Annotated in this window: 396 protein-coding genes, 4 tRNA genes, 1 other RNA gene, 15 pseudogenes and 2 riboswitches (2 of these 418 running past the window's edge); of the genes and pseudogenes, 180 read left to right on the top strand and 236 right to left on the bottom strand. The window is 58.6% G+C overall.

The genetic code is table 11. The annotated features are described in order from the left end of the window. Positions 1-1,152, top strand: partial view of a cyanate transporter gene (locus ACTG2W_RS20965; protein WP_106843991.1) — the 3' portion only. Its footprint begins 111 nt before the window's first position; the window shows 1,152 of its 1,263 coding nt (coding positions 112-1,263); its start codon lies beyond the left edge, outside the window; its stop codon occupies positions 1,150-1,152. Positions 1,153-1,219: 67 nt separating this feature from the next. Here ACTG2W_RS20965 and rluF read toward each other — a convergent pair whose 3' ends face one another. Together rluF and ACTG2W_RS20955 are read right to left on the bottom strand one after the other, a co-directional pair. Next, complete coding sequence (gene rluF, locus ACTG2W_RS20960; RefSeq protein ID WP_106843992.1) at positions 1,220-2,254, bottom strand: 23S rRNA pseudouridine(2604) synthase RluF; 1,035 nt, start codon at positions 2,252-2,254, stop codon at positions 1,220-1,222. After that, positions 2,244-2,366 (bottom strand): hypothetical protein, encoded by a 123-nt coding sequence (locus ACTG2W_RS20955; RefSeq protein ID WP_272939162.1) that lies wholly within the window; start codon positions 2,364-2,366, stop codon positions 2,244-2,246. Before ACTG2W_RS20955 ends, rluF begins: the two co-directional genes overlap by 11 nt. Before the next feature lie 345 nt (positions 2,367-2,711). On the opposite strand from ACTG2W_RS20955, the gene ACTG2W_RS20950 reads away from it, so the two are divergent. Beyond that, positions 2,712-4,292 (top strand): alpha/beta hydrolase, encoded by a 1,581-nt coding sequence (locus ACTG2W_RS20950; protein WP_106843993.1) that lies wholly within the window; start codon positions 2,712-2,714, stop codon positions 4,290-4,292. Between the two features lie 122 nt (positions 4,293-4,414). Here ACTG2W_RS20950 and ACTG2W_RS20945 read toward each other — a convergent pair whose 3' ends face one another. After that, the gene (locus ACTG2W_RS20945) at positions 4,415-4,783 is read right to left on the bottom strand and encodes a VOC family protein (RefSeq protein ID WP_043825666.1); all 369 of its coding nucleotides are present in this window, start codon (positions 4,781-4,783) and stop codon (positions 4,415-4,417) included. 163 nt (positions 4,784-4,946) lie between these two features. Continuing rightward, entirely contained in the window at positions 4,947-5,414 is a 468-nt protein-coding gene (locus tag ACTG2W_RS20940) for a hypothetical protein (protein ID WP_075115198.1), read from the bottom strand. Between the two features lie 154 nt (positions 5,415-5,568). Here ACTG2W_RS20940 and ACTG2W_RS20935 point away from each other — a divergent pair, with 154 nt between their 5' ends. The 9 genes from ACTG2W_RS20935 (at position 5,569) to gloA (ending at position 16,403) form a co-directional block, all read left to right on the top strand. Next, the gene (locus ACTG2W_RS20935; protein ID WP_106843994.1) at positions 5,569-8,712 is read left to right on the top strand and encodes a DUF3427 domain-containing protein; all 3,144 of its coding nucleotides are present in this window, start codon (positions 5,569-5,571) and stop codon (positions 8,710-8,712) included. A 181-nt stretch (positions 8,713-8,893) separates the two neighbouring features. After that, a complete protein-coding gene (gene rsxA / locus ACTG2W_RS20930; RefSeq protein ID WP_005337600.1) occupies positions 8,894-9,475 on the top strand; it encodes an electron transport complex subunit RsxA in 582 nt (193 codons plus the stop codon). A gap of 2 nt (positions 9,476-9,477) precedes the next feature. Further along, on the top strand, positions 9,478-10,056 hold the full coding sequence (rsxB, locus tag ACTG2W_RS20925; RefSeq protein ID WP_005350799.1) for an electron transport complex subunit RsxB: 579 nt from the start codon (positions 9,478-9,480) through the stop codon (positions 10,054-10,056). Positions 10,057-10,070: 14 nt separating this feature from the next. Then, complete coding sequence (gene rsxC, locus ACTG2W_RS20920) at positions 10,071-12,761, top strand: electron transport complex subunit RsxC (protein WP_106843995.1); 2,691 nt, start codon at positions 10,071-10,073, stop codon at positions 12,759-12,761. Between the two features lie 11 nt (positions 12,762-12,772). Beyond that, a complete protein-coding gene (gene rsxD, locus ACTG2W_RS20915; protein ID WP_005337606.1) occupies positions 12,773-13,825 on the top strand; it encodes an electron transport complex subunit RsxD in 1,053 nt (350 codons plus the stop codon). 43 nt (positions 13,826-13,868) lie between these two features. Further along, on the top strand, positions 13,869-14,501 hold the full coding sequence (rsxG, locus tag ACTG2W_RS20910) for an electron transport complex subunit RsxG (protein WP_005359614.1): 633 nt from the start codon (positions 13,869-13,871) through the stop codon (positions 14,499-14,501). 15 nt (positions 14,502-14,516) lie between these two features. Beyond that, positions 14,517-15,278 (top strand): electron transport complex subunit E, encoded by a 762-nt coding sequence (locus ACTG2W_RS20905; RefSeq protein ID WP_005337608.1) that lies wholly within the window; start codon positions 14,517-14,519, stop codon positions 15,276-15,278. A 13-nt stretch (positions 15,279-15,291) separates the two neighbouring features. After that, positions 15,292-15,933 carry an endonuclease III gene (nth, locus tag ACTG2W_RS20900; protein ID WP_005337609.1) on the top strand — a complete coding sequence of 214 codons (642 nt, stop codon included), beginning with the start codon at positions 15,292-15,294 and terminating at the stop codon, positions 15,931-15,933. A 56-nt stretch (positions 15,934-15,989) separates the two neighbouring features. Continuing rightward, on the top strand, positions 15,990-16,403 hold the full coding sequence (gene gloA, locus ACTG2W_RS20895) for a lactoylglutathione lyase (protein WP_106843996.1): 414 nt from the start codon (positions 15,990-15,992) through the stop codon (positions 16,401-16,403). Between the two features lie 84 nt (positions 16,404-16,487). Here the strand turns inward: gloA and ACTG2W_RS20890 are convergent, their stop codons facing one another. Continuing rightward, complete coding sequence (locus ACTG2W_RS20890; RefSeq protein ID WP_005350788.1) at positions 16,488-17,363, bottom strand: flagellar protein MotY; 876 nt, start codon at positions 17,361-17,363, stop codon at positions 16,488-16,490. 264 nt (positions 17,364-17,627) lie between these two features. On the opposite strand from ACTG2W_RS20890, the pseudogene ACTG2W_RS20885 reads away from it, so the two are divergent. From ACTG2W_RS20885 to ACTG2W_RS20865, 5 genes and pseudogenes are all read left to right on the top strand, one after another. Next, positions 17,628-18,551 (top strand): annotated as a pseudogene (locus ACTG2W_RS20885) (hypothetical protein). A 623-nt stretch (positions 18,552-19,174) separates the two neighbouring features. Next, a complete protein-coding gene (locus tag ACTG2W_RS20880) occupies positions 19,175-19,714 on the top strand; it encodes a hypothetical protein (RefSeq protein ID WP_100654039.1) in 540 nt (179 codons plus the stop codon). A gap of 86 nt (positions 19,715-19,800) precedes the next feature. Next, positions 19,801-20,184 carry a hypothetical protein gene (locus ACTG2W_RS20875; RefSeq protein ID WP_106843998.1) on the top strand — a complete coding sequence of 128 codons (384 nt, stop codon included), beginning with the start codon at positions 19,801-19,803 and terminating at the stop codon, positions 20,182-20,184. 311 nt (positions 20,185-20,495) lie between these two features. Continuing rightward, complete coding sequence (locus ACTG2W_RS20870) at positions 20,496-21,203, top strand: phospholipase D family protein (protein ID WP_042056541.1); 708 nt, start codon at positions 20,496-20,498, stop codon at positions 21,201-21,203. 23 nt (positions 21,204-21,226) lie between these two features. Further along, positions 21,227-22,099 carry a nuclease-related domain-containing protein gene (locus ACTG2W_RS20865; RefSeq protein WP_106844000.1) on the top strand — a complete coding sequence of 291 codons (873 nt, stop codon included), beginning with the start codon at positions 21,227-21,229 and terminating at the stop codon, positions 22,097-22,099. 65 nt (positions 22,100-22,164) lie between these two features. Here ACTG2W_RS20865 and ACTG2W_RS20860 read toward each other — a convergent pair whose 3' ends face one another. From ACTG2W_RS20860 to dapB, 5 genes and pseudogenes are all read right to left on the bottom strand, one after another. Further along, entirely contained in the window at positions 22,165-23,316 is a 1,152-nt protein-coding gene (locus ACTG2W_RS20860; protein ID WP_106844001.1) for a DUF1615 domain-containing protein, read from the bottom strand. A gap of 301 nt (positions 23,317-23,617) precedes the next feature. After that, positions 23,618-26,840, bottom strand: a pseudogene (gene carB / locus ACTG2W_RS20855) (carbamoyl-phosphate synthase large subunit). A 20-nt stretch (positions 26,841-26,860) separates the two neighbouring features. Continuing rightward, a complete protein-coding gene (gene carA / locus ACTG2W_RS20850) occupies positions 26,861-27,997 on the bottom strand; it encodes a glutamine-hydrolyzing carbamoyl-phosphate synthase small subunit (RefSeq protein WP_106844003.1) in 1,137 nt (378 codons plus the stop codon). Positions 27,998-28,202: 205 nt separating this feature from the next. Then, the gene (locus ACTG2W_RS20845) at positions 28,203-28,460 is read right to left on the bottom strand and encodes a hypothetical protein (protein ID WP_128835422.1); all 258 of its coding nucleotides are present in this window, start codon (positions 28,458-28,460) and stop codon (positions 28,203-28,205) included. A 208-nt stretch (positions 28,461-28,668) separates the two neighbouring features. After that, entirely contained in the window at positions 28,669-29,481 is an 813-nt protein-coding gene (dapB, locus tag ACTG2W_RS20840) for a 4-hydroxy-tetrahydrodipicolinate reductase (protein WP_106844022.1), read from the bottom strand. Positions 29,482-29,754: 273 nt separating this feature from the next. Here dapB and ACTG2W_RS20835 point away from each other — a divergent pair, with 273 nt between their 5' ends. The 5 genes from ACTG2W_RS20835 (at position 29,755) to serA (ending at position 35,794) form a co-directional block, all read left to right on the top strand. Continuing rightward, positions 29,755-30,735, top strand: a complete 981-nt coding sequence (locus ACTG2W_RS20835) for an alpha/beta hydrolase (protein ID WP_106844005.1) — start codon at positions 29,755-29,757, stop codon at positions 30,733-30,735. A 439-nt stretch (positions 30,736-31,174) separates the two neighbouring features. Continuing rightward, positions 31,175-32,509, top strand: a complete 1,335-nt coding sequence (locus tag ACTG2W_RS20830) for a Na+/H+ antiporter NhaC family protein (RefSeq protein WP_106844006.1) — start codon at positions 31,175-31,177, stop codon at positions 32,507-32,509. 316 nt (positions 32,510-32,825) lie between these two features. Further along, the gene (locus ACTG2W_RS20825) at positions 32,826-33,422 is read left to right on the top strand and encodes a 5-formyltetrahydrofolate cyclo-ligase (protein WP_005337635.1); all 597 of its coding nucleotides are present in this window, start codon (positions 32,826-32,828) and stop codon (positions 33,420-33,422) included. A gap of 161 nt (positions 33,423-33,583) precedes the next feature. After that, complete coding sequence (gene rpiA, locus ACTG2W_RS20820; RefSeq protein WP_005353106.1) at positions 33,584-34,237, top strand: ribose-5-phosphate isomerase RpiA; 654 nt, start codon at positions 33,584-33,586, stop codon at positions 34,235-34,237. A 324-nt stretch (positions 34,238-34,561) separates the two neighbouring features. After that, complete coding sequence (gene serA / locus ACTG2W_RS20815; RefSeq protein WP_181281653.1) at positions 34,562-35,794, top strand: phosphoglycerate dehydrogenase; 1,233 nt, start codon at positions 34,562-34,564, stop codon at positions 35,792-35,794. 81 nt (positions 35,795-35,875) lie between these two features. On the opposite strand, the gene ACTG2W_RS20810 is transcribed toward serA, so the two are convergent. Continuing rightward, entirely contained in the window at positions 35,876-36,256 is a 381-nt protein-coding gene (locus ACTG2W_RS20810; RefSeq protein ID WP_005337641.1) for a diacylglycerol kinase, read from the bottom strand. Positions 36,257-36,400: 144 nt separating this feature from the next. On the opposite strand from ACTG2W_RS20810, the pseudogene ACTG2W_RS20805 reads away from it, so the two are divergent. Together ACTG2W_RS20805 and ACTG2W_RS20800 are read left to right on the top strand one after the other, a co-directional pair. Continuing rightward, a pseudogene (locus tag ACTG2W_RS20805) lies at positions 36,401-37,467 on the top strand (3-deoxy-7-phosphoheptulonate synthase). A gap of 85 nt (positions 37,468-37,552) precedes the next feature. Next, a pseudogene (locus ACTG2W_RS20800) lies at positions 37,553-37,717 on the top strand (3-deoxy-7-phosphoheptulonate synthase); the annotation flags it as partial. Positions 37,718-37,833: 116 nt separating this feature from the next. Here the strand turns inward: ACTG2W_RS20800 and ACTG2W_RS20795 are convergent. From ACTG2W_RS20795 to ACTG2W_RS20785, 3 genes and pseudogenes are all read right to left on the bottom strand, one after another. Further along, positions 37,834-38,630: pseudogene (locus ACTG2W_RS20795) on the bottom strand (ATP-binding cassette domain-containing protein). Positions 38,631-38,683: 53 nt separating this feature from the next. Next, the gene (gene btuC, locus ACTG2W_RS20790; RefSeq protein ID WP_106844010.1) at positions 38,684-39,691 is read right to left on the bottom strand and encodes a vitamin B12 ABC transporter permease BtuC; all 1,008 of its coding nucleotides are present in this window, start codon (positions 39,689-39,691) and stop codon (positions 38,684-38,686) included. Between the two features lie 98 nt (positions 39,692-39,789). Then, the gene (locus tag ACTG2W_RS20785) at positions 39,790-40,521 is read right to left on the bottom strand and encodes a substrate-binding periplasmic protein (RefSeq protein WP_043825634.1); all 732 of its coding nucleotides are present in this window, start codon (positions 40,519-40,521) and stop codon (positions 39,790-39,792) included. A 112-nt stretch (positions 40,522-40,633) separates the two neighbouring features. On the opposite strand from ACTG2W_RS20785, the gene ACTG2W_RS20780 reads away from it, so the two are divergent. Continuing rightward, positions 40,634-40,990, top strand: coding sequence for a DMT family protein (locus ACTG2W_RS20780; protein WP_005353120.1), 357 nt, complete (start codon positions 40,634-40,636; stop codon positions 40,988-40,990). Between the two features lie 58 nt (positions 40,991-41,048). Next, on the top strand, positions 41,049-42,188 hold the full coding sequence (tapW, locus tag ACTG2W_RS20775; protein WP_005353124.1) for a type IVa pilus ATPase TapW: 1,140 nt from the start codon (positions 41,049-41,051) through the stop codon (positions 42,186-42,188). 93 nt (positions 42,189-42,281) lie between these two features. Here the strand turns inward: tapW and ACTG2W_RS20770 are convergent, their stop codons facing one another. Next, a complete protein-coding gene (locus ACTG2W_RS20770) occupies positions 42,282-42,731 on the bottom strand; it encodes a methyltransferase family protein (RefSeq protein WP_106844011.1) in 450 nt (149 codons plus the stop codon). A 173-nt stretch (positions 42,732-42,904) separates the two neighbouring features. Between ACTG2W_RS20770 and alr the strand changes: the two genes are divergently transcribed. Then, positions 42,905-44,131, top strand: a complete 1,227-nt coding sequence (alr, locus tag ACTG2W_RS20765; RefSeq protein ID WP_103422279.1) for an alanine racemase — start codon at positions 42,905-42,907, stop codon at positions 44,129-44,131. 65 nt (positions 44,132-44,196) lie between these two features. On the opposite strand, the gene ACTG2W_RS20760 is transcribed toward alr, so the two are convergent. The 7 genes from ACTG2W_RS20760 to ACTG2W_RS20730 form a co-directional block, all read right to left on the bottom strand. Further along, complete coding sequence (locus tag ACTG2W_RS20760) at positions 44,197-45,141, bottom strand: TerC family protein (protein WP_106844012.1); 945 nt, start codon at positions 45,139-45,141, stop codon at positions 44,197-44,199. Positions 45,142-45,442: 301 nt separating this feature from the next. After that, the gene (gene oppF, locus ACTG2W_RS20755; RefSeq protein WP_005337666.1) at positions 45,443-46,438 is read right to left on the bottom strand and encodes a murein tripeptide/oligopeptide ABC transporter ATP binding protein OppF; all 996 of its coding nucleotides are present in this window, start codon (positions 46,436-46,438) and stop codon (positions 45,443-45,445) included. Next, positions 46,439-47,419, bottom strand: coding sequence for an ABC transporter ATP-binding protein (locus ACTG2W_RS20750; RefSeq protein ID WP_439840932.1), 981 nt, complete (start codon positions 47,417-47,419; stop codon positions 46,439-46,441). A 54-nt stretch (positions 47,420-47,473) separates the two neighbouring features. Next, positions 47,474-48,385 carry an oligopeptide ABC transporter permease OppC gene (oppC, locus tag ACTG2W_RS20745; RefSeq protein WP_440016519.1) on the bottom strand — a complete coding sequence of 304 codons (912 nt, stop codon included), beginning with the start codon at positions 48,383-48,385 and terminating at the stop codon, positions 47,474-47,476. 14 nt (positions 48,386-48,399) lie between these two features. Then, positions 48,400-49,320 carry an oligopeptide ABC transporter permease OppB gene (oppB, locus tag ACTG2W_RS20740; RefSeq protein WP_005337672.1) on the bottom strand — a complete coding sequence of 307 codons (921 nt, stop codon included), beginning with the start codon at positions 49,318-49,320 and terminating at the stop codon, positions 48,400-48,402. Between the two features lie 98 nt (positions 49,321-49,418). Beyond that, entirely contained in the window at positions 49,419-51,038 is a 1,620-nt protein-coding gene (locus tag ACTG2W_RS20735; protein WP_106844014.1) for an ABC transporter substrate-binding protein, read from the bottom strand. A 279-nt stretch (positions 51,039-51,317) separates the two neighbouring features. After that, positions 51,318-51,953 carry a YchE family NAAT transporter gene (locus ACTG2W_RS20730; RefSeq protein ID WP_005337678.1) on the bottom strand — a complete coding sequence of 212 codons (636 nt, stop codon included), beginning with the start codon at positions 51,951-51,953 and terminating at the stop codon, positions 51,318-51,320. A gap of 840 nt (positions 51,954-52,793) precedes the next feature. Between ACTG2W_RS20730 and adhE the strand changes: the two genes are divergently transcribed. Next, positions 52,794-55,460: a bifunctional acetaldehyde-CoA/alcohol dehydrogenase gene (gene adhE, locus ACTG2W_RS20725; protein WP_106844015.1), complete on the top strand. Its 2,667-nt coding sequence runs from the start codon at positions 52,794-52,796 to the stop codon at positions 55,458-55,460. A gap of 524 nt (positions 55,461-55,984) precedes the next feature. On the opposite strand, the gene ACTG2W_RS20720 is transcribed toward adhE, so the two are convergent. From ACTG2W_RS20720 to ACTG2W_RS20710, 3 genes are all read right to left on the bottom strand, one after another. Next, entirely contained in the window at positions 55,985-56,725 is a 741-nt protein-coding gene (locus ACTG2W_RS20720; protein WP_106844016.1) for a YebC/PmpR family DNA-binding transcriptional regulator, read from the bottom strand. A gap of 102 nt (positions 56,726-56,827) precedes the next feature. Next, positions 56,828-58,594: an aspartate--tRNA ligase gene (aspS, locus tag ACTG2W_RS20715; RefSeq protein ID WP_005337684.1), complete on the bottom strand. Its 1,767-nt coding sequence runs from the start codon at positions 58,592-58,594 to the stop codon at positions 56,828-56,830. Positions 58,595-58,626: 32 nt separating this feature from the next. Beyond that, positions 58,627-58,878 carry an FmdB family zinc ribbon protein gene (locus ACTG2W_RS20710; protein WP_005337686.1) on the bottom strand — a complete coding sequence of 84 codons (252 nt, stop codon included), beginning with the start codon at positions 58,876-58,878 and terminating at the stop codon, positions 58,627-58,629. A 162-nt stretch (positions 58,879-59,040) separates the two neighbouring features. Between ACTG2W_RS20710 and ACTG2W_RS20705 the strand changes: the two genes are divergently transcribed. The 7 genes from ACTG2W_RS20705 (at position 59,041) to ACTG2W_RS20675 (ending at position 66,312) form a co-directional block, all read left to right on the top strand. Continuing rightward, positions 59,041-59,889 (top strand): DUF72 domain-containing protein, encoded by an 849-nt coding sequence (locus tag ACTG2W_RS20705; protein ID WP_106844017.1) that lies wholly within the window; start codon positions 59,041-59,043, stop codon positions 59,887-59,889. 275 nt (positions 59,890-60,164) lie between these two features. Next, complete coding sequence (cmoA, locus tag ACTG2W_RS20700; protein WP_005353159.1) at positions 60,165-60,911, top strand: carboxy-S-adenosyl-L-methionine synthase CmoA; 747 nt, start codon at positions 60,165-60,167, stop codon at positions 60,909-60,911. Beyond that, positions 60,908-61,885, top strand: coding sequence for a tRNA 5-methoxyuridine(34)/uridine 5-oxyacetic acid(34) synthase CmoB (cmoB, locus tag ACTG2W_RS20695; protein WP_013723597.1), 978 nt, complete (start codon positions 60,908-60,910; stop codon positions 61,883-61,885). The genes cmoA and cmoB overlap by 4 nt, the downstream gene beginning before the upstream one ends. 52 nt (positions 61,886-61,937) lie before the next feature. Beyond that, positions 61,938-62,726 (top strand): ATP-dependent zinc protease family protein, encoded by a 789-nt coding sequence (locus ACTG2W_RS20690; protein WP_005337698.1) that lies wholly within the window; start codon positions 61,938-61,940, stop codon positions 62,724-62,726. Between the two features lie 3 nt (positions 62,727-62,729). After that, positions 62,730-64,268, top strand: coding sequence for an inactive transglutaminase family protein (locus tag ACTG2W_RS20685; protein WP_005337699.1), 1,539 nt, complete (start codon positions 62,730-62,732; stop codon positions 64,266-64,268). A gap of 3 nt (positions 64,269-64,271) precedes the next feature. Then, positions 64,272-65,237, top strand: coding sequence for an alpha-L-glutamate ligase-like protein (locus ACTG2W_RS20680; protein WP_005353164.1), 966 nt, complete (start codon positions 64,272-64,274; stop codon positions 65,235-65,237). 112 nt (positions 65,238-65,349) lie between these two features. Beyond that, entirely contained in the window at positions 65,350-66,312 is a 963-nt protein-coding gene (locus ACTG2W_RS20675; RefSeq protein ID WP_106844639.1) for an IS1595 family transposase, read from the top strand. Between the two features lie 261 nt (positions 66,313-66,573). Here ACTG2W_RS20675 and ACTG2W_RS20670 read toward each other — a convergent pair whose 3' ends face one another. After that, entirely contained in the window at positions 66,574-67,176 is a 603-nt protein-coding gene (locus tag ACTG2W_RS20670) for a peroxiredoxin C (RefSeq protein ID WP_005337701.1), read from the bottom strand. 146 nt (positions 67,177-67,322) lie between these two features. On the opposite strand from ACTG2W_RS20670, the gene ACTG2W_RS20665 reads away from it, so the two are divergent. The 3 genes from ACTG2W_RS20665 to ACTG2W_RS20655 all read left to right on the top strand — a co-directional run bounded on the left by ACTG2W_RS20665 (position 67,323) and on the right by ACTG2W_RS20655 (position 69,359). Continuing rightward, positions 67,323-68,231: a hydrogen peroxide-inducible genes activator gene (locus tag ACTG2W_RS20665; RefSeq protein WP_005337702.1), complete on the top strand. Its 909-nt coding sequence runs from the start codon at positions 67,323-67,325 to the stop codon at positions 68,229-68,231. A gap of 191 nt (positions 68,232-68,422) precedes the next feature. Continuing rightward, positions 68,423-68,872: a C40 family peptidase gene (locus ACTG2W_RS20660; protein WP_005337703.1), complete on the top strand. Its 450-nt coding sequence runs from the start codon at positions 68,423-68,425 to the stop codon at positions 68,870-68,872. A gap of 310 nt (positions 68,873-69,182) precedes the next feature. Continuing rightward, positions 69,183-69,359, top strand: coding sequence for a hypothetical protein (locus ACTG2W_RS20655; RefSeq protein WP_005337704.1), 177 nt, complete (start codon positions 69,183-69,185; stop codon positions 69,357-69,359). A gap of 164 nt (positions 69,360-69,523) precedes the next feature. On the opposite strand, the gene dsdC is transcribed toward ACTG2W_RS20655, so the two are convergent. Further along, positions 69,524-70,468, bottom strand: a complete 945-nt coding sequence (gene dsdC, locus ACTG2W_RS20650; protein ID WP_106842591.1) for a DNA-binding transcriptional regulator DsdC — start codon at positions 70,466-70,468, stop codon at positions 69,524-69,526. 222 nt (positions 70,469-70,690) lie between these two features. Between dsdC and dsdX the strand changes: the two genes are divergently transcribed. The 3 genes from dsdX to ACTG2W_RS20635 all read left to right on the top strand — a co-directional run bounded on the left by dsdX (position 70,691) and on the right by ACTG2W_RS20635 (position 73,860). Then, positions 70,691-72,028 (top strand): D-serine transporter DsdX, encoded by a 1,338-nt coding sequence (gene dsdX, locus ACTG2W_RS20645; protein ID WP_106842592.1) that lies wholly within the window; start codon positions 70,691-70,693, stop codon positions 72,026-72,028. A 16-nt stretch (positions 72,029-72,044) separates the two neighbouring features. Further along, positions 72,045-73,376, top strand: a complete 1,332-nt coding sequence (locus ACTG2W_RS20640; protein WP_106842593.1) for a D-serine ammonia-lyase — start codon at positions 72,045-72,047, stop codon at positions 73,374-73,376. A gap of 307 nt (positions 73,377-73,683) precedes the next feature. Then, the gene (locus ACTG2W_RS20635) at positions 73,684-73,860 is read left to right on the top strand and encodes a hypothetical protein (protein WP_005337712.1); all 177 of its coding nucleotides are present in this window, start codon (positions 73,684-73,686) and stop codon (positions 73,858-73,860) included. A gap of 72 nt (positions 73,861-73,932) precedes the next feature. Here ACTG2W_RS20635 and icd read toward each other — a convergent pair whose 3' ends face one another. Continuing rightward, entirely contained in the window at positions 73,933-75,186 is a 1,254-nt protein-coding gene (icd, locus tag ACTG2W_RS20630) for an NADP-dependent isocitrate dehydrogenase (protein ID WP_005347179.1), read from the bottom strand. 156 nt (positions 75,187-75,342) lie between these two features. Next, complete coding sequence (locus ACTG2W_RS20625) at positions 75,343-76,218, bottom strand: AraC family transcriptional regulator (protein ID WP_106842594.1); 876 nt, start codon at positions 76,216-76,218, stop codon at positions 75,343-75,345. Between the two features lie 116 nt (positions 76,219-76,334). Between ACTG2W_RS20625 and manA the strand changes: the two genes are divergently transcribed. The 8 genes from manA (at position 76,335) to ACTG2W_RS20585 (ending at position 93,387) form a co-directional block, all read left to right on the top strand. Beyond that, positions 76,335-77,525, top strand: coding sequence for a mannose-6-phosphate isomerase, class I (gene manA, locus ACTG2W_RS20620; RefSeq protein WP_106842595.1), 1,191 nt, complete (start codon positions 76,335-76,337; stop codon positions 77,523-77,525). A 638-nt stretch (positions 77,526-78,163) separates the two neighbouring features. Then, positions 78,164-80,860 (top strand): GH92 family glycosyl hydrolase, encoded by a 2,697-nt coding sequence (locus tag ACTG2W_RS20615; protein WP_440016518.1) that lies wholly within the window; start codon positions 78,164-78,166, stop codon positions 80,858-80,860. A gap of 55 nt (positions 80,861-80,915) precedes the next feature. Beyond that, positions 80,916-83,318: a GH92 family glycosyl hydrolase gene (locus ACTG2W_RS20610; protein WP_440016517.1), complete on the top strand. Its 2,403-nt coding sequence runs from the start codon at positions 80,916-80,918 to the stop codon at positions 83,316-83,318. A 61-nt stretch (positions 83,319-83,379) separates the two neighbouring features. Continuing rightward, on the top strand, positions 83,380-85,905 hold the full coding sequence (locus ACTG2W_RS20605) for a GH92 family glycosyl hydrolase (protein ID WP_106842598.1): 2,526 nt from the start codon (positions 83,380-83,382) through the stop codon (positions 85,903-85,905). A gap of 305 nt (positions 85,906-86,210) precedes the next feature. Then, positions 86,211-88,649 (top strand): GH92 family glycosyl hydrolase, encoded by a 2,439-nt coding sequence (locus ACTG2W_RS20600; RefSeq protein WP_106842599.1) that lies wholly within the window; start codon positions 86,211-86,213, stop codon positions 88,647-88,649. 442 nt (positions 88,650-89,091) lie between these two features. Next, the gene (locus tag ACTG2W_RS20595; protein WP_106842600.1) at positions 89,092-90,984 is read left to right on the top strand and encodes a PTS fructose transporter subunit EIIC; all 1,893 of its coding nucleotides are present in this window, start codon (positions 89,092-89,094) and stop codon (positions 90,982-90,984) included. 233 nt (positions 90,985-91,217) lie between these two features. Next, complete coding sequence (locus tag ACTG2W_RS20590; RefSeq protein ID WP_106842601.1) at positions 91,218-91,970, top strand: DNA/RNA non-specific endonuclease; 753 nt, start codon at positions 91,218-91,220, stop codon at positions 91,968-91,970. Between the two features lie 313 nt (positions 91,971-92,283). Further along, a complete protein-coding gene (locus ACTG2W_RS20585) occupies positions 92,284-93,387 on the top strand; it encodes a YdcF family protein (protein WP_106842602.1) in 1,104 nt (367 codons plus the stop codon). Between the two features lie 81 nt (positions 93,388-93,468). On the opposite strand, the gene ACTG2W_RS20580 is transcribed toward ACTG2W_RS20585, so the two are convergent. Beyond that, positions 93,469-93,843, bottom strand: a complete 375-nt coding sequence (locus tag ACTG2W_RS20580) for a DUF805 domain-containing protein (protein ID WP_106842603.1) — start codon at positions 93,841-93,843, stop codon at positions 93,469-93,471. A gap of 366 nt (positions 93,844-94,209) precedes the next feature. On the opposite strand from ACTG2W_RS20580, the gene ACTG2W_RS20575 reads away from it, so the two are divergent. Both ACTG2W_RS20575 and ACTG2W_RS20570 read left to right on the top strand, forming a co-directional pair. Then, the gene (locus ACTG2W_RS20575; RefSeq protein WP_106842604.1) at positions 94,210-96,135 is read left to right on the top strand and encodes an NAD(P)-binding protein; all 1,926 of its coding nucleotides are present in this window, start codon (positions 94,210-94,212) and stop codon (positions 96,133-96,135) included. After that, positions 96,132-97,337, top strand: a complete 1,206-nt coding sequence (locus ACTG2W_RS20570; RefSeq protein ID WP_440016516.1) for a c-type cytochrome — start codon at positions 96,132-96,134, stop codon at positions 97,335-97,337. Before ACTG2W_RS20575 ends, ACTG2W_RS20570 begins: the two co-directional genes overlap by 4 nt. Positions 97,338-97,425: 88 nt before the next feature. On the opposite strand, the gene ACTG2W_RS20565 is transcribed toward ACTG2W_RS20570, so the two are convergent. From ACTG2W_RS20565 to ACTG2W_RS20555, 3 genes are all read right to left on the bottom strand, one after another. Continuing rightward, on the bottom strand, positions 97,426-97,761 hold the full coding sequence (locus tag ACTG2W_RS20565; RefSeq protein ID WP_181281558.1) for a DUF3634 family protein: 336 nt from the start codon (positions 97,759-97,761) through the stop codon (positions 97,426-97,428). Positions 97,762-97,867: 106 nt separating this feature from the next. Further along, a complete protein-coding gene (locus ACTG2W_RS20560; protein WP_181497444.1) occupies positions 97,868-98,836 on the bottom strand; it encodes a nucleoside hydrolase in 969 nt (322 codons plus the stop codon). Positions 98,837-99,059: 223 nt separating this feature from the next. Continuing rightward, positions 99,060-99,353, bottom strand: a complete 294-nt coding sequence (locus tag ACTG2W_RS20555; RefSeq protein WP_005353197.1) for a hypothetical protein — start codon at positions 99,351-99,353, stop codon at positions 99,060-99,062. A gap of 212 nt (positions 99,354-99,565) precedes the next feature. Between ACTG2W_RS20555 and ACTG2W_RS20550 the strand changes: the two genes are divergently transcribed. The 14 genes and pseudogenes from ACTG2W_RS20550 to ACTG2W_RS20485 all read left to right on the top strand — a co-directional run bounded on the left by ACTG2W_RS20550 (position 99,566) and on the right by ACTG2W_RS20485 (position 113,796). Beyond that, on the top strand, positions 99,566-101,011 hold the full coding sequence (locus ACTG2W_RS20550) for a coniferyl aldehyde dehydrogenase (protein WP_106842607.1): 1,446 nt from the start codon (positions 99,566-99,568) through the stop codon (positions 101,009-101,011). 11 nt (positions 101,012-101,022) lie between these two features. After that, the gene (locus ACTG2W_RS20545; RefSeq protein WP_106842896.1) at positions 101,023-101,643 is read left to right on the top strand and encodes a TetR/AcrR family transcriptional regulator; all 621 of its coding nucleotides are present in this window, start codon (positions 101,023-101,025) and stop codon (positions 101,641-101,643) included. After that, positions 101,624-102,142, top strand: a complete 519-nt coding sequence (locus tag ACTG2W_RS20540) for a hypothetical protein (RefSeq protein WP_005361659.1) — start codon at positions 101,624-101,626, stop codon at positions 102,140-102,142. The genes ACTG2W_RS20545 and ACTG2W_RS20540 overlap by 20 nt, the downstream gene beginning before the upstream one ends. A gap of 18 nt (positions 102,143-102,160) precedes the next feature. Then, positions 102,161-103,345 (top strand): iron-containing alcohol dehydrogenase, encoded by a 1,185-nt coding sequence (locus ACTG2W_RS20535; protein WP_106842608.1) that lies wholly within the window; start codon positions 102,161-102,163, stop codon positions 103,343-103,345. A 203-nt stretch (positions 103,346-103,548) separates the two neighbouring features. Further along, complete coding sequence (locus ACTG2W_RS20530; RefSeq protein ID WP_005337747.1) at positions 103,549-103,809, top strand: GNAT family N-acetyltransferase; 261 nt, start codon at positions 103,549-103,551, stop codon at positions 103,807-103,809. Then, positions 103,796-104,386: a nucleotidyltransferase family protein gene (locus ACTG2W_RS20525; protein ID WP_106842609.1), complete on the top strand. Its 591-nt coding sequence runs from the start codon at positions 103,796-103,798 to the stop codon at positions 104,384-104,386. The genes ACTG2W_RS20530 and ACTG2W_RS20525 overlap by 14 nt, the downstream gene beginning before the upstream one ends. Positions 104,387-104,457: 71 nt before the next feature. Beyond that, positions 104,458-106,281 (top strand): SulP family inorganic anion transporter, encoded by a 1,824-nt coding sequence (locus ACTG2W_RS20520; protein ID WP_106842610.1) that lies wholly within the window; start codon positions 104,458-104,460, stop codon positions 106,279-106,281. 121 nt (positions 106,282-106,402) lie between these two features. After that, on the top strand, positions 106,403-107,764 hold the full coding sequence (locus ACTG2W_RS20515; RefSeq protein WP_106842611.1) for an MATE family efflux transporter: 1,362 nt from the start codon (positions 106,403-106,405) through the stop codon (positions 107,762-107,764). Next, a pseudogene (locus ACTG2W_RS20510) lies at positions 107,761-108,371 on the top strand (hypothetical protein). The gene ACTG2W_RS20515 and the pseudogene ACTG2W_RS20510 overlap by 4 nt, the downstream one beginning before the upstream one ends. Positions 108,372-108,647: 276 nt before the next feature. Then, entirely contained in the window at positions 108,648-108,863 is a 216-nt protein-coding gene (locus ACTG2W_RS20505; protein ID WP_005337763.1) for a YdcH family protein, read from the top strand. Positions 108,864-109,025: 162 nt separating this feature from the next. Then, a complete protein-coding gene (locus ACTG2W_RS20500) occupies positions 109,026-110,219 on the top strand; it encodes a sugar ABC transporter substrate-binding protein (protein WP_421308676.1) in 1,194 nt (397 codons plus the stop codon). After that, entirely contained in the window at positions 110,216-112,354 is a 2,139-nt protein-coding gene (locus tag ACTG2W_RS20495; protein WP_421308674.1) for a diguanylate cyclase domain-containing protein, read from the top strand. The genes ACTG2W_RS20500 and ACTG2W_RS20495 overlap by 4 nt, the downstream gene beginning before the upstream one ends. 139 nt (positions 112,355-112,493) lie before the next feature. Continuing rightward, positions 112,494-113,153, top strand: coding sequence for a YceH family protein (locus ACTG2W_RS20490; protein WP_106842614.1), 660 nt, complete (start codon positions 112,494-112,496; stop codon positions 113,151-113,153). A gap of 85 nt (positions 113,154-113,238) precedes the next feature. Continuing rightward, positions 113,239-113,796, top strand: coding sequence for a HutD family protein (locus ACTG2W_RS20485; protein ID WP_106842615.1), 558 nt, complete (start codon positions 113,239-113,241; stop codon positions 113,794-113,796). Positions 113,797-113,910: 114 nt separating this feature from the next. On the opposite strand, the gene azu is transcribed toward ACTG2W_RS20485, so the two are convergent. Then, on the bottom strand, positions 113,911-114,351 hold the full coding sequence (gene azu / locus ACTG2W_RS20480) for an azurin (protein ID WP_005337768.1): 441 nt from the start codon (positions 114,349-114,351) through the stop codon (positions 113,911-113,913). A gap of 335 nt (positions 114,352-114,686) precedes the next feature. Between azu and ACTG2W_RS20475 the strand changes: the two genes are divergently transcribed. The 6 genes from ACTG2W_RS20475 (at position 114,687) to ACTG2W_RS20450 (ending at position 124,200) form a co-directional block, all read left to right on the top strand. After that, a complete protein-coding gene (locus tag ACTG2W_RS20475; protein ID WP_440016514.1) occupies positions 114,687-115,733 on the top strand; it encodes an FAD:protein FMN transferase in 1,047 nt (348 codons plus the stop codon). Positions 115,734-115,892: 159 nt separating this feature from the next. After that, complete coding sequence (locus tag ACTG2W_RS20470) at positions 115,893-117,539, top strand: tetratricopeptide repeat-containing response regulator (protein WP_005361691.1); 1,647 nt, start codon at positions 115,893-115,895, stop codon at positions 117,537-117,539. Between the two features lie 66 nt (positions 117,540-117,605). Further along, entirely contained in the window at positions 117,606-118,568 is a 963-nt protein-coding gene (locus ACTG2W_RS20465) for an ion channel (protein WP_069555464.1), read from the top strand. A 114-nt stretch (positions 118,569-118,682) separates the two neighbouring features. Continuing rightward, positions 118,683-119,489 (top strand): exodeoxyribonuclease III, encoded by an 807-nt coding sequence (gene xthA / locus ACTG2W_RS20460; protein ID WP_106842617.1) that lies wholly within the window; start codon positions 118,683-118,685, stop codon positions 119,487-119,489. 397 nt (positions 119,490-119,886) lie between these two features. Continuing rightward, positions 119,887-121,086 carry an efflux RND transporter periplasmic adaptor subunit gene (locus ACTG2W_RS20455; RefSeq protein ID WP_106842618.1) on the top strand — a complete coding sequence of 400 codons (1,200 nt, stop codon included), beginning with the start codon at positions 119,887-119,889 and terminating at the stop codon, positions 121,084-121,086. A gap of 9 nt (positions 121,087-121,095) precedes the next feature. Next, positions 121,096-124,200, top strand: a complete 3,105-nt coding sequence (locus ACTG2W_RS20450) for an efflux RND transporter permease subunit (protein WP_106842619.1) — start codon at positions 121,096-121,098, stop codon at positions 124,198-124,200. Between the two features lie 60 nt (positions 124,201-124,260). On the opposite strand, the gene ACTG2W_RS20445 is transcribed toward ACTG2W_RS20450, so the two are convergent. The 3 genes from ACTG2W_RS20445 to ACTG2W_RS20435 form a co-directional block, all read right to left on the bottom strand. Then, positions 124,261-125,346, bottom strand: a complete 1,086-nt coding sequence (locus ACTG2W_RS20445; RefSeq protein ID WP_005361696.1) for an HlyD family secretion protein — start codon at positions 125,344-125,346, stop codon at positions 124,261-124,263. Then, positions 125,343-125,798, bottom strand: a complete 456-nt coding sequence (locus ACTG2W_RS20440) for a hypothetical protein (RefSeq protein ID WP_069526721.1) — start codon at positions 125,796-125,798, stop codon at positions 125,343-125,345. The genes ACTG2W_RS20445 and ACTG2W_RS20440 overlap by 4 nt, the downstream gene beginning before the upstream one ends. A 134-nt stretch (positions 125,799-125,932) precedes the next feature. Beyond that, entirely contained in the window at positions 125,933-127,117 is a 1,185-nt protein-coding gene (locus tag ACTG2W_RS20435; protein ID WP_106842620.1) for an OmpP1/FadL family transporter, read from the bottom strand. Positions 127,118-127,508: 391 nt separating this feature from the next. Here ACTG2W_RS20435 and ACTG2W_RS20430 point away from each other — a divergent pair, with 391 nt between their 5' ends. From ACTG2W_RS20430 to ACTG2W_RS20415, 4 genes are all read left to right on the top strand, one after another. Continuing rightward, positions 127,509-128,009: a hypothetical protein gene (locus ACTG2W_RS20430; protein WP_106842621.1), complete on the top strand. Its 501-nt coding sequence runs from the start codon at positions 127,509-127,511 to the stop codon at positions 128,007-128,009. A 296-nt stretch (positions 128,010-128,305) separates the two neighbouring features. Further along, positions 128,306-129,814: an efflux RND transporter periplasmic adaptor subunit gene (locus tag ACTG2W_RS20425; protein ID WP_181281559.1), complete on the top strand. Its 1,509-nt coding sequence runs from the start codon at positions 128,306-128,308 to the stop codon at positions 129,812-129,814. Then, positions 129,811-132,939: an efflux RND transporter permease subunit gene (locus ACTG2W_RS20420; protein ID WP_440016512.1), complete on the top strand. Its 3,129-nt coding sequence runs from the start codon at positions 129,811-129,813 to the stop codon at positions 132,937-132,939. Before ACTG2W_RS20425 ends, ACTG2W_RS20420 begins: the two co-directional genes overlap by 4 nt. Positions 132,940-132,983: 44 nt before the next feature. Then, complete coding sequence (locus ACTG2W_RS20415) at positions 132,984-133,337, top strand: copper-binding protein (protein WP_042656965.1); 354 nt, start codon at positions 132,984-132,986, stop codon at positions 133,335-133,337. A 119-nt stretch (positions 133,338-133,456) separates the two neighbouring features. Here ACTG2W_RS20415 and ACTG2W_RS20410 read toward each other — a convergent pair whose 3' ends face one another. The 6 genes from ACTG2W_RS20410 to ACTG2W_RS20385 all read right to left on the bottom strand — a co-directional run bounded on the left by ACTG2W_RS20410 (position 133,457) and on the right by ACTG2W_RS20385 (position 140,480). Beyond that, on the bottom strand, positions 133,457-134,374 hold the full coding sequence (locus tag ACTG2W_RS20410) for an ABC transporter substrate-binding protein (protein WP_106842623.1): 918 nt from the start codon (positions 134,372-134,374) through the stop codon (positions 133,457-133,459). Positions 134,375-134,457: 83 nt separating this feature from the next. After that, the gene (locus ACTG2W_RS20405) at positions 134,458-135,261 is read right to left on the bottom strand and encodes an ABC transporter ATP-binding protein (protein ID WP_106842624.1); all 804 of its coding nucleotides are present in this window, start codon (positions 135,259-135,261) and stop codon (positions 134,458-134,460) included. Further along, positions 135,261-136,298 (bottom strand): FecCD family ABC transporter permease, encoded by a 1,038-nt coding sequence (locus ACTG2W_RS20400; RefSeq protein ID WP_106842625.1) that lies wholly within the window; start codon positions 136,296-136,298, stop codon positions 135,261-135,263. The genes ACTG2W_RS20405 and ACTG2W_RS20400 overlap by 1 nt, the downstream gene beginning before the upstream one ends. A 7-nt stretch (positions 136,299-136,305) precedes the next feature. Then, positions 136,306-137,322 (bottom strand): FecCD family ABC transporter permease, encoded by a 1,017-nt coding sequence (locus ACTG2W_RS20395; protein WP_064339787.1) that lies wholly within the window; start codon positions 137,320-137,322, stop codon positions 136,306-136,308. 108 nt (positions 137,323-137,430) lie between these two features. After that, entirely contained in the window at positions 137,431-139,398 is a 1,968-nt protein-coding gene (locus ACTG2W_RS20390) for a TonB-dependent receptor domain-containing protein (RefSeq protein WP_106842898.1), read from the bottom strand. Positions 139,399-139,676: 278 nt separating this feature from the next. Further along, positions 139,677-140,480, bottom strand: coding sequence for a siderophore-interacting protein (locus ACTG2W_RS20385; protein ID WP_106842626.1), 804 nt, complete (start codon positions 140,478-140,480; stop codon positions 139,677-139,679). Between the two features lie 324 nt (positions 140,481-140,804). Here ACTG2W_RS20385 and ACTG2W_RS20380 point away from each other — a divergent pair, with 324 nt between their 5' ends. Beyond that, on the top strand, positions 140,805-142,322 hold the full coding sequence (locus ACTG2W_RS20380; RefSeq protein WP_019446605.1) for an HD domain-containing phosphohydrolase: 1,518 nt from the start codon (positions 140,805-140,807) through the stop codon (positions 142,320-142,322). Positions 142,323-142,425: 103 nt separating this feature from the next. Here the strand turns inward: ACTG2W_RS20380 and ACTG2W_RS20375 are convergent, their stop codons facing one another. Together ACTG2W_RS20375 and dnaQ are read right to left on the bottom strand one after the other, a co-directional pair. Further along, positions 142,426-143,691: a TIGR03503 family protein gene (locus ACTG2W_RS20375; RefSeq protein ID WP_031227836.1), complete on the bottom strand. Its 1,266-nt coding sequence runs from the start codon at positions 143,689-143,691 to the stop codon at positions 142,426-142,428. Then, on the bottom strand, positions 143,688-144,422 hold the full coding sequence (dnaQ, locus tag ACTG2W_RS20370; RefSeq protein ID WP_021231229.1) for a DNA polymerase III subunit epsilon: 735 nt from the start codon (positions 144,420-144,422) through the stop codon (positions 143,688-143,690). The genes ACTG2W_RS20375 and dnaQ overlap by 4 nt, the downstream gene beginning before the upstream one ends. Positions 144,423-144,501: 79 nt before the next feature. On the opposite strand from dnaQ, the gene rnhA reads away from it, so the two are divergent. Then, positions 144,502-144,966 carry a ribonuclease HI gene (gene rnhA / locus ACTG2W_RS20365; RefSeq protein WP_115544142.1) on the top strand — a complete coding sequence of 155 codons (465 nt, stop codon included), beginning with the start codon at positions 144,502-144,504 and terminating at the stop codon, positions 144,964-144,966. Here rnhA and ACTG2W_RS20360 read toward each other — a convergent pair. Then, complete coding sequence (locus ACTG2W_RS20360) at positions 144,954-145,676, bottom strand: methyltransferase domain-containing protein (RefSeq protein ID WP_181281560.1); 723 nt, start codon at positions 145,674-145,676, stop codon at positions 144,954-144,956. The genes rnhA and ACTG2W_RS20360 overlap by 13 nt on opposite strands. A gap of 72 nt (positions 145,677-145,748) precedes the next feature. On the opposite strand from ACTG2W_RS20360, the gene gloB reads away from it, so the two are divergent. After that, positions 145,749-146,513, top strand: coding sequence for a hydroxyacylglutathione hydrolase (gloB, locus tag ACTG2W_RS20355; protein WP_005337817.1), 765 nt, complete (start codon positions 145,749-145,751; stop codon positions 146,511-146,513). Between the two features lie 70 nt (positions 146,514-146,583). Beyond that, positions 146,584-148,137, top strand: a complete 1,554-nt coding sequence (locus tag ACTG2W_RS20350; protein ID WP_058055865.1) for a lytic transglycosylase — start codon at positions 146,584-146,586, stop codon at positions 148,135-148,137. Positions 148,138-148,297: 160 nt separating this feature from the next. Here ACTG2W_RS20350 and astE read toward each other — a convergent pair whose 3' ends face one another. Further along, a complete protein-coding gene (gene astE, locus ACTG2W_RS20345; RefSeq protein WP_106842628.1) occupies positions 148,298-149,323 on the bottom strand; it encodes a succinylglutamate desuccinylase in 1,026 nt (341 codons plus the stop codon). Positions 149,324-149,615: 292 nt separating this feature from the next. After that, positions 149,616-149,825, bottom strand: a complete 210-nt coding sequence (locus tag ACTG2W_RS20340; RefSeq protein WP_005337823.1) for a DUF1127 domain-containing protein — start codon at positions 149,823-149,825, stop codon at positions 149,616-149,618. A 523-nt stretch (positions 149,826-150,348) separates the two neighbouring features. Here ACTG2W_RS20340 and ACTG2W_RS20335 point away from each other — a divergent pair. Continuing rightward, positions 150,349-151,242 (top strand): DNA replication terminus site-binding protein, encoded by an 894-nt coding sequence (locus ACTG2W_RS20335; RefSeq protein WP_106842629.1) that lies wholly within the window; start codon positions 150,349-150,351, stop codon positions 151,240-151,242. 155 nt (positions 151,243-151,397) lie between these two features. Here the strand turns inward: ACTG2W_RS20335 and ACTG2W_RS20330 are convergent, their stop codons facing one another. The 3 genes and pseudogenes from ACTG2W_RS20330 to ACTG2W_RS20320 all read right to left on the bottom strand — a co-directional run. Beyond that, the gene (locus ACTG2W_RS20330; RefSeq protein WP_106842630.1) at positions 151,398-155,273 is read right to left on the bottom strand and encodes a DEAD/DEAH box helicase; all 3,876 of its coding nucleotides are present in this window, start codon (positions 155,271-155,273) and stop codon (positions 151,398-151,400) included. A 434-nt stretch (positions 155,274-155,707) separates the two neighbouring features. Further along, positions 155,708-156,793: an ATP-binding protein gene (locus ACTG2W_RS20325; RefSeq protein ID WP_236302301.1), complete on the bottom strand. Its 1,086-nt coding sequence runs from the start codon at positions 156,791-156,793 to the stop codon at positions 155,708-155,710. Positions 156,794-156,935: 142 nt separating this feature from the next. Next, positions 156,936-157,517, bottom strand: a pseudogene (locus ACTG2W_RS20320) (response regulator transcription factor); the annotation flags it as partial. A gap of 155 nt (positions 157,518-157,672) precedes the next feature. Between ACTG2W_RS20320 and ACTG2W_RS20315 the strand changes: the two are divergent. Beyond that, a complete protein-coding gene (locus tag ACTG2W_RS20315; protein WP_106842633.1) occupies positions 157,673-158,830 on the top strand; it encodes an efflux RND transporter periplasmic adaptor subunit in 1,158 nt (385 codons plus the stop codon). A 15-nt stretch (positions 158,831-158,845) separates the two neighbouring features. Beyond that, positions 158,846-161,980, top strand: coding sequence for a multidrug efflux RND transporter permease subunit (locus ACTG2W_RS20310; RefSeq protein WP_106842634.1), 3,135 nt, complete (start codon positions 158,846-158,848; stop codon positions 161,978-161,980). 86 nt (positions 161,981-162,066) lie between these two features. Here ACTG2W_RS20310 and ACTG2W_RS20305 read toward each other — a convergent pair. Further along, a tRNA-Ser gene (locus tag ACTG2W_RS20305) sits at positions 162,067-162,156 on the bottom strand. Positions 162,157-162,595: 439 nt separating this feature from the next. Between ACTG2W_RS20305 and ACTG2W_RS20300 the strand changes: the two genes are divergently transcribed. Both ACTG2W_RS20300 and ACTG2W_RS20295 read left to right on the top strand, forming a co-directional pair. Next, positions 162,596-163,504 (top strand): L,D-transpeptidase family protein, encoded by a 909-nt coding sequence (locus ACTG2W_RS20300; RefSeq protein ID WP_233267152.1) that lies wholly within the window; start codon positions 162,596-162,598, stop codon positions 163,502-163,504. Between the two features lie 39 nt (positions 163,505-163,543). Beyond that, positions 163,544-164,530, top strand: coding sequence for a DUF481 domain-containing protein (locus ACTG2W_RS20295; protein WP_058055848.1), 987 nt, complete (start codon positions 163,544-163,546; stop codon positions 164,528-164,530). Between the two features lie 116 nt (positions 164,531-164,646). On the opposite strand, the gene ACTG2W_RS20290 is transcribed toward ACTG2W_RS20295, so the two are convergent. From ACTG2W_RS20290 to ACTG2W_RS20275, 4 genes are all read right to left on the bottom strand, one after another. Next, positions 164,647-166,062: an SLC13 family permease gene (locus ACTG2W_RS20290; protein ID WP_106842636.1), complete on the bottom strand. Its 1,416-nt coding sequence runs from the start codon at positions 166,060-166,062 to the stop codon at positions 164,647-164,649. Positions 166,063-166,307: 245 nt separating this feature from the next. Beyond that, positions 166,308-167,033: a MaoC family dehydratase gene (locus ACTG2W_RS20285; RefSeq protein ID WP_019445964.1), complete on the bottom strand. Its 726-nt coding sequence runs from the start codon at positions 167,031-167,033 to the stop codon at positions 166,308-166,310. Positions 167,034-167,278: 245 nt separating this feature from the next. Continuing rightward, on the bottom strand, positions 167,279-168,250 hold the full coding sequence (gene rlmF, locus ACTG2W_RS20280; RefSeq protein WP_106842637.1) for a 23S rRNA (adenine(1618)-N(6))-methyltransferase RlmF: 972 nt from the start codon (positions 168,248-168,250) through the stop codon (positions 167,279-167,281). Positions 168,251-168,398: 148 nt separating this feature from the next. Further along, positions 168,399-168,887: a C40 family peptidase gene (locus ACTG2W_RS20275; protein WP_005334331.1), complete on the bottom strand. Its 489-nt coding sequence runs from the start codon at positions 168,885-168,887 to the stop codon at positions 168,399-168,401. Between the two features lie 275 nt (positions 168,888-169,162). On the opposite strand from ACTG2W_RS20275, the gene ACTG2W_RS20270 reads away from it, so the two are divergent. Further along, positions 169,163-169,885 carry a 4'-phosphopantetheinyl transferase family protein gene (locus ACTG2W_RS20270; RefSeq protein WP_106842638.1) on the top strand — a complete coding sequence of 241 codons (723 nt, stop codon included), beginning with the start codon at positions 169,163-169,165 and terminating at the stop codon, positions 169,883-169,885. Then, on the top strand, positions 169,882-170,730 hold the full coding sequence (locus tag ACTG2W_RS20265) for a tetratricopeptide repeat protein (protein WP_106842639.1): 849 nt from the start codon (positions 169,882-169,884) through the stop codon (positions 170,728-170,730). Before ACTG2W_RS20270 ends, ACTG2W_RS20265 begins: the two co-directional genes overlap by 4 nt. Positions 170,731-170,902: 172 nt before the next feature. Here ACTG2W_RS20265 and ACTG2W_RS20260 read toward each other — a convergent pair whose 3' ends face one another. Together ACTG2W_RS20260 and ribB are read right to left on the bottom strand one after the other, a co-directional pair. Beyond that, the gene (locus ACTG2W_RS20260) at positions 170,903-171,145 is read right to left on the bottom strand and encodes an Lpp/OprI family alanine-zipper lipoprotein (RefSeq protein ID WP_005334342.1); all 243 of its coding nucleotides are present in this window, start codon (positions 171,143-171,145) and stop codon (positions 170,903-170,905) included. Positions 171,146-171,370: 225 nt separating this feature from the next. Continuing rightward, on the bottom strand, positions 171,371-172,024 hold the full coding sequence (gene ribB, locus ACTG2W_RS20255) for a 3,4-dihydroxy-2-butanone-4-phosphate synthase (RefSeq protein WP_005334344.1): 654 nt from the start codon (positions 172,022-172,024) through the stop codon (positions 171,371-171,373). A 104-nt stretch (positions 172,025-172,128) separates the two neighbouring features. After that, a riboswitch (FMN riboswitch) is annotated at positions 172,129-172,285 on the bottom strand. A gap of 259 nt (positions 172,286-172,544) precedes the next feature. Here ribB and purU point away from each other — a divergent pair. Next, positions 172,545-173,381, top strand: coding sequence for a formyltetrahydrofolate deformylase (purU, locus tag ACTG2W_RS20250; RefSeq protein ID WP_019445959.1), 837 nt, complete (start codon positions 172,545-172,547; stop codon positions 173,379-173,381). 79 nt (positions 173,382-173,460) lie between these two features. Here the strand turns inward: purU and ACTG2W_RS20245 are convergent, their stop codons facing one another. Both ACTG2W_RS20245 and cls read right to left on the bottom strand, forming a co-directional pair. Continuing rightward, positions 173,461-174,723 carry a DUF945 family protein gene (locus tag ACTG2W_RS20245; RefSeq protein WP_106842640.1) on the bottom strand — a complete coding sequence of 421 codons (1,263 nt, stop codon included), beginning with the start codon at positions 174,721-174,723 and terminating at the stop codon, positions 173,461-173,463. 107 nt (positions 174,724-174,830) lie between these two features. Continuing rightward, positions 174,831-176,312 carry a cardiolipin synthase gene (cls, locus tag ACTG2W_RS20240; protein ID WP_005361740.1) on the bottom strand — a complete coding sequence of 494 codons (1,482 nt, stop codon included), beginning with the start codon at positions 176,310-176,312 and terminating at the stop codon, positions 174,831-174,833. Positions 176,313-176,409: 97 nt separating this feature from the next. Here cls and ACTG2W_RS20235 point away from each other — a divergent pair, with 97 nt between their 5' ends. Next, on the top strand, positions 176,410-176,952 hold the full coding sequence (locus ACTG2W_RS20235) for a DUF1439 domain-containing protein (RefSeq protein ID WP_005353308.1): 543 nt from the start codon (positions 176,410-176,412) through the stop codon (positions 176,950-176,952). Between the two features lie 5 nt (positions 176,953-176,957). On the opposite strand, the gene ACTG2W_RS20230 is transcribed toward ACTG2W_RS20235, so the two are convergent. Further along, positions 176,958-177,398, bottom strand: coding sequence for a GNAT family N-acetyltransferase (locus ACTG2W_RS20230; protein WP_041980377.1), 441 nt, complete (start codon positions 177,396-177,398; stop codon positions 176,958-176,960). A gap of 328 nt (positions 177,399-177,726) precedes the next feature. Between ACTG2W_RS20230 and ACTG2W_RS20225 the strand changes: the two genes are divergently transcribed. Then, positions 177,727-178,476: a lytic transglycosylase domain-containing protein gene (locus ACTG2W_RS20225; RefSeq protein ID WP_374759791.1), complete on the top strand. Its 750-nt coding sequence runs from the start codon at positions 177,727-177,729 to the stop codon at positions 178,474-178,476. Between the two features lie 92 nt (positions 178,477-178,568). Here ACTG2W_RS20225 and aqpZ read toward each other — a convergent pair whose 3' ends face one another. Further along, entirely contained in the window at positions 178,569-179,258 is a 690-nt protein-coding gene (aqpZ, locus tag ACTG2W_RS20220) for an aquaporin Z (protein ID WP_005334357.1), read from the bottom strand. Positions 179,259-179,528: 270 nt separating this feature from the next. Next, positions 179,529-179,741 carry a DUF1653 domain-containing protein gene (locus ACTG2W_RS20215; RefSeq protein WP_005334366.1) on the bottom strand — a complete coding sequence of 71 codons (213 nt, stop codon included), beginning with the start codon at positions 179,739-179,741 and terminating at the stop codon, positions 179,529-179,531. 381 nt (positions 179,742-180,122) lie between these two features. On the opposite strand from ACTG2W_RS20215, the gene ACTG2W_RS20210 reads away from it, so the two are divergent. Beyond that, positions 180,123-181,337 carry a pyridoxal phosphate-dependent aminotransferase gene (locus ACTG2W_RS20210; protein WP_005334367.1) on the top strand — a complete coding sequence of 405 codons (1,215 nt, stop codon included), beginning with the start codon at positions 180,123-180,125 and terminating at the stop codon, positions 181,335-181,337. 63 nt (positions 181,338-181,400) lie between these two features. Here ACTG2W_RS20210 and ACTG2W_RS20205 read toward each other — a convergent pair whose 3' ends face one another. From ACTG2W_RS20205 to ACTG2W_RS20175, 7 genes are all read right to left on the bottom strand, one after another. After that, the gene (locus ACTG2W_RS20205) at positions 181,401-182,876 is read right to left on the bottom strand and encodes a YfcC family protein (protein ID WP_106842641.1); all 1,476 of its coding nucleotides are present in this window, start codon (positions 182,874-182,876) and stop codon (positions 181,401-181,403) included. A gap of 162 nt (positions 182,877-183,038) precedes the next feature. Next, a complete protein-coding gene (gene fabV, locus ACTG2W_RS20200; protein WP_421308657.1) occupies positions 183,039-184,232 on the bottom strand; it encodes an enoyl-ACP reductase FabV in 1,194 nt (397 codons plus the stop codon). A 287-nt stretch (positions 184,233-184,519) separates the two neighbouring features. Next, the gene (locus ACTG2W_RS20195; protein ID WP_106842643.1) at positions 184,520-186,145 is read right to left on the bottom strand and encodes a methyl-accepting chemotaxis protein; all 1,626 of its coding nucleotides are present in this window, start codon (positions 186,143-186,145) and stop codon (positions 184,520-184,522) included. Positions 186,146-186,468: 323 nt separating this feature from the next. Further along, on the bottom strand, positions 186,469-187,056 hold the full coding sequence (locus tag ACTG2W_RS20190) for a histidine phosphatase family protein (protein ID WP_106842644.1): 588 nt from the start codon (positions 187,054-187,056) through the stop codon (positions 186,469-186,471). 153 nt (positions 187,057-187,209) lie between these two features. Further along, positions 187,210-187,863, bottom strand: coding sequence for a helix-turn-helix transcriptional regulator (locus ACTG2W_RS20185; protein WP_005334376.1), 654 nt, complete (start codon positions 187,861-187,863; stop codon positions 187,210-187,212). 64 nt (positions 187,864-187,927) lie between these two features. Then, entirely contained in the window at positions 187,928-189,217 is a 1,290-nt protein-coding gene (locus tag ACTG2W_RS20180) for an L-cysteine desulfidase family protein (protein ID WP_069555376.1), read from the bottom strand. Positions 189,218-189,239: 22 nt separating this feature from the next. After that, positions 189,240-189,623 (bottom strand): Rid family detoxifying hydrolase, encoded by a 384-nt coding sequence (locus tag ACTG2W_RS20175; protein WP_005344164.1) that lies wholly within the window; start codon positions 189,621-189,623, stop codon positions 189,240-189,242. 251 nt (positions 189,624-189,874) lie between these two features. On the opposite strand from ACTG2W_RS20175, the gene ACTG2W_RS20170 reads away from it, so the two are divergent. From ACTG2W_RS20170 to ACTG2W_RS20160, 3 genes are all read left to right on the top strand, one after another. Then, a complete protein-coding gene (locus ACTG2W_RS20170; protein WP_005334398.1) occupies positions 189,875-191,170 on the top strand; it encodes an amino acid permease in 1,296 nt (431 codons plus the stop codon). A 193-nt stretch (positions 191,171-191,363) separates the two neighbouring features. Continuing rightward, positions 191,364-193,370 carry a methyl-accepting chemotaxis protein gene (locus ACTG2W_RS20165; RefSeq protein ID WP_106842645.1) on the top strand — a complete coding sequence of 669 codons (2,007 nt, stop codon included), beginning with the start codon at positions 191,364-191,366 and terminating at the stop codon, positions 193,368-193,370. A gap of 268 nt (positions 193,371-193,638) precedes the next feature. Next, a complete protein-coding gene (locus ACTG2W_RS20160) occupies positions 193,639-193,926 on the top strand; it encodes a hypothetical protein (RefSeq protein WP_005361772.1) in 288 nt (95 codons plus the stop codon). An 80-nt stretch (positions 193,927-194,006) separates the two neighbouring features. Here ACTG2W_RS20160 and ACTG2W_RS20155 read toward each other — a convergent pair whose 3' ends face one another. Continuing rightward, positions 194,007-194,195, bottom strand: a complete 189-nt coding sequence (locus ACTG2W_RS20155) for a hypothetical protein (protein ID WP_005334402.1) — start codon at positions 194,193-194,195, stop codon at positions 194,007-194,009. A 262-nt stretch (positions 194,196-194,457) separates the two neighbouring features. Here ACTG2W_RS20155 and ACTG2W_RS20150 point away from each other — a divergent pair. After that, a pseudogene (locus ACTG2W_RS20150) lies at positions 194,458-196,454 on the top strand (alkyl/aryl-sulfatase). Next, positions 196,451-196,975 carry a hypothetical protein gene (locus tag ACTG2W_RS20145; RefSeq protein ID WP_005353417.1) on the top strand — a complete coding sequence of 175 codons (525 nt, stop codon included), beginning with the start codon at positions 196,451-196,453 and terminating at the stop codon, positions 196,973-196,975. The pseudogene ACTG2W_RS20150 and the gene ACTG2W_RS20145 overlap by 4 nt, the downstream one beginning before the upstream one ends. 84 nt (positions 196,976-197,059) lie before the next feature. Here ACTG2W_RS20145 and speA read toward each other — a convergent pair whose 3' ends face one another. Then, on the bottom strand, positions 197,060-198,961 hold the full coding sequence (gene speA / locus ACTG2W_RS20140) for a biosynthetic arginine decarboxylase (RefSeq protein WP_106842647.1): 1,902 nt from the start codon (positions 198,959-198,961) through the stop codon (positions 197,060-197,062). Positions 198,962-199,975: 1,014 nt separating this feature from the next. Between speA and pepT the strand changes: the two genes are divergently transcribed. After that, the gene (gene pepT / locus ACTG2W_RS20135; protein ID WP_106842648.1) at positions 199,976-201,199 is read left to right on the top strand and encodes a peptidase T; all 1,224 of its coding nucleotides are present in this window, start codon (positions 199,976-199,978) and stop codon (positions 201,197-201,199) included. 209 nt (positions 201,200-201,408) lie between these two features. After that, positions 201,409-203,117 (top strand): annotated as a pseudogene (locus ACTG2W_RS20130) (lysophospholipid acyltransferase family protein). A 114-nt stretch (positions 203,118-203,231) separates the two neighbouring features. Here ACTG2W_RS20130 and ACTG2W_RS20125 read toward each other — a convergent pair. From ACTG2W_RS20125 to ACTG2W_RS20110, 4 genes are all read right to left on the bottom strand, one after another. Further along, positions 203,232-203,540 carry a SelT/SelW/SelH family protein gene (locus ACTG2W_RS20125; RefSeq protein WP_106842650.1) on the bottom strand — a complete coding sequence of 103 codons (309 nt, stop codon included), beginning with the start codon at positions 203,538-203,540 and terminating at the stop codon, positions 203,232-203,234. Between the two features lie 76 nt (positions 203,541-203,616). Beyond that, on the bottom strand, positions 203,617-204,741 hold the full coding sequence (locus ACTG2W_RS20120) for an adenosylhomocysteinase (protein ID WP_005334409.1): 1,125 nt from the start codon (positions 204,739-204,741) through the stop codon (positions 203,617-203,619). A gap of 182 nt (positions 204,742-204,923) precedes the next feature. Beyond that, positions 204,924-205,661, bottom strand: coding sequence for a hypothetical protein (locus ACTG2W_RS20115; RefSeq protein ID WP_106842651.1), 738 nt, complete (start codon positions 205,659-205,661; stop codon positions 204,924-204,926). Continuing rightward, positions 205,661-206,221, bottom strand: coding sequence for a YceI family protein (locus ACTG2W_RS20110; RefSeq protein WP_021229336.1), 561 nt, complete (start codon positions 206,219-206,221; stop codon positions 205,661-205,663). Before ACTG2W_RS20110 ends, ACTG2W_RS20115 begins: the two co-directional genes overlap by 1 nt. Before the next feature lie 109 nt (positions 206,222-206,330). On the opposite strand from ACTG2W_RS20110, the gene ACTG2W_RS20105 reads away from it, so the two are divergent. Next, positions 206,331-207,233 (top strand): LysR family transcriptional regulator, encoded by a 903-nt coding sequence (locus ACTG2W_RS20105; RefSeq protein WP_106842652.1) that lies wholly within the window; start codon positions 206,331-206,333, stop codon positions 207,231-207,233. Positions 207,234-207,288: 55 nt separating this feature from the next. On the opposite strand, the gene ACTG2W_RS20100 is transcribed toward ACTG2W_RS20105, so the two are convergent. Continuing rightward, positions 207,289-207,717 (bottom strand): hypothetical protein, encoded by a 429-nt coding sequence (locus tag ACTG2W_RS20100; protein ID WP_106842653.1) that lies wholly within the window; start codon positions 207,715-207,717, stop codon positions 207,289-207,291. Positions 207,718-207,784: 67 nt separating this feature from the next. Between ACTG2W_RS20100 and ACTG2W_RS20095 the strand changes: the two genes are divergently transcribed. Next, complete coding sequence (locus ACTG2W_RS20095) at positions 207,785-209,515, top strand: formate--tetrahydrofolate ligase (RefSeq protein WP_106842654.1); 1,731 nt, start codon at positions 207,785-207,787, stop codon at positions 209,513-209,515. 124 nt (positions 209,516-209,639) lie between these two features. Here the strand turns inward: ACTG2W_RS20095 and ACTG2W_RS20090 are convergent, their stop codons facing one another. The 3 genes from ACTG2W_RS20090 to folE all read right to left on the bottom strand — a co-directional run bounded on the left by ACTG2W_RS20090 (position 209,640) and on the right by folE (position 214,567). Then, positions 209,640-211,295, bottom strand: a complete 1,656-nt coding sequence (locus ACTG2W_RS20090; RefSeq protein WP_106842655.1) for a methyl-accepting chemotaxis protein — start codon at positions 211,293-211,295, stop codon at positions 209,640-209,642. 271 nt (positions 211,296-211,566) lie between these two features. Continuing rightward, positions 211,567-213,654: a methyl-accepting chemotaxis protein gene (locus ACTG2W_RS20085; protein ID WP_106842656.1), complete on the bottom strand. Its 2,088-nt coding sequence runs from the start codon at positions 213,652-213,654 to the stop codon at positions 211,567-211,569. Between the two features lie 256 nt (positions 213,655-213,910). After that, the gene (gene folE / locus ACTG2W_RS20080) at positions 213,911-214,567 is read right to left on the bottom strand and encodes a GTP cyclohydrolase I FolE (protein ID WP_106842657.1); all 657 of its coding nucleotides are present in this window, start codon (positions 214,565-214,567) and stop codon (positions 213,911-213,913) included. Between the two features lie 309 nt (positions 214,568-214,876). Between folE and moeA the strand changes: the two genes are divergently transcribed. Further along, entirely contained in the window at positions 214,877-216,103 is a 1,227-nt protein-coding gene (moeA, locus tag ACTG2W_RS20075) for a molybdopterin molybdotransferase MoeA (protein ID WP_106842658.1), read from the top strand. Beyond that, on the top strand, positions 216,100-216,855 hold the full coding sequence (moeB, locus tag ACTG2W_RS20070) for a molybdopterin-synthase adenylyltransferase MoeB (protein WP_421308643.1): 756 nt from the start codon (positions 216,100-216,102) through the stop codon (positions 216,853-216,855). The genes moeA and moeB overlap by 4 nt, the downstream gene beginning before the upstream one ends. 71 nt (positions 216,856-216,926) lie before the next feature. Here the strand turns inward: moeB and ACTG2W_RS20065 are convergent, their stop codons facing one another. The 18 genes and pseudogenes from ACTG2W_RS20065 to moaA form a co-directional block, all read right to left on the bottom strand. Further along, positions 216,927-217,685, bottom strand: coding sequence for a hypothetical protein (locus ACTG2W_RS20065; RefSeq protein WP_235656978.1), 759 nt, complete (start codon positions 217,683-217,685; stop codon positions 216,927-216,929). After that, the gene (parM, locus tag ACTG2W_RS20060) at positions 217,678-218,721 is read right to left on the bottom strand and encodes a plasmid segregation protein ParM domain-containing protein (protein WP_103252105.1); all 1,044 of its coding nucleotides are present in this window, start codon (positions 218,719-218,721) and stop codon (positions 217,678-217,680) included. Before parM ends, ACTG2W_RS20065 begins: the two co-directional genes overlap by 8 nt. Positions 218,722-218,826: 105 nt before the next feature. Next, the gene (locus ACTG2W_RS20055; protein WP_162519457.1) at positions 218,827-219,603 is read right to left on the bottom strand and encodes an alpha/beta fold hydrolase; all 777 of its coding nucleotides are present in this window, start codon (positions 219,601-219,603) and stop codon (positions 218,827-218,829) included. A gap of 85 nt (positions 219,604-219,688) precedes the next feature. Beyond that, a pseudogene (gene modC, locus ACTG2W_RS20050) lies at positions 219,689-220,788 on the bottom strand (molybdenum ABC transporter ATP-binding protein). Continuing rightward, complete coding sequence (gene modB / locus ACTG2W_RS20045; protein WP_106842660.1) at positions 220,785-221,465, bottom strand: molybdate ABC transporter permease subunit; 681 nt, start codon at positions 221,463-221,465, stop codon at positions 220,785-220,787. The pseudogene modC and the gene modB overlap by 4 nt, the downstream one beginning before the upstream one ends. Before the next feature lie 111 nt (positions 221,466-221,576). Then, positions 221,577-222,305 carry a molybdate ABC transporter substrate-binding protein gene (gene modA, locus ACTG2W_RS20040; protein WP_106842661.1) on the bottom strand — a complete coding sequence of 243 codons (729 nt, stop codon included), beginning with the start codon at positions 222,303-222,305 and terminating at the stop codon, positions 221,577-221,579. 87 nt (positions 222,306-222,392) lie between these two features. Next, entirely contained in the window at positions 222,393-222,866 is a 474-nt protein-coding gene (gene moaE / locus ACTG2W_RS20035; RefSeq protein WP_106842662.1) for a molybdopterin synthase catalytic subunit MoaE, read from the bottom strand. Between the two features lie 2 nt (positions 222,867-222,868). Further along, positions 222,869-223,114 carry a molybdopterin synthase sulfur carrier subunit gene (gene moaD, locus ACTG2W_RS20030; protein WP_005353453.1) on the bottom strand — a complete coding sequence of 82 codons (246 nt, stop codon included), beginning with the start codon at positions 223,112-223,114 and terminating at the stop codon, positions 222,869-222,871. Next, entirely contained in the window at positions 223,111-223,635 is a 525-nt protein-coding gene (gene moaC, locus ACTG2W_RS20025; protein ID WP_106842663.1) for a cyclic pyranopterin monophosphate synthase MoaC, read from the bottom strand. Before moaC ends, moaD begins: the two co-directional genes overlap by 4 nt. 9 nt (positions 223,636-223,644) lie before the next feature. Next, positions 223,645-224,151: a molybdenum cofactor biosynthesis protein B gene (gene moaB, locus ACTG2W_RS20020; protein ID WP_064340970.1), complete on the bottom strand. Its 507-nt coding sequence runs from the start codon at positions 224,149-224,151 to the stop codon at positions 223,645-223,647. 242 nt (positions 224,152-224,393) lie between these two features. Further along, entirely contained in the window at positions 224,394-224,984 is a 591-nt protein-coding gene (locus ACTG2W_RS20015; protein WP_005353459.1) for a cytochrome c3 family protein, read from the bottom strand. Between the two features lie 11 nt (positions 224,985-224,995). Further along, on the bottom strand, positions 224,996-225,451 hold the full coding sequence (locus tag ACTG2W_RS20010; protein WP_106842664.1) for a nitrate reductase cytochrome c-type subunit: 456 nt from the start codon (positions 225,449-225,451) through the stop codon (positions 224,996-224,998). Beyond that, complete coding sequence (napH, locus tag ACTG2W_RS20005; protein WP_106842665.1) at positions 225,451-226,326, bottom strand: quinol dehydrogenase ferredoxin subunit NapH; 876 nt, start codon at positions 226,324-226,326, stop codon at positions 225,451-225,453. The genes ACTG2W_RS20010 and napH overlap by 1 nt, the downstream gene beginning before the upstream one ends. Beyond that, a complete protein-coding gene (gene napG / locus ACTG2W_RS20000) occupies positions 226,323-227,060 on the bottom strand; it encodes a ferredoxin-type protein NapG (RefSeq protein ID WP_106842666.1) in 738 nt (245 codons plus the stop codon). Before napG ends, napH begins: the two co-directional genes overlap by 4 nt. 16 nt (positions 227,061-227,076) lie before the next feature. Further along, on the bottom strand, positions 227,077-229,566 hold the full coding sequence (napA, locus tag ACTG2W_RS19995) for a nitrate reductase catalytic subunit NapA (RefSeq protein ID WP_064340967.1): 2,490 nt from the start codon (positions 229,564-229,566) through the stop codon (positions 227,077-227,079). Positions 229,567-229,667: 101 nt separating this feature from the next. Then, on the bottom strand, positions 229,668-229,922 hold the full coding sequence (locus tag ACTG2W_RS19990) for a chaperone NapD (RefSeq protein ID WP_031227438.1): 255 nt from the start codon (positions 229,920-229,922) through the stop codon (positions 229,668-229,670). 29 nt (positions 229,923-229,951) lie between these two features. Beyond that, positions 229,952-230,494, bottom strand: a complete 543-nt coding sequence (napF, locus tag ACTG2W_RS19985) for a ferredoxin-type protein NapF (protein WP_106842667.1) — start codon at positions 230,492-230,494, stop codon at positions 229,952-229,954. Between the two features lie 239 nt (positions 230,495-230,733). Next, positions 230,734-231,729 (bottom strand): GTP 3',8-cyclase MoaA, encoded by a 996-nt coding sequence (gene moaA, locus ACTG2W_RS19980; protein ID WP_013723569.1) that lies wholly within the window; start codon positions 231,727-231,729, stop codon positions 230,734-230,736. Then, positions 231,717-231,870: riboswitch (molybdenum cofactor riboswitch) on the bottom strand. It overlaps the preceding gene by 13 nt. A gap of 78 nt (positions 231,871-231,948) precedes the next feature. On the opposite strand from moaA, the gene narQ reads away from it, so the two are divergent. From narQ to ACTG2W_RS19965, 3 genes are all read left to right on the top strand, one after another. After that, positions 231,949-233,661, top strand: a complete 1,713-nt coding sequence (gene narQ / locus ACTG2W_RS19975) for a nitrate/nitrite two-component system sensor histidine kinase NarQ (protein WP_440016510.1) — start codon at positions 231,949-231,951, stop codon at positions 233,659-233,661. Beyond that, on the top strand, positions 233,661-234,299 hold the full coding sequence (gene narL / locus ACTG2W_RS19970) for a two-component system response regulator NarL (protein ID WP_440016509.1): 639 nt from the start codon (positions 233,661-233,663) through the stop codon (positions 234,297-234,299). Before narQ ends, narL begins: the two co-directional genes overlap by 1 nt. Before the next feature lie 103 nt (positions 234,300-234,402). Continuing rightward, positions 234,403-234,978: an LON peptidase substrate-binding domain-containing protein gene (locus ACTG2W_RS19965; RefSeq protein WP_005334473.1), complete on the top strand. Its 576-nt coding sequence runs from the start codon at positions 234,403-234,405 to the stop codon at positions 234,976-234,978. Between the two features lie 249 nt (positions 234,979-235,227). Here the strand turns inward: ACTG2W_RS19965 and ACTG2W_RS19960 are convergent, their stop codons facing one another. Together ACTG2W_RS19960 and ACTG2W_RS19955 are read right to left on the bottom strand one after the other, a co-directional pair. Further along, positions 235,228-237,324, bottom strand: a complete 2,097-nt coding sequence (locus ACTG2W_RS19960; protein ID WP_162517352.1) for a hybrid sensor histidine kinase/response regulator — start codon at positions 237,322-237,324, stop codon at positions 235,228-235,230. 31 nt (positions 237,325-237,355) lie between these two features. Continuing rightward, positions 237,356-238,540, bottom strand: a complete 1,185-nt coding sequence (locus tag ACTG2W_RS19955) for an FIST signal transduction protein (protein WP_106842669.1) — start codon at positions 238,538-238,540, stop codon at positions 237,356-237,358. Between the two features lie 113 nt (positions 238,541-238,653). Between ACTG2W_RS19955 and ACTG2W_RS19950 the strand changes: the two genes are divergently transcribed. Continuing rightward, positions 238,654-239,568, top strand: a complete 915-nt coding sequence (locus tag ACTG2W_RS19950; protein ID WP_047438497.1) for a gluconeogenesis factor YvcK family protein — start codon at positions 238,654-238,656, stop codon at positions 239,566-239,568. Between the two features lie 39 nt (positions 239,569-239,607). On the opposite strand, the gene ACTG2W_RS19945 is transcribed toward ACTG2W_RS19950, so the two are convergent. From ACTG2W_RS19945 to lpcA, 3 genes are all read right to left on the bottom strand, one after another. Continuing rightward, complete coding sequence (locus tag ACTG2W_RS19945) at positions 239,608-239,943, bottom strand: Hpt domain-containing protein (protein WP_005361847.1); 336 nt, start codon at positions 239,941-239,943, stop codon at positions 239,608-239,610. A gap of 291 nt (positions 239,944-240,234) precedes the next feature. Continuing rightward, positions 240,235-241,044, bottom strand: a complete 810-nt coding sequence (locus ACTG2W_RS19940) for a class II glutamine amidotransferase (RefSeq protein ID WP_440016508.1) — start codon at positions 241,042-241,044, stop codon at positions 240,235-240,237. 164 nt (positions 241,045-241,208) lie between these two features. Continuing rightward, positions 241,209-241,787, bottom strand: a complete 579-nt coding sequence (lpcA, locus tag ACTG2W_RS19935) for a D-sedoheptulose 7-phosphate isomerase (RefSeq protein WP_429025383.1) — start codon at positions 241,785-241,787, stop codon at positions 241,209-241,211. Between the two features lie 254 nt (positions 241,788-242,041). On the opposite strand from lpcA, the gene fadE reads away from it, so the two are divergent. Together fadE and ACTG2W_RS19925 are read left to right on the top strand one after the other, a co-directional pair. Further along, positions 242,042-244,498 (top strand): acyl-CoA dehydrogenase FadE, encoded by a 2,457-nt coding sequence (fadE, locus tag ACTG2W_RS19930; RefSeq protein WP_440016507.1) that lies wholly within the window; start codon positions 242,042-242,044, stop codon positions 244,496-244,498. A 179-nt stretch (positions 244,499-244,677) separates the two neighbouring features. Next, positions 244,678-245,952, top strand: coding sequence for an amidohydrolase (locus tag ACTG2W_RS19925; protein WP_440016506.1), 1,275 nt, complete (start codon positions 244,678-244,680; stop codon positions 245,950-245,952). A gap of 81 nt (positions 245,953-246,033) precedes the next feature. Here ACTG2W_RS19925 and ACTG2W_RS19920 read toward each other — a convergent pair whose 3' ends face one another. Both ACTG2W_RS19920 and ACTG2W_RS19915 read right to left on the bottom strand, forming a co-directional pair. Continuing rightward, positions 246,034-246,381, bottom strand: coding sequence for an RnfH family protein (locus ACTG2W_RS19920; RefSeq protein WP_236321995.1), 348 nt, complete (start codon positions 246,379-246,381; stop codon positions 246,034-246,036). Then, positions 246,374-246,808: an SRPBCC family protein gene (locus ACTG2W_RS19915; protein ID WP_005334496.1), complete on the bottom strand. Its 435-nt coding sequence runs from the start codon at positions 246,806-246,808 to the stop codon at positions 246,374-246,376. The genes ACTG2W_RS19920 and ACTG2W_RS19915 overlap by 8 nt, the downstream gene beginning before the upstream one ends. Before the next feature lie 169 nt (positions 246,809-246,977). On the opposite strand from ACTG2W_RS19915, the gene smpB reads away from it, so the two are divergent. The 3 genes from smpB (at position 246,978) to ACTG2W_RS19900 (ending at position 249,395) form a co-directional block, all read left to right on the top strand. Then, a complete protein-coding gene (gene smpB / locus ACTG2W_RS19910; protein ID WP_005334498.1) occupies positions 246,978-247,466 on the top strand; it encodes an SsrA-binding protein SmpB in 489 nt (162 codons plus the stop codon). Between the two features lie 166 nt (positions 247,467-247,632). Beyond that, positions 247,633-247,992: a transfer-messenger RNA gene (gene ssrA, locus ACTG2W_RS19905) on the top strand. Positions 247,993-248,156: 164 nt separating this feature from the next. Then, the gene (locus ACTG2W_RS19900) at positions 248,157-249,395 is read left to right on the top strand and encodes an integrase domain-containing protein (protein WP_440016504.1); all 1,239 of its coding nucleotides are present in this window, start codon (positions 248,157-248,159) and stop codon (positions 249,393-249,395) included. A 175-nt stretch (positions 249,396-249,570) separates the two neighbouring features. Here the strand turns inward: ACTG2W_RS19900 and ACTG2W_RS19895 are convergent, their stop codons facing one another. The 4 genes from ACTG2W_RS19895 to ACTG2W_RS19880 form a co-directional block, all read right to left on the bottom strand. Next, complete coding sequence (locus ACTG2W_RS19895) at positions 249,571-250,221, bottom strand: hypothetical protein (RefSeq protein ID WP_440016503.1); 651 nt, start codon at positions 250,219-250,221, stop codon at positions 249,571-249,573. Between the two features lie 10 nt (positions 250,222-250,231). Then, entirely contained in the window at positions 250,232-250,912 is a 681-nt protein-coding gene (locus ACTG2W_RS19890; protein ID WP_440016502.1) for an inovirus Gp2 family protein, read from the bottom strand. A 345-nt stretch (positions 250,913-251,257) separates the two neighbouring features. Continuing rightward, a complete protein-coding gene (locus tag ACTG2W_RS19885; protein ID WP_440016548.1) occupies positions 251,258-252,730 on the bottom strand; it encodes a YfjI family protein in 1,473 nt (490 codons plus the stop codon). Beyond that, a complete protein-coding gene (locus tag ACTG2W_RS19880; protein WP_247627948.1) occupies positions 252,730-252,909 on the bottom strand; it encodes a helix-turn-helix transcriptional regulator in 180 nt (59 codons plus the stop codon). Before ACTG2W_RS19880 ends, ACTG2W_RS19885 begins: the two co-directional genes overlap by 1 nt. Positions 252,910-253,067: 158 nt before the next feature. Between ACTG2W_RS19880 and ACTG2W_RS19875 the strand changes: the two genes are divergently transcribed. The 4 genes from ACTG2W_RS19875 to ACTG2W_RS19860 all read left to right on the top strand — a co-directional run bounded on the left by ACTG2W_RS19875 (position 253,068) and on the right by ACTG2W_RS19860 (position 257,972). Then, complete coding sequence (locus tag ACTG2W_RS19875; RefSeq protein ID WP_440016501.1) at positions 253,068-254,834, top strand: hypothetical protein; 1,767 nt, start codon at positions 253,068-253,070, stop codon at positions 254,832-254,834. Positions 254,835-254,972: 138 nt separating this feature from the next. Next, a complete protein-coding gene (locus tag ACTG2W_RS19870; RefSeq protein WP_440016499.1) occupies positions 254,973-255,923 on the top strand; it encodes a DUF932 domain-containing protein in 951 nt (316 codons plus the stop codon). 94 nt (positions 255,924-256,017) lie between these two features. Next, complete coding sequence (locus ACTG2W_RS19865; protein WP_440016498.1) at positions 256,018-257,007, top strand: YqaJ viral recombinase family protein; 990 nt, start codon at positions 256,018-256,020, stop codon at positions 257,005-257,007. Further along, the gene (locus ACTG2W_RS19860) at positions 257,004-257,972 is read left to right on the top strand and encodes a recombination directionality factor (protein WP_440016497.1); all 969 of its coding nucleotides are present in this window, start codon (positions 257,004-257,006) and stop codon (positions 257,970-257,972) included. Before ACTG2W_RS19865 ends, ACTG2W_RS19860 begins: the two co-directional genes overlap by 4 nt. Here the strand turns inward: ACTG2W_RS19860 and ACTG2W_RS19855 are convergent, their stop codons facing one another. Beyond that, positions 257,973-258,323: a helix-turn-helix domain-containing protein gene (locus ACTG2W_RS19855; protein WP_440016496.1), complete on the bottom strand. Its 351-nt coding sequence runs from the start codon at positions 258,321-258,323 to the stop codon at positions 257,973-257,975. It abuts the gene before it with no gap. 221 nt (positions 258,324-258,544) lie between these two features. Here ACTG2W_RS19855 and ACTG2W_RS19850 point away from each other — a divergent pair, with 221 nt between their 5' ends. From ACTG2W_RS19850 to ACTG2W_RS19815, 8 genes are all read left to right on the top strand, one after another. Continuing rightward, positions 258,545-258,865, top strand: a complete 321-nt coding sequence (locus ACTG2W_RS19850) for a hypothetical protein (RefSeq protein WP_179902655.1) — start codon at positions 258,545-258,547, stop codon at positions 258,863-258,865. Between the two features lie 10 nt (positions 258,866-258,875). Then, positions 258,876-259,664: a hypothetical protein gene (locus tag ACTG2W_RS19845; RefSeq protein WP_440016495.1), complete on the top strand. Its 789-nt coding sequence runs from the start codon at positions 258,876-258,878 to the stop codon at positions 259,662-259,664. Positions 259,665-259,727: 63 nt separating this feature from the next. Beyond that, positions 259,728-260,204, top strand: coding sequence for a lecithin retinol acyltransferase family protein (locus tag ACTG2W_RS19840; protein WP_440016494.1), 477 nt, complete (start codon positions 259,728-259,730; stop codon positions 260,202-260,204). 26 nt (positions 260,205-260,230) lie between these two features. Then, positions 260,231-260,656: a DUF2787 domain-containing protein gene (locus ACTG2W_RS19835; RefSeq protein ID WP_440016493.1), complete on the top strand. Its 426-nt coding sequence runs from the start codon at positions 260,231-260,233 to the stop codon at positions 260,654-260,656. A gap of 9 nt (positions 260,657-260,665) precedes the next feature. After that, complete coding sequence (locus tag ACTG2W_RS19830; RefSeq protein WP_440016492.1) at positions 260,666-261,076, top strand: hypothetical protein; 411 nt, start codon at positions 260,666-260,668, stop codon at positions 261,074-261,076. Next, a complete protein-coding gene (locus tag ACTG2W_RS19825; protein ID WP_440016491.1) occupies positions 261,069-261,326 on the top strand; it encodes a hypothetical protein in 258 nt (85 codons plus the stop codon). Before ACTG2W_RS19830 ends, ACTG2W_RS19825 begins: the two co-directional genes overlap by 8 nt. Positions 261,327-261,437: 111 nt before the next feature. Beyond that, positions 261,438-261,935 carry a RadC family protein gene (gene radC / locus ACTG2W_RS19820; protein WP_440016490.1) on the top strand — a complete coding sequence of 166 codons (498 nt, stop codon included), beginning with the start codon at positions 261,438-261,440 and terminating at the stop codon, positions 261,933-261,935. Positions 261,936-262,006: 71 nt separating this feature from the next. Continuing rightward, the gene (locus tag ACTG2W_RS19815; RefSeq protein WP_270661198.1) at positions 262,007-262,369 is read left to right on the top strand and encodes a hypothetical protein; all 363 of its coding nucleotides are present in this window, start codon (positions 262,007-262,009) and stop codon (positions 262,367-262,369) included. A 346-nt stretch (positions 262,370-262,715) separates the two neighbouring features. Here ACTG2W_RS19815 and brxL read toward each other — a convergent pair whose 3' ends face one another. The 9 genes from brxL to ACTG2W_RS19770 are packed head-to-tail and all read right to left on the bottom strand — an operon-like array spanning position 262,716 to position 277,444. Then, the gene (brxL, locus tag ACTG2W_RS19810) at positions 262,716-264,785 is read right to left on the bottom strand and encodes a BREX system Lon protease-like protein BrxL (protein ID WP_440016489.1); all 2,070 of its coding nucleotides are present in this window, start codon (positions 264,783-264,785) and stop codon (positions 262,716-262,718) included. A 14-nt stretch (positions 264,786-264,799) separates the two neighbouring features. Then, positions 264,800-267,313 (bottom strand): BREX-1 system phosphatase PglZ type A, encoded by a 2,514-nt coding sequence (gene pglZ, locus ACTG2W_RS19805; protein WP_440016488.1) that lies wholly within the window; start codon positions 267,311-267,313, stop codon positions 264,800-264,802. Between the two features lie 12 nt (positions 267,314-267,325). Beyond that, complete coding sequence (gene pglX, locus ACTG2W_RS19800) at positions 267,326-270,832, bottom strand: BREX-1 system adenine-specific DNA-methyltransferase PglX (RefSeq protein WP_440016487.1); 3,507 nt, start codon at positions 270,830-270,832, stop codon at positions 267,326-267,328. 4 nt (positions 270,833-270,836) lie between these two features. Next, positions 270,837-271,379, bottom strand: coding sequence for a hypothetical protein (locus ACTG2W_RS19795; RefSeq protein ID WP_257706957.1), 543 nt, complete (start codon positions 271,377-271,379; stop codon positions 270,837-270,839). Continuing rightward, on the bottom strand, positions 271,376-272,437 hold the full coding sequence (locus ACTG2W_RS19790; protein ID WP_440016486.1) for an AAA family ATPase: 1,062 nt from the start codon (positions 272,435-272,437) through the stop codon (positions 271,376-271,378). The genes ACTG2W_RS19795 and ACTG2W_RS19790 overlap by 4 nt, the downstream gene beginning before the upstream one ends. Next, a complete protein-coding gene (gene brxC / locus ACTG2W_RS19785) occupies positions 272,434-275,982 on the bottom strand; it encodes a BREX system P-loop protein BrxC (protein ID WP_440016485.1) in 3,549 nt (1,182 codons plus the stop codon). Before brxC ends, ACTG2W_RS19790 begins: the two co-directional genes overlap by 4 nt. 29 nt (positions 275,983-276,011) lie before the next feature. Then, positions 276,012-276,596 (bottom strand): DUF1788 domain-containing protein, encoded by a 585-nt coding sequence (locus tag ACTG2W_RS19780; protein WP_440016484.1) that lies wholly within the window; start codon positions 276,594-276,596, stop codon positions 276,012-276,014. 23 nt (positions 276,597-276,619) lie between these two features. Next, on the bottom strand, positions 276,620-277,213 hold the full coding sequence (locus ACTG2W_RS19775) for a DUF1819 family protein (protein ID WP_440016483.1): 594 nt from the start codon (positions 277,211-277,213) through the stop codon (positions 276,620-276,622). 27 nt (positions 277,214-277,240) lie between these two features. Then, positions 277,241-277,444, bottom strand: coding sequence for a helix-turn-helix domain-containing protein (locus ACTG2W_RS19770; protein ID WP_440016482.1), 204 nt, complete (start codon positions 277,442-277,444; stop codon positions 277,241-277,243). A gap of 847 nt (positions 277,445-278,291) precedes the next feature. Between ACTG2W_RS19770 and ACTG2W_RS19765 the strand changes: the two genes are divergently transcribed. The 4 genes from ACTG2W_RS19765 to fdhF all read left to right on the top strand — a co-directional run bounded on the left by ACTG2W_RS19765 (position 278,292) and on the right by fdhF (position 289,441). Further along, entirely contained in the window at positions 278,292-278,681 is a 390-nt protein-coding gene (locus tag ACTG2W_RS19765) for a DUF4113 domain-containing protein (RefSeq protein WP_440016547.1), read from the top strand. Between the two features lie 616 nt (positions 278,682-279,297). After that, positions 279,298-283,542, top strand: a complete 4,245-nt coding sequence (locus ACTG2W_RS19760; protein ID WP_106842675.1) for an ATP-binding protein — start codon at positions 279,298-279,300, stop codon at positions 283,540-283,542. Next, positions 283,535-284,746 (top strand): EAL domain-containing response regulator, encoded by a 1,212-nt coding sequence (locus ACTG2W_RS19755; RefSeq protein WP_005353540.1) that lies wholly within the window; start codon positions 283,535-283,537, stop codon positions 284,744-284,746. Before ACTG2W_RS19760 ends, ACTG2W_RS19755 begins: the two co-directional genes overlap by 8 nt. Before the next feature lie 528 nt (positions 284,747-285,274). Continuing rightward, positions 285,275-289,441, top strand: a complete 4,167-nt coding sequence (gene fdhF, locus ACTG2W_RS19750) for a formate dehydrogenase subunit alpha (protein ID WP_106842676.1) — start codon at positions 285,275-285,277, stop codon at positions 289,439-289,441. A gap of 95 nt (positions 289,442-289,536) precedes the next feature. On the opposite strand, the gene ACTG2W_RS19745 is transcribed toward fdhF, so the two are convergent. From ACTG2W_RS19745 to ACTG2W_RS19735, 3 genes are all read right to left on the bottom strand, one after another. Then, entirely contained in the window at positions 289,537-290,394 is an 858-nt protein-coding gene (locus ACTG2W_RS19745) for an aldose 1-epimerase (protein ID WP_106842677.1), read from the bottom strand. Between the two features lie 2 nt (positions 290,395-290,396). After that, positions 290,397-291,842, bottom strand: coding sequence for a sugar porter family MFS transporter (locus ACTG2W_RS19740; protein ID WP_106842678.1), 1,446 nt, complete (start codon positions 291,840-291,842; stop codon positions 290,397-290,399). A gap of 81 nt (positions 291,843-291,923) precedes the next feature. After that, a complete protein-coding gene (locus ACTG2W_RS19735; RefSeq protein ID WP_106842679.1) occupies positions 291,924-295,202 on the bottom strand; it encodes a DUF5107 domain-containing protein in 3,279 nt (1,092 codons plus the stop codon). Positions 295,203-295,321: 119 nt separating this feature from the next. Here ACTG2W_RS19735 and ACTG2W_RS19730 point away from each other — a divergent pair, with 119 nt between their 5' ends. Further along, positions 295,322-296,518, top strand: coding sequence for an ROK family transcriptional regulator (locus tag ACTG2W_RS19730; protein ID WP_106842680.1), 1,197 nt, complete (start codon positions 295,322-295,324; stop codon positions 296,516-296,518). A 39-nt stretch (positions 296,519-296,557) separates the two neighbouring features. On the opposite strand, the gene ACTG2W_RS19725 is transcribed toward ACTG2W_RS19730, so the two are convergent. Further along, positions 296,558-296,633, bottom strand: a tRNA-Thr gene (locus ACTG2W_RS19725). An 89-nt stretch (positions 296,634-296,722) separates the two neighbouring features. Further along, entirely contained in the window at positions 296,723-297,463 is a 741-nt protein-coding gene (locus ACTG2W_RS19720; protein WP_064339731.1) for a phosphatase, read from the bottom strand. A gap of 471 nt (positions 297,464-297,934) precedes the next feature. Here ACTG2W_RS19720 and ACTG2W_RS19715 point away from each other — a divergent pair, with 471 nt between their 5' ends. The 5 genes and pseudogenes from ACTG2W_RS19715 to ruvC all read left to right on the top strand — a co-directional run bounded on the left by ACTG2W_RS19715 (position 297,935) and on the right by ruvC (position 305,906). Then, entirely contained in the window at positions 297,935-298,588 is a 654-nt protein-coding gene (locus ACTG2W_RS19715) for a TetR/AcrR family transcriptional regulator (protein WP_005334507.1), read from the top strand. A gap of 48 nt (positions 298,589-298,636) precedes the next feature. Beyond that, positions 298,637-300,976 (top strand): acyl-CoA dehydrogenase, encoded by a 2,340-nt coding sequence (locus ACTG2W_RS19710; RefSeq protein WP_005353557.1) that lies wholly within the window; start codon positions 298,637-298,639, stop codon positions 300,974-300,976. A gap of 167 nt (positions 300,977-301,143) precedes the next feature. Beyond that, positions 301,144-304,204 (top strand): annotated as a pseudogene (locus tag ACTG2W_RS19705) (efflux RND transporter permease subunit). Positions 304,205-304,219: 15 nt separating this feature from the next. Beyond that, positions 304,220-305,269, top strand: a complete 1,050-nt coding sequence (locus tag ACTG2W_RS19700) for an efflux RND transporter periplasmic adaptor subunit (protein WP_429117194.1) — start codon at positions 304,220-304,222, stop codon at positions 305,267-305,269. Positions 305,270-305,384: 115 nt separating this feature from the next. Beyond that, positions 305,385-305,906, top strand: a complete 522-nt coding sequence (ruvC, locus tag ACTG2W_RS19695; RefSeq protein ID WP_005334512.1) for a crossover junction endodeoxyribonuclease RuvC — start codon at positions 305,385-305,387, stop codon at positions 305,904-305,906. A gap of 149 nt (positions 305,907-306,055) precedes the next feature. Here ruvC and ascL read toward each other — a convergent pair whose 3' ends face one another. The 29 genes from ascL to aopN form a co-directional block, all read right to left on the bottom strand. After that, positions 306,056-306,721 carry a SctL family type III secretion system stator protein AscL gene (gene ascL / locus ACTG2W_RS19690; RefSeq protein ID WP_440016480.1) on the bottom strand — a complete coding sequence of 222 codons (666 nt, stop codon included), beginning with the start codon at positions 306,719-306,721 and terminating at the stop codon, positions 306,056-306,058. After that, positions 306,700-307,326, bottom strand: a complete 627-nt coding sequence (locus tag ACTG2W_RS19685) for a SctK family type III secretion system sorting platform protein (protein WP_106842685.1) — start codon at positions 307,324-307,326, stop codon at positions 306,700-306,702. The genes ascL and ACTG2W_RS19685 overlap by 22 nt, the downstream gene beginning before the upstream one ends. Next, positions 307,323-308,063, bottom strand: coding sequence for a SctJ family type III secretion inner membrane ring lipoprotein AscJ (gene ascJ / locus ACTG2W_RS19680; protein ID WP_179831119.1), 741 nt, complete (start codon positions 308,061-308,063; stop codon positions 307,323-307,325). Before ascJ ends, ACTG2W_RS19685 begins: the two co-directional genes overlap by 4 nt. Positions 308,064-308,069: 6 nt before the next feature. Continuing rightward, on the bottom strand, positions 308,070-308,408 hold the full coding sequence (gene ascI / locus ACTG2W_RS19675; RefSeq protein WP_005320806.1) for a SctI family type III secretion system inner rod subunit AscI: 339 nt from the start codon (positions 308,406-308,408) through the stop codon (positions 308,070-308,072). Next, a complete protein-coding gene (ascH, locus tag ACTG2W_RS19670) occupies positions 308,408-308,962 on the bottom strand; it encodes a YopR family T3SS polymerization control protein AscH (protein ID WP_106842686.1) in 555 nt (184 codons plus the stop codon). Before ascH ends, ascI begins: the two co-directional genes overlap by 1 nt. Further along, positions 308,959-309,312 carry a YscG family type III secretion system chaperone gene (locus tag ACTG2W_RS19665; protein ID WP_106842687.1) on the bottom strand — a complete coding sequence of 118 codons (354 nt, stop codon included), beginning with the start codon at positions 309,310-309,312 and terminating at the stop codon, positions 308,959-308,961. Before ACTG2W_RS19665 ends, ascH begins: the two co-directional genes overlap by 4 nt. Continuing rightward, positions 309,312-309,572, bottom strand: coding sequence for a type III secretion system needle filament subunit SctF (gene sctF, locus ACTG2W_RS19660; RefSeq protein WP_106842688.1), 261 nt, complete (start codon positions 309,570-309,572; stop codon positions 309,312-309,314). Before sctF ends, ACTG2W_RS19665 begins: the two co-directional genes overlap by 1 nt. Beyond that, positions 309,565-309,777 (bottom strand): EscE/YscE/SsaE family type III secretion system needle protein co-chaperone, encoded by a 213-nt coding sequence (locus ACTG2W_RS19655; RefSeq protein ID WP_005334536.1) that lies wholly within the window; start codon positions 309,775-309,777, stop codon positions 309,565-309,567. The genes sctF and ACTG2W_RS19655 overlap by 8 nt, the downstream gene beginning before the upstream one ends. Then, the gene (ascD, locus tag ACTG2W_RS19650) at positions 309,740-311,044 is read right to left on the bottom strand and encodes a SctD family type III secretion system inner membrane ring subunit AscD (RefSeq protein WP_040065230.1); all 1,305 of its coding nucleotides are present in this window, start codon (positions 311,042-311,044) and stop codon (positions 309,740-309,742) included. The genes ACTG2W_RS19655 and ascD overlap by 38 nt, the downstream gene beginning before the upstream one ends. Further along, a complete protein-coding gene (ascC, locus tag ACTG2W_RS19645) occupies positions 311,041-312,894 on the bottom strand; it encodes a SctC family type III secretion system outer membrane ring subunit AscC (protein ID WP_368177591.1) in 1,854 nt (617 codons plus the stop codon). The genes ascD and ascC overlap by 4 nt, the downstream gene beginning before the upstream one ends. Next, a complete protein-coding gene (ascB, locus tag ACTG2W_RS19640; protein ID WP_017411838.1) occupies positions 312,867-313,292 on the bottom strand; it encodes a YscB family type III secretion system chaperone AscB in 426 nt (141 codons plus the stop codon). Before ascB ends, ascC begins: the two co-directional genes overlap by 28 nt. Positions 313,293-313,307: 15 nt before the next feature. Next, complete coding sequence (gene exsD / locus ACTG2W_RS19635; protein ID WP_005334544.1) at positions 313,308-314,123, bottom strand: type III secretion system negative regulator ExsD; 816 nt, start codon at positions 314,121-314,123, stop codon at positions 313,308-313,310. Between the two features lie 119 nt (positions 314,124-314,242). Then, positions 314,243-315,067 (bottom strand): helix-turn-helix domain-containing protein, encoded by an 825-nt coding sequence (locus ACTG2W_RS19630; RefSeq protein WP_440016546.1) that lies wholly within the window; start codon positions 315,065-315,067, stop codon positions 314,243-314,245. A 10-nt stretch (positions 315,068-315,077) separates the two neighbouring features. After that, positions 315,078-316,220, bottom strand: a complete 1,143-nt coding sequence (locus tag ACTG2W_RS19625; protein ID WP_041204923.1) for an IS4-like element ISAs18 family transposase — start codon at positions 316,218-316,220, stop codon at positions 315,078-315,080. Between the two features lie 452 nt (positions 316,221-316,672). Then, on the bottom strand, positions 316,673-317,074 hold the full coding sequence (locus ACTG2W_RS19620; RefSeq protein WP_440016479.1) for a YscW family type III secretion system pilotin: 402 nt from the start codon (positions 317,072-317,074) through the stop codon (positions 316,673-316,675). Beyond that, positions 317,071-317,304: a T3SS regulon translocated regulator ExsE family protein gene (locus tag ACTG2W_RS19615; protein ID WP_331378013.1), complete on the bottom strand. Its 234-nt coding sequence runs from the start codon at positions 317,302-317,304 to the stop codon at positions 317,071-317,073. The genes ACTG2W_RS19620 and ACTG2W_RS19615 overlap by 4 nt, the downstream gene beginning before the upstream one ends. Positions 317,305-317,306: 2 nt before the next feature. Continuing rightward, positions 317,307-317,750: a type III secretion system chaperone gene (locus tag ACTG2W_RS19610; RefSeq protein ID WP_440016478.1), complete on the bottom strand. Its 444-nt coding sequence runs from the start codon at positions 317,748-317,750 to the stop codon at positions 317,307-317,309. Positions 317,751-317,884: 134 nt separating this feature from the next. After that, positions 317,885-318,781 (bottom strand): type III secretion system translocon subunit AopD, encoded by an 897-nt coding sequence (aopD, locus tag ACTG2W_RS19605; protein WP_440016476.1) that lies wholly within the window; start codon positions 318,779-318,781, stop codon positions 317,885-317,887. 12 nt (positions 318,782-318,793) lie between these two features. Beyond that, positions 318,794-319,966, bottom strand: coding sequence for a type III secretion system translocon subunit AopB (gene aopB / locus ACTG2W_RS19600; RefSeq protein WP_440016474.1), 1,173 nt, complete (start codon positions 319,964-319,966; stop codon positions 318,794-318,796). Next, positions 319,947-320,450, bottom strand: coding sequence for a SycD/LcrH family type III secretion system chaperone AcrH (gene acrH / locus ACTG2W_RS19595; protein WP_439969387.1), 504 nt, complete (start codon positions 320,448-320,450; stop codon positions 319,947-319,949). The genes aopB and acrH overlap by 20 nt, the downstream gene beginning before the upstream one ends. Before the next feature lie 9 nt (positions 320,451-320,459). Further along, the gene (locus ACTG2W_RS19590; RefSeq protein ID WP_440016473.1) at positions 320,460-321,593 is read right to left on the bottom strand and encodes a virulence-associated V antigen; all 1,134 of its coding nucleotides are present in this window, start codon (positions 321,591-321,593) and stop codon (positions 320,460-320,462) included. Between the two features lie 9 nt (positions 321,594-321,602). Then, the gene (gene acrG / locus ACTG2W_RS19585; RefSeq protein WP_005334559.1) at positions 321,603-321,887 is read right to left on the bottom strand and encodes an LcrG family type III secretion system chaperone AcrG; all 285 of its coding nucleotides are present in this window, start codon (positions 321,885-321,887) and stop codon (positions 321,603-321,605) included. A gap of 39 nt (positions 321,888-321,926) precedes the next feature. Further along, on the bottom strand, positions 321,927-322,382 hold the full coding sequence (locus ACTG2W_RS19580; protein WP_440016472.1) for an LcrR family type III secretion system chaperone: 456 nt from the start codon (positions 322,380-322,382) through the stop codon (positions 321,927-321,929). After that, positions 322,379-324,544 (bottom strand): SctV family type III secretion system export apparatus subunit AscV, encoded by a 2,166-nt coding sequence (gene ascV / locus ACTG2W_RS19575; RefSeq protein WP_269719424.1) that lies wholly within the window; start codon positions 324,542-324,544, stop codon positions 322,379-322,381. The genes ACTG2W_RS19580 and ascV overlap by 4 nt, the downstream gene beginning before the upstream one ends. Continuing rightward, positions 324,477-324,827: a type III secretion system chaperone AscY gene (gene ascY / locus ACTG2W_RS19570; RefSeq protein ID WP_181281565.1), complete on the bottom strand. Its 351-nt coding sequence runs from the start codon at positions 324,825-324,827 to the stop codon at positions 324,477-324,479. The genes ascV and ascY overlap by 68 nt, the downstream gene beginning before the upstream one ends. Beyond that, positions 324,824-325,189 carry a type III secretion system protein AscX gene (ascX, locus tag ACTG2W_RS19565; RefSeq protein WP_005334573.1) on the bottom strand — a complete coding sequence of 122 codons (366 nt, stop codon included), beginning with the start codon at positions 325,187-325,189 and terminating at the stop codon, positions 324,824-324,826. Before ascX ends, ascY begins: the two co-directional genes overlap by 4 nt. Next, positions 325,186-325,557: a SycN family type III secretion system chaperone Acr2 gene (gene acr2 / locus ACTG2W_RS19560; protein ID WP_021229940.1), complete on the bottom strand. Its 372-nt coding sequence runs from the start codon at positions 325,555-325,557 to the stop codon at positions 325,186-325,188. Before acr2 ends, ascX begins: the two co-directional genes overlap by 4 nt. Then, complete coding sequence (acr1, locus tag ACTG2W_RS19555; RefSeq protein WP_005334576.1) at positions 325,554-325,835, bottom strand: type III secretion system gatekeeper subunit Acr1; 282 nt, start codon at positions 325,833-325,835, stop codon at positions 325,554-325,556. The genes acr2 and acr1 overlap by 4 nt, the downstream gene beginning before the upstream one ends. Then, positions 325,816-326,694: a SctW family type III secretion system gatekeeper subunit AopN gene (gene aopN, locus ACTG2W_RS19550; RefSeq protein ID WP_106842700.1), complete on the bottom strand. Its 879-nt coding sequence runs from the start codon at positions 326,692-326,694 to the stop codon at positions 325,816-325,818. Before aopN ends, acr1 begins: the two co-directional genes overlap by 20 nt. Before the next feature lie 189 nt (positions 326,695-326,883). On the opposite strand from aopN, the gene ascN reads away from it, so the two are divergent. From ascN to ACTG2W_RS19490, 12 genes and pseudogenes are all read left to right on the top strand, one after another. Continuing rightward, positions 326,884-328,206: a SctN family type III secretion system ATPase AscN gene (ascN, locus tag ACTG2W_RS19545; protein WP_106842701.1), complete on the top strand. Its 1,323-nt coding sequence runs from the start codon at positions 326,884-326,886 to the stop codon at positions 328,204-328,206. Next, positions 328,203-328,664 carry a type III secretion system central stalk protein AscO gene (gene ascO / locus ACTG2W_RS19540; RefSeq protein ID WP_106842702.1) on the top strand — a complete coding sequence of 154 codons (462 nt, stop codon included), beginning with the start codon at positions 328,203-328,205 and terminating at the stop codon, positions 328,662-328,664. The genes ascN and ascO overlap by 4 nt, the downstream gene beginning before the upstream one ends. A gap of 1,143 nt (positions 328,665-329,807) precedes the next feature. Continuing rightward, positions 329,808-330,194 (top strand): annotated as a pseudogene (gene ascP / locus ACTG2W_RS19535) (type III secretion system needle length determinant AscP); the annotation flags it as partial. Continuing rightward, the gene (gene ascQ / locus ACTG2W_RS19530; RefSeq protein WP_106842703.1) at positions 330,191-331,117 is read left to right on the top strand and encodes a SctQ family type III secretion system cytoplasmic ring protein AscQ; all 927 of its coding nucleotides are present in this window, start codon (positions 330,191-330,193) and stop codon (positions 331,115-331,117) included. The pseudogene ascP and the gene ascQ, both read left to right, overlap by 4 nt. Next, entirely contained in the window at positions 331,114-331,767 is a 654-nt protein-coding gene (ascR, locus tag ACTG2W_RS19525) for a SctR family type III secretion system export apparatus subunit AscR (protein WP_005334585.1), read from the top strand. The genes ascQ and ascR overlap by 4 nt, the downstream gene beginning before the upstream one ends. A gap of 1 nt (position 331,768) precedes the next feature. Further along, the gene (gene ascS, locus ACTG2W_RS19520) at positions 331,769-332,035 is read left to right on the top strand and encodes a SctS family type III secretion system export apparatus subunit AscS (RefSeq protein WP_005334586.1); all 267 of its coding nucleotides are present in this window, start codon (positions 331,769-331,771) and stop codon (positions 332,033-332,035) included. Then, positions 332,032-332,820: a SctT family type III secretion system export apparatus subunit AscT gene (gene ascT / locus ACTG2W_RS19515; protein WP_106842704.1), complete on the top strand. Its 789-nt coding sequence runs from the start codon at positions 332,032-332,034 to the stop codon at positions 332,818-332,820. The genes ascS and ascT overlap by 4 nt, the downstream gene beginning before the upstream one ends. Beyond that, positions 332,817-333,875, top strand: a complete 1,059-nt coding sequence (gene ascU / locus ACTG2W_RS19510) for a SctU family type III secretion system export apparatus subunit AscU (protein ID WP_106842705.1) — start codon at positions 332,817-332,819, stop codon at positions 333,873-333,875. Before ascT ends, ascU begins: the two co-directional genes overlap by 4 nt. A 137-nt stretch (positions 333,876-334,012) precedes the next feature. Then, positions 334,013-334,963, top strand: a complete 951-nt coding sequence (locus ACTG2W_RS19505) for a hypothetical protein (protein ID WP_106842706.1) — start codon at positions 334,013-334,015, stop codon at positions 334,961-334,963. Further along, positions 334,963-335,385 carry a hypothetical protein gene (locus tag ACTG2W_RS19500; RefSeq protein WP_106842707.1) on the top strand — a complete coding sequence of 141 codons (423 nt, stop codon included), beginning with the start codon at positions 334,963-334,965 and terminating at the stop codon, positions 335,383-335,385. The genes ACTG2W_RS19505 and ACTG2W_RS19500 overlap by 1 nt, the downstream gene beginning before the upstream one ends. 249 nt (positions 335,386-335,634) lie before the next feature. After that, positions 335,635-337,767, top strand: a complete 2,133-nt coding sequence (locus ACTG2W_RS19495; protein WP_440016471.1) for a hypothetical protein — start codon at positions 335,635-335,637, stop codon at positions 337,765-337,767. A 3-nt stretch (positions 337,768-337,770) separates the two neighbouring features. Next, positions 337,771-338,478 carry a DUF3142 domain-containing protein gene (locus tag ACTG2W_RS19490; RefSeq protein ID WP_181281566.1) on the top strand — a complete coding sequence of 236 codons (708 nt, stop codon included), beginning with the start codon at positions 337,771-337,773 and terminating at the stop codon, positions 338,476-338,478. Between the two features lie 15 nt (positions 338,479-338,493). On the opposite strand, the gene ACTG2W_RS19485 is transcribed toward ACTG2W_RS19490, so the two are convergent. Next, on the bottom strand, positions 338,494-339,684 hold the full coding sequence (locus tag ACTG2W_RS19485; protein WP_106842709.1) for a MalY/PatB family protein: 1,191 nt from the start codon (positions 339,682-339,684) through the stop codon (positions 338,494-338,496). An 87-nt stretch (positions 339,685-339,771) separates the two neighbouring features. Then, complete coding sequence (malX, locus tag ACTG2W_RS19480; RefSeq protein ID WP_005353570.1) at positions 339,772-341,343, bottom strand: maltose/glucose-specific PTS transporter subunit IIBC; 1,572 nt, start codon at positions 341,341-341,343, stop codon at positions 339,772-339,774. A 291-nt stretch (positions 341,344-341,634) separates the two neighbouring features. Here malX and ACTG2W_RS19475 point away from each other — a divergent pair, with 291 nt between their 5' ends. From ACTG2W_RS19475 to ACTG2W_RS19410, 14 genes and pseudogenes are all read left to right on the top strand, one after another. After that, positions 341,635-342,672 carry a Mal regulon transcriptional regulator MalI gene (locus ACTG2W_RS19475; protein WP_005344074.1) on the top strand — a complete coding sequence of 346 codons (1,038 nt, stop codon included), beginning with the start codon at positions 341,635-341,637 and terminating at the stop codon, positions 342,670-342,672. Positions 342,673-343,048: 376 nt separating this feature from the next. Next, entirely contained in the window at positions 343,049-343,312 is a 264-nt protein-coding gene (locus tag ACTG2W_RS19470; RefSeq protein ID WP_106842710.1) for a hypothetical protein, read from the top strand. 388 nt (positions 343,313-343,700) lie between these two features. Next, positions 343,701-345,530, top strand: a complete 1,830-nt coding sequence (locus tag ACTG2W_RS19465) for an AAA family ATPase (protein ID WP_106842711.1) — start codon at positions 343,701-343,703, stop codon at positions 345,528-345,530. A gap of 718 nt (positions 345,531-346,248) precedes the next feature. Beyond that, positions 346,249-348,159: a PTS fructose transporter subunit IIABC gene (locus ACTG2W_RS19460; protein ID WP_440016470.1), complete on the top strand. Its 1,911-nt coding sequence runs from the start codon at positions 346,249-346,251 to the stop codon at positions 348,157-348,159. Positions 348,160-348,751: 592 nt separating this feature from the next. After that, a pseudogene (uhpT, locus tag ACTG2W_RS19455) lies at positions 348,752-350,157 on the top strand (hexose-6-phosphate:phosphate antiporter). 219 nt (positions 350,158-350,376) lie between these two features. Next, entirely contained in the window at positions 350,377-350,682 is a 306-nt protein-coding gene (locus ACTG2W_RS19450) for a PTS fructose transporter subunit IIB (protein ID WP_005334611.1), read from the top strand. Further along, positions 350,682-351,449, top strand: coding sequence for a PTS sugar transporter subunit IIA (locus tag ACTG2W_RS19445; RefSeq protein WP_440016468.1), 768 nt, complete (start codon positions 350,682-350,684; stop codon positions 351,447-351,449). The genes ACTG2W_RS19450 and ACTG2W_RS19445 overlap by 1 nt, the downstream gene beginning before the upstream one ends. A gap of 104 nt (positions 351,450-351,553) precedes the next feature. Then, complete coding sequence (locus ACTG2W_RS19440) at positions 351,554-352,492, top strand: pseudouridine synthase (protein WP_106842714.1); 939 nt, start codon at positions 351,554-351,556, stop codon at positions 352,490-352,492. Beyond that, positions 352,492-352,983 (top strand): NUDIX hydrolase, encoded by a 492-nt coding sequence (locus tag ACTG2W_RS19435; RefSeq protein WP_181281567.1) that lies wholly within the window; start codon positions 352,492-352,494, stop codon positions 352,981-352,983. Before ACTG2W_RS19440 ends, ACTG2W_RS19435 begins: the two co-directional genes overlap by 1 nt. Before the next feature lie 157 nt (positions 352,984-353,140). Further along, complete coding sequence (gene mnmA, locus ACTG2W_RS19430) at positions 353,141-354,247, top strand: tRNA 2-thiouridine(34) synthase MnmA (RefSeq protein WP_041217717.1); 1,107 nt, start codon at positions 353,141-353,143, stop codon at positions 354,245-354,247. Positions 354,248-354,270: 23 nt separating this feature from the next. Then, positions 354,271-354,885, top strand: a complete 615-nt coding sequence (hflD, locus tag ACTG2W_RS19425; RefSeq protein WP_005334622.1) for a high frequency lysogenization protein HflD — start codon at positions 354,271-354,273, stop codon at positions 354,883-354,885. A 129-nt stretch (positions 354,886-355,014) separates the two neighbouring features. Continuing rightward, on the top strand, positions 355,015-356,385 hold the full coding sequence (gene purB / locus ACTG2W_RS19420) for an adenylosuccinate lyase (protein WP_279624236.1): 1,371 nt from the start codon (positions 355,015-355,017) through the stop codon (positions 356,383-356,385). 139 nt (positions 356,386-356,524) lie between these two features. After that, a complete protein-coding gene (locus tag ACTG2W_RS19415) occupies positions 356,525-357,655 on the top strand; it encodes a ribosomal protein uL16 3-hydroxylase (RefSeq protein WP_005353621.1) in 1,131 nt (376 codons plus the stop codon). A gap of 183 nt (positions 357,656-357,838) precedes the next feature. After that, a complete protein-coding gene (locus tag ACTG2W_RS19410) occupies positions 357,839-358,252 on the top strand; it encodes a hypothetical protein (RefSeq protein ID WP_440016467.1) in 414 nt (137 codons plus the stop codon). A gap of 96 nt (positions 358,253-358,348) precedes the next feature. On the opposite strand, the gene ACTG2W_RS19405 is transcribed toward ACTG2W_RS19410, so the two are convergent. Genes ACTG2W_RS19405 through pdxH form a run of 4 tightly spaced genes read right to left on the bottom strand, consistent with a single transcriptional unit; the run spans position 358,349 to position 361,824 of the window. Next, entirely contained in the window at positions 358,349-358,888 is a 540-nt protein-coding gene (locus ACTG2W_RS19405; protein WP_013723560.1) for a GNAT family N-acetyltransferase, read from the bottom strand. A 6-nt stretch (positions 358,889-358,894) separates the two neighbouring features. Beyond that, complete coding sequence (locus ACTG2W_RS19400) at positions 358,895-360,535, bottom strand: GNAT family N-acetyltransferase (RefSeq protein WP_440016466.1); 1,641 nt, start codon at positions 360,533-360,535, stop codon at positions 358,895-358,897. Next, entirely contained in the window at positions 360,535-361,149 is a 615-nt protein-coding gene (locus ACTG2W_RS19395) for a glutathione S-transferase family protein (RefSeq protein ID WP_150998473.1), read from the bottom strand. Before ACTG2W_RS19395 ends, ACTG2W_RS19400 begins: the two co-directional genes overlap by 1 nt. Before the next feature lie 36 nt (positions 361,150-361,185). Next, positions 361,186-361,824 (bottom strand): pyridoxamine 5'-phosphate oxidase, encoded by a 639-nt coding sequence (gene pdxH, locus ACTG2W_RS19390; RefSeq protein WP_005353629.1) that lies wholly within the window; start codon positions 361,822-361,824, stop codon positions 361,186-361,188. 314 nt (positions 361,825-362,138) lie between these two features. Here pdxH and ACTG2W_RS19385 point away from each other — a divergent pair, with 314 nt between their 5' ends. Beyond that, positions 362,139-363,350 carry an RsmB/NOP family class I SAM-dependent RNA methyltransferase gene (locus ACTG2W_RS19385; RefSeq protein WP_115521162.1) on the top strand — a complete coding sequence of 404 codons (1,212 nt, stop codon included), beginning with the start codon at positions 362,139-362,141 and terminating at the stop codon, positions 363,348-363,350. Positions 363,351-363,456: 106 nt separating this feature from the next. On the opposite strand, the gene ACTG2W_RS19380 is transcribed toward ACTG2W_RS19385, so the two are convergent. The 6 genes from ACTG2W_RS19380 to ACTG2W_RS19355 all read right to left on the bottom strand — a co-directional run bounded on the left by ACTG2W_RS19380 (position 363,457) and on the right by ACTG2W_RS19355 (position 370,715). Continuing rightward, the gene (locus ACTG2W_RS19380) at positions 363,457-363,846 is read right to left on the bottom strand and encodes a RidA family protein (protein WP_440016465.1); all 390 of its coding nucleotides are present in this window, start codon (positions 363,844-363,846) and stop codon (positions 363,457-363,459) included. 70 nt (positions 363,847-363,916) lie between these two features. Further along, a complete protein-coding gene (gene pflB / locus ACTG2W_RS19375) occupies positions 363,917-366,211 on the bottom strand; it encodes a formate C-acetyltransferase (protein ID WP_440016464.1) in 2,295 nt (764 codons plus the stop codon). Between the two features lie 44 nt (positions 366,212-366,255). Further along, a complete protein-coding gene (gene tdcD / locus ACTG2W_RS19370) occupies positions 366,256-367,464 on the bottom strand; it encodes a propionate kinase (RefSeq protein WP_106842722.1) in 1,209 nt (402 codons plus the stop codon). Between the two features lie 199 nt (positions 367,465-367,663). After that, positions 367,664-368,995 (bottom strand): threonine/serine transporter TdcC, encoded by a 1,332-nt coding sequence (gene tdcC, locus ACTG2W_RS19365; RefSeq protein WP_019444738.1) that lies wholly within the window; start codon positions 368,993-368,995, stop codon positions 367,664-367,666. 11 nt (positions 368,996-369,006) lie between these two features. Beyond that, complete coding sequence (gene tdcB, locus ACTG2W_RS19360) at positions 369,007-370,011, bottom strand: bifunctional threonine ammonia-lyase/L-serine ammonia-lyase TdcB (RefSeq protein ID WP_106842723.1); 1,005 nt, start codon at positions 370,009-370,011, stop codon at positions 369,007-369,009. A gap of 359 nt (positions 370,012-370,370) precedes the next feature. After that, the gene (locus ACTG2W_RS19355; RefSeq protein ID WP_005353650.1) at positions 370,371-370,715 is read right to left on the bottom strand and encodes a Grx4 family monothiol glutaredoxin; all 345 of its coding nucleotides are present in this window, start codon (positions 370,713-370,715) and stop codon (positions 370,371-370,373) included. Positions 370,716-371,003: 288 nt separating this feature from the next. Between ACTG2W_RS19355 and sodB the strand changes: the two genes are divergently transcribed. Then, on the top strand, positions 371,004-371,588 hold the full coding sequence (gene sodB / locus ACTG2W_RS19350; protein WP_005334664.1) for a superoxide dismutase [Fe]: 585 nt from the start codon (positions 371,004-371,006) through the stop codon (positions 371,586-371,588). A 112-nt stretch (positions 371,589-371,700) separates the two neighbouring features. Here the strand turns inward: sodB and ACTG2W_RS19345 are convergent, their stop codons facing one another. The 39 genes from ACTG2W_RS19345 to fliE form a co-directional block, all read right to left on the bottom strand. Continuing rightward, positions 371,701-372,513, bottom strand: a complete 813-nt coding sequence (locus ACTG2W_RS19345) for an MlaA family lipoprotein (RefSeq protein WP_005334673.1) — start codon at positions 372,511-372,513, stop codon at positions 371,701-371,703. A gap of 85 nt (positions 372,514-372,598) precedes the next feature. Continuing rightward, positions 372,599-373,870 (bottom strand): c-type cytochrome biogenesis protein CcmI, encoded by a 1,272-nt coding sequence (gene ccmI, locus ACTG2W_RS19340; protein ID WP_440016463.1) that lies wholly within the window; start codon positions 373,868-373,870, stop codon positions 372,599-372,601. After that, positions 373,867-374,346 (bottom strand): cytochrome c-type biogenesis protein, encoded by a 480-nt coding sequence (locus ACTG2W_RS19335; RefSeq protein WP_005334682.1) that lies wholly within the window; start codon positions 374,344-374,346, stop codon positions 373,867-373,869. Before ACTG2W_RS19335 ends, ccmI begins: the two co-directional genes overlap by 4 nt. A gap of 11 nt (positions 374,347-374,357) precedes the next feature. Next, the gene (locus tag ACTG2W_RS19330; protein WP_005362026.1) at positions 374,358-374,888 is read right to left on the bottom strand and encodes a DsbE family thiol:disulfide interchange protein; all 531 of its coding nucleotides are present in this window, start codon (positions 374,886-374,888) and stop codon (positions 374,358-374,360) included. Then, positions 374,885-376,840, bottom strand: a complete 1,956-nt coding sequence (locus ACTG2W_RS19325; RefSeq protein WP_106842725.1) for a heme lyase CcmF/NrfE family subunit — start codon at positions 376,838-376,840, stop codon at positions 374,885-374,887. The genes ACTG2W_RS19330 and ACTG2W_RS19325 overlap by 4 nt, the downstream gene beginning before the upstream one ends. A gap of 82 nt (positions 376,841-376,922) precedes the next feature. Continuing rightward, complete coding sequence (ccmE, locus tag ACTG2W_RS19320; RefSeq protein WP_103251229.1) at positions 376,923-377,414, bottom strand: cytochrome c maturation protein CcmE; 492 nt, start codon at positions 377,412-377,414, stop codon at positions 376,923-376,925. Then, entirely contained in the window at positions 377,411-377,617 is a 207-nt protein-coding gene (gene ccmD, locus ACTG2W_RS19315) for a heme exporter protein CcmD (RefSeq protein ID WP_005353657.1), read from the bottom strand. Before ccmD ends, ccmE begins: the two co-directional genes overlap by 4 nt. Positions 377,618-377,619: 2 nt before the next feature. Then, positions 377,620-378,360, bottom strand: a complete 741-nt coding sequence (locus tag ACTG2W_RS19310; RefSeq protein ID WP_005334687.1) for a heme ABC transporter permease — start codon at positions 378,358-378,360, stop codon at positions 377,620-377,622. 170 nt (positions 378,361-378,530) lie between these two features. Further along, complete coding sequence (ccmB, locus tag ACTG2W_RS19305) at positions 378,531-379,199, bottom strand: heme exporter protein CcmB (protein ID WP_128835244.1); 669 nt, start codon at positions 379,197-379,199, stop codon at positions 378,531-378,533. 4 nt (positions 379,200-379,203) lie between these two features. After that, positions 379,204-379,848 (bottom strand): cytochrome c biogenesis heme-transporting ATPase CcmA, encoded by a 645-nt coding sequence (ccmA, locus tag ACTG2W_RS19300; protein WP_128835242.1) that lies wholly within the window; start codon positions 379,846-379,848, stop codon positions 379,204-379,206. A gap of 198 nt (positions 379,849-380,046) precedes the next feature. Then, positions 380,047-380,424 (bottom strand): DUF2802 domain-containing protein, encoded by a 378-nt coding sequence (locus ACTG2W_RS19295; protein ID WP_005334692.1) that lies wholly within the window; start codon positions 380,422-380,424, stop codon positions 380,047-380,049. Positions 380,425-380,452: 28 nt separating this feature from the next. Further along, positions 380,453-380,941, bottom strand: a complete 489-nt coding sequence (locus tag ACTG2W_RS19290; RefSeq protein ID WP_005298836.1) for a chemotaxis protein CheW — start codon at positions 380,939-380,941, stop codon at positions 380,453-380,455. A 69-nt stretch (positions 380,942-381,010) separates the two neighbouring features. Continuing rightward, positions 381,011-381,883 (bottom strand): chemotaxis protein CheW, encoded by an 873-nt coding sequence (locus tag ACTG2W_RS19285; RefSeq protein WP_128835240.1) that lies wholly within the window; start codon positions 381,881-381,883, stop codon positions 381,011-381,013. Continuing rightward, on the bottom strand, positions 381,880-382,674 hold the full coding sequence (locus ACTG2W_RS19280; protein ID WP_005334696.1) for a ParA family protein: 795 nt from the start codon (positions 382,672-382,674) through the stop codon (positions 381,880-381,882). The genes ACTG2W_RS19285 and ACTG2W_RS19280 overlap by 4 nt, the downstream gene beginning before the upstream one ends. A 4-nt stretch (positions 382,675-382,678) precedes the next feature. Next, entirely contained in the window at positions 382,679-383,599 is a 921-nt protein-coding gene (locus ACTG2W_RS19275; RefSeq protein ID WP_021229886.1) for a flagellar motor protein MotB, read from the bottom strand. Positions 383,600-383,601: 2 nt separating this feature from the next. Continuing rightward, positions 383,602-384,339 carry a flagellar motor protein gene (locus ACTG2W_RS19270; protein WP_181281568.1) on the bottom strand — a complete coding sequence of 246 codons (738 nt, stop codon included), beginning with the start codon at positions 384,337-384,339 and terminating at the stop codon, positions 383,602-383,604. Positions 384,340-384,341: 2 nt separating this feature from the next. After that, a complete protein-coding gene (locus ACTG2W_RS19265; RefSeq protein ID WP_106842728.1) occupies positions 384,342-385,457 on the bottom strand; it encodes a protein-glutamate methylesterase/protein-glutamine glutaminase in 1,116 nt (371 codons plus the stop codon). 32 nt (positions 385,458-385,489) lie between these two features. Beyond that, positions 385,490-387,709, bottom strand: a complete 2,220-nt coding sequence (locus tag ACTG2W_RS19260; RefSeq protein ID WP_106842729.1) for a chemotaxis protein CheA — start codon at positions 387,707-387,709, stop codon at positions 385,490-385,492. Positions 387,710-387,720: 11 nt separating this feature from the next. Further along, a complete protein-coding gene (locus ACTG2W_RS19255) occupies positions 387,721-388,461 on the bottom strand; it encodes a protein phosphatase CheZ (protein ID WP_005353668.1) in 741 nt (246 codons plus the stop codon). Between the two features lie 12 nt (positions 388,462-388,473). Continuing rightward, the gene (gene cheY / locus ACTG2W_RS19250) at positions 388,474-388,845 is read right to left on the bottom strand and encodes a chemotaxis response regulator CheY (RefSeq protein ID WP_005334709.1); all 372 of its coding nucleotides are present in this window, start codon (positions 388,843-388,845) and stop codon (positions 388,474-388,476) included. 123 nt (positions 388,846-388,968) lie between these two features. Then, positions 388,969-389,688: an RNA polymerase sigma factor FliA gene (locus ACTG2W_RS19245; protein WP_019444723.1), complete on the bottom strand. Its 720-nt coding sequence runs from the start codon at positions 389,686-389,688 to the stop codon at positions 388,969-388,971. Next, entirely contained in the window at positions 389,681-390,556 is an 876-nt protein-coding gene (locus ACTG2W_RS19240; RefSeq protein ID WP_013723550.1) for a MinD/ParA family protein, read from the bottom strand. The genes ACTG2W_RS19245 and ACTG2W_RS19240 overlap by 8 nt, the downstream gene beginning before the upstream one ends. 1 nt (position 390,557) lies before the next feature. Next, a complete protein-coding gene (gene flhF / locus ACTG2W_RS19235; RefSeq protein WP_021229881.1) occupies positions 390,558-391,982 on the bottom strand; it encodes a flagellar biosynthesis protein FlhF in 1,425 nt (474 codons plus the stop codon). 16 nt (positions 391,983-391,998) lie between these two features. After that, positions 391,999-394,101, bottom strand: coding sequence for a flagellar biosynthesis protein FlhA (gene flhA / locus ACTG2W_RS19230; RefSeq protein ID WP_106842730.1), 2,103 nt, complete (start codon positions 394,099-394,101; stop codon positions 391,999-392,001). Positions 394,102-394,208: 107 nt separating this feature from the next. Beyond that, positions 394,209-395,339, bottom strand: a complete 1,131-nt coding sequence (flhB, locus tag ACTG2W_RS19225; protein WP_005334720.1) for a flagellar biosynthesis protein FlhB — start codon at positions 395,337-395,339, stop codon at positions 394,209-394,211. Beyond that, positions 395,332-396,129 carry a flagellar biosynthetic protein FliR gene (gene fliR / locus ACTG2W_RS19220; RefSeq protein ID WP_440016462.1) on the bottom strand — a complete coding sequence of 266 codons (798 nt, stop codon included), beginning with the start codon at positions 396,127-396,129 and terminating at the stop codon, positions 395,332-395,334. Before fliR ends, flhB begins: the two co-directional genes overlap by 8 nt. After that, positions 396,126-396,395 carry a flagellar biosynthesis protein FliQ gene (gene fliQ / locus ACTG2W_RS19215; RefSeq protein ID WP_005334727.1) on the bottom strand — a complete coding sequence of 90 codons (270 nt, stop codon included), beginning with the start codon at positions 396,393-396,395 and terminating at the stop codon, positions 396,126-396,128. The genes fliR and fliQ overlap by 4 nt, the downstream gene beginning before the upstream one ends. Positions 396,396-396,420: 25 nt before the next feature. Further along, on the bottom strand, positions 396,421-397,194 hold the full coding sequence (gene fliP / locus ACTG2W_RS19210; protein WP_005334729.1) for a flagellar type III secretion system pore protein FliP: 774 nt from the start codon (positions 397,192-397,194) through the stop codon (positions 396,421-396,423). Beyond that, positions 397,181-397,561 (bottom strand): flagellar biosynthetic protein FliO, encoded by a 381-nt coding sequence (fliO, locus tag ACTG2W_RS19205; RefSeq protein ID WP_005353678.1) that lies wholly within the window; start codon positions 397,559-397,561, stop codon positions 397,181-397,183. The genes fliP and fliO overlap by 14 nt, the downstream gene beginning before the upstream one ends. Next, positions 397,558-397,950 carry a flagellar motor switch protein FliN gene (gene fliN, locus ACTG2W_RS19200; RefSeq protein WP_005298791.1) on the bottom strand — a complete coding sequence of 131 codons (393 nt, stop codon included), beginning with the start codon at positions 397,948-397,950 and terminating at the stop codon, positions 397,558-397,560. The genes fliO and fliN overlap by 4 nt, the downstream gene beginning before the upstream one ends. Positions 397,951-397,999: 49 nt before the next feature. Continuing rightward, positions 398,000-399,070, bottom strand: coding sequence for a flagellar motor switch protein FliM (gene fliM, locus ACTG2W_RS19195; protein WP_005334736.1), 1,071 nt, complete (start codon positions 399,068-399,070; stop codon positions 398,000-398,002). 7 nt (positions 399,071-399,077) lie between these two features. Then, the gene (fliL, locus tag ACTG2W_RS19190) at positions 399,078-399,593 is read right to left on the bottom strand and encodes a flagellar basal body-associated protein FliL (protein ID WP_106842731.1); all 516 of its coding nucleotides are present in this window, start codon (positions 399,591-399,593) and stop codon (positions 399,078-399,080) included. Positions 399,594-399,650: 57 nt separating this feature from the next. Beyond that, positions 399,651-401,573, bottom strand: a complete 1,923-nt coding sequence (locus ACTG2W_RS19185; protein ID WP_106842732.1) for a flagellar hook-length control protein FliK — start codon at positions 401,571-401,573, stop codon at positions 399,651-399,653. A 67-nt stretch (positions 401,574-401,640) separates the two neighbouring features. Continuing rightward, positions 401,641-402,081 (bottom strand): flagellar export protein FliJ, encoded by a 441-nt coding sequence (fliJ, locus tag ACTG2W_RS19180; protein WP_005334746.1) that lies wholly within the window; start codon positions 402,079-402,081, stop codon positions 401,641-401,643. 27 nt (positions 402,082-402,108) lie between these two features. Continuing rightward, entirely contained in the window at positions 402,109-403,440 is a 1,332-nt protein-coding gene (fliI, locus tag ACTG2W_RS19175) for a flagellar protein export ATPase FliI (RefSeq protein ID WP_005334747.1), read from the bottom strand. Between the two features lie 52 nt (positions 403,441-403,492). Then, positions 403,493-404,317 (bottom strand): flagellar assembly protein FliH, encoded by an 825-nt coding sequence (fliH, locus tag ACTG2W_RS19170; protein WP_421309250.1) that lies wholly within the window; start codon positions 404,315-404,317, stop codon positions 403,493-403,495. A 68-nt stretch (positions 404,318-404,385) separates the two neighbouring features. Further along, a complete protein-coding gene (fliG, locus tag ACTG2W_RS19165; RefSeq protein ID WP_005334749.1) occupies positions 404,386-405,447 on the bottom strand; it encodes a flagellar motor switch protein FliG in 1,062 nt (353 codons plus the stop codon). After that, positions 405,440-407,149, bottom strand: a complete 1,710-nt coding sequence (gene fliF / locus ACTG2W_RS19160; RefSeq protein ID WP_440016461.1) for a flagellar basal-body MS-ring/collar protein FliF — start codon at positions 407,147-407,149, stop codon at positions 405,440-405,442. Before fliF ends, fliG begins: the two co-directional genes overlap by 8 nt. 62 nt (positions 407,150-407,211) lie before the next feature. Beyond that, positions 407,212-407,529: a flagellar hook-basal body complex protein FliE gene (gene fliE / locus ACTG2W_RS19155; RefSeq protein WP_005353687.1), complete on the bottom strand. Its 318-nt coding sequence runs from the start codon at positions 407,527-407,529 to the stop codon at positions 407,212-407,214. A gap of 154 nt (positions 407,530-407,683) precedes the next feature. On the opposite strand from fliE, the gene ACTG2W_RS19150 reads away from it, so the two are divergent. Together ACTG2W_RS19150 and ACTG2W_RS19145 are read left to right on the top strand one after the other, a co-directional pair. Next, positions 407,684-408,595 carry an AraC family transcriptional regulator gene (locus ACTG2W_RS19150; protein ID WP_440016460.1) on the top strand — a complete coding sequence of 304 codons (912 nt, stop codon included), beginning with the start codon at positions 407,684-407,686 and terminating at the stop codon, positions 408,593-408,595. Between the two features lie 66 nt (positions 408,596-408,661). Further along, positions 408,662-410,413, top strand: coding sequence for an amidohydrolase (locus ACTG2W_RS19145; protein ID WP_440016459.1), 1,752 nt, complete (start codon positions 408,662-408,664; stop codon positions 410,411-410,413). A 91-nt stretch (positions 410,414-410,504) separates the two neighbouring features. Here ACTG2W_RS19145 and befA read toward each other — a convergent pair whose 3' ends face one another. From befA to ACTG2W_RS19130, 3 genes are all read right to left on the bottom strand, one after another. Beyond that, positions 410,505-411,290, bottom strand: coding sequence for a beta cell expansion factor BefA (gene befA / locus ACTG2W_RS19140; RefSeq protein WP_236316353.1), 786 nt, complete (start codon positions 411,288-411,290; stop codon positions 410,505-410,507). 213 nt (positions 411,291-411,503) lie between these two features. Next, positions 411,504-412,943 (bottom strand): pyruvate kinase, encoded by a 1,440-nt coding sequence (gene pyk / locus ACTG2W_RS19135; protein ID WP_128835232.1) that lies wholly within the window; start codon positions 412,941-412,943, stop codon positions 411,504-411,506. Positions 412,944-413,106: 163 nt separating this feature from the next. After that, positions 413,107-413,961 carry a MurR/RpiR family transcriptional regulator gene (locus tag ACTG2W_RS19130; RefSeq protein ID WP_005334759.1) on the bottom strand — a complete coding sequence of 285 codons (855 nt, stop codon included), beginning with the start codon at positions 413,959-413,961 and terminating at the stop codon, positions 413,107-413,109. Between the two features lie 347 nt (positions 413,962-414,308). Here ACTG2W_RS19130 and glk point away from each other — a divergent pair. Next, a pseudogene (gene glk, locus ACTG2W_RS19125) lies at positions 414,309-415,280 on the top strand (glucokinase); the annotation flags it as partial. A 205-nt stretch (positions 415,281-415,485) separates the two neighbouring features. Here the strand turns inward: glk and ACTG2W_RS19120 are convergent. After that, entirely contained in the window at positions 415,486-415,986 is a 501-nt protein-coding gene (locus ACTG2W_RS19120; RefSeq protein WP_005334766.1) for an SRPBCC family protein, read from the bottom strand. A gap of 160 nt (positions 415,987-416,146) precedes the next feature. On the opposite strand from ACTG2W_RS19120, the gene ACTG2W_RS19115 reads away from it, so the two are divergent. Continuing rightward, on the top strand, positions 416,147-416,566 hold the full coding sequence (locus ACTG2W_RS19115) for a GNAT family N-acetyltransferase (protein WP_031227549.1): 420 nt from the start codon (positions 416,147-416,149) through the stop codon (positions 416,564-416,566). Here ACTG2W_RS19115 and ACTG2W_RS19110 read toward each other — a convergent pair. From ACTG2W_RS19110 to ACTG2W_RS19090, 5 genes are all read right to left on the bottom strand, one after another. Next, complete coding sequence (locus ACTG2W_RS19110; protein WP_201903920.1) at positions 416,556-417,074, bottom strand: hypothetical protein; 519 nt, start codon at positions 417,072-417,074, stop codon at positions 416,556-416,558. The two genes, ACTG2W_RS19115 and ACTG2W_RS19110, sit on opposite strands and share 11 nt — an antisense overlap. Positions 417,075-417,084: 10 nt before the next feature. Continuing rightward, positions 417,085-417,798, bottom strand: a complete 714-nt coding sequence (locus tag ACTG2W_RS19105) for a winged helix-turn-helix domain-containing protein (RefSeq protein ID WP_421309244.1) — start codon at positions 417,796-417,798, stop codon at positions 417,085-417,087. A 455-nt stretch (positions 417,799-418,253) separates the two neighbouring features. Further along, positions 418,254-419,780 (bottom strand): methyl-accepting chemotaxis protein, encoded by a 1,527-nt coding sequence (locus ACTG2W_RS19100; RefSeq protein WP_257688140.1) that lies wholly within the window; start codon positions 419,778-419,780, stop codon positions 418,254-418,256. 64 nt (positions 419,781-419,844) lie between these two features. Continuing rightward, positions 419,845-420,576, bottom strand: a complete 732-nt coding sequence (locus ACTG2W_RS19095) for a substrate-binding periplasmic protein (protein WP_005334783.1) — start codon at positions 420,574-420,576, stop codon at positions 419,845-419,847. Positions 420,577-421,127: 551 nt separating this feature from the next. Then, positions 421,128-422,366, bottom strand: a complete 1,239-nt coding sequence (locus ACTG2W_RS19090) for a uracil-xanthine permease family protein (protein WP_005334784.1) — start codon at positions 422,364-422,366, stop codon at positions 421,128-421,130. 306 nt (positions 422,367-422,672) lie between these two features. Between ACTG2W_RS19090 and ACTG2W_RS19085 the strand changes: the two genes are divergently transcribed. Next, complete coding sequence (locus ACTG2W_RS19085) at positions 422,673-423,851, top strand: hypothetical protein (RefSeq protein ID WP_440016458.1); 1,179 nt, start codon at positions 422,673-422,675, stop codon at positions 423,849-423,851. After that, positions 423,848-424,189 carry an RT0821/Lpp0805 family surface protein gene (locus ACTG2W_RS19080; protein WP_429119613.1) on the top strand — a complete coding sequence of 114 codons (342 nt, stop codon included), beginning with the start codon at positions 423,848-423,850 and terminating at the stop codon, positions 424,187-424,189. The genes ACTG2W_RS19085 and ACTG2W_RS19080 overlap by 4 nt, the downstream gene beginning before the upstream one ends. 87 nt (positions 424,190-424,276) lie before the next feature. On the opposite strand, the gene ACTG2W_RS19075 is transcribed toward ACTG2W_RS19080, so the two are convergent. Next, on the bottom strand, positions 424,277-425,992 hold the full coding sequence (locus ACTG2W_RS19075) for an NAD-dependent malic enzyme (protein ID WP_440016457.1): 1,716 nt from the start codon (positions 425,990-425,992) through the stop codon (positions 424,277-424,279). Positions 425,993-426,266: 274 nt separating this feature from the next. Between ACTG2W_RS19075 and ACTG2W_RS19070 the strand changes: the two genes are divergently transcribed. After that, positions 426,267-427,031, top strand: coding sequence for a substrate-binding periplasmic protein (locus ACTG2W_RS19070; RefSeq protein WP_440016456.1), 765 nt, complete (start codon positions 426,267-426,269; stop codon positions 427,029-427,031). Positions 427,032-427,118: 87 nt separating this feature from the next. Here the strand turns inward: ACTG2W_RS19070 and ACTG2W_RS19065 are convergent, their stop codons facing one another. From ACTG2W_RS19065 to ACTG2W_RS19025, 9 genes are all read right to left on the bottom strand, one after another. Further along, entirely contained in the window at positions 427,119-427,529 is a 411-nt protein-coding gene (locus ACTG2W_RS19065; protein WP_234896966.1) for a DNA breaking-rejoining protein, read from the bottom strand. Between the two features lie 159 nt (positions 427,530-427,688). After that, entirely contained in the window at positions 427,689-428,660 is a 972-nt protein-coding gene (locus ACTG2W_RS19060; protein ID WP_075114853.1) for a formate dehydrogenase subunit gamma, read from the bottom strand. Then, positions 428,657-429,283 (bottom strand): formate dehydrogenase FDH3 subunit beta, encoded by a 627-nt coding sequence (gene fdh3B, locus ACTG2W_RS19055; RefSeq protein WP_005334799.1) that lies wholly within the window; start codon positions 429,281-429,283, stop codon positions 428,657-428,659. Before fdh3B ends, ACTG2W_RS19060 begins: the two co-directional genes overlap by 4 nt. A 4-nt stretch (positions 429,284-429,287) precedes the next feature. Then, on the bottom strand, positions 429,288-432,164 hold the full coding sequence (locus ACTG2W_RS19050; RefSeq protein WP_005353754.1) for a formate dehydrogenase subunit alpha: 2,877 nt from the start codon (positions 432,162-432,164) through the stop codon (positions 429,288-429,290). Between the two features lie 23 nt (positions 432,165-432,187). Further along, a complete protein-coding gene (locus ACTG2W_RS19045; protein WP_005303194.1) occupies positions 432,188-432,391 on the bottom strand; it encodes a transcriptional initiation protein Tat in 204 nt (67 codons plus the stop codon). A gap of 101 nt (positions 432,392-432,492) precedes the next feature. Beyond that, the gene (locus ACTG2W_RS19040; protein WP_040065378.1) at positions 432,493-433,110 is read right to left on the bottom strand and encodes a TorD/DmsD family molecular chaperone; all 618 of its coding nucleotides are present in this window, start codon (positions 433,108-433,110) and stop codon (positions 432,493-432,495) included. A gap of 10 nt (positions 433,111-433,120) precedes the next feature. Beyond that, a complete protein-coding gene (locus ACTG2W_RS19035; RefSeq protein WP_106842741.1) occupies positions 433,121-434,866 on the bottom strand; it encodes a 4Fe-4S dicluster domain-containing protein in 1,746 nt (581 codons plus the stop codon). Positions 434,867-434,969: 103 nt separating this feature from the next. Then, positions 434,970-435,563, bottom strand: a complete 594-nt coding sequence (locus ACTG2W_RS19030; protein WP_106842742.1) for a DUF3306 domain-containing protein — start codon at positions 435,561-435,563, stop codon at positions 434,970-434,972. After that, entirely contained in the window at positions 435,556-436,134 is a 579-nt protein-coding gene (locus ACTG2W_RS19025) for a DUF3305 domain-containing protein (protein ID WP_106842743.1), read from the bottom strand. Before ACTG2W_RS19025 ends, ACTG2W_RS19030 begins: the two co-directional genes overlap by 8 nt. A 666-nt stretch (positions 436,135-436,800) precedes the next feature. Here ACTG2W_RS19025 and ACTG2W_RS19020 point away from each other — a divergent pair. The 6 genes from ACTG2W_RS19020 to ACTG2W_RS18995 all read left to right on the top strand — a co-directional run bounded on the left by ACTG2W_RS19020 (position 436,801) and on the right by ACTG2W_RS18995 (position 440,731). Continuing rightward, a complete protein-coding gene (locus ACTG2W_RS19020; protein ID WP_139746824.1) occupies positions 436,801-437,751 on the top strand; it encodes a hypothetical protein in 951 nt (316 codons plus the stop codon). After that, positions 437,748-438,221 carry a Panacea domain-containing protein gene (locus tag ACTG2W_RS19015; protein ID WP_106842745.1) on the top strand — a complete coding sequence of 158 codons (474 nt, stop codon included), beginning with the start codon at positions 437,748-437,750 and terminating at the stop codon, positions 438,219-438,221. The genes ACTG2W_RS19020 and ACTG2W_RS19015 overlap by 4 nt, the downstream gene beginning before the upstream one ends. A 131-nt stretch (positions 438,222-438,352) precedes the next feature. Further along, the gene (locus tag ACTG2W_RS19010) at positions 438,353-438,610 is read left to right on the top strand and encodes a DUF7710 domain-containing protein (protein WP_139746825.1); all 258 of its coding nucleotides are present in this window, start codon (positions 438,353-438,355) and stop codon (positions 438,608-438,610) included. Between the two features lie 112 nt (positions 438,611-438,722). Further along, positions 438,723-438,995 (top strand): DUF7710 domain-containing protein, encoded by a 273-nt coding sequence (locus ACTG2W_RS19005; protein ID WP_420093697.1) that lies wholly within the window; start codon positions 438,723-438,725, stop codon positions 438,993-438,995. Further along, positions 438,992-439,849 (top strand): formate dehydrogenase accessory sulfurtransferase FdhD, encoded by an 858-nt coding sequence (locus tag ACTG2W_RS19000; RefSeq protein ID WP_106842746.1) that lies wholly within the window; start codon positions 438,992-438,994, stop codon positions 439,847-439,849. Before ACTG2W_RS19005 ends, ACTG2W_RS19000 begins: the two co-directional genes overlap by 4 nt. Positions 439,850-439,864: 15 nt before the next feature. Then, a complete protein-coding gene (locus ACTG2W_RS18995; protein WP_013723539.1) occupies positions 439,865-440,731 on the top strand; it encodes a helix-turn-helix transcriptional regulator in 867 nt (288 codons plus the stop codon). Positions 440,732-440,811: 80 nt separating this feature from the next. Here ACTG2W_RS18995 and ACTG2W_RS18990 read toward each other — a convergent pair whose 3' ends face one another. Both ACTG2W_RS18990 and ACTG2W_RS18985 read right to left on the bottom strand, forming a co-directional pair. Beyond that, positions 440,812-442,914 carry a sensor histidine kinase gene (locus ACTG2W_RS18990; RefSeq protein WP_440016455.1) on the bottom strand — a complete coding sequence of 701 codons (2,103 nt, stop codon included), beginning with the start codon at positions 442,912-442,914 and terminating at the stop codon, positions 440,812-440,814. A 25-nt stretch (positions 442,915-442,939) separates the two neighbouring features. Next, positions 442,940-444,295, bottom strand: a complete 1,356-nt coding sequence (locus ACTG2W_RS18985) for a sigma-54-dependent transcriptional regulator (protein WP_064339669.1) — start codon at positions 444,293-444,295, stop codon at positions 442,940-442,942. Positions 444,296-444,550: 255 nt separating this feature from the next. Between ACTG2W_RS18985 and ACTG2W_RS18980 the strand changes: the two genes are divergently transcribed. The 6 genes from ACTG2W_RS18980 to ACTG2W_RS18955 all read left to right on the top strand — a co-directional run bounded on the left by ACTG2W_RS18980 (position 444,551) and on the right by ACTG2W_RS18955 (position 450,479). Further along, on the top strand, positions 444,551-445,393 hold the full coding sequence (locus ACTG2W_RS18980; RefSeq protein WP_106842747.1) for a substrate-binding domain-containing protein: 843 nt from the start codon (positions 444,551-444,553) through the stop codon (positions 445,391-445,393). A gap of 64 nt (positions 445,394-445,457) precedes the next feature. Then, a complete protein-coding gene (locus ACTG2W_RS18975; protein ID WP_005347674.1) occupies positions 445,458-446,159 on the top strand; it encodes an ABC transporter permease in 702 nt (233 codons plus the stop codon). Between the two features lie 34 nt (positions 446,160-446,193). Then, complete coding sequence (locus ACTG2W_RS18970) at positions 446,194-446,889, top strand: energy-coupling factor ABC transporter ATP-binding protein (RefSeq protein ID WP_106842748.1); 696 nt, start codon at positions 446,194-446,196, stop codon at positions 446,887-446,889. Beyond that, the gene (gene mobA / locus ACTG2W_RS18965) at positions 446,861-447,505 is read left to right on the top strand and encodes a molybdenum cofactor guanylyltransferase MobA (RefSeq protein ID WP_106842749.1); all 645 of its coding nucleotides are present in this window, start codon (positions 446,861-446,863) and stop codon (positions 447,503-447,505) included. The genes ACTG2W_RS18970 and mobA overlap by 29 nt, the downstream gene beginning before the upstream one ends. Further along, complete coding sequence (locus tag ACTG2W_RS18960) at positions 447,502-449,280, top strand: bifunctional molybdopterin-guanine dinucleotide biosynthesis adaptor protein MobB/molybdopterin molybdotransferase MoeA (RefSeq protein ID WP_106842750.1); 1,779 nt, start codon at positions 447,502-447,504, stop codon at positions 449,278-449,280. The genes mobA and ACTG2W_RS18960 overlap by 4 nt, the downstream gene beginning before the upstream one ends. A gap of 62 nt (positions 449,281-449,342) precedes the next feature. Continuing rightward, positions 449,343-450,479 (top strand): FUSC family protein, encoded by a 1,137-nt coding sequence (locus ACTG2W_RS18955; RefSeq protein WP_440016454.1) that lies wholly within the window; start codon positions 449,343-449,345, stop codon positions 450,477-450,479. Here the strand turns inward: ACTG2W_RS18955 and ACTG2W_RS18950 are convergent. The 9 genes from ACTG2W_RS18950 to ACTG2W_RS18910 all read right to left on the bottom strand — a co-directional run bounded on the left by ACTG2W_RS18950 (position 450,476) and on the right by ACTG2W_RS18910 (position 457,710). After that, positions 450,476-451,849: an HD-GYP domain-containing protein gene (locus ACTG2W_RS18950; RefSeq protein ID WP_128835203.1), complete on the bottom strand. Its 1,374-nt coding sequence runs from the start codon at positions 451,847-451,849 to the stop codon at positions 450,476-450,478. The two genes, ACTG2W_RS18955 and ACTG2W_RS18950, sit on opposite strands and share 4 nt — an antisense overlap. 87 nt (positions 451,850-451,936) lie before the next feature. After that, positions 451,937-452,491 (bottom strand): DUF3332 domain-containing protein, encoded by a 555-nt coding sequence (locus ACTG2W_RS18945; RefSeq protein ID WP_005334841.1) that lies wholly within the window; start codon positions 452,489-452,491, stop codon positions 451,937-451,939. Between the two features lie 161 nt (positions 452,492-452,652). Continuing rightward, a complete protein-coding gene (locus tag ACTG2W_RS18940; RefSeq protein ID WP_106842753.1) occupies positions 452,653-453,948 on the bottom strand; it encodes a methyl-accepting chemotaxis protein in 1,296 nt (431 codons plus the stop codon). Positions 453,949-454,127: 179 nt separating this feature from the next. After that, positions 454,128-454,610, bottom strand: coding sequence for a GNAT family N-acetyltransferase (locus ACTG2W_RS18935; RefSeq protein WP_106842754.1), 483 nt, complete (start codon positions 454,608-454,610; stop codon positions 454,128-454,130). 97 nt (positions 454,611-454,707) lie between these two features. After that, positions 454,708-455,151 (bottom strand): DoxX family protein, encoded by a 444-nt coding sequence (locus ACTG2W_RS18930; RefSeq protein WP_106842755.1) that lies wholly within the window; start codon positions 455,149-455,151, stop codon positions 454,708-454,710. Next, positions 455,148-455,900 (bottom strand): HvfC/BufC N-terminal domain-containing protein, encoded by a 753-nt coding sequence (locus ACTG2W_RS18925; protein ID WP_106842756.1) that lies wholly within the window; start codon positions 455,898-455,900, stop codon positions 455,148-455,150. Before ACTG2W_RS18925 ends, ACTG2W_RS18930 begins: the two co-directional genes overlap by 4 nt. After that, entirely contained in the window at positions 455,893-456,741 is an 849-nt protein-coding gene (gene bufB, locus ACTG2W_RS18920; RefSeq protein WP_106842757.1) for an MNIO family bufferin maturase, read from the bottom strand. The genes ACTG2W_RS18925 and bufB overlap by 8 nt, the downstream gene beginning before the upstream one ends. Before the next feature lie 72 nt (positions 456,742-456,813). Then, a complete protein-coding gene (locus ACTG2W_RS18915; RefSeq protein WP_005334862.1) occupies positions 456,814-457,077 on the bottom strand; it encodes a BufA1 family periplasmic bufferin-type metallophore in 264 nt (87 codons plus the stop codon). A 432-nt stretch (positions 457,078-457,509) separates the two neighbouring features. Then, on the bottom strand, positions 457,510-457,710 hold the full coding sequence (locus ACTG2W_RS18910; protein WP_005334863.1) for a YbfA family protein: 201 nt from the start codon (positions 457,708-457,710) through the stop codon (positions 457,510-457,512). Between the two features lie 212 nt (positions 457,711-457,922). Between ACTG2W_RS18910 and ACTG2W_RS18905 the strand changes: the two genes are divergently transcribed. After that, positions 457,923-458,216, top strand: coding sequence for a hypothetical protein (locus ACTG2W_RS18905; RefSeq protein WP_005347702.1), 294 nt, complete (start codon positions 457,923-457,925; stop codon positions 458,214-458,216). 48 nt (positions 458,217-458,264) lie between these two features. On the opposite strand, the gene ACTG2W_RS18900 is transcribed toward ACTG2W_RS18905, so the two are convergent. Continuing rightward, positions 458,265-458,338, bottom strand: a tRNA-Cys gene (locus ACTG2W_RS18900). A gap of 57 nt (positions 458,339-458,395) precedes the next feature. Beyond that, a tRNA-Gly gene (locus ACTG2W_RS18895) sits at positions 458,396-458,471 on the bottom strand. 249 nt (positions 458,472-458,720) lie between these two features. Between ACTG2W_RS18895 and ACTG2W_RS18890 the strand changes: the two are divergent. Then, positions 458,721-461,373: pseudogene (locus ACTG2W_RS18890) on the top strand (ATP-binding protein); it runs 784 nt beyond the window's last position.

Genomic DNA, 461,373 nt, shown 5'->3' with positions numbered 1-461,373 from the left:
AGCGAGATTGGCCGCGCCCTGTCGCTCGGGATGGATACCCTCGCCTGGCTTACCCTGTTGCCGCTCTGGCTGATCGGGGTTGGCGTGCTGCTCACCCCCAGCCTGCGTCGACGCGCCAGTGCGCGCCAACTGCTGGGGGCCGCCCTGCTGCTGCTCAGCATTGGCAGCGCTATGCGCTTCGATGCCCAAAGCGGCGCCTTGCTGATCGCCAGCGCTGCGCTGTGTGGATTGGGGTCGGCACTGGTGCAGGGAGTGCTGCCCGCCCTTATCAAGCAGGCCTTCGCCCGCAAGGTGCCGCTGGTGATGGGGATCTTCTCCGCCTGTATGATGGGGGGCGGGGCGCTGGGGGCCAGCCTTACCCCAAGGCTGGCGGCGAGCCTCGACTGGTCGCGGGCACTGGCGCTCTGGAGCCTGCCGGTGCTGCTGGCCCTCATCTGGCTGGGGTGGAAAGTGCGTCTGCCACGGGCCACGGCTGCAGCCATTCCCCACGGCAAGCAGCGGCTGATCACCCTGCCCCGCAGCTGGTTGCTGATCGTCTGCTTTGGCATCATCAACAGTGGCTACGGCATCGTAGTGGCCTGGCTGGCCCCCGCCTATATGGCGCAGGGGTGGAGCGCCGCGCAGGCGGGCGAACTGGTCGCCTGGCTGGCACTGGCCCAGACTGCCAGCGGCCTCGGCCTGCCGCTGCTGGCGGCGCGCAAGATGGATCGGCGGCCATGGATGGCACTGGCAATTGCCATGCAGCTGGCGGGATTTGGCGGTCTCTGGCTGGCGCCAGCCAGCGCCCCCATTCTCTGGTGCCTGCTGTGCGGTGCCGGTCTTGGCGGCAGCTTTTCGCTCATCATGGTGATAGCGCTCGATCACCTGCCAGACCCGCGCCGCGCCGGCACCCTGAGCGCCCTGATGCAGGGGTTTGGCTTTATGCTGGCGGCCACAGGCCCTTGGGTGGCGGCGCGGCTCTATCACTATGTGGGCGACTTTGCGGCCGCCTGGCAGTGGCAACTGGGGGGATTACTGCTGATGAGCCTGCTGGTGCTGCGCCTCGACCCGCGCCACTACCCCCGCGTCATGCGGTTACCGACCGCCAGCGAGCCAACCCTTTCGGCGCCCCACCCAACCAGCGCTGCGGCCCAAAGCAACACACCGGCCTGAGGCCGGTGTGTTGGGGATAACCGTGTTGGGGATGACAAGGTAGGCTGACGCCGTTCAGGGGAGCAACTCAGCGCCCCTTCTTCTGCCGTCCGCTGTTAGCAGTGCGCGGCTTGCCTGCGGCCGGTTTACCACCCTTGCCGGGAGCCCCTTTGCCTGCACTGCCCTTGCCAGCGCCGCCCTTGTTGGCAGCACCTTTGCCCGCACCACCCTTGCCCACCGGCAGCTTCTTCTCGAAGGCTTCCGGGCCCGGCACATTGGGGCGCCCGCCAATCTCGTGATCATCATCGCGGCGCGGCTTCTTGCCCTGCCCCGGTTTGGCGCTTGGCGCCGCAGGAGCCTTGGCCGCCTTGGGCTTGTCGCCTTTGGCCGGTTTCACCTCGGAGGAGGAGTCCTCAATCAGCTTGAACAGATCGATCAGCTCGTCGTCGGTCAGATCGCGCCACTCGCCCACCGGCAGTCCCTTGAGGCTGACGTTCATGATGCGGATTCGCTCCAGCTTGGTCACTTCAAAACCGAAGTACTCGCACATGCGGCGGATCTGGCGGTTAAGCCCCTGCACCAGGGTGATGCGAAAGACGAACGGCGCCTCTTTCTTCACCTTGCACTTCTTGGTCACAGTACCGAGGATCGGCACCCCGGCCGCCATGTTGCGCACAAACTCATCGGTCACCGGCTTGTCGACGGTCACCAGATACTCTTTCTCGTGATCGTTGCCCGCCCGCAGGATCTTGTTGACCAGATCGCCGTGGTTGGTGAGAAAAATCAGCCCCTGCGAATCCTTGTCGAGCCGCCCGATGGGGAAGACCCGGGTGCTGTGGTTGACGAAATCGACGATGTTGTCCTTCTCGCCCGCCTCTGTGGTACTGACGATGCCCACCGGCTTGTTGAGGGCGATCAGCACCAGACTGTCCGCCTCGCGCGGTTCGATCACCTGACCATTCACCTTGACCAGATCGCCAACCTGCACCTGATCGCCAATCCCGGCACGCTTGCCGTTGATAAAGACATGGCCCTGCTCGATAAAGCGGTCGGCCTCGCGGCGCGAGCAGATACCGCTCTCGCTGATGTATTTGTTCAGGCGCATGGATTCGTTAGCCAGCATGAGTCACCTGCCACAGGGTCTGGGCGGCGCCCGGTTGTGCCATCTCCTGTTCCGGCTGCGCCGGGGAGGCTGTTTGCTGCATCAGCCAATTCACTACGTCAAAGTTCTGCATACCATTCCATCTTCAAAAAAGGCCAATGCCAGCTTATCCATCAAAAAACGCCGCTACAGTAGCATAATTGCCCCCTTTCAGGGGCAGATAGTTGCAAGGTCGCAGCGCCCAAGCAGGCATCCGCGGACAAGTTCACGCCGCCAGATGGCCCGCGATGCAGTCTTTGAACGGCCAGCCTGATGTAAGCGGCGGGGTCAGGCGCCCACAGCCAGCGCGGACGAACGCCATCAACTATACATATCACCTTGTTTCCATTAGGCTTTAAGCCGGTTGGCTGCGCCCAATGTGCTGCGCCGAACTCGCCCGCCCAAAGGCGGCTCTACCTCTATCGCCAAGGATTGCGCCATGCTGGCTCCCACTCGCCGCCTTGTTCGCCGTGCTCTGCTGACCCTGTTGCTGCTGTTGCTGACCGCATGGGCGGTGATCGCCTACTTCGCCTGGCAGGCAGCGCCGCTGCAGCTGTGGCACACAGTGGTGCCTCCCGAACTCAGTGCCGATGAGCTCGACAACAGCGACTGGCAAGCCTATCTGGCCCGCGAAGCAGAGCTGTTCGAGCTGGTGGCCACCGAGGTAGTCGCCAAAACACCGCCGGAGCAGCAACTGGCCAGCAATCGCTACTATCAGGACGCCCCCATCAATCCCGCCCGCTTTCAGCAGAACTGGAACCGCTCCTACCTGCTGCGCCCCGAGGGAGAAGTCAAAGGGGTGGCGGTGCTGCTGCACGGCCTGACCGACTCCCCCTACAGCCTGCGCCATCTGGCCAGACGCTATCAGCAGCAGGGCTTTATCGCGCTGGGGCTGAGGATCCCCGGCCACGGCACAGTGCCAGCCGGACTGGTGGATGTGGATTGGGAGACCTGGCTGGCCGCCACCCGACTGGCGGTTCGGGAGGCCAGATTGCTGGCACCGGGCAAGCGGCCGCTGCATCTGGTGGGCTTTTCCAACGGCGGCGCACTGGCGGTGAAATATGCGCTCGATGCGTTGGCCGACCCGAGCGGCGCACTGGCAAAACCGGATCGGCTGGTGCTGATCTCCCCGATGATCGGGGTGACCCGCTTTGCCCGCTTCGCCGGGCTCAAGGCCGTCCCTGCCCTGCTGCCCGCCTTTGCCAACGCAGCCTGGCTCGACACCATGCCGGAGTTCAACCCGTTCAAGTACAACTCGTTCCCGGTCAACGGGGCGCGCCAGTCCTATCGCCTGACTCACGCCATCCAGCAGCAGGTGCGCCAGCTGGCCGCCAGTGGCGAGCTGGCGGCGTTTCCCCCCGCCCTCACCTTCCAGTCGGTGATGGACTACACCGTCAGCACCCGCTCCATCATTGCCGATCTCTACCACTACCTGCCGGCCAACGGCAGCGAACTGGTGCTGTTTGATATCAACCGCAGCACCCTGTTTGGCCCGCTGATGAGCTCGGCCTCAGAGCTGGCGCTGCACCGCTTGCTGCCAAACGCCCCCCAGCACTATCACCTCACCGTGGTGGGCAATGTGGACCCCGCCTCTCCCGCAACGCAGGCCAGAACGCTGGCCAGCGCCGACCAGCCTGAGCAGGTTCGCCTGCTGGGTATCGACTATCCCAAGGAGATCTACTCCCTCTCCCACGTGGCGCTCCCCTTCCCGATGGACGATCCCCTCTATGGCATGGCGGCGCGCCCGCAGCAGCGGGAGCAATACGGCATCAATCTCGGCGGTCTGGCCCTGCGTGGCGAGCGCGGCGTGCTGATCGTCAACCCCGGCGCCCTCACCCGCACCTCCTCCAACCCCTTCTACCCCTATCTGCAGCAGCGGGTGATGGAGACCCTCACCGCCCCTCCCGTCGCCCGGTCTGCAGCCGTAACCCCTGCCAGCAGCGGTCAACCTGATGCGGCCTATCAGGCAGAAGTGGAGCAGTTTTTACAGGAGAGCGACGAGAGCAGCGCACCTTTCTAGGGCGTTTCTGGAGTATCGGCAAAGAGCCACTGGCGCTGGGTCGATGGCGATACGAGCAAGGGGCCGTCAATTAACAGCCCCTTTCTATTGATGATGGCGATGGGGGTGATGGTTTAGTGGGCTCAGGGATAGATGCTCACTTCTATCAGATTCTGATCCGGGTCGAGGAAGTAGATGGATTCTATCGGCCCGCAGGCGCCACTTTTGGTCACCGGCCCCTCGACAATCTCCACCCCGTGGCAGGCCAGCTGGGCCATCACCTGCTCCAGCGGCCAGCGGGTGATAAGGCAGACATCTCCCGACCCCACCTGCGCCCGATTGCGCGGCTCCTGCCCCAGCAGTTGCAGATTGATCTTCTGGTTGCCAAACCCTACCGCCCGGCGCCCCGCACCGAAGGTGATGGCCTCCATATTGAGCACCGAACTGTAAAATTCCACGGCCCGTTCGATATCACTGACCGTCAATACCAGATGGTCGATATGGCTGATCATGGTTACCTCCTGGTGGTGATCTGGCTGATGTGACCGACATATGCCCGCAAGCATCCGACTGTCGTCGCCACGGCGGGCAACCCCATCATACCCGGCAAGGGGAAGCCCATGTGTGCCGTGACGCGCAAAGCGAGCGCAAATGATCTGGTCAAATAAATTCGCGTTACTGCACCGCTGCGCACGCTTTATCCCGCTGGGCCAGCAGGGCTTCATCATCACTGTCCATTGCCGCCAGAATCGCCTGATTGCAGGCACGCTCCGCCAGCTTGGCCGGACTCTGTTTGGCATCCCCTATTTCGGCGATAAGGGGCCGATAACTGACGGCCGCCGAGCAGTACATGGTGCGAAATTTGGGCAGTTGCCAACTGCTGTCATCCTGCCGGGTCAAGTCATCGCACAGCTTGTGAAACAGGGCGGACGCCTTGACCGTGCACTGGCTAAAACGCCGCACATCCTGCTCGTAGGGACGACAAACGCTCGGCTGCTGGATCTGCCACAGCTGAAAAGAGAACGGGACTGACTCCCCCTCATACTGCACCACCAGCGTCTTGGCCTCGGTGCCATAGATATCCGCAACCTGCTGCTGTACCAGATTGAGATAAGCCGAAAAAAGATAGGAAACCGGATCCATCACCACCTCCCTGTGGTTGTTACTGCCGCGCTCTCTTACCGAAAACCAGGGCGATTTTCAAACGAGTAACAGGCGACAACAGCTTACTGATTTGGTTGGAAAAAATGATACTCTTCTCGCCACCCTCATGTACAACGTTCAAGGCTAAAGTGCGATGCAACAATGCGGTATTTATGAACAGCTCATTACTCAACTGCTGACATCTCGACTCGACCGCGCGCGCTTTTACGTAGGGGAACGCCAACTTGAACCTGCCGAAGCGGCAGTTTGGTTATCCAGATTTCTGAGCCGGGTTTTGGAATATGCGGTGGGTTCGGTCACTGGAGAGGATCAGCTGCAACGGCAGATCGAGCTGGCTAACCAGTTATTGCTTTGGCTAAAGGATCGCACCCAAGACCCAGACTTTATTGGCGAGAACCTCATCGATAGTCAGGGGAAAATTCTGACCGCGCTTTACCAGTTGGATAACCCCATCTCCGCCAATTTAAAGCAATATGCCGAGGATATTTTCCCTCTGACAGGTCTCACTCAGAGCGAACTGTTTTGTGGCAGCAATGCGGGTTTGTCGATGGAGTCGGAGATTAAACGGGAAATTTTATCGGCAGATAGCATCTGCTGGCTGGTCTCATTTATCAAATGGGCAGGAATCCGGATTTTCCGTCATGAGCTGGAAGAGTTCACTCGCAGCGGCCGCCAATTAAAAGTAATTACTACCTCTTATATGGGGGCGACCGATGCCAAGGCAGTTGAATTTTTAGCCAGCCTCCCAAATACCGAAGTCAAACTCAGCTATAACACCCAGCGCGAGCGGTTGCATGCCAAGAGCTATCTCTTTTGCCGAAATACCGGCTTTCATACCGGCTATATAGGTTCCTCCAATCTCTCTCACTCTGCCCTCACCAGCGGCTTGGAGTGGAACCTAAAAATCACCTCGCAAGAGATCCCTCATATTATCGAGAAATCCCTGAGTACCTTTGAAACCTATTGGGAATCCGATGATTTTGAGCTGTTTGATGGCAAGCTCGAAAGCCGTACAAAATTGCAGCATGCACTGCAAGAGGCCCGTGGGGATGGGGACAAAAATAGCCCTGCCTATTTTTTTGATATCACGCCGTTTCCCCATCAACTGGAGATCCTTGAACAATTGGCGATGGAGCGCGCTTTACACCAGCGCTTCCGTAACTTGGTGGTTGCGGCCACCGGTACAGGGAAAACCCTGATCTCCGCTTTTGATTTTGCGCGTTTTCTGAAAACCAAACCCGACGCCAAGTTCCTGTTTGTCGCCCACAAAGAGGAGATCTTGCGCCAAGCATTAGCCTCGTACCGCGGTGTGCTCAAGCAATCCAATTTTGGCGAACTCTTAGTCGGCGGCGCCGTGCCAACCCACTACCGTCAACTATTTGCCTCGGTGCAATCCTTGAATAACCAGCTGGCTAATTTACGTCTTAGCCCAGATTATTTCGATTACATCGTCATTGATGAGGTTCACCATATTGCGGCGGCCAGTTATCGCGGTCTGCTCGCCGCCTTTGAACCTCACATTCTGTTGGGATTAACCGCAACGCCAGAGCGCCATGATGGCGGTGATATTCTTGCCGACTTTTGTGGTGTCATCGCAGCAGAGATCCGCTTGCCCGAGGCCATCAATCGTCGCCATCTCTGTCCGTTCCAATATTTTGGTATCGATGATGATACTGACTTGCGCCAAGTGGCTTGGAAAAATGGCCGTTATGACATCACTGAACTCACCAATATCTATACCCACAATCAGCAGCGGGTACAGAAAATAGTCCAGAGCCTCAATGAGATCGTCACCGATATTACCAAGATCAAAGCGCTGGCATTTTGTGTGAGCCGTGAACATGCCGACTTTATGTGCAAGGCATTTTTATTGAAGGGCATCAAGGCTGACATCCTCACCAGCGATAATCGAGACGAGCGGCATAGTAAACAACAAGATTTGCGCACTGGGGTTATCAATATTCTCTGCGTGGTGGACATCTTCAACGAAGGGGTTGATATCCCGGAAGTCGATACCTTGCTGTTTTTACGACCAACGGAAAGCCTCACTATCTTCTTGCAGCAATTAGGGCGCGGCCTGCGGCTGGCGAGCGATAAAGAGTGCTGCACCGTGTTGGACTTTGTTGGCAATGCCCGTGCTGAGTATGACTTTGCCCAGAAATTCCGGGCACTGGTGGGTAAAACTAATAAGGCGATCAGCCACGAGATCAAACAGGGCTTCCCTCACGCCCCCTTGGGCTGCCGCATCGAACTCTCAAAACAGACCCAAGAGTTAATTCTGAGCAATATCAAAAAGGCGACTCTCAATACCTCGCGCCTCATGGGCCTGATCCGCCGTTTCTCACTGGATTGTGATTTACCGCTGACGCTGACGAACTTTTTGAAGTTCTACCCCCACATCAGCCTTGAGGAGATCTACAAGCGCGGCAATTGGAGCGCCTTGGTCAAACAGGCTAGCAACCATACCATTTCTGAAATGAGCGATGAGAAGCTGTCGACCCTCTACACCCGGGCCATCAGAACCCGGCTATTGGGCTGCGATGCGCTCCATTACTTGAACTTCTTACAAACCTTGGTGGAAAGCGCCTTTACCTTAACGGCTGAGCACGATGAGCGGATGGCCTTGATGTGCCATTACGACTTCTGGCAACAAAGCGGCCCCACTGCTGGCTTTAGCTCCTTGGCGCACAGCCTGAAACAACTCAATCAACCTGAATTAAGGGCCGAGCTGGCAGATCTGTTGCCCATGCTGATCAACCGGGTGCAACACGAACAAAGCGCCATGCCAAACCTTCCCGGTAATCCGCTGCAACTGCATGCTCGCTATGCCAGAGAGCAGGTGCTGGTTGGCTTTGGCGCGACCACCTTCGCGCAGCAACCCACGGCTCGTGAAGGGGTCTATCTCATCGCAGAGCAACATATCGAGTTGCTGTTCGTGACCTTGAACAAAACGGAACAGCACTTCTCACCCACTACCCGTTATCACGACTACGCCATCAACGAGTCGCTGTTTCATTGGCAGAGCCAAAACAGCGCTCGCCCAGAACGGGGTAAGGGGCTGAGTTACATAAACCACAGAGCAGAAGGTAAGCGCTTGTTTCTGTTCGTCCGCGAGCAGAGCAAAGATGAATTTGGCCGCACCCTTGGCTTTGTGAACTTTGGTGAGGTGGAGTACGTATCTCACACAGGCAGCCAACCGATGAACATAAAATGGCGTCTCACTACTCCGATGCCGCCATTTATGTGGAAAGAGGCCGCCAAACTAGCTGTTGGTTAGTAAGGCTTCTCACCCGGTGGGGATATGACGCAAAACCCACCGGATTCTTGCCAAAAACCCCGGCTAAATTATCCAGTTGCATAATAACCATGCGGCCTTGCGGTTGTTTAACTGGCCCTAACGTCAGATAATACCGCCCGCCTTCAAACCCCGATAACCCGACTTTCAGTGACGGTAATTGATGACTGAGTACCTGCTTTTATTGATCGGCACCGTGCTGGTTAACAACTTCGTGCTGGTGAAATTCCTCGGCCTCTGCCCCTTTATGGGGGTCTCCGGCAAGCTGGAAACCGCCATCGGCATGGGGCTGGCGACCACCTTCGTGATGACCCTCGCCAGTGCCAGCTCCTATCTGGTGGAGCACTATATCCTGCTGCCGCTGGATATCGCCTATTTGCGCACCCTCGCCTTTATTCTGGTGATCGCCGTGGTGGTGCAGTTTACCGAGATGGTGGTGCGCAAGAGCAGCCCGACCCTCTATCGCCTGCTGGGGATCTTCCTGCCGCTGATCACCACCAACTGCGCGGTGCTCGGGGTGGCGCTGCTCAGCATCAATGAGCGACACGACTTTATCCAGAGCGTGATCTACGGCTTTGGCGCCGCCACCGGCTTCTCGCTGGTGTTGATCCTGTTTGCCGCCATGCGCGAGCGTCTGGTCGCCGCCGATGTGCCCGCCCCGTTTCGCGGGGTGTCGATTGCCATGATCACCGCCGGTCTGATGTCGCTGGCCTTTATGGGCTTTACCGGCCTTATCAAGATATAACCATGATCCATATTCTCTTTGCCATTCTGGTGCTCACCCTGCTGGCGCTGGCGTTCGGGATTATCCTGGGCTTTGCCGCCGTCAAGTTTCATGTGGAAGCAGACCCCATCGTCGATCAGCTCGATGCCCTGCTGCCCCAGACCCAGTGTGGCCAGTGCGGCTATCCCGGCTGCAAACCCTACGCCGAGGCGCTCGCCAACGGCGATCAGATCAACAAGTGCGTACCCGGTGGCGAGGCCACCATGCGCAAGATTGCCGATCTGATGGGGGTCGAGCCCCAACCGCTGGGGGGCAGTGACGAGGCCGCAGTGCCGGTCAAGAAGGTCGCCTTTATCCACGAAGATCAGTGCATCGGCTGCACCAAGTGCATTCAGGCCTGCCCGGTGGACGCCATCGTCGGCGCCACCAAGGCGATGCATACCGTGATTGCCAACGAGTGCACCGGTTGCGATCTCTGTGTCGATCCCTGCCCGACCGACTGCATCGAGATGATCCCGGTGCCCACTACGGTCGATAACTGGAAGTGGGATCTCAATAACGTGCATGTTCCGGGCAAGATTCCGGTCAAGATAGTGGAATAAACAGCGGAGCAACCATGCATTCCTTACTCGAACGTATCAAAGCCGGCACGCTCTGGGACTTTCACGGTGGCATTCACCCCGCCGACAACAAGCTGCAATCAAGCCAGAGCCCGGTGGTAGACGCCGGTCTGCCGCCGCGCCTCATTATTCCGCTGCGCCAGCACGCAGGCCCCGCCGGCGATCTGCTGGTGCAGGTGGGCGACAAGGTCAAAAAAGGGCAGCCGCTGACCCGTTATGCCAAGGGGCGGGTCGTCCCTGTCCATGCCTCCACCTCCGGCACCATCACCGAGATTGGCAACCACACGGTTGCCCACCCCTCCGGACTCGGCGATCTCTGTGTCATTCTCACCCCCGATGGGGAGGATGAGTGGGGCGAACGCAATGGCAAAGCCGATTACTGGAATCTGGAGCGGGGCGAGCTGCTCGAGCGCATCCAGCAGGCAGGGGTCGCGGGCCTTGGCGGCGCCGTATTCCCGACCCACAGCAAACTCGACGGCCGCGGCCAGCTCACCGAGATCCTGATCGTCAACGGGCTGGAGTGCGAACCCTATATCACCACCGACGATCGGTTGATGCAGCAGTACGCCGACGAGATCATGGATGGCATCCGGGTGCTCAAACACCTGCTCAAACCGAAACTCACCCTGATCGGGGTGGAAGACAACAAGCCCGAGGCAATCGAGCAACTGACTCGCCACGCCACCGATGAAGATGTGCTGGTCAAGACGGTGCCGACCAAGTACCCCTCGGGCGGTGCCAAGCAGACCATCGAACTGCTCACCGGCCGTCAGGTGCCCAAGGGCGGCCGCGCGGTCGATATCGGCATCATGGTGCTCAACGTCGCCACCGTGTTTGCCATCAAGCGCGCCATTATCGACGGCGAGCCGCTGATCGAGCGGATCGTCACCCTTACCGGCGACAGCTTCAAAAAGCCCGGCAACGCCTGGGTGCGCCTCGGTACGCCGGTACGCTGGCTATTGCAGCGTTTCGAGCTGCAACCGGAAGCGGAGCAGCGGGTGATCATGGGTGGCCCCATGATGGGCTTTACCCTGCCCCACGCCATGGTGCCTGTGGTCAAGGCCACCAACTGCCTGCTGGCGCCGACGCAGGCCGAGCTGCCCGCCCCCGGCCCAGAGCAGCCTTGCATCCGTTGCAGCGCCTGTGCCGATGCCTGCCCGGCCACTCTGCTGCCGCAAGAGCTCTACTGGTACAGCCGGGCCAAGGAGTATGACAAGGCCGAGAAGCTCAACCTGATGGACTGCATCGAGTGCGGCGCCTGCGCCTGGGTCTGCCCGAGCGAGATCCCGCTGGTGCAGTACTACAAGATCGCCAAAGACGACATTCGCGAAGCCCGTGCCGAGGCCGAGAAGGCCGAGCGCGCCAAGCAGCGTTTCGAGGCCAAGCAGGCCCGTTTCGAGCGGGAGAAAGCAGCCCGCGAAGCGCGCCACGCCGAAGCCGCCGCCCAGCGCCGTCAGACCATGACGGCCGCAGGCGGCGAAGATCCGGTGGCAGCGGCTCTCACCCGCATCAAGGCAAAGCAGGATGCCCCCATCACAGCCATTACAGCCACTGCCGAGGGCTTGCCTGACAACAGCGCCGTGATTGCCGCCCGCGAAGCCCGCAAACGGGAAGCGGAGGCGCGCCGCGCCGCCAAGCTGGCAGAGAGCGCAAACAGCGAAACAGCCGCCGCAGCGCCGCAATCCACCGAGGTGGTTGAGCCCGCCAGCGATCCCAAGAAAGCGGCCATCGCTGCCGCACTGGCCCGCGCCAAGGCCAAGAAAGCCGCTCAGGCTGGCGATAGCGCCGAGCCAGTGACAGCCGAAGTCATTGCGGCGCCTGTTGCAGACGCAGACCCGAAAAAAGCGGCGATTGCCGCCGCCATTGCCCGTGCCAAAGCCAAAAAGGCCGAAGCCAGTGGCGAGCCGGTAAGCGCAGCCAACAGCGTAACCGCCGAGGCTGGCACGCAAGGCGATGCGCCATCTCCTGCCAGCGAAGCAGTTGATCCCAAGAAAGCGGCTATCGCTGCTGCCATCGCCCGGGCCAAGGCCAAAAAGGCGGCCCAGCAGAGTGACAGCGCTGAGGGCGATCTGACTGCAAATGCTGGCACCAGCGAATCCGCTTCAACCCAAAGCGATGCGCCATCTGCTGTCAGCGAAGCGGTTGATCCCAAGAAAGCTGCTATCGCAGCTGCCATAGCCCGCGCCAAGGCCAAAAAGCTGGCCCAGCAGGGCGAAAGTGCCGGTGCTGAAGGTGCGCAGAGTGAGCAAGCTGCCAGCGCACAGACCCGCGACGTGGCGGTAGCCAAGGGCGAAGTAACCACCAGCCACAGCGATACAGCTGCAAGTGAAGCGGTCGATCCCAAGAAAGCCGCTATCGCCGCTGCCATTGCCCGGGCCAAGGCCAAAAAGCTGGCCCAGCAGAGCGAGCGTATCAGTGCTGAGGTAGAGAGTGCCGGAGCTGAGGGTGAGCGCGCACCGGCCGAGCCGATGCAAAGCGATGCAGCCAGCAGTGAGCAACCACTTGCCGTCACTGCCGCGCCTGAAGCGAGCGCCCCTGCGGCTGACGCCCCGGTTGATCCGAAAAAAGCGGCCATTGCAGCCGCCGTGGCCCGCGCCAAGGCGAAGAAGCTGGCGACCGAGGCAGCCAGAGCCGCAGAGACCGCCGCTGAAGATGCCCCGTCAGCCGACCGAACAACCACAAGGTAATCGACAGACTCATGTTCAATATTGCGACTGCGCCGTTTGCCCATAACCGCAAACAGACCCGAACCCTGATGCTGCTGGTGATCCTGGCCTGCGTGCCGGGCTTGCTGGCCCAGACCTGGTTCTTCGGCTGGGGCTCCTTTATCCAGATCCTGCTGGCGCTGGTGACCGCGTTGCTGTGCGAGGCGCTGGTGCTCAAGCTCCGTGGCCGCGCCATCAAGCCAGCCCTGATGGATGGCAGTGCGGCGCTCACCGCCGTGCTGATCGGTCTCTCCCTGCCGCCTCTGCTGCCATGGTGGATGCTGGTGGTGGGCACGGCCTTTGCCATCATTGTTGCCAAACACCTTTACGGCGGACTGGGTCAGAACCTGTTCAACCCGGCCATGGTCGCCTATGTGCTGCTGCTGGTCTCCTTCCCGGTGCAGATGACCAGCTGGCTGCCGCCGGAGAGCGTGCGCGCCTACAGCCTCGGCTTTGGCGATGCCGCATCGGTGATCTTCACCGGCTTTAGCCTCGACGGCTACAGCATGGCGCAGCTCAAGCAGGGGGTGGATGGTCTCACCATGGCGACCCCCCTCGATACCCTGAAAACCGGCCTGACTCAGGGGCTCACCACCGGCGAGATCCTGAGCGGCCCGCTGTTCGAGGGTTGGGGCGGTATCGGCTGGAGCTGGGTCAACCTCGGCTATCTGCTGGGCGGCCTGTTCCTGCTGCAGCAGAAGGTGATCAACTGGCGCATTCCGACCGCAATTCTGGGTGCCCTGCTGGCGGCCTCCACCATCGGCTATCTGGTGAGCCCGGATGCTACCGCCACGCCCATGTTCCATCTCTTTAGCGGCGCCACCATGCTGGGGGCCTTCTTTATCGCCACCGATCCGGTCAGCGCCTGCACCACGCCGCGCGGCCGACTGGTCTATGGCGTGCTGATCGGGGTGCTGGTCTACATCATTCGCCGCTTTGGCGGCTATCCCGATGCGTTCGCCTTCGCCGTGCTGCTGGCCAACCTTTGTGTGCCGTTTATTGACAGCCTGACTCGCCCGAAAGTGTATGGAGCTCGTCGCCAATGATGTTTCTGCCCTTTTCCCCTATCACAGCTGACGGAGCCCGGACATGTTAAAGAGCATGCGCAAGAACGGCCTAATTCTGGCGATGTTCGCGCTCGGCTGTACCGCGCTGGTGGTACTGACCAACGAACTGACCAAGGATAAAATCGCCCACCAGCAGCAGCTGGAGAAGCAGCAGACCCTCTCGGTATTGCTGCCGGAGGGGAGCTATGACAACGATCTGGTAGCCAGCTGCAAGCAAGTCACCAGCAGGAAGTATCTCGGCAGCGATCAGCCGCAAGCCCTCTATACCGCCAGCAAAAATGGCGTGGTGACCGGCTATGCGCTGGAGGCGATCGCGCCGGATGGCTACAGCGGGGCGATCCGCATCGTGGCGGGCTTTGATGCCAAGGGCACCATCACCGCCGTGCGCGTGCTCGCTCACAACGAGACCCCGGGCCTGGGTGACAAGATCGAGCTGAAGAAATCAGACTGGATCAACAGCTTTGCCGGAAAATTCCTGACCCATGACAACGAGCCCCAGTGGGCGGTGAAGAAGGATGGCGGCGAGTTCGATGCCTTTACCGGCGCCACCATCACCCCGCGTGCCGTGGTCAAGGCGGTGAAGAACCTGCTTAAACTGCAGCAGGAGCAACCCGAACTGCTCAGCAACGCCCCGGCTTGTCCGGCGGCGAACTAACGGAGTCGAACCATCATGAACCAGATGGAACAGATTGAAACGGGCGCAGCCCCGATTGCCGAGCTGGAAAGCCGCAAGGGCGAGCTCAAGGAGCTGATGAGTCAGGGGCTGTGGAAGAACAACCCCTCGCTGGTGCAGGTGCTGGGGCTCTGCCCTACCCTCGCCGTCTCCTCCACCTTTACCAATGCGCTGGGGCTGGGCCTTGCCACCATGGCGGTGCTGGTCTGCTCCAACCTCGCCGTCTCGCTGGTGCGCAACTGGGTGCCGAAGGATATTCGCATCCCTGTCTATGTGATGATCATCGCCTCGCTGGTGACCAGCGTGCAGCTGCTGATGAACGCCTACACCTATGGCCTCTATCAGGCGCTCGGCATCTTTATCGCCCTCATCGTCACCAACTGCGTCATCATAGGCCGCGCCGAGGCCTATGCCTCCAAGAACCCGCCGCTGCTGGCGGCCCTCGACGGTCTGATGATGGGCCTTGGTTTTACCCTGGTGCTGCTTGTACTGGGCGGCATGCGCGAGATCATCGGCATGGGCACCCTGTTTGATGGCGCCGAGCTACTGCTGGGCGAGTGGGCCAAATCCCTGCGCATCGAGCTGTTCCACGCCGATGCAAGCCTGCTGCTGGCGATTTTGCCGCCTGGCGGCTTTATCGGGCTGGGGCTGCTGATCGCCGCCAAGAATGCTATCAACGACTGGCGGGACCGCAAACAAGCAGCCACAGTGGCCCACTGCAACGTTGCCCCGGCTCGCGTCCGGGCGACCGAGCTATGATCGGACGCAAGGCATGAACAACCAGAAACGCAGAGAGATCCTCGAGCGGCTGCGGGAAAACAACCCGCACCCCACCACAGAGCTCAATTTCAACTCGCCATTCGAGCTGTTGATCGCCGTGCTGCTCTCGGCGCAGGCGACCGATGTCAGTGTCAACAAGGCGACCGACAAGCTCTATCCGGTGGCCAACACCCCGCAAGCGATGCTGGATCTCGGGGTGGACGGGCTCAAGGAGTACATCAAGACCATTGGCCTCTTCAACACCAAGGCCGAGAACGTCATCAAGACCTGCGCCATCTTGCTGGAGCGCCACGGAGGCGAGGTGCCGGAGAACCGCGAAGCGCTGGAAGCCCTGCCCGGCGTCGGCCGCAAGACCGCCAACGTGGTGCTCAACACCGCCTTTGGCTGGCCCACCATCGCCGTCGATACCCATATCTTCCGGGTATCGAACCGCACCGGCTTTGCGGTAGGCAAGAACGTGGATCAGGTGGAGGAGAAGCTGCTCAAGGTAGTGCCCGCCGAGTTCAAACTGGATGTCCACCACTGGCTCATCCTGCACGGGCGTTACACCTGTCTGGCTCGCAAGCCCCGTTGTGGTTCCTGTATCATTGAGGACTTGTGCGAGTACAAAGAGAAGGTCTATCCAGAAAGCTGATAGCCTCGCAACCGAGATTGAAAGCAGTACACATCACCAACCCGGAGAACTGAGCAATGAGAATTCTGCATACCATGCTGCGTGTCGGCGATCTGCAACGCTCCATCGACTTCTACACCCGCGTCCTTGGCATGACGCTGCTGCGCAAGAGCGAGAACAGCGAGTACAAGTACACCCTGGCTTTCGTCGGTTACGGTGACGAGAAAGATGAAGCGGTGATCGAACTGACCTACAACTGGGGGGTGAGCGAGTACGAACTGGGCTCAGCCTACGGCCACATCGCGCTGGAAGCAGACGACATCTATGCCACCTGCGATGCCTTGCGCGCCGCCGGTGCCAAAATCACCCGCGAACCGGGCCCGGTCAAGGGCGGTACCACCGTCATCGCCTTCGTCGAAGATCCGGACGGTTACAAGATTGAACTGATCGCCAAGAAAGATGCTGGTACCGGCCTGGGTGACAGCTTCTAAGCTACCCGACTCCCGCTGCCGGATGGCAGGATCAAAAAAGAGCGCAGATGCGCTCTTTTTTATATCCGGCTGCCGGGGACGACGCTAGATCTCGCCATTGCGCCCCATGCTGATCACCACCCGCCGGTTCTTGGCACGACCCTGTTCGGTTTCGTTGGAGGCGACGTGCTGCTTCTCGCCATGCCCCTCCACCGAGATCTTGCCGGGATCGATCCCCAGATCGACAAACACCTTCTTGATGGCATCGGCCCGCTTCTCGGAGAGTTTCAGGTTCGGCCAGCGGCCGCCATAGCTGTCGCTGTAGGCATCGATCACCACCACGTCGATGCCCTTGTCCGCCTTGATAAACTCGCTGATCATCGCCAGCCGCCGCTTGGAGGGGATGGAGAGCTGATCGCTGTTCTTGTCGTAGGTAAGCACGCTAAAGGCGATATCGTTGAAGCTGTAGGGCAACAGCCCGCTCAGACAGTCGATAAAGGCCTGATATTTCACCCGAAAGTTGACTGACGAGAGGGACACTCGCACCGCGCGGTTCTGGCGATACCAGTCCCGATACTGGAAAGTGGGCATCCGCCCCCCCTCCAGCTCGTCGAGCATGGTCCAGGCGGTTTGCCCCTCCACCAGCCCATCGAACTGCTGATAGAAGCGCAGTTGACTCACTTCTCGCCCGGCGATGCCCGGGCGCCATACCGGTGGCATGATGCCAAGGCTCACCGTCTGGGTCTGGGCCTGCGGCCGCTTGCCCTTGAGCTCGAAGTCGAGGTTGATCTTGCGCCCAGCACGGCTGACAAAGGCCCCCGTTCCCCAGTTGGGGATCGGGTGCTCGAGGCGACACTCAATCTGGGTATCGGAGGTCAAACGCCAGACGGATTGATCCAGACCGGCACCAAATTCGGTGACCCCAGCCTGTAACTGCATACTCACGGATATGCTGACCAACCCCAACACCCAAGCGTTCAATTGCTTGCCCTCCACACATCTCACAAGAGATATCGGCGGCAAGAGGCCAAGCTTTAGCGACAAACTGCAAAGACGTGCCGTTGGTGTGGCAAAGGCTTGCCCCTCAGCGGCAACCGACCGCAAGCGGCGCCTATTCCCCCCTCTTAGCTCCGTGCCAACCGGCGGGAAGCTCGCTACAGTAAAGCCAGGGCAATCAGACGCCGCTTATCGGGAACCACACTCATGCACCGCTCTTGCTTCTCTTTATTGCAGATGTTGTTGCCAATGCTGCTGGCGCTATCCGGCAGCGCCGTCAAGGCCGCAACACAGGATCAGGAGTGGGCACAGGAGCGCGCCAATGCGGTGCTCTCGCTGATGACCTTCACCGTGGTGCCTGACATCACCGCCAGCAACCTCGATATCGGCAGCGGCACCAATCAATCTGCCGCCCTCAACATGACCCAGATCGGTGGCGGCGCAACCATGAGCGAAGCCGTGCCCATCTATCTGGAAGGGGCGATCGGCTTTAGCCGCTACGATCCCCAGTTTGTGGTGAGCAACGGCACCGAGAGCCGCACCCTCCCGACCAAGTGGAACAGCCTGACCGCTTCAGGCGGGATCGGCTGGGATATCGCCCTCCATGAAGACCCGCGCGGTGGCCACTGGGTGCTGCGCCCTATCGCCAACGTCTCGCTCGGTACCATGGCCAGCGATCTGCAGATCGGCAACTGGCTGCTGGAGCGCACCAAGGGCTACTCGCTGGATTTTTTTCGATGGTGGGCAGCTCAATATGTACGGACTGGGAGGCTCGCTGATGCTCGACTACGAGCTCTTTTCAAAGGTGCAGGATATCGATATCGAAGTGCGCTACTCCTACCAGCACCTGCAGAGCTTTGGCGGCACCTCGACCAGCGTCCGTGGTCACGCCGAGGCGGAGAACCTCGGCCTCTATCTGCGCCGCCGGGCCCCGCTATTCCACTGGACACTGCTCGACAGACCGGTGCGCTATGTACTGGAGGGGGCCCATACCGCATATCTGGGGAACAGCGGGGGTTGCTTGGCTTTGACTCCCTCAACTCTATCGGCGCCGGTCTGGAGCTGGACAGCAGCAAATACGACATCATAGTCACCCGTACCCGGCTGGTTGCCCGCTATATGTTCAGCCACAACACCAGCGGTTATTCCATCGGGTTGGCCATGAGTTTCTAAGTCGTTAGTTTTACCTGACACGAGTGGGCAATTCTCAGGGAAAGCACCGTAACACTCCGGATAATTATGTCCGTATTGATGGAAGATTTATTGATCTGCCACCTTTCATATTTCTCACTACCCAGTCATATCAGGTAAAAATATCTTCCTGCTGACAGGCTAATTCCCCCCCTAGCACACCGAATATTGGAGTTTTTGTCTTTGTATTTACGGCGCGCAATGGCTGATTGGCCCTTGATATCGCCAGCCTGTGCCCGCTTGCAACAGGAAAAATACCAAACGCCCGGCATCACTGACCAATGGCCAACTTTATCGATGCCCATAAGGAACCAACCCGGAGGTCCCCCATCATTTGCACAGTGACCTGAACAGCACCTAACCCATTGTTTTAAATGTTTTATAGTTTTTCATATTTTATGAATCCAATTAATCCTGTTTTATTTTACTTACATCACCCGACTGCTAAATTTGGCGTCATCCCGGCAGGACGAGGTGCACTGAAACGACTGACTGCGGGCTACTGATAACAGGTGTGCAATGAGCACATAAATAACGTTCAGGCATAGCAACCGTTATTTTGACGACATCAAACTTGCTGTTCCTTGTTGATTTGAGGTTATCTGATGAAAAAAACGCTGCTTGCTCTCTCTGTATTGGTCATAACCGGAACCGCATATGCAGGAGTGCCTGATTTATCCGCCAGCTGTCCTGGACATATTAATCTTCGCGTCGAAGATGGCACGGCTTATATCAATAACCAGCAAGTTCCGCTTAAAAAAGTGAATTCAAATTTCTACGAGGCGAGTAAGGGGCGCACCACCCTCTCCATGGTGAAAAATGGCGACTGGGGCATCACCTATTTTGTCAAAAATGGCGACAGCGGCGCCTGTCAGCTCAATGACGATGAGAACGATGACGACGGCGATGATGAGAGCGCCAGCAGCAGTGCCTACAACGGCAGCACTGCGCAAACCAAGGTTGCCGAGAACGCCTGCATGAACGCCGTCGCCAGAAAAGCGGGCGTCAGCCGCAGCAAACTGACCCTCGACTATGTGGCCGACTCCCAGGCGGGGATGATGATTGATATCAAAGGGCCCCATGACCGGATCTGGCACTGCCTCACCGACGCCCGCGGCCATATTTCTGGCATCAATCAGGACTGATTTCGAACCACGGCTCAGCGGGGCCCACACCGACCATGGGGCACCACCCCTTATCCATTGCAATTATTTGATACAGGTAAATGAAGATGAAATCCAAACAGACTCTGCTCAATGTCACCCTCGGTTGCCTGCTGGCAGTCGGTATCTCTGGCTGCGCCGTGGCCAAAAGCCATCACGGCCACAAGACCCATGCCCAAGCGCACGCTCAGGAAGGGGCCGTGCAGTATGGCGACGAGAGCCCGTGGGCTGGCAACTATAAGGCGGTCACTGACGATGGCCGCACCGTGGCCGAAATTCACGTCGATACCACAGGGGAAACCTATATCGATGGCAATCAGGTCAAACCAAGTCACAGCGGCAGCGACTACCTGAAATTCAAGCAGGAGACCATCACTTACACCCTGCGCAAAAGCGGCGCCAGCTGGAAAGACATCGATGCCGGCACCAGCGGCCGCATCCTGTTCGATTGATAACCCCGACACCGGCCTTGCCAGACACCAAGCCCCGCCAAGGGGCTTTTTTGCACCTGCGATTTACCATCAACCACAGCCCGCCCCGAAAAATCCAGCCTTGCCACAGAGTTAGTGCAATCTGTCACATATTCCTTTTGATGGAATGGGTAGAATGGCTCAGTTTGGCCCCCATCATCCACATAGAGCCACGATGTCGATTGCCAACCGTACTGGCTGGGTGATCACGGCACCCGGAATGGAGATGGCCTGCCGAGCGCCAACCAAGTATTTGCGCCACCAGTTACACCAAAGGGATAGAGATTTTTGCCATGGCCAAGTTTTTGAATACCAGCGCAACCAACTATTTTCTTGAAGAACTTATCAAAGATGCCAAAGAGCGTCTGATCCTGATCAGCCCCTTCCTCAAGCTCAACGACAGGATCAAGGAGCTGCTCACCGACAAGAACCGCCTCAAGATCGATGTGCGGATCGTCTATGGCAAAAGTGAGCTGCAACCGGAAGAGATCAGCTGGCTCAAAGAGCTCACCTATATCCGCACCAGCTTTTGCAAAAACCTCCATGCCAAGTGCTATCTCAATGAAGAGATGTGTATTGTCACCAGCCTCAATCTCTACGAGTTCAGTCAGGTCAATAACAACGAGATGGGGGTATTGATCCAGCGCTCGGAAGATCATGACCTTTACCGTGATGCCTATGATGAGGCACAACGAATTATTCGGGTTAGTGATGAAGTCCGCATATCCCTTGAACGGGTTGTCAGTGAAGCCGAAACCCAACAGCCTTCTGCTAACGAAAATGAGTCAGCCACTGAAAAACTGACCTCATCCAAACTGGCGCAAAAGTGGGGGATCAAAACCAATGAGTTGTTGGAAAAAATGGTGACTCACGGCTTGCTTGAGCTGCGTGACAGCAAGCATTACCTCACAGCGAAAGGCAAAGAGGAAGGAGGGGAGTTTAGAATGAGCCCCAAATTTGGCCCCTATTTCCTCTGGCCAGAGGCCATGAATCCCCTCTAATTCACTGACTGGATAAATGTGAAATGGACTTCACTCCCGTTATTGCGGTTCTGCTGGGCCAGTTCTGGTATCTGCTGCCCCTGTTGTTGATTGCCACCCTGATCAAAACGCCCAAGTTCAAAGGGATGGTTGGGGAAGCATTTATCAACTTGGGCATCCGGCTCTTTCTCGACAAGCGGGAGTACCACCTACTCAAGAACGTGACCCTGCCGACCCCGCAGGGCACTACCCAGATCGATCATGTGATCGTCTCGCGCTTCGGGCTGTTTGTGATCGAGACCAAGAACATCAAGGGGTGGATATTTGGCAATCCAGCCCACAAGAGCTGGACCCAGCAGCTCTATCGCCGCAGACATACCTTTCAAAATCCCCTGCGCCAAAACTATCTGCACCTGATGACGCTCAAATCCTTGCTGGGTCTTGCTGATCATCAGCTCCATTCGATTATCTACTTTATTGGCGACTGCACCTTTAAAACCCCCATGCCGGATAACGTGATGAACCGCGGGCTTATTCGCTATATCAAGAGTAAAACCGCGCAGGTGCTGACCCCTGCCGAAGTCACCAGAGTGATCGACACCATCCAGCGGGGACGACTGGCCGCCAATTGGCAGACCCATAAACAGCATGTGGCGCAGTTGAAAGCACGTCACAGCGAGGTTCCCCGCCCGCCTTTATCCGTAGCTGCAATGCCTGTCGTCAATCAGGTGGTGAACGCCTCGACAACCATCACCGAATCGCGCCCCCAAGAAAATCCACTATGCCCCAGATGCGGCAACCCGATGGTATTGCGTACCGCCAAACGGGGGGATAACCGAGGCAATCAGTTTTGGGGATGCAGTGGATACCCCAAATGCAGATTCATTGTAAATCTGACGGGGAACAGCAAGGCATGAACTTCCACACAAGGGGAAACTCACTCTGACATCAAGGGCGGCCAATTGGCCGCCCTTGATGCTTCTTACCGAATCGTCGCCATCTGCTGCACGCAGCGTTGCTCTCTGTCATCCACCCGCTTGGCAAACCAGGCGGTGGTGAGGTTGCGGGTAATTTTCGGGCTCTTTAGCTGAATGCCGGGCAGGATGGCGCGGGGCAGTCGCTTGCCCGCTTGCTTGTCGGCCAGGGTAAAGATGCGATGGTAGAGGTCGGTCTCGGCAAATTCGGCGGTATCCCCTTTGCGCAGGCTCTGGTGGATCGCCTGCTTGCTCATATTGACCCGGTTGGCGAGGGTGTAGACGGCAAGCTCGGTATTGCCCGGCAGATCCGAGTCATAGCGGATCAGATCCCCGTCCAGCGCCAGAGTTTTGCCACTCAAGCGGCTGACGGCGGCCTGAAAAGCGGCATTGCGGCTGGCATACCAGCCGGCGTTGAAATCGGCAAAGCGGTAGAGGGTATCCGGGTAGTCGACGGGATAACCGAAGATATGCTTGGTGCCAAACCAGATGCCGCCGCGACGGGTAAAGACTTCGTGGCGGATGGAATCCTTGATTGGATAGGGGTAGCCACGGGCGTTGGCCTCGGCAAAGGCGATGCTCACCTGCATCGGGCCGCCGGTATGCACCGGGTTGAGGTTGCCAAACAGCGTCTTGCCCATCGGCAGCATGCTGATCATGTCTTCGAAGATTTCACTCATCTCCCGCTCGGTACGCAACTTGTCGATCCGCTCGGCATAGCTCTTGCCGGTGGGCGAGTTGATGGAGAGTGCGGCCCGCACCATAAATTCGGGGATCAGCAGCTTGGCTGCCCGTGAGTTGATCTCTTTCCAGGCGATCTTGCCAAGGCCCGGCACCACGGGGTCGGCCTGATAAGTGGCTTCCTGCTCCGCCACCGCCAGCACGCTACAGACGTTGTGATCATTGACCGTCACCCCCTGGGTGGTGAGCGCCGTCACCACGTCATTGGCCCACCCCTGTTTGTCCGGCACCTGACGGGGCAAGAAGCGCACGATGCGGCTCTTCATATCCGCCGGTTTGCGCGGCTGCATGGCAGGCGGCGTTTTGGGGTTGCTCACGCTCGCCTCTTTGGCAGGCGCGGAGGCGGGATCACTGGCACAACCGGCTAGCAGCAAGACAGAGCAGAAGGCAAGAAGACGACAGGAAGGCAAAGCGGTCATAAGCATGTCCATTTTTTGTTGGCCCTACAGGCAGCGCCGCTGGCACTGCACTGACAAGCAAAGTGGGGCCATTGTAGAGGATTGCCTGCCGCAGTTGAAACCCGCGCTCGCATCATCCCCTCCCCTTGCCCGCTTTTACCACCCCACACGCCATCAGTTGTCTGCGATGCGGAACTCATGACCTTCCTCAATGGCTCACCCGCCCCGAGCCGAACGGTGAGCGACAGATAAAAAGAAACCCCCGCCATCGCTGGCGGGGGTTGGTCGTCTGGCAAGTTGGGCTGATGCCCGCTGCAAACGCTTAGCGGTTTTTCACCTTCTGGTGCAGCTCCTGCACCGAGTTCACATTGGCGGTGGCATCCACGCTGATGGCCATGCAGGTGGCAAACGCCTCGTTCATGGTGGTGGTATACGCCACCTTGTTCTGCAAGGCGGCGCGACGCAGCTGCTTGGAGTCCTGGATCGCCACCCGCCCTTCGGCGGTGTTGACGATGTAGGTGTACTCGCCATTCTTGATGCGGTCGAGAATGTGCGGGCGACCTTCGTGCACCTTGTTGACCACGCGGGTTGATGCTCGCTTCACCCAGCGCGACGGCGGTGCCGTGAGTGGCATCCAGCTCGTAGCCCAGCTCCAGCAACTTGGCAGCCAAGTCAACCACCTGCGCCTTGTCGCTGTGACGCACTGACAAGAGGGCACGACCCTCTTTCGGTACGGCGTGGTTGGCACCCAGCTGCGCCTTGGCATAGGCCTCGGCAAAGCTGCTGCCCACCCCCATAACCTCACCGGTAGAGCGCATCTCTGGCCCCAGCAGCGGGTCAACTCCCGGGAACTTGGCGAACGGCAGTACCACCTCTTTCACCGAGTAGTAGGGCGGGATGATCTCTTTGGTGAAGCCCTGCTCTTGCAGCGACTGACCGGCCATCACACGGGCGGCAATCTTGGCCAGCGAAGCACCGGTCGCCTTGGAGACGAACGGCACGGTACGGGCGGCACGCGGGTTCACCTCGATAAGGTAGATGTCATCGCCCTTGACCGCGAACTGCACGTTCATCAGGCCGATAACGCCGAGCTCCAGCGCCAACTTGCGCACCTGCTCGCGGATCTCGTCCTGAATTTTCTTGGACAAGGTATAGGGCGGCAGGGAGCAACCGGAGTCACCGGAGTGGATACCGGCCTGCTCGATGTGCTCCATGATGCCGCCGATGACCACGTCGGTGCCGTCGCAGATGGCATCCACGTCCAGCTCGGTCGCATCGTCCAGGAAGCGGTCCAGCAGTACCGGCGATTCGTTGGAGACGCTTACCGCCTCGGCGAAGTAGCGACGCAGATCCTGCTCGTCATAGACGATTTCCATGGCGCGGCCACCCAGCACGTAGGAGGGGCGAACCACCAGCGGGTAGGTGATCCGCTCGGCCAGCAGCACAGCCTGCTCCAGCGCGGTGACGGTGCCGTTTTCCGGCTGCTTGAGGCCGAGGCGCTCGACGGCAGACTGGAAGCGCTCGCGGTCTTCGGCGCGGTCGATGGCATCCGGGCTGGTACCGATGATCGGCACGCCGTTGGCTTCCAGTGCACGGGCCAGTTTCAGCGGGGTCTGGCCACCGTACTGAACGATGACGCCCTTGGGTTTTTCGATGCGCACGATTTCCAGCACATCTTCCAGGGTCACCGGCTCGAAGTAGAGACGATCCGAGGTGTCGTAATCGGTGGAGACGGTCTCCGGGTTGCAGTTGACCATGATGGTCTCGTAACCATCTTCGCGCAGGGCCAGCGCCGCGTGCACGCAGCAGTAGTCAAACTCGATACCCTGACCGATACGGTTCGGGCCGCCGCCGATGATCATGATCTTGTCGCGGTTGCTCGGGGCCGCTTCGCACTCCTCGTCATAGCTGGAGTACATGTAGGCGGTGTTGGTGGCGAACTCGGCGGCGCAGGTATCGACCCGCTTGTAGACCGGGAAGATGTTGTGGCGGGCACGCAGTTTGCGCACTTCCCCTTCGGCCACGCCGAGGATCTTGGCCAGACGGGCATCGGCAAAGCCTTTGCGCTTGAGGGCACGCAGGAAGTCGGCATCGAGACCGGCCATGCCGCGCTCTTTCACCTCTTCTTCCAGTTTCACCAGGTCTTCAATCTGTACCAGGAACCAGGGGTCAATCTTGGTCAGCTTGAAGATGCCATCCATGGAGAGACCGGCGCGGAACGCATCGGCGATGTAGAAGATACGGTCACTACCAGCGTCCTGCAGCTCGTGACGGATGCGGGTCAGGGAGTCCGGGGCATTGAGGTCAACCATGGGGTCGAAGCCGGTTTTGCCAGTTTCGAGGCTGCGCAGCGCCTTGTGCAGGGACTCCTGGAAGTTGCGGCCGATGGCCATCACTTCGCCGACCGACTTCATCTGGGTAGTCAGACGGTCGTTGGCACCGGCGAACTTTTCGAAGTTGAAGCGCGGTACCTTGGTGACCACGTAGTCGATGGCCGGCTCGAAGGAGGCCGGAGTGCGACCGCCGGTGATATCGTTCATCAGCTCGTCGAGGGTGTAACCGATGGCGAGCTTGGCAGCAATCTTGGCGATGGGGAAACCGGTCGCCTTGGAGGCCAGCGCAGAGGAGCGCGACACCCGCGGGTTCATCTCGATGATGACCATGCGGCCATCTTTCGGGTTGATACCGAACTGGACGTTGGAGCCGCCGGTCTCGACGCCGATCTCGCGCAGCACCGCCATGGAGGCGTTGCGCATCAGCTGGTACTCCTTGTCGGTCAGCGTCTGGGCTGGCGCGACCGTGATGGAGTCACCGGTGTGGATACCCATGGGGTCGAAGTTTTCGATGGCGCAGACGATGATGCAGTTGTCGTTGCGATCCCGCACCACCTCCATCTCGTACTCTTTCCAGCCGATCAGCGACTCGTCGATGAGCAGTTCTTTGGTCGGGGAGAGATCCAGACCGCGCTCGCAGATCTCGACGAACTCTTCGGTGTTGTAGGCGATGCCGCCACCGGAGCCACCCATGGTAAAGGAGGGACGGATGATGCAGGGGAAGCCGACCATCTGCTGCACACCCCACGCCTCTTCCATGTTGTGGGCGATGCCGGCACGCGGGCACTCGAGGCCAATGCTGCGCATCGCCTTGTCAAAACGGGAGCGGTCTTCGGCCTTGTCGATGGCGTCGGCGGTGGCACCGATCATCTCGACACCGAACTCGGCCAGCACGCCATGCTTCTCCAGCGCCAGTGCGCAGTTGAGCGCAGTCTGGCCGCCCATGGTGGGCAGGATGGCGTCCGGGCGCTCTTTCTTGATGATTTCGCGCACCACTTCCCAGGTGATGGGCTCGATGTAGGTGGCGTCTGCCATCTCCGGGTCGGTCATGATGGTGGCCGGGTTGGAGTTGACCAGAATGACGCGGTAGCCCTCCTCGCGCAGGGCTTTGCACGCCTGAGCGCCGGAGTAGTCAAATTCGCAGGCTTGGCCGATGACGATGGGGCCGGCGCCGAGGATCAGGATGCTCTGAAGGTCATTACGTTTTGGCATGAAACTCTTTCCTCTATTTCTTAGGCGCGATACTGCTTAATCAATTCAATAAAGTGGTCAAAAAGACCGGCACAGTCGTGCGGGCCCGGGCTCGCTTCGGGGTGCCCCTGGAAGCTGAAGGCCGGACGGTCGGTGCGATGGATACCTTGCAGGGAACCATCGAACAGGGAGACGTGGGTGGCGCGAAGGCAATCCGGCAGGCTGTTCTCGTCTACCGCAAAGCCGTGGTTCTGAGCGGTGATCATGACGGTGTTGTCATCGAGGCTCTTGACCGGGTGGTTGGCGCCGTGGTGGCCAAACTTCATCTTGACGGTCTTGGCGCCGGAGGCCAGACCCAGCAGCTGGTGACCCAGACAGATGCCGAATACCGGCGTGTTGGTATTGAGGAAAGCCTTGATGGCCTCGATGGCGTAGTCGCACGGCTCGGGGTCGCCGGGGCCGTTGGAGAGGAAGATGCCATCCGGGTTCATTGCCAGTACCTCGGCGGCCGGGGTCTTGGCAGGCACCACGGTCAGGCGGCAGCCACGGTCCACCAGCATGCGCAGGATGTTGCGCTTGACGCCAAAATCGTAGGCCACCACGTGGTATTTGAGCTGGTCGGCAGCCGGGGTGACGTGCCCCTTGCCAAGCTGCCAGCTCCCTTCGGTCCAGTTGTACGCCTCACCAACCGTCACCTCTTTGGCCAAGTCCATCCCCTTCAGACCGGGGAAGGCGCGGGCCTGTTCGAGGGCATAAGCTTCATCGACCTGTTTCCCGGCCAGAATACAGCCAGCCTGAGCGCCTTTCTCGCGCAGGATGCGGGTCAGTTTACGGGTGTCGATGTCGGCGATGCCAACGATGTTGTGAGACTTGAGGTATTCGGAGAGGGATTGCTGATTGCGGAAATTGGAGGCAAGTATCGGAAGGTCCCGGATGATCAACCCTTGCGCATGGATTTGACTGGACTCTTCATCTTCGCTGTTGGTGCCGGTGTTGCCTATATGGGGGTAAGTGAGGGTGACGATCTGACGGGAATAAGAGGGATCGGTGAGGATTTCCTGATAGCCCGTCATCGACGTATTGAAAACCACTTCACCAACGGAACATCCCTCGGCGCCTATCGACACGCCTTTGAACACAGTTCCATCTTCCAGCACTAGCAATGCAGTGTGATTCAAGACAACCTCCAGTTATTTAGCTTTAAATTCAGCAATTTACCTGGGTGTTGCGGGCTCGATTCCGGTCTTGGACAGGACTCGAACCCGGCAGATTTCTGGCAAATTGGGCGCATTCTACTTAAAAAAAGTGGCATTTCAACGTCTTTTCTCGAATGAAATGCATCTAAATTCAATAAAAAAGCAACATTACCCATTATCTATGCACTCAATCGCTTTGCAACCCCCTCCCATGAAAGAAAATGAAAAACCACCACAAAAAGATGACACCAAGCCAGCAATAGCGACAAAAACCAACAAAAAAACCAATTAAAACAATGGCATTTATTTTTACACAAAAAAATATTAATGACAGATTTAACGCTTTTATGATGACAAGAGTGAACATGAAAAATGGAAAACGTTTTTCCGTGTTTGAATTTTTAGTCTTTTCTTGCCGGTGTAAAAAAATGGCTTCATCAGCCATAAAGATGCTCAAATCTGTTACCTGGTGATGACATTTAGGAAGGGGAAATCTGGTGGATAACGCAATAGTGTGATTTATAAGGCATTCAGATAAAAATTGCCGATAGCGTGTCTTTTTACACAAACTCTGGCTGACTGACAGCAAAAACCCCGGCAAGCCGGGGTTTTTCACTGGGGTAGCAGTAGTACGAAAGTGTCGCTCAGAGGCATCACTTGAGATTGAGCACATCCTGCATGTCATAAAGACCGGCACCCTGCTGACAAAGCCACTTGCCCGCCCGCACAGCACCGTTGGCGAAGGTCAGGCGGCTGGAGGCCTTGTGGCTGATCTCCACCCGCTCGCCGACATCGGCAAACATGACGGTATGCTCCCCCACCAGATCACCAGCACGAATGGTGGCAAAGCCGATAGTGTTGCGATCCCGCTCGCCAGTGATCCCCTCGCGACCATAGACGGCGCACTCCTTGAGATCGCGACCCAGGGTTTTGGCGACCACTTCACCCATGGAGAGCGCAGTACCGGATGGCGCATCCACCTTGTGGCGATGGTGGCCCTCGATGATCTCGATGTCGGTATAATCCCCCATCACCTTGGCGGCCTGCTCCAGCAACTTGAACACCAGGTTGACCCCGACCGAGTAGTTGGAGGCGAACACGATACCGATCTGCTTGCCCGCCTCTTTCAGGGCGGCCTTGCCTGCATCGTCAAAACCGGTGGTGCCGATCACCATCTGCTTGTGGTGGGCCAGCGCAAAAGCAAGATTGGCCAGGGTCACCTCGGGGCGGGTGAAGTCGATGATGAGATCAAACTCGTCACGCACCTTGTCCAGACTGTCGCTGATGGCCACGCCCAGATGGCCCAGCCCATTGAGCTCACCGGCATCAAGACCGATCACAGCCGAGCCCGGCCGCTCCAACGCAGCACCAACCACCACGCCATCGGTGTTGGTGATGGCCTCCAGCAGCACCTTGCCCATACGACCATTACAGCCCATCACGGCCACACGGATCGGATTGTCCATCTCCACCCTCTCATCTCTTTTAATTATGGAAAGAGACCGTTTTACCAGCCCGCGCCGGGTTTGAAAAGCCATGATGCCACCACGCCTTGCTGCACTCGCCAACGGCAGCGCCCACTGGCTGGCCAAGAACTTCCTTTTGGTCACAGGCCGTTTTTCATCGTCTCACTCCATCATTTGGCAGACCGGGTGCCATCTGATAGGTTCGAACGAGTGAAATGCCAGCATCAGCAAAATCAGGGCAACGCCCGTGTCGATATCAAATGAGGTGCAAGGATGAGCGCTGTATTACTGTTTGCTGTGGTGTTGGTATCACTGACCCTGGTCATGCTGGCCGCGGCTCTGCTGTTTGGCGGGCCGAGCTTGGCACCGGCGATGGCCAGCATCAACGACCCTTTCAAGGGGAGTGACTGGAGCAGCATGCCACCCCTCTCAAGATACCCGGCGCGTGACGGCACGCAGCTGGCCTATCGGCACTATGGCGCAGAGGAGAATACGAAGAACAACAAGGTCAAGGGCAGCGTGGTACTGGTTCACGGCTCTTCTGCCAGCAGCCAGAGCATGTACAAGATGGCGAGCGCCTTTTCGCAAGCGGGATACGACGCCTACGCCCTCGATATTCGCGGCCATGGCGCATCGGGCAACAAAGGCACCATTGCCTACATCGGCCAGCTTGAGGACGATCTGGAAGATTTCATCAAGTCGGTAGCCCCCGACAAGCCTGCAACACTCGTCGGCTTCTCGTCAGGGGGTGGCTTTGTGCTGCGCGTTGCTGGCAGCACGCGACAAACCCTGTTCGAGAGCTATCTGCTGCTCTCCCCCTATCTTGGCCCCACCGCCGCCAACTACCGGCCCAACAGCGGTGGCTGGGTGCGTGTCGGCTTGCCTCGCCTCATCGCCCTGAGCATCCTCAACTGTTTCCATATTTCCGCACTCAACCATCTGACCGTGCTGAACTTTGCCCTTAATGATGAGGCGAAATCCCTGCTGACCCCCTCCTACTCCTTCAACCTTGCTTCGAACTTTCAGCCGGAGCGTGACTACCAGCAAAACATACGCAATGTGCAACGCCCCTGCGCCGTGATCGCTGGCACAAATGACGAAGCCTTCCAAACAGATCAACTTGAACCTGAGTTAAGACGTCTCGGCATCTCCTGGCCTGTCACCCTGCTGCCCGGTATTGGCCACATTCCGCTGACGCTGGAACAGGATGCTCTCGCGACAGCCGTTCAGGCGGTGGAGAAACTGGCACACTAACCTACTGTGCCCAGGTCTTGTGTCCATGCGTTCTGGAAATATCCGTACCATGCTCACGTAGAGATAGAGAGAGGTGCGGCTGACGTTTGGCAGCGGGAGAAATCCCCAAGATGGCATGCAGAGATCTTATCGTTTACCTCTTTCCTTATTAAAGGCACGCGATACCCCCAGATACCCGCGGACTGCGCCAGAACAGCAATGAACAATAAACAGCACTAACTTATTTTTCCGAATATTCTTTGGATATCTCAACAACACCAGAATCATCAAACAAAAACACCTATCCATCTGGACGTCTATCTTGACCAAGCGAGGTTGACTCACTACTGTGGGCACCCCAATGCGGCAGGATGCCCGCCCTGTTTTCCCCCTATCCCTATCCGATACAGGTACAAAGCAGTTTATGACAGGAGGTCATTGTTCAATTTCAGAGGAACACATGATCCAGACTCAACCCAGTGCCAGGGCCTTGTTGCCACTTCTGGTTTTTCTCGCACTCTTTATCGGTACCGGTACCTGGCTGACCCTGCAGGGGGTCGAATTCGCCTTCTATCAGCTGCCCGCTCCGGTTGCTGCCCTGCCTGCGGTGATGCTCGCCCTGCTGCTTGGCAAAGAGAGCTTCAACAGCAATCTGGAGACCTTCTTCAAGGGGGTCGGCCACAGCAATATCATGGCGATGTGCCTTATCTATCTGCTGGCGGGCGCCTTTGCCAGCGTGGCCAAGGCCACCGGCGGGGTTGATGCCACCGTGGCGCTGGGTCTGTCGCTAATCCCCGGCTGGGCGCTACTGCCCGGGCTGTTCCTCATCTCTGCCTTTATTGCCACTGCCATGGGTACCTCCATGGGCACCATAGGTGCCGTGGCGCCTGTGGCCCTCGGTGTGGCGCAGGCGGCCGGTATCGATCCTGTGCTGATGGCAGGTACCATTCTCTCCGGCGCCATGTTTGGCGATAACCTCTCCATCATCTCCGACACCACCATTGCGGCCACCCGCAGTCAGGGGTGCGAGATGAAGGACAAGTTCCGCGAGAACTTCAAGATTGCAGCCCCAGCTGCCATCGCGGTGATCCTGCTCTATCTGACCCTGGGCTCAGTGGGTGAATCCCCTGCCAGCGGCAGCGCCATCGAGTTGTTCAAGGTGATGCCTTATCTGCTGATCCTGGGGCTGGCGCTCGCCGGAGTGAATGTGTTTGTGGTGCTGGGGATCGGTATTCTGGCCGCCGGAGTGGTGGGCATGATCAACGGCTACGCCATCGGTCAGTTCAGCAAGGATATCTATCAGGGCTTTACCGGCATGCAGGAGATCTTCCTGCTCTCCATGCTGATCGGCGGCCTCGGCGCCCTGATGGAACGTCAGGGTGGACTGGCCTGGATCAGCGAGCGCATCAGCGCCCTGATTGCCCGTTTCACTCGCGAGCACAATGGTGAACAGAACGAGAAAGCCGCCGAGCTCGGCATCGCCGGGGTGGTGAGCCTCACCAACCTGTGCACCGCCAACAACACGGTGGCTATTATCGTCGCCAGCAAGGTAGCCCGGGATCTGGCCGAACACCACGGTGTCACCCCGCGCCGCGCCGCCTCCATGCTGGATATCTTCTCCTGCGTGGTACAGGGTCTGATCCCCTGGGGCGCACAGGCGCTGCTGCTGGGATCCATCTTCGCCCTGTCGCCGTTGGCGGTGGTGAGCATGAGTTTCTACCCGATGGCGCTCGCGGTAGCGGCACTCATTGCAGTGTTTGTGAAGCACCAGATGCGCGGCAAGGCTGACAAGTAACAGGATAACATCCATGCGTTTCTACACAGGATTAGCGCTCGCGGTGGCGGCACTGATTGCCGTGTTCGTGAAGCACCAGATGCGCGGCAAGGCTGACAAGTAACAGACCAGAGGCTGGCGCGCCGACATGCTGTCAACAGGGGCCACACCCTGGCCCTTGTTGACTCACTATCGGATCCGCCAGCATTTATCCCACCGCCCCTTGGCATCAGCCGTCCGGGGCGGGAGTTCCCCTGCCCCCCTTAACGTCAAGAGTGAATGTGCTAAGGTAGAGCGCGTTCAAGCCATCGATGCGCAGCTATACCAGAGGTTCCCCATGCATGAGTCCCAACCCGAACGTCAATCCCTGCGCCAACTGGTTCGTCAACGCCGCAAAAATCTGAGTCCGGCCGAGCAGCAGGCGGCGGCCCAACAGCTGCTGGCCCAGTTCAAGCAACACCCCGAGATCCTCGCCGCCAAACGCATTGCCCTCTATCTGGCCAATGATGGGGAGATCAACCCCTTGCCCACCATCCATTGGCTGTGGGCCCAGCACAAAGAGGTCTACCTGCCGGTGCTCCACCCCTTTACCCCGGGTCACCTGCTCTTTTTGCGCTATACCGCCACCAGCCCCATGGTGCGCAACCGCTACGGCATCGAAGAGCCGGAGCTGGATATCCTGCAGGTGGTGCCCCACAGCACGCTCGATCTTATCTGCACCCCGCTGGTCGCCTTTGATGCCCAGGGCAATCGCCTTGGCATGGGGGGCGGCTACTACGATCGCACTCTCGCCATCTGGCATGAGCACAAACTGGGCCCCAAGCCGCTCGGAATTGCCCACGACTGCCAGCAGGTGGATGCGGTCCCGCAAGAGGAGTGGGATGTGCCGCTGCCCCAGATCATCACCCCGAGCCACTGCTGGCGCTTTGAATAAGCTGTTTTTGGCAGGCAGCCCCTGCTTTGTGCGCGCAAACGCAGAATAATCAGGCAAACGATTTACAAAGTCCCTCTTTTTGCCCCGGAACGTGAGCAACAAGGTCGCGACGGGGTACCGGGTTGGATATAATGCGCCCGCTTTTTTCTTAAGGAACGATCATGACTCAAGATGAAATGAAGAAGGCGGCCGGTTGGGCTGCGCTCAAGTATGTGGTTCCCGGCACCATCGTCGGGGTGGGCACCGGCTCTACCGTCAACCACTTTATCGACGCGCTGGCGACCATGAAGGACGAGATCAAGGGGGCGGTATCCAGCTCCGTGGCCTCTACCGAGCGCCTCAAGGGCTTCGGCATCACCGTATATGATCTCAACGAGATCGACGCCCTCTCCGTCTATGTGGATGGCGCCGACGAGATCAACGCAACCCGCGACATGATCAAGGGCGGTGGCGCAGCCCTGACCCGCGAGAAGATCGTTGCCGCCGTCGCTGACAAGTTCATCTGCATCATCGACAACACCAAGACCGTCGACGTGCTGGGCCAGTTCCCGCTGCCGGTGGAAGTGATCCCGATGGCCCGCGAATACGTGGCCCGTGAAATCCGCAAACTTGGTGGCAACCCGGTGTGGCGTGAAGGCGTGGTCACCGACAACGGCAACCACATTCTGGATGTAAAAGGCATGGCCATTACCGACGCCAAGGCGCTGGAAGTACGACTGAACGCCATTGTTGGTGTGGTCACCAACGGCCTGTTCGCCGCGCGCGGCGCCGACGTGGTCCTGATCGGTACGCCGGACGGCGTGATTACCCAGTAATCCCGACACCGGTAGCACAGTGCAACGGCATCCTCCCTCCCTCGCCAGCGCCACTCTGCAACCTCTGACGCAGCAGCGGCGTTGATTGAGCCCCGAGATAGGATATGACCCAAACATTGCACTGTGAATAAATGACGGCGCCTGATGGCGCCGTTTTTATTTATCCCTCAACAAGTTGCATACGGATGTTTACAACATTCGTTGATAACTTCAAAGAATTTGACTTTCGTCACAAATATTCCCTCTCCCAAACGTTTTTGCTACTTTACGGTTTTCTTCGCACACCAAATCTGCACTTACGTTTGCACATACAGAGGGATCGTCATGACTGCCAAGTTTTCGTTGGACAAGGATAAAATCAAGGTTCTGCTGCTGGAGGGGGTTCATCCCAACACCGTAGAGACCTTTCGTGCCGCAGGTTACACCAGTGTGGAGTATCTCAAGACCTCGCTCTCCGAAGAGGAGCTGATCGAGCAGATCCGCGACGTCCATTTCATCGGGCTGCGCTCCCGCACCCAGATCACCGAGAAAGTCCTCGACGCCGCCAACAAGCTGGTCGCCATCGGCTGCTTCTGCATCGGTACCAACCAGGTCGAGCTGGAAGCGGCCCAGATCCGCGGCATCCCGGTCTTCAACGCCCCCTTCTCCAACACCCGTTCGGTCGCCGAGCTGGTACTGGGCGAGATCCTGCTGCTGCTGCGCGGCATCCCCGAGAAAAACGCCAAGTGCCATCGCGGCGTGTGGGAAAAACTGGCCAACCGCTCGGTGGAAGCGCGCGGCAAGAAGCTCGGCATCATCGGCTACGGCCATATCGGTACCCAGCTTGGCATCATCGCCGAAAGCATCGGCATGAAGGTTTATTACTACGATATCGAGAACAAACTCTCGCTGGGTAACGCCATTCAGGTGCCGAGCATGGTCGAGCTGCTCAATATGTCTGACGTCATCAGCCTGCACGTGCCGGAGACCACCTCCACCAAGAACATGATCGGTGCCGAGCAGCTGCGGATGATGAAACCAGGCGCCATCTTCATCAACGCCGCCCGCGGTACCGTGGTGGATATCGATGCGCTGGCTGACGTCATCAAGAGCGGCCATATTGCCGGCGCCGCCATCGACGTCTTCCCGGTCGAGCCCAAGTCCAACGACGAGGAGTTCCAAAGCCCGCTGCGTGGGTTGGAGAACGTGATCCTGACTCCGCACATCGGTGGCACCACCCATGAAGCGCAGGAGAACATCGGGCTGGAAGTGGCCAACAAGCTGGTCAAATACTCCGACAACGGCTCCACCCTCTCCGCCGTCAACTTCCCGGAAGTGTCGCTGCCGGGCCACAAGGGCTCCAGCCGCCTGCTGCACATTCACCGCAACCAGCCGGGCGTGATGAACCAGATCAACCAGATCTTCGCCGAAGAGGGGATCAACATCGCCGGTCAATACCTGCAGACCAGCAGCCATATCGGTTACGTGGTGATCGACGTGGAGACCGAGCACAGCGAGAAGGCGCTCGCCAAGCTCAAGGAGATCAACGGCACCATCCGTGCCCGCATCCTCCACTGATAGCCCCTTATCTGCGCAGCAAAAAGCCCGTCGTGATGACGGGCTTTTGTATGAAGCAGAACCTCAAAGCAGCGTGATGGCTTACCACCACCCCAACAGGTTGCGGCCCACCAGCGCGCCCCACACCAGGGCATTGAGGGCCAACGCGATAAAGACGGCGGCAGAGCCCAAATCCTTGGCGCGGCCGGAGAGCTCATGATGCTCGGAGCCAACCCTGTCTACCACAGCTTCAATGGCAGAGTTGAGGATCTCGACAATCACCACCAGCCAGCTGATGACGATAAGCAGCAGGATCTGGTTGAGAGAATCCCCCAGCCAGAAGGCCAGCGGCATCAGCAACAGGATCAGCATCAGCTCCTGCCGAAACGCCGCCTCGTTAATCCAGGCTGACTTGAGCCCCTTCATGCTGTAACCGGTTGCGTTGATGATGCGGGTGACCCCGGTTGCCCCTGGCTTTGCCACGCTAACTACCTCATTTGGAATCGATTTTGGCCTCACATCCTATCAGAGCCCCCCAAGGTTTCAATCAGGGGACTTTTGCTTTATTTTATCTCTTTGCTTTTTCGCCCCTTGCGGCTGACACCACCCACTCGAGACTTGAGTTGTATGTCCATTCACACAGATGAATTGCGCACCCGTCGCCTGGAGTCACTGATCACTCCGAGCGAGCTTGCACACGCGTTTCCGATCACCGATACCATTGCCCAGAATCTGCTGGATGCCCGTCGCGAAGTGGAAGCCATTCTGGCCGGAGACGATCAGCGCCTGCTGGTCATTGTCGGCCCCTGCTCTATCCATGATCCCGCTGCAGCTCGCGAGTATGCCCAGCGCCTCAACGCCCTGCGCGAGCAGTATAAAGAGAGCCTCTGCATCGTGATGCGCACCTATTTCGAGAAGCCGCGCACCATCGTCGGCTGGAAAGGGCTGATCAATGATCCGCGCCTCGATGGCAGTTTCGATGTCAACGAAGGGCTGAAACTGGCGCGCAAACTGCTGGTCGACATCAACGAGATCGGCATGCCCACCGCCACCGAATTCCTCGATATGGTGACCGGCCAGTATATTGCCGACCTCATCACCTGGGCGCCATCGGCGCACGTACCACCGAATCCCAGGTACACCGCGAGATGGCTTCGGCCCTCTCCTGCCCGGTCGGCTTCAAGAACGGCACCGACGGCAATACCCGCATCGCCATCGATGCGGTGCGCGCCGCCCGTCACAGCCACATCTTCTATTCGCCGGACAAAGACGGCAAGATGACCATCTACCGCACCGCCGGTAACCCCTTTGGTCATGTGATCCTGCGTGGCGGCCACCGCCCCAACTACGACACCGCCAGTGTCGATGAAGCCTGTGAAGCGCTGGCCGATGTGGGCCTGCCGGAGCGTCTGGTGGTCGATTTCAGCCACGGCAACAGCATGAAGGATCACCGCCGTCAGCTGCTGGTGGCGCAAGATATCTGCGATCAGCTGCGCCGCGGCCGTACCGGCATCGCCGGCATCATGGCCGAGAGCTTTCTGGTGGAAGGGCGTCAGGATGTGGAGAACGGCTGCGCCGCCACCTTCGGCCAGAGCATCACCGATGCCTGCCTGTCATGGAGCGACACCGAAACCCTGCTGGCGATGCTGGCCGAAGCCGCTCTGGTGCGGTTGAACAAAGCAAACCTGCGGTAACGACTGCGTCATCACCCTTCGGCCAGAGCATCACAGATGCCTGCCTGTCATGGAGCGACACCGAAACCCTGCTGGCGATGCTGGCCGAGGCCGCGCTGGTGCGGTTGAACAAAGCAAACCTGCGGTAACGACTGCGACATCACCCTTCGGCCAGAACATCACAGATGCCTGCTTGTCGTGGAGCGACACCGAAACCCTGCTGGCGATGCTGGCAGAGGCGGCGCAGGTGCGCCTGAGCAAACAGGCTTGAACTGCGAATAAAACCAAAGGGGCCGGTATTTTTGATACCGGCCCCTTCTTCTTGCTGTCGGCCGATTACGCTTCGCTAATCGGCCCTACATGCGCCCTCTTTCCTGTACACCCTACTTACAAACTGGGCATAAACCAGACCCGACCCGCCGCTTCGATGCGGTCGGTGCGGATCTGGAATACCTGCGCCAGCAGCGCCTCATCCACCAGCTCTACACCCCCTTCGCGCACCACCGCGCCCCCTTGCAGGCAGAGAATGCGGTCGGCCCAGTCGATGGCCAGATTGATATCGTGGATGGCGAGCACCACCAGCAAGCCCTGCCCGGCCAAGGTTTTCAGCAACCGCAATAGCGCCAGCTGGTGATGCAGGTCGAGCCCCGCCAGCGGTTCATCCAGCAGCAGCACCTTGCCGGTCGGATTGAGGATCGGCCACACCTGCAGCAGGGTGCGGGCAATCAGCACCCGCTGCTGCTCGCCCCCCGACAACCGGCTGAAGTCACGAGCCAGCAAGGCTTCCAGCTCCAATGCCTCGCACAATGCATTTATCGCCTCGTTCTGTCTGGCAGGTGCAACCATCTCATCGAGCCCCAGGCTCAACACCTGAAACACCGGAATATGAAACAGCTGGGGCTGACGCTGGGGCAGCATGGCACGCCGTTTGGCAAGCTCGGGCCAACTCATGTCAGTAAGCACTTCCCCCCCAGCAGCACTGTGCCATCGGCAGGTAAAATCCCCGCCAGCGCCCCGAGCAGGGTCGACTTGCCACTGCCATTGGGGCCAAGCAGCGCCACCAACTGGCCGCCATGCCAGCGGATATCCAGGGGAGAGAGCCGTCCGGCAATGGCGAGTGCGCGCGCCTCCAGCAGCGGCGCAGCAGCACGAGAAGAAACCGGCATGGGATCAGCGGGTGACATCGGCATCTTGCCTCAACAACGGGTAAATAAGGAGACTGCGCGCCCCGACCAAATCATGCAGCACCATCGGCAGTTTGCCTCAATAGCAGGTAGATAAAGAGCGGCGCTCCCACCGAGGCGGTGATGACGCCGATAGGCAACTCCCCCGCGCTCAGGGTGGATCGAGCAACCAGATCGGCCGCCAGCAACAGGGCCCCGCCGCCAAGCGCCGAAGCTGGCAGCAGAAAACGCTGATCGCTGCCACCACAGAGCCGCAGCAGATGGGGCACCACCAACCCGACAAAACCGATGACACCACACAACGACACCGCCACACCGGTCAGCAGACAGACCGCCAGCACCAGCCGCACCCGCATCTTGTCGACATCCATCCCCATCAGGCGGGCCAGGGTCTCCCCCAACAACAACTGTTGCAGCGCCTTGCCCTGCCAGCAGAGCCAGCCCAGGGTGAGCGGCAGCACCAGCCACCACCAGGCAAACTGCTGGCTGCCGTAAGAGAGGCTGCCCATCATCCAGAACATGAATTCACGCAAGGAGCCATCGTCGGCAAAGTACATCAACCAGGTCATGGCGGCATTGGTAAGAATACCGATGGCGACGCCAAACAACAGCAAGCGGGCATGACCGAGACGCGCCCGGCGAGCCAGCCGAATGAGCAACATGGTCACCAGCAGGGCGCCACCGAAGGCCGCCAGCGACAGCCCCCAGCCTGGCAGATAGAGGCCGAGGGATTTGGCCACCGCCATCGCCACCATGGCGGCAAGACCTGCCCCGCTTGAAACGCCAAGCAGCCCGGGCTCCGCCACCGGGTTGTGCAGCATCACCTGCAATACGGCGCCGCCACAGGCAAGGGCTGCGCCAGCCAAGAGGGCCAGCAAAGCACGGGGCAGACGCAGCTCCAGCAAGATGCGCTGTTCGAGATCGCCAAGGGGCTGCCAGGGCAGCAGCACAAACTCGCCCCAGACGAGGGAGAAGAGAAACAGCAGCAAGGTCAGCAGCGTCAGGCCACAGAGCCAGCGCCGCTGCCAGCGCTGCTGACGGGCGATAAGGGAGAGGTACAAGGATGATCCCCGAATAACAAGGCTTCATCCCCGGCCCTGTCGCAGCGCCGGGGGAGAAGCAGGAAAAGGGCATGATAACAGTGGCTTGCCACCCAAGGTCAAGGCTGGTAACGCTTGGCCATCACCCTTATCTCGCCGCTGGCCACCAGATTTTGCAGCGCCACCAGCAAGGGCTGGCGCAGCGACTGGTGAGGTGAGTGCTTGCTCATCCCCAGATAGAGGGTCACCGGCGTGGCGGGACGGTAGTCCGCCTTGCCTATCCGGCTGGCATTTCCCTGACTCAGGGCATAGTCCACCTGACAGTCGGTGCCAATCATCAGTGGCAGGTGCCCCCGCTGCACCATGCGCAGCAGCTGATCTTCGGTGGGTACTCCGTGCTTGTCGAGGCGGCTGTCAGAGTTGAAGGGCTCAAAGTAGGCGGAGTTGAGCACATAGCCCACCTTCACCCCCTGCAGATCGCGGTATTGGTGGATCCGGGCCACATTGACCGGCTGACCATAAAACGCGGGCCAGCACTGATAGTAGGCAGGCTGCAGATAGTCGATAAACTGCGCCCGCTCGGCGGTATAGGCGAGGCCAATCATCAGATCGACCTGGCCGGTCTGCATCTGCTTGAGCGCCCTGCCCCACGGCATCCGCCGTACCTGCAACTCAATGCCGCTCGCCTGTTGCAACCGGCGCAGGATGTCCATGTCGAGCCCCTGCAACCGGCCATCCGCTTGCAGGATGCGAAATGGCGGCCACAGATCGGTGGCCACCGTCAGCGTCGGGGTCGCTCGCACCGGCATGGCAAATAACAGTAACAACACTATCCCGCATAACTTGCCCATCCCGTCGCATACCTCGCACGGCTTATCCTGTTGGTTAAAAATACCCTCCCGCACCACGTATGAAAACCCGTGGTTCAGGGATAAAATGCGCCGGATTTTCAAGGAGAACCCTATGAACCCGATTTTCGCCAGTATCGGTCTGCTGCTCTGCAGCAACGTCTTTATGACCTTCGCCTGGTACGCTCACCTCAAGAGCATGAACCACAAACCATGGATCATTGCCGCCCTGGTGAGCTGGGGTATCGCCCTGTTCGAATACCTGCTGCAAGTGCCCGCCAACCGCATTGGCCACACCGTGATGAGCGTGGGCCAACTTAAAATCCTGCAAGAAGTGATCACACTCACCGTATTCGTCCCCTTCTCTATCTTCTATCTCAAGGAAGATCTGAAATGGGACTATCTCTGGGCAGGGCTCTGCATTCTCGGTGCGGTCTTTTTTGTCTTTCGCGAGAAACTGACCGGCGCCTGAGGCTGTACACTCAATATCATCCCGCTCATGGCATCTCATTGATCGACGAGGCAAAAAAATGGAATTGCGAGACATGTTACAGATCCTGGCCAAGCAGGATGGCTCAGACCTCTATCTGTCGACCGGCGCGCCCCCCTGCGCCAAATTTAACGGCGGCCTGCGCCCCCTCAACGAAACGCCGCTGGAACCGGGTGAAGTGGCGCGGATCGCCGCCGAGATCATGGATGGCGAGCAGAAGCAGCAGTTCGAGAAGGATCTGGAGATGAACCTTGCCATCTCCCTGCCCCAGATCGGCCGCTTTCGGGTCAACATCTTCAAGCAGCGCAACGAAGTCTCTCTTGTGGCCCGCAACATCAAGACCGAAATCCCCCGCTTTGAAGATCTCAAACTCCCGCCTGTGCTGCTCGACACCATCATGGAGAAACGCGGTCTGGTGCTGTTTGTCGGCGGTACCGGCTCGGGTAAATCCACTTCGCTGGCGGCGCTTATCGACCATCGCAACCGCAACAGCGGTGGCCACATCATCACCATCGAGGATCCGGTGGAGTTCGTTCATCGTCACCGCAAGAGCATCATCAACCAGCGGGAGGTGGGGGTAGATACCCGTAGCTTCCATGCTGCCCTGAAAAACACCCTGCGTCAGGCGCCGGACGTCATTCTTATCGGCGAGATCCGCGATCGCGAGACCATGGAACATGCGCTGGCCTTCTCCGAAACCGGCCACCTTGCCATCTCCACCCTGCACGCCAACAACGCCAACCAGGCGCTGGATCGCATCATCAACTTCTTCCCCGAGGAGCGCCGCCCCCAGCTGCTCAACGATCTGGGCAACAACCTCAAGGCTTTTGTCTCCCAGCGGCTGGTGAAAACCACCGATGGCGGTCGCCGGGCCGCAGTGGAGATCATGCTTGGCACCCACACCATCCGCGACATGATCAAGCGCGGCGAATTTGGCGGCCTCAAAGAGGTGATGGAAAAGTCCAAAGCCCTCGGCATGGTCACCTTCGACAGTGCCCTGTTTGATCTGGTCGTGGAAGGGGTAATTGAGGAAGAAGAGGCGGTGAAAAACGCCGACTCGGCCAACAACCTGCGCCTCAAGATCAAGTTGTGGAAGGAGAAGGGGCAGATTGCCAGCAGCAGCGATGCCACCGGCTGGAGCCTCGAACCCACCAAGGACGAGAAGGGCGATTTTTTCTAACTAGCCCCTCGAGAACCCCGGGCCAGCCCGGGGTTCTCTTTATCCAGCATGGCTGGCCCGACTTATCCCTCAGCTCACGAAGATCACTGCCAGTCAGCACCAACGGCGAACGCGCTGGCAATACGCCACATACTCGTCGCCGAAACGGGCGCGCAGCAGCCGCTCCTCCGGCATGATCTGAAAGCGGGTCAGCCAGGCCACCAGCACGATTGGCCCAACCCAGACCCAACCTCCACCGAGATAACAACCCCAGGCGGCCAGCCAGCAGAGCAGCCCCAGATACATGGGATTGCGACTGACACGATAGACGCCACAGGTCACCAGACGGCTGGTGTGCTGGGGCTTGGTGGGGCTGACCGTAGTTTGGTGGTGACGAAACCGTTGCAGGGCACCAAAGCCCATGATGGCCCCCGCCACGACCAGCATAGCCATCAGCGCCATTGCCCAGATGCCGGGCTGGCTCTCCCCTCTTAGCCACCACATGGCCCCGGCACAGAGCAGGAAGATCAGCGGTGGTGGAAAACGTAACTCAAGATTGACCATTTTCTTCCCCTTACGAGTGTCGGCCGAACCCGTGTTGCGGTAGACTCCCAACCAGTCAGCACCTGTTGAGAGTGACAAAGATCATAATAATAACAACAAGTTGTGGTTAAACCACCACCAATGTGGCCGACCCCGTCCAAACTATCCAACGCGAACAACAAAAAGGAATCACCATGCACAAGAAAACTCTGCTGGCTACCCTGATCTTCGGCCTGCTCGCGGGCCAAGCCGTTGCGGCTCCCTATCTGCCCCTTGCGACGGATCATCGCAACGGCCAGGAGCAAACCGCCAGCAACGCCTGGTTGGAAGTGGATCTGGGCGCCTTTGAACACAATATCCAGACCCTCAAGGATCGTCTCGGTGACAAGGGCCCGCAGATCTGCGCCATCATGAAGGCCGACGCTTATGGTCATGGCATCGACCTGCTGGTCCCCTCCGTGGTCAAGGCCAATATCCCCTGCATCGGCATCGCCAGCAACGAAGAGGCGCGCGTCGCCCGCGAGAAGGGCTTTACCGGCCGTCTGATGCGGGTGCGTGCTGCCACCCCGGATGAAGTAGAGCAGGCCCTGCCCTACAAGATGGAGGAGCTGATCGGCAGTCTGGTCAGTGCCCAGGGTATCGCCGATATCGCCCAGCGCCACCACACCACCATTCCGGTGCATATCGCGCTCAACTCCGCCGGCATGAGCCGCAACGGCATCGACCTGCGTCTGGCCGATGCCAAGCAGGATGCGCTGGCCATGCTCAAGCTAAAGGGGATCACCCCGGTCGGCATCATGACCCACTTCCCGGTTGAGGAGAAAGAGGACGTCAAGATGGGACTGGCCCAGTTCAAACTGGACTCCCAGTGGCTGCTGGAAGCGGGCAAACTGGATCGCAGCAAGATCACCATACACGCCGCCAACTCCTTCGCCACCCTGGCTGTGCCGGACGCCTACTTCGACATGGTGCGCCCGGGCGGCCTGCTCTACGGTGACTCCATCCCCTCCCACACCGAGTACAAGCGGGTGATGGCATTCAAGACCCAGGTCGCCTCGGTCAACCACTATGCGGCAGGTAACACCGTCGGTTATGACCGCACCTTTACTCTCAAGCGTGACTCCTGGCTCGCCAACCTGCCGCTGGGCTACTCCGATGGCTATCGCCGAGCCCTCAGCAACAAAGCCTATGTGCTGATCCAGGGTCAGAAGGTGCCGGTGGTCGGCAAGACTTCCATGAACACCATCATGGTGGACGTGACGGACCTGAAAGGGGTGAAACCCGGTGACGAGGTGGTGCTGTTTGGCCGTCAGGGTGACGCCGAAGTGAAACAGGCGGATCTGGAGGAGTACAACGGCGCCCTGCTGGCGGACATGTACACCATCTGGGGCTACACCAACCCCAAGAAAATCAAACGCTGATAACACGATATGAAAAAGGGCTCCCGCGGGAGCCCTTGTTGTTATTGCTTCATTGTCTGCCGCGCTCAAGCGGCCTTTTTACGGGTCACAAACAGACTCAGCCCCATGGATGCCAGCAGGATCAACGCGACTACGCCCAGTGCTATGCCGGTCGGGATCTTGAAGATATCCAGCAGCAGCATCTTGACCCCGATAAACATCAGGATCAGCGCCAGACCGTATTTGAGCAGGGCGAAGCGATCAGCCACACCGGCCAGCAGGAAGTACATGGCACGCAGACCCATGATGGCGAAGATGTTGGAGGTCAGCACGATGAAGGGATCCGTGGTCACCGCAAAGATGGCAGGGATACTGTCCACCGCGAAGATGAGATCGCTCACCTCCACCAACACCAGAATGAGCAGCAGCGGGGTGGCATAGCGCACGCCGTCACGCCAGACGAAGAACTTCTCCCCTTCCAGGGTCTCGGTCACCTTGAAACGACGGCGCATCCAGTCCAGCAACGGGTTGTTGGCCAAGTCCGGCTCCTTGTCGGCCGCCCACAGCATCTTGGCACCGGTCAGCAGCAGGAAAGCACCAAACAGATAGAGGATCCAGTGGAACTGCTCGATGAGCCAGCTGCCCGCGAACACCATACCGGCACGCATCACGATGGCACCCAGTACCCCGTACAGCAGCACCCGGCGCTGCAGCTCGGCCGGAATGGCAAAGTAACCGAACAGCATCAGCCAGACGAAGACGTTGTCCACTGCCAGCGCTTTCTCGATGAGGTAGCCGGTGAGGAACTCCAACCCCTTCTGGTTGGCGATTTCACGGCCCGCGCTGTGATCGAGCCAGAGCCAGATAGCCAGGTTGAAGAGCAGGGCAACACTGATCCAGATGAGGGACCAGACGCCCGCCTCTTTGAGAGATACCTTGTGTGACTTGCCGCCACCGACAAAGCGTATGTCTATCCATAACAGGACCAGCACTATGCTGAAGAAACCGGTCCACATCCACCATTCACCCATGTTCACTTCTCCCAAAAACGACAAAACCCACGACCGAGAGGCGTGGGTTTGCGTTTGGAGCAGATACACCTTGCCTCTCGGCAAGGTCTCACTTACAGCTGATTTGCATCGACTGCCCGGCTGCCGGGTGCACTGCAGGAAATGGGTGCACCGTAATGACGACAAACCGGCGAGAAGTTACTCCCCTTGTTGCGCGGATAGTAGCAGCGGTAAAAGATAACGCCAAGAGGCATCTTCACCCTGACAGCAAAAAAACGGGGCGCTGTATGAGCGCCCCGTTTTTCCGTTGCGACCAGCGCAATCAGAGCGGATCGACTTTGAGGCAGGAGACCGCGTGATCGAAGTTCCCCTCCAGCACAGGGCGGGTCTTGGCGCACTCGGGGCCAGCCACCGGGCAGCGGGTGCGGAACACGCAACCGGACGGAGGGTTCATCGGCGATGGCAAATCCCCCTCCAGGATCTGGATCACCTTGTTGCGCTCCAGCTCAGGGTCCGGGATCGGCACCGCAGACATCAGCGCCTTGGTGTAGGGGTGCAGCGGATTGGCGAAGATCTCCTTGCGGGTCCCCAGCTCAACGGCGTTGCCCAGATACATCACCAGCACCCGATCGGAGATATGTTTGACCACCGACAGGTCGTGGGCGATGAAGATAAGCGACAGCCCCATCTCCTTTTGCAGGGATTTGAGCAGGTTAACCACCTGCGCCTGAATGGAGACGTCAAGTGCCGAGACCGGCTCGTCGCAGATGATCATCTTGGGCTCGAGGATCAGCGCCCGGGCAATCCCGATCCGCTGGCACTGGCCGCCGGAGAACTCGTGCGGATAGCGGTTGACCAGGTTGGGCAACAGCCCCACCTTGCTCATCATGGCGCGCACCTTCTCCTTCACCTCTTCCCGTGGCAGGTTGGGATAGAAGGTGATGAGCGGCTCGGCAATGATGTCGCCAATGGTCATGCGCGGGTTCAGAGAAGCCAGCGGGTCCTGGAAGATCATCTGGATTTCTTTGCGCTTCTCGCGCAGGGCATTCTGATCGAGCTTGGTGAGATCATCACCCAGCCACACCACCTTGCCATCGGTGGCCGGTACCAGACCGATGATGGCACGGGCAAAGGTCGATTTGCCGCAGCCGGACTCCCCCACCACACCAAGGGTTTCACCCTCATAGAGACGCAAGGTCACCCCATCGACCGCCTTCAAATCGGATGGCTTGGCCCAAGGCCACGCCTTGCCACTCTTGATACTGAAGTGGACCTTGAGGTCAGACACTTCCAACAGCAATTTTTTGTCGGCACCCATTTAGTTGGCCCCCTTGTTCATGGCATCCGAAACCCAGTGACAAGCACGCTCCCGACCATCGTTGAACGGAGTCAGGATCGGTGACTGCCGGCCGCAAATCTCGCTGACCCGGTGGCAACGCTCCTGGAAGGGGCAGCCGGTGGGCAGACGCAGCAGGTTGGGCGGATTGCCCGGGATGGTGGGCAACACTTCCCCTTCGGTATCGAGACGAGGAATGGCGCGCAGCAGGCCTTCGGTGTAGGGGTGGCTCGGGCGATAGAAGATATCGTCTACCTTGCCGTACTCCATGGTACGACCGGCATACATCACCAGCACCTTGTTGCAGATACCGGCGACCACGCCAAGGTCATGGGTGATCATGATGATGGCGGTGTTGAACTCGCGCTTGAGCTCGTTCATCAGAGTCATGATCTGGGCCTGTACGGTCACGTCGAGTGCGGTGGTCGGTTCGTCAGCGATCAGCAGTTGCGGCCGGCAGAGCAGTGCCATGGCGATCATCACCCGCTGACGCATGCCGCCGGAGAACTCGTGGGGATACATGCCCATCCGCTTGCGTGCTTCGGGGATCTTCACCGCATCAAGCATCCGTACCGACTCTTCGAACGCTTCCGCCTTGCTCACCCCTTTGTGCAGCATCAGCACTTCCATCAGCTGATCCTGCACCTTCATGTAGGGGTTGAGCGAGGTCATGGGGTCCTGGAAGATCATGGCGATCTTCTCGGAGCGGATCTTGTTGAGCTTGGACTCCGGCAGGTTGAGGATCTCTTCGCCCTGAAACTTGGCGGAACCGGTAATAATGCCGTTTTTGGCCAGCAGCCCCATGATGGCAAAGGCCGTCTGGGATTTGCCGGAGCCGGACTCGCCGACGATCCCCAGGGTTTCACCCGCAGAGAGAGAAAAGTTGAGGTCGTTGACCGCCACTACATTGCCGTCCGGGGTCTTGAACTCGACCCGCAGATCTTTCACATCCAGTAACTTCATATAAAAACTCCTTATCGATCTTTCGTGATGCTTTCCTGTCGATCCGATGCTCGATTAACGATCTTTCGGATCGAGGGCGTCACGCAGACCATCCCCGAGGAAGTTGAAGCAAAACAGGGTCACCACCATAAAGCAGGCGGGGAACAACAGTTGCCAGATGGCCACTTCCATCGACTTGGAGCCTTCATCCAGCAGGGCACCCCAGCTGGTCATCGGTTCCTGAACACCAAGGCCCAGGAAACTCAGGAAGGATTCAAACATGATCATCCCCGGCACCAGCAAGGTGGCGTAGACGGCCACGATACCGAGTACGTTCGGCACGATATGGCGGGTAATGATCTTCCACTTGGAGACGCCACAGACGTGGGCTGCCTCGATAAACTCCTTGCTCTTGAGGCTCAAGGTCTGGCCGCGCACGATCCGTGCCATGTCGAGCCAGCTCACCGCCCCGATGGCGATAAAGATGAGCGCCAGATTGCGGCCAAAGAAGGTGACCAGCATGATGACAAAGAACATGAAGGGGAAGGCGTTGAGGATCTCCAGTACCCGCATCATCAGGCTGTCGACCCGCCCGCCGATAAAACCGGAGGCAGCGCCATACAAAGTACCGATGATGACCGCCACCATGGCGCCCATGATGCCGACCATCAGGGAGATGCGACCGCCCAGCAGGGTGCGCACGAACAGATCGCGCCCCAGACTGTCGGTACCGAAGTAGTGACCCGCTTCCATATCGGGCGGCGACTGCATGGCGCCCCAGTCGGGATCGTCAAAGGTGTATTGGGACAGATGAGGGCCAAAGATGACCGCCAGACCGATGATGGTCAGAATGATCAGGCTGGTCAGGGCCGCCTTGTTGCGCAGGAAACGGCGACGGGCATCCTTCCACAGGGAGCGCCCCTCCACCACTTCCACTTTTTGCGCGAACGTCTCGACGGCATCGCGTTTTTCAGTTGAAACAACCATGATGAACTCCCGAATTAGTAACGGATCTTGGGATCGATAAAGGCGTAGAGAATATCGACCACAGCGTTAAAGGTGATGGTGAGGGCGCCGACCAGAATGGTCAGACCGAGCACCATGGAGTAATCACGGTTAAGGGCACCGTTGACGAACAGCTGACCGATCCCCGGCAGGCCGAAGATGGTCTCGATCACCACGGAACCTGTGATGATGCCGACAAAGGCCGGGCCCAGATAGGAGACCACCGGCAGCATGGCCGGACGCAGCGCGTGTTTCAGGATGATGTGGCGCAGCGGCAAGCCCTTGGCACGGGCGGTACGGATGAAGTTGGAGTTCATGGTCTCGATCATGCTGCCCCGCATGATCCGCGAGATGGCAGAGATGTAGTACATCATCATGCCGAACACCGGCAGCACCATAAACTGGATGCCACCACCCTGCCAGCCACCGGCAGGGAACCAACCCAGATGAATACTGAAAAACAGCACCAACAAGGGTGCCAGCACAAAGCCCGGGATCACCACCCCGGCCATGGCCGATGACATCAGCAGATAGTCGATGATAGTGTTCTGTTTCAGTGCCGCTATGGTGCCGAAGGTGACCCCCAGCAGCACGGCGAAGAAGAAGGCCGTGGTCCCGATCTTGGCGGAAACAGGCAGCGCCTGGCTCACCAGATCATTGACGGTGAAATCCTTGTATTTAAAAGAGGGGCCCAAATCACCCTGCACCAGGTTGCCCAGGTAGGTGAGATATTGCATGCCAATGGGTTTGTCGAGCCCGTATTTGGCCTCGATGTTGGCGATGACTTCGGGGGGCAGTGAACGCTCGCTGGTAAAGGGGTTACCGGGGGCGAAACGCATCATGAAGAAAGAGACGGTGATCAAGACCAGCAGAGTCGGGATCGCTTCCAATAGCCGTTTAAAAATGAATTTCAACATAGACATTTCCTGTCCTGTACTGCTTCCAAATGGTCGCGGTTGTAATAAAGGCCCGCCGTCTGGCGGGCCCTGCTTGTTATGCGACTTGTTGCTTTAAATCAGTGAGCAATGATGTACATATCTTTGCTGTAGAGGTTATCCAGCGGGTTGGCCGGATAGCCGCCTACATAGGGTTTGACCATACGGGCAGTCACGTACTGGTAGATGGGGGCGATCGGCATGTCCTTGGCCAGGATCTCTTCAGCCTGGACGTAGAGCTTGTTACGGGCCGCCACATCAACCTGATCACGGGACGAATCCATCAGCTTGTCGAACTCCGGATTGGAGTACTTGCCGTCGTTGTTGCCGTGGGTGGTCTGCATCAGATCCAGCATGGAGGAGGCTTCGTTGTAGTCGGCGATCCAGCCGGCACGACCTACATCAAACTGACCCTGTTTCTTGGTTTCCAGGTAAGTTTTCCACTCCTGGTTGACCAGGCTCACCTGCACCCCCAGCTTCTTCCACATGGAGGCCACGGCCACAGCCACTTTCTTGTGGTTGTCATCGGTGTTGTAGAGCAGCTCGAACTTCAGCGGCTTGCTGGCATCGAAACCGGCCTCTTGCAGCAGCGCCTTGGCCTTGGCATCACGCTCGGCCTGGCTCATCTTCGACCACTCGGGCGCTACCGGCTTGAAGCCATCGACGAAGTCCGGCACCAGGGTGTAACCGGGCGTCTGACCCTGCCCCATCACCTTGTCGGCGATCACGTTGCGATCGATGGCATAGGAGAGCGCAGTACGGACACGCACATCGTCAAACGGCTTCTTCTTGACGTTGTACTGGTAGTAGTAAGTACCAACATAACCGGTCACTTTCAGCTCGTCCGGCTTCTCTTTCTTCATCTGCTTGAAGCGCTCGATGGGCATCTGATAGGTGATGTCCACTTCGCCCGCCAGATAGCGGCTCAGGTCGGCGTTGGTAGACTGGATGGGCAGATAGACCACCTTGTTGATGACGGTCTTGCCATCGTTCCAGTAGTGCTTGTTGCGCTCCACTTCGACGCGCTCGTTCACCACCCAGTTCTTCAGGGTATAGGCACCGTTGGATACCATATTTTCCGGCTGGGTCCACTTGTCACCGAACTTCTCGATCACCTTCTTCGGTACCGGATAGGTGGTGGTGTGGGAGAGCATGCTGACGAAGTAAGGGATCGCTTTCTCGAGCTGCACTTCGAAGGTGTAGTCGTCGGTCGCCTTCACGCCCAGCGTATCAGCCGGCTTTTTACCTGCGATGATCTCGGAGGCATTGGCAATGGTCGGGATCTCCAGATACCAGGAGTAAGGAGAGGCGGTTTTCGGATCAACGGCACGCTGGAAAGCAAAAACGAAATCGTGGGCAGTGACCGGGTCACCGTTGGACCACTTGGCATCTTTGCGCAGGTGGAAGACGTAGTGCTTGTTATCCTTGGTTTCCCAGGATTCAGCCACCGCCGGGAGAATTTCCCCTTTCGGGCCGGATGCAACGAGACCTTCGAACAGGTCGCGCAGGATATTGGATTCGACCGTTCCTTCGGTCTTGTGCGGGTCAAGGGTCGCAGGCTCGGAGCCGTTGCCTTTTACCAGTTGCTGGACTTCAGCCAACTTGGTTCCCGCCGGGACATCGGCAGCCTGAGCCACATTGATGCCACCAAACAGTGCAGCCACCAGCAATGTGTTAATCATTGTTTTTTTATGAGTCATTTCCCTACTCCAACAAGAACATTCCATGCGTTTTTTAAAGTGACGGGGTTAAAACCCGCTCCCAGCATAATTCCCTGCCAATTCCGATAATGCAACAGATATTGTCAGGGTAATCGTCATTTTTTGGTCAAAAAATCAGCTGGCATGCGCTTTTTCAGTATTAAAACACCAGCAAAGCGCTCATTTTTCACACAAACGACCGATTCTAGAAAAGACCGGGCAAAAAGCAACCAATAAAAAGCCGGTCACGAGGACCGGCTTTCATAAAGCGGAGCTGGCTCACATCAGGCTGGGGAAAACCCCCTTGATACCGGCCACCATGATCTCGATACCCAGCGACATCATGATAAGACCCATGATACGGGTCACCACGTTGATGCCGGTGTTGCCCATGATCTTGAACAGCAGCGGAGCGGCGCGGAAGATGAGCCAGGAGCAGAAGGAGAAGACAACGACAACCACTGACATGCCGAGCAGTTGCTGCCAGTGGCTCTGGCTGGCATAGACAATCACCGAGGAGATGGCACCGGGACCCGCCATCAGCGGCAACGCCAGCGGTACCACGGCGATAGACTCGCGCACCGCCAGTTCACCCTTCTCCTGTTTGTTGTGCTTCACCTCGCCCAGCTTGCCCTGCAGCATCGACCAGGCAATCAGGGTAATCAGCGACCCACCGGCGATCCGGAACGACGCCAGCGAGATACCGAAACCGTCGAGGATCAGCTGCCCCATATACATGGAGACCAGCAGGATCACCATCACCGCGATATTGGCGGTGGTATTGGTTTTCATCCGCTCGGCCTGGGTATGGTGGCTGGTCAGACTGACAAACACCGGCAACAAACCAAGCGGGTTGATAATTGCGAACAAACCGACAAAAAACTTCAGATACAACGAGACGTCAATTGCTGCCATAGGCGCCTTCCAATAGAGTTTCGGGCCCAGCGGGCCAGTCCATTAATTTCGTGCGTAAATTTACATCATAGCCAGAGCGGGCACCAATCAAATAATCTCACCATTTCGAGGGTTTTTTAGTTAGTTCATCTAATGCATCCGCGCTAACTGGCATAAACCGATGCCAAAAGCCCTTTCTACCGCCCGACACGCGTTAGAAAAGTGAGCGCAAGCCTGCTTAATCATGACCAGAGAGTCCGACGATGACTAACCGAATGACCAAGCGACTCGAGAGAATCCAGGCTTTGCCTTCCTACTATTTCAGGCCAGACATCACTTCACTGACTCGGTAATAGAGCCACAATGCAAAAACCGGGAAAGGGGGCAGAAATGGCCCCCTTGGGGAATAAAGCGGATTAGTCATGGATTAAAACAACAATCATTTTTGCAACAAACGCTGGAATAAAGTACGTTTGTCGGTGATTTTGAAACCAATTCACTCATATTTGCTAACCTATACCGCCAAAATAGCTCTGTAACACTATGGCTGAGTGCAATTAACCACTTGATAAATGTGGTTTATTACTCTGCATTAACAAGTCTCTCACCTTTCCCTTTGATGCACATTCCGATAACATCAGTCAAACAAGGATTGTGAAATAAAATTTCTTTTGTTCTTTTGTTACACATGATCCAGATCAAGTTTTTCTGAGTCAGCCCCGCTCTATAATCGACTCAGAAAGCGATTTAGTAAGGCATGTGAAAAAGCTGTTGCAACGATACCGTCTTGACAGGGCGACTATAATTGCCGGGCATTGCCAACGTCTTACTAAACAGTTTTCAAATAATCAGGAGATAAACATGGCAGTAACCAATTTGGCTGAACTGGATGCACTGGTCGCCCGCGTTAAGGAAGCCCAGCGTGAATTCGCCAGCTTCTCTCAAGAGCAGGTAGACAAGATCTTCCGTGCCGCCGCCCTGGCCGCCAACAACGCCCGTATCCCCCTGGCCCAGATGGCCGTGGAAGAATCCGGTATGGGTATCATCGAAGACAAGGTTATCAAGAACCACTTCGCCTCCGAATACATCTACAACAAGTACAAAGACGAGAAAACCTGCGGCATTCTGAGCGAAGATGATCAGATGGGTACCATTACCATCGCCGAGCCGGTAGGTATCATCTGTGGTATCGTTCCGACCACCAACCCGACCTCCACTGCGATCTTCAAATCCATGATCGCGCTCAAGACCCGCAACGCCATCATCTTCTCCCCGCACCCCCGTGCTAAGAACTCCACCAATACTGCTGCCAAGCTGGTACTGGATGCAGCTGTTGCCGCTGGTGCGCCGAAAGACATCATCGGCTGGATCGACCAACCGTCTGTTGAGCTCTCCAACGCCCTGATGAAGCACGACGACATCAACCTGATCCTGGCCACCGGTGGCCCGGGCATGGTGAAAGCAGCCTACTCCTCCGGTAAGCCTGCTATCGGTGTGGGTGCCGGTAACGTACCTATCGTTATCGACGAAACTGCCGACGTGAAGCGTGCGGTTGCCTCCATCCTGATGTCCAAGACTTTCGATAACGGCGTGGTCTGTGCTTCCGAGCAGGCGGTCATCGTTGTTGATGCCATCTACGACCAAGTTAAAGAGCGCTTTGCATCCCACAAGGGCCACGTGCTCTCCAAAGAAGATGCTGACAAGGTACGTAAAGTCATCCTGATCAACGGTGCCCTGAACGCCAACATCGTTGGCCAACCAGCCACCAAGATTGCCGAGATGGCAGGCGTGACTGTACCGGCTGATACCAAGATCCTGATCGGTGAAGGCGTCAAGCTGTGTGCAGAAGATGAGTTTGCTCACGAGAAATTGTCCCCGCTGCTCGGTATGTTCCGTGCTAGCAGCTTCGAAAACGCCGTTGATATGGCCTGTGACATGGTCAACATCGGTGGTATCGGCCACACCTCCGGTCTGTACACCGACCAGGACCGCAACGCTGACCGCATCAAGTACTTCGGCGACAAGATGAAGACCGCGCGTATCCTGATCAACACTCCGTCTACCCAAGGCGGTATCGGTGACCTGTACAACTTCGCAATGGCTCCGTCCCTGACCCTGGGTTGCGGCTCCTGGAGCGGTAACTCCATCTCCGAAAACGTGGGTCCGAAGCACCTGATCAACAAGAAGACAGTCGCAAAACGGGCAGAAAACATGCTGTGGCACAAACTTCCGAAATCCATCTACTTCCGTCGTGGTTCCCTGCCGATCGCTCTGAGCGACCTGGAAGGTAAAAAGCGTGCCATGGTCGTAACTGACCGCTTCCTGTTCAACAACGGCTACGCCGATGAACTGGTCAGCCTGCTGAAAGCACAGAATATGGAAGTGGAAGTGTTCTACGAAGTAGAAGCTGACCCGACCCTGGCTGTGGTTCGCAAGGGTGCCGAGATGGCCAACTCCTTCAAACCGGACGTTATCCTGGCGCTGGGCGGTGGTTCACCGATGGATGCGGCCAAGATCATGTGGGTGATGTACGAGCACCCGAACACTGCGTTCGAAGATCTGGCCATGCGCTTCATGGACATCCGCAAGCGTATCTACAAGTTCCCGAAAATGGGCGTGAAGGCCGAACTGGTCTGTATCACCACCACTTCCGGTACCGGCTCTGAAGTCACTCCGTTTGCGGTAGTAACCGATGAAGTGTCTGGTCAGAAGTATCCGCTGGCTGACTACGAGCTGACCCCAAACATGGCCATCGTTGATGCCAACCTGGTCATGGGTATGCCGAAGTCCCTGTGTGCCTTCGGTGGTATCGATGCCGTGACTCACGCCATGGAAGCCTATGTTTCCGTACTGGCTAACGAGTACTCCGACGGCCAGGCGCTGCAAGCCCTGAAAATGCTGAAAGAGTACCTGCCGTCCAGCTACCAGAACGGTGCCAACGACCCGATCGCTCGTGAGAAGGTGCACAATGCTGCCACCATCGCCGGTATCGCGTTCGCCAACGCCTTCCTGGGTGTGTGCCACTCCATGGCTCACAAACTGGGTGCCGAGTTCCACATTCCGCACGGTCTGGCTAACGCCCTGCTGATCAGCAACGTCATCCGCTACAACGCGAACGACAACCCGACCAAGCAGACTGCGTTCTCCCAGTACGACCGTCCGCAGGCTCGTCGTCGTTACGCCGAAGTCGCTGACCACCTGGGTCTGACTGCTGCCGGTGACCGCACCGCAGCCAAGATCGAGAAGCTGCTGACCTGGCTGGACGAGCTGAAGGCTACCTTGGGTATCCCGGCCTCTATCCGCGAAGCTGGCGTGACTGAAGCTGACTTCCTGGCCAAGGTTGACCAGCTGGCTATCGAAGCTTTCGATGACCAGTGCACCGGCGCCAACCCGCGTTACCCGCTGATCAGCGAGCTGAAGCAGGTTCTGCTGGACTCCTACTACGGTCGTCCGTTCACCGAAGCCGCTCCGGTAACTGCTGCCCCGGTTGAAGCCAAGGTTGAAGGCAAGAAGAAATCCAAGGCCTGATAACCAGTCCTGAGATAACAAGCCCGCGCACTGCGCGGGCTTTTTTATCTGCCACTTATCACAGAGCTCCTCTCTCCAGCCGATTGCGGTAGTGCAGCCCCTAACTTCCCAACCAACCAACTCGCCCCAGCCAATCCGCTATCAACATCCCAACCTGTGACTCTGTATTGATGGCCCCCTCTGATAACAAGAGCACGCTCCATCACCTCCTCTCCCCTACCCGCAAAGCAATTACCCTGACGGGCAGATGTGAGCAGCCAACGCCATCTCAAGAGCTAAAGGTGTGATAAACAGGATAAGCGGAGCCTCGCTAACGCAACGCAGCAGAACTGCGACTGGCGTACGTGCAGGGCCACCCGACTGGCATAGACAGAGCAATGATAATTCGCAGAGAAAGCGGGAAAGATTGTCAGTGAAGAGAGTTATTGCGCCGATTGCTCAACCGACACATCAGCAGTTGCCACGATGCAAAGATAAAAAAATGGCAGCCATCAGGCTGCCATCGGGAGAGCACGATTCAGCGATCAGAGGGTCGCAGCGACTTCATCGGAGATGGAGCCGTTGTGGTAAACCTCTTGCACGTCGTCCAGATCTTCCAGCATTTCGATCAGACGCATCAGCTTGGGTGCAGTTTCTGCATCCAGCTCAGCTTCGGTGGAGGGGATCATGGTCACTTCGGCGCTCTGGGCCTTGAAGCCGGCAGCTTCCAGACCGTCCAGCACGGTACCGAAGTCGTTCGGGGTGGTGTACACCTCGATGGTGCCATCCTCTTCGGTGATCACGTCATCGGCGCCCGCTTCCAGCGCGGCATCCATCAGGGCATCTTCGTCTACGCCCACGAAGGTCAGCAGACCTTTCTTGCTGAACAGATAGGCGACGGAGCCGTCGGTACCCAGGTTGCCACCGCACTTGCTGAAGGCGTGGCGCACTTCGGCTACGGTACGGTTACGGTTATCGGTCAGGCACTCTACCATCACGGCAGAGCCAGCCGGGCCGTAACCTTCGTATACGATGGTCTCGAGCTGTTCACCATCGCCACCACCAGCGCCACGCTGAATGGCACGGTTGATGGTGTCGCGGGTCATGTTGTTGGTCAGGGCGGCAGTCACCGCAGCACGCAGACGCGGGTTGTTGGCCGGATCGGCATCACCCAGACGCGCGGAGGTAGTGATTTCGCGGATCAGCTTGGTGAAGATCTTGCCACGCTTGGCGTCCTGAGCGGCCTTGCGGTGTTTGATGTTGGCCCATTTACTGTGACCTGCCATAGAGACTCTCCGTTATTTTTTAAATGTCAGTAACACTGATCATGACTAACCCAAGGGAAACACAGAGGCCGCACGGCGGCGGCCTCCGGTGCCGGTATCGGCTTACTCGTCGCCCTTGACGGTGGTTGCAATCGCCAGCTCACCCAGTTGGGCGGCATTGGCAAGGCTGGGGGCGTCTGTCATCAGACAGGCAGCCGCGGTCGTTTTCGGGAAGGCGATGACGTCCCGAATGTTTTCGGTGCCAGTCAGCAGCATGCTGAGACGGTCCAGACCGAAGGCCAGACCGGCGTGCGGCGGGGTACCGTACTTCAGGGCATCCAGCAGGAAGCCAAACTTCAGACGCTGCTCGGCCGGGGTGATACCCAGGATATCGAACACGGTGGATTGCATCTCACTGTTGTGGATACGGACAGAGCCGCCACCCACTTCGTAGCCGTTGATCACCATGTCGTAGGCATTGGCGTAAGCACCCACCGGATTGGCTTTCAGCTCGGCCGGGCTCATGTTGCTCGGCGCGGTGAACGGGTGGTGCATGGCGGCCAGACCACCTTCGCCATCTTCCTCGAACATCGGGAAGTCGATGACCCACAGCGGTTTCCAGCTGTTCTCCAGCAGGCCCAGATCGCGACCCACTTTCAGACGCAGGGCGCCCATGGCATCGCAAACCACTTTCTTGCTGTCAGCGCCAAAGAAGATGATGTCGCCGTCGGCAGCGCCGGTACGAGCCAGGATCTCGCGCACGATGGCGTCAGAGAGGAACTTGGCAACCGGAGACTGCACGCCTTCGATACCATTGGCCGCTTCGTTGACCTTCATCCAGGCCAGGCCCTTGGCACCGTAGATGCCGACAAACTTGGTGTATTCGTCGATCTGCTTGCGAGAGAGCTCGGCACCGCCCGGGACTTTCAGGGCAGCCACACGGCCTTTCGGATCGTTGGCGGGGCCCGCGAACACGGCGAACTCGACAGCAGTCAGCAGATCAGCCACATCAACCAGCTCCATTGGCAGACGCAGGTCCGGCTTGTCGGAGCCGTAGCGACGCATGGCTTCGTCGAAGGTCATGATCGGGAAGTCGCCCAGATCCACGTTCAGGATGTGCAGCCACAGTTTGCGGATCATCTCTTCCATCACTTCACGCACTTGCGGCGCGGTCATGAAGGAGGTCTCCACGTCGATCTGGGTGAATTCCGGCTGGCGGTCGGCACGCAGGTCTTCGTCACGGAAGCACTTGACGATCTGGTAGTAGCGATCGAAGCCGGACATCATCAGCAACTGCTTGAACAGCTGGGGTGATTGCGGCAGAGCGTAGAACTTGCCCTTGTGCACGCGGCTCGGCACCAGATAGTCACGGGCACCTTCCGGGGTGGCCTTGGTCAGCATCGGGGTCTCGATATCGAGGAAGCCGTGCTCGTCCATGAAGCGGCGTACGAAGGCGCTGGCCTTGGCACGGGTCTTCAGGTACTTGGCCATCTCGGGACGACGCAGATCCAGGTAACGATACTTGAGGCTGATCTCTTCGCTGTTGACCTGATTGAAGTCCAGCGGCAGCGGCTCGGCACGGTTGATGATGTTGAGTTCGTGGGCGAACACTTCGATGGCGCCAGTGGCCATGTCGCTGTTGCGCTGGGACTCGGGACGGGTGCGCACCACGCCGGTCACCTGGATGCAGAACTCGCCGCGCAGCTCGGAGGCCAGGGCGAACGCGTCCGGCTTGTCCGGATCGAAGAACACCTGAACGATCCCTTCCCGGTCGCGCATATCGATAAAGATCAGACCGCCGAGATCACGACGACGATGAACCCAACCGCACAATGTAATGGTCTGCCCAGCATGGGCCTCATTGACCTGTCCGCAATAGATAGAGCGCATGGACTTCTTCCTTCGAAATTGTAGAGAGACGGTTAACCTTGGGCCGCCGGGCACGACTGGCAAGCACCGTCTGTCTCACAGCTGGCCAGATTCTTTTTCTTACCCGGTTTGAAATCAGTCTCGTACCATCCGGTTCCCTTGAGCCGGAAGCCTGCCGCCGATATCAGCTTGACCAGATTCGGCTTGCTACAGGCCGGACAGTCGGTCAGGGGGGCATCGGAAAGCTTTTGCAGTTTTGCCAATTCATGGCCACAGACGTCGCAACGATATTCGTAGATAGGCATGGGTCACAAGAAATTGAAAAACAAAAGGGCTGGCATTATAGAGGAAAACCCCCTTTTGGGTAAAATGGCCAGCAGCCTCCTTTCGCCAGTTTTTTGCACTCGATGGCAAAAAGCGGGCAAAAAATCGGCACGAATGCACCAAGAGCGAAGAGAATAGCCATCATGAGCCTCTATTTGGGCCTGCCACAGTGGTCCCACCCCAGCTGGCCCGGCCAGTTGCTGGGCCTTGGCGCCAAGCCTGCCGAACACCTCGCCCACTACGCGGCCGTCTTCAACTCGGTGGAGGGTAACACCACCTTCTACGCCCTGCCGACACCGGACACGGTACAGCGCTGGGCCGATGCGGTGCCCGATCACTTTCGTTTCAACTTCAAATTTCCGCAAACCATCAGCCACCAGAGCGATCTGGTGAGCGCAGACAAACAAGTCGCCGACTTTATTCGCCTGCTTGCCCCGCTGCACGACAAGCTGGGGCTGCTCACCCTGCAGTTGCCCGCCCGTTTTGGGCCACAGGGGCTGGCCAGACTGGCGGCCTTTATCGAGCGGCTGCCACGGGCGTTTCGCTACGCCCTCGAAGTGCGCCACCCCGACTTCTTCGCCAAGGGGGAGGCCGAGCGTGCATTGAACCGGCTGCTCATGGAACAAGGCATCAACCGGGTGATGCTCGACAGCCGGCCACTCTTCTCGGTGCCAGCAACCACGCCAGCCCTTGTCGATGCCCAGGGCAAGAAACCGCGCCTACCGGTGCATCTGCTGGCCACCGCCAACGCCCCCATGGTGCGCTTTATCGGCCTTCCGGATCCGGCGGCCAATCACCCCTTCCTGCCCAGCTGGCTCCCCCACTGGCGCCAGTGGCTCGCGGAGGGGAAAGATCTCTACCTCTATATACATACTGCCGACAACGCCCAGGCACCTGAGCTGGCCCGTCAGATCACCCGCTTGCTGGAGCAGGAGATGGCCCCCTGGCCGGGGGAAAACGATCGCGCACGGCAGGGAGTGCTGCGCTTTTAGCCAACCCATTCTGCGGCCATCGTTTCGCTGCAAAAAAAGTGCTTTTTTGTGGCGTGGCAAGCCCTGACGTCAAGACAAACGGCCATCAATCCTCTACACTACCGCCCCAAGTAAGGGTCCGGAACATGGCCCGTACGAACAGGACAGGTCCAAAGGATTTCACGACCAGCCACCCCGTTCGTAAACAGGTGATAAATCTACTCTGATGGGTGTCACCCAACGACTCAATTGAACAATACAGCCGGGTGATGTCCCGACTGTCAGGTTGCGCCAGCATGCATACCAAAGATCAAATTTTTGCCGCCCCGATCGCCCGATTGGGAGACTTCTGTTTTGACGAACAGGTCGTCGACGTATTTCCCGATATGATCCAGCGCTCGGTGCCGGGTTACAGCAACATCATCTCCGCCATCGGCATGATGGCCGCCCGCTACGCCCAACCCGAGAGCCGACTCTATGATCTCGGCTGCTCACTGGGCGCCGCAACCCAGGCGATGCGTCGCCATGTCAGCCAGCCCGGCTGCCGCATCACCGCGGTGGACCTCTCCCACCCGATGATTGAGCGTGCCCGCGCCCACCTCTCCGGTTTCAAATCCGAGGTGCCGGTGGAGCTGGTGGAAGCAGATATCTGCGACATCGAGATCGAGAACGCCTCCGTGGTGGTGCTCAACTTCACTCTGCAATTTGTCGAGCCAGAAAAACGGGCCGCCCTGATCCAGCGCATTCACGATGGTCTGCGCCCGGGCGGGATCCTGATCCTGAGCGAAAAGTTCCGCTTCGAAGATGAACCAGTCAACGAGCTGCTCATCGATCTGCATCTCGACTTCAAGCGGGCCAATGGCTACAGCGAGCTGGAGATCAGCCAGAAACGCACTGCCCTTGAGAACGTGATGCGCACCGACAGCCTGCCGGTGCATCAGGCACGCCTGCGGGATGCCGGTTTCGTCCATCAGGATCTCTGGTTCCAGTGCTTCAACTTCGGCTCCATGATTGCCATCAAATCCAGCGACGCCCAGCCATGATCGACTTTGCCAATTTCTATCAACTGATTGCCAAAAACCGGCTGAGCCACTGGCTGCATACCCTGCCCGCCCAGCTGCACGCCTGGCAACATGACAACCAGCATGGCGACCTGCCGCGCTGGAACCGCGCCCTCAACAAGCTACCGGTGGTCTCCCCCGGCAACATCGAGCTGAAAAGCCGGGTCGAGATTGGCTCGGCCGAGAGCCTTGGCGAAGGTGAACGCAAGAAGGTCGAGAGCCTGCTGCGCCACTTCATGCCCTGGCGCAAGGGGCCGTTCACCGTGCACGGCATCCACATCGACACCGAGTGGCGCTCTGACTGGAAGTGGGATCGGGTGCTGCCCCATATCAGCCCGCTCGAAGGGCGTTACGTGCTGGATGTGGGTTGCGGCAGCGGCTACCACCTCTGGCGCATGGTGGGTGAAGGGGCCAAGCTGGCGGTCGGCATCGACCCTAGCCCGCTGTTCCTCTGCCAGTTCGAGGCCATTCGCCACTTCGCGGGCAATGATCAGCGCGCCCACCTGCTGCCGCTCGGTATTCAGGAGCTGCCGGAGCTGCGTGCCTTTGACACCGTCTTCTCCATGGGGGTGCTCTATCACCGCAAATCCCCCATCGAGCACATCGAGCAGCTGCGCAATCAATTGAAAGATGATGGCGAGCTGGTGCTGGAGACCCTGGTGATTGATGGCGGTGTCAACGACGTGCTGATGCCCACCGACCGTTACGGCAAGATGCGCAACGTCTGGTTTATTCCCTCAAGCCGCGCCCTCAAGCTGTGGGTCGAGCGCTGCGGCTTCACCGACGTGCGGATAGTAGACGAGAATATGACCAGCACCGACGAACAGCGTCGTACCGACTGGATGATTAATGAATCCCTGAGTGACTATCTGGATCCAGACAATCCGGCACTCACGGTAGAAGGACACCCGGCGCCGAAACGTGCCGTACTGATTGCCCGCAAGGCCAAAGACTAGCCGATGGCGATTCAGGAAGTTACACTGACCCAATTCCAGGAAGCACAGTTAAATGAATGACATGAAAAGCAAATTAAAAGGAATGACCCTGCTCTCCCTGCTTAGTCTCGGCGGGTGTGTCAATATGGAAAAAGCGCCTCAGGTCCCTGCTCTGACGCTGGCCGAGCTTCGTAGCGAGCTGAGCCAGAGCGAGCAACGCCTGCAAACATCCATGGAACAGCAACAGAAGCAGTATGTGCAGCAACAGCACCTGCTGGTTCAGCTCAACACAGATGTCACCAATATGAAAGAGTCCGTCAAGCAAGTAGACCACAAGCTCGCCACCCTCCCCTCCGAGCCGCCCAAGCCGATGGCCATCCCCACCGAGAAGTGCCCGGCCCCCAATCAGGGTCACACCATCGATGGCAAACTGATGGTCGGTGAAGCCGAGTGGATCTGGGTTGATGCAGCCAACGACGCCTTCCAGGCGCGGGTCGATACCGGTGCGACCACCTCCTCCATCAGTGCGCAGGAGATCACCATTTTCGAGCGCAACGGCAAAAACTGGGTGCGCTTCTTCCTGAGCCATCAGGAAGTGGACGACAAGATCCAGATCGAAGCGCCGCTGGTGCGCCATGTGCGGGTGCGTCAGGCCTCTGCCGACGATCTGGACCGCCGTCCGGTAGTGCGTCTGGCCGTGCGCATTGGCGACATGACCGAGAAAGCCGAATTTACCCTGAAAGACCGTAGCGACATGACCTTCCCTGTGCTGCTGGGTCGCGAATTTTTGAAAGACATCGCCGTGGTTGATGTGGCCCGCGAATATATCCAACCCAAACCCAAGCTCAAGGATGTGAAATAATTCATGGTTTCCCGTAAGCCGTTCTATTTGCTGGTAGCCCTGCTGTACATTGTCGGCCTGGGGATGACGATCTATCACCATATCGCGTTGGATGTGCCGCTGACGCCCGGTGAAAAGCGCCAGATCTGGTCCATCGAAGCCAAGCTGGAGTTTGAGGCGACCGGTGAGCCGGTGATCGCCTCCCTGGCCATTCCGGGCACCCAGCCCGGTTTCACCCTGATGAACGAGAACGCCGCCAGCCCCGGCTACGGCCTCTCCTTCGTCGAGAAAGATGGTGATGCCCGCGCCGAGTGGTCGATCCGCACCGCCTCTGGCCGTCAGGAGCTCTACTACCGCGTCGACATGATGGCGGATGCCCATGCCAAACCGGCCGCCAATCCGCAGCCGCCTGCCATCGAGAAGCAGATCGAGAGTGAGCCTTACGCCACCGCGATGAAGCAGATCCTCGAGCGGGCACAGGAGCGCTCTGCCGACGGCTACACCCTGACTCGCGAGATCATCAAGGAGATCGAGAAGCAGGAGCAGAACGCCGAGCTGCTGAAAAAGCACAAGAGCCGCGCCAACCTGATCGCCGAACTGCTCAACAATGCTGACGTCCCCACCCGCGTGGTGCATGCCCTGAATCTGGAAGATGGCCGCCGTCGTCAGGAGCTGGTGGATTACCTGCAGGTATTCAACAGCCCGACCGACTACAAGCTGTTCAACCCGCAAACCGGTGAACAGGGTCGTCCGGCCAACCTGCTGCTGTGGGAATATAACTCCGGCGCCCTGCTGGACGTGACCGGTGGTCACAACTCCCGTGTCAGCTTCTCGATGATCGAGCAGGAGCAGCCGGTCAGCGTAGCACTGGCGCAGAAGTTCGAAAAATCGGAGATGATGAACTTCTCCATCCACAGCCTGCCGCTGGAAGAGCAGACCCTGTTCAAGGGCTTGCTGCTGATCCCGATCGGCGTGCTGATGGTGGTGTTCCTGCGGGTTCTGGTGGGGATCAAGACCTCAGGTACCTTTATGCCTGTGCTGATCGCGGTCGCCTTTATCCAGACCTCACTGGTCACCGGCCTCATCGGCTTCCTGCTGATCGTCGGCACCGGTCTCATCATCCGCTCCTATCTGTCGCGGCTTAACCTGCTGCTGGTCGCCCGAATATCGGCCATCATCATCATGGTTATCTCGATGATCGGTATCTTCTCCGCGTTCGCCTTCAAGCTGGGGCTGACCGACGGCATGAAGATCACCTTCTTCCCGATGATCATCCTCTCCTGGACCATCGAACGGATGTCCATCCTGTGGGAAGAAGAGGGCCCGAAAGAGGTGTTCCGCCAGGGTGGTGGCTCTCTGCTGGTTGCCGTCATCGCCTATCTGGCCATGGATAACGAGCTTATTCGTCACCTCACCTTCAACTTCCTCGGCCTGCAGCTGGTGCTGATGGCGACCGTGCTGTTGATGGGTAACTACACCGGCTACAAGCTGAGCGAACTGAAGCGCTTCAAGCCGCTGGTGGACGAGATGAAATCTGGCGTCACCCCGGGTAAGGACAAGTAACCGATGTGGTTCTGGGAAAAATACACCACCCCGTGGAGCCTGTCCCAATCAGGCATCCTCGGCATGAACAAGCGCAACCACTCCTACATCAGCCGCTACAATCCGCGCAGCCTCTATCCGCTGGTGGATGACAAGCTGCAGACCAAGCAAATTGCGCTGGATGCAGGGGTCACCGTGCCTGAGCTGATCGGTACCATCCGTGCCCAGCACGATGTGGGTCGCATCACCGAGCTGGTAAAAGATTGGCCGGGCTTCTGCATCAAGCCGGCCCGTGGCTCGGGCGGCAAGGGGATCCTGGTGATCCTGCGTCAGGAAGATGGCCTCTTCTACAAGCCCAACGGCAGCGCTTCTACCGGTCAGGATCTGGAGCGCCATGTCTCCAACATTCTGGCGGGGCTCTATTCGCTTGGCGGCAAGCCCGACGTGGCACTGGTGGAAGGCCTGATCAACTTTGATGATGTGTTCGACGGCTACTCTTTTGAAGGGGTACCCGATGCCCGGGTCATCATCTTCAAGGGGTTCCCGGTGATGGCGATGATGCGCCTCTCCACCGCCGCCTCCGACGGCAAGGCGAATCTGCACCAGGGCGCCGTGGGGGTGGGTCTGTGCCTGCGTACCGGTCGTGCCCTGCGGGCAGTGCAGTTTGGCAATCCGCTGCGCCACCATCCGGATACCGGCCTAGACCTCTATGAGCTCAAGGTCCCACACTGGGATACCCTGCTCACCCTGGCCGCCTCCTGCTACGAGATGTCGGGTCTGGGTTATATCGGTACCGATATGGTGCTGGACAAGTTCCGCGGCCCCATGCTGCTGGAACTCAACGCCCGTCCCGGTCTTGCCATCCAGATCGCCAACGGTCGCGGCCTGGTGCCCAATCTCAAGACCATCGAGAAGCTGGGTCAGGTGAAGATGAACGTGGAGCAGCGGGTCAATTTCGCCAAGGATCACTTCGGGATCTTTGAGGAGTAACACCTCCGCTTGTGAACTGAGCGCGCCTATGGCGCGCTTTTTTTAGGCTCTGTCCCAATTACGTGTTGAAAGGCTAATCTTGAAGTAGGCCATCACCTTGAGGTCTACCATCATGGATACTCCAGCCTTTCAACACCTGTTGTCCCTTTTTCCCCAGTTAACCCTGCGCCAGCGCCGTGTTGCTCAGCAGGAGCTTACTGCACCCCACACCATTACCTCGCTCAATACTCAGTTACCGGCATGCAGTGGCTGCCCCCATTGTCAGGCCGATGTTACCCAGCTGGCGCCTTGGGGATGGAGTCGGGGACTGCGCCGCTACCGTTGCAAACTGTGTCTGCGCACCAGCACCGTTCTGACCAAGACGCCCTTGGCCAGATTGCGTAAAGCACAGTGCTGGGAAGACTACGCGCAAGCTCTCATCGAAGGACTGACTGTCCGCCAGGCCGCGCGGCGCTGTGGGGTCAGCAAAAACACCGCGTTCCTCTGGCGTCACCGATTCTTGCGCGCGATGGCAACCCATCAGGCCACCCGGGAAGAGGGCATTGTTGAGGTGGATGAGACCTTCTTCCTTGAATCGTTCAAGGGGCAGCGGGGACTGCCGCGTTCACCACGTCATCGCGGTGGTAAAGGTCGAACTCGTGGAACCGGGCCAGATTACATCCCGGTGATGGTGGTACAAGACCGTGCAGGCCACCATGCGGATTTCCAGTTGGAGAAAATAGATGCCGAGACGGTCATCGCGGTGTTGAAGCCGTTGGTGTCACCGGATGCGGTGCTGTGTAGCGATGGGGCGGGTGTGTATGCCTGTTTCAGCAATGAACAGGGTATAACCCATCAGGTGGTGCGCAATCGTCAAGGCGAACGGGTAGTCGGTGCGTATCACATCCAGCATGTGAACGGATATCACCATCGGTTGAAAGAGTGGATGGAGCGGTTCCATGGCGTGGCGACGCACTACCTGAAGAACTACTTGGGTTGGCGCCGGATGCTGGAGCGTTACGGAAAAGGCGTAAATATCAAAACATGTTTGCATGAGGCGCTGGGGCGCCCCATGCAACACGTAATTGGGACATAGCCTTTTTTTATGGCTATTGTCTGTCGGCATATCCCCCACCCAGCCATACGGATCAGCACCTCATTTCGAAACGACGAGTACGCCAGCGAACGGCAGCTTGGAATAACGAAGGAGCGAAGGAGCGAAGGAGCGAAGGAGCGAAGGAGCGAAGGAGCGAAGGAGCGAGAAGAGTGTGACCGGCGATGTCAGGGGGATAGATGACTCACAGGTATAAAAAAACCGGCGCCAAGACGCCGGTTCTTCAAGGAGAGTACGACCCGATTACAGGGAGTCAGCATTCTCGGACAGGTACTTGGCAACGCCGTCCGGAGAGGCTTGCATACCTTTTTTGCCTTTTTCCCACTGCGCCGGGCACACTTCGCCGTGCTCTTCGTGGAATTGCAGGGCATCGACCATGCGCAGCATCTCGTCGATGTTGCGGCCCAGCGGCAGATCGTTGACAACCTGGTGACGAACGACACCGTTCTTGTCAATCAGGAAGGAGCCACGGAACGCCACGCCGGCTTCCGGATGCTCAACGTCATAGGCTTTGCAGATTTCGTGTTTCACGTCGGCGATCAGCGGGTACTTGACCTGACCGATACCGCCATCTTCCACTTTGGTGTTACGCCATGCATTGTGGGAGAACTGGGAATCGATGGAAACACCGATCACTTCCACGCCACGCTTCTGGAACTCTTCATAACGGTGATCGAAGGCAATCAGCTCGGACGGGCAGACGAAGGTGAAATCGAGCGGATAAAAGAAGACAACGGCAGCTTTGCCTTTGATGTGGGATGACAGGTTGAATGAATCAACGATCTCGCCATTACCCAGAACAGCTGCGGCGGTAAAATCGGGTGCGGGACGGCCTACCAATACCATATTCAATTCCTCTTTATGTGAAGTGAACAATCCGGTGAGGATTGGGCTACCTAGAGCCAAGTCCATCTAATTCAAGCGACAAACTATAGACCCGGTGGTAGATTAGTTAAATCAAATTAAATAGATAGCATTAATCGGGTTTTTCTATGCAACGTTGGCCCAGCCTCAAACAGCTGCAATATCTGGTCGCTCTCGATGAGCACAAGAACTTCAACCGCGCCGCTAAGGCCTGTCATGTCAGCCAGTCGACCCTGAGTACCGGGATCCAGACGCTGGAGGACATGATGAACCTGCAACTGGTGGAGCGGGACCACAAGAGCTTCATTATGACCCCGGTCGGCATGGAAATCGTCGAGCGCGCTCGCAATTTGCTCTCCGATGCACGGGATCTCATGGAGCTCGGGCAACATCAGGGCGGCGTGATGCAGGGGACGGTACGTCTTGGCTGCATTCCCACCATCGCCCCCTTCTTGCTGAGCAAGCTGCTGAAAGAGTGCAGCAAAACCTATCCTGACCTCGAATTGTTGCTGCGTGAAGACACCACCAGCAATCTGCTCAAGCAGCTGGAACAGGGTCAGCTCGACTTGCTGATCCTCGCCCTGCCCATCGAGATCGGTGGATTTCACTGCAAGACCGTCGGCCAGGATCCGTTCCACATGGTGATGCCCGCCAGCATGGCGGCCGGTCTGCATACCCCGTTCGACTACAAGGAGCTGCCCAACCAGAGCATCTTCCTGCTGGAGCGGGAGCACTGCCTCACCGAGCACGCAGTGAGCGCCTGCCGCCTGCGGGACAAGAGCAAGATCAACCCGTTTGCCGCCACCAGCCTGCACACCCTGGTGCAGATGGTGGAAGCGGGTCTTGGCACCACCTTCCTGCCACAGATGGCCATCGATGCCGGCATTCTTGCCAACTCCGATCTGGTGGCCATCCCGCTGCCGGGAGAGACCTCCTATCGCGAGATCGGTCTGGTCTGGCGCCCCAGCACCACCCGGGTGCAGACCTTCTACAAACTGGCCGAGCTGCTTAAACCGCTGATCAGCCACAACGAGTGACAACAAACGCCAGCCCTCGGGCTGGCGTTTTTCAGTTCCCCACCACATTTTTCCTCTCAGAGACTAGGTCTGGAGCCAGATCCCTGTTTATGATGGAAAAGTTGTCGCGCCCCCTACCGCCAGAACGATTTGGCAGGATATGGCGCTCGATAAATGTCTCGTTTGGTAGACCCGTCCGTGGAGAGAGCCCGATGTATCGCAAGCTGCTGCTATCCCTGCTGACTCTGCTGCTGGCCGCCTGTTCCAGCACGCCGGAGCCGCCTCCGGCCCCCCGGCAAAGCAGTGCCTTTGATGGCTTCTACCAACAATGGCGCGGTGTTCCCTACCGCATGGGCGGCGCCAGCCGCGCCGGGCTAGACTGCTCCGCCTTCACCCAGCTCGCCTACAGTCAGGTGCTGGGCTTCAACCTGCCAAGAACCACCGAATCTCAGGCCAGCATTGGCAAACCGGTGGATCGCTACCGGCTGCAACACGGGGATCTGGTCTTCTTCAAAACCGGCTGGCAACAGTACCATGTGGGGGTCTACACAGGTGCCGGCGAGTTTATTCACGCCTCCACCAGCAAGGGAGTGATCCGCTCCCGCCTCGACAACGTCTACTGGAACAGTCGCTACTGGCAGGCACGTCGGGTGACCCAGTAATCGCTCAAACGCCTGCTTGCGGCACAAGTTGCGTGCCGATACTCTCCGTCAATCCCTGTCGCGATGTCGGGACACACAACCCGCGCTTATAACTCAATTGGCCCCAAAGCCTGCATATCACACCATTTTGTGATAAGGTGGTGGCCAATTTTTAACACTTTCGCCTTTTTCTCATACGCTCTCTGTCCTAATTGACAACAAGCGAGGCGATAACAAGCAACGCGCGGCGAAAGTGGAGTGTGGCGCGACACTGCCGACGGGTGTCCCACAGCTGCAGTATCAAGGGTTAAATAGATAAGGAGATCGTGCAATGAAACAGTATCAAAGCTGGCTGGGGCAATACCTGATGAGTCGCCGTGACGGTGACCACGCCATGGCATGCGAGATGGCGAGTTCCATCTGCGAGTTCTGGCAGCAGCAGGGTGATGAAAACGAACTGGACAAGTGGCAGCAGATTTATCAGAACCATCTGGAAAAGACCACCTGATCCCGACCGTTGCCTTGCTGCCAGCCACGGTTGGCAGCAAGGCCACTCGCGACCAACCACCATCAGCCAACCCCTCTCCCCCAATTTTCCCGCTACGTTAAACCGCTACCTTCGTTCACTCGCGCTTTACCATCTTCATTTTGCTCTTGCGCACCGGCCTCTGTTCATTCCATCTCGGCAGCCATTTCCTGCGCCCAGTCGATAAAGGCCTGGATCTTGGGACACGCCCGATTGGGCAGGGTCGCCATGTAATAACGCTGCTCGCACTTGACCTCGAGCCCGGCAAAAGGGGCCACCAGCTCGTTGCGTGCCAGTCGCTTGCTCACCAGATTCTTGCGCCCCATGGCGATCCCGACGTGATTCATGGCGGCGGTGATGGCGAGATCCGAGCGATCAAAACCCATGCTCAGCTGGCATGCCTCGAGGCTGACCCCGGCGTGGCGAGCCCAGCAGCTCCATTCATCGGTATCCGAGTCAAATCCCCATGCCTGCCGATCATGAAGCAGACGGCACAAAGACAAGTTGGCGGGATTACCGACAAGCCCGTGCTGCTCGGCATATTCCGGGCTGCAGACCGGCAGCATGAACTCATCCATCAGCGGGTGGATGGCAAGCCGCTCCGGGCTCTTCTCATCGAAATAGAGGGTCAAATCGATGCCATAACCATGCAGGTTGATGTTCTCGTTGCCGGTGATGATATTGAGCTCGATCTGCGGATGCTGGCGGGAGAAATCCGCCAACCTGGGCACCAGCCAGCACTGGGCGATGGAGGGACGCGAATAGATGGTCAGGGTACCGGATAGTTCCTGATTCTTGATCTCCAGGATCTCCTGATTGATGAACTCCAGCGAAGATTTGAGCGCCCAGAACACCCGCTGCCCATCCGCCGTCAGTACCACCTTGCGGTGAAAACGCTCAAAGAGCTTGAACCCCAGCTCCTCTTCCAGCGCGCTGATCCGGTGACTCACGGCACTGGGGCTCAGCGACAGCTCATCAGCTGCCATGGCAAAGGATCCGTGGCGGGCGGCCGCCTCGAAGGTGTGCAGCTTGGCCAGCTGGTAGCCACTCAGCAGCTTGTTGCGCGATATGTAATTATCCCCGTTATACATTCATCCCCCTCTTCGCAATGGCCACCGATGATACACCCACAGGCCACCTTCAGGATGAAGTCAAAAGACCCAAAGAGTGTGATTTAGATAAATTGTGACCAATGTAGCGCCTTTGCATCACCTCAGCTCACCCAAGTGATCGATTTCATCATTTGTCAGCCCCGCCTCATTTTCATTCAATAGCGCATAAACAATCACACACAACAGATGTCGAGGCGCAGTATGAGTTCAGAGGTATGGGTCATCGCTACCTTGCTAAGTAGCATCGTTCTTATCGTGGTCACCATAGTGAAGGGCAAGGTGCATCCTTTCCTTGCCCTGCTGCTGGCAAGCTTCTATGTGGGCACCCTGATGGGGATGAACCCAGTCAACATGGTCAATGCCATGGAAGCGGGCATTGGTGGCACGCTCGGCTTTCTCGCCGCCGTCATCGGCCTTGGCACCATACTCGGCAAGATGATGGAGGTGTCTGGCGCGGCTGAGCGCATCGGCCTCGCCCTGCAGAGATGCCGCTGGCTCTCGCCGGATGTCATCATGGTGCTGGTGGGTCTGGTGTGCGGCATCACCCTCTTTGTCGAGGTCGGCGTGGTGCTGCTGATCCCGCTGGCCTTCTCCATCGCCCGCAAGACCAACACCTCGCTGCTGACCCTGGCCATTCCGCTCTGCACCGCCCTGATGGCCGTGCACTGCATCGCACCGCCGCACCCTGCTGCCCTCTATGTCACCAATCAGCTGGGCACCGATGTGGGTTCTGTCATCGTCTATGGTCTGGCGGTCGGCCTCTTTGCCTCGCTTATCGGCGGCCCCCTGTTCCTGAAACTGCTGGGCAACCGGATTCCGTTCAAGGAGGTACCCGATGCCTTTGCCGACATCAAGGCGCGCGATGAGGCAACTCTCCCGACCTTAAGCGCCTCGCTCTTTACCGTGCTGCTGCCCATCCTGCTGATGCTGGCCAAGACGGTCGCCGAGCTCAATATGGAGCACGCCAGCCACCTCTACACCGTGCTGGAGTTTATCGGCAACCCCATCACCGCCATGTTTATCGCCGCCTTCACCGCCTACTACGTGCTGGGGATCCGCCAGCAGATGAAGATGGAAGGGCTGCTCAACAAGACCGAGGAGTGCTTCTCCTCCATCGCCAATATCCTGCTCATTATCGGGGCAGGCGGCGCCTTCAACGGCGTGCTCAAGGCAAGCGGGCTGGGCGATAGTCTGGCTACTATCCTCTCCCAGCTGGATATGCCCCCCATTCTACTGGCCTGGCTGGTGGCCATCGTGCTGCACGCCGCCGTGGGCTCCGCCACCGTCGCCATGATGGGCGCCACCGCCATCGTCTCCCCCATCATGGTGCACTACCCGGATATCAGCCCGGAGATCATGACCCTGGCCATCGGCTCCGGTGCCATTGGCTGCACCATGGTGACCGACTCTCTGTTCTGGCTGGTCAAGCAGTATTGCGGTGCCACCCTGAACGAAACGCTCAAGTACTACACCACCGCCACCTTGGTCGCCTCCCTGATGGCGCTGGCCGGTACTTTCCTGCTCTCCTTTATCGTGTAACAAGACCGAGAACACTATGAAAAACATCGACGTCCAACAGCTCACAGCGCAATTTCCACTGGTGCAATCCCTGATCGCGCTTGAGCCAGTCACCTGGTTCAACCCCAACACCACCACTCTGGCTGCCGGTCTGCCCTATGTGGGGCTCGATAACAACAATGTTGTGGACGCTTCCGCCCGCTTGACCCGCTTCGCCCCCTACATGTGCGAAGCCTTCCCCGAGACCCGCACCAGCAACGGCATTCTGGAGTCCGACATCGCCGCTATTCCGGCGATGCAGGCTACGCTCAACCAGCGCTACGGGGTCGAGGTCACCGGTCGACTGCTGCTGAAAAAAGATAGCCACCTGCCCATCTCCGGCTCCATCAAGGCGCGAGGTGGTATCTACGAGGTGCTGACTCACGCCGAACAGTTGGCGATCAAGGCTGGTCTGCTGCGGGAAGAGGATGACTACCGCAAACTGTTCAGCGACGAGTTTCGCCAGTTCTTCAGCCAGTACAGCATCGCGGTAGGCTCCACCGGCAACCTTGGCATGTCCATCGGCATCATGAGCGCCAAGCTCGGCTTTACCGTCACCGTCCACATGTCTGCCGACGCGCGGGAGTGGAAGAAACGCAAACTGCGTGAACATGGCGCCATCGTTGTCGAATATGCCGAAGATTATGGAGTTGCGGTGGAACAGGGGCGCAAAGAGGCCGAGCGCGATCCCAACTGTTTCTTTATCGATGACGAGAACTCCCGCACCCTGTTCCTCGGCTACTCGGTGGCGGGCGAGCGGGTGAAAAAGCAGTTCGACCAGATGGGTATCAAGGTGGATGCCGACCACCCGCTGTTTGTCTACCTGCCCTGCGGCGTCGGTGGCGGCCCGGGCGGGGTGGCCTTTGGTCTCAAGCTCGCGTTCGGGGATAACGTTCACTGCTTCTTCGCCGAGCCCACTCACTCCCCCTGCATGTTGCTGGGGGTCCACACCGGATTGCACGATGCCATTGCGGTGCAGGATATGGGCATCGATAACCTCACCGCAGCCGACGGCCTCGCGGTAGGTCGCGCCTCCGGCTTCGTCGGCCGCGCCATGGAACGACTGCTCGATGGCTTCTACACCCTGAGCGATCAGGAGATGTATGACCTGCTGGGGCTGCTGGCGCGCGATGAGCAGACCACACTCGAACCCTCCGCTCTGGCAGGTATGGCCGGCCCGTGGCGGGTGGCTGCCAATCCCGAGTGGCTCACCGGGCGCGGTTGCGATGCCGCAACCATGGCACAGGCCACCCATCTGGTGTGGGCCACCGGCGGTGGCATGGTGCCCGCCGAAGAGATGGCAAAGTACCTGGCCAGCGCCAAGATCTAGCTGTTTTGCCACTTTTATCTGCAAATCAACCCGCCATCACGGCGGGTTTTCTGTTTTGGGAACAAGGAGATGGGGCAGTTCTGTCGCAATCCATGGCGACAATTTCCCCAAGTTGGTCAGTTTGTGCTAAAATGGCGCTCATTTTTTGACATCTCGCGTCACGTTCGCCGCCAGATTGCCCATCGGGCTCTCTGCCCGGGTCGTGACTTTGCACCATCATGCCTGATGATGTTCCCCCCAGGATGAGCCGACAGGCTCCCGTCACGGTGGGCACCCTCAAGGGCACATGAGATAAGGAGATCGGGTAATGAAACAATATCAAAGCTGGCTGGGAGATTATCTGATGAGCCGACGTGACGGAGATCACGCGATGGCTTCGGAACTTGCCAACACCATCTGCGCCTTCTGGAAGGCCCAGGGTGATGAAGCAGAAACCAGCAAATGGCAGCAACGCTATCAGCAACACGTAGAGCAGGCGCAATAAGCCCCTTCACTCTTTCGCGATAAAAAAACCGGCGCACATGGCGCCGGTTTTGCGTTTCTGGCAAGCAGCAGATTACATCTGGTCGATCATGTCCTGAGCAAACTGGGAGCAGGAGCGCAGGGTGGCCCCTTCCATCAGACGCTCGAAGTCATAGGTGACGGTCTTGTTGCGGATCGCCGCTTCCATCCCCTTGATGATGAGATCGGCCGCTTCGACCCAGCCCATGTGGCGCAGCATCATCTCGGCGGAGAGGATCAGGGAGCCCGGGTTGACCTTGTCCTGACCGGCATACTTCGGCGCAGTACCGTGGGTCGCTTCGAACAGGGCCACGCCGTCACCGATGTTGGCACCCGGCGCGATACCGATACCGCCTACCTGAGCGGCCAGCGCGTCGGAGATGTAGTCGCCGTTGAGGTTCATACAGGCGATGACATCATACTCGGCCGGACGCAGCAGGATCTGCTGCAAGAAGGCATCGGCGATGACATCCTTGATGACGATGGTCTTGCCGGTTTTCGGGTTCTTGAAGGAGCACCAGGGGCCGCCGTCGATCAGCTGGGCACCGTACTCGTTCTGAGCCAGAGCATAGCCCCAATCCTTGAAGGCACCTTCGGTGAACTTCATGATGTTGCCCTTGTGCACCAGGGTCACGGAGTCGCGATCGTTGTCGATGGCATACTCGATGGCGGCACGCACCAGACGCTCGGTACCCGCCTTGGACATCGGCTTGATGCCGATACCGCAGGACTCGGGGAAGCGAATTTTCTTCACGCCCATCTCGTTTTGCAGGAAGGCGATCACCTTGTTCGCTTCGGCGCTGTCGGCCTTCCACTCGATACCGGCGTAGATGTCTTCGGCGTTTTCGCGGAAGATCACCATGTCGGTCAGATCAGGACGTTTCACCGGGCTCGGGGTGCCGTCGTAGTAACGCACCGGGCGCAGGCAGATGTAGAGATCCAGCTCCTGACGCAGGGCTACGTTGAGGGAGCGAATACCGCCACCGACCGGAGTAGTCAGCGGGCCCTTGATGGCCACGCAATATTCACGAATGAAATCCAGGGTTTCGGCCGGCAGCCAGGCACCTTCGCCATAGACATGAGTCGATTTCTCGCCGGTATAGATCTCCATCCAGGCGATCTTGCGCTCGCCCTTGTAGGCTTTCTCGACCGCAGCATTCACCACATTCAACATGGCCGGGGTTACGTCAACACCGATGCCATCCCCTTCAATAAACGGAATGATCGGATGGTTGGGAACCTGCAGCTTGCCGTTGGCATCGACTGTGATTTTCTGACCCTGGGTCGGGATTACTACTTTGCTTTCCATCGGCATCTCCTAACTTCCGTTTGTTATCAACTTGTTTGTTGCGCGCGGCCATCTTAGCCCATTCATTTTCATAATAAAACGACAAGAAAGCATGTCAGACCAAAGAGGTAGCCACCCGCCAGTGCGCCGTCACCACGCCTCTCCGACCCAGCCCAGTTATCCCTCCAGCTCGCTGGCCACCGCCTGCGGCTGACTCAGGGAACGATACTGGGAAGGGGTCAAACCGCTCTTCTGTTTGAACACCCGGCAGAAGTAGTTCACGTCGGTAAACCCGCAGCGATTGGCGACCTCTTCGAGACGGAAGCGATACTTTTTCAGCATGAACTTGGCCCGCTCCAGCCGCACCCAGCTGATGTAGTCCGCCAGCCGCATGTGCCCCTGCTGGCGGAACAGGCGTGAGAGATGGCTTGGGGAGAGATTGAAGCGGGCGGCGATGCATTCGCGACTGATGGGGCGGTGGAAATTTTCCTGAATGTAGATGCAGATGCCGTGAAAAAGATCGGAGCCACGAGGACGACCGTTCTCCGACTCCACCAGCAACTGCCGTGAGTAACTGAGCAGCGCCTGCAGCAGGTGATTGTCCATCGGTGCCCTTATCGGCTCCTGCGCAAGGGTGTTGAGCGAGAGCAGTATATGATCGAGCGCCCGTCCGGCACCGGCCTGAATACTGTGCTTCTGCACATCGAAGAAGCCGGTGTCTCCCTTGTGCTTGCTCACCAGACTGAACCCTATCTGACGCTTGCCGAACAACAGGCTGAGCACGGAACAATCATTGTCCCAATCCGGCTTGTTCCAGCCGTTGGGGGGAATGTACATCGCCTCCCGTGGCCCCATCTGTACCGACTGCACATCCCCTTCCGGGGACCAGATCTGGTTGAGATAGTGGCCGCTGAAGACCAGCTCGAGACGCGGAAAATTGACCTGATAACTGAAGCAGGGAGGCACCCCTTTGTCAGAGGCAAACAACACCTTCTCAAAGCCGCCCCCCTCACTTAGAAAGCCGTCCAACAGCTGGGTAAAGATGATACTCATGAATGATCCTGATCAAGATGCAGAGAGCAACCGATTGCGGTGCGCTGCCCCTGCCATGCTATAGTCCGCGCCAGACTGAAATTTCCAAAAAATCGTTCTGATACAAGGAGCCATCCATGAGCTACCCGCCGTTTTTTCTAATGTGCAACCCGATCCAGGATTATGTCTGGGGCAGTCGTGATTCCCTGACCACGCTGTTTGGCATCAAAAATCCCGAAGGCAAACCACAAGCTGAACTGTGGATGGGCGCTCACCCCAATGGCTGCTCCGAAGTGACCCTGGCAGGCGAGACCGTGAAGCTTTCCAGCCTGATTGACGCCAACCCCGTCGCCATGTTGGGCGAAGCTACCCAGGCTCGTTTCGGCTCACTCCCCTTCCTGTTCAAGGTGCTCTGCGCCGAGCAGGCGCTCTCCATTCAGGTGCACCCGAGCAAGGCACAGGCCGAAGCCGGTTTTGCCAGAGAAGAGGCCGCCGGCATCGATATCAAGGCGAGCAACCGCAACTACAAGGATCCGAACCACAAGCCGGAGCTGGTCTTTGCCCTCACCCGCTATCAGGCGATGAACGGCTTTCGCGCCATCCCGGCCATCCTGGTCCTGTTCGATCGCATGGCGCTGCCCGCACTGGTCGACCTGACCGCGGTGCTGCGCCAGTCACAGGATGAAGCTGGCCTGCAGCACTTCTTCCACCAATTGCTGATCCTCAGCGGTGATCGCAAGGACGAGGCGCTGGCTGGCCTGCTGGCCTATGCCGCCGCCCATCAGGATGAAGAGACTTTCGCCACCATCAGCAAGCTGGCCAACCAGTACCCGGGGGATGTGGGGCTCTTCTCGCCATTGCTGCTCAACGTGGTAACACTTGAGCCGGGTCAGGCGATGTTCCTCGATGCCCAGACCCCCCACGCCTACATCCACGGCACTGGTCTAGAGATCATGGCCAACTCCGACAACGTGCTGCGTGCCGGTCTGACCCCCAAATACATGGATGTGCCGGAGCTGCTGGCCTGCACCCGCTGTGTCGCCAAACCGGACGACCAGATCCTGCTCACCCCTCGCATGGAAGGCACAGTACAGCACTTCGACGTGCCGGTACCGGACTTCACCTTCAGCGTATATGGCGCAGGCGAACATGCCCTCACCACCGGCAATGCCGAGATCCTGTTCGCCATCGATGGGCCCATCACCCTCATTGGCCAGGATGGCGAGCGTCTGACACTGACCATAGGGCAATCTGCATTTGTACCCGCCAGCACCGGCGATTATCACGTGACGGCTGAAGGGCGTTTTGCCCGCGCCAGCAACCGCTGATCCTGGTGGGCCATCGGCTCATCACCCTCTGTTCAAAGGGCCCTGCAGGGCCCTTTTTTCAGCTCATCTGACCATGTGGAGCCTGGTACGACTCACAAAATCGGTCATTTAACTCAATGTCGCAGAATAACACGCTGACTTATAATGATTAATATCATTTAGCCTCCGTGGTCACGCCACCCTGCGGTTATGCGAGCCAGCTCACACCCTTCCCCACACGTCATAAAAATCCAGTTAATGCCATTTTTTTCCTCTGTCCCAGGATATTAATCAACGAAATAATAGAAACCGTTAATTTACAGGCAGCAGGAAAAACATTTAAGCGCATTTATATATTCCAGATGTAACACAGCTCAGCCACTTATTTCATAAGTGTAAGGGGCGATTTTTTAAATCAGGCTATGGGTGCCTGTTATTTTCCTGCACATTTATTTTTCCGCCTGTATGGCCAGATTGTTTTCACGATCCATTTTATCTGGCTGATATTCCCCCCGACACCCTCTATATCCAGTGACAGTCGGGGTAATACATGCAGATGGCTATCTCATCAGGCAGATATTCATTGGCCGGCCCGGCATTCTGCATTATCTGTTTTGATACGTTCGATACCCTACTTTCATTAACCTGTGGCGACAAATATGAAACTGAAACGTTCCCTGCTCGCGTGTGCCGTACTGGCTGGCCTGATTGGTATATCCGGTTGTCAAAATGACTCGGATTCCGCTGTCGATAACAATAAAGAGACTAACATCTCCCGTTACGTCAATCCGTTCATCGGCACAGGTAATTTGGGCAACACCTATCCCGGCGCCACGACCCCGCATGGCATGGTGCAACTGTCGCCCAATAATGGGGCCAATGGCTGGGAATATATCTCCGGCTATTACTACCACGACAACCGCCTCGCCGGGTTTTCCCACACTCACCTCTCGGGGGCTGGAGCTGGAGATCTCAACGATATTCTGGTGATGCCGATCAACTCACGCTCCAATTTCATGCTGAACGAGGGGTCGGCCTCACTGAATCTGGAAGCCTCCCGCTACAGCCACAAGGATGAAGAGGCAACGGCGGGCTACTACAAGGTCAATCTGAAGGATTACGGGATCAAGGCCGAGCTGACCGCCTCGGATCGAGTGGGTGTTCATCGCTACACCTTCCCGCAAGATAAAAAATCGGAAATCGTGGTCAACCTCGGCTTCAAGGTCAACTGGGACTACACCTCCGACTCCTATCTGAAATGGGACAAAACCCACAACCGGATCGAGGGCCATCGCTTCTCTGACGGCTGGGCCCCCAGCCAGAAAGAGTTCTTCGTGATGGAGTTCGACCAGCCCATCAAAAACATCCGCTTCGCCTACTTTGACAAAGACCAAAACCGCTATCTGGATCTGCCGGAAGGCATCACCGAAATCGGCAACGAAACCCGTGGCAAATATCAGTACGCGCGTGCCTATGTTGAATTCGATACCGCGCAAGCCGGTTTGACCGTCGAGGCAAAAGTCGCGCTATCCAACGTCGAGATCGGCCGGGATGGCAACGCTGGCGCCTCACTCAACATGACCGAAGTGGCCAATATGTCATTTGACGATGCCCGTCAGGCTGCGACCCAAAAATGGGAAAAGGAGCTGGGCAAGATCCGGGTCAGTGGGGATGAGGAGTACAAACAGACCTTCTATACCGCGCTCTATCACACCTATCTTGGCCAAACCATTCACTCTGATCTGGACGGGCGTTACCGTCAGGTGCATCAGGGGCGCAACGCCTATCCGGATGGCAACACACCGTGGGGCGAGCAGATCGATACCCTCAAGGAGTCGGTTCGCACCGCCGATGCCAACCGGGATGGCAAAGCGGACTTTACCCGTTACGACACCTTCTCCCTGTGGGACACCTACCGCGCAGTACAACCCCTCTCGTCACTGCTGGAGCCGGATCGCCTCGCCGATGTGGTGCTCTCCATGCTCTCCTACGCCGAGGAGGAGTGGATGGACGATCTGGGCAACCTGCGCAAGGGCAGATTGCCGGAGTGGACCTTCAAGGGTAACGAGACCGGCATGATGATGGGGATGCACTCCACGCCGGTGATCCACGACGTGCTCTCCAAAGGCTCTCTGGACAGACGGATGATCGCGCTGGGCTTCAGCGATGCGGAACGTCAGGAGATCAAGGAGCGACTGGTGACCGCCATGATCACCGACGCCCGCGCAGCCACCAGCCAGGGGGTCGCCTGGATCAAGGAGTACGAGCAGCAAGGCTATGTGCCTGCCCAGTTGCATGACACTCCGCCGGGCAATGACTGGGAATCGCACTCCCCCTTCAAAGATGCCTGGACCTCCTCCTACTCGCTGGAGTACTCCATGAATGACTGGGCGATCGCCCAATCGATCAAGACAGTATTTGGCGGAAGTGACCCACGCTATCAGGAGTTTGCCGATCGATCCAAGAACTGGCAGGCGCAGTTTGACTTTGGTGGCAAGCAGTACAAGGGGTGGTTCAAGGCCCGCGACTACGCTGGCAACTTCATTGATGCCGGTTGGGTAGACCCGAAAACCGGCCGGGCAGTGGGCAAGGATTGGCGCCCCGACATGTTCAACTGGTCATTCGCCGAGTCCAACGGCTGGCAATACGCCTTCAGCGTTCAACATGACATTCATGGCCTGGTCGATCTGATGACCCGGTTCGACCAGACCCAGAATCCTCAGGCCAAACGGGGCGAACTGTTTGCCAAACGGCTGGACGAGTATTGGAGCACCTATCCGGATCGCAACGCTGGCGACAACCAGTTCCCGGTATTCAACACCGGCAACGTGGGACAGCATGTGCAGGGCAACGAGCCCGATATCCATGTGCCCTACCTCTACAACTACGTAGGACAGCCCTGGAAGGGACAGGCCGCCATCGTGGCAGCCACCAACGTCTGCTACAAGAACACCCCTGACGGCATCTGTGGCAACGATGACTTTGGCACCCTCTCTGCCTGGTTCGTGTTCCGCGCGCTGGGCTTCTTCCCGGTCAATGCCTCCTCCGGCATCTACGAGATTGGCACCCCCATGTTTGAAACCGCCTCGCTCGATGTGGGCGCTGGCAAGCAGTTCACCGTCACGGCCCAGAATGTCAGCCGCGACAACATCTACATCCAGTCCGCTCGCCTCAATGGCAGCGAGTTCAATCGCAGCTACCTCACCCATGAGGAAATTCTGAGTGGTGGCAAGCTTGAATTCGTGATGGGCGATAGCCCCAATCAGAACTGGGCCAGCCAGCCGGAAGATCTGCCGCCCGCGCAAGGTATCGGCACCTTCCTGCACGAAGGCGACCTGCCTGCCGGCTCCCGTTAATCACCTGTTCGGGGGAGGGCTTCCTCCCCCATCACCACTCAAAAATGGAATGACCATGTTCAAGTGCAATCTTCTTTCTCTTGCGGTGATTGCCGCGCTGACCGGTGGCATCGCCGGTTGCAACAGTGAGAGCGAGTCTACCGCTATCGAGAAACCGGTAACTCCAGTTGTCGATCTGTCGGTACTGAAATACGTTGACCCCATGATAGGCACCGCCGCATCAGGCCACACGTTCCCCGGTGTCACCCGCCCTGCCGGCATGGTGCAGCTCTCGCCGGATACCTTTATTGGCTCCAACACCGATCATGAGAGCGGACTCAACCCCTGGCACTCAGCCTCCGGCTACTGGGACTCTTCCAATTACCTCACGGGCGAGATCGTCGCAACCGATGTTCCGCTCTACGGCTTCTCCCATACCCATCTCTCCGGCACCGGCGCCACCGATCTGGGCGACATTCTGGTACTGCCCTACGCCGAGATGGCCGACGTCCAAATAAACGCCTTTGACAAAACCAATGAACACGCCAGCGCCGGTTATTACCAAACCAGACTGAACAAGGGGGAGATTGAAGTTGAGCTGACCACCACCAAACGGGTCGGTTTGCACCGTTACACCTTCGCCAAAGGAGCGGATCGCAATGTGAAATTCGATCTGGGCCACACTCTGCTCAACAACAACGGCCAATCGCTGAAAAACAAAATCGAAGTGGTGGATGAGTACACCCTGCGTGGCCGAAAAACCTCCACTGGCTGGTTCCAGGGACAGAACCATCAGGGCCAGAACATCTTCTTCTACGCCAAATTCAACCAACCTGTGGCCAGGGCCATGCTGGGCGAGCAGGACAAGATGCCCACCCGGGAGATGCGCCCCAACAGCGTCTATCAAGGGGATGACCTGACCGCCTACCTCAATTTTGGCCAGGGTGACCAACCGCTCGAGATCCGGGTCGGTATCTCGGCGGTGAGCTGGCAAGGAGCACAGAAGAATCTGGAGGCGGAAGCCCCCACCTTTGACTTTGCCAAGGTGAAGTCAGACGCCGAATACGCGTGGGCCGAAAAGCTGACAACACTCAAAACTGAAGGGGGGACGGAGACCGAGAAGACCAACTTCTACACAGCCCTCTACCACATGATGATCGCCCCTATCGAGCTCTACGATGTGGATGGCAAGTATCTTGATATGCAAGGCACCCTGCGCACCCTGCAACCTGGCGATACCCCCAACTACTCCATCTACTCGACTTGGGATACCTTCCGCGCCGTTCACCCCATGTGGACCATCATGGACCCGCCACAGGCGACTCTCTACGCCAAGGATCTGATCCGCAAATCCAACGTGGAGTTCGGCCTACTGCCCAAATGGGAAGGCCACGGCTCGGAAACCGGCACCATGATTGGCTACCCCTCGGCGGCCATCCTTGCCGATGCGGTGACCAAGGGGCTGATCGATGCGCAAGAGGCACTGGAAGCCTCGGTCAAATCGGCCCACTACCGGCCTGCCGATTACCCGCAGATCCATGACGACATCCTGAGCTCGCTGATGGCCGGTCAGCTCAGCTATCACGAGAAAGAGCAGTGCGTCCGTTATCCCAACTGGAACTCGGTCTCCTACTCGCTGGAGTTCTCTTTCTACGACTGGACCATCGCCGAGATGGCGAAAGCCGCGGGCGACATGACCACCTATCAGGAGTTCAAGGCACGATCCTACAACTCGCTCAAACATTGGGATCCCCAGGCTGGCAATGCCGATGGCAAAGGCTTCTTCGTACCGACCGAGCTGAAAAACGGTGACCCGTGCGCCCTGAAATACGCGCCAGCCGATTTCGATCCCTACAAGTCGGATGCCTTCTACTACACCGAGGGCAACGCCTGGCAGTGGCAGTGGTCCTTCATGCAGGATCTCGACAAGCTGACCGAGATCATGGGTGGCCAGCAGGGACTGAACGACAAGCTCGACAACCTGTTCAATGCCGACCCCAACGGGGGCGAAGCACATCAGGACATGACCGGTTACATCGGGCAGTACATTCATGGCAACGAGCCCTCCCACCACGTCATCTATCTCTACAATCGCACCGCCCAGCCCTGGAAAGCACAGGTGTACCTCGACCGGGTCTATAAGGAGTTCTACAAAACCACCCCGGATGGCCTGATCGGCAATGAAGACGTCGGCCAGATGTCGGCCTGGTACATCATGAGTGCCATGGGCTTCTATCAAATCTCCCCGGGCGACCCGACCTACACCATCGGTCGTCCCATCTTCGACAAGGTCACCATCAACCTGCCCGACGGTCAGTTCAACGTGGTAGCGCAGAACAACAGCCCGGACAACCTCTATGTCAAAGAGGTCACCATCAATGGAAAGCCACTCAACCAGTACAACACCTTCGCCCACAGCGAGATCCGTCCCGGTGGTGAGCTGCGCTTTGTGATGACCAATCAGAAACCGACCCCGTAACTTTGCAAGCGGCAAGCCACCAAGTTTGCTGCTCTTTCATTTTCGGCACTCAGGAGCAATGATGTTCAAACCCCACACCCTGGCCATCGTGGTGACCACCCTGCTTGGTCTTTATGGCTGCAACGCAAACGATGAGACCACTACCGACAATGAGCGCCCCGACAACCCCCTGCAGGTGCTGCAATACGTTGATCCCCTGATCGGCACCGATGGCTTGGGCAATGTCAATCCGGCCCCCGTCATGCCGGAAGGCATGATCCAGCCGGGCCCGGACAACTGGAACCCGGCCAACTGGAATGGCAAAGGATCTCCTTCCGACTATCACCATCATCTGGCCAAACTCTCCGGCTTCAGCAGTACCCATATTTCAGGGGCAGGCAAGGGAGATCTCAATGATTTTGCCTTCCTGCCCTACACCGGCAGCAATACCGACCCGGTCACCATCAACAAGACGAGCGAACTGTCGGAGGTGGGTTATTACAAAGCAGATCTGGTAGAGACCGGCATCAGGGCCGAACTCACCGCCACCCAGCGGGTCGCCTTCCACCGTTACAGCTATCCGGCGGGTGAAGATCGCAAAGTCCAGCTTGATCTGCAGCACGAGCTGCTGGAGCAGTACGGTAACCACTCTCGCAACATTTACTACAAGCGGGTGAGCGACAACGCAATTGCCGGGGCCAGAACCAGCAACGAGTGGGGGCAGTGGCAAACGGTCTTTTTCTATGCCGAGTTTTCCGAGCCGTTTGTGGATCAGACCCTCTATGTCGATGGCAAATTGAGCAGCGACACCGAGGTGGGGTTGGCCGATTACATCGGGTATGGCGAAACCAGACCCCGGGTACGGGATGTGGTGACCCAGCTCAACTTTGCCAAAGGGGAACGGCCCATCACCATGAAGATGGCCATCTCGGGCACCGGCATTGAGGGGGCCATGGCCAACCTGCGCGCCGATGAACATGACTACCGCTTCGATCAGGTGGTGCAGGAGAACAAGCAGGCATGGGCGAAAGTGCTCAATAAGTTCACCCTGGAGGGTGGCAGCGATGCCGACAAGACGATGTTTTATACCTCGCTATATCGCACCTACATCGCCCCCTTCGTCTATCAGGATGTGGATGGCCACTATCGCGGGATGGATGGCAAGGTGCATCAAGCCAAACCGGGCTTTACCAACTACTCGGTCTACTCCATGTGGGACACCTTCCGCGCCGCCCACCCGCTGAAGACCATCATCGAAAAAGAGCGCGCCATCGACTATGTGCACGACCTGCTCAACAAATATAAAACCGGCGGCATCATGCCCAAATGGGAGCTGCACTCCGACTATACCGGCGAGATGGTCGGCTACCCGGCGGTCTCCATCATCGCCGACGTCATCGTCAAATACCCGGATGCATTCACACAGGAAGAGATAAAGCTGGCGCTGCAGGCGGCCAATGTCTCCGCCAACTTTGACCTCGCGCTGACCAAAAGCTGGGTGCCCTATCAGGATCCCTGGAACGGCGACAAGCGCTTCACCGTGATGACCCGTCACGGCCAGTATGCCGAGCAGCACGGCTATGTCCCCGCCAACGTCAAACTCAAGCCGGAAGAGGGCGGCATGGCGCAGGACAAGTACGATGAACTGGTCAACGAGTCCGTCTCGTACGGTGTCGAGAATGCCTACTATGACTGGTGCATCGCCCAGCTGGCCCGACTGGCTGGCGACAAATCCGCCGAGAACCGCTATCTGGCCCGGGCGACTACCTGGCGCGCCTATTTTGACTACAACCCGGCGCAATATGGCAAATATGGCGCGACCGGCTTTATGCGCCCCAAAAATTACGATGGCAGCTGGGTCAACAATTACCCCTCCTGCGCCATCGATAAAAACGGCAATCCCGTTACACCACCACAAAACTGTGACACCAACGACAGCAGCCGTTATGACATCTTCTGGCCCTATCGGGCCGAGCACAGGGGGCAGGACTTTACCGAAGGCAACACCTGGCAGTGGAGCTGGTTTGTTCCCCACGATATCGAGGGGCTCAAAGAGGTGATGGGGGGCGAGGAGGGATTCCGGAAGAATCTGGATGCCCTCTTCACCGCCAACTCCAACGCTGATACCTCGCAAGGGGATATGACCGGCTATATCGGGCAGTTCGTGATGGGGAACGAACCGGATCACCATGTTCCCTATCTCTATAACTGGACCAAGGAGCCGTGGAAAACCCAGGAGTATGTGGATCAGGCGGTGCGCAGCTTCTTCCACCCGACCACCACAGGGCTGATTGGCAATGAGGATGTGGGGCAAATGTCCGCCTGGTACATCATGAGTGCGCTGGGCTTCTATCAGGTCACGCCGGGGCTCCCGGTCTACACCATAGGTCTGCCACTGTTTGACAAGGTGATCATGGATATCGATGGCGGAAAATTCACCGTGATCGCCGAAAACAATGGCACCCAAAATATCTATGTGGAATCGGTCACCATCAATGGCAAACCATTGGGGGAAAACCTGACGTTCAATCACAGCGATATTCGTGCCGGTGGTGAACTGAAATTTATCATGACGGCGCAAAAACCGATCCGCTCAGATAATAAATAACCATCATGCACTATCAATATATGTTCAGGCCCAAAGCTTCCTTTGGGCCTCTTTTTTGTTCACTAACAAAAATGTTCAAAAATATACCGCACGCAATTACATGATACCCGGATCACAAACAGCGCGCCTTGCCACAAAAGTCTAGTGAATGACACTTTTTTACTCTGTCGATGAAACAGATGGCATGGGAATAATAGTGCTCGCCGGGATCAATGCCATCGAGCACCAATATTGCTCAGGGATCGCTCCGGTCTCATAAAAATAGATCATGACTGCTCACCCTCTACCCGATGGAGCCGCTCAATATGTTCAAGAAAAATATTCTGGCCATTGCCCTGACCAGCACGGTAGCCATGTTATCCGGCTGCGATTCAGATAACAGCAGCGACAATAACGACGATCAAAAGCCAACGCCAACCAATGTGTTGCAATATGTGAACCCATTCGTTGGCACTGGCTTTAACGGTCACACCTTTCCCGGCCCTGTGGTACCGGAGGGCATGGTGCAACTCTCGCCGGATACCGAGTTGCTCGGCTGGCACTCCTCCTCCGGCTATCACTTTGACAAAGATACCCTGTTCGGATTTTCCCACACCCACCTCTCAGGCACCGGCATGGGGGGGCTGGGGGATATTCTGTTCCTGCCCTTTACCGAAGATAAATCCAAATACATCGAGCAAAGCGATGATTACCGCAAAGCCATCTCGGTCAAAATGGACAAAAAATCCGAGCAGGCCGAGCCTGGCTACTATGCGGTGCGCATCGCCGAGAATGGCATCAAGGCCGAGCTGACCGCCTCCGAGCGGGTGGGCTTTCACCGCTACACCTATCCGCAGGGGCAACCCCAACGGCTGAAGATCGATTTGAACTCGATCCTCAACAGCGACTGGGGATCGAGTTCGCTGCGCAACAAACTCACCGTCAGCGAAGATGGCTACACCATCACCGGCGAGCGAGATGCGACTCACTTCTCCGGCTGGGCGAAAAACCAGAAGATCTTCTTCCATGCGACCTTCGACAAGAAGATCAAAGGGGTCTACATCCTCGCTGGTGGTGTGCCGGTAGAGGGCTTGAGCGCCGAGCACAAGGCCAAATCCAAAGCGGATGTCACCGCTTACGTCGAATTTGAAGAGGGCGGCTCAGCCCAACTGAACGCCAAAGTTGCCCTATCGGCGGTCGATGCCACCGGCGCATGGAACAACTACCAGGCCGAAGGGGATGTTTCGTTTGACGAGGCCCGCGCCAACGCCCGCGAGAAGTGGGCCAACGCCCTCAATTTCACCATCGAGGGGGGCAGCAAGGAGCAAAACGAGATCTTCTACACCGCCCTCTACCACACCAAGATCGCCCCCATCGTCCATCAGGATGTGGATGGCAACTACCGCGGCATGGGCAAAGGGGCGCAGGCCAAGGGGGAAGGCAGCTACTCCATCCACTATGGCCAGGCAAGCGAAGATCAGCCCAACTTCTCGGTCTACTCACTGTGGGACACCCAGCGAGCGCTGCACCCGCTTAAAACCATCACCGAACCCACCCGCGCCGTGCAGTATGCCAAGAACCTGCTCCAGAAGTATCTGGAGAGCGGCCTGCTGCCCAAGTGGGAGCATCTGGGGGATGAGACAGGCACCATGGTGGGCTATCCGGCGGTGGTGGTGATTGCCGACGCCATCACCAAATACCCCGATGCCTTCACTGCGCAGGAGAAAAATCTGGCGCTCACGGCCGCAATCGACTCCTCCACCTATACCAACTACCCCATGCTGGCGACCGAGTGGGACAAGGCGGTGCTGGACAAGACCCTGACCAACCACATCGATTACATCGAAAAGAACGGCTTTGCCCCGGCAGTGCAGCGGATCGACGGTCAGCCCGTCTTCGCTGACTACACCCTCGAGTCGGTCTCCTACGGTCTGGAGAACGCCTTCTATGACTGGGCCATCGCCCGGATCGCCAAGGCGGCCGGCAACCCGGCGGCCGAAGCGCGCTATCTGGCCCGTTCTAACGGCTATCAGCGCTACTTCGACCACAATGCGGCCGAATACGCCCAGTACGGGGTGACCGGTTTCATGCGTCCGGTGATGATCGATGGCGCCTTCATGACGCCGTTTGATCCCTATGGCACCGAACATGAGACCGGCAACTATACCGAGGGCAACGCCTGGCAGTGGACCTGGTTTGTGCCCCATGACATCAAGGGTCTGAAAACCGCGATGGGCGGAGAAGAGGCCTTCAAGCAGAATCTGGACGCCACCTTTGCCGCCGAGAGTCAGGGGTCGGAGACCGCTGACATGACCGGGATGATGGGTCAGGTGGCCTTCGGGAATGAACCCTCCCACCATATCCCCTACCTCTACAACTGGACATCGGAGCCGTGGAAAACTCAGGAGACGGTCGACTACATCCTCGACACCATGTACTCGAACACCCCGGCAGGCATCATAGGCAACGAGGATGTGGGCTCCATGTCTGCCTGGTATGTGATGTCAGCACTTGGCTTCTATCAGGTGAATGCGGCAGATCCCGTTTACACCATTGGCCGCCCGCTATTTGCCAAAGCGACCATCCCGGTCAAGGGGGGAACCTTCACCATCATCGCCGATAACAACAGCGCCAAGAACCGCTATGTCCAGTCGGTCACCATCAATGGCAAACCGCTCAAGGATGGTCTCTTCTTCGAGCACAAGGAGTTTATACCGGGGGGCAACCTCCACTTCGTGATGGGCGATACCCCGCCACAAAAGTAACGATCGATAGCATTGAGGTGACATTCAGCACGCAATCCGAAAATGTCACTTTGTGATACCCGACGGCCCACGCCAGATGGATTGATAAAATCCAATCAGCGCTGGGCCATTTTATTTTCCAGTGGGAAGCCCAGGTTCAACCATTAACCCGTTTTTCTCAAATATGCCTTAAATCGGGCAATAAACCGCAAAAAATGGCTGTAAATCCCATTACAAGGGTTTTTCTGTCATATCTTGACCGCTGTCACATCCTGCCATTAATTAAACAAAAACCACTATTGAGTTAAAGATCAACACTTTGCGAGCTGGATCACACCAGCAAAACCATGCAACAAAAATCCAGTTATTGCTACATTCATCGCCTGTCCAACCCTACCCTTGAGGGCAATAATGAGCCCAATTCGCAACGCATGACTTAGCCCTTACAGGGAAGGAGAGTGAGATGTTACCCACCATGACCAACGGCAGACTCATCTGCCTGGAGTTGAAGGCCACCAGCAAGGAGGCTCTGTTCGACGAGATGGCACAGATGCTGGCGCGCGATGGCGCCGTGTCTGATCAACAGCAATTCGTCAAGGATATCTGGGCCCGCGAGCAGCTGGACTGCACCGGCTTCGAGCAGGGTGTCGCCCTGCCCCATGCCAAGAGCAAGGCGGTCAGTCGTCCGGCCATTGCCATCGGTGTCAGCCGTCAGGGTATCGAGTACGGCGCCGAAGATGGCAAGCCAACTCAACTGATCTTCATGATCGCCTCCCCGGATGGCGGCGCCAACCACCACATCGAAGTGCTGGCCGAGCTCTCCACCCGTCTGCTGGAACCGGGCTTTATCGAGCAGATGAAGGCGGCCACCACCACAGAGCAGGCGCTGACCCTGCTCAAGCAAGGCCCGAAAGTGCAAAAACCGGCCCCAGCCGCCACACCGGCTGCCACTGCACCGGCTGAACCCGAAGAGCGCACCTTCAAGGATCGCCTCAATACCATGAAGCAGCACCTGCTGTTTGGTACTTCCCACATGATCCCTTTCATCGTGGCGGGCGGTGTGCTGCTGTCACTGTCGGTGATGATGAGCGGCAAGGGCGCCGTGCCGGAAGCGGGCTTCCTCAAAGACATGGCGACTATGGGTATCGCCGGTCTGACCCTGTTTACCGCCGTGCTGGGTGGCTACATCGCCTACTCGCTGGCTGACAAGCCGGGCCTGGCCCCGGGCATGATCGGCTCCTGGATTGCCGTTCAGCACTATCAAACCGGTTTCCTCGGCGCCATTCTGGTGGGCTTTATCGCAGGTTTCGTGGTCAATCAGCTCAAACGGATCAAGCTGCCTGACTCCATGACCTCCCTTGGTTCCATCTTCATCTATCCGCTGATCGGTACCTTCCTGGTGTGTGGCATCGTGATGTGGGGCATAGGTGCCCCGATCGCCGCCATGATGGAAGGGATGAACCACTGGCTCTCCAGCATGGCGGGCTCAGGTAAAGTGATGCTGGGGGCCATTCTCGGTGGTATGACCGCCTTCGATATGGGCGGCCCAGTCAACAAAGTTGCTACCCTGTTTGCCCAGACTCAGGTCAACACCCAGCCCTGGCTGATGGGCGGCGTCGGTATCGCCATCTGTGTGCCGCCGCTCGGTATGGCGCTGGCTACCCTGATGTCTCCGAAGCGTTACAAGAAAGAGGAGCGTGAATCCGGCAAAGCGGCCGCCATCATGGGCATGATCGGTATCAGCGAAGGTGCAATCCCGTTTGCCGCCGCGGACCCCATGCGTGTCATCCCAGCCATCGTCGCAGGCGGCATCGTCGGCAACATCACCGGCTTTATGATGCACAGTATCAACCACGCCCCCTGGGGTGGCTGGATTGTCCTGCCGGTTGTTGAAGGCAAGATGGGCTACATCCTGGGTACCATCCTCGGCGCCCTGACCACTGCCATCATCGTCAACCTGCTGAAAAAGCCGGTGAGCGAAGAAGATGACGTGACCACCACCCAAACCAGCTTCGAGATCATTGAAGCGGAAGGAGAAGCAGACGTACTGGCCATCACTGCCTGCCCGTCTGGCGTGGCCCACACCTTCCTCGCAGCAAAGAGCCTGCAGAAGGCCGCTGCCCAGCAGGGGGTCAAGATCAAGGTCGAGACCCAGGGCGCCAACGGCATCATCAACCGCATTACCGCCAAGGATGTCGCCAACGCCCGCTGCGTCATCTTCGCCCACGACGTGGCAATCAAGAACCGCGAGCGCTTCACCGATATCGAGGTCATCGATGTGAAAACCAAAGAGGCGATTCACAATCCGGAAGCACTGTTGGCCCGCACGCTGGGCAACAAGGCCAACGCCGCCTGATAGCAGTCAGACCAACCAGTACAAGGGGCCCATCACGGGCCCCTTTTCGTTGCCTGCCGAGCAACCGCACATCATCCCACCGACCAAGCCACTGATTTAAAACATATTAACCTGTCACATCACGGATCTTGGCGAGCCGTCACAGAACGGTGACGTGTAAAAAAACAGCAATTGAAGCGCTGGTCAGATCTCATGTCAAATGGCTCCGCCTACTAAACTGGAGCATCACAAAAATGATAAAAATCAATAAATTGGTTCTGGCTGTTACCCTCACCCTCACGACTACCCCCTTGCTGGCCGCCCACTGGGCGTGTGGCGACCACGTGCGCTTTGGCCTCCCCTCCGAATCGGATCAGAAGCTCTGTCGTGAAGGGTATGCCGTCGGCTACAACTACGACTACAAGGTGGCGGACTGGGTCTCCTACCGGATGACCGCCCAGAGCGCACAGGGCACTGTGCCGCGCAAGGATGCCTTCGCCGAGGACAAGGAGATCCCGGTCGCCTACCGCGCCACCCTCTCCGACTACAAGGGCTCGGGCTACGATCGTGGCCATCAGGCCCCGGCGGGAGACATGAAATCGAACAAAAACACCATGAAAGAGAGCTTCCTGCTGAGCAACATGACACCGCAGGTCGGGGTGCTCAACCAGAAGGCGTGGCGCGTGCTGGAGGACAAGGTGAACAAGTGGGCGGTCTCCCGCAAGGATGTGCAGGTGATCACCGGCCCCATCTTTACCGGCTCTGAAGAGTCCATCGGTCAGGGTGTGGCGATCCCGAGCGCCTACTACAAGATCGTGATGGACCCGGCCAGACTGCAGGCCATCGCCTTTATCATGCCGCAGGAAGAGGTGCACATCAGCCAGATCGCCGACTACCGGGTCTCGGTACGTGAGGTAGAGGAGCAAACCCAGCTCAACTTCTTCAGCGATATGCCCGAAGAGCAGCAAGAGACGCTGGAAGCCCGCATCTCCCCGATGTGGAACTGACTGCGAACACTCGCCAACAGATGGATTGACACCCCATCTGTCTTGCATCGCAACAGAGGGAGGGGGAGTCACGCTCCCCCTGTCCTTTTCAGATGGCTGCTGACCCGTTGCGGCCACTGTTGCGGCCATTTTTGCGGTCACTAGGTGTGGCATCACCCGACGACCCGCCCCGACTCACAGTTTGCCACGCCGTTAGCTGCTATATTGCCCCCTCTTTGGCACTAACAGACTGAATTGACGCACATTTGCCTCGTCGCATCGGCCCGCAAGCCGCTGCGCAACGGCGCGATTCAGCCCGACAGAGGACCTTTTGATGAAACAGACCCTTCTTGCCCTCACCCTCGGCGGCCTGCTGGCGCTCTCGCCCCTCGCCCTGCAAGCGGCCGAGAGCTCAATGCAGATGGAGCATGACCTCAATACTCTGGTCAGCAAACGGCAGGCGGTGGACATGCTGCTCGGCGAAGCGCTGCAAATCTACAAGTCGCCAGCCAAAATCTCCCACGCCGGTTTTACCGCCAAGATGCCGAGCAATATGGAGCTGGTGACCGAGCGGCTGCTGGCCGCCTACCAGCTTGAACCCTACCGCACCGACCTGCTCATCTCGGCGGCCAACGCCCAGATCTACAACGGCAACCTGAGCCGCGCCATCACCTTGCTGGAGCAGGCGCAGGCCGTCGCCCCCGATGATCTCGACATCAACAGCTATCTCGCCATCTGGCAGCTGGTGAAGGGTAACAAGGAGGCTTCCCGCAGCTATCTGGCGAAAGTGGCGGATCGCAACGGCGGCCGCGCCGCCGATCTGGAGGAGATCATCGCCCGGGTGCAGCGGATCACCGCCGCCCCGCTGCAAACCGAACTGACCGAGGATCAGGTCAAGGCCAGCAGGGAGGGCAAGCGCGCCATCGTCACCCTGGGCTACGCTCTCAATCCCGACGGCAGCATGGACAAGATCCTGCTGGGCCGTCTGCAAACCACCCTTGAGCTGGCCAAAGCCGACCCGGAAGCGCTGATCATCCTGACCGGCGGCGTGCCCCAGAACCGCCAGACCGAGGGTAAGCTGATGGCTGACTGGCTGGCCAACCACGGCATCGACCGCAGCCGCCTGATTGAAGAGAACTACGCCACCAGCACGGTGGATAACGCCCTCTACAGCGCCTATGCCCTCGCCCGCCACCAGATTGACTATGCGGTGCTGGTAAGCTCCGCCAGCCATGTACGTCGCGGCCAGACGGTGCTGGAAATCGCCTGCGACCAGATTGGTCCGGCCAACATCAAGGTGGCGAGCGTCAGCTACCCCGACAAGCCTCTCGAGGAGCTGGCCACCCCGAGCGAGAGCGAGCTGCTCGGCATCTACCGCGATGCCCTGCGCACCTACGGCATGTGGAGCTACCGATCAGCACCGCTGATCGAGCGTTGATCGACCATCAACACGAAAAAGAGAGGGAGGCGTGATGCCTCCCTCTCTTTTATTGACCGATGATTGGCCAAGCCACGCCCGTTAGCTGACGATAAAGCCCTGCGAGGGGGTCGCTTTGGGATCGTCACCGAAGCGGTTTGGCCCCTGCTGGCCATTGCAGACCATAAAGTAGATAAGCACCAGGGTGCCGATAATGGGGATAAGCCCGAGCAGCAGCCACCAAGCGCTGCGGTCGGTATCGTGCAGACGACGGGCGGCCACCGCCAGCGAGGGCAGCAGCACCGCCAGCGAATAGATGGAGCTTACCAGCTCCTTGTCGCCGCCAATCAGCTTGTCCACCATGCCGAGCAGCAGCATAACGATGACGTTGCACAGCACGAACATCCAGTATTCGGTGCGACGGGCCCGCCCGCTGAATACCGCATATTGCTTGAGGACCGAGATATACCAGTTCATTACGCCTCCTGAGTGGCCTTTATGCCTATGAATAAAAAGAGAGTCGATAAAACAAGTAGTTAAGAGCTTAGCGCGATCATCCCCCCGAGTCGACAATGATGCCCGAACGCCTCCCAAACTAATCAGCTGCGGCAATCATTGACCGACTGAGCCGGAAGATAATTTGCCCTGCAACAGGGCAAATCCCCCCCATCAGCGCATCACTCTCGTCACAAGCAGGAAAATGGTGCTTAATAATCCATTAGCAATCGTATGGACTCAGCGTGAGGATAGCGGTAGATTCGGCGCCCAATCCTGAACAGGATCTGTGTCTCCCTCCCATAATGAATCCACTTATTCATTACTTCTCCTAACACAGGGATAGCCATGAGTATTACACGCAGAGATTTTCTCAACGGCGTTGCCATCACCATTGCGGCAGGCGTCGCTCCCATCAATCTGCTCAAGGCTGCCGAAGGCGGCAGCACGCTGGCGGATAAAACCCTGGCCTACCCGCCCGCCCTCACCGGCCTGCGCGGCAACCACCCGGGCTCTTTCGAACCGGCCCACAGTATCGCCCGTGACGGCAAGCAGTATGACTTTGCCAATATTCCCCTTGAGGGGGAGTACGATCTGGTGATCGTCGGCGCCGGTATCAGCGGTCTGGCCGCTGCCTGCTTCTATCAGCAACTGCTCGGCGCGGATAAGAAGATCCTGCTACTCGACAACCACGATGACTTCGGCGGCCACGCCAAGCGCAACGAGTTCACCACCCCCGATGGCCTGCGTCTGGGTTACGGCGGCAGTGAATCCCTGCAATCACCGCGTTCGGTCTACAGCCCGGTTGCGCTCGGTCTGCTCAAGGCGCTGGAGGTCAACATCGACGAGCTGGCCGCCGGTTTCCAGCAGACCTTCTATCCGGATCTGGGGCTGAGCCGCGGCGTCTATTTCGACGAGAAGCACTTTGGCGTCAACAAGATAGTGAGCGGGGATCCGGGCCACAACGTGGCGGACGATATCCCCCGCGATCGCCTGAACGGCCGGCCACTGGCAGAGTTTATCGGTGACTTCCCCCTCGATGATGCCGACAAGGCCGCCCTGTTGGCCCTGCACGAAGCGAAGATCGACTACCTGAGCGGCATGACCCGCGAGCAGCAGGATGAGTGGGTGACTCGCAACAGCTACACCACCTTCCTGCGCGATAAAGTGGGTCTCAGCGAGCGGGCGATCACTTACTTCCAGCAGCGCACCAACGACTTCCAGGCGGTCGGCATCGACGCCACCGCCTGCGCCGATGCGCGACTCTGCGCCTTGCCGGGGTTCGACGGCCTCAATCTGACACCGCTGGATGCCGAGGAGCAGGCGGAGCTGGACGATCCCTACATCTTCCACTTCCCCGATGGCAACGCCGGTCTCACCCGCCTGATGGTGCGCAAGCTCATTCCGCAGGTGGCGCTGGGTCACACCATGCAGGATGTGGTGCTGGCCAAGTTTGACTACAGCAAGCTCGACCTGCCTGAGCACAAGGTGCAACTGCGCCTTGGCAGCACGGCGTTGCAGGCCAAAAACGTGCGCCTCGCCGACGGCAAGCTGGCAGTGGATGTCACCTACATCAAGGAGGGGAAACTGCACCGGGTGCGGGCCAAGCAGTCGATCATGGCTGGCTACAACATGATGATCCCCTACATGGTGCCCGAGATGCCGGAGCCCCAGAAGGAGGCGCTGCGCCAAAATGTCAAGGCGCCGCTGGTCTACACCAAGGTGGTGATCAAGAACTGGCAAGCCTTCGTCAAGCTGGGGGTACACGAGGTCTACTCCCCGGCCGCACCCTATAGCCGGGTCAAGCTCGACTATCCGGTCAGCATGGGTGGCTACGAGCATCCCAAGAGCCCGGATCAGCCGATGTGCCTGCACATGGTCTATGTGCCGACCCTGCCGGGCAGCGGTCTGTCGGCCCGCGAACAGTCCCGCAAGGGGCGCGCCATGATCCTCGGCATGCCGTTCGAGCAGCATGAACAGATGATCCGCGAGCAGTTGCAGGGGATGCTCGGCAGCGCCGGTTTCAACCATGAGCAGGATATCCTCGCCATCACGGTCAACCGCTGGTCTCACGGCTACTCCTATGTCACCAACACCCTGTTTGATGACGAAGCACAGTGCGAAAAATGGATTGAACTGGGTCGCCAGCCGATCGGCAACATCACCATCGCCAACTCGGATGCAGGCTGGAGCCCCTACGCCCACGCCGCCATCGACGAAGCGTGGCGCGCCGTCAACGAGCTGGTTGCCATGAGCAAGGGAGGTGCCCAATGAGCCGCGCCCTGTCACTGACCACCAGCGCCCTGCTGCTGGCCCTGCCCGCCCTTGCCGCCAACGCAGCCCCCGCCATGTCTGCGGGGGAATACGTGGCCAAGCTCGGCGATTGCGCCGCCTGTCACACCAGCGAGACCAGCAAGCCGCTGGCGGGCGGCAAAGGGTTCCCGACCCCCATCGGCACCGTATTTGCCACCAACATCACCCCGGACAAGACCCACGGTATCGGCAACTACAGCCTGCCGGAGTTCATCAAGGTAATGCGTGAAGGGGTGGCCCGCGATGGCCATCGCCTCTATCCGGCCATGCCCTACACCGCCTACGCCAAGATGAGCGATAAGGATCTCGAAGATCTCTATCACTATCTGATGAAGGAGGTACAGCCGCTAGCCATCGCCAACAAGGAAAGTGACATCCCCTGGCCCCTCAACATGCGCTGGCCGCTGATGGGCTGGAACTGGGTCTATCACGATGACAGCCGCTTCACCCCGGTGGCGGGCAAGAGCGAAGAGTGGAACCGCGGCGCCTATCTGGTGCAGGGTGCCGGTCACTGCGGCAGCTGCCACACCCCACGCGGATTGGGGATGCAGGAGAAAGCGCTGACCGAGGCGGATCCCGTCTACCTGAGCGGTGCCGCGCTGGATGGCTGGTATGCCCCCGACATTCGCGGCAGCCGTTACAGCAAGCAGGCGCTGATCGACCTGCTGAAAACCGGCCGCAGCCAGCATGAAGCGGTCGCGGGCCCCATGGGGGAAGTGATCACTCACAGCAGCCAGTATTTCAGCGACGCCGATCTGGCAAGCATCGCCACCTATCTCACCGATCTGAAAGATGAACCGGTGGTGGAGAAAGGGGCCCGCGCCTACGCCAGTGCCAGCGGCAAGGCGGACTACGCCATGTACTGCTCCACCTGTCACGGGGTCAACGGCCAGGGCAATGACCACGTCATCCCCTCGCTGGTCAACAACCGCACCGTGCTGGCGAGCGATCCGTCGAGCCTGATCAACGTGTTGCTGCACGGCGCCGAGACCCCGGTCACCCACGGCCATCTGGGTTACCACATGCCGGGTTATGGCTGGACCATGGATGACGAGCGGCTCGCCGAGCTGGTCAACACCCTGCGCGCCTCCTGGGGCAATGAAGGCACCGCCGTCAAGGTGGCGGCGGTCAAGGCCCAGCGCGAGCTGCACGGCAAGGAGTAAGGGCTGTCAGCTCTCTCTTGGCCAAGTGCCATAAAAAACGGGCCTCCACTGGAGGCCCGTTTGCTATTGATGAACCACGTTCCGGTGCTTATCCCTTGCGGGATTTGGGCCCCGGCAGCGGCGCCGTTGGCTGGCGGTAATCGCCATAGGGGAAGATATTGCGAAAACGCTGGGCCACCGGCTCGGGGATGGAGCGGGAGAAGATCAGCTTCACGCCATCGCCATCACGCTGCCCCACAATGCGACCGCGCACCGTGTCGTGGCGCAGGATCTGCTTGGTATGCTCAATAAAGGCGGGTGACACCTTGCCCTGCTTGACCACTACCTTGCCGGGTGCAAGACGGATCTCGAACAGGGCGCCACGCCCCAGCTTCATCAACCACCAGATCAGCGCAATCGCCACTATCAAGGAAATCCAGGCCATCTTCATCCCTCCCAAGCTCTTGATATAAGGCAGTATAAGCGGCCGTGCGCTCCGATTGTTTGGCGCCGATCACAGCCCCCGCGTCAGCGCAATAGCGCCTCTTTGCTCAGCAATCCTTGCCCCAGCCCACCAGCGTCTCGCGATAGAGCGCCAGCAAGGCTTCATCGCGCACCGCTACCCCGACCTGCTGCGAACGATAGGCTGCCCAGTCATCGTGGGAGTGGCGTTTGCCATCGAACTTTTGCAGGGTGTGGCCGATGGCTGGGCCGCTGGTGATCACCCGCACCGGCCCCTCGCGCAGGGTAAAGAGGGTCGGATCAATCACATAGGCGATGGCGGACGGATCGTGAACGTGGCAACCGGAGAGCCCCAGCTTCTCGGAGTAGAAGCGCAGGTAGAAGCGGCTGACATCCCACAGGAAGCGGCCCGGCTCCCCCGCCTTGTCCCTGAGTTCATCCAGATAGGCGCTGCTGAAGAAGCTCTGCTGGGTCACATCCAGCCCGATGATCACCACAGGCCAGTCGGCGGTAAAGACCCGGTCGGCGGCATCGGGATCGTCGTGGATATTGGCTTCGGCATAGGGGGTGACGTTGCCGCGATGGCCGTTGACGCCAAAGGCGCCGCCCATCACTACCACCTGTTTCACCAGCGAGACAATCTCGGGCGCCTGTTGTAGCGCCAGCGCCAGATTGGTCAGCGGGCCGATAGTGACCAGGGTGATCTCCCCCGGCGCAGCTTTCACCGCCTCGACTATGTACTGCCAGGCGGGGCGGGGATCCGGAGCGATAGTCACCTCCCCCGCCTCCATGTCGCCAAAGCCGCTCGGGCCGTGGACTATGGTGGTGGGGCCAACCGGCTCGCGCAGCAGCGGGGCAGCCGCGCCTTTGGCCACATCCGCCTTCATGCCGTACTTCTGCTTGAGCCAGAGGGCGTTGCGGGTGCCATTGTCGATGGTGGCGTTACCAAAAACTGTGGTGATGGCGAGCAGCTCAATGGCGGGGTGGGCCTCGGCAAACAGGATGGCCATGGCATCGTCGATACCCGGGTCGGTATCCAGAATGATTTTATGGGTCATGAGAAATTCCTACGGTGACAAACCCTGCGACAAAAGGGAGAGTCTACCCGGCTGACGGCCCCGTATCCCAGCATGGGATCACAGACCGGGCCTTTGCTCCCGACAGCGGGGGCGCTGCTGGCGACAATCTGCACAAAAAACGGCGTGGCCCTGTTGCCAGCGCCGCGCCCTTTATCGTTGTTCGTTATCTGCTATCTGGCAGTGATCTGCCTGACTACGCCCCTCAGTGCTTGCGATGCCAACGCGGTGAGGTCGCCTTCTCCCCCCAGGGAGTGACGCAGGGGAGCAGTGCCCCTTCAATCACCATCTCGCTGCCTGCCAGCGCCTCGGCGATCTTCTGGTGCAGCACCCGCAGTACCTTGCCCTCGTGCTCGGCCAGAGAGTGGCCCGCGGCAAAGAATTCCGGCTGATATTGCAATGCCAGCTTCTGGGCGAATTCGTAGGTGTTGAAGCAATCCGGCATCCGCTCAACCACATCTTCAAGCCGGGCCAACAAGCTGTTCAGTTCCCTGGTCATAGTGCTCTCTCCGTGTAGGTTAATAGCCAAAAACTACCCCTTATTAGATAAGTCACCAACGAGCAAACCACAAAAGTGTGGGGAGACACACAGTTCTCTCTTGCGTCTGGCTCGTGGTGAACGGCAGACAGCTTGCCAGCTTTACATTCCGGTAACAAACAGCTAGATTTAGACCGACTAATCAGTCGGTCATTTTTCATGCGGAGAACAACATGGGTGCGGCGCAGCTTCAACACACTCCTGAGGATATCCTCGCCATCAAATTGTCCCTGCCGGATCAGCTGGCACGGCTCAAGCGGGCGAGTCTGGCTCATCCCATGCCTACCCTGGCCGAGCGCCGGGCGCAGCTGACCAAACTCAAACAGGCGTTGCTCGCCCACAAGGGGCAGCTGTGCAAGGCGCTGGCGGCAGATTATGGCCAGCGCAGCCACTACGACAGCCTGATCGCCGATGTGCTGCCCTGCATCATGCAGATCAACTACACCCAGAAGCGGCTCAAGCGCTGGATGCAGCCCCACCGCCGTCACACCGGCCTGCTGCTGGCTCCCGCCAAAGTAGAGGTGCACTTCCAGCCGCTCGGGGTGGTCGGCATTATCGTGCCGTGGAACTTTCCGGTGATGCTGAGCCTTGGCCCCCTCATCACCGCCATCGCGGCGGGCAACCGGGCGATGCTGAAACTCTCCGAGTTCACTCCCCATACCAACGCCGTGCTGCGCACCATGCTCACCAGCGTGTTTGACGAAAACGAGATCGCCATCATCGAAGGAGATGCCCAGATGGCGGCGGCGTTCAGCTCACTGCCGTTCGATCACCTGCTCTTTACCGGCTCTACCATGGTAGGCAAGCTGGTGATGGCCGCCGCCGCGCCCCAGCTCACCCCCCTCACCCTTGAGCTGGGTGGCAAGAGCCCTTGTCTCATCGCCCCCGACATGCCGGTCGCCACCGCGGTCGAGCGGATGATCTTCGGCAAGAGCCTCAACGCCGGACAGATCTGCGTCGCCCCCGACTATGTGCTGCTGCCCCGCAGCGAGGTGGATAACTTTATCGCCGCCTATCGCCGCCACTTCAGCAAGCTCTACCCGCAGGGGCTCAATAGTGCCGACTACGGCGCCATCATCAACGACCGCCAGTATCAACGTCTCGTCAGCTGGCTCGATGAAGCCGAGCAGGCGGGTGCCCAGCTCCACCCCTGTGGCAACCCGGCCCGCGACGACCAGCGTCGCCTGCTGGTGCCCCACCTGCTGACCGGGGTGCCGGGTCAGTGTCAGGTGATGCAGCAGGAGATCTTCGGGCCGCTGCTGCCGCTCATCCCCTACGACACCCTGGAGGAGGCACTCGCCTATGTGGCTGAGCGGCCCCGCCCGCTGGCCCTCTATCTGATGAGCTTCGATCCCGAGTTGCAGGCGCGAGTGACCCGGGAGACCCACTCCGGCGGCATGGCGATCAACGAGAGCCTGTTTCAGGTGGCGGCCGACGATGTGCCGTTTGGCGGCATCGGCGCCTCCGGCATGGGCCACTACCACGGCCACGAGGGGTTCCTCACCTTCTCCAAGGCGAAAACCGTGCTGACCCGCGGCAAGTTCACCACCGGCTCCCTGATCCATCCGCCCTACCACAGCTGGATCCAGAAGCTGATGATGGCCTTCTTCCTGCGCTGATGGAGATGACCATGAACCAGGCTATCCCGCAGCCACAAACCATGACCGACAAGCGCCGCCAGATCCTGGATGCCGCCCTCGCCCTCTGCGCCGAAGATGGCCTGCAGGGGGCCGCCACCGCCCGAATCGCCAAGGCGGCCGGGGTGGCCAACGGCACTCTGTTCCACCACTTTCCGAGCAAGGAGGCGCTGATCCTCGCCCTCTATCAGGATGTAAAGACCCGGATGGGGAGCGCCATCCATGAAGCAGATCCCACCCTGCCGCTGTACGACCAGACCCGCCACTACTGGCAACTGGCGATGGAGTGGATGCAGGCTAACCCCAATGAGCTCAAATTTGTGCTGGGCTTCTTTCACTCTCCGTTGCTGGCCAGACCGGCCCGCAGCCAGATCCTGAACGATGCCCTGCGCTTTCTGCCTGCACTGCTGGCAAAGGGGCAGGCCAGCGGCGAGCTGATGCAGGCCCCCGCGCCACTGTTGCTGGAGGTGTGTCAGGGCCAGTTCCTCGCCTGCGCATCACTGTTTGTCGATCAACCGGAGCTGGGACAGGACGACTACTGGCAAGCCAGTGCGTTCGCCCTCTTCTGGTCAGCCATCTCAGGAGCCAATCCCCATGCAAACACGGATGTTTGAACCTGCGGCAGCCCTTGGCCGCCGCCTCTGGATCACCACTCTGCTCTGGGTGGTGGGTCGCACCCTCTGTCGCGCCGCCCGCACCGATGAGGCGGTACGCCGCGAATTGGCGCCGTTGCCGGACGGGTTGGCAATCCGCCTCGAAGTGGGCGGCATCGGCTACGCCATGAACATGCACAAGCAGGGTGGGCGCTGGTATCCCGGCGCGCCAGTCGCCCCCCATGCCACCATCCATCCACTACGGGTGCGCTTCAAGCATCCCAATATCGCCTTTCGCGCCCTGAGTTTTCGACTCGGGGTCAATCAGGCATTTGGCGAAAACCGGCTGCTGGTGGAGGGAGACCTGACCGTTGCCATGCATCTGGTGCGGGGGCTTGAGCAGTTGCAGTCCCTGATCCTGCCCGCCTTTATCGCGCGGCCTCTGCTGCGCCACTATCCCGCCCCGACCAACAAGATCGGCCGGGCTTGCAACATCTATCTGGGTCTGGTGACCGGCTAACGCGCAAGGAGCCTTGAAATGAGCCGCTATTACGATTTCTTCTGCCCGGTCAAACTGCTGGCCGGTGAACAGGCGCTGGAGCAGCTGGCCAGCGAGCTGACCAGCCTGGGTGCCCGTCGCCCGCTGCTGCTGACCGACAAGGGGGTCAATGCCACCGGCCTTGCCACCCTGCTGGCCAATGTGCTGGCCGAGGGGGAACTGCCGGTCGCCGCCATCTGGGACGAGATCCCGGCTGACTCTTCCACTGCCGTGGTGGAGCGGATCGCCAAACGCTACCGCGAGCTCGACTGCGACAGTCTGGTGGCGCTGGGGGGCGGCTCGGTCATCGACACCGCCAAGGCAGTCAACATTCTCACTTCCATGGGGGGTAATCATCTGCTCGACTACTCGGGCGCCGGTTGCCTGACCCGTCCCCTCAAGCCGCTGGCGGTGGTGCCCACCACGGCGGGCACAGGATCAGAAGTGACGCTGGTGGCGGTGATCAAGGATGAGGCGAGCGGGCGCAAGGTGCCCTTCACCTCCCCCTTCCTGCTGCCCCAGCTGGCGGTGCTCGACCCGCGCCTGACCCAGGGGCTGCCCCTCAATATCACCGCCGCCACTGCCATGGATGCTATGACCCACGCCATCGAGGCCTTTATCGGTACCGCCAAGAACCCGGTGAGCGATGCACTGGCCCTGATGGCAGTGGAGAAGATCGCCAGCGCCCTGCCGCAAATCATCCACGACCCGCAAAACAAGCAACTGCGGCTGCAACTGGCGGAAGGTTCAACTCTGGCTGGCATGGCCTTCTCCAACTCCATGGTGGGGCTGGTACACGCCCTCGGCCACAGTCTGGGAGCCCGCTGCCATCTGCCCCACGGGCTGTGCATGAACCTCTTTTTGCCCACCGTGCTCGACTACAACCGCCCCGAGGTGGATAGCGAGCTGGCCCGGCTGCTGTTGCCGCTGGTGGGGGCAGAGCGCTTTGCTGCCACCCCGACCCATCAGCGGGCGGAGGCGACCATCACAGCTATTCGCACCCTGCGCGACACCTTGTGGCAAGCGGTCAAGCTGCCGCGTACCATGAGCGAGGCAGGGGTAAGCGATCGCTCGCTACTGACCGAGATCCGCGATCTGGCGGTCAACGACGGTGCCCTGCTGTTCAATCGCAAGGACGCCGACCGTGAGCAGTTACTCACCCTGCTGGAGCGAGCCTGGGTCTGATCCCTCCCCTTTGCCAACACTCTTGTGCTGACACTAACGCGGTGCCCGACTCACCATCGGGCACCTTGCTCTACATCGCGATATCGATGCGCCCTCTGTCAAAGGGAGATGATATTGACCACGGGCTCTCATTATCTGTTCTATACCTTGGCTAACAGTTATGTTGTGCCGAGAGACCCAACTTTATGCCAGAGGTGCCCACCATGAGCGACATCATCCATCAGGCCAACCAGCAGCAGTTCATCTGTATGGTGGAGGGGAAAGAGTCGAGACTGCGCTACCGGCGGCTCGATGCCAAGACCATCGACGCCTACAGCACCTTCGTGCCCCCCGAGCTGCGGGTGCAGGGGATTGCCGATCAGCTGGCACGCGCCTTCTTCAACTGGACTCAGGCGGAGGGGCTCACTATAGTGCCGAGCTGCCGCTACATTGATGTCTGGTTACGCCGCAATGCCAACAACTGAACCTCTGAACTCCGCCCTCGAACAGCAATTCCAAGCCAAAACAGAAGCCCTGCTGCGGGCCGATCCGCAGCGGATGGCCTGCCTGCAAGCCGCGGCCGAGCTCAATCTGCCCGACTGGGCGCTGGGAGCAGGCTTTATCCGCAACCTCATCTGGGATCACCTTCACCACAAGGCGGTGCCCACCCCGCTCAACGATATCGACCTTATCTATCTCGATAAAACCGATCCGCAAGGGCTGGCCGAGACGGCGCATGAAGCCTGGCTGGCAAAGCGGCTGCCGGATCAGCAGTGGGAAGTGCGCAATCAGGCTCGCATGCACACGCGGCAGCTGGTGGTGCCGTTTGCCAGCAGCCTTGAGGCGCTCAGCCACTGGGTCGAGGTGCCCACCTGCATCGGCGTACGCCTCACCCGGGATGGCGAGTTCGAGTGGCTTGCCCCCTACGGCTTTACCATCAACTGGTCGCTGCAAGTGAGTGCCAACCCCAGATGTCGCCAGGACAAACAGATTTTTACCCAGCGCATCAAGGAGAAACGCTGGCAGGCTATCTGGCCTGACCTTCAGGTAAACTGGCCATAACCTGATTGCAATCTTTCGATAACCTTGGGCACACTAGGGGAAAAGCTGGTTGTAACTCAATGGGTTAAATAATGCGCGACTTCTTCTCTCTCGAACGCTGGCTACCGGGCCTCGCCGCCCTGCTGCATTACCAGCGCGCCTGGTTGATGCCAGATCTTCGCGCCGGACTCTCGGTGGCGGCCGTGGCGCTGCCCGTCGCCATCGCCTATGCAGAACTCGCCGGAGTGGGTGCTATCGTCGGTCTCTACTCCTGTATCCTGCCCATGCTGGTCTACGCCCTGTTCGGCACCTCCCGCCAGCTGATCGTCGGCCCTGATGCCGCCACCTGTGCGGTCATTGCCGCCGTGGTGACGCCGCTGGCCGCAGGCGACCCCACCCGTCACTGGCAACTGGTGATGACCATGACCGCCATGACCGGCTTCTGGTGCCTGATTGCCAGCCGCTTCAAGCTGGGGGTGCTGGCGGACTTTCTCTCCCGCCCCATCCTGATGGGGCTGCTCAATGGTGTGGCCATCACCATCATGGTGGGCCAGCTCTCCAAGATCTTCGGCTTCACTTTCAGCGAACGTTACCTCATCGAGCGGATCGCCAGCGGGGCTACCTATATTACCCAAACCCATCTGCCGACCCTGGCCATGAGTCTGGTAGCCCTGCTCACCCTGCTGCTGGCCAAGCGCTACAAACCGGCATGGCCCTCCTCCATGGTGGCCATGGTGGTGACCGCTGCGCTGGTGTGGGGCTTTAATCTCGGCCAGTTTGATATCGCCACCCTGGGGACGGTGGGCTCCGGCCTGCCCGCCTTCCAGATGCCGGAATTTCCCCCCGGCCTGATGCGGGAGCTGGTGCTGCCCGCCCTTAACCTCGCCATGGTGAGCTTCGTCTCCATGATGCTGACCGCTCGCAGCTTTGCAGCCAAAAACGGTTACGAAATCGACGCGGACAAGGAATTTCGCGCCCTCGGTATGGCCAACCTCGCCTCGGCGGTCTCGCAAGGCTTTGCCATCAGCGGCGCGGATTCACGCACCGCGGTCAACGATGCCAACGGCGGCAAGAGCCAGCTGGTCTCTATCATCGCCGCTGCGGTGATCGCCCTCATCACCTTCTATCTGACGGCGCCGCTCAAATATATACCCACTGCCGCCCTCGGGGTGGTGCTGGTGATGGCCTCCCTGTCGCTCACCGATTTTCGCGGTCTCTGGGCGCTGCGCAATTCGGATCGATCCGCCTTCTGGCTGGCGCTGATCACCTTTATCAGCGTGCTCACCATGGGGGTGATCCCGGGGATCACCCTCGCCGTGCTGCTGGGGCTGTTCCAGTTCCTGCGCAATGTGATGCGCCCCACCGATCAGCTGCTCGGCATGGATGACGAGGGGGTGGTGCGCACCCTGGGGGACAACGAACAGGCTAAGGCGATCCCGGGTATTCTGGTCTATCGCTTCAACTCGCCGCTGACCTACTTCAACGCCCCCTACTTCAAGCGGCGGGTGCTGGCCTTGCTGGTGCAAGATCCCCGCAATCCCAAGTGTCTGGTGATCGATGCGGTGGCCTGCTTCACCCATCAGGACATCAGCGTGATGAGCATGGTGGGGGAGCTGCACAAGGAGCTGAAACGGCGCGGCATCCATATGGTGATGGCGGGTCGCCACGGCCAGATGACCCACTGGCTCAAACAGGCCGGCGTGCGGGTGGGCGATGAGGGGATCATCCTCTGCCCGGATATGTATCAGGCGCTGCGCCTGACCCGCTGCTATCGCGAGCCGGTGTTCAAGGATGATGCGGTGGTGGAGAGCACCACAGATGCCATCCGCTCAAATTGGCCGCAGGATGATGCCCTGCCCGACTCGGCGCGTCTCACCCTGCCGAGCGAACAGGAGGCGGGCGCCACTCCTGCCTGATCCCCTGGCCTGATCCCTCGGGCCGGGCAATCCCGCCCAAGGATTGCACCGGCCTCGGCCTTGGTGTTAAATGCGCCCCCAGAGGGCACTTCCCCGTGCCCGTACAGCTGTTGGACATGCCATGCAATCTCAATCCCACGCAGGCCCGGGCACGCTCTTTGCGCTGACCTGGCCGCTCTTTATCGATCTCGCCCTGCACTTTCTGACCGGCGCCCTCAATACCTTCATGGTGGGTCACGTCTCCTATCAGGGGGTGGCGGCGCTGGCGGTCGGCAATCAGGTGTTCGATCTCGCCATCACCCTGTTCAGCTTCGTCAGCATAGGTACCAGCGTGGTGATCACCCAGTATCTGGGAGCGGGCGATCGGGAGAAGAGCCGGGTGGTGATCCACACCGCCATCGGCTTCAACCTGCTGATCGGTCTGGTGGCAGCCATTGGCGTGATGGCGGGGGCCAGCACCATGCTGGCGCTGATGAACCTGCCCGCCCACCTGATGAGCGACGGGACGCTTTACTTACAGATCATCGGTCTCTGCCTGCTGCCGGAGGCCGCAGCCCTCTGTCTGGCGGCGACCCTGCGCGCTCACGGCCACACCCGTCAGGCGATGTATGTGACCCTGATCGTCAACCTCATCACCTTCGTCGGCAACCTGCTGCTGCTCTACGGCTGGTTCGGCCTGCCCCAGCTTGGTGTCGCCGGTGTCGCCATCAGCACGGTCGCGGGCCGACTGGTCGGCGTGGTGCTGCTGGTGTGGCTGGTAGCCCGCAAGACCGGCATTCGACTGGTGGTGCGCGATATCGTCCACCCCAGCCGGGAGATGCTGGGCAAGGTGCTCCATATCGGCCTGCCGGCGGCAGGGGAGAACCTCTCCTGGATGCTGCAGTTTATGGTGGTGACAGCCTTTGTCGGACTGCTGGGAGACAAGGCGCTGGCAACCCAGTCCTACTTCTTCCAGATCTGCCTGTTTATCCTGCTGTTTGGCCTCTCCATCGGCCTTGGCAACGAGATCATCATCGGCCATCTGGCGGGAGCAAGACAGTTCGATCGCGCCTATCAGCAGCTGCTCAAAAGCCTCAAGCTGGGGCTGGCGGTCACCTGCGTCATCGCCGTGGCGGCGGCCCTCAATGGCCGCACTATCATCAGCCTCTTTACCGATGATGCCGACATCATCACCCAGGTGGCGCAACTGTTTCTTATCAGCCTTATCCTCGAGCCCGGCCGCACCTTCAATCTGGTGGTGATCAACGCCCTGCGGGCCACCGGGGATGCCCGTTTCCCCCTCTACATGGCGTTGCTCTCCATGTGGGGAATTGCCGTGCCACTCTCCTATTTCCTCGGTATCATGCAGGGTTATGGACTGGTCGGTATCTGGCTGGCGCTGGCCTGCGACGAGTGGGTGCGCGGTCTGGCCATGTTCTGGCGCTGGCGCAGTCGTCGCTGGCAAAACAAAATTCTTGTTGAAACAAAAGCGGAATCACAATGAAGAAGATAGGACTCTTGCTGGCTGCCATCCTGCTCAGCCCCCTGGCCATGGCGCAAACTGCCCCTGCCGCTCCCAAGGCTCAAGCCACCCAGACCTGGTATGTGGCCCCCACGCCATCGATGAAACCAGCGAAGCCCAGAAGGCGCTGACCAAGGATTTCATGGCCCAGATGATCAAGACCATCAAGATCAACGAGTACCAGACCGGCAAGGCGGTGGGCAACACCAAGAAGCCCAAGTGGCTGATCCGCACCAAGCTGATCCCCGCCAGCAACGAACCACTGGTCGGCAAGAAGCACGCACAGGGTCTCACCTACGGCAAGGGCAACCCGACCCAGGAGATTGTTGGCGAGCTGCTGATGAATGGCACCCTGGTGGCTCACATCGGCCAGGGCTGGCGCGAGCCTATCGTCCCGGGCACGCCGGTGGCAGACAAGCTCTCCATCGCCAACTATCGATACGCCATCGGGGATCAGGCCAAGTCGGCGGATCTGGAGGAGCTGGCCGCCCAGATTGGCTTTGAAGCGGGCAAGGTGATCCACCGCGATGGCAAGCCGCTACCCGAGAAGAAAAAGAAAAAAGAGCAGGCGGACGAAGATAAAGAGTAACGTTGCCTGCATCCATAAAAAGGGGCCACTCGGCCCCTTTTTTGATCCTGCACCCTCACGCCAACACTGCCCCTGTTGTGACTTGTCGCACAGTTTGGCTCACCATTCAGATTGATAAATCACTTATCTTGTTTTGATTCAACAAATTATAAATATCCCGCCGAATACCCCAAATCATTGCCCCCAAATCCGATCAGGATCACATTTATCCCCGGCACTAAGGGGTAGCTTTGGTCTTACAGGCACAATCAAACGAAACCAAGGAGGCTCCATTACATGTTCCCAGAGTACAGAGAACTCATCTCGAAACTGAAGAGCAGTGATGTCCATTTCCAGAAGAAGTTTGACTTGCACAACGACCTGGATGCGGAGATTAGAAAGTTGGAAAAGCATCACGCCAGCGACTATAGCGCCGAGGTGAGAGATCTGAAAAAACAGAAACTCAAACTGAAAGAGGAGATATACGACATCCTCAAACAACATCCACAATAGATGCCTCGAAGAATATGCGGATAAGCAATTTATCCCCCAGCCCGGCCCACGCGCCGGGCTTTTTGTTGTTTCAGTCAATTAGTTGACACCCGAGCCTACCGTTCTTGCCGGTAGTTTGTTACATTTTTCCCTTGGAATTCAGGGAATAACGGTGATGATAACATGAGCAGAAAACGATCTTTTTATCATCTCTTGCTGCTTTGCCTGTTCGCATTGAGCCACCCCCTGCAGGCTCAGGAGCCTGAACTGGAGCTGTGGCACTCCCAGCAAGCCGGTTACGTGATCGACGATGTGATCGCCCGCTTCAATCAGGAGGGGAACCACAGAGTACGAGTCACCCAGATTGAGCCGGGCAAGATCAAGGCGGATCTCCTGCTGGCAGCTCAGGCCAGGGGGCTGCCCGATCTGATGCTAATCCCCTCCGATTTTATCGGCCTCTATCGCCAGATGACCCTCGCCCCGCTCCCGGCCGAGTGGTTTTCCCCCGCGCTGATGGCCAGCGCCTTGCGTTATGTCACCCTGGATCGGCAACGCTGGGGCATGCCCATGATGCAGGGCAACCATCTGATGCTGTTTTACAACAAGGCGCTGGTCTCGACTCCTGTGACCCAATGGCAGCAACTGACAGCTATCACCCCGGCACTCAAGGCCAAGGGGGTCTACCCCGTCAGCTGGCCCTATCACGACATGTACTACTTCGCCGCCTTTTTACACACCTTTGGCGGCTCGCCGGTGACCGAAGGGCGCATCACCCTCGACAGCCCGGCCATGGTGCAGGCACTGGAGGCCTACCGCACCGTCGTCAGCGAACAGTGGGTCGATCCCGAGTGCGACTATGACACCGCCCTCGCCCGCTTCAATGAGGGCAAGAGCGCCTACCTCATCAATGGGGACTGGGCCTTCAACGATCTGGTGAAGAACATGGGGGATAAGCTGGGCGTTGCCCTGCTGCCCCGCTGGCAAAGCCATCCCATGCACTCCATGAGCGGCGCCTACGTGATGGGAGCCTCCCGCTGGGCGATGGATGATGAGGATAGGAAACCCGTCATCAAGGCATTGATGGCCTTTATCCAGCGTCAGGATATTCAGCAGTTCATCTATCATCAGGGGGCGCTGCTGCCGGTCAATCAGCAGGCTTTTACCGCCATCAGCCGCCGTCCCACGCCTCAGGAAAAAGTGCTGCTGGAACAGTTCACCCTCAGTACCCCCATGCCCTCCGACAGCGCCATGTCCATCGCCTGGCAAGCGATGGAGAAAGGGTTCGAGCGCTTTAAAGAGGGGATCAGTGCCGCCGACACCGCCCGCTATATGCAGCAGCTGGCCGATCAGCAGTACCGGCAGGTCAAAACACCATGAAACATCGCACCTTTCGGCTCGGCCCGACCCTCATCATCATCCTGTTCACCGTCGCCTTGCTGCCGGCACTGCTGGCCAGCACTGTGCTGCTGATCCGCCAGCACCAGATCATCGCCCAGAGCGAGCAGTCGCAGCTGGAGCGGGCCCTCACCAGCATGACCCGCGAGGCCCGCTTTCGCAGTGAGCTGATCGGCACCCAGCTCAATCAGCTCAGCCAGGATCGGGTACTCCATCAGGCCCTCGACAACTTTCTCTTCTCCAGCCATGCCCGGCTGGCGCTGGCCACCTTTATCAAATCCAACAGCCTGCTCACCTCGGCCTACCTCATCGATGACAAGGGGTTGGTGGTGGAGTACATCAATGGCCAGGCCTCCCACCTCGAGTCGAGCAACCTGATGCCGCAGCTGATGGCCTGGGGCAAGACCCGCGAGGCGAAACAGGGCAAGCATCTGCTGCTCCCCGTCGATGATCCCGTGCTGGTCGACGACATGGAGCAAAACCGCAGCGGCGGGCTGGCACTGGTGGCCCCTATCTATCGCAACCACCAGCGAGCAGGGGTGATGCAGACCCCTTCCGGCTTCGTGATGGCCATTCTCCCCTGGCGGCAGATGGCCCAGTTGCTGGAACCCTATCTCAAGGGAAGCGAATATCTGGTGATCTCCCAGGGCGAGAACCGTCTTTACGAAGGGGCTCACCAGAGCGCCAACGCCATGGATGACAGGGAGCCAAGCAAGATGGCGCAGCCCCTGGCCATTGGCTGGCCCCAGCTGGAGCAGGAGATCACCCCCACCATCACCCTCTACAGCTACAGCAATGACAGGGTCAGCGAGCTCAATAAATCCCAGCAGCTGCTGACCGTCAGCATCGCCGTCATGTTGCTGCTGGTGGCCATCGGCTGCGTCTGGCTCACCCGCTGGCTCACCCGACCGCTGCGCTCGCTGGCCGCGCTGGTGCGCAGCTATGGCAAGGGCAATTACCAGCAACGGCAGGCGCCGCTGCGCTTTGTGGAGTACGACGAGGTGCGCCAGCTGCTGCAGGAGATGGCCAGCACCATCTCGGATCAGGTGCGGGCGCTCTATCAGCAAAATGAACAGCTGCAGCAGGCCAATAGCGAGAAAGAGGCCTTCAACCAGCGGCTGCTAGGCTTCAACGACGAACTGGAGCAAGAGGTTGCCTCGCAAACGACCGCCCTGCGCTCGGCCCTGAGCCGGGAGGAGCGTAGCCGCCATATCCTGCAATCCTGGTTGCAGTTCGGTCTGCATCAGCAGCTGGATATCGATATTGCCGAGCTGGCCAGCTCCGCCCTGCTGCAACTCTCGCAGCTCTATCCTGGCCACCGCTGGGGACTGGTGATCCGCCGCGATGGCCAGCCCCACTACTCCCTGACCCAGGGGGTCGATTCCCCCTTGCGGGATGCCCTGCAGGAGAAACTGACTCAACTGATGGATGAGGAGGTCAAACACTCCGAATGCCAGTGGGACAACGCACTCTGGAAGATCATGACCCTGCCCGGCAGCCAAAGCGGCGTGCTGTTTGGCTATCTGATGGTGAGCGCCGAAGGGCTGGAGTCCGAAGACAGGGCCATCTTGCGGCTGTTTGCCAAGCAGTTGGCGGTGGGCATCGAGGGGCGCCTCTTCACCGACGAGCTGGCGCGGGTCGCCCGCACCGACAACCTCACCGGGCTGCCCAACCGGCAGGCGTTCGAAGAGGCCTTCCACCACTATCAAGCAGTGCTGGCGCGCCATCCGGAGCGTCACCTCGCCCTCTTCATGCTCGACCTCAACGGCCTCAAGCGCACCAACGACCAGTATGGGCACGAGGCGGGCGACGCCCTGCTGATCCAGATGGCTCGCCAGCTACGCTCCCTCTGCCGTCAGGATGAGAAGATTTTCCGTATCGGCGGCGACGAGTTCGTGCTGCTGGCGGAGGCGGATCACCTCGCCAGTCAGCAGCTGGCAGGCAGGTTGGAGGCAAGCCAGCAGCACGCCATCGTGCAGCATGGGGAGCACAGCTTCCCGCTGCGGTTTGCCATCGGCTGGAGCAGCAGCGACCAGACCCCCCTGGCGGAGCTGAGCCGGGTGGCTGACGACGCCATGTATGCCAATAAGGCGCGCTTCTATCAGGGGCAGCGATAAAATGCGGAGGTCTGCAGCGTTGGCGAGCCTTTCGCCAACGCCCTGATCAGCTCGCAAAAATGGCGCACAATGCTAGACGCGGCGCGGACCATGACTAAGATAGGGGCTCTTGATGTCTCGATTTGGAAGGGAGTAGGAAATGGAGTTAGTACTTGGCCCACTGGAAGCCCGCGTCATCGGCTGTCTGATTGAAAAAGAGATCTGCACCCCGGATCAATATCCCCTCTCCCTTAATGCACTGGCCAACGCCTGCAACCAGAAGAGCAACCGCGAGCCGGTGCTGGAGCTCTCCGAGCTCGATATCCGCGCCGTGGTAGACGAGCTGACCCGCAAGCGGCTGGTGGTCAACACTGCAGGCTTCAACGCCCGGGTGCCCCGCTATCAGCACAGATTCTGCAACACCGAATTTGGCGAGCTGAAATTCAGTGCCCAGGAGCTCGGCATCGTCTGCGAACTGCTGCTGCGCGGCCCGCAAACCCCGGGTGAGCTGCGCTCGCGCACCAACCGACTCTGCAGCTTCGATGATGTCACCGAGGTGGATGCGGTGCTGACCCAGCTCATCGAGCGTGGCCCCTACGTGGTCAAGCTGCCGCGCGAGCCGGGCAAGCGCGAATCCCGCTACGCCCACCTGTTCAGCGGCGAAGTGGATATTCAGGCGATGATGGATGCCGCCCCCGCCGCGGCCTATGCCTCCCCTGCCGCCGACCGTCTGAGCGAGCTGGAGCAGGAGGTAAACGAGCTCAAGAGCCGTCTCGCCGCCATGGAAGCGCGGCTGGCTGCGCTGGATGGTCAGGGCTGATCGCCTTTACCATCGCCAATCTCTATCAGGGAGCCGGGGCTGATGTCCCCGGCTCCCTGCGTTTTTTTATCGTGAGGAAGTGCCCGTGATCACCCTGATTAAAGAGTCTGACCACCAGAAGATGCCCTGGAAAAACCAGCAGGGCACTACCAGCCAGATCCTCATCTCCCCCAAGGGGAGCAGCCTTGCCAAACTCGACTTTGACTATCGACTGAGCTCGGCCCCCATCAAGAGCGCGGGCCCCTTCTCCCCCTTTCCCAGCTATCAGCGCATTTTGCTGCCGGTGAGCGGGGCAGGCTTTGTGCTCAACGGTCACCCCTACGCCACCTTCGAGGCGGCGCACTTTAGCGGCGATGAGGAGACCCACTGCGAGTTGCTGAAAAAAGAGGTGACCGATCTCGGGCTTATCTACCATCCGGATCGCATCAGCGCCAACGTGCGGGTGCTGAACCTCCCCTTCCCGCTGACCCTTACCCTCGAGCCAGAGAAGACCTACCTCTGTCACCTGCTGAGCGGCCAGCTGGCCGTGCAGGGCAAAGAGGTGGCCATCAACGAGACGCTGGTGGTGACCGGTGAAGAGAGCATTCACTTCGAATGCCAGAAGAAGACCTCCATCGCCTTCTTTACCCTGCAGACTAAATAGCGCAAAAGTCGGCGGTGTGCAGTCATGCCACGCCACACACAAACAGCAGAGATGAAAAAGCCGGGAAATCCCGGCTTTTGCTATTGAGGCAACCGGCTCGTGCCGGTCAGCACCTTAGTTGACCTTGAAGGAGCCCTTCATCATGGCGAAGTGGCCGGGGAAGGAGCAGAAGAAGGTGAGATCCTTGCCCGCCAGACCGTCGGTCTTGAAGGTGACGCTGCTGCTCTCGCCGCCGCCAATCAGCTTGGTGTGAGCCAGTACACGGGGATCATCCTTGGGCAGATAACCGTTCTCGGCCCCGGCGCTCATCCCGGCAGTCGCCACGGTCTGATAGTCGGCGGTGCTGGCCAGCACCCAGTTATGGCCCATGGCGGTCACAGGCAGCTTGCCGGTATGGTTCAGAGTGACCGTCACCTCTTTGCAGGTGGCCGGAACGCTCATCTCTTTGAGGTTGTACTGCATGGCATCATTGCCTTCGATGACCAGTGCACACTCATCCGCCAGAACCGGGGCAGCCAGAGTACTCAGAAACAGCAGGGTAATCGCCTTTTTCATCATCTTCTCCTTTGATTGGCAATGGATGGCAACGACTTGGCGGATGCGGTGAACGCTTCGCAAAGATGCCGTCTAAATCGACCTTCATTTTACTCAATTGTTTTCAATCGGCGATGGGTTTTGGCCAAAGCTGCGGGCTAGGTCACCAGACGGTGCTCTACTCGCCACTATCTCCCTCACGGATGGACGATACGACCTGCTCCAGCCACAGGTTCAAAAATGTTTAATTTTTTCTGCCCTTTTCCCTCCGATTGCCCCCATCAGGGCTCGCCCGGCGGGCGCCCCTTGGCTAAGCTAGCGCCCCGATATGAACCTTCTCCAGATGAGAGCGCCGGATGATTGCGATAACCCCCGTGGCGGCCCTGCGCGGCCTGCTGCTGACCCTGCTGCTGGCGCTGGCCGGCTGCCAGCCCACCCCGCCTGCCCAGACCCGTATTCAGGGCAAGACCATGGGCACCTACTATGTGGTGACCCTGAGCGATAGCTACCCCGGTGGGGAGCCCGCCCTCAAAAGCGACGTAGAGAGCCTGCTGGCCCGGATGAACAAGGAGATCTCCACCTACGATCCGGGCTCGCTCATCTCCCGTTTCAATCAGGGGCCCGCCAATACCCCGTTTGCCATCCCGCCCGCCATGGCCATCATAGTCCAGCAGGGGATTGATGCCGGTAAGCTGACCGACGGCAAGCTGGATGTGACCGTGGGGCCTCTGGTCAATCTGTGGGGCTTTGGCCCGGACAAACGGCCTGTCAAGCGGCCCGATGAGGCAGCCATCGCCGCCGCCCGCCACAAGGTGGGCATCGACAAGCTGAGCATGACCCCGCAGGGGGATCACTTCCTGCTCGAAAAAACGATCCCGGATCTCTATCTCGACCTCTCCACCCTCGGCGAGGGGGCTGCCTCTGACGAGATTGCCGCCCTGCTCGAAGGCAAGGGGGTACACAACTACCTGATCGAAGTGGCCGGTGCGGTGCGCAGCAAGGGCAACAACAGCAAGGGCTCGCCATGGAAAGTGGCCGTCGTCGAACCCTCCGATCAGCCGGGGGCGTTTTCCGATATCGTCATCCCCAACGGCATGGCGCTCAGCACCGCGGGCAGCTATCGCAACTACTACGAGATGGATGGCCAGCGTTACTCCCATATCATCGACCCCGCCACCGGCCAGCCGGTCACCCACAAGCTGGTCTCCGCCAGCGTCATCACCCCGACCGCGCTGGAGGCCGATGCTCTCGATACCGCGCTGATGGTGATGGGGCCTGAAGCGGGGATGGCATTTGCCAAACAGCACCAGCTGGCGGTCTATCTCATCATCAAGACCGAACAGGGGTTCAAGGCCGAGTACACGCCGCAATTTGCTCCCTATCTGGCAGAGAAAAAACGGTGAGTTCAAGGCCCTGGCAACAGGGCCTTTTTCTTTCACTCATCGCGGACAAAAGGCGGACAAACGGAGATGGTTCGCAATCGACAACTTGGCTAATTGCCTCTTCGGGCGCTTTGGTGGCACACTTTCTCCCATCAGCCCGCAGCGCCTCGACCCAGACAGATGCAGACACCTGAACAAGAGCCAGAAAAAAAGAGCCCAGCCAAGCCACAACGCATTCTGATGGTCAATGAGCAGCGCTCGTTTCAGGTGATGATGAAGGCGATGCTGCTCAATCTGGGGATCAGCAACATCACCTACTCCAATACCGCCGAGGATGCGCGGCGCCGCTGCCAGAAGGGCAGTTTCGACATCTATCTCATCGATTACGATCTCGGGGTTGGCGAGAATGGCCGCCAGTTGCTCGAGAGCCTGCGCGACAAAGACCTGATCCCTCCCCAGAGCGTGGTGATCATGGTGAGTGGCGACAGCTCCCGCGCCATGGTACTGAGCGCGCTGGAGGCCGAGCCCGACGAATACCTGATGAAGCCCTTCTCCCAGGAGCAGTTCTCGTTTCGCTTGAAGCGTGCCCTCGCCCGGCGCAATGCGCTGGCCAGCGTCTTTACCGCACTGGCCGATGACAATCTGGCAGCGCTCATTACCGCCTGTGCCGAACGGGCCGATGCGGTGCCCCGTTTTGCCAACTACTGCCGCTGCCTGCAGGCCGATACCCACCTCAAGCTGGGTCAGGCGCAGGAGGCGCGCGCCCTGATGCGCCAGCTGCTGGCCGGGCAGGAGAACAGCTGGGCCCGCCTGACGCTGGGCAAGGCGTGCAACACCCTGGGGCTCCACGAAGAGGCGGTCAGCCATCTGCAGGCGACCCTCAAAAATACCCCGCTGATGGTGGAGGCTCACCTCTGGCTGGCAGAATCCCTGCTGGCCCTTGGCAATGACGAGCAGGCGCAGCAGGAGCTTAGACGGGCGGTGGATATCTCCCCCCAGTCGGTGCAACTCTCCCGTCGGCTGGCGGAGGTGTGCCTGCAGCGTCACGACTACGCCCAGGCCAAGGATGTGCTGATGTCGCTGATCGACCTGTCGCGCAACTCCATCCATCGTACGCCCCATTATCTGGGGGCCTATATCCAGACCCTGACCCTCTACGCCCTCAACAGCAACGACAGCTACCACATCGCCAACCTGCAAAAGCAGGTCAATTCGGCCCTGTCGCGCATCCGCGATTCGCTGATGATGTCGGAGTTCAACTACCCGGTGTTCGAGCAGATCTGTCAGGCCCGGGTGCAGATTGCGCTGGGGGAGCTGCTCAAGGGCAAGAAGATGCTCTATCGCGCCAATCAGAACTGGCTCGATGAACCGGCCACCATGCCCCCCGCCCTGCTTGGCGAAACCATCCTTGCCCTCTACCAGCTCGGCGAGTTTGAATATGCAGAGAGCCTGCAAGGGCTGCTGGCAGAGGACGAAGATCGGCTGCTCACCACCTGCATTCAGGCAACCCGCGATGACAAGACGGTGCTGGAGCGGCGTCAGCGCTACCAGCAGCTCAACGATCTGGGGATCAAGGCCTATCAGAGCGGCGAGCTGGAGCAGGCCCTCGGTCATTTTCGCGAGGCCCTGCGCCGCGCCCCCGCCAATACCGGTGCGGCTCTCAACAAGATCCAGGTGCTGCTGCAACTGATGCAGAAAAACCGCAAGAGCCCGGAGTTTGGTGCCGAGTGCAAAGACACCCTGGACGTGCTCGACGGCATCCCCCTCAACCCGGCCCAGCAGGAGCGTTTTCGCAAGCTGCGTCAGGAGTTCAACCAGTTTAGCTAAGACGCCGCCACGCCCCCTTTTCCCCGCCTATGCTGAAACCAGTTCGGCAATGCGAGGGAAACGAAGATGGCGATGTGTCGTTATCTGGTGGCCGATGGCCGCCACTGCAGTGAAGAGGCTGGCGAGCACGATCTCTGCCACTGGCATGATCCCCACCATACCCATCAGGAAGCCCGCAGCGCCGAGGCGCTTGAACAGTACGTTCGCGCTGGCGGACTCTGCCACGGCCTGCAGCTGTCACGGGCCAATCTGGCGGGCCTCAATCTGGTCAACAAGGAGTCCGATCAGGGATTTTTGCTGGAGCAGTGCAACCTCTATCGCGCCAACCTGCGCGGTGGTCACCTCTACGGCCTGCGCATGAAGGGCGGTAGCCTGATGAAGGCCGATCTCAGTGATGCCAACCTCCAGTGCGCCACCCTCGATGACGTCAACCTGCTCGGCATCCGCTGGCACAACACCCGGCTCGACAACATGCAGACCGGCAAACGGGTGATGCAGGATCGCAAGGGGCGCCGCGAACGGGATCCCAAACAGGCGCGCATCTGGTTCAAGGAGGCGGAAGAGACCTACCGGGATCTTCGCAAAGCCTCCGAGGCACAGGGGATCTTCACCATGTCCGGCAACTATATCCAGCAGGAGCTCACCATGCGCCGCCTGCAACTGCCGTTCTGGTCGACCCAGCGTTTTACCTCCTGGGTGGTCGATCTCTTTTGCGGCTATGGCGAGGCCCCGATGCGGGTGGTGCTCTTCTCGTTGCTGCTCATCTTTATCTGCAGCATTTTTTACTTCTTCTGCGGACTGCATTTTCAGGGCGAGCACCTCATCTACCAACCCGGTGCCCCGCTCGAGCAAAATGCCATCTTCCTGCTCGAATGCCTCTACTACAGCGTGGTCACCTTCACCACATTGGGGTACGGCGACTTCACTCCGGTCGGTCTCTCCAGGATCTTCGCCGCCTTCGAGGCCTTCACCGGCAGCTTTACGCTGGCGCTGTTTGTGGTGGTATTCGTCAAAAAGATGACCCGCTGACACCTCTGCCCACCCCGCGGTGCCTGCCACTGACGCAGGCCCGCGCCAAACTTGCATCCACCGCCGATTCCTAGTCCAATAGCCACTTATAAAAATGACATGAGCATCCCGGACATGAAGATCATCTCTTTCAATATCAACGGCCTGCGCGCCCGTTTGCACCAACTGCAAGCCATCATCGACAAGCACCAGCCCGATGTGATCGGCCTGCAGGAGATCAAGGTGCACGATGAAGCCTTCCCGCTGGCCGATGTGGAGACCATGGGCTATCACGTGGAGTTTCACGGCCAGAAGGCCCACTACGGGGTGGCCATCATGAGCAAGCAGAAGCCGGTCAAGGTGGAGAAAGGCTTCCCCACCGACGATGAAGAGGCCCAGCGCCGGATGATCATGGCCACCTTCGAGCGCGAAGACGGCTCCCTCATCAAGGTGATGAACGGCTACTTCCCGCAGGGTGAAAGCCAGGATCACGAGACCAAGTTCCCGGCCAAGCAGAAGTTCTACGAGGATCTGCAGCACTACCTCGAGACCAACCACACCCCGGACGACCAGCTGGTGCTGATCGGGGATATGAATATCTCCCCCACCGATCTCGACATCGGCATCGGCGAGGCAAACCGCAAACGCTGGCTGCGGGATGGCAAATGCTCCTTCCTGCCCATCGAGCGCGAATGGATGGAGCGACTGAAAGGGTTCGGTCTCACCGACACCTTCCGCGCCGCCAACCCCACCGAGTGCGAGCGTTTCTCCTGGTTTGACTACCGCTCCAAGGGCTTTGACGAGAACCGCGGCCTGCGCATCGACCTCATCATGGCCTCCGACGCCCTCAAGGACAAGGTGACCGAGACCGGTATCGACTACGAGCTGCGCGGTATCGAGAAACCCTCCGACCACGCCCCCATCTGGGCCTGCTTCGCCTGATACGGCGCAAGATTAACCGATGAGCCGCGACGAATTCGTAAACTGTGAAGCGGCTCGCGGTTGCCTGCGATAAAAGGGCGTAAAAAACCCATCCAGACAAGGTGCCTTATGGCACCTTATTTTTTGCAGCAAGGAGTGGCTGGCATGATACGGTTGCGAAGAGCCTTGGCCCGGGATGAACATCCCCGAAGCCCCCCGCCCAAATCGGAAAAGTCAGACTTTTTTCGTCAATCGGCAACCCTAATTGCCACTTTGAGAAGGTTGTGTTCAAGGTTGCCGCCCTATCATCTCCCATTCCAATCATAAATAAGTTGTTTTTTTAATCATGAAGTTAATGATGTGTATGGAGAAACATGCTGAACGCAGCAGCCGAAATCGATCCAACAGGAGTGTGATGATGAAGGTGCCCAATGCCGGAAGAGAGGTTTACAAACGCAGCTTGCTGACCCTGGCGCTGATCAGCGGTCTGAGTGCCTGTGGCGGCGAGACGACCCAGACGGCACAGACCATGCCCGCCGTCCCTGTGGTGGTCGCCGAGGTCAAGCTGACCGATGTGCCGCTCACCACCGAGATGGTGGGAGAGACCGCCGGTTTTCGCGAGATTGATGTGCGCTCCCGGGTCAGTGGCATCCTGCTCAAGCGCACTTATGTGGAAGGCCAGCCAGTTACCGCCGGTCAGGAGCTGTTTCTGATTGACCCGGAGCCCTACAAGGTGGCGCTGGAGCAGGCCAAAGGGACTTTGGCTCAGGAGCAGGCCCGTCTCAACAAGGCCCGTGCCGATCGGGATCGCATCATTCCCCTCTTCAAGCGTCAGGTGGTGAGTCGCAAGGACTATGACGACACCATCGCCAACTATGAAGCGGCCATCGCCAGCCATCAGGCCGCTCAGGCCAAGGTGAAAGAGGCGGAGCTCAACCTCAGCTACACCCAGGTGACCGCCCCCATCAACGGCATGGCGAGCAAGAGCTCCCAGTCCGAGGGGAGCCTTATCTCCACCAGCGGCGACAACGGCCTGCTCACTACCATCACCCAGTTTGATCCGCTCTACGTCAACTTCTCCTACTCGGAGCAGGATCGCCTCAACTTCGAAAACTCGGTAAAGAAAGGGGTGATTGAGGCGAAGGATGCCACCACCTGGCGCACCCATATCCGTCTGGCCGATGGCTCCCTCTATCCGGAGGCGGGCAAGCTCAACTTCTCCGACAACCGGGTCGATCCCCAGACCGGCACCATCCGTGCCCGCGCCATCTTCGACAACAAGGACGGCGTACTGCTGCCCGGCCAGTTTGTCCGCATGACCATCGATCTGGGCACCCGCAAAAATGCCATCGTGGTGCCGCCACGCGCCATCGTCCAGTCCCAGGCTGACCGCATGGTGATGGTAGTCGATGCCGACAACAAAGTAGTGCCCCGTCCGGTTACCCTGGGCACGGCAGTCGACTCCGGCGTGCTGATCGAGAGCGGCCTGCAGGCTGGTGAGCGCTATATCGTCGAAGGCTTGATGAAGGCTCGCCCCGGCGCCGTGGTAAAACCTGTCTCTGCCGACGAGATGAAGGCGATCACCGGCAAGGTGGTCAGCCAGTCTGCGGCCAAGTAAGGAGCCCGTATGTTTTCCAAGTTCTTCATAGAACGCCCCATCTTCGCCAGCGTGATTTCGATCATTATCGTGCTGGGCGGTTTGGCGGCGATGCGGGCGCTCCCCATCGAGCAATATCCCCAGATCACCCCGCCGGTGGTCTCGGTCACGGCGTTTTATCCGGGTGCAACCCCGGAGGTGATCTCCCAGACCGTGGCTGCGCCGCTGGAGCAGCAGATCAACGGCGTCGAGCGGATGATCTACATGCAGTCGGGGTCGGCCTCCAACGGCCAGATGAACCTCAACGTCTACTTCGAGATCGGCACCGATCCGGATCAGGCCACCATCAACGTCAACAACCGGGTCTCGGCCGCCATGGCCCAGCTGCCGGAAGAGGTGAAAAAGCAGGGGGTGACGGTCAAGAAGAAATCGACCTCCATCCTGCAGGTGGTCACCCTCCAGTCACCGAACGGCTCGTTTGATACCACCTATCTGTCGAACTACGCCCTGCTCAACATTATCGACGAGCTCAAGCGGATTCCCGGCATCGGTGATACCACCTTGTTTGGCGGTACCGACTATGCGATGCGTATCTGGCTCAGGCCGGATCGACTGGCCCAACTCGAGCTCACCCCGAGCGACGTGATAGGCGCCATTCGCGAGCAGAATACCCAGTTCGCGGCAGGCAAGATCGGTGCCCAACCCACCACGGCCCCCATCGACTTCACCTACACGGTGCAGACCAAAGGGCGCCTTGAGGATGTGAAGGAGTTCCAGAACATCATCGTCCGCTCCATGCCCGATGGCTCCAAGATCCGGGTCCGCGATGTCGCCCGGGTCGAGCTGGGGGGCAAGGATTATGATCTGGTCGCCCGCGCCAACGGCAAACCGGCCATCGGTATTGCCACCTATCTGCAACCGGGCGCCAACGCCGTCGCGGTCGCCGATGCGGTGCATGCCACCATGGAGCGACTCAAGGAGCGCTTCCCGCAGGATATCGAGTACCAGATCCCCTACGACACCACCGAGTTCGTGAAGATCTCCATCGAAGAGGTGGTACACACCCTGTTCGAGGCGATCGTGCTGGTGTTCGTGGTGGTCTATCTGTTCCTGCAGAACTTCCGCGCCACCCTGATCCCCTGTATCGCGGTGCCGGTGTCGCTCATCGGGACCTTCGCCGGCATGCTGGTGCTCGGTTTCTCCATCAACCTGCTGACCCTGTTCGGCATGGTGCTCGCCATCGGTATCGTGGTGGATGACGCCATCGTGGTGCTCGAAAACGTCGAGCGGATCATGAGCGAGAAGAAGTGCTCGCCCAAAGAGGCTGCCATCCTCGCCATGCAGGAGGTCTCCGGTCCGGTGGTCGCCATCGTGCTGGTGCTCTGCGCCGTGTTCCTGCCGGTCGCCTTTATGGGCGGCATGACAGGGGTGATGTACAAGCAGTTTGCCATCACGGTCGCGGTCTCGGTCGCCATCTCCGGTCTGGTGGCACTGACTCTCTCTCCGGCCCTCTGTGCCGTGTTGCTCAAGGAGGGGCATAACAAACCGGCCCGCTTCTTTGTCTGGTTCAACGATAAATTTGACCAGCTGACCCGCGGCTATGTACGGGGTGTGGCCTTCCTGAACCGTCGGGTGGGGGTCGCCTTTGCCATCATCGCCGTGCTGATCCTCTCCATCTACGGCCTCTTCCTGAAAGTGCCGGGCGAACTGGTACCGAACGAAGATCAGGGCTACCTCATCTCCGCCGTCATGCTGCCGGATGCCGCCGCGATGAGCCGGACCCAGGCGGTGGCGGATCAGTTCGACAAGATCGCCATGGCCAACCCCCATGTGAAGGATGTGATCACCTTCTCGGGCTTTGACATTCTCTCCAATGCCATCATCAGCAACAGCGGCATGACCTTCATTACCCTGAAGGACTGGAGCGAGCGTCAGGGGGCCGGACAGGACTCCTTCTCGCTGGCCAAGACCTTCCAGGGCTTGAGCCTGATGGGGCTGGCGGATGGCTTTGTCGCCTCCTTCAACCCGCCTCCCATTCAGGGGATGTCCACCACAGGTGGCCTTGAGGCCTATCTGCAAAACCGTGGCACCGGCAACGCCCAGGCCTTCTCAGGCGAAGTGCAACGCTTCCTCGAAGCGGCCAAGGCGCGCCCGGAGTTTGCCAGCGTCACCAGCACCTACCGCGCCAACGTGCCGCAGGTCTATCTCGACCTGGATCGCGAAAAGGCCAAGGCGCTTGGGCTGCCGATCAACGCGGTGTTCGACACCATGCAGGCCACCTTCGGCCAGGTCTATGTCAACGACTTCAACCAGTTCGGCCGTACCTACCGGGTGCAGTTGCAGTCCGAGGCAGACTATCGCGCCAAGAAGAGCGACATCCGCAACGTCTATGTCCGCTCCGACAAGGGGGAGATGATCCCGCTCAGCAGTCTGGTGACGGTGCGTGATGCCACCGGCCCCGAACTGGTCGAACGCTTCAACATCTTCCAGGCCGCCAAGATCATGGCACAGCCGGCACCCGGCTACAGTTCGGGTCAGGCCATCGCCGCACTGGAAGAGGTGGCCAACAGCACCCTTGGCAACGATGCCAAGCTGGAGTGGACTGGTTCCGCTTATCAGGAGAAGGCCTCTGCCGGTAGCGCAGGCATGGCGTTCGGCTTCGGTATCGTGATGATTTTCCTCATCCTGGCAGCCCAGTACGAACGCTGGAGCCTGCCGTTTGCGGTGATCACCGCCGTACCGTTCGCCCTGTTCGGTGCCCTGCTCGCCACCTGGCTGGTGGGGCTGACCAACAACGTCTACTTCCAGATCGGGCTGGTGACCCTGGTCGGCCTTGCCGCCAAGAACGCCATCCTGATCGTGGAGTTCGCGGTGATGAAGCACGAAGAGGGGATGAGCCTCATCGAGTCGGCACTGGAGGCGGCGCGCCTGCGTTTCCGTCCCATCGTGATGACCTCGCTCGCCTTTATCCTCGGCTGTGTGCCACTGGTCACCTCCAGCGGGGCCGGTGCGGCAAGCCGTCACGCCCTAGGCTGGCCGGTCATCGGCGGCATGCTGGCCGCGACCTTTATCGCCATCTTCTTTATCCCGCTCTTCTTCCGCCTCATCATGAGAGGATCGGAAAAAAGGGCCTGACTATTCCGGTAAAGCTCACCAAGCCCCTCCCTCACGGAGGGGCTTTTTTATGTCACTCCGTTACATCGCAAACAGATAGGCCTTCATCGCCTTGAGACGCACGGTGGCGGCACCGATGATGTCGATAAAGCCAAGCAGCGGATGGGGTTTATGTGCCGAAATCCAGGCTGAGCCGGTTGCCCCAATTGGCAGGTCCACACCGTCCGGCACCAGCATGTCGAGTACCACTGTCCGGCCATGGCTCGACATGTTGTTGCCCACATGCTGCCGTACATCTTGATCCCCCTGCGCAACACTCATCTGGGCCTCCCCCGTACCAGTAAGTACTGAGTGCACCCGTGCCCGAAAGATGCGCCCGGGATAGGCATCTACATAAAACTCGGCAAACTGGCCTGGTGCTATGTTGCGAAAACTCTGATCCGGAATGCGAAACTCCAGAAACTTGCGAGAAGTGTCGTATAGGTGCATGTTGCCGGTACGGGAACCGCTGGCAATATTGACTATCGAGACCTGACCATCAAACGGAGCCCTGATCACCTTCTCTTCATTCCGTCGCTCCTGCAAGGCCAGCTCTGTCTCTAGATTCAACACCTGAGCTTCAATCGCCTGAACCTTCGCTTCACTGGCACTCAGTTGCGCCAGATCGCCATCAATTTGGGTCTGCAGCTGGTCACGGCTCTGAATACTGGCGAAGTTACCCAACTGGGTCAGCCGAGCCAATTCCTTGTGATTGAGGTTCAGTCGTGACTGGATCGCTCGCTGCTGGCTTACCTCTGACGCCACCTGGGCATGCTGGGCGTCAATCTGATAGCTCAACGCCTGAGACTTACCGTTACTCTCCCAGTCCGCAAGACTATAAATGGGCTGACCACGCGCAACGCGCTGATTATGCGCAACATAAATCTGATCTATCTGATGAAACTGGTTGATACCTAGTAAGGGTCCCAACACCGCATGAGGTGCCTTGACCGTCGCCGAATCGGTAAAATCCACCGGAGCCAGATGGCGAGAGGTAGTCAACAAACCAAGCGCCAATAACGCGCCAATTGCGGTACTCCAAAAACCCGTTTTTAGGTTCCAAGGCAATATGTTCAGCTTGACCAGCAACCAGACGATCAGGATATAGGGCAGCAGGATCTCTTTCATGATGCCTCCCCCTCATGACGGCCACGTCGAATACCATGGCCGATAATAAGGCTCATCCGCTCGCTCAGCACATCCCAACGGGCAAAGGCGATGATGACGGCAAGCACCCACCAGGTCTTGTCGATAAACAGTCCGCACAAGGAGAGCGCAAACACCAGGGTGATATGCACCGACTCAGACACCTTGGCACGATGCACAGCGATCTCATGCAGTTGCCACAGCAGATAGACCAGATAGAGGACCACATAGAGAGTGATCACAGTAATCACCCCCATAAAGATCTCGGAATCAAGCAGTACCATGATGGCTGGCAAAGCATGGTTGAACTTGGTCGCCTCAATTGGATAGATGTGGGCACCTTTCGAGAAGAAGACAACCAGAGCGACCGTGACCAATATAAACGTCAGGCGCCAAAGCCACCGCGCTAACGCAGAGGTTGATTGTGATGACATTTGATGTTGTTCCTTGAGTAACGGATGAGCAAACAAGTGGACCTCACGAGCCACCCAGCTAATAACGCGCCGGATCAGCGCGACGGGCAGGATGAAGAAGCCCCCAACCAGTGAAGGCTTGCAAGGCTCACAACTCAGAACTGGTGTTGCACACCGATGTTGAAAAAGTTCAGGTAGCTGTTGTTGTAGCTACCGGACAAGTGCGGGCGACCGATCCCGTCCTGATCCACTGGCATATCTCCCAGCCAGGCCAGGGTATAGCTGGCTTCCACCTTGGTGGCTGGGCTCAACTGATAGCTGGCCCCCAGACCCCAGCGCCAACCAGAACCCACTGGAAGCATCACAGTACGGTACTCATCACTCACGGCACTACTGTCATAGCCTATTCCGCTGCTCAAACGCAGTGCTGGGGTGACATCAACCTGTGCCCCCAGGCTGGCATGCCATGTATCCTTGTAATTCATATCAATGGTTTGGCTGCCCATGGCAGATGCCACACCGATATCGCCAAAACGGGACCACTGCTGCCAGTTGGCACTGGCCAGCAAGGCCCACTGGTCGTTGAGCTGGTGATAGCCACTTAGCGTAATGGTCTGCGGAATCATGATCTCGACCCCTAGACCTGCCACATCAGCACGTGGGAAGAGCTGATCTTCCAGCTCCCACTTCAGTTCGGAGAAGTAGCTCAAGCCGATACGGGAGTGCTGATCCAGCTCGTAAAGTACCCCGAAGGAGGCGCCATACGCCCAGTCGCTGTTGGAGAATTCCCGCCCTTCCCCCATCCCAGACGTCAAATCCACAGAGGCTTCCAGCGAACCATTCATGGCGATCAGGCTGGCTCCCACTGACCAATTTGAGTCAATGCGGTACGCCAGACTCGGAGCAAAGGCGATGCCGGTCAGCTTGGCCGACTGGGTATAACCACGACCATCCCAGCCATCGCCATAATCGATACCCAGACCGTGACTGCCAAAGACGCCGATACCTGCGACCCATTGATCGTCGATGGCATGAGTCAGATAGAGACTGCCGAGCGGCGCGGTCTGCAGGGCATTTCCACCGTTGTTACTGCCGTTGTCCAGATCCAGCTCAAGGTCGCCGTATACCACACCGCCATTGACCTGCAACTGGGTACCTTCCAGTTTGGTCATACCGGCCGGGTTGCTTGCGATAGTATCTGCCCCTTGGGCACGGGCGGCAGACCCTGCGTTGGCCAGCGCACTGTTGGCAGTGCTGTTCTCGTAGAGGGCAAGGCCGCCAGCCATGACTGAGGGACTCAGCAAAGCGGCAAGCATCAGCGACAGCAGTCGTGGCTGCATTTCAATACTCCTGAATAGTGAACATGGTGAGCACCCGGCAAGATGTGCTGCTCAAAAACACGGTTTGACTCTTTGATTGTCAGCATCCGGGAAACCTGCGGCTTTATACTGCTCGCTCATGGCGTCACGGGATGGATAAGGTCGGCAAGCACTCCTGCCGCAGTCATTTATGCCGGAGCACAAGAGTGAACTATCACGCCATAGTGGTAACTGACAGGGGCATCCTAACGGGATGAGGGGCGTGCTTCATTAGGGTTGGGCATACGCAATGGTTAAGCATTGCTTAAATATCAGCCCCAACACAGCACCTCTATTACATCACCGGCGCCATTGACCTTCACCTCGTGGCAAGGTTTACAGTCCCGCCATCTGCTCCCTAAGGATGCCCGGATTGTCACTCACCCAGCTTGCTGCAAGATTGCCCTGCGTTGCTCTGGCCCGGCTATTGCTGGCGCTGCTGCTCGTCTGCAATCTGACCCTCTGCATCAGCTGGCATGGTTCTCCCCTCTCCTCCGAGACAACCCAAAGCAGCCCCCTGTCGATGGTGATGTTCGATTCATCCATGGCGATGGCGGATGGCAAGAGCTCTCATGCAATGGCCGCCATGGAGCCCCCGGGCGATGGTATGACACTCTCTTGCCATCAGGGGGACGAGGGGTCAGCCATGGGCGATGAGTGCCAGATGCAGACAGGCATCAATGCCCCCTCCTTCGGCGCGATGGCTCTGCTGGGTGTGCTGGTCGCCATGCTGATCTTCCCCCTGCTGCTTGGCAGCAACTTCGCAACTGCACGGCTTGATAACTGGTTGCGGGATCCCTTCCTGCGATCACGCGGTACTCACCCTCCCTCCTGGCCGCGCCGACATCTGATGCTGTCGGTGTTACGCCACTAGAAAGTCCTTCTCTTGCGGCACAGGCAAGCTTCAACTTGCCCGTTCTCTGCCGCCTTGCCTGACCCTGTGCCCCGGCCAAACCGGTCCGCTCACAGGGAGCCGTGCGCACTGATACAGCTGCGCCCCGTTTGCCGCCAGCCCCTTTGGTGATGCCTTGCACCTCACCCGACCGGCGGCCTGCAAAAGAGAAGACGTATTATGTCACCAGCCCACTTTTCACCGTCCAAGGTTGCTGCCTTTGCGGGCGCATTACCCTCCTGCACTTTCTGCATGCAGATCCGCGCCGGAGACCAGTCATGAACAAGACCGTCCTGATGTCGGCCCTGCTACTTGCCCTTGGAGCTGGTGGCGGCTACTGGGCCGCCAAACAGACCTCCGATGGCGCAAGCGCCAAAGAGAAGACGCCCCTTTACTGGGTCAATCCCATGGATCCCCGCGACAAGCGCGACGGCCCGGCCAAGGACAACATGGGGATGGACTTTATCCCCGTCTATGAGGAACAAAAAAACGGCTCGCCGGGCACAGTCACCATCAGCCCCGAGATCCAGCAGAACCTGGGGGTGCGACTGGCTAAGGTCGAGCGACTGCCTATCCACCAGCAGATCGAGACGGTGGGCTATGTCGGCTATGACGAGGACAGGCTGGAGGCAGTCAACGCCCGCATGGCAGGCTGGATCCGCACCCTCGCCATCAAGAGCGAGGGGCAGCAGGTGAGCAAGGGGAGCCTTATTTACGAGCTCTACGCGCCGGATCTGGTCAACGCCCAGCACGAATACCTGCTGGCACTCAACACGGCCAACCCACTGCTGCTGCGCGCTGCCGAGGGCAAGCTCAAGTCCCTGCAGGTACCGGCAGATCAAATCTCAGCCCTCAAGCGCACCCGTCAGGTGCGCGAAACCATCAGCATTTACGCCCCCAGCAGCGGTTATGTCTCCGAGCTCAAGGTGCGCGAGGGCCAGTATGTTGAGCCCGCTGCGGCGCTCTTTAACATCAGCACCCTCCAGCAGGTATGGGTCAGTGCCGAGGTGTTCGAACGCCAAGCCGCCCAGCTGAAGGTGGGGGATCCGGTCACCATGACTCTCGACTATGCCCCCGGTCGCAGTTGGCAAGGTAAGGTGGATTACCTCTACCCGACACTGGACGCAGCTACCCGCACCCTCAAGGTGCGGCTGCGCTTTGACAACCCGGACGAGTTTTTGAAACCCAATATGTTTGCCAAGGTGAGCATTCGCACCGGGCAGGGAGAGCCGCAATTGGTGGTGCCGAGCGAAGCGGTGATCCGCACCGGCAGTCAGGATCGGCTGGTGCTGGCGTTGGGGGATGGCAACTTCAAGTCGGTCGCCGTCACTCTCGGCCCCCAGTTTGGCGACAAGGTTGCCATCAAGGCAGGGGTAGAGGCTGGGGATAACATCGTCAGCTCGGCCCAGTTCCTGCTCGACTCCGAGTCTGCCATCGATTCGGACTTCCAGCGTATGACGGCGGTGCGCCCCGCCCAGGTGTGGACCCAGGGCGAGGTTGAAAGCATCGATCTGGCCAAACGTACCCTGATGGTCTCCCACCAGCCCATCCCCGAGTGGCAGTGGCCCGCCATGGAGATGGAGTTCACCGTCGCCGACGGGGTCGATATCAGCAAGCTGGTCGAGGGGCAGAACCTGCACCTGCAGGTGATGCAGGAGGGGGATGAGTACCGCATCACCAACATCCATCAGGAGAAGGCCCCGACCAGCGGCCACGCTCTGGAGCAGGCAAAAGATGAGATGGAAGGGATGGGCCATAGCCAGCACAATATGGGAGCCAAGCCATGATCCCCTCGATTATTCGCTGGTCGGTGGGCAACCGCTTTCTGGTGCTGTTATTGACCCTCATGCTCACCGCCTGGGGGCTCTGGTCGGTCAAACAGACCCCGGTGGATGCCCTGCCGGATCTCTCCGATGTGCAGGTGATCATCAAAACCTCCTATCCGGGCCAGGCGCCCCAGGTGGTGGAGGATCAGGTCACCTACCCGCTCACCACCGCCATGCTGGCGGTACCGGGGGCCACTACGGTGCGCGGCTACTCCTTCTTCGGCGACTCCTTCGTCTATGTGCTGTTTGACGACAACACCGACCTCTACTGGGCCCGAGCCCGGGTGCTGGAGTATTTGAGTCAGGTGGCCCCCAACCTGCCCGCCTCCGCCCGCCCCCAGCTCGGCCCGGACGCCACCGGGGTGGGCTGGGTCTATCAGTACGCGCTGGTGGACAAAACCGGCAAGCATGACCTCAGCCAGCTCACCTCCCTGCAAAACTGGTTCCTCAAGTACGAGTTGCAGACGGTGGAGGGGGTCTCCGAAGTTGCCACAGTCGGCGGCATGGTGCGCCAGTATCAGGTGCGGGTCGATCCGGACAAGCTGCGCGCCTACGGCATTCCGCTCTCCCTTATCGAGACCGCCATCAAACAGGGCAATCAGGAGACAGGTGCCTCCGTCATCGAGATGGCGGAAGCGGAGTACATGGTGCGCTCCAACGGCTATCTGAAAAGCGTCGAGGATCTGAAGCAGATCCCGCTCGGCACCACGGTACGCGGCGCCCCGCTGCTGCTGGGGGATGTGGCAGATGTGGTCACCGGTCCCCAGATGCGGCGCGGCATTGCCGAGCTCAACGGCGAAGGGGAAGTGGTGGGCGGCATCATCGTCATGCGCTATGGCGAGAATGCCCAGCACACCATAGACGGGGTCAAGGCGCGGCTGGCGGAGCTGAAAAGTAGCCTGCCGGAAGGAGTAGAGATCGTCACCGTCTATGATCGCTCCGACCTTATCCAGCGCGCCATCGACAACCTCTCCGGCAAGCTGGTGGAGGAGTTCGCCGTGGTGGTGCTGGTGTGTCTGGCCTTCCTGTTCCACCTGCGCTCGTCGCTAGTGGTGGTCATCACCCTGCCCATCGCCATTCTGGTGGCCTTTATCGTCATGCACCTGCAGGGGATCAACGCCAACATCATGTCGCTCGGGGGCATCGCCATCGCCATCGGCGCCATGGTGGATGGCGCCATCGTGATGATCGAGAACGTCCACAAACACATGGAGCGGGAAGCGCTCACCGACAAGAACCGCTGGCGCATCATCACCGAGGCGAGCATCGAGGTGGGACCCGCCATCTTCTTCTCCCTGCTGATCATCACCATCAGCTTCCTGCCGGTGTTCGCGCTGGAGGCACAGGAGGGGCGGATGTTCCATCCGCTGGCCTACACCAAGACCTACGCCATGGCCGCCGCTGCCGCGCTAGCCATCACGCTGGTGCCGGTGATCATGGGTTACTTCATCCGTGGCAAGGTGCTGGCGGAGCAGGCCAACCCACTGAACCGTGGCTTAAGCCAGGGCTATGTGCCGCTGCTCAAAGCCGTGCTGGCCCGTCCGAAAACCACTCTGGCTGTCGCCGCCGTGGTCACGGTGGCGGGCTTCTGGCCGCTCAAGTACCTGGGCTCCGAGTTCATTCCGCCGCTGGACGAGGGGGACATCATGTATATGCCCACCACCGCAGCCAATATCTCGGTGGGCAAGGCGCGGGAGATTTTGCAGCAGACCGACAAGCTCATTCGTACCGTACCCGAGGTGCAGAACGTGTTCGGCAAGGCGGGGCGCGCCGAAACCGCCACCGACCCTGCCGATCTGGTGATGATGGAGACCAGCATCCAGCTCAAGCCCCGGGATCAGTGGCGCCCCGGCATGACCCCGGAGAAGCTGAAAGAGGAGCTCGACTCCCTCATCCGCTTCCCCGGCCTCACCAACGCCTGGGTGCCCCCCATCAAGACCCGCATCGACATGCTTGCCACCGGTATCAAGACCCCGGTCGGCATCAAGATAGCGGGGCCGGATCTCAAGGTGATCCAGCAACTCGGCCAACAGCTCGAACAGATCGTTGGCAAGGTGGAGGGCGCCTCATCGGTCTACGCCGAGCGGGTGGCGGGTGGCCGCTACGTCAAGGTAGATATCGACCGGCTCAAAGCGGCCCGCTATGGCCTCAACATCGCCGATGTACAGGCGGTGCTCGCCACCGCAGTGGGCGGCATGGAGGTGGGCCAAACCATCGAGGGGCGCGAACGCTATCCCATCAACCTGCGCTACCCCCAGAGCTATCGCGATTCTGTAGCCAGCTTGGAGCTGCTGCCGGTGGTCACGCCAAGTGGCGCTCGCATCGCGCTGGCGGATGTAGCCCAGGTCTACATCAGCGATGAAGCCCCCATGCTGCGCAGTGAAAACGCGCGGCTCAACGGCTGGGTCTACGTCGATATTCGCGGCCGCGATATCGGCTCCTTCGTCGATGAGGCCAAGGCCGAGGTGAACAAACAGCTGGTGCTGCCGGCAGGCTACGCCCTCACCTGGTCTGGCCAATACGAGTACATGGAACGGGCCAAGGCGCGCCTCGCCTACGTGGTGCCGCTGACGGTCGCCATTATCGTGCTGCTGCTCTATCTGGCGTTTCGCCGCATTCAGGAGGTGCTGCTCATTCTCACCACCTTGCCGCTGGCTGTGGTGGGGGGGATCTGGACCCTCTGGCTGCTCGACTTCAACCTCTCGGTGGCAGTCGGGGTGGGCTTTATCGCCCTGGCCGGGGTGGCGGTGGAAACCGGCGTCTTGATGCTGGTCTACCTCAACCACGCCTGGGACGATCTCGTTGCCAGCGGCAAGCCGGACAAGGCGGGGCTGCACCGGGCGGTGATCCACGGCGCCGCCCTGCGCCTGCGCCCCAAGATGATGACGGTGGTCACCATCATCGCCGGCCTCTTGCCCATCATGTGGAGCCACGGTACCGGATCCGAAGTGATGCAGCGCATCGCCGCCCCCATGATCGGCGGCATGGTGAGCGCGCTGGTGCTGACCCTCTTGGTGCTGCCAGCGGCCTATTACCTGTGGCGCAGTCGCAGCCTTGGCAAGGGCGCGAACCCGCAATCCGAATAACCCGATTTCACGATCCATATTGACTGAACGATGAGGAAACCATCATGAACTACAAGACGCTGACCCTGACATTGCTGCTTGGCCTTGCCACCCAGACCAACCTGCAAGCCGAAGAGATGATGCACCATGAAGGGCACGAGATGAGCCAGACGGGTGAGATGAGCGAACAGGCCGCAATGGTGATGACCAAGGGGGTCATTACCCGCCTCGATGAGGGGAGCGGCAAGGTCGGCATCAAGCACGAGGCGATCGAGAATCTCAAGATGCCCGCCATGACCATGGTCTTTCGAGTGGCAGATCCGGCCCAGCTCAAGGGGCTCAAGGTGGGGGATGCCATCCACTTTCATGCCGAAAGCCAGAGCGGCAAGCTCACAGTGACAGCCATCCAGCCGCAATAAACGGCTCTGGCTCGCCGAAGAGGTCACGATAGACAGTGACAACGCAAGAGGGAGGCATCAGCCTCCCTCTTCTTTTGATCAACCTGTTCGTGTGGTCAACCTCTGGCGCGCGATAGCACTCAGCTGCGGGTTGCCAGCAACTGCTCCACATCCTCGATCACCTTGAGAGCCGCCTGTGGGCCGCCGCTGGAGGTCCAGAGCGACCCGTCCACGGCGCCAAAGCGCTTGGCCTTGATCACCGGCAGTTGCTGGAACGCCGGGGTCTGCTCCGCCTGACGCATGGCATCCACCGCATCACCGCTGGCGCTCAGAGTGCCTACCACCAGCCAGTCAGCATCCAGCAGGTTGAGGGACTCCAGACTGAGCGCCGGTGAGTGGGGGGCGCCAGTGCCCTGCTGCTTGCTTGGGCGTACCAGCCCCATCGACTCCACTACGCTGCTGGCAAAGGTTCCCTGATACATGAAGCTCGGCCCCTTGGGATTCCAGCGCACTATGCTGATGCTCTCCCCCTGATGCTTGGCCAGCTTGCTGCGGGCCTGAGTCAACCGCTCGGCATACTGCAGCAAGAAAGTATCAGCTTGCTGGTCGCGGTTGAGGGTGTGGGCGGTGCGGCGGAAGCTATCCTGCCACGGCTCCCCCCACTTGCTGGTCACCACGGTCGGCGCGATCTCCCCCAGCAAAGTCAGCAGCTCGGGACGGGTCTGGCCGGTCAGGATAAGGTCGGGCTCCAGCGCAATCAGCGACTCCAGATTGGGGCTGTCGAGATCGCCGATCACCTGGATCCCCATGCCCGCCTTGTTCAGCAAATAGCGGGGCAAGGTGGGTTGACCACGGCCATTGACGGCGCCGATGGGGGTCAGCCCCAGAGTCAGGGTGCTGTCGAGTTCGAGCTCGCTCAGCACCACCACCCGCGTTGGCTGGACTGGCACCTGCACCTTCTGGCCAAACGCATCAGTCACTTCACGCATCTCCTGCGCCTGAACCAGCGGCGCGGCCAGCATCAGGATGGCTGCTGCCAGGGCGGCAAAACGCTTCATCATCTCACTCCTTCTCGTTGCGCGGCCCGGATAATCGGCCGCGTGGATACACTCGGTGGGCCCACAGAACAGGCCCATATGACTCAACTCGCCGAACGCAGGGCGCGGCCATGTTCGTGGCGACGGGGCACGATAATGGGCGCCCCGTCACCGGGGGCATGCAGAATGTCGACACTGGTCTGGTAGAGCCGGTCGATCAGGGACTTGGTCACCACCTCCCGGGCCGGGCCCATGGCGGCAATGGTCCCCTCGCCGATGGCGATCAACTCGTCACAGTAGCGGGCCGCCATCGCCAGATCGTGGATCACCAGCAGCACGGTTTTGCCTTCGGCGGTGATGCGATGGATCGCCTCCATCACCTCGGTCTGGTGACCGATATCGAGGGCACTGGTGGGCTCGTCGAGCAGCACCATGTCGCTGTCCTGCGCCAGGATCATCGCCAGCCAGGCCCGCTGCGCCTGCCCGCCGGAGAGGGACGCGGCGCTCTGCTGCCAGATGCTTTCAAGCTGCATCCGCTCGCAGGCGCTGCGCACCATGCGGGCATCCTCCTCGCCCCACTGATTGAACCAGCCCTGATGAGGGTGGCGGCCATACTGCACCAGCTGCTCCACCAGAATGCCGGCAGGCAGGGTCGGTCGCTGGGGCAGATAGGCGAGCTCCCGCGCCAGCCCCTTCATGGGGTAGCTGGCAAGCGGCTTGCCTTTGAGCAGGATCTCGCCGCGTTGGGCTTTCATCTGGCCGGATAGCAGCTTGAGCAAGGTCGATTTGCCGCAGCCGTTGGGGCCGACGATCCCCACCAGCTTGCCCCTCGGCACACTGAAGGAGATGTCCCGCAGGATGGGGGTCTGCTGATAGGCGAAGTGGAGGCGATTTACGGTGAGCGTCATCAGTCAGCCCTCTGGCGATCGTTAACAAGAAGAAACAGCAGCAACAGGCCGCCGAGAATGCGGGTCATGATACCGGTCGCCACCTCGTGGGGGCTGGCCAGCACCCGAACCAGGGTATCGCTGGCAAGCAGCAGCAGGGCGCCGCTAAGCGCCGCCAGCCAGAGCGGCACCACCCGGTCCTTCACCAGCCAGGAGGCAAGAATGGGGGCCGCCATGGCGATAAAGACCACGGGGCCGCCGATGGCGGTGCCGAGCGCCGCCACCAGAATGGCCTGGGCCAGAATGCCCAGTTGTACCCGATCGCCGTTGACGCCAAGCCCTCTGGCCATCTCGGGGCCAAAGCGCAGCACCGCCAGCGCGCGGGAGAGGTAGACGATCCACGGGCAGAGCACCAGCAACAGGATGGCGATGGGGGTGATGGTGCTGTAACCCACGGCGATAAAGCTGCCCATATTCCACAGATAGAGAGAGCTCAAATGCAGCAGGGCCTGGGTGGACATCACAAACTGGCCGAGCGCCTCGAACAACTCGGAGAGGCCGATACCGATCACAACGAACAGATAGCCCTGCTCGCCCGGTTTGCGGCAGAGGGCATAGAGCACCAGCGCCGCGAAGATGGCGCCGATGGGGGCCGCCCACCAGGGCCAGCCGCCCACGGTCAGGTAGAGGGAGAAGACGATGATGGCCAGAGAGGCGCCGTTGTTGACCCCCACCATGTCGGGTGTGGCCAGCCGGTTGCGAACCAGAGTCTGCACCAGACAGCCGGAGAGCCCCATGGCCGCCCCCGCCACCACCACCCCAAGGATGCGCGGCAGCCGGATCTTGAACAGGGTGAGCTGCTCAAGCCGCGTCCCCTCCCCCAGCAGGGTGTTGATCACCCCGGCAAAGCCGAGCTTGCCGCCGCCAACGCTCAGGGCCAGCAGAGCAAGCGCCAGCAGCGCCATGGCGAGCAGCGCCAGCCAGCGCCAGCTCGGCAGATGGATCAGCAAAGAGCGGTTGCCGGCCCGCAGGCAGAGCATATCGGTAGGTGTACGCATCAGCCCCTCACTTGACGGTCAGCAGGGTACGAAAGCCCCCGCGGTGAACGATGGCGATCAGCACAGGTGCACCGATCAGGGCCAGAATGACCCCGTTGGGCAGCTCGAACGGCTGGATCAGCCAACGCGCCAGAATGTCGGCCAACAGCAGAAACAGCATGCCGAACAGGGCGGAGAAACAGACCTGCACCGACAGCTTCACCGGCTCTACCAGTCGGCCACAGTAGGCGGCCAGAAAGCCGACAAAACCGATGGGGCCGGCGATAGCGATGGCACTGGCGGTAAACAGGGTGGCGGCCAACAGCACGCCAATTCGCACCCGGTTTGGGCGGATCCCCAGCGCCTGGGCCTGACTGTCACCCATCTGCATCAGGGTTAGCTGGCGACAAAGCAGCAGGGTGATGACAAACGCCGCCAGCACGAAGGGCAGTACGGCAATGATGGCATCGAGATTGGCCGCCGACAGGGAGCCGAGGTTCCAGAAGCGGTACTGCTCCAGCACCATCTTGTTGGAGAGCAGCAGAAAGCTGGAGAGACCGCCGAAGGTGGCGGAGAGCGCCACCCCGACCAGAATCAGCTTGAGGGGGTTGGAGCGGCCAATCATCATGCCGAGTCCCAGCACAATAACGTTACCAAGCAGCGCGCCGAGTCCTGCCCAAAGCAGATAGCCGTAGGCGGACTCCACCCCAAACCAGGTGAGCCCCACCACCAGCGCAAAGACGGCCCCGGCGTTGACCCCGAGCAGGCCGGGCTCCGCCAGCGGATTGCGGGTCGCGCTCTGCAACAAGGAGGCCGCCAGAGATAAAGAGGCGCCGACCACCATGGCGCAGAGGGTGCGCGGCAGTCGCAAGGTATTGAGCACCATGGCGAGCTTCTCGTCACCAGCCCAGCGGGCATCCCCCATCAGGTAGCCGAGCACCTCGCGAGCACCATAAACACCCGCACCGGTGGCGAGCGAGAGAGAAAGCAGTATGAACAGGAGGAATAATCCCAGCCAGAACAGCGAGGTCTGGTCTCTAAACACCCTTTAACTCCTTATGATTGCAATGCCATCTTGTTGACACAAAAGCCGTCATCCGAGGTGATACCGTGGCAACAACGGAAGCCCGCCAGTGCGGGCTCCGCTCAGCCATTACAGCTTGTAGGCCACACCGGCATAGACAGTGCGCCCGTCGAGGATCTGATCGGCCTCGGTGGCAACCCAGTCACGCTTGGTATTGGTCAGGTTGTTGAGTCCGAACTTCAGATCCAGTGCCCGAGTAGCGTTCCAGACTGCCCCGACATCCAGGGTGTGGAATCCGGCGGTGGTCTCATAGGTGGTGCCGCTCATGCGCGGAACCGGCAGGATCTGGCTGCCGGTGTAGTTCCAGCCGAGCTGGGTACTCAGGCTCTCGATGACCTGCCACTCCAGCTTGGCGTTGGCGGTATGCTCCGGCGTCCGATAGAGATCCTTGCCGCTGGTCTTGTCTTCCCCGTCGATCAGGGTGACGTTGCTGGAGAGGGTTAGGTTATCGGTGAGATCAAACCAGCCGCTCAGCTCCACCCCCTTGATGCGGGCCTTGCTGACGTTCTGATAGGTCATCACCGCCGGACGCCAGGTGGAGGTCCATGCCTCGCTCTGGATCTTGTCCTTGATATCGTTGTGGAAGGCGGTAACCCCGGCGCCCCAGAACGAACCATCATAGGCGGTGCCCAGCTCGTAGCTGACGGCGGTTTCCGGTTTCAGATCCGGGTTGCCCACTACGGCGCAGCGACCGCGACAGGCGGCTACCGCATAATCCGGGTTGGACTGGGCAATGGTCGGCGCCTTGAACGCCTTGCCAATGCCGCCCTTGACCACCCAGTTGTCCGTCAGGCTGTAGAGGGCATAACCGCGGGGGCTGAACTCGGTGCCATAGGTCTCGTGGTGATCGACCCGGCCACTCAGGGTCAACGCCAGATCGCCAAAGCCAAACTCATCCTGCAGATAGAGCGCGCTCTGGTTGACGCTGACATCGCCCCCCTTGAGGTTGACGTTATGCTTGAGTTCGGTGATGCGGTACTCGGCACCGCTGGTCAGCAGGTGGCTGCCCAGATTACCGCTCAGCTGGCCATCGAAGGTGTGGTTGGTCTGGCTCACATCGCCGCTGGTCTTGCTCAGCGCCGTCATCAGTTCGGAGTCGTCAAACAGGTCAACCTGCTCGAAGGCATAGCCGACCCGGCTGTCGAACTGATCCCAACGGCCGACGTGGGTGGCGTTGAGTCCCAGTCGTTCCATCTGCTGGATGTTGCGCGGCGTCTGGCCGTAGTTGTTCCAGTGGGCCTCCCGATCGTCTTTGGCGTAGTTCATCCCCACATCCAGATCCTGACGATCGTCGATCAGCCATTTGACGTTGGAGAGGATCCCCAGCTTTTCACGCTGCTCGATGGCATCGGCCTTGGGGTTGATGCTCTGCTCGCTCTGCCAGGCATCTCTGTGGTTCCCTTCCACCACCAGGTTGGCCAGCAGCTTGTTGTCGATCAGTGCCCCGCCCACATAGGCACTCGCCTTGTTGATATCCCCGCCGTGACCATCGGTGGGGTCGCTGAAGGTATAGGTGGCCGCCGCTTCGGTCTTCTCCCCGGGTTGACGCAAGATGACATTGACCACCCCACCCAGCGCATCGGCACCGTAGAGGGAGGAGATAGGGCCACGGATCACTTCGATACGCTCGATGGCCGCCATCGGGATGGCGGAGAGATCGAAATCATTGCCATAACCGGAGGTAAGAGCATCGCGGGAGCTGATACGCCGGCCATTGACCAGCAACAGGGTGTAATCTCCCTCCAGCCCGCGCAACTTGATCTCGCTGCGGCCGTAGCTGGTAGCAGGACTGATATTGACCCCCGGCAACTGTTTCAGAGCGCCGGTCAGATCATTGACATTGAGCTTGTCGAGCTCGGCCCGAGTCACCACAGAGACGCTGGCCGGGGCGGTCAGCTCGCTGTGCCGGGTTTTACTCGCCGTCACCACCATAGTTTCATGAGCGGTGACAGGTGCAGTCCCTTGGGCCAGAACTGGCAGGGCAAAAAGGGACAACACCAGCGGATGCACTGCAAATCGTCGGGATGATGTACGCATCATCAACACTCCACATAAAACAACCAGGGCCAACACCACCGACATCCCTGTCTGACCTCGCCAGACCCGGTGCAAAGTGATGGAGTTCATTGGCATGAACAGTCGTCCATGCCCCATCACCCCGAACATCAGTGCATTACGGCAGGCCCTGCGTTGTGCTATGCCACTCGCAGCCATCAATAACAAAAGCGCCGTACCGACTGACATCGGGACGGCGCAATACTAAATGCAAATCATTTTTATTTGCAAGAGTGAATCAGGTATTCTTTCGCATCCGCTTAATTATCCATCACATCGTGACGGGTCTGGTGATAGGCCTCTTCACTCTTGCCTCGGCGCCAGTACGGCACGGCGTAGATCGACTGGCGATCCACCTCGAGCACGGAGCGAAAATGGCGGCGCAGCGGCAGCACTAGCGCCTCTTCCCCACCCAGCCAGAAGAAGCCACCATCGCGCACCAGCGGCAGAGCAATCACATGCTCCAGCAGGCCACTGGACTCGGGCTCGCCGACAAACCAGTGACAGCGCACCCCGATCGGTAGCGTCAACGGCTGAGTATCGGCCTGATCCGGCACCAGAATCGCAATTTCCCCTCTGGTATCGGCAGGCATCACCTCACACATCGCCATGATGGCGGGCAAGGCGGTGAGATCCCCCACCAGGCAGTAGTGATCGGCCGATTGCAGCATGGGGTTGGGACCACCCGGCCCGGAGAGGATTACCTTCTCTCCCGGCTTGGCATGGGTAGCAAAGGCGCTGGCGGGCCCGCCGTCACCGTGCAGCACGAAGTCGATATCAATTTCCTGCTCATCACGGCGAAACGCGCGGATGGTGTAGGTGCGGATCACCGGCTTGTCAGCCGGGTCACTCCAGCGCGGGCCGCTCGGGGTCATGGCAGGCAGCACCGGCTCTACCTGATGGGGCTGGGCCAGCATCACCTTGATATGGGCCCCACCGCAGGTAAAGGGATAGTCAGCCAACTCGCTGCCACCAAAGGTGATGCGACGCAAATGGGGGGTGATCTGGGTGATGGCTTTGACAGTCAGCAGACGGGGACGATTGGGAGGCAGAGATGGGGACACGATGGGGCTCCTCGTTGAGTGTGTCGCCCATGCTACACGCAAATAGGAATTACTATCAAATAAGATTATTTCTCGTCTAATAGCTACAAGCTGGATTCAAACATCCCCAACCACTGGCGTCCACACCCCAATCCAGACATAGGCTTTATACACGCTAGCTCCATGATTGGGCAAAGAAAGCAGCCGGACAACGCCATAGTTACAAAGGGTTCCATTTGCTTATTTCGACCATAGTTTTTCGAGATCAAATTTTATTTCCCAATAAGTTTCCTATCCTTAGTGAAGCAGTTAATGTAAGCACAGGATGCCAAACAGGATTGTATGATGGATGACCAGATCCTGATTATTGATGATGACGATCTCTCCCTCCCCGACGCACAGCAAGCGGGCTGGAAGGTGATGATTGTTGACGATGAGCCTGAAGTGCATCGCATCACCAAAATCACCTTGAACAAATTCGAGTTTGACAATCGCCCCATCGATTTTCTGCATGCCTATTCCGCGGCACAGGCCAAAGAGTTGCTGGCCACCACCCCGGACGTTGCTCTGTTGCTGCTGGACGTGGTGATGGAGGTCGACCACGCCGGCCTCGATGTCGTCAAATATGTCCGTGAAGATCTGCAAAACAAGATGGTACGCATCGTGTTGCGTACCGGCCAGCCCGGCCAGGCGCCGGAAGATGACGTGGTCACCAACTACGACATCAACGACTACAAGGATAAAACCGAGCTCACCTCCCAGAAGCTGCGTACCCTGCTGCGGGCCAGCCTGCGATCCTATCGGGATATCCGCACCCTGGAGAGTAACCGCCAGGGGCTGGAAAAAGTCATCGAAGCCTCCAAGGGGATCTTTGAGAAACGGGCCTTGCGCCAGTTTGTCGAAGGCGCCCAGGAGCAGCTCAGCGCCCTGCTCCATCTGGGGGAAACCCAGATATACGACGTCAAGCAATACGCCTATGAGGTGAAGGATCAAGTATTGGAGCCCCTGCTCCCCGGCCATCCCGCCATGCTCCTCACGGACGCGCCGGAGATCCTGCGCCAGGCTATGAGCAAGCGCAGCAACGTCTATAACGCCACCCAGATGGTGCTCTACTGCCAGAATCCGCGCCACCACCTGCTGTTCCACATCGAGACCACCCGCCAGCTCAGCCAGATCGATACCAGTCTGCTGACCCTGTTTACCGAAAACATCATAGTGGCGCTGGAGAATATCCGACTCAATGAGGTGATCGCCGACAACCAGCGGGAGATCATCTATCGCATCGGCGAACTGGTCGAAACCCGTTCAAAAGAGTCAGGGCTGCACGTCAAACGGGTCGCGCTCTATACCGAACAATTCTGCCACCTGATGGGCATGAGTGAAGAGCAGAGCGAGCTGGTGAAACGTGCCTCGCCGCTCCATGACATTGGCAAGGTGGGAATTCCCGATGCCATCTTGCACAAGCCGGGCAAGCTGACGCCGGAGGAATGGGAGATTATGAAAACCCACGCCCAGCTCGGACAGGATATGCTCTCCGGCAGCGATCTGGCGCTGTTCCAGATTGGTGCCACCATCGCTGGCAATCACCATGAGAAGTGGAATGGCAGTGGCTATCCCCGTGGTCTGAAAGGGACGGATATTCCGCTGGAGGGGCGGATTGTGGCTCTGGCTGACGTGTTCGATGCCCTGGGTTCGGATCGCTGCTACAAGAAGGCGTGGCCGCTGGACAAGGTGCTGGCCCTGATTGAAGAGGAGAAGGGGCAGCATTTCGACCCCCAGCTGGTCGAGCTGATGATGGCCAATCTGGACAAGTTCCTCGAGATCCGCGAGCAGAACAAGGATGTCTATATCGGCGAACACTGATAGCCAGCTTGTTCTGTTTATGAACTAAAAAAAAACCGCCCTGCTTATCAGGGCGGTTTTTTATCTCTGGCATTACGCCACTTCAGAGCGAGAAGTACGAGGGTTACTGCTCTGGCAGATTGAGATCCAGCTTGGCAGCAGGTTGTCCGGCTTGCTGATTCTCGGCCTGCGCTGCGGCCAGAGCACGCTTCAGGGCACGCCGTTTTTGTATCACCACAAACCCGACCCCACCCAATACCGCCAGCAGCACACCACCACCTGCCAATGCCCAGATCAGCCAGCCCATTTCCTCCTCTGCCGGAGCTTCATGGGTCGCCTCGGCACTGGAGGCCGGTGCGGCGGCCGACACCACCTCTACAGGAGGCGGCGGTGGCGGGAAGACATTGAAGGTTTTCACCGGCAACTCGATTTTCAGCTCACGGCCGAGGCGAGTGGTGCCATAGAGGGTTGCTTTCACCTCATGCTGACCGACCTCCTTGATGTTGGAGAGATCGATATCAAGCTTGGGATCGCTGGCTGTCTCGCTGAACTCGTAGAGGCCGCCCACATTGCTGGTCACACTCCCCTTGACCACCACGGAAGCGGGATCCAGCTCATCACGGTCGATTAGCAGTGAGAGCTTGGCACCCAGCTCATCCGAAGGCGGCGACAAGTTATAGCTGAACGGATAGGGGTAAAGCAGCACATCCTGATAACGGGCACGGACAAACACCTGATTGCCGGTGCTGAACATGGCGCGGTACTTGCCACCGGGAATATCCTGCAGCGTCACTTCCGCCGTCATGATGCCATCGCCTGGCACCTCATCTAGCCCCTTGCCATCATCGCGATAGTGGCCAAGCACTTGATCCAGCACGACCTCTTTCTTATCGGCATCGCTGAACGATTGCAGCTTGACGGTCATGCCAAGGTCAGAGAGATAGTATTTATCTTTCGGCGGCTGACCATTGATCAGCAACCACGCCTTGAGTTTGACCACCTCCCCCTGATAGAGCTGCATCGGCAGGGCGGCGATATCGAGCCGGATATCGGAGAGAATGCGTACCCGGTTGTCGGGATCCACCTCGCCAATCGCCTGCCAGGGGCCCGGCATGGGATTGCGCAGGGTAATGAGATCATGCTCCGGCAGCGCCAGCCAACCCACATCTGCGGGTTTGACCTTGCCCACGTAAAGCTTGCTGCCATCGGGGCGAACCAGGATCACGGACGGGGTGCCCGGCTTGCGCTTGATGATGAAGGTTATCTCCTTAACCCCATAATCGATGCGAAAGCGGTTATCCAGCAGCGGAATATCGGAAGGGGCAAATACCTCGGTCGCCGTCGCCCCCAGCGAGAGCAACAACAGCAGACCGGCACACCACTTGCTCATTGCCGCCACAGACAACTTCCTCCTTTCTTCTGTACCAGGTCCAGTCTCGCCTCGTGCAGGGCCTGAACCTCGGTGCTGGCACGCACCACCTTGAGGGCGGGTCGGTTGCTCTCCAACCGGCGAATGCTGGTGTCCTGATTGTTTTCGTTTTCGTTGCTCTCGGTGGCCAGATTGAGTTTGGTCTGGCCGCCGGTCATCAGCAGGTAGACATCCGCCAGGATCTCCGCATCGAGCAAAGCCCCGTGCAGGGTACGGTGGGAGTTGTCGATACCGTAACGATCGCACAGCACATCCAGGTTGTTGCGCTTGCCGGGGAAGAGATCCCGCGCCATCGCCAGGGTATCTGTGATGGTGCAGATATCCGCCGTCTTGAAGTTGAGTCCGAGCTTGCTGAACTCGTAGTCCATGAAGCTCACGTCAAACGGTGCGTTGTGAGCGATCAATTCGGCGCCGCGGATGAACTCGAGGAATTCGTCGGCAATCTGGCTGAACGACGGTTTGTCACGCAGGAACTCGTCGGTAATACCATGCACCTGGATCGCTTCCGGGTCGACCAGACGATCAGGCTTGATATAGACGTGATAGTGGTTACCGGTCAGCTTGCGGTTGATCACCTCCACACAGCCGATTTCGATAATGCGGTGCCCCAGATAGACAGGGCCGCCCGCCGTATTCATACCTGTGGTTTCAGTATCCAGAATGATCTGGCGATTCAGTTGGGGTGTGTTCATGATCCAATCTATGTCAAACTTCGGCTTTACTTACTCGCTAGTTTACCCCAAGCCTCATGTTAAAACAGATTGATTGCTCATGTTAAAACAGATTGATGTCTATACCGACGGCTCCTGCCTCGGCAATCCGGGCCCGGGTGGTTACGGGGCCGTCATGGTCTACGGCAAGCACCGCAAAGAGATTTCCGCCGGATTCAAGTTGACCACCAATAACCGGATGGAGCTGATGGCCGCCATCATGGGGCTGCGCACCCTCAACGAACCGTGCAAGGTGCGCCTCACCACCGATAGCCAGTATGTCCGCCAGGGGATTACCCAGTGGATCATCGGCTGGAAGAAGAAAGGGTGGATGACCGCCAACCGGCAACCGGTCAAGAACGTCGATCTCTGGAAGGAGCTGGATGCGGAAGTGGGTCGCCACCAGATTGAGTGGCTCTGGGTAAAGGGTCACTCCGGCCACCCGGAGAACGAACGGTGCGACGAGCTGGCCAGAGAGGCCGCCTGCAGCAAGGATCTGGCCGAGGATACCGGCTACCAGCCCTGACGGGCCATTCCCGGTGTAGCGAGGGACTTTGGCAGTTGCCAGCGCCGCCGCACCGGGATCAGTGGAAAGCGCCGTTTACGGGCCGCAATCACGTATACCGATGCAAATGCCCTGCAATAATCCCGCCCGATACTCTCCCGCCACCAACTGTGCCAGCTCTGTTTTCCCATAAACGAATAACCAAAGCGCTCGTCGAACATCACCTCGCATCCCAGCAGATGCAACCAGTCCGTCACCCGCCCCGGGGTGAACATCCGTGCCGACCAGGGCATTCTGCGCCGCAAGAACGGCACACAGTGACCGATCCCGACCAGACTCATGGGGCTATAACCACTGATGATCAGCCAGCCATCGTCGGTCAGCACCCTTTCGGCTTCGCGCAACACCTGATGAGGATCGGCAGAGAAATCGAGGCAGTGGGCCAGTAGGCAGGCATCGACGCTGCCGGTCCGCACCGGCAGATCGAGGGGATCGCCATACATGTCGAGCAACCGCCCGCCGGGGGCGACCCCGATCTGGTGACGAATGGAGGAGCGTTTGCAGGAGAGTTCGGCGCTCAGAGCGCCAATTTTCAGCAGATGATACCCAAACAGATTGGGGCACCAGTTGTCGAGCCGATCCTGGATCTCGGCCGCCACCCAGTCCCCCATAGGCAATGCAGACCAGCTGGTCGGGATCTCGATTTGTTGTTCGGTACGTGCCACCTGCATAATAGGGCTCAACTCGGGGTTTCGAACGCCATCCTGTTATATAAGATACCCTCCCTAAAGAGAAGCAGACTCATGTATCCAGTGATCACAGTTCCAGCCTTTAATGACAACTACATCTGGTTGATCCGCCACGAAAATCACTGTCTGGTGGTCGATCCGGGCGATGCCGCACCCGTGCTGGAGCGGCTCGAGGCATTGGGGCTGGTGCTCGATGCCATCCTGCTGACCCATCACCATCACGACCATGTCGGGGGCGTCACCGACCTGCTTGCCCACTTCCCCCACGCCCGGCTCTATGGCCCCAAACTTGACCCGATGCCGGATCACCACGGTCAGTGGCTGGAAGATGGCGATCAGATCAACTGGCACGGCCTCGCCCTCGAGGTGATCCATGTGCCCGGGCACACTCGCGGCCACATCGCCTACCACGGCAACGGCATGCTCTTTTGTGGCGATACCCTCTTCTCGGCCGGTTGTGGCCGCCTGTTTGAAGGGACGCCGGAGCAGATGTACCACTCGCTGCAACGACTCGCCGCCCTGCCCGATGAGACACTCATTTATTGTGCCCACGAGTACACCCTCTCCAACCTGCGTTTTGCCTATGCGGTCGAGCCGGACAACCCGGCGATCCGCCGCCAGATCGGGCTGATCAGCAAACTGCGGCAACAAGGACTGCCAAGCCTGCCAACCCGGCTGGGTGACGAACGCACTTTCAACATTTTTCTGCGCTGCGAACAGGATTCAGTGAAATTTTCTGCTGAAAAACATGGGCTAAAATGCGTGGAAAATCCGGTAGATACCTTCACCATACTGCGTCAGTGGAAGGACGTTTTTTGAACAAACCTTGATCAGGGGGCCATTGCCCCTTATGATGCGAGCTGTTTTTCCTAAAAATGACCGGAACGAGATGAAGGTACGAACGGCCTTATTGGCAGCGCTGTTGCTCAGCGGCTGCCAAAACCTGAGCCATCAGGATGACCGGGCGCTAACGGCAATCGAGCCGATCAAGTCCCCCCAGGTCAAGAAAAAAGCGCATAAAAAACACTCTTCCCATTTCCTGTTTGGCGATGAACAGCTGGACGAAATGGAAGATACGGACAATCTGTGGGTGCGTATCAGCGATGATATGCAACTGGAAACTCCGGACAACCCGCGCATCCGCCAGCAACGTGAGTGGCTGTTGCGCAATGATAAGCATCTGGCGACCATTGCCAGCCGGGCTGAACCCTACCTCTATCTGATGGTAGAGGAGATTGAACGGCGTGAGCTGCCAATGGAGCTTATTACTGTCCCGATGATCGAGAGCATGTTTGATCCTCATGCCCGATCCCGCAGCAATGCCGTCGGACTCTGGCAGTTTGTGCCAGCGACAGGCAGAAACTTCGGTCTGCGCCACGATAACTGGTATGACGGACGGCGCGATGTGCTGGCATCTACCAATGCGGCGCTCGACTATCTGGAATACCTGAACCGCTTCTTTGATGGTGACTGGCTGCAAACGCTGGCCGCCTACAATGCCGGTGAAGGACGGGTTCGCAACGCCATCCAGCGTAACCAGCGTGCCGGCAAGCCGACCGACTACTGGTCGCTCGACCTGCCCCGCGAAACCCGGATGTATGTGCCCAAGATCCTCGCCATGGCTGACATGATCAGCAATGCGGACAAGTACAATATCCAGTTGCCGGTGCTCGCCAACGAGCCGAAGCTGCGAGTGGTGGAGACCGGCAGCCAGATCGATCTGAATGTGGCCGCCCAACTGGCAGGTCTGCGCACCTCACAGCTCAAGGAGGTCAATCCGGCCCTGAGCCGTGGCGTGATGTCGCCCCGTGGCCCTTACCGCCTGCTGGTACCGGTAGAATATGCCGATACCCTGGAGCTGGCACTGGCCGATCTGCCCAAGAGCGAGCGTATTCGTACCCGCTCCTATCAGGTCACCAGTGGCGATACCCTGTCGCGCATCGCCCAGAATCATGGCGTCAGCGTGAGTGAGCTGAAGCTGGCCAACAATCTGCGCAGCAACAACCTGCGTCGCGGTCAGCAACTGGTGATCCCGACCCACGGTCAGGTCAGCAGCAAGGCCAGCTCCGCCAGCAAACCGCAACAGCTGGCAAGCCGTGGCAGCAGCCAGAAGGCCAAAGTCAGTTACAAGGTGCGCTCGGGTGACAACCTGTGGAGCATCAGCCAGGCGCACGGCGTCTCCCACGAAGAGCTCGCCAAGTGGAATGGTCTGAATGCCAAGTCGGCGCTCAAACCAGGCATGAAGCTGGTGGTCTATCCCAAGCAAGGGAAGAAGAGCGACAAATCGATGGTGTATCAGGTTCGCCGTGGCGACTCCATCTCCTCCATCGCGGCTCGCTTCCAGGTGGCCATCAACGATGTGATGCGTTGGAACCAGCTGGATAAAGGGGATTACCTCAAGCCCGGTCAGGAGCTGACCCTGTTTGTGAAGAACAACAGCTAAGCCTCACCGCTTGAACCCGATAAAAAACGGGGCCAGTCATCTGACTGGCCCCGTTTTTTATTACTGCGGTTAACCGCTGCTGTGTCTAAGCCGCCGACTAGAACAATGGCTTGGCGCCGCCTGCGGATGCATCACCGCTCTGCAGGCAAAACTATCACCGCTATTCCCAGAGCCTTGTCGGCACCACCATCAGCACGGTGCGCTGACCGATCGCCACATTGGCATTGGGGAAGACCACCGCCTCACGCGGCTTCTCGACGGTGTAACGCAGCTCACCATCCTCGGCCAGCACGAACCCTTGGGGGAATTCGGTGAAGTTGTCCACATCGCTGGCGAACAGGAAGCGAAAGTCCGCCGATTTTTTGGTGATCACCCGATCGATGGCAAACAGGGTGAAATCATCCGCCCGCCACGGCTCCAGCGCCACCTCATCCTGAGTGACCAGCTCCTGCAGCGCTTGGCGGGTTTCGATAAAGCGGGTCATATCGTTCTCGCCAAACGGGCGCACCTTGCCCAACTCCACCGTAAAGGCGTGGGCACCATGCTGGCGTGAGCTGTAGTAACTGAAGGTGGTGGTCGGGCTGGCGGAAAGCAGAATAGTACGCACCCCGCAGGCGCCGAGGAACTGCACCTGCTCGCGGCAGTGAGGCCGCTCGTGGGGGAAGGGGTAGACGGCAAACTTCTCGTGGCGCGAACCGCGAATGGCGGTGTGCAGGTCGTAGTGGTAACGGGGACGAGCAGGATTGGCAAAGAAGCGGCTCACATACTGCTCAAGACGCATGGCGCGGATCCGCTCCCGATTGCAGAGCCCCTCCCCCTTGCTGTGTGCTCCGGAGAAGAGCCGGTTCATGTTCTCCTCCACCTCCCGCAGCCCCAGATTCATCGCAGCCGGATTGCCAAACAGGAACAGCACCCGATGGCGGGCGCTCAGCTCGCCTGAGAGCAGACGACTCAGCAGCTGGTTGCAGATCTCGATGGGAGCGGTCTCGTTGCCGTGGATTCCGCAGGAGAGGACGATATCCTTGCGCCCTCCCGGCTGGCCGCCCGCGCCACTGGCAGGCTCCAGACAGAGCACGCCGGTATCCCAGACGCTGACCCGCGCACCATCGGACAGGGCAAATTCAAAGGGCTCAAGCTGCCACTCATGGCTGCGGGTCAAGGTCAAAAAATCGTGCTGGGGAATCATCCGTCTCACCCTCTTGCGCTGGAATACTATGGCCGGATTATACGCAAGGCATCGCGGCTTAAAATCGTTTTTTAAACAAATTCAAACATTAACGATACAAGTGTGATAACAATCGAACGACGACAGCAATGGCAGTAGCAATGTGGAATAAAGAGGAGAGGAAAAAGGACCAACAAATAACAGGGGGAAAACGGGGGATATAAAACAGACAATGACAGACTTGGCGGCCGGGCGCCACGGGGTAGAACAGCAAACGACTCAGCAGAAAAACAAGGCATCCATGCCCGGCTGATCAACCACGCCAGAACGGCTTGGTGGTCTCTTGATAACGGTCAGCTTCGTTCAGGCCGATGTCTTTGAGCAGGTACTCGGGCAGCTCGGAGAGCTGGCGACGGCTGCGGCTGCGCTCCAGCCAGGTCAGAACGGTCATTTTAACGCGAGCAACCAGATTCAATTGGCTGGAATGCTGGTAACCGGTTTCGGTATAAGTCATGTTGGCCATGATGTGGCTCCTCTGAATATTTGTTTACGCACTGGGCTTTATTTGATGCGCAAAGCTTAGTCAGGGAGCAGGGCCGACTCAATTGACGAATTTTGATACGTTACATTAGGAAAACTAATAGTAAAAAGCTGACTAATACAATTTTAATTGTTTGATTTATAAAGAATAATTAAATCACCATTCGACCATCAACGGCCCGCAGCATATTGTGCTGCATGGCACCACCTTACATATGCAATTTACCGCATTGCCTATGCACTCGCCAATGGACGTGCCATGGGTGGCAACCCCGTCATTACATTCGATTGTTAATTTCGTGATCTCTTGGCGATCTTAAATTAACACAATGAAACATAAAACAAACTTACCTTTCCTCCCGCGCAGCTCCCTCGATGAAGACCCGAAAACGCCCCTCTTGGCGCGCAACCGGCATACTGGTATGGTTATTTATACAGTAGTTTATTCCCCTGCCCTGACGCCATCGTTTATGCCGTCAGCGGCGGATGAAACCACAGGATCATCGATGGATACCTTTACCCCGACCGCCGCCCTGCGTCAACAGATGGCCGCCATTGAAGCCTCTCTCAACCAGCTGGCCGATCTGCTTGGCCAGCTCGAGCTGCAGGAGGCCCATGTCTATCCTCTCCCCCCGGTTGCACAGGGGGAAGAGCACGACCCGATCGAGCAAATTGAGGTGGGCTATCTCAACGGTGAAGCCGCGCTGGCGGCCACCCTCGCCGCCTATCGGGACCACAGCGCCCGTCCCGGTTGTTCCACCAAGGCGACTCATCGGCTGCCCGGCTGGTTGCGCTTTCCTGCCGCCGCAGCCCCTTTGCTGCAACCGCTGATCGACCAAATCAACCAGCACAAGCTCGATTTCAAGGCGCTGGTGCAGCAGGCGGGGGGACGGGACGAGAAGTTCGAGCTGGTACATACCGCCCTGCCCGGCGTGATCACCCTGCAGGTCTACCGCAAACTGACCCTGTTGGCGGGGGAACTGCAATCCCTCGGCTTTACCTGGGCCGATAAACAGACCATCAATCGCCTCAGCCGCGAGCAGGTGCTTGAGATGCTGGAGCGCAGCCGCCGCTACATACCGGCCCTCTCCAACAACGAGGAGTGGAGCAAGATGGTGGATCAGGAGGTGTACGACATTCGCCGCCTGCCGGCCGATGCCGAGTTGCGGATCCGCCGCCCGGTCAAGACCCACCCGATGATCAACCTGCTCTGGCTAGAGCGCACCCCGCGCAAGCAGCAGATCAAGGCGAGCCTGCCTCTGCTGCTCTGCTCGGATACCCCGCCCGCGGTCACCCATCTGGGCAACTATCCCCCCAAGAGCCGACAGGCGCGGCGAGATCGCAAGATTGGTGGTGAGCCCATCATCGAGCGGCTGCACCTCTATCTCTATCAGGGGTGACTGGATCAGGGATAGCTGGTTCAGGGATAACCGGGCCGCCTTGCCGCGATAAACGACGAATCCCGCATCTGCATCCCAAACGAGAAAAGGGAGAACATATCTGGATGTTCTCCCTTTTCTATCTCGATAGGCGGTATGAAAGGTGGCGCCGCCAATCAGCCCATCAGCAGGGCTCGCAGGCTCTCCACATCCAGCCCGCGCACCTCGGACTGGCCGCTCAGCAGGCCATCGGCCAACGCCCGCTTCTCGTCGTGCAGAGCGACGATCTTCTCCTCCACCGTCTGCTCGCACACCAGCCGGTACACGGTCACCGGCTGGGTCTGGCCCATCCGGTGCGCCCGATCGCTCGCCTGATCTTCCACCGCCGGGTTCCACCAGGGATCGAGGTGCAGCACGGTATCGGCCTGGGTGAGGTTGAGGCCGGTGCCCCCCGCCTTGAGGCTGATGAGGAACAGCGGCACCTCCTCATGACGAAAACGCAGGATGGAGTCCTGACGGGACTTGGCGGAGCAGCCCCCATCCAGATAGCAGTAGTCCCAGGACTTCTGCTCGATGCGGGCTCGCAGCAGGCTCAACAGATCGACAAACTGGCTGAACACCAGCACCCGATGACCACCGTCAATAGCCTCCTCGAGCAGGGCCATCGCCTCATCCAGCTTGCTGCTTGTCTGCGACCACTCGGGCATCACCAGCTCCGGCGAACAGCAGAGGCGGCGCAGTCGGGTTAACCCGCTCAACACGTGCATCAGGGCACGGCCATCGGCGCTTTGCACCTGCTGCACCACTTCCCGCCGGGTCGCCTCGTAGAGCTGGCGCTCCTCAGGGGAGAGGCTGATGTGGTGGATGATCTCGGTCTTGTCCGGCAGCTCGGTCAGCACCTGCTGCTTGAGACGGCGCAGGATAAAGGGGCTGATCACCGCCCGCAGCAAGGCCATGTGCTGGGGATCCTTGACCGCCTTGCCAAATCGACGCTTGAACTCGCCAAGGCTGCCGAGCAGCCCCGGGTTGATAAAGGTGAAGAGGCTCCACAGCTCCCCCAGATGGTTCTCGATGGGGGTGCCGGAGAGGGCGAGGCGAAAATCGCCGTCAAGCTGGAACAGCAACTTGGCGCGCTGAGTACCGGCGTTTTTGATCTGTTGCGCCTCATCGAGCACCATGCTGGACCAGCGGCGGGACTTGAGCGCCTCCGCCAGGCTGCCAAGCATGCCGTAGTTGATGAGGATCACCTGACCGGCCTTGGCCTCGCGAATGATCCCCTCCCGCTCGGCCGGGTTCTCGAACACCACCACATCCAGCTCGGGGGCGAAACGGGCCACCTCCTCCTGCCAGTTGGTGACCACTGACTTGGGCACCACTACCAGGGCAGGGCCAAGGTGCTGACGCATCCGCAGCACAATCAGCGCCTGCAGTGTCTTGCCCAGACCCATGTCATCGGCCAGACAGGCACCAAAACCGTGATGGGCCAGGGTCGCCATCCAGCGCACCCCCTCTTTCTGATAGTCCCGCAGGGAGGTAAGCAGCTCGTCCGGGCAATCGACCTCCTGCTGCCACTCCTGCTGCAGGGATTGCCACGCTGCATCCCCTTCGGTGGTAATGACCGAGAGCAGGCGAGTCAGGGGATAGGCCAGCTTGTTGTTGATGCGCTGCTCTTCATCGAGCATGGCCCCCAGCATGGTGAGCCGCTCCACCAGCTTGTCGCTCAGCATCAGGCTGGTCTTCTCATCGAGCTGAACGGTGCGCTGCCCCGGGGTCATCTGGCGCAGAATAAGGCGCAGATCGAGGATCTGGTGCTCATCGAGCGCCAGTGCCCCTTCGACCTGGAACCAGTCCTGCCGCCGCTCGATGCGCAGGCTCAGAGCCGCTTCATCAAGGCTCTTGAGGCGAGCGCTGTCCTGATGCCAGTGAATGACCACACCGGCATCCACCAGCTCGGGCAGGGCATTGACCAGCGCCAGCGCCTGTTCCCCCTGCAGCAGCCACTCGCTGCCGGGCAGGCCGATGGGCAATTGATTGCGCAGCAACTGGGCCTGCAGCTTCTCGGCCCCGAGATCCCGCTGCCAGTAGTGGTACGCCTTGATCCCCTGCCGCACGATCGCCTCCCCCTTGCCAAGGGGCTGGGGCGGCAGATCCTCAAAACGGGTCACCAGCTTGACCGACAGCTGACCATCCTGCCAATCCAGTTGCACCGAAGGAATGCCCGGCCAGGGAGCCAGTTCGGCGTTGCCGCTAAGCCCCGCAACCTGACTGTGCCAGGGCAGCTCGGGAATGGCGTCCAGCGTGCGTTGCAGCTCGGCCAGCCCCTCGGCGGGCAGCAGCGGGATGGATTCGAGCGCAGGCAAGCGGTCGAGCAGCGGCTGCGGAGTGAGGATCAACTGCCACAGATCCTGCGCCAGCGGTATGATATGGGCCCCGCGGGCGGCCGCATCGGGGCAAAGCTGCGCGCTCATCCCCTGCTCGGTAGCCACCACCTGCAGCAGGGGGGCGCTGATGGCCAGTTGCAGCTTTTGCCCCTTGGCGTTGAACAAGCGGGGGTGATCGGCCAGCGGCGCCCAGACATCCCGCGGCAGTCGTCCCATCACCCGTGGCAGGGTGCGAACCAGTGCCCAGTCATGCTCGTCGAGCATGGCGGCATACTGGGTGGAGAGCAGGGCCGGATCGACCCGGCGACCGGCGGTCCACTCCCCCTTGGTGCTCAGCTTCTGGATCTTGCACTCCAGCTCGGGGCCGTCGGCATGGAGCAGCCACACCAACCGCTCCTGCGGCTTGCGCACGCCACTGGAGCGTCCCAGCCCCTGCAACCAGTTGAGCCAGCTGGCAGAGGCCGCGGTTTTATCCTCATCCCCGTCATCATCCTGCTCGTCACTGCCCTCTTGCGCCCTCTCCTCACTGCCGCGCAGTTGGCACAGGGGCGCCCCTTTGGCCGCCTCGCCCAACAAGATACGCAGCAGATCCTGACAAAAGGCCATCAGGCGATGATGGGGCTCGGCATCAAGCAGATGGGAGAGATCCCACTTGTGCAACATGGCCACCTGCGGGCTCTGGGCTCCGTGACGGGCCAGCGCGCAGAGATCGAGCCAGAGATAGCCCCAGTGGAGCTCCTCTACCGGCAGTTGCAAAGTATCGAACAGGCCGACCGCCTGACCGTGACGATCGCCCGCCCACTGGCTGAGCAGGTCGGCAAGCAGGGGGAACTGACCAGTCAGGGTGCGCTGCCACTTCTTGCGCTGTTCGCTGGCGATGACGGGATCGGCCTGCTGCAACCAGCCAAGCCAGAGCAGGGCGCTGAATGAACGGGGCCACTGGCCCGCCTCGCCCTCATCGGTTGCCTGCCACTGGCCCAGCGCGGTGAGCAGCCGCTCGCCAAGCGGGCCGCTCTGGCTCTGCTGGGCCAGTGCCTGCAGGGCTGGCCAGCCGGGGGCGGCATCCTGGTCCTCGCCGGTTGGCGATGTGCTCTCGCCATCCCCGCAGAGCCAGCGCCACTCCGCCTCGAACGCTTTGGCCCGAGCCTGCACCTCGGGGGCACAGCGCACCAGCGCATTGGCCAGCGGCCAGCGCTCTTCATAGGGGGCATCGAGCAAGAGTTGCAGCGAGAAGTGCTCCAGCAACATTTGCTGCCAGGCGGGGCTGGAGCCCGCCAGCAGCTGGTGAGCGTCCGGGGTATCGAGCAGGGTCAGCAGATCGCTGGCCGAGAAATAGGTGGGGATCTCTCCCGCCTTGCCGCGGCAGAGCTCGCGCACCACCGCATGGGTAAGATCCTGCCCGGTCAATGAGGGCACCCGGCTCCAGTCCGGCGCCGGGCAGAGACCGGCACGCACCCCCAGGATCAGCGCCAGCGTCCCCTCGGCGGTCAGGCTCCACTGCTGCTCCCCGCGCAATCTGACCAGCCCCGCATCCTGCAGTCGGGTCAGTTTATCGATCAGGGCATGGCCTATCGCCAGTTGTTCTTGCAGCAAACGGGTACTGGCAACGCGCTGCAATTGCAGGGTTGCGAGCAGGGCATAACTATCCGAAGAGAGGGTGGACGCAGACATCAAGACTCACGGGCAAGTGCAAAAGCGGAATTTTAACGGTAAAGCGCCAGCGGCTCGACCCTTTACCGTGAAATAACTCAAAAAAAAAACGGCCACCCATGATGACCGTCGAAAGTAACGAAGGAAATAGCCGGATAATCCGGTTACCTCCCACAGCGGGAAAATCGGGAGCGCTAGCCCCTAATTCGTGGAGCCAATGCTAGAGGTTGGCGCCCGAAAAAGCTTTGAAGCGGATCACAGTTGAAAAGGATTTCTGAAAACGGTTTCAATTTTTAGCGGCAAAAAACCATGATTTCGCGCCAAATGAGCCATGTCCAAATCCCTCCTGCTCACCCGGCACAAGCGGTAGAAAACCCTATAACGGTCGCTTGTCGAACGCCCCTGTGCGGGCAGCTGTCAGCTGTATAGCTTCACCAGAACCTGCCACCCCTAGGCTAGATTTCAGGGCCACCGGACATGGCCGAGATGGGCCAGGAGAGCACGAATCTGCTCCCTCCCCGTCCGGTAGATTGGCAAACTGCGCTGCCGCCGTGGGCCTCTGCAATCGCCTTGACCACGGCGAGCCCAAGTCCGCTGCCGCCGCTCTTGCGCGAGCGTGACGGATCTCCTCGACGAAACGCATCGAAGATACAGGCGGCGATCTCCTCGCTGATGCCTGGCCCCTCATCTTCCACACTCAGGACGCACACACTCTCCGAGCGATACAGCCGCACGGTCAGCAGGCCCGGCAGCGCGTGCTTCTGGGCATTTTCCAACAGCGCCATCAGGGCCTGACGGATGCGAAATAGATCGCAGCAGACATGAAGTTCGCTATCGAGCTCCCGCTGCAACACAAATCCGCTCGCCGCCAGAGGGCTGGCAAACGCCTCAAGCACCACAGCAAGCTCGTCGGCCAGCCTGACCTCGGTCCGCTGCAACTCCAGATGACCGCTGTCGTTGAGGCTCAATACCCGCAAATCCTCGATCAGGTGATTGAGCCCCTCCACCTGACGCAGCAACCCCTCGAAGAGTTCGCTGCTGGGAGGAAATACCCCTTCGGCCAGCCCCTGCAAGCGGCCGCGCAAAATGGTCACCGGAGTGCGCAACTCGTGGGCGATGGCAGCATTCCAGAACTCCCGCTCGCGGGTCATGCTCTGCAACCGCTCAGCCATGGCGTTGAAGTCGCGCACCAGTTGCGCCGTCTCCCCGATCGCCTGCTCATCCTCCGGCACGCGGGCATCGAGTTTACCCTCGGCCACCTCGCGCAGGCTGGTTGCCACCGAGTTGAGGGGAGTCAGGATGCGGCGAGAGAGGCGCACCGCCACGTAAAGCGCCATCCCCAATGCAATGAGAATGGTGGAGCCGATCCAGATCATCTCGACTCTGGAGGGCACCCAGGTCTCGGAGATGCTGCCCGGCACAAACGCCACGGCGATACCATAAAACACATAGGTGCCGATCACCGCGAGGGAGATGATACCAAGCGTCATCAAGCCCAGAGAGCGGATGATCTGCCTGCGAAGGCCGGGCGCCGATTTCATGCATCGCCCCCGAAGCGATAGCCAACGCCCCAGACACTGGCGGGGACCCCCTGAATGCCGTGTGTCTCCAGTTTTTTGCGCACTTGCTGATGTGGCTATCCACAGTGCGCTCCTGGGTATCCCCCTCCGGCAGGCAGTGAGTCAGCAGTTCGGCGCGACTGAACACCCGTTTCGGCGCCCGCATCAAAGAGGCGAGCAACTTGAACTCGGTCAGGGTCAGCTCCAGCACCTGCTGCTGGTCATCGCGGAAAATGCTGGCCTCGTGGCTCTCCAGATCGATCTGAAACTGGCCGACCCGCAACACATTCGCCGTGGCTGACTTTACGGCCCGGGTGCGTCTGAGCACGGCCTGCACTCGCGCCACCACTTCGGCCGGATTGAAGGGTTTGACCACATAGTCATCCGCCCCCATGCGCAGCCCCATCAGCTTGTCGAGATCCTGATCGAGGGCGGTCAACATGATCACCGGCGTATCACCGCGCGCCCGGATCTCGCTGAGCACCTGCCAGCCATCCAGTTGCGGCATCTGCACATCCAGCAGCAGGAGATCGGGTTTGAATGCCTGATGCATGGCCAGCGCTTCACGGCCATCGGCGGCGTGCAGGGAGCGCAACCCATGACGTTGCAGGTAAGCGGCGAGGATGTCGGCGATCTCGGCTTCATCCTCTGCAATCAGTACCAGTGACTGGCCCGCCGGGCTGGCGGAAGCATTGAGATGGGACATAGTCGGACTCGAAAAAAGGTGGCGTTGAACTTTATCATCGCCTCCATGGATTCCACAAAGCCTCGAATCATTCGCAATAGCCCCTCGCCATAATGGCCGTTCGATGCACTCTCCGGTCACATCACACCGGAGAGAAGGTTTAACGAGGTGAGTGGATGATGTTTGTAAAACAGCGGTATGCGGGCGCCCTGCTCGCCGTCATTGCCGCATTCGGGTTGGCGGGTTGCGATGTCGCGCCGCAAGAGCAGGAGGCACCCGCCCTGCCTCAGGTATCGGTGCTGACTCTGACTGGTCGGGAGCTTGTCATCAGCGAGGATCTGCCCGCCCGGGTGGCGGCACTGCGCAGCGCCGACATTCGCGCCCAGATTAGCGGCATCGTACAGCGCCGCCTGTTCGAGCAGGGCGCCGAGATCAGCGCAGGCACAGTGCTGTTCCAGATAAACCCGGCCCCCTTCAAGGCCGATGTCGACAGCGCCGCCGCCGCATTGCAACGGGCCGAGGCCGTGCTGGCTCGCGCCCGCATCCAGATTGACCGCCTGAAGCCGCTGCTGCGCACCGACGCCATCAGCCGCCAGACCTATGACGATGCGGTCTCCCAGCGGGATCAGGCGGCTGCCGATGTAGCCCAGGCCAAGGCGACCCTGGCCCGGCACCAACTGAACCTGCAATTTGCCAGCGTAGAGGCCCCCATCGCCGGACGTATCGATCAGGCGCTGGTGAGTGAAGGGGCCCTGGTGTCGCCAACCGATACCACCCCCATGGCCCGGATCCAGCAGATCGATCAGGTCTACGTCGATGTGCGCCAACCGGCCTCGGTGCTGGAATCCCTGCGCCAGCAGGCTGGCTCAACGGCACCGGAACTGGCGGTGGAGATCCTCGGTAGCAATGGCACACCGCTGGGCATGCAGGGGCGCATCCTCTTCTCCGGCATCGAGGTCGATGCCGGGACCGGCGATGTGCTGCTGCGGGTGCTGGTGGACAATCCCGAGAGGCGGCTGTTGCCCGGTCTCTACGTGCAGGCGCGCATTCCCCGTGCCCGCTATGCCAACGCCCTGACCGTGCCCCAGCAGGCAGTAGTGCGCACATCGGGTCAGACCAGCGTGTGGGTGGTGGATGGCCAGGGGCAGGCACAGCTGGTTCCGGTCAACACCGCTGAACTGGTGAATAGCCAGTACCGCATCGCATCCGGGCTCAGTGCCGGGCAACAGGTGGTGATCGAAGGGATCGATCGTCTGACCCCGGGAGTTCAGGTCATTGCCTCCCCCTGGCAACCACCCGCTGTCAGCCAACCGGCTGACGGTGGCATTCGCTGAATCGGAGAGTTATCCATGCCGCAGTTTTTTATCCATCGCCCGGTGTTTGCCTGGGTGATCGCCCTGTTCATCGTGCTGGCAGGGGTCATCGCCATCCCCAAGCTCCCCATCTCCCGCTATCCCTCGGTGGCGCCGGTGTCGGTGACCCTCTATGCCGCCTATCCGGGCGCCACACCGCAGACCCTGAACGATGCGGTGGTGAGCCTGATCGAGCGCGAGCTGTCGGGAGTGAAGAACCTGCTCTACTTCGAGTCCTCGGTGGACGCCTCGGGCAGCGCGCAGATCACTGCTACCTTCAAGCCGGGCACCGATCCGGAGCTTGCGCAGATGGACGTGCAAAACCGCATCAAGGCGGTCGAGCCTCGCTTGCCACAAGCGGTGCGGCAAACCGGCCTGCAGGTGGAGTCCGCCTCATCCGGCTTTCTGATGATGGTCGGCATGACCTCACCGGATGGCCGCTTCGATGAGGTTGCCCTCAACGACTACATGGCACGCAATATTGTGCAGGAGCTGCGCCGCATCGACGGGGTAGGACGAGTGCAGCTGTTCGGCGCCGAGCAGGCCATGCGCATCTGGGTAGATCCGGCCAAACTCGCCGCCTACGGGCTGACCATTGGCGAGGTGGCACAGGCCATCGAGCAGCAGAACATCCAGATTGCCCCGGGACGCCTCGGTGATGAACCCGCCCTGCCGGGGCAGCGCCTGACGGTTCCCCTCACGGTTCAGGGGCAGCTGACGACCCCCGAGGCATTCGCCGCCATCGTGCTGCGAGCCGGTGGTGATGGCGCCAAGCTGATGCTGGGTGATGTCGCCCGGGTCGAGCTGGGGGCGCAATCCTACGCCTTTTCCAACCGGGAGAATGGCGTGGCCGCCACCAGCGCCGCCATCCAGCTCTCCCCCGGCGCCAACGCCGTGCGTACCGCAGATGCGGTGCGCACCCGTCTCGCCCAGCTCGCCCCCACCCTGCCGGCGGGCATGGCCTATTCGATCCCCTTTGACTCGGCCCCTTTCGTCAAGGTCTCCATCGAAAAGGTGATCCATACCTTGCTGGAAGCCATGGTGCTGGTGTTTCTGGTGATGTTTCTCTTCCTGCAGAACCTGCGCTACACCCTGATCCCGGCCATCGTCGCCCCCATCGCTCTGCTTGGCACCTTCGCGGTGATGCTGCTGGCCGGTTTTTCGATCAACTCCCTCACCATGTTCGGCATGGTGCTGGCCATCGGCATCATAGTCGACGACGCCATCGTGGTAGTAGAGAACGTCGAGCGCCTGATGGCCACCCGGGGGCTGTCGCCCAGGGAGGCGACGTCGCAAGCCATGAAAGAGATCACCGGGGCGGTGATCGGCATCACCTTGGTGCTCACGGCGGTGTTCCTTCCCATGGCGTTTGGCAGCGGCTCGGTGGGGGTCATCTACCAGCAGTTCACCCTATCGATGGCGGTGTCGATCCTCATTTCGGCCTTCCTCGCCCTGACCCTGACGCCCGCGCTCTGCGCCACCCTGCTGCGTCCGGTCAGTCCGGATCATCATGAGAAACGCGGCTTCTTCGGTGCCTTCAACCGGGGTTTCGAGCGGTTCACGGCAGGCTACGGTGCGCGGGTAACCCGGCTGGTCGGGCGCAGCGGACGGATGATGGCAACCTTTGCCGCCCTCTGCGCCGCGCTGGCCATCGCCGCCGCCCAGCTGCCCTCCTCTTTCCTGCCAGACGAGGATCAGGGTTACTTCATGACCTCCATCCAGCTGCCGACCGGCGCCACCAGCGAGCGTACTCTTGAGGTGGTCAAGGCCTTCGAGGCTCACGTCGCCTCTCGCGAGGCGCTGGACACCAACCTGGTGGTGCAGGGCTTCAGCTTCTCCGGCGCAGGCCCCAATGCCGCCATGGCCTTCACCATGCTCAAAGATTGGGATCAGCGTCATGGCGCCACGGCAGCCGAAGAGGCAGATCTGGCACAAGCGGCTATGGCAAATATTCCTGAAGGCACGGTAATGAGCCTGCTGCCGCCCGCCATCGACGAGCTGGGCACCGCCTCCGGCTTCACCCTGTTCCTGCAAGACAGGGCCAATCGGGAGGAAGCCGCGCTGCTGGCCGCTCAGGCCCAACTGCAGGAACTGGCCGCCAAAAGCCAGGTAGTCAGTGATGTGTATCCCGACAATCTGCCTCCCGGCGAGAGCATTCACCTCGAGATCAACCGACAGAAGGCCGAAGCCATGGGACTCTCGTTCGCCAGCGTGAGCAGTACCCTGTCGGCCGCGATGGGGTCGCTCTACGTCAACGACTTCCCCAACGGCGGGCACATGCAGCAGGTCATTCTGCAGGCAGACGCGTCGGCGCGCATGCAGCTCGATGATGTGCTCGGCCTGCGGGTGCGCAATGCCAGCGGCGGCATGGTCCCCCTGCGGGAGGTGGTGACACCGGAATGGCGCGAATCGCCGCAACAGATGATGCGCTTCGATGGCTTCCCTGCCGTGCGTATTGCCGGAGGGGCAGCGCCCGGCATCTCCAGCGGAGCGGCGATGGCGGAGATGGAGCGTCTGGTGGCGCAATTGCCGCCAGGCTTCGCCCTGGCCTGGACGGGACAGTCGTTGCAAGAGCGCCAGTCGGCCGAGCAGGCCCCCCTGCTGATGCTGTTGTCGGCACTGGTGGTCTTCCTGGTGCTGGCGGCACTCTATGAAAGCTGGTCGATCCCGCTCTCGGTGATGCTGGTGGTGCCGCTGGGCCTGCTCGGTGCTGTCGCGGCCGTGATGCTGCGCGGCATGCCCAACGACGTCTTCTTTAAAGTAGGCATGATCACCATCATCGGCCTGTCGGCCAAGAACGCCATCCTCATCGTGGAGTTTGCGCGCCAGTTGCACAGTGAAGGGCGCTCGCTGCTTGATGCGGCTGTCACTGCTGCCCGCCTGCGCCTGCGCCCCATTCTGATGACGTCGCTGGCCTTCACCCTCGGCGTGGTGCCCTTGATGCTCGCCAGTGGCGCCAGCGCGGAGACCCAGCATGCCATCGGCACCGGCGTGTTCGGCGGCATGATCAGCGGCACCCTGCTGGCCATCTTCTTCGTACCGGTCTTTTTTGTCTTCATCATCGGGGCGCAGCAGCGCCTGCACTCCTGGCAGGCACGGCGAGCATCCAACAGCATTCATGCGGCTCGATGACCACAGATACACAGGCGGCCGGATAGTCCTCAGCACATCACCAAAAAGAAAAAGCCCAACCTGCTAAACAGGTTGGGCTTGGTATGTGGCGGAGAGACAGGGATTCGAACCCTGGGTGGCATTGCTGCCACAATTGATTTCGAGTCAATCCCGTTCGGCCACTCCGGCATCTCTCCGTGGGGAGAGAGTTTTACCCAAGCTGGGCCGAGGATGCAATAAAAATTTCTTAGATATCAAATGGCTGAATCAGATATCTGGGAGCGGGCTCACAATGCGGCGCGTGCTGTTCGCGTTGCAAGGCCCCCCTGCATCCACCCGACATTAACCCTCTCGCACACCCGGCCATTATCCATATCGTGATATTGCCCCATTGCCATCAGGCGTCTCTTTTTCCTGCTTGGCGCTCAAATTTATGGGTGATGCCGATTTTGGCCGGTTTCCTATGTATCCCCACATCATTGCTTGTGCGCGGCAAGCTGGTAATCATGGGCTGATTGAGGAACAATCGCGCCATTCTGGCGGCTGTGTTGATGATGTTCCGCCCCGATTGAACTGATGGATCTCCTTATGCGATTGCCGAAACTCAAGCCCCTACCCTTAACGCCCGCCCTTTCCATGCTACTGGCAGCGATCCTGCTCTGCGCCGCGCCGGCAGAGGCCAAACGCTACCCGCTGCCACCTGCCGGGAGTCGCCTCATCGGTGAGCTGGAGGATTACATCATCCAGCAGAATGAACATCTGGAACTGGTTGGAAAAAATACGCAAATTGGATTTTTGGCGCTGCTTGAAGCAAATCCGGGTGTAGATCCCTATTTACCCAAGCCGGGTACCCGCTTGACGCTGCCCACCCAGATGCTGCTGCCTGATGTGCCTCGAGAGGGGATCGTCATCAATCTGCCCGAACTGCGCCTCTACTACTTCCCCAAAGGGAAGAACGAGGTCATCGTGCTGCCCATCGGGATTGGTGATATCGGCCGCGAGACTCCGGAGATGACCACCACCGTCATCGAGAAGAATCCCAACCCGACCTGGGTGCCCGGCCCCATGGTGCGCAAATCCTGGCTGGAGCAAAAAGGGATCACCCTGCCCGCCGTGGTGCCCCCCGGCCCGGAGAATCCCCTTGGCAAGTTCGCCATGCGCCTTGGCTATGGCAAGCGCGACTACCTGATCCACGGCACCAACAAGGATTTTGGCGTTGGCCTGCGTGTAAGTGCAGGCTGCATCCGGCTGCGACCTGACGATATTGAGGCCCTGTTCAAGATTGTGCCGATCGGCACGCCGGTACGGGTCATCAATCAACCGGTCAAGGTAGCCATCGAACCGGATGGTCGGCGCTGGCTGGAGGTACACTCCCCGCTCTCTCGCACCGAAGAGGAGCTTGAAAATGGCGCCCCGCTGATGTTATCACCGGCCATAGAGAGCTTTATCAGCGCACCTGACGTGATGCAGGATGAGGTGACGGCGGCGCTGGAGAGCAAAAACGGCCTGCCCCGCCCCATCAGCAGCCAACTTGTCAGTGGCTAAGTCACCAGCGCCCGAGTCGCACCGGAGTCACCTTACCTCATGAAATACCTGCCTCTCATACTCATGGTGATCTGCCATCCCCTGTGGGCAAAAGACATCCTCTGGATGAACAATGGCGATCGTCTGACCGGTACCATCGAAGAGATTGGCGATGAGTCGGTACGCATCTCTTTGCCCTATACCGGTGCCGTTACCGTCAAGCGGGATGCCATCAAGCGCTGGCGACTAGAGCATCAGGATAAACCCAAGGCGACCGCCAAAGGTGGATTCACCCTGTTCAAGGATGAGCAGGATGAACGCAAGGCCTGGCTCTGGACCGGTAGTGGCGATCTCAACATCAAGCTCAAACACAAGGACAAGCACACCAACAACGTCAACTTCAAGGGCAAGACCGAGTTGGCCAATCTGGACTGGCGCTACAGCTTCTCCGGAGAGTACTCCTACGAAACGTCTGACAGCGTCACCGATAACCACGACTACAAACTGAACCCGACCATTGACTACTTTTTCGATCAGCAGTGGTTTGTGCGCAGCTCGCTCAATGCCGAATATGACATGCTGGAAAGCAACTACCTCAGCCTCGACTATGGTACCGGGCCGGGTTACCGCTTCTGGAACGAGAAGCGCCGTCGGCTGGAGTTCGTGGCGCAAGGGGGTCTGCGCAAGGCCTACTTCAGAGAAGAGAGCGGGATTGGGTTGCTCTTCAAAGGCAACCGGATCATCGACTACCCCTTTGCCAGCATGAACTGGGATTATCGCCAACCCATCCCGATATGGCGGGAAAAACTGGAGCTGTTCAGTCAGGGGCGCTATCTGCTCTATCTGGATCAACCCTCACCCTATATCACTCTGAATCGAGATGTGACCGGCAGCGTGGGCCTGCGCTACTACTTCAACGACCACCTGCGCCTCTCCTGGTCGAGCGAGATGGAGTGGGAAGATGGCGAAGTGCATTTCGTCGGTCTCGAGCAAAAGTACAAAGAGACCGAATTCAGGCACCTGCTCAATCTGGGCGCCAGTTTCTGAGTCAACTGTAAACAGAAAGAGGAGCCAAGTTGGCTCCTCTTTCTGTTTTGGTCATCACCTGCCATGGCACTTCTCCGATGATGGAGCAGGCAACAGATGAGAAACCGGCCGTACGCTCAGATCAGCCCCCAAGCGGCAATCTGGTAGATCCATACCATCGCCAGCAGGGTGCCGACCAGCCCCATGATGACGCCGATGCGCACCATCTGGTGACTCTCCACCAGACCGGTGGCGTGGGCCAGCGCATTGGGCGGGGTACTGATGGGCAGCGACATCCCGAGCGAAACCGAAATAGTAACCGCCAGGATCAAGGTGTGGCTGCCGCCCCACTCTGCCAGCTCCGGCATGCTGACTGCCAGTGCCGCTACCAGTGGCAGCAACAGATTGGCGGTTGCGGTGTTGGACATAAAGTTGGCCATCACCACCGCCAGCAGACAGGCACCAATCAGCACCGCCAGCGTGGAGTACTCGTGGAACGGAATATGGGTGATGAGCCGCTCGGCCAACCCGGAGTCCTCCAGCGCCAGCCCCAGCGCGATACCGCCCGACACCAGCCAGAGCACATCGAGGGAGATCTTGTGCAGATCGTCCTTGGTGATGATGCCGGTGGTCAGGAACACCGCCACCGGGATCATGGCGACCACGTAGGAGCTCATGCCGTGCAGATCCCCCAGCAGCCAGAGCACTATGGTGGTGATAAATGTGAGGTAGACCACCCAGGCACGAGGGGTCTGCATAAAGCGCCCCTCAATCTTGAGATCCATTCGCTTGAGGGTGCTCGGGAAGAAGCGCCCCAGCAGGAACCAGCCAAGCAGCAACAGCAATACCACAAAGGGCACCGCAAATCCCATCCACTGGCCGAACGAGATGGCATGCTCGCCGGTCAGGTATTTGAGGGCCACTGCGTTGGGCGGAGTGCCGATGGGAGTGCCGATCCCGCCGAGATTGGCCGCCAGCGGAATGGCCAGCACAAAGCCGATTTTGGCCGGGTCCTTGTCGGGGAACGCCGCCAGCACCGGGGTAAGGATGGCCAGCATCATGGCGGTGGTGGCGGTATTGCTCATAAACATGGAGAAGGTGGCGGTGATCAGCATCAGCCCCAGCATGACGATCCGTGGATCCTGACCAAACGGGCGCAGCAGCACCCGCGCCAGATTGACGTCCAGATGGTACTTGGTCGCCGCAATGGCGAGGAAAAAACCACCGAGAAACAGCATGATGACCGGCGAGGCAAACGTCGCCATCACCTCGGTGGACTTGAGCAGCTCCCCAAACCCCGGTTCAGCCTTGTCGGCAGTCATGAACCAGAGCCCCTTGTCGGAGAGCAGCAGCAGCTCCAGCACGATGATCAGCACCGAGGTAGCAAAGATAGGGATGGGCTCCAGGATCCAGCAGAGGGCGGCCAGCACGAAAATGGCCACGACCCGCTGCTCGATGACGGTGATCCCCTCCAGCGGGATCCAGTGGGTCGGGATCAGCAGGAGGGTGAGGCTCAGCAGCAGTGGCAGAATAATCTTGTTATTGATGGGCACTATTGTCTCCAGGATCGGGAGTAAGAAGCCAATAGTGGCATAACATGCTATCGCCTCACGCGGCTATCTCGCCAAAATGAGAGCTGGCTAACTGCACGGCGCACCGTTTTGTGAGTCATATCAAGCTGGGGTCAGCGCGCGATGGCTGACGCCTCAACCCTTGCAACAAACAGGCAAAAAAACGGGCCCGCTGTTCGTTGCACACGACAGCGGGCCCGTTTCACCATTCATGCCGATGAGGGGGCTCAGAAGTAGATGCGGGTCACCGACTCGATGACGCAACCTGGGCGGCGGATCCCTTCGATCTCCACCTTGATCTCTTTGAGCAGCTCCAGCCCACCCTTGATGGGGGTGACCCGGGCCAGCTTGGTGCGGGCGCGGATGTTGCTGTCCACCTTGATGGGGTACGGGAAGCGCACCTGATCCAGCCCGAAGTTCACCACCATGCGGGCGGTCGGGAACTCGGGGGTGGCCTCATCGACCGAGCCGGTCAACTGCGGCAGCAGCGCCAGGGTCAGGAATCCGTGGGCGATGGTGGTCTTGAAAGGCGACTCGGCGGCCGCACGCTCCGGATCGGTGTGGATCCACTGGTGATCCCCGGTCACGGCAGCAAACTGATCGATCATCTGCTGGCTGACGTGCAGCCACTCGCCGACATGAGTCTCTTCACCAATGCGAGCCTGCAGGGCGGCATAGAGCTCGGCCGCCTCGGCCCCCAGCTCAACTGCGGGTTCCTGAGCCACGGCAGGCTGACCGTTGGCTACTTGTGCCACGGTTGCTGCATCCTGTTGCTGCTCGCTCTGGGACTCGGCTTGCAAGTCCAGCACACGCCCCAGCAAAGGATGAAGATGTGCCTTTTGCTGAAACTCACGCCAGTAGTCGCGGATCGCCGGAGAGAGCCAATCCTTGAGCTCAAAGGGGTGCTGCGCCAGAATTTCGCGCTTGCGCTTCAGAAAATCGACAACTTTCATCTACCGATCCCTATTTAATTCAATGCCTGTAAAGAGGTCTAACCAGTCCTATTTTATTAAAGTTTCAGCTGTAAGTGCAAAAAAATCTCGGCGTACACCTGTACCAAGGCGGAAGTAACTACTTACACCATGTAAACCAGCACGATCTGCCAATGAGGAAATCGATTGCCAAAGATGCCGCCAGCAGGGGAAATTTGCGGGGCTCATCATGAAAAAAGGCCCTCATCGGGCCTTGTGGTGGGGACTCAGCGCGCGCTCGACCAGCCGCTACGCAATCCCTCTTCATCCAGGAAGGACCAGGCGAGGATCCGGCTCACCTTGTTGCCCTGCGCCATGTCGATCACCCGTACCTGACGCGCCCCCACCCGGCTCAACGCCTTTTTCGCCCCCGGCAGGTTCTCTTTTTTCGACACCAGCGAGCTGAACCAGAGACACTGAGTGGCAAACTCCTTGCTCTGGGCAATCATGTTGGCCAGAAACGCCGCCTCGCCCCCTTCGCACCAGAGCTCGGCCTTCTGGCCGCCAAAATTAAGCACAGGGGCGCCTGTCACCTCCTTGCCCAGATTGCGCAGCTTGCGCTCCGTCCCCTTGCTCGCCTCTTCCAGCGACGCGTGGAACGGCGGATTGCACAGCGTCAGGGCGAAGCGCTCCTTTGGCCCTATGATGCCGCGAAACACATGGTTGGGGTTGCCCTGCAGACGACTCTCAATCTGGTTGCCGAGTCCGTTGCTCTTGGCCAGCAGGGTGGCCGCCTTGACCGAGACCGGATCGATATCCGATCCCACAAAACGCCAGCCATATTCGCGGCAGCCGAGCAGCGGATAGATGCAGTTTGCCCCCACCCCGATATCCAGCACCCTCACCCCCTTGCCGGTAGGGAGCTGGCCTGCGCTCTCGGCCAACAGGTCGGCCGCCCAGTGCAGGTAGTCCACCCGTCCCGGGATAGGCGGGCAGAGGTAACCGGCAGGCAAGTCCCAGTGGGCAATTCCGTAGTGATGGGCCAGCAGGGCGCGATTGAGGGTCTTCACTGCATCGGGATTGGAAAAATCGATGGTGCGGGTGCCGTAGTCATTGATAACGACATGAGCGGCCAATTCGGGAGTTCGCAGGCAGAGCGCCTCAAAGTCGTAACCCACCTGATGGCGATTACGGGAGTGAAGTCCGGATTTGCGGTCGCCCGACTTGGGGCCACCGGCTGATGGGATGCGGGGTTTCATGCTGAGCCTGCCGAAGAAAACGGGCCCACACTATAGTGATTTGACTCGGGAAAGTCTAAACGAGGGCAATAAAAAACCGGGCTATCGAGCCCGGTTCAAGTGAGGTTGGAAAAACAGTCCGTACTGCGAGCCGTTTGTCCAGCCTGACTCAGATATCGATCCGGCGAGCTTGCCAGAACTTGTTGCGCCAATATTGGCTATCCAGCTTGGAGCGCGTCACACCGGCTCGGGTCGAGGCATGGATGAATTCACCATTGCCGACATAGATACCAACGTGGTTGAGACGACGATTGATTTTGAAGAAGACCAGGTCACCCTCGACCAGATCCTGCTTGGAAACCCGCGTCCCTTCATGGACTTGGGAGCGGGTATCGCGGGGTAATTCGATACCGACGGCATTGCGGAACACTTCACGGGCAAAGGCGGAACAGTCGATACCGCGCTGGCTGCTGCCACCCATCCGGTACGGAACACCACGCCACTCTTTATATACAGTCAGGATTTCATTCACATCGGGTGTCTGGGAAGCTTCCGGTTCGATGACAGGTTCAACCATGGAAACTTCGATCTTGCTCGCGACCTCGGGTTGGGGTGCCGAGGCACAACCCACCATTCCGAGCGCGACCAGCAGTAGCATCAGGTGGCGCAATCCTTTATCCCCGCTAAATAGTAAATCTTGTTAAAATACGGCCCCAAAGGGCAATTTATAAGGCAACAGCACCCGACTATATCCAAGAATTCTATCGAGGCAAGTGAAAATCCCTATCAAGCTCACATTTTTGCAAGGAAATGCACGATTTTTCATAATTAATGTGATCATGCCCAAACAATATACAATCGCAAAAAGAGCCTTGAGCCTCATAGATAACTGGCTTTTATCCCTGCTTCAGCACCTTTTTAAAGTGAAAAATCATGATCGAAACCGATCTTTTTTTGTTAAAACCGGCCAGGGTATGCCAGGACCTGCTTGCTCAATTGCCTGAATGGCTGTCAACCGATGAGCAGCATATCTGGCAAGCCATGACCCATCCTGAACGGCGTCAGGAATATCTGGTGAGCCGCGCCCTGCTACGCCAGCTATTGGCTGAGCGGCTGCAACAACCTGCCGCCAGTCTGCAATTTTGCAACGGCCCCCACGGCAAGCCCCGACTACATGATGATGCTTGGCAGTTCAATCTGAGCCACAGTGGCAGCTGGCTGGTGTTGGCGCTCTGCCCGCATGGGCCGCTTGGGGTGGATATCGAACTGGGCAAACGGCGGCATCATCCCCTCCCCCTGGCCCGCCGGTTTTATGCACAGAGTGAATATGAGTGGCTCTGCGCACTGCCTGCCCAAGAGCAGGAGAGTGCCTTCTACCGGCTCTGGTCGCGCAAGGAGGCGGTACTGAAAGCCCACGGTGGCGGCATAGCGGCGGGGCTGGAGAAGGTACGATTTATCCCGGAGGAAGGATGGCGACTCGACAACCGGCTCGATGACACCCCTTATCAGGTACAGGATTGGCCCTTTGCCAGCGGCTGGCTCAGCCTCGCGGCGACGGCAGCCCCCGTGACCTTTTACCGGCTGGATGAGCGCTTGAATTGCCACTCGCTTAACCCCATGTTACTCAACACCCTTTCTGAAGAGTCCAACTCATGATCGTCGACATTACTCCCCAGAATTTTCACGCTGAACTTATCGATGCGTCCATGAAGAAGCCGGTCGTCATCTATTTCCATGCTCCGCAGATGCCGGAGTGCCAGGGGATGACACCGCTGATCGAATCACTGGTTGGGCCCGCCAATGAGCAGGTCACCCTGGCCAAGGTGGATATGAACGATCCCCAGTTGCAGCCGCTAGCCAGCCAGCTCGGCCTGCGCGCCCTGCCCGCATTAGTGCTGTTCCATCAGGGTCGCCCTGACGAGCAGGGGATCATCGAAGGACCGCAGGATGAAGCCACCCTGCGCCAGTATTTCGCCGCCTTCGCCCCCAAAGAAGAGGAAGAGTTGCTGGCCAAGGGGCAACAAGCACTGGCTGACGAGCAGCCCAGCATCGCCTATGCCCATCTGACCAAGACACACCAGCTGGCTCCTGAACGTCACGACATCAGCCTGTGGCTCATTCAAGCTGCGCTCGACCTCAACCTGCTGGATGAAGCACAGGAGCGACTCGGCACCATCCCGATGGCGGCGCAGGATGGTCACTTCCATACCCTGAGCTCACGGCTGGCGCTGGCCCTGCAAGCGGCAGACAGCCCGGAGCTGCGCGCGCTGGAAGCCCGTCATGCAGAACAGCCCGATGATTTTGCCCTGGCTCAGGAGCTGGCAGTGCAATACAACCAGGCAGGCCGTCAGGAAGAGGCGTTGGGACTGCTGCTGGAGATCCTCAAGCGGGATTTGGCATTCGGCGATGCCAGAAAGACCTATCTCGATATTCTGGCGACCATGGGCAGCACACCGGCGGCACAGAGCTACCGTCGCAAACTCTATAGTCTGCTCTACTGATCGGAATCGAACTGGCTGGTAATGATGGGGGAGTGCCGGGACACCGGCATGACCTCATGGGTCAAGTACGAAGAAGGTATTGTGGAAATAAGTTGCGGTGGGAATAGTGGAGATACGGTGAATTTCAGGCAAAAAAAAATGGCGCAAAACTGCGCCATTTTTTTCGCATGGATTACTTCTTGTAGGAAGTAGCCATGTTGTCGATGCGCTGGTTAGCACGCATAGCTTCTTGCTTGGCTTCGGCAACATCAGCAGCGATTTTGGACTGATCAGCACGAACTGCGCTAACATCTTGAGCCAGTTGGTCAACTTTGTTAGACAGATTCTGAACGGAAGTTTCCAGTTCGCTGGTGTTTGCACAACCGCCCAGCAGAGCGGACAGACCAACAACACCTACCAACAACAATTTTTTCATTTTTAAAGCTCCCTTGAACTCGCCAGACGTTTAGCAAGCGGCGTGATTATGGCACAAAAAAATCCTACTTTGCATAGTCCCCACCACAGATAAATGCATTAAAACCCTCATTTTTTTTTGAATGAACAGTTTTTGTCCAGATTCGTCTAAAAAATGAGTGCCGTGTGGTGGGGGCACGGACAAAGGTTAACCAAATTTTTGCCTTATTACAATTTCGTATGAGGCTCAGGCTGTACGTTCTGACAACAATTGACGATATTGCACCAGATCCTCGATGGTCAGCACCGGCATCTGGTGCTTGCGACCGAACGCAACCAGATCTGGCAGACGCGCCATCGAGCCATCTTCTTTGGTCAATTCACACAACACACCAAACGGTTTGAGACCAGCCAGCTGCATCAGATCGACCGTCGCTTCGGTATGACCACGGCGGGTAAGCACCCCACCGGTTCGCGCACGCAAAGGGAAAACATGACCCGGGCGGTGCAGATCGCCCGGTTTGGCGCCGTCAGCGATGGCTGCACGAATAGTGGTGATGCGATCAGCCGCCGAGACACCGGTCGTGACCCCCTGCGCCGCTTCGATGGTCACGGTAAAGGCGGTCTGGTAGTGGCTGGAGTTGGCCTCCACCATCATCGGCAGTTCGAGCTGGCGAACCCGCTCGTCGGGCAGGCAGAGGCAGACGATGCCGGAGCACTCGCGGATCATCAGCGCCATCTGTTCATTGGTCATGGATTCGGCGGCGAAAATGAGGTCGCCCTCGTTCTCCCGATCTTCATCGTCGGCCACCAGCACGCCGCCTCCGGCACGCAAGGCAGACAGGGCCGCTTCGACACGGGCAACGGGATCACCGAATTCACTGAGTAGAGACTGATTCATGGTAAAACTCCTAAACAAGACAAGGACCAGAATCAGGGCATGGAAAGGCAGACAGAGACGGGCATGCAGCGGCCAGCCCACAAGGGCCAACACGGCAAGGTCTGTCTTATCCTCTTTCATCCGGACTATGACCGTCGGCTCCGGCATCTCACCGGATCTGCTGACCCCGACCCGGCAATCAGCCAAGTCGGGCGCTCGCGGGCTCCCCGAGTCAATCGGGATACCGCCGGTGGGGAATTGCACCCCGCCCTGAGAATAAGCGCAGACAGCCTAAAGAAAAACGGTTGCAGATACCAGCCAAAATCCCCCGCAGGCTGAAAAGCGTTTCAACATTGCGCCCGGGATCCCGCTCTGCGGCCCGCTCACCAGCACGAAAGACAGTGACTGGCGAATTTCTTTATGGCGCGGATCGGTTTATGGCATAGTTCCCGAAACCAAAAAACAGGGCCCGAAAAGAGAGCCTGAACAACGCTGCCGGCGCAGACAGCAGCGCCAACACCACAAACGGAAAATGACAGAGATGGAAAAGAAAATACTGCTCACGGATTGCCCGGATGCCAAAGGGCTCATCGCCAAGATCACCAACATCTGCTACAAGCACCAGCTCAACATCATCAAGAACGATGAGTTTGTGGATCACGAGAATGGCCGCTTCTTTATGCGTACCGAGCTGGAGGGGCGCTTCAACGACGAGACCCTGCTGGCCGACCTCGATGATGCCCTGCCCACCGGCGCCCAGCGCCGTCTGGTCAAGGCGGGCAAGAAGCGCATCGTCATCCTGGTGACCAAAGAGACCCACTGCCTCGGCGATATTCTGATGAAGAACTACGCGGGCGCGCTGGATATGGATATCGTCGCGGTGATCGGCAACTACGACACCCTGGCCGAGCTCACCGGCAAGTTCGATATCCCGTTCCACACCGTCAGTCACGATGATCTGAGCCGGACCGAACATGAAGAGCAGGTTCGCGCCATTATCGACAGCTATGAGCCTGACTATGTGATCCTGGCCAAGTATATGCGGGTGCTGACCCCGAGCTTCGTCGAGGCCTATCCGCGCAAGATCCTCAACATCCACCACTCCTTCCTGCCCGCCTTCATCGGTGCCCGCCCCTACCGGCAGGCGTTTGATCGCGGCGTCAAGCTGATCGGTGCCACCGCCCACTTCGTGACCGACGATCTGGATGAAGGCCCCATCGTCGAACAGGACGTGATCCACGTCGGTCACGCCTTCAGTGCGGACGACATGGCCAAGGCGGGTCGGGATGTGGAGAAATCGGTGCTGAGCCGCGCGCTGGAGCTGGTACTGAACGAGCGGGTGTTCGTCTACGGCAACAAGACGGTGGTCTTCAAGTAATCCGCCCACACGGCCCGTATGCAAACGCCAGAAACAACAACGGCTCCCGCGGGAGCCGTTGTTGTTTCTGCGCCGAGTGTCAGAGCGGCAGATCGTTTACCGTCACCGCGCCCTTCTCCAGCTTCAGCTCGGAGGTCAGCGCTTGCTTGTCGGCCTTCAGATAACCCATCTGGGTCAGCTGATCGAGCATGGGGGCCAGTTGCGGCACCGCCTTGCCCAGCTTGTCGCTGAGGCTGGCATGCAGCACGCCGGAGAGGGCCTGCATTCCCGCGTCGCTGTTGAACAGCTGCTCCAGCGAGGTAGAGGCCAGCTTCACGTCCCCCTTCATGGTCACCGCCTCACCGTTGAGCCTGGCGCTGAGATCGGCCAGCTCCAGAGTCGCACCACGTTTGAGCATCTTGTCCAGCGCCTGCTGGATGGCGGCATCTTCAACTCCCTTGCCACCGGCGGCCTGCAGCCCCTGATACCCTTCCAGATCCAGACCGTTGAGGTTGAGCGCCAACTTGCTGTCGGTCACCGCCAGGGTGTCAGTCTCGTTCTCCAGATCCAGCTTGGCAATTTTCATCTGATAGCTGCTGGAGAGGGTCTGGGCATCATCGCCGGTCAACTGAGTCTCGGTGGTCATCCCCTGCAGAGCGACCTTGACGCTGTCAGGCAGTTGTACCGTGAGGGCCGAGAGGGTCATCTCGCTCTGGGGCGAGAGGAGCACACCGCTGATCTCGGCAATGTCGGCACTCCCTTTCAGGTCGGCCAGCACCAAGTCCATCTTGCTCTGCTCTTCATGGACCGTCATCCCCTGCCAGGTCATGGTGAGGTGACCATTCCCCTCCAGATTGCCGTGGAACTCACCGCTCAGGGGCAGGAAGCTGAACTCGTCCAGCCCCTGTTTGATCTTGAATTCATTGGCCCAGAAACGGCTGCTGTTACCCTGAGTCCAGAGACTGGTGACCGACTCCAGACCGAGTTCCCACTGCTCCATGCCCAGTGCGGTAAAGACTGGCGCCAGAGTGCCATTATGGGTATCGAGCAGGAAGTGGCTCTTGATGTAGAGCGGCAGGATCTGGCTCTTGACCACAAGTTGCAACTCGATGGGCTGACTGCCCTCCAGCTCGCTGTCGATGGCAGCCAGCTCCTCCGGCGTCACCACGACCTTCAGGATCCCGTCACGGGTGAAGAGGTTGCTGCTACCCGGCTGCCACTGCATGTCGATACCGGTCTCTTGCTCTACCTTGGCGATCTGCTCCGCCATGATGTTGTCGAAGCTGTTGCCCGTGTACCAGCACGCAGCCAGACCACCACCTACCAGTGCCGCACCCACGGCGAGGGCCACTATCTTTTTCATATATCCATGTGTCTCCAGGGAGTTGTCACTGCACTCTACGGGGCGGACTCGGGGCTAGGCAAGTCCAATCAGATGGCGAGTCCACTTTCTTGCGGCTCGCCACAACATCACAGCAAGGGGCTGAAGAGATAGAAGATGTTCTCCATCGCCTTCTTGTACCAGGGGCGGGCCTGCCATTGGGCCAGGGTCATCGGGGTGGCTTCCGCCATATAGCCCTGCACCAGTCGGGTCATCTGGGCCACGAACGAGGGGTTATCCACCAGCAGGGTCACCTCGAAGTTGAGCCAGAGGCTGCGCCGATCCAGATTGACCGTCCCCACCAGCGCGAAGTCATCATCCACCAGCACGCTCTTGGTATGGAGCAGACCGGCATCGTAGCGGTAGATCTCCACCCCGGCCGCCAGCAGCTCCTCCATAAAGGCGTTGCAGGCGTAATTGGCCATGATGGAGTCGTTGCGTGCCGGCAACACCAGCTGCACCTGCACCCCGCGCGCCGCTGCCGAACTGAGTGCGGCCGCCAGCGGATCGTCGGGTACAAAGTAGGGGGTTGTCAGCACCAGATGGCTGCGTGCCTGATAGATGGCCAGCAGCAGGCTCTGCTGGATGCAGTCGCCGCCGACGAAGGGACCGGACGGGATCAGCTGGGCGCGGTAGTTGGTCTGGGGCCAGGCCTCCGGCTCATGCTGCAGACTGTCGAGCAGCCGCTCGCCGGTCTCCATCTCCCAGTCCCAGACAAAGATCGACCACATCAGCGGCACCATGGGCCCCTGCACCCGGATCATGATGTCGACCCACTGGCCGACCCCGGCATCCTGCTTGAAGAAACGGGGATCCACCATGTTCATGGAGCCGGTGTAACCCACCCTGTCATCAATCACCACCAGCTTGCGGTGCATCCGCAGATCCTGACGCTGGAACAGAATGCGCCAGGCGCCGACCGGCAGCACCTCCACCAGCTTGACCCCCGCCTTGCGCAGCTTTTTGGGCCAGTGGGAGCGGAAGAACTGTTTACTGCCCACCGAATCGAGCAGCAAGCGACAATCCACGCCGCGTTGCGCCACTTCAATGAGCGCCTCGCACACCTCGTCGGCATCGCCGCCCGGATGCCAGATATAGAACTCCAGATAGCAGGAGAGCGTCGAGCGACGGATATCCTGGGCTATCTCGCGCAAGATCCAGTCCGGCTTGTTGAGCAAGGTCATGCGGTTGCCGGAGAGCATCGGCATGGCGAGCCGTCCCTGGATGAGATCGTGCAGCGGCTGTGCCTTGGCGCCCACTTCGCAGCAGTGCTGCGGGAACAGACGGGCCAGCTGGCGGATCCATATGGCATAAGGGCGATACATGGCCTGGGCGCGCTCGGCACGGCGGCGCCCCAGCTTTATTTCACCAAACAGCACATAGAAGCCCACCCCGGCAAACGGAATGGCATAGATCAGCGCCAGCCAAGCCAGCGACACCCCGATAGGACGGCGTTTCATCACCACCCGAAACGACACACCGGTAACAATCACGGTATGAAAAAGCAGTAGCAGCCAACCCAGAAAACGGGAAAACAGCAGTTGAAGATCGTGTTCCAGACCGTTAAACAACGGGGACTCCTTCTAATCGACAAACAGCGCGGTGGGCAGACCCCAACCGGCCAGGATGGTATGCTGTAAGGCAAATCCATTCTATCAGGTCGCACGCATGATCCTGCAATCTATGCTGCTCAGCCTGGCCATGCTAGGCCAAGGCTCATATGACATCAATGAGCAACAGATAAACCAGTACCTGCAATCTCAGGTGCAAGTCGACAAACAGCTGGAGCTGCCGGGCATCATCAAGGCCCATGTGACGCTTGAGCAGAGCGATGTCCAAATCGGTCGCCAACGCCCCGATACCGCCCGGGTCTATGGCAAGGGCAAGCTCAAAATCGCCCTGCCAGACAATACCGAATATGACGCCCGCCTGCAGATGACCTATGAGGCGAGGCCCCGCTATGACAAGAGCCAGAGCGCGCTGTTTCTCGATAACATGAAGCTGGTGGAGTACAAGCTGGAGCCGGAGGCGGCCGAGAAGAAGTTCGGGCTGATGCTCAACATGCTGCTGCAGAGCATGGAGAAGCGGCTCGAGACCAAACCGGTCTACAAACTCAATGACAAGGATCCGGATCAGGCGTGGCTGAAGGAGAATCTGCTGGGGCTGGAGCTGTCACCGGGCAAGATCCACCTGCTGACCAAACCCCGCTAAACCGCTCAATTCAGGAGGGGCTGGGTGGTATCCCGTACCAGCAGCTCCACCTGATAACCCTGCTGCTGCTGCCGCTCGTAGAGGGAGAAAAGCGACCCGCTCAATTGATTGAGGGGCATATCGGCAAACCCGGCCTTGAGATAGAAAGGCTTCTCGAAGGGCAGCGCCTGACAGACCACAGGTTTGTCCAACAGACCGTGACAGGCGTGCTGCAGCAGCCGTGACCCCAATCCCAGCGACTGGTAGTGGGGCAACAGGCGAAAGCCGCACAGATGGTAAAACTCCTCCTCGTCCCGCAGCCGTACCGCCCCCACCAGCCAGTGAGCATCACGCACGACAAAGATCCGCTCGGCCAGATCCGGCACATAGTGGGAAAACGTCGTCTCGTAATAGTCCCTGATAAGGGAGAGGTCGGCGTCGCAGTACTCTTCGAAAGTGAGTTCCATCGCCAGCTTGCTTGTCACAGACAAATCCTTTGATAATCAGTTATTAGTGCCAGATACGGTGCGCTAATCCGACCACATGACGCCAGCACGATAGCATGCCTTTCGTCAACAAAAAAGCGGACGTCATGGGCAGCTTGCTTACCCGGTGGAAGAGGCCATGACCCACCGCCTGACGGCCAAAACCGTGCTTTATGATGACAATCCTTTATTGCGGCGGATACTTTGATCCCGGTCACCGAATCGGATCATTTGCCCCCTGTTGGCCGCTTGTTCTGCCCTCGTCATGATGCTTTACTCAACATGGTCATCACAAGAAGGAGTATCAGGGTTGAAAGCATGGATGCTGGCAGGCCATATGTTGTTGATCCCCCTGAGCGGATGGAGTCAGACTCCCCCTCCCGCGGAGGTGATCTTCCTGACCGCAGCTCCCTCCCCCTTGCGTCCGAGCAAAGATGCCACACCAGTCCCACAACCCGACACCGCTCAAACGACAGCAGTCGCCACCAACGGCAAGAAGCAGATCCAGGTCTATAAATCGGTGCAACAGAACGGGGTGGTTCGCTACTCCGACATGGCGCCCGAACAGGGCCATTACGAGCTGCTGCTGTTCAACGACTGCTTCGCCTGCGATCCCAAATCCAGCGTCAACTGGCAAACCACAGGGCTGTTTCTCTATGACTATGCCAGCACCATCAAGGCGGCCGCCAAAACCTATCAAGTTGAGCCGGCGCTGATCCGGGCGCTGATCCATGCGGAATCGGCTTTCAATCCGCTGGCGGTCTCCCGCAAGGGGGCGATGGGGCTGACCCAGCTGATGCCCGCCACGGCGCGGGAGTTGGGGGTCGGCAATGCCTTGCTGGCGGAGCAGAATATCTTCGGCGGGGTGAAATACCTGGCGGGACTGCTCAAGCAGTATGACGGCAACGTGGCGCTGGCGACCGCGGCCTACAACGCCGGCGCGGGCGCCGTACAAAAACATGGCGGTATCCCGCCCTATGCGGAAACCCGTGCCTATGTGGAGCGCGTCCAGCTCCTCCACCTGCGCTACAAAGAGATGCTACAGGCCAAAGGGCTCTGAGGTTAGCCTCAGTTAATGCTCTTTTCTTGCCCCTACAGAAACAAAAAACACGCCCGCAGGCGTGTCGATACCACACTTTGTTTCGCAAATGATTACTTCTGCTCAGTCGCCACCAGGCGATAAGCCAGCGCACCCAGAATGGCACCGACAATCGGGGCAACCCAGAACAGCCACAGCTGGCTGATAGCCCAGTCACCGACAAACAGCGCAACACCGGTACTGCGGGCCGGGTTGACCGAGGTATTGGTCACCGGAATGCTGACGAGGTGGATCAGGGTCAGGCACAGACCGATAGCGATCGGCGCGAAACCGGCAGGCGCACGGCTATCAGTGGCCCCCATGATGACGAACAGGAAGAAACCGGTCATCACCATTTCGCATACGAGTGCGGCAGTCAGGCTATAACCACCCGGAGAGTGCTCACCGTAGCCGTTGGAAGCAAAACCGGCAGAGAGATCAAACCCGGCCTGACCGCTGGCAATCACGTAAAGCACGGCAGCGGCGGCAATGCCACCCAACACTTGCGCCACGATATACGGCAGTACACCGGATGCCGGAAAACGACCACCCGCCCACAAACCGACGGTCACGGCCGGATTGAGGTGGCAACCGGAGATATGGCCGATGGCAAACGCCATGGTCAGCACGGTCAGACCGAAAGCCAGCGAGACCCCCAGCAGACCAATCCCGACGTGAGGGAAGGCAGCAGCCAGCACGGCACTGCCGCACCCGCCCAATACCAGCCAGAAAGTGCCCATAAACTCAGCAGCAACAGGTTTCACATTATTTCTCCCATTTGAGATAACACCGAACAAGACCCGAGAAGGGCCCATGCTTGAACAAGCGCAGCATTATGGGAGTGTGAGTCCAGATTGCGAACCCGGCAGGCAGAGCTCACTGAATGTGATGTTCGTCACAATTAGTTGATTAGATAAGGGATTTATCATTAAGACAGCTGGCTGCACATCTCATACCCAAGGGCGTCATGCGACAACTTGTGACACCATTTAGCTCGAGTGCTCATCCCTTGAACGATAAAAACGGAGGCGTGGTCAGTCTCCTGCCGGGGCAAAACGGCTGACAACCTGCCCCTGATGCTCAATCCACTCCATAAACATGGCGACGGGACGGGCATAGACCTGACCATCCTGTTCGGATTGATAAATGACCAGCTGCTCCTGGGTTTCGGTATGCAGAGCCAAGGCAAGCACTTGATAGTAACCCCCCTTGAAGTGGCGATAGCGGCCTGGAACGGGTGCTTGCATGGGAAAACCTCTCAGAAGTGAACACCGATGAGCGAACCACATAAAGATGACACCATGAGTGCCATTCAACTCATCGAGAAGGGGGACGAAGACGATTTTTTACACAAGCCAATCGTGCCACAGGATCCGGATATTGCAACACAGTCAGGCAGCATTGTTAATTCGTTCCCCATGTTTCACTAGTTAACCTTGGTTAGCACCAAAGATCGTGCTGAATTTAACGTTCTAGCAACCCTGTTTTAGGGCTAAAAATCAGGGAATTCTTCTAAAAAGAGGATTGTTCTAGCATTCAATTCTGTGAAGAATAGGGGAAAAGAAATTTGATACTAAAAATCGCCTTTTTCGCCAACGCGTCCCTGTGGGGAAGGAATCACACTCACCATGTTCACAATCGACAAGTCGCACAAGCTTGACGATGTCTGCTATGACATCCGCGGCCCGGTGCATAAAGAGGCTCGCCGTCTCGAAGACGAAGGCCACCGCATTCTCAAGCTCAACATCGGCAACCCGGCCCCGTTCGGCTTTGATGCGCCGGAAGAGATCATCAAGGATGTCATCCTCAACATGCCGCTGAGCCAGGGCTACTGCGACTCCAAGGGGCTCTTCTCTGCCCGTAAAGCGGTGATGCAGTACTACCAGCAAAAAGGGATGCGCAAGGTCGATATCGACGACATCTACATCGGCAATGGCGCCAGCGAGCTGATCGTGATGGCGATGCAGGCGCTGCTCAACAATGGCGACGAGATGCTGGTACCCTCCCCCGACTACCCGCTCTGGACCGCGGCCGTCACTCTCTCCGGTGGCCATGCGGTGCACTATCGCTGCGATGAAGGAGCTGACTGGTATCCGGATCTCGACGACATCCGCGCTCGCATCACCCCGCGCACTCGCGGCCTGGTGCTGATCAACCCCAACAATCCGACCGGAGCCGTCTACGGCAGCGAGTTCCTGCTGGAGGTGATCGAGATCGCCCGCCAGCACAACCTCATCATCTTCGCCGACGAGATCTACGACAAGATCCTCTACGACGATATCTCCCACACCAGCGTCTGCACCCTGTGTGACGATGTGATGGTGGTGACCTTCAACGGCCTCTCCAAGGCCTACCGCGCCTGCGGCTTCCGTCAGGGCTGGATGGTCATCACCGGTCCAAAAGGCCGTGCCCGCGGTTACATTGAAGGGCTGGAGATGCTGGCCTCCATGCGACTGTGCGCCAACGTGCCGATGCAGCACGCCATCCAGACTGCGCTTGGCGGCTACCAGAGCATCAACGAGCTGATCTTGCCGGGCGGCCGCCTGCGCAAGCAGCGGGACAAGGCGTGGGAGCTCTTGAACGAGATCCCCGGGGTTTCCTGCGTCAAACCCAAGGGAGCGCTCTACATGTTCCCGCGTCTCGACCCCAAGGTGTATGACATACGCGACGATCAGAAGATGGTGTTCGACCTGCTGCAACAGGAAAAGCTGCTGCTGGTACAGGGCACAGGCTTCAACTGGCCGGCGCCGGATCACTTCCGGCTGGTGTTCCTGCCCCGCGAAGAGGAGCTGGAGGATGCCATCGGCCGCCTCGCCCGCTTCCTCAAGGGCTACAAGCAGTAAGCAAAGCTCATGAAAAAGGCTCCCGCGGGAGCCTTTTTGTTATCTGTGGTTTTATCCGTGCCATCAGCCGTGCAGCAGGGCTCCGGCCACCAGCACAGCCATGGTGATGAGGGCTACGCCGATGATAAAGGGCAGCACCCAACGCACGAAGCGATCGTAGGGGATCTTGGCGAGCGCCAGACCGGCCACCAGATGAGCGGCGGTGGGGGCAAACAGGTTGATCCAGCCGGAGGCGGACTGATAGGCAGTGATCACCAGATCCCGCGAAATACCGGAGAAGTCCGCCAGCGGCCCCATCAGCGGCATGGAGACAGTCGCCAGCCCCGAGGTGGAGGGGATGAAGAAGCTCAGGATGATGTGGACCAGATAGGCCATCAGGATGAATACCGACGAGGAGAGTCCGCTCACCAGCCCCTCGGCCCAGTGCAAGATGGTGTCGATGATGACGCCCTGCTCCATCACCACATAGATGCCACGCGCCACCGCCACCACCAGTGCCACCCCGATAAGATCCCGAGCGCCGCTCAGGAAAGTCGCCACATAGTTGGACTCCGGCATCCGGTTGATCAGCGCAATCAGGATGGAGGCGCTGAAGAACAGGGTGGAGAGCTCGTCAAACCACCAGCCAAAGGTGGGCAGCGCATCGATCCCCAAGTCCGACCAGGGCACCACCGCATAGATCATCAGCAGGAAGGTGTCGAAGAAGACCAGCATGGTGAGCTTCTGCTTGCCGGTGAAGGCGAGGTTGCCGCTCTTCATCTGGGAGAACTCGTCGTCATAGGTGATGTCGGCCAGCACAGAGCGGGATTTGTCCTGCTGTACCTGCTTGGCGTAGCGCATCACGAACCAGGAGGCGAAGATCACCAGCAGCAGCCACTGGATGACCCGCAGGCCAATCCCCTCACCAATGGGGATACCGGCAAAACCGGAGGCGATGCCGGTAGCAAACGGGTTGACTGTAGAGGCGAGTACCCCGACCCCGGAGCCAAGCAGGATAATCCCCGCCGCCACCATGCGATCAAAGCCCGCCGCCATCATCACCGGCACGATCAGTGCCCAGAAGGCAACTGTCTCCTCCGCCATGCCGAAGGTGGAGCCGCCGAGGGCAAACAAGGCGATCAACACAGGAATTAGCAGCCGCTCACGCCCGGCAAAGCCGCGTACAATGGCCCCGACCCCGGCATCGAGCGCACCGCTTTGCATGGTCACCGCGAGAAAACCACCGATGATGAGCACGAACAGCGCCACGTCGGCCGCCTTGTGAAAGCCCTGAATGGGGGCCTTGAGCACCTCGAATACCCCTTGCGGGTGGGCGGGGAGTTCGGTGTAACTGCCGGGCACCGGCAACAGCCGCTCGTCGCCGCTGTAATCGGCCACGGCCGCTGCCGCCACCGGCTGCTGGGTCTTGGCGGTGACATAGTCATATTTGCCCGCTGGCAGCACCCAGGTGAGGGCGGCCATCAGGGCGATGATAATAAAAAGCAGGGTATAGACAGTGGGAAGTTGGCGCTTCTTGGGCGCCTCGTTTGGAGTGGTCATAGCTTCCGTACCTCGGCAATGCCGTCTGTGATCCGATCAGCGCAAGACTAGCGGGTTTGATATGGGAAAAAGGTGATCGCTGATAATAAAATTCCGCAAACTAGCGGAATGTTTGCCAAAAAAACAGGGCCCCGCGGGGCCCCGTTTTCACTTGAGTCAGACTCAGAGCTCGACCACGTCGAATTTCACGTCCGGATTTACATCCGCATCGTAATCGACCTCGTCCAGACCGAAACCGAACAGGCGCAGGAACTCCTGCTTGTAGCCGGTGTAATCGGTCAATTCTGAGAGGTTTTCGCTGGTGATGGATGGCCACAGGTCGCGGCAGGTCTGCTGCACATCTTCGCGCAGTTCCCAGTCATCCATGCGGATGCGAGCCTGCTCGTCCAGCGCCATGTCGGACGCGTAGAGACGGGTGCGCATCATGCGATCCACCTGCTCCATGCACCCCTCGTGAATGCCCTTCTCCTTCATGATCTTGAAAGCCATGGAGATATAGAGCGGCATCACCGGAATGGCGGAAGAAGCCTGGGTCACCACGGATTTCAGCACGGCCACGTGAGCGGTGCCGCCCTTGGCGGCCAGATCGCCACGGATGGCGGCAGCGGCGCGGTCCAGATCTTCCTTGGCGCGACCCAGAGTGCCATGCCAGTAGATTGGCCAGGTCAGATCGGTACCGATGTAGGAGTAAGCCACGGACTTGGCGCCGTCAGCCAGCACGCCGGCATCACGCAGGGCAGCCATCCACAGCTCCCAATCCTGACCGCCCATGACGGTGATGGTGTTCTGGATCTCTTCCTCGTTCGCCGGCTCGACGGTAGCGGTGATGATCTGATCCTTGTTGGTATCGATGGCGGTGGTGGTGTAGACCTCACCGATCGGTTTGAGGGCAGAGCGCACCACTTCGCCGGTTTCCGGCATCTTGCGCACCGGAGAGGCCAGGGAGTAGACCACCAGATCAATCTGACCCAGATCCTGCTTGATAATCTCGATCACCTTGGCGCGGCACTCGTTGGAGAAGGCATCGCCGTTGACGCTCTTGGCGTAGAGGCCCGCCTCTTTGGCTGCCTTGTCGAAGGCGGCAGAGTTGTACCAACCTGCGGTACCTGTCTTGGACTCGGTGCCCGCTTTTTCAAAGAAGACGCCGAGGGTGGCGGCGCCGCTACCGAAGGCAGCCGCAATCCGGGAGGCCAGGCCATAACCGGTAGAAGCGCCGATCACCAGCACCTTCTTGGGACCATTCTCGATGGTGCCCTTGGCCTTGGTATAAGCGATCTGGCGACGAACATTGGCTTCACAACCGACCGGATGAGTGGTGGTGCAGATAAAGCCGCGAACCTTGGGTTTGATGATCATATGGGGTCTCGGATCCGTTTAATGGATGAAATCGGGGCATAAGATACCTCATCTTGCCGCGATAAGGTGCTCTGATGTGTTGAACTGCGGCAAAAATGGCCATTCAGGGTGACGGCTGCCGTCAAAAATGCACAATTTTTCGGAAAGCGTCACTTAATCAGTCCGGTAATGAATCTCCCCATATCCATGGAAACCGATGACATGTTTCAACGCAGGTGCAGTACGACCAACATGATACAAAAAGGCCCCGAACTCTCGGGGCCTGGGGGTAATGTCATCGACCTATATCAAGCGGCATATGTGCGCCATTTAAAATGATTAATCTGTGTTCTCATTGACTTGGCCATCTCATCAAGACGCTGACACTTGGCCGATACATGGGCTGCCGAGTCCGAGGTATGTACTGCGATATCGGCAATATTGACCATGCTGCGCGTCATCTCTTCGGTGACTTTGCTTTGCTCTTCGGCTGCGGCAGCGACTTGCACATTGAGATTATTCAGATCATCCACCGCACTCACAATTTCTTCCAAAGAGACGCCGCAGGTCAGCATCAGGGTATTCGTCTTCTCCACTTCAGATAATCCGATATTCATACTATCAACAGCCATAGTTGCATTCTGTTGCAGGCGATTGACGGTGTTCTGGATTTCTCCGGTAGAGTTTTGGGTGCGCTGAGCAAGTACCCGGACTTCATCAGCCACAACAGCGAAGCCACGCCCCTGCTCACCCGCTCTGGCGGCTTCAATTGCCGCATTCAGTGCCAGTAAATTGGTTTGTTCGGCAATCGAGCGAATAACCCCCATCACCTGGGTAATGTTATTGCTTTCGATAGCCAGGTTTTGCAGCACAGTGGATGTATTTTGCAATTGACCAGAGAGCAGAGCCATATTTCCAATGGTCTCCTTGACAACCGCTTGCCCCTCTTCTGCCTTGTTTTCAGCCTGACGGGCGGCAATTGCAGCACTATTTGTATTCTGGGCGATTTCGTTAACCGTTGCGCTCATCTCATTCATCGCCGCAGCGCTCTGATCTGTCTCCAGACGCTGCTGGGCCATTTGCTCCGCACTGGTTAGCCCCAGCTCGTTCAGTGCATCGGCGCCTGTCGATAACTGTTCGGCCACGTCATCCATTTCGCCAATCAATCTGCGGAAATGGCTCACCATATCATTCAGCGCCCGTGCGACTTGCCCCAATTCATCTTCCCGAATGACGGGGACGGTGACGGTCAAATCCTGCTCATGCTGCAACTTGTAAAGCGCTCTACGCAAAGCGGTGAGCGGTTGACTGATCCCGCGAAAAATCCAGATCCCCAGCACGGATAAAGCGAACAGGGCAATCCCGGTAATGGAGAGGAAGGCAAATGAAAAATCAACGGCCAGACTTTCCAAGGTACCAACATGCTCATCTGCAAATCTCAGCTGGAGTTCAACCAGCTTGCCCAGCTCCTCATTAAAAGGATCAACCGTGCTGTATAACTGATGAATTGCCTTATCAAGAGGAGCTTTTAATGAAAGCTCACTTTTAATACCATCCAGTGTAATGTCGGCTTTGTTCATCAATACCTGGGCAGACTCCGCTATCGCCCGTTCTTCCGCAGACATCTTCTGGGCCATGTAACGCTTCCATTCCGTTGCTGCTTTTAACTGCGCTTCAGTAACGGAACGTTTTGCCTCTTCACGGGTGATTAATCCAACATGCGCTTTATTGATCGCATCAACGACACTGACCGCATACAAGTCTGAAATCAGCTTCAGTTCGGATAACTGCTGCACCTCCTCTTCATTCACCTGATGGGCAGCCTGATTCATCAGGCGCATCCCCCAAAGGGAGAGAGTGCACAGCAAAATCATACAAAACAGCGGTACCACAACCAGCATCAATAATTTGCTACGAACCGAGATCCCTTTCATGGTGTCGTCCTCATACTCAGGCCACTGGTCGTTTAATATGCAATTGATACACCAAGCATCACGCGACCGCTCATTTCAATACAATCACCCGCTTACCTCATTAAAAAGCGCGGTCTGTGCACCATAGTGCAATGCAAGTTGCAACCTGTTCGCAAAACCAGACCTTAAACACATCACCGCAGGAGAAGGGCTAATACCCTTATTGATAATGCGCTTTTTGAGTCTATTCATCATTTCGTTGATGTCTAATCTTCGCAAAGCAAAATCCGTAGCGTGTTGCAGCCTGCATCGTCCATGCACTGATGGCGGCAACGTCCACAAAACTAGCAGGCAATGCGGGTGATGTGGCCATCCTGCAGCTTATAGAAGGCATCTTGCGGCAACTCCTGTGACCAGATCGCCTCATAGTCGAGATCGGCATAGACGCCGCGCAACATGGCACCAAGCAGGCCGTGGGAGATAACGATGGCCCGCTCGGCAATGGCAGGATCCTGCAACCACTGGTGTGCCCGGAGCTGAATACTCTCGAAGCTCTCGGCCCCCGGTGCCTGCAGATACCAGTCCCCCTTGCCGGTATCGAGCTCGGGATGAGCGAGCCGCAGCACCGGGATCTGGCAGCTCTCCCACTCCCCCATACCGAGCTCCATCAACCGATCGTCCCAGACGATGCGATCTGCCGTCAGTCCCAACTGCTCGCACACCAGCAGTGCAGTCTGACGGGCGCGACCGAGCGGGCTGGCATAGACGGTCCAGCGGGCGGGATCCGCCAGTTCGGCGGCAAGGCGCCGCCCCATGGCGATGGCTTGCGCCTCACCCTTGTCGGTCAGATCGGAGTTGCAACGCCCCTGCAGACGCTGCTCGGCATTGAAGCGGGTCTGGCCGTGGCGCAGCAGATAGATGAGTCGAGACATGATTTCTCCAGCACGTTCAGAGAGATAGAAAAATGAAGGGGACGATGATAGCAGATGAGCCTGGGGGATGGCCCAAACAGAGAGGCTAAAACGGGCGTAAAAAACGGGTCAGGGCTGACCCGTTTGCTGCCAATTTGGCCAGATTAAACCGGCTCAGCCCTTCTTGATCTCCCGCAGATAGCGGTAGATGGAGTGGACCGAGATGCCGAGCTGGCGCGCGGCGATCTGGGCACTGTCTTTCAGTTCGAAGATCCCCATGTCGTGCAGCTGGTTGACGATGACCCGGGTCTTCTGGGACGGGGGCACCGCCTCGTTGCCGCGCACCTCGGCACTGACGGTATCTATGGTGCTGTTGAGCGCTTCGTCGATGTTGCGGGCGAACACCTCCGGGGTGGCATGGCTCTCGTGGGGATGCATGCACTCCGGCATCATGGTCCGTAGCACGGATTGCAGCGGGGCATCCATGTCGCTGTTGATACAGAGCAAGCCGATGGCCCTGTGCTCCCCGTTGCGGATCACGGTGGTGATGGAGCGCAGGGTCTTGCCGGTGGCACACTTGGTCATGTAGGGGCTGGAGATATCCTGCCCGCTCTTGAGCTTCATCATCGCCAGGTTGGTGATGGGGGCGCCGACACTGCGGCCGGTGATATGGCCGTTGGCAATCTTGACGATCGAGGGATTGCGCGCATCCAGACTGTGGAGCAGCACTTCGGTGTGCTGACCATACATGGCGGCGATGCCGTCCACAATGTTCTCCATCGACTTGAGGATCTCAAAATCGCTCGGACTCAACTCTTGCAGCTTCACAATGGGACCTTCTTGCAAGGGTTGCTGCCGGACAATGGGCGCCGGGCAGCAACCGACAGGGACATCAGGCGGACATGATATCAATAATGGTGCTGTCTGTGGCAGACATGCCCTCCTTCACCATCTGGCCGACGTTGCGGATGGTCTGATCCACGTCGCCGGCGACGATCCCCTGCCCCGACACCGAGTGGCTATTGAGAGCCATCAGGAAGCCGCGCACCGCCGCGCCGGAGGAGGTACTCACCTTCATGGCGCAGGAGGCTTTCGCCCCGTCACATACCATACCGGCACTGTCGCTCAGCACGTTCTGGATGGCGAAGCAGGATTGCTCGAAGCTGCCGCCCGCCAGATAGACCATGGCCATGGAGGCGGCCGCGCTGGTCACGGTATTGCCACAAAAGGCCGACAGCGGCGGATAGTGGGACTTGATATAGATGGCGCCCAGATGGCTCATGATGAGGGCGCGAGCCAGCTGCTCTTCGCTGGCCGCAAAGCGCTCGGCAATCACCATCACCGGAATGGTGGCGGCAATGCCCTGGTTGCCGCTGCCAAAGTTGCTCATGGCTGGCAGGGTCGCGCCCCCCATGCGGGCATCGGAGGCGGCCGCCGTCATCATCACGATGCGGTTCATCACATCCTCACCGATTAGACCGGCATTGATGTTCTGCTGCATGGTGCGGCCAATCTCCAGGCCATAGGGGTTATTCATCCCCTCGGCGGAGAGCTTGCCGTTAAGCTCGGAGGCTTTGAGGATGAACCTGATCTGCTCGAACTCCACCTGAGTGGCGAACTCGTAGATGGCGGCGATGCTGATATCGACGCCATCGCAGATGGAACCGGTGGCCCCCCCCTGGCTCTGATCAGCGGTGAAGGTCACCTCGCCATCGCGGCGCTGCTCGACGATGCGGGTATGACCGCCGCAGAGGGTCACTTCGGCGCTGTGTTCTTCACCCTTGTCATCAGTGCCATAAACGGTCACGCGGCAGAAGATAAACTCGGGGGCGGCGGTGCGGCTCACCTGCACCTTGCCGGCATCGATCAGCTGCTGGGCACGATCCACCTGTGCTGGCTGGATCGCGGCCAGCACCTCCAGCCCGGCATCGGCGTTGCCGCCGATGGCACCGGCCGCGGCCGCAATGGCCAGACCGATCTTGCCGGTGCCCGGCACATAGACACCCATCGAGTTTTTATAGAGATTGTCCGACACCGCAACCTCGAGGCGACCGGGCTCACAGCCCAGTTGCCGGACGGCGACAGCCGCGGCATAGGCGGCGGCGATTGGCTCGGTACAACCCAGCGCTGGTTTGACAACCTGTTGAATAATCTGCAGATACTGCTGCCACGCTTGTTTCATCACTTGAACCTTTTTATCAGCATTAACGAGCGATATGGGCGATCGCTTCCACTTCAACCTTGACGCCCATCGGCAGATCCTTCACTGCGAAGCAGCTGCGCGCCGGACAATCTTTCTGGAAATAGGCTTTATAGACCTCGTTGAACGCGGCAAAATCGCTGATCTCGGCGAGGTAGCAGGTGGTTTTGAGCACGGTATCCAGCGAGCCGCCAGCGGCTTCCAGCACGGATTTCAGGTTTTCCAGTGACTGGCGGGTCTGGGCGGCAATCCCCCCTTCCACCACACCACCCTGCTGCTTGCAGACCGGCAACTGACCGGAGGTAAAGATGAGGTCGCCATAGGCAGTGCCGTGGCTGTAGGGACCGATAGCGTCAGGTGCCGCTGCTGCTGTGATGATGCGTTTCATATAGCCACTCCTGTTTGTGCAATTTTTTTTGCAATCATGAATCTCATTCCGTTCAACATTATTTGCTTTTTATTTTATCCATTCAACAAAAAGATACAAAAATGGCGTTTAAAGGCACCTTTCGGCCTCAATATAAACCGTGATCACCATCCTGATTTGAACAAAAGTACTCTTATGGGCATTGTTTATGACAGTTTCATTCAACTATATTTGCGCCGCTTTCCCACATCCCTACAAAAAAGAAGGTTTTAATGGACGCGCATAGCACTACACTCGCCAGCCCCGTGATGGGCACGCTGGAATGGAAAGAAGCGGTTCGCTTCGACAGCACCGACTGGGGCTGGATCATCATGAGCATCGGCATGGCCATCGGTGCAGGGATCGTCTTCCTGCCGGTACAGGTAGGTCTGATGGGCTTGTGGGTCTTTCTGCTCTCGGCGGTGATCGGCTACCCCGCCATGTACATGTTCCAGCGCCTCTTTATCAACACCCTGGCCACCTCGCCGGAGTGCAAGGATTACCCCAGCGTCATCACCGGCTACCTTGGCAAGAACTGGGGTGTGCTGCTCGGCGCGCTCTACTTCGTGATGCTGGTGATCTGGGTCTTCGTCTACTCCACCGCCATCACCAATGACAGCGCCTCCTTCTTGCAGAGCTTCGGCGTCACCGACGGCCTGCTTTCCGAAAACCCGCTCTACGGTCTGGTGCTGATATGCGGTCTGGTGGCTCTGGCCTCGCGCGGCGAAAACCTGCTGTTCAAGATCTCCACCTTTATGGTGCTGACCAAGATCAGCGTGGTCGCAGTGCTCGGCCTGATGATGGTGGACAAGTGGGATGCGGCCAACATCACCGCCATGCCCGCTGCCGGTGACTGGATGAAGGATGCCATCATCATGCTCCCCTTCACCCTCACCTCCATCCTCTTTATCCAGAGCCTGAGCCCCATGGTGATCTCCTACCGCTCGCGGGAAAAGTCGCTGGAAGTGGCCCGCTTCAAGGCGATGCGCGCCATGAATATCGCCTTCGGCATCCTGTTCGTGGTGGTGTTCTTCTACGCCGTCTCCTTCACTCTTGCCATGGGTCACGATCAGGCGGTTAAAGCCTCCGAGGAGAACATCTCCGCGCTGGCCATGGTAGCCCAGGGGATGCCCGGCCAGACCCTCAAGCTCCTGAGCCTCACCCTCAACATCTTCGCGGTGATGACCGCCTACTTCGGCGTTTACCTCGGTTTCCGTGAAGCCTGTCAGGGGCTGGCAATGAACCTGCTGCGCCGCGTCATGCCGGAAAACCGCATCAACAAAGGATTGGTAGGCAAAGGGATCATGGTGTTTACCGTCATGCTCTCCTGGGGTGCCATCGTGCTCAACGCACCGGTACTGAGCTTCACCTCCATCTGCAGCCCCATCTTCGGCATGGTGGGTTGCCTCATCCCGGCCTATCTGGTCTATCAGGTACCGGCGCTGCACAAGTACAAGGGCACCTCCCTCTACATCATCATCGTCACCGGCCTACTGCTCTGTGTCTCGCCCTTCCTGGCGTTCAACTGATCGGTGTCCCCTTATCGACCGCGGGTCACCTTCGGGTGGCCCGTTTTCTATTGGGGCGGCTGACGGCGCCCCCGCCCGGAAGTAAAAAGCCAAGGGGATCACAACTTGCAACCGGCCATCACCCAAGGGAGGCCGCTCGGAGTACTATTCAGGCAACACGAATCACGCCCGCACTCAGGTATCGAGGCTTAACATGAAATGGATTTTCAACCCCGCCATCCGGCTGGGCAATCAGCTCTCCTTCAAATACAAATTCCTGCTCTGGTCCTGCCTGATGCTGCTGCCACTGGCGTACAGCATGACCAATCTGCTGGGGCGGCTACAGGATGACAACGCGCAGGCCAACCGGGAACTTGCGGGAGTGATCAATCTCGCCCCCGTTCCCGCCATCGAGCAGACCCTGCTTAACCATCGCAATCTGGTGACCCGCCACGCCTATGAGGTGGATCCGGTCGGTGACGATCAGGTCAAGGCGGCCGCACAAGCGGTGGAGCTGAGCCTGCAAGCCTTTGCCGACACCCGCCAGAACAACCCCTCCTTTGAGGTGATCAAACAGGGCTGGGCCGCCCTGCAGGGCGAAGCGGGCAAGCTGGAAGTGGAGCAGAGCAACCTGCGCCACGACAAGCTGCTGACCGAGGTGCGCCACCTCTACAAGCACATTACCGCCAGTAGCAGCCTGATCCAGGATCCGGCACTCGGTACCTACTACATGGTGATCCTCGCCAGCGAGCGGTTGCCGCAGCTGCGCGACCTGCTGGCTCAGGTGCGAGATCGCGCCGCCACCATCGCCGATTTCGGCCTGTTTCAGGCCGAGGGCTACAGCGGCCTGCGTTTTCGTCTCGACCTCATCAGCGCCACCCTGCAGGAGCTGGAGGCCGATCTGACCCTGCTCTACCAGATGGAACCGGCCTACCGCGCCGAGCTGGGTCAGCAGACCGATGCTCTGATACAGCTGGTGCGTCAGGGGGTCGAGACCATGGAAAACAAGATGATGAAGGATCAGCTGGTGCAGCTCTCCACCAAGGAGGTGCAGGCACTGGGGGATAAGATGGACGAGGCCATCACCGCACTGGCAGGCCAGGTACGCCAGCGGCTGGAGGCCGACTTACATCAGCGGCTGACCGCCAACCAACGCCACTTCTGGTGGATCACCGCGCCGCTGACCGCCAGCTTGCTGCTCTACCTCTACCTGATGATCGGCGCCTATCTCTCCCTGCGCGACACCGTAGGGCGGGTGCGTGATATCGCCGCCCGGGTCAACGCCCAGGATCTCAGCCAGCATATCGAGATCGTCGGTCAGGACGAGCTGGCCGCCATCAGCCGGGATTACAACGTGACCCTGGAGACCCTGCGCACCCTGATGCTGCGAGTGCGTGAAAATGGCGTCACCGTGGTGGAGAGCGCCACCGAGATCGAAGCGCGCACCTGCCGCTCGCAGGAGGTGATTGCCGATCAGCAAGGGGAGACCCATCAGGTCGCCACCGCCATCAAGGAGCTGGCCGCCACCTCACAAGACATGGCGGGCAACGCCCTGCAAGCCGCCCGCATGACCCAGGAGGCGCAGAACGTGGTTGGTCAGGGCGAGGATGTGGTGGAGCGCACTATCAAGGCAATCGACCATATCAACCGCGAGGTGCTGCGCACCGCCGACACCATCGGCCAACTGGAGCAGCAGTGCAGCCAGATTGGCGGCGTCATCAGCGTGATCCGCGGCATCGCCGAACAGACCAACCTGCTCGCCCTCAACGCCGCCATCGAAGCGGCCCGGGCCGGTGAGCAGGGTCGCGGCTTTGCAGTGGTGGCCGACGAGGTGCGGTCTCTTGCCAACCGCACCCAGGGGGCTACCGTCGAGATCCAGCAGATGATTGAACAGCTGCAATCCGGTGCCCGCGCCTCGGTCACCGCCATGTCGGCGGCCAGCCATGAAGCACAGGAGGGGGTCGGGCTGGCGCAGGAGGCAAAACAGGCCTTCGGCGCCATCACCGAGAAGGTGGATCGGATGGTCGATACCAACGCCATCATCGCCAGCGCCATCGAGCAGCAGGGAGCCGTGGTCAACGAGATCGAACGCAACGTGGTGCGCATCTCGGATGGCAGCGACGAGGCGCTGCAAGTGGCCAACGCCGCCCGCGATGCCGCCCGCCAGATCCACCAGCTCACCGAACAGCTGCGCGCCATGGTACAGAGCTTCGTGCTGTAACAGAGCGCTGACAAGCCGGGCTCAACGTGAGCCCGGCATTATCTCGGTCTCGCCCCTGCCAACAACATCTCGGTTGCTCGGATAATCCAGAAAATCTCTGCGACCCACTTGCCGGGCAAACGCCAACAAAGTAGTCTCGAACGAAAACAAAATGCGGCATTCCCGACACGCACGGTCTGCGATGTCGAGGGAAACCAAGCCGCCTGCGAGCCACAGATTAAAACCAGCGTCACGTCATCTATCACCCGCTTCAAGCGAGGGTTTACCCATGGCCAGATACCAGTTTTTTACCATTCCGGCGTCCAATCGGCAGCAATACACCTTTATCGACATGGCGTCTCCGACTTTTCTGAGTGAAAAGGCGGCACTGCTGACCCAAGGATTCGAGGTGGAGGAGGACTTTATTGACGCGACCACTCCACGGGAGGCCGTCGAGAAGTACCAATCCAATTTTCTCTATGTAGCGGATGAGATAGGCAAGTCCGATAGCAGCTACGCCGCGGCCGTCGCCATGCTGGAGATTGGCAAGGGGTTATTGGGCAATAAAACCCGCTGAGATAAGGCACCGCGGTGAAGAGTGGTGGCCATCGTGGCAACGCGCCCGATGGCCATATGGCAAGACATCAATTCGGTAAGTCAGAAGCGCCCCAGCTGCTGGAGCATCTCGATCAGCTCCTCTTCGCTGCTCGGCTCATAGGCCAGCTGAAGGCTCGGCGCAGCGCCCCCCATCAGCATGTAGACGTTGGTGCTGCAGTGGTCGTAGTGATACCACTTACCGTCGATACAGACGTCGGTATAGCATCTCGGGTCCCTTTTCAGTTCCATATGCACATCCTTTTGTTACATCCCATCAACATCACTCCTGACCGTAAGACAACCCGCTGCGACCTATCTTGATACAGATCAAAATGTGCAACGGCAGTGCTCCTGCGGGCGCAATTCCTGCTGTTTTCCTCCCGGATGGCGGTTTGTACCGCAAGCATCCCCCACTTCTCTCCCTTCTCTTCCTTATCTCCCTTCTATTCGCTGACTTGAGCCTGATTACACTTAGCCCTGTCGACCCACACCACCATCTGGAGTTATACCGATGAAACCGAGGCTTTCCACCCCCACGATTTTCTCGCTCTTGCTATGTGGCACACTGCTTGTGCAGCCTGCTCTTGTGCTGTCGGCCAAGGCCGCCATCGACCCCAAGCCTGCCAGCGAATTTACCATCAAGGCTAACCAGCAGGTGCTCACCACCCTGCCCTTCAATGACAAACAGGATTTCGAGGATGCCCAGCGCGGTTTCATTGCCAAACCCGATACCCTGACCATCAAGGATGACAAGGGTAACGTGGTGTGGGATCTGGAGCAGTACAAGACCTACATCGGCCTCGATAAGGCCGCGCCGGAGACCGTCAACCCCAGCCTGTGGCGCAATGCCCAGCTCAACATGCAGTACGGCTTATTCAAGGTCACCGACAAGATTTACCAAATTCGCGGCTTTGATCTCTCCAACATCACCTTTATCGAAGGTAACAAGGGATGGGTGGTGTTCGATCCGCTGATCTCCCCGCAAACCGCCAAGGCGGCGCTGGCCTTCATCAACAAGACCCAAGGGGAGCGCCCGGTCACCGCGGTGGTCTACAGCCACTCCCACGTGGATCACTACGGCGGTGCCGCCGGTCTGTTCAACTCGCTGGACGAGGTGAAAAAGAATGGCGTCGAGATCATCGCGCCGGAAGGATTTACCGAACACGCGGTGTCGGAGAACGTCATCGCCGGCAATGCCATGGCCCGCCGCGCCGTCTACATGTACGGCGCCCTGCTGCCGCGCAACCCGCAGGGGGGCGTCAACGGCGGTCTGGGGCAAACCACCTCCACCGGCGTGCCCTCGCTGCTGCTGCCGACCCGCTTTATCACCAAAACCGGTGAAACGCTGACGGTCGATGGCGTCAAGATGATCTTCCAGATGACCCCGGGCACCGAAGCCCCGGCCGAGATGAACACCTGGTTCCCGGACAGCAAAGCATTGTGGATGGCCGAAAATACCACCAACACCATGCACAACATCCTCACCCTGCGCGGCGTCCAGGTGCGTGATGCGCTGAAGTGGGCCAGCTTTCTCAACGAGACCATCGAAACCTGGGGTGATCAGGCCGAGGTCAAGTTCCAGAGTCACCACTGGCCACGCTGGGGCAATGCCAATATCGTCGACTACTTCAAGAAGCAGCGTGACCTCTACAAATACATCCACGACCAGTCGGTGCGCCTGATGAACATGGGTTATACCGGCGAGGAGATCTCCGAGCAAATCACCCTCCCCCCGAGCTCAACGACTTCTGGCCGAACCGCGGTTATTACGGCACCCTGCGCCACAACAGCCGCGCCATCTATCAGCGCTATATGGGCTGGTACTCCGGCAACCCCTCCGATCTCGACAACCTGCCCCCAGAAATGGTCGGCCCCAAATATATCGAGTTCATGGGGGGCGAGCAGGAGGTATTGAAAAAGGCCAAGGCCTCGTTCGACAAGGGGGAGTATCGTTGGGTAGCAGAAGTGCTCAAGCATCTGGTGTTTGCCAACCCGAACAACACAGAGGGCAAGCTGCTGCTGGCAGATGCACTGGAGCAGCTGGGCTATCAGGCTGAATCCGGCCCGTGGCGCTCCGTCTATCTGCAAGGCGCCTATGAGCTGCGCAATGGCGTTCCTAATGTTGGCGGAACAGTCACCGCCTCGCCGGACACCATCCGGGCCATGAGCCCCAGCATGCTGTTTGACTATCTCTCGGTGCGCATTAATCCCGAGAAAGCGGCGGGCAAGAAGATGGTCATCAACATGGCGTTCACCGACATAGAGGAGAAACATACCCTGAGTCTGGAGAACTCGGTACTGAACCACACTACCCGCTATGCCGCCAAGCCTGATGTGACCATTACCCTGAGCAAGAAGACGCTGGATGATATCCAGCTCGGTCAGGGCACCATGGAGCAGAAGATCGCCAACGGCGAGATCAAGATCGAGGGTGATCAGCAGAAGTTCAGTGACTTCATCAGCCTGCTCGACAAGTTCAACTTCTGGTTCAACATAGTGACGCCATGATGCAACGCACCTTGCGCGCATGCATGGTCCTGCTCTGCCTCATCCCCGGGATGGGGCAGAGCTGTGGTTATGATGCCCTTTATCCCAATCCGTTCGAACAGAGCTGGCCGGGGACGGTCAATATTGCCATGGCCACAGCGACTGCGGTGAGCCGTGAGCAGTTACCCCCCTTGGCAGCTCTGACAGGCGAAGCCGGCTTCTCCCGTAGCCAGGCATGGCTCCAAACCCTCAAAAGTCGACTCCAGCAGGCAGGGGTAGGCGGCGGGATCTCCATCCTGCTTATCGACTCAGGACTCTGGTCCAGAGTACGAGGCAAGGAGTCCCTACTGCTCCAGTTGCACACCAGCGGCCCAAACCCAAAAGACCGGGTGATGCTGCTGAGTGAAGCCGCCATCAACGCCATGTTGAACGGGTCGCTCACCATCGAGCAGGGACTGCAATTGGGTATTGTGGAGCTGCAAAGAGACGACAATCAGCAGTTGCAGCGGGATCTGCACAAGGCGCTGAGCTCGCAGACCTGACCACCACAGGAGAAACAGATAGGACAAAGGGAGGCAAATGCCTCCCTTTTTTATGCCTTCACGGCAAACGTCAAGCGCGGGCGCTTATTCGTCTTCCAGATAGGCGTAGCCTTGCAGGCCCAGCTCCAGCTCGTCGAGCAGGGCTTTGCGAGTGGCATCGTCCAGCGCCGGGTGAGCGGCGATCCGCTGGTAGTTTTCGCGGATCACGGACGGGTCGATGTTGACGTAACGCAGCAGCTGGTCGACGGTGTCGCCGCGCACCACGTTGCGAATGTCCATCTTGCCCTCTTCGTCCAGCCACACTTCCGCGCAGTGGGTGTCACCAAACAGGTTGTGCAGATCCCCTAGGATCTCCTGATAGGCACCGACCAGGAAGAAGCCGACGTGGCACTCTTCGTTCTCGCCGTAGACCGGCATCGGCAGGGTGCTCTCGACCCCCAGACCGTCGACATAGTGCTCGACCTGACCGTCGGAGTCACAGGTGATATCCATCAGGATACCGCGACGGCTAAGCGGACGATCGAGACCCGCCAGCGGCATCACCGGGAATACCTGACCGATACCCCAGGCATCCGGCAGAGACTGGAACAGGGAGAAGTTGGCAAAGCACTTGTCCGCCAGCTTTTCACTCAGCTCGTCAGCCAGCGCACGGTGGTTGCGGTTGACCGGATTGAGCATCTCTTTGAGCGCCAGACAGGTGTTCTGGTGCAGCATCTCGGCCCAGGCACGCTGTTCAAGGTTCAAGAGGCCCATGGTGTACTGGGTATTCACGTCACCCAGATCTGCCACCGAGTCATGGAAGATCTCCAGCAGGGAGGGATCTTCGCTGCGCAGATCCAGCCAGCCTTTCCACATGTTCTGCAGAATGGTCGGTGCATCTTCGTCCGGCGCGCTGATGTCGTTCATCTCCACCCCTTCGGCACCAATGATGTTGGTGACCAGCACGGCGTGGTGGGCAGTCAGGGCACGGCCGGACTCGCTGATGATGGTCGGGTGCGGCAGATCGAACTCTCGGCAGACATCACCGATGCCCCATACCACGTTATTGGCGTACTCGGAGAGGCTGTAGTTGGCGGAGCAGTGGCTCTGGGAACGGGTTCCCTCGTAGTCCACACCCAGGCCGCCGCCGACGTCCACGACTTCGATGTTGGCACCGAGGCGACGCAGTTCGGCGTAGAAACGGCCGCACTCACGGATGCCGCCCTGAATGTCGCGGATATTGGCGATCTGGGAGCCCAGATGGAAGTGCAGCAGTTGCAGGCAATCCAGCTTGCCCAGCCCGCGCAGACGTTCGATCAGCGCCAGGATCTGGGAGGCGGAGAGACCAAATTTGGACATGGAGCCACCGCTCGATTCCCACATGCCGGAGCCGGTGGAAGCGAGCTTGGCACGCACCCCGATGTTGGGCTTGATGTTGAGACGAGCTGACTCGTCCAGCACCATTTCCAGCTCGGAGGGCTTCTCCACCACGATGTAGACCTTGTGGCCCATCAGGTTGCCCAGGAGGGCGTGGCGGATATATTCGCGGTCTTTGTAACCGTTGCAGACGATCACCGAGCCTTGCTCATGGTGATGGGACAGCACGGCCAGCAGTTCCGGTTTGGAACCAGCTTCCAGGCCAAGCCGGGGCTTGTCGCTGTAGGACTGGCTGATGGTCTCGATGACGCGACGCTGCTGGTTTACCTTGATCGGGTAAACGCAGAGGTAGTCCCCTTCATAGCCTGACTTCTCGATGGCCTGACCGAAGGCGTTGAACAGCGCATCGACCCGACTCTTGAGGATGTCGGGGAAACGCAGCAGTACCGGAGTGGTCAGCCCGGATTGACGCAACTGTTCGATGGCGTCGGAGAGCACGATCTGTGCATCAGGGCGTGATTTGTCGGGAGCGACGGTCACATGACCGGCGTCATTGATGTTGAAAAAACCCGCACCCCAGTAGGGAACGTTGTAGACCTTCAAGGAGTCCTTGCTGGACCAGTTAGTCATGGGCTATGCCTCGCAAATGAGCGACCCAAAGTCGCCTTCGTTACCCTCAATCACATCCAGACCATCTAGTGCAGAGTACGGCGAGCGCTGCCATCACGAGACGCAGCCACCCAAACCAACCTTTTGCACATCGCGGCAAGCCAGAGGCTGCCTGGTGGATCTTGGGGAAGTAACGAGTCTTGATGTGGGGCTGGTGGCTTTACATCAAGCTCAACGGTATGCGGTGCCACTATGCCGTGGCGCCGCGGTACTTTGATGACAGACGACATCAGCCACGCCGTCAGTTCATCATTCGGCAGCGATCCCGACAGAAGGAGAGGGTTCCAAGGAAGAGAAGCGAAGGCGCCAGCACGCATGCGTGTTGATAGACGACAACAACCACAGCCCACCTCACCGTCAGTGACCGCCCATGACAAGGGAAGATGATGAGCCGGTGGCCCACTCGGTCAAATGAAGGATGAGAGTCTGTTGTTCTCCCTGATACCGGAGCCTAACCGGTATTAAAGAAACCATTCCCCAGCAGTGTCTGTCGTTTCTGCGTGCCTCGCCCTATAGGCGTATGATCGGTCGGGTTTCTGGCGGCTCTGCCTGCTTCAGGGTTGCCCTTGGATCGGCGCGGAGTGTACACACTTACCGCGGGCAGTGACAATAAAAAATAGTGTTCAAAATCCCCTTTTAATAAGTCGATCAAATCTTGCTGGCGGGCAGGCGGGCTATGGGATGGCGCAGGTTATGCGACAGCCCGGTTTCCCCTTGAAAAGTGTGTGAAAACGCCATGATTGGGCTGACGCCTTGCTGTGCGGTCGCTGAGGGGAATTTGGCCGCCACCGCCAGCGCCTAAATATCGCAATAAATGCCACATTTATGCGTTCTCCCTCCCGGACGTTGCTCCGCGCGCCGCACATTCGCCGCTCTTCCCTTGCGTCAAAAAATGGGAAAAACCTGCGCTGACGCAATGAGTGCCCCGCACGGATTGGCCACAATGACCGCTCACAATCGGTTAGAGGCTGACTAATGGATACCCTGCTTGAGCGTTTTCTGCGTTACGTAACTTTTCATACCCGCTCCGATGAGACCAATCCAGCCTGCCCCAGCAGCGAAGGCCAGCTGATCTTTGCCCGTGCCCTGCAAGAAGAGATGAAGGCGCTGGGGCTGAGCCAGGTCACCCTGGATGAACACGGCTACCTCACCGGCTGCCTGCCAGGCAACCAGCCGGACGCCCCCGCCATCGGCCTGATTGCCCACATGGACACCGCCGACTACGAGGCGGAGCACGTAGTACCGCAAATCATCGAAAACTATCAGGGCGGCGACATCTGCCTTGGCAAGGGTGACGAGGTGCTCGCCATCCGTGACTACCGCTTCCTGAAAAACTATCTGGGTCAGGATCTCATCACCACCGACGGCACCACCTTGCTTGGCGCCGACGACAAGGCAGGCATTGCCGAAATCCTTACCGCCATCGCTCACCTGCAGGCCCACCCCGAAATCCCCCGCGGCGATATCTGGGTCGGCTTTACCCCGGATGAAGAGATTGGCCGTGGCGCCAACCTGTTCCCGCTGGAGAGATTCCCGGCCAAGTGGGCCTATACCGTGGATGGCGGCGAACTGGGCGAGCTGGAGTATGAAAACTTCAACGCCGCCAGCGCCACGGTGCGTTTTATCGGCAATAACGTCCACCCCGGCACCGCCAAGGGCAGCATGATCAACAGCCAGACCCTGGCCGCCCGCTTCCACGCTGCCATGCCTGCCGAGCAGACCCCGGAGTGCACCGAAGGGTATGAGGGCTTCTTCCATCTGGCCCAGATGAGCGGCACCGTGGAGGAGAGCACCCTGCACTACATCATCCGTGACTTCGACGACGAGCACTTTGCCGCACGCAAAGCCGAGATGCAGAACCGGGTGGCCGCCCTGCAGGCCGAGTATCCGAAGGCCCGCATCGAGCTGACCCTGACCGACAGCTATCGCAACATGCGCAGCCAGATTGAGCCGCACATGCATATCGTCGAGCTGGCCAAGGCCGCCATGGAAGCCGCCGACGTGGTGCCAAAAATCAAGCCCATTCGCGGCGGTACCGATGGCGCCCGCCTCTCCTTTATGGGTCTGCCCTGCCCCAACCTCTTCACCGGTGGCCACAACTTCCACGGCAAGCACGAGTTCATCCCGCTGCAATCGATGGAGAAATCGATCGCCACCCTGGTGGAGCTGGTGCGCCTCACCGCTGCCTGGCGCGGTTAATCGGTAGCTGTCATTACCAGGGCAAAAGGGGGGAGCCGGTTTACCGGCTCCCCCCTTGCTATCTAGCCATCACCCATCAACAAAGGGAAACCGGGGAGAGTCGCTCAAGAGCAACTGGCTGCCACTGCCATCAAACTGTCATCCCGCTGACATGTCGCGGGAACAGTGTCACATCATGCTGGGAGCAACGGATCGCCGGAGCCCCCCAGATGTTCACTATCGATACCCTGCTGACCCAGCACTTCCCCCGCCTGCTTGGCTACCCCCTGCTCACCCCGCTGTTAAAGCGGCTGCTGGGCTGGCTGCTCAACGAGCAGGCCTTTGCCGACTTTGCCGCCCGCTACCCGCACCTGCGCGGCCTCGACTTTGTCGAGCAGGCGCTGACCCAACTCGATTTCGACTATCGGGTCAGCGAGGCGCAACTGGAGCATATTCCCGCCAGCGGCCGGGTCATTCTTGTTGCCAACCACCCCATCGGTTCGCTGGACGGACTGGCGCTGCTGCAACTGCTCGGTCGCATCCGCCCCGATGTGAAGATCGTCGCCAACCAGCTGCTGGCACAGCTCGCGCCGCTGCGCCCTTTGCTATTGCCGGTGGACAATATGGAGGGCAAGACCGATCGACAGGCCATCCTCGCCATGAACGAACACCTCGCCCATGAAGGGGCACTGGTGATCTTCCCGCAGGCGAAGTATCTCGGCTTGGCCTCAAGGGGGTGAAAGACGGCCCCTGGCAGGCAGGCTTTATCAAACTGGCCCAGCGCACCCGCACCCCGCTGGTGCCCATCCATCTGGGAGGGCGCAACAGCCTCTGGTTCTATCTCGCCTCCTGGCTCAACAAGCCCGCCTCCGCCCTGTTGCTGGTACGCCAGCTGTTTCGCCAGCAGGGGCAAACCCTGCCGGTGACCATAGGAGCGCGCATTCCGCTCGGCAGCTTTCAGGAGCTGCCCGCCAAGACGGCGGCGCGGCTGGTGCGCAACCACCTCTACCGGATTGGCCGTGGCAAGGCGGGACGGCTGCAGACCGAGGCCCCCATCGCCATGCCGGAGGATCGCCGCCAACTCAAACAGGCCATCGAAAGCTGCGAACAGCTCGGCACCACCCCGGATGGTCAGGGGATCTACCTCTACCGCCGCCATGAACTGAGTCACTCGGTGATCCTGCGCGAGCTGGGGCGACTGCGGGAGATCGCTTTTCGCGCGGTGGGGGAAGGATCCGGCAAGCGGCGGGATCTCGATGGTTTTGACAACGACTATCACCACCTGATCCTCTGGGATCCGGCCCGACTCGACATTATCGGTGCCTACCGGTTCGCCCCTGTGGCGGAGCTGCTGGCCAGCAAGGGGAAGGATGGTCTCTACAGCCACACCCTGTTCGGCTTCGAGGATAAGTTGCTGCCCCGACTGGAGCAGGCCATCGAGCTTGGCCGCAGCTTTATCCAGCCCGCCTACTGGGGCAAGCGGGGGCTCGATTATCTCTGGTTCGGCATCGGTGCCTATCTGGCCCGCTATCCACGCTACCGCTACCTGTTTGGCCCGGTGTCGCTCTCCGGCAGCCTGCCGCTGGCGGCCAAGGATCTGCTGGTGAGCTTCTACCGCCAGCACTTTGCCCCCGAGCTGGCGCTGGCCCCCTCCCGCCGTCCCTACCCCGAGACGCAACCTCTGTTCGAGGGGGTGGATTACGGCGCCGATCTCAAAGCACTCAAGGCCCGTCTCGACAATCTGGGCTGCGCCATCCCCACGCTCTACAAGCAGTACTCCGAGCTGTGCGAGCCGGGCGGGGTGCAGTTTATGGATTTTGGCATCGACCCCGACTTCAACCACTGCATCGACGGGCTGGTGTGGGTCGATGTGAGCCGCATCAAGTCCCACAAGCGGGCCCGCTATATCGGCAGTCATCTGGCCGAGCCGCGCTTATAACCCTGCAGGCGCCAGGCAAACAGCCAAAGGCAAAAAAGGAGAGAGAGGCCATCGCCTCCCTCTCCTTTCGCTCTCATGCTCAGCACCTTTTCGAGGCGCTCGGCCCATCTGGCGTTACTCGGCCGCCTTGCGATCCGAGTGGCCGAGATCCCGCTCAGGGGCGATAATATCGCGCACCCGCTGCTTGATCTCCTTGGCCTCGGGGAAGCCGTCATCGACCACCCGATCCCACACCTGCACCCCACCCACCAGAATGCGGAACTCCCCCTTGCTGGCCGGCACCAGCGCCACCTCCCCCAGATCGCTGTCGAAGGTGGAGAGCAGCTCCTGCGCCAGCCAGGCGGCGCGCAGCATCCAGCGGCAGAGGGTGCAGTAGCGGATTTCGATGCGGGGTTTGCTGATCAGGGTTTCAGACTCGGTCATGAGTGACTCCATAAAAAAGCGACAATGGCGGGAAGTGGCGTACTTCCGCCCAATGGCCGATCCCGGTTTGGTCAAATCAGTGCTGATCAACCCCATGAAAATCGGCCAGCCAATGGCGGGCAATGGTACGCATCGCCGATTCTGGCAGCTCGAACAGGCCGGGTGCAAGAGGGCCTGCCGCCAGCATCCGGATCCCTTCCATGATCTCCGCCAGCACCAGATAGACATATTCACCAATCACGGCGCCATGGACGAAGTTGACCGCCTCGCCCCGGTTGAGCAGGTAGATCTGGGTACCATCCGGCCGGTTAAGGGCCAGCACATGAGGGCACACCTCTTCGCTCGGCCACGGCAACTGGGCCAGCGAGAAGGCAAACTCGTCGTCGGCCGAGGTGACCGAGGCGACCATGGTGCCGGGGCGCAGCGCCTGCAGATCCGCCAGGTCCAGCGAGCCATTGCCGGTAGAGCAGATGACCAGCTCGGCACGGCTCAACGCCTCGGCCTTGGTGATCAAGCGAAAACCGTGAGAGAGCGCTTCGACCTGTCGCAGCACATCTGTTTCCACCAGCCCGAGATGGAGGTTGCGACAGCGCAGGTCGCGGGCGATGCTGCGCCCCACCTTGCCATAGCCAAACAGCACGGCTTCGCAGACGTTGAAAGTACGGTTGAGGTTACGAGCCAGCGACTCCGCGGAGTAGACCACGCTCAAACCAATCTGGATATCCTCGGCCTGCTTGAGGGGGCTGCGTGCCACCGACACCACCGGGGTTGCCAGCACCTCCTGTTCATAGCGCTGATGGCCGTTCTCGGTCATCTCCACCACCCCGAGGAAACGGGGGCCGAAGTATTCACTCAAGATCACCTGGGTTTTGGCAAAGTAACCGCCGATATCGAGGATCAGCAACCGCTCGTGGGGGGCCACCAGCGGCGCAATCTGCTGGATGAGGCTGTCGGGATCATTGGTCCAGCGCCGGTTGAGGGGCAGCACCGGATAGTGTTGTGATACCCACTCCAGGGTCGGGCCGTGTACCGATTTCGGTTTGGGCAAAATGGCGCCAATCCGCCCAATCCGGGAAAGCGCTTCGATAAAACGGGGGCGATCGGGAAGCAGGTGAGTGACCAGCAGAATGCAGAGACCATCGATGCGTCCCTGTCCGGTGAAATGGCGAAAAAACAGATGCTCAGATCCTTGACTGCGCAACTGTGGCCTCCTTATGTGCCGCAAAGCAGGCAAACAGAACCCGGCGCGGCCGGGTTCTGTGTGTGTCCAAATAAAATGAAAAACCTTTTTATCTGAAACACATAGGTGGCTCAATCATTATCTGCCAAGAGTATGAGCGGGTATGCAAAAATGACTGTAATTGCCTGTTTTTCATGCAAAAATCAGTACAAAGAAGCAGCAGGCCACACCCACCACAGGCTGAGCCCGGTTCCCGCGGCAGCGAGCAGGATCAGTCCCACCCAACGCACTGGCCACGGCTTGTCACGCAACACCCACTCCAGCAGCGGCAGCAACCAGACCGGCAGCAACACCACCAGCGGCACCTCCACATATTGCCAGGCCAGCATCTGGACGAAGGCGAGGGTCAGCACCAGACCGGCTGGGGCTACCTTGATGCCAACAAAGGTGGCAAGCAGGGCGCGAAAACCGGCGAAAGCGGCCAGCGCACCGGCCAGCTGGGCAATCAGCAGGCTGCCATCGATGCCGATCACCAGCGCCAGCCAGATAAAGCCGAGGGCAAACCCGAGCCCCTCGCGGCTGTCACCGCGCAAGGTGCTCCAGCCAAACCAGAGGATGGCGGGCAGTAGCGCCAGCCAGATCCCGGGTTCGCTCGCCAGTACCGAGGCCAATCCCTGCCACCACACCAGCGCACTGAACACCGCAAAGAGCAGCAGTGAACCACGCAGATCGTTCACCTGAGCTGCAATGGCGGACACCAGCAGGGTCAGCGGCAGCCACTGCCAAGCCTTTTCCGGCATGCCATAGAGGCCGCCGAGCCAGGATCCCACCAGCCAGAGCGCCAGCGCGCCCCACAGATAACCCAGTCGCGGCCAGCGCCACGATAGCAAAGCGGCTCCCAGAGGAGCCGCCAGGGTTTGCAGCAGAAGTTCCGCGCCCATTACTTGCGCACGCCTTCGACAAACAGGTTGATGTTCATCTCGTCCGGGATGCCGGGCAGCATGTAGCTCACGCCAAAGTCACTGCGTTTGATGGTGGTGGAGGCGTTGAAGCCGCTGCGGTAGCCGCCCCAGGGATCCTTGCCTTCGCCAATTTTGACCAGCTCGAAGGCCACTTCCTTGGAGACACCGTGCAAGGTCAGGGTCCCTTTCAGTACGCCTTTATCCTTGGTGCCCTCGTAAGCGGAGCTGACGAAGGTCATCTTGGGATACTGCTTCACGTCGAGGAAGTCAGGACTGCGCAGGTGCTTGTCGCGGGCCTCGTGATTGGAGTCGACGCTGGCGGCATCCACTTCAAAGCTCGCCTTGGCCGCCGCCGGGTTGGCGTCATCCATGCTGAAGGTGCCGCTGAAGGTGTTGAAGCGACCCACCAGCTCGGAGAAGCCCAGGTGACCCACCTTGAACTGCACTGTGGTGTGCGCCGCATCCACATCGTAATCCGCCGCCATCAGAGGGGTCGCCATAAACAGGCAGGAGGCCAGCAGAGCCTTGGTCATTTTCATCCGTTCGTTCCTTCATCTTGGGGTTCACATCAGTGGTTAAAATGCTAACCTCGTTCTGAAGATGAATAATCAGTGATTTATTAAATTCATTATTTACTGAGGATGGAAAATGGACCAGATCGCCGCCATGCGTACCTTTATCAAGGTGGTGGAGTGCCAGAGCTTTACCAGGGCTGCCAACCAGCTCGGCATCTCGGTCGCCATGGCCTCCAAGCTAATGCAGCAGCTGGAGGAGTCCCTCGCCACCCGGCTGCTGTCGCGCACCACCCGTCAGGTCAATCCCACCGAAGCGGGCCAGTTCTACTACCAGCGCTCCCTCGCCTTGCTGGCGGAGCTGGAAGAGACCCACAGCCAGCTGACCCACCACAACCAGCAGCCGAACGGCACCCTCAAGCTCTCGGTGCCGATGGATTTTGGCTATCTGCACCTCTCCCCCGCCCTGCCGCTGTTTCGCCAGCGCTTTCCCGATCTCAAGCTCGATATCGAGTACAGCGACCGGCGGGTAGCGCTGGTGGAAGAGGGGTTCGATCTGGCGCTGCGGATCGGCCACCTCAGCGACTCCTCGCTGGTGGCGCGCCAGCTTGCCACCATTCGGGTCGAGCTTTGCGCCAGCCCCGCCTATCTGGCACGCAAGGGCAGACCGGAAAAACCCGAGGATCTCAAACAGCACGACTGTCTGATCTACACCCTGACCCAGCCGGAGTGGCACTTCAAACGGGGAAACGAGCAGCAGAGCATCCGGCCACAGGGGCCACTGCGGGCCAACAACGGGGTGGCGCTGACCCGCGCCGCTTGTGATGATCAGGGCATCATATTGCAGCCCACCTTTATCGTGGGGGAGGCCCTGCGGTCAGGACAGCTGGTCAGCCTGCTGCCAGAGTGGGACAAGGGAGATGTGGGACTTTATGCGGTCTATCCGCACCGCCGCTTCGTCTCGGCCAAGGTGCGCTGCTTTATCGAGTTCGTGCAGGAGCGCTATCTCGCCCCGCAACAGTGGGATAAGCTGGCATGATTGCCAGAGCAGAGGATACGGCCTGACTGTCCGGCCTTCTGGTACAGCTTGAAACCTAACGCTGGTCGGGTGCGGTGGTGGATGCGGCAACAGGGGTGAGCTTGGCTAGCAGACGCTCCTGCTCGAGGCTTAACTGCCAGCGTGGCAGACGGGTGCGGATCACCGACAACTGCGGCTCACTGAGGGCATAGGGGAGCGCCACTTCAATCTCGGGGCAGTCAAACATGGCGGCCAGCTGCAGGATCAAAATGAGGTTTGCCTCGTCGGTCTTGTGCTTGTTGACCCGTTTGCGGATCTCGTGGCGCAGCTGGGTTTCGGGGTCCTGGGTCATCGCCTGCCAGCCGAAACCGAACAACGGCACCAGCGCGCTGACAATCCCCAGCGCCGTCATCGGCTGCTTGGGGGGATGATAGAGTGCGTTGAGATCCAGCCGAACAGGATTCTGACGAACCTCACCCTCACCAAATAAAATCGTTTTCGTCATTGGATTACCCGTTATATTCCACTAGACTGCGCCGCATATTTTACCCCGATATGCCAACGAGGTGCTGATGCTAAGCGATATCGAGATCTCCCGCCAGTCCCCCCGTCTCTCAATCCACGCGCTGGCCGAACGCCTCGCCATCCCCCAGCACCTGCTCAGCCCTCATGGCCACTACAAAGGCAAACTCAGCCTCGACCTGCTCACGTCTCAGCCCACACAGTGCGGCAAGCTGGTACTAGTGAGCGCCATCACCCCTACCCCGCTCGGTGAAGGGAAAACGGTGACCACCCTTGGCCTCTCCATGGGGCTCAACCATATCGGCCAGCCCAGCATCGCAACCATCCGCCAACCGAGCCTCGGGCCGGTATTCGGGGTCAAGGGGGGGGCCGCTGGTGGCGGCCACGCCCAGGTGGTGCCGATGGAGGAGATGAACCTCCACCTTACCGGCGATTTTCACGCCCTGACGGCGGCCCACAATCTGGCGGCGGCAGCCCTCGATGCCCGCCTGTTCCACGAACAGAAACTGGGTGCCGAGTTCACCGCCAAAACCGGCCTGCCGCGGCTCGATATCGATGCCGACAACATCCTCTGGCCGCGCACCCTCGACATGAATGACCGCGCACTGCGCCACCTCACGATTGGACAGGGGGGCGCTGCCGATGGTGTGGAGCGCAGCGATCGCTTCGTCATTACCGCCGCCTCCGAGCTGATGGCCATTCTGGCGCTGGCGAGCGATCTGAAAGACCTGCGCCAGCGCATCGACCGCATCCAGCTGGCCCGCGATATTCACGGCAAGCCCATTACCGCCGAACAGTTGGAAGTAGCGGGCGCTATGACGGTGCTACTCAAGGACGCGCTACAACCAACCCTGATGCAGACCACAGAGCAGACGCCGGTGCTGGTGCACGCCGGCCCCTTTGCCAATATTGCCCACGGCAACTCCTCGGTGATCGCCGATCGCATCGCCCTTGGCCTGACCGACTATGTGGTGACCGAGGCGGGTTTTGGCTCCGACATGGGGCTGGAGAAGTTCTTCAACATCAAGAGCCGCCAATCCGGTATTACCCCCGCCTGCGTGGTGCTGGTGGCCACGGTGCGCGGCCTCAAGGCCAACAGCGGCCTGCTCGATATCCGCCCGGGCCAGCCGCTGCCAGCCAGCCTGCAGGGGGAAGATCTGCCGACCCTCAAGCAGGGCTGCGCCAACCTCGCCTGGCATATCCGGAACGCCCGTCGCTACGGGGTGCCGGTGGTGGTCGCCATCAACCGCTTCCCCACCGACAGCGAGGCCGAGCTGGCGCTGTTGGCCCATGAAGCGCAGCAAGCCGGTGCCTGTGGCGCAGCCATCTCCAACGCCTTCACCCAGGGTGGTGCCGGTGCCAGCGAGCTGGCCCGCGCCGTGGTCGCCGCCTGCGAGCAACCCGGCAAGGTGAAACTGCTCTACCCCGACGAGGCGAGCCTCGACGCCAAACTGGCGACCCTGGTGGAGTGCGGCTACGGCGGCCGCGGAGTGCAGCTCTCCGACAGAGCGCGCCAGCAGCTGGCCCAGCTCTCCGCCGAAGGGTGGGATCACTTGCCCATCTGCGTGGCCAAGACGCCGCTCTCCATCAGCCATGACCCTGCTCTCAAGGGAGTGCCGACCGATTTCGAGGTGCCCATCGACGAGGTGAAGCTCTGCGCCGGTGCAGGCTTCGTCTATGCGCTGGCGGGCCCCATCATGACCATGCCGGGGCTGGGCAGTCTGCCTGCCTATCGTCATATCGATATTGATGAAGATGGCGAGATCATTGGACTTAGCTAAAGGTCGGTAAGGGGGCTGGCATCGGCCGATTACGCTTCGCTAATCGACCCTACGCTCAACAAACCAGCCAGAAACAACAAGGCCCCGCCAATTGCGGGGCCTTCTGTTATCCATGCATCAACCCTTAGAGGGTGAAGCGCTGGGTCATATGGTGCAGGGTGTTGGCCAGCTTGCTCAGCTCGACGCAAGCCTGGGCGATCTGATGAGCGCCCTGGGCATTCTCGTCAGCGGCATTGTGAATGTTGACAATGCTGCGGTTGAGCTCTTCGGTCACCGCATTCTGCTCTTCGGTGGCGGTGGCGATCAGGGTATTCATGTCGGTGATGCGCACCACGGCACCGTTGATGGTCTCGATACTGGTACCGGCATCCCGCGCCAGACCAACGCTCTCCTGCATCTGGTGACGGCTCAGTTGCATGGCGTTGCCCGCCTCGGCGGCGCGGCTCTGCAAGAGCTCGATCATCTTGCTGATCTCGGCGGTGGAGTCCTGGGTACGCTGGGCCAATGAACGCACTTCATCCGCAACGACCGCAAAACCACGGCCCTGCTCACCGGCACGGGCTGCTTCGATGGCGGCGTTAAGGGCCAGCAGGTTGGTCTGACCGGCGATATCGCGGATCACATCAAGCACTACGCTGATGTTGGCGCTGTCGGCCTCCAGCTGCTGCACTACTGTGCCAGCCTGCTCAATCTTGACCGACACCTCCTCGATGCTGGCAATGGAGCTGCGAACCACTTCGCTGCCAGCAGCAGAGGTGCGGGAGGCATCCTTGGCGGCGCTCATGGCATCCGTGGTGTTGCGGGCCACTTCGTTGACGGTGGACTGCATCTCGTTCATGGCGGTCGCCACCTGGGAGACTTCGTTCTGCTGGATGGCCATGCCGCTGGCTGACTGGCTGGAGATGGCGCTCACCTCCTCCACTGCGCTGCTGAGTTGGCTCACGGAGCCGGCGATCTCGCTCACCAGATCGGAGAGGGAGCCCTGCATCCGGTTGATGGCAGAACCCAGCTGACCCAGTTCATCGCGGTTGAAGCGGCTGTCACGGATCCACTGCTGCAGTTCGCCCTGACCCAGATCGCCATTGGCAATACGCTGGGCCTGACGGGCCAGCATGATCAGCGGGTCGCGGATCTGGCGGGTCAGTACCACGGAGAGCACCACCACCAGGATCAAACCGATCACCAGCGCGATGGTGACACTCAGATTGGCGGATTGATAAGAGTCGACAATATCGCTGCGGGATTCAGACGCATAACCATGGTTAATCTGGATAAGGGAGGCCACTGACTTGCTCAGCGCGGTATAAAGGGGAACCCCCTCCTCAAGGAAGATGCGTTGGGCTTCGGCAAGCTGATCGCTGTCTTGCAGCTGTTTGACTCGCTGGTGCAGGGCGACGTAACGATCCCAGTCAGATTTCACCGTATCGAAGGTACGGCGCTCCGCCACATCCTCAGGCCAGATCGTCTTGTCATGGGCAATCAGCTGCTGCGCGATCGAGTTAAGCTGCTGACTGGCAATATTCCGATATTCAGCCCTTTTCAGCGGCTCGGCAGCCACCACGAAATAACCCAGCTCATAACGACGCAACTCACCGAGAGAATCCCCGATCGCGCTGGTGCGATTGACCGCTGGCAAGATGCTGTCGGTAAACCGGATGGCAACATCATTCATGTTGCCAAACTGGACAAGGGAAAAACCGCCGATAAAGGCGACCATCAAACCGAGCACGGCAAAGCCGGCGGTGAGTTTTTTACCTATGGTCATGGTACTGGTATTCATGGGATATCCTGGTGGTCGTTAAATTCGTAGCACTCGTCCGGTTCACGCCCTCCTGGCATGAACTATCTGGCCACCTGTTCAGTGGCGCACCATCCAACCTTGATGAATATCTCTGAATTCCATGAGCGGCAGCGAGAGCCGTGAGGGGCGGTAGAATAGCCGGATTATGGCGGTTCGGAAAGAGTCTTGTGATTAAAATTAAAGCAACCCAAATGACCCCACTCAAAACAGGGGTCATTTGGATGAAAGATCAACTATTAGGGGTGAAGGCTTAATAGCGGAAGCGCCCAATCTTATCCATCACATCGCTGGCTAACTTATGCATCTGCTGACTTTGTTCATCCTGCTGGTTAGCCAAACGGGTCGATGCGGTTGCCGCTTCATGAATGTTGCTGACATTTCGACTGATATCATCGGTGACCTTGGACTGCTCCTCTGCAGCACTGGCGATCTGGGTCGCCATATCCTGGATCCGGTCTGCCGACATAACTATCGTCGCAAGCTCGGTCACGGCAAGCTCTGCATCCTGCAATGCCAGCTCACTCAAGTTTTTCCCCTCTCCCATGGTACTCACAGCTTCTGCCGTGGTCTGACGAAGGCGCTCGATCATGCCCTGGATCTCTTTGGTTGAAGCCTGGGTTTTGGACGCCAACCCCCTGACTTCATCCGCAACCACCGCAAACCCCCGACCATGTTCCCCGGCACGAGCGGCCTCAATCGCTGCATTCAGAGCCAACAAATTGGTCTGTTCCGAAATGGTACGGATCACATCGAGAATCGAACCGATCTGTTGACCCTGTTGCTGCAACTCGGCAATACGCTGTGCAACCACATCTACTTGCACACTCAGCTCACGGATACCACTAGCGGAATTACTCACCACATGCTGACCTCTATGCACCGCTTTGCGGGTCTCATCTACAGCATCAGCGGTAATCTGTGCACTGCTGGAGACGGAATCCGCCGTCGAGGCCATTTCGTGGATGGCTGCTGCAACCAGTTCAATCTCTTCCAATTGCCGATGGCTATTGGACAATCCTTGCTGAGCCAGCTCGGCAGAGTGGTGGGCAGCTAGCTGCAAGTCGCGGCCACTTTGTGCCGTATCACTCACAATATGATGAATAGTGCTGACAAACCGGTTGATCCCCTCAGCCAACTCGCCAGTCTCATCTTTACGCATCACATTGAGGCGTTGGGTCAAGTCCCCTCCGGCGGCAGAAAGACGTCTGACCATGCTGGCGGTCTGTTGTACCGGGCGCGAGATGGATCCGGCAGCCCAGGCCAAGCCGACAAGACCAAGGCATGCCACCACGACCCCAACCAGCAGTTGCATCCACAAACTCTCGCTGAAATCAGCGGCTCTCGCCTGTTCAGCCTGATCAGCATCTGCAAACAGCGCCGTATCAGCCACCTCAATGATGATCCCCCAAGCTTTAGTGACCCCTTTAAGATGGATTGGCACCAGCACGCGCAACTGACCCGAAACTTGCTGACTACTGGCCTCTCCTTTGTTGAGCAGATCCATCAAGCCAGACTCTTCAAGCCGCCCCCCGATCACATCAGGTTGCGCCGAATCCGCGGCGATGATGCCGTGTGGACTGATGATCCTGACCCGGCTCTGGCCAGAGAACACCTGGCCACTTACCTGTTTGGCCAACTGTTGCAGGTAATTGAGGGAATAGTCGACCCCGACCATCCCCAGATAGCGGCCCTGATCCAGAACGGGCACAACAAAAGAGGTCAACAGCGTCGGTTGGCCATTCACGGTATAAACGGAAGGGTCGACAGCACAGGCTGCCTTGCTCTCCATCGGACAGAGATACCATTCCGATGCCCGGATACCGGTCTTGCTCAAACTCTTGCTGTAGTAGTCGCCCAGCGGTTTGATGGTGAACCCGGCTGGACCACGACTCCAGTAGGGGGCAAAGTTGCCAGTGGCCTGGCTATGTACCCCGTCAGTCAAATAGGTACTGTCCTGACCATCAAAGGTATTAGGCTCCCAACCACTGTAGATACTGAGAAAGTCGCTGTTCCGTTCAGCAACATCCTTGAGCAAGGCAGTCACGGTAGCCCGATCCAATGGCCTGGGTTGATGAACATTGCCAGCCAGCATGGCGGCAAGTGTCTCTGCTGTATTAAGGGCTTGTTCAAAGGTGCCTGCGATCTCGCCGGCTTGTTGACCAGCCAGAGCCACCAGCCATCGTCCGGCATCCTGACGAGTTGTCTCGCGCATTTCGCCCTGAATACCACCTTGCATAGTCGCAAGAGACAGATAGCTATACCCGACCACACTCAACACGGTAGCCAGTAAAATACAGCCACCAAAAAACATGACCTGATGTTTGATTGAACGAAACACGGCTACTCCAACCTGTAAATGATGCCCTGCTGGTAATGGCAAGCATCTTAAGAGGGGACAGGTTGGTTCCGAAGAGCTACCAGTCAGGATTTTCACACTTTGAGCGTTCGATCACGAACATGAAATATTCGTTTACGAAAATCGAGAAAGTGGTCGATGCAGGGCCATCATCTCTGGCCATCGCCCATGAAAAACGCCAGCAATAACTGCTGGCGTCTCGTTTATTCAGCAAGGCAGTTACAAAACAACCGCTCTTTTATCCGCGCAGGCCGCCGAGAAACTCGGCCCGGGTATCTGGCTGGCTCTTGAATACACCGCCGAGGGAGGTAGTGGTGGTATAAGAGGTTGAATCCATCACCCCGCGCGCCTTGACGCAGTAGTGGGTCGCCTTGATGCTGATGGCCACATCCTTGGTACCGAGCAGGGTCTGCAACGCCAGCAGGATCTGCTGGGTCAGCCGCTCCTGCACCTGGGGACGACGGGCGAAGAACTGCACGATGCGGTTGATCTTCGACAGGCCAATCACCTTGCCACGAGGGATATAGGCCACATGGGCCATGCCGTCGATGGTGACGAAGTGGTGTTCGCAGGTGCTGGTGAGGCTGATGTCCCGCACCATGATCATCTCGTCCACCTGCATCTTGTTCTCGATCACCGTCACCTTGGGGAAGGTGGAATAGTCGAGGCCTGAGAAGATCTCGTTGACGTACATCTTGGCGATGCGGTGCGGTGTCTCGGCCAGACTGTCATCGGTCAGATCCAGCCCCAGCGTCTCCATGATGGAGCGCATATGGCCTTCGATCTTCTCCCGCTTCTGCTGGCTGTTCAGCTCGTTGGTGACCAGGGGGGTTTCCAGTCCCTGGGCTTCGAGGGCAGCCCTGACCAGCAAGGCTTCCGGACTTAAGGTTGTCATTATCTTCTCTCCCACGCTCAGGGACTGTGAGGGCAGCTCAAGGAGCAACCCCTTATGTTATGGCGGCGTACAGGGCCGATGGTATCGCTGTAATGGTCGCCACACGGGATGTGACGGCCATCTGTTATGGCGGCATAGTAAACGGCCATTGCCGCCAAGATTCAAGTCAACTTGTGCGTCACCTCATACTTTATGACCATCTACCCCCGTTTTTGCGCCGATTACCCCGAGATTCCCTTGAGATAACCTGCCCATACCCGGGGATTTTTGTGATAATCCCGCCTTCAATCATAGAAAGAGGTCATGACGATGGGATTTGATACCAGCGGACTACTTCCCTTAAGCGATGCCCTGCAAGGGATGCTGGAACAACTCGCTTGCTGCTGCGACAGCGAGCCACTGCCCCTGCCAGAGGCCCTTGGCCGGGTTCTTGCCAGCGACATCGCCTCCCCACTCGCCGTGCCCCCCTTCGACAACTCCGCCATGGACGGTTATGCCGTACGCCTTGCGGATCTCACTGCTGGCACCCCGCTCATCATGGCGGGCAAGGCGTTTGCCGGTCAGCCCTATCAGGGCGAGTGGCCCGCCGGCCACTGCGTGCGGATCATGACCGGCGCCCCGGTTCCCGCAGGCACTGATGCGGTGGTGATGCAGGAAGAAACGCAGGCCGACGGCGATCGGATCACTTTTCTGACGCAACCCGAACCGGGCCAGAATATCCGCCGCGCCGGCAGCGATATCGGCAAGGGCGCCTGCGTGCTGCCAGCCGGTACTCGCCTCACCCCGCGCGAAATGCCACTGCTGGCCTCCCTCGGCGTGGCTACCGTGCCGGTACGCCGCCCGCTGAAAGTGGCCATCTTCAGCACCGGTGACGAGCTCAAGCCGGTCGGCACCCCGCTGGCCCACGGCGATATCTATGACTCCAACCGCTACGGCGTGCGGGCCATGCTGGCGCGCATGGGCTGCGACTGCCTCGACCTTGGCATCATCCCCGACGATCAGGCCCAGCTACGCGCTGCCTTTATCCGCGCCAACGAAGAGGCCGATGTACTCATCACCACCGGCGGCGTCTCGGTGGGGGAAGCGGACTTCACCAAACAACTGCTGGACGAGCTCGGCGAGATTGGCTTCTGGAAACTGGCCATCAAGCCGGGCAAGCCGTTTGCTTTTGGCCATCTGCCCCGCGCCTGGTTCTTCGGCCTGCCGGGCAACCCCGTCTCCGCCATGGTCACCTTCGATCAGCTGGTGCAACCGGCGCTGGCCAAGCTGGCGGGCCAGCACTTCGAGCGCCCGCTCCAGCTGCAAGCCATTGCGGCCGAACCACTCAAAAAGAGCCCGGGCCGACTCGACTTCCAGCGCGGCATCATGAGCCAAGGGCCAAACGGCCTCGAGGTACGCAGCACCGGCTCGCAGGACTCCGCCGTGTTCAGCTCCCTGTCGCGAGCCAACTGCTACATCGTTCTTGAACGGGAACGGGGCCGCGTCGCCGCGGGCGAGACGGTGACCGTCGAGCCATTCGGGGGATTGCTGCTGTGAGCGAGATCCTGAGCGACGCCGAACTGCTGCGCTACAACCGCCAGATCATCCTCAAATCCTTCGACTTCGAGGGACAAGAGGCGCTCAAACTAGCCAAGGTGCTGGTGATCGGCGCTGGTGGCCTTGGCTGCGCCGCCAGCCAGTATCTGGCGGTGGCCGGGGTTGGCCAGCTCACCCTGGTCGATTTTGACAAGGTGGAGCTCTCCAACCTCCAACGCCAGGTGCTGCACAACGATGAGCGCATTGGCCACTACAAAGTAGACTCTGCCGCCCAGTCGCTGCGCGCGCTCAATCCCTGGCTCAACGTCGAGACCCACGCTGCCGTTGCCGACGAGGCGCTGCTCGATAGCCTGCTGCCACGGCATCAGCTGGTGCTCGATTGCACCGACAATCTGGCCATTCGCAACCTGCTGAATCAAAAGGCACGCCAGCATGGCGTGCCACTGGTCAGCGGCGCCGCCATCCGGCTGGAGGGGCAGCTCTGCAGCTTCACCTGGCAGGAAGATGAGCCCTGCTACGCCTGCCTCAGCGCCCTGTTTGGCGCGCAGGCCCTCACCTGCGTCGAGGCGGGCGTGCTCGCCCCCGTGGTGGGTCTGGTGGGCAGCTTGCAAGCGCTCGAAGCCATCAAGCTACTGGCCGGCATGGGCAAGAACTACAACGGCCGCCTGCTGATGATCGACGGCCTCGGGGGCACCTTTCGCGAGATGAAGCTACCCAAGCGCCCCGACTGCCCGGTCTGCTCCCATCCATAAAGCAAACGGGATCAAAAAAGCCGAACCCTGTGGTTCGGCTTTTTATTTCAATGTAGCAACGACATCGGGGATCAGAAGATCCCCTTGGCTTTGACCTTTTTCATATTCGCGACCTGACTCGAGAGATCCTCGATCAAAGGTTCTGGCTCTGTGCCGACAACACTCTGTCGAGCGGGGGCACTGGCAAGTCGCTGGATCAATCTGTGCTGCTCGCGGATCAGCCGGGATTGCTCTTCCAGTTGGCGAGAGAGCAGCTGGATACTGCTGGCAAGGGGAGCCAGATCCTGCTCGGCCCCTGCTGATGGCAGCTTGCCAGCGATGGCTTCGGCCAGCTGGTCATGATCCAGCGCGGCAGGCAGTCCTTGCCTGAGTTCATCCCACATCTCGCTGGGTTGCTGCTCGCCGAGCCGGCTGACAATCTCGTCCACCAGTGAAGTGGTATCACTCTGTCCCAGCTGTGGGGCCAGTCTGGCCACTATCTCGTCGATCATCACATCTGCGGCAGGCTGCGCCTCGCCAGCGACCTCCCCCAGATTGAAACCACAGCTGGCAAAGGCATGACGCAGGGTCGTCATGCTCACCTGCTCCGGCCCCAGTGCATTGGCAATCGCTTTGCAGAGGTTGGGCGCCAGCACGTACATGAACATGCCGGAGAGGTAGATATCCTTGTGGAAACGGCTCTTGGAGAAGTCAAACTCCTCGGTGCCCTCCTGGATCTTTCGCGCCCGTTGATACCAGTTCTGCAATACCCCGACCGCATAGCGATCAGACTCCAGCGCACCCGGATCCATGTAGATGGAGAAGGTCATGCGCTTGAGTTGACTACTCATCGTCAACCTCGGCCATCACAGGCGCTTCGCGATAGACTTCATCCTCTTCCGTGGTGTAGAGGCAGATTTCGCGAGCCAGCGCGGACTGGGCATCGTCCAGCAGCTCGACACGGTCACCCAGGGTGGGATAGGCCGCCTTGATCGCGTCATAAATCAGTGACGCACCGCCACCGACCAGATAGACACGGTTCGGGTTCTTGGCGAACTTCTTCGCTTCATGTGCAACCTGAGTGCCCAGCTCGTCGATCTTGTTTTGCATCTTCTCGAGGATCTTGGGGATCTGGCTCTCATCGTTGACCACATCGCGTACAAAGCTCATGTCGTGACGACGCTTGATAAATTCGTTGGCCACCAGATAGCTCGAATCGCTGTCTGCTGCGGCCAGCGCCTTGCGGGTAGCATCGGTCACCATGGAGACACCGATCTCGTTGTTACCGTAGACATCGGAGACATCATCAAACTCACCGACGATGATCCCCATATCCAGAGTGGTGCCGCCACAGTCGATCACCAGAGTCTTGGTGAACTCGTTGCAGCCTGAACCAATCAGACGGGAGAGCGCAGCAGGCAGACTCTCCGGCATCACTTCGACACTGACGATATTGAACAGCTCGCCCTTGTTAAGGGTGATCGGACGCATCAGGTTGCGGCGTTTCTTCTCGATCTTCTCTTCGTTGCGCTGGCAATCGTCCGGGTTGTAAAACTCGGTGATGGGCAGGGTTACGGTGATAGCGACATCGCACGGCGTCACACCTGTCTGCAACAGGGCATGATGCACGGAGAGCAGGTTGAGATCGTCATACTGGTACTCCACGTGGGTGGTGGCCAGAGACTTGTCGGAGGTCGCGTCGTAGGTGTACTTGGTGTTACCTATCTCGTAGTTGTAGATCTTCTTGTCTTTACGCAATGCGGCGCTCTTCCAGTCCTTGCGAAAGGAGTTGGGAGAGATGATGGTCTTGAGCACCTTGTTCTCAATCCAGCTCACCTTGACGTTGGTCGAGCCATCATCGATGGCCATTTTCATTACTTCAGACATGAGGAAACACCTGTTAATAGATCAGAAATGGGTCCGATTGCCTTGCCTTATGCCTTTGGCAAGGCGATCGAACCAATACATACACGGGGTAAAAGGGCGACAAGTTTAATGGGTTTCTAAAATCCGGTGAAGCAAATGATTAAATCCGGAAGGATCTTCCGCAGGCCAGACGTGGTGGCCGTTGGGGGTGTGGATGGTGGCGTTGGGCAAGGCGGCAAACTGCTCTACCCGTTTGGCCAGCGGCAGGTAGTCGTGACTGGTGGAGATGATGGCCACCGGCTGCCAGATGGCGCCGAGCCGGGCACGTACCGACCAGCCGGGTAACGCTTCCAGCAGCGCCTTGTAGGTTTTCTTTTTATTGCGCACGAAACGCAGCCGGAAGGTGTGGCGCACCTGCGCCAGATCCGGGCCCGGGAAGAGCTCGCGTCCCAGCCACCAGGCGAGGGGGCGCATGCCAAACCAGCGCAGCCACTTGAGGCGCTGGGCGTAACGCTCCTGCTCTTTGGGGGTCTCCAGCAGAAACTCACTAAAACCGTTGACCAGCACTAGCCCCTGCACCTTGTGGGGCAGTTGCAGCGCCAGCTCCAGCGCGACCATGGCCCCCAGCGACAATCCCACCACCCAGGCGGGTTCTGGCTGTGCATCGAGCCAGTTCACCACATCGGCTGCCAGGGTCGCCACATCGAACGGCCCCTCCTGCATGCTCTGGCCGTGGCCGCGCAAGTCCAGCGCCACCACCCGGTAGTGCTCGGAAAACCGTTCGATCTGCGCCTGCCAGTCGAGGCTGGAGGAGCCCAGCCCATGCAGCAGCAACAGCAAGGGGCCCTCCCCCGCACTGCGCAGGGCAAGACCGTTGAATTTCATCACCTGATTGCGACGCATTAGTGTATTGCCTCTCGATTCATCACCTGAACCATCTCTTGTTGTTATGTCACCCGTGATTATCCTGCCACGGCACGGCGCCCAATCAGCCTTCGCTGACCAGACTCACCGCCTTGATATAAGCGTAGATCTGCTGCTCCGGCGCCAGCGCCAGCCGTCTGGCGGAGCGGCTGGTGATCCGAGCCAGCAGTATCTGCTCACCCAGCGCCAACTGCAACAGGGTCTGGCCGGGGCGCACCTCGCGCACCGCCAGCAGACGGGTGACGAGACAGTTGGAAAGGCTGGAGTGCTCGATGGGTGCCGTGGCAATCACCACATCCCGCCCCGCCACCTTGATCTGCAAAGGGCCGCTCTCATCCGGCACATGGGTCATGGTGACCCGCAGTTGCTGCTCACCGAGCTGCAGGGTCGCCATCTGCTCCTCTTCATCGTAGTGAGAGAGGGTCGCCGCCAACATCACCCCGGCATCGTCACGACTGGCGAGCGAGAGATCGGTTCGGGTGAAGATCTCGCTCGGCCGGCCTTGCGCCTCTACCCTGCCACCTTCCAGCAGCACCAGCTGATCACAGAGCAGGCTCACCTCCTCCATGGCGTGGCTGACGAAGATCATCGGAATGCCGCTCTCCTGCTGCAACCCCTTGAGCACATGGGCCTGATGGATGCGGCTGCGCCGATCGAGCGCCGAGAAAGGCTCATCGAGCAGCAGCAGATCGGGCTCGGCCAGCAGCGCCCGCCCCAATGCTACCCGCTGGCGTTGGCCGCCAGAAAGCGCATGGGCAGGCTGCCCCAGCAGATCAACAAAACCGAGCCGAGCCGCCAGCGCCTCGGGCTGCCAGCGCCCTCGCCCCTTGCGGGCCGCCAGTTGCAGATTGCCGAGCACCGTCAGATGGGGAAAGAGGCGCGAGTCCTGAAACACCAGCCCGATCCGGCGCGCTTCGGGCAGCAGTTGAGCATACTCCCGATCGCGCCACCGCAAGCGATCCCCGTTTTGGCTATCGAGCCCGGCAATGATACGCAGCAGGGTGCTCTTGCCGCAGCCGGAGGGGCCAAACAGACCGAGGATCCCCCCAGCTCGAGGGTCAGTGCGCAATGGAGGGTAAAGGGGCCAAACTCGCGCCGGGCATGGAGGTTCAGGACATGGCGGGGTGGCTCGTTCACTGACGGCATAGTGGCGGGCTGGTTCATCCAAACACTCTCCGCTGTCTACGCTGCAACACCCCGTAGACCAGCACCAGCATCACCAGCGAGAAGGCCATCAGGCCGCCCGCCAGATAATGGGCTTGTCGGTAATCCATCGCCTCCACATGATCAAACAGGGCGATGGAGAGCACTTGGGTCTCGCCGGGGATATTGCCGCCAATCATCAGCACCACGCCAAACTCCCCCAATGTATGGGCAAAGCCGAGGGCTGCCGCCATCACGAAGCTGGGCAGAGTCATCGGCAAGATAATGTGGAAGAAGCGCTCCAGCGGGCCAAGCCCCAGGGTAGCGGCAGCTTCCAGCTCCTTGTTGCCCATGTTGACGAAGGCGGAGGTGAGCGGCTGCACCACGAACGGCAGCGAATAGATAATGGAGGCAAACAGCAGGCCGAGAAAGCTGAAAGCGAGCGGGGCGCCAAAGGTGTCGCGCCACCAGGCGCCGAAACCATATTCGGGGGAGAAGGCGAGCAGCAGATAAAACCCCAGCACTGTGGGGGGCAGCACCAGCGGCAGCGCCACCAGCGCCTCAACCAGCGGCCGCAGGCGGTTCTGACTGCGCGACAGCCACCAGGCCAGCGGCGGTGCCAGCAACAGCAAAATCGCTGTGGTGCAGGCCGCAAGCTTCAGGGTGAGCCAGACCGCCAGCAGGTCCCCTTCACTCATTGCCGACCTCCCGGTTGATAAATGCCTCCAACGGCATGGTATCGCTCCTTATTGCAAAGAGTGGCCGACCCGAAGGCCGACCACTCAGGGTATCGCATCAGGACCATCCCCTTATTGGGGCAAGGCATAACCAGCTGCCTTGATCTGCGCCTGACCCGGCCCCTTGAGCCAGGCCACCAGCGCCTCGACCGCAGCACCTTTCTTCAATACCAGCCCCTGCTGCTCGATGGGGGGATAGAAGCTCGCAGGCACTGCCCAGGCTTCACCAGTCTTGCCCGCCTCAACCAGATTGGCCCAGGCGACAAAGCCCAGCTCGGCATTGCCAGTGTCGACAAATTGCCAGGTCTGGCCGATGTTGGCGCCGGTCAGCAACCGGTACTGCTTGGGATCGATCTTGAGATGGGTGAGGGTCGCCATGGCGGCAGCACCATAGGGAGCTGTACGGGCATTGGCGATGGCGAGGTTGCCTTTCCAGCTACGCAGGGTCGCCTCGTCAGGGGCCGGCCCCCCCTTCTTCCACAGCCCCAGCTGGCCGATGGCGTAGGTAAAGCGATCGCTCCCCTTGCCCTCTTTTTCCAGCTTCTCGGGGGTCGCCGCATCGGCGGAGAGGAAGAGATCGAACGGCGCGCCGTGACTGATCTGGGTGTAGAGCACTCCGGTGGCGGCAGACGAGATGGCCAGGGTGTGGCCGGTCCTGGCGGTAAACTCCTTGCCAATACGCTCGATGGTTCCCTTGAAGTTGGCCGCCACAGCCACCTTCACTTCATCAGCCTGCACGGCACCGGTATGCAAGGTGGCGGCGCAGACGCCGGCGATGACAACAGATAACAGCGGTTTCATTCCCTTTCTCCTGATGGGGCCCGCACATCCGCGCCCCTTGGCGGGGCCGTGGTTCCCGTTGAACCTGTGCCCCTCGTGATGAACAGGTCAGGCTTGCCAGCGGGCAGCGGCGGCGTTGTCGCGATCAAGCGCCTCGACCCAGCGTTGCACACCCTCGGCGGTCAGCTCTTTTTTCCAGAACGGCGCCCGGGTTTTCAAGAAATCCATGATGAAGTGGCAGGCATCAAAGGCTGCGTCGCGGTGGGCACTGCTCACCGCCACCAGCACGATTTGATCGCCAAGCCACAGCTCGCCGATACGATGAATGAGGGTACACTCCTGCAGCGGCCAGCGGCGGCGGGCCTCCTGCACGATATCGGCCAGCGCCTTCTCGGTCATACCAGGGTAGTGCTCGAGGGCCAGCCCCTTCACCTCCTCCCCCTGATTGAAGTCGCGCACCTTGCCAACAAAAGTGACGATGGCGCCACTGTCGGCGCGGGTGGCGAGGCGGGCATATTCGTCCGCCAGCGAGAAATCTTCCCGCTGCACCAGAATGCGATCGGTCATGATTGCCTCGCTCATCCTTAACCTCCGGTCACCGGTGGGAAGAAAGCCACCTCATCGCCATCGTTGATGGGGGTATCGAGGGGAACCAGGGTCTGGTTGACCGCCACCAGCAGTTTGCCAGCCTCGAGAGCCAACGCCCACTTGTCGCCGCGTTCACAGAGCGCCGCACGCAGTTGTTCGGCGGTGGCATAGTCGCAGGGCAGGCTCAGCTCATCGCAGGCCACCAGCTCTCTTACTTGCGCAAAAAACAGTACCTTGATCATGCTTGCTCCCCGCTATTTGACCCCAGCTGAAAATGGCCGGACTTGCCGCCCTTTTTCTCTACCAGCCGCACCTGTTCGATCACCATGTCCTTTTGCACCGCCTTGCACATGTCGTAGATGGTCAGCGCCGCTACCGACGCGGCGGTCAGTGCCTCCATCTCTACCCCGGTCTTGCCGGAGAGCTTGCAGAGGGTGCGGATATGCACCCGATTCTGCTCGGCCAGCGGCACTATCTCCACCTCGACTTTGGTCAAGGCCAGCGGATGACAGAGGGGGATAAGATCGGAGGTCTTCTTGGCGGCCATGATGCCGGCGATGCGGGCGGTGGCGAACACGTCACCCTTGTGGTGCAGGCCGCTCAGGATCAGCGCCAGGGTCTCGGGGGCCATGGCAACAAACGCTTCGGCACGGGCTTCGCGCTCGGTCACCTGCTTGTCAGTCACATCCACCATATGGGCTTCGCCGCTCTGGTTCAGATGCGTCAGGTTGGGCTGGGTCTGCTTGGGATCGGTCTGGTTCATCGTTTGCTCTCAGAGGTGGGAGACAAAGTTGCACGGCTTGGTGCGGGCATCGAGCTGATCGCGGATCAGTTGCTCCCAACCCAGCTGACAGGCACCGGTGGAGCCGGGCAGGCAGCAGATCAGGGTGCGATTGGCGAGTCCCGCCAGCGCACGGCTCTGCATGGCGGAGCCTTTAATCTCGGCAAAAGAGAGCTGACGGAACATCTCACCAAAACCCTGTACGGTGCGCTCGAACAGCACACCGACCGCTTCCGGTACCCGGTTCTGTTCATTGAAGCCGGTACCGCCGTTAATCAGCACCACCTGCACCCCCTCATCGGCGATCCACTCGCTCACCTGGGCGCGAATGCGAAACAGGTTGTCGGGGCAGAGTGCCCGATCGGCCAGCTGATGGCCCGCGTCGGTAAGGGCCGAGACCAGATAGTCACCCGAGCTGTCATCGGCGGCAGTGCGACTGTCGGAGACCGTCAGCACGGCGATCTTGAGGGGAATAAATGCGTTGTGTTTCTGTCCCATCGGGCAGCTCCTTGTGGCTATGGGCCGTCAACGAGGCAGGAAGAGAAGGGGTATGAGAGGCCAGCTGTCAGGGCGCAAAAACTGACGCAGACAGAGGTGACCAACTTGCTCAAGCGTGTGACGGCGGGCTGATTCTATCAAAGGTTTCACGAGATATGGGATTTAAAAGACACACAAATCTGATGCTTGTCCCATATATGAACAAAACGCAGGCCGGGCAAACCCGGCCTGTCGTCGCAGGATCAGAACCCTTTCACCCCGGTCATGTCGGGCAGCTGGTGCGCAATCCCCTTGTGACAGTCGATGCAGGTACTTTCACCACTGGCCAGATTGGTAGAGTGCATCTTGGCGGCACGCTGCCCCTGCAGGGAGAAGTCCATGTACTCGAAGTTGTGGCAGTTGCGGCACTCGCGCGAATCGGTCTCTTTCATCCGCTGCCACTCCCGCTCCGCCATCTCGCGCCGGTGTGACTCGAACTTCTCGCGGGTATCCACCTTGCCGGTGATCATGCCCCACAGCTCCTTGGAAGCCTGCACTTTGCGGATGATCTTGTAGGTCCACTCGTGCGGTACGTGACAATCCGGGCAGCTGGCCCGCACACCGGAGCGGTTGGCGTAGTGGATGGTGTCGCGGTACTCCTCGAACACGTTGTCCTTCATCTCGTGACAGCTGGTGCAGAAGGCCTCGGTGTTGGATGCTTCCATGGCGGTGTTGAAGCCACCCCAGAAAATCACGCCACCGAAGAAGCCCATCAGCAGGATGACCCAGAGAGCTGCCTTCGATGGTGACTTGAAGGTGGTCCACAGACGCTGGATAAAGCCGGGTAATTTCATCTATGGATTCCTCAGTTCAGCGCTTCAACCGGTTTAAAGGTATTTTCCACCAGCGGCTTGGCATCCGCTTGCGGTACATGGCACTGCAGGCAGAAGTAGCGACGCGGCGACACTTCACCCAGGGTCAGGCCGTCGCGGGTCTCGAAGTGAGTCGGGCTGATCTTGGGGGCCTTCATGGCACTGGCATTCTTGAAGCTGTGGCAAGCCAGGCACTTGTTGACCTTGGTGTCCACCTCATAGTTGCGAATGTCGTGGGGGATCAGCGGCGGCTGATGCATGTACTGGCGATCGTAGGGCGCACCATCCTTGCGGAAGTTTTTCAGGGGCGCGGCGGTGGCATCGGTCACCAGATCGGTGGTGCCACGCTCGGACTTGAGGCCACCGGTACTGTTGGTGATCTCGGGGGCCGCTGCCATCAAGGATCCCGCCATCAGGCAGGCCAGCATTGCTCCAATCAGCTTTTTCATTATTTGTTCTCCGACGTTTTTTCTGCCTTGACGGCAAAACCTACAGTGATTTCAAAAACTTGTTCCGCGCAGACATCGATGCAGCGGCCACAGTTGGTACACTCCTGAGCCGCAATCAAGGGCCCGTGACCGCGCTTGGCACCATGAACAGGCCCGCGCAGGATGTGACGCTCCGGGCAGACCGCATAACAATCCATGCAGTTGTTGCACCGCTCGCGCCCCTTGGCAGAAATCTTGATAAATCCGACCCGGTTGACCAGGGCATAGAAGGCCCCCACCGGACAGAGATGACCGCACCAACCCCGCTCAACCACGAAAAGATCGAACAGGAACAGCGCCACCAGCAGGGCCCAGCCCGCCCCCATGCCAAACAGCAGACCGCGCATGGCGAGCGACACCGGATTGACCAACTCCCACGCCATCACCCCGACCACCGCTGGCACCACCAGCACCATGGCCAGCAGCCAGTAGCGGGTCGCACGGCTGAACTGGCCATTACCCTTGAGGCCAAGGCGCCCCCTGAGCCAGGCTGCGGCATCCGTGATGAGGTTGACCGGACAGACCCAGGAGCAGAACACCCTCCCCCCGACCAGCCAGTAACCGGCCAGCACAATGGCAGCCCCCAGCCAGAGAGTGGTGATGGGCCAGTGACCCGCCGCCAGCGACTGCAACAGCGTGAGAGGCTCGGTCAGCGGCACCGTCTCCAGCAACAGCGAGCTGGAGAGGTTGCCCTTGAGGATCCAGATACCCGCCAACGGCCCCAGCATAAACAGCGCGAGCACGCTGAACTGACTCAGCCGACGCAGCAACAGGAAGCGGTGGGAACGCCACCACCCCAGCTTGATGCGAGCCTCTTCCCCCGGATAACGACTCATAACCCCTCCGGTTTGCGGGTGGGCAGGGTGAGCCTGTCGCCAATGAGCGACTTGTTCCCCGTCTTGGCCTTCTCTTCCCAGCCGAGCCTGTAGTGATGACCCAGCTCACCTTTGGCGAGCTGGCGTGGCACCACCTTGATGGCCGCTTCCTCCAGCACGCAGGCATGCTCACACTTGCCACAGCCGGTACAGATATCGCTGTGTACCGTGGGCAGGAACATGGCGTGTTTGCCGGTACGCTGGTTATGCTGCAGCTCAAGAGTGATCGCCTTGTCAATCAGCGGGCAGACCCGATAACAGACATCGCAGCGCAGCCCCAGATAGTTGAGACAGGTCTCGTGATCGATGAGCACTGCCCCCCCCATCCGGGCCTGATCGATGTCGGTCATCTGCTGATCCAGTGCCCCGCTCGGACAGGCCACCACACAAGGGATGTCATCACACATCTCGCAGGGCACGGCACGCGCCTTGAAATAGGGGGTGCCGGTGGTCACAGGGTCAAACAGCCGGGCGAGCTTGAGGGTGTCGTAGGGGCACGCCTCGACGCAGAGCCCGCAACGCACGCAGGCGCTGAGGAACTCTGTTTCATCGAGGGCGGCGGGCGGACGCAGCGCCTGGGCAGGCACGGCTTGTGCCTGCTGGCGGGCCACGCCACCGAGCCCCACGCCAAGCAGGCCCACACCGCAGGCCCCCTTGGCCATGTCGGCCAGAAACTGGCGACGACTACGACTCATCTCGCACTCCCCCTCCTTAAGCCTTCATCACCTTGACGGCGCACTTCTTGTAATCCGTCTCTTTCGAGAGCGGATCGGTGGCGTCCAGGGTCAGCTTGTTGACCAACTGGCTCGCATCAAAGAAGGGCATGAAGACCAGTCCTTTCGGCGGACGGTTGCGACCACGGGTCTCGACACGGGTCTTCACCTCGCCACGGCGGGAGGAAACGATCACCTCTTCACCACGACGCACGCCGCGGGCCTTGGCATCGTCCGGGTGCATAAACAGCACCGCATCCGGGAAGGCGCGATAAAGCTCGGGAACCCGACGGGTCATGGTGCCGGTGTGCCAGTGCTCCAGCACGCGGCCGGTGGAGAGCCACAGATCGTACTCTTTATCGGGCGACTCGGCGGCGGGCTCGAACGGCAGGGCGAAGATGACCGCCTTGCCATCGGGCTTGCCATAGAAGCGCACCCCCTCGCCCGCTTTCACATAGGGGTCGAACCCTTCGCGATAGCGCCACAGGGTCTCTTTGCCATCTACCACAGGCCAACGCAGACCACGGGCTTCGTGGTACTGATCGAACGGCGCCAGATCGTGACCGTGGCCACGACCGAAGGTGGCGTACTCTTCGAACAACCCTTTCTGGACGTAGAACCCGAAGTGCTCGGCCTCGTCGTTCAGCAGACCTTTGCTCTGCTCTTTCGGGAACTGGTTGACCTGACCGTTGGCATAGAGCACGTCGAACAGGGTTTTGCCCTTCACTTCCGGCATCTTGGCAATCAGCTCAGCCGGCCACACTTCCTCAACCTTGAAGCGCTTGGAGAACTCCATCAGCTGCCACAAGTCGGACTTGGCCCCTTCCGGCGCTTTCACCTGCTGGTGCCAGAACTGGGTGCGGCGCTCGGCGTTGCCATAGGCCCCCTCTTTCTCCACCCACATGGCGGTAGGCAGGATGAGATCAGCGGCCTGGGCAGTGACGGTCGGGTACGGGTCGGAGACCACGATGAAGTTGCGCGGATCGCGATAGCCAGGCAGGCGATCGGTATTCATGTTGGGGCCGGCCTGCATGTTGTTGTTGCACATCACCCAGTAGGCGTTGAGCTTGCCATCTTTGAGCATGCGATCCTGCAGCACGGCGTGGAAACCCACCTTGTCGGGAATGGTCCCCTCCGGCAGTTTCCAGATCTTCTCGGCAATGGCGCGGTGTTTGGGCTCGGTCACCACCATGTCGGCAGGCAGACGGTGGGCAAAGGTACCCACTTCACGCGCGGTGCCACAGGCAGAGGGCTGGCCGGTCAGTGAGAAAGGACCATTACCCGGCTCGGAGATCTTGCCGGTCAGCAGGTGGATGTTGTAGCAGAGGTTGTTGGCCCAGACGCCACGGGTATGCTGGTTGAAGCCCATGGTCCAGTAAGAGACCACCTTCTTGCTCGGGTCGGCATAGAGCTTGGCCAGCTTTTCCAGCTTCTCTTTTGAGACGCCGGAGAGCTTGGAGACCGACTCCACATCGTAATCCGCCACGAACTTGGCAAACTCCTCGAAGGTCATCGGCGTGGCATCGCCGCTGTCCGGGTTCTTCGCTTTCTGCTGCAGCGGATCGGTCGGGCGCAGGCCGTAACCGATGTCGGTGGCCCCCTTCTTGAACACGGTGTGCTTGTTGACGAAGTCCCAGTTCACCTTGTCATTCTGGATGATGTAGTTGGCGACATAGTTGAGGATCGCCAGATCGGTCTGCGGGGTGAACACCATGCCGTTGTCCGCCAGCTCGAAGCTGCGGTGCTCGAAGGTCGAGAGCACGTGCACCTGCACATCCGGGTTGGAGAGACGGCGATCGGACATCCGCGACCAGAGGATGGGGTGCATCTCGGCCATGTTGGAGCCCCACAGCACGAACGCATCGGCCTGCTCGATATCGTCGTAACAGCCCATCGGCTCATCCATACCGAAAGTACGCATGAAGCCGACGACCGCAGAGGCCATGCAATGGCGGGCATTGGGGTCGATGTTGTTGGAGCGGAAACCGGCCTTCATCAGCTTGGCGGCGGCATAGCCTTCCCAGACGGTCCACTGGCCGGAGCCGAACATGCCGACGGCGGTCGGCCCCTTCTCTTTCAGGGTCGCCTTGAACTTCTCGGCCATGATGTCGAACGCCTGATCCCAGCTGATGGGGGCGAAGTCGCCATCCTTGTCGAACTGGCCGTTCTTCATCCGCAGCATCGGCTGGGTCAGGCGATCCTGGCCATACATGATCTTGGAGAGGAAGTAGCCCTTGATGCAGTTGAGGCCACGGTTGACCGGTGCATCGGGGTCGCCCTGAGTCGCCACGACCCGACCATCCTGAGAGCCCACCAGCACGGAGCAGCCGGTACCGCAGAAGCGGCAGGGAGCCTTATCCCAATGGATGGCCGTCTTGTCGGTACTGGTGATGAGATTGGCTGCCAGCGTGGGGGCACTGACACCGGCCACGGCAGCGGCAGCTGCCACCGCGTTGGCCTTCATAAAGTCGCGTCGACTCAGCTTCATGGCATATCCTCACATTGCTTATCGCGTAATAGTTGTCGAATCTGTCGAACGGGAGCCAGCCATCAGCGGCAGAGGGCACGCCCGGCATCCCATCACTCTTTTCAGTGACCGCCCAGTTCATCGAACTGGTGGTAAATCAGGGCGGCTGAGAGCACACCCGGCATCGCCTGTATCGCATCAATGGCCGCCATGATCGGCCGCTGGCTCGGACCTTCCAGGGTCACGACCAGCTTCCCCTCGTCACTGACGGCGTGGATCTCGGCCCCTTCAAGGGCGCCAATCTGCTCGGCGAGCTGATGGCGCAAAGGGGGCTGGGTCAGCACCACCAGACTCGATACATGGAACTCCTGATCCATTGTGGCTTCTGTGTCACACGGCTTCTGACTCATTCTGACTCCTGCTTGAGGGTGGGCTGGCTCGCACCACCGGATGGGGCGGCTCGCCCGTCGACCTTGATGCTGCCAACCGGACAATCCTGCACACAGGCGCCGCAGCCATTACAGCGATCCGGCTCGACCGTCGGGGTGGGCACCCGCCCCAGCACCGGAATAAAACGAATGGCATTGGGCTCACAGCTGTCCTGACAGCGCTGGCAGAACACCTGACCATTGGCCAGACAGTTGGCCTCGATATGGGCCTTGTAGTGCCAGGGGGACTCGCTGGTCGGGCGAAACACAGGCGCCTTGCAGACCGTGGCGCACTCGGTGCAGAAGGTGCATTCACCACGCTGGAAATCGACCACCGGAAAACCGCCCTCGCCATTCACCAGGATCTGCTCCGGACAGGCCGCCAGACAGTCCCCGCAGCGGGTGCAGTCGGCGACAAATGTCGACCAATTGACTGACCAGGGCAACTGCACCGGCGGTTCGGCAGTTCTCAGCCGCCCCCGGAACAGGCCGCGGCGGGCAAGATCGATCTCATCCGGCATGTTGACTCCTGTTCTGGTGAAAAAGGGGACAGTGCGAGTCCATGATTGGCATTCTTGATACCAATTATAAGAGTGGGTGTATATTGCGGCCCTGACAAGGTAAGGGATATACCACCAGGGAGATAAACAGGGGGGATTCTTGCGCCAGATCAAAGCCTTGCAGCGCAATAAAAAAGGAGGTATCGGTTAAAATACCTCCATGTGAGGATTGCTATTTAATCGTTGGCGATTTTTTGCGGTTATCCGCCGATCGAGGCGAGATGAGGGGTGATGCCGGCATTGCCCTCATGGAGACGATGGGTGGCACTCTTGCCCGCCAGTGCCGCGCGAATGCGCTGTTGCAGCTCATCAGATTGTCCATCTGCGCCGAGCAGATCCCGCAGGTCGATGCCGTTGTCGCCAAACAGGCACAGATGCAGCTTCCCCAGCGAGGAGACCCGCAGCCGGTTGCAACCGGCACAGAAATCCTTGCTGTAGGGCATGATGAGCCCCACCCCACCTTGCGAATCGGGGTGCATAAAGACCTGCGCCGGACCGTCATCCGTGCCCCGCAACTGCTGCACCCAGCCGCTCTCCAGCAAGCGCTGTTTGATCTGTTCACCGCTGACATGGTGGTCACGAAACAGGGTATCCATCTCGCCGGTCTGCATCAGCTCGATAAAGCGCAGCTCGATAGGCTTGTGCCTGATCCAGCCCAGAAAGGCATCGAGCTGGTAGTCGTTGAGCCCCTTGAGCAGCACCGCATTGATCTTCACCGATTTGAAACCGGCGGCCAGTGCTGCTTCGATCCCCTCCATCACTTCGGCCAGCTTGTTCTCGCCGGTGATCTGGTGAAACTGGCGCGGGTCGAGACTGTCGACACTGACATTCAGCGCGTTGAGTCCTGCATCAAACCACTCCTGAGCCCGCTCCTTGAGGCGATAGCCGTTGGTGGTCATGGCGACCTTCTCGATGCCCGGGGTGGTGGCAATCACCTTGACGATCTCGGTGAAATCGCGGCGCAGGGAGGGCTCGCCCCCCGTGATGCGCACCTTGCGGGTGCCCATGGCGGCAAAACCGCTGACCACGCGGCGGATCTCGTCAATCGAGAGAAAGGGTTGACGCCCCGTTTTGTGGCCTTCCGGGGGGCGATAGCCGTCAGGCAAACAATAGGTGCAACGGAAATTGCACACATCGGTCACCGACAGACGCAAATAGTAAAAACGACGGGAAAAACCATCTTCAAGTGGCAACATAAACACCTTTCCAAATACGGGAGGCCAGGGCATTTCTTTCCTGACCCTTACAGCTCGACCATTAGGTTCAACAATCGGCTGACGGCTGGTTTCCCCCTATCTCAATGACTTAGGCAAAACCGCTCGGAGTTCATCTAGTTTTTCGATACTAACACAAGTTGGAGTACACTCCCACGCAACTAAAGAGGTAATCCACCCATTTCGGAGACTTTTGGCATCATGCAAAAACGGTTCAGGGTCCGCTCGGTCAGCAGTGCCATCGGCCGATCCATGATTTTGATCCTCTTCATGGCCAGCCTGATCGCGCTGGTCGCCATGGTCACTCTGTTCTATTCAATACCCGACGCCAAGGCGATTAACCTGTCTGGTTCTCTGCGTATGCAAGCCTACCGGATGGCCTATGAGATCGAGCAGGGTGAAAGCGTACTAGGGCGCCTCAACCAGTTCGAAGAGACGCTCAATGCCCGCGAGTTGCAAGAGACCCAGCGCTGGATCACCCCGGCTTCTCTTCGACGCACCTACGGTGAAGTAATCGGCCAATGGCGGGAGATGCGCCAGCATATCGAAGATCGGACTCCCAGACGATATATCGATAACACCGAAAAATTTGTGGCGGCCATCGACAATTTCGTCAATCAGATGCAATACCATGTGGAGTTCAAGGTACGCATGCTGGCACTAGCGGAAGGGCTCGGGTTGCTGGCCATCATCACCATCGCCTGGTTTACCGTGCGCTTCACCCGCCAGCAGGTGGTCGCCCCCCTCAACCAGTTGGTCTATTGTGCCCGCCAGATCCAGCGGCAGGACTTCGATCTCCAGTTGCCAGCCCACGGTGAAAATGAGCTGGGGGAACTGTCGCGGGCTTTTGTCACCATGGCGGATGAACTGGGCAAGCTCTATCGGGAGCTTGAGAACAAGGTGGAGGAGAAAACCGCCAAGCTGCAGCAGGCCAACGACACCCTCTCGTTTCTCTATTCGACGGCCCAGAAGCTGCATGCAGCCCCGCTCAGCACCCGCACATTGATCAAACTGCTTGACCGCGCCGCCGCCCACCAGCATATCGCTCATATCCGGCTAACCCGCTTTGAACACAATGCCATGCCGGTTTACATCTCGGGGCGCACCGGCTGGCCCGGGGATCTCGATGCGGTCGCCAGCTTCTATCTGCAGATGGATGAGCAGGAATTCGGTCGGCTCGACATCATCAGCCAGCATCCCATCGATGAGCGGTTGATGAAGAACTTCACCATGCTGCTGGCTCAGGTGCTGCACAAAGACCAGACCCTGCTGCAACAGCAACGACTGCTACTGATGGAAGAGCGGGCAGTCATTGCGCGGGAGCTGCACGACTCGCTGGCGCAAGCCCTCTCCTATCTCAAGATCCAGTCCACCCTGCTCAAACGCTCCTACGCCAAGGGGCAGCAAGATAAGGCTCTTGAAGCGATGCAGCAGATCGATGAGGGGCTCAGCAATGCCTATACCCAGTTGCGCGAACTACTTGGCACCTTCCGTCTCAGTATTGGCGATGCCAACCTGGGGGAGGCGATCCGGGTGATGCTCGATCAACTGCGCCCTCAGACTCAGGCCGAGATCAGGATTCATTACGGACTGTCCGACAACGACCTGGAAGCGGGTCAGCATATCCACATTTTGCAACTGATCCGCGAGGCAGTGCTCAATGCCATCAAACATGCCAACGCGCAAGTGATTGATGTTAGCTGTGAGACCCTTGCCAATGGTAACATTAAGGTTCAGATTTCAGATGACGGTGTCGGGATCGGACTCGCCAGCTCGGCGATCAACCATTATGGTTTGAGCATCATGAACGAGCGAGCCAGCAAACTGCACGGTCTGCTGACCATCAACGAGCAGCAACCACAAGGCACCCGCGTGCATCTGACCTTTCCCACCAGTCTAACAAGAGACGCCTGATGGACGAGATGAAATACAGTGTTCTGGTCGTAGATGACCATCCCCTCATGCGCAAAGGGATTGTGCAGTTGCTGACCCTGGAAGAGAACATGGAGGTGACCGGTGAAGCCTCCAATGGCACAGATGCCGTGGCACTGGCCAAAGAGTCCGAGCCTGACCTGATCCTGCTCGATCTCAACATGAAGGGGCTCTCCGGTCTCGACACCCTCAAGGCGCTGCGAGCCGAGGAGATCACCTCTCGGGTGGTGATCCTGACTGTCTCCGATGCCCGTCAGGATGTGGTGGCCCTGCTCAAGGCGGGCGCCGACGGCTACCTGCTCAAGGATACAGAGCCAGACCTGCTGCTGGCCCAGCTGGCCGACGTGATGACCGGCAAGCAGATCCTGAGCGAACCGCTGCGCCCCTACCTCGAGAACATCTACGAACTGGACCATCTGCAGCAGAAGCTGGAAAGCCTCACGCGTCGCGAAATGCAAATCCTGCGCGAAATTGCAAAAGGCCTCTCCAACAAACAGGTCGCCTCGGTGCTCCATATCTCCGAGGGAACGGTCAAGGTTCACGTGAAGAGCCTGCTGAAGAAACTCGAGGCGCAAAGCCGCGTGGAAGCGGCTGTCATGTATCTGGAGCAGCGCAACTAAGCGCCCTCAACCGCCCGAAAAGCCACCCTCCGGTGGCTTTTTTCATTCTCTGGCACAGTCGCTGCATTGTCATATTCAGCAACTACTCAATGGAGGATGGAACATGAAACTACAACCTTTGGCACTGTTCCCCTTGCCTTCCCACATACTGCCGGGCGGCAAGCTTCCTCTGCGTCTGTTCGAGCCACGCCACCTGCAGATGCTCAAGGAGTCATTCATCAACGATCAGGGCTTTGGCATCGTGATGGAAGAGTCGACCACCTCGGGACAATCCGGCCGCATTCTGCCGGTGGGCACCCGGGTCAAAGTGACCGACTTCTACACCCTCAATGATGGCCTGCTGGGGGTGACGGTGCTGGGACTGGAGCGCTTCTGTATCCACGAGATGGAAACAGACGAGATGGGCCTGCGCCGGGCCAAGGTGGAGATGCTGCCCAACTGGCCGAGCACCCACTCAGATTTCAACGACAAGCTGCTGGTCAATCGCCTGCGGGAAGTGTTCGAGCAGTATCCGGAGCTTGATGAGCTCTATCCGGACAAGCGCTTTGAAGATGCCGCCTGGCTCTGCCAGCGCTGGCTCGAGATATTGCCGATGCCGATTTATGAAAAGCAGATGCTGATTGCCAAACAAAACAGCGAAGCGGCCCGTAAATTCCTGCATCGCCTGATTTCACAATGACAAAAACAGCGTTGCAAAATGCAATTATTCCAACAATGAAAATGTGAAATTCGCATTTTGCGAGTGAGTAGGAACGCAGAACGCCATAACAAGAGAGAGCCGCTGCGCTAAACGGCCAAAATTGAACACAAAAGAGTCCCAAAAAAGTTGGCACAGATTTTTCATATAGATTGATACAACCCGATTTATCCCGTGCTCTCTTCAGTATTTGCTGAAGAACTGGTCAACCCACAAAGTTGACCATTTTTTTTATCCGCGCGTCGGCAACCGCTGACCAAAGTGACGCTGCAAACACTCTCTCAGCCGTGACAAGGTGATTGGCTTGGCGAGAAAGTCATCCATCCCCTGCGCCAGACAGCATGCCTTGTCCTCCGCCATCGCATTGGCCGTCAGGGCGACGATAGGCATGGTGCATCCCAACTCACGCAAGCGCCGGGTGGCTTCCAGTCCGTCCATCAGGGGCATCCGCATATCCATCAGGATCAGATCCGGGAGCTGCTCATCCACCTGCGCCAGCGCCTCCAGACCATTGGCTGCCAGCCGTACCTTGCCCACCAGCTTTTGCAGCATCAGCGACACCACCAACTGGTTCACCGGGCTGTCTTCCACCACCAGCACATCCAGTGGCAGCAGTGCCGAAGCCCCCTCCTCCCGCTGCGGCTGACTATGGCAGGGTAGCGCCATGCCGGGCAGTTCGAACCAGAAACAGCTTCCCTTACCCGGCTCGCTCTTCAGGTGGATCTCACCTCCCATCAGGGTAACCAGACGCTTGCTGATGGCAAGGCCCAGGCCGGTACCGGAAAAACGCCGGGTGGCCGAGTTGTCGACCTGGGAGAAGGGTTCAAACAGCAGCGCCTGATCCGCATCGGCGATCCCGATCCCGGTGTCGGAGACCGAGATCAGCAGCTTCTCATCCTGCCAACCCAGGTGCAGTGTCACCTGCCCCTGCTCGGTAAACTTGAGGGCGTTGTCCAGCAGATTGCCCATCACCTGTGACAGACGCATCGGATCCCCCTGTAACTCCCGGGGTACCGACTCATCGACCCGATAAACCAGCGCAATCCCCTTGGCGGTCGCGCGAGCTTGCAGCGGCTCGACCAGGGATTGGCAAAGCTGGACGGGTTGCAGGGTCTCGCAGTGAAACACCAGGGTTTGCGACTCGATTTTCGAAAAATCGAGCACGTCGTCGATGATGGTTTGCAGCAATCTGGCCGAGTGGGTGGCATGGCGCAGCAGGCTCTGTTGCTCCGGCGCCAGCTCGGCATGCTGCACCAGATCGAGCATCCCCAACACCGCATTCATGGGCGAACGGATCTCGTGGGTCATCATGGCCAGAAACTGGGACTTGGCACGGTTGGCCGCTTCAGCCTCATCCCGTGCCCGCGCCAGCTCCTCTTCCCTACGGATCTGGTTGCTGATATCCCGGGCAGTGCCGCGATAACCGATAAACAGGCCATCATGGTCAAAACAGGGCTCGGCGCTCACTTCCATCCAGCAGGGGCCGTGTTGCAGCGCAACCTGCATCCGCACCCCTCGCACCGGCTGGCGCAGCTCCAAAAGCTGCAGATATTTCTGGGCATCGCAGCTCTGCTTGTTGCAGACGTAGTCATAGAGGGTCGGCCGGGTCGCTTGCGGGGTCATCTCATCCAGATAACCCGGCTCTGAGGCATAACTGAGGCGATGCTCGGCATCTGTCTCCCAGAACCAGTCTGAAGCCATGGCGGCGAAGCTGCGAAAACGGCGTTCGCTGGCCTGTAACGCCTCGGTTTTTACCGCGACCTGCTCCTGCAAGCGGGCCCGATAGGTGATGTTGACCAGCGCCTGGGCGATGAGCGGACGGCAACGCTCCATGGCGGCCTTGCTGGTGAGATCGAAGGTGCCCGCCCGGGCGTGGCGGCAGATGAGGGTGGCGGTAAAACCGGGGGCCTGCAGCCCGGTCAGCATCACGCTGGCCCAGCCCGGCTCACTCGCCAGCGGCGCAAGCTCAGGCAGCTGGGCGGGATCGTAAATAACCAGGGTTTCACCCGAGATGGCGCGGGCAAATGCCGGGGTCATGCGCCAACTGCGGGCTGATAGCATCGGCTCGGTACTGAGGTGGGTACTCCCCAGCTCCCCTTCCCAGGCCACCACATCCGCGTGCTCAAAGCCGATAAAGGGTTTGAGCACCTGGATAAGGCTCTCCAGCACCTGCTCCAGCGTCTTGGCATCGGCGAGGGTGGCAACGCCCCCCAGCAGAGTCTGGGACTCGTGACGATACTTGGCCTCGCGCTCGCGGCAACGCATAAGGTCGACCAGCGTGGTCTGCAATTTGTCGCCGAGGGCTTCCAGTTCACTGTTGCCAATCATCTTGTTGCCTGCTCTGTTATGTTCTGCCGACTCAACGGGTCAGGAAAATCACGCTCGATACCATCAGGTTGCCGTGGGCCAGCTCGCCATTGGGCAGCCGCCCCTGCTCGCCGAAGGTAAAGGGGGTGATAAAAGGGATCTTGCCGAGGCGAGCCTGGCTCTGCTCGACAAATTGGCACAACATATCACCTAGCGCCAAACGGCAACCAGCACAAAAGATGATAAGCGCGCCGATAGGCTGCAATTCCACATCGACCCCATACCCTGGCTCAACGCGCATGGCATTGAGGCTGCGCTGCAACAACCCTTCCTGACTGCTGTACATCAACAGCAGACGCTCCCCTTGCACCACATCGGTAAAGAGCCGCAGCCCGCCCTGTTCGGTCACAGCTTCGGGATGGGAGAGTTTGTAGTAAGGAATACCATCCAGCGCTCCCACCTGACGAGCTAGCGGGGTGAGCGTGGTCTCCCGCAAAATCGCCCCCACCGGCCAGGGCTGCTCGCGACCGCACCAGCGGGCATAGACCTCGGCAGCAGGCTGGTGATCGATGGTGAGTACCTCACGCCCGTTGCAGGCTGTGATCTCGCCACTGAATTCGGCAGGCACATAACCGGAGTGAAACTGAAAGGCCAGCTGGCAATTGGGATAGAGCACCGCCAGACCGATGCCATCCTGACTCACCGCCTCATCCCAGCAGAGTTGCCAGTCACCGCTGACGCTGCTATCTGCCGCGGACCCACCGACCACCGGCACCGAGGCACCGAGTTCTGCCTCGATACCGGCCAGCAGCCCCTCCTCCTTGCCGGGACTGGCATGAAACAGGATCAGCTGGGGCAGCTCGCCCGGTCGACCACAGTCGCTCATGGCTCGGCGCAGCAATTGCCGCACATCCACCCCGTCACCGCTGGCACCGGCTACCCCGAATGCCCCTTTCTCATCGTACAGAGCAGCAACGGCCAGCCCATATCCGTCTCGGGCGTGGTGTCCCATCTCGGTCATGACACCACCGCAAGAGCTGCACCCAAGCAGGCGGGTCGTCGGGAACTGGCGTTTGAGCACGTCGCGCAGTATCGCCCCCTCATGGGCTTGGGTAAAATAAAGTAACAGCAGGGAGGGGGCCTGATCGGCATGGTGGCGCAGCTGCGCGCAGATATCTTGGGCCGCCAGCGATGAATCCTGGGCGAGGGAGTGAACGGTCAGAAATTTCAACACCATCTCCTTGTTTTATCGAATGGCAGCCTCAAGCAAAAATCATACCTTTATCAAACAATTATCTCGCTTCACTTGCTAACATAGCGGTCAACTGAGACCAATGACAGGACGCCCATATGTGGCAAAAAAACATCAATGACTTCGATCGGGTCGTTGCCATCGGTGGTGGCCATGGCATGGGACGAGTGCTTTCGTCCCTCTCGTTTCTCGGTCAACGGCTCACCGGCATCGTCGCCACCACAGATGATGGTGGCTCGACCGGACGCCTGCGCAAGAGTCAGGAGTGCATCGCCTGGGGCGATCTGCGCAACTGCCTGAACCAGCTGGTGACCGATCCCAGCATCGGCAGCCTGTTGTTCGAGTACCGCTTCGCCGGCAAGGGCGAGCTGGCGGGCCACAACCTTGGCAACCTGATGCTGCTGGCGCTCGATAATCTCTGTGTCCGTCCTCTTGATGCTATCAAGCTGATCAGTGACATGCTCAAAATCGAGTCACAATTGCTACCCATGTCTGAATTTCCCACCGATCTCTGCGCCCATATGGAGTGTGGCACCCAGATCCTGGGAGAGGTCTCAATCGATCAACTGGCAACACCGCCTCTATCCCTCGGCCTGATGCCGGAGGTGCAAGCGACCCGGGAAGCGGTGCTGGCACTGCAACAGGCGGACATGATCATTCTGGGGCCGGGCAGTTTTCTCACCTCCATCATGCCGCCACTGCTGCTGGCCGAGATCGCCCAGGCCATCAACGAGAGCAGCGCCATGCTGGTTTTCGTCTGCAATCTGGTGGCGGAAAACGGCCCTGCCAGTCAGCTGGATCTGATGAGTCAGTGTCGCTGGCTGGAATCCCGGGTCGGTCAGGGTCGGCTGGATGCCATCCTGGCCCCACAAGGCGCGGGTGATGCGGGGGACTGGCAAGGGCGAGTGATCGAAGCCGAGCTGGGCGAGCTTGAGCTGCCCCATCGGCACGATCGGTTGAAGCTGAAACTGGCGCTGGACCGGATCATCCAGCAACTGCTCAACCAGCGTTAGGCAACGGTCACGGCGCCCCGGCATCCCTGCATGGCGCCGTTAATGATAATCGGCAAGAAACGCGAGCACCTGGGGCAAGGAGGCCTCCAGCAGTTTCAACTGGCGCTCTGCCTCGGCCACATCGGCCTGCTTGCTGGCCATCTCCAGCGCCATCACCTGCTGATAACTCGGTATGGCGCCATAGCTGCCACAGGATGATTTCATGCTGTGCGCCACCCGAGCCAGCGCCTCCCACTCTCCCTGTTCATAGAGGGGTCTGAGCTGACTCAGCTGCTCGCCCACCTCTTCAATAAAGACTGCGATGACCACGGGCAGCATATCCGGACCGATATCCTCTGCCAGCTGCTGCAACACCTTGCGATCCACCCACTCCATGCGAGGCTCCTCCAGAACGGTATTCAAACAGACCATACTATAGATAGTTTTCAATGTCGTGGCTCACGACCAGGCTGTGATGAAGCACCCGATTGGATGGCTCAGGGAATAAAGTGGCAAAAAATGTGATCAGTATCGAAATAGCGATGCTGAAACGCCCGTCAAGACAACAACTTGATTGCCACAAATTAACAATTGATCAACACTCAATGCCGTCAGAGTGATGATGCTCAGCAACACCTCTCATCCCTTTTGCCTTTTATGGCTGCTGCGAAGAACCAGGGTAGGTATCTACCCTGGTATTTTTTTATCTTGCTCAAACGGGACCTGGTTGGTCGCCACCCGCTCCCCCATGCGAAACAGATTGAATTCGCCGGGCGCCATTTTGACCCAATTCTCATTGCCGGTCAGCGGACGGGTGGTGATCAGGGTCACCACATCGTTGGGGGTGGTCTCCCTTTGAAAGTCGATCACCACCTCCTCATCCAGCAGGCTCGCCTCGCCAAAGGGCGCACAGCGAGTCAGCCAGTGCAGGTTGTTGCTGCAGTAGCTCATCACATACTCCCCGTCCGAGAGCAGCATGTTGAACACCCCGAATGCTCTGAGCTCGTCACACAGGGTAGCGAGATAGCGAAACATGGCGGGAAAGTTGGACGGACGCTTGGGATATTTTTGCTCCAGCCGATCGAGTAGCCAGCAGAAGGCGTGCTCGCTGTCGGTATCCCCTACCGGACGGTGGCGACCGGTTGGCAGCTTCTTGTAGCCGGTGAGCTGACCGTTGTGGGCGAAGGTCCAGTAACGGCCCCACAGCTCACGGGTAAAGGGGTGGGTATTTTCCAGCGACACGCAGCCACGGTTGGCTTGCCGAATGTGGCTGACTACGGCGCAGCTCTTGATGGGCAGCGCCTGTACCAGTCTGGCGATGGGAGATTGGGCGCTGGGCTCGGGATCCTTGAAGGTGCGAAAGCCCTTCCCCTCGTAGAAGGTGATCCCCCAGCCATCCTTGTGGGGCCCGGTCTTGCCGCCGCGCAGCATCAACCCGGTAAAGCTGAAGCAGATATCGGTCGGCACATTGGCACTCATGCCGAGCAGTTCGCACATATCCGGCAGACTCCTTTCATGATTTGGCTTGTGTCATGTTCGACCAGCACGCTGGTTCGACAGACAGCAGGGGAAGGCGCAATCCCTTCCCCTGTGACTGGCAACAACCGGCCGATGGCGAACCATGCTACCGGCGTTGCTCTTGTCTGGTGACGATGGCCTGATTACTTGGCCATCTCTTTTTCGACCAGCTGGATCAGGATGTGGATCACCTTGATGTGCACTTCCTGAATACGGTCGGCATAGCCAAAGTGCGGCACGCGGATCTCGACATCCGCCAGACCCGCCATCTTGCCGCCATCCTTGCCGGTCAGGGCGATCACTTTCATCCCTTTGGCGCGGGCCGCCTCGATGGCTTTCAGGATATTGCCGGAGTTACCGCTGGTGGAGATACCAAGCAGCACGTCGCCACAGCGGCCGACCGCTTCTACGTAGCGGGAGAAGACATAGTCATAGCCAAAGTCGTTGGAGACGCAGGAGAGGTGGCTCGGATCGGAGATGGCGATACCGGCATAACCCGGGCGGTTCTCGCGGTAACGACCGGTCAGCTCTTCGGCAAAGTGCATGGCGTCACAGTGGGAGCCACCGTTGCCACAGGAGAGCACCTTGCCCTCTTCTTTGAAAGAGTCAGCCAGCAGTTTGGCGGCCGCTTCGATGTTTTTCAGGTTCTGCTCATCAGCCAGGAAGGCCTGCAGCACGCTGGCAGCTTCGGTCAGTTCATTGCGGATCAATTCTTGGTACATGATGTCTCTTCCACTGTTTTTAGTGTGCGTGTAGATCGCGGCTATTCTCGCACAAGCGAATCGCACAGTCGCCCCCCTGCGAGCCACAGCGCTGGCGGCGCGTGAGCGTTATGGGGATCACAGAGAGAAGGTAATGAAGATGTAAACAGCTTGATAACTTTGTGCGTATGAATTACAACAGGGGCCATATCCAACAGGTCAGACCTCTGGATCAGTTACGCCACGTTGGCAATCTTTCACGCAAGGAGCAAGCAATGACGACGACCCTCACTCTGCTCGGGGTGATCCTGGTTATCGGAGCCCTGGCCTATCGCCGGGCATCCCTGTTCATCTCCACCCTGGTCACCGGCGCCGCCCTGGTGCTTGGCGCCATCTATGGTCATGTGCCCTTGCTGGTATGGGCGCTGTTCGCGGTGATCGCCATCCCGCTCAATCTGGTGGAATTTCGCCGCAATCAAATAACCAAGCCGCTGTTCAAGATCTACAAATCGATCATGCCGGAGATGTCCCGCACCGAGAAAGAGGCTATCGAAGCGGGCACCACCTGGTGGGAAGCCGATCTGTTCGCGGGCAACCCGGACTGGAAAAAGCTGCACGCCATTCCGGTCAGCACCCTCTCTGCCGAAGAGCAGGCCTTTATGGATGGCCCGGTCGAGGAAGTATGCCGCATGGTGAGCGACTGGGAAGTGACCCACGAGCGCGCGGATCTCTCCCCCGAGGTGTGGCAATACCTGAAGGACAACAAGTTCTTCGCCATGATCATCAAGAAGAAATATGGCGGTCTGGAGTTCTCGGCCTACGCCCAGTCCTGTGTCCTGCAAAAGCTGTGCGGTGCCAGCGCCGTGCTCGCCTCCACCGTCGGCGTGCCCAACTCACTGGGCCCGGGCGAACTGCTGCAACACTATGGCACTGACGAGCAGAAAGATTACTACCTGCCCCGCCTGGCGGTAGGCAAAGAGATCCCCTGCTTCGCCCTGACCAGCCCGGAAGCGGGTTCTGATGCCGGCTCCATCCCCGACTTCGGTATCGTCTGCAAAGGCGAGTGGGAAGGCAAAGAGGTGCTCGGTATGCGCCTCACCTGGAACAAGCGCTACATCACCCTCGCCCCTATCGCGACTGTACTGGGTCTCGCCTTTAAACTGCGTGATCCGGAACACCTGCTGGGCGAAGAGGAAGAGCTCGGCATCACCTGCGCCCTCATTCCCACTTACATCAAGGGGGTCGGCATTGGCCGTCGCCACTTTCCGCTCAACGTGCCGTTCCAGAACGGCCCGACCCAGGGCAAGGATGTGTTCGTCCCGCTCGATTTCATCATCGGTGGCCCGGCCATGGCCGGTCAGGGCTGGCGCATGCTGGTCGAGTGTCTGTCAGTCGGTCGCGGCATCACATTGCCCTCCAACAGCACAGGTGGTGTCAAGATGCTGGCCCTGGCGAGCGGCGCTTATAGCCGCATCCGTCGCCAGTTCAAGCTGCCTATCGGCAAGATGGAAGGGATTGAAGAGCCGCTGGCCCGCATCGGTGGCAATGCCTACATCATGGGCGCTGCAGCCAACCTGACCGTGACCGGTATCGACCTTGGCGAAAAGCCCTCGGTCATCTCCGCCATCGTCAAATACCACCTCACCGACCGTGCCCAGAAGTGCATCATAGATGCCATGGACATCCACGGCGGCAAGGCCATCTGCATGGGCCCCAACAACTATCTGGCCCGTGGCTATCAGGGTGCCCCCATCGCCGTGACGGTGGAAGGGGCCAACATCCTGACCCGCAGCATGATCATCTATGGTCAGGGCGCTATCCGCTGCCACCCGTATGTACTGCCGGAGATGCTGGCCGCCAGCCACCCCGACAAGGAGCAGGCGCTGAAGGATTTCGACAAGGCGGTATTCAGCCACGTCGGCTTTGCCATCAGCAACCTGGTGCGCAGCTTCTGGCTCGGTATCACCGGCGCCCGCTTTGCCGCGGCACCGTACAAGGATCAGACCAAGGGCTACTACCAGCAGCTCTCTCGCCTCTCGGCCAACCTGGCGTTCCTGTCAGACATGGCGATGGGCACCCTGGGTGGCGAGCTCAAACGCAAGGAGCGGGTCTCCGCCCGTCTTGGCGACGTGCTGAGCCAGCTCTATCTGGCCTCCAGCGCCCTCAAGCGCTATCAGGATGAGGGACGCCAGCAGGCCGACCTGCCGCTGCTGCACTGGGCACTGCAAGATGCCATGTTCAAGGCACAAGAGGCGATCGACGAGCTGCTGCGCAACTTCCCGAACCGCTGGATTGGTCTGGCCCTGCGTGCCGTAGTACTGCCGCTGGGTCGTGACCTGAACCGTCCGTGCGACAAGCTGGATCAACAGGTTGCCCGTCTGCTGCAAACCCCGAGCGAAACTCGCAGCCGCCTGGCCAAGGGCCAATACCTGACTAGCGAAGAGGGCAACCCCTTCGGTCTGCTGGAGCAGGCGCTCGATGACGTGCTGGCCGCCGAGCCGCTGTTCGAGAAAGTCTGCAAGAGCGATGGCATCAAGCGCCCCTTCATGGCACTGGACAAGGTGGCCGACATTGGCCTGGCCGCTGGCGTACTGACCCAGAGCGAAGCCGAGCTGCTGCGCCGCGCCGAGGTAAGTCGCCTGCGCACCATCAACGTCGATGATTTTGACCCCATCGATCTGGTGGCCAACAAGAAGCTGTTTGAAGCCTCCGCTTACCATCACGCGGCCTGATAACCAGCTATCGACAACGCCTCCCTTGTGGAGGCGTTTTTTATGGGCGCTCACCACTACTCACGGCCCGAACAGCCACCACTTGCACGCACAGCTCCCCCGACCAGCTGCAGCCCCCGTGTGGTCAGCCGGGAAAAAAGGCACAATAGCCGACAAATCGAATCACCAAGGAAGCCAAGATGACCCTTGAGCACCTGATCCTGTGGCGCCGCGACCTGCACCGCCTGCCAGAAGCCGCCTGGAAAGAGTTTCGCACCACCAGCCTGATTGCCCACCATCTGAGCGAGCTAGGTTATCGCATCGTGCTCGGCGACAAGCTGCTGGCCAGCAATTTGATGATGGGCCGTGATGTGGATGTGGCGGCCGAGAAGGCTCGCGCCCGCCGTCAGGGTGCCCATCCCGACTGGCTGGAGCGGATTGGCGATGTCACTGGCCTGATGGGAGAGCTGGATACCGGTCGTCCCGGTCCGACCCTGGCCTTTCGCTTCGATATCGATGCGGTGGAGGTGGAAGAGTCCGACGCCGAACAGCACCAACCGCAGCAAGAGGGTTTTGCCTCCCACAACAAGGGGTGGATGCACGCCTGCGCTCACGATGGCCACACCGCCATCGGCATGGGGCTGGCCAGCCAGCTGATGGCGATGAAAGAGGAGCTGTGCGGACGCATCAAGCTCTTCTTCCAGCCCGCCGAAGAGGGGTGTCGCGGTGGCAAGGCGCTGGCTGCCGGTGGCGCACTCGATGACGTGGATGCCCTGCTCTCGCTCCATATCGGCATTCACGCTGGCAGCGGCGAGCTGGTGATCAACCCCACCGAGTTTCTCTGCTCCACCAAGTTCGACGTCCACTTTATGGGCACCGCTGCTCACGCCGGGCTCGAGCCCAATGCCGGCAGCAATGCGCTGGCCGCCGCCTGCATGGCCACCACCGCCATGCTCGGCATTCCCCGCCACCGCGATGGCATGACCCGCATCAACGTCGGCCAGCTTCACGCTGGCAGCGGCCGCAACGTCATCCCCGATCATGCCGAGCTGCGCGGTGAAACCCGCGGCGCCGACAGCGCGCTCAACGACTACATGTTCAGTCAGGTACAGCGCATCGTCGAAGGTACCGCCCTAGCCAACGGCGTCACCTACCGCATCATCAAGCAGGGTGAGGCCATTGCCCTCGACAACAGCCCGGCGCTGCAGGCCGAGCTGGCGGCGCTGGCCCGCAAGCAAGGGCTTGCCACCATCCAGACTCGCCGCTTTGGCGCCAGTGAAGATGCCGGTTTTCTGATGGAGCGGGTGCAAAAACAGGGTGGCGAAGCGGCTTACCTGATCCTAGGGGCCGATCTGGCGGCGCCGCACCATCACAACGAATTCGATTTCGATGAGCGGGTGATGCAAAGCGGGGTAGAGCTACTGGCCGCCTGGACCCGTGCCCGACTGGGTGTGGCAGAAGCAGCCCTCTCTTGATATCCCCTCGGCAAGCTCACCGGCTAACGGGATCAAAAAAAGGCGCCTCGGCGCCTTTTTTCTGCAAGAAAAACCTGACCGCTACTCGCGGAGCTTGCGATGCACATCGGGGCGGCCACCAGTCACGCTATCGGCTCTCCCCTCCTCTTTGGCCTTCTCGGCCCGCTTTTTGCGCATCTCGCGGGGATCGGCGATGAGCGGACGGTAGATCTCGATACGATCGCCGTCGTGCAGCGGCTCGCTCCCTTTCACCGGGCGGCTGTAGATGCCGAACTTGTTGACCACCAGATCGATCTCAGGGTGTTTTTGTACGATGCCGGACTGCTCGATGGCCGCCAGCACGCAGGTCTCGGGCGCCACCCGCAGGGCAATCACCGTCTGCTGCTGCGGCAAGGCATAGACAACCTCGATATTGAGCGGGTCAGACACCGTATACCTCCTTCGCCCGGTTGGAGAAGGCGGAGACCATGGAGCTCACCAGATCACGGAATACCTGACCAAAGGCCACCTCGATGAGCTTGGAGGTAAACTCGAAATCGAGATCAAACTCCACCTTGCAGGCGTCGACATCGAGCGGGGTAAAGGTCCACCAGCCCGCCAACTTGCGGAACGGGCCATCCACCAGCTCCATCCTGATCTGGCGGTTCACATCCAGCTGATTGCGGGTGGTAAAGGTCTTGGCAATCCCCGCCTTGGCCACATCGACCGACGCCATCATGTAGTCATCGCCAGCCTCGTGGACACGGCTGCCGACACAGCCGGGCAAAAACTGCGGATAGGCATCCACATCGTTAACCAACTTGAACATCTGTTCTGCACTGAACATCACCAGGGCACTGCGCGTAATTCGGGGCATGGCTTTTCCTCATCCAATCGGCGCGATTTTATCACCATGTTTGGGGTTGTGGAGGTAAAACCTCAGCCAAACCGCTCAGAAAGCCACCACTTGACCTGCTGCGCGTTTTACAGCCGCCCCTGCCTACGTATAATACGAGCCTCCTAGTCATTGCCGGAAATCGCCCGTCATGAGCAAAAAAAACAGTAAAAACAAAGCCGGGTCCAGCACCATTGCACTCAACAGAACCGCGCGCCACGAATACTTCATCGAAGAGAAGATCGAAGCGGGTCTGTCCCTGCAAGGGTGGGAAGTCAAATCCCTGCGGGCGGGCAAGGCCAACATCAGCGAAGCCTATGTCATCTTCCGTGATGGCGAGGCCTATCTGTTCGGCTCCAGCTTCCTGCCACTGCAAGCGGCCTCCAGCCATGTGGTATGTGACCCGACCCGCACCCGCAAACTGCTGCTGAGCCGTCGTGAACTCGACAAGCTCGAAAGCCTGATTGCCCGTCAGGGCTACACCATAGTTCCCCTCGCCCTCTACTGGAAACAGTGCTGGGTCAAGGTCGAAATCGGCCTGGTGAAGGGCAAGAAAGAGCACGACAAGCGCGAAGATACCAAGGCCCGCGAATGGGATCGGGAAAAAGCCCGCATCATGAAGAACAAGCATCGCGGCTAACCTGCGACTGGCAGCATCAGAACGCCGGTTCACCTTCCCCCGGCGCAGCTGGCTCTGCAGGCTCAGCTGCGTACAATAAATCGGCAAACAGACTGGCTGTCAGAGGGAATGGGTATCAACGCCTTGCTATGACAGCATTTTTGCGTACAATCGCAATTAACAACTTGGGGCTGATTCTGGATTCGACAAGATTCACGAAACCCAAGGTGCATGCCGAGGTGCGGTAGGCCTCGTTAATAAACCGCAAAAAAATAGTCGCAAACGACGAAAACTACGCACTAGCAGCTTAATAACCTGCATAGAGCCCTTCTACCCTAGCTTGCCTGTGTCCTAGGGAATCGGAAGGTCATCCTTCACAGGATCGTGTGGAAGTCCTGCTCGGGGCGGAAGCATTAAAACCAATCGAGCTAGTCAATTCGTGGCGTGTCTCTCCGCAGCGGGTTGGCGAATGTAAAGAGTGACTAAGCATGTAGTGCCAAGGATGTAGTAATTTTGGACGGGGGTTCAAATCCCCCCAGCTCCACCAAATACCGGTCCAACAGTGACCAACGAAGTTCAAGAAACCCGCACAGCGTAAGGCTTTGCGGGTTTTTTGTTGTCTTATGCTGTCCAAGGGGATGCGTTGCCATCCAGCCCTTTTAGGCATATCGTTAGGTATATGGTTCTGTATACCTTCAGGAGCGTATGCCTATGCCTCGTATCACCCGCCCCTTGTCCCCAACCGAGATCAAAGCAGCCAAGCCCAAGGAGAAGGAATACACCCTCTGCGACGGGGCGGGCCTGGAGCTCGTCATCAAGCCCAATGGTTCTAAATTGTGGCGCCTGCGTTACTACCGCCCTCTCACTAAGCAGCGAAATATGATCAGCTTCGGCTCATACCCTACGATGTCATTGGCTGACGCGAGAGAGAAGCGCTCCGAAGCCAAAACGTTGCTGCAACAAAACATCGATCCCCAACACCATCGTGACGAGCAGGTATCCGCTGCGTTATCGCTGAGCGAGCACACCTTTGAAGCCGTCGCCAAGCGCTGGCTTGATGTCAAACGCCCTTCCGTTACCCCGGCATATGCTGAGAATCTTTGGCGCTCGCTCGAAATGTACCTGTTCCCCGAGATAGGCACAGTGCCAGTTATGGAAATAAAGGCACAGCGAGCCATCAAGATCATCGAGCCTATCGCAGCAGCAGGAAAACTCGAAACCGTGCGTCGCCTCACCCAGCGGGTGAACGAAATCATGACCTTCGCCGTCAACTCTGGTCTGATCGACGCCAACCCTTGCTCGGGGATCAGCAAGGTATTTCAGCGTCCAGCCAAACAGCACATGCCCAGCATTAACTCCAACCAGTTGCCGGAACTGATGAATCGGCTATCGAAAGCCAGTATCAATTTGCAGACCCGCTGCCTTATCGAATGGAGCTTGCATACCTTGGCTCGCCCCAGCGAAGCAGCCGGAGCCCGGTGGGCAGAGATCGATATGGAAAAGAAACTCTGGAGGATCCCACCAGAGAGAATGAAGAAGCGCAGAGGTCATGATGTGCCATTAACACCACAGACCCTTGCCTATCTGGAACTCATGCGACCGATCAGCGGCCATCGTGAATTTATCTTCCCTGGTATCCGTAATCCTAAAACGCACACCAACGAGCAAACAGCCAATGCGGCCTTAAAACGAATGGGATATGAAGGGACCTTGGTCGCTCATGGCCTGCGAGCCTTGGGCAGCACAACCCTTAACGAGAGAGGATTTGATCGAGACGTTATCGAGTCCGCCTTGTCACATTCTGACAAGGACGAGGTGCGTAGCGCCTATAACCGCACGGATTATCTGGAACGTCGCAGAGAAATGATGGTCTGGTGGTCAGAGCATATAGATGCCGCATCCAAGATCGGCTCAGCGCTGACATGGATACCACCAACAATGGCTGGTTAAGTTATTTACTGGCCCCAAACTGATTATCAATAAAGCAGAAGACACCAAGACTCTCTTGGCGCCCACAAAAACAAGTATCAGATGATCCTGTTGGATGTGATCACTACTCGTTGAGGTTTGCCTGATACAACATTAGATACAGGGGAGAGCCTTGGCTCTCTCCTGCGACAAGAACCTATAAAGATCCCGCCTCCTGCCTTTTAATGTGACGACCGCAGAAATACTCCGCCTGTGTAGCGTTATCACCGTAAAGCCGATGCCCACTCATTAGCCATTCGAACACGGTTAGCGCAGTCTCCTCTTGGTCTATACAGTGGTACGCTACACGCCCCAAGCCTGGCTCCATTGGAAGTCGCTCAACTTCTTTGCAGAAACGAAAGCGCCGCAAGATGCACTCACGCCAGTATTCTGCCACTCGATAGGCAAACCACTCAGGCCTTGTCGCTTGTTTACAGTCACTGAATAAGAAGACCATCCGCACCAACGTCATGTCGTGAGAGCGACTCACACGGCAGACCACACACTCCAACTCTTCAAATAAAGCTCGAGTCTCGGTACTCGATGCCAGCGAGGTAGCTAGCCACTCTGTCGCAATGCAAACATCATTAAAATGCCGGGCACCGAAATAAATTTCCAAGCTCAACGCATAACGCGTCGATACTGGGTCAGTCGCCCCCCACCATAATTTCCTTAGAAGATCCTTCGTCAGGACTGGCTTTAGATCATAATGCGCCGAATAACCACAAACTGTAGGTGTATGCACATACTGTTCAAACTCTGGCTGCACGTTTTCGCCTACGACTTCACTCTTGTTAATTTCCGTCATCTTACTCTCCTTACTTTACAAAAGGTTGACTACTACCAAAATTACGCTGACCGGGAACCTTTGTTCTGGTCTTCGCTAAATAAGCAGCTCGCAATAAAAACTCGCGAAACACAGGGGAATGTATCGTTGCAGCACGGCGGTCAAATACGTACGCAGGGCTCTTCGGAAAATGCACTAAAGATGCATAGTCCGGGTAGGTAAGCCCAAGGGCACTACACCAAGCACGCTGTATCCTAAGGGCCATATTATCGCTCTCAGCGTTACAGTAGGCCCCCAAGTACGCATAGATGTCTTTATTAAAGAGCAGTACCACGTGATAATGCTGACTCGCACTCGAGTCCTGCTCGCGCACCCAGATATATGCAGGGAAGGCTGGCTGTCCTCGCCTTCCCTTACGGGTATGGTCCGCCAGTAATTGGCTTTTCAGTGATGCAAAGAAACGTGTAATTACCGCTGGGTCTTGCCGAGGAAAGCACAGTGGTATGTCAGGCTCCCCCTGCCAATTAGTTTGCGGCAAACGCAAGTCCACACGTACAGCAAATACACGGGGATATATATCCAAGCTGCTTGTAATGACCTGTGTTAACTTGGTTAAGTAATAGGGTGAAACACCCCCATAACGCAGCTCAGCTTCAGCAAGCAGCTTATAAAGCTCCTCTGGGCTAAGCTGGTAGCCCAATGATGAATTCATCTCGCCTCCTTTTGATCAGGCATGGTTGACCCAAATGCATGTGCAATTTATAGATGGTTCAGAAGTGGCCGTTGCATTTCACTCATCCAATTAATGGATGGTGTGATATTTAAATTCGTTATGTACCTCTTTGCTTTTCACATAAAAGATGGCAGCTATCCACAATGACAAATTTTAACTATTGGCATATGTCAATGTGTATAATACATATACCAGATATCAACCGCTTCATTATTCTTAGCAAATCATTGGAAATAGTTTCCCTGCGACTCGGAAATTACTATCCATGCATCTTCAGACTAAAAACAATTTACTCTAAAGTTATCTAACGTCACTTTCCATGCATTATAGCGAGGCACCATTACCCGCAATATTATATGGGTCATTAGTATAATTTCGCAGGTAAGTTGTACGCCCATGAATAACAACAAGGCGTCCTTGTCTCGCTAGAGTTTCAACAGCTTGGTCTAATCGAACTTTGCTTCTAGCACAATTAGGACCATATTGACGCACATGGTTTTTTCTTACGCCTGGCATACGAAAAAAATCAAGTCGCTGCTCTAACCATGTATATATGGCGTTTGCATCCTCTTCTTCTTTCGTCACTGCACCACTTGTATTGGTTAGGTTGATAAACTGATACAAATACCATCTGCCAAGCTGTATCGCTGCATTCAACACCTGCTCATTAACCTCCAGAGAATCATGATTAAAAAAAGTGATAACAGCTGATATCCTTAGCATCTGTTCCATCAATTTAGATACAACATCACGATAAGGGTACAGATCCTGCCCTTGGTTTATTCTTTGTTCTAAATTATTGTATTCTCGAAACCATAACACTTTTGCCTCTGGAGATAATTGGACTACTTGACGCGCTGTATTAGTTCGCCTGCGTGCTAGCGTTGTCTCTAGCAATGTCTGCAATCGATTATCAAAAAATTCCTGTAATGGGCTTCCGCAGTAAGCCTTATAAGGAATACTATTCGCCAAACGCTGTCCCTGAGTAGATTTAGGTTTTGAAAACAAACATCTGGCTAAAAATCCAGAACCTCTGACTTTTTCACCATGCTTTTCTAAAAAAGCATCAAATAGTTTTGGTTGAACCATCAATGCCAGTGTAACTCTCGTATCACTGATCCGTTGGGGTTCAGTCGTCTTTCGTTCTACTAATATATCACTTGCACTCCATAATGAGTTCAAAAATGAAGTGTCTGATAACAAGCTGCTTTTCAGCATACTACCTCCCTCATCTGAAAAAAGCCCTAATGTACCTTGTTCAACTAATCGCGACTTCACTGCAGCAGGAGTTGCATCATTAACAAGCCATTCAATACGAATCGGTTTTACAGGGCGCATTTGCAACAACAATGCAACCTCTGTCTTTCGTTGCGCCGCTTCTGCACCTCCATTTTTCAGGGAAGTCTTCCATAACCCATTTGTAGCCGCATATTCAGTTTCCCAGAGTTGATTCGCTATTTGATAATCAGCCATCTCTTGGTTGTAACTGGCAGATAGCTTTACCTGATAGCGATGTATTGAGGCCATAATAATGCTATCGACTGTACTCTTCCGCTCACCAGAATCAGCAAGTGTCAGCAGATATAAATTGATGGGATGTCGTTTCCCATCAGGTCGAGTGATATCGACGAGATCTTGGCATCCTAAGCTCATTGCACTCAAGACCGAAGCAAAGATCAAACTTACTGGTGCTTGCGTATCTTCGTGTACGGACAGAACCACTTCACGTAGTTGCGCAGGCAATACACCTATTGGAAAGCCATCAGTAAGCGAATATGTCTTTGGAGGCCGCCTCATCATTCCCCCTTAACCTGTCGTTGGCACCAGGAGTAAATCTGGTGTTCAAACCAACCAATACTGTTCTCGCCTAACCGAAGTGGCTTCGGGAAATGCTTGTCATAGCGCCTCGACTTAGGGTTAAGACGATCGTAAATCGTCGAGCGGCTAAGACCGATCAACGCTACCAACTCTTTCATTCGGATTACCCGCCCTGACCAGTTAGCAGGAGGGGTAGGTATGACGCCTTGGATTTTATCCTGCATCTTGTGACCTCTGTCATGTGTGTTGAAGACACAACTAAGGTATAAAAACCACAGCCTGAATTGGTCGGCAAATTTGCGGAGGCAAGACAGCAATGTCAATAAAACAAGCTGAAACTCTCGGTCATCACCATGTCCTAAGCCATCTGCTGTGGGCACTAGACCTCTACGATACGAAAGATCGCAGTTCAAGATTGAATGAAATGCGTAGTTACGACCAGAAGCAGAGCATCTACATTGAGACACTCCAAGACAGACTGATCCAAGCCTTATGTGATCAAACACCGGCTGTTTCAGTCTTGGTAAATGGATTACTTGATTTCAGTGAAGCAGCTACCACTGTGGTTCTATCTAAAACTGTTATTTCGCCGATAGCTAAAGAAAAAATATATCATCAATATACCAAGCATATTCTTTGCCCTATTCTTGTTAGCTGCATCGAGCTAATGATGGAGTTCAGAGAACACTCGCCTTTTGTGAGACACCTAGATGAACTATTAAAAAGAACAAATGAACATGGGTTAGCACATGCAGCACGTAGAATGCTGCTTGACATTATCGACATCCCCGAATGCAAAGTATATCTGGGTGAATTGATAAACTTAATAGGAAATATAAAGCCGGGCCGAAACCAACGTAGAGCAACAATCAGGGGATATATACAGAGCGCTACAATAGAGTGCAATTCAATTCGCGATGTGAAAATACGAAACAAATGTTTGAACCAATTGGTTATTTTGCAAGATGCATACTCGGCCTGTATCGCAGCAATATACTTCGATAATAAAACTGGGCTAGGTCAGTATCTCGCTCGCCACTATCAAGAAGCATCAGATAAATTCATTCATCTTCTTGATGTCCGGATAAAATCACTCAGCGGTATGATAACGACATCCATTTATGCTAAAAATACATTAGGCTTAGCGCTGTCCCATGATGCTAAAGAACATATTGAGAAACTGTGGTGTTTCGCAGTTAAGGAATTACCCGCTGTCAAAAACAAATATCATAACCAGAGTATCCAATCATTATTTTACCTACTCAATGAACCTGATTTTAATTCTCTACCGATAAAAACTCAGGAAAAGGCTGAAAAATTTATCAACCAAGCTATGACAGATGCTAAGCTTGGCTATTTGAAACCATACGCGGCAATATTCCATACACTACATTTAATTAAGAACAATGAACTTGAAAAAGCTAGCCAGCTATTGGCGGATAATATTACAACCATATATAATGACACCGTAGGTTCATTACCATCTCATGCATCCATGTTACAAATTGCATTAGCAATCAAACTTACACCAAGTGAAATTAAAAATGGGCGGTTCACATCGTTAGTACAAAACATCATCAACTCGCAGTCACTTTATGCTGATGCTCGTATTGATGATAGTTTCCTACTACAGTTGCACTATGAGTCTTTCATCACACATCATTACTCGCATTCAATTCTTCGCAGCATTAGATATTACAATGATTTGGTATGTAAACGCTTATGTATATCAGAAGAACGCCCCCAACAGGCGATCTTAGACACATGGTGCCAGGTAGAATATGCCCTTTCTAAAATCGACAAAAAACTTGATCGTTTGACAGGAGAAAATATAGAACCATCGATTCACAACATCCTAACCAAAGCTGAAAAGGAAAAACCATTTATCACTTACCTGCCTAGCTCTACTTTGTACAATTGCGTAAGGGAGTGCTTGGGGTTGCGAGCTTATTTACATATTTCAGATACCGACCACCCATGCACCTCAAAAATGCTTAGTGATACGCAGTATAGATTAACCTTGCTTAAAACATTAAATCCCACACAGTTCGAAGAGGAGTCTCGTTGTAGAGCATTAAACTAGTGCCTATACGCCAACGCTGCTATTCCTGCTACTAGTAGCAGGAATAGCTATTTTCACAATGCCATTTCGTCATTTTTTCAAATCTATATTACTTCCTGACACACTGTGATATATGTCCATCCAACTCAGGAGATATTAATGGCGCACCTAATTGACACCATGGCCTACACTGGCCAAACCCCTTGGCATGGCCTTGGCAATGTCTTACCCCCGCAACAATCCCTCGATATCTGGCTGCAGGCAGCCGGGATGGATTGGACCATCGAGCAGAGCGACGTGATGTTTAACGTCGCCTCCGATGCGTTGCATATTCGCCCCTACAGCGACAGCAAGGTGCTGTATCGCTCTGATACCCTCGCCCCCCTGTCGGTAGTCTCTCAGCGCTACAACGTGGTACAGCCTCACGAGGTGCTGCACTTCTATCAAGACCTGGTAGAAGCCGGTGGCTTTGAGCTGGAGACCGCAGGCTCGCTCAAAGGTGGCCGCAAGCTGTGGGCACTGGCTAAGACCGGCCAGGATCTAAAACTCAAAGGCAATGACTTGGTAAAGTCCTATCTGCTGTTGGCGACCAGTTGCGACGGCACGCTCTGCACCACGGCGCAGTTCACCTCGCTGCGAGTGGTCTGCAACAACACCCTGCAGATGGCACTGCGCGGCACTACCGGAGCCATCAAGGTGCCACACTCCACTCAGTTCGATGCGGCGACCGTAAAAGAGTCGCTTGGGCTCGGGCTGTCTCATTGGGATGAGTTCAAGGCACAGACTAAGGAATTGGCACAACGGCCCGTCGCCCCTGAAGAGGCGCTGCGCTTTTTCAGCGACTTGTTGGCGCAACCGCTGGATGAGGAGAACATCATTCTCACCAAGCCGGTACAACGACTGCATGAGCTCTATCAGGGCGCAGGCATGGGCTCAGAACTTACGAGCTCCCGCAATACCGCCTGGGGGCTGGTCAATGCGGTCACTGAATACGTGGATCACCACCGCCGAGCCCGCAGCCAAGATCACCGGCTTGATTCCGCCTGGTTTGGTCAGGGCGCCCAACTCAAATCCCAAGCCTTGAATCAGGCTCTCACTCTGCTGCAGTAATTCCGCTTCCCCATTCAAACCGCATAACGAACTCACCCGGACTGGCACAAGCCAATCCGGGCGTAGCCATTTATGCCGTCAACAAGGAATAGTCATGAAAGCAAAAGCCAAATACGGCCAGGCCCTGCGACTGGCCTCCACTACTCAATTAACCCGCGAGCAGTGGCTCGCTATCCGCAAACTAGGGATCGGCTCTTCCGATGCCGCCGTGGCAGTCGGGCTCTCCCCTTACAAATGTCCGCTCGGCCTGTGGTTGGAGAAGACTGGCCGCAAGGAGCCGGAGGATATCTCTCACAAGGAAGCGGTGCTGTGGGGCATCGAACTGGAACCTGTGCTGGCGCAGGTCTACGCCAAACGCACCGGCTATAAGGTGCGCCGGGTCAATGCAGTGCTGCAACACCCAGAGCAACCCTTCATGCTCGCCAACCTCGACCGGGAAGTAGTCGGCCATCCCGATGGACCGGGCATTCTGGAGATCAAGACCGCCAGCTATCACAGCGCCCCCCAGTGGGAGGAAGGAGTGCCGGTGGCTTATCAGTGTCAGGTACTCCATCAACTGGCCGTCACCGGCCATGCCTGGGCCGAAGTGGCTGTGCTGATCGGCGGCCAGGATTTCCGGATTTATCGCATCGAGCGCGATGAGGAGAAGATCCAGGATCTCACCGAACGGGAAGCGCAGTTCTGGCAGATGGTGCAACAAGATCAGCAGCCCGAGCCTGACGGCTCCAGTGATGCCGCCAATGCCCTGAGCTGGCTCTTCCCCCATGACGATGGCCAGACGCTGGATCTCTCCGATTCTCCCGAGTTCAACAGGCTATTTGGGGAGTTGCTGCGATTGCGTCAGCAAAAGGAAGCCGTCGAGCTGCAGGAGTCACAACTCAAGCAGCGGCTACAAGCCACTTTGGGTGAAGCCACTGCTGGGCTGTTTGCCGATGGCAAGATCACCTGGAAGCGCAGTAAAGACCGGCTAGCACCGGACCTGGATAAGCTCGGTCAGGATCATCCCGACCTGCTCACCCGTTACGTCAAACCGGTGCCCGGCGTGCGCCGTTTCACCATTCAACCCTTGAGGCAAACACCATGATCAAAGGACTGGCGATTACCCCGCCCGTGATCGGGCGGATCTGCATCGGCAAGCTGGTGCAAAAACAGGATAAGTGGGTACCGGAGAAGGACGACAGTTTCACCCTCACCACCCAGATACAGCAAAAGGGGGGATGGTTGCTCCATCCCCTGCATCAACACTACTCATCGCAGAAAAGTGGCCAGGGGCAGGAGCAAACCAAGATCCGCGCCATTCCAGTGAGGGTGCTGTTCAACGACAGCGACTTGAATCTGCGGGCGGAATACAGCGCCTTTGACCGGCAAACCGGCAGGCCGCTGTGTGTCGGGAATGGGGAGGTGGCAAGACGCGTGGGGGCACAAGGCATGGAGGAGGTCTGCTGCCCTGGACCCGAGCGCTGCGCCTTTGCAGGGCAACAGGGCTGCAAGCTGTACGGGCGACTGAACCTGTTTGTGGAGGGGCAAGGGGATGAGCTGGGCAGTTTTATCTTCCGCACCACCGGCTACAACTCGGTACGCACCCTGGCGGCGCGACTGAAGTACCTGGAGGCAGTGAGCGGGGGCCATACCCGCTATCTGCCGCTCACCCTGCGGTTGCGAGCCAAGAGCACCACCCAGTCGTACCGCACACCGGTCTACTACGTGGATTTGACCTTGCGGGAAGAAACCAACCTGACTGAGGCAGTCAAACAAGCACAGGAGGCCGCCCGGCGTGATCAAGAGGCGGGGCTCGCCATCGACCAGATGGAGCAGGCCGCTCGCGACCTGCTGCGAAATGGCCAATTTGAGGATATCGATGAAGAGGTGCCGATGCTGCTGGAGGAGTTCTCTCCCGAAGCCAACAACGACGAAACGGCTAATGGTAACGCTGGTGTGGAGGCGACTACCTCACATGCCGCACCGCAGAGGCCGCAACCAAGAAGGAGTCCGCTCACCAACAAATTGGGGAAAGGAACCCCATCCCCTCCCCCAGTAAATGGCGGGTGATCAGCTGTGACGCGCCAACCGCTCCACCAACCGTTCTACCGTTTCCAGCAACAGGGTTCGGTCAGCATCATCAAGGCGAGCCAGTTGCTGGCTTAGCACAATGCCCTGCTCGGTCGGGCGATTACTGGTCTCGCGCAGAAAGTCCGCCAGCTCACAGTCAAACAGCTGAGCGAGCTCCGCCAGCCGCACCACGGTCGGCACCACAATTCCCCGCTCCATTCGAGAGACGGCTTCCATCCCGATATTGAGGTGTTCAGCCACCTGCTCTTGGGTAAACCCGGCCTGGTTACGCTGGCGTCCAATCGCCTTACCCACGTTCTTGGCTAACTGCTCAAAGTTGATATCTGTCATAAGTCCTCCAACCAACTCTTATGGTTGGATATAGACCTGTTGACATGAAGAACCATGAGAGATGAGTATCAACCTATTGGGTTGATATTGGTGCTTTGGCGTGGAATTTCAGAACGAAAGTAAATCCATCACCCAATACTCCACAACCCTAATTTCCCGCTGATCAACCACCGCATGGCCATGGGAAATGAAAAGTCATTTTTTATCCATAAGGAGACATCATGAAACGTTACTTTGTTATCGCGGGCCTGCTTTTTCTGGCCCTGACCATCAACATCGCCTGGACCGGCAAAGCCCCTTGGCTCGGGTTCTGGGGGCTGACCGCCTCCTTCGTGTTCGGCACGCTTTTTACCGGGGTTGGCATGTGTATCGGAGAGTGGTTTCGCCGCTTTACTCACCCGGACTGGATCTCGACCAGCGGCGCTGTCGAGACCTTCAAGGCCAAGATATTTTGGCTGATGGGGCCACAGGCCATCGGGGCGCTGATCGGCTTTTTCGCCTTTCAGGGCTTTATGAACAATATCCTCGGCTATGCCGTGTAAGGAGTGTGGGATGCATCAATGGATAATAGCTCTGCTGGGCTTGCTGCTAACGCCCGCCGTGCTGGCGTTTGGAGACCATGGCCGCTGGAACGATGGCTGGGGTCAGGGGGTAACGGAGTACTCAGCAACGGTCGATGACGCGACCTATCTCTATCTATCGTGCCGGATGGGCCAGCTTAGCCGCATCGAACTCAACCAAGCAGGCCAAGCACCGACTGAAACCGTTTGGCTACGCATCGATGGCCATACCTATCCCCCGCTATCCAGCATGGTGGCAGGGAATGACAGTAAGGCGTTCTATGACATGTGGGCCGCGCTGCGCTCAGCCAAGTCGCTGCAAGCCATCACCCAGGATGGCCGGAGCATCGAGCTGCCGGTCGCGGGTGTACAAGAGACGCTAATTGCCGCTACGGACGCGGCCTTTGGTTGTGCCTTTCCGGCTCCGGAGCCTGAGCCAGCCGCCGCCCACTTGAACTTTGAACTACGCGCACAACAGGGCGTACTGCAGGTCGTGTCTCGTAATGACCCTGTCACGATTAAAGACATCACCATCAACCGTGGCCAGTGTCAGCTGGTTCGGGAAGTGCCGAGTGATGATTGTGTCAGCGGTCGTGTGAAATGGAGCACCTGTCTCGCCAGTAAAGACCGGTTAAAACCAGAGTACATCACGCAGGTGTTCCCTGTTGCGATGAACTTTGGACAGCAAACTCGGTTCACCCTCAAGTCAACACCGCTGTGCCGAGTACTGGAGGTGGTTATTCATACCGACCGGGGAGATGCCGGTTACACCTTCGAGTGAGCCCACTCCACTTCGCTATGCCCGGTCTCGTACCGGGCTTTTTGTTTTCTAAAAGGAGCAGACATGCAACCTGGTGACCATCTGATCGTAAGCCGATGGGGCTACGACCATCACGGCCTCTACGCGGGCAATAACCAAGTCATTCACTATACCGGACCTTTCTCGAGTGAAGGCCCGGTGACAGGGCGGATTATTGTCTCATCGTTGGAGATATTTACAGACAATGGCGACTGCTGCCTGCGTGAATACAACCACCGTTACTACAGCCCGAGCGAAAGCCTGGCACGAGCACATCAACGGCTAGGAGAGCGGGCCTACAACCTGCAGTTCAACAACTGCGAGCACTTCGTGACCTGGTGTATCCAGGGTGTGCACCACAGTGAGCAGGTAGACCAGGCGTGGAGTACCGTCTTGCTAGCCATCACGCTTGCACAAACGCCCCTGCCGCCGATCCGCACAACCGTGCCTACGTTCCCCGCACTACTCACACCGCTGACGAACAAGCTGACAACCTGGCTAATGCCCTGGCGACTGCGCTAGTCCCAACCCTTTATTCGGAGAACTCCATGACCATTCCCTTTTTCCGGAACGGCTTTGCCCTGCCCGTTGCACAAGCATTGCTGGTTCTGCTCGACCAGGAAGTCGCTAAAACCGAGCTCAATCTAGAGCGCTTAACCCAACTGACTTTCAACTTCCGCAACCCCGGCTACAGCGTCGAACAAGGATGTGTGCATCCGGTCGAGATCCGCCTGATCCGTGGGCTCGATGGCTGGCTGTTCGATTACGTCACCGACTTCAGCTACCAAGGATTGGGCCCAGATGCTGAGCTCTGCAAAGAGCTCGATTTCAACTTCCTCGATGGGGAACACACCATGTTGGGCTGGGGACCGCTGCGGCTAGCCGAAGCGCGGGAATTGTTCGACATCTGGCAAAGCAACTTCATTGCCTACTGCCGGTTGGAATGCTTCAGCGTCACGGTCGCAGGAGATTAGGAGGTCACGATGATCCAAGAATTAGCGCTCTCCCACTACTCACGCCAGTGGCTGGGACGAGTCGCCACCAGCGCCAAGCTAACCCCCACTCGCAGTGGTCAACGTTGGCTGCTGCACCTGACTCCAGATAGCCCACCAGCCCGTACAGTCACCTTACAAGTGCGCTGGTCTGGCGCACAGTGGCAACTGCTCTCCCTCACCAATGCCGAGGACTGGCACACCATAAGCCAGCCGAGAGATGAGATCTGCATCGACCCCAAACGTCGCTGTTTCTGGCATTGCCAAGCAGGGCCGGTGCCGCTCACCGAGCAACCCCGCGTACTGGCCAACTTTCTGGCTGACCTGCAGCGCATCTGCATCCATCGCGGCTATGCGGTGGAGAGTGACCCCATCCCTGACAAGGAGACCGAAGATGATTAACTCCGTGATCGCCATCGAGCTGGAGGCTTATCTTGAACACGATGGTCAGATTGAAGCAGTGCATGACCAAGGCCAGCCGGTGGCCGGTAACGCCCTCTACCTACGCTATGAAAACGAACGGGGTGACAGACTGGCGCAATGGCTGTGCGATCACCCGGATCACTGCTGGCTAACCCAGTTCGGCATCCTACTAGCCACCAGTGACTACATTCCGCTGCACGACTTCACCCCGCACACCTTGGCGGCCTGAACACAGCCAACCAAGCATGCGGTCACACCCCATTCAGTAACCAATTAACCAACTACTTCGCCTACCCTGCCGCATCCAACGTGGTGGGGCGATGGCGTATGGAGCCTAATCATGTTGCATCAAAAACTCACCGCCGGGGAGCAACCCGGCACCTACCGGGTGACTGACCTTGTCACCGACGATGACCTGCTCACCATCGCCCAAGCTGTTGCCCGGCAGAAACTGGCCAAGGGAAAAGCTATTACCGATAAACACGTGGCCCATCAAGCCATGCAAGGGCTGCTGCAAACACGGGATCGCGAAGTTTTTGCGGCACTGTTCCTCGATAACCAACACCGGATCCTGGCCTACGAAGAGCTGTTCCTTGGCACCCTGTCCGCTGCGACCGTCTACCCCCGCTATGTCGTCAAGCGGGCACTGCACCACAATGCTGCCGCCCTGATGCTGGTGCATAACCACCCGTCGGGATACCCGGAACCCAGCCGGGCAGATATAGAAATAACCCAGCGCCTACAGGATGCCCTGGCACTGGTGGATATCCGGATCTTGGATCATCTGGTGGTCGGTACTGAGGGAGTGGTGTCGCTGGTCGACCGGGGCGTGTTGTAACGCTCTTTACCCCTGTCACACCTGTAAATCTCTCACCTTCCTCCGCACATTTAGAATCAAAGGAGAACGCCATGATTGAGTTCACCGACAGCTTTAGCCAGGCCGCCGTAGCGGAGGCCATGTGTGCCCACTCAGGACTCGCCAAGCTGGTCAGTCAGCTGTTAATGCTGCCGGGCTTTGCCTATGCCCACGATGTGGAGGGGCGACGTATTGGCGGGCCACTGGTAGCGCCCAACCCGGTGCTGCACAAGACAACGTTCTTTGTCAGTCCCCGCGATATGCGTGAACACCTGCCACGTGAGATTAACTTCGCCCGCTTTCGCAGTGCCTGTAATGCATCAGGTCAACCGGTCGGTGAGTGGCAACGGGTGATTGTCGGAGCCTACGTCAACCACGGCAGCAATAATGCACCGGATTGGGGTAGCCATACCTGAGCCATGATAACCTGCGCATGCCCCACAGCCAGCCCCTCGGTATGAGGGGCTATTTCCGTTGGAAGGAAGCACAACGACACTGATGAGAAGATAGCAGCGGTGTGGTATCTCCATCCCGGCGAGATCATCGACAAAATGAACGATGCCTACCGATTCAAACAAAGTATGAAATCAGCCAGCTAACCCTATTCATTTTTTGATGCTGATTGATAGGTATGAGTAGAAGCAGCTTGTGACTACTTGATTTCCGATTTAGTTGAGCAAAATTAAACCTAAAATTTCTCAATTTCGCGAATTTATTGCTTTTGGTGGTTGTAAAAAAAAGCTTTAAATGTTGTTTATCTACTCAATGACCATAGTCAAATTCTCCGGTTTTAATAAACGTCACTTCAAACGCCTTACAAGGCCTGAACTGCTGCAAACGATTGACGAAGCTGAACGCATCGTTCATCTCGTAGTGCTGGAAGATGTCTAGGCCGCGATCCAGGGAGATTTTCCAGCCATGGTCGGTCACGATGTGGCGGGCGTGGATCGTGCCGGTGCCATCGAACTCCCAGGTGAAGTTAACGCCAACCGCGCTGGCGGATTCCTTCATCTTCTCGAAGTTATCCTTCTGCTGTTCACCTTTAAACTCGTCTTCCGTCGTCACAAGATGCACGGAGACCTCCTCATCCGGAGCCTTGAACTTGACCACGGTCTCCAGGAATTCCATAAAGTTGCGCACCTGGTAGAACAGTCGGATGTACGGATCTGTGACAATGATTGCGGGCGCGCCCTTGAGATAAGGGCCGAGCAGCGTATCGAAGGAGAGGCCCTTCTGGTTCTCCTGAAATGTGAGGTGTTTTTCCTTAAGGGCAGACTCTGCCGGTAAGGAGGGCTTATGTGGATCTTGTTGCAAGTCTGGCGGCGCAGTTTCTACGATTTCCCCAGCTTCATCTTCTGCGATGGTCTTGTGGTAGTAGCCGGGGTATTCCTCCTCTTCGAGCGTGGTGACAGGCTTGGCATGGCCATCACTGTCTTGATAGGCAAAGCAGACGTTGCCGTAGGTGGTGTCGATACGCATCAGTTGGTCTTTGACGCGCTTGCGACCTTCAATCGCGAAACGTAGCAGCTCCTCAACTTCTTCCTTGGTTGCCCCCCCATGCGGAAAGATGATCTTCATCAAGCCGGAAAATGTCTTGTTGATGCCATCGCGGTCCCGCGTCGAGATATCTGAGGAAAGAGAGAAGTACTCCTTGTAACGGTCCGAGTAATCGTGATTTCGCAGCGAGCGGAGGATCTCGGCCAGATAGTCCACCACGAAGCCGTAACCACTGGAGAACATCTCACCCCGGATGATGTCGACCTCCCAGCCAGGGATGTAGAAGTGGATGCGGTCAAGAAATGCGGAGTCGTAAAACTTGTCGGGTAGCTCGCAAAACAGGTCCGAGTGCTTAAGCATATAGGGCACGGTGTGCTGGGTGTTGCCCACGAACACCATAGAAGCCTCTGCGCCCAAGGTCTCGACCCCTCGCGAGAAGGACTTGTTGGCCATGTAGTTCTTCATTATGTCGACAAGGGCCTTGTCCACGCGTTTTTGCTTTCCGGCAAACTCGTCGAAGGCGACGCAATCCCAGTAGCCGACCAGGCCAATCTTCCCGGAAGAGTTGTTCACGAACAACTTGGGAACCGTAACCTCGCCGCCCGAGATCAAGATGCCATGCGGCGAGAACTCCGAGTAGATGTGCGATTTACCGGTTCCCTTGGGGCCAAGCTCAATCAAGTTGTAATTGCGTTCGCAAAACGGGATCAGGCGAACCAGTTGGGTTAGCTTGCTACGCTTGCCGAACATCTGCGGGTTGAAGCCGATGCTTTGCACCAGCAGGTCGATCCACTCGTCGGTCGTGAATTGCGCTCTAGCTTTAACATAACCGTCGAAATCGAAATGGGAGAGCTGGATCGGCTTGAGGGTCGACAAGATCCAAGGGCTGGCGCTTTTGTCTTCGGTAAACTCATATTCCAGATCAGCAATACACCACACACCACCAACCAAGAGCTTGGGATGTTTTTTCACCGTCACGGAATCAACAAGGACCTCTTTGATACCGAGATTGGAGAACTGCGCCTGGTAGACATCCTTTTTTTCGTTTAGGTCAACACTGATCCTGTCGATGACCTTATAGCGCCCCTTTTCCTTGATGTTCGAGCGGACCAACCCGGCTTCATTCCGGTGAACATAATGCTTGGCCAAGATCTCCTTGACGGTCTGGATTCCGGTTTGGATGGTCGGCTCATCGCTGGTAGCGCAATACTGACCCAGCAGGTATTCCAACACGTAAGAGGGAACGATGGCGTTACCCTTGACCGTCTTGACGAGATCCTTGCGGACAACGAGCCCCGGGAAGTATGTGTTGATTTTTTTGTCAAATCCGTTCATCGGTCACCCGTTCTTTAGAAGTCGAAGTCGCTGGTAAATGAGCGCCGCATCACGTACCGGAGCGACCGGTATTCCTTGTAATGTGAAGTCCCAGCATGTTTCTCCTCCAGCCGCAGAATGACCTCCTGGCCATTAACCTCATCGGCCTTACGGGTCAGCACAAGGCGCACTTGCAGCTCACGCTCCCGTGGATTGTCCGAGTGGAGATCAAAGGTCAGGTCGTGGCTGTCGGAGATCAGCTCGCCAGCCTCAGTGTAGATGCCCGCCCGCAGCAAGCGCGGCTGTATCTTGTCCGTCACCGGTCCAGCCTGGTACAGGGTCACCGCAAGTTGCCCAGAGGTAATCACCGAGCTGGCTCCGCGCAGAATGTCCACCTCGACGGCGGTAATATCACTCTGGCGCTTTTTGTTGATCTTGATCACCGGGATCACAACCTCCTGCAACGACGCGCCACCATGCACAAAGCGGCTGCCGGAGCCCTTCAGGCGCAGACGGTTGATCGATTTGGGGATCTGTACCTGCACCTCACCGGCAAGACCCAGCTGTTCAGACGAAAAGCTGTGCAGGCTGGATGAATCAGCAAGCCCCTTGCCGAGCACGAAACGCCTGTCACGGTACAGAATCACCTCACCCTTAGCCTCGACACTGGCAAAATCGCTCTCATCCAGCGGTCGATGCTGGTAGATGAAACCATGATCGGCGGTGACTAGAATATTGTTGCCATTCGCCGCGGTCAGTTTCTTCACCAGCCTGACTATATCACCCAGCGTTTCTTCTGCTGCCTCAAACGCTTGTCCCTCGGAATGCATCTTGTCGCCGGTATGGTCGATTCGGTTGTGATAGATGTAGAGCACATCATTATTTTTCAATAACTCCCTGCTGCCATCGCGATCCAGCTGCATAAAGTCTTCAGCCGTTATCGCTTCACCTCTGTCATGCAACGCTGCACGTAAAATCTTGGTCCGGTTGGCCGTTCCCTGGGAGCTTTGCCCATCCACCAGCACGGTGCCGGTTTCGTTATCGGCAATCGCCAATGCCTGGTTGGGCAAAAGCGCTGCCATGCCAAGCTGGGTATAACTTGGCAGCATCGAAAGCATCGGTTCCAGTTCAGCGCGGTAACGGTCCTCTTGGCGGATGAGGCTCAGCAGTTCATCGCCGATCTCATAACGCATGGCATCGGAGATGATCACGCAGACCTTGTTGTCCTTGCGCAGGAATGGCCGGACCCAGTGCTCGAAAAACGTCTTCTGTTTGCGAACAGGAAAGGCCTCCCACTTCGATGCCGAATCCACAAAGGTCTGGAAGCTGTCGCCCAGTTTCAGCAGGTAGTTGTTGGAGTAGAGGTTTTCGATCTGCTCGGTCAGGCTGCCCATCAGCGACGTCTGTCCCGACATGCGTACATGATAAGTGAATTTGCGGTAGAGCTGGTCGAGCTGATACCAGAAGCGGCTATAACGCTGCAAGCCATCGGCCAGGCTGTCCATATCGAGCTTGGCTTCGCCCAGAGCGTGGGTGAACTGAGCGGCGTAATCGACCGCCTCGTACATATGCCGGTATTCGCGATACCAGTGGCCTTGCCGCCGCTGGCGAACCCAGATCGCCACATCACCACTGGAGGCAGTGCGGGCTGCCACCGCTCGCACCAGATCGCTGATGATCTTCTGGTCGATCAGGCGGAAATAATCCAACTCGATCAACTCGCGAAAATCCCGCTTGGCCAGATCCTGCTCAATTCCAAGTACCTCGGCGCATTCCCCAGAGAGGCTCTCAAAGCCCTCTTCGAACTGGCGGCTATCCTTCCAGCGCTTGAGGAATACCAAGGCGTCGCCGGTTAATTTCACCTGGCCGTCGGTGCTTCCTCCACCCACGGTCATCGTGTAGCAGGACTTGAACAACTCAATGGCAAAATCGCGGATACCCGGCTCGTCCGACTTGTAGCCATAGCAGCGGGTCATCTGTTCCCAGAGGAAACCATCCAGGCTACAGCGGCCGACCAGATTGATCTTTTCATCCCGGCCATCTGCCAGCTCCTGCAGCAGGTTTTCTACCACCGCGTCCATACGCGGCTCGCTACCGGTGCATACTGCCAGCATTTTCAGGCGGATCTGTCCGGCAGTGTCGTCAGGCTTAAGCAACTTTTTGAGGGCATCCTTACGCTTGGCCGCCAGGAAAAACTCCGCATGGGCCTGCACCACGTCTGTGAACTCAAGGCCGAGTTCCAATTCGGACAGCCAGATGGCTACCTGATCGGTGCGGAACTCGCCGTGGGCCAGCTGCACATCCAGTAGCCAGTTATCCAGATCGGCAGGCTGAGGGCCTTCACGGTAGAGCAGGAATTTCTGTTCCGGTTGCTCACGAAGCAACCTGTACTTGATGCCGTATTCGTTGTTAGCAAGCGTAAGCTTCTCGACGCCCGGTAGCTGCAGCGCCTCGAAGTCACCACGCAACTCCTGCTTGGCGTCGTACCAAAAGACGATCCGGTGCCGATCGAAGAGTTTGGTCAAGGCCTGGGCAATGCGGTTTTTCATTAATGGTGTTCCTTAATCTTCCTTCGCATCCAGGCCGACGATCTTCTTCAAGGCCGCGCCGAGTTTGGGGTAGTTGACCTTGACGCCTTCGTCTAGGTCGATCTCCACCTGCTCGGTGGCCAACGGGTACAGCACCTCGCGCTCGTACTCCTCCATCTCGGCGATCATCTTGGTGATCTTTTCGATCTCCTTCAGGGCCTTGGTCTTCTCGCCCTGGCTGCTGCTGGCGCTGATACTGACCGCCTCCAGATGGTTTTTGTGCGAGGTGAGCTTGGTGCTGAACTCGCGCAGGTAGTCGTTGAGCACCACGCTGACGGTATCAGGGCGGTAGCGGTGCATGTAGATCAGCGCGTTGAAGCTCCCCTTGGGGCTGGAGAACAGCCAGTAAATGGGGCGCTTCTTGTAGCGCTTCACATGGTCGGTGTAGAACTCGCCCAGGAAGTAATCGCGGATGGTGTAATTGCGCTTGCCCTTGATGTTCAGCGCCTGCTCAACGAAGCGGAGGTTATCCTCGTAGTGCTCATCGCCAAAGGCCACGCGCAGGAACTTGCGGAAGCGCTCGGCGATATCGTCGGTGAACCAGTCTCCGTCGAGCATGGGAATGACGTTGTCGTCGTCCGCCGGGAAGCTGGGCTCCGGAATCTGCCTCAGATAGTCCTCGATGGTCTCGCCCTGATTGGCCAGGATCAGTCCCGGCTTGTCTAGCGCGTAACGGCCGAACATGCAGCCCACCGCATAGGAGACCAGCTCCCGCATGGTGTCGGCCAGCAGCAGCGCCTCCAGCTCGTCCTCGCTCTTGTCGTTGCCGTAGCGGTAGTGCGGGTTGCATGTCAGGGTGATTTCATTGAGCGGCACCTCGGGCTTCAGGTCATCTTGCAGGCCGTAGGCCTCGATGAAGATGCGGTTGTTCTCTCCTTCAAGCTGCTGAGTCTCCAACGTCATCTCCCGCCAGTGAGTACGGAGCTTCTGATAGGTGGCGTTCAATATCGGCTGGCGGTATTCAGGATTCAGTATCGGCAGATTAGTGAAGTCCCAAGATGACTCACTTGAATTCCAGTCCTGTTTTGCCAGCTCGACAGCCGAATCAGCCAACTCATTGGCCGAATACAACTCTTTATAGGTTGGAATTATCGGTAGTAATTTCATGCTGCCCGGACCAAAGTCTTTCGGGGCAACAACCCTCAGTAAAGGGGCAACAACCTTAGAATGCAGAAAGGACATTGCAAATTTAGCGTCTTGCTCATGTTCTGAGAAAAACATTGAGTTTTTCTGATCGAATATATGGCCCGTACCGACCAGCCGAGTTGAAAGCTTGTTTGAAATGTTGTTGTATGCCAGTCCACTACGGAAATAATATTTCTGATTACGTACAGTAGAGCTCTTATGGGCTCTAATCTCTGATCCGTCAAACTGCCAATTTAGAATAAATTCGTGATTTCCATACCACTTCCGATATTCACTACCCTTGACGTATGGAAACCACTTGTTGTTCTGATATTTCTCTCCATTACGCTCATCCCTTTCAAAACAGATATCTTGCTGAGAAACTTCAGACCATCTGCGGATAAATCGGTCATTGTCGCCGGTTTGTAGTCCAGTGAATGCTTCCGCTATTTCTTTTAACGGAATTCCATTGTTAAATGCCTCTCTTGTGTGAGGAGAAATAAAGTATGCAAAGACATTACGAGGAAGCTCAGCAAACAGCGTAGATGAAACAACATATTTATTGCTTTTTGATTCGAGCGCCTCTCGTTTTCTTTCGGGTGTTTGGAACAAAGTTAAATCAAAATATGTACCTAGACATTTGTTTTTCTTATGATTCCCGAAGACAAACGCGGCAACCTGCACGACTTCACCTTTTATTTCCTCAAAAGCATGCGGGCCTAAATGAGCCAAAGTACTAATGTCATAACGAGACAATACCTGCTCTCTGAATTCAGTGTAGTCATCACCGAACATCCAACTGTCCATGGTCACCATGGCTGTGAATCCATTGGTGTTTTTAAGATATAGTGATCGTTCAATGAACGTTGCAAAGAAATCAGAACAACTATTAGGGTATTGCTCTCCCATTAGTACTTGCAGCCTACCATTCATGTTTTTCTTACCCATGTATGGCGGATTAGCAATAACCGCATGGTATTTCGGGCTCAGGTATTCGGCTTGCAGCAGTGCCAGAAGTACCTTGTCGTGCGTTGCTTTAAGAAACAGTTGGCCAGTAACATCCCTGGCTTCCAATATCCTATATATCTCGTTGGCATCGGTAAGATCCGGGCGGATCAGAGAACCAAAGTTATCGGCCTCTTCGAACTGGCGCAGGGTTGTCAGTAGTGGCTCAGTGAACAGGTCGCGCCCGATGAAATCCATGTAGTCATTCAGCTCAACCTCGTCAAAGTGAACATTTTTCAGCACGCAGATGTTCGGCTTGACCCCCTTGTTGAAGAACCGGCGTTGCTTGGCGCGGGCCTTCATGGTCAGGGCAAAGGCGGCCAACTCCCCGGCGCGTTCGTCGATCTCGATACCGTAGAGATTGTGGGTCAGGATCTTCTCCGGAATCTCGGCGGGATCAACGCCTTCCTCCTCGTAGATGGCATAGAGCAAGTCAAAGGCATAGGTGAGCATGTGGCCGGAGCCGCAGGCCGGGTCGCAGATCTTGATTTCTTCCGGTTTGTTGATACGCAGGAAGTCCGTCTCGGCCTGTTCGGGTTTGATGTAGTAATCCATCTGCTCGACCAGCTTTGAACCGGGACGATTGAGCAGCCACAGGCGGCCGAGGGAGTTTTCCACCAGGTAGCGTACGATCCAATGCGGGGTGAAGAGCTGGGTGGCGGCCGGAATGTTCTCGGGTGTGATCTTCTTGTTCTTCTTCAGGCCATCGAACACCTCGTCCTTCTTCTCGGAGATGTAGAACTGGTAGAGCCAGCCGATCACTTCGACATCCTCGCAGGCATCCGGCGTCATCGCCTCGCGGGTATAGGCGAGGATGGAGTTGCCCGAGAGCAGGTCGTCGGGCATCAGCAGCTCGGTGTAGTCGTCGATGCGCTGGAACAGGAACGGCATGGCCTTGTTCCAGTAGTTGCAGGCCGCCACCACAAGTAGGCGGTAGGCCTCCCCCTGCGGGTCGCGGCTAGGCGCACGGCCATCGAGCAGGGCGAAGATCTGCTGACGTGTCTTTTCCGGCACCATCTCGTCGTCGATATGACCCATCTTGGCCTCGGTCAGGATCTCAGGCTGGAACTGACCGGGGTCGGCTGGAGAGACAATACTGACCCGGTTGTAGCGGTTCACATCCATGAAGCGCAGGGCGCAGAAGCGGTTAAACCAGATGTAAGCCACCCGGTCGATAACCTGGTCTTTGCCTTGGTCTTTGATCGCTTCTTCGAGCTTTCCCACTGCAGCCGCATGTTCACGGCGTGCTGCGCTTTCTGCATCCAGCACTAGCGTGAACTTGGCGAAAACCTGTTCCATCAGAGCTCGCCTAGCATATTGCGCGAATCGTTTTAATTTTTGTGTTTCCATCTCTTTAGGCTCCTCCGGTTGCAGCTGCTAAGCGGGTGACCGGCCATTTGGGGAAATTTTCATTCCATGTCTGGATATTAAAAACTTGGCAATTCTGAACTGGGTGTCTTTGCCAACGAGGCGAACCTTTGCCCACTGGCGATAATTTCTTGGCGATTTCATCTGAAAAATTTGGCAAAACTTCGCTTTCAAGGGTGACCAAGCTGAGGTAATGAACTTCTTTTGAAAGCCTGTCTTCGGCCCAGCGATAGAAAAAACTATCGATAAATTTTGAAGCAAATGTCGAGCTTAGCGTTCCGTTGTTGAGTTCATCCCTGAACTTTTGAAGTCCCTTTTCCTGGGCTTTGGGATTACCCGGGTCTTTCACTTCAACAAACAGAATGGCCTCGTCAAGCTCGACGATAAAATCCACGCGATGCATTTCGCCAATACCGTGATAGTTGGGCTGATCGGACCTCATTTGATCGAATACGAGTGTGTCAATCGCATCGGTGAAGTCGATTTCGATGTCGCGTTCTCTGAGTTTCGTGTTCCTTCCTGCGCTCATTTGCCCAAGCTACCCATTTTCTTATTTACCTGCGCTTTGGTGATTTCGTTAAATGTGTCGGCAATAGCATTAGGGGTGATTGCACGGTAATCGTCGACGCTATCTACTTGGATATGACCTTTCTCATCACGAAAGAGCACATGGAAGCGCACGTGGTCTTCTTTACCTTGATCCATCAGCAGATCAAACCACTTGAGCAGCGCATAGTCGTGGGTTGCCAGAATGATTTGTTGGCCATTGCGCGCCAGCTCCAACAGGATCTCCACCAACAGCCTCATCAGCTTGGGGTTCAAGTTAGTTTCAGGTTCATCCCAAAACAAAGGCCCACTGGTGCCGGGTTGAATAGCGCCCGTTTCTAGAAGGCGTGCGAGCATGCCCGCCTTGCGAAATCCTTCTGCCATGGCATTCGAGGAATACTCAGCATGTGCTGTACGGAAGATAACCTTGCCGCCGCCATAGAAAATAAATTTCCCGCCACAGACTTGTTCAATCTGCTCCATCGCCCATTTCGACTTTTCGTGCAGATTTTCGGTGCGGATCTCCGGCAGATCGAGCAATAGGCAAACATCTTGATATGACTGATCAAAGGACAGTCCATATTTTTCATACAGGCTGTTGAACCCCTTCATAAATGAGAGGACTTCTTTGGTCGGGATGAATACCGCCTCAGCCTGATACTGCTCGTAATTGGTACGATCCTGAATGGCCAGCGCTCTGGAGTTGTTAAAGAAAGTCGCGGCAATTTTCTGCCCCCCAGCAAACGTCGCCGCCAAATAGGCCTGGTCGGTCGCGCCCTGGCGATGCATCTTGCCAAGCTTGTCGTCCAGCGGCATGTGAAGACGCAGCAACTTAGCGGTCAACACCATTTCGAGCTCATCGTCGTCGGTATCGGATTTGTTCTTAAACAGGGGCGCACCGGCGCAAAGCCCATAGGCCGCTTTAAGCAAGTGAGTTTTGCCAGTCCCATTCTCACCAATAATGACATTGATCTTGGCGGAAAAGTCGATAGACAGGTCGTTGAAGACGGTGAAGTTCTTCAGCGTCAGGTTGGTGATCATATCTGAACCCTTTTTCCTTTACGGATTTCATCCAACAGAGCCTTGCGCATGGACTCCAGGTAGTGCATTACGTCGGCCTCATCTGCCAGCCAGGCTTTGTCGTAACTTGCCCGCACCTGGCGGACATTGACGTATTCGACCTTAGGTTTCTGTAGAGGCGGCGGAGTATCGTCATCCTGGTCGTCTGATGGCTCTGCTGGGGTGGGCGCTGGTCGCGGGGTGGCAAGATCGACCATGCGAGAGAGGAGCTTTTGGTAACCCTGCTCTTCAAAGTATCTTAACCGGTCGTTGATAACGGCAATCAGGCGCTGTTGTTTGATATCGGTGATCAGATCCCCATACGGCTGGTCCAACTCGGCTTGTCGCGCTTGTGGGAGTTTCTGATATTCCTCCATGCTCTGCATACGGGTCTGCATAGTGTGCAAAGTGTCGATGGCATGTGAGCGCGTTTGCTGTACTGCTTGATCTATTTTCGCCGCCAGCGAATCGACTAGTTCCTTGACCTGCTGAATACGGTTGCCTGTAAAGCAGCGCTGATCTTTCAGCTTATCGGTTATCTCCGCTACCTCATTTCCTTGCACGTAGGTAAAGTTAGCTTCTTGGGCTTGCACAAACTGACGCGCGTGGTCAAAGATCGCTTTCTGTGGGCCGCTCATGAATTTGCGGATGGGGTCGATGGTGTCGTCCTTCATATCCAGCAACCCATCTTCCTGCCGGCCAAGTTCAGTCAGGTACCAAGTGTAGGGTTTCCCCACCTGCTCTTTGAGCTTCTCTATCACTGGCATCAACGCATTGAGGAAAGGATATTGGGCGAGCTGTGCAATCAGCGGATTAAGCTGATGGATCAAGTCCTGAAAAGCTGTGCCCACCTCTTTGCCGAGGGCCTTGGCTTCGCTGGCTGCTGGCGGAGCATCAAAGAACTCTTCATAGAACGCTTTCAGGGCTCGTACCTGAGACTGGGTAAATTCGACTTGGGGTTCCAGCACCACATTGCCATGACCATGAGTGTTGCGTAGCGCCCGTTCCAGCGCATCCTCTTCCAGCAGGTTGCCGTCGGTGCGGACTTCAACCTTACCGCGAGCGCAGAGGTTGGCCAGGGTACAAAGCACGGCCGCGTAGTTCCAGCCATAGGGTTTGCGCTCGAATTTTTCCAGCAGGTTCTTCAGTGTGGTACGCACCCCTCCTCGATTGTTGCTCTGAATAAACGCCAACAGCTCCTGTTCGGACTCGGCCAGAGAGGTCGCGTCGTTACCGAACAACCCTTCCTGTGAGGCTTTAAGGCATTGAGCAATATCGTTCTCGGTATAGGTGATGCCGCGCAGCATGCGAAGGTTCGGATAGGCACGAGAGATGAGTTCGTGGAATCCACGCAGCACCCGGGTTTGCGCATCTTCGGAACCGATTTCGATGTCAGCTCCAGCCACAAACAACTTGGCCTTACCCATCAGGATTTGAAGGCGCTGCTGCAATTCGGCATACCGTTCCCGGTTCTGGAAGCCCTTATCGGTCAGGATGCGCTTCACCGCCTCTTGTTGGGTGATCGACATATTCTGTCGAATGTATTTCTCCGTTCGCTTGTACATGAGGATATCACGCATCAACCGCTCATCTGTCGGTAGAACTATGAACAGCTCGTCAGATTTGTAGGTTGAGCTTGTGCGCAGCATTTGCTCGTTTTCTGCATGCTCATGGAATGAGCTGATGACATGGATAGCTAGCTCGTATTCCCGCCCATGTAGTCGATCATCGAGCTTTCTGGAAAACGGGTAGTCCTGGCCCCCTGTTTTGCTGTCAGAAGCGTCGTAACGGATCTTTCGATGTTTGATGACGTGGTCGAACACGATCTTCTCAAGTTCAGCGGCAACGTCTGATGATTCCACCTCGGTGTTCTTGATCTCCTGCTCGACATCTTTTTCCTCGTCGGTCAGGTATTCGTAAAGCTCGCCATTGCGCTGCACATAGGTCTGTTGCTCGAGAAGACTCAGCGCCTCTTCAATCCGTTTGCGAAGAGCGGGCAGATCTTGATTAAAGCTGTCCAGCATCAGGACGCAGAGGTTACGGACGGTTGGCTTGAACTCCTTAACGTACTTAACCAAGAACAACATTTTGAGCAATTTGATTGCAAAAAGATTATCAAGATGGTGTTCAGCCTGAATAACCGCTTTTTGGATCTGTGATTTCAGTGCGGTACGAATACCTTCGAACATCAGATCGAAGGTTGCTAATTGGCCAATTTCATGGTCGCCAATCTGGATCGCGACCTGTTGGAATACGCCCAACATCGAGCGCTCGCCCACAGAGCTGTGCTTACCTTCAAAGGCATTATGCTGCGAAAGATTTTGAATGGCCGACTGGAAAAGTGCGAACTGGTACGGAATGAATGGATAGCTGTGAATGAAGTGATCCCGATCCTGATAGTTCCGGTAAGTTTGCGAGCCGTCGGCAAAGTCGAACAAGGTCTTAAAATTGTTGGACTGAGCGTGATAAATGTCCGAGAGCTGGCGAACGCCTTCTTCGGTTTTCATGAGCAGGCGCTTCTGGATAACCTCAGCCACGTCGGCGCTGGTCAGTTTCATGCGGTTGGCGAACCGCGCCTGGATCTTCGAGAAGTCGTTGCCTTGCTGCTTGCCCATCTCGCCGACAACCGCTCCCATGTCCTCCTGGGCGGTCACGATGACCCATGCACGACCCCGGCATTTGGTGGCCATGCTCTCGGCGATAGTCTGGAGGTTGGTCATCAGCTTAACATTGTCAGCGATGTACTGGCCGACCTCATCAACAAAGAAGTTCAGACGGAAATCAGGCGATTGTCGCTCGATATACGCATTCACCTGTTCGGCAAAATCTTCGATGGAGACACGGTATTGGCTACGGTATTTATCGAGTATCCCCAGAGCGGAGACCTCGTCACCACCATTTACCAGGGCATATGCTTTAGCAATATTTTTTGCCTCGAGTAACGCCTGTTCACGTCCCCGTTGCCACGTTCTGCCCGCAATGGAACCGTAGGCCGATTTGAACTGGTCATAGAGACCACGGCTGTCGAGGTCACGCTCAAATTGGGCAATGTGTCCGTGTTTGCCGTAATAACCGCACATCTCGTCAAAGACCTTGACGAAGACCGCGAGGAGCGCATCGATCTGGGTCTTGCTGATGACGTCCGCTTTCTGGTCGATGTTGAACAGAATGCTTTTCGATGGAATGGCAACAGCTCGCTTAAGATCACCGCGAAGAATTTCGTTGGAGCCACACTTGGGCAGAAACAGATCAAGAGCCGAGGCACCGTCGATCTGACGGTTTTCGAGCAAGAGCGCCAGCATCTTCAACAGGTGGGACTTACCTGACCCGAAGAAACCGGACACCCAAACACCATTGGCACCTTCATAGTTGTTGTAGGCATCGAGAAAGGACTCAAGCCGCTTCTCGACTTCGTTGGTCAGAACGTATTCTTCAATCTCGAGGCGAAGGCTGGCTTCATCGTCAGCTTTGATGACCCCCTCAATCGGGCGATCAACTGGCTTGTTAAAAATTGTCTTAAGAGTCATCACGCTTCCCTCGTCTCTCATTATTAAAATCAGGCTTCGCAGTGAAAGATGTTAAATGCCCGGTAGTACTTGTCGTCATGCAGCCTTCCGAAGAGATCGAGCGACGCGCCAGACTCGAGGGAGTGGGTGTAGGCCCCCGGGAAAAACATGACAGTTGGCTTTTCTTTCGCCGTGCTCTGCAAATTGTTCAACACGTTGTGCGAGCGGATGTAAGGGAACACCTCGCCAACGCCGGATAAAAAAAGAACCTCGAAATCGGTGCTTGCCAACTTGGCTGCCATGGCCGGAACGAGATGCGCTTCGGGGTCCAGTACGCCCTGCAACAGTTCTTTGAGCTGCTCTTTAGAGACGGAATCCTCCATCTCGATAATCTGGTCCCAGATGTCACGTTCTTTGAGGATTTCTATCGAAAGATCATACAAATTGATCTCCATAATCCGAATGCCGACCTGTTCAAGACGATTGATCAGCTGACGTTGGAGCCGCTCCATTTCGACAGACTCTTCCGGCTTGTAGGGACAGATAAAGAACGGGACCTCGTTGCCGAGCCCTTGCTTATTGAGAAAACGTTGGCCCGAGATCACGGCAAAGAGATGCTGAAATCTGTCTTGCATCGGTATTCTGGCTATATCCGCTGTCACTGTTTCATCCCCTTCACATCGGATTCAAATACAGGGAAGTGCAAAATATCCCTGCGGCTGCCTTGTTGGATCAGACTCAGCAGTCTTGGACTGAGCATTGCTGTGTGTATCATGCTGTTGGCCGTTAAGAGATCCGCCTCACGAAGCATCTTGAACAAAACCTGCCGTAATTTGCCTCGTGTCGCCGAGGTGATCCCATCCAGTTCCAAATGCCACTCAGATTTCCGGTTGAAGAAGGAATCAAAATCCTCGTGGGTCAGATCGCTTTTCAGTGTGATGTAGCGCTCTCGAAGCACTTCGACGGCAAAATCAGCAATAAATCTGTACCGACGGCAAACGGCGAGCCACAGGAGATAAGCCTGCTCTTGGTGACTGCCCTCAACAAGGAATTCAAGTTCGCCGAGGGTCAACGTTCTGAGTCGAGAGATGATTTCACGGCAAACTCGTTTGAGCGTATTCAGTGTTCTGGTTTGCAGTAAATTGTCAGCGATGACCTTGTCTCGAACAGAGCTCCAATCGCCAAGATCAAGATACAGCGCGGTCAGTTCCACCGATTCACGGTGAAATAGACTGCCCGTTGTAAATGACATGCTGTATCTCTCGTTACTCATTCTTGGTTAGGATTCCTTTTTATAATGGTCTGCAGCGCCACCGGCCTTTACCCATTTGTCCACCTCATCCTTCTTGAACTTCCAGAGGCGGCCCATGCGATGCGCGGGCATTTCGTGTTTATCAATCCACTTGTACACAGTGTCATTGCTGACCCCGAGGTACTTGCAAATCTCACTTATCGATAACCAACGGTCTTCCATCTCAGCCATTTATCAAGCTCCTCATAGGGGCGACTGTGGGGTTCATCCATGTGCTCGTCAGAGGCAAGTAAGTGAAAACTGACGGATCTATCCCGATTAAATCATTTGGTGATGATATAAATCCATCACCTTATGTCAAACGGTCTTTGCCGATTTAAGCCGATTGTTTGCTAATAAGGTCGATATGAGTGCTGAACAGTGAGCAAAAATGACCAGGTTTCCGAGAGCTTCAGTACCCAATATTGCCCCTCGGAGTATGTGTAAGTATCTGATCTTGGGATCGGAGAACCTAGAGTGTTAATCATGGAAACCGTGTTGAAGATCCGGTGTCTGCATCAGGTGGACGGCCAGTCCATCAGCTCCATCGCCAAGGCAACAGGCCCCTCTCGCAATACTGTTCGCAAGTACCTTCGCGAACCACCCTCCGAACAGCCCAAATACCATCGCCAGCAGCCTGCCAAAGTGGCGGTCTTTGTCCCCCGGCTGGTGAGGCCTATCAGTTTGACTGGAGCGAGTAAGAGGTGGAGAACGGCGGCATGGTGCAACGGGTCAATGCTGCCCATTTTTGCCTTACCCACAGCAGCCAGCCCTGTTGTGCTATGGTGTTTCCTCCGCGAAACCCAATAGATGCTATTTGCTGCCCACAATACGGCCTTTCACTACTGGGGAGGCGTGCCACACCAGGACATCTACGGCCACCTCAAAACATACGACGATCAGGTGCTCGAGGATAAAGAGCGCAGTTTCAATCCCCGCCTCCTAGCGCTGATGAACCATTACGTGACCGGACCGGTCATAGCCTGCCCCCAGCTTCAGGCAGGGAGAAGGATCAGGTCGAGAACGAAACAGTTCCTGGATATGCACCAGCCCCTTTGATGAACGAGCACCTTACTACAGTGAGCAGGCTGGCGTTCGGCTGGTCTGCCCTAGCGATGACACCCGGTTGCTGCTGCAGCAAGTGAGCGTGCAGCTACCGCAGATCTGGCGCGACGGTTACCGCTATCAGAAGGGCGGGGTCATGCTGAGTGAGTTCACCCCCAAGAGGCAGCAACAGGCCGATCTGTTTGCCCCGTCCTCCGCTCAATCGGATGCGTTGATGGCCGTGATGGATCAGATCAAAGCCAAAGGATTGGGGCGCGTAGGCTTTGCCAGCCAAGGCACGGGGTCGCCTGAGTGGATGATGCGCCAAGAGCACCTGAGCCCCTGTTACACCACCCGCTGGGAGGACCTGCCGGTAGCGAGGTAAAAGCCACCGAAGGTTGAACAGTCTATTCAAAGCTCGCTGGACAGGTAAATTTTGGACGGGGAATTTTTTTCCAAACGAGGAGCTGATACAACAGAGAGCGCCAACTTTCGCAAGAGTCAGTTACCTTTTGAGAAAGGTGAGAGTTAAAATTTCCTCCACGGCCAATTAACCACATATGACCATTCCAGCCCAGATAACACTATGTTATTGCAGAAGTTCTGATGTTAGGCATACGGTTAGGCATACATGAATTTTCTGAATTGTAGATTTTAATTTAAGATCAATTGGTTAGTCATTGGGTTCAACATCCCCCAGCCACCAAACGTTTGGAAAGGGCCACCTCGCAAGAGGTGGCCCTTTTTATTTGTCCATGTCCATGTTGTTTACCGATATCAAACTGGTTGGATTTTTTTTCCAATATCCCCTTGAACTGGCCTTTGGCAAAAAAAATCAGGCGCATCACCGCGCAGGCTTTATCATCAGGTTGCCATCCCGATACTAGCCGGACTCACAGCCGCACATCAGCATGTCGTGGCCCAATATTGAGTAAATTGATGTTGGCCGCTGCATTTTAATGCACTTACAATATGCGCCCAATTCTGTTGGATTCCTTCTGATGCTCCGCCAATGTGATCGTCTATTCCTATTTCTCCTGCTACTGCTCTGGGGCGTGGCGGCGCACGCCATTACCAGTCTGAATGAAGACGAGTTTGATCTGTCTGAGCGCGCCTGGCTGTCATCACACCAGGAGTTGGTCATCGGCATGCCGATGATGGGTGACCCTCCATACAGCTATAAGGATGCAGCTCAACGCTTTACCGGCCCAGTCCCCGATATTGCGCAGCAGATTGCCAGAACGCTCGGGTTGACCCTGCGCTACAAGGTTTACCCCTCCTACCTTGATGCGCTGACCGGGCTTGACCACGGCGCAATCGACATGCTGGTGAACGACCAGCCAAACGAACAATGGCGCTCCAATATTGTCTCCCTCCCGTTTTTGCTCTCCATGCCGCGCGGCGTGCTGCTCAACAATGGCAAAACGAAGTTGTCACGACAGGATGCCCATGGTTTGCACTGGATCTGTGTCACGGGAGTCAATGCTTGCAGTGAATTGAAAAAACTGGGATTTCCCCGTGTGACCGAGGCAGAGAGTCGCAGCGAAGCAGCGTTTATGCTCAAAAAGCGCATGGCTGACGCCTATCTTGCTGACATGCCGTCACTGGTGATGGTGAAAGATCAGCACCCCAAGGCTGGTTTCACCATTGCCACTCCGGAATGGGTAAGCGGCACGTCTCTCTCCATCAATATGCACAAGAGCGACCCGGCACTGGTCAGCCTGGTGAGCAAGGCATTCAACGAGATACCGGTTGAAGATCGTCGTCATATGCTGGCCGCCACCACAACTAGCCAACATGCGGACTCAGGAGCGGTGAAGTCTGTGCAGTTTACCCCTGAGGAGCAGGATTGGCTCAACCAGCATCCTGAGCTCACTTACGGCGTCTCCCCGGACTGGACCTCCATGAGCGAATTCAATTACCGGGGCAGGCTGGTCGGTTATGTGGCGGACCTGATGGCGCTGATGCAGCAAGTCTCCGGGCTGAAGTTCTCTCTGGTTCGCACCAATAGCTGGGGTGAAACCCAGAATATGCTGAAGCTGCGGCAGATCGATTTTATTCCGGCCATCTCCCCCAACCACGATCGCGGCCAGTTTGCGCTGTTCACCCCCGGCTATCTGTTTGTCGATCGGGTCGTTATTGCCCCCAAACGCAGTGCTGATATCACCGATCTCTCACTGCTGCGAGGGAAACGGGTCGGCATGGTGCATGGCTCGCTGGATAAAGAGCTGCTGACCCACATCGGCGCCCATCCGGTAGAGGTCAACAATGACAACCGCTTGCTGGAGCTGCTGGACACGGGCGATGCCGACTACGTGATGGTCACCCTGCCATCCATCAACAAGCGGGTGAGCGAACGCTATCAGGTGGTCTATGCCGGCAAAGACTTGCGCCTGCCGGTCGCCATGGCCACGCGCAAAGATCCCATGCTGCAGCGGATCCTTACCAAGGTGCTCTATTCGATACCGCCGGAGGAGCTCAATAAAGTGGAGAGACGCTGGCTCTCCATGAGCGTGCAGACCGGCATCAATAGCGAAACAGTGCTGTTCTGGTTCGCAATGGGCGGCGCGGCAGCCACCCTGCTGTTTGCCCTGTTCTGGGCCTGGAACCGTACCCTGAAACGGGAGATCGTGCAGCGACAACGGGCCGAGAAGACACTCAATGAGCAGTTGGTGTTCGTCCAGACCCTGCTCGACTCCCTGCCCAATATGGTGGCATTACGGGATCACGAGCATCGCCTGACCCTCTGCAACCGGGCATACCGCGAGCTGTTTATCGGTGACGGATCCGCAGGAGATGGCTGGGGTTATATGACCGAGGACGAGCGGCAACAGATGCTATGCGAGGAGCGTGCGGTCTGGGAAACCGGCGAGAGCTTCCAAGGATCGGGTTATACCCAGCGCGAGGGGGATATTCCCCTTCACGTGGTCTACGTCAAGTTGCCCTATCGCGCAGCAGACGGCGCGATTCAGGGGGTGCTGACGGTATTGACCGATGTCAGTGCCCTCAAGGCCGCCGAAAACAAGGTGCGAGAAGTGGAGGGCAGGCTGCGGGACATCACCGACAGCATGCCGGGTCTGGTTTATCAATATCTCTGGCAAGGGGCCGGCAAGGGGAAATTCCTCTATCTGTCCCAAGGAGCCAGCGACATTCTCGGGATGACCCATCAAGAGTTGATGGCAGCCGAGTCTGGCGGCGTGATCCTCGGCTTGAACGACGAGGCTCTGGCAGCCTTTATCGATAAGGTGGCCAAACATGCGCGAACCCTTGAGCCGCTCGATATGGAGGTGCTGGTGCCCTCTGTTCAGGGGGAGCGATATATCCAGATCCGCGGCAACTTTGTGGCGCAACAGGGCAATGAACGCCTGCTCAACGGCGTGGTGCAGGACATCACCGCTATCAAGCAACAGGAGCATGAGCTGCGCGAGGCGCGTGCCGCGGCCGAGCAGGCGATGCAGGCTCGCAGCCGTTTTCTGGCCACCATGAGCCATGAGCTGAGAACCCCCATCTCGGGCATGCACGGCATGCTGGAGCTGCTGCGCATGAGTGAGCTCAATGATGACCAGCGCTATCTGCTGCGCAATGTGGAGAGCTCGGCCAACCACCTGCTCTATCTGGTCAACGATATCCTCGACTTTTCCAAAATCGAGGCGGGTCAGCTGCACCTCAATCGCCAATCCTGCCGTCTGCAACCTGTGGTGTGCGATGTGATCCGCGGCCATGCCGCACTGGCCTACAGCAAGGGGCTGAAGGTCACGCTCCAGTGGGAGGATCAACTCCCCGACCTGGCCGATATCGATCCGGTCAGAGTGGGCCAGGTGATTTCCAATCTGCTCAACAACGCGGTGAAGTTCACCGAGCAGGGCGTCATTTCGATCCAGGCCAGCTATCACGACCAGCAGCTGGTTATCGCGGTGACGGATACCGGCATCGGCATCGCCGAAGAGAAGCAAGCGCTGCTCTTTACCCCGTTCGAGCAGGTGGAATCCGATATCAATCGCCGCTTTGGTGGCACCGGTCTGGGCCTGGCCATCTGTGATCAGCTGGTGAAGAAGATGGGCGGCACCCTGACGGTCAAGAGCCAGCTCGGTGAAGGGGCCTGTTTCCGCTTCAGCATCCCGCTGCTCAATGTCCTGTGGGAACCACCCGCACTGGCGGGCAGCGAATGGTGGTGGCTGGGTAGCGATGCCACCTTGCAGGTCACCATGGCACGGCTAGGCGCCCGATTGAGCCCCCTCGAGATCCACCAGCTCACCGCCGATCTCGACGGCCTGCTGTTGGCGGAAGAGGCCGCGCTGGAGTCCAGTATGGGGAGCGATTGGCACACCTTGCTGCAATCCGGCACTCTCAAGGGGGTCATCCTCTCCCCCCGCGAAGCGTTGCGGGGGCGCATGGGCTCGGAGAATTGGTGGCGCCTCGGCCAATGCCCCCTCTATCCGGATCTGTTGCTCGAAAGCTGCCGCGAACTGATCACCGAGCGAGCCGTACCCACCCATGCCGCCAGCATCGAAAAACTGGGCGGGCGGGTGCTGGTCGCCGATGATCATCTGGTTAATCGCGCCCTGCTGACCCGTCAACTGGCGATTCTGGGAGTGGAGTGCGAGGTAGTGGAAGATGGCGAGAAGGCGTTGCGCGCCTGGCAAACCCGGAATTTCGCCCTGCTGATCACCGACTGCCACATGCCGCACATGGATGGCTACACCCTGACCCGCCGCCTGCGGGAACAAGAGGAGCAGGCCCCCATCATCGGCGTCACCGCCGATACCTCGGAGGAGGCGGCAGCCAATATGACGGCAGCCGGCATGAACGGCATGCTGTGCAAACCCTATTCGCTGGAGTCACTGCGCCAGATGCTGCTGCGGTGGTTGCCCGCGACTACGATCACAGAGAGAGTGCCCGCACGACAGGCCATCAATCTCGACATGATCGGTCGCTGGCAAGATCTGTTTGGCGATGAAGGGATTGCCAAAAGCATGGCAAGGGAGTATCTGGCCTCCAACCGGAAAGATTGCCACGCTATGATGAGCGCGCGCTCCTCCGATGATAGCCAGGAGCTGGTGGAGATCGCCCACCGCATCAAAGGGGCAGCCAGAATGGTCGGGGAGCTCTCCCTGGCCGAGCAGGCGGCGCAACTGGAATCGGCGGCCCGCCTCAAACAGTTGAGCGAGCTCGCGCTGCTGACACAGAGAGTGGAAGAACAGATGAACAATATTGAACGTGAAATGGGATTGTGGCTCGATGAGTAGAACGGCAGACGAGTTGGTCATTATGGTGGTCGAGGATCACGGGTTTCAACGCAAGACCCTGATGCACCAGATCCGGGCGCTCGGTTATCAGCAACTGCTGGAGGCCGCAGACGGCATCGAAGCCCTGGCGCTGTGCCAGAGCCACACTGTCGACATCCTGTTCTGCGATCTGCGAATGCCCGGCATGGATGGCATGGCGCTGCTGCGCCGCCTCTCGCTGGGTGGCTTTCGGGGCGGCATCATCCTCTCCAGCGCGCTGGAAGATGACGTGGTGGAGGCCGTGCTGCGGATGAGCGCGGCCTATGGTCTCCATGTGCTGGGTCGCATCGAGAAACCCTCCAGCCCGCAGCGACTGCGCCAGCTGATCGACTCCTGGGCCCCCAAGTCGGCCCCCTCGGGCAAGGACGATGGCCTCGTCCTGTCGGTGGACGAGCTCAAACGCGCCCTCGACAACGACCAGTTGCTGCCCTGGTATCAACCCAAGGTCGGCTTTGCGTCCGGCCAGTGGGTGGGGATGGAGGCGCTGGCCCGCTGGCAGCATCCGGAATACGGGCTGATCTCCCCCGGCATGTTTATCCCGCTGGCGGAAAACAACGGCCTTATCGACCAGCTGACCGATGTCATCATCAACAAGTCGCTGCAGGATTGCCATCTGTGGGGCCAGACCGGCCTCTCCCTCAATCTGTCGATGAACCTCTCCACCACCTCGCTGATTGAGGGAGACCTCTGCCACTTCCTGATCAACCAGTGCCAGCGCTGGGGCGTCAATCCCGAGCTGATCACCCTGGAGGTGACCGAAAGCTCGTTTGTCGAGGATATCGGCAAGGCGCTGGAGGTGCTGACCCGGCTGCGGATGCACGGCTTTGGCCTCTCCATCGATGACTTCGGTACCGGCTACTCCTCGATGCAGCAGCTGGCGCTGCTGCCGTTTACCGAGCTCAAACTTGATCGATCTTTTGTCGATCGCTGCTATGCCGACCCCTCCCGTCTGGCCATCATCGAATCGAGCATCGAGCTGGCACGCAAGCTGGGGCTGAAATCAGTCGCCGAAGGGGTGGAAGATGTACAGACCTGGCAACTGCTGGCCAAGCTGGGGTGCGATATCTGCCAGGGCTTCTTTACCGCCCGCCCGATGCCACGCAGCGAACTGCAGCACTGGCACCAGATCTGGCAAGCCCGGCTGCCCACCCTGATATCCGGCTGATCTTCCGCAACCAACCCTTTGGGCCAACAGCGCGCCGATCGGCAACGTGAATGGCCACCTTGGAAAAGGTGGCCATTTTCTTTATCTAGGACTCGCCACTCACGCATGCCCGCCCCCTCTCCAGCAACTGTCTATCCAGCCGAGTGCCCCCCCCTTTGCTCTGCATGCACCGCATGCCTTGCGTCACCATTTATGCAAAATAAGTTGCATAAAAAATGGTGCTACTGGCGGATCACGCCTACCGCTAGCGAGAGCTAGCCTCTCTTCTACCAGACGCATAAACTGACAATAAGACAATGAATCACCTGCTGTAACAGGAATAGTTCTCAACGATGCGCCGTGCCGATGAGGTAGACAAGACAACCTGAAATCGTTTTCCCTTTTGAATAATAAGCTGTCTAAAATCAAATAAAGTTGTAAATAATCTTTGTTATGGTGAGCGTATAGCAAGCGGCCTCCCTGTCGCTTCCCCTGCTGGCTCCGCCAGATGCAGCATTTTCTGCGCCTTGAAAGCGAGTTTATGACGCCATGATCACCATCACCCTCGATGGGGCTCAGTTGACGGTTAACCAGACCCAGACCCTGCTCCAGATAGCCAAACAGCACCAGACTGATATCCCCTCCCTGTGCGGTGACAACACCAGCGCCCCCAAGACGCCGTGCGATCTCTGCGTGGTCGAGATTGCCGGTCTCGGCATCCGGCGCGCCTGCGAGACGCACCCCGAGGCAGGGATGGTGATCACGACCCAAAGCGATGCCCTGCACGCACACCGCCAGCAGGCGCTCGGCCGCATCCTCTCGGACCACTACGCCGATTGCGAAGCCCCCTGCCAGCGCGCCTGTCCGGCCGGAGTGGACATTCAATCCTATCTGCATCACATCGCCATGGGGGAGCACCAGGCGGCCATGGCCGTCATCAAGCAGACCCTGCCGATGCCCCTCTCCATTGGCCGGGTCTGCCCCGCTTTTTGTGAAGCGGAGTGCCGCCGCGCGCTGGTGGATGAGCCGCTGGCCATTCGTCAGCTCAAGCGCCATGCCGCCGATCTCGATCTGGCCGAGATTGCCCCCTATCAACCGGCAAAGAAGCCCGCCAAGGGCAAGCGGGTTGCCATTATCGGCAGCGGCCCGGGCGGCCTCACCTGCGGTTACTATCTGGGTTACGAGGGGTTCGAGGTCGACCTGTTCGAGGCGATGCCCAAAGCGGGTGGCTGGCTGCGCTACGGCATCCCCGAGTACCGGCTGCCCAAGGCGATCCTCGATCAGGAGATCGACCTGATGTGCCAGAGTGGCATGCAGATCCACACCCAGCAGCGACTGGGCAACCAGATCACCCTCTCGGCACTGTGCCGCGACTACGATGCGGTCTGTCTGGCCATCGGCGCATCCAAGGCGGTGCCGATGGATTACCCGGGCAGCACCCTGGCCGGTTGTTATCTCGGGGTCGATTACCTCAAGGATCAGATGCTGGCCAAGCGGCTCACCACCGGCAAGAAGGTTGCGGTGATCGGGGGTGGTAATACCGCGATCGACTGCGCCCGCACGGCGGTCAGGCTGGGCGCTGAAACCACCCTTATCTATCGCCGCACCCGCGCCGAGATGCCCGCCGAAGCCTACGAAATCGACGAGGCGGAGCAGGAAGGTGTGCGCTTTTTGATGCTCACCAATCCGGTAGAGAATCTGGCCGATGAGGCTGGTCGCGTCTGTCAGGTGCGCCTCGAGAAGATGGCCCTCGGCGAGCCGGACGCCTCCGGTCGCCGACGCCCGGAGCCCACTGGTGAGTTCTTCTTTGAAGAGTTTGATACCGTGATTGCGGCCGTGTCGCAGCAGCCGGATCTCAGCTTTATGGAAGGGGAGCCCCTCACCCTCCCCTTCACCCGCTGGCAGACGCTGGAGTCCCATCCCGAAACCATGCACAGCGGCCACGGCAACCTGTTCGCCATCGGCGATCTGCGCCGCGGGCCAGCCACCGCCATCGAGGCGGTCGCCGATGGTCGCAAGGCGGCGCTGGCCATCGATCAGTTCCTCCATGGTGACATGATCGATCCGGTTCGCCCCTTCAACGCCTGCAAGGCTCCCACACTCAAACAGGTTGATCCCGCCCAGTTTGCTCACTTGAAAAAAGTCGCCCGCAGCATCATGCCCCATCTGGCAGAGCAGGATCGCGAGGGCAGCTTGGCCGAGGTGGAGCGTGGTTTGAGTGATGCCGATGCCCGCAGCGAAGCCAGCCGCTGCCTCGAATGCGGCTGTCAGGCCAATACCGATTGCGCGCTACGCGACTACGCCACCGAATACAAGGTCGACCAGAGCGCTCTCGATACCAGTCAATGCCAGAAGTTTGCAGTGGATAACAGCAGCGAATTTATCGTCTTTGATGCAAACCGCTGCATCGGCTGCGGCCAGTGCGTGCAGACCTGTGGTGAGCAAGCGGTGCAGGGGGTGCTGCGCTTTGCCAAGAACAGCGATGGCACCCTCTCGAACCGGCCGCAGTTCGACACGGGACTCTCGATGGGCGACTCCCACTGCGTGCAGTGCGGCGCCTGCGTACAGGTCTGCCCCACCGGAGCCCTGGTAGATGCCCGCGACAAGTCGCAGGGGCGCACCGAACTGCTCACGCCGGTCAATACCATCTGCACCTACTGCGGGGTCGGCTGCGGCGTCACCCTCTACGTCGATGAGGCGCACAACCGCATCCGCTATGTGGAAGGGAATCGCAACTCGCCGGTCAATCAGGGGCTGCTCTGCGTCAAGGGACGCTTCGGCTTTGACTTTATCCAGAGCGAGGAGCGCCTCACCACACCGCTCATCCGCAAGGATGGCGAGCTGGTGCCTGCCAGCTGGCAGGAGGCCATCGCCCTGGTGGCCGAGCGTTTCACCGCCCTTCGCCAGCGCTATGGCAGCGATGCGCTGGCGGGTTTCTCGTCAGCCAAAACCACCAACGAAGAGAACTACCTGTTCCAGAAGTTCATACGCCGGGAGCTGGGCACCAACAACGTGGATCACTGCGCGCGGCTCTGCCACGCCTCCACCGTTACCGGGCTGGAGGCGTCACTCGGCAGTGGCGCCATGACCAACGACATCCCGAGCATCGATCACTCGGATCTCATCTTCATCATCGGCTCCGACACATCGGCAGCCCACCCCATCATCGGATCCCATATCAAGCGGGCCGTCACCATGGGCAAGGCGCGGCTGGTAGTGGCCGATCCCAAGCGGATCGAGATGGCGGACCATGCCAGCCTCTATCTGGCCCACCGCCCCGGCACCGACGTGATGCTGCTCAACGGCCTGATGCAGCAGATCATCCAGAACAACTGGCACGACAAGGCCTATATTGCCGATCGGGTGGAAGGGTTCGAAGCGCTGCAAGCGGAGGTGCTCTCCCCGGCCTATGCCCCGGACAAGGTCGCCCTCGTCACCGGCGTACCGGCCGAGCAGGTGATCGAGCTCGCGCGCCTTATCGGCACCGCCGAACGCACCGCCGTCTACTACTCGATGGGGATCACCCAGCACACCACCGGCCACGACAACGTGCGCGCCATCGCCAACCTGCAACTGCTGTGCGGCAACATCGGCATTGAGGGGGGTGGCATCAACCCGCTGCGGGGCCAATCCAACGTGCAGGGCGCCTGTGACATGGGGGCGCTGCCCAACTGCCTGCCCGGCTATCAGAAGGTGGCCAACCCCGAGGTGCATGCCCGCTTCGTGGCAGCCTGGCAGCAGCCAGACTTGCCGCGCACGCCCGGGCTTACCCTCACCGAGACCATCGATGCCGCCTGCGCGGGCAGCATCAAAGGGCTCTATGTGATGGGAGAAAACCCGGTGCTGAGCGATCCGGATCAGCATCACGTCATCGAGGGGCTCAAGCAGCTGGAGTTTCTGGTGGTGCAGGATATCTTCCTCTCCGAAACCGCCCAACTCGCCGATGTGGTGCTCCCCTCCTGCTCCTTTGCCGAGAAGAGCGGCCACTTCACCAACACCGAACGGCGAGTGCAGCGCATCTCCCCCGCCCTCAAGGCGCCGGGGGAAGCGCGGGAGGATTGGTGGATCATCCAGCAGATTGCCAATGCAATGGGCGGCGACTGGCGCTATCAGAACGCCCAGGAGATCACCGCCGAGATCTGCCGGGTCACCCCGCAATACGCCGGCATCCAGTGGGACAAGGTGGGAGCGCAAGGGCTACAGTGGCCTTGCAACGATGCGGCGCCCGAAGGCACTCGCCTGCTCCACGGCAAGCAGTTCACCCGCGGCAAGGGGGAGATGGTCGCCACCCCGTTCCGCTATGCAGCCGAACTGCCCGACGAGACCTATCCCATCGTGCTCACTACCGGCCGCCTGCTGGAGCAGTTCCACACCGGCACCATGACCCGCAAGACCAAGGGGCTCGACAAGCTGGCTGGCCCGCGGGTGATGATGAGCGTGGTGGATGCGCAGCGGTTGGGGATCAGCAACAGCGAGCAGGTGAAGGTCACCAGCCGCCGCGGCCATATAGAACTGCCCGCCTTCGTCACCAAGCGGATGCAGCCTGGCGTGGTCTTTATCCCGTTCCACTTTGCCGAAGCCCCGGCCAACCGGCTCACCATCAATGCCACCGACCCCCACGCCAAAATCCCCGAGTTCAAGGTAGCTGCGGTGCGCATCGACAAGCTGACCAGCCAACACACCTCGACACCACAGCCAGAGATGGAGATAGCCTGACCGGAGATCAGGTAACACGCAGGATAATCCGCAATAAAAAGAGCCACCCGACGGGTGGCTCTTTGCGTTCACCAATACCACAAGCCAGATCATGATCAGCCCCCGGACGCCACTGTCAGGGTCATCCCGATACTCATGCGGTCACCTCTGGCGAGTAGCCGCAAACCGGGGTGACCGGCCAGGTGGTGGGCATTGGCGGCGTGACTCTGGGGCTCCAGACAGACGAAGCCACTCCCCTCATCGGGCTGGTAGAGCATCAGGAAGGCACACTCGCTTGAAACCTGCAGCCGCTGCTGGCGGGCAGGATGGTCAAGCTCGGCCTGACCACGCCAACTGCCATAACAGTGGTTGAGCCACCCTTGCGGGCGCTGCCACTGGCGAAAATCGAGGTGGGGCGTCAGCCTGCTCGACCAGTCGATCGGCAGATGATCTGCTCCCTCTTGCCAGACGCCGCTCGCCAGAAAACGGATGCGGGTCTGCTCGTCGCGCCAGAAGAAGGGGTGAAAACCCGCGCCGTAGAGACAGGGGCTCTCCCCAAGATGGGTCAGGCTGATCCGCGCCACCAGGCTCGCCCCCTGCAGCCGATAGTCGATCTCCGCCAGATAGTGAAAGGGACCATTCTGGCTGTTGAGCTGCAAAGTCACCGAGCTGTCGGTCAACGCCACCGGTTGCCATCGCTGTAGCCAGCCATCCCCATGCAAAAAGAAATCGGGATCGAGCTCGCTCGCGGGCAATGCACACGCCTCTCCCCACAACTCAAAACGGTTGCCTGCGACCCGGTTGGCCAGCGGCAACATGGGAAACAGCGCGCTCTGGCCGGGATGCCAGGGCTGCGCCAGGTCAGTGCCGCGCAACAGCGGGCGCCCCTGCTCATCCTCCAGCCCCAGCAGACAGGCCCCTTGGGTTGAAACCCGCATCCTAAGATGCGGGTTGCTCAATGTGTAGACCGTCATGCCTAGGCGCTCGCCTTGGTCGGCGTCAGCTCCACCTTGCCCTGGGCCAGTTGGGCTTCCAGTGCCTCCAGCGTGACGCCCTTGGTCTCGGGCACCTTGCGATAGATAAAGATGAGACCGGCAAAACAGATAAGGCCATAGAGCAGGAAGCTGCCTGCAGCCCCCAACCCGGCATTGAGCAGCGGGAAGGTGTAGGTCAGCATGAAACAGGCGATCCAGAGCGCCAGCGTACCGGCCGACATCGCCAATCCGCGCACCCGGTTCGGGAAGATCTCCGAGAGCAACACCCAGGTGACCGGCGCCAGAGTCAGGGCATAGATGGCGATCGCCGCCAATACCAGCAGCAGCACCGGCATCCCCAGTACGCCTGTGGCATAGGCCGCCGCCATCATGCCGTAGATGATGGTCAGTCCCGCCGAGCCAATCAGCATCAGCTTGCGACGGCCAATCTTGTCCACCATGGGCAGCGCGATCAGGGTAAACAGCAAGTTGATAAGACCGGTGGCGACGATGGACTTGAGGGTGCTGTTGATGTCAAACCCGGCGGAGGCAAAGATCTCCTGCGCATAGTTGAAGATCACGTTGATGCCGCACCACTGCTGGAACACCGCCAGCACAATCCCGATGATGAGGATCGGCCGCACCGAGGGTTTGCCCAGCTCCGCCAGCGAGACCTTGTGGGCCTCGCCCACCAGAGTCTGGCGGATATCGGCCAGGGTCTGCTTGGCATAGGCATCCCCGCCAATCTTGCCGAGCATGCGGGAAGCTTTCTCATACTGACCATCTTTGGCCAGCCAGCGCGGCGACTCCGGCACGAAGAACATCAACACCAGAAACGCCAGCGCAGGTACCAGCTCGGCACCGAACATCCAGCGCCAGCCGGACTGACCATTCCAGGTCGCCAGAATATCGGCCTGAGTCGCATTGCTCGCCACCGGATCAGCGATCATCAGGTTCACCAGCTGAGCCGCCAGCACACCGATGACGATGGTGAGCTGGTTGATGGCCACGAACTTGCCGCGCTTGTTGGCCGGGCTGATCTCGGCGATGTACATGGGCGAGAGCGCAGAGGCCAGACCGATGCCAATCCCACCGATGATGCGATAAACCACAAACAGATCGAAGTTGCTGGCCGCAGCCGTGCCCCACGCCGAGATGGTGAAGAGGATGGCTGCCAGGATCAGCGGCTTCTTGCGACCGAAGCGGTCGGCTGACCAGCCGGAGATGGCGGCCCCCAGCACGCAGCCCACCAGCGCCGAGCTCATGGCCCAGCCGGACTGGGCCGGATCCGTGATGGCAAAATAGGCCTCATAGAAGGGCTTGGCCCCGCCAATCACGACCCAGTCATAACCAAACAGCAGGCCACCGCAGGCGGCCACCAAACAGATCATCCAGATGTAGCTCATATTGAGCCCATTCGTATCCAATTGATTTTTCGTGCGTTCCATGACTCATCCTTTCTATCTTGTCGATTGTAGGGTGCAGTGGCGCCCCTCACCGTGGCGGGGCGCCGGTTTTTGTTATGAGAGTTATGAGTGGAGTGACAGCTCGCGGCAGATCAGGGCAAAGAGGTGCCCCTTGTCGTGAGCCGGGTTAAGGATGAGCAGCTCTCGCAAGGTCTGTTCACAACCATCCCGCTGACCCAGCCCCAACAGACCGAGCGCTCTGACCAGCAGACAGTGCTGGCGATGTTTGTGCTGCGGGTCGTCATCCAGCACGATGAGATCCGGCAGTGAGACGGCGAAGAAGTCCGCCTCGACAGACTCGCCCATCGCCTGCTCGGCCCAGCCGACCATTCCTTCAAAGAGACGCTGCGCCTCCGCAACCCGACCAAGACGTGCCAGCGCCATACCCTGATAGAAGAGATAATCCACCGGCTGATCGTTGTAGTAGCGGCTGGCCCCCAGCGACCCCTGACCCAGACAGGCCAGTTGCAGGCACTGGGCCGCCAGACTCTGGTTATCACAGGCCAGATGGCAGAGCGCCAACAGGTAATGGATATCGTTGTCGGTCTGCCCAACCAGACGTCCCTCCCCCAGATTGAGGGGGTAGTGCAACGCCTGTTGCAGCAACGGAATAGCCTGCTCGTGGCGTCCCTGAATCATCAACGCCAACGCCCGGCGTTGCTGATTGATGAGGTACTGACCGGTCACCTTACCCTCACCCCCCTCCCAGGGGTGGAATTCGCGCAGCCGCAAGATCTCTGCCGCCGCCTCCAGCTCGCCGGTGATGTGATAGAGACTGAGCAGTTCAGCGGTCAGGTCGTCGCGCTTGAGGACCACCTCACGATGCGCCTCCAGCAGCGCCAACCGCTCGCTTGGCGCCATGGCGCAGCGCTTGTGCAGCTGATCCAGTTCAAACAGCAAACGGGCATCATCCGGCTTGAGGGAAAAGGCCCGGCTCAGACACTGCTCGGCCGCCACCGGATCGTCGCTCTTGTTGAAGTGATAGATGCCAAGGTTGCGCCATGCCGGGGCAAACCCGGGCGCCTGCTCGCACACCTGCTGCCACAGGGCAATGGCTTGCGAGTAGCTGCGCTTGCTGTAGTGGAAGCAGCCCAGCAGGTAGCTGGCAAACCAGCTGTGTGGAAGTTGCGCCAGCATGGCCACCTCGCCAAGGGTATTGGGGAAGCGCACCTTGCGGCTAAAGGCCTGCTCGGCTCGCGCCAGCAGGGCATCCTGCGCCTCACCTTCCGGCAACAATGCAGCCTGGAACAGCAGCGGCAGGGTCTCCTCTACCGGCAGTGTTGAGAGCAGTTGCTGCGCCAGCTCGGGGCGTCCCAGCGCCAACAGATCGCTTGCCAGGAAGCAGAGATTCACCCCGCGCCCGTTGCACAGGGTGCGCAGCGCCTCGAGATCGGTCGGCTGCTCGCTTGCCAGCCAGCGCAGGAAGGCCAGTTGATAGTGAAGTGGATAACGAACGCGCTGCTCGTCGATATAGGCGATGGCCGCCTCCTGCTCACCAGACTCCAGCAGCGCCAACCCTTTGAGGGCGATAGCGCCGTAGTGGGTACCGTTGACCGCAAGACTCTTCTCGACAAATTGCAGTGCCTGCGCGGGATCCCGGCGCACCATGGCGATGCGGGCCAGCCCGAAGAAGCCGCTGTCGCGGCAGTTACCGCTCCAGGTCGCCTTGTAGAAGTCATCGAAGGCGGCATCGAACTGCCCCAAACGTTCCTCGATGTGGCCACGCAGCAAGCTCGCCTTGCCACACTGGGGGTTCTTGTTGAGGCGATGGGCACGGACTAGCGCCTGATTGACGTAGGTCAGCGCCTGCTCATAGTTGGCGCGGTTGTACTCCAGCGTTGCCAGCGCCAGGTTGCAGCGATAGTCGCCGCCATCGAGCTCCAGTGCCCGCTGGTAGTAATCAAAGGGTGAACGGCTGGCATGCAGATACTGCTCAAGATGCTGGCCGATGAAGTAGAGCTCGTCGACCGAGTCGAGATTGACGGCGGGCTCCGGCGCCGTGGCCGGATCCGGCAGGGCTTCGCCTGCGGGCTGATGCTCGAGATAGCTCAGGATCGGCTGGCCCTGCTCATCCAGCAGGCGTACCTGCAAGCGTCCCTCGCTGGTGATGGCCTGCGAATCAAGCCAGGCCTGACCCGGCTGCAGATCCAGAGGCTGCGTAAACAGTACTCCGCCCTCGTCGCTTACCTCGAAACTGGCCCCGCGAATTGGCGCCACCGCATAGACCCCGCAGACGAGGCCGTCATCGCTGCGCTCCAGCTTGATGGCGGCGCGGGTGTTGGCGTTTTGCAGGGTACCGAGGGTGTTGTAGGGCAGGAAGTTCTGCACAAATACCTTCTCCTCCCCCGCATCCAGCCAGGTAAAGTCAGGCTGGTTGTCGGTATATACCCCGGTCATCAGCTCGATGTAGGGGCCGTTGTCATCGGTCAGGTTGCGATCCCAGGCCAGACCAAAATCGCAGTTACCCCAGCTCCACTGCTTCTTGCCCGGTGAAACGTGGTGATCCGCCACGTGCAACAGGCCGCCCTGCTCGTCATGGCAGTAGGCACCGACGAAGTCGTAGTCAGACTTGTCCGCCATATAGGAGGTGGGTACCGGAATATTGCGGTAACGGGAGATATCGACCCCGGCGGAGTAGTCCACCTTGTAGTAGGTGCCGCGGGCGATGGGGAAGGCACTGACGTCGCGCTTGCCGTGGTCATAGACGGCGGTCACATCGGGCGGGAAGACGCTCTGGTGGGCATCGCCCCCTTTCACCGCCGGGTTGGACCACCAGAGGAAGTGGCGCGGCGTGTCGTTGCCGTTGAACACCTTGCCAGTGATCTCGATGAGCGCCTTGTCGGGATAGAGGGTAAACCCCGCCATCACCTGCAGACCGCGCATCGGCTCCACCTCGCCGAGCCAGACGGTCTTGGCGCCGCCCTCCCGCTCCGTAATGGTGAAGTCCACCGGCATGAAAGTGGTGGGTCTGTGGTGCTGCGGCCAGTTGAACTCGATGCCGCCGGAAATCCAGGGCCCCACCAGCCCCACCAGCGCCGGTTTGATCACCTCGTTGTAATAGACGAAGTCGCGATTCATCACCTTGTCGTAGGCACGGTGGATACGCCCCCCCAGCTCCGGCAGCAGCATCACCTTGATAAAGTCGTTCTCCAGCCAGACCGCCTGATAGGACTTCATCTGCTTCTGGCCGGTGAGGGTGTCGATCACCCCATAGGGATAGACAGCCCCCGAGGAGCCCTGATAGACCCGCTTCTCGAGAAACATGGGGTTGGGATCTTCGGCGCCTACCTCGTAGGTCGGCAGTGAGATGGTCTCTACCCAGACCTTGACATCAGCTCTCATTAATCTCGCCTCACTCAACATTTGTTAGTAAAGTTTTCAGTGAGACCAGATTAGAATGGTTAAACCTGCATTAATTGCTGAAAGATCACGCAATACAGTAAGCGGAGTTTAGTGAAGCGATGAGCATAGGGTTGAACAACCAGAAGGTCCGCCACCACAACAAGCAGGTGCTGCTTGCCCTGCTCTATCAGTTAAAAGACGCGAGCAAGTCCACCCTGGCGCGCCACTGCGAGCTCTCCATTCCGGCGGTCAGCAAGATCCTTGACGAGTTGGTGGCCGATGGCGCCATCAGCCACAGCGATCAGAACCTCTCCCAGCGCGGCATCAATGGCGGCAGCTACCGCATTGCCAGCGGCCAGGGGGCCATTCTTTGCCTCAATATCAGCCCCACCCATCTGGAGAGCATCCTGGTGGATAACCTGATAACCCCGCTGGATGAATTCAGCGACCAGAAGATTGCCCCGCAAACCCCCGATGAACTGCTGCACCTGATTGAAGCGCACTACTACCAGCACAAGCGCCGCCACAAGGGACTGGCGATCCGGCTGGCCTTGGCGGTACACGGTCAGGTCAACCCGGCGACCGGGGTATCGCAAACCATGCCGCAAGCACCCTGGCATGCGCCGGTCGAGCTCAAGTACCTGCTGGAGGAGCGGCTAGGTTGCGAGGTGATGGTGGATAACGACTGCATCATGCTGGCGCTGGCCCAGAAGTGGCAGGACCGGGAAGGGAACGGGGATTTTTGCGTCATCAACGTCGATTACGGTATCGGCTCGGCCTTTATCATCAACGACCAGATCTACCGGGGCGCCCTGTTTGGCAGCGGCCAGATAGGGCACACCATCATCAATCCGGACGGCAGCGCCTGTGCATGCGGCCGCTATGGCTGCCTGGAGACAGTCGCCTCGCTGTTTGCCATCAAGAAACGGGCCCGGGTCTTTCTCAAACAACAAGCCAGTGCCGACAACCCGGCGCAGACTGGTGTAGAGCTGGATACCGCCCAACTGCTCACGCTCTACCATCAGGGGGATGCCATGATCCGCGCCCTGGTGGACGAAGGGGCCCGCGCCATTGGCCTGAGCCTCTACAACTTCCTCAATATCCTCAACATCAACCGCATCTGGCTCTATGGCCGCAGCTGCCACTTTGGTGAAACCTGGCTGCAAACGATCGTCAGTCAGACCGGCGCCAACCCGTTCGACTGCAGCGATGCGGTCAACGCCACCCATATCCGTTTCGGCCAGCTCAGCCGCGCCCAGCAGGTGATGGGGATTGGCTACCTCTATGTGGAGCGAGCCTTGGCAAAAGCCATGTAAAAAGGGCAGGTTTCACAAATGAAACCTGCCCTCACGATCTGGTGCCGATAAGGGGAATCGAACTCCTGACCTTCGCATTACGAATGCGCTGCTCTACCAACTGAGCTATACCGGCTTGTTGCTCTCCACATTCATAAAAAATGACCGGCAAGTCAATTGAGCCAACTCGATTTTATGAGTTGGCTCATGGTGTTAGAGCCCGATTTACAGATCGGAAAACTCGGGGATATGGGTCCGGCCGCGGCTCTCGAGAAAATCGAGCAGGGCGCGGGGGGAGCGCACCAGGATCCGCTCTTGCGGGAAGCCCGCTTCGGTCACCAGACGGTGGCAATGGTCAAAATCGCCAAGAGTAAATGCCACGTGGGAATCGGAGCCGAAAGTGAGATAGGCCCCCAGATCTCGCGCGGCTTCGACTATGGCACGGCAGTTGCCTTCGCTCCCCGGACGGGAATGAATGAAGGAGGAGTTGTTGATCTCCAGCGCTACCCGATAGTCAGCTGCCGCCTTGACCACCGCCTGAATGTCGATGGGAAATGAAGGGTTGCCCGGGTGGCTGATCATATCGACCCTGCCACTCTTGATGGCGTTGATCATCGCCTGGGTGTGGGTAGCCTGATCGCAGGGAGGGAATACCTGCTCATGAAAACCAGCCATGATCATGTCGAGGCGCGACTCATAGCGCTCGGGAAAATCGATCTCCCCCTCCAGGTTTTTGATGTTGGCCTCGATACCCCGCAGGATCCCTACCCCATCCACCACTCTTGGCAATATCGGCAAGTTGGCAAAGTGCCAGACATGAGGGGCATCGGCCATCTCGGGGCCATGATCCGTGGTGGCGAACAGCTTGATCCCCTTGGCCCTGGCTATCGGCAGATAGTCGTGGATGGTGCTGTAGGCATGGGTGCTGGCAATGGTGTGAGTGTGGGTATCGACCGGGTACTTCATCTTCTCTCCCCTCATATTTTGAAGGGGCAGCATAACAAAGTAGGGGGAATTGGGCCACGCCAGTGCTTGCCACACTTTGTCACAAAATACCGCGAAGCTGACATAGTCTGAGCCGGGCTGACTGGCATACTGGCTCCCGTCGATACATGCCTGAACTCGCATCGACAGTTTGCCGTCAGGATGACGCGAACTCACTTTCCCCACCGTCGCACCCTGCGGCGGTTTTTTTTTTGCCTGCAAACCGCAAACCGGTAACAGACGCGCAAAAAAAGGCCCAACTAGCATGGTGCAGGTTGGGCGAGACTTAATGTTTAATTGCAGTGGCATAGATATAGAGTCCTGCTTTTTGACTAAGTTCCGCCCACTGTGCTTTTTTCATCGAAAAACATTCCGCTAACACCCATTCACATTCTCTTGACACTTCACGTTATGAAACGTACTTTTTAAACATTCGTTTAAGTGAGGTGTCCAGTGAGTAAAATCGATACCAAAAACCGTATTCTCGACGCCGCTGAAGTGCTGTTTGCCGAGCGGGGATTCGCCGATACCTCTTTGCGTCTGATCACCAGCGAGGCCGACGTCAATCTGGCATCGGTGAACTATCACTTCGGCTCCAAGAAGGAGCTGATCCAGGCGGTGCTCGACCGCTATCTGAGCCTGTTTATGCCCGATCTCGATGCCCGCCTGCGGGTGCTGATGGAGCAGGAGCAGCTGACCTTGCTGCAACTGTTTGAAAGCTTTGTCGAGCCGCTGATGAAACTCTCGGCGGTGCGGGCCAATGGCCCGGCCATCTTCATGCAGCTGCTGGGGCGCGGCTATATCGACAGCCAGGGCCACCTGCGCCGCTTCATCACCGCCCACTACGGCCCCATTTTGCAGCGGATCACCCAGGCCATCTCCAAGGCCAATCCGGCCCTGTCGCCAGCGGATCTCTTCTGGCGCCTGCACTTCACCCTGGGCACCGTCGTATTCACCATGGCCTCTGCCGATGCGCTGCGCGACATCGCCCTGGCCGACTTTGGCCAGCAGCTCGATGTAGAAGGGCTGGTGCGCAACGTTATTCCTTATCTGGCGTCCGGAGTCGGGGCGCCCGTGGAGTCGACCAGGCTCTCCCTGGCCGTGTAACAACCAACAATAAATCAACGGAAACAGTGAAATAGAAGGAACTTCGGTATGATCACATTGCTTGTCCTGCTGGTGCTGGCGATAGCCGTTGTGCTCGGCGTACCCTCCATCCGTAAAAAGGTGGTAACCCGTCCGGTGTTCGGCATCTTCAAAAAGATACTGCCGCCCTTGTCAGCTACCGAGCGGGAGGCCATGGAAGCCGGCTCCGTCTGGTGGGATGGCGAGTTGTTTCGCGGCAACCCCGACTGGAAAAAACTGCACGGCTACGGCAAGGCCGAGCTGACCGCAGAGGAGCAGGCCTTTATCGACAATCAGGTCGAAACCCTGCTCGCCATGGTTGATGACTTCAAGATCGTCAACGAAACCAAAGACCTGCCAGAGCCGGTGTGGGACTATCTGAAGAAGGAAGGCTTCTTCTCCCTGATCATCCCGAAATCCTACGGCGGCCGCGAATTCTCTGCGATTGCCAACTCCACCATCGTCACCCGCATTGCCACCAAGAGCCTGAGCGTGGCGGTCACCGTCATGGTGCCGAACTCCCTCGGCCCGGGCGAGCTGCTGATGCACTATGGCACCCAGGCCCAGAAAGATTTCTGGCTACCGGGGCTGGCCAACGGCAAAGAGGTGCCCTGCTTCGCCCTGACCGGGCCGGAGGCGGGCTCCGATGCAGGTGCCATTCCTGACAAGGGAATCGTCTGCAAAGGGATGCACAAGGGTGAAGAGGTGCTGGGTATTCGCCTCAACTGGAACAAGCGCTACATCACCCTGGCGCCACGCGCCACCGTGCTGGGACTTGCGTTCAAACTCTATGACCCGGAAAAACTGCTGGGTGACAAGGAAGAGCTCGGCATCACCTGCGCGCTTATCCCCACCAGCCACCCCGGCGTGCGCGTCGGCGATCGCCACTACCCCATGGGTCTGGCGTTCCTGAACGGCCCGACTTTCGGCAAGGATGTGTTCATTCCGCTCGACTGGATCATCGGCGGCCCGGATTACGCCGGCCGTGGCTGGCGCATGCTGGTTGAGTGCCTCTCCGCCGGTCGCGGCATCTCGCTGCCTGCTCTGGGCACCGCTTGCGGTCACATGGCGAGCCGCACCGTGGGCGCTTACTCCTACGTGCGTAAACAGTTCGGCATGTCCATCGGCAAGTTTGAAGGGGTGCAAGAGGCGCTGGCTCGCATCGGCGGCCTCACCTATCAGCTGGAAGGGGCCCGTCGCATGACCGCCGGTTCGCTGGATTTGGGTCAGGCACCGGCCATCGTCACCGCGATTTCCAAGTACCACATGACCGAAATGGCGCGTCAGATCATGGATGACTCCATGGACATCCACGCCGGTCGTGCCATCCAGCTGGGCCCGAAAAACTACACCGGCTACGCCTACATGGGTATTCCGGTCGCCATCACGGTGGAAGGGGCCAACATCCTGACCCGCAACCTGATGATCTTCGGGCAAGGGGCTACCCGCTGCCACCCGTACGTCTTTGCCGAGCTGGAAGCTGCAGCCGACACCGACGTGGAGCGCGGTCTCGAGAAGTTTGACGCCCTGCTGATGAAGCACATCGCCTTCGGCGCTGGCAACTTCTTCGGCTCCCTGTTCCAGGGGCTGACCCTGGGTCAGTTCAACAGCGCGCCGGTAGCCGGTGAAACCGCCCGCTACTACAAGCAGCTGTCCCGCATGAGTAAAGGGCTGGCCCTGTGCGCCGACGTCTCCATGCTGATGCTGGGTGGCGATCTCAAGCGCAAGGAGATGATCTCCGCCCGTCTGGGTGACGTGCTGAGCCACCTCTACCTGGCCTCCGCCACCCTCAAGCACTACGAGGATCAGGGCCGTATGGTCTCCGATTTGCCGTTCGTGCAGTACGCGGTGGAGCGCAACCTCTACCTGATTGGCAAGGCGTTCGAGGGCTTCTTCCAGAACTTCCCGAACAAGGTGGTGGGTGCCGTACTCAAGCGCGTGGTGTTCCCATTCGGCGTCGGTTACAAGATGCCGGCCGACGATCGCTGCCACGCCATCTGCCTGGCCATGATGAAGCCGGGCGAGTTCCGCGACCGTCTGACCGCCCTCTGCTATGTGGGCAAGGACGAGGCAGATCCGGTCGGTCTGATGGAGCGTGCCTTCCAGGCCATGGTCGCCGTGCAGCCCTACGAGAAGAAGCTGGTGCAGGCCCAAAAAGAGGGCAAACTGCCCCGCAAACTGGCGCTGCCGGAGCTGGTTGCCGCTGCGCTGGCCGGTTCCATCCTGAGCAAGGACGAAGCGGACAAACTGCTGGCCGCCGATGCCCTGCGCTACGAAGCCATTCAGGTAGACAACTTCGCCCCGGGCGAGCTGGAAGGCTTCTCCCAGCAAGCAAACAAGCAGCCAAACAAGGTCGAGCACGCCGCCTGATCCCTTGGCAAACCAGTACCAAACCGGCCCTCGTGGCCGGTTTTTTTGTTTGTTAACCATGCATTTACAAGCCGGGCGAATTCCAGTTAAATGCTTGAGTCCCTGTTGCAGGGGCTTTGGAAGCAAGGCCAGCGGAATGGCCGATAACAACAACTCAGGAAGAGTGAATGAACCTCGCCAAAACGGCGATCGAACGCCCCATCTGGGTGGCGGTCTCGATCGTGCTGATTTTCCTGCTGGGCCTGCTCAGCATCCGGGGACTGCCGATCCAGCTGTTCCCCGACATCGACCGTCCACACCTCAACATCTCGGTGAGCTGGCGTTCCGCCTCGCCCCAGGAGATGGAGTCGGAGATCACCGACCCCATCGAACAGGAGATGCAGGGGGTGCAAGGACTCAAGAGCCTTGTCAGCAACAGCTATCCCGGTTTTACCGAAATCGACATGGAGTTTGCCCTCGGCACCGACATGCAACGGGCTCAGCTCGATGTGATTTCGCGGCTGAACCGGGTTTCGGGATTGCCGGACAAGATCGGCGGCCCCTACGTCAACAACTACAGCAGCAACGATACCCTCACCTTCTTCTTCATCCAGCAACTGCCCGGCGCCAAAGGGGTGATCGATGATCATCAGGCGCTGATCGAGGCGCGGGTCAAACCCGAGCTGGAGCGCATCGAAGGGGTCTCGACAGTCGCAGTCGAGGGGATCAACGAGCGCCAGATCCAGATCCGCTTCGACCCCTACCGCGCCGCCGAGCTGGGAGTGGAGATCCCGGTGCTGGCCAGCCGCGCCACCACCGGCTGGGACGTGTCGGCCGGTACCCTCGACATCGGGCGCTGGGAGTACAAGCTGCGCTTCGCCGGTCGCTATGATGTCGAGACGCTGGGGGACAAGGTGGTGGACTGGCGCGATGGCCTGCCCATCTATCTGCGGGATGTAGCAGAAGTAAGGGTGGCCCGGGAAGAGAACCCGGTGCTGCGGATCCAGAACGGCAATACCGCCATCGCCGCCCAGATCTTCAAGGAGAACGGCGCCAATGCCCTGGCATCCCTTGAGGCGATCAAGGCCCGGGTGAACGAGCTCAACCGCGAGGTGCTGGAGCCGGTCGGGCTGCACATGGAGCAGTCGTTCGATGCCTCCCTCTACATCAATCGCGCCGTCAGCATGGTCACTGCCAACCTGGGGCTCGGGGTGCTGCTCTCTTGCGCCATCCTCTGGCTCTTCCTGCGCCAGCTCAAGGCGACCCTGATGATTGCCCTCGCCATCCCCATCAGCATCATGCTCACCTTCTGCCTGCTCAAGGTGATGGATCGCACCCTCAACATCATCTCGCTGGCGGGCATCGCCTTTGCCGTCGGCATGGTGCTCGACGCCGCCATCGTGGTGCTGGAGAGTCTACCGGCGCCACGAGCGGGGAGATTTGAGCAAGGCGGAGGCAGCGCTCGAAGGTACCCGTCAGGTGTGGACGGCGCTGGTCGCCTCCACCCTCACCACGGTTGCTATCTTCCTGCCGGTGCTGCAGCTCAACGATGTGGAGGGTCAGCTGTTTGCCGATCTGGCGCTCACCATCGCCTGCGCCGTGACGGTCTCCATGCTGGTCGCCGTCATCGTGCTGCCCGCGGTGGCGGCGCGCTGGATGGGGCGTGAAACGCTGACCGATCCCTATGAGTCGCTGTGGCAGCGCACTACCCGTCATGTGATCCGCTGGACCTCGACCTCACGCCAGCGCTGGACGGTCATTACCCTGATGATGAGCCTGCCGGCCCTGGCCACCTGGGCGCTGCTGCCCAAGATGGACTATCTGCCGGACGTGAAACGGGACGCGGTGGATGTCTGGATGAACTTCACCCCCGGGGTCAACCTCAAGGCCCAGCGCGAAGAGGTGATCGATACCCTGATCGCACGCCTCGCCCCCTACATGAAGGGGGAGAAAGAGCCAGCCCTCAAGAACTACTACATCTTGCGCTACCCGGGGGGCGCCCAGATTGGCGTGCGCCCCAAAGACGAAAACCGCATCAAGGAGCTGGAGAGCCTGTTGATGAAACAGCTGCTGGTGGGTATTCCCGACACCCGGGTGTTTGGCGGTCAGGGGGCGCTGTTTGGCGGCTTTGACAGCGAGAACGGCGTCTCCCTGCTGCTGCAGGGAGGCAACCTGCCCGAGCTCTATCAGGCGGCCCGTGCCAGCATGGGGATCCTCAGCAAGGACTTGCCGGGAGCACAGATCCGGCCCGAGCCGAGTCTCGACTTCACCGCCCCCGAGCTCAAACTAGTACCGCAAGATCGGCGTCTCGCCGAAGTGGGTTGGGATCGCACGCCCTTGCCCACCATCATCCAGACCTTTGGCGACGGCTTGCGGGTTGGCGAGTATTTCGACGGCGAGGATCGGCTCGACATCATGCTGATGGGGCAGAGCTCCGCCAATCCGGACGAACTGAGGGCAGTGCCGCTGGCCACCCCCTCCGGGCGCATCGTCCCCCTTGGCGAGCTGCTGCGGGTGGAGCACGACATGGGCCCGGCCAGTATCTTCCGGGCCGATGGGCGGCGCAGCATCATCCTGCAGATAGCCCCCCCGGCGGGCATGACCATGGAGCAGGTGATCGACACCCTGAAAAACCGCAGTTTTGCCGCCATCCGCCCCCTGCTGCCCGCCGGTGGCGAGCTGCGCATTGCCGGCAACGCCGACAGCCTGCAACAGGCGCTCGACAATCTGGGGACCATCTTCCTGTTCGCCGTGGTGATCCTGCTGGTGCTGCTGTGGGGGGTGTTTGCCTCTCTCAAGGATGCCCTGCTGGTGCTGCTCACCCTGCCCCTTGCCTCGGTTGGTGGCGTGCTGGCACTGCAACTGAGCGGGCTGCTGGTGCCGCTGCCGATGGATCTGCTCACCATCATCGGCTTTGTCATCCTGCTGGGACTGGTGGTCAACAACGCCATCCTGCTGGTGCATCAGACCCGCACCGCCGAGCGGGACGGCATGAGCCGTCAGCTGGCGGTGGCCGATGCCCTGCAAAGCCGGATGCGCCCCATCGCCATGACCAGCCTCACCAGCATCTTCGGCATGCTGCCGCTGATGCTGAGCCCGAGCGAGGGGAGCGAAATTTACCGCGGGCTCGCCACCGTCATTGTCGGCGGCATGAGCTGCAGCACCCTGTTTACCCTGATCCTGTTGCCTGCCTTCCTGCGTCTCGGGGAGCAGGTGGCGATCCCACAACCCCTGCGCCAGCGGGCCTGAGCAAGGAGCTCATCGATGACACATATGATTACCCGAATGTTGGCTGGCGCTGTGCTGATTGCAGGCAGTGCGCTACCGGTATTGGCCGATCAGGGCAAGATGGTGACCCTGGCGGATGTGACCCAAGGGGATGCGGCCGCCAATATCTGGGTCAGCGGCACGGTGGCGAGTCGCCAGCAGGCGGCGCTCAGCGCCGAAGTGAGCGGCCGGGTGGAGTGGATCGCCGAATTTGGCAACCGGGTCAAAAAAGGGGACGAGCTGCTGCGCCTCGACAGCGCAGCGCTGCGCCTCTCGCTGGAGCAGGCTCGCGCCGAGCAGGCGAAATGGCAGAGCAACCTGCGCTTCGCCCGCGCCGAATCCCAGCGGATCACCCGGCTACACCAGCAAAAGAGCGCCTCCCAAAGCCAGTACGACAAGGCCAGTTATGATGTGGAGCAGGCCGCGCTGGCCGAGCGACTGGCCGCCATACAGGTGAACCAGATTGAAGAACAGCTGCGCCGCAGCCACATCTATGCCCCGTTCGACGGGGTGGTGAACAACCACTTCATCCAACCCGGCGAGCATGTGGACGCGGGCGAGCAGGCGCTGGAGCTGGTCAACCCGGATCAGCCGGATATCCGCCTGCAGGCCCCCATTCTCTGGGCACAGCAGCTGGCGCCACAAACCCGGCTGCGGGTGGAGGGGGAGCAGCTGAGCGGTCACGGCATCTACTACCAGCGGGCCGCCAGCGCCGATCCCAAATCGCGGCTGATCGAGCTGCGCCTCAAACCGGAAGCGGGCACCTTCATCATCGGCTCGCCGGTACGGGTTGCCCTGCCACTGGGGGATCAGCAGAGCATGCTGCTGCCCCGTGACGCTCTGGTGCTCGGCACCGATGGCAGCGTGGTCTATCAGGTGGCGCGAAGCGGCAAAGCGCTCAAGGTGAATCGGGTGCCGGTCACCGTGCTGTTTGGCGACAGCCAGCAGGTGGCGGTGAGCGGCGCCCTCAAGCAGGGGGATCGGGTGGTGGTGCGTGGCGCGGGCAGCCTGCAGGATGGCGACACCATAGAATTGTTCAACGGGTAGCCACGCCCGACGCAGGCTGGCCAATCTTTGCCCGCTTGACCCGGGACATACAGCCAAACGGGCCACAGTTTGCTATCTTGGCGGCCATCACTCGCGTTTAGAGCAATCAACACCCATGAGCATTATTTTGGGCATCGATCCGGGTTCGCGGATCACCGGATACGGGGTTATCCGGGTCGTGGGCGGCAAGGCCGAATACTTGGGCTCTGGCTGCATCCGCACCGATTGCGGCGAGCTGCCGGAGCGCCTCAAGCAGGTCTATGACGGGGTATGCGAGATCATCACCCAGTTCAAACCCACCGAGTTTGCCATCGAGCGGGTCTTTATGGCCCGCAACGCCGACTCGGCCCTGAAGCTGGGGCAGGCCCGTGGCAGCGCCATCGTCGCCGCAGTCAACGCCTATCTGCCGGTGAGCGAGTACTCCGCCACCCAGATCAAGCAGGCGGTAGTCGGCACTGGCGGTGCCGCCAAGGAGCAGGTGCAGCATATGGTGACCCATCTGCTGAAACTCTCCGCCACCCCGCAGGCGGATGCGGCGGATGCCCTCGGCGTCGCGCTCTGCCACCTGCACACCCGCCAGAGCTTGATCAAGATGGCCGGCCGCGCCAGCAGCTCGGTACGTGGCCGCTATCGCTGAGCCCTTATGTCGTCCACGACTCATCTCGGTATCGCTAAATAAAAAAACCGCCCCGGATCTCCGGGGCGGTTCTGTTTTGGGCGGGTAACAACCGGCGGGATTTGTCAGATGAATGTTCTCTCACGTAGCCGGCCATATATTCAGCCGCCTTATTCAACCGCGGTATTCGCCCCGGCGAGTCGGGCCTGCTGTTCACCACGCTTTTCCAGCGCCGAGCTCATGGCGAGGGAGAGCGCCTCCAGCTGGCCATCGAGGCTGGCGTCGATGATCCCCACCTCGGTCTCGAGAATGCAGCCCCCCTGATCGAGGCGTGCATCGGCGGAGATCTCGAGATAGCCAATTTCGGGGAAATCCTTGTGCACCCGGGCGATCTGGTCACGCACCGCCGGCACCTGCTCGGGATGAACCCGTATCGTCACCTGCTTCTGGTTACTCACCAGCGAGAGAGCCTCTCGTACCACCTTGAGGGTGAGCGCCACCTGATCGTAATCGTGCAGGATCTTGCGCACCGCCTGCAGCACCACCTCGCTCATCTGCTGCTCCACAGTGCGATAGTACCCCTGGCACTGCAACTGGGTCTGGTGGATCAGCACCGCCTGTTCGCGCCGGGCTTCGTCAATCCCGGCTTGCCAGCCAAGGCTCTTCTGCTCTTCATAGACGGCGCGGGCCTCGGCCACAATATCGGCCGCCTGGGCCCGGGCGGCCTCTACCAGATCCTGTGCACTCAGGTAGGAGAGGTAATCCTGGCTACGCAAAATACGCTGGCTTGGCGCCAGTTGCAGATGGTCACTCTTTATTTCAACAAATGGCAGCATTGGGGGGTTACCTGTTTGGCAATCTTGAGACAAAGCGCCCGGGCCAGTGGCAGCTGGTCAGCCGCCAAAGGCCATGATGGCCCGGGTGGCGCTGGGGGAAGTCGCAGGGTGAGACGGCGAGCCCAGTCGGGGTAGCCTTCCCCGGCCGCCGCCAGCCAGAACTGCAAACCAGCCTCTTCCAGCCCCCCCTCATCGAGCTGAGCGGGCAGAGGCTGCTGCCAGCCAGCGGGCCAGGGTCCAATCAACAAGTCGAGCTGGGAGAGTACGGCTCTGTGCCCCTCCTCCCCCAGCAAGGCGATGATCTGGCGCAGCGTCGGTGCCAGCAGACAGCGACGGATCGCCTCTCCGTGCAGCACGGCCCCCAAACGGCGCAACAACAGCACCAACTCACTTTGGGGAAACAGCGCCAATCCCCCCAGTGGCGCGGGCATCTCATAGCCAATCCCCAGCGCCAGCGCCTCGAGCAGGGCGCCGTTACTGGCTGGCTGCGTCCGCCACTCGGGAAAAAGTTTCGGCACCTGCGCCCAGGATGAGGGCAGGTGCGCCTCATGGAGGTAACTGGCCGGGCAAAAGCGCAGCTGATAGGGGGTCAAACCGACCGTCATCCGCGACTCCGGCTCCGGTGCCACATGTATTGCGCCAGGTTGCTGGTCACCACCAACGCCAGCAACAGGGCAATCAAGCCGCCCAGCCGCCACTTTGAACCTTCGCTCACTTCAATGGAGAAGAGCGAGGTATTGCGCGGCATCAGCGGGCTCTGGCGCACATCCGCCGAGGGCACCAGCACCACGCTGATCCGGTCGTAGGCGAGCCCCTCGATACTATTGTTGACCAGCTGTTTGATCTGCGGAATGTAAGTATCGAGCTGGATATCCGCCGCATGTTTGATAAAGACCGAGGCCGATGCGGGAGAGGGTTTCTTGCTGATCCCCTCATTGCCCTCCGGCAGCACCACATGGACACGAGCCACCAGCACGCCGTCTATTTCCGACAGAGTATTGGAGATCTCCTGCGCCTTGGCATAGGTGAGGCGAGCCCGCTCCTCTGTGGGCGAGGAGATGAGGCCATCCTTGGGAAACACATCCTGCAGGGTGGAGAAGCTTTCTTTTGGATAGCCCTTGCGTTTGAGGGTCTCGATGGCCTGCGCCACGTCGGACTCCTCCACCAGCAGCTTGATGCGGCCATCCTTGTCCGGCTGCTTGTCCGAGGCGATCCCCTCGGTTTGCAGCAACGCCAGCATCTCGTTACCCTCTTTCTGAGTGACCCCGGTATAGAGCTCCACTTTGCAGCCACTGAGCAGCAACGAGGCGCCAAGCACCCCCATCAGCATCGATCTCTTCACACTACCTCACTGGGTCTTCAACAGGGTTTCTACGTTCTGGCTCATCTTGCCCACTGTCTTGGCAATCAGCTCCTCCTGCATGGTGATCCGCATCAGCGACCACTGCATCTGCATCAGGCTGTTGGGATCATCCCCCGGGGTGGCCAGCTCGGCTTGCAGGCTCTGTTTGGCCTCGACAAACTGCTGCTTCAACTCCCCCAGCTCCCCGAGCAGGGAGCTCCCCATCCCCTGGGATGTGCTCCCCATCGCCTGTTCAAAACTGGCGACATGGGGCGAGGAGAGATCCACCGCTTTCAACTCATCCAGGCTGGTTACCACCGCCTGGGCAGACTGTGCAATTTCCATCACGCCTCCAGATCAAGTTTGTGCGAATTGCGCATCAGATTGTCCACCATGCCGCTGAGCGGGATCAGGGTCATCAGCTCGCGCCGGGCCAGTGCATCGAGAAATTGATGCCCCGCGGGCACAGCGCCCTGCCCGTCCCTGAGCTCGCTCAACAAGTTCAGCAACACCTTCTCCCGCCGCGACGCCAAGGGATCAAACTCCCGCATGGTGGCTCGCAGCTCCGGCAGATCGATGGCATCCACCACCGGCGACTGACGCTCGCCAAAACGCGCGATCAGCTTGTCGGTGACCGGGGCAAACAGTTGCTTGCCAATCTCCGGCGCCGGTTTGTCGCCCTGTTGGTAGATCTGCCAGAGCAGTTCACGCTTGGCGGCTGGCGCCACACCGGCCAGCAAACCCTCAAGGGGTGCCCCCTGTTGCCAGCGTTCGAACAGATCCGGCTCGGGGGCTTTGGCCAGCAGTCGTTCAAACTGGCGTTGGGCCATGGATTCGGGCGGGGGGGGCTGACGCAGCGGCTGCTCTCCCCCCAGCTGATCGCTGCCTTCAATTTTCATGAGGTCATCTGCTCGCGCAGGCCTGCGGCAAACTGTTGCAAGGCTGGCTGACCGCTCTGTTCCAGTCGCAGCAATCGTGCAACCAGCGCCTCCTGCTGACCAAGCCGCCACTCGCACAGTGCCAGCCAGGGTTCGATATCCGGCGTGCAGTGCTCGCCACCAAGCTGCAAAGCGGCCTGGTAATCCCCCCGGTTCATCAGGGAGGAGAGGCGAATGAGCGTTACACACTCGGTCATCTCCGGCGCCCCCGCCAGCCAGTCGGCGATAGTGGCCGCCTCCTGATGGCAATGGTGGCCGGTACCAGCCAGCGCAAGTTCGGCCAGTTGTCGCTTGAGTTGAGGGTTCATCATCAAATCTTCTGCAAAATACCCTGCATCAGGTCTTTCATGGCCCGAGTCACGGTGGAGTTGATGTTGTAGATCACCGACCATTTGTTGATCTTGTGCTGCAGCTCGGCCAACAACGCCGGGTTGTCAGGGTTTTTGTCCATCGCCGCAATGGCCTTGTTGACATCCTCGTTGGCAGTATTAGCCTGCCCGGCAAGGTTATTTGCCACCTGATCGAGGGTGTTGGTAGCGGTACTCTCTCCATACTTAAAGATCTCAGCCATGGTTGTGCTCCTTTATCTTGCCAATGATCGTGAGCCCCGCCTCGATGGCGTCGGCCTGTTGTTGCCACTCCCGATACTGTTGCGGGGTTCCCCCGCGCAGCAGTTGCCGTTTCACTTCACCCTGCGCCTGAACAAGCTGCTCATGCAGCTCACGGGCAAAGGCGGGATCAGCGCCGGACAGTCGCGCTTCCAAACTGGTCATCATGCCGCTCGGCTCCTTTTAATTTGACGATGTATTGCTGCTTGCCCTTGCTCACCACCACCGCATCGGGGCGAATAGCCAGCACCCGCACCCCGCTGGAAGTTGCGCCCCCAACCGGATAGCGCTGGTTGTCTGCCAGTACCACATAAGGCACCCGGCCAAACGAGACGCTGCGCACGTCGAACTCCAGCTCATCCTGACGCGGCGTTCTGGTCTGATTGATCAGCTCCAGCGTCGGGTGTGTACCGAACTCCCGGCGAAACTGCTGGTTGACCTGCTGAAACTGGCCAAGTTGGCGCTCATCCAGCTGGCCGGAGAGTTCGAGTCGCCCACCCGCCTCACGCACCCGCAATGCACCAGCCAGCCCCTGCTCCTGCAGCAAGGCATCGAGGCGCTTGCGATAAGCCCCGGCAATCTGTACCTGATTCTCAACCCCCAGCAGGCCGGGTACCTCCTGCTTGAGCAGAGATTCAATGGTGCTCCATTTGCCATCCTGCCCCTGAATTTCACCGCTGAGCTTGAGCCAGCCAGGCTCCTTGCCATTGCGGATCTGCAGCTGTTCATAACCCAGCTTCTGCAAGATAAAGCCGGCCCCCTGCCGCAGATCTTCCATGGTGCGCAGCTCCAGCCGGTAGTTGAAACCCTTGCTATCGAGATACTGCTGCAAGGCAAGACGCGCGCTGTTCTCATCGACGTAACCCGAGAGTTGCCACAGCTCGGGATCACTGCTGTTCAGCACCACCTGACGGTAGTTTGGTGCGGCCAGAAAGCGCTTCAATGCCTGCTCACTACGAGCGGATTCGTTCTCGTCGGCGCCATGCCACCAGCCCGTTCCGAGCAGCAAGACCACGGCGACCACCAGACTCAGGCAGAGGACCCCCATCCAGACATCGGCGCCCGCTGCCCGCCGCCGCGGCGCACGAGAAGGAGCAACCACCGCCGCCAGTACCTCCAGCTGTTCGGGTAGCGAACGACTGTTGTCACAGAAGCTCCAGAGCAGCGGGCCTGCCTCTAGGCGCGTCCCCGCCCTGAGCGTCTCTCCCGCGGTCAGGGCGACACCGTCCTGAGTCGGGGTAATACCGTCCGCCCAGGCTTGCAGAGTGATCCCTTCCCCATTCACCAGCAGTACCAGATGCTCGGGGGCCATCCCCTCATCCACCAGCACCAGATCAGCCTTGAGGGGATCGGAACCGATGACCAGACGCCCCTCCGGCAGAGGAACTTCTACCCCGCGGTTGAGCCCGCGATATACGCGGCACTTCCAGCTCATCGGGTCGCGCCCTCATTGCCCGCCTGCACACACCAGCTGGCGGCCGGTGTACATTTTTGATCCTTGTTCATTTCGACCAGACGCCACCCCAGCTCATTGCCCATCCGGCACTGGGTGAGAGACGAGCTCTTGCCCCCCTGACGCAGCAGTTGCTGCACGTCACGGGCTGCAGCCAGCGGCTGGCATTGCGCGCCCCCCAGCACCTTGCCAAGAGAGAGACTCTGATTGGAGATCTCATCAGCCCCGAGCACCCCGGCTCGCAGATCCTGACCATTGCCGAGGGCCAGATAGTGGGCAATACCGTCATCAATCAGACGAGGCTCGATGATAAAGAGCCGCACCGAACGACGAGTCTGGGTGTCCTTGCTACGGAACAACGCCCCCAGATATGGGATGTCACCAAGGAAGGGCACCTTGCTCAGGTTCTCGCTCATCTCGTCGCGGTAGATACCGCCAATCAGCAGGCTCTGGCCGTGGCCGACCCGGGCGATGGTATCGACCACGGTGCGACTGATGGTGGGAATGCCATCGGCCCCCGCACTGTTGGGTTTCTGGTTGCCATCCTCGATGTGGAGGCTCAGGCTGATCTCGGGTCTGTCACCCATCTGGATCACCCGGGGCGTCATCCGCAACATGGTGCCGTAAGTGATCCCCTGCAGCTCGGCCACCCTCTCGCCGCTGATCTTCACGTAATAGGTTTCGCTGTGGTCGATCACCGCCTGGGTGTTCTCCTGGGTCAGCAGGGTCGGGCGGGAGACCACCTGGGCATTGCCTTCGTTTTCCAGCAGATTGACCCGGGCCAGCAGATAGTCGAGTCCCTTGGAGTCCACCAGACTGCCGAGCGCGGCGCCCCCTTCGATTCCTTTGCGATCGCCGGTGGTCTTGATAATCACCTGCTGGTTGGAACCGGTGCGGATCCCCACTCGCCAATCCACCCCCAGCTGGGAGAGATCCTCGGCATTGATGTCAATAATGGAGAGCGCCACCTCAATGCGGGCCGCCGGTTTGTCGAGCGCGGCGATCAGCTTGCCGTACATCGCCATCCGCTCCGGAGCATCGCGCACGATCACCGCATTGAGGGAAGGATCGGCCTGCACGATGGCCTGACCGGAGGCGGCTGCGGCGCCTTTATTGCCCTCGCCGTTGACCATCTGCACGCCAGCATCGCTCAGCAGTTTGGCCAGAATGGTTGCCACACCGGGCGCCGCCACATCGGTATCGCGGTACTGGATGGAGCGATCGGTAGCCGAGGCGTACTTGAGGGGAAAGATCTCGATGGCCAGCGGCCCGGTCTTCTCGCTGCGCAGCTGGGATTGTTGCTCCAGTGCCAGCGCGGTCTGCTCGATCAGTTCAAGGTAACGGGGCGGGCCGGAGACATAGACCAACCGGTTATCCGCATCGGGGCGCCAACCAAAGCGGGGCTCCCAGATCCCGGCTCGTTGCAGCGCCTGTTTGAGTTCTGCTGCGCCAGTCTGCTCAAGATTGATGAGACGGGACTGCACTTCGCTGTTCTTGAAGACGTAGAGCACATTACCGTCGTAGTACCAGACCAGGTTGTAGAGGGAGGAGAGCTGCTGCAAAAAGGCGAGCGGCTCGTCATGTTCAAACTGACCGTTGACCTGATCGTTTACCTTGTCGCTGACCACCACGGAGACCTCGTAGTTGGCACCGAAGTTGACCAGCACGTCGCGCAGACTCTCCCCTTCTGCCACATAGCTGTAAGGCATGGGCACCCAGTCCAGCTCCTGTGCCATGGCGGGACGCTGCCACGCCATCACGGCGAGGCAGATCCACAACAGGGGACGCAGCAGGGGTTGCACACTCAAGGGTGCCATATCATCTGTCTCCATTGGGGGGCCAAGGCGGCCTCGGTCAATTGGGGTTCCAACCGCTCCAGCAGGGCGATGTGCTGGCTCAGGCGCTCCGCCAGCAGCGCCTCATCGAGCCACTCCAGCGCGAGCCGCGCCTCCAGCTGCAAATTGCCAAGATCATCCAGCACCAGGGCATGGGGGGCATGACGGCCCCAGGCCACCACCTGTTGCAACAGACGCTTTAGCAGCGCCGGATCATGGGCCTCAGCGTCATTCCTCTGGCTGCTTGCAAGCGGGGTGCTCAGCAACAACTCACCGTTTCTGGGGGTCAGAAAGAGGGGATAACCATCGATCCGCAGATGGTACTTTCCCTGTGCGTCGGCAATAAAAGGCCCTTGGCCAAGGTTTGCGGCCAATCGATTCAGTAGCGTTTGCATAGTTCCTCGGGCTATCTAGGGCGCAGGAGGCTGCCAGTAGAAGTGATCCTGACCCAGGGCAATGCCCCGACCGGCCAGCCACTCATGCAGGGTTAGGGCTGCCTCGTCCTGATGGGGCAGAGCCTGCAGGGCATGCCAGAATGTGCCGAGCTCAAGCGGTACCGGCATCAGGTGAACCGGGTCCCCCTCCTTGCTCGTTTGCGCATACCAGGCAGGCCAGGCCAGCTGGAGACGTGTCTCACAATCAGTCTGCAGCCGGGTGAGCTCCTGCTCGCGCTGGTTCAACTGCTCAAGCTGATCGGCGATCCGGCTCTCCAGATCCGCCGGTACATCGACCACGGTCTGCCAGAACACAGCCTGGGCATTGAGCTGGCGGCGCATCACCTGCAACTGCTCCAGTTCGTTAAGCCAGGCGCCGTAAAGTGGTTCAAGACGCTGAACCCACCAGCGGTGCAAGGGATAGAGCACCCAGTGCCACAGCAAGGGACGATCCGCCAGATTGATACGGTCCCCCAGCTGCTGCATCCAGTCACAACGCTCGCTGCCTGCCAGACGCAAGATCTGTTGCAGCTCCTCACGCGAGACGGCCAGCGCGGCATCTAGACGGCGCTGAAACCAGATGGAGCCCAACAGACTCTCCAGTCGGGTTCTTGGCAACAGTCGTTGCAACAGGGCCATCTGCTGCGAAGTGATCACGCCGGCATCCTGATAACGGAGCACGGACAGCTGGCCGACCAGACGATCCCGACTCAGGGTATCTGGCTGGACAACGGTAACCCGACGACCTGCAAACAGGCCCTGGTTAGGTGAATGGTGATCTTGCTGACTCATGCTATGCCTTGCTCATCTTGCTGCGGGCAATAATGGAATGATGTTTCGATATGCTGGCTATTCTATCCATTGCCTCGCTCCGCGGCTTATAAAAAACGTCAGATTATTTTAGTCCGGCGTTAATCTGTGCCGTGTCGGGCACGGCTTGGCGTACAGCCAAAACGACGACGATAACTCTGGGTAAAATAGGATTGGCTGGAGAAACCGGCCTCCATCGCAATATCGACGATGCTCATTTCACTATTGAGTAATAACTGATGAGCGAAAAGGATTCGCCTTTCACTGATCCAGGCGCGTGGAGAAACACCATATATCGAGCCAAACAGCTCCTTGAAAGTGGTCAATCCCATACCGAACTCTTTGGCGAATTCGCTGAGCTTCCACTCCATCAGATAATGCTTTTCCATAAACTGTTGCAACCGCTCGACCTGGCGATTGCTCAGCTGGCGCAAAATAGACATCAGTTGAGGCCCCTGTTCGCCAAAAGCGAGCAGAAACAGCAACTCTTCGGTGCGTAATTGGGCCAGTGCGGGGGGATGTTCATGTTCGGTCAACCCGCGCAGCCCCTGAATACATTGGGTCAGCAAGGGGGATGAGTGAAACGGCAACAGCGTGGGGGCCATCCCCTCCAGCCGGGGGACTTCACTCAGCAGTGAACCGAAACGTTGCAAGAAGCCTTGCAAAAAGGAGTTTGACAGAGGTAGCCAAAGCAGGCGGCAGGGGCCGTCACCGGTACAGACCGCGTAGTTGCCACGGCGCACGAACAGAAGTTCGTTGGGGGATAATTCATAGGTATCGGTACAGTCCTGCCACTTCATCGATCCTTCCAGGAGAATATAAATTCCCTCTTGCGGATGTTCGATAACGTTAAAAGCAGACATGCACCACTGGAGCAGGGCCATATCGCCCTTCTCTGTGGTAGTAATGCTCAGAGATCCCCTCATTTTTAGAGACTCAAATAATTCCAAGTGTGCGGGTATATAAGCGGTGTTGCTTCAGGTAGTAGATAAATTTATCCATCAACAAGACCGCATTGGCTTCTTTCATTTTAGGTAACAACTGGTAATAGATGACCCCTTGCCGAAAGAACGAATAGGTTCGGCTCTTGCTGGTATTGACCTTGATCGTTCTCTCTAGACCGACACTGTCTCCAGCCTTACCCAGCAGCGTCAGCAAGACGATGGCCAGGGCACTGAATAAAAACAGTCGGTCGCGCCGGACCGGATTACTGATGTGCACATCTCCCATACCCATGCCGAATTTGTAATCTTTGATATCACGAAAACTGGTCTCGATACCCCAGCGCTGGCCGTATAGTTGCAACGCCTTGGCGGCGCTCAGGTCGGTCCGGTTACTGGCCAGAAACCACGCGTCTTTCATGCCACTCTTATGACAACAATAGACCCGTTCGACAGGCTGTCGCTGCCCAGTTAGCTCCACCGCTTTGAGGGTTCGGGTGCGCCCGGTCGGCGTTAGCCAGTCCCGAGCTGGAACCTGCTCTACACCAGGGTAACCAACCAAAACATTTCCTTTAAATCTAATGAGATAAGCAAAGCCTAGCTCTTGCTCCAGGCGTTCGAACAGCTCCATGTAACCAAAGCCGCGGTCAGCTACTACCGTCACGAAGATACCCTCTGGCAACGTCTGCTTGAGCTTGGTGAGCAGCTCTTTCTCATGGGCATTGCGTTGCCCTTTGAGCAACGATTTCCGATGGGTTTTCCACAGCAGCGGAGTACTGCGACCGTGGTTGGTTTGCAGGCTGATAACCAAGGTACTGTGATCATCGGCATCGAATTCGGTCCAGTCCATGGAGACTACGATCTCGGTACGTTCACCGACCACATAGGGCACCCAATCGTCAAAGAGGCTCCAGACATTGAGCTTGGTGTTAGTGAGCAGGCGATCCACCTGTTTAACCGCATGTTTACGTTCGAGACCGTTGGCCAAGGAGAGGCCACTACCGATGGCGTGGATGGCCAGTGAACCTGACTCGATAACCCCGAGGGTAGCATTGGCGAGGGAAAGAACACGCTTAGCATGCATGTCCTGTCCAAATATATCGTCGATGTGGTTGAGGATTAGTTCGTGGTTAAACATGGGGATAGTCTGTTGGGTATTAGCTGGTCAAGGATGGCGATCATACCTCAGAAGCCGCGCCACGCCTCGCTCATATGAGGGGATGGTTAAGGTAGTAATGCCCTTCATGTTTTATTTTCCTGAATCTGCGTGTAGTACCAGTAACACCTCCGGAAGCGGGTCGCTCTCGGGTGCTTTATTATTGCTGTTATTTTTATTTATTATTTTGTAATCAAGTCATTCGCTGGTGAATTCAAAAATTAATCACCATTGAAATGAGGGGGGATCCTACAACAGTCACAAGCAGAAAAACCAGCCTAAAATTAGAGCTAACACACTATTTATCCAGTGCAACGACTCATACTTAATGGTGTGCTTACAGCAAAAGATACTTCGTTACAAAAAGAAACCTTCAATCTTAACTGACAAATTAATAAATGATTGATTTGAGGCTTTTTATTTAAACACAATCATTACTGACATTGTGGATAACAAGCTTTTGGCTGCAATTGAATAACCATTTTTTTGTCATTAAAAATCTTAAAAACTTTCTGCTGACTCATAGCCTGTACCGCGGTGCCATCCATAAATCGCAAGCGGGCACGCAGATAGATCTCCCCTTCCGCCAGTTGCAGAGGGGTCAAACGCAGATCAAACAGCAATGGCAGCATGGTCACCTCATAACGGGTGGCTGCCACTTGCAACGGACGCCCCCCGATCACGCTGAGCACAGCCACCTCCACTGTCGCTGGACGTGGCAAGGTTTGCGGGAAATGCACCTCACCCTTGAGTTGCTGTTGCGATGGCTTCAGCTCCGGGGTGGTGACACAACCGGCCAGCATGGCCAACAGCATCAGTAGCAGCAGACCTCTCATAACACCCGGATCCGCCGTTCACTCAGCGGTGTGTGCTCACCCTGTTGCAGTCGCTGCAGCACCAGCTCCTGGACCTGATTGAGGGTAATGGAGCGTCGCAGCAGTGCCGACAGGGGAACCTGGCTCGCATTGGCTGACCGGGCACTCACGGTTCTGCCTGCAAATGCCCCCACCTTGCCCGCCTCTGCCCCATGCAGGGCCAGCGCGCCTTGTGATTCCTGAATCTTCATGGTTATACCCGCACTCCCATCACCTGATCACTGCTGCCTGCCTCCCGAGTACCGGGTTGCAGCAACTCCTGCCAGAACTCGGCATGCTCCAGCATGCTGGCGAGACTCTCTTCAAGGTACGCCAGGGTCAACCGACTTGCCGCCATCTGGCGATAGAGTTGCACCGTCAGACTCTCTTCATCGAAGCCGAAGTGAAGATTGAACTGATACCAGTGACGATTGAAGCTGGCCAATTGACGGAAAATCCCCTCGCCCACCTGATACAGCTCGGCCACGTCGGCCTGCAACACCAGTTGATCCCGCTCCGGCACCAGGATCAGGCTGAGTTGCAACTGCTCGTCAAAGCAGAGCGCCGCAACCCCCTCCTGATTCAGAGCCAGGGATGGCAAACCATATTTGGTGGCAAATTCAGCGAGCAGTCGATTGATGATGACAGTTACATCCATGATTTCCTCCAGCAGAGAGGAAGAGATGTTAGCCTGCCACCGCCATGCAGGCTGTCACTCAAGGGCGGCACTTTTAAGAAAAATGGCCGGAAAACAAAAAGGCGCCCCAGTGGGCGCCTTGATTGCCATGGCGTTTATGCAACGCCGAATGCCGCTTTCCAGGCCTGATTCTGGCTCTGGGAATACTGCTGCATCAGTTGCAGCAGATCTTTCATAAAGTTGGCATTGAAGGACATATTGTCCTCGGCCTTCTGCTTCTCGGTCTGACTGATGGTCGCCTCGACCTCGTCTTCTTTCGCATTGGCCTGGCTGTCACCCTGCGCCACCTGCACCGCAGAGTTGCTCATTTGCCCCACAGACTGGGTTACGGTGTTGAACACCTGACCCCGTTCGGAAGTGCGAGCAAATTTCTTGTCCAACAATCGGCTCGCATTACTGTCTGCAACTTGATCCTGTTTCCAGACTTTGCCCACATCAGCGCGGTCAACCTGTTGGCCCTGCTTGCTCAAGCTATCAACCTTGGCGTCAATCAAGGCCTCGCGACCGGCAATCTTGCCATCAAGGGATTGTTGCTGCTTGATAGTCTTGGCGCCCTTGCCCAGGCTGATCCCGCCCATAATGGCAGAGAACCCCGCCATCACGCCGGAGACCACCGCCATAGCGATCATCAGCTTGGCGCCGTGGCGCATCTCGTCAACCTGTGCCTGCTGGTTGCTGATGACCAGCTTGTTCTCGATATCCCGAACCTGTAACCCCTCCTCACGGGCCTGACGGGCCAGTTTGAACAGCAAGGACATCATATCCATCGCACTGTCCAGCTGCGCAACCATCTGGGTCACCCCTTTGGTATCGAAGGGAATGGAGGGACGTGGCAGAGTAGGAACGCTCTTGTTCTCTGCCCCTTGCGAACGGGTCGAAGCGGCGGCCTCATGGGCAGTGGTCGCACTGCGAACCTGCTGCGCCTCACCGGCCTGCACCTCGGTCAGCGCGGCGGTACGGGTCACGCCATTTGCATAATCACTGTTAATCATGGTCGGTACTCCTTAGATAGCGGCAGGTCTGCGGGCCAGGTTGTTCATCATGTCGCCCTTGGCATTGATCATCTGGAAGATCATCTCCATGGTCTGCTGGAACGCCTCGATCATCTGGGCTATCGCCTCCTTGAGCTTGTCGATGACCCCTTGCAACTCGGTCATCTCGCTCTTGCTCAAGGCAAGATCAGCCTGAGCATCGAGCGACTCGGACTCTTTCGCCGACTGGACCGTTTTGGCCACGCCACTGCTCACATCAATGAGGATATCGGCACCCTGGGTGGCCATCTTGGCCACTTTCGCCACCTGACTGGTCACTTTCACCGCTTCAGCGGTTGCTTTGGCACCAAATTTGGCGGCCACTTCACCCGCCTTGGCAACGATTTTGGCGGTAACATCCGCAACCTTGCCACCAATCTTGGCGCCCAGTTTGGCAATCGCACCGCCAATGGTCGCGCCGAAACTGACTGCGGCCGAAATCACTGCCAATGCAATCTCTATCCCCATCAGGGCTGGCCCCAGCTTCTCCATCACCTCCTTGGAGATAAGGCCATCAGCGGCAGCCTGCTGCACAGCCATGTTGACCACACCAACGACGCCAGCTGCGATCATCAGGGCACCGGCGGCAGCACCAATCCCGGTTGCCACCATGATGGCACCGATCACCAGCGAGGCGATGGCACTGATCCAGCCAAAAATTTTGCCAAAGATACCGGCCTTCTTGGCCTCCTGAGCACTCTCTTCTGCCTCTTTGATCTTCGCCTGGTTCTCGCCGATCTTCTTCTCGTTCAGCGTGCGAGCTTGTCGGATATCATCAAGCTTCAGCTTGGTCTGGGTCTTCTCCAGATCGCTGGTGAGCTTGCCCAGCTCAATCTCGAACGCTTCAGGCGAGGTAAAGGCTGCGGTCACCAACCCGGTGGTGTGCGGCAGAATCAAGCGGGTGTTCTCTTTCACCGAAGCCACCAACTTGCCGATTTCACCAAGTTGCTGCGCACTGACCTGGCTATTGCTTACCGCCAATGGTGCGTTTAGCGAGACCCCTGACTTGCGGGCCTGACCGGTGACTTGCACCGTGGCGGCATCGAGCCGTGTTTCACTGCGAGGTTGGGTTACGGGCACCAGGCCCGCAACATCACCTGTGTTTCCCAGCGGGGAAACCTGTCTTTCATTGCTGATCGGGTTCATCTTGCAGATCCCTTCTGATTGCGATGGCTTCCAACATGACCTTGGCGCTTGCCGCCAGGTCTGCCTGCTGGGGATCTGTGTCCGCCAGCAGTCGGGCCGAGTGGAAGCCACTCTCGGCCCCGTTCAAATCACCTTGTTGCAGCCGACACTCGGCAGCATGAAACGGGAAACGGGGATCTTTCAGGTCGAGCATGGCGCCAAAGCTGTAGCTTTGAACCGCCGTTTCAAACTCCCCCATCGCCTGACGGCAGGCACCCAGCCCGAGGAAATAGCGCGGCTCGTAGTGATCCAGCATGCAGAGGGCCTGGAAGATCTTGTGAGCATCCTCCCACTTGCCGGCCTGATACTGGCCAAAGGCCAAGGCATAGAGCTGCTCCAGGGTGTCGCCCGAGATATCCTGCAGCATGGCCAGGGTGCCACCGTCAGCGATAAAGGCTTCCAGCTCTGCTTCATATTCCGGGGTCAGGGTGGTGTCGGTCTGCATGATCTCTCCTCAAATTGCGCCAAGAATGTCGCGCATGATGCTGTCGTATTTCTGGATAAAGCGGTTGAGTGCCTCAATGGCGGCGTTGTAGCGCGAGCTGACGTCGTTGAGGCGGGTGGTCTTTTCACTGACCTGATCGTTGAGCGGGCGAGAACGATCGCTCACGCTGGTGGAGAAGTTGCCAAGCTTGTTGTTGTCCTTGTTATAGCTGTAGCTGGCTTCGATATTTTTCATCGCGCCGCTCTTCTTCTGGTCACTTTCCAGGAACTCTTTAACGGTGATACGCTGCTTGGCTACGACCTGCTCCAGAATGGCTTTTTTACTGTCGTACTCAGCCTGTGCTCCATCTAATTTTTCGCCAGCCTCAATGACCTCCGAGCTAATGGAGCTAGCACGACCCGAACGAATCGGCTCCAATATCGCGTTTAAACGCTTAAGCTCATTGTCAGCATTGGTGAAATCTTGTTGTGCTTTTTTCACTTGCTCATCGGTAAACATTTTTGACAACAGTTTGTACTCGGCCCCTTCCATAAATTTGGCCTGAGACTGATAGCCATAGAGCTTGTAATCCATCAGATTGAAATCGGTGTTGAAGGTCTGGCTTGATGCCGCAGAGAGCACCTTGTTGATCTCGGACTGGATCACCCCGTAGATCTTCAGCTCACCGGTCATCTCTGCCAGCTCGTCCCGCAGCCCTTTACGCTGGTTGTCCTGAAACGCCATCACCCCGGTAAAGGTCGTGATGAGATCGTCATCGATGCGATCCATGGTCAGCGCACTGAGGGAAAGCAGCATAAATTCAGGGACGGTCCAGTGGGTGACTGGCGGGGTTTGTTTTGCTCCCCGCTCGATCATCCCCTTGATGGCGGCAATGGCCGCATCTTGCCCCCCCTGGAACTGGCCCATCGCCCAACCCCCGTTGATCGAGGCGGGATCCGTCAGATAGGCAGCCAGCAACTTCTCCAACTGCTCTTTGGTCAGCGCAGTCGATGAGTCAGCACTGATGGTGATCTTGCCCTTGAGCAGCTCGACCAGTTCGGTCAACTTGGGGTTTTTATGGCCCGGCAATGCGTCCAGCGCTTGCCCATCAAGCCAGCCGACGAATGCGCCAGGGTTGGTGTTGTAGTCAGGGATAGTGCTCATCACGACTCCTTAAATCATCAGTCCGCGCATCATGGTGGGACGGCGACTCTTGCGGCCCTCTCCCGGCTGGGCCGGCAGTAACGCCTGTCTGCGCTGGATCTCAGCCAGCAACTCCTGCTCGGCCACGGCCACTTGCTCGGTCGGCGCATCGAATAGCAGCTGACAGGTCTGATCCGAGAGGGCTAGACCAGCCAGCATCTCTTGCAACAGAGCGTTGCGGTGATCGCTGTCGGCAATCGCCTGCTCTGCCTGCGAAATGGTCTCGCTATGGTCGGCAAAACGCGGTTGTTTCATCTTGGCTCCTATTCTATGAGGCCCCTTTGGACATGCCTGTCACGCAAGGCCGTGCTTTTGTCGTTTTCGCATATCTCGCAGTGAACAGACCTGCTCGGCCGCCAGCATGAACCAGCCGGGCTCGGGTTCACTGGCTCCCGTCCAGCGCAAGTAGAATCGGCCAAGCCGGTCACTACTCAGGCTACTGCCTCGAAAGACATCGACGTTGCCGTAGAGGTAATGGCCCGGCCCGAGTACAGCCAGAGTGGCTTCTGCCAGCAGATAAAGGGCGGCAAAGGGGTTGGCCAGTCCGGCCCGCTCCCCCTCTCGGCGCACCAGCAGGATCCAGACCCGTCGGGTCGCAGGATCAAAGCGCCAGGCGAGATAAATTTGGCGATAGCAGAAAGCGTGGCCGAGCTGGATGGGGGTTGCCCCCAGATGGTGAGGGGCCACCGCCACTCCCCTGGCCTGCAGCCAGGGGATCAGGGGGTCTGTAGTTAACAGGTCCCCCCTCACAGGCAAACCCTCCCGAGGGGCTGGATATTGATCTGCTGGGTCAGCTCCTGATAGGAGAGCACCGGCAGGGCATGGTAATCCCCCTCGATGAGCTTGCGCACATAGCGGCGGATATCCATGGAGACGATGAGCACCGGTTTGTTCTGCATCTGGGCCAGATCACCGACGGTATGGCGCACCTGATCGAGGAAGCTTTGGGTAATGGTGGGATCGAGCGCCAAGTAACTGCCCGCACTGGTCTGGCGAATGCCGCCGCGGATCTGCTCCTCCACCTGCTGATCGAGCAGATAGGCAGGCAAGATGTTGTTGCCGTTGGCGTACTTGTAGCAGATGTAGCGCTTGAGGCTGCTGCGGATGTACTCGGTGAGCTGCACCACATCCTTCTCTTTCTGGCCCCACTCCACCATCGCCTCGAGGATGGCGCGCATGTTGCGGATGGAGATATCCTCCCCCACCAGCCGCTGCAAAATTTCGGTCATTCGCTGCAGCGGGATAATGCGTTGCGCTTCCTTGACCAGCTCGCCATAACTCCCCTCCATCTGCTCCAGCAGGTAGCGGGTCTCCTGAATGCCGATAAAGTCCTCGGCATATTCCCGCAGCACATGGGATAGATGCCAGGTCACCACCTGATCGGTGGTGAGGCTGGCCAGCCGTGACTTCTCCAGCCGCTCCTGATGTTCATTAGCGACCCACAAAGTCGGCTGTCCCGGCAGTAACGGCGCCCCCTCTTCGTAGGGGATCCCCAGCAGATCGAGCTGGGAGGCGCTCTCCTGCACCAGCTGATGGCCCGGTCGCAGCAGACCGCGGGCGACCGGTACTTCCTGCAGCTGGATCAGGTATTCGCCGGGCCCCATCCCCTCGTTGAAACGCAGGTGAATACCCGGGAAGGGCACCCCGAGATCGAGATAGAGGGCGCGGCGCACCCGCACCAGTTCGTCGTTGAGGGCAATCGCCTCCAGCTCGGCCTGCAAAGCGGCATCCACATCGATCAGGAGCGGCACCGTCATGGCGAACTCCTCCTTCTCCCCCAGCTTGCCCCGCGGCTTGCTGCCCGGTTTTGGCTTGCTGCGGGCGGCGGGGGCTCCCGCCCCTTGCGCCAGCACGGCTGGAAGATCCTGACTGTTGCTGCTCTGCGCCTTGCGCTGACGCAAGCCGATAAAATAACCGCCTGCCGTGACGATGGCCGCCAGCGCAAAGAAGGTGATCATCGGGAAGCCCGGGATCAACCCGAACAGCACCAGCAGCAGACCACCTATCAGCAGCGCCTTGGGCTGGGCCACCACTTGGGCGCCGATATCGGTACCCAGATCGGAAGACTCTTCGGAGGAGACCCGGGTAACGATGATCCCCGCGGTGATGGCGATCAGCAGCGCCGGCACCTGGGAGACCATGCCATCACCCACCGTCAGGATGGAGTAGAGCTGCAGCGCATCGGCGGCGGATAACCCCTTCTGGGTTACCCCTATGGTGACGCCACCTAGGATGTTGACGAAGATGATGATGAGGCCCGCGATGGCGTCCCCTTTCACGAACTTCATGGCGCCATCCATGGAGCCGAACATCTGGCTCTCCTTCTCGATGACCCCGCGGCGATCCCGCGCCTCGTGCACGTCGATCACCCCGGCGCGCATGTCACCGTCGATACTCATCTGCTTGCCCGGCATGGCATCGAGGGAGAAGCGGGCACTCACCTCGGCGACCCGCTCCGAACCCTTGGTGATCACCAAAAACTGGACGATGGTGATGATGAGGAAGATGACGATCCCCACCACCAGATTGCCCCCCACCACGAAGTTGCCGAAGGTGTAGACAATCTGCCCCGCATCGGCCTGCAGCAGGATCATCCGGGTGGTACTCACCGACAAGGCAAGCCGGAACAGGGTGGTGATCAGTAGCACCGCCGGAAAGGCGGAGAACTGCAGTGGCGAATTGATATAAACCGCCATCATCAGCAGTACCACCGAGATGGTCATGTTGATGGCAATCAGGATATCGAGGGCCACCGGCGGCAGCGGCAAGACCATCATAAAGACGATGGCCAGCAGCAGGATCGCCAGCATGATGTCCTTGCGCTCGCCTATCCGGCGCAGCAACTCAAGGGAGCGTTGATTCATTCTGCTCTTCCAGTTCGAGGTATTGTTGATAGGCAAAACGGGCTTCATCCAGCCGCCCTGCCAACTGGCAGGCCCGGCTGCGGCAGAGCCAGAGCGGGCCGTCGGCCTCCCCTTGCTGCATCAGCTGATCGACATAGGCCAGCGCCGCCTCCCCCTCCCCCTGTTTGAGCAGCGCCACCAGCAGGGTCCGTCGCCCTCCCTGATGGTCGGGGTGGATCTGCAACAGGGCGGCCAGCAGGACGCACGCCTTTTCAGGGTGGCCATATTGCAGTTGCAACCAGCCGGTGAGCAGCAGCGCATCCTGCTGCTGTGACGTAAGCACCATGGTCATACCTTGTGCAGCAGATGAAGGGTCATCTGCATCAGTTGTTCATCGGCGTGCATCTGTTCGAGCAGTGCAGCGGCCGCTCGCAACTCGGGGCTCTGCCCTTCTGCCAGCACACTGCGCAGCCCCTGCATCGCCTGATTGAAATCGACCGGTCGCAGCAAGTCATGAAAGCCGCGATCCGGGGTGGCGAAATCGAGCAGCGCCCGATCCGCCAGCCGTTCGGGGTAGAGGCGGCTGATATGGGGTTCGATGGACTGGCCATCGGGCAACAGGGCATAACGCCCCGGCAGGCTTCGCTCCTGATCGTCAAGAGAAATGGCACTGAGCTGCTCGATACCGATATGCGCGGCAGTGATCCGACTCATGACGCCAGCACCTCTCGCTGCAGCCGTGTCAGGGTGGTCACTGCCTGATGGAGCTGGGGCAGAGTCACGGCCCGCTCATCCAGGGTGACGAAGAGGATCAGCTGATCCTCCCCCAGCCAGCCGCTGCGCACCGGCAGTGCCGGTCCTTGCGCAGCCGCAGTGAGGGTCATGGCGCGACGGATCGCCTCGCCACTCTGATGCCAGGGCACAGCGCGGGCCAACCAGAGGGTCAGTTGCCCCTGATGACGCTCCAGTTGCAGAGTGCCGCTCTGCTCCAGTTCAAGCTGGATCAGCGAATGGGGGTTATCCCCTATGGTGATGCCCAGATCCTGGCAAAACTGCACCAGCAGGGGTTCAATCCAGTTCATGACGACTCTCCAGACAACTCATCCTCTTCCCGCTCGATGGCGTTATCGAGCGCACCCTGACAGCACTGCAACAGGTTCTGGCGCTGCTCCTCCTCACTGAACAGCTCCACCGGCAGCAGGCGGATCAGCCGCTTGAGCTCCTGATAAAGCAGCACCTGCTGGCGACAATCTGACAGCTCAAGAGCCACACCGACCTGCTCCACATCCCGCACGCTGGCCCAGCGTTTCTCCACCAGGGCGATCAGATCGCCCATCAGATCAGAAGGCCCGTATGCCATGGGCCGAGCCCTCCTTCACCCGTTGCCACAGCTCGTCCACTTGCGCCGAGAGAGTGTTGAGCAGCCGCAGCTTGTGCATGTCGCTCATCACCCGCTCCAGCTTGACCGGATCGAGCCAACGCTGCTGGCTGTCGAGATCGGCGCTCAAGGCCTTCATCATGAAGCCGGTCACCTTCTCCAGCGCTCCGTTGCCAAAGCGGCTGTGAATATCGCGCCAGGCGGCAGAAAGGGCACGGTAGTCCTGCACCGCATCGCGATAGAGATCCCGTAGATCCTGCTCGGCTCCCACGCCCGCTTTGGCCGCTTCGGCTGCGGGGCCGGTAATGCGCGCCCCCAGCACGATGGCTCTGCCCTGCTCGTCCGCCAGCTTGGCCAGCGCCTGCTCCACCAGCGCCAGGGTGCCCTGCATCTCCGGTCGTCCGGCGAGGGCCTTGCGCGCCTGGCAGAGCGCCTCGAACTGCTCGCTCACCTCCCCCGAATAGCTCTCGAGGTAGGCCAGCAGCTGGGAGAGATTGGCCAGCCGACCGCTGCCGAGGTGGCTCACCATCTCCTTGATCTTCTGCTGGCGTTCGAGCTCCGGCACTTTGTCGAGGTAGTCCCCGACCAGCGCCTCGATCTCGCTGATGCGGGCATGGCTGTCACTCAGCTTGCGCTTGGCGAGCGAAAGCTCAGCGCGCTCGGAAAAGACAAAGGTGAGCTCTTCGGCGGCATCGGCCAGCGACTGAGCGGCACTGGCCAGCACGACCCGCTCCCCCTGAAACTGTCCTCCCTGCAGGGGAGCCTGACGAGATGCGACCTCTGCTCCGCGCAGCTCGGGCTGGGCGGCAGGGGCATAGGGGTTGCTCTGGATAATGGCCATGGAAACTCCCGTGACGAATGGATTGACGAGGATGGCATTATAAAAATCGCCCCCGCCTCCCTATGCCAAAATCGGCCGTGAATTTTTAGCCCGCCCCCAACGGTTTTCTAAAAAGTCCCGACTCGCGCTGAAATCCCCGTAGCCCCCCATCCCCTATAGTGGCCACCAGTTTCAATGACGCAGATTGTTATGACCCTCTCCCTCGACCACATTCCCGGCCAGCTTCGTCACGCCATCGACGAGTGCCGCCTGATCCAGATCCGTGGCCGGGTCACCCAGGTGACCGGTACCCTGCTCAAGGCAGTCGTCCCCGGGGTGCGGATCGGCGAGCTCTGCCATCTGCGCAACCCCGACAACACCCTCTCCCTGCAGGCTGAGGTGATCGGCTTTGCCCAACATCAGGCGCTGCTCACCCCCCTTGGCGAGATGTTCGGCATCTCCTCCAACACCGAGGTGAGCCCGACCGGTGCCATGCATCAGGTCGGGGTCGGCGAGCATCTGCTCGGTCAGGTGCTCGATGGCCTCGGAAACCCCTTTGGCGGTGGCCATCTGCCGGAGCCCGATGCCTGGTATCCGGTCTATCGGGATGCGCCGGCCCCCATGAGCCGCAAGCGCATCGCCGAGCCCATTTCGCTCGGTATTCGCGCCATCGACGGCCTGCTCACCTGCGGTGAGGGGCAACGGATGGGGATCTTCGCGGCCGCCGGTGGCGGCAAGAGCACCCTGCTGGCGTCGCTTATTCGCAGCGCCGAGGTAGATGTCACCGTGCTGGCGCTGATCGGTGAACGGGGCCGTGAGGTGCGCGAATTTATCGAAGCGGATCTGGGGGAAGAGGGGCTCAAGAAGGCTGTGCTGGTGGTGGCTACTTCGGATCGCCCGGCCATGGAGCGGGCCAAGGCGGGCTTTGTCGCCACCTCCATCGCCGAGTATTTCCGCGATCAGGGCAAGCGGGTGCTGCTGTTGATGGACTCCGTCACCCGTTTTGCCCGTGCCCAGCGGGAGATTGGTCTGGCCGCTGGCGAGCCACCAACCCGACGGGGCTATCCGCCGTCGGTGTTTGCCGCCCTGCCCCGCCTGATGGAGCGGGCCGGTCAGTCAGACAAGGGATCCATCACTGCCCTCTATACCGTGCTGGTAGAGGGGGATGACATGACAGAGCCGGTTGCCGACGAGACCCGCTCCATCCTCGATGGCCACATCATACTGTCGCGCAAACTGGCGGCGGCCAACCACTACCCGGCCATCGACGTGCTGCGCTCCGCCAGCCGGGTGATGAACCAGATCATCGCGCCCGCGCATCAGGCTCAGGCAGGTCGACTGCGCAGCTGGCTGGCGAAATATGAAGAGGTGGAACTGTTGCTGCAGATCGGCGAATACCAGAAAGGGCAGGACAAGGTAGCCGATGAGGCTATTGCCCGTATTGAGGCCATTCGCCAGTGGCTCAGACAAGGTACTCATGAGCCGAGCTCACTGCCGGAAGCCCTCTCGACCCTGGAGGCGCTGACCCGATGATTGGCCGCCTGCAACGAATAAAAGACCTGCGGCTGGATCGGGCCGAGCAGCAGCTCGCCGTCCAGCAGGCTCGGGTGCAACTCGCCCGCGTTCGCCAACGCGAAGCGGAGCAGGAGAGTCTCGACTATCGCCAGTGGCGCCAAGCCGAAGAAGAGCGGCTATTTGCCATCTGTCAGGCAGAGCAACTCGATCGCAAGGGGCTCAAGGCGTGGCAACAGCAAGTGGCGCTGCTGCGGGAGAAAGAGGCCCAGCTTGAACAAACTGCCGCCGAGCAGGCCGAGCGGGTCGCCGAAGAGCGCATCCGTTTGCAGGATCGCCAGCAGGCGGTACACCGCGCTCGCCAGCAGCAACAGAAATTTGCCGAACTACACCGTCAGGAGCAGGCCTCACAGCAAGCCCTGCGTGACTACAACGAAGAGCAGGAACAGGAAGAGTTCCGCCAGCAGATCAGGATGTAACGAGTCATGAACCGAATCCTCCCGATACAGGGCACAGTGACAGCCCGGGGCGACACCCAGATGGCTGAAGCCAATCGGTCGCAACAGCAGCGTTTCGAGCAAGCGATGCGGCTTGAAGCGGATCAAAAGGCACCCGACAAGTACAGGGCGAATGGCCAGAGCAAGACTCAGGAGCCGCAGCCCCAGCAACTATTACAGACGCAGCAGCAAAAAAAACAGGCAGCCGATACTGTCCGGCAGTCTGATATTGCTGCTTCTCACAGCCAGCCAAAGCATTTACAGACACAACAGCTCATCACAAGAAAGGCATCCGGTTTATCCGGCTCAGCCCTCTCTGGCGTGGCAGCCCGTGACCAGCGGGAAGTCGAGAGAAAAAAATCGCAGCAAACACGGGATGCGCGGGATCAAGATCCGGAGGTCGGGGCCAGCGCAGTGGGGCTACCCGCAGCAGAGCGCGGGTTTGCAGCCCCCCTATCCATGGTAAACGCACAGGCCCAGCAACCGCCCCTCGAGGATTCTGGGCTGCCCGTACCTGAGCGCGAACTTGCAGCCCTCTTATCCATGGTAAACGCACAGGCCCAGCAACCGCCCCTCGAGGATTCTGGGCTGCCCGTACCTGAGCGCGAACTTGCAGCACTCTTATCCATGGTAAACGCACAGGTCCCGCAACCGCCCCTCGAGGGATCTGGGCTGCCCGTACCTGAGCGCGAGTTTGCTGCACCCTTATCCATGGTGAACGCACAGGCCCAGCAACCGCCCCTCGAGGATTCTGGGCTGCCCGTACCTGAGCGCGAACTTGCAGCCCCCTTATCCATGGTAAACGTACAGGCCCAGCAACCGCCCCTCGAGGATTCTGGGCTGCCCGTACCTGAGCGCGAGTTTGCTGCACCCTTATCCATGGTGAACGCACAGGCCCCACGCCCCGAGAAAGAAACGTATGGTTCACAGCAGCATGGCATGCAGACAACCACGCTCACCTCTGGTACGGAACTGCCGCAAGGGGCAATTCAAACAGCCCCTCAACAGGGTGTTGCCTCTCTGGCTGAGGAGAGCGAGCTCGCCGAGCTGCTCGCTAGCGGAACCGCTGCAACCGAGGTGACCGACGAGATACCCGAAGCCAGCGGTCAACCGATCCTTCCACAGGTGAAAACCCCCGGGGATCTGCAGCTCGCCCGGCTTACACCTGCCGAGAGTAATCGGGAACTGGGTCAGCTGCTAGAGCGACTGGCGGTGGATATCTATCAGGAGCTGGCCCGCCCGGAGCGTCCGCCGCTGCTGCGCCTGACGTTGCCACAGCTGGGCGATCTCTCCATTCGCATCGCTCACCACCATGGCGAGCTGCAGATCGAGATTCTCGCCACGGCGCAAGGAGAGCTGCTGCTCAATCAGGGGCGCAGCGATCTGGTCGACCGCCTGCAACGGCTCTATCCCGGCGAGCGAGTCGCCCTCGATCTCTTTAACCAGGCCGACAGTGAGCAGGGCTCGCGCCATAAACGATCCATCTACGAAGAGTGGGATGCCGACGCATGACACCGATTGCCCTCACCTCCGCCTCGCTGGCGGAGTTGACTTTACAGCAGACCCTGAGCCAGTACCGCCAGCACTTTGGCTGGAGTGGCGGCGAGCTTGTCATCACCATCGGTTTGCCGCCTGCGACACTCGATACCCGGCTGCAACTGCAGTGGCAGGGGCTCTCTTTGCCGCTGTTGTGCCACGGCGCAGAGCTGGCGCACTGGCTGGCGCCGGATCTACAACAGGCGGCGCTGTTCAGCCTGCCCGAGCCGCTGCAACTGGCACTGATCGAACGGCTGGGACAACCCCTCGGTGGCCTCAGCTGCTCGGCGCTGACCCGACAGGAGAGTAACGTTCAGACCGATGAGCCAGCCCTGCAACTGCTGTTGCAACGGGAGGGGGCCAGTCTCGCTCTCTGGCTGCCGCAGCCCGATCCCCTGCTGAGCAAGTTGCCACCAAGGCCACGGCAGCAGCGGCTGCCGCTGCCCCTCACCCTCTCCCTGCTGTGGGGCGAAATGGGGCTGACCATGGATGAGCTCGCTACCCTCGCTATCGGCGATGTGCTGCTGCCGCCGCCCCATCCGCAGCTCGGCCAGCAGCTGCTGATCCGCGTGGAGGGTCGCCCCTTTGCCTACTGCCAACCCCATCAACAACATCTGGAACTGACTGCCATGCATAATGCTGCCTCCGCTGAACCCTTCGGCCCGACCGAACTGGATCAACTGCCGATCCAGGTGAGCTTCGAAGTGGGCCGCCAGACCCTGGACTGGCATACCCTCACCAGCCTGCAACCGGGCGCCCTGATCGATCTTGGCACGCCCCTCGATGGCGAAGTGCGCATCATCAGCAACGGCCATTCGCTGGGAGTGGGCCGACTGGTGGAGATCCAGGGGCGCCTGGGTGTACGGATCGAACGCCTCGACAACGAGTCACAGTCATGATCCAGTTGCCAGACGAGCTAAACCTTATCGTCGGGCTGGCGCTGCTGGCCCTGCTCCCCTTTATCGCCGTGATGGCCACCTCCTTCGTCAAGCTGGCGGTGGTCTTCTCGCTGCTGCGCAACGCCCTCGGGGTGCAGCAGATCCCCCCCAACATGGCGATGTACGGGCTGGCGATCATTCTCAGCATTTATGTGATGGCGCCGGTCGGCTTTGCCACCCAGGATTACCTGCGCCAGAACGAGGTGTCGCTGGCGAAAGCCGAATCGGTGGAGAAGTTCCTCGATGAGGGGATTGCCCCCTACCGCGACTTTTTGAAAAAGCAGATCAAACCGCGGGAACACGCCTTCTTTATCGACAGCACCAAGCAACTCTGGCCCAGCAAATATGCCGACCGGCTGGAGCCCGACAGCCTGCTGATCCTGCTGCCCGCCTTTACCGTGAGCGAGCTGAGCCGCGCCTTCGAAATCGGCTTTCTGATCTACCTGCCCTTTATCGCCATCGACCTCATCATCTCCAACATCTTGCTGGCGATGGGGATGATGATGGTCTCCCCCATGACCATCTCGCTGCCCTTCAAGCTGCTGCTGTTTGTGCTGCTCGATGGCTGGGCCCGCCTGACCCACGGGCTGGTCATCAGTTACGGAGGCTAGCATGAGTCACGCCGATATCCTTCACTTCACCAGCCAGGCGCTCTGGCTGGTGCTGATCCTCTCGATGCCACCTGTGCTGGTGGCGGCGCTGGTGGGCACCCTTGTCTCTTTGCTGCAGGCACTGACCCAGATCCAGGAGCAGACCCTGGGCTTTGTCGCCAAGCTGATCGCCGTGGTGATCACGCTGTTTGCCACCACCGCCTGGCTGGGGAACGAGCTCTACAGCTTTGCCGACATGGTGTTGTTCAAGGTACCGCAGATCCAATGACGCTGGAGAGCCTGCAGGCCCAGATGCTGGCCTATACCCTGCTGCTGCCGCGCTTTATCAGCTGCTTCGTGATGCTGCCGGTGCTGAGTAAACAGATGCTGGGAGGGGCGATGATCCGCAACGGCGTGGTCTGCTCGCTGGCGCTCTACGCCTACCCCACGGTCGCCGACACCTTGCCGGATCAGATCGACGGCATGGCGCTGGCCATGCTGATCGCCAAGGAGGTACTGCTCGGCCTGCTGATCGGCTTTGTCGCCGCCATCCCCTTCTGGGCCATCGAGGCGAGCGGTTTTCTGATCGACAACCAGCGCGGTGCCGCCATGGGGTCCCTGTTCAACCCGACTCTCGGCAGCCAGACCAGTCCCACCGGCCTGCTGCTGACCCAGACCCTGATCACCCTGTTCTTTGCCAGCGGCGCCTTTCTCGCCTTGCTGGCTGCCCTGTTCCAGAGCTATATCAGCTGGCCGGTGGCGCACTTTTTCCCCACCATCGACGAGCAGTGGGTCAACTTTTTCTACAGCCAGTTCAGCCATATGTTGCTGCTCTGCGCTTTGCTGGCGGCGCCGCTCTTAATCGCCATGTTTCTGGCCGAGTTCGGGCTGGCGCTGATCAGCCGCTTCGCCCCTTCACTTAACGTCTTCGTGCTGGCGATGCCGATAAAAAGCGCCGTCGCCAGCCTGTTGCTGGTCATCTACATCAAACTGATGATGGACCACGCCTATCAACAGGTGCTGGCGGTGATGGATCCGCTGCAACTGCTGATCCCCATTCTGGAGGCGCGATGAGCGGCGAGAAGACCGAACAACCCACCCCAAAAAAGTTGCGGGATGCCCGCCAGAAGGGGCAGGTGGTCAAGAGCAAGGAGGTGGTCTCCACCGCCATCATCCTCAGTCTGGTGGGCATGCTGATGGCGATGTCCGACTACTACCTCGAACATCTGGGCAAGCTGATGATGATCCCGGAATCCCACCTCAACCTCCCCTTTACCCAGGCGCTCAACCATGTGGTGGAGAACCTGATGCAGGAGATGGCCTATCTCTGCATCCCGATCCTGGCGGTGTCGGCGCTGGTGGTGCTCGTCTCCCACTTCGCCCAGTACGGTTTCCTGCTGAGTGGCGAGTCCATCAAGCCCGATATCAAGAAGATCAATCCTGTGGAAGGGGCCAAGAAGATCTTCTCCATCAAGAGCCTGATGGAGTTCGTCAAATCCCTGCTCAAGGTGAGCCTCCTGAGCCTCTTGGTGTGGGTCACCATAAAGGGCAATCTGCAAGTGATGCTCCAGTTGCCCGGCTGCGGCATGAGCTGCATCACCCCGGTGCTGGGGGGCATGCTGGGCCAGCTGATGGCGGTCTGCGCCATGGGCTTTGTGGTGATCGCCATCGCTGACTACGCCTTCGAACACTACCAGCACATCAAGCAGCTCAAGATGAGCAAGGACGAGGTGAAGCGGGAGTACAAGGAGATGGAGGGGAGCCCGGAGATCAAGAGCAAGCGCCGCCAGTTCCATCAGGAGTTGCAGTCGAGCAACATGCGCGCCGACGTCAAGCGCTCCTCGGTCATCGTCGCCAACCCGACCCATATCGCCATCGGTATCCGCTACGAGCGGGGAGAAACCCCGCTGCCGGTGGTGACTCTCAAATTCACCGATGCCCAGGCGCTACAGGTGCGCAAGATTGCCGAAGAGGAGGGGATCCCAGTGCTGCAGCGCATCCCGCTGGCCCGCGCCCTCTATCGGGATGCCCAGCTCAACAACTACATCCCGGCCGACCAGATTGAGGCGACCGCCGAGGTACTGCGCTGGCTGGAGCAGTGGCGCCAGAGCGAAGGGCCACAGTGGTAGGGCAGTACGCTGCCCGCCTGGCTAAACAAACTGCGCAACACGCGAAAAACTGACAAATCCCCGACCGCTCCCTGATATAGCGCGCCGTCAAGGCTCGGTATCATCCCCTTATCGTCAACCCTGTCGGGAATCACATCATGGCCTTACCAGCAATCGGTGGACACATTCACCTCAACCGCCCAGCATCGCCCCAGCAGACAGAGGCCAGCCCGCTGCTAGCCAAGGGTAACAAGCTGTTCGAACAATCCGTCAAGCGCGGCATCGGCCACTTCCAGAGCAGCGATCTCAAGCAGGTCATCAGCGCCCTGCGCCAGTTGCAAAGCGCCCCCGATAGCGGCAAAGCGCAGCGGGTGCAGGATGCGATCCAGCACTGGGAGCAGCACCACCCCAAAGAAGTGGCTGCACGCGGCGCTCGTCTGAATGAACTGAAGCAGGCCCTGGCAGAACAGGGGGCCATCACCAGAGCCGCCCCGCGACATGAACCGAAAGTGATGGCAGGTGGCACCCAGGCCCTGCTGCAAAAGAGCATGGCCGGACTGGAAAAACTGGGCAGCTACGCCTGCACCGACGCCCAGACCTTTGTCCAGCCCAACAACCCGAGCTATCAGAAGATCATCGGCAAACTCAACGCCTTCGGGCAGGATCCCCAGCGCCTGGCAGCCAACCAGCGCGCCAACAACAGCGCCAATATGGCCGCCATCCAGATAACCAGAAACAAGCAGCCACTCTCCTTGCGCACCATGGAAAACATCGCCAAGGCGGTGGATGACGCCAAGGCCGGTTGCTGCTCGACCCTGGCCTATTCGGCGGCGGCCGAACTGCTGCGCCACAACAGTGACCAGCGGATCGAAGTGCTGGCCCATCGTGGTGCACAAGGTCACGCCCAGACCCACTGCTTTGTGGTGATTGGCCGCGCCGAGGGGAGTGAACTCACCAAGCCGGAAAGCTGGGGGCCACACGCCAAGGTAGTCGACCCCTGGGCCGCCACCATAGGGGCGCCACTGGTCGGTACCCCTGCCCGCCCCCCTATCGCCAACCTGTGGCCGCCCACAGAGTCGGTCTTTGATAACACCCATCGGGAGGATTAATGATGTTCCATGCCATGCTATCAACCCTCGTTCGCCAGCTATCCCTGCCGCAGGAGTGCCTGCACGAAAAGGGGCTGGATCTGCAGGCGGGCCCCTTCAGCCTCCATATTCGCGAGCGGGATCAACTGGTGACCCTGTTTATCCCGCTGGGGGATATCCAGACCCCCTCCCTCGCCGCCATGGCCGACTGGCCTGTGCTGCAACTCAGTAGAGACAGCGAGCAAAGCACCCTGCTCTGGTGTCGCGAGTGGCTGGACAAGCTGGATGTGGATCTCCTGACCGATATGGTCAGCCGCATGCTGCATCAGGCTGAAGCCCTGACCCAAGGCACTGCACTAGCAGCTACCGAGCTCAGCGAGCCCGCAATCGAACCAGCCATATCACGCCCGAACAGCGCTATCCCGACGACCATTCGCGCCTGATTTCGGCGTAGGTTGATAACTGAGCACAGCGCAACCAACACGGGGCCATCACTGATGGTCCCGTTTTTATTGCAGGCCTTACAACGTAAGGCCATCAGCATTCTGTTATCTGCTTGAACGCCCATCATAAACCACTGAAAGGTTGTCGATTGAAACCCACTTGCGTACTATTGCCAGCCATTGTGCTTCAGGCTTCTTGGCTCGTGATTCAAGGAGTTGTCACTCGGCAGATAGTGGATACCTCCTCTTATGAAGATCTTGAAATACTGTTCGGCACTGGCACTCACGCTTGCTGCTTTTCCTTCGGTTGCCTCATTCGACCAAGACGGGTGCAGTTTTTGGCTGACAGACTGTCCATTGCCTGCTTATCCGCTTTTCCTTTCCGAAAATGACACCAAGAGCAACTTGCTGATGCTGCTGGCTGACAAGCAGCGACTCTCCCTTCCCTTTATGCTTCCGGCCGATCCGGCCAACGAACGCGATATGGAACTCTTCTCTCTGCAACGCCTGCCACTTCCCGACGAGTTGGAAGTCCCGGAACTACGTGAACAGCTGGTTAGCCGGCTCACCGCCCATGACGCCTCGCTCCCGACTTTGCTGGAACACTATGCTGGTCGGGATGCCCTTTACGGCCGAGCCATTTCCAACTCGCTGCAATCTGTCAGTCAATTTCTCGATGCCCTTGAGCAGAGTGACCTGTCATCTACCGAGCGCACGCATCTACTCAAAACCCGCTTACAGCTCCTTGGTCAACAGGGAGATAGCCCCCAGTCTTCAGAAGTCACAATGAGCGAGTCTGCCAAGGAGTGGCAGGCTTACCTAGATGCGGCACGCCACTTCTACGAAGGTCATTTCTCCGAGGCATTGACCGGCTTTATGGCTCTGCAAGAGGCAAAAGCACCGTGGATTGCCGAAACCGCGAGCTATATGGTGATGCGAACACACCTTAATGCAGCGGTGAAAGATGCGCAGAGCGAGTATGGTGATACGGATTTCACCAAGAGTGATAAAGAGGCGCTGAAACAGGCCATGACGCAGGGGCAGGCGTATCTGGCCGCTTATCCGCAAGGACGTTACGTCAGCTCGACCAAGGGGATGTTCAGACGCATCAACTGGATGGCGGGTGATCAGGCTTCATTACGCGATAACTATAGCGAAGCGATAGCCGCTGACCACTCCCTGCCGGAACTTGAGGCGCTGGTTAACGAAATAGATCTCTCTTTGCTGAGCGCTGACGCCTATCGCAATGAACTCGCCTACGAGGATAAAACCCAGCCTGAGCTGCTGTTTATCAATGCACTGCGTGGCCTCAGAACTGGCTATGACCAGAAACGCAACTGGAGTGACGAGCAGATCGATGAGGCCATCCAACAGCTGCAAGAGACGGGTAAAACGGAAGAGGCTACCTATCTGCAAGCTTATCGATTGCTGCAGAACCAACAGTTTGATGCTGTACTGGCGCTGTTGCCCAAAACAGAAGGACAAAACGCATCAACCCTGGCGTTCAGCCGCCAGTTGCTGCGAATCTGGGCACAGCAAGGAATGAAGGCGTTTGACCAGGCAGAGCAAGCCCTGATGACGCTCGTAGCGGCACCTCTCACTCAAGCCCAACAGGCATTCGTGGAGAACATGCTGGCAGATCAGTGGGTACGTACCGGCAATACTGCGGCCATTTTCAACAAAGAGAGCCCTGTCACTCAGTTGCGGATACGCACCGTCGTGTTAAAACAGTCGGCCGATCCGGACTTGCTTCGTCAGCAGGCTCGGCAGGCCACAAGCGCCTTGGAAAGACAAATCGCCCTGCATACCTTGCTGGTGAGAGGCCTGATTGCAGAGGATTACGCAACGTTCCTGAAAGACGTGGCACTTATTCCGGCCGACTACAAGGAGGCTACCCCACCCAAGGATGAACCATGGCAACCGGTACCCAACAGAGATGTGCTCTTGTCAGCATTCAAGTGGGGAGGTGAAGGCACACCGCAGGGCTATTACTGCCGTGATTTGGCCTCCACTCTCGGCACACTGCTGCAACACCCCGGAGACGGACACGCACTCAACTGCCTGGGTGAATATCTGCGCAACAAGGATCCCGCGATCAATTTGTGGCAAGGAAAAGAGATGGTTTGGGGATTGTCAAAACCTGAGTCAGCCACCGCGCCAAGCAGGCTAAAGCTATATCAGGCCGTCATGGCCAACCCTAAAGCCGAGCCCGAAGACAAGAGCTATGCCCTTTATAGAGCCATCAACTGCTACGCACCATCAGGCTACAACGGGTGTGACGATCAGGAGATCCCCAAGAGCATGCGGCAAGCCTGGTTCAACACGCTCAAGCAACGTTATGGCAACTCGGTATGGGCCAAATCACTCAAATACTACTGGTAAACCATGCCGCAGCCCCTCGTGCCTAGCCTGCTAATTCTGTTATCGACACTTGCTGCGCCACTTAAGGCAAGTGTCGATGCCAGCAGCTATCACGCATTCTGGCTCTGGTCTGCCACCCGGCATCAGCCAGTCCTGGCACAGGCAACCACCCTCTATTTGCATCAGGGGGAGATCCTGAACAGACCATCCGGCCCCCGTTTTATCAAACTGGGGCGCGCTCCAACACCACTTCAGACCGAACAACTCTGGCTTGTGGTGAGAGTGAATACGCTGCCGCTCTCTGCCGATCACAAAAAGTTGCTGGTCAGGCTGTATCAGGAGTGGCGCAAGGCCGGAGCCAAAGTAACGGGTATTCAGATCGACTTTGATGCAGCTACCCGCCAACTAGATCGTTACGCCACCTCTTTGCAGCAGTTGCGACAAGTGTTGCCGGCAGAGTGCAAGCTCAGCGTAACGGGCCTGCTCGACTGGGCCAAGACGGGGGATGTGGCACAACTCAACAGCCTTCCGGTTGATGAGATAGTGATCCAGACCTATCAGGGAAAACATACGGTACCGGGTTACAGCGCCTATCTACCCGCCATGATGCAGCTCACCATTCCATTCAAGGTTGGTCTGGTGCAGGAGGGCGAGTGGGAATCCTCGTGGCAGGCAAAGCTTGCAACCTCCCCCCACTACCGGGGGGAGGTCGTCTTCTTGCTCAATCGCTAGTCCAGGATATATCCCTTACCCCACCTCCCCCAGCGCGCCGATCAGGGCGTCGAGCCCTTGGTCAACCTTCGAGCGCGGGCAGCCGACGTTGAGGCGGATATAGCCTGTGCCTTCAGGGCCATAGGTGTCGCCGCGCATGATGGCGACCCGGTATTTCTCCACCAGCAAGGTTTGCAGCGCATCCATCCGCTCGGTGGAGTCGATGCCAAGACCGCGCAGGTCAATCCAGGCCAGATAGGTTCCCTCGGGCACCCGATAGTCGATGGCGGGGAAGGCGGCGTTGAGCCGCGCCGCCACATGGGTGAGGTTGCCATGCAGGTAGGCTTTCAGGGCATCGAGCCAGGCAGCCCCATCCCGATAGGCGCTGATATGGGCCAGCACCCCGAGAATGGGCGGCGATGAGAGGCCGTGGGCCGCCTTGAGCCGCTGCAGATAGGCGGCGCGCACCCCGGCGTTGGCGATAAAGGCGTAGGCGCCGCCAAGGGCGGGAATATTGAAGGATTTGGAGCCCGAGCTCACCAGCGCCCAGCCATTGTCCGGTGCCACTTCACTCCACGGCAAGTAGCGGGCAAAGCTCACATCCATATGGATGTCGTCCGAGATGACCTTGACCCCGTGGCGCTGGCAGATAGCTGCCATCCGGCCCAGTTCATCCCGCGTCCAGACCCGGCCGGTGGGGTTGTGGGGGCTGCAGAGCAGCAAAATCCGGCAATCGGGGCGAGCCGCTTGTTGCTCGAAACATTGCCAGTCGATCTGGTAACTCCCCTCTGTTTTTTTGAGCGGACAGGGCAGCAGCACCCTGTCGTTGGCTGCCAGCATATTGCCGAAGGCATCGTAGGCCGGGGTATGCACCAGCACCCCTTCCCCCGGCGCCGACCAGAGGCTCACCAGCTGGGCAATCACATAGATGACCGAGGGGCCGTAAACCAGCGTCTCGGGGTCGAGGCTCGCCCCGTAACGGCTGGCAAACCAGTTGCTCACCGCCCCCTTGAAGTCGTCGTGATTCCAGCGGCTGTAGCCAAATACCCCGTGCTCAAGGCGGGCTGCCAGCGTCTGGCGAATGCAGGGGGCGGTCTCGAAATCCATGTCGGAGATGGTAAAGGGGAGCAGGTCGGCATGGCCAAAACGGTCGGCTACATAGTCCCACTGGGTGCAGTAGGTGCCGTGGCGGTCGACCACGCGGTCGAAGTCATAAATATCGTGCATGAAGTTTCTCCCTCCATAAACAGGAGACATATTGGGAGAGGCAAACAAGGGGGGCTTGCGCCCCCCGTTCGGATCTTATTGGCCGGTTCAGGCCCCCATCAGACTCTGCAGCTGGTTTTTCACCAGATGCACCTGCGGGCCGATCACCACCTGCAGGTTGTGCTCGTCGAGCTTGATCACCCCGATGGCGCCGTTTGCTTTCAATACCTTGTCATCGACCCTGCTCATGTCCTGCACCGACATCCGCAGGCGGGTGATGCAGTTATCGAGCGCGAGGATGTTATCGGCGCCGCCCAGGGCGTTAAGGATGATTTCACCGTTGTAACCGCTGTTGCCGGCCTTCTTGCCTGCGGGCTGGGCAGTCTCGCTGGTTTCAATCTCACGGCCCGGGGTTTTCAGGTTAAAGCGCACGATGGCGAAGCGGAACACGCTGTAGTAGATGGCAAACCAGATGGCGGCCGCGACCGGCACCAGATACCACTTGGTGGCGGTGCCTTGCAGCACGCCGAACACCAGAAAATCGATGAGGTTGCCGTCGGTGTTACCGATGGTGACGCCGAGCAGCCCCATGGTCATGAAGCCCAGACCCGTCAGAATGGCGTGAATGACGTAGAGCACCGGTGCCACGAACAGGAACAGGAACTCCAGCGGCTCTGTGATCCCACCGATGACGCAGGCCACCACGCCGGAGACCAGCAGTGCCTTGATCTTGCCGCGATTTTCCGGGCGGGCGCAGTGATACATGGCGAGCGCCGCGCCCGGCAGGCCGCCGAGGAAGGCTGGCATCTTGCCCTGCGAGAGGAAGGAGGTGGCAGAGACCGAGAAGCCGGAAGTGTCGGCGCAGGAGAGCTCGGCGTAGAAGATATTGAGGGCGCCGCTCACCTCGTGACCGCATACCAGCTGGGTGCCGCCCGCTTCGGTAAAGCGGATCAGCGCCACCAGAATGTGGTGCAGACCGAGCGGCAGCAGCAGGCGCTCACCGGTACCGAACAGGAAGGGGCCGAAGGGACCGGCGTGGGAGATGAGCGCCCCGATGCCATTGATGCCGGCAGCAAACCAGGGCCAGACGAACGGCACGACCAGACCGACCACACCCAGCACCAGCGCGGTGATGATGGGCACGAAGCGGGCACCGCCGAAGAAGGCGAGCGCATCGGGCATCTTGTAGGTGTAGAAACGGGCGTGCAGTTTGGCGACGATCACCCCGACGATGATGGCCCCCAGAATCCCGGTGTCGATGGAGCTGATGCCGAGGATCGATTTCACCCCGTAGGCCTTCTCCGCCGCCGCGTCACCGATGACGTTAGCCACGGTGAGGTAGAAGTTGATGGAGAGGTTGAGCGCCGCATAGCCGACGAAACCGGCAAAGGCCGCGACCCCCTTCTCTTCTCGCGCCAACCCGAGCGGAATGGCCACCGCAAACATCACCGGCAGGTAGATAAAAGCCACCAGCCCTACCTTGGTCATCCAGAGGAACAGCAGTTGCAGCACGGTATTGTCGAGGAAGGGCATGCTCTGCTTGACCGCATCGCTGGTGAGCGAGCTGCCGACACCGAGCAAAATGCCCGAGAAGGCCAGCAGGGCGACCGGCAACATAAAGGTCTTGCCGAGGCTCTGCAGGAACTCCCAGATAGTGGATTTGGCTTGAGGCTTGGCCATGAAACGGCTCCTTGTGAATAGACAGCAATATCTGCGGCTGCCCTCCCCCGCTCGAGGCAATCTCAAAGCAATCTCGAAGCAAAAGGCGCGGGTCAGCATCAGGTTTTGCCGAATGATAAAACGTTTTATCAATTTACAAGTGCCGACAGGATCACAGAATAAGGGGGCTGGCTGGCAGCAGGATCCAAATTTGTGAGCCGGATCGGCCCAATGGTGATGTAACGTTTCACTTGAGCATCTGAGCAGGTATGCTGGGGCCTCGCTTTCAACTGTCCGTCGTCCATTCGCCCTATGTCGCCCAAATCCCTCTCTGCCAAAGCCACCAAGATCACCGACGTCGCCCAGCGGGCGGGAGTGTCGGTCACCACCGTCTCCATGGTGCTCAACGGCAAGGGGCGCATCTCCCCGGCCACCGCCGAGCGGGTGCAGCAGGCGATAAAAGAGCTCGACTATGTGCCCAACAGCGCCGCCGCCAACCTGCGCAGCCAGCAATCCAATCTGGTGGGGCTGATCCTGCGCGACATCACCGACCCCTTCTATACCGAGGTGACCGCCGGGGTGAGCGAGGTGCTGGAGCAGCAGGGCTATCTGCTGTTTCTGACCCAGTGCGGCCACAGCCCGGAGCGGCTGCAGCAGAGCATCCACTCCCTGTCACGGCAGGGGGTGGCGGGCATCATCTTCAATCCGGTGCGCGGCGCGGCGGCCAAAACCCTGGAGACCCTGCTCGACTCCGAGCTGCCGGTGGTGTGCGCCGCCCGCTCCTACTATCGTGATGACGTGGACTTTATCGGCCCCGACAACACCCACGCCGCTAAACAGGCCACCACCTACCTGATCGAGCAGGGGCACCGCCATATCGCCTACGTCGGCGGGCGAGCCGACTCCCTCACCCGCGCCGAGCGCATCGGCGGCTACTGCGCCAGCCTGCTGCAATATGGCCTGCCCTTCAAACCTGAGTGGGTACTGGAGTGCGAGCGCACCCAGCGCAGCGCCGCCGACACCATCGCCCAGCTGCTGCACCAGCACCCCAAGGTGACCGCCGTGCTCTGCCACTACCCCGAGGTGGCGCTCGGCGCCATCTATGGTGTCGAGGCGAGCGGCCGCACCGTGGGCAAGGATAACTACATCGGCCAGCAGGTGGCCCTGCTCGGTTTTGACGACGTGGCGGAGGCCGAACTCACCTCCCCCGCCCTCACCTTTGTCAGCTCACCGGCCCGCGAAATCGGCCGACAGGCGGCGAGACGACTGCTGACCCGGATGCAACAACCCGAGCTCGCTCCCAACCGCCATATCATCACCCCCAACTTGCAGAAGCGAGAATCAGCCTGAACTGGCTGGACAAGCCCGAGCTCACCCCAGCCGCCATATCATCACCCCCAGCCTACAAAAGCGGGAGTCGGCCTGAGCTGGCTGGACAAGCCCGAGCTCACCCCAGCCGCCATATCATCACCCCCAGCCTACAAAAGCGGGAGTCGGCCTGAGCTGGCTGGGCAAGCCCGAGCTCACCCCACCCGCCATATCATCACCGCTCACCAGCAAACCGCAGAAGCGGGCATCGACCAGAGGCACATGGCTGCGGCGCGCGGGCAAATAACAAAGAGGGGGACGCAAAAATGTGAGCCTGCTCACTGCGTCAGCAAGGAGAGATTGAGAGCCAAGTGGAGAGGAATATGATGGGCGCCTGCCTCACTTCACGATCCCATTTATGAGCAACCCGCACGACCAGAACCCGCCGACTGAAATCCACCGCTGTGACAAATGCGGCGAGCGTACCCGCCATATCGTGGTGCTGGTCGCTCGCGATCACAGCCAGGACATCATGCCCAAGGATCCGCGCAAAGCCTTCTGGCAAGCCTTTACTTCCAGCAGCATCACCAACTGGGCGTTTGGTGAAACACTGGCCTACCAGACCACCCATGTAAAACATCTAATTTGCGAGCGGTGCGGGGAGAAGTTTCTGGAGTATTGAGTGGCGGTAGTACCCGGCAAGAGGTGAAGCTCAGCTTGCACTCACAACGCCAGGCGGACAGATAACACCCACTTAATGAGTAATTTATTGATCTCTGGTAGGTTTTTGCCCTGTCATGGTTTCATTCAATTTTAATCGAGATTAATATGCCTCAGTTGGAGACCGGCCTACCTAGGTTTATGCATCAAGCTGTTTGGCCACCATTTTATATGGACGAATTACTGCTGCAGAGTAGAGACCATAGTCTACAAATAGTGAAAATTGGCCTTAAAAAGAAGAGATAAATAGTATTCATAATTTATATATCATTCCGAATTAATCATTATCTCTCGACAAAAAATTTTATTTTTACATTTAATTATCACATCATCTCAATGACGGTAACTATATGAGACTACATGAAATAAGCATTAAGAATTTTAGGAAGCTTAGAGATTGCACCATTCATTTTAGAGATTCAACATTTTTAATAGGTGCTAATAATGCAGGTAAATCCAGTGTTTTCTCTGCAATTAAACTATTACATAGTGCTGGTAACGCCATACGAGAAGACTATTCAAAGACATACAACGATGAGCAAGAGCTCTATGAGTATGCAGAAGAAATAGAAATTATCGCCCGATATCACAACTTACCGGATGACGCGAAGGAGTGGATAGGTTTTAAAGGTCGAGTTATTCATGTCGATACACCACTAAAAAATGAAACATCTAACAGTATCGTATATAAAAAAGTATGGTCTATCAAACAGTCAAAACCCAAATTTTACATGTTAGAATATCCTAAAAAACCAAAGGATGTTTTTTCAAATGCAATAAATGTATCAGATTTGGTTAGTGAAACATTCTCAGCAGACTTCTTGAGAGAGTTTTTTGGTGACACTAACTTCGACAAAAAAATATCCCTAAAAGCTAATCAAGAAAAACTGGAAGACCTAACCGATTACTGGGAGGTTCAAGATAATCAAGAACCGAAATGGGTTGAAAATCCTGGTGGAATACCAGGCAACGTATTATCTAAATTACCACGCATTGTAATTATTCCTGCTGAATCCTGCGTATCAGAACTTACATCTAGCAGTGGAGCATTACATTCACTCTTAGGTGATTTATTTGAACAAGTGCGCTCCACATCTGAAAACTACGAACAAGCACAAATATTTCTAAACAGATTGGCTTTAGAGCTCAACCCAAATGATATAGAAACTGACTTTGGCAAGCTCATAGAAGAGTTGAATGGAATGGCTCACAATCTATTTCCAGATTCATCTGTTCATGTTTCAGCAGCCCTAGACAAACCAGAAAAAACAATAAAACCTCAATTTTCGGTTGAGTTAGAAAGTAACGTCAAGACTGAGGTTTCGTATCAAGGCCATGGAATGATACGTGCAACTGCATTTCAACTGCTACGCTTTGTTCAAGAGTTTGTAAATAGAACGGCAGATAATCCAAGAAGTACAATATTTTGTTTTGAAGAACCTGAAATTTATTTGCATCCTTCCGCGGCAAATCAATTAAGAGATTCACTCTATGATTTAGCCGGGCCAAGCTGTCAAATAGTAGCAACAACTCACTCACCATACATGGTTAATCTAGGCACGGAAAAAAGTGTGAGCTTAACTAAATTTTCCTATAATGCAGACCGATTTACTGACACGACTTCATTCAACTTAGAAAACGCATTTTCAAACCTTCAAGACAATGAAAAACAAAATCTTAAAATGCTACTCAAGATAGATGATTATATATCTCGAATGTTTTTTACGAACAAGTGTGTCTTTGTTGAAGGCGATACTGAAGAAGTTGTTGTGCGCGAAACTATTAAGAGATTATCTCCCGAAGATAAAGCTCGAGTTATCGGTAACTGTGAATTTTTAAGAGCTAGAGGAAAAGCCGTATTGATATCCATAGCCAAGTATCTTAATGCATTAGATGTTGAATATATTTTTATGCATGATAGAGATGCGGGAACAGCTAAAGCCGAAGCGATGAATGCACCTATTTTGGCTGAAACTGGAGCTGATCGAAGAATTATGATTGAAGAGTGTATTGAAGACCTTCTAGGCTATGATGCTCCATCGAGTGAAAAACCATACAAAGCATTTCAACATATATCCCAAAATTGGGACAATGATTTTAATGGTCTTCCTGAACGCTGGAAAACCATTTTTTTAGAATTATGTGCACCATATTTGGACCATCTAAAACCGATCCAATGAGCTCATAGGCTTGGGTAGCGAAGCATATTCAGACATTCGCGTAATCAACATCAATCCAGTAGGGTGCAATAAGCGCAGCGCATTGCACCTCTATCTTTGCCACCACCCAGCCTGCCGAAACAGGCGGTGCAATTCACTCTGTTCATTGCACCCTACGGTGCTACCACACTCAACGCCCAAACAGGCGGTGCAATTCACTTTGTTCATTGCACCCTACGGTGCGTCTATGGCTGTGGTTTTTCTTGCCCGTTGTGGTGAGCTATCTGGCAGCGATGGCGCAACTCATTTCTCCAGCTTGTTCTGCTCGCGCCTCCCCTGCGCCTGCCCCTCTCTTCCCGCCTGCGGGGCCATTTCTGTGCGTTGGCTCACATCCAGCAGCCATTTTTCACCTCACAAATTTATAGAAAGAGCGCGCCCATCCACTGCGTAAAAACTCACCGCACGGCCAAAACGCTGAACCACGAACAAACACAACCAATTGATTTTAATCATCAATAAAAATATGAGCGATTCAATCCGCCCCCGTTTCAGCAGCTGTTCAGCTTTGCGATCAGGGTCACACTCAAGGTGATAGCGCACAAAAATCCAGTTATTCGCACATTTGTCCGATAGGGTGACCTCTGCCCCGGCGCGATAATAGTCGGGTCAATTTTGTCTGCATGCCGGCCTGCAAGGGCGGCATGCCAACAGGCTCCGGCAACGGAGCGGGGAGAGCGCCATGATCACCACCTTGATCAATGAACATCTGATCAACCTCGATTTGAAAGCGACGCGTAAGGAAGAGGTCTTCACCGAGATGGCCCGCCTGCTGGCGTCGCAAGGCAAGGTCAGCGACGAGCAGGCCTTTATCAAGGATCTGTGGGCCCGCGAAGAGCTGGGCAACACCGGCTTTGAAGAGGGCGTGGCCCTGCCCCACGCCAAGAGTGCGGCGGTATGCAACCCGGCGGTCGCCATCGGCATCAGCCGCAACGGCATCGAGTACGGCGCCGAAGATGGCAAGCCGTCCCACATTTTCTTCATGATCGCCTCCCCCGATGGCGGCGCCAACCACCATATCGAGGTGCTGGCCGAGCTCTCCGCCAAGCTGATCGAAGAGGGCTTTATCGCCAAACTGCTGGCGGCCAACACCCCGGCCGATGCGCTGGCGCTGCTGCTGGCCAAGAAAGAGGAGCAGAGCGCGGCACCGACCACCAGCAAAGGCTTTATCATCGGTGTCACCGGCTGCCCGGCCGGAATCGCCCACACCTATCTGGCTGCCGAGTCGCTGGAGCGCGCCGCCAAGGAGCTGGGTTATGAGGTGAAGGTGGAGACCAACGGCTCCATCGGCGTCAAGAACAGCCCGACCGCGGACGAGATCGCCCGCGCCACCGCCATCGTGGTCGCCTGTGACAAGCAGGTGGACATGGCCCGCTTTGCTGGCAAGCCGCTCATCAAAACCGGCGTGAAGGCCCCCATCAAGGATGGCAAGGGTCTGATCGAGCAGGCCCTGAAAGCCCCCGCCTATGTGGCAGACAAGGATGAGAAGAAGGGTGACGAGAAGCGCGCCAGCGGCGGCAGCTCGGATCTCTACCGCTACCTGATGAACGGCGTATCGCACATGATCCCGTTTGTAGTGACCGGTGGTCTGCTTATCGCCCTGTCACTGGCCATCGGCGGCAACCCGACCCCGAGCGGCATGCAGATCCCGGAAGGGAGCATGTGGAACCAGATCCTCAACGTCGGCGTGGCCGCCTTCACCCTGATGATCCCCATTCTGGCGGGCTATATCGCCTACGCCATCGGTGACCGTCCGGCACTGGCACCTGGCTTTATCGGCGGCTGGATCGCCAACAACGGCAGTTTCTACGGCGCTGACGCAGGTACCGGCTTTATCGGTGCCATCATCGCGGGCCTCCTGGTCGGCTATCTGGTGCGCTGGATTGCCACTCGCCAGTACCACAAGATGGTGCAGCCGCTGGTGCCGATCCTGATCGCCCCCATCGTTGGGTCACTCTTTATCGCTGCGGTATTTATCTTCATCATCGGCGCCCCGATTGCCGACATGATGACTGGCCTCAACGCCATGCTGCTCTCCATGAGCGGTGGCAGTCTGGTGCTGCTGGGTATAGTGCTGGGGGGTATGGCCGGCTTTGATATGGGTGGCCCGGTCAACAAGGTGGCCTTCCTCTTCTCCGTCGGCATGATCGCCTCCGGTCAGACCCAGTTTATGGGTGCCATGGCCTGCGCCATCCCGGCTGCGCCCCTTGGCATGTCGCTGGCGACCGTGCTCGGTCGCAAGCTGGGTATCTTCGATGCTTCTGAAATCGAAGCGGGCAAAGCCGCCGGCGCCATGGGTCTGGTGGGGATCTCCGAAGGTGCGATTCCGTTCGCCGCCCGTGACCCGCTGGCCGTGATCCCGGCCAACATTCTGGGCAGCATGACCGCAGCGGTGATGGCCTTCCTGTTTGGCATCACCAACAGCGTCGCCCACGGTGGCCCCATCGTGGCCCTGCTGGGTGCGGTCAACAAGCCGCTGCTGGCCCTGCTCTGCATGATCTGCGGTGCCATCGTCACCGGCGTGGTGGCGGTTGCCCTGAAAAAACTGCGGGTCAAAAAGAGTGATGAGGTAACTCTGGCCAAGGCGGCCTGAGGCCTCCATCGCCATGTCGTCTCGTAGAGCATAAAAAGAGGTCACCCCACGGGGTGGCCTCTTGTTTTTTGGGATGGCTGACGAGCCGTATTTCCCAAAATCGCCCCCCGAGAAATAGTGGTCGATAAGCACTCTCCCTTCACCTCTCCCCTTGCCTTTCCCTGGCACCCTTCCCAGCCCAGCCCAGCCCAGCCCAGCCCAGCCCAGCCCAGCCCAGCCCAGCACTCACACAGAGCGCCAAACTGGCTGAAATGGCAGCAATCTGGCGTCAGCGGTGTGATGTTTCTCACGCTTTGTCCGCGAAAGCGCAAAAACTAGGAAAATTTCCTAGCCCCACTAGGGATGGCTCTCAAGCCATTTTTTGCCCCTCTTATTAGAGTCACCCCACCTGATGTCGTGACCCGCACCGCGACGGGCAATGTGCCCCGTCATCCCGTGCCGGGCCCGGGTTTATATGGATGGAGCGTCGAGCGCAGCAACGGCTGACAGCCCCGACGTTCCGTTCCCCCTTCCGTGGCGTGACCTCGAACAACCTATCTACAAATGAGGGGCGCGGCGGAAATACCGTCTATCTCGCAGAGGATGAACGAAGATGTTGAAATTGCTCCAACAGGTCCGGGTCCCCACCCTCGACCTGCCGGTCGAAGCCCGGCGCAAGCTCTGGTTCAAGCCGTTTATGCAATCTTATCTGGTTGTATTTATTGGCTATTGACCATGTATCTGATCCGCAAGAACTTCAACATTGCGCAAAATGACATGATCCAGGAGTACGGTCTCTCCATGACCGAGCTTGGCATGATCGGCCTTGGCTTCTCCATCACCTACGGGGTGGGCAAGACCATCGTCTCCTACTACGCCGATGGCAAGAACACCAAGCAGTTCCTGCCGCTGATGCTGATCCTCTCCGCGCTCTGCATGCTGGGCTTCAGTGCCAGCATGGGCGGCACAGGTTTTAGCCTCTACTTCATGATCTTCTTCTATGCCCTGAGCGGTTTCTTCCAGAGCTGTGGCGGTTCGTGCAGCTACTCCACCATCACCAAGTGGACCCCTCGCAACAAGCGCGGCACCTATCTGGGTATGTGGAACCTCTCCCACAACGTGGGCGGTGCCGGTGCAGCCGGTGTGGCGTTGTTCGGTGCCAACTACCTGTTTGATGGCAACGTGCTCGGCATGTTTATCTTCCCCTCCATCATCGCGCTGATCGTCGGCTTTATCGGCCTGCGCTTTGGTAGCGATTCACCGGAAGCCTATGGCCTGGGCAAGGTGGAAGAGCTGTTTGACGAAGTGGCGAGCGAAGAGGATATCGCGACCGAAGAGCAGCAGCTGACCAAGTGGCAGATCTTCGTGAAGTACGTGTTGCTCAACAAGGTGATCTGGCTGCTCTGCTTTGCCAACATCTTCCTCTACGTGGTGCGTATCGGTATCGACCAGTGGTCTACCGTCTATGCCCACCAGGAGCTGGGCTTCTCCAAAGACGTGGCTATTCAGGGCTTTACCTTCTTCGAAGTGGGCGCACTGGTCGGCACCCTGATGTGGGGTTACCTCTCCGATCTGGCCAATGGCCGTCGTGGTCTGGTTGCCTGTGTGGCACTGGCGCTGATCATCGCCACCCTGGGTCTCTACCAGCATGCGACTACCCAGTTTATGTTCCTGGGCTCCCTGTTCACCCTGGGCTTCCTGGTGTTTGGTCCGCAACTGCTGATCGGCGTCGCCGCCGTGGGCTTCGTACCCAAGCAGGGCATCAGTGTGGCCGATGGCGTCAAGGGCACCTTCGCTTACCTGATTGGTGACAGCTTCGCCAAACTGGGTCTGGGCATGATCGCCGATGGCACCCCCATCTTCGGTCTGACCGGCTGGACCGGCACCTTCGCGGCGCTGGACATCGCAGCCGCCGCCTGTCTGGTACTGATGGGTTGTGTCGCGGTCGCCGAGGAGCGCAAGATCCGCCGCATCAAGCGCGAACTGAAAGCCGCCGAGCTGGCCGCCCAGACCGCCTGATAGCCATAACAACAGACGCAGATTGTTCAGGGCCACCCACAGGGGTGGCCCTTGTTGTTTAGAGCAACCAGACACCCGACTGGCCCGGCATGAGCCTGCACAGCCGTTCAAGGGACGGGCATATCCCCATCAAGATCCCACTTTTCATATGCGCTTTTGGTAAAAGCCCCCCGCTGGCGCTATCTTGTTGCTCCCCCTTGTCAGCATCACAGAGAGCAGATGAAGATCGTCGCCGTCACCGCTTGCCCGACCGGTATTGCCCATACCTATATGGCTGCCGATGCCCTGCAAAAAGCCGCCACTGGGCTGGGACTCAAGATCAAGGTCGAGACTCAGGGCGCCATGGGCATGGAAAACATGCTGACCGCCCGCGATATTGCCAGCGCCGACCTGGTGCTGATTGCCTCCGATATCGAGATTGAGCAGAAAGAGCGCTTCCTCGGCTGCACCATCCATCAGGTGAGACTGGAAACCGTGCTGCTGGATGCCAACGCCGTACTCAAGGCCCTGCCGATCCCGGCCTGATGCTGACCCGCGAAATCACCTTCTACTGCCAGCAGGGGTTGAGCATCACCCAGGCCAAGCAGTTGAACCGGCTGGCGGGGATGTTCAAATCCACCATCCGCTGCGCCAACCTCACCCGGCGTCAGACCGTTGCCGCCAGCAACCAGCTCTCCCTGTTGACCCTCGCCACCCAGCCCGGCGATCTCTGCCAGTTGCAAATTGAAGGATGCGATGCCGAGCTCGCCCACATGGCCTTCACCTGCTGGTGCGGGGAGCTGGGTCAACCGCTGGTGCGCCCGCGCACCGCCGCGCTGGCGGAGTTGCGACTGGTCAACGCTCTGCCCGACTACCATTTTGCCCTGCGCCAACTGGCCCATAGCACCGAACCGCTGACCAAGGCCGAAGCGCTCGAGCATCTGATCGATCTGCTGCCCGCCGAGCTGATCACCGACCGCGCCACACTGACCGCCGCGGTGGAGCGGCGCGAGCAGGTCTCGGCCACCATCATCCGCCCCGGCCTTGCCATGCCCCATGTATTGAGCGAAGGGATCAGCCAGCCAGCGCTGACCCTGCTCAATTGCAAGGAGCCCATCGAGTGGGGCTCTCAAATCGGGCCGGTGCAGACCATTATTCTGCTGGCGGTGCCGGTTGGTAGCGGACGGGAGACCCTGCGCCCCCTCACCCGACTGGCGCAGGCGATGATCGACGATGTGGTCAGCCACGCCCTGCTGTTGGCGGGCTCGCCCCCCGCCCGTCAGGCTATCGTGATCGAGAACCTGCTGAGCTAGGCGAATTGGCTCTGGGCGCTGCTTGCTGTAACGCCAGCCATTCATCCTGCCCTCAGCACCCTGTGGTACACTCGCTGCCATCGTCTGTCTGAAGTGTGTATCCGATGAAATCTCCCCGCTCCCGTCTCTCTGTCAGCCGCGCGCCGCGCGATAACGCCCCGCGCACGGCGGCCAAACCAGCCGCACCCCGCCATGCATCCCCCCGCAAACCGGAGCTGGCCCCAGCGGATCGCAAATTGCTCCTGCTGAACAAGCCCTATATGGTGCTCTGCCAGTTCACCGACGAGGCGGGCCGCGAGACCCTCAAGGATTACATCAAAGAGCCCGGCATCTATGCTGCAGGGCGGCTCGATCGCGACAGCGAGGGGCTGCTGCTGCTCACCAACGATGGCAAGCTGCAGGCGCGCCTCACCCAGCCGGGGGAGAAGACCCCCAAGACCTACTGGGTGCAGGTGGAAGGGATCCCGAGCGAGGATCAACTGGCCGCCCTTCGCGCCGGTGTGGAGCTCAACGACGGCATGACCCTGCCCGCCGGGGCGCGCATCATGGATGAACCTGCGGTGTGGCCGCGCAATCCGCCGATCCGCGAGCGCAAGGAGATCCCCACCAGCTGGCTGGAGATCAAGATCATCGAGGGGCGCAACCGCCAGGTGCGTCGGATGACCGCCCATATCGGCCACCCCACCTTGCGCCTTATTCGCTACGCCATCGGTGACTGGACCTTGGGTAACTGGCAAGAAGACGGGCTGGCACCCGGCGAGAGCCGCTGCCTGCCCGCCCCCGAGCTGACGCCGAGCTCCAGCAGCCGCCCGCGTCCCTCCTCATCCCGTTCAGGCGCTCATACCGCCAAACCGGCCAAACCGGCAGGGGAGGCGCCACGGCGGGCTAGCCAGCCGAGACGGGACGAGCGTCCCCGCAGCACTCACCCAACCGAGCGCGCAGCCACGAACCCGACCGGCGGCAAACCCCGCAGCAGCGGGCGAGGAACGGCACTCAGACCCGCCCGTGCGGGCAATCCCAATAGCAGCGACAAGGAGTCATGATGAGCAATCAGGCAGAGCACTCGACCACCAGCCACGCCCGTATGGAGGCGCGCCTGACGGTCGCCGCCCTGGTGCAGTGGCAGGGGCGCTTTCTGGTGGTGGAAGAGGAGATAAAAGGCCAGCGCCGCTTCAACCAGCCCGCCGGTCATGTGGAGCCGGGGGAAGATCTCATCCAGGCGGCCTGCCGCGAGCTGAAGGAGGAGACCGGGCTCACCGCCGCCCCCACCGCCTGGCTCGGGGTCTATCTCTACAAGCCGGCGGACAGCGAGGCCACCTTTGTGCGTACCGCCGTCATCTTCGACCTTGAAAAGGCGCCGGGTCAGCACCATCCAGAGGATCCTGACGGCGACGTGCTGGCCTGCCACTGGCTCACCCTGGCGGAGATCGCGGAGTGCAAACCGGCCCTGCGCAGCCCCCTGGTGTGGCAGTGCATTCAGGATTATCTGGCGGGGACACGGCTGCCGCTGTCGGCACTCAAGGCCTTTATATGAGGCCATTTGACACTCTTTTTCGGTGACAAAGGCCAACAACAGAAAAACGATTTCCTGCTATCAGGCTCCTGATGGGAACTGCGGCATGGATATGTGACCGGGGGCGCAAAACTCTGGTAGAATACGCCCCGTTTAAACGAACTGGTAACTTCGACTAATGACAGACAACAGCCAAATCAAGGTGATCGTCGGCATGTCCGGCGGCGTGGATTCTTCCGTCTCGGCCTACCTGCTCCAGCAGCAGGGCTATCAGGTCGAAGGCTTGTTCATGAAGAACTGGGAAGAAGACGACACGGACGAGTACTGCTCTGCCGCCCAGGATTTGGCTGATGCCAAGGCCGTCTGCGACAAGCTGGGGATGAAACTCCACACCATCAACTTCGCCGCCGAGTACTGGGACAACGTGTTCGAGCACTTCCTCGAAGAGTACAAGGCCGGCCGTACGCCGAACCCCGATATCCTGTGCAACAAGGAGATCAAGTTCAAGGCGTTCCTGGAGTTTGCCGCCGAAGAGCTGGGGGCCACCTACATCGCCACCGGCCACTATGTGCGCCGTGACGACAGCACCGGCCGCCCGCGCCTGCTGCGTGGCCTCGATACCAACAAGGATCAGAGCTACTTCCTCTACACCTTGAGCCAAGCTCAGGTGGGTCAGAGCCTGTTCCCGGTTGGCGATCTGGAAAAGCCCGAGGTGCGCCGCATCGCCGAGCAGCTGGATCTCATCACCGCCAAGAAGAAAGACTCCACCGGTATCTGCTTTATCGGTGAGCGCAAATTCAAGGACTTCCTGGCCAAGTTCCTGCCCGCCCAACCCGGCCCCATCGAAACCGTCGATGGCAAGGTGATCGGCGAGCATCAGGGCCTGATGTATCACACCCTGGGCCAGCGCAAGGGGCTTGGCATCGGTGGGCGCAAAGATGCCACCGAAGAGGCCTGGTACGTGGTCGACAAAGAGGTCGAGCGCAACACCCTGGTGGTGGCGCAGGGCGAACATCCCCGCCTCTACTCCGATGGTTTGATTGCCAGCCAGCTGCACTGGGTGGATCGCACCCCGATCCGCGAGCCGCGTCGATGCACCGTCAAGACCCGCTACCGCCAGCAGGATATTCCCTGCCTGATCCAGCCCATCGATGATGAAACCATCCGGGTCATCTTCGACGAGAAACAGGCTGCGGTCACCCCGGGTCAATCCGCCGTCTTCTACGACGGGGAAGTGTGTCTGGGCGGCGGCATCATCGAGCAGCGTTTCAGCCATCCGGTTTGAATCCTTAACAGAAGGCAGCAGACGTGAGCGATAAATTCCAAGACAGAACAATGGCCTTTGCCGGCATCTGCCAGGCCGCGTATCTGGTGCAGAAGGTGGCCCGAGACGGCAGCTGTGACGAGGCCGCCCTGCGCGAAAGCCTCTCCAGTATTCTGGTGACCAACCCGAGCCAGCCGCTCGAGGTGTTCAACAACACCCATCTGGCCATTCGCGACGGCTACCGTGCGCTGGTCGAGCAGCTGGGTGCCGACGGCAGCCAGAAGAATGCCGAGCTGACCCGCTACGTGGTAAGCCTGATTGCACTGGAGCGCAAGCTGGCCAAGCGCAAGGACATTCTCAATATGCTGGGTGAGCGGATCAGCCAGATTGGCCGCCAGCAACAGCACTTCGATCTGCTCGACGAGCAGATTTTGGCCAACATGGCGAGCATCTACAGCGATCTTATCAGCCCCATCGGGCCGCGCATCCAGGTTGCGGGTACCCCGCTGTTCCTGCAGCAACCGTTGGTGCAGCACAAGGTGCGCGCCCTGCTGTTGGCAGGCATTCGTGCCTGCGTGCTGTGGCGTCAGCTCGGTGGCAGCCGTACCCAGATCATCTTCGCTCGCAAGAAGATGGTGGAGCTGGCCAAACGTTACTAATCATCGGCTCGCACGCGGGCAAGCGAGAGCGACATCAGGGTGAACAACCGCACATCCGCCTTGATGACGACTCAGCCCCACGCGCGAGTGGATACGGATCCCCCACACAAATCATCAGGAGTTCACCCCATGGAGCTGTCCGCGCTGACTGCTGTTTCCCCGATTGACGGTCGTTATGGCGACAAGGCCGATGCCCTGCGCCCTATCTTCTCCGAATTCGGCCTGCTGCGTTTTCGCGTCGAAGTCGAGGTGCGCTGGTTGCAAAAACTGGCCAGCCACGCCGGGATCCCGGAAGTCCCTGCCCTGAGCGCGGCCGCCAACGCCCTGCTCGACGGCATCGTCAGCAACTTCAACGAGAGTGACGCCGCCCGCATCAAACAGATCGAGCGCACCACCAACCATGATGTGAAAGCGGTGGAGTACTTCCTCAAAGAGAAAGTCGAAGTGAACCCGGAGCTGGCGGCTGTCAGCGAGTTCATCCACTTCGCCTGCACCTCGGAAGACATCAACAACAACTCCCACGGTCTGATGCTGAAAACCGCTCGCGAAGAGGTCATCAAGCCTTATTGCGAGAAGCTGATCAGCGAGCTCAAGCGTCTGGCCCACGAGTACCGTGACATGCCGCTGCTCTCCCGCACCCACGGCCAGCCGGCCACCCCGAGCACCATGGGCAAGGAAATGGCCAACGTCGCCTACCGTCTGGAGCGCCAGTTCAAGCAGATCATGGCGGTGGAGATCCTCGGCAAGATCAACGGTGCGGTCGGCAACTACAACGCCCACATCAGCGCCTATCCGGAAGTGGACTGGCACCAGTTCTCCGAGGAGTTCGTGACCTCTCTGGGCCTGACCTGGAACCCCTACACCACCCAGATCGAGCCGCATGACTACATCGCCGAGCTGTTCGACGCCATGGCTCGCTTCAACACCATCCTGATCGACTTCGACCGCGATGTGTGGGGTTACATCTCCCTGGGCCACTTCAAGCAGCGCACCATCGCGGGGGAAATCGGCTCCTCCACCATGCCGCACAAGGTCAACCCCATCGACTTCGAGAACTCCGAAGGCAATCTGGGTCTGGCCAACGCCGTGTTCCAGCATCTGGCGAGCAAGCTGCCCATCTCCCGCTGGCAGCGTGACCTGACCGACTCTACCGTACTGCGCAACCTGGGTGTGGCGGTGGGTTACTCCCTGATTGCCTATCAGGCGACCCTCAAGGGCATCTCCAAGCTGGAAGCCAACGACGCCGCCATGGCCGCCGATCTGGATGCCAACTGGGAAGTGCTGGCCGAGCCGATCCAGACCGTGATGCGCCGCTACGGAATCGAGAAGCCCTACGAGAAGCTCAAGGAGCTGACCCGTGGTCGCCGCGTCGATGCTGAAGGGATGCGTACCTTTATCGACACCCTGGAGTTGCCGGAAGCGGTCAAGGTTGAGCTGAAGAAGCTGACCCCGGCCAACTACATCGGCGACGCCCAGCGTCTGGTTGATCTGCTGAAGTAAGCCAACCGGCAGTGACGAAGGGGCCCTGTGCACGATACGCCACAGGGCCCCTGTTATTTTCCCTGCCACGGCAGGATCCCGAGTGGCTTTTCCCAAGCCTGCCTTGGGCAAAACCTCTTTGCGAGACACGAGAAACAGCATGTACGAACTCAATCTGGATATCGCTCACTTCCTCGAGCACTACTGGCAGAAGCGCCCGCTCCTTATCAAGGGTGGCTTCAAGGACTTTCAGGATCCCATCAGCCCGGACGAGCTGGCGGGTCTGGCCATGGAAGAGGTGGTAGAGTCCCGCCTCGTCACCCGTTTCGACGGCAAGTGGGATGCGGCCCACGGCCCCTTCGAATCCTACGACCATCTGGGCGAAGAGAACTGGACCATTCTGGTACAGGCTTGCAACCACTGGGCTCCCGAGGTGAACGAGCTGGCCGTGCCGTTCCAGTTCATCCCGGGCTGGCGCTTTGACGATGTGATGGTGAGCTTCTCCACACCCCATGCGGGTGTCGGCCCCCACATCGACAATTACGATGTGTTTATCACCCAGGGTCTGGGCAAACGCCACTGGCGGGTTGGCGATGCCAAGCCCCTCAACGAGTTCGCCGCCCATGCCGCCCTGCTGCACTGCGAGCCGTTCGAGGCGATCATCGACGTCATCATGGAGCCGGGCGACATCCTCTACATTCCGCCCGGATTCCCCCACGAAGGCTACGCCATCGAGCCCTCCATGAACTTCTCGGTGGGTTTCCGCGCACCAGATGCCAAGGCGCTTATCTCCTCCTTTGCCGATCACCTGATCGACAACGAGGTGCGTACCGAGCGTTACGGCGATGCCGATCTCAAGCCCCGCGCCCGTCACGGCGAGATCCAGCCACACGAGCTGCACCGTCTGCGCGAGCTGATGCAGCAGGCTCTCGATGACGAGACCCTGTTCAAGGAGTGGTTCGGCACCATGATCTCCGAGGCCAAGCACGATCTCGATGTCAATCCGGTCGAGCCGGACTACAGCGCCGAGGAGGTAGCCGACCTGCTGACCCAGGGCGAACCTGCCATCAAGGTGCCGGGGCTGCGCACCGTCTGGTTTAGCGGCGAGAGCCAGCAGTGCTTCATCGACGGTGAAGCCTGGACTCTGCAGAGCGAAGACGCGGCAGCCATTTCCCTGTTGTGTGACAAGGACATCATCACTCAGGCCGATATGGTGGAACTGGCCGATCAGGCTGGCTTCCTGCAACTGCTGACCCGTCTGGTCAACCGTGGTTACTGGTTCTTTAACTGATCCGGCAGTAACCGAAGTATAAAAAGGCGCCTTATGGCGCCTTTTTTGTCACTCAGAGGCGGTTCAATTAACAATCGATGCGCGAAGCTGAACCCACTCTTGATGAACCGACAGGTGGTTATTTATTGAACTAAAATGGATGGGTATCATGCGTCCGTCCCTGTTCACAAGAGAAGCGCCACCATGCAAATCACCTCCCGGCCCATGCCGCTGCCCGATTACGGCAAATATCCCTCCTCTCCTGCTGTCACACCCGAGCAGGTCAGTCAGGCCCGTAACGAAGCACTGACCAAGAAGGATGAATTGCAGGCACAGAGCGAAGAGAAAGCAACGGCTCGCAGAACTCTGGCGGTCTCTTATACGGCTAACCAGCAAGATAAAGCCGTGGTGGAGCGCTACCTGGAAGCCAGCGGTCAGGAGACCGACAGCAAGTCGGGCCCGAGCACGGCTGATATGTATCAGGCAGCGAATCGCTACCAGCGCCAGCAGAATCTCAGCGACTACATGCAATTCCAGCAGAGCCCGCTCGCCCAGCAGATGGGTGACATGGTGGGCGAAGATAATCGCAAGGGCACCCAGCTAGATATCATTGCCTGAGCCAATTTGCTCGAATAAGCCCGGCAGGGACCAATACAAGATGAAAAAGCCCTCGCTGAGGGCTTTTTCGTTATGGCTTGTCGCTGCGACGTCTCGCTATAAATGGGACACTTCTGCCTGCGCGTCCGGCAGCTCGTCGGGGAGTTCATCAAACAGGGGGTGATAGAGCACCTCCCCCTGCACTCCCGCAAAACCGCGCTCCTGCAGCTCCATCGCCATAAAGCAGTCGGCAGGCACCTCATAGATGCAGTGCAGGCCAAACTCGCTGGCCGGGCGGAAACCGAAACGGCTGTAGTAGACCGGATCCCCGAGTACCACCACCCCTTTCCAGTCCATCTCGAGCGCCGTATCAAGCCCTTCACGGATGAGATCAGAACCAATCCCCTGACCTTGCCAGTCGGGATGAACCGCGACCGGCGCCAGACCGAGCCAGGGACCTTCCATGCCGTTAATGGTGATCGGGCTTAGCATCAGGTGCCCCATGAACTCGTACTCTTCCTCTTCGACCATGGTCACCACGGCAGCACCACATTCGCGCAGGCGGTTGACCAATTCGGCCTCATCGGAACGACCGAAGGCGGCACTCAGCAGCTCATAGACCGGCAGCATGTCACCGGGGCGCTCGGTTCTCAACATCAGGTATTACTCCTCGTACAGCAGAGCGGGCATTATTCCACACAACGGCTGGTCATTCTGAGTACCTTTGTCCAAAAATGGGAGGGTGCACTCAGGAAAACGAGCGGCAAACTGCTGCTGCAAGGCGGTTAGCGTAGCCGGGGTGACCCTGTTCATCGCCTCGCGGTAGGCCAGCCAGAGGGCGGGAGCCTCCCGCGCCAACCGCTCAAAGGTCAATTCGGGCGTTTGATACCAACAACCATACAGCTCGTCGACCAGCTCCGGCAGCTCCACCAGCAACCGTAACTGCTGATAGCGTATCTGCGACGAGTCACCGTTGCCGCCCAGCGCCTGCGACATCAATTGGTTGAACCAGTGGCGCCGTGATGCGCGCTCCTCGCGGCTGATCAGCTCGGGCCCCTGACGCTGCAGCGCGGCCAGTTGCAGCAACCACGCCAGTCCCTGTTCATCCCTGTCTTTCAGCAAGACGCCGCCAAGATGGGACAACTGCTCCGGTTCGGCCTGCTCCAGCAGATCGACGGGGTAACAGTGTAGCGCCAGCAACCGCTCAAGTTGCGGCGGGCAGCACAGACAGCAGGGCTCCTCCCCCGCGCCCCTCTCATCCACAAAGAGCGAGATGGCCAGCTTGCCATTGGCACTCTGCCGATTGGTCGTTGCGGGATCACACAGGATCACCACAGCAATCCGCTCATCAGCAAGCCAGCGGGCAATCTCCTCGGGCAAGGGATTGGGTAAGGAGGGAGCGCGATCCAGTCGCCAGTAGCTCACCTCACATGGCTGGCGACCGCTGATATGGCGCCGCCCGCGATAGTGCATCCCCACTTTTGCCATCACCCGGCCGGAGGCTAAATTGTCTGGCATATGGCGAGCCGTCAGCGCAGGCAGTTGCAGTTGGTCAAAGGCAAACGCCTTGACCAAGCTTGCTGCCCGAGTCGCCAGACCGCGATTCTGCCAGGGCACGCCCACCCACCAGGCGAGCTCGCCATTCCAGTGCAGGGAGATCACCCCAAGCAACGCCGCACCTTGCTCCTCTGGCAAGGTGATGGCCCAGCTCCAGCCAAGGCCAAGCGCCGCCTTGCGCCAGCTAAGGGCCAGCCAGTCGCGGGCCCCCTCCGGCGGATAGGGGTGAGGAATATTGAGGGTGTAGCGGGCCAGCGCCTCATCGCTGCAATAGCGCACTATCTCGCGCTCATCGGCGGCCTGCAGTGGTCGCAGCACGACGCCTGATAGCGGATGCCCCTCAGCCAGGGTCGGCGCCGTCACGCGGCGCGCCAGCAGGCGATTGAGCACGGCGCCCAAATCGGCCTCGGGGGTGAGCGGCAGATCGGCCCCCACAGGGCCAAGGGTGAGCAGTCCCTGCTCCTTGGCGAGGGTCAGTAGGGAGGTGGAGGCACTGATCAGGATCTGGCGGCTGGGATCAACATGAAAATCCGTCAGCAGATCCCCATCGAGCCAAGCAGCCAGCAGGGCCCCCGGGCAGAGCACCCCGTCAGGAGGACTGCTCGCCCAGGGAGCATCGGTTTGATCGAGGGCGGCGGCCGCCTCTTTGCCCAGTAGCAGCTGCCAGCGATGACCTTGCTGCTGCCAATGCAGCAACAGCGCAGCCCACTGTGGTTGCCACAGACTGGCCTCGATCAGCAGTTCCATCAGCTGGCCTGACAGGCCGCTGGCAGCGTCAGATGGCGGGGATGGGCTTCGATACGGGCGATCCAGCTACGGATAGCGGGCCACCCCTGAAGGGAGAAGATCCCCTCCTCTGCCACATGGGTGTAGGCATAAAGGGCGATATCGGCGATGGTCGGCGCATCACCGCACAGGTAGGGGCTCTGTTTCAGCTGCTGCTCCATTACCGCCAGCGCCTTCTCGCCACCGGCTTTCAGCCCGTCGAGCCGCGCCTCCTGCGACTCGGGTCGGCCGAGATAGTGAACGATAAAGCGGGCCACCGCGATGTAGGGCTCATGGCTGTACTGCTCAAAGAACATCCATTTGAGCACCTCGGCCTGCTGGCGCGGATCGGTTGGCCACAAGGCACTGCCTTGCCCCAGATAGAAGAGGATGGCGTTGGATTCCGCCAGCGCATCGCCTTGGCCAATCTCCAGCACCGGGATCTTGCCGTTGGGGTTCATGGCCAGAAATGCGGGGGTACGGGTATCCCCCGCCTGAATATCCACCTCTACCCACTCAAGGGGCAACTCCAGCCAGCGGGCCAGCAGCCACACCTTGTAACAGTTGCCGGAACGCAGATCACCATACAGACGCATACACACTCCTTGTGAAAACAGATTTGAATAGCGCGCTCAGGGAGCCAGACGCTCGATATGCCAGCCATCCCCGTCGCGGGTGTAGTAGAAGCGGTCGTGCAGCCGGTGCTCGCCCCCCTGCCAGAACTCCACCGTCTCGATCACCACCCGGAATCCGCCCCAGAAGCTCGGCAGCGGCACTTCGCCATTGGCAAACTTCTGCTTGAGCTCGAGGAACTTGGCCTCCAGCACGCCACGGGCCGATATGCGGGTCGACTGCTTGGAGACCCAGGCAGCGATCTGGCTATCCTTGGGACGGCTGTGGAAGTACTTCATCACTTCGAAGGTACTCATCTTCTCCACCCGACCGGTCACATGTACCTGACGGTCGAGCGTATGCCAAGGGAAGAGCAGGCTGATACGGGGATTGCCTTCCAGCTGCTGCGCCTTGCGGCTGCCCATGTTGGTGTAAAAGACCATCCCCTGGGCATCGTAGTGCTTGAGCAGCACGGTGCGCTGCCAGGGCTGACCATCGGCATCCACCGTCGCCACCACCATGGCGGTGGGATCGGTCAGTTTGGCCTCACAAGCCTGCGCCAACCACTTCTCGAACAGCGCCAGCGGCTCGGCCGGCAGATCGGCCCGGTGCAGCCCGCCACGGGAGTATTCACGACGCAGATCAGCAACATCCATCATCTTGATTTTCCTTCAAATAAATAATGGTTCCACGACCATCAAGAGAGTGACGCAGGCATTGTGCTCCGCTCATCTGTCAGTGACAAGCCATAACACAGCCGAGCACTCCACCGCAGAACAGATAACACTTCGGCAGTTGCTCTTGCCAATTTTCAGACGTAGTCACAGTCAAAAAGGGAATCACACTCGACCACACTTTATATATCTACCTTGCACCGCATGACCCTTACACCTATCATTGCGCCGGTTTATCTGTTTTAGAATCATCCACAGCTACTCGGATGGTTCATCTTTATCTGGCCAAGGTTAATCTCATGCTCAAATCCCCACTGTTGCCCCGTTTCGGGGATCTGGTCGTTGCCATTGTTGACGATGTGCTCGGTCAGGGTCTTACCCTCGACCGCGCTTATGCCCGTCACTTCTCCGGCATCGAACTCAAACCGCAAGAACAGGCAAGGATTGCCCTGGTCACCGGCGACCTGCTGCGCCGTCTCAGCCTCTATTGTTTCCTCACCGGTATTCAGGTGCGTCAGGCCGAAAAGAATGTCTGGCCGCTGCTTCACAGCTGGCACGCATTCCACAAAATTGCCCAACCCAACCACCCGACCCTAGATCGCTTCAATGAAGAAGCATTCCGCCGCCGTCTGACCGAGGCGAAGAAGAACCCGGTATTGATGGATGGTTGCCCTGCCTGGTTGGAGAAACTGGGCAACGAGCAGTTGGGTGAAGCCTGGCCTGCCGAGCGTGCCGCCCTGGCCTGGATGCCCAAGCGTTACCTGCGGGTCAACACCCTCAAGTGCACCCGTGATGAGCTGCAGGCCATGCTGGCCAAAGAGCAGGTCACCACCATTCCGGTTGAAGGTGTGGAGACTGCCCTGCAGGTCACCTCCGACGCAGCCCTGTTCCGTACCAAGGCCTTTGCCGATGGTTGCTTCGAACAGCAGGACGCCGGCTCCCAGCACATCGCTGCCGCACTCGACGTCGCGCCCGGCATGCGGGTGATCGACGCCTGCGCCGGTGCCGGTGGCAAGACCCTGCATATCGCCGCCATGATGCAGGGCAAAGGCCGTCTGCTGGCAATGGATGTGGAAGAGTGGAAGCTGGAAAACCTCAAGCAACGCGCTCGTCGCGCCGGTGCCCACAACGTGGAGACCCGGGTCATCACCAGCAGCAAGACCGTCAAGCGCCTCAAAGAGAGCGCCGACCGCGTACTGCTGGACGTGCCCTGCTCCGGTCTAGGCGTACTCAAGCGCAATCCGGATGCCAAGTGGCGTGATACCGCCGAGCGTCTGCCGGTGCTGGTCGCGCTGCAAGAAGAGATCCTGCAGCGTTACAGCCAGATGGTGAAAGTCGGCGGCCTGCTGGTCTATGCAACCTGCTCCATCCTGCCCGAGGAGAACCGCCAGCAGGTGGACAAGTTCCTCGCCGCCAACGAAAACTTCCGTCTGCGTGACGATCACACCGTGAGCCCGTCCGAGACCGGCTTCGACGGCTTCTACATGGCTCGTATCGAACGGATCGCCTGATCCAGAATGACCTGCTCCTTGCGCCCTTATCGCGCACGGCGGGTTCGATGAAAAAAGAGCGGCAGCCCTCGGGCTGCCGTTCTTTTTATTGATAAGGATCGCCGCGTCAGGACTCCAGCGCAGCAATCGCCTCTATCTCGATCTTCACATCCTTCGGCAAGCGGGCCACTTCCACGCAAGAGCGCGCCGGATACATGGCATCGTGCTCGGTGAAGAATTCGTTGTAGACCTGATTCACCGCAGCAAAGTCGTTCAGATCCGAGACAAACACCGTGGTCTTGAAGATGTTGCGCACCTCGCCGCCTGCCGCCTCGACAATCGCCTGTACGTTTTGCAGGGAGCGCAGGGTCTGCGCTTCGATCCCCTCCGCAACGTCGCCGCTCACCGGGTCCAGTGGGATCTGACCGGAGGTGTATAGGATGTTGCCAATCCGGGTGGCCTGCACATAGGGGCCGATGGCACCCGGTGCCGCCTTGGTAGTGATAACCTGTCGCATCTTTAGCTTTCTCCTTGATTTCATATAAGTGGTCAGCCCGGAGCAAACCCGCTCACTCCGGGCACATCAATCAGATCATGTTGGTGAAGGTTCTTGAAATCACATCCTGTTGCTGCTCGCGAGTCAGGGCGTTGAAGCGCACCGCATAGCCGGAGACCCGGATGGTCAGGCTGGGGTACTTGTCCGGATTGTCGATGGCATCCAGCAGCATCTCGCGGTTCATCACGTTGACGTTGAGGTGCTGACCCCCTTCCACATCCCGCTCGTGATGGAAGTAGCCATCCATCAGCCCCACCAGATTGTTCTCGCGATTGGCCGGTTCCTTGCCGAGCGCCCCTGGCACGATGGAGAAGGTGTAGGAGATCCCGTCCTTGGCGTATTTGAACGGCAGCTTGGCCACCGAGGCGAGTGAAGCAACCGCCCCCTTGCGATCCCGACCGTGCATCGGGTTGGCCCCCGGGGCAAACGGGGCACCGGCGCGGCGGCCATCCGGGGTGTTGCCGGTCTTCTGGCCATACACCACGTTGGAGGTGATGGTCAGGATCGACTGGGTCGGCACCGCATTGCGGTAGGTCGGCAGCGCCTGGATCTTCTTCATGAAGCGCTCGACCAGATCGCAGGCGATGGAGTCGGCCCGCTCGTCGTTGTTGCCGTACTGGGGATACTCCCCCTCAATCACGAAATCGACCGCCAGCCCGTCCGCATCGCGCACCGGCTTGACCCGAGCGTACTTGATGGCCGCCAGCGAATCGACCGCCACCGACAGACCGGCAATGCCGCAGGCCATGGTGCGATAGACGTCGCGATCGTGCAGCGCCATCAGCGAGGCCTCGTAGCTGTACTTGTCGTGCATGTAGTGAATAAGGTTGAGCGCACTGATGTACTGCACCGCCAGCCAATCCATAAAGCTGTCGAGGCTCGCCATGACGGTCTCGTAATCCAGCACCTCGTCCATGATGGGCGCCACTTTCGGGCCAACCTGGATCTTCAGCTTCTCGTCCACGCCACCGTTGATGCAATAGAGCAGGGTCTTGGCCAGGTTGGCGCGGGCACCGAAGAACTGCATCTGCTTGCCGATCACCATGGGGCTCACGCAGCAGGCGATGGCGTAGTCATCGCTCTCGAAGTCGGTGCGCATCAGGTCATCGTTCTCATACTGCAGGGATGAGGTATCGATGGAGACGCGGGCCGCATAGGTCTTGAAGGCCCGCGGCAGCCCTTCCGCCCAGAGGATGGTGAGGTTGGGCTCGGGCGCCGGCCCCATGGTCTTGAGGGTGTGGAGGTAGCGGAAGGAGCTCTTGGTCACCAGGGTGCGACCATCCAGCCCCATGCCGCCGATCACCTCGGTCGCCCAGATGGGATCGCCGGAGAAGAGGGAGTCAAACTCGGGGGTACGCAGGAAGCGCACCATGCGGATCTTCATGATGAAGTGATCGACCAGCTCCTGGGCATCCTGCTCGCTGATGAGCCCTGCCTTCAGATCCCGCTCGATATAGATGTCGAGGAAGGTGGCGGTACGACCGAGGGACATGGCGCCACCGTTTTGCGACTTCACTGCCGCCAGATAGGCAAAGTAGAGCCACTGCACCGCCTGCTGGGCAGTGCGTGCCGGCCCGGAGATGTCAAAACCGTAGCTGGCCGCCATCTGCTTGATCTGCACCAGTGCCCGCTTGTGTTCGGCCAGCTCCTCGCGCTGGCGGATCACCTGCTCCAGCTGCTCTCCCCGCTCGAGAGCCGGTTGCAGATCGGCAAACTGCAGCTCCCGCTCACGGATTAGATAATCTATGCCATAAAGCGCGACCCGACGATAATCTCCGATAATGCGACCACGACCGTAACCATCCGGCAAACCGGTCAATACCCCTGACTTTCGGCAGCGCAACATCTCGGGAGAGTAGACGTCGAACACGCCCTGATTATGGGTTTTGCGCAATTCGCTGAAGGTATATTCAAAATCGGGATCCATCTCCCGGCCATATGCTTCAAAAGAACTGCGGATCATATTTACGCCGCCAAACGGGTGCAGCGCTCTTTTAAGGGGCTTGTCGGTTTGCAGGCCAACAATCTTTTCCAGCCCTTGCTCGATATAACCCGGCCCGTGGGCAGTAATGGTCGTGGCAATATTGGTATCAAAATCGACCGGTGCGTGGGTGGCGTTCTCGATACGGATCCCCTCCATCACCTTGTTCCACAAAGTGGTGGTCGCTTCTGTGGCATCTGCTAAAAACTGTTCGTCACCTTCATAGGGGGTGTAGTTCTGCTGGATAAAATCACGAACGTTGATTTCATGTTTCCAGTTTTCACCGGCAAACCCTTGCCATGCCTGACGGAATTTATCCTGATCCAATTGCATATCAACTTTCATCAAATAAACCTCATTCACTACTCATGACACAAGAGTGGAAGATGTCAGACGCACTCGGCCTGACGAACCTGCTGCCCCAGACGAATGGCATCCAGCGCGATCATTTTCTCTTCATTGGTGGGAATAACCGCCGCCAGCACCATGGACTCTGCCGCCGAAATTACCCGGCAGCCCTCGCTATTGGGACGCTGGTTAAACGGCTCGCTGATCGCTACGCCAAATACCTGAAGTCGTTCGCATACCAGATTTCTGATAAAGGCCGAGTTCTCGCCGATCCCGCCGGTGAAAATAACGGCATCCAGCCGGCGCAATGAGGTGGCATGGCCGCCGATATGGCGGGCAATACGATGGACAAAAGCGTGAATGGCCAATTTCGCCCCGGGATGTCCTTCGTGATAGGCCGCTTCCAATACCCGCATATCGGAGGAGAGCCCCGAAATACCCAGCAGACCGGACTGCTTGTTCAATACCCGCTCGATATCCTCGATGGATTGCCCCGTCTTGCTAGCGATATAGGCCAGCGCGCCAAAATCGATATCGCCGCTTCGGCTGCCCATGATCAACCCTTCCAGCGGCGTCATCCCCATCGAGGTATCGACGCTCTTGCCATCCTGTACCGCGCAAATAGAGGCGCCATTGCCCAGATGGGCGATGACCAGACCGGCATGCTGCTCATCCAGCCCCATAAATACGCAGGCCTGCTCGGCCACATAGCGATGGGAGGTGCCATGGAAGCCATAGCGGCGCACGCCGTAATCCTGCAAATATTGGTAAGGCAGCCCATAGATATAAGCTTCCGGCTTGAGGGTCTGGTGAAAGCCGGTATCAAATACCGCAATTTGGGGCTGGTTGGGAAATAGCTGGCAGGCGGCCATCACGCCACTTAAATTGGCGTGATTGTGCAGGGGGGCCAAGGGTGACACCTGCTTTATTTTGGCCAAGACATGTTCATCAATGATCACGGCTTCACTAAATTCACTACCACCATGAGCAATTCGATGACCAACCAGTGCAATGGCATCCAGCAGATCCCGTTTTTTCAACTCCGCCGCGATGGCAGCCAATGCACAGGTGTGGTTATTTTCAGGTAATGACATAGCGGGCTCTTTACCCACTTGCAATTGGGGATGGGCCGTTTCAATACCATCAGCCATACCGGATATCACCACCTCACAGGATTGACTCTCCAGTACCGAGAATTTGACCGATGAAGAGCCGCAATTGATAACCAGAACCAACGAATCAAACTTCATTACATCGCCTCGAGATTAATAGTGCCGAGTCACTGCAGTCAGGGCATTTCGCCATAAACAGAAAGTCAAAAAACGGCAAGCCTTACCCGGGGCCCACATAATTGTGGCCAACGAAGAACCGGTTATTGCTCATGTCTGACTGCACCATCCAGACCCCACCAGGGGGGCCTGAATGGTTGATGACTTGCAGAAAAGGTTTTCAGAACAGCTTGGAAACTATATTCAGGATGGTCAGCACACCGATGATGGTGACAAACAGGTTGCTGGCCTGACCTTTATATTTTGCCAGTGCCGGTGTCTTGCTCACCGCATACATCGGCAGCAGACAGAGCAGGGAAGCGATGATTGGCGCCCCCATTGCCTCAATCAGGTCGAGGATGTTGGGGTTCACATAAGCGACCAGCCAGGTGGATCCCATGATGAACAACATACTGACCATGTTCAGTTTTTTACTGGAAACCTTGCTCTTGTCGCCCTGGTAGCCAAAGCGGAGGATAAGGCCATTCAACCCTTCCAACGTCCCCAGATAGTGACCGAAGAAGGATTTGAAGATAGCAACCAGCGCGATAATGGACGCCGCATACTCCAGGGTGGTGGCAAACGCAGACTTGCTGCCCGTCATTGAGGAGAAGTGGTTGGCCAGATAGGAGAGCACCGGAATGTTCTGGGCTTTGGCTTCCGCCATATTTTGCGGTGACAGGGTAAAGAGGCAGCTGAAGGCAAAGAACATCACCACGGCCACCATCAGCATGCTGGCACCGGAGATAATCTTCGAGCAGCGCTTCTCGGTAAAATCACGACCGAACTCCTGCTCATACTCTTCCCGTTTGGAGACGATGAAAGAGGAGACAATCGGCGAGAAGTTGAAGGAGAAGACCATGATGGAGATCCCCAGCCAGACGGTAACCAGAATACCATCGTGACCAAACATCGATATCTCGCTCAGATTGACCTGATCAAAGACGGCACTGTTCCAGTACGGGACGAGGGAGAGAGAGATAACGATCAGACTGGCAATAAAGGGAAAGACCAGATAGCTCATCACCTTGACCATCAGATCTTTACCGAAGTAGATCACGAATGCCATCAACATCAACAATGCCAGTGCAACCACACCTCGATTAAGCGGAACCAACTGTAGTTGATGCTCCCAAAATGCCATAAAGGTATTGGTGATCGTCACACCATATATCCACAGCAATGGGCAGATGGCAAAGAAATAGAGGAAGGTAATTACCACTCCACCCATTTTGCCAAAATGCTCTTCAACGGTCTCGGTAATATTTGCCGATGGATTACTGCCAGAAAGACATAATCTGGCCAACGCTCTGTGGCAATAAAATGCAATGGGGTAAGCCAGCACCAGCATGATTAATATTGGGATCAGGCCACCATATCCGGCCCGGATTGGAAAGAACAAGACCCCCGCCCCGATAGCAGTACCGAACAGACCTAATCCCCATGTGGTATCCGATTTACGCCATGCACGCGTATTCTCTTTACTGCCGGTGACAACACTGTCTAATATCATGACTGCATTCCTTACAGGCTAAATTGACGAATATTGTTCTGTTCGATAATTTCGGCGATCCGGATCAGATCAATATTGCCACCCGAAATAATGCTGACGGTCTTTTTACCTTCGACATAATGTTTCAGCTTGCCACTGAGCAGCGCTGCCGAGGCCAGAGCTCCCGCCCCTTCGGTAATCACCTTGTTGCGCTGAATAAGGTCAACCATGCTATGACGAATATCATCCTCGGTGACCAGTACAATATCATCCACCAATTGTTTGACGATTTCGAAGGTCAGTGAACCGGGTCTTGCCACATCACAGCCATCGGCCAGCGTGCTGCTGGTTCTGTGATTGGTCATGGTACCGGCATAGAAAGAGGCCGCCATACCGTGCACATTCTCGGATTGCACACCAATCACCTTGATGGTCGGATTAATAGATTTGATAGCCATGGCAACACCGGCAATCAAACCACCGCCACCGATCGGCACTATGATGTTATCGACATCATACAAATCTTCGATAATTTCCAGGCCAATGGTGCCCTGGCCGGCAATCACTTTTGCATCGTCGAAGGGGGGGATAAATACGCGGCCTTCCATCTCCACGATTTCGCTGACTTTGGCAATGGTGTCATTGAAGCTATTTCCATGGAGGATCACTTTGGCTGAATAGTCACTGGTTGCAGCAATTTTTGATTTGGGGGCACAGCAGGGCATGACTACCTTGGCATCAATTCCCAGCATAGCACTGGAGAGTGATACACCTTGGGCATGATTGCCCGCCGAGCAGGCGACAACACCTTTTTGTCGGTCTTCCAGACTTAATGAACTGAGTTTGTTGAAGGCGCCACGAATTTTAAAAGAGCCTGTACGTTGCATGTTTTCAAGCTTGAGGTAAACCTCGCCATGGCAACGTTCGCTGATGTAGTTAGAGGGTAGTTGCGCGGTCTTGTATATATGATTGGTCAGTCTTTTTTTGGCTTCAGTAATATCATGAAGACCAATGGGCAGATTGCTATACATCTTCATCGCAAATCTCTTTTTATTTATTAATTTGTAGGGTTTTATTTCACAGGGCGAAGCGATACTAGGTTCTATCACTTGCAATTAATGTGAGCATAAACACAAAAAAATCTACAAAGAGACTGCGTTACGGTGAAATTATCAAAAAATGTGATGGCAGCAACACTTGAATCCAAATGGATTAAAAAAAGTAATCAGATATTGGCAAGCAATATAATTAACAACTCCAAAACAAAGCCGTAAAGATTAGATTTTTCAGGTCAATTGCGTTGTTTTTTGCAACCGGCTATCAGTTGCTTGCCAGCCAGAACCGGGACAATATAAAAGGGAGCCTATAAGGCTCCCTCTCGACAACACAAAACCGATTACTCGGCTGCAGCATCATCTTTCTTGTACTTGGCAGCAGTCTCTTTGATCAGAGCCTGCAACTCGCCAGCCTGGAACATCTCGATCATGATGTCACAGCCACCGATCAGCTCACCTTCAACCCACAGTTGGGGGAAGGTCGGCCAGTTGGCGAATTTTGGCAATTCGGCGCGGATATCCGGATTCTGCAGGATATCAACGTAGGCAAACGGCTCGCCGCAGGACATCAGAGCCTGGGAGGCCTGGGCAGAGAAGCCACAGCTGGGTAGCTTGGGGGAGCCCTTCATGTAGATGATGATGGGGTTGTCAGCCAGCTGCTGCTTAATCTTTTCAATAGTTTCCATAGGTGCCTCACTAGAGCGATTTCGGCGGCCATTCTACTGCAATCTTGCCCGAGCACAAACTGACAAAGGGGTGACCCGGCTCGAATTGTGCAAAGAACCCACACAGGATTGATCGCGATCATGGCGCCAATCAAGAGTTGTTAGGCCATCTTTGATACTGCTACAATCCCTTGGCTTTGGGCTACCCAGCCCCATCATTTTAAAAACAACTCTTTTCACATATAGAAAAGAGTACGCAATGTCTTGCAACCGTCGCCTTCGCACGGTCCAGCCAATGGAGAGTAGAAAATGGCATTCGAACTTCCCGCTCTGCCCTATGCAATCAACGCTCTGGAACCGCACATCTCCCAGGAAACTCTGGAATATCACCACGGCAAGCACCACAACACCTACGTGGTCAACCTGAACAATCTGGTGCCGGGTACCGAGTTTGAAGGCAAGTCTCTGGAAGAGATCATCAAGACCTCCAACGGCGGCATCTTCAACAACGCCGCCCAGATCTGGAACCACACCTTCTACTGGCACTGCCTCTCCCCGAATGGCGGTGGCGAGCCGACTGGCGCCCTGGCTGATGCCATCAACAAGGCATTCGGCTCCTTCGCCGAGTTCAAAGATGCCTTCACCAAATCAGCCATCGGCAACTTCGGTTCCAGCTGGACTTGGCTGGTGAAGAAAGCTGACGGCTCTCTGGCTATCGTCAACACCTCCAACGCCGGTTGCCCGCTGACTGAAGCCGGTACCACCCCGCTGCTGACCGTTGACCTGTGGGAGCACGCCTACTACATCGACTTCCGCAACCTGCGTCCGAAGTACATGGAAACCTTCTGGGCTCTGGTTAACTGGGAATTCGTGGCCAAGAATCTGGCTGCCTAATCAGCCTCGCTTGCCAAAACGCCCCGCACTGCGGGGCGTTTTTTTATCTCGAGATGGCTGCGTAAATGAATAAGGCGCCCGCAGGCGCCTTTTACATATCGAGATAGCCCGTTTACTGGTCCAGCTCGTCCATGTATTCATCCAGATTGGCGTCGTCAGCCTGCTCTTGCTGAGACGCTTTCAGCTCGGTCTGCTTGCCCGTCACCTTGCCCTGGTTATATTGCAGGTAGAAGTCCTTGGTCAGCGCATAAGGATCGAGGGAGTTGTCGATGATCCGCTCCTGATCGATCAGCTTGGCACGTGTGCCCAAGCCATCCAGTGCCCAGTGTGCAACCTTCATCGGGAAGGTTAACAGGGCATAGGGGAAGTAGAAGCTGTCAATCGCATCACCAACCAGCTCCCGGGTGGTAGTCGGGCCGTAGACAGGCACCATGATGTAGGCACCATTACCGATATCGGCCCTGCCCAGCACGGTATCCATCTCCAGCTTGTTGCGCTCGAGGCCGGCATGTTTGGCCACATCGAAGATACCCAGCAGACCGACCGTGGTGTTGAGGGTAAAGCGCCCCAGGTTGGTGCCTGCCCCTTTCAAATCACCGGTGATCAGATGGTTCACCATGCTGCTTGGCTCATCAAAGTTGGCAACAAAGTTGGCAATGCCATCCTTCACCCCGACCGGAATGTAGCGGGCATAGGCATGTACCACAGGACGTGCCACATAAGGCTCCAGCACATCATAGTTGACCGCCCACATGGCCCGGTTGGCCCCCTGGAAGGGATCGCGCGGATCGGCCGCCGTACTGGTGGCACCCGGATTATTCATGCCGGGATTGAGATCCAGACTCTCTGGGCCAGGCTTGGGTGGGCCACCGGCACAGCCAGCCAGCAAGAGGGCTGCCAGTATGGCCCCTGAACGAAGATACATATGATAGTCCTGACGTTTTATTTTGATTTATCAGAAGTATAGATAACCCGGCTCCTATCCAGGGGCCGGGTTATCCAAAGGCATATTAGAGGGCGTGATCGATGCGGATGTCAATCGGAGCAGCAGGGATCTCGGCCGTCTTGACCGGCACGGATACCCCTTCGAAGGCTCCTTCCTTGTTCATCACATTGCCACCGCGCGAGAGACGTGCCTTGAACTGCAGCTCCGGATAGGCCGCCAGTTTGCTGCCTTCCATCATGGCATCGCCATCCCCGAGTGACAGGGTTACAGGCAAGGTTGGCCCTGCGATACGCTTCACGGCGATGGGCATGGGCGGCCCGTTGGGCACCACGGCAAAGACGAAGAGATGGGCATCTTCCGGCATCTGAATGCCCGCCGCCAACGTGACGTGGATGGGGAATTCCCCCTTCTTCACCGCCAGCGGTTGCCCCTCAACTGCGCCCGCTTTGGCTGCGCCTGAATTCGTCACCTCGTCGATGCCGCGCTGCTTGAGCTGCGCGCGGGCGTACTCCATGGAGCGCTCGACCATCACGTAACGGGGGGTACCTTTCTCCATCAGTGGCAACATCGCCTGCCAGCGAACCAGCGCGGTCTGGAAGTCCTCTTTTTGCAGCGCCATAAAGGCATAGACAGAGCGCGACTCGATATTGTCCGGATCCTGCGCGATAGCCGCTTGCAACAGGGCATCCGCTTGCGCCTCATCCCCCGTCATCATCAGCGCCTGCGCGTAGGGCACCGCCACCAGCGATTTCTGGGGAGCCAGCGTGTAGGCCCGCTCCAGCGCCTCGCTGGCCATCTCGGGATCATTGCCATCCAGCGCCAAGCGGCCCAGCAGCAGCCAGCCGCGGTAGTCGTTCGGTTCATCCTTGAGGCGGGTACGCAGTGCCAGCATGAAATCCAGCAGATCCTGCTCGGTCACCTGGGCATCGCGTTCCACCAGAATGCGGTTGCTCAGCTCGCCAAGACGGCTGCTGGCATCTTGCCAGCGACTCACCTCTTGCCAGGAGCCCAACTTGTAGTAGAGCCCCAGACTCACCACCAACAGCACCAGCACACCCGGGATCCAGATCAGACTCTTGCCACTGCGGGCAGTCTGCTCCACATCGGGAATATCATCCAAGAGGCTTCGTTGCAGCTCGACCAGCGAGTCGGACTCCTCAGCCAAGACACCCTGCTCGCGCTCTTCACCAATCTCCAGCAGCCTCTGGCGATAGAGCTGTTTGTTGAGCGCCGAGCGACTGATGCTCTGTTTGCCTTCACCACGCCACAGCGGCACGACGAGCGCCAGACTCACCAGCACCAGCAAGCCCGCAATCACTATCCAAAAAGCGGTCATTGTTTCTCTTCCTCTTTGAGCAGCTCGGCCAGTCGGCGCTGCTCCTCCTCGCTCAAGGCGTTATCCAGTTGTTTTTTCACCGCAGGGGGCCGGCGACTGCGCATCACGACCACGGCGCCACCGATCAGGATCACCATCAGCGGGCCGAGCCAGAGGATCAGGGTGGAGGCCATCAGGGGCGGGTTATAGAGGATAAAGTTGCCGTAGCGGGCCACCATGTAATCCACGATCTCCTCTTTATCCTTGCCCTCGCGCACCATCTGGTAGGTCTTGTCGCGCAAATCCTTGGCCAGCCCCGCATTGGAGTCGGCGATATCCTGGTTCTGACACTTGGGGCAACGCAGCTCCTTGGTCAGTTCGCGAAAGACCTGCTCCTGATTGTCGTTGTCGAAGGTGTAGACATCGATAGCGGCCATGGCGGGTGCTTGCACCACCCATCCCAGCAACAGTAGCAGGGAAGCAATAAATACTCTCATCAGGACTCCCCTCACTTCATGGCATCAAAGATGGGTTTGAGGGTCGACGCCCAGTTCTCGGGGTTGATATCCCCCACGTGGCGATACCGGATGATCCCCTTGCTGTCGATAAAGAAGGTCTCCGGCGCGCCATATACACCGAGATCCAGCCCCAGCATGCCGTCCGGATCATAGAGGTTGACCTGATAGGGGTTGCCCAGCTCCGCCAGCCACTTGATCGCCTTGTCGCGCTCATCCTTGTAGTTCATGCCGATGATGGGAATGCCCTGCCCCGCCAGCTGTTTGAGGTAGGTGTGCTCGCCGTAGCAGGTGGGGCACCAAGTGGCCCAAACGTTGAGCAACATGGGGCGACCGGTCAGGATACTGCGATCGTGCTGCTTGTTCAGATCGTAAATGTCCTGCAGGGTGAACACCGGCACCTCTTTGCCCACCATCACGGACTCAAGCTTGGTGGGATCGGAGCCAAGTCCCTTAAGAAGAAACCCAAGCATTAATAAAAACAAAATAAAGGGGATTAAAAACAACCAGGTCTTTTTGTTCATGCCTTGGCCTCCTCCTCACGACGGCCGAAACGGTAACGCTTGTCGAGCATCGCCAGCACGCCACCAATAGCCATAAAGACGCCGCCGAACCAGATCCAGCGCACGAACGGCTTGTAGTAGATCCGCACCGCCCAGGCACCGTTGTCGAGCTGTTCCCCCAGCGCCGCATAGAGATCACGGGTGATACCGGCGTCGATGGCCGCTTCGGTCATCGGCATCCGGCTCACCTTGTACATCCGCTTCTCGGGCTTGAGCAGGGCGACCTGCTTGCCATTGCGGTGTACTTCCAGCACGCCCTTGAAGCCATCGTAGTTGGGGCCGTTCTTCTCCTTGATCCCGGCAAAGACGAACTCGTAATCGGCAAAGTGCACCCGATCACCCGCCTGCATTCGCAGATCCTTCTCGATGCTGTAGTTCTGGGTGCAAGCGATACCAATGATGCTGACTGCCAGCCCCACGTGGCCGAGGATCATGGCCCAGTGGCTGTTGCCAAGCTTGCGCACACCGACTGCAAAGCTGTGCTTGTGGGTCGCTCGCGCCCAGGTCTCCTGCACGCTGGTGACGATGATCCAGGCGCCCAGACCAATCCCTACCGCCGCCCACGGCTTGAAGGTTTCGGCAAAGAGCAGCGGCAACAGCAAGGCTGCGGCCAGACTCAGCACCAGTGCCACGAGCACCTTGCTTTTGAGTTCTCCCAGCTCCTGACGACGCCAGCGAAACAGCGGGCCAACCCCCAGCAGCAGGGCAAACGGGATGATCAGCCAGCTGTAGATGTGGTTAAAGAAGGGGGTGCCGATAGAGATGCTCCCCAGCCCCAGCTCCTTGTGCACCAGCGGCAGCAAGGTACCGAGCAACACGGTCAGCAGACCCGCCACCAGCATGATGTTGTTGCAAAGCAGCAGGGTCTCGCGGCTCCACAGCTCGTGTTTGCCGTGGCTCTTCACCTGTGACCCTTTAAAGGCAAACAGCAGCAAGGAGGAGCCGATCACCGCCAGCAGGAAGCCGAGAATAAACAGACCGCGGGTCGGGTCGGAGGCAAACGCATGCACCGACACCAGCACGCCGGAGCGCACCAGGAAGGTACCCAGCAGGCTCAACGAGAACGCAGAGAGGGCCAGCAGCACGGTCCACGCCTTGAAGGTGGCGCGCTTCTCGCTCACCGCCAGCGAGTGCAGCAGAGCGGTACCCGCCAGCCAAGGCATAAACGAGGCGTTTTCTACCGGATCCCAGAACCACCAGCCTCCCCAACCGAGCTCGTAGTAGGCCCACCAGGAGCCGAGCACTATGCCAAGGGTCAGGAATACCCAGGCCGCCATGGTCCAGGGGCGCGACCAGCGAGCCCAGGTCGCATCGAGACGGCCGGTCATCAGCGAAGCAATGGCAAAGGCAAACGCCACCGAGAAGCCCACATAACCCATGTAGAGCATCGGCGGATGGAAGATAAGACCCGGATCCTGCAGCAGCGGATTGAGGTCACGACCATCTACCGGAAAATAGGGCAAGGTGCGGGTGAAGGGATCGGAGGTGAACAGCACGAAAGCAGTGAAGCCGACCGAGATCAGCCCCAACACGCCGAGTACCCGAGCCACCGCATCGAGCGGCAGACGGCGGCTGAACATGGCCACCGCCGCAGTCCAGCCACCCAGGGTCAGTACCCACAGCAGCAGGGAGCCTTCGTGGGCCCCCCATACCGCCGAGATGCGATAGGCGAGCGGCAGCAGGCTGTTGGAGTTAGTGGCCACATACTGCACGGTGAAGTCATTATCGATAAAGGCCCAGGTCAGGCAGAGAAACGACAGCAGCAGCAGCAAGAACTGGGCATAGGCGAGCGGACGGGCCGCCGACATCATGCCAAGACGCCCCCAGCTGGCGCCAAGCAGCGGATAGCTCCCCAGCAGCAGGGCGGTGGCAAAGGCCAGGATCAGCGCAAACTGACCTAATTCCGGGATCATGAAGGCATTCCTTTAAATTGAACGGTGACAACAGCCGCACCACGCAGGGCAGGCAAAGCGGAAAAGGCAAACACCACAGGGATCACTGCTTGGCTCCCTTCAACTGCGCCTCGGTATACTCCGGCTTGAAGTGCATGCCGTTGGTGGCATCGGCCACTTCCGGCGGCATGTAGTTCTCATCGTGCTTGGCCAGCACCTCGAACGCCTCTACGGTCGTGGCATCCTTGAGAGTGCCCTGGGCAACAATCCCCTGCCCTTCACGGAACAGATCCGGCAGGATGCCGTCAAACTCGACCGTCACCAGATGACCGCCGTTATCCACCAGCTTGAAGGCCACCTTGAGGCTCTGGGGATCCCGCTGTACCGACCCCGGCACGACCAACCCACCGATGCGCAGGCGCTGTCCCTCTTCCGGTTTGATCTTGTCCGGCCCCTTCCCCTCCACCAGCTCGCTCGGGGTGTAGAAGAGGTCGATATTCTGACTTAGGGCGTAGAGCACCAGCCCGCTGACGGTCGCCAGACCCAGGGTAATGGCCAGAATGATGGTGAGGCGTTTTTTGCGTCTCGGATTCATAGGGTGTTCTCCATCTGCTGGGCCGCCTTGCGACGGGCCTCACGCGCCTGTTTGCTGCGCAACTCGGCGAGCAGGCTGCGGGTTTTCATGCGGGTAGAAATGATGATGCCGACCAGACACACCAGCGTCAGGCCAAAAGAGAGCCAGACATAGAAGGCGTAACCGCCCATCGCCATAAAATCACTGAAAGAGGCAAAGTGCATGCTTACTTCTCCTGCTCTGCAATCTCTTTGACCCAGGGGCGATGCCACTCCCGCATCAGGAGTTCATTGCGAAAACGCATCAGGGTCAGGGCCCCGAGAAATGCAGCAAATGCCAGGATCATGATCAGCAGCGGCCAAAGCATCTCGGGGGAAATGGAAGGTTTGTCAAATTTGGTGATGGTGGCCCCCTGATGCAGGGTGTTCCACCACTCCACCGAGTAGTGGATGATCGGCAGGTTGATCACCCCAACCAGTGCCAGAATGCCAGCGGCACGGCCAGCGACCACCTTGTCGCTGAAGGCGTTGTAAAGAGCAATCACGCCGAGGTAGAGAAACAGCAGGATCAGTTCAGAGGTGAGCCGCGCATCCCACACCCACCAGGTTCCCCACATCGGCTTGCCCCAAGCGGCACCGGTAAAGAGGGCAATAAAGGTAAATACGGCGCCGACCGGCGCAATGGCTGCAACCGTCATGTCCGCCATCCGCAATTGCCACACCAGGCCGATAAAGGCGGCCACCGCCATGGTGGAGTAGGCTCCCATGGAGAGAATGGCGGAAGGCACGTGGATATAGATGATCCGGAACGAATCTCCCTGCTGGTAATCCGCTGGCGCAAACGCGAGGCCCCAGACAGTACCGATCACAAACGAGAGCAGACTAATCACCGCAAACCAGGGCAACAGCGTGCCTGCCAGCTGATAGGCCCGCTCCGGTTTGGCATAAGGGTGCAACCATTTCCACATAGCTCACAAAACCTTTTTGTTATTAATCGTTTGGCGAGGCCTACCATACCGACCGCAGGGCAGCATCAAATACCCCGAAAGCAATAAGCGGCACTCTCCTTGATCCATCGCAACATTATTTTTTGCAAAAAGACTCCGTTCGGAGCCAAATCCGGTTCAGCTCACGGCCATCAGTTGAGGCTGACCCGCAACGCCGCCGACACAGCCAGCGGTGTCAGTGTCAAAGCCCCCACCAGCATGGCGGCCAGAATGGCAAGCTGCCCACCATAGGGCAAGCTCATCCCCGCGGCATCGATGGCTGAGGTGGCAAAAATCAGTACCGGAATATAGAGCGGCAGGATCAGCAGACTGAGCAGAACCCCGCCTTTGCGCAATCCCACCGTCAACGCAACCCCGACCGCGCCGAGCAGACTCAATACCGGAGTGCCCAGTGCCAGCGTCGCGACGACAGCCAGATAGGTGTTCATATCCAGCGACAGCAAAATCGCCAGCAAGGGAGAGATCAGCAGCAGCGGCAAGCCGGTCAGCAGCCAGTGAGCGACCACTTTCGCCAGCGCCAGCAAGCCCAGCGGGTGCGGCATCAATATCATCTGCTCCAGCGCACCATCGGCAAAGTCGTCGCGAAACAGTCGCTCCAGCGACAGCATGGCCGCCAATAGCGCCGCTACCCAGATAATCCCCGGGGCAATACGGGCCAGCAGTTTGGGCTCCGGGCCAATCCCTAACGGAAACAGGGTGATGACGATGAGGAAAAACCAGAGCGGGTTGAGAATATCGGAACGCTGGCGCAGAGCCATCAGCAGTTCACGGTGAATAAGGTGCATAACAGCGCGCAACATGTCGTTACTCCTGCAATGTCGATGCGAAGGGGGTCAACGAGATAGTCTTCAGCCGTCCCTGCATCAGGGTCAGATCCTGATGGGTGGTGAGGATCACCATGCCGCCCCGCTCGGCGTGGGCCAGAAAGAGCTGTTCGAGCACCTTGACCCCTTGCTTGTCGATGGCTGTAAAGGGCTCATCGAGGATCCAGAGTGCCGGTTTCTGTGACAGCCAGAGTCTGGCCAGAGCCACCCGGCGTTGCTGGCCGGCAGAGAGTTGCCCGGTCGGGTTCTCTTCAAATCCGGCCAGCCCTACCCGGGCCAATATCTGCCACAAGTCAGTCTCTGTTTGCTGCGGGTGATGTAACTGCTGGTAGAACTTCAGGTTTTCAAAAGGGGTCAGCGCCGCTTTGACACCGGGCTGATGGCCGAGATAGAGCAGATTGGCATGATACTCATCACGACAGTGACGAATATTCTCCCCATTCCAGCACACCACACCGGCAAACGGCTGCGACAGCCCGGTCAACAACCGCAACAGGCTGGTCTTGCCGACCCCGTTGGGCCCTTCAATTTGCACCAGATCGCCAGGCGCAACGGAGAAAGAGAGGTGTTCAAACAGAGTGCGATCTTCGCGCACGCAGCTCAGATTGTTAACTTGAAGCAGCATGGGGATTTTTTCAGAGAAAATGAAGCGGTCTGCATCTTAACACAGTATTGGAATACGTCTTTTCAAAGATGCAACAATTGAACTGACTGGCGACCGGGATCACAAAGAAAATGCGGTAGAAACCGCCTGCTCAACGCAGCCGGGGGACAAGCGGCTGCACGCCATAAAATTCAGGAAGGCAATTGCCTTCCTGAATCATCAAGAGCGACCTTTTCGCAACGATATCAAGAGCTCAGCCTCTGCCTTTGGCAACTCGCACTCACTCATGACTTCATCAAGATCGGCGCCCAGTTCGACCATCTTGGCCGCTCGGCTGTAGAGCCTGCGTTCGGGATCCTGCATGGTCAGTTCTTGCTGGCGCTCATTGACCTGCTGCATCGCCCCTTCCACCGACTGCAGACGCTGCCCCATGCCAATGGCACCGGTATGGAGCTCCATCATCTGCTTGCGCAAGCTTTCCAACTGACCTTGCAGCGTTGCCACACTGGCCTCGGACTCCTGCTTGCTGCGCTTGCTCTTGAACCAGATATAAGAGGCAAACGCCAAGGCAATCAGGGACATCCCCAAGGCAACCATCTCGATTATCAAAACATCACCTTACTTATCAGAGGGAACCGATATCTTCCCACTCTTCATCGGAGAGCAGCTTGTTCAAGTCAACCAGGATAAGCAGTTGCCCATCGCGGTTGCTCACCCCCTGAATAAACTTGGCGCTCTCTTCAGTACCGACCGCAGGTGCCGCATCGATCTCGGAAGAGCGCAGATAAACCACTTCAGCCACGCTGTCGACCATGATGCCGATCACCTGCTTCTCGGCCTCAATGATCACAATCCGGGAGTTTTCACTCACATCACCGGAAGGCAGACCGAAACGGGAACGGGTATCGATGACAGTCACCACATTGCCACGCAGGTTGATGATCCCCAGTACGTACTCAGGCGCACCCGGCACCGGTGCAATTTCGGTGTAGCGCAACACCTCCTGAACCTGCATCACATTGATGCCGTAGGTTTCGTTTTCCAGTTGGAAGGTTACCCATTGCAGCACTTCATCTTCGGCCAGATTCTGTGCAATATTGCGCTTTTCTGTCATGTTTTTATTCCTTTTATGAAAACGTCTACTGCTAAAACTAGCAATAAAACAGCTCGATTGCAGAAGTTATCAGCGACCTTCTATGTTAACCCCACGCTCCAGCAACAGGAGCAATTCGCGGACGTGTAACAGGGCACACATTTTTTCTTTGACCATGCCAGCCAACCAGGGGCGCTTACCCTCCTGATGGCGCCATTTCACCTGGTCACGGTGTAACAATTCAGTCCCTTTGAGATGATGGCAGGCTAATCCCCACGGCGATTCACCAAGCATAACCAGATACTTGTAATCATCCATCTCGAGATGCTGACCCGGCATGACCCACTGGGCAGTATCGACCACATTCATCTTCTGCTCGCGAGAGGTCATGATCCCCTTGTACCAGCTAGGCTGGCCAAACAGGGAGGTGATCTCGCCCAGCTGATGAATCCCCCCCAGCTCGGTCAACGGCACCGCAAACGTCACACCCGCGACTTCAAAGAAAAGGGCCTGAAACTCCTTACCGGTATCGATATTTTCCCAGGTAACAGGTTCACTGGCCTCTACCGGAGCAACCTCCAGCGCCGTTTCGGTCAGGATAGTAGTATGGGGCTCCGCAACCTCGGGGAGCTGCACCTCCGCAGGCCACTCAGGCTCCACCGGCAGCAGTGATTCCTCCGCCACAATCTCCAGCGGTGCGGTGAGTGTTATCTCCTGGGTGAAGGCGTCATTCTCAAACTGGACTTGTCCCACCTGAGCCAATAGCTCACCAAGCTGGGCAAGCCGTGGATCGCTTTCGAGGTAAGGTGCGGCGACTACGTCTGGGACGCTTTGGGGCTGACGTTGCAACTGTAAAACAGGGGCAGATTGAACCTCTTCCACTTCATCCAGCACCAGTGGCTCATCGAGCAGCAGGGAGTGGAAATAGTCATCCATCGCCCGAACTTGAATGGTATCTCTCATGCCGTCACCTCATGAACCCGTTGCCGCTCAAGGGCATCAAGATGGTTGAGCAGCGTTTCATATGCATAGGTTCCACGACTCCCGGGAGAATAGATAGACGGGGGAATATGCAGCAAGCTGGCATCCCGAAACTTGGTATCAATAGGGATTACCGCATTCCAAACTGAATCTCCATATTGATCCTTGATCGACTTCAAGGTCATCAGAGAGGCACGAGTGCGCTTGTCGAACATGGTCGGGATCACGGTATAACGGAACTTGTCACGCTTGGAACGCTGCATGATCTCGAATGTTTTCATCATCCGCTCCAACCCCTTGAGGGCCAGAAATTCGGTCTGGACAGGCACCAGAATGCGATCGCAGGCAGCCAGCGCGTTGACCATCATCACCCCCAGTACTGGCGGGCAATCGATCAGCACGTAATCATATTGATCCTGAATGCGCAGCAGTGCCCGCTTCAGTACCAGTCCCATCCCCTCACGATTGCCCATCACCCGATCAAGGGTAGCCAAGGTAATAGATGCTGGCAGTAAGTTGATATTTTCGAACTTGGTCTTGAGCGTCAGTTTATTGACAAGCTCGGCTGTCGGTTTGACAGCTTGAAACAACTCATAGAGGGTTCCATCCAGGCGATCTGAATCAAAATCAAGATATGCAGTCAGCGAAGCATGGGGATCGGTATCAATCAACAGCACCCGCTGGCCACGCTGGGCCAGGATCCCCGCAAGCGAGACCACTGTGGTGGTTTTACCCACACCACCTTTCTGGTTGGCAACCGTCCAAACAATCACTGTATCAATCCTGCCTTGTTGTTATGCGTATGCCACCACCGGGCAAGGTGATCACCTTTATCTCTCCTGCATCCACCGCCTGCTGTACAGCTGGAACCGGTTCAGCAACTACCGTCGGTGTTGCAACCACAGGTGCCGGCGGCACCCAGGCAAATTTGGAGATAGCGACCACAACCTTGCGATTCTGCAGTCTGCCCTGCTCGCTGCCGTTGTCAGCAAAGGGGGAAAACTCACCATATGCCTCGAACGCCAGACGCTGAGGGGCGATCCCATCAGCAATCAAACCATTGAGTACCGCTTCGGCCCGAGCAGCAGAAAGCGCCCAGTTAGAACGATAAATTTCATTATTTATCTGTTGGTTATCGGTATAACCCCGAACCCTTACATAGTTATCGACCGGTTTGAGAATACTTGAAAGAGTATTAATGACCGGTGCAGCGTTTGGTCCCAAAAAGGCACTGCCGCTGCCAAACAACAAGCCGGAACTGAGTTCAACCGTCAGCCAGTTCTCGTCTTGCGTCAGTTTGACGATACCGGCATCCACCAGCGAGCCCATGCTCTGTTGCAACTGCATATCGAGTTTTGCAAGTGTCGCGCCATCTTGCAGCACTGGCACACCAGAAATGGGAGCAAGTGAAGGAGAGGGGGATGCTGGGCTTTCCAGCAAAGATGGAGAGGCAGATACCGCGTTATCCAGCAGGGAATTACCCTGCCCTTCAAGCAAGCCATTGCCGCCAGACTGCATGACACTGAACGCCTGGCTCATACCATCAATCACCGCGCGATACTTGTCCTTGTTCACCAGCGCAACAGAGTAGAGCACCACGAACAAGGCAAAGATCAGCGTCATATAATCGGCATAGGAGACCAGCCAGCGGTCAAGATGCTCGCGACCCTGCAAGTGCAACCGATAGCGCTTGCGCATGGCTACTCTCCTTTCAAATAGGCCCTGAGCCGGCGTTCAACCTGCAAGCCGTTTTCACCATGAGCGATAGCTAGCAGCCCTTCCAGGGTCATCTCCTGAAAGAGTGCATAGTGATAGTGAAATGCGCGTAGCCGATTGGCGATAGGCAGGTAGATGAGGTTGGCAAACCCCACTCCATATATGGTCGCCACAAATGCCACTGCGATACCCGCCCCCAACGCTGACGGGTCTTCGAGATGAAACATGGCCTGGATCAGGCCCAGCACAGCACCGATGATCCCGATGGTCGGACTGTACCCCCCCATGGCTTCAAATACCCTGGCGGCATGTTCATTGCGCTCCTGCTCGATATCGATGTCCGCTTCCAGCAGCATACGAATATCCTCTGTGGATACCCCATCGACAATCATGCCAAGCCCTTGACGGGTAAAGTTGTCTTCCTCCTGCTCGGCCTGATTTTCAAGGGCAAGCAGCCCTTGCTGGCGCGCAAAGACGGCCCATGACTGCAATCGTTCGGCCTGCGTCGCAAGATCCTGGCGGGGAGGGGTAACAATCCATAACAGCTGGCGCAACGCCAGCAGAATGTACTTGGCAGGAGTCTGCAACGTGACAGCACCGACAGTACCGCCCAGCACGATCAGAAAAGCAGGCCCGTCCACCAGCGTCAACAGGGAGCCGCCATGCCACAGTTGGGCAATGGCAATAGCCCCCAATGCCAGGAGCAGACCGAGCAAGCCCATGATTAGCGCCCCAACTCAACCAGAATACGCTGGGCCACCTTGTCCAGAGGGAGTGATTCGCTGGCAATCCCCGCTTTGGCTACTGCTTGGGGCATACCATATACCACGCAGGAAGCCTCATCCTGAGCCCAAATGGTAGAGCCCTGCTCTTTCAGCAGTCTGGCGCCATCACGGCCATCTGCGCCCATACCGGTCAGCACAATCGCCAATACCTTGTCGGCATAGGTCTTGGCCGCAGAAGCAAAGGTAATATCCACACAAGGCTTGTAATTTACCTTGTCGTTGCCATCCACGATGCGAATGCGAGCCCCTGCACCACGACCTTCCAGCAGCATCTGTTTGCCACCGGGAGCAAGGTAGGCATGCCCGGGTTTAAGCACATCGCCATCTTCCGCTTCCTTGACGCCAATCTGACATAACCCGTTGAGACGGGCAGCAAATGCGGCAGTAAACGTGGCTGGCATATGCTGGATAAGCAGGATTGGATGGGGAAAATCCCCCGGCAACTTGGTCAGCACATTTTGCAAAGCAACAGGTCCGCCGGTAGAAGTACCGATCGCCACCAACTGATAACTCTTGCCACTGCGCTTGAATGAGGCACTTGGCACAGTGCGTTGCAGGTCAGGCTGACGATCTGAAGATCTGGGCGCAGGGCTACCCAACGGAGCACGAGCAACCGGTTCAGGTGCTTTGGGGCGAGCAGCTGATGTCATCAGGAAGCGCTTGCGGGAGATCTCCTTCACCCGCAGTTGCAACAGTCTGACCGCTTCATCTTTGTCTCTGGCAATGTCCTCAAACTTCTTGGGCAAGAAGTCGAGGGCACCGGCGTCCAGCGCATCCAGCGTAGCCTTGGCCCCTTCATGGGTCAGGGAGGAGAACATCAGAATGGGGGTTGGGCACTTGGCCATGATCTCCCGCACCGCACTGATGCCATCCATCACGGGCATCTCGATGTCCATGGTGATCACATCAGGGCGCAGCGACATCGCCTTGTCCACCGCCTCACGTCCATTCTGGGCCGTATCAATCACCGTCAGCATGGGATCCTGATTGATGATCTCGCTCACCCGACGGCGAAAGAAGCTCGAATCGTCGACAACTAATACCTTGACTGCCATTGTTGTTTTTCTAACTCCTTGGGCCTGAGCTATTAATGTCTACGCGCATATGCTTTGAGCAGACTCGGCACATCCAAAATAAGAGCAATTCCGCCATCACTGGTAATCGTCGCCCCGGCCATGCCAGGGGTGCCTTGCAGCAGGTTATCAAGTGGCTTGATCACTACCTCTTCCTGACCAATCAGGCTATCTACCACAAACCCGATTTGCTGAGTGCCAATCTGCACGATCACCACATGTCCGGTATCCTGGCGTGAACGCTTGTTAGCGCCACGAATCAACCATTTGTGCAGATAGAAGAGCGGAATTGCCTTCTCACGAACAATGATGGTGAGCTGACCATCCACCATATTTGCCTTTTTCAGGTCCAGATGGAAAATCTCGTTCACACAACCAAGGGGAAGTGCGAAGGTCTGCTCACCCACCTCAACCATCAGAGTCGGCAGAATGGCTAGCGTCAACGGAACCTTGATTTCGAGACGGGTACCTTTCCCCCAGGTGGAATCGATGTGCACCGATCCATTGAGGCTGACAATGCTGGTTTTAACCACATCCATTCCGACACCACGGCCAGAGATATCGGAGATCTCGGCCTTGGTTGAAAAGCCCGGGGCAAAGATCAGGTTATAGGCATCGTTGTCGCTCATGCGAGCGGCAGTATCTGCATCCAGCACACCGCGACTGATGGCAATAGACTTGAGTTTCTCAGGATCCATCCCTGCCCCATCATCCTCGATGCAAAGCAGAATATGATCACCTTGCTGGGAGGCGCTAAGGGTGATTGTCCCTTGCCGCGGCTTGCCCGCTTTCTCTCGCACATCCGGCATTTCGACCCCGTGATCGCATGAGTTGCGAACAAGGTGAACCAGAGGATCGGCGAGCGCCTCCACCAGGTTTTTATCAAGATCGGTCTCTTCCCCCACCATCACCAGCTCAATCTCTTTCTTGAGGGTTCTGGCCAGGTCACGCACCACGCGCGGGAAACGACCAAATACCTTCTTGATTGGCTGCATGCGGGTTTTCATCACCGCACCTTGCAGGTCAGCCGTTACCACATCCAGATTGGCAACCGCCTTTGACATCTCTTCATCATTGCTGGCAATACCCAGGCTCACCAGCCGGTTACGAACCAGTACCAACTCACCTACCATGTTCATGATGACATCGAGGGTCTTGGTATCCACCCGCACCGTCGTATCGCTTTGCACGGCACTGTTTTCTGCTGGCGCAGGCGCAGCCTTGGCGGCAGGCGCTGGTGCCTTGGCTGCTTCGGCAGGTTTTGCGGGAGCAGCCGGTGCTGGTTTGGCTACAGGAGTGGCCGGTTTGGGCGGAGTCACCGCAGCAGGTGCAGCAGGTGCGGCAGGTGCGGCAGGTGCGGCAGGTGCGGCAGGTGCGGCAGGTGCGGCAGGTGCCATAGTACTCTGAGGCCCTTGACCACGACCATGCAATTCATCAAGCAGGCGTTCAAACTCATCATCATCGATAAGCTCGTCCACCTCTTTTTGCACCGATTTCAGAGGATTCACCTCTGGCGCCCCCATGTGCTGTCCCTGACCATGGAGTTGATCCAGCAAGGCCTCAAACTCATCATCGGTGATATCGCCAGAGCCACCAGCGATAGGCGCTGCTGCAACCGTCTTGGTCGGAGCCCCACCCACGCCGTGGAGCTCGTCCAGCAGGCGTTCAAATTCGTCTGCAGAAATTTCATCTATCGAGCCGCCGCCATTGACAGGAGCAGGCTCGCTGCTGGTGGCTGCGGGTTCAACAACGTCTGGAACAACTTCTTCAACAACTACCGGTACTGCAGGTTCAGATTCTACAGCCGCAGCCGCACTGGTAGCAGTGCGCAGTTGCTCTTCCCCTTCCGGCTTGCACAACTCGTGGAGGTCATGAAGCAAATCATCTGACGCAGGGCTGGGTGCTTCGCGATTTTGAACCTGGGCGAACATGACATTGATGGCGTCCAGCGCTTGCAGGATCACATCCATCAGCTCCGCAGTAACGGTTCGCTTGCCATTACGCAAGATATCGAACACGTTTTCCGCACCGTGGCATACATCAACCAGTTCACCGAGCGACAGAAAACCTGCCCCCCCTTTCACGGTATGGAAACCGCGAAAGATAGCATTCAACAGGTTCTTGTCATCGGGCCGCTTTTCCAAGTCGACCAGTTGTTCAGACAACTGTTCCAATATTTCGGATGCTTCGACCAGAAAGTCTTGCAGTATGTCTTCATCAACTTCGAAGGCCATGCGTCACTCCATTAGAATCCCAAGCTAGACAGCAGATCGTCCACATCATCCTGACCATTGACCACATCGGCACGAGCCTCGGGGTTCATGATAGGGCCCTCTGCTTCAATCCCGTTGACAGGAATACTACGAGTTGAATGCTCAGCAGAAGCCTCACCAAACATGGTCAGCATTTCTATTAATTTTGTTTCAACTTCCTGAACAAGCTTGATGACCTTGCGGATCATCTGACCTGTCAAATCCTGAAAATCTTGTGCCATCAGGATTTCTGTCAGCAGTTGCCGTAATTTATCGGCATCAGACTCTGAAGCCTTAATAAAATCATCAAGTTGGTGACATAAGGATTTGAACTGCCCCACGCTCATGTCACGAGACATCAGGGCATTCCAGTTCGGCATCACCAGCTGGATATTGTCATTCAGGCGATCCGCTATCGGCAAACTGGCTTCCACCGCATCCATTGTGCGATTGGCCGCTTTGTCGGTCATATCGATAACGTAGCTCAAGCGTTCCCGAGCATCGGGAATATCATGAGTAGCCAAATCGGGAATACGGGGATCAAGGCGAAATTCTTGAAGTGAATCATGCAGTTGTCGGGTCAGCTGACCTACTTTTTCAAACAGATCGGCTGCGTTGGGGGCACATACTTCGGCAAGCAGTTCATCGGCCAGCTCAAATTCGCCTTGCTCCAGATGAGCAACAAGCATCCTTGCCTGGTCGAGCGAAATCATTGCTCTCGTTTTGGCCATCATCCCTGCAGCTCCTTAGCCAATTCGTTCGAAAATTTTGTCGAGTTTTTCTTTGAGCGTTGCTGCGGTGAAGGGCTTGACGATGTAACCGTTGACGCCAGCTTGGGCGGCTTCAATGATCTGCTCACGTTTGGCTTCAGCAGTTACCATCAGTACCGGCAGATGCTTGAGCTTCTCATCGACACGGATGGCTTTAAGCAGGTCAATACCTTGCATGCCAGGCATGTTCCAGTCGGTAACTACAAACTGAAAATCACCATTTTTCAGCATCGGCAGCGCTGTATTGCCGTCATCCGCCTCATGGGTATTGTTGAATCCCAAGTCGCGCAGCAAGTTCTTGATAATCCGGCGCATCGTTGAAAAATCGTCAACAATGAGGATTTTCATGTTCTTGTCCAAAATTCCCTCCTAAATAGCCACCAGAGTGGCTCACTTACATGATGCTAAAAACGGGTTGTGTCGTGCGGATTATGCCTTAGAGTTTCATCTCAGTGTAGCCAGTACAAACACTTATAGATGCCAATCTCTCAAACGAGCACGCAATCTGTGCATTGCCTGACTGTGGATCTGGCTCACACGCGACTCGCTGACATTCAAAACCTCGCCAATTTCACGCAAATTCAGCTCTTCATCGTAGTAAAGAGAGAGAACCAAAGCTTCTCTCTCTGGTAGACGACCAATTTGCTCGGATAATTGAATCTGAAATCGCTCGGCAGCCAATTCATCGAATCCCGAGCCTGAAGGGGCATCATCGGGGTTGCCGATCACATCCTCGCTGACCCCCAAATCTTCGATGCCGATAATTTTGCCGCAGGAGACGTCTTGCAGCATCGCATGGTAATCAGCGATGGAGACCCCCATCTCGGCAGCAACTTCGGTATCTCGCGCGTCACGCCCGTGAGTCTGCTCGACATTCTCGATCGCCTCTGCAATAGCGCGACTGTTGCGATGCACAGAGCGGGGTACCCAGTCACCACGCCGGATCTCATCCAGCATGGCGCCTCGGATGCGGATCCCGGCATACGTCTCGAAGCTGGCCCCCTTGCTACCGTCAAAGTTGCGGGAGGCTTCAAGCAGCCCAATCATACCTGCCTGGATCAGGTCATCCAGCAAGACACTGCTGGGCAGGCGAGCCAACAAATGCTGGGCAATTCGCTTGACCAGGGGAGCATGACGCTCCACCAGCACGTAGGAATCCTGATGACGCAAGTACGCTTGGGCTTTATTCACGGGAACCTTCCTGTGTTGTGGCCGGTTTCTGCAACAAATTTTCCAGGAAAAACTCCAGATGGCCGCCCGGCTGGTTGGGAACCGGCCAGCTCGCCGCCTTGTTGGCAAGGGCCCGGAACGCCAGTGCGGCCGGCGACTTGGGAAACGCCTCGACAATCAGCTTCTGCTTGCGCACAGCGGCACGCAGATTGGTGTCATAGGGTACACAGGCGACCAGCTCCAGCGAGGTGTCGAGGAAACGATCCGTGACCCGGGTCAGTTTGGCAAAGAGCTCCTGCCCTTCGCGCAGACTGCGCACCATATTGGCCACCACCTTGAAACGAAACACGCCGTGATCCTTGGAGAGGATCTTGATGAGGGCGTAGGCATCGGTGATGGAGGTCGGCTCATCGCAGACCACCACCATGATGTCTTGAGCTGCTCGGGTGAAGCTCAGCACCATGTCGGAGATCCCCGCAGCCGTATCCACCAGCAGGATGTCGACCTGGGTCTTCATCTCGCTGAAGGCGCGGATAAGCTCGGCATGCTGCACCGGAGAAAGCTCGACCATGGACTGGGTGCCCGAGGTCGCAGGCACGATCATCATGCCGTAAGGGCCTTCGACGATGATATCGTCGATGGTGCATTCACCCGCCAGCACGTGAGAGAGGTTGCGATGAACCCGCAGCCCCAGCATGACATCGACGTTGGCCAGACCCAGGTCGGCATCCAGCACCATCACCCGCTTGCCTTGGGCGGCCATGGCTCCGGCCACGTTCAGGGTCACGTTGGTCTTGCCCACGCCACCTTTACCACCGGAAACGGCGATTACTTTTACTCGATTGTTTTGACGCATTTTGCGCAGACCACTCGCCTGATCCATATACATGTTACTCATAAAACTCCGAATCTTCGGCCTCGCCAAAGCCTGCGCCCCAGAAATAGGGCTCCTCTGTTTCTCGCTCCAGCGAGCCCATGGCAGCCCCGACGAGCTGCGCCGCATTGGCAACCTGAATATCTTCCGGAACCCTTTGTCCGTCAGTGATATAGCTGATGGGCAATGAATTCTGGATACACACGTTAATCACTTCGCCCAGATTCAGACTTTCATCCAATTTGGTAAGTATGCAGCCGCTTAATGGAATACGCCGGAAATGGTCAACCGCCTCCTGCATCACCCGACGCTGGGAAGTTGCCGACATCACCAGATAACTGCGGATCCGTACCTTGGCATTCTTGACCAGGGTATCGAGCTGCTCGGTCAACCGGATATCCCGCTGACCCACCCCGGCCGTATCGATAAGTACCAGCCGACGGTGGCGGAACTGATAAAGGGCATTGGCCAACTCTTCGGCATCACGCACCTGCCGCACCGGACACCCCATGATGCGACCATAGGTCTGCAGCTGTTCATGGGCACCAATCCGGTAGTTGTCGGTGGTGATCAGCGCCACCTGCTCGGCGCCATACTTCATGGCGAAACGGGCAGCCAGCTTGGCGATGGTAGTGGTTTTGCCCACCCCGGTCGGACCAAGCAGCGCCACCGCGCCGCCCTGACGCATGATCTCGTCCTCACTGATCTTGAGCTGGGCCGTCAGCACCTCGGCCAACTGGGCCATCGCCTGATGGATGGACATATCTTCGGGGATCAGTCCCGCCAGTTGATCGGCAAACGCATCGTCAAAGCCCAGTTTCTTGAGCTCCTTGATCAGCAGGGCCCGCATCGGTTCGCGGCGCTCCACCTCTTGCCACATCAGTCCGGAGATCTGGTGCTCCAGCAATTTGCGGATGCTGGCCATCTCCTTGCGCATCCCTTCCATCTCCTGATCCCGCTGGGCTGGTTGAGGGGGGCGCTGGCCGGAGGCAACCCGGGCCTTGGGCTTGGCAGGCTCCGGAGCGGCGCCCCACTGCCCCTGCTCGGCCAATGTTCTGGGCGCTGCATTGGCAGCGGCCAGACCGGCCGATTGGGTATTGCCCATTGGCGCCCCATTGCCCGGCTTGAGCTTCTGCTGGCGCGCCAGCAAGGCGGCCAGGGTATCGGCATAATGTTCGTTCTGCTCCTTCGCCGGCGACGGCTCGGGGCGGATCATCTGCCGTGCAGCAGACGAAATATTGACGCTCTCATCGTTCAGCTGACGGCGAACCGGCGCATCTTTGGGCCCCGGGACCTGGGATTGATAATCGACTGCGGCGACTATCTCTACCCCTCCGGTGACCTTCTTGTTGGACATGATGACGGCGTCAGGCCCGAGAGTCTCCTTGACCTCGGCCAGAGCCGTTCGCATATCCTTGGCAAAAAACCGCTTAATCTTCACCCGTCGTCTCCGCTAACTAGTTCTGCCCTACCGCACTGACGATGCGGATCTGCTTGTCGTCGGGCACTTCCTGATAAGACAGAACGCGCAATCCAGGAATGGCATTCTTGACAAATTTCGCCAGGGTATTGCGCAAGATCCCCGATGTCAGAAGCACGGCCGGTTGGCCTTCCAATTCTTGTCGTTGAGTGGCTTCCACCAGCGAACGCTGCATCCGTTCAGCCAGACCCGGTTCAATACCGGCACCATCACCGCCACCAGCCTGCAGGGATTGATGCAATATACGTTCCAATTCCGGCGCCAAGGTAATCACCGGCAGCTCGGGATCGGGGCCTGCAATCTCTTGCACAATCAGGCGACGCAGGGCAATCCGGCAAGCGGCCGTGAGCACTTCCGGATCCGGACTGCGCGGCGCGTATTCCACCAGGGTCTGCAGGATAGTGCGCATATCGCGGATTGGCACGCCTTCATTGAGCAAATTCTGCAATACCTTCACAAGGTTACCCATGCTGATCACTTCCGGCACCAACCCTTCGACCAGCTTGCTCTGATGTTTGCCAATCATGTCGAGCAGTTGTTGTACCTCGTCATGGCCCAGCAGCAGAGCCGCATGGTTGGTCAGGATCTGGCTCAGATGGGTAGCCACCACGGTCGCGGTATCCACCACCGTATACCCCAGCGTCTGTGCCTGAGAGACCATCTCCTTGGCAACCCAGACCGCTTCCAGTCCGAAGGCGGGATCCCGGGTCGCTATCCCCTGGATCTGGCCGAACACCTGCCCCGGATTGATGGCCATCTCCTTATCATGGTAGACATTGGCCTCGCCGGTACTGACCCCCATCAAGGTGATGCGGTATTGGTTTGGCGCCAGATCCAGGTTGTCGCGAATGTGGACGGCAGGGACCAGGAAGCCCAGCTCTTGCGAGAGTTTCTTGCGCACCCCTTTGATCCGGTTGAGCAGCTCGCCACCCTGATTGCGATCCACCAGCGGGATCAGCTGATAACCCACTTCCAGCCCGATGATGTCCACCGGCATCACATCATCCCAGCTCAGCTCTTTCTGCTCATGAGGCTGCTCGGCTGTGGCAGGCAACAGCTCACCCTTGGCCGCTTTGGCGGCCGCCAGTTTCTCGCGGCGCAGCAACCACCAGGCGCCGGCGGCGGCGAGAGCCCCCAGACTCAGGAAGGCGAAATGCGGCATCCCCGGCACCAGTCCCATCATCAACAGAATACCGGCAGAGATGATCAGGGCTTTGGGATTGTCAAACAGCTGGCCCAGTACGGCGGTACCCATGTCCTGATCGGTATTCTGACGGGTCACTATGATAGCGGCGGCAATGGAGAGCAGCAGGGAGGGGATCTGTGCCACCAGACCGTCACCGATGGCCAACAGGGTATAGATCTCGGCCGATTCGCTGAAGGTCAGCTGGTGCTGCATCATCCCGATGATGAAGCCGCCGATGATGTTGATAAAGAGGATCATGATGCCCGCAATGGCATCCCCTTTGACAAACTTGGAGGCACCATCCATGGAGCCGTAGAAGTCGGCTTCCTGGGTCACATCCTGGCGACGCTTCTTCGCCTCTTCCTGATTGATGAGACCGGCGTTCAAATCGGCATCGATGGCCATCTGTTTGCCCGGCATCGCATCAAGGGTAAAACGGGCACTCACTTCCGCGATCCGCCCGGCACCCTTGGTAATGACCACAAAGTTGATGATCATCAGGATGGTGAAAACGATGATGCCGACCGCATAGTTGCCGCCGATCACCACGTTACCGAATGCCTCGATCACATGACCAGCCGCCGCACTACCATTATGACCTTCCAGCAACACCACCCGGGTCGAGGCGACGTTCAACGCCAACCGCAGCAAGGTAGCGAGCAGCAGTACGGTCGGGAAGGCTGCAAATTCGAGGGGGCGGCGGGTATAGACGGATACCAGCAGCACCACGATGGAGAGAGCAATGTTGAAGGAGAAGAGCACATCCAGCATCAGCGGCGGGATGGGTAACACCACCATGCCGAGCGCGGCCAATACCAGCAGAGGGGTACCAAGGCCTTTGCCCAATACTCCCCGGTACTCTTTGAACTGGCCAAATACTGCCTTGAATTCCATCGCGCTTCTCAATTTCAACCTGCTGGTGCCAGATTAAAGCAAACATCAAGCCAACAATACAAGACATTGAAATACAATGGATTTATTTTGACTGCGTCAGAACTTTGTCATTTTCGATATTCGGTCGGAATGGGCAGATCTTTAGCCAGCGGCTGGGGACGGCGCCCCTGACCACGGCGGAATTTCTTGAGCTGGAAGACATAGGCGAGCACCTGGGCAACCGCCGCAAACAGCCCTTCCGGGATCTCGTGGCCCAGCTCGGTTGAGTGGTAAATAGCCCGGGTCAAGGCTGGTGACGGCATGATGGGGATCTCGTACTCTCTGGCGATCTCCCTGATCTTCATTGCAATTTCATCTGTGCCCTTGGCCACGACCTTGGGCGCGGCACCGGGTTTGCCCGCATCATACTTGAGCGCTACCGAGTAGTGGGTCGGGTTGGTGATCACCACATCAGCTTTGGGCACATCCCCCATCATTCGACGCATCGCCATCTGCATCTGCAACTGGCGGATCTTGCCCTTTACCTCTGGCTTGCCTTCGCTGTCCTTGAACTCGTCCTTGACCTCCTGCTTGGTCATCTTGAGCTGACGCATGTGGTTCCACTGCTGGAACGGCACGTCGATGGCAACGATGGGAAGCAGGGCGCAGCAGAGGATGATCAGCATCCAGAGAAACAACTCCAGCGCATCGATAATGCCGCCGGGGAAGCCCTCCATGGAGAGGTTGAGCAGATGATTGAACTGACTGGATAACATCCACCAGGCAAACAGGGTGATGAACACCACCTTGGCGATGGATTTGACCAGCTCGATCAGCGACTGCACCCCGAACATTCGCTTGAGGCCGCTGAGCGGGCTCAGCTTGCTCATCTTGGGCATCATGGCTTCGGTGGAGAAGTTCATCCCCCCCATCAGGGTATTGCCGATAAAAGCGGCAATCGCCACCAGCGCAAACAAGAGTCCCAGCGGAAGCACCAGTTCCCCCAGCAGCGCCGGCACCATAGCGATCATGGCATTGGGATCGAAAGCCTGCTCCCTGTCCAGCGTAAAGCCCATGGTGACTACCTTGATCATGGCAGTCGCCAGCGAGCCCTTGAGCATCAGCAGGCCAAATACCGCCGAGAGCAGAACGCTGGCGGTTCCCAGCTCTTTTGAACGTGCAATCTGCCCTTTTTCACGGGCCTGTTGCAGTCGTTTGCCCGTGGGTTGTTCGGTACGTTCCTGGTCGGTATCAGCCATGAGCGCCCCCGAAACACTGGGTGTTGATCAGCTCGCAGCTGACCTCCTGCACCCGCTCCCACATGATGTCGAAGTGACCGAGGAACCCGCCGATAGTGAGCCAGAGGATCAGCAGACCCGACATCATGCTGACCGCAAAACCGATACTGAAAATGTTGAGCTGCGGCGCCGCCCGGGTCATGACGCCAAAGGCAAAGTTGATTAAGAGCAAGGCGACGATGGCTGAGAGCGACATCACCAAAGCAGCCTGATACATCACACCCAGAAACGCACTCAGGGTTTTCATGGATGAAACCGAGAGGCCGTGCTCGGAGACAGGCAGTGTCTCGAAACTAAGAATGACCAGCCGCAGCATCACCAGATGACCATCCAGCGCCAGAAACACCAGGGTCGCCAGCATCAGATAAAACTGACCCACTACGGGGGCCGACTGGCCATTCATCGGGTCCACCAGGGTTGCAAAACCCAGACTGGTCTGCATGGCGATGACCTGACCGGCCATCACGAAGCTCTCCATCAGAAACTGGGTCATCAGACCAAGGGCAATACCGATCAGCAATTGCTGGCCCAATACCAGAAAGCTGCCGGCAGAGAAGAGTTCAATGGGGGGCATTTTCGGGAGCAGCGGGGCAATCAGAAAGGTGATGGCCAAAACCAGCCCCATCCGTACCCGCGCAGGAGCGAGGCGGCTGCCAAACACCGCCATCACCATCAGCAGACTGCTCACCCGCGCCAGCGGCCAGAGGATGGAAGACAACCACTCCATGATCAGAGCGGTTGTGTAGGTCATCCCACCACCTCGGGGATTTGATTGACCATCAGTATGAAGAAGTCCATCAGACTCTGCATTCCCCAGTGAGCACCAATTCCCAGGGCTAGCAGGGTCACGATAAGACGGGGCAGAAAGCTCAGGGTCTGTTCGTTGATGGAGGTGGCCGCCTGAAAGATGGCTACCACCAGTCCGATAGCGAGGCTGGGCAGGATCACGGCGCTGACCATGATATTGACCAACCAGAGCGCCTCACGAAAGACGTCGACAAAGGTTTCAGGACTCATGTTCGGGCTCCTTGTGCTCGACCGGCTAACCGGCACCCAGTCCGAAACTGTTGGCCAGCGACCCCAGAATGAGATTCCAGCCATCCACCATCACGAACAGCATCAGCTTGAAGGGCAGCGAGACGATCATCGGCGAGAGCATCATCATCCCCATCGCCATCAGAATACTGGCGACCACCAGATCGATGACCAGGAATGGCAAGAACAGCATAAAGCCTATCTGGAAAGCGGTTTTCAGCTCGCTGGTGACAAACGCCGGGATCAGCACCCGCAACGGCACATCGGCAGGTTTCTCCACCTGCACGTTGGCGATCTCCATAAAGGTGTTGAGATCCTTGATCCGGGTCTGGGCCAGCATGAACTGATGAATGGGCAACTCGGCCCGCTCCAGCGCCTCCTTGGCCTGAATGGTCTCGGCCAGGTAGGGCTGCAACGCCTCATCATTGATGCGATCCAGCACCGGCGACATGATGAAGAACGACATGAACAGGGCGATGCCGATCAATACCTGGTTGGAGGGACTCTGTTGCAGACCTATCGCCTGGCGCAAGATACCCAACACCACTATGATGCGGGTAAACGAGGTCATCATGATCACCATGGCCGGCAAAAAGGAGAGCGCGGTCATCAGCGCCAGTACTTGCAGGGTCAGGCTGTACTCCTGAGAGCCATCCCCCATGGTCTTGACGGTCACCGCCGACATGGCGTCCTGTGCCAGCGCAGGCCAAGAGCAAAACAGTGGTATCAGCAGGCTGACCAGCAGCCCCGTTTTCAGCCATAAGCCGTTAGCTTTTTTCATGCTTGCCCATCAATTTGCCAAGCTGCTGGGAAAACGCCTGCGGCTGGTTTTCGTCCAGCGGCTCCTCCAGCCGGTAGAGAAAGTTGACCTGCTGCGGTGTTACGCCGACCAGCAACTGCTGTTCGCCCACCTTGACCACCAGCAGCTTCTCTTTGTAACCCACCGGCAACGAGGCGATGACCCGCATCTGGCCGCCACCCATGGCGGTCGCCAGCTTGCTCTTCTTGAGCAGAAAGCCCAGCACCAGAATAAGGCCAATCACCATCAGACTGGAGAGCAACCAGGAGCTCAGACTAGGCACGTTGGCAGATGCCGCTGTCTCGGCAAAGACCGGAACAGGCAGCAATAACAACAGGAGGCGCATCATTTGAGCTTTTTGATCCGTTCAATCTGGCTGATGACGTCAGTCAGGCGGATACCGAACTTGTCGTTCACCACCACCACCTCGCCGTGAGCGATCAGGGTACCGTTGACCAATACATCCAGCGGCTCGCCTGCAACACGATCCAGCTCCACCACCGAGCCCTGGTTCAGCTGCAACAGGTTGCGGATGCTGATCTGGCTGCGGCCCACCTCCATGGCGATAGTGACCGGAATATCAAGAATGGTGTCGAGCTTGCGACGCTCCTCGGCACTGATGGGGGCATCATCTTTCAACTCTTCCAGCGGGGCTGGCTTGGCTTCCGCCGTCACCTGCTCCTCCAGAGCCGCAGCCCAGGCATCAGCCATCAGATCCTCTTCCTCAGTTCCGCTCATCTTGTTTCCTTATGCTACTTCGTGACCGTTTACCGTAATAAACCGTCAATTATCGCTGTTGATCTTCGATACTGCGCTCGAGCTCTTCCAGCTCGGCCTCGCCATCAATTCGTACCCCGCCCCGGGTCACCAGATGCATCTCCGTCTTGACCCCTTCCGGACGTTTGAGCTTGTCGGTGATCTTGAGCGCCACATTATCCTTGGTGCGGCCCATCTTGGCGTGGAAAGTGGGCAAGTCCTCCACAAAAACCAGCAGATTTTCCGGCATATCGACCGGAATGATATCGCCGGGTCGCAGCTCCATCAGCTCACGCAAAGTGAGTTCGGTCTCCAGCAGCTTGGCCCGCAGCTCCACCTTGACGTCCATGATCTCGTCACGCAGCGCCTTGCTCCAACGTACGTCGGTATCCCCCTTGTCACTCTGCACACCGGCATCCAGCAGCTCGCGGATCGGCTCCAGCATGGAATAAGGCATCGCCACGTGGAAGTCGCCACCGCCACCATCGAGCTCGATGTGGAACGAGCTGACCACGATCACCTCGGTCGGGCTGACGATGTTGGCCATCGCCGGGTTCACTTCGGAGTCGAGATACTCGAACCCCACATCCATCACCGGCGCCCAGGCATCCTTGTAATCCTCAAACACCAGTTTGAGCAGCATCTGGATAATGCGCCGTTCGGTCGGGGTAAATTCGCGCCCTTCAATCTTGGCGTGATAACGGCCATCGCCACCGAAGAAGTTCTCCACCAGGATGAAGACCAGTCGAGCCTCCATGGTGATGAGTGCCGTCCCCTTGAGTGGGCGGAACCGCACCATGTTGAGACTGGTCGGCACAAACAGGGTATGAACATACTCGCCAAACTTGAGCATCTGCACGCCGTTGATAGAGACCTCGGCGGTACGACGCATCATGTTGAACAGGCTGATCCGCATATGGCGGGCGAAACGTTCATTCACCAGCTCCAGCGTCGGCATGCGACCACGGACGATGCGGTCCTGGGAGGAGAAGTCAAACTGGGCTACGCCGGGGTCTCCAGCGCCGCCTATCTCTTCCTCTTCGACATCATCGACACCGTGCAAGAGGGCATCAATTTCGTCCTGACTTAACAGATCGCTCACGCTTCACCTACTGCATTACAAAGCCGGTAAACAGCACTTGTTCGATAACGGGGGAAGAGACCAGGTCCTTGAGCACCCGACGGCACTCTTCCAGTGAATCCTTGCGCAGCTTCTCCTTGCCTTCAAAGGTCATCAGCTGTTCGGCACTGGCTGCGCTGAATACCCGCAGCAAGGTGCCTTCAATCAGGGGGATATTCTGTTTGGCCAGCGTCTCGTCGGCGGTACCGCGCACCATCAGCTGGATCTTGATCTGCACCAGTCGATCCCGCTGGGCACCGGCGACGTTGAAGACAAAGGGCCGCGGCATACCGACATAGAGGGAAGGCTTAGGCGCTTCCACCTTGGGTGTGGCCTCGGCACCTTCCGCCGCTTCAGCGGGCGGTTTATCGGAGCCGGAGAGCATCAGGAAGGCGCCAGCACCACCACCGCCCAGCAAAATAACCACCAGGGCAATGATAATGATCAGCTTCTTTTTCTTGCCCGCAGCCGGGTCTTTTAGCGTCAACTCGTTATCGTCAGCCATCCCTTGTCCACCCTAGTCTCAAACTTGTTCGATATCATAAACTTACTCGGGATTGCATCAAGCATAGAAATCAATTCCGGAACCGTTTGTCGATTCCACCAGCAAACTGGGGTTGGAAGTGGTGAGTTCCCCTTCAACCAGCCCGTTACCGGACCGCTGCTGACCACTACTCTGACCCTGCTGCCCCTGCCCGTTAAAGGTGGGCTGGCCCTGTTGCTGCTGTTGTTGCGACTGCTGCTGCACCTGCGTCTGACCAAGCTGGATCCCCTGCCCTGCCAGCATGTCACGCAGCCGGGGCATCGCCTGCTCCAGCATCTCGCGGGTCTGGCCATGTTGTACCACAAAATGGACGTTGGCCTGGCTGTCGGCCCCCATCTGAATCTGGATCTTCATCTTGCCAAGGCCGAGGGGGTCGAGCTGAATTTCCGCCTGTTGCAGTTTTTCGGCCAGCATCACATTGACCTTCTGGTGCAATTCGGCAGGTGCTTCCTGACTGGCCAGTTTCAAATGGGGTAAATTCTGCGGCTCACGGCGCAGCGTCGTCTCAGCGGCGGGGGCCCGGCTATCGGCTACCTGTGGCTGAGTCTGGCTGTTCTGGCCATGCTGAACGGTCTGGCTCGGGCTGCTCTCACTGCTAGATGTCGTCGCAACCAGGCTCTTCTCCGCCTCACCGGCCTTCGGTTTTACCTCAAGCGAAACCGCTTTGCGTACCTCGTCGGTGCCGGTCACTTCCATCTGCTTGATGCCGGCTGAAATGGTCGACAGCGGTGCTTGCGGCCCCTGAGATTCAGCCTGTGCCAACACCTGCTGCGGCGCCACCATCACGGGGGCGGCAGCGCTATCGCTCTGAGCCGTCGCATTTGTCGTTACGCTGCTCTGGGCTGCGGCACTTTCTGCGGCACTCTGCGCCGTCCTCACGGGCGCCGAACCTTGATTGGCGGCGGTGGCTGGCTGCTGGCTACCCTCGGCGGCCCCCTTTTCTGCCCCCTTGCCAGTTGCATCACTGCCCTCAGCCGTAGCTGTAGCTGTGCCAGCCTCAGGCTGCTTGAGCCCCTCATTGAAGGCCTTGAGCGCGGCCCCCTGAATCGCGGTTTGCGTCGCCTGCCCCTTGTTAGTCAAAGCATTGCTGGCGGCGAGATCGGATTTGCTGTCGCCAGCCTCTTTTGCAGCGAGCGACTCAGCGGATTTGGCGGTGCTTGCCGACTCATCGACCGGCAGCACCTTGGCCAGCAGGGCCATCAGCTCGGCCCCCGTGAGGGGCTTGGTATGCTTGCCATCTATCCCGAGGGTTTCGCCCTTGGCAAAGGCTTTCTCCCCGGACTTCCCATCCGCAGTGGTGGCGGCATCTTCACCTTCAGAGGAGAGAACGGCAGAAGAGGCATCGCCCTGCGTAACCACTCGCGCCGCAGAGGACGATACCGTGGTATCAAGAGTCGAGTTGGCGGTCGTCGCCAGCGGCGACTGCGCCCCGGTCTGACCGGCAAGCTGGCTGGCAATTCTGGCAGCGGCAGGGGTCTGCTCGCTTTCATCAAGCGCAATCCCCCCCAGCTCACCCTCTTGCGGCAACGGATTGCCGTCTACCGCAGTGGCGCTCTGTTGGGCCGCCACCGCCAGCTGGGGAGTCACCAGCGAGGTATCGAGCTTGAGGGAGTCTTGCAGGCGCAGCAGAAAGTCGGTAGCAAGGACCTCCTCCACCTTGTTGTCGGCGTCAGGATCCTCCTCCTTGCCGCTCTCCTCTTTGGGAGAGGCGCTCTCGGTCGCCAAAGATTTGGCTGATCGGACATGGTTACCGCCCTGAGTGGCCTCGGCAGGGCCCTGTTCGCTGTTCCGGGCTTTGGCAATCAAGGTGGCGAAATCACCCTTGCTGTCGCTGCCGGTTCCCCCATCGATACTTTTGCTCTCGACGGAACCGCTCAGAGGCGCTTTGTCCAACCCGTTGGCCGGAGCCGAAGGCGTTTGTGTCAACAGTGTCTGCATCATGATGGGATCCCTGAATTCTGGTGGCCCCCAAAGAGATGGCCGCCGACAATGTCCATATCAAAGCAAGTTACAGGCCAGATTGATGAAAGCGTCGCAACATGGCGTACTCATCCAGCATCTTCTGCTCCTGACGCTGGGCTTTCTGCTGCTCGCGGCTCGCCTGCTTCTCCAGCAACAGCTCCACCGCCTTGCGCCGCTGCTGAGCAGCCAGCCACTCTTCACGGCGCTGTTCCAGCGCCTGACGCACCTGCAACACCCCTTCGTACTGCTGGGTCGCTGCCTGTTCGAGCTTGTTGATAAAGGCGTGATACTGGGTGTTTTGCTGGGGTGAAATCCCCTGCAGGCCGCGATCGGTCCACTGCTGGTGATAGATCTGGCGGTACTGGTTGAGGGCATTTTGCTGATCCATGAACAGCTTGAGATCCTGCTGCGCCTTCACCAGTGCCAGCGCACACTGCTGCTCCGCTTCCACCAGCCGATCGGCCAACAATACCAACCCTTTACTCATCGTCGACCTCTCTGTTACCGACCATCATCAGCGCATCAATGGCATCGCCACCATCTGCAAGGCTTGCAGGCCATCATCGTAGTGAATGACCTCGCGCATCCCCTGCTGCAAGAACTGATCCAGATAGGGTTTTTGAATGATGGCACGGTCGATGCGCGGATCGGAACCCTGACTGTAGGCACCGATGGTGATGAGATCCCGGTTCTGCTGATAGAGGGAGTAGAACTGCTTGAGGGTGCGCGCCAGATCCATATGTTCCGGCGAAGTGACCATGGGCATGACCCGGCTGATGGACTTCTCGATATCGATAGCCGGATAGTGGCCCGCATCGGCCAGCTCGCGTGACAGCACTATGTGGCCATCGAGGATCGCCCGCGCCGCATCGGCAATGGGATCTTGCAGGTCATCCCCCTCGGTCAGTACGGTGAAGAATGCCGTGATGGAGCCCTGGCCGTCACTGCCGTTACCCGCCCGCTCCACCAGCGCCGGTAATTTGGCAAATACCGAGGGCGGATAACCCTTGGTCGCCGGCGGCTCGCCCACCGCCAGCGCGATCTCACGCTGGGCCTGGGCGTAACGGGTGAGGGAGTCCATCAAGAGCAGCACATTAAGCCCCTGATCGCGGAAATATTCTGCAATGGCGAGCGCCGTTTCACACCCCTTGAGCCGCATCAGCGGCGAGGCATCGGCGGGAGCCGCTACCACCACGGAGCGGGCACGGCCCTCCTCTCCCAGAATGTCTTCGATAAACTCTTTCACTTCCCGACCCCGTTCACCGATGAGGCCGACCACCACCACATCCGCCACCGAGCCGCGGGTCATCATGCCCAGCAGCACCGATTTGCCGACACCGGAACCGGCAAACAGCCCCATCCGCTGGCCCTGCCCCACCGTCAGCACGGCATTGATGGCGCGCACCCCCACGTCCATCGGCTGATGGATCGGGCGGCGAGAGAGCGGGTTGATGCGGTGCTGGGCAAACTGCACGGTCTGGGAGGAGAGAATGGGGCCGAGGCCATCGAGTGGCTGGCCGATGCCGTCGATGACTCGACCTAGCAGGTTCATGCCGACCGGAATGCCGTGCTCTTCGGTGATGGGCACCACTCGGGCACCGGGGATCACCCCCTTGAGCTGCTCGCTCGGCATCAGATAGAGGCGATCGCCAGAAAAACCGACCACTTCAGCCTCCAGCGTCCCATCAAGGGTATCGATGCGGCAGAGGGCACCGATGGCGGCGCGGCAGCCGATGGCTTCGAGGGTCAGCCCCACCACCCGGGTCAATTTGCCGGCGACCGGCGGTTTGGGGGCGCTGTCGCGTACCTTGTACCCTTGCAACCGGTTCAGTAGCGAGCCGCTCATCTGGCCTCCTGGAAGCTAAAAAGTGCAGCCGGACGGCAACGTCCGGCATCGGTTATGGGCGTGAGTCCGGCGAAGCCGGTTTCTGCGACGCATTGTCCCGCAAGAAATTGCGCAGCAGCTGATCGATGCGCCCGGAGAGGGTCAAATCGATGCTGGAGAGCTCGGTAGCCAGTTGCAGATCGCCGGGGGAGAGGGTGGGATCGCTCTGCAATCGCCAGTGGCGCTTGGCGCACTCGTCGGCGCCAAATGCCTGTTCGATTCGCGCGATATCGTCGGGATGCAACATCAGAGTCACCCCCTGTTCGGCGGCAGGCAGCAAGGCCAGCCCCTCTTTAAGCGCCTCCAGCAGAATGCGGGGGGAGGTCTCCGCTTCATGACGAATAAGCGCGCGGGCCAGTTGCATCACCAGCGAGACCAGCTGCTGCTCCACCGCCTGATCCAGCTCGTTAAGCGGATTGGCAAGGCGGGTGGCGAGCCCCTGCCAGTGGGCGATCTCCTGCTCCACCAGCTCGCGGCCCATGGCCAGCCCCTCCTCGCGCCCCTGTTCGAGACCGGCAGAGTGGCCCTGTTGCAAGCCTTCCAGCTTGCCCTCTTCCATCCCTTTGGCATAACCGGACTCGCGCCCCTCGGCCATCCCCTCTTCCCAGGCGGCCTGACGGATCGCTTCAAGCTCTTCGGCGGTGATGCTGGGGGTCGGCTCCTGTTCGGGCTCCGGCTCCACCACCTCCTCTTCCTGCTGATACCAGTCAGGGGCCAGGCCAAGAGCATTGGTAGGCGCTCCCGCCTCTACCTCGACCTCCATCTCGGGCAAGCCCCAAGTCTCAACCCGGGCATCATCACCCTCGGGGCGCACATAACCACGCAGTTTGTTGTTCATGCTTTGCGCGGCTCCTCACCACTGCCTGATGCGGGCTTGGCATCGCGGTTCTGTTTATGGGCCATGGCTTAGAGGAACTCCTCGCCGCCACCGGCGCCCAGCATGATCTCGCCGGCATCCGCCAGACGACGGGCGATGGAGAGGATCTCTTTCTGGGCCGCTTCCACTTCGGAGACCCGGATCGGCCCCATGGCCTCCAGATCGTCCGCCAGCATTTCGGCCGCCCGTTTGGACATGTTCTTGAAGATCTTCTCGCGCATCTGATCGTCGGAGCCCTTGAGGGCGCGTTGCAGCAGATCCCCCGGCACTTCCCGCAGCATGGTCTGGATGCCGCGATCGTCCACATCGATGAGGTTTTCGAACACGAACATCAAATCCTGGATCTGCTGGCTCATCTCCTCGTCCGACTCGCGGATGGAGTCCATCAGCTGGCCTTCGATATTGGTATCCAGATAGTTCATGATGTTGGCGGCAGCCTTCAGGCCGCCCATCTTGGCTGCCTGGGCACCGGCCGCACCGGCGAACTGTTTCTCCATGATGTCGTTCAACTCTTGCAGTGCCGCCGGTTGTACCTCTTCGAGGTTGGCGATACGCATCACCAGATCGAGGCGCACCTGCTCCGGGAACTGGCTCAGGATCTCGGCGGATTGCTCCGGCTCCAGATAGGAGAGCACGATAGTCTGGATCTGCGGGTGTTCGTTCTGGATGATGCTGGCCACCTGACGGGCATCCATCCACTTGAGCGAATCGAGGCCGCGGGCGCCGGAACCGAGAATGATCTGGTCCACCAGGTTGCTCGCCTTGTCCTCGCCAAGGGCCGCCACCAACGCCTTGCGCACGAAGTCTTCGCTGCCGATACCGATGTTGGTGTACTTCTGGATATCGTCGATGAATTGACGGTGCACCGCCGCCACCCGATCGTGACTGAAGTCGGACATGGAGGCCATCGACATACCGAGCCGCTGCACCTGCTTGGGCTCGAGATGACGGAAGATCTGGGCGGCATCCTCTTCATTGAGGCTCAGCATCAGCACCGCAGCCATCTCCATACCCGACATCTGGTCGAGGATCTGGCGCTGACTGTCGGTGATGTCATTGCCGGTGACTTGACTCTTCTTTTCTTCAGGCATCTTTGTTCGTTACCCATTCTTTAATGACCTGAGCGGCCAGATCCGGCTCGTTCGCCACCAGCGCACGTACCGCCTTGAGCAAGTCTTCATCACGGTGCAGATCCGGCAGTTTCAACTGGCCATCGCGCACACCAAATACCTGAGCGTTCTCGACTTGTGCTGACAGCAGACTCAACTCGTCGTCGCCACCCAGTACGGTGTGGTTGTCGAAATCCACTTCCCCTTCCGGTTTGGCATCCGGATAGAGCAGTCGCTTGAGCATGGGGCGAACCACGGTGACGATCAAGACGATGATCACCAGTACCGAGGCGGCAATCCGCACCGCACGCCAGAACCAGGGCTGATCGTAGAGCGGCACCTCGGCCACGGTATCCAGCTCTGGGCGATTGAACGGAATCGCGACCACCTCAAGGGTATCACCCCGGGTCACATCAAAGCCAAGGCCACCGCTCAACAAACGGCGCAATGTATCGAGTTCTGCCTGGGTGCGCGCCTCACGAGTCACGGCCCCGTCGGCACCGGGCACCGCTTTGTAATCCACGGCAACCGAGACGGTCATGCGGCGAATGCCACCCATCTGGCGACGGGTATGGCTGACGGTGGTATCCAGTTCGAAGTTGCGGGTTGCCTCTTTGCGGGAGCGGCCCGAAGCAGCAGCGCTGGCACCATCACCACCGGTCGCCTCCTCGGGAATATTGGAGGCGGCAGGGGGCTGGTTGGAGAGGGCGCCGGGCACACCACCGTTGCTGCCGCTGGCGCTATTCTCTTCCATGGTCATTTCGGAGCGCACAGCAGGCAAGTCAGGGTTGTAAGTCTTGCGGGTCTGCTCCTGCTGGGAGAAGTCGAGGGAGAGATCCACTTCCGCCGTATAGTTGTCAGCCCCCAGCACCGGGATCAGGATGGCGTCAATTTTTTGTTTGTACTCCAGCTCCTGCTTCTGCTGCATGGCAAACTCTTTGCGAGTCTGGGCCGAGATCGGGTCTTGCGAGCCGGAGTTGAGCAGGCGGCCATTCTGGTCGGTGACAGTGACGCGGGTCGGCTCAAGGCCATGTACGGCGGAAGCGACCATATCGACGATGGAGTCCACCTCCCCCTGCCCCAGCGCCGCCCCCTTCAGGTTGAGTACCACAGTGGCACTGGGTTTGCGTTCGTTGCGGGCAAACACGTTGTCTTTCGGGATAGCCAGCAGCACCTGGGCCTTGGCCACATTCTGGAACTGCTCGATGGCGCTCGCCAGCTGGCGCTCGCGGCTCAGCTTCAGACGTTCACTCTCCATCCGCTGGCTGACGCCGAAACTGGAATCTTTGAGCAGGATATCTTCACCACCGATGTTGCTATCGGTGGCATTGGCAAGACCGGCACGGGTCAGGGCCAGCTGGATAGTGGGGTAACTTTCGGCGTTGACCAGCACGCTCTTGCCATCTACCTCGTAGGGGATCTTCTGCTGATCGAGGAAATCGAGAGTCTTCACCAGCTCCTGGGTGGTGTAGGTGCCGAGGGGACGCATGTCCGGCTCCTTGCCCCACAGCAGGATAAACACCGCAATGGCCAGACAGATGGCAAGCCCCAGGATCAGGGTGATTTGCCGCAGCACATCGGTGTTGGACAGGAAGCCCAGCGCCGAACTCTTCTGCTCATTTTCATCGAGGGCGGCGGTGCCCTCATCGTTTATCAGCAGATCGCCGTTTTGGTCAGTAGCCACGATTTATGTCCTTATTGCTGACATGTTCATGATGTTCAGTCGTCATGGTTTATTGGCGTCGCTTATACCGGCATGTTCATGATGGTTTTGTAGGCATCGACCATCTTGTTGCGCACCTGTACCGTGGCTTCAAAGGCGATAGACGATTTTTGGCCCGCGATCATCACCTCGGCCAGATCAACCGACTTGTCGCCCATGTCGAAACGGGTACGCAGATCATTGGCGGCCCCTTGCAGCTCGTTGACGTTGCCAAGCGCCTGTTGCAGCAGCAGACCAAAGTCGGAGGTTACCTGACGACCGGGTTGTGCCAGCGGCGTTGCGCCTGCTTCGATCTTGAGCGCCTGCATCTCTTGCATCAGGCTGCTTGCACTAATTTCCATTTTCCATCCCCAGACAAATCATTGACGCTGGCATGCAACAAGCAATTAGAGTGCCAATGCGTTAAAAACGCGACGAGGATGAGTGGCCAGACCAGGCCGGACGGGTTCGACAACGGCAGGTGGCTCTGATTAAATCCGACTCTGACGCCCACTTTTGCTGGCTGGCAAGGAGTCCGCTCTGGATTATCGCAAACCCGTGTTCAAGGCGATGGACTACATCAGCCACCATCTGGATGACAATCCGGGCCTGGATGAGGTCGCAGCAGCGGCGGCCATCTCCACCTTCCACTTCCACCGTATTTTCAAGACGATGGTCGGCGAGACCATTGCCGGATTTACCCGGCGCCTGCGTATGGAGCGCGCTGCCCGTCGCTTGTTAGCCTCCCCTCAAAGCGACATCACCACCCTCGCACTGGCCGCCGGGTTCTCCAGCTCGCAGAATTTCGCCAAGGCCTTTCGCCTGCACTTCGCCATGAGCCCCTCGGAATACCGCCAGCAGCAGGGGGGAAACTGGAAAAGCAAGATTGGAAACGATCCCCTTCCCTTTGACACCTATGATAGCCTGGTCATGCACCCGGTCACCGAACACCCGGATCTATTGCAGGGGGCAAGCGTCAGGCAGATGCCCGCCCGGCGCGTGGCGTACATGCGCCGCCTGGGCCCCTATGGCAAAGAGACCTGCGAGCAAGCTCATCGGGATTTGCTCGCGCTGTTCACCTCAGACGAGGCGATGACACCAGCAGGTACCCTGAGTCTCTATTGGGATATCCCCGATATCACCGATGAGACCCGTTGCCGTACTGACGTCTGCATCGAGCTGGGGCCAGAGATCCCCGCTGGGCGCCAGTTAACCACCCAGATCATCGCCGCGGGCCCCTATGCGGTTTGTCAGTTTATCGCTCGCGGCGATCAACTGGTTGCCTGCTGGGAAACGGCGTTTCGCTGGGTAGTGGGCCAAGGGCTGAACTGCGACGATCGCCCGTGTTACGAGCAATACCACGCAGGCACGGACCCCGACCAGGAGCATTACGTGTTTGATATCTGTATCCCGCTGATCAACCGATAAGCCGATACCTCATTTCCATTTACCCACTTCGGTGCCTTCGGGCACCGAAGCGACGGAGTCATGCCCATGAATATCAAAACGCTGTTTCTCGCCAGCCTGCTGGTAACGCTCCCCGCTGCCGCCAATGCCCAGTCACAGAGCCAGACGCTGATCTTTGGCGGCACCATCTACAGTGGTGATCCGGCGAACCCTCACCCGGAAGCGGTCGGCATTGAAGGTAAAAAGATAGTGGCAGTCGGCAGCTATCAGGAGGTCAGCGCCCGCCTCGGCAACCATGCCAAGCGTCTTGATCTGAAAGGAAAGTACCTGATGCCAGGGCTCATCGACAGCCATGTTCATGCGGCATTTGCCGGTTTTCAGGGGATGACGGTTAACTTTCCTGATGCCATGAGTGAGGTTGAGCAGGTGCAGCAATTTCTGACCCGCAGCAAGGATGACCCCCGCCTGACACTGGGCGATGTAGAGCTATACAGCAATGTCTCCCTCGACTACTGGCATCAGCTTCCCCTGCTCGATCAGGTGTTCAATGGCCCGCAATACCGGCAGATCCCGGTAGTGCTGGCCGGTTCGGATGCCCACACCGGTTGGGCCAATCAGGCCATGCTGCGCAAGGCTGGCATTGATGCCGACACCCTTGACGGTCGTTATGCTCCACTGAAAGGCAATTTTGGCCTCACCCCATCCGGCAAGCTCAATGGCTTTGCCTCGGAAGGTGGCTGGGATGCCATCCTCAAGGCGCTGCCCCCCGTCAGCGACGAGACGATTGCCAGTGCCATCATGACTGCCGCCAAACAACTCAATCAGGTGGGCATTACCGCCTGGATGGACCCTATCAGCAACATTCGCCCCCTCGCCCCCATCTTCAACGCCGAGCCGGATCGCCGCGATACCGGCCTGCTGCCGGCGTACAGCATGCTCTCCCGGGAAGGCAAGCTGACCGGACATGTGTCCGCACTGGCACTGGTGGGGATACATGCATCACCCGCCATCATTGATGACGTATTGGCGCTGCAACAGCAGTTTCAAGATGCCCCGGACGTTAAACTGGTGGGGATAAAGATCCTGCAAGATGGTGTCATCGAGTATCCATCCCAGACCGCCAAGTTGAGCGAGCCCTACCTCAACCGTCCCGGTTACAGCGGCAAGGATGATCTGGACAAACAGCGTTTTAACGAGCTGATCCGCACCGCGGATGCCCATCAACTTATCGCTCACTTTCATGCCATCGGCGATCGGGCCGTCCGTGAATCCCTCGATGCCATCGCCTATGCCCGGGCCCACAATCAGGATCACCGCCTGCTGCACAGCATCACCCATCTGGAGGTGGTGAGCCCGGCCAGCATTGCCCGTTTCAAACTGCTCAATGTGGCCGCATCGATGCAACTGTTATGGGCCGGGAAAAACGTGGCGACCACCCTGCTGCTTGAAGGAAAAGTGCCCCCGGCACTACTAGCCCGCCTCTATCCGGCAGGCAGCTTGCTGCAAAGCGGCGCCATTATCGCCGGTGCCAGTGACTGGCCGGTCTCCAGCCCCAACCCTTTCCTCGCCATGTATACCGCGATCACTCGTCAAGGGGAGCTTGGCTTGCTGCCCCCCGCCAGCGAGCAGATCAGCCGTCAGGCCATCTTGCAGGCCTATACCCTCAACGCCGCCAAGGTAATTGGACGGGAGAAAGAGATTGGCTCCATCAGCGCGGGCAAGAGTGCTGACCTGATCTTGCTGGATCGCAATCTGGAACAGGTAGCAAGCGAAGAGCTCAAGGAGACCAAGGTGCTCTGGACCATGTTCAAGGGCAAGCAGGTCTATTCAGCCCACTGACACCGAGAGAACAAACAGGCCCGCATTGCGGGCCTGTTGGCGAGATCACGACAAGCATATGGTGTGCAGTGAGCAACCGATAACGGCGGAATTAGCGGCTCGTTTCAGTCAAGTCCTTGTCAATCCAGTATTTGGAGCCGGAGATATTGGCATCGAGCAGCAAACCCTTCTCGCCAATCTGGTAGATGGCCATGCCGCCGTTGTATTTGGCGGTCAGCTCGGCGCTCTCCTTGCCGGCCACCACACCCACTTCGGAGGTAGCTTCCCACCCCTGGGTCACGAAGGCATCGAATCTGGCCTTGTCTTCAAACAGGATCACCTGCTGATAGAACTTGCCACCAATCCCGGCCGCCAGACCCGCTCCAAACATCTTCATATAGGTGTGCTTACCGGTTTTGCGATTGACTGCCACCCCGGCCCCCTGATTGGTATGCAGCATCAGGGAGAACTTGCGCGAATCGAACACTGCATAGCCATAAGCCTTGTCAAACAACAACTTGGCTGATGGCTGCTCGTTGAACAACCGGATCAGCGCAGTGTCGGCCATGGTATTGAGCGCGCTCCTCGCCTCTTTCGCCGTCTTGGGGTTGAGCATCTCGTTGAGTTCCTTGTCGGCCGCCTTCAGCCACTCCTTGCCGGTCGCGATGCTCTTGTCGGTCCAGACCCCGGCGGTATTGAAGGCATCTTCTCCCCAGGCCGAGATGGAGGCCCAGCTCTTCTTGGAAAAATCGCTGACATCCTGCCACACCTCCTTGCTGGTCTCGCTCACTGCAGTTCCCAAATCGGACGCTGCGGCCTTGAGCTTGGCCCAGTCGGCATAACAGGGTGAGAAGGCCAAACTCAGTGACAGGGCCAGCAACCAGTTACGCTTGTTCATTTTTTCACTCCCGTATTGTCGAGTGTCTGGGTTACCTGGGACGATCACCTACAACAGGCTACCCGCTGAAAATCACTCCCGCATTATCGGAAGGGGAATCCGGTTAAGCAATCATTGAGTCCTGTTTATCCCGCTACAGCCTAACAGCGGTTAACAAAAAGGCTGCTCATCAAAGAGGAGCAGCCTTTTTAAGCACAGTAAAACCGGACGGGCTTATTCGACCATCATCACCTTGCAGGTGTTGGTACTACCCACGGTTTCCATCTTGTCACCGTGAGTCAGCAGCACCATGTCACCGCTTTGCAGCAGCCCCTTCTCCTTGAGCACGGCCAGCGCGTCGCGGCACACTTCGTAGACCGGTTTGGTCTCGTCACCGTCAAACATCACCGGAGTGACGCCACGGTAGAGGTTGGTCCAGGCCAGGGTCTTGTTGTGGGGAGACATGGCAAAGATCGGCAGACCAGAGCTGATACGGGACATCAGCAGCGGCGTGGTACCGGACTCGGTCAACGCCACGATCGCCTTCACCCCTTCCAGGTGGTTGGCCGCATACATGGTGGACATGGCTACAGCTTCTTCAACGGAAGTGAAGGTGTAGCTCATGCGGTGGTTGGAGACGTTCAGGCTCGGATGCTTCTCGGCACCGACACAGACGCTCGCCATGGAGGTCACGGTCTCGATGGGGAATTGCCCAGCGGCGGTCTCGGCGGAGAGCATCACCGCATCGGTACCATCCAGCACGGCGTTGGCCACGTCCATGACCTCTGCACGAGTCGGCAGAGGCGCATTGATCATCGACTCCATCATCTGGGTCGCGGTGATCACCACGCGGTTCAGACGACGGGAGTGGCGGATCAGCTTCTTCTGTACGCCAACCAGCTCGGGGTCACCGATCTCGACACCCAGATCGCCACGAGCGACCATCACAGCATCGGAACCGAGGATGATGTCTTCCATCGCCTCATCGGTGGCGACGGTTTCGGCGCGCTCAACCTTGGCCACGATCTTGGCATTGGAACCGGCTTCGCGGGCCAGCTCGCGGGCGTAGCGCAGATCATCGCCACAGCGCGGGAAGGAGACAGCCAGATAGTCCACATTCATGCGGGCAGCGGTCTTGATGTCTTCCTTGTCTTTCTCGGTCAGGGCCGGAGCGGAGAGACCGCCCCCTTTCTTGTTGATGCCCTTGTTGTTGGAGAGCGGCCCGGCCACGGTCACCGTGGTGTGAATGCGGGAGCCTTCAACCTGCTCGACCTTCAGTTGCACACGGCCATCGTCCAGCAGCAGGATGTCGCCCTGTACCACATCGTCTGGCAAGCTCTTGTAGTCGATACCGACCTGCTCCTGACAACCTTCACCCTTACCGAGTGCAGCGTCGAGAATAAACTTGTCACCGATGGCCAGATAGATTTTGCCATCCTTGAAAGTGGAAACACGGATTTTCGGGCCTTGCAGATCACCCATGATGGCGACGTGACGACCGAGCTTGGCAGCAATGTCACGCACCTGATTGGCGCGCAGGATATGGTCTTCAGCAGTGCCGTGAGAGAAGTTCATCCGCACCATGTCGGCCCCGGCGCGGATGATCCCTTCGAGGATCCCTTCGCGGTCGGTAGCCGGACCAAGTGTGGTTACAATCTTTGTACGTCTAGGCATGAAAGACTCCAATATGAAGTTGATATGACTTGAGATTCTGCCCCATCAAGCCCATGGCTCGATGCACCCGTTTACAAACCATCTGGGTGGTTTTTGTTATTAAATTACAATACTACACCAAGGCGGGTGGCATAGACAGTCGGGGGCCGGAGCCCCCGACGGTTCAGGAAGAGTGCGGGGTTTCGAAGCGTGATTCGCGCAATCCCTCTTTTACTTTCTTCAGATTTTCGCGAAATTTCATCCCCCGGCGCAGGGTAAAACCGGTCGCCAGCACATCCACCAGCGCCAGCTGGGCGATGCGGGATGCCATCGGCATATAGACATCGGTATCTTCCGGCACATCCATGGAGAGCACCAGATTGCACTCGCGGGCCAGCGGGGAGTCCTTGGCGGTCATACCGATCACGGTGGCGTCGTTCTCGCGAGCCAGCGCGGCGATTTCGACCAGCGCCTTGGTGCGACCGGTGTGGGAGATCAGCACCACCACATCCCCTTCGCTGCTGTTGATGCAGCTCATGCGCATCATGACGATATCGTCAAAGCTCACTACCGGAATGTTGAAGCGAAAGAATTTGTTCTGGGCATCGCGGGCAACGGCGGAGGAGGCGCCAAGGCCGAAGAAGCTGATCTTCTTGGACTGGGTAAGGATATCGACACAGCGGTTGATAGCGGAGATATCCAGGCTGTTTTTGGCGGCATCCAGACAGGCCATGGTGGATTCGAAGATCTTGGCGGTGTAGGTATCAGGCCCATCTTCCGCTTCCACATGACGATTTACGTAAGGGGTGCCATTGGCCAGGCTCTGGGCCAGATGGAGTTTGAAATCAGGAAAGCCCTTGGTATCGAGACGGCGGCAAAAGCGGTTGACGGTCGGTTCACTGACGTCGGCCATCTTGGCCAGAGCGGCGATGCTGGAGTGGATGGCGGTCTGGGGAGACGCCAGGATCACCTCGGCAACCTTGCGTTCTGATTTACTGAAACTTTCCAAGTTATTCGTAATTTTATCAAGGGTATTCATCATCACCACCAGGCGTTTTTGTAATTTAGCTTCAGTGTCTTTGCACTCAATCTACGGCTAAGCAAGTTTCCATTCAAGCTAAGGACTATACAAGACAAGCGGTTATCGCAACTAACGCCTGCCATACAAAGTATGACTCATCTCTAATTATTTCGTACTTTTCGTTACAAAACGTCACCTAGCCATGAAAGCGCTTACAAATGTTGCAAAGCAACAACACTGTGAGCAGGCGCACGTTTGTATCGATCCGGCGGGTGAGCAAGCCTGAGCTCGGATAGAATGGGCCGTCATAATCCAACAATAATCTCGGGACACCAGAGTCGTCCCCATCCTGTAACGAAGGAGTTGTTATGCAGCATACCCATGCGCTGGTCGGCGATGTCGGCGGCACCAATGCGCGTCTGGCCCTGTGTGAGCTGGCCACCGGTACTATCTCTCAGGCAAAGACCTACTCAGGTCTGGCCCATCCCAGCCTTGAAGCCGTGGTACGCCTCTATCTGGAGGAACACAAGGTACAGGTGGCTGAAGCCTGCATCGCCATCGCCTGCCCCATCAACGGTGACTGGGTTGCCATGACCAACCACAGCTGGGAGTTCTCCATCAGCGAGATGCAGAGCAATCTCGGGCTGGCACGCCTGCAAGTGATCAACGACTTTACTGCGGTCTCGATGGCGGTGCCGGTCTTGGCTGAATCGGATCGCATCCAGCTGGGCGGCGCGGCGCCAGTGGCTGGCAAGCCCATCGCCATCTATGGTGCGGGCACCGGCCTTGGGGTCGCCCATCTGGTCAAGGCGGGTGAGCAGTGGCTGAGCCTGCCGGGTGAAGGTGGTCATGTGGATTTTGCTGCCAACACCGAAGAGGAAGATGCGGTGCTGCAGGTGATGCGAGGCGAATTGGGCCATGTCTCGGCAGAGCGTTTCCTCTCCGGCCCGGGCCTGGTCAATCTCTATCGCGGGCTGGTGAAATCCGATGGCCGTGAGCCAGAACCGTTTGCCCCCAAAGACATTACCGAGCGCGCACTGGCCGGGGAGTGCCTCGATTGCCGTCGCACCCTGAGCCTGTTCTGCGTGCTGATGGGCCGCTTTGCCGGCAATCTGGCCCTCAATATGGGTACCTTTGGCGGCATCTATATCGCAGGTGGCATAGTGCCGCGCTTCCAGGAGTTCTTTACCGGTTCCGGTTTCCGGGTCGCCTTTGAAGACAAGGGGCGCTTCAAGTCCTACCTCAAGGAGATCCCGGTGTTCCTGATCACCCATGAAGGGCCAGGGCTGCTCGGTGCGGGCGCTTACTTGCGCCAGTCGATGGGGATCACTATCTGATTGAAGAGGGGAACGGGGCGGGATCATCCATGGTTCAGCCTCGATTCAGTGTGAATGGCATAAAGTAGCCGCACGTAACCAAGAGGGTTGTGCTTCACAAGGAGTGGAAAGCGACTCTCATCCGCTGGATACGTTTGTCACCTGACAAGCCTGAACTGTTTCAACCGGCCTTTTGGCCGGTTTTTTTTATGTCTGATATCCGGAATTACTGGGCCAGCGCCTTCAGCTGTGCCTTGTCGGGAGGATTGTTCCAGTCGATGGGACCGTGGGTAAAACGGTACTGCAACCGTGGCAGGCTGGTCTCCAGCCACTCTTCCCGAAAATAGGCATAACCCTGATCCCAATCCGGATCATTGGCCCAACCGCTCTGCAGGAAGTAGAGGCGAGTGCCCTGCCCTTCTGGCACAAAGCGCAGGCAAACCTGGGTTTTTTGCTGGCGGATATGGGGCAGACTGGGCGGGAAATTCCAGCTGAAACTGAGCAGGTCATAGGGCATGACGGCCATGACCCGGCACCCTTCGCTGCCACGTTCACCCAGCGGGGCATCAGGCCTGAAGTAGATCTCGAAAGGACCATTCGGTTCGGCCACCATCAAACATTCGGGAGCCAGAAAACTGCGCAGACCGCTTTCGGTAGTCCAGGCGTGCCAGACATCGTCTATGTGCGCCGGCACAAAAATGTTGCCTTCAATCAGTTTATTGTCCATAAATCAGCGATCCTCAAGCCATCCATACAAGGGACTCCGGCAGTATAGCCCCATGGCAAATACAATGGACAGTGCTTAATCACACCCTTGTCATTTGCATCGATTAACCTGCCTCTGTGCAGCTGCCTCAATGAACATTGGCTTGATCCGGGAGGGCATCATGATCCGGCTCATGGAAGAACACGACATTCCCCAACTGGCCCGGCTGTTTTTAAAGAGCCGCCGCCACACCTTTCACTGGGTCGATCCCGCCCGTTTCCAACTCGAGGATTTCGAGGAACAGACCAAAGGTGAACGGGTGTGGGTAGCCGAACAGGGGGGCAATATCTGCGGCTTTATCGCCATCTGGCAGCCCGATCACTTCGTCCATCACCTCTATGTGTCAAGCGACTGGCACGGTCAGGGGATAGGGCGCGCCCTGCTGGAGCGGGGCCTCGCTGATTCGCCGCACGGCTCGCTCAAGGTTGCGACCCGCAACACGGCGGCAGTAGCCTTCTACCATCGGCTGGGCTGGCAAAACAGTGATGAGACAGGCCACTGCGATATCACCGGCCCTTGGTGCAAGTTATTTAGAAACTAGCGGGACGCCCGGCACCTGCGCTTTGCGGCTGAACAGGCACCAGCGGTGCCGGGGGGAAGAACCAGCGGTAGAGATCGAACCAGCCATCTCGCTGGGCAATCACGACCTCGTGCACCGGATCGCGCTGGAAAATTGCCACCTTGTTTTCGGTCAGCGGCACCCAGGCATAGTTGACCAGCGCATATTGCGACTGGATCAGGTTGTACTCATTGAGATAGGAGTCATCGTTACCCGATTCGTGCAGTTGGGTACGACTGTCGATGAGGTAAACAAGCTGGTTGAAGAAGGTAAGTTGAAAACCGGTCACTCGCCACTTCTCCCTGGTCGCCTCCTCCTCTTCGATCACGGTGATTTTGCCCCAGCGGCACACCCCGTGATAGTTGACTCCATTGGCCGACATTTTCAGGTCGTAATGGCAGCCCAGACTGTTGATAAACATCCCGACTACAAACAGCAGCACGACAAACAGTGGCAACAGCAGCAAGGTATTTTTCAGCGTTCGTTTCATCAGAGATCCCTTACAGCGTTTTTTCGAGCTCTTTATAGGAGAGCACGCGAACCTGGTGGCCGGAGACCAGCACCAGCGATGCCGGTTTGACTGGTGGCACATCGCTCCGTGCCTCCATCTGGCAAACAACGCCGGTCGGCGAGTCGGTACAGTGCACATGGAGCCACTCGAAATGGAGATAGCTGGCGACAAACACCACCAGCACAGCCAGTAGCAGATTGACGTACATCAGGCTCCTGACCAGCATTGGCCGCCCGATACCGCTGAGAAAGGCAAGTTTGGCCCGCTCACCAAAAGAACGGGGAGCAACAGGCTCTTTGATGACCTCGTGGTCGGAGCTTGGTGGTGTCGACGGTGACTGCGCAGCCATTGCAGGCGTGGGCTCGCTCACCGGCTCGGGCAAGGGCTCACTCTCTGTTGGCAGTGCCTTGCCGTAATAGCTCTTCATCTTGCAGTTCAGGTGCAGGGAGTACCCTTTTTTCGGGGTACTTCTGATATCCAGCGTCTGGGGGGATGAGGTGAAGTGGCGACGAATATTGGCGATAGCCACGTTCAGGGAGTTGGGGCTGATGGGGCGACCCAACCAGCCGATTTCGAGCAACAGATCCTTGTCGCACACCTCGTCATGGTGATCGAGCAGATAGCTGAAAATGAGGCTCTCTGCCGATGACAAGCGCACCACCCGGGCGCTTTGCAAGTTGTCCTTGTCGGCACAGAAGATCAACTCTCGCCTTTTGACATCAAAGACATAATCACCGAAGTGATAGGCTGATATGTTATTGCCTGGCGCAACCCCCGTCATACCAACCACCTGTTATTTGCATTCATCATGAAGAAGATGGGATTCCACACCTGATAAAGCCAGATGGCGGCTCAGGACTTGCTGTAATTAAACGAAATTCTAAAGGGTCGAGATCAGCGGCACAATAGATGCAGGCAGGCATGAGCGGGGAAAATGAAAATATGCGTCCAGCGCTGTCGGACTGCGTATCGGGCAGAGCATGATGCTGCGAGTTTCGCGTATCACGATCACGCCAATCTCAGCTGAACAGTGACATGGGCATGACGAAAAGCTCTGCTGGACAAGGCCCCTTGCCCCTCACAACATCTCGCCGCACTTCACAATCAAGGGAACCTTGCATGCCCCGCAGGATGATCCAACGGGGCGAAGTGAACTGACTAGACCCGAAACTGCTTGAGCAAGGTGTCGAGTTGGGCCGACAACTGCCGCAGATCGCTGCTGGCTTCGGCAACCTGTGCCACTCTGGCTGCACTCTCGCTGTTGAGCGTCGCAATCCGGTTGACGCTGTGGCTGACCGCCTCCGCCACCGAGTGTTGTTCTTCCGATGCCTGGGCGATATACATGTTCATCTCGCGGATCAGGCTGACCTGATTTTTAATTTTCTCCACCGATATCTGCACATCTGCCGCCTCGATGCCGGCGCGGGATGCCTTCTCCTGACTCTGTTGCATTCCGGCCCCGACATTCTGGGTCGCTTGCTGCAACCGTTTGATACTGGCACTGATCTCCTCCGTCGACTGGCGAGTACGGCCCGACAAGGTGCGTACCTCATCCGCCACCACCGCAAAACCGCGCCCCTGATCACCCGCCCGCGCCGCCTCGATGGCCGCGTTGAGGGCAAGCAAATTGGTCTGCTCGGCAATGCCGTTGATCACTTCGATGATGGTGCCAATGCTGCTGCTTTCGGTCGAAAGGGTGCGCATCAGGGTGGCGACTCGCTCCACCTCCCCCACCAGTTGATGGATGGCCTCATTGGCATGGCCCGCCAGATTGTAACCCTGCTCCACATAGAGGTTGGCCTCATCGGTAGCGCCAGAGGTTTTCACCGCATTGCCAGCCACTTCCTGCACAGCCTGACTCATTTCGGTAATGGCGGTGGCGACCTGATCCAGCTCGGATTGCTGGGCGTCACTGCCTACCCGGGTATCTGCCGAGAGGGAGTCACAGAGTTCGGCGGTTTGCAACACACCGGCAGAGAGCTCGTTGATCTCCGCCACCATCTCCTGCAACTTGGCAATAAAGTGGTTGATGTTGGTGGCCAGCGCGCCCATCTCATCCTGGCGGCTGATCTTTAGACGCCGGGTCAGATCCCCCTCTCCTTTGGCCAGATCGAACACAGCCTGATTCATCTGATGAAGCGGCCTGAGCACATTGCGATGAATCAGCACCATCAACAGGGCGATGATGCAGAGATCGAGCACCAGGATCTGCCAGACGGTAGTGATCAACTGCTGGCGCAGTTGGGCCTGGATGGCGGCATCACTGGTTTGCACCAGCAATCGGGCCACGGTGTTTTTCTGGCCGCTGTCGTCATAGACCAGATCATATCCCCCATAGGCAGCGGTATCGGCAGGCATGGCTGTCACGGGGGCAATGCTCCCCGCCGTGTCACGGGCAAACCCGGCCACCAGCTTGTCCTTGTTGACCACCAGCAGCGCACTCAGGATATCGGCCGCCAGCTCGGACTTGAGCGATGCCTCGATGAAGGCCGATTCATAATTCCACAGCGGGCCGGGCAGGGAGAGCTGCAGCCGACCGATGGCCTGTTCGACTAGTGCACTCTGTTTGCTGTAGCTCTCCGCCCTGACCGCGTGGTAGTTGTAAGCGCCAAACAACACCAGTAGCAGACTCACCGACAGGGAGGTCAACACGGCAATCCTGAACGTCAGACTTTTCCAATCCATGGTTTCCTCCCGGTTTTACGGCAGCCGGCGCAGTGCCATTGAGCGGCACTTGCTATTGGTACTGTTACTGGTACTTGGCATTGATCTTGTCGATGGTGCCATCCGCCTTCATGGCTGCGAGGATCTCGTTGAGCTTGGTGATGAGCTCATCGGGCGTATCCTTGTTAAACGCCAAGCTCATCTGGGTTTCCTTGAACACGAAGACCGGCTTGGGTGAGGCCACCTTCTCCTTGCTGGCCAGATAGGGGGCCAGATACTGGCCGGTAGCCCAGAGATCGATGCGACCTGCCTCCAGTTTTTTCACGTTGGCGGTGTCGTTGGCCGCCAGCTGCAACTTGGCAAATCCCTGGGCTTTGAGATATTCGGCGGCCGCATCGCCGTTATAGCCACCCACCGAATACTGCTTGGCATCTTCCAGCGACTTGACCGTGATATTGGCGGTCGAGCTGGAGAAAAATACCCAGTTGTTATTGACCAGCGGCCCGACCCACTTGAACAGCGCTTCCCGCTCCGGAGTGCGGGTCGTGGAGTAGAGGGCGGTATTGGGGGTGCCGAGGGTATCTTCGTACGCCCGTTTCCAGGGCATCAGGGTCAGCTTGTATTCGACCCCGGCACGCTTGAACAGCTCTTCGACCACCTCGGTCGACAGCCCGACAATCTTGCCCCCCTCTCCCTGCATGTTGAATGGCGGGTAATCCTCGGTCATCACGTTCAGTGGCGCAGCCTGAACAGCGCTTATCGCCATCATGGAAGAGACTGAAAAAATTGCACTTTTCCACAGCAGTTGATAGTTCATTGCAACCTCGCTTTGCTTGCCATTCATCCCTGAACATCCGCCGTTACCTATGGCGGTGCACGTCTGACCCGCTGGGGTCATGCCGGCTTTCACGGCTCGCCGCCCACCCATGTGCAGCAGCAAACAGATCCGGATTTTGCCTGTGCGCAACGAAACGCAACCGGCGAGGGAGGCTCACAACAAATCGAGGTGGAAACATGCCAGGGCAGCATAAGGGGAGTGCGGAATTGGGCGGATAAGCCTCTGCCATACAACAGCGCCGTGGCAAAGAAAAAGCGCATCGTTTTATGACAGGGGTCTGGGAGAGAAATGATAGAAAACGCCAACATCCATTTTCCCATACTGCTCGAGGAGACCTCAGAGCCAAACCTGTCCTTTAGCTAAGGTCACGAAAAGAGATACGTCAAATGAGAATGCTAACCCCCTCATCTGCTTCCAAATTAGATTCCAGATGAGCTCCGCCGAGCAGAAAAGTGGCGCGAGATACCCGAAAAAGAGAAGGCCACCGCGAGGTGGCCTTCTCCAAATCAACGATGAACGTCTGGTGAAACTCAATCCTTGGCCGCGTCCATCACACCCTCTTCGGAGTGCGCAGGCAGGATCAGGTTGAGCAGGATGGCGGCAACAGATGCCAGGCCAACGCCGGCCAGCGCGAAGTCGCCAATCTTCATCTCCAGCGCACCGACACCGACGGTCAGCGTCACGGCGACGATGGCGATATTGCGTGACAGTCCCAGATCCACCTTGGATTCCACCAGCGTCTTGAGACCGATGGCAGCGATGGATCCGAACAGCAGCAGCATGATACCGCCCATCACCGGCATCGGGATGGAGGTAAGCAGCGCATTGAACTTGCCGAAGAAGGCCAGAATGATGGCAAACACCGCAGCCCAGGTCATGGTGACCGGATTGAAGTTGCGAGTGATCATCACGGCACCAGTCACTTCGGCGTAGGTGGTCACGGGTGGGCCACCGATGAAACCGGCAAAGCAGACGCCGATGCCGTCACCGGCCAGCGTACGGTGCAAACCCGGATCCTTGGTGTAATCCTTGCCAGTCACGCCACCAATCGCCAACACGCCACCGATATGCTCGATACAGGGGGCGATGGCTACCGGCAACATGAACAACGCAGCAGCCCAGTTGATCTCCGGGGTTTCGAAGTGGGGCAGCGCCAACCAGGGTGCGTTCACCATGCCATCGAAACTCACCTGGCCCATGAACACCGCCGAGACATAACCGGCAATCACGCCGCACAGGATGGGGATCAGCTTGATCCACCCCTTGCAGAACACGGCGGCAATGAGGGTGACCGCCAGCGAGATACCGGCCAGCGTCAGCGCAGTCCCCGCAGGTACTACCTGCTCACTACCGGCACGGCCCATCGCCATGTTGCAGGCAACCTGCGCCACAGAAAGACCGATGACCATGATCACCGGGCCAATCACTACCGGAGGCAGCAATTTGTGCACAAAACCCATCCCTTTTGCCCGGATCAGCGCAGCCAGAATGAAATACATGAAACCGGCGGCAAACAGGCCAAACATGGTGGATGGCAATCCCCAGGTCTGGGTGGCGTAGATGATGGGAGCAATGAAGGCAAAGCTGGAACCGAGGAAAATCGGGACCTGGCGGCGGGTGCAGAGCTGGAACAACAGGGTGCCCACACCGGCGCCAAGCAGGGCCATGGAGGGGTTCAGTCCGGTGAGCAGGGGCACCAGAACCATGGCACCGAAGGCGACAAACAGGATTTGCAGCCCGGCGACACTTTGCTTGACTAAGGAAAACATGGATGTCCTTAATTTTTTGATAACTGATGGGGATATTTATCACTTTTCAGTTATCACAAGACTTTTTCAAGGCAAAAAATGAACACAAATGCGTCACTTGTTACCTTTTACTGCTTGGGAAGGGCATGAAACTGGCTTTTTAGGCGGGATTCGTTGCTACAAGCATCGAGTATGCGATTTTACGCATTATTGTGACGAACGCCAATCGTTTTTCCATCATGTTTATTGTGTTCATGGTCAAAAATGCCGCCGCCAGGGGCGCGCTCTATAATGGATCCTGTGAATCAAGATGGACAAGGAGTCCCCATGTCACAGCCCCCATTCAAGGCCAGCCAGCGCAGATTGCTTATTGGCTCGGCCATCGCACTCGCCCTGTTTGCAAACCCGTTCAGTTATGATTTCGCCCACAATGAGTGGCAAATGAATCAGGCCTATGCCAAGTCCTGCTTTATCGCCGGCACTCGCATCACGATGGCCGATGGCTCCACCCGCCCCATAGAGACGCTCCGGGTCGGTGAACAGGTGCTGGATCAGCACGGCGGCAGTAACCGGATCCTGGCGGTCGAACGGGTCATACTGGGCAAGCGCAGACTCTACGGGATCAATGATCTGCCCCCGTTCTTTACCGCAGAGCACCCTCTGCTGACCACTCGGGGCTGGGCGGCCATCTCACCGGCCATGACCCGAACCGAAAACCCGCAACTGGCGGTGCTGCCGCTATTTACCGGCATGCAGATAATGTGTCGCTCGGCACCAGTCATGGTGACGGGCAATCTGGCCCTGCAACCCCAGCTGGAATTACTGCTGGTTGAGTCACTCTGCTGGATCGAGGCATCTCCCACTACCGCACTCTTCAATCTGCTGCTCGATGGCAGCCACAGCTACATCGCCAATGAGCTGATCGTTCACAACAAAGATGGCGATGGTGGCAGTGGGGGCAGCAGTGGCGGAGGCAGCAACAGCGGCGGAGGCAGCGACAACGGCGGAGGCAGCGACAGCGGTGGAGGCAGCAACAACGGTGGTGGCAGCAACAGCGGCGGCGGCAGCAACAGCGGTGGTGGCAGCAACAGCGGCGGTGGCAGCGACAGCGGCGGAGGCAGCAACAGCGGTGGTGGCAGCAACAGCGGCGGAGGCAGCGACAGCGGCGGTGGCAGCGACAGCGATGGGGGCAGCGATGACAGTGGCGGCCAGGGCGAGCATGCCGGCGGAGAGCAGCATGGTGGAGGTGAACGGCATGCTGGTGGAGAAAAACATGCAGGGGGAGAACGCCATGGGGGTGGCCGCGGGTTTGGCAATGGCGTTGATGACAACGGCAACAAGCTCAGAGGTGACGGCACGATCGATGACAACGGTGTGGATGCTGTCGATGCCAATGGCAACAAGCTCAGGGGTGATGGCACGGTCGATGATCGCCAGCAAGTGCTTACCGATGAGCAGGAGCGGGCGCTGCTCAACAACAGTTTTCGCCAACAGGGGCAACCATGATGCGATATCTGTTACCACTCCTCCTGCTCAGCCTCACTGGCTGCGCCACGGTCGACACTCCGCCGCTTTACCATCAGATGGATAAGGCAGATGTTCAACTGGCCAATCAGGCCCTTGCCAAGGCGCTGGAAACCCGCACCAAAGGGCAGAGCCTCACCTGGTTCAATCCGGCTAATCGTCACTCGGGTAGCGTCACCCCGCTACGCACCTTCCGCCATACCAGTGGGGAGTGGTGCCGCGACTATCGCGAGCAACTCTATATCGGCAAGGCGAGCCAGCAGTGGCAGGATACCGCCTGTCGCAATCAGCAAGGGCGCTGGCGGCCATTGCGAACTTAGTGAATGCCACGGGGTAAACGAAAGGGGGTAGCAGCGCTACCCTCTTGTCATCTTTACCGACCCGTTATCCCGGCGGTGAATACGCGGTTATACCCGACGATAGGGCAGGTAAACCGGCTCCCACATGTGGTTGAGGATATGCTGCTGCAGATCCTGACCGATCAGCGGGTGGGAGGGATCCCGGCGCACGATATCCTTGAGCACGGCGGTCGCCACATGCACCGAGATGCTGCGCAGCTCGCGAATGCGCGGATAAACAGCCCCTTTAGCCAGGTCCACCTCACTCACGCACTCGGCCAGCGCAAAGGCGGCGGTCGTGAAGACATCGGGTGTGATCTCGCGGATCTGGCTGACGATGGCCGCCAGACCTACACCGGGGAAGATAAAGACATTATTGCCCTGCCCGACCCTGAACTCCTGCCCCTCGTAGCTCACATCCTTGAAGGGACTACCGGTCGCCACGATCGCCTTGCCCTTGCTCCAGCGGTATATATCCTCCGGCAGCGCTTCACAGTTGGCGGTGGGGTTGGAGAGCGGGAACACCATGGGGCGCTCGCAATGCTGCAGCATCAGCTGGATGTGTTCTTCCTGGAAGGCGCCGCCCGAGCCACTGGTACCCAGCAACACGCTAATGGGCACATGACGCAGCACATCGGCCAGATTGGCCTTGCCGGGCACCTCGGTATCCCAGCCCGCCAGCAGCAGCCCCGGCTTGGCATAGCGGCGCTTGTACTCGTCGAGCCCATCCCGGTTGTCGCACACCAGCCCCTGGGTATCCAGGATGTAGATGCGATCGCGGGCCGCCTGCGGATCCATCCCCTCGCGGATCATCCCCGCGCAGATCTGATCCGCGACACCAACCCCGCCAGCGCCAGCGCCATAGACCAGATAGTTCTGCTGGCCCAGGGTCTCCCCCTTGACCTTGACCGCGCCGATGATACCGGCCAGCACCACGGCACCGGTGCCCTGAATATCATCGTTGAATGACGGCAGTGACTGCTGGTAGCGGGCCAGATTGTTGAAGGCATTGGATTTGCTGAAGTCTTCCCACTGCAGCACGGCATTGGGGAAGTGGCGCTTGACCCCCTGCACGAACTTGTCGATGAACTCCTCATACTCCTTGCCGCGAATACGCTTGTGGGGGCGGCCCAGATACATGGGATCATCGAGTAGTTTCTGGTTGTCGGTGCCCACATCCAGCGCGATAGGCATGCAGCAGGCGGGGTGAATACCGGCACCCAGGGTATAGAGCGCCAGCTTGCCGATGGGGATGCCCATGCCGCCAACACCCTGGTCGCCGATCCCCAGAATGCCCTGGCTGTCGGTGACGACTATGATGCGGATCGATTTGGCATCGAAGTGGCGGGCCTGACTGCCCATGTCATCCACGTTGTCCGGGGTGATGTAGAGGCCGCGCGGCTTCTGGAAGCGGTGGCTGAACTCCTGGCACGCCTTGCCCACGGTCGGGGTATAGATGTAGGGAGTCATCTCCTCCACATGGCGTGACAACAGGGCATAGAAGAGAGTCTCGTTGCGATCCTGCAGGGCACGCAGGTTCTGGTACTTCTCGATATCGCTGCAAGCGCTTTTGAACCCCTCATACACTCGCTCGAGCTGGGCTTCAAAAGTTTGCACCTGAGGCGGCAGCAAACCATCGAGATCAAAATCGGCCCGCTCCTGTTCGGTGAAGGCCGTGCCCTTGTTGAGGTATCGATTGTTAAGCAGATCAGTGCCGGTCAGTGCAACGGGGCGAAAATCCTGTCCCTGTGCATCTTTCCACAGCAGATATTGTCCGGTAGCCATAGTCATTCTCTTTGATTTACGTGAAATTGCCGTTCGGCAGGAGAGCAAGACTCATAATGAAATCAATCATATGACGTTTACTCGATCGGTTTTGTGAGCTTGGGCATACCCTGCGGCCAAAATAGGCGCCCGGCGACCCCGGCGAGACAAATATCCACGGCAAGGAATGAGACTCATGTTAGCATTGCGGGCAACCCAGCCCCTTTCACCGCATCACAGCCGGGAGTGACCTGATGCCCTCGCCTCTGCCAGCCTGCGTCCCCTTCTTTCTGCCATGCGCCTGATCTCGCTGCTTGCTCTGTGGCTATTTCTGACCTGCCAGTCAGCTCTCGCCGCACCGGGTCGGGTGCTCAACATCATCGTGGGTGAATGGCCCCCTTTTGTCTCCGAGCAGTCAAAACAGCACGGGCCAGTGGCCCACCTTATCAGCGATCTGTTCAAGGAGGCGGGCTATGAGGTGAAGTTCCACTTCGCCCCCTGGGGTCGGGTCTATTCGCTGGCGGCCAACAGCCAGCTCTACGACGCCACCGCCGTCTGGATGCACAAACCGGAGCGGGAGCAGGATTTTCTGTTCAGCGAAGCGGTGCTGCAGGAGCAGTTTGTCTTCTTCTCCCTCAAATCACGGCAGCTGCAGACCGAGCGCCTTGAGCAGATCATCGGTATGCGGTTGGGGGGTGATATCGCCTATAGCTACGGGCCTGAACTGGACAAGATGGTGGCCGATGGCAAGGTAACCCAACAGAAAGTCACCGACGTGAAGCAGAATTTCGGCAAGCTGCTGCGCGGGCGGATCGACCTCTATCCGCAAGAGCTGCGAGTCGGTTTGGCCGAGTTGCAGAGCCAGCTCGACCCCGCCAGCGCGGCACTCATCACCCACAGTCAGACCCCATTTCTGCGCAACGACAGCTTCGTGATGTTCCCGCGCAAAATGCCGGATTCAGCCAAACTGCGGGATCAGTTCAATCAGCAGTTGCAGCAGGCCATCGCCAGCGGACGTTATAAGCGCTACTTCGAGCGACTGGCCCGGGGGGAATATTGACCTTGGCGAGGCAAAAACAGAGGGGATAAAACAACGGTGGCGGCCCTTTGTGGCCGCCACCTCCGTGATGCTTGTCAGCGGCTGGCATTAGCCGCTGATGCCCACCTCCAGTTTGAACGGCGTCTTGGCCTTGCTGCTCTCGGCCGCCCCCATCTGGTAGACCCGAATGGTGTAGGTGCCCTTGGCAGGCAGGGTTGCCTCAAAGTTGTTCCCTTCGGTAGAACCGATAAACATCGCCTCCCCCTTGCTGCCCGGCGGCAGAATATTGAAGTAGGGCTTGCCGGTCAGGATCACCACCATGCTCTGGCCCTTGTTGGCCGTCAGCTTGTAATCGAGGGTCTGGCTACCCTGAATGGTGCCGTTGATAGTCGCCCCTGACTCCCCCTTCTTGAACTGCACCTGCTGAGTCTTGATCCCGTCAGCCGCCTGCGCCACGCCCGCAATACTACCGAAGAGCGCAGATGCACATACCGCTGCCAGCCATGCTTTTCTCATCATTTGTCATCCCTTGTGTGAATGGAACCCCTGTTACTGTTGCTCAAGGTGGCCCCAAAAACCATCGCCGTTTGCGGCATCGCTCAATCACTTTGCCATCACGATCGACCCGCCATCAAAAGGGGCGCCGTAGCGCCCCTTCTCTTTACTCTTTGTCGACCATCAGCTTGATTTGCCCGCCTTGGGCTCATCGAGGGTGTGTTTCACCTCTTCATACCAGAGGTCATGGTGCTCCCTGGCCCAGGTCTCGTCCACCTCGCCGGTCACCATCCCCTCCAGCGCCCCTTCCAGCTGGAACAGACCCATGTAGATATGGAAGATAAAGCCGCAGATAAGGATCAGCGCTCCGACGATATGGATGAAGCTGGCCCACTCCATCTGGCGGCGCAGCTGGCCGAAGATGGGGAAGTCGAGGAACAGCCCGGTCGCCACCACGATGCCGCCAAACCAGATCAGCAACCAGAAGATCGCCTTCTCGCCGCCGTTGGAGAAGCCCGCCGAGGGGTGACTTCCCTTGTGCTTGCCGAGCATGCCGCCAAACTTCATGAACCACTGCACATCCACCATATTGACGATGTTGTGGCGGAACCACTTGATGAGTACCCCCATCAGGCAGAGGAAGAAGAGCGGCCCCACGTAGTTGTGGAACACCTTGGCAAACCAGATCCAGTTCTCCCACACCCCGAGGCTCACCACCGGCTTGATGAAGTACTTGCCGTAGATGATGGCCAGCCCCGACCCGGAGAGGGTCAGGAACATGGCCGCCGTGGTCCAGTGCAGCGCCCGATCCAGCCTGCTCCAGCGTTTGAGCTTGCGCCCGGTGCGTGGTTTGGAGAGCTTGGTCTGCCCCACCACCAGGTACATCAGGCCACACATGGCCAAGGATCCAAAGATGGCGATGGCACCGAGCGGCGACACCCACTTGGTCTTCACCTCGAACCAGAGCTGGCCCGGCACCGAGATGAGCACCCCGTGCTCCGGTGAGCGGGAGGTGGTCACCCCCTCCTGCCCATCCTTTACCGCCCGCCAGTAATCGGCGCCGGCAAAGCCGACCGCCTCTTTCTCGGCATCGGCGAAACTTGCGGTACTCACCAGCAGCAGGGCAGCAAACAGGGCCATTAGCCAGGTTTTCATGCCGCCCCTCCCTGCTTGTTCAGCTTGCTGGCATCGTGAAACAGCTCATCGCCATTACCCCAAGCCGCATCCTTGGCACCGCGATAGGCAACCCGCTCGCGGAAGATGTCGGAGATCACCTGCGCATCCCCCGCCAGCAGTGCCTTGGTGGAGCAGAGCTCGGCACACATGGGCAGCTTGCCCTCGGCGATACGGTTGGCACCGTACTTCTGGCGCTCCGCTTCGCTGTGATCCTCTTCCGGGCCGCCGGCGCAGAAGGTGCACTTGTCCATCTTGCCCCGATCGCCAAAGGCGGCGGTCTTCGGGAACTGGGGCGCCCCGAACGGGCAGGCAAACAGGCAGTAGCCGCAACCGATGCAGAGATCCTTGTTGTGCAACACTATGCCGTCGTCGGTGTGATAGAAGCAGTCGGCCGGGCAGACCGCCATGCAGGGGGCATCTGTGCAGTGCATGCAGGCGACCGAGATGGAGGTCTCCCCCGGCAGGCCGTCGTTGAGGGTCACCACCCGGCGGCGCTGGATGCCCCACTCGAGGGCATCGTCGTTCTCGTTCTTGCACGCCGTCACACAGCCGTTGCACTCGATGCAGCGCTTGGTGTCACACATGAATTTCATTCTGGCCATGGGATCAGGCTCCTACTTTGCGAAAACGGCACAGGGTGACCTTGGTCTCCTGCATCTGGGTGACCGGGTCATAACCATAGGTGGTGACTATGTTGACCGACTCCCCCAGCACATAGGGGTCAGACCCTTCCGGATATTTGGATCGCAGATCCTTGCCCTCGAAGTGGCCGCCGAAGTGGAACGGCATAAAGGCAAGCCCCGGTTTGACCCGCGGGGTCACCAGTGCCTTCACCTTGACCCGGCCCCCTTCCGGCCCCTCGACCCATACATCCTGACCGTCGCGCACGCCGACGTCGTTGGCATCCGCCGGGTTCATCTCGACGAACATCTCCTGCTGCAACTCGGCCAGCCAGGGGTTGGAGCGAGTCTCGTCGCCGCCCCCCTCATACTCCACCAGACGGCCGGAGGTGAGGATGATGGGGAACTCCTTGCTGACATCCTTCTCCTGCACCGAGGCGTACTGGGTCGGCAGGCGCCACAGGCTCTTCGAATCAGGCCAGGTGGCGTAGTCAGCCAGCAAGTCGCGGCGCGGGGTATAAAGCGGCTCGCGGTGCTTGGGCACCTGATCCGGGAAGGTCCACACTACGCAGCGCGCCTTGGCGTTACCGTAGGGGACGAAGCCGTGCTTGATGGCGACCCGCTGGATGCCGCCAGAGAGGTCGGTCTTCCAGTTCTTGCCCTCGGCCTCCTTCTTCTCGGCTTCGGTCAGCTCATCCCACCAGCCGAGCTGTTTCATCAGGTCGGCAGTGATCTCGGGATAGCCATCCTCCACTTCGCTCCCTTTCGGCCAGGAGTCTTCAGCGAGCAGCGAGACGCCCTGATACTCGATGCCGAAACGTGCACGGAAACCGCCGCCCCCTTCCGACACCGGAATACTGGTGTCGTAGAGGATGTGGCTGCCGGGGTGTTTCATCTCCGGGGTGCCCCAGCAGGGCCAGGGCAGACCGTACACTTCGCCACTGACCGGGCCGCCCTCGGCCTTGAGGTTGGTCTTGTGGAAGGTGTGCCAGTTCTGCTGGTGCGCCTTGAGCCGCTCCGGACTCTGGCCGGTGTAACCCACACTCCACATGCCGCGATTGTATTCGCGGGTGATGTCTTCCAGCAGTGGCTGGTTGTTCTCCACCTTGATGTGCTTGAACAGCTGATCGGCAAAGCCGAGCTTCTTGCTCAGCAGATACATGATCTCGTGGTCGACCTTGGATTCGAACAGGGGTTCTATCACCTTGTCGCGCCACTGCATGGAGCGGTTGGTGGCAGTGACGGAACCGTAGGTTTCGAACTGGGTGGTGGCTGGCAGCAGGTAGACGCCGTCGGTACGATCGTTCATTACCGAGGCGACGGTGGGGTACGGGTCGACAATCACCATCATGTCGAGCTTTTGCATCGCCTTCTTCATCTCGGGGCCGCGGGTCTGGGAGTTGACCGCATGGCCCCAATAGAACATGGCGCGGATGTTGGAGCCCTGCTCGATGAGATCGGCGTTCTCCAGCACACCGTCCACCCAGCGGGAGACCGGAATGCCGTTGTTGTTCATCGGCAGCTTGCCGTTGTAGGCCTTGTTGTCAAAACGTGCCTTGATCCACTCGTAATCGACATCCCACACCCGGGCCCAGTGCTTCCAGGAGCCCTCTTCCAGCCCGTAGTAGCCGGGCAGGGAGTCGGAGGTGACGCCAAAGTCGGTGGCCCCCTGCACGTTGTCGTGACCACGGAAGATGTTGGTGCCCGCCCCGCTCTTGCCCACGTTGCCGAGGGCCAGTTCGAGGATGCAGTAGGCACGGGTATTGTTGTTGCCAGTGGTGTGCTGGGTGCCACCCATGCACCAGACCACGCAGCCGGGGCGGTTGTCGGCCAGCAGCTTGGCAGCGCCATAGACCTGCTGTTCGTTGAGGCCGGTCACCCGCTCCACTTCGGCCGGAGTCCAGCGCGCCACCTCTTTTTGCACCTCGTCCATGCCGTAGACGCGGGTGCGGATGAACTCCTTGTCTTCCCAGCCGTTCTTGAAGATGTGCCAGAGCATGCCCCAGATAAAGGCGACGTCGGTACCCGGACGCAATGAGAGGTACATGTCCGCCTTGGCGGCGGTGCGGGTGCGGCGCGGGTCGACCACCAGGATCTTGCAACCGTTGCGCTCTTTTGCCAGCAGGATGTGCTGCATGGCGACCGGGTGGGCCTCCGCCGGGTTGGAGCCGATAAACATGATCGACTTGCTGTTGTGCATGTCGTTCAGGCTGTTGGTCATGGCGCCGTAGCCCCAGGTGTTGGCTACACCTGCCACCGTGGTGGAGTGGCAGATCCGCGCCTGGTGATCCACGTTGTTGGTGCCCCACAGAGACGCCATCTTGCGAAACAGGTAGGCCTGCTCGTTGGAGTGCTTGGCGGAGCCGAGCCAGTAGACGCTGTCGGGGCCGGACTCCTTGCGAAGGCGCAGCACTTCATTGCCTACCTCTTCGATGGCCTGATCCCAGCTGATGCGCTGCCACTTGCCGCCCACCAGCTTCATCGGGTACTTGAGGCGACGCTCACCGTGGCCGTGCTCGCGCAGGGCAGCCCCCTTGGCGCAGTGGCCGCCAAGGTTGAAGGGGTGATCAAAGGCCGGCTCCTGACCGGTCCAGACGCCGTTCTGCACCTCGGCATAGACGCCGCAGCCCACCGAGCAGTGGGAACAGATGGTGCGCTTCACCTCGACCGGCACCCCGGCCGCCACGGTTTTGGCCTCGGCCCGCTGCATCATGGCAGGGGCCAGCCAACCGGCGGCCACGGCGCCACCGGCTACCAGACCCGAGTTGACCATAAAGGCGCGGCGGGTCAGCCCCTGACCGCGAATGGCCTCATTGCCCTGCTCGCCCGCCTGGGGCTGCTCGGCACGTTTTGTCAGTTTCATGAGTTCTCCTTCACTGATCCGGCTCAGTCAGTGCCGCGCAGGGTGCGATAAAAGTCGTGAACATGGGGGGTCTCCCGATAGCCCTTGTCAGGCTCGGTGTCGTGGGTCAGCACCTCTTTGCCCACCACCCGACCGGTGGCACCGGCCAATACGCCTATGGTGGCGACCACGCCAACTCCCTTGATCAGATTGCGGCGGGACGGGTCTTTCAGCTGTTCATCGCTCATTCTTGTGACCTCTGTTGTTGTTCTTGCTGGCGCCTGCGCGCCAGCTTCGCGTCCAATGGGATATCTCGTCTGTTCGTTTTGTTGTGGGTGGATAAGGGTGATCAACCCTTCACCACGCAGGCGCCAAACGGCAGGCGCAATTCGTTTTCCAGCTTGAAGAAATCTTCGGCAAGGGCGCCGACCGCCCGGTAGAAGCTGCCCCCTTTCGCCTGTTGCTGATCGCGGCAGCAGGCGAGTACCCAGGGGGCAAGGTGGCGCTCATAGAAGCGGTTGCGCTCCGGATGCTGCTCGCCAATCAGTACCGCCATCACCTCACAGAGGGCGGCCAGGTGATCTTCCGGCTCGCACACTCCGCTCTGGCGCTCGAAACCCAGCGACTGCAGATCTGCGCGCAGCACCGCCAGCGGCAGCTCCATCAGGGAGCCGGTGAGATACCAGGAGGCAAACGGCACGATTTCTCCGCGCCCCAGCCCGATAAAGAGATCCTGATACTCCTCGGCAAGCTCGTTTTCGTGGTGGCTACTCGCCGCCAGCTGCACCAGTCCCAGCCCTCTGGCAAAGGGGCCCGGCATAGCCTGCAACCCTTGCAGCCAGGCGAGCTGTTCACCACGGGGGGCGGCTCGCCAGAGGCTTGCCAGCAGGGCGTAGAGATCGGCGCTGCTCTGTTCCAGTTCGGTCATGGTCAGTTCGCCAGCCTTTTCGTTATGTTGTTCACTCATCACTGGCCCCTCATACCTTGAGCTGGGAGACGGGATCCGCCGCCAGCGCCGCAAACACATCCTTGACCCGGCAATCCTCACACATCAGCAACCGCTGGGCGGCCTCGTTCTGGAAGTGGGAGTGACCAGCCAGTTTTTGCTGGATGCGGCGGATCATCGAGGCGGGCGCGAACGGCTTGGAGCAGCGAATGCAGCAGGCAGCCTCTTCGGCTTTCAGGCTCTGCACGGCGCGGCGCGCCTCGGGCACAGGTTGCAGGCGGGGCACCAGTACGATGGCCTGCTCGGGGCACGCCTTTTCGCACATGCCGCACTGGATGCAATCCTGCTCGATAAAGTTGAGGCCCGGCGCATGACCCACCGCATGCAGGGCACGGCTCGGGCAGACCGCCACGCAGCCCATGCAGAGGGTGCAGTCTGCTTCTTTGAGTTCCACGCTGCCGTATGGGGCGCCGTGAGGCACCGCCAGCGGCTCGCGGCTCCCTTCGTTGGCCTGCCAGAGGGCGTCGAAGGCGGCAAACAGGTTTTCCCGTTTGTCCCCTTTGAGCGGCTTCTCCAGCAGGGCAATGGCTGACTGCGCGTAAAGAGACTCATCCATTTCGGCATCGCCGTTAAACAGGGCAATACGATTGGCAGCAAGACCAGCGCCCGCCAAGAGCACTGTGGCGCTCGCCAGCTCCCGCTCAACCAATGCCCGCACGCTGGCGGGGGCATCGTCACCGAGCGCAATGCGCACCGCGCTGGCGCCATAGGCGAGAGCGGCGAACCAGCTCTCGATGCCTAAACTCGCGCTCTCCTCCACCCAGACCGGCAGCCAGTTGGCAGGCAGGCGGGTGAGTTCGGCGTCCACCCATTCGCGCTCGTTTTCACCGGCGATCAGCAGTCGAGGCGCTTCGCCGCCCGCCTCCCGATAATGCTTGAGCAATCGGAACAGGTAGTCGCCGCTGGTGTTGGCATCGGGCTGGTGATAGGCAATCGCCCCGGTCGGACAGGCAGAGGCACAGCTACCGAAGCCCTGACAGAGATGGGGATCGATCTGGATGCGACCATTGATGGGCTTGAGGGCATCGGTCGGACAGACATCGAGGCAGCGGCTGCAACCGGGCACGCCGCGGGCGGTAAAGGCGCACGCCTCGGGGTCGAGGCGAAAATAGCGCGGCTTGTCGAAAATACCGGTCAGCGCACAGAGCTCGGCGAGCCGTTCGGCCAGCCCTTGGTCATCGGAAAGATGCAGATAACCGACCGGCGGACGCTCCAGCGCAAAGAGCGGGGCGCGGCCCAGATCGGCCACCAGATCAAAGCGCGGTTCGTTCCCCACCGTCGCTTGTTGTGGAAAACAGAGCGCCGCCAGATTAACCCGCTCACCCTGACCATTGATGCCAATGAGCTGGAACTGCCCCAGATACCCTGTCAGGCTCGGTTCGCGCAGGGTCAGGGCCGCGAGGGATGCGGTGGCATCAAAGATGGCTTCAAGATCGGCCGCCTCGGCATAGTGGACCGCTTCGCTCACCAGCAGGGTGGGCTTCACCCCGGCGGGCAGCAGGCTGGCGGCGCGGCGAATGCGATCTTCCGGGCCGACCAGCAGCAGGCGCCCCTGACTCTGATAAGAGACAGTGGCCGGGATCAGGTTGTCGGTCTTGACCGTATGCTGCAGGGCATAGGCGCGAGCGCGCGCGTTATGCTCGGCCGCCCCCGCCCCATGGGCAAGATTGGAGGCCAGATTTGGGGCCAGATTTGGCAATGTTTGTTCAGTGCTCACATACGCTCCTGTGCGCGCCACCTCATGGGATGGGCGCTTGTTGGTAAGCCGAGAGAGCAAGAGGCGAGCCAACTCCCCCGGAAAAAAAGTGACTGACAGGGAGTCAGGATCCTGAGGGTTCCATTCCCCCACCTTTGGTTGGGACATTTTGTCCACCACAGGAAACCAAAATGTCCCGATCGTCGGTGTGGGTTTGAGAATGGTTATCAGCCAGCTCGTCGGCGGCAGGCTCGCTGGCAAGCGCCACCGGTTCAGCGGATCCGCTGGCCGGATTGGCCGATTCGCTGTCAGGGGCAATCACCTGATCCACCAGCCAGTTGCGCAGCCCGGCGGTCAGGGCCGCGGGCAGCAATTCGGGCTGGCTGAAATCCTGGGTGTAGTCATCGAGCCCATCAGGCTTGTGAGTGCGAAACATGGCCCGCAGCGCCTCCCTGTCGGGGAGTTTGGCCTTGTCCGGCTGAGCCGTTATTAGCGGCGGTTCGCCACTCCCAGCCCCCTCAACGGCAAGGGATTCACTGCTCCCCTTGTCAGTGCTGACTACGGGGATATCCAGCGCAATATCTGGAGTTTCACCTTCGCCACTGCCTTCTATGGGGGGGGCAACCGCCTCGGGGCTAACCTCTTCCCTCGGCTGCAATGCCTGATGCTTGCGCGCCTCACTCTTGCGAGACGACCAGCGCTTGAGGAACTCACTCATGGGCGCGATTTCCGCTGTCGCTGCCACGCTCGCGGCCATCGGGGCCGGTGGCTTTAACGGCGCCGCAGCTGGCTTGATCTAACGTATCTCTTGATGTCGCTACAGCCGTATCGAGGCCCAGCTGATCCTGCGCCCGCCCCTTGCCCTTCTTGCCCTTGCGGCGGGCCTCCAGCAGCTCGCCGTGGCGACCGATAAAGGCCTCCACCCAGGCTTGCAGCGCCTCGGGCAGCGGGCAGGAGAGCACCTGCCGCTCGCCATCCATATAGGCGGCGGCTACGGTCTGGCTCAGGGTGAGGCCATCGGCCACAAAGCCACTGTCCACGCGGCTTCCGGTGACAAAGAGGCGGGGCGAGCCGGAGCTCAGATTGAAGCGATAATCCCCCCGCTCATCGCGAAACAGGGTAAGGGGCAAGGCGCCAGCAGCCTCGGGTTCGGCGGGATGGAGCGCCGCAATCTCGAAACGGCGGCTCTGCCAGCGGCCAACCTGGCTGTCGATGGCCTTTAACTCCAGTTGCAGCCAGCGCTGCGGGGGCAAGGTATTGGTTGTCTCTTGCACTGTCACGGCTCCCATCAGAAGGTCTCTGCCGGGCCGCCCTCCCCCGTGATCCACCCAGTTCGAGGCATATCAGAGCAGGAGATTCAGGGCGGCCACGGCCATCAATGGGATAAGACATAGCAAGAGTGGGGCCAAGGCCGGTTTGATGGCTGATGGGGGCTTTGATGCAGGTTAGGACCTCGTGCGGGAGGTAGGTTGGCGCTGAGCGCAGCGAAGCCCAACATGCCGCGTAAAACCAATCCACCGGAACATTAATAAGTAGGGATGGCAATAATCGAATAACACCGGATTATCCGATTATTGCTTTTGAAATATTTCGCGGTAAACGTTGGGCTTCACTTCGTTCAGCACCAACCTACGATTTAGCCCAACATACGAGATCTCTTGGGTTAACTGTATTTGCATACAGCATAGATGCTAGTGGAGCCCTAGGTTAGATATAGGGGAAGCGCGCCCATTTATCCTACGGTTAATGCGAAAAACGTTGATGTAATACATTGAAAAAATTGAAAATATCATTAATGTGATACAAAAAAGTTGTCAGGATATGCGGAACAGCGATATGTTTCTATGCGGAAACATTCCGCATAATAAATTGTTAGGCCTTCTCTCAAAAGTATGATGATTCTTTTAATTTTATAGTGTATATTTGTATAATTATTGGTTGGATTTGATGTTCTGATGAAAGTGCAGTTTTTAGAGTTTATTAAAAGAAGAAATGCGAATTTTTATACCGCGGCTGGCGGCTTTCTTTTGTCAGTCGGTTGTGCATATGTAGGAAACTATGTATTTGACACTGAATTTGGAAAGGTCCACTCCGCAGCCACTTTTATCGCCTTTGCTTTGACCAACCCGCATTTGGGTATCATCTTTGGTGGTCTTTTTATGGCTGTTGGGGCTGGTTCAAATCACTTAATGCAAGGTGAGTTGAGTGCTGAGAACGAGAAGTTGAAATCAGATAAGTTGAAGATTGAAGCTGAATTGGCAGAAGTCCCTTTGCTAAAGCAAAATATAAGTAAATATCAAGAAGATGGTCTCCAGCTAAAGGTAGAGAATTATAAACTTCATGAAAAACAAGTAGAAACATGGCTTAAAGGAATCTGTAAGCATATTGATTTAGATTATGAATCCAGAGTGTCGATTTACTACAAAGATGATGAAGTGTTTAAGCTCTTAGCGAGGAACTCGCCTAATCCATTGCTGAAGCAATTTAGTCGAAAGGATTACCCTTTAGATCTCGGTATTGTCAGCAAAGCATGGCAATACGGTAAATATGAGGACAAGGATATCCCCGAAGACGATGGTGCATATATGGAATATATGCAAAAGAAGTATCATTATTCAGAAGAAGCTCTGTATAGCATCAAAATGAAGAGTCGAACAATGTTGGGACTGTCGATTGTTGATGCTGATGATAGTATAGGTGTGGTACTCTTCGAAAGTAAGATGAAGAATGCTTTTGATGACGATACTGTTGAAGCTATGGAAAGGTACTGCAAAGATTTTCAGAGTTACTTAGCTGGGTTTGTACGTGATTGTAAAGTATACGAAAAGCGAGCAAGGCCAGAAAGAACAGTTGAAAATGCTCAAACACATAAGAATATTCTTGAGGAACTAGGAGGTAAAATATGAACGAACTTTCTAACATAGTTGCATATTTATGCCAGACGTATCCTCACAAGCATGAGCTAAGTAAAGCTCGGCTAACAAAGCTAGTATACCTAGCTGATTGGTATAGTGCGTTAGTGGATGATCGCCAAATCACTAATATTCGATGGCACTTTAATCACTACGGTCCATATGTAGATGATGTTACAAATAGTATAATTGGGAACCCAGACTTTGCTATTTTAAATGAGCAAACAATGTATGGTTCAACTAAATACTTAATAAAATATATTGGCAACCTTAATATTAATGCTCTTCCGCAAAGGACTAGACAAATATTAGATGCGGTTATTAATAATACAAAACAGTTGTATTTTAATGACTTTATTGACTATGTATACTCGACTTACCCTGTAGCTTCTAATGATAGATACTCAGATTTCGATCTAGTCACTCTAGCAAGAGAATTTAAGCACAATCAAGCACAGGCCTAACAAACTGTTTAAGAGTGATTCGCAACGCATGGCATTTTCGCTATGCGTTGCGTTTTTGTGTTTAAGGCAGTGTGCTGAAACATCGGTATTGCGTTGCTCACACCTTAACTGGGCGTTACAATGGTCGCATCGTGAAAGAAAGTGCTATTTGGGTGTTTCATTCCGTTGGTGCTCAATTTAGTGGTGGCGTTTTTTCTACTCTTGAATTGGCCGAAGCGTGGATCCGACTTTCCCCACCTGTTTGGGAATTTATTTTCGCCGATGATAGCTACATGTTCGTAGCAAATGGCGATTTTGATGATTTCGATTTGGTGGTGGCAAAAATGGCTGAAATGTTGAGAACCATGTTTGTACCTCCTGTGAGAAGAATTGAATTTTTATCCAACTGAAAACCAATACACGAACGAGGTCACGACATCACCAAATTTAACAAATCGATCTCAACCTTGTGAGTTTCATCACCTTTTAAAATGCAAAAATTAAGTTAGAAATGACGGATGGATATCCGAATATAAGTTAACTGGTTTGATCACGGCATATCAACTTAATAATGGCATCTATAATTTGACAGTTGAAAAGAATTATTTTAGGCCAAAGAATGATAGTCATTGCTATAGTATATTTGTAGGTGGTTTCACCTCAGCATCACAAGAACATTTTCATTATGAGAATGGTGTTAACCATTCTTTTTCTACCTCGTTCAAAATAATCTGGAACAAAACTTGCTGTATCCCTCCCTTTAGATCCCGGCAACCGGTCGCGAGGGGCCCATGACACCGACCTTTATCAAAAGCAATGCCGCAGCCCAGCTCACCATGGCCGTCGAGGTGATGGATGAGCAAGGCACGCTGCAAACCCGCCAAATCGCCTGTGAGCGGCCACTGACGGTCTACCTCAACTGGAAGGAGATCGTAACCCTGATGACGCTGGGTGCCCGCCCCGAGGCACTGGTGCTGGGTTATCTTAAAAATCAGGGTTTTATCGAGGATATTGCAGCCATCGAATCGGTGATCGTCGACTGGGAGAGCGAGGCCGCCGCCGTGGTGAGCAGCCAGCAGGCCGCCGATCTCGACAAGGCGCTGGAGAAGAAGACGGTCACCTCCGGCTGCGGTCAGGGCACCATGTATGGCAGCGTGATGAAGAAGCTCGAAGGGGTCGTGCTAGCGGCGCCTGAGCTTAAACAGAGCACCCTCTACGCCCTGCTCAAGGCGCTGTCGGCCCATAACGAAACCTACAAGATGGCCGGTGCCGTCCATGGCTGCGCCATCTGTCGCGGCGCGGAGATCCTCTCCTTTGTCGAGGATGTGGGGCGCCACAATGCGGTGGATACGCTGGCGGGCGAGCTCTGGATGCGCGGCGAGGGCGGCCACGACAAGATCTTCTACACCACCGGGCGGCTCACCTCGGAGATGGTGATCAAGGTGGCGCAGATGGGCATTCCGGTGCTGCTGTCGCGCTCCGGTGTCACCCAGATGGGGCTGGATCTGGCCCGTCAGCTCGGTATAACCATGATTGCCCGCGCCAAGGGGCGCCATTTCGAGGTATTCAGCGGCCACGACCATATGGTGCTGGACGAGAAGCCGCCGGTGCTGGCGCCCGGTTCAGCCGGTCGAGGGATGCGGGATTAAGTCATGAACGAGTTTATGAACGTGAAGCAGGTGGCGGAATACCTCGATCTCAACGAGAAGAAGGTCTACCAGCTCGCCAACGAGGCGCGCATCCCCGCCACCAAGGCGACCGGCAAGTGGCTGTTTCCCCGCTCCCTGCTCGATCGCTGGCTGCTCGGCAGTTGCCACGAGGGGGTGATGAACGACCGGCTGCTGCTGGCAGGCTCGGACGACGTGCTGCTGCACTACGCCAGCAGCCGCTTGGCCCAGCAGCTCGGCACCCAGGCACTGGTGGGCTACACCCCGTGCGGCACCCGTCAGGGGCTGGCGATGCTGGCGCGCGGCCATGTGGATCTCTGCGCCATCCACTGGGGGCAGGCCGAGGAGGCGCACCTGCGCCACCCGGCGCTGGTGCAGCAGTATCAGGGCCACCGGCAATGGGTGATCGTTCATGGATTCAGGCGGGTGCAGGGGCTGGTGCTGCGGCAAGGGCTGCAACCCAAGGAGGCGAAAGAGGCACTCGACTGGCGCTGGGCCATGCGTCAGGAAGGCGCTGGCAGCCAGCGTGCCCTGCAGGAGTGGCTGCAAACGCAAGGGGAGTCGCTGACCCGACTAGAGCGCACCCTCGAGGTCAACAGCGAGCGGGAGCTGGCCGCCGCCATCAGCCGCGGCGATGCGGACGTCGGGCCCGGCGCCCAGAGCACCGCCACCGAGTTTGGCCTCGGCTTTATGCCCTTGTCGCAGGAGTGCTTCGATCTGGTGATGCCGCAGGGGGTCTTCTTTCGCACCCTGCTGCAACAGCTGATCGGCTGGCTGCAATCCCCCGAGGGGCGCGAGCTGGCAGCCCGCCTCGGCGGCTATGACCTGACCCAGAGCGGCAAGCTGGTGTGGAGTCCGCAGTAAATAACCACTCACCCACCGACAAAACAGCCCGTCAACCATGTTGACGGGCTGTTTTTATAATGGGCCCTTTTATAACAGCATCAATCGCTTGTCTCACGCCCCTCGGCATTGAGCGCAATGCGCCACCCTTCCAGTTTCGCGGGCTCGCTGCCGCTGGGCAGCAGGGCGTGGCTGCGCAGCCGCACGGTAAAGCAGCTCCCCTGCCCCGGGGTGGAGTCCACCAAGAGCTCTCCGCCCCAGCGACTGATGATGCGGTGACTCAGGGCCAGCCCCAGCCCGGTGCCAGTGGCGCGGGTGGTGAAGAAGGGGTCGAAGATCTTGTCGATAATGGCCGCCTCGATGCCGCTGCCGTTGTCGATCACCCGTACCTCGGCCCCGCGCAACTGACCCAGTTCATCGACCCAGTCGCGGCTCTCGACCCGGATCTCCCCCTGCTCCCCCAGCGCGTGGCTGGCGTTGACCAGTAGGTTGATCAGCACCTGCAACAGCTGCTGGCGATCCGCCTCGATGGGCTGCTGGGCCCGGAGATCGGCCACCAGCTCCACCTGCTGCTGGCGCAGGGCGGAGCGCACCAGGGTCAGGCTTTCCTCAATGATGGGGTTGAGGTGCTGCCACACCGGCGCCGTCTCGTAGTCGCGGGGGCGTGAATATTGCAGCAGGCTGCGGGTGATGGCACGAATGCGCTCGATCTGGGCCAGCACCAGCGCCAGCTCCTCGCTGACCGGCTCGGCCGCCTCCCCCAGCTCCAGCTTCATCAGCTCCACATTGCCGAGGATCACCGCCAAGGGGTTATTGATCTCGTGGGCCACACCGGCCGAAAGTTCGCCAAGGGCTGCCAGCTTCTCGCTGATGAGCAGTTGCTGGCGCGCCTCGGTCAGCATATGGATATGATCTTCCAGCTCGGCAGTCTTGAGCTCGAGGCTCTGGGTACGCTCGGCCACCTTCTGCTCCAGCTCATCGGCACTGCGGGCCATCTGCTGCTGATGCGCTTCTTGCCTGTCCAGCATGGCGTCAAACTGGCGACCGAGTTGGGCCAACTCGTGGTCAGGATCGAGCGCCAGCGGGCCGATGCGGGCCGACTCCCCGGCCTGCACCTGCCGCACCACCTTGTGCATCCGCTCGATGGGGGAGAAGAGATCCCGCGCGCCGCGATAGACCAGCAGGCCGGAGAGCAGCAACAGCAGCACTACGCCAGAGCCCAGCTCCACCAGATTGGTGAGGTAGGTGCGGATGATGGGCCACTCGAGAAAGCCCACATAGAGCATGCCGAGCCGCTCGCCCCTGGCTCCCAGCAGCGGCTCGTAGCCAGAGACATACCAGGCGTCGTGGACGAAGGCGCGGTCAACCCACATCTCCCCCCGCCCCAGTACCTGATCGCGCACCGGCGGCGAGACCCGGGTGCCCACCGCCCGGCCCACCTGACGGCTGCTGCTGACCGGCACGTTGGTGCTCACCCGCAGATCGTCGAGAAACAGGGTAACGGTGCCGACGCTGCCATCCGGCAGGGTATTTTTGGCAAACACCTGCCCCTTGAGCTCATCCACCAGCCGGGTGCTGCCGTTGACAAGCTCGCCCCCCTCCAGCACGGCCCAAAGGGAGCCGTCGCGGCCCATCACCGGCGTCAGCGACAGGCTGATCAGCCCCCTGTTCTCCACCACCCTGGTGCCATCCCGCTGCCACAACACGGCCCGCTTGGCCAGTTGCGGGGAGAGGGCGAGCATCTCCTGCTGCGACCAGACCACGAAGTGGCTGACGCTGCGCCCGGCCGTGAGGGCGGCACGCTCCTGCGCCGTCAGCTGATCCAGCTCGGGGCCACGGCGCAAGCGCAGAAAATCGAGACCATAGTTGGCCGCCAGCGGCATCACCCAGTCATGCAGCTGATCCGGCGATTCCCGCAGCCGTAGCTGAAAGGCCCAGGCATCTCGCAGATGCTCGAGATGCTCGGTCTGGCGCTGCTGCTGCACCGTGATGGCGTGGTGGGCCACCCCGAGATCGCTGCGCACCGTGGTGAGCAGGTTCTGCCAGCTGTAGGTGAGGGTCCAGTAGAGGGTGAGCGCGATCATGCCCACCAGAGTGAGCATGATGGGTACCGAAGTGAGCAGCAGCAGGCGCCAGCGCACTTTGGTGCGCACGCAACGGGGCAACAGGGCGCGCATGCAGCGGGAGAGCAGGGTCAGTTTCATCGCCACCCCATCCGATCAGCCTTCCTCATTCGATGGCCCACTCCTTGAATTTGCGATCCAGCGTCTTGCGCGCCACCCCGAGCACCCGGGAAGCGGCCGACTTGTTGCCATCATGGCTCGCCACTACTTGCAGGATGTGGGCTTTTTCCACCTCCGCCAGCGGCCACGCCAGCGGGTAGCCCTCCTCACTTGTGCCCGGTTCGGCGGGCTTGCTGCTCTGCCAGTAATCCGCCGGGGGCTTGCCCAGCAGCAGGCAGCGTTCGATGAGGTTGCGCAGCTCCCGCACGTTGCCGGGCCAGGGGTAGGCCTGCATCGCCACCACATCCTCGTGGGTCCAGCTCAAGGAGCCCATCCCCATCTCGGCAGTGAGCTGGCGGGTAAAGTGGTGTACCAGCGCGGGGATGTCGTCGATCCGCTCCCGCAGCGGGGCCACCGGCAGCGCCACCACGTTGAGGCGATAGAAGAGATCTTCGCGAAAGCGGCCCGCCTCCACCTCGGCCTTGAGGTTGCGGTTGGTGGCGGCGACGATGCGCACATCCACCGCCAATTCGCGCTCGGCACCGACCGGGCGGATGGCCTTCTGCTCCAGTGCCCGCAGCAGGGAAGCCTGCATGGCAAGGGGCATCTCGCCGATCTCGTCGAGAAACAGGGTGCCCTGATGGGCGACCCGGAACAGGCCGTCACGCCCCTTGCGGGCGCCGGTAAAGGCACCCTGCACGTGGCCGAACAGCTCGCTTTCCAGAAGCTCCGGCGCGATGGAGGCGCAGTTGAGGGGCACAAAGGCCCCCATCCGGCCGGAGAGTTGATGCAGGGCGCGGGCCACCAGCTCCTTGCCGGTGCCGGACTCCCCCTCCACCAGCACGGCGGCATTGGAGGGCGCCACTCTGGCGATGAGCGTCTTGAGCTCGCGGGTCTTGGCACTGTCGCCAATCAGGGTGGGCGGGAACAGCTTGCTCACCTCCCGGCGCAGCAGCAGGTTCTCCCGCTCCATCTGACGGCGCTCGATGACTCTGTCCACCGCCTGCACCATCTGATCGAGGTTGAAGGGCTTGAGGATAAAGTCGCTGGCGCCGAGGCGCAGCGCCTTGAGGGCGGTCTCCATATCGCCAAAACCGGTCATGAAGATGATGTCGCTGCGGCGGGTGGCCGGGTCTATGGCCTCGTGCCACTCGATGCCGGAGCGCCCCGGCAGCCGGATGTCGGCGATGATAAGGTCGAAGTGAAGGCGGCAGCGCAGGGCTTCCGCCTCCTCCACGCTGGCGGCAGTCTCAATCTGGGCAAAACGCTTGGCCAGCGCCTTGGCCAGAAAGCTGCGCATGCCGGGCTCATCGTCAACGATAAGCAGGGAGAGGGCAGACCAGCGGCTGGGAGGGAGTGTCATGGAAAAAAGTACCTCGGATGCACGTACGGTCGGTGAATGTCCCGATAACCGGAACCTTAGTGGGACATTTTGTCCTTACCGTATCAAAAGCACCAACACCAATTATTAAAAGCGATAACAAGCTCACCTAATTGATTCTAATAAGCTTCTGTTTTTAAACGGCAAACCGTGAATGCACCGGCAAAGGAACAGTTTGGCACCCTGCTTGCTTACTCTTGCCCTCTCCTCAGCCACCCTGAAAAAAGTTGCATCACGATGACGATAAAAACCAGCCTCAAACGTTTTGCCCTCTCCCTCGCCGCCAGCCTGCTGATCGCCGGTGTGGCCCACGCCGAAGCTGATACTAATGCCACAAAAGCGCCGATCCGCCTCGCCACCACCACCAGCACCGAGCAGTCCGGTCTGCTGGGCTGGCTGCTGCCCCAGTTCACCAAAGAGACCGGTTATCCGGTGCAGGTGATGGCGGCCGGTACCGGCCAGAGCCTGAAGATGGGCGAGAATGGCGATGCGGATCTGGTGATGACCCACGCCCCCTCTGCCGAGAAGAAGTTCGTCGATGCGGGCTTTGGCATCGAGCCGGTACACCTGATGTACAACGATTTCGTTATCGTCGGCCCGGCAAAAGATCCGGCGGGTCTGGCCAAGCTGCACGATGCAGCCAAGGGGCTGCAGGCCATCAAGGAGCAGGGCCAGACCTTTATCTCCCGCGGTGACGAGTCCGGTACCCACATCAAGGAGAAGATCCTGTGGCAAGCCGCAGACGTCAAACCCGAGTTTTCCGGTTACAAATCCATCGGCCAGGGGATGGGCCCGACCCTGACCATGGCCTCGGAGCTGGGTGCCTACACCCTGACCGACCGCGGCACCTGGCTCGCCTACCAGAGCAAGCTGGATCTCGCCGTACTGCTGGAGGGTGACAAGCGCCTGTTCAACCCCTATCAGGTGATCCTGGTCAACCCCAAGCGCTACCCGGATCTCAACACCGAAGGGGCCCGCACCCTGAAGAACTGGCTGGTCTCAGAGCATGGCCAGAAGTTGATCGGCGACTTCAAGGTTGCCGGTCAGGCACTGTTTGTGGCGGATGCCAACGGGAAATAATGGCAACCCTGACCCCTGCGATGACCTTGATGGCCCTCCCCCGGTTCGCTGAGGGAGGCGCCTGATGCCGACCCTGCTCGACACTACGTTGGCTGCCCTCGCCCTGCTGTTCAGTGGTGACACCGAACTGTGGCAGGTGGTGGGGGTCTCCTTCTCCGTCTCCTGCATCGCCCTGCTGCTGGTGCTGCTGCCCGCCTTGCTGCTGGGCTTTGCCCTGGCCTATCTGCCGCTGCCCGGCCGCTGGCTCTGGCTCTCCTGCATCAATACCCTGCAATCGGTGCCGACCGTGGTGATTGGCCTCTTGCTCTACATGCTGCTGTCGCGGGCCGGCCCCTTTGGCGACTGGAAGCTGCTCTTTACCCAGCAGGCCATGGTGGTGGGGCAGATGCTGATCGCCTTTCCGGTGATCGCCACCATGGCTCACGCGGCGTTTGTCCAGAGCGATCGGCGCGCCTGGGAGACTGCCCTGACCCTGGGGGTCTCCTGGCCCAAGGCGCTGATCGGCCTGATGCACGAGTGCCGCTTTGGCCTGCTGGCCGCCATCATCGGCGCCTTCAGCCGTATCGTCACCGAGGTGGGCTGCTCCATGATGGTGGGGGGTAATATCCTGCACTTTACCCGCAATATCCCCACCGCCATCGCGCTGGAGACCCAGAAAGGGGCCTTCACCCAGGGGGTGGCGCTCGGCATAGTGCTGCTCACCCTCGCCCTCTTGCTCAACCTGCTGCTGACGGCCTGTCGCGGCCACAGCTATCTGAAGAACTGACCATGCCCCCACTGTGTACCAACAGGAGTACCCCATGGCCCTGACCGCCCACCAGCTGACGATGCGCTTTGGCGAGCGCCAGCTGTTCGAGATTGACCGGCTCGCCATCGCACCGGGGGATGCCATCTGGCTGCATGGAGCCAACGGGGTGGGCAAGACCACTCTGCTCAAAATCCTGGCGGGGCTGCTGGCACCAACCCGCGGCTACACCAATCTGCCGGGGCGCTGGCAACAGCGGCTCAACCGGCTGCTCAAGCGGGATCTGGGGCCGGGCCGGGTCACCTATCTGCACCAGACTCCCTATCTGTTTGATCGCACGGTGCACGACAATGTCGCCTGGGCGCTGGACAAGCAGCTCGGCAGCGAGGTGCGGGTGTTCGAGGCGCTGCGCCGGGTCGAGCTGGAGGGGCTGGCGCGGGAGCACATCAGCATTTTGTCCGGTGGCGAACGGCAACGGCTGGCAATGGCCCGCGCCTGGGCGCTGCAACCGGCCTTTCTGCTGATGGATGAGCCCACCGCCAATCTCGACACACATTCGGTTGCCCTGATGGCCGCATTGGCGCAAGATCTGCGGGAACATGGCAGCGGCCTGGTCGTCATCAGCCACCAGAGCAACGCCCTGACCGACCTGTGCGAGCGGCAATGGACCCTCGCCCGTGGCCAGCTGCAAGAGACGACCCCTTTAAAAATCATCGAGCGACATGACTTCAAAAAGCGACAGCCACTCTGATGCCGTTGCCGTATCAGCAGTGATCCTGGCAGGAGGCCGCGCCACCCGGATGGGGGGCGAAGACAAGGGATGGGTAGCACTGGCGGGACGCCCTCTTATCGACCATGTTTTGGCGCGCCTGCGCCCCCAGGTGGATGAGGTACTGATCAACGCCAACCGCAGTCAGACCCGCTATCAGGCGCTGGCCCCGGTCATCAGCGATGACAACAACGACTATCTCGGCCCGCTGGCGGGCATGCAGGCAGGTCTTGCCGCCGCCCGTCATGACTGGGTGCTGTTTGTCCCCTGCGACGGCCCCGCCCTGCCGCTGGATCTGATGAGCCGCTTTCGCGCCGCCCTGACCCCACAGACCGAGCTGGTAGTGGCCCACGACGGCGACTGGCTGCAACCCGTGGTGGCCCTGCTGCACAAATCCTTGCTCCCCTCCCTCACCGCCGCACTGGCAGAGGGGGAGCGCAAAATCGATATCTGGTTTGCCCGCCACAATATGGCGGTGGTGAGCTTTGCCGATCAGCCGGATGCCTTTATCAATCTCAATAGCCCGGACGAGCTGGCCGCCTACGAGGCCCGTCTGCTTGCCCTGGCTATCGACCCCCAACAAGGAGTCACCTCATGACCCCGGCCCCCACTCTTCCCCTGCTCGGCTTCGCCGCCTGGAGCGGCACCGGCAAGACCACCTTGCTGGAGCAGTTGATCCCCCTGCTGGTGGATCGCGGCCTGCGCATCGGGGTGCTCAAGCACGCCCACCACGACTTTGATATCGACCAGCCGGGCAAGGACAGCTACCGCCTGCGCAAGGCGGGTGCCCAGCAGATGATGGTTGCCTCCCGCCGTCGTCATGCTCGCATTACTGAAACAACGCACAGCGAGACCGAGCTGGCCGAAGCGGACTTTCGCCAGCTGCTGGCCAGCTTCGATCAGACAGAGCTCGATCTGCTCTTGGTCGAGGGGTTCAAGCACGAACACTTCCCGAAAATCGAGCTGCACCGCGCCGAGATTGGCAAGCCGCTGCTCTTCCCCGAAGACGGCGACATCATCGCGCTGGCCAGCGATCAGCCCCAACAGAGTGGCGAACAACAGCAGACAAGCCTGCCCCGACTCGATATCAACGATCTGGCGGCTATCGCCGACTTCGTCTGCCGCTGGCTTGACGGCTGCCAGAGCAAGGAGCCGGAGGCGGGCAAGGGCTTTCTCTCGGTCGAGGCGGCCCGCAATGCCATTCTAGCGGCCCTCACCCCAAGCACCGCCTGCAGCGACAAACCGCTGGCCCAGTGCCACGGCGCCGTGCTGGCCGCCGATCTGATAAGCCCCATCAATGTGCCCCCCCATGCCAACTCGGCGATGGATGGTATTGGCCTTCGTAGCGACGATCTCGCCGCCGGTCGCTGGCAACTGGTGGGGGAAGTGCTGGCGGGCCAGCAGCGCCACGAGCCTGTGCTGGCCGGTCAGGCGGTGCAGATCATGACCGGCGCTCCGCTGCCCCCCGGGGTAGATACTGTGGTGATGCGGGAAGAGACGCTGATTGAAGGGGAGTGGGTCACGGTCACCGCACCGATCCGCGCAGGGCAGAATGTGCGCCTCGCCGGGGAAGATCTCGCCAAGGGTGCGGTCGCCATCCCGGCCGGGACCTGGCTTGGTGCCCCCCAGCTGGGGCTGGCGGCATCACTCGGTCAGGCCTGTCTCACGGTGCGCACCCCGCTGAAAGTGGCGCTGTTCAGTACCGGCGACGAGGTGCAGGCGCCGGGCGAGCAGCTCGCCCCCGGCCATATCTTCGACAGCAATCGCTTCACCCTGATGGCCCTTATCCGCGCCGCTGGTTGCGAGGTGATGGACCTTGGCATCATTCCCGATGACAAGACCATTCTGCGCCAGCAGCTTGAGCAGGCCGCCGCCAGTGCCGATCTGGTGTTGAGCTCGGGCGGAGTCTCGGTGGGCAACGCCGACTTTATCAAGCTGGTGCTGGCGGAGCTGGGCCAGATCGATTTCTGGCGCATCCAGATGCGCCCAGGCCGCCCGCTCGCCTTTGGCAAGCTGGGGCAGACCCCCTTCTTCGGCCTGCCGGGCAATCCGGTGGCGGCGATGATCTGCGTACTGCAATTTGTCGAGCCTGCCATCGCCCGCCTACAGGGCAAGCGGTGGCAGCCGCTGCTCCTCTCGGCACTGGCGGACGAGAAGATGAAGAGCCGCCCGGGGCGCACCGAGTTTCTGCGCGGCATCTTCCATCAGGACCGTAACGGCCAGCTGCGGGTGCGCACCACGGGGCCACAGGGCTCGGGCATTCTGAGCTCCATGGCCGATGCCAACTGCCTGATCGAAATCGTACCGGATCAACCCGGGATCGCCGTTGGCGAGCGGGTCTGGATCCACCCCCTGCAGGGACGACTGGCCTAAATCCCGACGGGGCGTCGGCCGGATGCACGGCGCCCCGTCCCCCACCTGACAGGAGGCAGACCGTGCGTCTTGATGCCCCCCTCTCCCGACTCGATCTGCTGGTCTATGGCCGCTACCGGATCGTCCATGGCCTGCGCATTGCGCTCGCCTTTATGCTCACCTTTCTGCTGACCCGCGAGCTGAAACTGCCGGAGAGCACCTGGCCGCTGATAACCTTGGTGGTGGTGATGGGCCCCATCTCGTTTTGGGGCAATGTGCTCTCCCGCGCTCTGCAGCGGGTGGTGGGCACCATCTTCGGCGCCAGTTGCGGGGTCGTGGCTCTCTATCTCGAGATCTACTCGCTACCGCTTACCCTGATCTGGTGCGGCTGCATAATGTTCCTCTGCGGCTATCTGGCCCTCGGCAAGCGCCCCTATGTGGGGTTGCTGATCGGCATCACCCTGGGGGTTACCATGGGGGCCATGCCGGGGGATATAGAGACGGCGCTGTGGCGCAGTGCCGACGTGATACTGGGCTCCCTGCTGGCACTGCTCTTTTGCAGCATCTATCCCCAGCGGGCCTACAGCCACTGGCGGCTGCAACTGCACCAGATCCTGCAGCAGTCGGGGCGGCTCTATCACACCCACCTCTCCCCCAATGTGCTGGAGCGCCCGCGCCTCAAGCACAATCTCTCCCAACTGCTGGCACAGACCGGCAAACTGCGGGCCCTGCTGGCCCCTGCGGCCAAGGAGACACGCCACAGCGTCGCCCTGTTTGATGCGGTGCAGGTCACCATGCGCAACACCCTCTGCACTCTTGAGATGCTGGCCAACACCTACTGGAACGATCGGGAGAGCCACTTCCTGATGCAGAGCACGGCTGCGCTGCAAGCCTGCCATCTGGCCACCGAGGAGGCGATCAACCAGCTTGCCCTGATGATGCAAACCGGTGACGGGCGTTGCGCGGATGCCGCCATCGCCCGCCTGCACGAGGTGGCGACCCAGGTATCGCTCCCCCCCAATACCGAGGTGGCCATCAATGGCTACCTCTGGCTCAACGTCCAGCTGACCGAGCAGCTGACTCACCTGCGCCGCCTGCTGGGGCTGATCCACCCCGCCCCATCGCAAGCAGCCGGACTAGACCCAATGCAAAACGCCCCGCAGTTGCGGGGCGTTTTGCTGTCTGACTGGCCACTTGGGCCGTTGATCAGCAACTCTTAACTGGCATTGGCCAGCGGCTGCTCGGTGGTGAGGTAGAGGGAGAAATCCTGAATACCCGCCTGCAGGGCGGCAAAACAGTCGGGGTCGATGGCAGTCCCCAGATTCTCCGCCATCATCTCCAGCGCCTGCGGCACAGGGATGGCGCCGCGATAGGGGCGCTTGGCGGTGATGGCATCGAAAATATCGGCTGTGGTGATGATGCGCGTCTCAAGGGTAATCTCGTCCCCCTTCAGCCCCTTGGGGTAGCCCTTGCCATCGAGCCGCTCATGGTGGGCGCCCGCCACTTGTGCCAGCTCCTCGAAGGCGCCGATACGGCTCAGGATCTCCTCGGTGTAGGCGGCATGCATCTGCACCGCAGCCCACTCCTGCGCATCGAGCTTGCCCGGCTTGTCGAGAATGGCGTTGCTCACCCCGAGCTTGCCCACGTCATGGAGCAGGGCACCCCGCTTGAGCCAGCGCCTGCGTGGCTCGGACAACCCCATCTGGGTGGCAAGAATGTCGGTATAGAGCGCTACCCTGCCGCTGTGACCCGCGGTGTAGGGACTTTTGGAGTCCACCACCTGCCCGAAGGCCGTCGCGATTTCGTCCAGATAATCTTCATCCAGCGCCACCTCCCCTTGCCCGGCCGGGTGGACCAGCACCCACTCGGTCAGTCGGGGATCGGCCAGTCCTTGCCAGAACGCCTCGTCGGCCAGCGCTTCAAATTCGCGAACCAGCGCCGGATCAAACCAGCTGCCGCTGCGCTCGCGCAGCTCCTTGAACGCCGCATCCGGACCTGCGGCCGCGTGAAACACATCCACCACCTGACAGAGCAGGGCAATACGGGAGAAGAGCGGGATCGCCTCGCCTGCCAGTTGCAGGGGCCGACCTTTGCCATTCCAGTGTTCATCAAGGGAGAGGATGCCATCGGCTACCTCGTCACTGAAACGCAGCTGGCGAGCAATATCCGCCCCCCGATGACAGCGGGTCTGGATCAGTTCGTTGGCAATCTGGTCGCCGTTGCGAAAGATATGAAACAGGCTGCGAAAACGTCCCAGCAGATCCGCCTGCAAGCCGGTGTGGCCCAGCACAAAGTTGACTACCTCGGAGAGGGAGCCATCCACCAGTTTGAAATCGCGTTTGAAGTGAAGATCGTCGGTGAGATAGAGCTCGCAGATGCGGGCGGCATTGCTGCTGCACCCAAGATCTTTAAGCAGGAGCGTGTAGTAGAGATCATGGCGCAGCCGGGCGTCCAGTCCCAGCCGCTCCCCCAGACGGGAACCTATCCAGCAGCAACGAATGCAGTGTCCTCTTGGTTGCCCCTCGGTCATGTCGAGCGCATGACTGAGGGAACCAATCAACTCCGCCAATCGCAATCCATTCACCGTCATAGTCTACTCCCTTAGACATCATGGCGATTTTGCCAGCAGATTAGGTATACCCCATCTGAAGCTGGATCGATCTGGATTCAGTTGAATTTAGGCAGCAGCCTTCCCCTGATTCGCCCGCTCTTCCAGCTCTGCGCGGCTCAGGGTAGATACAAAGCGGCCATCGAAGTAGATATCCATCAGCTCGCCACGCTTCTCGCCACGCATCATGCTGCGGCGACCATCCAGATAGTGCACCTCCATCTGGGCGGTATGCTCGTCCGGGTAGCTGATCTCCACCTCGCGCACCCCTTGTGGCAGCATGGCCAGCGGCACCTTCTTGAGGGCCGGATCCAGATGCTGGTTCACCTTGATCACCGGATTGGCTTTCATGTCCACCACAGCTGGAGATTTGCCGGTGATGGGGTTTTTGCCAGACCAGAACTCGATGGTATTGAACACAAACAGGTCAGCGGTCGCGGCCAGACCGTAGACAGGGGAGAGCAGCATAAAGACCCCGGCACGAGCGTAGCGATTATCCACCACGCTCAGGTTGCCCTTGGTGACCATGCCGGAAAGCCCCATCTGCCCCATACAGCCGCCCAGACCCATGCTCGCGACCATAACCAGCAGGGCCATTGCCCGCCCCTTCTGTTGTAATGCCATCGTGTTCTGTTCCTGCTCTGAAATAAATGAGGCGGCAAGCCTAATCAAGGGGCCAGAAGAGGACAATTCACAATGGCGGGACGATACAGGAGGGGTTCAGATTGGGGCACTGACTGCTCAAATATGAGTCAATGCCCCGGCATGACAGGAAGTCAGGGGGTTCAGATGGCCAGATCAGAGACGGTGCTGGAGACGTTGTTCGCCTCTCGGCGGATGTCGCTCATCACCTCATTCACCTCGCCCACCTGCTGCTTGCCCAGCTCGGCGCTGCTGGCGACGTCGGACATCTCGGAGGTGACCTTGGCGGTCAGCTCCCGGTTGTTCTGTACCACCTTGGCAATCTCGTCGGTAGAGAGAGACGTGCGGGCCGCCAGCTGGCGAACCTCGTCGGCCACCACCGCAAAACCACGCCCCTGATCCCCCGCCCGCGCCGCCTCAATGGCCGCGTTAAGGGCCAGCAGATTGGTCTGGTCGGCGATGCTGCTGATGGTGGAGACGATCGCCTCGATGCTGCGCGACTGCTCGTTGAGCTGGTTGATAAGGCCGATACTGTGAGTCAGCTGGCTGGCAATCAGGCTGGAGGTATCGACCACCGAGGAGAGCAGACCCGCGCCGCGCTCGGCGCAGTTCAGGGTCTCCCGGGCCGCATCGTGGGCCAGCATGGCCGCTTCCCGCACCGCATCGCTCTTGTTGATCCGCTCGGTAATATCGCTTGCGAACTTGATCACCTTCACCACCCGGCGGTTGTCATCCAGGATCGGGTTGTAGGTCGCCTCCAGCCACACCTTGCTACCGTGACTGTTCTGACGGCAGAAGAGGCCAGATTTGAACTGGCCGCGCCCAAGCTCTTCCCAGAAGTGGGGATTTTCCTGATAGAAGTGGTCATCGCAGAAGATGCGGTGGTGCTTGCCCTGCACCTGCGCCAGGGTGTAGCCCATGGTATGGAGGAAATTGCCATTCGCAGCAATCACCTCCCCGCCGGGGGTGAACTCGATGACCGCCAGCGACCGATCCAGCGCCGTCACCACCGCCTGCTGGCTGAGCAGTTGCAGGTGGTGCTCGGTAATATCGGCCGCGATCTTGATCACCTTGGTCACCACGCCCCGCAACTTGACCGGAAAATAGGTCGCTTCCAGCCAGATCGCCTCGCCCCGTTTGTTGAAGCGCTGGAACACCCCGGTACGGGAGCGCCCCTGCTTCAGGTCCGCCCAAAACTGCTGATAGTCGCTGCTCTGGGCATAGAGCTTGTCGCAAAAGATACGGTGATGCTGGCCGATAACCTCGGGCGCACTGAAGCCCACCACGTTGAGAAAGAGATCATTGGCGGCCAGCACAGTGCCATCCGGCGTAAAGGTGATGGTCGCCACGCTGCCGTGCACTGCGTCAAAAAATCCCTGCTGTTCCAGAAGTTGATCCTGGCACTGCTGCAACTCGGCTTTCAGTTTGCTATTGAACATCGAAACGTATCCTCCAGACTGGCACCCACCATGGCCAAACCACGCAGTGGATCAATAAGATAATGGTGGCGTGCTCCATCAGCATAGTTGGCGGCTTTGCCGCGATCCCATCTGACGCCATATTTATTGCTGTAAATCAAATTCACCGACCAAACGCCACTCATGCAGAGCTGCAACCCTTATTCCACCGCCGGTTGCCACTCCAGATAGGCCGGATTGGCGACAAAGCCGATCCGCTCATAGAGAGGGCGCCCCTGCTCGCTGGCATGGAGCCACACCTTGCCCAGCTGACGCGATCTGGCGAAGGCTGTAATGGCATTGAGCAGCGCCGTGGCGATCCCCTGCTGGCGCCATTGCGGCCGCGTATACATGTTGAGCAGGTACCCCTCCACTCCCGCCAGATTGCCGGGATAGGGCGGCCGTTCAAATAATGCCAGCGTCCCTGCCGCCACGATCTGTTTGCCGCCCTCCAGCGTATCGGCCTCAGCCAGCCAGGATAAAGCACTCTCTTCACTCATCGCCCGGGTAAAGTAGTCAAGGGTGGCCTGCCACAAGGCCGGGTCTGCCTGCGGCGTCACCAGCTCACCGACCTCACAAAACAGCTCCATGCGCAGCGCCACCATTGCGGGAATATCTGCGGCCCTTGCCTGACGAATGATCATTGGCTGCTCCTTTTCTCTCATGGGAAATTTCGCCGGCCGTCATTATGACAAAGAGCGCCTTGTGGCGCTCTTTGTCATTGGGAAAATCACTGATAAATCAATGGTTTCGACGTGTCAGCCAATAATCCAGGCTCAGCACACCGCCGCCCCAGATGGTCAGGGTCAGCAGCATCCAGCCCCACAGCTGGTGATCGTAAAAGCCACCCGCCCAGAGGGTCGGGTAGGAGATCACCGCCATGATATTGAAGCCAAACAGCAGCAAGGCGGCCGGGCGAGTAAAAAGCCCCGCCAGCAGGAAGAGCGGCAACAGCAGCTCGGTCGCCGTACCCAGATAAGCAGCCCACAACCAGGGCAGCAGGGGCACCTGATACTCGGATTCAAACAGATAGAGGGTGGAATCCCACGCCGTCAGCTTGAGCCAGCCTGAAGTGATAAAAACCGAGGCGACCCACAGCCGCGCCAGCAACAGCACACCAGCGCTGCTCCAGCGCGGCAAATCACCACTTGAGCTGGCCAGCGCCAGCCATTTGTTTGCCATCATGGCATTATCTCCATATCCACCAGCAGACCAAGGGTTATCAGGCGAGTGAGATGTTCACTGGCCGCAGGGTCGGCCGCAAGCAGATCGACCAGCGCCGTACCAGCGAGACATCCCTGTAGCAGCGCCCACTCACCAGCCGTCAGGGGCAAGGGGGCAACCCGGCAATCCGGCTGTTTCTTCAATGCCAACCAGACGGGGGCATCAAGCACCTCCACCGCTTCTCCACCGTGCAGCGCCATCTGCCACAGGGCCAGCACCGGATAATCGCTGGCAACCAGCAGCAGATCAGTGGCTGGCAAGAGTCGCAGCCGCTCCCATTGTTGCGGCGATAATGCGGCCAGACGCTCGGCTGGCCAGCAGCGTGATTCCAGCGGCAGCAGACTGGCACGCTCAAGCTGCCATTCGAACTGAGCCAGCGCCTCCAGCCAGGGCAGTCCGGTTGTAGTTGGCAAGCGGGCCAGCCATTGGCCAAATCCGACGCCATAGTGCATGACGCTCCCTTCCCTGAGCGGCTCGGCCAATACGAAGCCACGGGCCGCCGCTGCAAATAAGTCATCCCCGACCATAGCCTTGACGGCGGGATAACTGCTCGCCAGCACCTCGCCAAGGCTCAGGATGAAGTGGTTGCGATAGACCTGCAGCACAGATTCGGCAGAAAAGAGCCGGGAGCTGATGTGAGGGGCAATGGCGTCAGGCTCCCCCAGCAGACCGTCAACAAAGTGCTGTTGCAGCTGTGCCAGTTCAGCCATGGGCTACCTCCCGTGGTGCACTCATGGCGCACGCCTCATCCAGAATGGCGCTGGCCTGCGCCGCCTCTGCCAGCAAGACCGGCAGCGGCGGGATCTCGAGGTCCCACTCAATCAGGGTGGGAATGGCCTGCTTGCGGCAGATCTGGCGATAGAGTTCCCAGACCGGCGCCACCACAGGGGCGCTGTGGGTGTCGATATAGAGGGAGCCTTCCGGCAGCTGCTTCTCGGTATAACCGGCCAGATGGATCTCCCCGACGGTGGCGAGATCGATCGCCGCCAGATACTCATCGCAAGAGAAACCGTGATTGAAGGCACTGACATAGAGATTGTTGAGGTCGAGCAGGATGCCGCACTCGCTGCGCTGCTGCAGCTCGGCCAGAAATTCCCACTCGCTCATCTCTCCGGCCAGTTGCAGATAAGAGGAGGGATTTTCAATCAGCATGCGGCAACCCAGGGTCTGTTGTACCTGCTGGATCTTGTCGCTCATGTTGCGCAGGGAGGCTCGGGTATAGGGCACCGGCAGCAGATCGTTGAAGTAACGCCCGCCAATGCTGCCCCAGCTGAGATGTTCGGAGATCCGTACCGGTTTGATCGCCGCGGCCAGTGTCAACAACTGCTGTAGATGGTGCGGATCGAGCGGGTCGGCAGAACCGAGGGACATGCCAACGCCGTGAAGACTGACGGGGTAGTGCTGCGCCAGTTCGGCGAGCACCTGAAAACCCTGGCTGTGCCGTTCGAAGTAATTTTCACTGTGCACCTCCAGCCAACCGACTGCCGGCAGGGTTTGCCGGATCTCATCGTAATGGGGAGTGCGTAATCCGATGCCAATCAAAGGGTTCATCGCAAGACTCGCTTTCGCCAACCAGAGAAGATGCAGGGGGCGGCCCGTTGGCCATCCCCTGCCCGATGTCTCTTACTTGGGTTGCAGCGAACCGCCGACCAGCTTCTCGCACAGCCCTTTGGGCATCACCACAAAGGCATCACCCTGAGCATCTTCCTTGGCGGTACCGGCGCAGGAGCTGCTCTTGGTCGCACAGTCATTCTTGCTGGCCTTGACCACGCCGTAGCACTTCTCCTTTTCATCGGCAGCCATGGCTGGCGCCGCGATAAATTGGGCGCCCAGCGCCAGCAGACCGGTCATGGCGGAGGCGATAGCAGTGCTTTTTTTAACATTCATGTTCATGTTCCTTTTGATGTCGTTGGATGTTGCTGATATCCCCGATTTGTCGCAACCGGGTACCTGCAATAGAACCGGCAAACGGGATATTCCCTTTCAAAAAAACACAAAAAGAGTTAAAAAACCCAAATATAAACACTCAATTAATTGATTTTAAACAGCTATTTCATCATTGAAAATTTCTCGACGACCACCCATTAATGAACGAGGAAAGTGCCATATGGTGCTTTCATCCCGTTAATCTTCTTCACAGCTTCCATCAAAAAAGATGCGTCAGACATAAAAAACCCCGCCAACAGGCAGGGCTGGATGCAACTTTAAAGAAACAATAAATAAATAATCGGAGTGGTATTGGGAGCCAGGAGTTGCGGCAAGCAGATATAAAAAGAGACAGCTTTGGCTGTCTCTTTTTGCACATGGTGCGAATGGGGTTTAGTAGAAGATCCGCTCGCCACGCTCGCTCATTTTGAGCCACACCGGTTTGGTGCTGGTTTTATTCCAGATCCGGTGCAGATAGCTGTAGAAGCGGGCACGATCGCTGCGAAACAGCATCACGGGGAAAGCCAGAATGCCCACCAGCAATACATAAATGCGACGAAGAATAATCTGAGTCAGGGAAAAGGGATGAAACATGATGTAACTCCTTACTGGTAAGACCACTGAGCAAAGATTACCCCACTCCATGTAGGATTACTACATCACCAACGCATTTTTTTATAAAAAAATGGTGAAAAACGGGAAATACTGAAAACGGGTTACGTCATTAACCAACAGTTAACAAACTTGCGAAAATCGTGCGCTTTGCCACAGTTATCAGGGGAAAAACATGCAGTAGGGAGACACGCATGAAACTGCCGGAAGTGGCACTGCTGGTGCTGATGGTTGCCCTGACACGGGCACAACTGGAGGAGTGGCAACTGAATCGGGAAGATGCCATCGTGCTGGCCGAACGGGGCGTGCCCACCGTCAGCCTGTGGCAATGCGGCACACTGAAGCAACGGATTGCGGATCTCAACCAGCACAGTGCCGAGGTGCAGTTTCAATATCGGGGGCAAAACATGGCGGATGTGAGCCACTATCTCGAGCGCGAGTGGAAACAGGCTGGCTGCGAACAGTTACTGGTACAGCAAGGATACTGACCAGGGCTCAGACTCGAAGAGTGATGATTGAGATAAACAGAGAGAATATGGAGGCACGTTCCGGAGTCGAACCGGACTAAACGGATTTGCAATCCGCTGCATAACCGCTTTGCTAACGCGCCATGCTGACAAGACTGATTGTCTTGAAAGTGAGTTCCATCGTTGGTGTGATGGAAAATTGGAGCGGGAAACGAGACTCGAACTCGCGACCCCGACCTTGGCAAGGTCGTGCTCTACCAACTGAGCTATTCCCGCGTTACTGCCTTCGTGCCAGTTGCCTGACAACGAGGCGCATTATACGTACCACGAGCGTCAGCACAACCCCTTTTTCGCAATTTAAGCCCTGATGCAGACTGTTTGCTCAGGGTTTAAACGTCTTGCTGCATTTTTCTCCAGCCAGCTGTGACCCACCAAGCGAATTTGGGATAAAGTCGTTGAAATGATTACGCTTTCGTTCGAGACTTGAGCGGCTTAATAACCGGATTCTCAATTGAAAATCACAAGATGAAATGGATCTTCACGCTTCGTGGGCTCAGGCCGCAGTTAATGCTGGCTTTTTTCATGTTGGGCATGGTGCCCTTTTTGGTCATCACCCTCTTCTTCCTATACAGCCACGGCAAGGATCTCACCACCCAGACCTCCAACCATCTGGTCTCCGTTCGTAATATCAAGAAGAGTCAGCTCGAGGATTACTTCAACAACCTCAAAGAGCAGATCATCAACTTCTCCCAGCAGGATTTTGCCGGCAACAGTATCGGCCGTTTCTATGGTTTTACCGGCGCCTTCGAGAAGTTGGGCACCACGCCGCAGGAGGCCCGCAGCCGCGCCCAGGCCCGCTATCTGCCCGGCTCCTGGGATCAACTGCGCAAACCGGACAGCCAAGTAGAGATCGAACCCTCCATCACGGCGCTTATCCTCGCCGACGAGATGTATGGCCGGGTGCACCAACGCTTTCATCGCGGCTATGCCGACATGGTGCGCAAGTCCAACTACAGCGACATCTTTCTGGTGGACCTCAACGGTGATGTGGTCTATTCGGTCACCAAGCACCCTAACTTTGCCACCAATCTGCTCTCCGGACCTTATCAGGGCAGTGGCTTGGGCCAGACCTTTGCCAAGATCAAACGCCGCCTTGATGGCGGCCAGAAGCCGCAGCAGATCTTCGAATTCACCGATTTTGGCCGCAACGAGCTGACCGGGCAGGTGGTTGCCTACATGGCCGCCCCCGTGATGCAGTACGACTATGTGCGCGGTGTGGTGATTTTCGAGCTGCTGCCGGACAAGCTCAACCAGATCATGGCGGAGCGGGAGGGGCTGGGCGAAACCGGCGAGACCATCCTGATCGGCCCTGACAAGCGGATGCGCGCCGATGCCTGGCTGGCGCCGGAGTTCAGCGTCGAGAACAGCTTCAGCCCCAACTTCCGTCCACTGCAAACGCCCCTCATCACCAAGACTCTCTCCGGCGAGCAGGGGGTCGGGCTGTTCCACTCTTATCAGGATGACGAGGTGCTGGCCGCCTACACCCAGGTGAAGGTGTTCGATACCGAGTGGGCCTTTATCGCCGAGATCTCCACCCGGGAAGCCTATGCCCCGATCCGCCAGCTGGAAACTCTGGTAATTGTGCTGGGCGCGGGTTCGGTACTACTGCTGATCCTCTTCTCCCGCTGGCTCTCCCACTCCATCACGGCGCCGCTGCGCTCCCTGACCGAAGCGGCCGAGCAGGTGGCCGACGGCGCGCTGGATCACCCCATCGCCATCGAGCGCACCGGCGATGATATCGACCGGCTGGCCGAGGCGTTTCGCCATATGCAGCGCTCGGTGAAGGACAAGATCGAACTGATCGAACAGCAGACCCAGGAGCTGCAACAGCAGGTCAAGCTGACCCACAAGCAGAACCTCAGCCTGCAGCAGGCGGACAAGCTCAAGGATGAACTGCTGGCCAACACCTCCCACGAGCTGCGCACCCCCATTCACGGTATCAAGGGGATGGCCGAGTCCATGCTCGCCAGTCAGCAGGATTTGACCGAAGGGCAGCAAAAGCAGCTCGGCCTCATCATCAAGAGCGCCGACGGCTTGGCCCGTCTGGTGGACGATCTGCTGGACTACCACCAGATGCGCTACGGCCAGCTGGAGATCCACTCCCAGCCCGTCTCATCAAAAGGGGTTATCCGGCTGGTGCTGGATCTCTGCCAGCATCTGGTGCAGGCCAAACCCCTCACCCTGGTGGATATCAGCCCGGCCGAACTGCCGCCGGTGCTGGCCGACGAGCAACGGCTCGAACAGGTGCTCTACAACCTGGTGGGCAACGCCATCAAGTACACGCCGCAGGGCAAGGTGGTGCTCAGTGCCATCGTCGAGAACAACTTCCTGCGCATCAAGGTCACCGACACCGGCATCGGCATCGCCACCGACCATCTGGAACATATCTTCGAGCCGCTGGTACAGATGAGCCCGGAGGTAAGCAAGCAGGGAGCCGGGCTTGGCCTCTCCATCACCCGCCAGCTGGTGCACCTGATGGGGGGCGAGCTGTTTGTCGAGAGCGAGCCGAGCGTTGGCTCTACCTTCGCCTTTACCCTGCCCCTTGCCACCGGCAAAGCGGCCAATCTGACTCTCGACAGCCGCCAGATCGAGCATCAGCTGGTGCGCCAGCAACCGCTGATCCTGCCGGACTGGGAGAGCGACGATCTGCCCCCTCCCCCGAGGGTGCGCCGCTCATTCTGGTGGTGGATGACGAGCCCATCAACCTGCACATCCTGCGCCATCTGCTGCAGCCCTGCGGCTACCGCATTCTGCCCAGCAGTGACGGCCACGATGCGCTGGCCAAGCTGGCCGAGGAGCCGGTGGACCTCATCCTGCTCGATGTGATGATGCCGACCCTCTCCGGTTTTGACGTCTGCCGCCGCCTGCGCCAGCAGCACCCGAAAGATATGCTGCCGGTGCTGCTGCTCACCGCCCTCAACCAGCCCAAGGATATCGAGGAGGGCTTCGGGGCCGGTGCCAACGACTATCTGGTCAAACCCTTCTGCAAGGAGGAGCTGTTTGCCCGGGTCAAGGCGCTGCTGGAAGCCAAGGCCGGACGCGCCTCGCTGGTAGAGAACCGGCTATTGAAGCAGGAGATCGAGCACCGCCTCACCCTGCAGGAGCGACTGCATCAGGA

This window comes from Aeromonas sp. 96A, assembly GCF_051919165.1.
Lineage (GTDB): Bacteria > Pseudomonadota > Gammaproteobacteria > Enterobacterales > Aeromonadaceae > Aeromonas > Aeromonas veronii.
The sequence above is the reverse complement of the archived record's forward strand: the minus strand, read 5'-3'. Positions and strand labels throughout refer to the sequence as shown.

Excerpts from the sequence above, each read along its gene's own strand:
- rluF (WP_106843992.1), bottom strand. The coding sequence starts at position 2,254 with ATGCTGGCTAACGAATCCATGCGCCTGAACAAATACATCAGCGAGAGC.
- ACTG2W_RS20955 (WP_272939162.1), bottom strand. The coding sequence starts at position 2,366 with ATGCAGAACTTTGACGTAGTGAATTGGCTGATGCAGCAAACAGCCTCC.
- ACTG2W_RS20950 (WP_106843993.1), top strand. The coding sequence starts at position 2,712 with ATGCTGGCTCCCACTCGCCGCCTTGTTCGCCGTGCTCTGCTGACCCTG.
- ACTG2W_RS20945 (WP_043825666.1), bottom strand. The coding sequence starts at position 4,783 with ATGATCAGCCATATCGACCATCTGGTATTGACGGTCAGTGATATCGAA.
- ACTG2W_RS20940 (WP_075115198.1), bottom strand. The coding sequence starts at position 5,414 with ATGGATCCGGTTTCCTATCTTTTTTCGGCTTATCTCAATCTGGTACAG.
- ACTG2W_RS20935 (WP_106843994.1), top strand. The coding sequence starts at position 5,569 with ATGCAACAATGCGGTATTTATGAACAGCTCATTACTCAACTGCTGACA.
- rsxA (WP_005337600.1), top strand. The coding sequence starts at position 8,894 with ATGACTGAGTACCTGCTTTTATTGATCGGCACCGTGCTGGTTAACAAC.
- rsxB (WP_005350799.1), top strand. The coding sequence starts at position 9,478 with ATGATCCATATTCTCTTTGCCATTCTGGTGCTCACCCTGCTGGCGCTG.
- rsxC (WP_106843995.1), top strand. The coding sequence starts at position 10,071 with ATGCATTCCTTACTCGAACGTATCAAAGCCGGCACGCTCTGGGACTTT.
- rsxD (WP_005337606.1), top strand. The coding sequence starts at position 12,773 with ATGTTCAATATTGCGACTGCGCCGTTTGCCCATAACCGCAAACAGACC.
- rsxG (WP_005359614.1), top strand. The coding sequence starts at position 13,869 with ATGTTAAAGAGCATGCGCAAGAACGGCCTAATTCTGGCGATGTTCGCG.
- ACTG2W_RS20905 (WP_005337608.1), top strand. The coding sequence starts at position 14,517 with ATGAACCAGATGGAACAGATTGAAACGGGCGCAGCCCCGATTGCCGAG.
- nth (WP_005337609.1), top strand. The coding sequence starts at position 15,292 with ATGAACAACCAGAAACGCAGAGAGATCCTCGAGCGGCTGCGGGAAAAC.
- gloA (WP_106843996.1), top strand. The coding sequence starts at position 15,990 with ATGAGAATTCTGCATACCATGCTGCGTGTCGGCGATCTGCAACGCTCC.
- ACTG2W_RS20880 (WP_100654039.1), top strand. The coding sequence starts at position 19,175 with ATGAAAAAAACGCTGCTTGCTCTCTCTGTATTGGTCATAACCGGAACC.
- ACTG2W_RS20875 (WP_106843998.1), top strand. The coding sequence starts at position 19,801 with ATGAAATCCAAACAGACTCTGCTCAATGTCACCCTCGGTTGCCTGCTG.
- ACTG2W_RS20870 (WP_042056541.1), top strand. The coding sequence starts at position 20,496 with ATGGCCAAGTTTTTGAATACCAGCGCAACCAACTATTTTCTTGAAGAA.
- ACTG2W_RS20865 (WP_106844000.1), top strand. The coding sequence starts at position 21,227 with ATGGACTTCACTCCCGTTATTGCGGTTCTGCTGGGCCAGTTCTGGTAT.
- ACTG2W_RS20860 (WP_106844001.1), bottom strand. The coding sequence starts at position 23,316 with ATGACCGCTTTGCCTTCCTGTCGTCTTCTTGCCTTCTGCTCTGTCTTG.
- ACTG2W_RS20845 (WP_128835422.1), bottom strand. The coding sequence starts at position 28,460 with ATGGCTGATGAAGCCATTTTTTTACACCGGCAAGAAAAGACTAAAAAT.
- dapB (WP_106844022.1), bottom strand. The coding sequence starts at position 29,481 with ATGGACAATCCGATCCGTGTGGCCGTGATGGGCTGTAATGGTCGTATG.
- ACTG2W_RS20835 (WP_106844005.1), top strand. The coding sequence starts at position 29,755 with ATGAGCGCTGTATTACTGTTTGCTGTGGTGTTGGTATCACTGACCCTG.
- ACTG2W_RS20830 (WP_106844006.1), top strand. The coding sequence starts at position 31,175 with ATGATCCAGACTCAACCCAGTGCCAGGGCCTTGTTGCCACTTCTGGTT.
- ACTG2W_RS20825 (WP_005337635.1), top strand. The coding sequence starts at position 32,826 with ATGCATGAGTCCCAACCCGAACGTCAATCCCTGCGCCAACTGGTTCGT.
- rpiA (WP_005353106.1), top strand. The coding sequence starts at position 33,584 with ATGACTCAAGATGAAATGAAGAAGGCGGCCGGTTGGGCTGCGCTCAAG.
- serA (WP_181281653.1), top strand. The coding sequence starts at position 34,562 with ATGACTGCCAAGTTTTCGTTGGACAAGGATAAAATCAAGGTTCTGCTG.
- ACTG2W_RS20785 (WP_043825634.1), bottom strand. The coding sequence starts at position 40,521 with ATGGGCAAGTTATGCGGGATAGTGTTGTTACTGTTATTTGCCATGCCG.
- ACTG2W_RS20780 (WP_005353120.1), top strand. The coding sequence starts at position 40,634 with ATGAACCCGATTTTCGCCAGTATCGGTCTGCTGCTCTGCAGCAACGTC.
- tapW (WP_005353124.1), top strand. The coding sequence starts at position 41,049 with ATGGAATTGCGAGACATGTTACAGATCCTGGCCAAGCAGGATGGCTCA.
- ACTG2W_RS20770 (WP_106844011.1), bottom strand. The coding sequence starts at position 42,731 with ATGGTCAATCTTGAGTTACGTTTTCCACCACCGCTGATCTTCCTGCTC.
- alr (WP_103422279.1), top strand. The coding sequence starts at position 42,905 with ATGCACAAGAAAACTCTGCTGGCTACCCTGATCTTCGGCCTGCTCGCG.
- ACTG2W_RS20760 (WP_106844012.1), bottom strand. The coding sequence starts at position 45,141 with ATGGGTGAATGGTGGATGTGGACCGGTTTCTTCAGCATAGTGCTGGTC.
- oppF (WP_005337666.1), bottom strand. The coding sequence starts at position 46,438 with ATGGGTGCCGACAAAAAATTGCTGTTGGAAGTGTCTGACCTCAAGGTC.
- ACTG2W_RS20750 (WP_439840932.1), bottom strand. The coding sequence starts at position 47,419 with ATGAAGTTACTGGATGTGAAAGATCTGCGGGTCGAGTTCAAGACCCCG.
- oppC (WP_440016519.1), bottom strand. The coding sequence starts at position 48,385 with ATGGTTGTTTCAACTGAAAAACGCGATGCCGTCGAGACGTTCGCGCAA.
- oppB (WP_005337672.1), bottom strand. The coding sequence starts at position 49,320 with ATGTTGAAATTCATTTTTAAACGGCTATTGGAAGCGATCCCGACTCTG.
- ACTG2W_RS20735 (WP_106844014.1), bottom strand. The coding sequence starts at position 51,038 with ATGACTCATAAAAAAACAATGATTAACACATTGCTGGTGGCTGCACTG.
- ACTG2W_RS20730 (WP_005337678.1), bottom strand. The coding sequence starts at position 51,953 with ATGGCAGCAATTGACGTCTCGTTGTATCTGAAGTTTTTTGTCGGTTTG.
- adhE (WP_106844015.1), top strand. The coding sequence starts at position 52,794 with ATGGCAGTAACCAATTTGGCTGAACTGGATGCACTGGTCGCCCGCGTT.
- ACTG2W_RS20720 (WP_106844016.1), bottom strand. The coding sequence starts at position 56,725 with ATGGCAGGTCACAGTAAATGGGCCAACATCAAACACCGCAAGGCCGCT.
- aspS (WP_005337684.1), bottom strand. The coding sequence starts at position 58,594 with ATGCGCTCTATCTATTGCGGACAGGTCAATGAGGCCCATGCTGGGCAG.
- ACTG2W_RS20710 (WP_005337686.1), bottom strand. The coding sequence starts at position 58,878 with ATGCCTATCTACGAATATCGTTGCGACGTCTGTGGCCATGAATTGGCA.
- ACTG2W_RS20705 (WP_106844017.1), top strand. The coding sequence starts at position 59,041 with ATGAGCCTCTATTTGGGCCTGCCACAGTGGTCCCACCCCAGCTGGCCC.
- cmoA (WP_005353159.1), top strand. The coding sequence starts at position 60,165 with ATGCATACCAAAGATCAAATTTTTGCCGCCCCGATCGCCCGATTGGGA.
- cmoB (WP_013723597.1), top strand. The coding sequence starts at position 60,908 with ATGATCGACTTTGCCAATTTCTATCAACTGATTGCCAAAAACCGGCTG.
- ACTG2W_RS20690 (WP_005337698.1), top strand. The coding sequence starts at position 61,938 with ATGAATGACATGAAAAGCAAATTAAAAGGAATGACCCTGCTCTCCCTG.
- ACTG2W_RS20685 (WP_005337699.1), top strand. The coding sequence starts at position 62,730 with ATGGTTTCCCGTAAGCCGTTCTATTTGCTGGTAGCCCTGCTGTACATT.
- ACTG2W_RS20680 (WP_005353164.1), top strand. The coding sequence starts at position 64,272 with ATGTGGTTCTGGGAAAAATACACCACCCCGTGGAGCCTGTCCCAATCA.
- ACTG2W_RS20675 (WP_106844639.1), top strand. The coding sequence starts at position 65,350 with ATGGATACTCCAGCCTTTCAACACCTGTTGTCCCTTTTTCCCCAGTTA.
- ACTG2W_RS20670 (WP_005337701.1), bottom strand. The coding sequence starts at position 67,176 with ATGGTATTGGTAGGCCGTCCCGCACCCGATTTTACCGCCGCAGCTGTT.
- ACTG2W_RS20665 (WP_005337702.1), top strand. The coding sequence starts at position 67,323 with ATGCAACGTTGGCCCAGCCTCAAACAGCTGCAATATCTGGTCGCTCTC.
- ACTG2W_RS20660 (WP_005337703.1), top strand. The coding sequence starts at position 68,423 with ATGTATCGCAAGCTGCTGCTATCCCTGCTGACTCTGCTGCTGGCCGCC.
- ACTG2W_RS20655 (WP_005337704.1), top strand. The coding sequence starts at position 69,183 with ATGAAACAGTATCAAAGCTGGCTGGGGCAATACCTGATGAGTCGCCGT.
- dsdC (WP_106842591.1), bottom strand. The coding sequence starts at position 70,468 with ATGTATAACGGGGATAATTACATATCGCGCAACAAGCTGCTGAGTGGC.
- dsdX (WP_106842592.1), top strand. The coding sequence starts at position 70,691 with ATGAGTTCAGAGGTATGGGTCATCGCTACCTTGCTAAGTAGCATCGTT.
- ACTG2W_RS20640 (WP_106842593.1), top strand. The coding sequence starts at position 72,045 with ATGAAAAACATCGACGTCCAACAGCTCACAGCGCAATTTCCACTGGTG.
- ACTG2W_RS20635 (WP_005337712.1), top strand. The coding sequence starts at position 73,684 with ATGAAACAATATCAAAGCTGGCTGGGAGATTATCTGATGAGCCGACGT.
- icd (WP_005347179.1), bottom strand. The coding sequence starts at position 75,186 with ATGGAAAGCAAAGTAGTAATCCCGACCCAGGGTCAGAAAATCACAGTC.
- ACTG2W_RS20625 (WP_106842594.1), bottom strand. The coding sequence starts at position 76,218 with ATGAGTATCATCTTTACCCAGCTGTTGGACGGCTTTCTAAGTGAGGGG.
- manA (WP_106842595.1), top strand. The coding sequence starts at position 76,335 with ATGAGCTACCCGCCGTTTTTTCTAATGTGCAACCCGATCCAGGATTAT.
- ACTG2W_RS20615 (WP_440016518.1), top strand. The coding sequence starts at position 78,164 with ATGAAACTGAAACGTTCCCTGCTCGCGTGTGCCGTACTGGCTGGCCTG.
- ACTG2W_RS20610 (WP_440016517.1), top strand. The coding sequence starts at position 80,916 with ATGTTCAAGTGCAATCTTCTTTCTCTTGCGGTGATTGCCGCGCTGACC.
- ACTG2W_RS20605 (WP_106842598.1), top strand. The coding sequence starts at position 83,380 with ATGTTCAAACCCCACACCCTGGCCATCGTGGTGACCACCCTGCTTGGT.
- ACTG2W_RS20600 (WP_106842599.1), top strand. The coding sequence starts at position 86,211 with ATGTTCAAGAAAAATATTCTGGCCATTGCCCTGACCAGCACGGTAGCC.
- ACTG2W_RS20595 (WP_106842600.1), top strand. The coding sequence starts at position 89,092 with ATGTTACCCACCATGACCAACGGCAGACTCATCTGCCTGGAGTTGAAG.
- ACTG2W_RS20590 (WP_106842601.1), top strand. The coding sequence starts at position 91,218 with ATGATAAAAATCAATAAATTGGTTCTGGCTGTTACCCTCACCCTCACG.
- ACTG2W_RS20585 (WP_106842602.1), top strand. The coding sequence starts at position 92,284 with ATGAAACAGACCCTTCTTGCCCTCACCCTCGGCGGCCTGCTGGCGCTC.
- ACTG2W_RS20580 (WP_106842603.1), bottom strand. The coding sequence starts at position 93,843 with ATGAACTGGTATATCTCGGTCCTCAAGCAATATGCGGTATTCAGCGGG.
- ACTG2W_RS20575 (WP_106842604.1), top strand. The coding sequence starts at position 94,210 with ATGAGTATTACACGCAGAGATTTTCTCAACGGCGTTGCCATCACCATT.
- ACTG2W_RS20570 (WP_440016516.1), top strand. The coding sequence starts at position 96,132 with ATGAGCCGCGCCCTGTCACTGACCACCAGCGCCCTGCTGCTGGCCCTG.
- ACTG2W_RS20565 (WP_181281558.1), bottom strand. The coding sequence starts at position 97,761 with ATGGCCTGGATTTCCTTGATAGTGGCGATTGCGCTGATCTGGTGGTTG.
- ACTG2W_RS20560 (WP_181497444.1), bottom strand. The coding sequence starts at position 98,836 with ATGACCCATAAAATCATTCTGGATACCGACCCGGGTATCGACGATGCC.
- ACTG2W_RS20555 (WP_005353197.1), bottom strand. The coding sequence starts at position 99,353 with ATGACCAGGGAACTGAACAGCTTGTTGGCCCGGCTTGAAGATGTGGTT.
- ACTG2W_RS20550 (WP_106842607.1), top strand. The coding sequence starts at position 99,566 with ATGGGTGCGGCGCAGCTTCAACACACTCCTGAGGATATCCTCGCCATC.
- ACTG2W_RS20545 (WP_106842896.1), top strand. The coding sequence starts at position 101,023 with ATGAACCAGGCTATCCCGCAGCCACAAACCATGACCGACAAGCGCCGC.
- ACTG2W_RS20540 (WP_005361659.1), top strand. The coding sequence starts at position 101,624 with ATGCAAACACGGATGTTTGAACCTGCGGCAGCCCTTGGCCGCCGCCTC.
- ACTG2W_RS20535 (WP_106842608.1), top strand. The coding sequence starts at position 102,161 with ATGAGCCGCTATTACGATTTCTTCTGCCCGGTCAAACTGCTGGCCGGT.
- ACTG2W_RS20530 (WP_005337747.1), top strand. The coding sequence starts at position 103,549 with ATGAGCGACATCATCCATCAGGCCAACCAGCAGCAGTTCATCTGTATG.
- ACTG2W_RS20525 (WP_106842609.1), top strand. The coding sequence starts at position 103,796 with ATGCCAACAACTGAACCTCTGAACTCCGCCCTCGAACAGCAATTCCAA.
- ACTG2W_RS20520 (WP_106842610.1), top strand. The coding sequence starts at position 104,458 with ATGCGCGACTTCTTCTCTCTCGAACGCTGGCTACCGGGCCTCGCCGCC.
- ACTG2W_RS20515 (WP_106842611.1), top strand. The coding sequence starts at position 106,403 with ATGCAATCTCAATCCCACGCAGGCCCGGGCACGCTCTTTGCGCTGACC.
- ACTG2W_RS20505 (WP_005337763.1), top strand. The coding sequence starts at position 108,648 with ATGTTCCCAGAGTACAGAGAACTCATCTCGAAACTGAAGAGCAGTGAT.
- ACTG2W_RS20500 (WP_421308676.1), top strand. The coding sequence starts at position 109,026 with ATGAGCAGAAAACGATCTTTTTATCATCTCTTGCTGCTTTGCCTGTTC.
- ACTG2W_RS20495 (WP_421308674.1), top strand. The coding sequence starts at position 110,216 with ATGAAACATCGCACCTTTCGGCTCGGCCCGACCCTCATCATCATCCTG.
- ACTG2W_RS20490 (WP_106842614.1), top strand. The coding sequence starts at position 112,494 with ATGGAGTTAGTACTTGGCCCACTGGAAGCCCGCGTCATCGGCTGTCTG.
- azu (WP_005337768.1), bottom strand. The coding sequence starts at position 114,351 with ATGAAAAAGGCGATTACCCTGCTGTTTCTGAGTACTCTGGCTGCCCCG.
- ACTG2W_RS20475 (WP_440016514.1), top strand. The coding sequence starts at position 114,687 with ATGATTGCGATAACCCCCGTGGCGGCCCTGCGCGGCCTGCTGCTGACC.
- ACTG2W_RS20470 (WP_005361691.1), top strand. The coding sequence starts at position 115,893 with ATGCAGACACCTGAACAAGAGCCAGAAAAAAAGAGCCCAGCCAAGCCA.
- ACTG2W_RS20465 (WP_069555464.1), top strand. The coding sequence starts at position 117,606 with ATGGCGATGTGTCGTTATCTGGTGGCCGATGGCCGCCACTGCAGTGAA.
- xthA (WP_106842617.1), top strand. The coding sequence starts at position 118,683 with ATGAAGATCATCTCTTTCAATATCAACGGCCTGCGCGCCCGTTTGCAC.
- ACTG2W_RS20455 (WP_106842618.1), top strand. The coding sequence starts at position 119,887 with ATGAAGGTGCCCAATGCCGGAAGAGAGGTTTACAAACGCAGCTTGCTG.
- ACTG2W_RS20450 (WP_106842619.1), top strand. The coding sequence starts at position 121,096 with ATGTTTTCCAAGTTCTTCATAGAACGCCCCATCTTCGCCAGCGTGATT.
- ACTG2W_RS20445 (WP_005361696.1), bottom strand. The coding sequence starts at position 125,346 with ATGAAAGAGATCCTGCTGCCCTATATCCTGATCGTCTGGTTGCTGGTC.
- ACTG2W_RS20440 (WP_069526721.1), bottom strand. The coding sequence starts at position 125,798 with ATGTCATCACAATCAACCTCTGCGTTAGCGCGGTGGCTTTGGCGCCTG.
- ACTG2W_RS20435 (WP_106842620.1), bottom strand. The coding sequence starts at position 127,117 with ATGCAGCCACGACTGCTGTCGCTGATGCTTGCCGCTTTGCTGAGTCCC.
- ACTG2W_RS20425 (WP_181281559.1), top strand. The coding sequence starts at position 128,306 with ATGAACAAGACCGTCCTGATGTCGGCCCTGCTACTTGCCCTTGGAGCT.
- ACTG2W_RS20420 (WP_440016512.1), top strand. The coding sequence starts at position 129,811 with ATGATCCCCTCGATTATTCGCTGGTCGGTGGGCAACCGCTTTCTGGTG.
- ACTG2W_RS20415 (WP_042656965.1), top strand. The coding sequence starts at position 132,984 with ATGAACTACAAGACGCTGACCCTGACATTGCTGCTTGGCCTTGCCACC.
- ACTG2W_RS20410 (WP_106842623.1), bottom strand. The coding sequence starts at position 134,374 with ATGAAGCGTTTTGCCGCCCTGGCAGCAGCCATCCTGATGCTGGCCGCG.
- ACTG2W_RS20405 (WP_106842624.1), bottom strand. The coding sequence starts at position 135,261 with ATGACGCTCACCGTAAATCGCCTCCACTTCGCCTATCAGCAGACCCCC.
- ACTG2W_RS20400 (WP_106842625.1), bottom strand. The coding sequence starts at position 136,298 with ATGCGTACACCTACCGATATGCTCTGCCTGCGGGCCGGCAACCGCTCT.
- ACTG2W_RS20390 (WP_106842898.1), bottom strand. The coding sequence starts at position 139,398 with ATGCGTACATCATCCCGACGATTTGCAGTGCATCCGCTGGTGTTGTCC.
- ACTG2W_RS20380 (WP_019446605.1), top strand. The coding sequence starts at position 140,805 with ATGGATGACCAGATCCTGATTATTGATGATGACGATCTCTCCCTCCCC.
- ACTG2W_RS20375 (WP_031227836.1), bottom strand. The coding sequence starts at position 143,691 with ATGAGCAAGTGGTGTGCCGGTCTGCTGTTGTTGCTCTCGCTGGGGGCG.
- dnaQ (WP_021231229.1), bottom strand. The coding sequence starts at position 144,422 with ATGAACACACCCCAACTGAATCGCCAGATCATTCTGGATACTGAAACC.
- rnhA (WP_115544142.1), top strand. The coding sequence starts at position 144,502 with ATGTTAAAACAGATTGATGTCTATACCGACGGCTCCTGCCTCGGCAAT.
- ACTG2W_RS20360 (WP_181281560.1), bottom strand. The coding sequence starts at position 145,676 with ATGCAGGTGGCACGTACCGAACAACAAATCGAGATCCCGACCAGCTGG.
- gloB (WP_005337817.1), top strand. The coding sequence starts at position 145,749 with ATGTATCCAGTGATCACAGTTCCAGCCTTTAATGACAACTACATCTGG.
- ACTG2W_RS20350 (WP_058055865.1), top strand. The coding sequence starts at position 146,584 with ATGAAGGTACGAACGGCCTTATTGGCAGCGCTGTTGCTCAGCGGCTGC.
- astE (WP_106842628.1), bottom strand. The coding sequence starts at position 149,323 with ATGATTCCCCAGCACGATTTTTTGACCTTGACCCGCAGCCATGAGTGG.
- ACTG2W_RS20340 (WP_005337823.1), bottom strand. The coding sequence starts at position 149,825 with ATGGCCAACATGACTTATACCGAAACCGGTTACCAGCATTCCAGCCAA.
- ACTG2W_RS20335 (WP_106842629.1), top strand. The coding sequence starts at position 150,349 with ATGGATACCTTTACCCCGACCGCCGCCCTGCGTCAACAGATGGCCGCC.
- ACTG2W_RS20330 (WP_106842630.1), bottom strand. The coding sequence starts at position 155,273 with ATGTCTGCGTCCACCCTCTCTTCGGATAGTTATGCCCTGCTCGCAACC.
- ACTG2W_RS20325 (WP_236302301.1), bottom strand. The coding sequence starts at position 156,793 with ATGAAATCGGCGCCCGGCCTTCGCAGGCAGATCATCCGCTCTCTGGGC.
- ACTG2W_RS20315 (WP_106842633.1), top strand. The coding sequence starts at position 157,673 with ATGATGTTTGTAAAACAGCGGTATGCGGGCGCCCTGCTCGCCGTCATT.
- ACTG2W_RS20310 (WP_106842634.1), top strand. The coding sequence starts at position 158,846 with ATGCCGCAGTTTTTTATCCATCGCCCGGTGTTTGCCTGGGTGATCGCC.
- ACTG2W_RS20300 (WP_233267152.1), top strand. The coding sequence starts at position 162,596 with ATGCTACTGGCAGCGATCCTGCTCTGCGCCGCGCCGGCAGAGGCCAAA.
- ACTG2W_RS20295 (WP_058055848.1), top strand. The coding sequence starts at position 163,544 with ATGAAATACCTGCCTCTCATACTCATGGTGATCTGCCATCCCCTGTGG.
- ACTG2W_RS20285 (WP_019445964.1), bottom strand. The coding sequence starts at position 167,033 with ATGAAAGTTGTCGATTTTCTGAAGCGCAAGCGCGAAATTCTGGCGCAG.
- rlmF (WP_106842637.1), bottom strand. The coding sequence starts at position 168,250 with ATGAAACCCCGCATCCCATCAGCCGGTGGCCCCAAGTCGGGCGACCGC.
- ACTG2W_RS20275 (WP_005334331.1), bottom strand. The coding sequence starts at position 168,887 with ATGCTACTGCTGGTCGCGCTCGGAATGGTGGGTTGTGCCTCGGCACCC.
- ACTG2W_RS20270 (WP_106842638.1), top strand. The coding sequence starts at position 169,163 with ATGATCGAAACCGATCTTTTTTTGTTAAAACCGGCCAGGGTATGCCAG.
- ACTG2W_RS20265 (WP_106842639.1), top strand. The coding sequence starts at position 169,882 with ATGATCGTCGACATTACTCCCCAGAATTTTCACGCTGAACTTATCGAT.
- ACTG2W_RS20260 (WP_005334342.1), bottom strand. The coding sequence starts at position 171,145 with ATGAAAAAATTGTTGTTGGTAGGTGTTGTTGGTCTGTCCGCTCTGCTG.
- ribB (WP_005334344.1), bottom strand. The coding sequence starts at position 172,024 with ATGAATCAGTCTCTACTCAGTGAATTCGGTGATCCCGTTGCCCGTGTC.
- purU (WP_019445959.1), top strand. The coding sequence starts at position 172,545 with ATGGAAAAGAAAATACTGCTCACGGATTGCCCGGATGCCAAAGGGCTC.
- ACTG2W_RS20245 (WP_106842640.1), bottom strand. The coding sequence starts at position 174,723 with ATGAAAAAGATAGTGGCCCTCGCCGTGGGTGCGGCACTGGTAGGTGGT.
- ACTG2W_RS20235 (WP_005353308.1), top strand. The coding sequence starts at position 176,410 with ATGATCCTGCAATCTATGCTGCTCAGCCTGGCCATGCTAGGCCAAGGC.
- ACTG2W_RS20230 (WP_041980377.1), bottom strand. The coding sequence starts at position 177,398 with ATGGAACTCACTTTCGAAGAGTACTGCGACGCCGACCTCTCCCTTATC.
- ACTG2W_RS20215 (WP_005334366.1), bottom strand. The coding sequence starts at position 179,741 with ATGCAAGCACCCGTTCCAGGCCGCTATCGCCACTTCAAGGGGGGTTAC.
- ACTG2W_RS20210 (WP_005334367.1), top strand. The coding sequence starts at position 180,123 with ATGTTCACAATCGACAAGTCGCACAAGCTTGACGATGTCTGCTATGAC.
- ACTG2W_RS20205 (WP_106842641.1), bottom strand. The coding sequence starts at position 182,876 with ATGACCACTCCAAACGAGGCGCCCAAGAAGCGCCAACTTCCCACTGTC.
- fabV (WP_421308657.1), bottom strand. The coding sequence starts at position 184,232 with ATGATCATCAAACCCAAGGTTCGCGGCTTTATCTGCACCACCACTCAT.
- ACTG2W_RS20195 (WP_106842643.1), bottom strand. The coding sequence starts at position 186,145 with ATGAAAGGGATCTCGGTTCGTAGCAAATTATTGATGCTGGTTGTGGTA.
- ACTG2W_RS20190 (WP_106842644.1), bottom strand. The coding sequence starts at position 187,056 with ATGTCTCGACTCATCTATCTGCTGCGCCACGGCCAGACCCGCTTCAAT.
- ACTG2W_RS20180 (WP_069555376.1), bottom strand. The coding sequence starts at position 189,217 with ATGAAACAAGCGTGGCAGCAGTATCTGCAGATTATTCAACAGGTTGTC.
- ACTG2W_RS20175 (WP_005344164.1), bottom strand. The coding sequence starts at position 189,623 with ATGAAACGCATCATCACAGCAGCAGCGGCACCTGACGCTATCGGTCCC.
- ACTG2W_RS20170 (WP_005334398.1), top strand. The coding sequence starts at position 189,875 with ATGGACGCGCATAGCACTACACTCGCCAGCCCCGTGATGGGCACGCTG.
- ACTG2W_RS20165 (WP_106842645.1), top strand. The coding sequence starts at position 191,364 with ATGAAATGGATTTTCAACCCCGCCATCCGGCTGGGCAATCAGCTCTCC.
- ACTG2W_RS20160 (WP_005361772.1), top strand. The coding sequence starts at position 193,639 with ATGGCCAGATACCAGTTTTTTACCATTCCGGCGTCCAATCGGCAGCAA.
- ACTG2W_RS20155 (WP_005334402.1), bottom strand. The coding sequence starts at position 194,195 with ATGGAACTGAAAAGGGACCCGAGATGCTATACCGACGTCTGTATCGAC.
- ACTG2W_RS20145 (WP_005353417.1), top strand. The coding sequence starts at position 196,451 with ATGATGCAACGCACCTTGCGCGCATGCATGGTCCTGCTCTGCCTCATC.
- speA (WP_106842647.1), bottom strand. The coding sequence starts at position 198,961 with ATGACTAACTGGTCCAGCAAGGACTCCTTGAAGGTCTACAACGTTCCC.
- pepT (WP_106842648.1), top strand. The coding sequence starts at position 199,976 with ATGGATACCCTGCTTGAGCGTTTTCTGCGTTACGTAACTTTTCATACC.
- ACTG2W_RS20125 (WP_106842650.1), bottom strand. The coding sequence starts at position 203,540 with ATGACCGAGTCTGAAACCCTGATCAGCAAACCCCGCATCGAAATCCGC.
- ACTG2W_RS20115 (WP_106842651.1), bottom strand. The coding sequence starts at position 205,661 with ATGGGCGCGGAACTTCTGCTGCAAACCCTGGCGGCTCCTCTGGGAGCC.
- ACTG2W_RS20110 (WP_021229336.1), bottom strand. The coding sequence starts at position 206,221 with ATGAAAATGACCAAGGCTCTGCTGGCCTCCTGCCTGTTTATGGCGACC.
- ACTG2W_RS20105 (WP_106842652.1), top strand. The coding sequence starts at position 206,331 with ATGGACCAGATCGCCGCCATGCGTACCTTTATCAAGGTGGTGGAGTGC.
- ACTG2W_RS20100 (WP_106842653.1), bottom strand. The coding sequence starts at position 207,717 with ATGACGAAAACGATTTTATTTGGTGAGGGTGAGGTTCGTCAGAATCCT.
- ACTG2W_RS20095 (WP_106842654.1), top strand. The coding sequence starts at position 207,785 with ATGCTAAGCGATATCGAGATCTCCCGCCAGTCCCCCCGTCTCTCAATC.
- ACTG2W_RS20090 (WP_106842655.1), bottom strand. The coding sequence starts at position 211,295 with ATGAATACCAGTACCATGACCATAGGTAAAAAACTCACCGCCGGCTTT.
- folE (WP_106842657.1), bottom strand. The coding sequence starts at position 214,567 with ATGACAACCTTAAGTCCGGAAGCCTTGCTGGTCAGGGCTGCCCTCGAA.
- moeA (WP_106842658.1), top strand. The coding sequence starts at position 214,877 with ATGGGATTTGATACCAGCGGACTACTTCCCTTAAGCGATGCCCTGCAA.
- ACTG2W_RS20065 (WP_235656978.1), bottom strand. The coding sequence starts at position 217,685 with ATGAGTAGTCAACTCAAGCGCATGACCTTCTCCATCTACATGGATCCG.
- parM (WP_103252105.1), bottom strand. The coding sequence starts at position 218,721 with ATGTCTGAAGTAATGAAAATGGCCATCGATGATGGCTCGACCAACGTC.
- ACTG2W_RS20055 (WP_162519457.1), bottom strand. The coding sequence starts at position 219,603 with ATGCGTCGCAATCAGGTGATGAAATTCAACGGTCTTGCCCTGCGCAGT.
- modB (WP_106842660.1), bottom strand. The coding sequence starts at position 221,465 with ATGAGTGAAGGGGACCTGCTGGCGGTCTGGCTCACCCTGAAGCTTGCG.
- modA (WP_106842661.1), bottom strand. The coding sequence starts at position 222,305 with ATGAAACCGCTGTTATCTGTTGTCATCGCCGGCGTCTGCGCCGCCACC.
- moaE (WP_106842662.1), bottom strand. The coding sequence starts at position 222,866 with ATGAGCGAGGCAATCATGACCGATCGCATTCTGGTGCAGCGGGAAGAT.
- moaD (WP_005353453.1), bottom strand. The coding sequence starts at position 223,114 with ATGATCAAGGTACTGTTTTTTGCGCAAGTAAGAGAGCTGGTGGCCTGC.
- moaC (WP_106842663.1), bottom strand. The coding sequence starts at position 223,635 with ATGAACCAGACCGATCCCAAGCAGACCCAGCCCAACCTGACGCATCTG.
- moaB (WP_064340970.1), bottom strand. The coding sequence starts at position 224,151 with ATGGGACAGAAACACAACGCATTTATTCCCCTCAAGATCGCCGTGCTG.
- ACTG2W_RS20015 (WP_005353459.1), bottom strand. The coding sequence starts at position 224,984 with ATGAAATTACCCGGCTTTATCCAGCGTCTGTGGACCACCTTCAAGTCA.
- ACTG2W_RS20010 (WP_106842664.1), bottom strand. The coding sequence starts at position 225,451 with ATGAAAAAGCTGATTGGAGCAATGCTGGCCTGCCTGATGGCGGGATCC.
- napH (WP_106842665.1), bottom strand. The coding sequence starts at position 226,326 with ATGAGTCGTTATCCGGGGGAAGAGGCTCGCATCAAGCTGGGGTGGTGG.
- napG (WP_106842666.1), bottom strand. The coding sequence starts at position 227,060 with ATGAGTCGTAGTCGTCGCCAGTTTCTGGCCGACATGGCCAAGGGGGCC.
- napA (WP_064340967.1), bottom strand. The coding sequence starts at position 229,566 with ATGAAGCTGAGTCGACGCGACTTTATGAAGGCCAACGCGGTGGCAGCT.
- ACTG2W_RS19990 (WP_031227438.1), bottom strand. The coding sequence starts at position 229,922 with ATGGATCAGGAGTTCCATGTATCGAGTCTGGTGGTGCTGACCCAGCCC.
- napF (WP_106842667.1), bottom strand. The coding sequence starts at position 230,494 with ATGCCGGATGAGATCGATCTTGCCCGCCGCGGCCTGTTCCGGGGGCGG.
- moaA (WP_013723569.1), bottom strand. The coding sequence starts at position 231,729 with ATGTTGCCACTTGAAGATGGTTTTTCCCGTCGTTTTTACTATTTGCGT.
- narQ (WP_440016510.1), top strand. The coding sequence starts at position 231,949 with ATGCAAAAACGGTTCAGGGTCCGCTCGGTCAGCAGTGCCATCGGCCGA.
- narL (WP_440016509.1), top strand. The coding sequence starts at position 233,661 with ATGGACGAGATGAAATACAGTGTTCTGGTCGTAGATGACCATCCCCTC.
- ACTG2W_RS19965 (WP_005334473.1), top strand. The coding sequence starts at position 234,403 with ATGAAACTACAACCTTTGGCACTGTTCCCCTTGCCTTCCCACATACTG.
- ACTG2W_RS19960 (WP_162517352.1), bottom strand. The coding sequence starts at position 237,324 with ATGATTGGCAACAGTGAACTGGAAGCCCTCGGCGACAAATTGCAGACC.
- ACTG2W_RS19955 (WP_106842669.1), bottom strand. The coding sequence starts at position 238,540 with ATGGTGTTGAAATTTCTGACCGTTCACTCCCTCGCCCAGGATTCATCG.
- ACTG2W_RS19950 (WP_047438497.1), top strand. The coding sequence starts at position 238,654 with ATGTGGCAAAAAAACATCAATGACTTCGATCGGGTCGTTGCCATCGGT.
- ACTG2W_RS19945 (WP_005361847.1), bottom strand. The coding sequence starts at position 239,943 with ATGGAGTGGGTGGATCGCAAGGTGTTGCAGCAGCTGGCAGAGGATATC.
- ACTG2W_RS19940 (WP_440016508.1), bottom strand. The coding sequence starts at position 241,044 with ATGTGCGAACTGCTCGGCATGAGTGCCAATGTGCCGACCGATATCTGC.
- lpcA (WP_429025383.1), bottom strand. The coding sequence starts at position 241,787 with ATGTACCAAGAATTGATCCGCAATGAACTGACCGAAGCTGCCAGCGTG.
- fadE (WP_440016507.1), top strand. The coding sequence starts at position 242,042 with ATGACGACGACCCTCACTCTGCTCGGGGTGATCCTGGTTATCGGAGCC.
- ACTG2W_RS19925 (WP_440016506.1), top strand. The coding sequence starts at position 244,678 with ATGACCCTTGAGCACCTGATCCTGTGGCGCCGCGACCTGCACCGCCTG.
- ACTG2W_RS19915 (WP_005334496.1), bottom strand. The coding sequence starts at position 246,808 with ATGCCCCGAATTACGCGCAGTGCCCTGGTGATGTTCAGTGCAGAACAG.
- smpB (WP_005334498.1), top strand. The coding sequence starts at position 246,978 with ATGAGCAAAAAAAACAGTAAAAACAAAGCCGGGTCCAGCACCATTGCA.
- ACTG2W_RS19900 (WP_440016504.1), top strand. The coding sequence starts at position 248,157 with ATGCCTCGTATCACCCGCCCCTTGTCCCCAACCGAGATCAAAGCAGCC.
- ACTG2W_RS19895 (WP_440016503.1), bottom strand. The coding sequence starts at position 250,221 with ATGACGGAAATTAACAAGAGTGAAGTCGTAGGCGAAAACGTGCAGCCA.
- ACTG2W_RS19890 (WP_440016502.1), bottom strand. The coding sequence starts at position 250,912 with ATGAATTCATCATTGGGCTACCAGCTTAGCCCAGAGGAGCTTTATAAG.
- ACTG2W_RS19885 (WP_440016548.1), bottom strand. The coding sequence starts at position 252,730 with ATGAGGCGGCCTCCAAAGACATATTCGCTTACTGATGGCTTTCCAATA.
- ACTG2W_RS19880 (WP_247627948.1), bottom strand. The coding sequence starts at position 252,909 with ATGAAAGAGTTGGTAGCGTTGATCGGTCTTAGCCGCTCGACGATTTAC.
- ACTG2W_RS19875 (WP_440016501.1), top strand. The coding sequence starts at position 253,068 with ATGTCAATAAAACAAGCTGAAACTCTCGGTCATCACCATGTCCTAAGC.
- ACTG2W_RS19870 (WP_440016499.1), top strand. The coding sequence starts at position 254,973 with ATGGCGCACCTAATTGACACCATGGCCTACACTGGCCAAACCCCTTGG.
- ACTG2W_RS19865 (WP_440016498.1), top strand. The coding sequence starts at position 256,018 with ATGAAAGCAAAAGCCAAATACGGCCAGGCCCTGCGACTGGCCTCCACT.
- ACTG2W_RS19860 (WP_440016497.1), top strand. The coding sequence starts at position 257,004 with ATGATCAAAGGACTGGCGATTACCCCGCCCGTGATCGGGCGGATCTGC.
- ACTG2W_RS19855 (WP_440016496.1), bottom strand. The coding sequence starts at position 258,323 with ATGACAGATATCAACTTTGAGCAGTTAGCCAAGAACGTGGGTAAGGCG.
- ACTG2W_RS19850 (WP_179902655.1), top strand. The coding sequence starts at position 258,545 with ATGAAACGTTACTTTGTTATCGCGGGCCTGCTTTTTCTGGCCCTGACC.
- ACTG2W_RS19845 (WP_440016495.1), top strand. The coding sequence starts at position 258,876 with ATGCATCAATGGATAATAGCTCTGCTGGGCTTGCTGCTAACGCCCGCC.
- ACTG2W_RS19840 (WP_440016494.1), top strand. The coding sequence starts at position 259,728 with ATGCAACCTGGTGACCATCTGATCGTAAGCCGATGGGGCTACGACCAT.
- ACTG2W_RS19835 (WP_440016493.1), top strand. The coding sequence starts at position 260,231 with ATGACCATTCCCTTTTTCCGGAACGGCTTTGCCCTGCCCGTTGCACAA.
- ACTG2W_RS19830 (WP_440016492.1), top strand. The coding sequence starts at position 260,666 with ATGATCCAAGAATTAGCGCTCTCCCACTACTCACGCCAGTGGCTGGGA.
- ACTG2W_RS19825 (WP_440016491.1), top strand. The coding sequence starts at position 261,069 with ATGATTAACTCCGTGATCGCCATCGAGCTGGAGGCTTATCTTGAACAC.
- radC (WP_440016490.1), top strand. The coding sequence starts at position 261,438 with ATGTTGCATCAAAAACTCACCGCCGGGGAGCAACCCGGCACCTACCGG.
- ACTG2W_RS19815 (WP_270661198.1), top strand. The coding sequence starts at position 262,007 with ATGATTGAGTTCACCGACAGCTTTAGCCAGGCCGCCGTAGCGGAGGCC.
- brxL (WP_440016489.1), bottom strand. The coding sequence starts at position 264,785 with ATGAACGGATTTGACAAAAAAATCAACACATACTTCCCGGGGCTCGTT.
- pglZ (WP_440016488.1), bottom strand. The coding sequence starts at position 267,313 with ATGAAAAACCGCATTGCCCAGGCCTTGACCAAACTCTTCGATCGGCAC.
- pglX (WP_440016487.1), bottom strand. The coding sequence starts at position 270,832 with ATGGAAACACAAAAATTAAAACGATTCGCGCAATATGCTAGGCGAGCT.
- ACTG2W_RS19795 (WP_257706957.1), bottom strand. The coding sequence starts at position 271,379 with ATGAGCGCAGGAAGGAACACGAAACTCAGAGAACGCGACATCGAAATC.
- ACTG2W_RS19790 (WP_440016486.1), bottom strand. The coding sequence starts at position 272,437 with ATGATCACCAACCTGACGCTGAAGAACTTCACCGTCTTCAACGACCTG.
- brxC (WP_440016485.1), bottom strand. The coding sequence starts at position 275,982 with ATGACTCTTAAGACAATTTTTAACAAGCCAGTTGATCGCCCGATTGAG.
- ACTG2W_RS19780 (WP_440016484.1), bottom strand. The coding sequence starts at position 276,596 with ATGCAAGACAGATTTCAGCATCTCTTTGCCGTGATCTCGGGCCAACGT.
- ACTG2W_RS19775 (WP_440016483.1), bottom strand. The coding sequence starts at position 277,213 with ATGTCATTTACAACGGGCAGTCTATTTCACCGTGAATCGGTGGAACTG.
- ACTG2W_RS19770 (WP_440016482.1), bottom strand. The coding sequence starts at position 277,444 with ATGGCTGAGATGGAAGACCGTTGGTTATCGATAAGTGAGATTTGCAAG.
- ACTG2W_RS19760 (WP_106842675.1), top strand. The coding sequence starts at position 279,298 with ATGCTCCGCCAATGTGATCGTCTATTCCTATTTCTCCTGCTACTGCTC.
- ACTG2W_RS19755 (WP_005353540.1), top strand. The coding sequence starts at position 283,535 with ATGAGTAGAACGGCAGACGAGTTGGTCATTATGGTGGTCGAGGATCAC.
- fdhF (WP_106842676.1), top strand. The coding sequence starts at position 285,275 with ATGATCACCATCACCCTCGATGGGGCTCAGTTGACGGTTAACCAGACC.
- ACTG2W_RS19745 (WP_106842677.1), bottom strand. The coding sequence starts at position 290,394 with ATGACGGTCTACACATTGAGCAACCCGCATCTTAGGATGCGGGTTTCA.
- ACTG2W_RS19740 (WP_106842678.1), bottom strand. The coding sequence starts at position 291,842 with ATGGAACGCACGAAAAATCAATTGGATACGAATGGGCTCAATATGAGC.
- ACTG2W_RS19735 (WP_106842679.1), bottom strand. The coding sequence starts at position 295,202 with ATGAGAGCTGATGTCAAGGTCTGGGTAGAGACCATCTCACTGCCGACC.
- ACTG2W_RS19730 (WP_106842680.1), top strand. The coding sequence starts at position 295,322 with ATGAGCATAGGGTTGAACAACCAGAAGGTCCGCCACCACAACAAGCAG.
- ACTG2W_RS19720 (WP_064339731.1), bottom strand. The coding sequence starts at position 297,463 with ATGAAGTACCCGGTCGATACCCACACTCACACCATTGCCAGCACCCAT.
- ACTG2W_RS19710 (WP_005353557.1), top strand. The coding sequence starts at position 298,637 with ATGATCACATTGCTTGTCCTGCTGGTGCTGGCGATAGCCGTTGTGCTC.
- ACTG2W_RS19700 (WP_429117194.1), top strand. The coding sequence starts at position 304,220 with ATGACACATATGATTACCCGAATGTTGGCTGGCGCTGTGCTGATTGCA.
- ruvC (WP_005334512.1), top strand. The coding sequence starts at position 305,385 with ATGAGCATTATTTTGGGCATCGATCCGGGTTCGCGGATCACCGGATAC.
- ascL (WP_440016480.1), bottom strand. The coding sequence starts at position 306,721 with ATGCTGCCATTTGTTGAAATAAAGAGTGACCATCTGCAACTGGCGCCA.
- ACTG2W_RS19685 (WP_106842685.1), bottom strand. The coding sequence starts at position 307,326 with ATGACGGTCGGTTTGACCCCCTATCAGCTGCGCTTTTGCCCGGCCAGT.
- ascI (WP_005320806.1), bottom strand. The coding sequence starts at position 308,408 with ATGGAAATTGCACAGTCTGCCCAGGCGGTGGTAACCAGCCTGGATGAG.
- ascH (WP_106842686.1), bottom strand. The coding sequence starts at position 308,962 with ATGAAAATTGAAGGCAGCGATCAGCTGGGGGGAGAGCAGCCGCTGCGT.
- ACTG2W_RS19665 (WP_106842687.1), bottom strand. The coding sequence starts at position 309,312 with ATGATGAACCCTCAACTCAAGCGACAACTGGCCGAACTTGCGCTGGCT.
- sctF (WP_106842688.1), bottom strand. The coding sequence starts at position 309,572 with ATGGCTGAGATCTTTAAGTATGGAGAGAGTACCGCTACCAACACCCTC.
- ACTG2W_RS19655 (WP_005334536.1), bottom strand. The coding sequence starts at position 309,777 with ATGATGACCAGTTTGGAAGCGCGACTGTCCGGCGCTGATCCCGCCTTT.
- ascD (WP_040065230.1), bottom strand. The coding sequence starts at position 311,044 with ATGAGCTGGAAGTGCCGCGTATATCGCGGGCTCAACCGCGGGGTAGAA.
- ascC (WP_368177591.1), bottom strand. The coding sequence starts at position 312,894 with ATGGAGACAGATGATATGGCACCCTTGAGTGTGCAACCCCTGCTGCGT.
- ascB (WP_017411838.1), bottom strand. The coding sequence starts at position 313,292 with ATGCAAACGCTACTGAATCGATTGGCCGCAAACCTTGGCCAAGGGCCT.
- exsD (WP_005334544.1), bottom strand. The coding sequence starts at position 314,123 with ATGAGTCAGCAAGATCACCATTCACCTAACCAGGGCCTGTTTGCAGGT.
- ACTG2W_RS19630 (WP_440016546.1), bottom strand. The coding sequence starts at position 315,067 with ATGAGGGGATCTCTGAGCATTACTACCACAGAGAAGGGCGATATGGCC.
- ACTG2W_RS19625 (WP_041204923.1), bottom strand. The coding sequence starts at position 316,220 with ATGTTTAACCACGAACTAATCCTCAACCACATCGACGATATATTTGGA.
- ACTG2W_RS19620 (WP_440016479.1), bottom strand. The coding sequence starts at position 317,074 with ATGAGAGGTCTGCTGCTACTGATGCTGTTGGCCATGCTGGCCGGTTGT.
- ACTG2W_RS19615 (WP_331378013.1), bottom strand. The coding sequence starts at position 317,304 with ATGAAGATTCAGGAATCACAAGGCGCGCTGGCCCTGCATGGGGCAGAG.
- ACTG2W_RS19610 (WP_440016478.1), bottom strand. The coding sequence starts at position 317,750 with ATGGATGTAACTGTCATCATCAATCGACTGCTCGCTGAATTTGCCACC.
- aopD (WP_440016476.1), bottom strand. The coding sequence starts at position 318,781 with ATGATTAACAGTGATTATGCAAATGGCGTGACCCGTACCGCCGCGCTG.
- aopB (WP_440016474.1), bottom strand. The coding sequence starts at position 319,966 with ATGAACCCGATCAGCAATGAAAGACAGGTTTCCCCGCTGGGAAACACA.
- acrH (WP_439969387.1), bottom strand. The coding sequence starts at position 320,450 with ATGCAGACCGACACCACCCTGACCCCGGAATATGAAGCAGAGCTGGAA.
- ACTG2W_RS19590 (WP_440016473.1), bottom strand. The coding sequence starts at position 321,593 with ATGAGCACTATCCCTGACTACAACACCAACCCTGGCGCATTCGTCGGC.
- acrG (WP_005334559.1), bottom strand. The coding sequence starts at position 321,887 with ATGAAACAACCGCGTTTTGCCGACCATAGCGAGACCATTTCGCAGGCA.
- ascV (WP_269719424.1), bottom strand. The coding sequence starts at position 324,544 with ATGAAGCCCGTTTTGCCTATCAACAATACCTCGAACTGGAAGAGCAGA.
- ascY (WP_181281565.1), bottom strand. The coding sequence starts at position 324,827 with ATGACCATGGTGCTTACGTCACAGCAGCAGGATGCGCTGCTGCTCACC.
- ascX (WP_005334573.1), bottom strand. The coding sequence starts at position 325,189 with ATGAGTCGGATCACTGCCGCGCATATCGGTATCGAGCAGCTCAGTGCC.
- acr2 (WP_021229940.1), bottom strand. The coding sequence starts at position 325,557 with ATGAACTGGATTGAACCCCTGCTGGTGCAGTTTTGCCAGGATCTGGGC.
- acr1 (WP_005334576.1), bottom strand. The coding sequence starts at position 325,835 with ATGGCATACGGGCCTTCTGATCTGATGGGCGATCTGATCGCCCTGGTG.
- aopN (WP_106842700.1), bottom strand. The coding sequence starts at position 326,694 with ATGGCCATTATCCAGAGCAACCCCTATGCCCCTGCCGCCCAGCCCGAG.
- ascN (WP_106842701.1), top strand. The coding sequence starts at position 326,884 with ATGACCCTCTCCCTCGACCACATTCCCGGCCAGCTTCGTCACGCCATC.
- ascO (WP_106842702.1), top strand. The coding sequence starts at position 328,203 with ATGATTGGCCGCCTGCAACGAATAAAAGACCTGCGGCTGGATCGGGCC.
- ascQ (WP_106842703.1), top strand. The coding sequence starts at position 330,191 with ATGACACCGATTGCCCTCACCTCCGCCTCGCTGGCGGAGTTGACTTTA.
- ascR (WP_005334585.1), top strand. The coding sequence starts at position 331,114 with ATGATCCAGTTGCCAGACGAGCTAAACCTTATCGTCGGGCTGGCGCTG.
- ascS (WP_005334586.1), top strand. The coding sequence starts at position 331,769 with ATGAGTCACGCCGATATCCTTCACTTCACCAGCCAGGCGCTCTGGCTG.
- ascT (WP_106842704.1), top strand. The coding sequence starts at position 332,032 with ATGACGCTGGAGAGCCTGCAGGCCCAGATGCTGGCCTATACCCTGCTG.
- ascU (WP_106842705.1), top strand. The coding sequence starts at position 332,817 with ATGAGCGGCGAGAAGACCGAACAACCCACCCCAAAAAAGTTGCGGGAT.
- ACTG2W_RS19505 (WP_106842706.1), top strand. The coding sequence starts at position 334,013 with ATGGCCTTACCAGCAATCGGTGGACACATTCACCTCAACCGCCCAGCA.
- ACTG2W_RS19500 (WP_106842707.1), top strand. The coding sequence starts at position 334,963 with ATGATGTTCCATGCCATGCTATCAACCCTCGTTCGCCAGCTATCCCTG.
- ACTG2W_RS19495 (WP_440016471.1), top strand. The coding sequence starts at position 335,635 with ATGAAGATCTTGAAATACTGTTCGGCACTGGCACTCACGCTTGCTGCT.
- ACTG2W_RS19490 (WP_181281566.1), top strand. The coding sequence starts at position 337,771 with ATGCCGCAGCCCCTCGTGCCTAGCCTGCTAATTCTGTTATCGACACTT.
- ACTG2W_RS19485 (WP_106842709.1), bottom strand. The coding sequence starts at position 339,684 with ATGCACGATATTTATGACTTCGACCGCGTGGTCGACCGCCACGGCACC.
- malX (WP_005353570.1), bottom strand. The coding sequence starts at position 341,343 with ATGGCCAAGCCTCAAGCCAAATCCACTATCTGGGAGTTCCTGCAGAGC.
- ACTG2W_RS19475 (WP_005344074.1), top strand. The coding sequence starts at position 341,635 with ATGTCGCCCAAATCCCTCTCTGCCAAAGCCACCAAGATCACCGACGTC.
- ACTG2W_RS19470 (WP_106842710.1), top strand. The coding sequence starts at position 343,049 with ATGAGCAACCCGCACGACCAGAACCCGCCGACTGAAATCCACCGCTGT.
- ACTG2W_RS19465 (WP_106842711.1), top strand. The coding sequence starts at position 343,701 with ATGAGACTACATGAAATAAGCATTAAGAATTTTAGGAAGCTTAGAGAT.
- ACTG2W_RS19460 (WP_440016470.1), top strand. The coding sequence starts at position 346,249 with ATGATCACCACCTTGATCAATGAACATCTGATCAACCTCGATTTGAAA.
- ACTG2W_RS19450 (WP_005334611.1), top strand. The coding sequence starts at position 350,377 with ATGAAGATCGTCGCCGTCACCGCTTGCCCGACCGGTATTGCCCATACC.
- ACTG2W_RS19445 (WP_440016468.1), top strand. The coding sequence starts at position 350,682 with ATGCTGACCCGCGAAATCACCTTCTACTGCCAGCAGGGGTTGAGCATC.
- ACTG2W_RS19440 (WP_106842714.1), top strand. The coding sequence starts at position 351,554 with ATGAAATCTCCCCGCTCCCGTCTCTCTGTCAGCCGCGCGCCGCGCGAT.
- ACTG2W_RS19435 (WP_181281567.1), top strand. The coding sequence starts at position 352,492 with ATGAGCAATCAGGCAGAGCACTCGACCACCAGCCACGCCCGTATGGAG.
- mnmA (WP_041217717.1), top strand. The coding sequence starts at position 353,141 with ATGACAGACAACAGCCAAATCAAGGTGATCGTCGGCATGTCCGGCGGC.
- purB (WP_279624236.1), top strand. The coding sequence starts at position 355,015 with ATGGAGCTGTCCGCGCTGACTGCTGTTTCCCCGATTGACGGTCGTTAT.
- ACTG2W_RS19415 (WP_005353621.1), top strand. The coding sequence starts at position 356,525 with ATGTACGAACTCAATCTGGATATCGCTCACTTCCTCGAGCACTACTGG.
- ACTG2W_RS19410 (WP_440016467.1), top strand. The coding sequence starts at position 357,839 with ATGCAAATCACCTCCCGGCCCATGCCGCTGCCCGATTACGGCAAATAT.
- ACTG2W_RS19405 (WP_013723560.1), bottom strand. The coding sequence starts at position 358,888 with ATGTTGAGAACCGAGCGCCCCGGTGACATGCTGCCGGTCTATGAGCTG.
- ACTG2W_RS19400 (WP_440016466.1), bottom strand. The coding sequence starts at position 360,535 with ATGGAACTGCTGATCGAGGCCAGTCTGTGGCAACCACAGTGGGCTGCG.
- ACTG2W_RS19395 (WP_150998473.1), bottom strand. The coding sequence starts at position 361,149 with ATGCGTCTGTATGGTGATCTGCGTTCCGGCAACTGTTACAAGGTGTGG.
- pdxH (WP_005353629.1), bottom strand. The coding sequence starts at position 361,824 with ATGATGGATGTTGCTGATCTGCGTCGTGAATACTCCCGTGGCGGGCTG.
- ACTG2W_RS19385 (WP_115521162.1), top strand. The coding sequence starts at position 362,139 with ATGCTCAAATCCCCACTGTTGCCCCGTTTCGGGGATCTGGTCGTTGCC.
- ACTG2W_RS19380 (WP_440016465.1), bottom strand. The coding sequence starts at position 363,846 with ATGCGACAGGTTATCACTACCAAGGCGGCACCGGGTGCCATCGGCCCC.
- pflB (WP_440016464.1), bottom strand. The coding sequence starts at position 366,211 with ATGAAAGTTGATATGCAATTGGATCAGGATAAATTCCGTCAGGCATGG.
- tdcD (WP_106842722.1), bottom strand. The coding sequence starts at position 367,464 with ATGAAGTTTGATTCGTTGGTTCTGGTTATCAATTGCGGCTCTTCATCG.
- tdcC (WP_019444738.1), bottom strand. The coding sequence starts at position 368,995 with ATGATATTAGACAGTGTTGTCACCGGCAGTAAAGAGAATACGCGTGCA.
- tdcB (WP_106842723.1), bottom strand. The coding sequence starts at position 370,011 with ATGAAGATGTATAGCAATCTGCCCATTGGTCTTCATGATATTACTGAA.
- ACTG2W_RS19355 (WP_005353650.1), bottom strand. The coding sequence starts at position 370,715 with ATGGAAACTATTGAAAAGATTAAGCAGCAGCTGGCTGACAACCCCATC.
- sodB (WP_005334664.1), top strand. The coding sequence starts at position 371,004 with ATGGCATTCGAACTTCCCGCTCTGCCCTATGCAATCAACGCTCTGGAA.
- ACTG2W_RS19345 (WP_005334673.1), bottom strand. The coding sequence starts at position 372,513 with ATGTATCTTCGTTCAGGGGCCATACTGGCAGCCCTCTTGCTGGCTGGC.
- ccmI (WP_440016463.1), bottom strand. The coding sequence starts at position 373,870 with ATGACCGCTTTTTGGATAGTGATTGCGGGCTTGCTGGTGCTGGTGAGT.
- ACTG2W_RS19335 (WP_005334682.1), bottom strand. The coding sequence starts at position 374,346 with ATGAGAGTATTTATTGCTTCCCTGCTACTGTTGCTGGGATGGGTGGTG.
- ACTG2W_RS19330 (WP_005362026.1), bottom strand. The coding sequence starts at position 374,888 with ATGAACAAAAAGACCTGGTTGTTTTTAATCCCCTTTATTTTGTTTTTA.
- ACTG2W_RS19325 (WP_106842725.1), bottom strand. The coding sequence starts at position 376,840 with ATGATCCCGGAATTAGGTCAGTTTGCGCTGATCCTGGCCTTTGCCACC.
- ccmE (WP_103251229.1), bottom strand. The coding sequence starts at position 377,414 with ATGAATCCGAGACGCAAAAAACGCCTCACCATCATTCTGGCCATTACC.
- ccmD (WP_005353657.1), bottom strand. The coding sequence starts at position 377,617 with ATGCACTTTGCCTCTTTCAGTGATTTTATGGCGATGGGCGGTTACGCC.
- ACTG2W_RS19310 (WP_005334687.1), bottom strand. The coding sequence starts at position 378,360 with ATGTGGAAATGGTTGCACCCTTATGCCAAACCGGAGCGGGCCTATCAG.
- ccmB (WP_128835244.1), bottom strand. The coding sequence starts at position 379,199 with ATGTTGCGCGCTGTTATGCACCTTATTCACCGTGAACTGCTGATGGCT.
- ccmA (WP_128835242.1), bottom strand. The coding sequence starts at position 379,848 with ATGCTGCTTCAAGTTAACAATCTGAGCTGCGTGCGCGAAGATCGCACT.
- ACTG2W_RS19295 (WP_005334692.1), bottom strand. The coding sequence starts at position 380,424 with ATGGTTGCCTTGGGGATGTCCCTGATTGCCTTGGCGTTTGCCTCTTAT.
- ACTG2W_RS19290 (WP_005298836.1), bottom strand. The coding sequence starts at position 380,941 with ATGACAGAAAAGCGCAATATTGCACAGAATCTGGCCGAAGATGAAGTG.
- ACTG2W_RS19285 (WP_128835240.1), bottom strand. The coding sequence starts at position 381,883 with ATGAGAGATACCATTCAAGTTCGGGCGATGGATGACTATTTCCACTCC.
- ACTG2W_RS19275 (WP_021229886.1), bottom strand. The coding sequence starts at position 383,599 with ATGCGCAAGCGCTATCGGTTGCACTTGCAGGGTCGCGAGCATCTTGAC.
- ACTG2W_RS19270 (WP_181281568.1), bottom strand. The coding sequence starts at position 384,339 with ATGGGCTTGCTCGGTCTGCTCCTGGCATTGGGGGCTATTGCCATTGCC.
- ACTG2W_RS19265 (WP_106842728.1), bottom strand. The coding sequence starts at position 385,457 with ATGGCAGTCAAGGTATTAGTTGTCGACGATTCGAGCTTCTTTCGCCGT.
- ACTG2W_RS19260 (WP_106842729.1), bottom strand. The coding sequence starts at position 387,709 with ATGGCCTTCGAAGTTGATGAAGACATACTGCAAGACTTTCTGGTCGAA.
- ACTG2W_RS19255 (WP_005353668.1), bottom strand. The coding sequence starts at position 388,461 with ATGATGGCCAAAACGAGAGCAATGATTTCGCTCGACCAGGCAAGGATG.
- cheY (WP_005334709.1), bottom strand. The coding sequence starts at position 388,845 with ATGAAAATCCTCATTGTTGACGATTTTTCAACGATGCGCCGGATTATC.
- ACTG2W_RS19240 (WP_013723550.1), bottom strand. The coding sequence starts at position 390,556 with ATGTATATGGATCAGGCGAGTGGTCTGCGCAAAATGCGTCAAAACAAT.
- flhA (WP_106842730.1), bottom strand. The coding sequence starts at position 394,101 with ATGGAATTCAAGGCAGTATTTGGCCAGTTCAAAGAGTACCGGGGAGTA.
- flhB (WP_005334720.1), bottom strand. The coding sequence starts at position 395,339 with ATGGCTGATACCGACCAGGAACGTACCGAACAACCCACGGGCAAACGA.
- fliR (WP_440016462.1), bottom strand. The coding sequence starts at position 396,129 with ATGACCTACACAACCGCTCTGATCATGGAGTGGTTGTCTTCCATCCTC.
- fliQ (WP_005334727.1), bottom strand. The coding sequence starts at position 396,395 with ATGAGTCCTGAAACCTTTGTCGACGTCTTTCGTGAGGCGCTCTGGTTG.
- fliP (WP_005334729.1), bottom strand. The coding sequence starts at position 397,194 with ATGAAAAAAGCTAACGGCTTATGGCTGAAAACGGGGCTGCTGGTCAGC.
- fliO (WP_005353678.1), bottom strand. The coding sequence starts at position 397,561 with ATGATGCGCCTCCTGTTGTTATTGCTGCCTGTTCCGGTCTTTGCCGAG.
- fliN (WP_005298791.1), bottom strand. The coding sequence starts at position 397,950 with ATGAGCGGAACTGAGGAAGAGGATCTGATGGCTGATGCCTGGGCTGCG.
- fliL (WP_106842731.1), bottom strand. The coding sequence starts at position 399,593 with ATGGCTGACGATAACGAGTTGACGCTAAAAGACCCGGCTGCGGGCAAG.
- ACTG2W_RS19185 (WP_106842732.1), bottom strand. The coding sequence starts at position 401,573 with ATGATGCAGACACTGTTGACACAAACGCCTTCGGCTCCGGCCAACGGG.
- fliJ (WP_005334746.1), bottom strand. The coding sequence starts at position 402,081 with ATGAGTAAAGGGTTGGTATTGTTGGCCGATCGGCTGGTGGAAGCGGAG.
- fliI (WP_005334747.1), bottom strand. The coding sequence starts at position 403,440 with ATGAGCGGCTCGCTACTGAACCGGTTGCAAGGGTACAAGGTACGCGAC.
- fliH (WP_421309250.1), bottom strand. The coding sequence starts at position 404,317 with ATGAACAACAAACTGCGTGGTTATGTGCGCCCCGAGGGTGATGATGCC.
- fliG (WP_005334749.1), bottom strand. The coding sequence starts at position 405,447 with ATGCCTGAAGAAAAGAAGAGTCAAGTCACCGGCAATGACATCACCGAC.
- fliE (WP_005353687.1), bottom strand. The coding sequence starts at position 407,529 with ATGGAAATTAGTGCAAGCAGCCTGATGCAAGAGATGCAGGCGCTCAAG.
- ACTG2W_RS19145 (WP_440016459.1), top strand. The coding sequence starts at position 408,662 with ATGAATATCAAAACGCTGTTTCTCGCCAGCCTGCTGGTAACGCTCCCC.
- befA (WP_236316353.1), bottom strand. The coding sequence starts at position 411,290 with ATGAACAAGCGTAACTGGTTGCTGGCCCTGTCACTGAGTTTGGCCTTC.
- pyk (WP_128835232.1), bottom strand. The coding sequence starts at position 412,943 with ATGCCTAGACGTACAAAGATTGTAACCACACTTGGTCCGGCTACCGAC.
- ACTG2W_RS19130 (WP_005334759.1), bottom strand. The coding sequence starts at position 413,961 with ATGAATACCCTTGATAAAATTACGAATAACTTGGAAAGTTTCAGTAAA.
- ACTG2W_RS19120 (WP_005334766.1), bottom strand. The coding sequence starts at position 415,986 with ATGGACAATAAACTGATTGAAGGCAACATTTTTGTGCCGGCGCACATA.
- ACTG2W_RS19115 (WP_031227549.1), top strand. The coding sequence starts at position 416,147 with ATGATCCGGCTCATGGAAGAACACGACATTCCCCAACTGGCCCGGCTG.
- ACTG2W_RS19110 (WP_201903920.1), bottom strand. The coding sequence starts at position 417,074 with ATGAAACGAACGCTGAAAAATACCTTGCTGCTGTTGCCACTGTTTGTC.
- ACTG2W_RS19100 (WP_257688140.1), bottom strand. The coding sequence starts at position 419,780 with ATGGATTGGAAAAGTCTGACGTTCAGGATTGCCGTGTTGACCTCCCTG.
- ACTG2W_RS19095 (WP_005334783.1), bottom strand. The coding sequence starts at position 420,576 with ATGAACTATCAACTGCTGTGGAAAAGTGCAATTTTTTCAGTCTCTTCC.
- ACTG2W_RS19090 (WP_005334784.1), bottom strand. The coding sequence starts at position 422,366 with ATGTTTTCCTTAGTCAAGCAAAGTGTCGCCGGGCTGCAAATCCTGTTT.
- ACTG2W_RS19085 (WP_440016458.1), top strand. The coding sequence starts at position 422,673 with ATGTCACAGCCCCCATTCAAGGCCAGCCAGCGCAGATTGCTTATTGGC.
- ACTG2W_RS19080 (WP_429119613.1), top strand. The coding sequence starts at position 423,848 with ATGATGCGATATCTGTTACCACTCCTCCTGCTCAGCCTCACTGGCTGC.
- ACTG2W_RS19075 (WP_440016457.1), bottom strand. The coding sequence starts at position 425,992 with ATGGCTACCGGACAATATCTGCTGTGGAAAGATGCACAGGGACAGGAT.
- ACTG2W_RS19070 (WP_440016456.1), top strand. The coding sequence starts at position 426,267 with ATGCGCCTGATCTCGCTGCTTGCTCTGTGGCTATTTCTGACCTGCCAG.
- ACTG2W_RS19065 (WP_234896966.1), bottom strand. The coding sequence starts at position 427,529 with ATGATGAGAAAAGCATGGCTGGCAGCGGTATGTGCATCTGCGCTCTTC.
- ACTG2W_RS19060 (WP_075114853.1), bottom strand. The coding sequence starts at position 428,660 with ATGAAAACCTGGCTAATGGCCCTGTTTGCTGCCCTGCTGCTGGTGAGT.
- fdh3B (WP_005334799.1), bottom strand. The coding sequence starts at position 429,283 with ATGGCCAGAATGAAATTCATGTGTGACACCAAGCGCTGCATCGAGTGC.
- ACTG2W_RS19050 (WP_005353754.1), bottom strand. The coding sequence starts at position 432,164 with ATGAAACTGACAAAACGTGCCGAGCAGCCCCAGGCGGGCGAGCAGGGC.
- ACTG2W_RS19045 (WP_005303194.1), bottom strand. The coding sequence starts at position 432,391 with ATGAGCGATGAACAGCTGAAAGACCCGTCCCGCCGCAATCTGATCAAG.
- ACTG2W_RS19040 (WP_040065378.1), bottom strand. The coding sequence starts at position 433,110 with ATGAGTGAACAACATAACGAAAAGGCTGGCGAACTGACCATGACCGAA.
- ACTG2W_RS19030 (WP_106842742.1), bottom strand. The coding sequence starts at position 435,563 with ATGAGTGAGTTCCTCAAGCGCTGGTCGTCTCGCAAGAGTGAGGCGCGC.
- ACTG2W_RS19025 (WP_106842743.1), bottom strand. The coding sequence starts at position 436,134 with ATGGGAGCCGTGACAGTGCAAGAGACAACCAATACCTTGCCCCCGCAG.
- ACTG2W_RS19020 (WP_139746824.1), top strand. The coding sequence starts at position 436,801 with ATGAAAGTGCAGTTTTTAGAGTTTATTAAAAGAAGAAATGCGAATTTT.
- ACTG2W_RS19015 (WP_106842745.1), top strand. The coding sequence starts at position 437,748 with ATGAACGAACTTTCTAACATAGTTGCATATTTATGCCAGACGTATCCT.
- ACTG2W_RS19000 (WP_106842746.1), top strand. The coding sequence starts at position 438,992 with ATGACACCGACCTTTATCAAAAGCAATGCCGCAGCCCAGCTCACCATG.
- ACTG2W_RS18995 (WP_013723539.1), top strand. The coding sequence starts at position 439,865 with ATGAACGTGAAGCAGGTGGCGGAATACCTCGATCTCAACGAGAAGAAG.
- ACTG2W_RS18990 (WP_440016455.1), bottom strand. The coding sequence starts at position 442,914 with ATGAAACTGACCCTGCTCTCCCGCTGCATGCGCGCCCTGTTGCCCCGT.
- ACTG2W_RS18985 (WP_064339669.1), bottom strand. The coding sequence starts at position 444,295 with ATGACACTCCCTCCCAGCCGCTGGTCTGCCCTCTCCCTGCTTATCGTT.
- ACTG2W_RS18980 (WP_106842747.1), top strand. The coding sequence starts at position 444,551 with ATGACGATAAAAACCAGCCTCAAACGTTTTGCCCTCTCCCTCGCCGCC.
- ACTG2W_RS18975 (WP_005347674.1), top strand. The coding sequence starts at position 445,458 with ATGCCGACCCTGCTCGACACTACGTTGGCTGCCCTCGCCCTGCTGTTC.
- ACTG2W_RS18970 (WP_106842748.1), top strand. The coding sequence starts at position 446,194 with ATGGCCCTGACCGCCCACCAGCTGACGATGCGCTTTGGCGAGCGCCAG.
- mobA (WP_106842749.1), top strand. The coding sequence starts at position 446,861 with ATGACTTCAAAAAGCGACAGCCACTCTGATGCCGTTGCCGTATCAGCA.
- ACTG2W_RS18960 (WP_106842750.1), top strand. The coding sequence starts at position 447,502 with ATGACCCCGGCCCCCACTCTTCCCCTGCTCGGCTTCGCCGCCTGGAGC.
- ACTG2W_RS18950 (WP_128835203.1), bottom strand. The coding sequence starts at position 451,849 with ATGACGGTGAATGGATTGCGATTGGCGGAGTTGATTGGTTCCCTCAGT.
- ACTG2W_RS18945 (WP_005334841.1), bottom strand. The coding sequence starts at position 452,491 with ATGGCATTACAACAGAAGGGGCGGGCAATGGCCCTGCTGGTTATGGTC.
- ACTG2W_RS18940 (WP_106842753.1), bottom strand. The coding sequence starts at position 453,948 with ATGTTCAATAGCAAACTGAAAGCCGAGTTGCAGCAGTGCCAGGATCAA.
- ACTG2W_RS18935 (WP_106842754.1), bottom strand. The coding sequence starts at position 454,610 with ATGATCATTCGTCAGGCAAGGGCCGCAGATATTCCCGCAATGGTGGCG.
- ACTG2W_RS18930 (WP_106842755.1), bottom strand. The coding sequence starts at position 455,151 with ATGATGGCAAACAAATGGCTGGCGCTGGCCAGCTCAAGTGGTGATTTG.
- ACTG2W_RS18925 (WP_106842756.1), bottom strand. The coding sequence starts at position 455,900 with ATGGCTGAACTGGCACAGCTGCAACAGCACTTTGTTGACGGTCTGCTG.
- bufB (WP_106842757.1), bottom strand. The coding sequence starts at position 456,741 with ATGAACCCTTTGATTGGCATCGGATTACGCACTCCCCATTACGATGAG.
- ACTG2W_RS18915 (WP_005334862.1), bottom strand. The coding sequence starts at position 457,077 with ATGAATGTTAAAAAAAGCACTGCTATCGCCTCCGCCATGACCGGTCTG.
- ACTG2W_RS18910 (WP_005334863.1), bottom strand. The coding sequence starts at position 457,710 with ATGTTTCATCCCTTTTCCCTGACTCAGATTATTCTTCGTCGCATTTAT.
- ACTG2W_RS18905 (WP_005347702.1), top strand. The coding sequence starts at position 457,923 with ATGAAACTGCCGGAAGTGGCACTGCTGGTGCTGATGGTTGCCCTGACA.